The organism is Streptomyces sp. P3 (assembly GCF_003032475.1).
In the GTDB taxonomy this organism is placed as follows: Bacteria; Actinomycetota; Actinomycetes; order Streptomycetales; family Streptomycetaceae; genus Streptomyces.
Genome location: NZ_CP028369.1, coordinates 4,066,897 through 4,523,334, shown reverse-complemented (window position 1 = coordinate 4,523,334; position 456,438 = coordinate 4,066,897). Strand labels below are relative to the sequence as shown.

Annotated in this window: 409 protein-coding genes, 1 tRNA gene, 3 rRNA genes, 12 pseudogenes and 3 riboswitches (2 of these 428 cut by a window edge); of the genes and pseudogenes, 167 read left to right on the top strand and 258 right to left on the bottom strand. The window is 71.8% G+C overall.

Annotated features, from left to right (window positions below):
• Positions 1–104, bottom strand: partial view of an iron ABC transporter permease gene (locus C6376_RS20360; protein WP_107444741.1) — the 5' portion only. 943 nt of this gene lie to the left of the window's left edge; 104 of the gene's 1,047 nt are visible here — the first part of the coding sequence; its start codon is at positions 102–104; its stop codon lies off the left edge, out of view.
• A gap of 44 nt (positions 105–148) precedes the next feature.
• Positions 149–1,177 (bottom strand): HAD hydrolase-like protein, encoded by a 1,029-nt coding sequence (locus C6376_RS20355; protein WP_107444740.1) that lies wholly within the window; start codon positions 1,175–1,177, stop codon positions 149–151.
• A 73-nt stretch (positions 1,178–1,250) separates the two neighbouring features.
• Between C6376_RS20355 and C6376_RS20350 the strand changes: the two genes are divergently transcribed.
• Positions 1,251–2,534 carry a DUF1015 family protein gene (locus C6376_RS20350; protein ID WP_107444739.1) on the top strand — a complete coding sequence of 428 codons (1,284 nt, stop codon included), beginning with the start codon at positions 1,251–1,253 and terminating at the stop codon, positions 2,532–2,534.
• An 86-nt stretch (positions 2,535–2,620) separates the two neighbouring features.
• Here C6376_RS20350 and C6376_RS44725 read toward each other — a convergent pair whose 3' ends face one another.
• The 8 genes and pseudogenes from C6376_RS44725 to C6376_RS20300 form a co-directional block, all read right to left on the bottom strand.
• Entirely contained in the window at positions 2,621–3,388 is a 768-nt protein-coding gene (locus C6376_RS44725) for a tetratricopeptide repeat protein (protein ID WP_216825597.1), read from the bottom strand.
• On the bottom strand, positions 3,370–4,722 hold the full coding sequence (locus tag C6376_RS46425) for a hypothetical protein (RefSeq protein WP_216825596.1): 1,353 nt from the start codon (positions 4,720–4,722) through the stop codon (positions 3,370–3,372). Before C6376_RS46425 ends, C6376_RS44725 begins: the two co-directional genes overlap by 19 nt.
• Positions 4,723–4,727: 5 nt before the next feature.
• Positions 4,728–4,844: ribosomal RNA gene (gene rrf, locus C6376_RS20335) — 5S ribosomal RNA — on the bottom strand.
• 101 nt (positions 4,845–4,945) lie between these two features.
• Positions 4,946–8,067: ribosomal RNA gene (locus tag C6376_RS20330) — 23S ribosomal RNA — on the bottom strand.
• Positions 8,068–8,378: 311 nt separating this feature from the next.
• A 16S ribosomal RNA gene (locus tag C6376_RS20325) occupies positions 8,379–9,904 on the bottom strand.
• The 16S, 23S and 5S rRNA genes sit together here, the layout of an rRNA operon.
• A gap of 530 nt (positions 9,905–10,434) precedes the next feature.
• Positions 10,435–10,830 (bottom strand): annotated as a pseudogene (locus tag C6376_RS20315) (DNA-3-methyladenine glycosylase); the annotation flags it as partial.
• A 428-nt stretch (positions 10,831–11,258) separates the two neighbouring features.
• Complete coding sequence (locus C6376_RS20305) at positions 11,259–11,870, bottom strand: DNA-3-methyladenine glycosylase (protein WP_107444738.1); 612 nt, start codon at positions 11,868–11,870, stop codon at positions 11,259–11,261.
• A complete protein-coding gene (locus C6376_RS20300; RefSeq protein WP_107444737.1) occupies positions 11,867–12,142 on the bottom strand; it encodes a DNA-3-methyladenine glycosylase in 276 nt (91 codons plus the stop codon). The genes C6376_RS20305 and C6376_RS20300 overlap by 4 nt, the downstream gene beginning before the upstream one ends.
• Positions 12,143–12,297: 155 nt before the next feature.
• Between C6376_RS20300 and C6376_RS20295 the strand changes: the two genes are divergently transcribed.
• From C6376_RS20295 to C6376_RS20285, 3 genes are all read left to right on the top strand, one after another.
• Entirely contained in the window at positions 12,298–13,080 is a 783-nt protein-coding gene (locus tag C6376_RS20295; protein ID WP_107444736.1) for a sporulation protein, read from the top strand.
• 42 nt (positions 13,081–13,122) lie between these two features.
• Positions 13,123–13,662, top strand: a complete 540-nt coding sequence (locus tag C6376_RS20290) for a YbhB/YbcL family Raf kinase inhibitor-like protein (protein ID WP_107444735.1) — start codon at positions 13,123–13,125, stop codon at positions 13,660–13,662.
• A gap of 197 nt (positions 13,663–13,859) precedes the next feature.
• Positions 13,860–14,366, top strand: coding sequence for an HNH endonuclease (locus C6376_RS20285; RefSeq protein WP_057582307.1), 507 nt, complete (start codon positions 13,860–13,862; stop codon positions 14,364–14,366).
• Between the two features lie 64 nt (positions 14,367–14,430).
• On the opposite strand, the gene C6376_RS20280 is transcribed toward C6376_RS20285, so the two are convergent.
• The 3 genes from C6376_RS20280 to C6376_RS20270 all read right to left on the bottom strand — a co-directional run bounded on the left by C6376_RS20280 (position 14,431) and on the right by C6376_RS20270 (position 16,842).
• Entirely contained in the window at positions 14,431–15,417 is a 987-nt protein-coding gene (locus tag C6376_RS20280) for an SPFH domain-containing protein (RefSeq protein WP_107444734.1), read from the bottom strand.
• A 142-nt stretch (positions 15,418–15,559) separates the two neighbouring features.
• Positions 15,560–15,991 (bottom strand): NfeD family protein, encoded by a 432-nt coding sequence (locus C6376_RS20275; protein ID WP_107444733.1) that lies wholly within the window; start codon positions 15,989–15,991, stop codon positions 15,560–15,562.
• 53 nt (positions 15,992–16,044) lie between these two features.
• Complete coding sequence (locus C6376_RS20270; protein WP_107444732.1) at positions 16,045–16,842, bottom strand: ABC transporter ATP-binding protein; 798 nt, start codon at positions 16,840–16,842, stop codon at positions 16,045–16,047.
• A 153-nt stretch (positions 16,843–16,995) separates the two neighbouring features.
• Between C6376_RS20270 and C6376_RS20265 the strand changes: the two genes are divergently transcribed.
• The gene (locus C6376_RS20265; RefSeq protein WP_107444731.1) at positions 16,996–17,784 is read left to right on the top strand and encodes a hypothetical protein; all 789 of its coding nucleotides are present in this window, start codon (positions 16,996–16,998) and stop codon (positions 17,782–17,784) included.
• Positions 17,785–18,014: 230 nt separating this feature from the next.
• On the opposite strand, the gene C6376_RS20260 is transcribed toward C6376_RS20265, so the two are convergent.
• The 4 genes from C6376_RS20260 to C6376_RS20245 form a co-directional block, all read right to left on the bottom strand.
• Positions 18,015–18,254: a chaplin gene (locus C6376_RS20260; RefSeq protein ID WP_107444730.1), complete on the bottom strand. Its 240-nt coding sequence runs from the start codon at positions 18,252–18,254 to the stop codon at positions 18,015–18,017.
• Positions 18,255–18,446: 192 nt separating this feature from the next.
• The gene (locus tag C6376_RS20255; protein WP_057582301.1) at positions 18,447–18,692 is read right to left on the bottom strand and encodes a chaplin; all 246 of its coding nucleotides are present in this window, start codon (positions 18,690–18,692) and stop codon (positions 18,447–18,449) included.
• 154 nt (positions 18,693–18,846) lie between these two features.
• A complete protein-coding gene (locus C6376_RS20250) occupies positions 18,847–19,488 on the bottom strand; it encodes a response regulator transcription factor (RefSeq protein WP_107444729.1) in 642 nt (213 codons plus the stop codon).
• The gene (locus tag C6376_RS20245; RefSeq protein WP_107444728.1) at positions 19,481–20,626 is read right to left on the bottom strand and encodes a GAF domain-containing sensor histidine kinase; all 1,146 of its coding nucleotides are present in this window, start codon (positions 20,624–20,626) and stop codon (positions 19,481–19,483) included. Before C6376_RS20245 ends, C6376_RS20250 begins: the two co-directional genes overlap by 8 nt.
• Positions 20,627–20,866: 240 nt before the next feature.
• On the opposite strand from C6376_RS20245, the gene C6376_RS20240 reads away from it, so the two are divergent.
• From C6376_RS20240 to C6376_RS20230, 3 genes and pseudogenes are all read left to right on the top strand, one after another.
• Positions 20,867–21,565: an SDR family oxidoreductase gene (locus tag C6376_RS20240; protein ID WP_107444727.1), complete on the top strand. Its 699-nt coding sequence runs from the start codon at positions 20,867–20,869 to the stop codon at positions 21,563–21,565.
• Positions 21,562–22,670: pseudogene (locus C6376_RS20235) on the top strand (S-adenosylmethionine:tRNA ribosyltransferase-isomerase). The gene C6376_RS20240 and the pseudogene C6376_RS20235 overlap by 4 nt, the downstream one beginning before the upstream one ends.
• Positions 22,671–23,058: 388 nt before the next feature.
• Complete coding sequence (locus tag C6376_RS20230; RefSeq protein WP_107444726.1) at positions 23,059–23,787, top strand: transglycosylase SLT domain-containing protein; 729 nt, start codon at positions 23,059–23,061, stop codon at positions 23,785–23,787.
• Positions 23,788–23,870: 83 nt separating this feature from the next.
• Here C6376_RS20230 and C6376_RS20225 read toward each other — a convergent pair whose 3' ends face one another.
• Complete coding sequence (locus C6376_RS20225) at positions 23,871–26,384, bottom strand: FHA domain-containing protein (RefSeq protein WP_173985687.1); 2,514 nt, start codon at positions 26,382–26,384, stop codon at positions 23,871–23,873.
• 245 nt (positions 26,385–26,629) lie between these two features.
• On the opposite strand from C6376_RS20225, the gene C6376_RS20220 reads away from it, so the two are divergent.
• Together C6376_RS20220 and serB are read left to right on the top strand one after the other, a co-directional pair.
• On the top strand, positions 26,630–28,534 hold the full coding sequence (locus tag C6376_RS20220) for a streptophobe family protein (RefSeq protein WP_107444724.1): 1,905 nt from the start codon (positions 26,630–26,632) through the stop codon (positions 28,532–28,534).
• Positions 28,535–28,768: 234 nt separating this feature from the next.
• Positions 28,769–29,983, top strand: a complete 1,215-nt coding sequence (gene serB, locus C6376_RS20215) for a phosphoserine phosphatase SerB (protein WP_107444723.1) — start codon at positions 28,769–28,771, stop codon at positions 29,981–29,983.
• Positions 29,984–30,212: 229 nt separating this feature from the next.
• Here serB and C6376_RS20210 read toward each other — a convergent pair whose 3' ends face one another.
• The 4 genes and pseudogenes from C6376_RS20210 to C6376_RS45320 all read right to left on the bottom strand — a co-directional run.
• Positions 30,213–30,731, bottom strand: coding sequence for a histidine phosphatase family protein (locus tag C6376_RS20210; RefSeq protein ID WP_107444722.1), 519 nt, complete (start codon positions 30,729–30,731; stop codon positions 30,213–30,215).
• 103 nt (positions 30,732–30,834) lie between these two features.
• Positions 30,835–31,041 carry a hypothetical protein gene (locus C6376_RS20205; protein WP_107444721.1) on the bottom strand — a complete coding sequence of 69 codons (207 nt, stop codon included), beginning with the start codon at positions 31,039–31,041 and terminating at the stop codon, positions 30,835–30,837.
• Positions 31,042–31,341: 300 nt separating this feature from the next.
• The gene (locus tag C6376_RS45325) at positions 31,342–31,458 is read right to left on the bottom strand and encodes an SGM_5486 family transporter-associated protein (protein ID WP_107444720.1); all 117 of its coding nucleotides are present in this window, start codon (positions 31,456–31,458) and stop codon (positions 31,342–31,344) included.
• Positions 31,459–31,521: 63 nt separating this feature from the next.
• Positions 31,522–31,647, bottom strand: a pseudogene (locus C6376_RS45320) (MFS transporter); the annotation flags it as partial.
• 2 nt (positions 31,648–31,649) lie between these two features.
• On the opposite strand from C6376_RS45320, the pseudogene C6376_RS45315 reads away from it, so the two are divergent.
• A pseudogene (locus C6376_RS45315) lies at positions 31,650–31,784 on the top strand (GntR family transcriptional regulator); the annotation flags it as partial.
• A gap of 18 nt (positions 31,785–31,802) precedes the next feature.
• On the opposite strand, the gene C6376_RS20190 reads toward C6376_RS45315, so the two are convergent.
• The 3 genes from C6376_RS20190 to fabG all read right to left on the bottom strand — a co-directional run bounded on the left by C6376_RS20190 (position 31,803) and on the right by fabG (position 33,823).
• A complete protein-coding gene (locus tag C6376_RS20190) occupies positions 31,803–32,153 on the bottom strand; it encodes a hypothetical protein (RefSeq protein WP_107444719.1) in 351 nt (116 codons plus the stop codon).
• 177 nt (positions 32,154–32,330) lie between these two features.
• A complete protein-coding gene (gene fabI / locus C6376_RS20185) occupies positions 32,331–33,098 on the bottom strand; it encodes an enoyl-ACP reductase FabI (RefSeq protein ID WP_107444718.1) in 768 nt (255 codons plus the stop codon).
• Between the two features lie 5 nt (positions 33,099–33,103).
• Positions 33,104–33,823 (bottom strand): 3-oxoacyl-[acyl-carrier-protein] reductase, encoded by a 720-nt coding sequence (gene fabG / locus C6376_RS20180; RefSeq protein ID WP_107444717.1) that lies wholly within the window; start codon positions 33,821–33,823, stop codon positions 33,104–33,106.
• A gap of 243 nt (positions 33,824–34,066) precedes the next feature.
• On the opposite strand from fabG, the gene C6376_RS20175 reads away from it, so the two are divergent.
• Genes C6376_RS20175 through tyrS form a run of 3 tightly spaced genes read left to right on the top strand, consistent with a single transcriptional unit; the run spans position 34,067 to position 38,301 of the window.
• Positions 34,067–35,590, top strand: coding sequence for a TldD/PmbA family protein (locus C6376_RS20175; protein WP_107444716.1), 1,524 nt, complete (start codon positions 34,067–34,069; stop codon positions 35,588–35,590).
• A complete protein-coding gene (locus C6376_RS20170) occupies positions 35,587–36,981 on the top strand; it encodes a metallopeptidase TldD-related protein (protein WP_107444715.1) in 1,395 nt (464 codons plus the stop codon). The genes C6376_RS20175 and C6376_RS20170 overlap by 4 nt, the downstream gene beginning before the upstream one ends.
• 54 nt (positions 36,982–37,035) lie before the next feature.
• Positions 37,036–38,301: a tyrosine--tRNA ligase gene (gene tyrS, locus C6376_RS20165; RefSeq protein WP_107444714.1), complete on the top strand. Its 1,266-nt coding sequence runs from the start codon at positions 37,036–37,038 to the stop codon at positions 38,299–38,301.
• Positions 38,302–38,381: 80 nt separating this feature from the next.
• On the opposite strand, the gene C6376_RS20160 is transcribed toward tyrS, so the two are convergent.
• A complete protein-coding gene (locus tag C6376_RS20160) occupies positions 38,382–38,660 on the bottom strand; it encodes a GlsB/YeaQ/YmgE family stress response membrane protein (protein WP_107444713.1) in 279 nt (92 codons plus the stop codon).
• 203 nt (positions 38,661–38,863) lie between these two features.
• Here C6376_RS20160 and C6376_RS20155 point away from each other — a divergent pair, with 203 nt between their 5' ends.
• Together C6376_RS20155 and C6376_RS20150 are read left to right on the top strand one after the other, a co-directional pair.
• Positions 38,864–39,271, top strand: coding sequence for a DUF3099 domain-containing protein (locus C6376_RS20155; RefSeq protein WP_107444712.1), 408 nt, complete (start codon positions 38,864–38,866; stop codon positions 39,269–39,271).
• 197 nt (positions 39,272–39,468) lie between these two features.
• Entirely contained in the window at positions 39,469–39,702 is a 234-nt protein-coding gene (locus tag C6376_RS20150; RefSeq protein WP_107444711.1) for a hypothetical protein, read from the top strand.
• 35 nt (positions 39,703–39,737) lie between these two features.
• On the opposite strand, the gene moaA is transcribed toward C6376_RS20150, so the two are convergent.
• From moaA to C6376_RS20135, 3 genes are all read right to left on the bottom strand, one after another.
• A complete protein-coding gene (gene moaA, locus C6376_RS20145) occupies positions 39,738–40,727 on the bottom strand; it encodes a GTP 3',8-cyclase MoaA (protein WP_216825595.1) in 990 nt (329 codons plus the stop codon).
• Between the two features lie 181 nt (positions 40,728–40,908).
• On the bottom strand, positions 40,909–42,534 hold the full coding sequence (locus C6376_RS20140; protein ID WP_107444709.1) for a cation acetate symporter: 1,626 nt from the start codon (positions 42,532–42,534) through the stop codon (positions 40,909–40,911).
• Complete coding sequence (locus C6376_RS20135; protein WP_057582277.1) at positions 42,531–42,887, bottom strand: DUF485 domain-containing protein; 357 nt, start codon at positions 42,885–42,887, stop codon at positions 42,531–42,533. The genes C6376_RS20140 and C6376_RS20135 overlap by 4 nt, the downstream gene beginning before the upstream one ends.
• Before the next feature lie 294 nt (positions 42,888–43,181).
• On the opposite strand from C6376_RS20135, the gene C6376_RS20130 reads away from it, so the two are divergent.
• Positions 43,182–44,711 carry a S8 family serine peptidase gene (locus C6376_RS20130; RefSeq protein ID WP_107444708.1) on the top strand — a complete coding sequence of 510 codons (1,530 nt, stop codon included), beginning with the start codon at positions 43,182–43,184 and terminating at the stop codon, positions 44,709–44,711.
• Between the two features lie 140 nt (positions 44,712–44,851).
• Complete coding sequence (locus tag C6376_RS20125; protein ID WP_107444707.1) at positions 44,852–46,264, top strand: CoA transferase; 1,413 nt, start codon at positions 44,852–44,854, stop codon at positions 46,262–46,264.
• A gap of 14 nt (positions 46,265–46,278) precedes the next feature.
• Here C6376_RS20125 and C6376_RS20120 read toward each other — a convergent pair whose 3' ends face one another.
• From C6376_RS20120 to C6376_RS20110, 3 genes are all read right to left on the bottom strand, one after another.
• Complete coding sequence (locus tag C6376_RS20120) at positions 46,279–46,959, bottom strand: lysoplasmalogenase (protein ID WP_107444706.1); 681 nt, start codon at positions 46,957–46,959, stop codon at positions 46,279–46,281.
• Positions 46,956–47,900, bottom strand: a complete 945-nt coding sequence (locus C6376_RS20115; protein WP_107444705.1) for a sterol desaturase family protein — start codon at positions 47,898–47,900, stop codon at positions 46,956–46,958. Before C6376_RS20115 ends, C6376_RS20120 begins: the two co-directional genes overlap by 4 nt.
• 224 nt (positions 47,901–48,124) lie before the next feature.
• Positions 48,125–48,835 carry a VIT family protein gene (locus tag C6376_RS20110; protein ID WP_107444704.1) on the bottom strand — a complete coding sequence of 237 codons (711 nt, stop codon included), beginning with the start codon at positions 48,833–48,835 and terminating at the stop codon, positions 48,125–48,127.
• Between the two features lie 291 nt (positions 48,836–49,126).
• Here C6376_RS20110 and C6376_RS20105 point away from each other — a divergent pair, with 291 nt between their 5' ends.
• The 3 genes from C6376_RS20105 to C6376_RS20095 all read left to right on the top strand — a co-directional run bounded on the left by C6376_RS20105 (position 49,127) and on the right by C6376_RS20095 (position 51,362).
• Positions 49,127–50,128, top strand: a complete 1,002-nt coding sequence (locus C6376_RS20105) for a DEDDh family exonuclease (protein WP_107444703.1) — start codon at positions 49,127–49,129, stop codon at positions 50,126–50,128.
• Between the two features lie 116 nt (positions 50,129–50,244).
• A complete protein-coding gene (locus tag C6376_RS20100) occupies positions 50,245–50,478 on the top strand; it encodes a hypothetical protein (protein WP_079041440.1) in 234 nt (77 codons plus the stop codon).
• Positions 50,479–50,570: 92 nt separating this feature from the next.
• A complete protein-coding gene (locus C6376_RS20095; RefSeq protein WP_301554744.1) occupies positions 50,571–51,362 on the top strand; it encodes an SURF1 family protein in 792 nt (263 codons plus the stop codon).
• A gap of 63 nt (positions 51,363–51,425) precedes the next feature.
• On the opposite strand, the gene C6376_RS20090 is transcribed toward C6376_RS20095, so the two are convergent.
• Positions 51,426–51,617, bottom strand: a complete 192-nt coding sequence (locus C6376_RS20090; protein WP_254076393.1) for a YbdD/YjiX family protein — start codon at positions 51,615–51,617, stop codon at positions 51,426–51,428.
• A gap of 38 nt (positions 51,618–51,655) precedes the next feature.
• Positions 51,656–53,788, bottom strand: a complete 2,133-nt coding sequence (locus C6376_RS20085) for a carbon starvation CstA family protein (RefSeq protein WP_107444701.1) — start codon at positions 53,786–53,788, stop codon at positions 51,656–51,658.
• Between the two features lie 226 nt (positions 53,789–54,014).
• On the opposite strand from C6376_RS20085, the gene C6376_RS20080 reads away from it, so the two are divergent.
• Genes C6376_RS20080 through C6376_RS20060 form a run of 5 tightly spaced genes read left to right on the top strand, consistent with a single transcriptional unit; the run spans position 54,015 to position 59,006 of the window.
• Positions 54,015–55,571 (top strand): sodium:solute symporter, encoded by a 1,557-nt coding sequence (locus C6376_RS20080; RefSeq protein ID WP_107444700.1) that lies wholly within the window; start codon positions 54,015–54,017, stop codon positions 55,569–55,571.
• 14 nt (positions 55,572–55,585) lie between these two features.
• A complete protein-coding gene (locus C6376_RS20075; RefSeq protein WP_254076392.1) occupies positions 55,586–56,143 on the top strand; it encodes an RNA polymerase sigma factor in 558 nt (185 codons plus the stop codon).
• Positions 56,140–56,424, top strand: a complete 285-nt coding sequence (locus C6376_RS20070) for a hypothetical protein (RefSeq protein WP_107444698.1) — start codon at positions 56,140–56,142, stop codon at positions 56,422–56,424. The genes C6376_RS20075 and C6376_RS20070 overlap by 4 nt, the downstream gene beginning before the upstream one ends.
• Positions 56,425–56,457: 33 nt before the next feature.
• Positions 56,458–58,245: a glycoside hydrolase family 15 protein gene (locus C6376_RS20065; RefSeq protein WP_107444697.1), complete on the top strand. Its 1,788-nt coding sequence runs from the start codon at positions 56,458–56,460 to the stop codon at positions 58,243–58,245.
• Between the two features lie 5 nt (positions 58,246–58,250).
• Positions 58,251–59,006, top strand: a complete 756-nt coding sequence (locus C6376_RS20060; protein ID WP_107444696.1) for an SDR family oxidoreductase — start codon at positions 58,251–58,253, stop codon at positions 59,004–59,006.
• A gap of 133 nt (positions 59,007–59,139) precedes the next feature.
• On the opposite strand, the gene amaP is transcribed toward C6376_RS20060, so the two are convergent.
• The 5 genes from amaP to C6376_RS20035 are packed head-to-tail and all read right to left on the bottom strand — an operon-like array spanning position 59,140 to position 61,524.
• Complete coding sequence (amaP, locus tag C6376_RS20055) at positions 59,140–59,727, bottom strand: alkaline shock response membrane anchor protein AmaP (RefSeq protein WP_107444695.1); 588 nt, start codon at positions 59,725–59,727, stop codon at positions 59,140–59,142.
• Positions 59,724–60,377: a DUF6286 domain-containing protein gene (locus tag C6376_RS20050; protein ID WP_107444694.1), complete on the bottom strand. Its 654-nt coding sequence runs from the start codon at positions 60,375–60,377 to the stop codon at positions 59,724–59,726. The genes amaP and C6376_RS20050 overlap by 4 nt, the downstream gene beginning before the upstream one ends.
• The gene (locus tag C6376_RS20045; protein WP_107444693.1) at positions 60,374–60,796 is read right to left on the bottom strand and encodes an Asp23/Gls24 family envelope stress response protein; all 423 of its coding nucleotides are present in this window, start codon (positions 60,794–60,796) and stop codon (positions 60,374–60,376) included. The genes C6376_RS20050 and C6376_RS20045 overlap by 4 nt, the downstream gene beginning before the upstream one ends.
• Before the next feature lie 5 nt (positions 60,797–60,801).
• Complete coding sequence (locus C6376_RS20040; protein ID WP_062649848.1) at positions 60,802–60,987, bottom strand: hypothetical protein; 186 nt, start codon at positions 60,985–60,987, stop codon at positions 60,802–60,804.
• Positions 60,988–61,041: 54 nt separating this feature from the next.
• Positions 61,042–61,524 (bottom strand): Asp23/Gls24 family envelope stress response protein, encoded by a 483-nt coding sequence (locus C6376_RS20035; protein WP_107444692.1) that lies wholly within the window; start codon positions 61,522–61,524, stop codon positions 61,042–61,044.
• A gap of 106 nt (positions 61,525–61,630) precedes the next feature.
• Here C6376_RS20035 and C6376_RS20030 point away from each other — a divergent pair, with 106 nt between their 5' ends.
• On the top strand, positions 61,631–62,515 hold the full coding sequence (locus C6376_RS20030; RefSeq protein ID WP_107444691.1) for a nucleopolyhedrovirus P10 family protein: 885 nt from the start codon (positions 61,631–61,633) through the stop codon (positions 62,513–62,515).
• A gap of 93 nt (positions 62,516–62,608) precedes the next feature.
• Here the strand turns inward: C6376_RS20030 and C6376_RS20025 are convergent, their stop codons facing one another.
• The 3 genes from C6376_RS20025 to C6376_RS20010 form a co-directional block, all read right to left on the bottom strand.
• Positions 62,609–63,412, bottom strand: a complete 804-nt coding sequence (locus C6376_RS20025; protein ID WP_107444690.1) for an enoyl-CoA hydratase/isomerase family protein — start codon at positions 63,410–63,412, stop codon at positions 62,609–62,611.
• A 151-nt stretch (positions 63,413–63,563) separates the two neighbouring features.
• Positions 63,564–63,785 carry a helix-turn-helix domain-containing protein gene (locus C6376_RS20020; protein ID WP_004002281.1) on the bottom strand — a complete coding sequence of 74 codons (222 nt, stop codon included), beginning with the start codon at positions 63,783–63,785 and terminating at the stop codon, positions 63,564–63,566.
• Between the two features lie 447 nt (positions 63,786–64,232).
• Positions 64,233–65,831, bottom strand: a complete 1,599-nt coding sequence (locus C6376_RS20010; RefSeq protein ID WP_107444688.1) for an ABC-F family ATP-binding cassette domain-containing protein — start codon at positions 65,829–65,831, stop codon at positions 64,233–64,235.
• A 234-nt stretch (positions 65,832–66,065) separates the two neighbouring features.
• On the opposite strand from C6376_RS20010, the gene C6376_RS20005 reads away from it, so the two are divergent.
• The gene (locus C6376_RS20005; RefSeq protein WP_107444687.1) at positions 66,066–66,479 is read left to right on the top strand and encodes a VOC family protein; all 414 of its coding nucleotides are present in this window, start codon (positions 66,066–66,068) and stop codon (positions 66,477–66,479) included.
• Positions 66,480–66,516: 37 nt separating this feature from the next.
• On the opposite strand, the gene C6376_RS20000 is transcribed toward C6376_RS20005, so the two are convergent.
• From C6376_RS20000 to C6376_RS19990, 3 genes and pseudogenes are all read right to left on the bottom strand, one after another.
• Positions 66,517–67,950, bottom strand: a complete 1,434-nt coding sequence (locus C6376_RS20000; protein ID WP_173985686.1) for a hypothetical protein — start codon at positions 67,948–67,950, stop codon at positions 66,517–66,519.
• 304 nt (positions 67,951–68,254) lie between these two features.
• Complete coding sequence (locus C6376_RS19995; protein ID WP_107444685.1) at positions 68,255–69,409, bottom strand: alpha/beta hydrolase; 1,155 nt, start codon at positions 69,407–69,409, stop codon at positions 68,255–68,257.
• Positions 69,410–69,513: 104 nt separating this feature from the next.
• Positions 69,514–70,213, bottom strand: a pseudogene (locus C6376_RS19990) (class II aldolase/adducin family protein).
• Positions 70,214–70,376: 163 nt separating this feature from the next.
• Between C6376_RS19990 and C6376_RS19985 the strand changes: the two are divergent.
• The 8 genes from C6376_RS19985 (at position 70,377) to C6376_RS19950 (ending at position 79,245) form a co-directional block, all read left to right on the top strand.
• Positions 70,377–71,630 carry an inorganic phosphate transporter gene (locus C6376_RS19985; protein ID WP_107444684.1) on the top strand — a complete coding sequence of 418 codons (1,254 nt, stop codon included), beginning with the start codon at positions 70,377–70,379 and terminating at the stop codon, positions 71,628–71,630.
• A gap of 34 nt (positions 71,631–71,664) precedes the next feature.
• On the top strand, positions 71,665–71,886 hold the full coding sequence (locus C6376_RS19980; protein WP_107444683.1) for a hypothetical protein: 222 nt from the start codon (positions 71,665–71,667) through the stop codon (positions 71,884–71,886).
• Between the two features lie 321 nt (positions 71,887–72,207).
• A riboswitch (cobalamin riboswitch) is annotated at positions 72,208–72,283 on the top strand.
• Positions 72,284–72,402: 119 nt separating this feature from the next.
• Entirely contained in the window at positions 72,403–73,347 is a 945-nt protein-coding gene (locus C6376_RS19975; protein ID WP_107444682.1) for a cobalamin biosynthesis protein, read from the top strand.
• On the top strand, positions 73,344–74,876 hold the full coding sequence (locus C6376_RS19970; RefSeq protein WP_107444681.1) for a cobyric acid synthase: 1,533 nt from the start codon (positions 73,344–73,346) through the stop codon (positions 74,874–74,876). Before C6376_RS19975 ends, C6376_RS19970 begins: the two co-directional genes overlap by 4 nt.
• Complete coding sequence (locus C6376_RS19965) at positions 74,873–75,061, top strand: hypothetical protein (protein ID WP_107444680.1); 189 nt, start codon at positions 74,873–74,875, stop codon at positions 75,059–75,061. The genes C6376_RS19970 and C6376_RS19965 overlap by 4 nt, the downstream gene beginning before the upstream one ends.
• On the top strand, positions 75,058–77,139 hold the full coding sequence (locus C6376_RS19960; protein WP_107444679.1) for a putative cobaltochelatase: 2,082 nt from the start codon (positions 75,058–75,060) through the stop codon (positions 77,137–77,139). The genes C6376_RS19965 and C6376_RS19960 overlap by 4 nt, the downstream gene beginning before the upstream one ends.
• A complete protein-coding gene (cobO, locus tag C6376_RS19955; protein WP_107444678.1) occupies positions 77,139–77,738 on the top strand; it encodes a cob(I)yrinic acid a,c-diamide adenosyltransferase in 600 nt (199 codons plus the stop codon). Before C6376_RS19960 ends, cobO begins: the two co-directional genes overlap by 1 nt.
• 4 nt (positions 77,739–77,742) lie before the next feature.
• A complete protein-coding gene (locus C6376_RS19950) occupies positions 77,743–79,245 on the top strand; it encodes a cobyrinate a,c-diamide synthase (protein ID WP_107444677.1) in 1,503 nt (500 codons plus the stop codon).
• A 140-nt stretch (positions 79,246–79,385) separates the two neighbouring features.
• Here the strand turns inward: C6376_RS19950 and C6376_RS19945 are convergent, their stop codons facing one another.
• On the bottom strand, positions 79,386–80,114 hold the full coding sequence (locus C6376_RS19945) for a ZIP family metal transporter (RefSeq protein ID WP_107444676.1): 729 nt from the start codon (positions 80,112–80,114) through the stop codon (positions 79,386–79,388).
• 262 nt (positions 80,115–80,376) lie between these two features.
• Here C6376_RS19945 and C6376_RS45310 point away from each other — a divergent pair.
• Positions 80,377–80,787: pseudogene (locus tag C6376_RS45310) on the top strand (cobalamin biosynthesis protein); the annotation flags it as partial.
• A gap of 284 nt (positions 80,788–81,071) precedes the next feature.
• Positions 81,072–82,181 (top strand): Rv2231c family pyridoxal phosphate-dependent protein CobC, encoded by a 1,110-nt coding sequence (gene cobC / locus C6376_RS19935; RefSeq protein ID WP_107444674.1) that lies wholly within the window; start codon positions 81,072–81,074, stop codon positions 82,179–82,181.
• A 258-nt stretch (positions 82,182–82,439) separates the two neighbouring features.
• On the opposite strand, the gene C6376_RS19930 is transcribed toward cobC, so the two are convergent.
• From C6376_RS19930 to C6376_RS19915, 4 genes are read right to left on the bottom strand one after another with little or no spacing between them, the layout of a single operon-like run.
• Positions 82,440–83,531, bottom strand: coding sequence for an amidohydrolase family protein (locus C6376_RS19930; protein ID WP_107444673.1), 1,092 nt, complete (start codon positions 83,529–83,531; stop codon positions 82,440–82,442).
• An 18-nt stretch (positions 83,532–83,549) separates the two neighbouring features.
• Complete coding sequence (locus tag C6376_RS19925) at positions 83,550–84,344, bottom strand: amino acid ABC transporter ATP-binding protein (protein ID WP_107444672.1); 795 nt, start codon at positions 84,342–84,344, stop codon at positions 83,550–83,552.
• Positions 84,341–85,174: an amino acid ABC transporter permease gene (locus C6376_RS19920; RefSeq protein ID WP_107449073.1), complete on the bottom strand. Its 834-nt coding sequence runs from the start codon at positions 85,172–85,174 to the stop codon at positions 84,341–84,343. The genes C6376_RS19925 and C6376_RS19920 overlap by 4 nt, the downstream gene beginning before the upstream one ends.
• A complete protein-coding gene (locus C6376_RS19915; RefSeq protein ID WP_107444671.1) occupies positions 85,171–86,022 on the bottom strand; it encodes a transporter substrate-binding domain-containing protein in 852 nt (283 codons plus the stop codon). The genes C6376_RS19920 and C6376_RS19915 overlap by 4 nt, the downstream gene beginning before the upstream one ends.
• A gap of 174 nt (positions 86,023–86,196) precedes the next feature.
• Between C6376_RS19915 and C6376_RS45305 the strand changes: the two are divergent.
• From C6376_RS45305 to thpD, 6 genes and pseudogenes are all read left to right on the top strand, one after another.
• Positions 86,197–86,325 (top strand): annotated as a pseudogene (locus C6376_RS45305) (alanine--glyoxylate aminotransferase family protein); the annotation flags it as partial.
• Between the two features lie 251 nt (positions 86,326–86,576).
• Positions 86,577–87,104: a DinB family protein gene (locus tag C6376_RS19905; RefSeq protein ID WP_107444670.1), complete on the top strand. Its 528-nt coding sequence runs from the start codon at positions 86,577–86,579 to the stop codon at positions 87,102–87,104.
• Between the two features lie 269 nt (positions 87,105–87,373).
• Positions 87,374–87,880, top strand: coding sequence for a diaminobutyrate acetyltransferase (gene ectA, locus C6376_RS19900; RefSeq protein WP_107444669.1), 507 nt, complete (start codon positions 87,374–87,376; stop codon positions 87,878–87,880).
• 74 nt (positions 87,881–87,954) lie between these two features.
• Positions 87,955–89,226: a diaminobutyrate--2-oxoglutarate transaminase gene (gene ectB / locus C6376_RS19895; protein ID WP_107444668.1), complete on the top strand. Its 1,272-nt coding sequence runs from the start codon at positions 87,955–87,957 to the stop codon at positions 89,224–89,226.
• A 94-nt stretch (positions 89,227–89,320) separates the two neighbouring features.
• Entirely contained in the window at positions 89,321–89,734 is a 414-nt protein-coding gene (locus C6376_RS19890; protein WP_107444667.1) for an ectoine synthase, read from the top strand.
• Complete coding sequence (thpD, locus tag C6376_RS19885; RefSeq protein WP_107444666.1) at positions 89,731–90,618, top strand: ectoine hydroxylase; 888 nt, start codon at positions 89,731–89,733, stop codon at positions 90,616–90,618. Before C6376_RS19890 ends, thpD begins: the two co-directional genes overlap by 4 nt.
• A 93-nt stretch (positions 90,619–90,711) precedes the next feature.
• On the opposite strand, the gene C6376_RS19880 is transcribed toward thpD, so the two are convergent.
• The 4 genes from C6376_RS19880 to C6376_RS19865 form a co-directional block, all read right to left on the bottom strand.
• Positions 90,712–91,764 carry an aminotransferase class V-fold PLP-dependent enzyme gene (locus C6376_RS19880; protein ID WP_107444665.1) on the bottom strand — a complete coding sequence of 351 codons (1,053 nt, stop codon included), beginning with the start codon at positions 91,762–91,764 and terminating at the stop codon, positions 90,712–90,714.
• A gap of 95 nt (positions 91,765–91,859) precedes the next feature.
• On the bottom strand, positions 91,860–92,576 hold the full coding sequence (locus C6376_RS19875) for a DsbA family oxidoreductase (protein ID WP_107444664.1): 717 nt from the start codon (positions 92,574–92,576) through the stop codon (positions 91,860–91,862).
• Between the two features lie 170 nt (positions 92,577–92,746).
• Positions 92,747–93,355 (bottom strand): DUF1349 domain-containing protein, encoded by a 609-nt coding sequence (locus C6376_RS19870; protein ID WP_107444663.1) that lies wholly within the window; start codon positions 93,353–93,355, stop codon positions 92,747–92,749.
• A 37-nt stretch (positions 93,356–93,392) separates the two neighbouring features.
• Positions 93,393–94,922: an aldehyde dehydrogenase (NADP(+)) gene (locus C6376_RS19865; protein WP_107449072.1), complete on the bottom strand. Its 1,530-nt coding sequence runs from the start codon at positions 94,920–94,922 to the stop codon at positions 93,393–93,395.
• A gap of 123 nt (positions 94,923–95,045) precedes the next feature.
• On the opposite strand from C6376_RS19865, the gene C6376_RS19860 reads away from it, so the two are divergent.
• The 3 genes from C6376_RS19860 (at position 95,046) to C6376_RS19850 (ending at position 97,860) form a co-directional block, all read left to right on the top strand.
• Positions 95,046–95,819 carry an IclR family transcriptional regulator gene (locus tag C6376_RS19860; protein WP_107444662.1) on the top strand — a complete coding sequence of 258 codons (774 nt, stop codon included), beginning with the start codon at positions 95,046–95,048 and terminating at the stop codon, positions 95,817–95,819.
• Positions 95,820–95,851: 32 nt separating this feature from the next.
• Positions 95,852–96,322, top strand: a complete 471-nt coding sequence (locus C6376_RS19855) for a GNAT family N-acetyltransferase (protein ID WP_107444661.1) — start codon at positions 95,852–95,854, stop codon at positions 96,320–96,322.
• Positions 96,323–96,402: 80 nt separating this feature from the next.
• Positions 96,403–97,860, top strand: coding sequence for a penicillin-binding protein 2 (locus C6376_RS19850; RefSeq protein WP_107444660.1), 1,458 nt, complete (start codon positions 96,403–96,405; stop codon positions 97,858–97,860).
• A gap of 45 nt (positions 97,861–97,905) precedes the next feature.
• On the opposite strand, the gene C6376_RS19845 is transcribed toward C6376_RS19850, so the two are convergent.
• On the bottom strand, positions 97,906–99,357 hold the full coding sequence (locus tag C6376_RS19845) for an NCS2 family permease (protein ID WP_107444659.1): 1,452 nt from the start codon (positions 99,355–99,357) through the stop codon (positions 97,906–97,908).
• A gap of 264 nt (positions 99,358–99,621) precedes the next feature.
• Here C6376_RS19845 and C6376_RS19840 point away from each other — a divergent pair, with 264 nt between their 5' ends.
• On the top strand, positions 99,622–100,185 hold the full coding sequence (locus C6376_RS19840; protein WP_107444658.1) for a SigE family RNA polymerase sigma factor: 564 nt from the start codon (positions 99,622–99,624) through the stop codon (positions 100,183–100,185).
• Entirely contained in the window at positions 100,182–101,051 is an 870-nt protein-coding gene (locus tag C6376_RS19835; protein ID WP_107444657.1) for a hypothetical protein, read from the top strand. Before C6376_RS19840 ends, C6376_RS19835 begins: the two co-directional genes overlap by 4 nt.
• 45 nt (positions 101,052–101,096) lie before the next feature.
• On the opposite strand, the gene C6376_RS19830 is transcribed toward C6376_RS19835, so the two are convergent.
• The 19 genes from C6376_RS19830 to C6376_RS19740 form a co-directional block, all read right to left on the bottom strand.
• On the bottom strand, positions 101,097–101,894 hold the full coding sequence (locus tag C6376_RS19830) for an HAD family acid phosphatase (protein ID WP_107444656.1): 798 nt from the start codon (positions 101,892–101,894) through the stop codon (positions 101,097–101,099).
• Between the two features lie 77 nt (positions 101,895–101,971).
• Complete coding sequence (locus C6376_RS19825; protein ID WP_107444655.1) at positions 101,972–103,084, bottom strand: chondroitinase-B domain-containing protein; 1,113 nt, start codon at positions 103,082–103,084, stop codon at positions 101,972–101,974.
• Between the two features lie 136 nt (positions 103,085–103,220).
• Positions 103,221–104,252, bottom strand: coding sequence for a pectinesterase family protein (locus C6376_RS19820; RefSeq protein ID WP_173985685.1), 1,032 nt, complete (start codon positions 104,250–104,252; stop codon positions 103,221–103,223).
• Position 104,253: 1 nt separating this feature from the next.
• Complete coding sequence (locus C6376_RS19815) at positions 104,254–105,369, bottom strand: pectinesterase family protein (RefSeq protein ID WP_107444654.1); 1,116 nt, start codon at positions 105,367–105,369, stop codon at positions 104,254–104,256.
• 96 nt (positions 105,370–105,465) lie between these two features.
• On the bottom strand, positions 105,466–106,803 hold the full coding sequence (locus C6376_RS19810) for a polysaccharide lyase family 1 protein (RefSeq protein ID WP_107444653.1): 1,338 nt from the start codon (positions 106,801–106,803) through the stop codon (positions 105,466–105,468).
• A gap of 138 nt (positions 106,804–106,941) precedes the next feature.
• A complete protein-coding gene (locus C6376_RS19805) occupies positions 106,942–107,739 on the bottom strand; it encodes a rhamnogalacturonan acetylesterase (RefSeq protein WP_107444652.1) in 798 nt (265 codons plus the stop codon).
• 92 nt (positions 107,740–107,831) lie between these two features.
• Positions 107,832–109,169, bottom strand: a complete 1,338-nt coding sequence (locus C6376_RS19800; RefSeq protein WP_107444651.1) for a sugar ABC transporter substrate-binding protein — start codon at positions 109,167–109,169, stop codon at positions 107,832–107,834.
• A 54-nt stretch (positions 109,170–109,223) separates the two neighbouring features.
• A complete protein-coding gene (locus C6376_RS19795; RefSeq protein WP_107444650.1) occupies positions 109,224–111,293 on the bottom strand; it encodes a pectinesterase family protein in 2,070 nt (689 codons plus the stop codon).
• A gap of 33 nt (positions 111,294–111,326) precedes the next feature.
• A complete protein-coding gene (locus C6376_RS19790) occupies positions 111,327–112,847 on the bottom strand; it encodes a glycoside hydrolase 43 family protein (RefSeq protein WP_107444649.1) in 1,521 nt (506 codons plus the stop codon).
• A complete protein-coding gene (locus tag C6376_RS19785; RefSeq protein ID WP_107444648.1) occupies positions 112,844–113,698 on the bottom strand; it encodes a PmoA family protein in 855 nt (284 codons plus the stop codon). Before C6376_RS19785 ends, C6376_RS19790 begins: the two co-directional genes overlap by 4 nt.
• On the bottom strand, positions 113,698–114,858 hold the full coding sequence (locus C6376_RS19780; RefSeq protein ID WP_107444647.1) for a Gfo/Idh/MocA family protein: 1,161 nt from the start codon (positions 114,856–114,858) through the stop codon (positions 113,698–113,700). The genes C6376_RS19785 and C6376_RS19780 overlap by 1 nt, the downstream gene beginning before the upstream one ends.
• A complete protein-coding gene (locus C6376_RS19775; protein WP_107444646.1) occupies positions 114,855–115,055 on the bottom strand; it encodes a hypothetical protein in 201 nt (66 codons plus the stop codon). The genes C6376_RS19780 and C6376_RS19775 overlap by 4 nt, the downstream gene beginning before the upstream one ends.
• The gene (locus C6376_RS19770) at positions 115,052–115,951 is read right to left on the bottom strand and encodes a carbohydrate ABC transporter permease (RefSeq protein WP_107444645.1); all 900 of its coding nucleotides are present in this window, start codon (positions 115,949–115,951) and stop codon (positions 115,052–115,054) included. Before C6376_RS19770 ends, C6376_RS19775 begins: the two co-directional genes overlap by 4 nt.
• On the bottom strand, positions 115,948–116,883 hold the full coding sequence (locus tag C6376_RS19765) for a carbohydrate ABC transporter permease (protein WP_107444644.1): 936 nt from the start codon (positions 116,881–116,883) through the stop codon (positions 115,948–115,950). The genes C6376_RS19770 and C6376_RS19765 overlap by 4 nt, the downstream gene beginning before the upstream one ends.
• A gap of 187 nt (positions 116,884–117,070) precedes the next feature.
• Entirely contained in the window at positions 117,071–118,792 is a 1,722-nt protein-coding gene (gene araD, locus C6376_RS19760) for an L-arabinonate dehydratase (protein WP_173985684.1), read from the bottom strand.
• Positions 118,789–119,700 (bottom strand): dihydrodipicolinate synthase family protein, encoded by a 912-nt coding sequence (locus C6376_RS19755; RefSeq protein ID WP_107444642.1) that lies wholly within the window; start codon positions 119,698–119,700, stop codon positions 118,789–118,791. Before C6376_RS19755 ends, araD begins: the two co-directional genes overlap by 4 nt.
• Entirely contained in the window at positions 119,697–120,368 is a 672-nt protein-coding gene (locus tag C6376_RS19750; protein WP_107444641.1) for a GntR family transcriptional regulator, read from the bottom strand. The genes C6376_RS19755 and C6376_RS19750 overlap by 4 nt, the downstream gene beginning before the upstream one ends.
• A 139-nt stretch (positions 120,369–120,507) precedes the next feature.
• Positions 120,508–121,269: an MBL fold metallo-hydrolase gene (locus C6376_RS19745; RefSeq protein WP_107444640.1), complete on the bottom strand. Its 762-nt coding sequence runs from the start codon at positions 121,267–121,269 to the stop codon at positions 120,508–120,510.
• A 74-nt stretch (positions 121,270–121,343) separates the two neighbouring features.
• Complete coding sequence (locus C6376_RS19740; RefSeq protein ID WP_107444639.1) at positions 121,344–121,940, bottom strand: TIGR03086 family metal-binding protein; 597 nt, start codon at positions 121,938–121,940, stop codon at positions 121,344–121,346.
• A 145-nt stretch (positions 121,941–122,085) separates the two neighbouring features.
• Here C6376_RS19740 and C6376_RS19735 point away from each other — a divergent pair, with 145 nt between their 5' ends.
• A complete protein-coding gene (locus C6376_RS19735; RefSeq protein WP_107444638.1) occupies positions 122,086–123,330 on the top strand; it encodes an MFS transporter in 1,245 nt (414 codons plus the stop codon).
• On the opposite strand, the gene C6376_RS19730 is transcribed toward C6376_RS19735, so the two are convergent.
• Positions 123,267–124,433, bottom strand: coding sequence for a hypothetical protein (locus C6376_RS19730; RefSeq protein ID WP_107444637.1), 1,167 nt, complete (start codon positions 124,431–124,433; stop codon positions 123,267–123,269). The two genes, C6376_RS19735 and C6376_RS19730, sit on opposite strands and share 64 nt — an antisense overlap.
• Positions 124,430–125,374, bottom strand: a complete 945-nt coding sequence (locus C6376_RS19725) for a 5-dehydro-4-deoxyglucarate dehydratase (protein WP_107444636.1) — start codon at positions 125,372–125,374, stop codon at positions 124,430–124,432. The genes C6376_RS19730 and C6376_RS19725 overlap by 4 nt, the downstream gene beginning before the upstream one ends.
• 227 nt (positions 125,375–125,601) lie before the next feature.
• Here C6376_RS19725 and C6376_RS19720 point away from each other — a divergent pair, with 227 nt between their 5' ends.
• Both C6376_RS19720 and C6376_RS19715 read left to right on the top strand, forming a co-directional pair.
• Positions 125,602–126,411: an NAD(P)-dependent oxidoreductase gene (locus C6376_RS19720; protein WP_107444635.1), complete on the top strand. Its 810-nt coding sequence runs from the start codon at positions 125,602–125,604 to the stop codon at positions 126,409–126,411.
• 118 nt (positions 126,412–126,529) lie between these two features.
• A complete protein-coding gene (locus C6376_RS19715) occupies positions 126,530–127,717 on the top strand; it encodes a TerD family protein (RefSeq protein ID WP_107444634.1) in 1,188 nt (395 codons plus the stop codon).
• 65 nt (positions 127,718–127,782) lie between these two features.
• On the opposite strand, the gene C6376_RS19710 is transcribed toward C6376_RS19715, so the two are convergent.
• The 6 genes from C6376_RS19710 to C6376_RS19685 all read right to left on the bottom strand — a co-directional run bounded on the left by C6376_RS19710 (position 127,783) and on the right by C6376_RS19685 (position 135,586).
• Entirely contained in the window at positions 127,783–128,355 is a 573-nt protein-coding gene (locus C6376_RS19710) for a TetR/AcrR family transcriptional regulator (RefSeq protein ID WP_107444633.1), read from the bottom strand.
• Between the two features lie 78 nt (positions 128,356–128,433).
• Positions 128,434–129,450, bottom strand: coding sequence for a 1-aminocyclopropane-1-carboxylate deaminase (locus tag C6376_RS19705; protein ID WP_107449070.1), 1,017 nt, complete (start codon positions 129,448–129,450; stop codon positions 128,434–128,436).
• Positions 129,451–129,606: 156 nt separating this feature from the next.
• Positions 129,607–130,326: a GntR family transcriptional regulator gene (locus C6376_RS19700; protein ID WP_254075999.1), complete on the bottom strand. Its 720-nt coding sequence runs from the start codon at positions 130,324–130,326 to the stop codon at positions 129,607–129,609.
• Positions 130,327–130,427: 101 nt separating this feature from the next.
• Positions 130,428–132,011, bottom strand: coding sequence for a TROVE domain-containing protein (locus C6376_RS19695; RefSeq protein ID WP_107444632.1), 1,584 nt, complete (start codon positions 132,009–132,011; stop codon positions 130,428–130,430).
• Positions 132,012–132,529: 518 nt separating this feature from the next.
• The gene (locus C6376_RS19690; protein ID WP_107444631.1) at positions 132,530–133,987 is read right to left on the bottom strand and encodes an alkaline phosphatase PhoX; all 1,458 of its coding nucleotides are present in this window, start codon (positions 133,985–133,987) and stop codon (positions 132,530–132,532) included.
• A gap of 171 nt (positions 133,988–134,158) precedes the next feature.
• Positions 134,159–135,586, bottom strand: coding sequence for a hypothetical protein (locus C6376_RS19685; RefSeq protein ID WP_107444630.1), 1,428 nt, complete (start codon positions 135,584–135,586; stop codon positions 134,159–134,161).
• A 292-nt stretch (positions 135,587–135,878) separates the two neighbouring features.
• Between C6376_RS19685 and C6376_RS19680 the strand changes: the two genes are divergently transcribed.
• Positions 135,879–137,705 carry an endonuclease/exonuclease/phosphatase family protein gene (locus tag C6376_RS19680; RefSeq protein ID WP_107444629.1) on the top strand — a complete coding sequence of 609 codons (1,827 nt, stop codon included), beginning with the start codon at positions 135,879–135,881 and terminating at the stop codon, positions 137,703–137,705.
• 12 nt (positions 137,706–137,717) lie between these two features.
• Here C6376_RS19680 and C6376_RS19675 read toward each other — a convergent pair whose 3' ends face one another.
• The 3 genes from C6376_RS19675 to C6376_RS19665 all read right to left on the bottom strand — a co-directional run bounded on the left by C6376_RS19675 (position 137,718) and on the right by C6376_RS19665 (position 139,767).
• On the bottom strand, positions 137,718–138,449 hold the full coding sequence (locus C6376_RS19675; protein WP_107444628.1) for an SRPBCC domain-containing protein: 732 nt from the start codon (positions 138,447–138,449) through the stop codon (positions 137,718–137,720).
• 16 nt (positions 138,450–138,465) lie between these two features.
• A complete protein-coding gene (locus tag C6376_RS19670) occupies positions 138,466–139,077 on the bottom strand; it encodes a helix-turn-helix domain-containing protein (protein WP_107444627.1) in 612 nt (203 codons plus the stop codon).
• 225 nt (positions 139,078–139,302) lie between these two features.
• Positions 139,303–139,767 carry a DUF3618 domain-containing protein gene (locus C6376_RS19665; protein WP_107444626.1) on the bottom strand — a complete coding sequence of 155 codons (465 nt, stop codon included), beginning with the start codon at positions 139,765–139,767 and terminating at the stop codon, positions 139,303–139,305.
• A 264-nt stretch (positions 139,768–140,031) separates the two neighbouring features.
• Here C6376_RS19665 and dapA point away from each other — a divergent pair, with 264 nt between their 5' ends.
• The 3 genes from dapA to C6376_RS19645 all read left to right on the top strand — a co-directional run bounded on the left by dapA (position 140,032) and on the right by C6376_RS19645 (position 142,043).
• On the top strand, positions 140,032–140,982 hold the full coding sequence (dapA, locus tag C6376_RS19660) for a 4-hydroxy-tetrahydrodipicolinate synthase (RefSeq protein WP_173985683.1): 951 nt from the start codon (positions 140,032–140,034) through the stop codon (positions 140,980–140,982).
• 256 nt (positions 140,983–141,238) lie between these two features.
• Entirely contained in the window at positions 141,239–141,841 is a 603-nt protein-coding gene (locus C6376_RS19650) for a hypothetical protein (RefSeq protein WP_254075998.1), read from the top strand.
• A complete protein-coding gene (locus C6376_RS19645) occupies positions 141,822–142,043 on the top strand; it encodes a hypothetical protein (protein WP_107444624.1) in 222 nt (73 codons plus the stop codon). The genes C6376_RS19650 and C6376_RS19645 overlap by 20 nt, the downstream gene beginning before the upstream one ends.
• Positions 142,044–142,185: 142 nt before the next feature.
• Here the strand turns inward: C6376_RS19645 and dapD are convergent, their stop codons facing one another.
• Complete coding sequence (gene dapD, locus C6376_RS19640; protein ID WP_107444623.1) at positions 142,186–143,175, bottom strand: 2,3,4,5-tetrahydropyridine-2,6-dicarboxylate N-succinyltransferase; 990 nt, start codon at positions 143,173–143,175, stop codon at positions 142,186–142,188.
• A 196-nt stretch (positions 143,176–143,371) separates the two neighbouring features.
• On the opposite strand from dapD, the gene C6376_RS19635 reads away from it, so the two are divergent.
• Positions 143,372–144,256 carry a winged helix-turn-helix transcriptional regulator gene (locus C6376_RS19635; protein ID WP_107444622.1) on the top strand — a complete coding sequence of 295 codons (885 nt, stop codon included), beginning with the start codon at positions 143,372–143,374 and terminating at the stop codon, positions 144,254–144,256.
• Between the two features lie 61 nt (positions 144,257–144,317).
• Here C6376_RS19635 and C6376_RS19630 read toward each other — a convergent pair whose 3' ends face one another.
• Positions 144,318–144,881, bottom strand: a complete 564-nt coding sequence (locus C6376_RS19630) for a TetR/AcrR family transcriptional regulator (RefSeq protein ID WP_107444621.1) — start codon at positions 144,879–144,881, stop codon at positions 144,318–144,320.
• A complete protein-coding gene (locus C6376_RS19625; protein ID WP_107444620.1) occupies positions 144,881–145,201 on the bottom strand; it encodes a multidrug efflux SMR transporter in 321 nt (106 codons plus the stop codon). Before C6376_RS19625 ends, C6376_RS19630 begins: the two co-directional genes overlap by 1 nt.
• Positions 145,202–145,642: 441 nt before the next feature.
• Here C6376_RS19625 and C6376_RS19620 point away from each other — a divergent pair, with 441 nt between their 5' ends.
• Positions 145,643–146,488: an AbfB domain-containing protein gene (locus C6376_RS19620; protein WP_107444619.1), complete on the top strand. Its 846-nt coding sequence runs from the start codon at positions 145,643–145,645 to the stop codon at positions 146,486–146,488.
• Positions 146,489–146,567: 79 nt separating this feature from the next.
• On the opposite strand, the gene C6376_RS19615 is transcribed toward C6376_RS19620, so the two are convergent.
• From C6376_RS19615 to C6376_RS19580, 8 genes are read right to left on the bottom strand one after another with little or no spacing between them, the layout of a single operon-like run.
• Positions 146,568–146,900 carry a metal-sulfur cluster assembly factor gene (locus C6376_RS19615; RefSeq protein WP_005477879.1) on the bottom strand — a complete coding sequence of 111 codons (333 nt, stop codon included), beginning with the start codon at positions 146,898–146,900 and terminating at the stop codon, positions 146,568–146,570.
• Positions 146,897–147,367 carry a Fe-S cluster assembly sulfur transfer protein SufU gene (sufU, locus tag C6376_RS19610; RefSeq protein WP_107444618.1) on the bottom strand — a complete coding sequence of 157 codons (471 nt, stop codon included), beginning with the start codon at positions 147,365–147,367 and terminating at the stop codon, positions 146,897–146,899. Before sufU ends, C6376_RS19615 begins: the two co-directional genes overlap by 4 nt.
• A gap of 19 nt (positions 147,368–147,386) precedes the next feature.
• Positions 147,387–148,643, bottom strand: a complete 1,257-nt coding sequence (locus C6376_RS19605; protein WP_107444617.1) for a cysteine desulfurase — start codon at positions 148,641–148,643, stop codon at positions 147,387–147,389.
• Complete coding sequence (gene sufC, locus C6376_RS19600) at positions 148,640–149,404, bottom strand: Fe-S cluster assembly ATPase SufC (RefSeq protein ID WP_107444616.1); 765 nt, start codon at positions 149,402–149,404, stop codon at positions 148,640–148,642. Before sufC ends, C6376_RS19605 begins: the two co-directional genes overlap by 4 nt.
• Before the next feature lie 7 nt (positions 149,405–149,411).
• Positions 149,412–149,732, bottom strand: coding sequence for a non-heme iron oxygenase ferredoxin subunit (locus C6376_RS19595; RefSeq protein WP_107444615.1), 321 nt, complete (start codon positions 149,730–149,732; stop codon positions 149,412–149,414).
• Complete coding sequence (sufD, locus tag C6376_RS19590) at positions 149,732–150,913, bottom strand: Fe-S cluster assembly protein SufD (protein ID WP_107444614.1); 1,182 nt, start codon at positions 150,911–150,913, stop codon at positions 149,732–149,734. The genes C6376_RS19595 and sufD overlap by 1 nt, the downstream gene beginning before the upstream one ends.
• 59 nt (positions 150,914–150,972) lie before the next feature.
• Positions 150,973–152,394, bottom strand: a complete 1,422-nt coding sequence (gene sufB / locus C6376_RS19585; RefSeq protein WP_057581212.1) for a Fe-S cluster assembly protein SufB — start codon at positions 152,392–152,394, stop codon at positions 150,973–150,975.
• Positions 152,391–153,134 carry a metalloregulator ArsR/SmtB family transcription factor gene (locus tag C6376_RS19580; RefSeq protein ID WP_107444613.1) on the bottom strand — a complete coding sequence of 248 codons (744 nt, stop codon included), beginning with the start codon at positions 153,132–153,134 and terminating at the stop codon, positions 152,391–152,393. Before C6376_RS19580 ends, sufB begins: the two co-directional genes overlap by 4 nt.
• 297 nt (positions 153,135–153,431) lie before the next feature.
• On the opposite strand from C6376_RS19580, the pseudogene C6376_RS19575 reads away from it, so the two are divergent.
• From C6376_RS19575 to C6376_RS19550, 6 genes and pseudogenes are all read left to right on the top strand, one after another.
• A pseudogene (locus C6376_RS19575) lies at positions 153,432–153,729 on the top strand (AAC(3) family N-acetyltransferase); the annotation flags it as partial.
• 128 nt (positions 153,730–153,857) lie between these two features.
• Positions 153,858–154,244 carry a response regulator gene (locus C6376_RS19570; protein ID WP_107444612.1) on the top strand — a complete coding sequence of 129 codons (387 nt, stop codon included), beginning with the start codon at positions 153,858–153,860 and terminating at the stop codon, positions 154,242–154,244.
• Positions 154,244–154,618 (top strand): response regulator transcription factor, encoded by a 375-nt coding sequence (locus C6376_RS19565; protein WP_107444611.1) that lies wholly within the window; start codon positions 154,244–154,246, stop codon positions 154,616–154,618. Before C6376_RS19570 ends, C6376_RS19565 begins: the two co-directional genes overlap by 1 nt.
• Positions 154,615–155,715 (top strand): HEAT repeat domain-containing protein, encoded by a 1,101-nt coding sequence (locus C6376_RS19560; protein ID WP_107444610.1) that lies wholly within the window; start codon positions 154,615–154,617, stop codon positions 155,713–155,715. Before C6376_RS19565 ends, C6376_RS19560 begins: the two co-directional genes overlap by 4 nt.
• Positions 155,712–157,205, top strand: coding sequence for a glycosyltransferase (locus C6376_RS19555; protein ID WP_216825594.1), 1,494 nt, complete (start codon positions 155,712–155,714; stop codon positions 157,203–157,205). The genes C6376_RS19560 and C6376_RS19555 overlap by 4 nt, the downstream gene beginning before the upstream one ends.
• On the top strand, positions 157,202–159,301 hold the full coding sequence (locus C6376_RS19550; RefSeq protein WP_107444609.1) for an ATP-binding protein: 2,100 nt from the start codon (positions 157,202–157,204) through the stop codon (positions 159,299–159,301). Before C6376_RS19555 ends, C6376_RS19550 begins: the two co-directional genes overlap by 4 nt.
• A gap of 25 nt (positions 159,302–159,326) precedes the next feature.
• Here C6376_RS19550 and C6376_RS19545 read toward each other — a convergent pair whose 3' ends face one another.
• Entirely contained in the window at positions 159,327–160,220 is an 894-nt protein-coding gene (locus C6376_RS19545) for a glycoside hydrolase family 16 protein (protein ID WP_216825593.1), read from the bottom strand.
• Between the two features lie 244 nt (positions 160,221–160,464).
• Between C6376_RS19545 and C6376_RS19540 the strand changes: the two genes are divergently transcribed.
• Genes C6376_RS19540 through C6376_RS19530 form a run of 3 tightly spaced genes read left to right on the top strand, consistent with a single transcriptional unit; the run spans position 160,465 to position 163,221 of the window.
• On the top strand, positions 160,465–161,388 hold the full coding sequence (locus tag C6376_RS19540) for an ABC transporter ATP-binding protein (RefSeq protein WP_107444607.1): 924 nt from the start codon (positions 160,465–160,467) through the stop codon (positions 161,386–161,388).
• A gap of 50 nt (positions 161,389–161,438) precedes the next feature.
• The gene (locus C6376_RS19535; RefSeq protein WP_254076391.1) at positions 161,439–162,155 is read left to right on the top strand and encodes an ABC transporter permease; all 717 of its coding nucleotides are present in this window, start codon (positions 161,439–161,441) and stop codon (positions 162,153–162,155) included.
• 55 nt (positions 162,156–162,210) lie between these two features.
• Positions 162,211–163,221: a heme A synthase gene (locus tag C6376_RS19530; RefSeq protein WP_107444605.1), complete on the top strand. Its 1,011-nt coding sequence runs from the start codon at positions 162,211–162,213 to the stop codon at positions 163,219–163,221.
• A gap of 41 nt (positions 163,222–163,262) precedes the next feature.
• Here C6376_RS19530 and C6376_RS19525 read toward each other — a convergent pair whose 3' ends face one another.
• The 3 genes from C6376_RS19525 to C6376_RS19515 form a co-directional block, all read right to left on the bottom strand.
• The gene (locus tag C6376_RS19525) at positions 163,263–164,369 is read right to left on the bottom strand and encodes an amidohydrolase family protein (RefSeq protein ID WP_107444604.1); all 1,107 of its coding nucleotides are present in this window, start codon (positions 164,367–164,369) and stop codon (positions 163,263–163,265) included.
• 92 nt (positions 164,370–164,461) lie between these two features.
• Positions 164,462–164,818 carry a hypothetical protein gene (locus C6376_RS19520; RefSeq protein WP_107444603.1) on the bottom strand — a complete coding sequence of 119 codons (357 nt, stop codon included), beginning with the start codon at positions 164,816–164,818 and terminating at the stop codon, positions 164,462–164,464.
• 106 nt (positions 164,819–164,924) lie between these two features.
• Positions 164,925–165,878 carry a heme o synthase gene (locus C6376_RS19515; RefSeq protein WP_173985682.1) on the bottom strand — a complete coding sequence of 318 codons (954 nt, stop codon included), beginning with the start codon at positions 165,876–165,878 and terminating at the stop codon, positions 164,925–164,927.
• A 354-nt stretch (positions 165,879–166,232) separates the two neighbouring features.
• On the opposite strand from C6376_RS19515, the gene tkt reads away from it, so the two are divergent.
• Genes tkt through pgl form a run of 5 tightly spaced genes read left to right on the top strand, consistent with a single transcriptional unit; the run spans position 166,233 to position 172,918 of the window.
• On the top strand, positions 166,233–168,320 hold the full coding sequence (gene tkt / locus C6376_RS19510) for a transketolase (protein WP_107444602.1): 2,088 nt from the start codon (positions 166,233–166,235) through the stop codon (positions 168,318–168,320).
• 33 nt (positions 168,321–168,353) lie between these two features.
• Positions 168,354–169,472: a transaldolase gene (tal, locus tag C6376_RS19505; protein ID WP_107444601.1), complete on the top strand. Its 1,119-nt coding sequence runs from the start codon at positions 168,354–168,356 to the stop codon at positions 169,470–169,472.
• 4 nt (positions 169,473–169,476) lie between these two features.
• Positions 169,477–171,000 (top strand): glucose-6-phosphate dehydrogenase, encoded by a 1,524-nt coding sequence (zwf, locus tag C6376_RS19500; RefSeq protein ID WP_107444600.1) that lies wholly within the window; start codon positions 169,477–169,479, stop codon positions 170,998–171,000.
• Positions 170,997–172,139 (top strand): glucose-6-phosphate dehydrogenase assembly protein OpcA, encoded by a 1,143-nt coding sequence (gene opcA / locus C6376_RS19495; protein WP_107444599.1) that lies wholly within the window; start codon positions 170,997–170,999, stop codon positions 172,137–172,139. Before zwf ends, opcA begins: the two co-directional genes overlap by 4 nt.
• Entirely contained in the window at positions 172,136–172,918 is a 783-nt protein-coding gene (pgl, locus tag C6376_RS19490; RefSeq protein WP_107444598.1) for a 6-phosphogluconolactonase, read from the top strand. Before opcA ends, pgl begins: the two co-directional genes overlap by 4 nt.
• Before the next feature lie 100 nt (positions 172,919–173,018).
• Here pgl and pgi read toward each other — a convergent pair whose 3' ends face one another.
• The 11 genes from pgi to uvrC form a co-directional block, all read right to left on the bottom strand.
• The gene (gene pgi / locus C6376_RS19485; RefSeq protein WP_107444597.1) at positions 173,019–174,674 is read right to left on the bottom strand and encodes a glucose-6-phosphate isomerase; all 1,656 of its coding nucleotides are present in this window, start codon (positions 174,672–174,674) and stop codon (positions 173,019–173,021) included.
• A 304-nt stretch (positions 174,675–174,978) separates the two neighbouring features.
• A complete protein-coding gene (locus tag C6376_RS19480; RefSeq protein WP_078615979.1) occupies positions 174,979–175,314 on the bottom strand; it encodes an RNA polymerase-binding protein RbpA in 336 nt (111 codons plus the stop codon).
• Between the two features lie 211 nt (positions 175,315–175,525).
• Positions 175,526–175,762, bottom strand: a complete 237-nt coding sequence (gene secG, locus C6376_RS19475) for a preprotein translocase subunit SecG (protein ID WP_107444596.1) — start codon at positions 175,760–175,762, stop codon at positions 175,526–175,528.
• A gap of 144 nt (positions 175,763–175,906) precedes the next feature.
• Complete coding sequence (gene tpiA, locus C6376_RS19470; RefSeq protein WP_107444595.1) at positions 175,907–176,683, bottom strand: triose-phosphate isomerase; 777 nt, start codon at positions 176,681–176,683, stop codon at positions 175,907–175,909.
• A gap of 6 nt (positions 176,684–176,689) precedes the next feature.
• Complete coding sequence (gene pgk, locus C6376_RS19465; RefSeq protein WP_107444594.1) at positions 176,690–177,901, bottom strand: phosphoglycerate kinase; 1,212 nt, start codon at positions 177,899–177,901, stop codon at positions 176,690–176,692.
• Between the two features lie 146 nt (positions 177,902–178,047).
• Positions 178,048–179,058, bottom strand: coding sequence for a type I glyceraldehyde-3-phosphate dehydrogenase (gap, locus tag C6376_RS19460; RefSeq protein ID WP_107444593.1), 1,011 nt, complete (start codon positions 179,056–179,058; stop codon positions 178,048–178,050).
• Positions 179,059–179,288: 230 nt separating this feature from the next.
• The gene (locus tag C6376_RS19455; protein ID WP_107444592.1) at positions 179,289–182,243 is read right to left on the bottom strand and encodes a M14 family metallopeptidase; all 2,955 of its coding nucleotides are present in this window, start codon (positions 182,241–182,243) and stop codon (positions 179,289–179,291) included.
• Between the two features lie 144 nt (positions 182,244–182,387).
• Positions 182,388–183,377, bottom strand: a complete 990-nt coding sequence (gene whiA / locus C6376_RS19450) for a DNA-binding protein WhiA (protein ID WP_057580302.1) — start codon at positions 183,375–183,377, stop codon at positions 182,388–182,390.
• The gene (yvcK, locus tag C6376_RS19445; protein ID WP_107444591.1) at positions 183,368–184,435 is read right to left on the bottom strand and encodes a uridine diphosphate-N-acetylglucosamine-binding protein YvcK; all 1,068 of its coding nucleotides are present in this window, start codon (positions 184,433–184,435) and stop codon (positions 183,368–183,370) included. The genes whiA and yvcK overlap by 10 nt, the downstream gene beginning before the upstream one ends.
• Positions 184,432–185,487 carry an RNase adapter RapZ gene (rapZ, locus tag C6376_RS19440; protein ID WP_107444590.1) on the bottom strand — a complete coding sequence of 352 codons (1,056 nt, stop codon included), beginning with the start codon at positions 185,485–185,487 and terminating at the stop codon, positions 184,432–184,434. The genes yvcK and rapZ overlap by 4 nt, the downstream gene beginning before the upstream one ends.
• On the bottom strand, positions 185,484–187,676 hold the full coding sequence (gene uvrC / locus C6376_RS19435; RefSeq protein ID WP_107444589.1) for an excinuclease ABC subunit UvrC: 2,193 nt from the start codon (positions 187,674–187,676) through the stop codon (positions 185,484–185,486). The genes rapZ and uvrC overlap by 4 nt, the downstream gene beginning before the upstream one ends.
• A gap of 332 nt (positions 187,677–188,008) precedes the next feature.
• On the opposite strand from uvrC, the gene C6376_RS19430 reads away from it, so the two are divergent.
• A complete protein-coding gene (locus C6376_RS19430; protein WP_107444588.1) occupies positions 188,009–188,977 on the top strand; it encodes a hypothetical protein in 969 nt (322 codons plus the stop codon).
• Positions 188,978–189,444: 467 nt separating this feature from the next.
• On the opposite strand, the gene uvrA is transcribed toward C6376_RS19430, so the two are convergent.
• Positions 189,445–192,471 carry an excinuclease ABC subunit UvrA gene (gene uvrA / locus C6376_RS19425; RefSeq protein ID WP_107444587.1) on the bottom strand — a complete coding sequence of 1,009 codons (3,027 nt, stop codon included), beginning with the start codon at positions 192,469–192,471 and terminating at the stop codon, positions 189,445–189,447.
• A gap of 234 nt (positions 192,472–192,705) precedes the next feature.
• On the opposite strand from uvrA, the gene C6376_RS19420 reads away from it, so the two are divergent.
• Both C6376_RS19420 and C6376_RS19415 read left to right on the top strand, forming a co-directional pair.
• Entirely contained in the window at positions 192,706–193,392 is a 687-nt protein-coding gene (locus C6376_RS19420) for a maleylpyruvate isomerase family mycothiol-dependent enzyme (RefSeq protein ID WP_107444586.1), read from the top strand.
• Positions 193,393–193,401: 9 nt separating this feature from the next.
• Positions 193,402–194,055, top strand: coding sequence for an MBL fold metallo-hydrolase (locus C6376_RS19415; protein WP_107444585.1), 654 nt, complete (start codon positions 193,402–193,404; stop codon positions 194,053–194,055).
• Positions 194,056–194,209: 154 nt separating this feature from the next.
• On the opposite strand, the gene C6376_RS19410 is transcribed toward C6376_RS19415, so the two are convergent.
• Entirely contained in the window at positions 194,210–195,193 is a 984-nt protein-coding gene (locus tag C6376_RS19410; RefSeq protein ID WP_107444584.1) for a helix-turn-helix transcriptional regulator, read from the bottom strand.
• A gap of 88 nt (positions 195,194–195,281) precedes the next feature.
• On the opposite strand from C6376_RS19410, the gene C6376_RS19405 reads away from it, so the two are divergent.
• Entirely contained in the window at positions 195,282–196,598 is a 1,317-nt protein-coding gene (locus tag C6376_RS19405) for an MFS transporter (protein WP_107444583.1), read from the top strand.
• Positions 196,599–196,779: 181 nt separating this feature from the next.
• Positions 196,780–197,367 carry a DinB family protein gene (locus C6376_RS19400; protein WP_107444582.1) on the top strand — a complete coding sequence of 196 codons (588 nt, stop codon included), beginning with the start codon at positions 196,780–196,782 and terminating at the stop codon, positions 197,365–197,367.
• A 6-nt stretch (positions 197,368–197,373) separates the two neighbouring features.
• Here the strand turns inward: C6376_RS19400 and C6376_RS19395 are convergent, their stop codons facing one another.
• Positions 197,374–197,703 (bottom strand): hypothetical protein, encoded by a 330-nt coding sequence (locus C6376_RS19395; RefSeq protein ID WP_107444581.1) that lies wholly within the window; start codon positions 197,701–197,703, stop codon positions 197,374–197,376.
• Here C6376_RS19395 and C6376_RS45300 point away from each other — a divergent pair.
• A pseudogene (locus C6376_RS45300) lies at positions 197,690–197,918 on the top strand (hypothetical protein); the annotation flags it as partial. The gene C6376_RS19395 and the pseudogene C6376_RS45300 overlap by 14 nt on opposite strands.
• Before the next feature lie 162 nt (positions 197,919–198,080).
• On the opposite strand, the gene aroQ reads toward C6376_RS45300, so the two are convergent.
• Positions 198,081–198,554, bottom strand: coding sequence for a type II 3-dehydroquinate dehydratase (aroQ, locus tag C6376_RS19385; RefSeq protein WP_107444580.1), 474 nt, complete (start codon positions 198,552–198,554; stop codon positions 198,081–198,083).
• Positions 198,555–198,650: 96 nt separating this feature from the next.
• Between aroQ and C6376_RS19380 the strand changes: the two genes are divergently transcribed.
• Entirely contained in the window at positions 198,651–199,697 is a 1,047-nt protein-coding gene (locus tag C6376_RS19380) for a S66 peptidase family protein (RefSeq protein WP_107444579.1), read from the top strand.
• Between the two features lie 168 nt (positions 199,698–199,865).
• Here the strand turns inward: C6376_RS19380 and C6376_RS19375 are convergent, their stop codons facing one another.
• From C6376_RS19375 to C6376_RS19345, 7 genes are all read right to left on the bottom strand, one after another.
• Positions 199,866–200,966, bottom strand: a complete 1,101-nt coding sequence (locus tag C6376_RS19375; RefSeq protein WP_107444578.1) for a calcium:proton antiporter — start codon at positions 200,964–200,966, stop codon at positions 199,866–199,868.
• Positions 200,967–201,087: 121 nt separating this feature from the next.
• Positions 201,088–201,399 (bottom strand): hypothetical protein, encoded by a 312-nt coding sequence (locus C6376_RS19370; RefSeq protein WP_107444577.1) that lies wholly within the window; start codon positions 201,397–201,399, stop codon positions 201,088–201,090.
• Positions 201,400–201,528: 129 nt separating this feature from the next.
• On the bottom strand, positions 201,529–202,530 hold the full coding sequence (locus C6376_RS19365; protein ID WP_107444576.1) for a TerC family protein: 1,002 nt from the start codon (positions 202,528–202,530) through the stop codon (positions 201,529–201,531).
• Positions 202,531–202,752: 222 nt separating this feature from the next.
• On the bottom strand, positions 202,753–204,801 hold the full coding sequence (locus C6376_RS19360; protein ID WP_107444575.1) for a TerD family protein: 2,049 nt from the start codon (positions 204,799–204,801) through the stop codon (positions 202,753–202,755).
• Positions 204,802–204,863: 62 nt separating this feature from the next.
• Entirely contained in the window at positions 204,864–205,442 is a 579-nt protein-coding gene (locus C6376_RS19355) for a TerD family protein (RefSeq protein WP_057580284.1), read from the bottom strand.
• 160 nt (positions 205,443–205,602) lie between these two features.
• The gene (gene uvrB, locus C6376_RS19350) at positions 205,603–207,747 is read right to left on the bottom strand and encodes an excinuclease ABC subunit UvrB (RefSeq protein ID WP_107444574.1); all 2,145 of its coding nucleotides are present in this window, start codon (positions 207,745–207,747) and stop codon (positions 205,603–205,605) included.
• A gap of 72 nt (positions 207,748–207,819) precedes the next feature.
• Entirely contained in the window at positions 207,820–208,686 is an 867-nt protein-coding gene (locus C6376_RS19345; protein ID WP_107444573.1) for an MHYT domain-containing protein, read from the bottom strand.
• 284 nt (positions 208,687–208,970) lie between these two features.
• Here C6376_RS19345 and C6376_RS19340 point away from each other — a divergent pair, with 284 nt between their 5' ends.
• From C6376_RS19340 to C6376_RS19330, 3 genes are all read left to right on the top strand, one after another.
• Entirely contained in the window at positions 208,971–209,843 is an 873-nt protein-coding gene (locus C6376_RS19340; RefSeq protein ID WP_107444572.1) for a glycerophosphodiester phosphodiesterase family protein, read from the top strand.
• A 49-nt stretch (positions 209,844–209,892) separates the two neighbouring features.
• Entirely contained in the window at positions 209,893–210,447 is a 555-nt protein-coding gene (locus C6376_RS19335; protein WP_107444571.1) for a methylated-DNA--[protein]-cysteine S-methyltransferase, read from the top strand.
• Positions 210,448–210,649: 202 nt separating this feature from the next.
• Positions 210,650–211,942 (top strand): MFS transporter, encoded by a 1,293-nt coding sequence (locus C6376_RS19330; RefSeq protein ID WP_107444570.1) that lies wholly within the window; start codon positions 210,650–210,652, stop codon positions 211,940–211,942.
• Here the strand turns inward: C6376_RS19330 and C6376_RS19325 are convergent.
• Positions 211,933–212,361 (bottom strand): VOC family protein, encoded by a 429-nt coding sequence (locus C6376_RS19325; RefSeq protein ID WP_107444569.1) that lies wholly within the window; start codon positions 212,359–212,361, stop codon positions 211,933–211,935. The genes C6376_RS19330 and C6376_RS19325 overlap by 10 nt on opposite strands.
• Positions 212,362–212,460: 99 nt before the next feature.
• On the opposite strand from C6376_RS19325, the gene C6376_RS19320 reads away from it, so the two are divergent.
• Complete coding sequence (locus C6376_RS19320; RefSeq protein WP_107444568.1) at positions 212,461–213,369, top strand: pseudouridine-5'-phosphate glycosidase; 909 nt, start codon at positions 212,461–212,463, stop codon at positions 213,367–213,369.
• Entirely contained in the window at positions 213,366–214,523 is a 1,158-nt protein-coding gene (locus tag C6376_RS19315; protein ID WP_254075997.1) for a carbohydrate kinase family protein, read from the top strand. The genes C6376_RS19320 and C6376_RS19315 overlap by 4 nt, the downstream gene beginning before the upstream one ends.
• 127 nt (positions 214,524–214,650) lie before the next feature.
• Here C6376_RS19315 and C6376_RS19310 read toward each other — a convergent pair whose 3' ends face one another.
• The gene (locus C6376_RS19310) at positions 214,651–215,445 is read right to left on the bottom strand and encodes a methyltransferase (protein ID WP_107444567.1); all 795 of its coding nucleotides are present in this window, start codon (positions 215,443–215,445) and stop codon (positions 214,651–214,653) included.
• A 232-nt stretch (positions 215,446–215,677) separates the two neighbouring features.
• Between C6376_RS19310 and C6376_RS19305 the strand changes: the two genes are divergently transcribed.
• Complete coding sequence (locus tag C6376_RS19305) at positions 215,678–216,805, top strand: magnesium and cobalt transport protein CorA (protein WP_107444566.1); 1,128 nt, start codon at positions 215,678–215,680, stop codon at positions 216,803–216,805.
• Positions 216,806–216,826: 21 nt separating this feature from the next.
• On the opposite strand, the gene C6376_RS19300 is transcribed toward C6376_RS19305, so the two are convergent.
• Together C6376_RS19300 and C6376_RS19295 are read right to left on the bottom strand one after the other, a co-directional pair.
• Entirely contained in the window at positions 216,827–217,261 is a 435-nt protein-coding gene (locus C6376_RS19300) for a CBS domain-containing protein (protein ID WP_107444565.1), read from the bottom strand.
• Between the two features lie 188 nt (positions 217,262–217,449).
• Positions 217,450–218,082 carry a uridine kinase gene (locus C6376_RS19295; protein ID WP_107444564.1) on the bottom strand — a complete coding sequence of 211 codons (633 nt, stop codon included), beginning with the start codon at positions 218,080–218,082 and terminating at the stop codon, positions 217,450–217,452.
• A gap of 292 nt (positions 218,083–218,374) precedes the next feature.
• On the opposite strand from C6376_RS19295, the gene C6376_RS19290 reads away from it, so the two are divergent.
• From C6376_RS19290 to C6376_RS19275, 4 genes are all read left to right on the top strand, one after another.
• Positions 218,375–219,100 (top strand): DUF2293 domain-containing protein, encoded by a 726-nt coding sequence (locus C6376_RS19290; RefSeq protein WP_107449065.1) that lies wholly within the window; start codon positions 218,375–218,377, stop codon positions 219,098–219,100.
• A 314-nt stretch (positions 219,101–219,414) separates the two neighbouring features.
• Positions 219,415–219,894, top strand: a complete 480-nt coding sequence (locus C6376_RS19285; protein ID WP_107444563.1) for a DUF1772 domain-containing protein — start codon at positions 219,415–219,417, stop codon at positions 219,892–219,894.
• Positions 219,895–220,009: 115 nt separating this feature from the next.
• On the top strand, positions 220,010–221,497 hold the full coding sequence (locus tag C6376_RS19280; RefSeq protein ID WP_107444562.1) for a glutamate synthase subunit beta: 1,488 nt from the start codon (positions 220,010–220,012) through the stop codon (positions 221,495–221,497).
• Between the two features lie 269 nt (positions 221,498–221,766).
• Positions 221,767–223,209 carry a PLP-dependent aminotransferase family protein gene (locus C6376_RS19275; protein WP_107444561.1) on the top strand — a complete coding sequence of 481 codons (1,443 nt, stop codon included), beginning with the start codon at positions 221,767–221,769 and terminating at the stop codon, positions 223,207–223,209.
• Positions 223,210–223,501: 292 nt separating this feature from the next.
• Here C6376_RS19275 and C6376_RS19270 read toward each other — a convergent pair whose 3' ends face one another.
• Entirely contained in the window at positions 223,502–223,756 is a 255-nt protein-coding gene (locus C6376_RS19270) for a DUF397 domain-containing protein (RefSeq protein WP_057580268.1), read from the bottom strand.
• On the bottom strand, positions 223,757–224,617 hold the full coding sequence (locus tag C6376_RS19265) for a helix-turn-helix transcriptional regulator (RefSeq protein ID WP_107444560.1): 861 nt from the start codon (positions 224,615–224,617) through the stop codon (positions 223,757–223,759). It lies immediately after the preceding gene.
• 241 nt (positions 224,618–224,858) lie between these two features.
• Here C6376_RS19265 and C6376_RS46420 point away from each other — a divergent pair.
• The 3 genes and pseudogenes from C6376_RS46420 to C6376_RS19250 all read left to right on the top strand — a co-directional run.
• Positions 224,859–225,401: pseudogene (locus tag C6376_RS46420) on the top strand (ATP-binding protein); the annotation flags it as partial.
• A 479-nt stretch (positions 225,402–225,880) separates the two neighbouring features.
• Positions 225,881–226,273, top strand: a complete 393-nt coding sequence (locus C6376_RS19255; protein WP_107449063.1) for a hypothetical protein — start codon at positions 225,881–225,883, stop codon at positions 226,271–226,273.
• 434 nt (positions 226,274–226,707) lie between these two features.
• Positions 226,708–228,522 (top strand): ABC transporter ATP-binding protein, encoded by a 1,815-nt coding sequence (locus tag C6376_RS19250; protein WP_254076390.1) that lies wholly within the window; start codon positions 226,708–226,710, stop codon positions 228,520–228,522.
• Positions 228,523–228,664: 142 nt separating this feature from the next.
• Here the strand turns inward: C6376_RS19250 and C6376_RS44475 are convergent, their stop codons facing one another.
• The 5 genes from C6376_RS44475 to C6376_RS19225 form a co-directional block, all read right to left on the bottom strand.
• The gene (locus C6376_RS44475) at positions 228,665–228,841 is read right to left on the bottom strand and encodes a hypothetical protein (RefSeq protein WP_173985681.1); all 177 of its coding nucleotides are present in this window, start codon (positions 228,839–228,841) and stop codon (positions 228,665–228,667) included.
• 530 nt (positions 228,842–229,371) lie between these two features.
• Positions 229,372–231,276: an FUSC family protein gene (locus tag C6376_RS19240; protein ID WP_173985680.1), complete on the bottom strand. Its 1,905-nt coding sequence runs from the start codon at positions 231,274–231,276 to the stop codon at positions 229,372–229,374.
• Positions 231,277–231,593: 317 nt separating this feature from the next.
• On the bottom strand, positions 231,594–231,971 hold the full coding sequence (locus tag C6376_RS19235; protein WP_107444559.1) for a hypothetical protein: 378 nt from the start codon (positions 231,969–231,971) through the stop codon (positions 231,594–231,596).
• A 252-nt stretch (positions 231,972–232,223) separates the two neighbouring features.
• On the bottom strand, positions 232,224–232,967 hold the full coding sequence (locus C6376_RS19230; protein ID WP_107449059.1) for an aspartate/glutamate racemase family protein: 744 nt from the start codon (positions 232,965–232,967) through the stop codon (positions 232,224–232,226).
• 14 nt (positions 232,968–232,981) lie between these two features.
• Positions 232,982–234,460 carry an NCS1 family nucleobase:cation symporter-1 gene (locus C6376_RS19225; protein WP_107444558.1) on the bottom strand — a complete coding sequence of 493 codons (1,479 nt, stop codon included), beginning with the start codon at positions 234,458–234,460 and terminating at the stop codon, positions 232,982–232,984.
• 154 nt (positions 234,461–234,614) lie between these two features.
• On the opposite strand from C6376_RS19225, the gene C6376_RS19220 reads away from it, so the two are divergent.
• Positions 234,615–235,280: a GntR family transcriptional regulator gene (locus C6376_RS19220; protein ID WP_107444557.1), complete on the top strand. Its 666-nt coding sequence runs from the start codon at positions 234,615–234,617 to the stop codon at positions 235,278–235,280.
• 102 nt (positions 235,281–235,382) lie between these two features.
• Here C6376_RS19220 and C6376_RS19215 read toward each other — a convergent pair whose 3' ends face one another.
• Together C6376_RS19215 and C6376_RS19210 are read right to left on the bottom strand one after the other, a co-directional pair.
• Positions 235,383–235,829, bottom strand: coding sequence for a DoxX family protein (locus C6376_RS19215; protein WP_107444556.1), 447 nt, complete (start codon positions 235,827–235,829; stop codon positions 235,383–235,385).
• 295 nt (positions 235,830–236,124) lie between these two features.
• Positions 236,125–236,811, bottom strand: a pseudogene (locus tag C6376_RS19210) (class I SAM-dependent methyltransferase); the annotation flags it as partial.
• Positions 236,812–236,971: 160 nt separating this feature from the next.
• Here C6376_RS19210 and C6376_RS19205 point away from each other — a divergent pair.
• Entirely contained in the window at positions 236,972–237,238 is a 267-nt protein-coding gene (locus C6376_RS19205; RefSeq protein ID WP_107444554.1) for a DUF6343 family protein, read from the top strand.
• A 10-nt stretch (positions 237,239–237,248) separates the two neighbouring features.
• Here the strand turns inward: C6376_RS19205 and C6376_RS19200 are convergent, their stop codons facing one another.
• The 4 genes from C6376_RS19200 to rpsA all read right to left on the bottom strand — a co-directional run bounded on the left by C6376_RS19200 (position 237,249) and on the right by rpsA (position 241,048).
• Positions 237,249–237,629 carry a M48 family metallopeptidase gene (locus tag C6376_RS19200; protein WP_107444553.1) on the bottom strand — a complete coding sequence of 127 codons (381 nt, stop codon included), beginning with the start codon at positions 237,627–237,629 and terminating at the stop codon, positions 237,249–237,251.
• Between the two features lie 50 nt (positions 237,630–237,679).
• Positions 237,680–238,300 carry a dephospho-CoA kinase gene (gene coaE, locus C6376_RS19195; protein WP_107444552.1) on the bottom strand — a complete coding sequence of 207 codons (621 nt, stop codon included), beginning with the start codon at positions 238,298–238,300 and terminating at the stop codon, positions 237,680–237,682.
• A gap of 106 nt (positions 238,301–238,406) precedes the next feature.
• Positions 238,407–239,345: a PAC2 family protein gene (locus C6376_RS19190; protein WP_107444551.1), complete on the bottom strand. Its 939-nt coding sequence runs from the start codon at positions 239,343–239,345 to the stop codon at positions 238,407–238,409.
• A gap of 200 nt (positions 239,346–239,545) precedes the next feature.
• Positions 239,546–241,048 (bottom strand): 30S ribosomal protein S1, encoded by a 1,503-nt coding sequence (gene rpsA / locus C6376_RS19185; protein ID WP_107444550.1) that lies wholly within the window; start codon positions 241,046–241,048, stop codon positions 239,546–239,548.
• Positions 241,049–241,427: 379 nt separating this feature from the next.
• Between rpsA and C6376_RS19175 the strand changes: the two genes are divergently transcribed.
• Both C6376_RS19175 and hrpB read left to right on the top strand, forming a co-directional pair.
• A complete protein-coding gene (locus C6376_RS19175; RefSeq protein WP_107449058.1) occupies positions 241,428–242,249 on the top strand; it encodes a class I SAM-dependent methyltransferase in 822 nt (273 codons plus the stop codon).
• Positions 242,250–242,370: 121 nt separating this feature from the next.
• Complete coding sequence (hrpB, locus tag C6376_RS19170) at positions 242,371–244,914, top strand: ATP-dependent helicase HrpB (protein WP_107449057.1); 2,544 nt, start codon at positions 242,371–242,373, stop codon at positions 244,912–244,914.
• Here the strand turns inward: hrpB and C6376_RS19165 are convergent.
• From C6376_RS19165 to C6376_RS19155, 3 genes are all read right to left on the bottom strand, one after another.
• Positions 244,904–245,896 carry a DUF3068 domain-containing protein gene (locus C6376_RS19165; protein WP_107444549.1) on the bottom strand — a complete coding sequence of 331 codons (993 nt, stop codon included), beginning with the start codon at positions 245,894–245,896 and terminating at the stop codon, positions 244,904–244,906. The two genes, hrpB and C6376_RS19165, sit on opposite strands and share 11 nt — an antisense overlap.
• A gap of 28 nt (positions 245,897–245,924) precedes the next feature.
• Complete coding sequence (locus C6376_RS19160) at positions 245,925–246,059, bottom strand: SPW_0924 family protein (RefSeq protein ID WP_107444548.1); 135 nt, start codon at positions 246,057–246,059, stop codon at positions 245,925–245,927.
• Positions 246,060–246,263: 204 nt separating this feature from the next.
• Complete coding sequence (locus tag C6376_RS19155; protein WP_107444547.1) at positions 246,264–248,015, bottom strand: lytic transglycosylase domain-containing protein; 1,752 nt, start codon at positions 248,013–248,015, stop codon at positions 246,264–246,266.
• 309 nt (positions 248,016–248,324) lie between these two features.
• Between C6376_RS19155 and C6376_RS19150 the strand changes: the two genes are divergently transcribed.
• A complete protein-coding gene (locus tag C6376_RS19150) occupies positions 248,325–249,191 on the top strand; it encodes a DUF4184 family protein (RefSeq protein WP_107444546.1) in 867 nt (288 codons plus the stop codon).
• Here C6376_RS19150 and C6376_RS19145 read toward each other — a convergent pair.
• Positions 249,157–249,612 (bottom strand): hypothetical protein, encoded by a 456-nt coding sequence (locus tag C6376_RS19145; RefSeq protein WP_159083231.1) that lies wholly within the window; start codon positions 249,610–249,612, stop codon positions 249,157–249,159. The genes C6376_RS19150 and C6376_RS19145 overlap by 35 nt on opposite strands.
• A 716-nt stretch (positions 249,613–250,328) precedes the next feature.
• Positions 250,329–253,055 carry a DNA polymerase I gene (polA, locus tag C6376_RS19140; RefSeq protein ID WP_107444544.1) on the bottom strand — a complete coding sequence of 909 codons (2,727 nt, stop codon included), beginning with the start codon at positions 253,053–253,055 and terminating at the stop codon, positions 250,329–250,331.
• Positions 253,056–253,400: 345 nt separating this feature from the next.
• Here polA and C6376_RS19135 point away from each other — a divergent pair, with 345 nt between their 5' ends.
• The 7 genes from C6376_RS19135 to C6376_RS19105 all read left to right on the top strand — a co-directional run bounded on the left by C6376_RS19135 (position 253,401) and on the right by C6376_RS19105 (position 262,512).
• On the top strand, positions 253,401–255,680 hold the full coding sequence (locus C6376_RS19135) for an FdhF/YdeP family oxidoreductase (RefSeq protein WP_107444543.1): 2,280 nt from the start codon (positions 253,401–253,403) through the stop codon (positions 255,678–255,680).
• 52 nt (positions 255,681–255,732) lie between these two features.
• Positions 255,733–256,221, top strand: coding sequence for a PaaI family thioesterase (locus tag C6376_RS19130; RefSeq protein ID WP_107444542.1), 489 nt, complete (start codon positions 255,733–255,735; stop codon positions 256,219–256,221).
• A gap of 600 nt (positions 256,222–256,821) precedes the next feature.
• Positions 256,822–258,036, top strand: coding sequence for a branched-chain amino acid ABC transporter substrate-binding protein (locus C6376_RS19125; protein ID WP_107449055.1), 1,215 nt, complete (start codon positions 256,822–256,824; stop codon positions 258,034–258,036).
• A gap of 114 nt (positions 258,037–258,150) precedes the next feature.
• Entirely contained in the window at positions 258,151–259,080 is a 930-nt protein-coding gene (locus tag C6376_RS19120; protein ID WP_107444541.1) for a branched-chain amino acid ABC transporter permease, read from the top strand.
• A gap of 5 nt (positions 259,081–259,085) precedes the next feature.
• Positions 259,086–260,918, top strand: a complete 1,833-nt coding sequence (locus tag C6376_RS19115; RefSeq protein WP_107449056.1) for a branched-chain amino acid ABC transporter permease — start codon at positions 259,086–259,088, stop codon at positions 260,916–260,918.
• A 5-nt stretch (positions 260,919–260,923) separates the two neighbouring features.
• Positions 260,924–261,799: an ABC transporter ATP-binding protein gene (locus tag C6376_RS19110; protein ID WP_107449054.1), complete on the top strand. Its 876-nt coding sequence runs from the start codon at positions 260,924–260,926 to the stop codon at positions 261,797–261,799.
• Positions 261,796–262,512 (top strand): ABC transporter ATP-binding protein, encoded by a 717-nt coding sequence (locus C6376_RS19105; protein ID WP_107444540.1) that lies wholly within the window; start codon positions 261,796–261,798, stop codon positions 262,510–262,512. Before C6376_RS19110 ends, C6376_RS19105 begins: the two co-directional genes overlap by 4 nt.
• A gap of 69 nt (positions 262,513–262,581) precedes the next feature.
• Here the strand turns inward: C6376_RS19105 and C6376_RS19100 are convergent, their stop codons facing one another.
• The gene (locus C6376_RS19100; RefSeq protein ID WP_107444539.1) at positions 262,582–263,238 is read right to left on the bottom strand and encodes an ANTAR domain-containing response regulator; all 657 of its coding nucleotides are present in this window, start codon (positions 263,236–263,238) and stop codon (positions 262,582–262,584) included.
• Positions 263,239–263,336: 98 nt separating this feature from the next.
• Here C6376_RS19100 and C6376_RS19095 point away from each other — a divergent pair.
• Positions 263,337–263,411, top strand: a tRNA-Leu gene (locus C6376_RS19095).
• A gap of 106 nt (positions 263,412–263,517) precedes the next feature.
• Entirely contained in the window at positions 263,518–264,159 is a 642-nt protein-coding gene (locus C6376_RS19090; protein ID WP_107444538.1) for a helix-turn-helix domain-containing protein, read from the top strand.
• Between the two features lie 3 nt (positions 264,160–264,162).
• On the opposite strand, the gene pyk is transcribed toward C6376_RS19090, so the two are convergent.
• The gene (pyk, locus tag C6376_RS19085) at positions 264,163–265,599 is read right to left on the bottom strand and encodes a pyruvate kinase (protein WP_107444537.1); all 1,437 of its coding nucleotides are present in this window, start codon (positions 265,597–265,599) and stop codon (positions 264,163–264,165) included.
• 206 nt (positions 265,600–265,805) lie between these two features.
• Positions 265,806–266,507, bottom strand: coding sequence for an SIMPL domain-containing protein (locus C6376_RS19080; protein WP_107444536.1), 702 nt, complete (start codon positions 266,505–266,507; stop codon positions 265,806–265,808).
• Between the two features lie 149 nt (positions 266,508–266,656).
• On the opposite strand from C6376_RS19080, the gene C6376_RS19075 reads away from it, so the two are divergent.
• A complete protein-coding gene (locus C6376_RS19075) occupies positions 266,657–268,471 on the top strand; it encodes a bifunctional UDP-sugar hydrolase/5'-nucleotidase (RefSeq protein ID WP_107444535.1) in 1,815 nt (604 codons plus the stop codon).
• 173 nt (positions 268,472–268,644) lie between these two features.
• On the opposite strand, the gene C6376_RS19070 is transcribed toward C6376_RS19075, so the two are convergent.
• From C6376_RS19070 to C6376_RS19055, 4 genes are all read right to left on the bottom strand, one after another.
• Positions 268,645–270,078: a lysine N(6)-hydroxylase/L-ornithine N(5)-oxygenase family protein gene (locus tag C6376_RS19070; RefSeq protein WP_107444534.1), complete on the bottom strand. Its 1,434-nt coding sequence runs from the start codon at positions 270,076–270,078 to the stop codon at positions 268,645–268,647.
• On the bottom strand, positions 270,075–271,616 hold the full coding sequence (locus tag C6376_RS19065) for an aminotransferase class V-fold PLP-dependent enzyme (RefSeq protein ID WP_254075996.1): 1,542 nt from the start codon (positions 271,614–271,616) through the stop codon (positions 270,075–270,077). The genes C6376_RS19070 and C6376_RS19065 overlap by 4 nt, the downstream gene beginning before the upstream one ends.
• Before the next feature lie 361 nt (positions 271,617–271,977).
• On the bottom strand, positions 271,978–274,470 hold the full coding sequence (gene pepN, locus C6376_RS19060; RefSeq protein ID WP_173985679.1) for an aminopeptidase N: 2,493 nt from the start codon (positions 274,468–274,470) through the stop codon (positions 271,978–271,980).
• Positions 274,471–274,787: 317 nt separating this feature from the next.
• Positions 274,788–275,138, bottom strand: a complete 351-nt coding sequence (locus C6376_RS19055; RefSeq protein ID WP_107444532.1) for a chorismate mutase — start codon at positions 275,136–275,138, stop codon at positions 274,788–274,790.
• 86 nt (positions 275,139–275,224) lie between these two features.
• Between C6376_RS19055 and C6376_RS19050 the strand changes: the two genes are divergently transcribed.
• Complete coding sequence (locus tag C6376_RS19050; RefSeq protein ID WP_107444531.1) at positions 275,225–276,121, top strand: hypothetical protein; 897 nt, start codon at positions 275,225–275,227, stop codon at positions 276,119–276,121.
• 49 nt (positions 276,122–276,170) lie between these two features.
• Here the strand turns inward: C6376_RS19050 and C6376_RS19045 are convergent, their stop codons facing one another.
• A complete protein-coding gene (locus C6376_RS19045) occupies positions 276,171–277,076 on the bottom strand; it encodes an SDR family oxidoreductase (RefSeq protein ID WP_107444530.1) in 906 nt (301 codons plus the stop codon).
• Between the two features lie 97 nt (positions 277,077–277,173).
• A complete protein-coding gene (locus tag C6376_RS19040; protein WP_107444529.1) occupies positions 277,174–277,914 on the bottom strand; it encodes an SDR family oxidoreductase in 741 nt (246 codons plus the stop codon).
• Positions 277,915–277,969: 55 nt separating this feature from the next.
• Between C6376_RS19040 and C6376_RS19035 the strand changes: the two genes are divergently transcribed.
• Genes C6376_RS19035 through C6376_RS19020 form a run of 4 tightly spaced genes read left to right on the top strand, consistent with a single transcriptional unit; the run spans position 277,970 to position 281,343 of the window.
• Complete coding sequence (locus C6376_RS19035) at positions 277,970–278,743, top strand: enoyl-CoA hydratase family protein (protein ID WP_107444528.1); 774 nt, start codon at positions 277,970–277,972, stop codon at positions 278,741–278,743.
• Entirely contained in the window at positions 278,736–279,572 is an 837-nt protein-coding gene (locus C6376_RS19030) for a CoA transferase subunit A (RefSeq protein ID WP_107444527.1), read from the top strand. Before C6376_RS19035 ends, C6376_RS19030 begins: the two co-directional genes overlap by 8 nt.
• Positions 279,569–280,288: a CoA-transferase subunit beta gene (locus C6376_RS19025; protein ID WP_107444526.1), complete on the top strand. Its 720-nt coding sequence runs from the start codon at positions 279,569–279,571 to the stop codon at positions 280,286–280,288. The genes C6376_RS19030 and C6376_RS19025 overlap by 4 nt, the downstream gene beginning before the upstream one ends.
• Positions 280,288–281,343 (top strand): nitronate monooxygenase family protein, encoded by a 1,056-nt coding sequence (locus C6376_RS19020; protein ID WP_107444525.1) that lies wholly within the window; start codon positions 280,288–280,290, stop codon positions 281,341–281,343. The genes C6376_RS19025 and C6376_RS19020 overlap by 1 nt, the downstream gene beginning before the upstream one ends.
• A 183-nt stretch (positions 281,344–281,526) precedes the next feature.
• On the opposite strand, the gene C6376_RS19015 is transcribed toward C6376_RS19020, so the two are convergent.
• Genes C6376_RS19015 through C6376_RS19005 form a run of 3 tightly spaced genes read right to left on the bottom strand, consistent with a single transcriptional unit; the run spans position 281,527 to position 284,162 of the window.
• On the bottom strand, positions 281,527–282,684 hold the full coding sequence (locus C6376_RS19015) for an acetyl-CoA C-acetyltransferase (RefSeq protein WP_107444524.1): 1,158 nt from the start codon (positions 282,682–282,684) through the stop codon (positions 281,527–281,529).
• A 35-nt stretch (positions 282,685–282,719) separates the two neighbouring features.
• A complete protein-coding gene (locus C6376_RS19010; RefSeq protein WP_107444523.1) occupies positions 282,720–283,358 on the bottom strand; it encodes a TetR/AcrR family transcriptional regulator in 639 nt (212 codons plus the stop codon).
• A 15-nt stretch (positions 283,359–283,373) separates the two neighbouring features.
• Positions 283,374–284,162 (bottom strand): SDR family oxidoreductase, encoded by a 789-nt coding sequence (locus C6376_RS19005; protein WP_107444522.1) that lies wholly within the window; start codon positions 284,160–284,162, stop codon positions 283,374–283,376.
• Between the two features lie 73 nt (positions 284,163–284,235).
• Between C6376_RS19005 and C6376_RS19000 the strand changes: the two genes are divergently transcribed.
• Positions 284,236–285,375: an acyl-CoA dehydrogenase family protein gene (locus C6376_RS19000; protein WP_107444521.1), complete on the top strand. Its 1,140-nt coding sequence runs from the start codon at positions 284,236–284,238 to the stop codon at positions 285,373–285,375.
• On the top strand, positions 285,372–286,364 hold the full coding sequence (locus tag C6376_RS18995; RefSeq protein WP_107444520.1) for an acyl-CoA dehydrogenase family protein: 993 nt from the start codon (positions 285,372–285,374) through the stop codon (positions 286,362–286,364). Before C6376_RS19000 ends, C6376_RS18995 begins: the two co-directional genes overlap by 4 nt.
• Positions 286,365–286,503: 139 nt before the next feature.
• Here C6376_RS18995 and C6376_RS18990 read toward each other — a convergent pair whose 3' ends face one another.
• Complete coding sequence (locus C6376_RS18990) at positions 286,504–286,995, bottom strand: FBP domain-containing protein (protein WP_107444519.1); 492 nt, start codon at positions 286,993–286,995, stop codon at positions 286,504–286,506.
• 90 nt (positions 286,996–287,085) lie between these two features.
• On the opposite strand from C6376_RS18990, the gene C6376_RS18985 reads away from it, so the two are divergent.
• Positions 287,086–287,655: a TetR/AcrR family transcriptional regulator gene (locus tag C6376_RS18985; RefSeq protein ID WP_107444518.1), complete on the top strand. Its 570-nt coding sequence runs from the start codon at positions 287,086–287,088 to the stop codon at positions 287,653–287,655.
• The gene (locus C6376_RS18980) at positions 287,652–288,893 is read left to right on the top strand and encodes a GDSL-type esterase/lipase family protein (protein ID WP_107444517.1); all 1,242 of its coding nucleotides are present in this window, start codon (positions 287,652–287,654) and stop codon (positions 288,891–288,893) included. Before C6376_RS18985 ends, C6376_RS18980 begins: the two co-directional genes overlap by 4 nt.
• On the opposite strand, the gene C6376_RS18975 is transcribed toward C6376_RS18980, so the two are convergent.
• The 5 genes from C6376_RS18975 to C6376_RS18955 all read right to left on the bottom strand — a co-directional run bounded on the left by C6376_RS18975 (position 288,808) and on the right by C6376_RS18955 (position 298,672).
• The gene (locus C6376_RS18975; protein ID WP_173985678.1) at positions 288,808–290,529 is read right to left on the bottom strand and encodes a cytochrome bc complex cytochrome b subunit; all 1,722 of its coding nucleotides are present in this window, start codon (positions 290,527–290,529) and stop codon (positions 288,808–288,810) included. The two genes, C6376_RS18980 and C6376_RS18975, sit on opposite strands and share 86 nt — an antisense overlap.
• Before the next feature lie 96 nt (positions 290,530–290,625).
• Positions 290,626–291,348 carry a VWA domain-containing protein gene (locus C6376_RS18970; RefSeq protein ID WP_107444516.1) on the bottom strand — a complete coding sequence of 241 codons (723 nt, stop codon included), beginning with the start codon at positions 291,346–291,348 and terminating at the stop codon, positions 290,626–290,628.
• A gap of 159 nt (positions 291,349–291,507) precedes the next feature.
• Complete coding sequence (locus tag C6376_RS18965) at positions 291,508–292,968, bottom strand: glutamate synthase subunit beta (protein WP_107444515.1); 1,461 nt, start codon at positions 292,966–292,968, stop codon at positions 291,508–291,510.
• Positions 292,961–297,559 carry a glutamate synthase large subunit gene (gene gltB, locus C6376_RS18960; protein ID WP_107444514.1) on the bottom strand — a complete coding sequence of 1,533 codons (4,599 nt, stop codon included), beginning with the start codon at positions 297,557–297,559 and terminating at the stop codon, positions 292,961–292,963. The genes C6376_RS18965 and gltB overlap by 8 nt, the downstream gene beginning before the upstream one ends.
• A gap of 381 nt (positions 297,560–297,940) precedes the next feature.
• Complete coding sequence (locus tag C6376_RS18955; protein WP_107444513.1) at positions 297,941–298,672, bottom strand: VIT1/CCC1 transporter family protein; 732 nt, start codon at positions 298,670–298,672, stop codon at positions 297,941–297,943.
• 269 nt (positions 298,673–298,941) lie between these two features.
• On the opposite strand from C6376_RS18955, the gene C6376_RS18950 reads away from it, so the two are divergent.
• Genes C6376_RS18950 through C6376_RS18920 form a run of 7 tightly spaced genes read left to right on the top strand, consistent with a single transcriptional unit; the run spans position 298,942 to position 307,011 of the window.
• Positions 298,942–300,027 carry an ADP-ribosylglycohydrolase family protein gene (locus C6376_RS18950; RefSeq protein ID WP_107444512.1) on the top strand — a complete coding sequence of 362 codons (1,086 nt, stop codon included), beginning with the start codon at positions 298,942–298,944 and terminating at the stop codon, positions 300,025–300,027.
• Positions 300,024–301,442: an ADP-ribosylglycohydrolase family protein gene (locus C6376_RS18945; protein WP_173985901.1), complete on the top strand. Its 1,419-nt coding sequence runs from the start codon at positions 300,024–300,026 to the stop codon at positions 301,440–301,442. The genes C6376_RS18950 and C6376_RS18945 overlap by 4 nt, the downstream gene beginning before the upstream one ends.
• An 8-nt stretch (positions 301,443–301,450) precedes the next feature.
• A complete protein-coding gene (locus C6376_RS18940; protein ID WP_107444511.1) occupies positions 301,451–302,638 on the top strand; it encodes an ADP-ribosylglycohydrolase family protein in 1,188 nt (395 codons plus the stop codon).
• On the top strand, positions 302,626–304,005 hold the full coding sequence (locus tag C6376_RS18935; RefSeq protein ID WP_107444510.1) for an ADP-ribosylglycohydrolase family protein: 1,380 nt from the start codon (positions 302,626–302,628) through the stop codon (positions 304,003–304,005). The genes C6376_RS18940 and C6376_RS18935 overlap by 13 nt, the downstream gene beginning before the upstream one ends.
• Positions 304,002–304,895 carry a ribokinase gene (gene rbsK, locus C6376_RS18930; RefSeq protein ID WP_107444509.1) on the top strand — a complete coding sequence of 298 codons (894 nt, stop codon included), beginning with the start codon at positions 304,002–304,004 and terminating at the stop codon, positions 304,893–304,895. The genes C6376_RS18935 and rbsK overlap by 4 nt, the downstream gene beginning before the upstream one ends.
• Entirely contained in the window at positions 304,892–306,184 is a 1,293-nt protein-coding gene (locus tag C6376_RS18925; protein ID WP_107444508.1) for a CaiB/BaiF CoA-transferase family protein, read from the top strand. The genes rbsK and C6376_RS18925 overlap by 4 nt, the downstream gene beginning before the upstream one ends.
• The gene (locus C6376_RS18920) at positions 306,181–307,011 is read left to right on the top strand and encodes a CoA ester lyase (RefSeq protein WP_107444507.1); all 831 of its coding nucleotides are present in this window, start codon (positions 306,181–306,183) and stop codon (positions 307,009–307,011) included. The genes C6376_RS18925 and C6376_RS18920 overlap by 4 nt, the downstream gene beginning before the upstream one ends.
• Before the next feature lie 93 nt (positions 307,012–307,104).
• On the opposite strand, the gene lgt is transcribed toward C6376_RS18920, so the two are convergent.
• The 11 genes from lgt to hisI form a co-directional block, all read right to left on the bottom strand.
• Positions 307,105–308,199 carry a prolipoprotein diacylglyceryl transferase gene (gene lgt, locus C6376_RS18915; protein ID WP_107444506.1) on the bottom strand — a complete coding sequence of 365 codons (1,095 nt, stop codon included), beginning with the start codon at positions 308,197–308,199 and terminating at the stop codon, positions 307,105–307,107.
• A gap of 94 nt (positions 308,200–308,293) precedes the next feature.
• Positions 308,294–309,070 (bottom strand): thioredoxin domain-containing protein, encoded by a 777-nt coding sequence (locus C6376_RS18910; RefSeq protein WP_107444505.1) that lies wholly within the window; start codon positions 309,068–309,070, stop codon positions 308,294–308,296.
• A 78-nt stretch (positions 309,071–309,148) separates the two neighbouring features.
• Complete coding sequence (gene trpA / locus C6376_RS18905; RefSeq protein WP_107444504.1) at positions 309,149–309,967, bottom strand: tryptophan synthase subunit alpha; 819 nt, start codon at positions 309,965–309,967, stop codon at positions 309,149–309,151.
• Positions 309,964–311,247, bottom strand: coding sequence for a tryptophan synthase subunit beta (trpB, locus tag C6376_RS18900; RefSeq protein WP_107444503.1), 1,284 nt, complete (start codon positions 311,245–311,247; stop codon positions 309,964–309,966). The genes trpA and trpB overlap by 4 nt, the downstream gene beginning before the upstream one ends.
• A 56-nt stretch (positions 311,248–311,303) precedes the next feature.
• Complete coding sequence (gene trpM, locus C6376_RS18895; RefSeq protein WP_107444502.1) at positions 311,304–311,552, bottom strand: tryptophan biosynthesis modulator TrpM; 249 nt, start codon at positions 311,550–311,552, stop codon at positions 311,304–311,306.
• Positions 311,553–311,573: 21 nt separating this feature from the next.
• Entirely contained in the window at positions 311,574–312,383 is an 810-nt protein-coding gene (gene trpC / locus C6376_RS18890) for an indole-3-glycerol phosphate synthase TrpC (RefSeq protein ID WP_057580152.1), read from the bottom strand.
• A 146-nt stretch (positions 312,384–312,529) separates the two neighbouring features.
• Positions 312,530–312,964, bottom strand: a complete 435-nt coding sequence (locus tag C6376_RS18885) for a DUF2752 domain-containing protein (protein WP_107444501.1) — start codon at positions 312,962–312,964, stop codon at positions 312,530–312,532.
• Positions 312,965–313,060: 96 nt separating this feature from the next.
• The gene (locus tag C6376_RS18880) at positions 313,061–313,327 is read right to left on the bottom strand and encodes an HGxxPAAW family protein (protein WP_107444500.1); all 267 of its coding nucleotides are present in this window, start codon (positions 313,325–313,327) and stop codon (positions 313,061–313,063) included.
• 156 nt (positions 313,328–313,483) lie between these two features.
• Positions 313,484–314,131 (bottom strand): TIGR02234 family membrane protein, encoded by a 648-nt coding sequence (locus C6376_RS18875; RefSeq protein ID WP_107444499.1) that lies wholly within the window; start codon positions 314,129–314,131, stop codon positions 313,484–313,486.
• Positions 314,132–314,217: 86 nt separating this feature from the next.
• Complete coding sequence (locus tag C6376_RS18870; RefSeq protein WP_107444498.1) at positions 314,218–315,705, bottom strand: anthranilate synthase component I; 1,488 nt, start codon at positions 315,703–315,705, stop codon at positions 314,218–314,220.
• Between the two features lie 11 nt (positions 315,706–315,716).
• Positions 315,717–316,118 (bottom strand): phosphoribosyl-AMP cyclohydrolase, encoded by a 402-nt coding sequence (hisI, locus tag C6376_RS18865; protein ID WP_107449050.1) that lies wholly within the window; start codon positions 316,116–316,118, stop codon positions 315,717–315,719.
• Positions 316,119–316,201: 83 nt separating this feature from the next.
• On the opposite strand from hisI, the gene C6376_RS18860 reads away from it, so the two are divergent.
• Positions 316,202–316,837, top strand: a complete 636-nt coding sequence (locus C6376_RS18860; RefSeq protein WP_107444497.1) for a TIGR03085 family metal-binding protein — start codon at positions 316,202–316,204, stop codon at positions 316,835–316,837.
• 48 nt (positions 316,838–316,885) lie between these two features.
• Here C6376_RS18860 and C6376_RS18855 read toward each other — a convergent pair whose 3' ends face one another.
• From C6376_RS18855 to hisD, 10 genes are all read right to left on the bottom strand, one after another.
• The gene (locus C6376_RS18855) at positions 316,886–318,139 is read right to left on the bottom strand and encodes an MFS transporter (RefSeq protein ID WP_107444496.1); all 1,254 of its coding nucleotides are present in this window, start codon (positions 318,137–318,139) and stop codon (positions 316,886–316,888) included.
• Between the two features lie 136 nt (positions 318,140–318,275).
• The gene (locus C6376_RS18850) at positions 318,276–318,884 is read right to left on the bottom strand and encodes a transcriptional regulator (RefSeq protein ID WP_107444495.1); all 609 of its coding nucleotides are present in this window, start codon (positions 318,882–318,884) and stop codon (positions 318,276–318,278) included.
• 139 nt (positions 318,885–319,023) lie between these two features.
• Positions 319,024–319,779 (bottom strand): imidazole glycerol phosphate synthase subunit HisF, encoded by a 756-nt coding sequence (gene hisF, locus C6376_RS18845; protein ID WP_107444494.1) that lies wholly within the window; start codon positions 319,777–319,779, stop codon positions 319,024–319,026.
• The gene (locus C6376_RS18840) at positions 319,776–320,189 is read right to left on the bottom strand and encodes a RidA family protein (RefSeq protein ID WP_107444493.1); all 414 of its coding nucleotides are present in this window, start codon (positions 320,187–320,189) and stop codon (positions 319,776–319,778) included. Before C6376_RS18840 ends, hisF begins: the two co-directional genes overlap by 4 nt.
• Positions 320,186–320,911, bottom strand: coding sequence for a bifunctional 1-(5-phosphoribosyl)-5-((5-phosphoribosylamino)methylideneamino)imidazole-4-carboxamide isomerase/phosphoribosylanthranilate isomerase PriA (priA, locus tag C6376_RS18835; protein WP_107444492.1), 726 nt, complete (start codon positions 320,909–320,911; stop codon positions 320,186–320,188). The genes C6376_RS18840 and priA overlap by 4 nt, the downstream gene beginning before the upstream one ends.
• Positions 320,908–321,564 (bottom strand): imidazole glycerol phosphate synthase subunit HisH, encoded by a 657-nt coding sequence (gene hisH / locus C6376_RS18830; RefSeq protein ID WP_107444491.1) that lies wholly within the window; start codon positions 321,562–321,564, stop codon positions 320,908–320,910. The genes priA and hisH overlap by 4 nt, the downstream gene beginning before the upstream one ends.
• Positions 321,555–321,719: a hypothetical protein gene (locus tag C6376_RS44470; RefSeq protein WP_173985677.1), complete on the bottom strand. Its 165-nt coding sequence runs from the start codon at positions 321,717–321,719 to the stop codon at positions 321,555–321,557. The genes hisH and C6376_RS44470 overlap by 10 nt, the downstream gene beginning before the upstream one ends.
• Positions 321,720–321,723: 4 nt before the next feature.
• On the bottom strand, positions 321,724–322,326 hold the full coding sequence (hisB, locus tag C6376_RS18825; RefSeq protein WP_107444490.1) for an imidazoleglycerol-phosphate dehydratase HisB: 603 nt from the start codon (positions 322,324–322,326) through the stop codon (positions 321,724–321,726).
• Positions 322,323–323,432, bottom strand: coding sequence for a histidinol-phosphate transaminase (locus C6376_RS18820; RefSeq protein ID WP_107444489.1), 1,110 nt, complete (start codon positions 323,430–323,432; stop codon positions 322,323–322,325). The genes hisB and C6376_RS18820 overlap by 4 nt, the downstream gene beginning before the upstream one ends.
• Positions 323,429–324,754, bottom strand: a complete 1,326-nt coding sequence (hisD, locus tag C6376_RS18815; protein WP_107444488.1) for a histidinol dehydrogenase — start codon at positions 324,752–324,754, stop codon at positions 323,429–323,431. Before hisD ends, C6376_RS18820 begins: the two co-directional genes overlap by 4 nt.
• 174 nt (positions 324,755–324,928) lie before the next feature.
• Between hisD and C6376_RS18810 the strand changes: the two genes are divergently transcribed.
• The 4 genes from C6376_RS18810 to ybaK all read left to right on the top strand — a co-directional run bounded on the left by C6376_RS18810 (position 324,929) and on the right by ybaK (position 328,920).
• A complete protein-coding gene (locus C6376_RS18810; protein ID WP_107444487.1) occupies positions 324,929–326,494 on the top strand; it encodes an oxidoreductase in 1,566 nt (521 codons plus the stop codon).
• Positions 326,495–326,613: 119 nt separating this feature from the next.
• On the top strand, positions 326,614–327,657 hold the full coding sequence (locus tag C6376_RS18805; RefSeq protein ID WP_107444486.1) for a hypothetical protein: 1,044 nt from the start codon (positions 326,614–326,616) through the stop codon (positions 327,655–327,657).
• Positions 327,658–327,668: 11 nt separating this feature from the next.
• Complete coding sequence (locus tag C6376_RS18800; protein WP_107444485.1) at positions 327,669–328,409, top strand: LON peptidase substrate-binding domain-containing protein; 741 nt, start codon at positions 327,669–327,671, stop codon at positions 328,407–328,409.
• Between the two features lie 7 nt (positions 328,410–328,416).
• Positions 328,417–328,920 carry a Cys-tRNA(Pro) deacylase gene (gene ybaK, locus C6376_RS18795; protein WP_107444484.1) on the top strand — a complete coding sequence of 168 codons (504 nt, stop codon included), beginning with the start codon at positions 328,417–328,419 and terminating at the stop codon, positions 328,918–328,920.
• Positions 328,921–329,168: 248 nt separating this feature from the next.
• Here the strand turns inward: ybaK and C6376_RS18790 are convergent, their stop codons facing one another.
• From C6376_RS18790 to C6376_RS18775, 4 genes are all read right to left on the bottom strand, one after another.
• Positions 329,169–329,858, bottom strand: a complete 690-nt coding sequence (locus C6376_RS18790) for a DUF2567 domain-containing protein (RefSeq protein ID WP_107444483.1) — start codon at positions 329,856–329,858, stop codon at positions 329,169–329,171.
• Between the two features lie 34 nt (positions 329,859–329,892).
• A complete protein-coding gene (locus C6376_RS18785; RefSeq protein ID WP_107444482.1) occupies positions 329,893–330,759 on the bottom strand; it encodes an ABC transporter permease in 867 nt (288 codons plus the stop codon).
• Positions 330,760–330,838: 79 nt separating this feature from the next.
• Positions 330,839–331,813: an ABC transporter ATP-binding protein gene (locus C6376_RS18780; protein WP_107444481.1), complete on the bottom strand. Its 975-nt coding sequence runs from the start codon at positions 331,811–331,813 to the stop codon at positions 330,839–330,841.
• Positions 331,814–331,920: 107 nt separating this feature from the next.
• On the bottom strand, positions 331,921–333,150 hold the full coding sequence (locus tag C6376_RS18775; protein ID WP_107444480.1) for an NYN domain-containing protein: 1,230 nt from the start codon (positions 333,148–333,150) through the stop codon (positions 331,921–331,923).
• 224 nt (positions 333,151–333,374) lie between these two features.
• On the opposite strand from C6376_RS18775, the gene C6376_RS44465 reads away from it, so the two are divergent.
• Positions 333,375–333,539 (top strand): hypothetical protein, encoded by a 165-nt coding sequence (locus C6376_RS44465; protein ID WP_173985676.1) that lies wholly within the window; start codon positions 333,375–333,377, stop codon positions 333,537–333,539.
• A gap of 92 nt (positions 333,540–333,631) precedes the next feature.
• Here C6376_RS44465 and dnaE read toward each other — a convergent pair whose 3' ends face one another.
• Positions 333,632–337,171: a DNA polymerase III subunit alpha gene (gene dnaE, locus C6376_RS18770; RefSeq protein ID WP_107444479.1), complete on the bottom strand. Its 3,540-nt coding sequence runs from the start codon at positions 337,169–337,171 to the stop codon at positions 333,632–333,634.
• A gap of 214 nt (positions 337,172–337,385) precedes the next feature.
• Between dnaE and C6376_RS18765 the strand changes: the two genes are divergently transcribed.
• From C6376_RS18765 to C6376_RS18750, 4 genes are all read left to right on the top strand, one after another.
• Positions 337,386–338,711: a DUF2252 domain-containing protein gene (locus C6376_RS18765; protein WP_107444478.1), complete on the top strand. Its 1,326-nt coding sequence runs from the start codon at positions 337,386–337,388 to the stop codon at positions 338,709–338,711.
• A gap of 68 nt (positions 338,712–338,779) precedes the next feature.
• Positions 338,780–339,475: a hypothetical protein gene (locus tag C6376_RS18760; RefSeq protein ID WP_107444477.1), complete on the top strand. Its 696-nt coding sequence runs from the start codon at positions 338,780–338,782 to the stop codon at positions 339,473–339,475.
• Positions 339,476–339,628: 153 nt separating this feature from the next.
• The gene (locus C6376_RS18755; RefSeq protein ID WP_107449049.1) at positions 339,629–340,471 is read left to right on the top strand and encodes a thioredoxin domain-containing protein; all 843 of its coding nucleotides are present in this window, start codon (positions 339,629–339,631) and stop codon (positions 340,469–340,471) included.
• Positions 340,472–340,649: 178 nt separating this feature from the next.
• Positions 340,650–342,332 (top strand): alkaline phosphatase, encoded by a 1,683-nt coding sequence (locus C6376_RS18750; RefSeq protein ID WP_107444476.1) that lies wholly within the window; start codon positions 340,650–340,652, stop codon positions 342,330–342,332.
• Positions 342,333–342,525: 193 nt separating this feature from the next.
• Here the strand turns inward: C6376_RS18750 and C6376_RS18745 are convergent, their stop codons facing one another.
• Positions 342,526–343,095, bottom strand: a complete 570-nt coding sequence (locus C6376_RS18745; protein ID WP_107444475.1) for a dienelactone hydrolase family protein — start codon at positions 343,093–343,095, stop codon at positions 342,526–342,528.
• A gap of 98 nt (positions 343,096–343,193) precedes the next feature.
• Between C6376_RS18745 and C6376_RS18740 the strand changes: the two genes are divergently transcribed.
• Positions 343,194–344,294 (top strand): mechanosensitive ion channel family protein, encoded by a 1,101-nt coding sequence (locus C6376_RS18740; RefSeq protein WP_107444474.1) that lies wholly within the window; start codon positions 343,194–343,196, stop codon positions 344,292–344,294.
• Between the two features lie 125 nt (positions 344,295–344,419).
• Here C6376_RS18740 and C6376_RS18735 read toward each other — a convergent pair whose 3' ends face one another.
• The 5 genes from C6376_RS18735 to C6376_RS18715 form a co-directional block, all read right to left on the bottom strand.
• Complete coding sequence (locus C6376_RS18735) at positions 344,420–346,006, bottom strand: Na+/H+ antiporter (protein WP_107444473.1); 1,587 nt, start codon at positions 346,004–346,006, stop codon at positions 344,420–344,422.
• A gap of 65 nt (positions 346,007–346,071) precedes the next feature.
• The gene (locus C6376_RS18730; RefSeq protein ID WP_107444472.1) at positions 346,072–346,545 is read right to left on the bottom strand and encodes a GNAT family N-acetyltransferase; all 474 of its coding nucleotides are present in this window, start codon (positions 346,543–346,545) and stop codon (positions 346,072–346,074) included.
• Positions 346,542–347,486 (bottom strand): RluA family pseudouridine synthase, encoded by a 945-nt coding sequence (locus tag C6376_RS18725; RefSeq protein ID WP_107444471.1) that lies wholly within the window; start codon positions 347,484–347,486, stop codon positions 346,542–346,544. The genes C6376_RS18730 and C6376_RS18725 overlap by 4 nt, the downstream gene beginning before the upstream one ends.
• A 74-nt stretch (positions 347,487–347,560) precedes the next feature.
• Positions 347,561–348,157: a signal peptidase II gene (lspA, locus tag C6376_RS18720; protein ID WP_107444470.1), complete on the bottom strand. Its 597-nt coding sequence runs from the start codon at positions 348,155–348,157 to the stop codon at positions 347,561–347,563.
• A 65-nt stretch (positions 348,158–348,222) separates the two neighbouring features.
• On the bottom strand, positions 348,223–349,188 hold the full coding sequence (locus C6376_RS18715; RefSeq protein ID WP_107444469.1) for a TraR/DksA C4-type zinc finger protein: 966 nt from the start codon (positions 349,186–349,188) through the stop codon (positions 348,223–348,225).
• 602 nt (positions 349,189–349,790) lie between these two features.
• On the opposite strand from C6376_RS18715, the gene ileS reads away from it, so the two are divergent.
• The gene (gene ileS, locus C6376_RS18705; RefSeq protein WP_107444468.1) at positions 349,791–352,922 is read left to right on the top strand and encodes an isoleucine--tRNA ligase; all 3,132 of its coding nucleotides are present in this window, start codon (positions 349,791–349,793) and stop codon (positions 352,920–352,922) included.
• Between the two features lie 300 nt (positions 352,923–353,222).
• Here the strand turns inward: ileS and C6376_RS18700 are convergent, their stop codons facing one another.
• The 16 genes from C6376_RS18700 to rsmH form a co-directional block, all read right to left on the bottom strand.
• The gene (locus tag C6376_RS18700; protein WP_107444467.1) at positions 353,223–354,479 is read right to left on the bottom strand and encodes a DivIVA domain-containing protein; all 1,257 of its coding nucleotides are present in this window, start codon (positions 354,477–354,479) and stop codon (positions 353,223–353,225) included.
• A 52-nt stretch (positions 354,480–354,531) separates the two neighbouring features.
• Positions 354,532–354,816 carry a YggT family protein gene (locus C6376_RS18695; RefSeq protein WP_055633825.1) on the bottom strand — a complete coding sequence of 95 codons (285 nt, stop codon included), beginning with the start codon at positions 354,814–354,816 and terminating at the stop codon, positions 354,532–354,534.
• A gap of 73 nt (positions 354,817–354,889) precedes the next feature.
• Positions 354,890–355,531, bottom strand: coding sequence for a cell division protein SepF (locus tag C6376_RS18690; protein WP_107444466.1), 642 nt, complete (start codon positions 355,529–355,531; stop codon positions 354,890–354,892).
• A gap of 128 nt (positions 355,532–355,659) precedes the next feature.
• The gene (locus C6376_RS18685) at positions 355,660–356,379 is read right to left on the bottom strand and encodes a YggS family pyridoxal phosphate-dependent enzyme (protein ID WP_107444465.1); all 720 of its coding nucleotides are present in this window, start codon (positions 356,377–356,379) and stop codon (positions 355,660–355,662) included.
• A gap of 6 nt (positions 356,380–356,385) precedes the next feature.
• Positions 356,386–357,114, bottom strand: a complete 729-nt coding sequence (gene pgeF, locus C6376_RS18680) for a peptidoglycan editing factor PgeF (RefSeq protein ID WP_107444464.1) — start codon at positions 357,112–357,114, stop codon at positions 356,386–356,388.
• Entirely contained in the window at positions 357,111–358,301 is a 1,191-nt protein-coding gene (ftsZ, locus tag C6376_RS18675) for a cell division protein FtsZ (protein WP_107444463.1), read from the bottom strand. The genes pgeF and ftsZ overlap by 4 nt, the downstream gene beginning before the upstream one ends.
• A gap of 277 nt (positions 358,302–358,578) precedes the next feature.
• Positions 358,579–359,373, bottom strand: a complete 795-nt coding sequence (locus tag C6376_RS18670) for a cell division protein FtsQ/DivIB (protein ID WP_107444462.1) — start codon at positions 359,371–359,373, stop codon at positions 358,579–358,581.
• A 27-nt stretch (positions 359,374–359,400) separates the two neighbouring features.
• On the bottom strand, positions 359,401–360,498 hold the full coding sequence (gene murG, locus C6376_RS18665) for an undecaprenyldiphospho-muramoylpentapeptide beta-N-acetylglucosaminyltransferase (RefSeq protein ID WP_107444461.1): 1,098 nt from the start codon (positions 360,496–360,498) through the stop codon (positions 359,401–359,403).
• Positions 360,499–360,504: 6 nt separating this feature from the next.
• Entirely contained in the window at positions 360,505–361,869 is a 1,365-nt protein-coding gene (ftsW, locus tag C6376_RS18660) for a putative lipid II flippase FtsW (protein WP_107444460.1), read from the bottom strand.
• A 108-nt stretch (positions 361,870–361,977) separates the two neighbouring features.
• Entirely contained in the window at positions 361,978–363,396 is a 1,419-nt protein-coding gene (gene murD, locus C6376_RS18655; protein WP_107444459.1) for a UDP-N-acetylmuramoyl-L-alanine--D-glutamate ligase, read from the bottom strand.
• Positions 363,378–364,451: a phospho-N-acetylmuramoyl-pentapeptide-transferase gene (mraY, locus tag C6376_RS18650; RefSeq protein ID WP_107444458.1), complete on the bottom strand. Its 1,074-nt coding sequence runs from the start codon at positions 364,449–364,451 to the stop codon at positions 363,378–363,380. The genes murD and mraY overlap by 19 nt, the downstream gene beginning before the upstream one ends.
• Positions 364,448–365,878 (bottom strand): UDP-N-acetylmuramoyl-tripeptide--D-alanyl-D-alanine ligase, encoded by a 1,431-nt coding sequence (gene murF / locus C6376_RS18645; RefSeq protein ID WP_107444457.1) that lies wholly within the window; start codon positions 365,876–365,878, stop codon positions 364,448–364,450. Before murF ends, mraY begins: the two co-directional genes overlap by 4 nt.
• 4 nt (positions 365,879–365,882) lie before the next feature.
• A complete protein-coding gene (locus C6376_RS18640; protein ID WP_254075995.1) occupies positions 365,883–367,448 on the bottom strand; it encodes a UDP-N-acetylmuramoyl-L-alanyl-D-glutamate--2,6-diaminopimelate ligase in 1,566 nt (521 codons plus the stop codon).
• 225 nt (positions 367,449–367,673) lie between these two features.
• A complete protein-coding gene (locus C6376_RS18635) occupies positions 367,674–369,650 on the bottom strand; it encodes a penicillin-binding protein 2 (protein ID WP_107444455.1) in 1,977 nt (658 codons plus the stop codon).
• The gene (locus tag C6376_RS18630; RefSeq protein ID WP_107444454.1) at positions 369,647–370,198 is read right to left on the bottom strand and encodes a septum formation initiator family protein; all 552 of its coding nucleotides are present in this window, start codon (positions 370,196–370,198) and stop codon (positions 369,647–369,649) included. Before C6376_RS18630 ends, C6376_RS18635 begins: the two co-directional genes overlap by 4 nt.
• Positions 370,199–370,243: 45 nt before the next feature.
• Positions 370,244–371,200 (bottom strand): 16S rRNA (cytosine(1402)-N(4))-methyltransferase RsmH, encoded by a 957-nt coding sequence (gene rsmH, locus C6376_RS18625; protein WP_107444453.1) that lies wholly within the window; start codon positions 371,198–371,200, stop codon positions 370,244–370,246.
• Between the two features lie 323 nt (positions 371,201–371,523).
• Between rsmH and C6376_RS18620 the strand changes: the two genes are divergently transcribed.
• From C6376_RS18620 to C6376_RS18605, 4 genes are all read left to right on the top strand, one after another.
• Complete coding sequence (locus tag C6376_RS18620) at positions 371,524–372,069, top strand: carbonic anhydrase (protein WP_254075994.1); 546 nt, start codon at positions 371,524–371,526, stop codon at positions 372,067–372,069.
• A 251-nt stretch (positions 372,070–372,320) separates the two neighbouring features.
• The gene (locus C6376_RS18615) at positions 372,321–373,355 is read left to right on the top strand and encodes a MoxR family ATPase (protein ID WP_107444451.1); all 1,035 of its coding nucleotides are present in this window, start codon (positions 372,321–372,323) and stop codon (positions 373,353–373,355) included.
• Positions 373,355–374,725, top strand: a complete 1,371-nt coding sequence (locus tag C6376_RS18610) for a DUF58 domain-containing protein (RefSeq protein ID WP_107444450.1) — start codon at positions 373,355–373,357, stop codon at positions 374,723–374,725. The genes C6376_RS18615 and C6376_RS18610 overlap by 1 nt, the downstream gene beginning before the upstream one ends.
• Complete coding sequence (locus C6376_RS18605; protein ID WP_107444449.1) at positions 374,722–377,220, top strand: DUF3488 and transglutaminase-like domain-containing protein; 2,499 nt, start codon at positions 374,722–374,724, stop codon at positions 377,218–377,220. The genes C6376_RS18610 and C6376_RS18605 overlap by 4 nt, the downstream gene beginning before the upstream one ends.
• A gap of 81 nt (positions 377,221–377,301) precedes the next feature.
• Here C6376_RS18605 and C6376_RS18600 read toward each other — a convergent pair whose 3' ends face one another.
• The 3 genes from C6376_RS18600 to C6376_RS18590 form a co-directional block, all read right to left on the bottom strand.
• Positions 377,302–377,706, bottom strand: a complete 405-nt coding sequence (locus C6376_RS18600; protein WP_107444448.1) for a DUF3040 domain-containing protein — start codon at positions 377,704–377,706, stop codon at positions 377,302–377,304.
• Between the two features lie 252 nt (positions 377,707–377,958).
• Positions 377,959–378,774 (bottom strand): methyltransferase, encoded by an 816-nt coding sequence (locus tag C6376_RS18595; protein WP_107444447.1) that lies wholly within the window; start codon positions 378,772–378,774, stop codon positions 377,959–377,961.
• Between the two features lie 284 nt (positions 378,775–379,058).
• Complete coding sequence (locus C6376_RS18590; RefSeq protein ID WP_107444446.1) at positions 379,059–379,625, bottom strand: SAV_6107 family HEPN domain-containing protein; 567 nt, start codon at positions 379,623–379,625, stop codon at positions 379,059–379,061.
• Positions 379,626–379,793: 168 nt separating this feature from the next.
• On the opposite strand from C6376_RS18590, the gene C6376_RS18585 reads away from it, so the two are divergent.
• The 5 genes from C6376_RS18585 (at position 379,794) to C6376_RS18565 (ending at position 386,004) form a co-directional block, all read left to right on the top strand.
• On the top strand, positions 379,794–380,684 hold the full coding sequence (locus C6376_RS18585; RefSeq protein WP_107444445.1) for an ATP-binding cassette domain-containing protein: 891 nt from the start codon (positions 379,794–379,796) through the stop codon (positions 380,682–380,684).
• Positions 380,656–382,740, top strand: a complete 2,085-nt coding sequence (locus C6376_RS18580) for a YhgE/Pip family protein (RefSeq protein WP_107444444.1) — start codon at positions 380,656–380,658, stop codon at positions 382,738–382,740. The genes C6376_RS18585 and C6376_RS18580 overlap by 29 nt, the downstream gene beginning before the upstream one ends.
• 44 nt (positions 382,741–382,784) lie before the next feature.
• On the top strand, positions 382,785–383,411 hold the full coding sequence (locus C6376_RS18575) for a TetR/AcrR family transcriptional regulator (protein ID WP_107444443.1): 627 nt from the start codon (positions 382,785–382,787) through the stop codon (positions 383,409–383,411).
• A 455-nt stretch (positions 383,412–383,866) separates the two neighbouring features.
• On the top strand, positions 383,867–384,481 hold the full coding sequence (locus tag C6376_RS18570; RefSeq protein ID WP_107444442.1) for a DUF4126 domain-containing protein: 615 nt from the start codon (positions 383,867–383,869) through the stop codon (positions 384,479–384,481).
• Between the two features lie 38 nt (positions 384,482–384,519).
• Positions 384,520–386,004, top strand: coding sequence for an NAD(P)/FAD-dependent oxidoreductase (locus C6376_RS18565; protein ID WP_107449048.1), 1,485 nt, complete (start codon positions 384,520–384,522; stop codon positions 386,002–386,004).
• Between the two features lie 188 nt (positions 386,005–386,192).
• Here the strand turns inward: C6376_RS18565 and C6376_RS18560 are convergent, their stop codons facing one another.
• From C6376_RS18560 to C6376_RS18535, 6 genes are all read right to left on the bottom strand, one after another.
• On the bottom strand, positions 386,193–387,197 hold the full coding sequence (locus C6376_RS18560) for a hypothetical protein (protein WP_107444441.1): 1,005 nt from the start codon (positions 387,195–387,197) through the stop codon (positions 386,193–386,195).
• A gap of 56 nt (positions 387,198–387,253) precedes the next feature.
• Positions 387,254–388,177, bottom strand: a complete 924-nt coding sequence (gene metF, locus C6376_RS18555) for a methylenetetrahydrofolate reductase [NAD(P)H] (protein WP_107444440.1) — start codon at positions 388,175–388,177, stop codon at positions 387,254–387,256.
• A 154-nt stretch (positions 388,178–388,331) separates the two neighbouring features.
• Positions 388,332–388,979, bottom strand: a complete 648-nt coding sequence (gene thiE / locus C6376_RS18550) for a thiamine phosphate synthase (protein ID WP_107444439.1) — start codon at positions 388,977–388,979, stop codon at positions 388,332–388,334.
• A gap of 77 nt (positions 388,980–389,056) precedes the next feature.
• On the bottom strand, positions 389,057–389,422 hold the full coding sequence (locus C6376_RS18545) for an Rv2175c family DNA-binding protein (protein ID WP_057580009.1): 366 nt from the start codon (positions 389,420–389,422) through the stop codon (positions 389,057–389,059).
• 65 nt (positions 389,423–389,487) lie between these two features.
• A complete protein-coding gene (locus tag C6376_RS18540) occupies positions 389,488–390,729 on the bottom strand; it encodes an NAD(P)/FAD-dependent oxidoreductase (protein ID WP_107444438.1) in 1,242 nt (413 codons plus the stop codon).
• Positions 390,730–390,824: 95 nt separating this feature from the next.
• On the bottom strand, positions 390,825–391,175 hold the full coding sequence (locus C6376_RS18535; RefSeq protein WP_107444437.1) for a hypothetical protein: 351 nt from the start codon (positions 391,173–391,175) through the stop codon (positions 390,825–390,827).
• 52 nt (positions 391,176–391,227) lie between these two features.
• Positions 391,228–391,339, top strand: a riboswitch (TPP riboswitch).
• Here C6376_RS18535 and thiO point away from each other — a divergent pair.
• From thiO to C6376_RS18510, 5 genes are all read left to right on the top strand, one after another.
• Positions 391,337–392,500, top strand: coding sequence for a glycine oxidase ThiO (thiO, locus tag C6376_RS18530; protein WP_107449046.1), 1,164 nt, complete (start codon positions 391,337–391,339; stop codon positions 392,498–392,500). Its footprint overlaps the riboswitch before it by 3 nt.
• An 8-nt stretch (positions 392,501–392,508) precedes the next feature.
• Entirely contained in the window at positions 392,509–392,709 is a 201-nt protein-coding gene (thiS, locus tag C6376_RS18525) for a sulfur carrier protein ThiS (RefSeq protein ID WP_107449047.1), read from the top strand.
• A gap of 3 nt (positions 392,710–392,712) precedes the next feature.
• Entirely contained in the window at positions 392,713–393,507 is a 795-nt protein-coding gene (locus C6376_RS18520; protein ID WP_107444436.1) for a thiazole synthase, read from the top strand.
• A 173-nt stretch (positions 393,508–393,680) separates the two neighbouring features.
• Positions 393,681–395,618 carry a Stk1 family PASTA domain-containing Ser/Thr kinase gene (gene pknB / locus C6376_RS18515; protein WP_173985675.1) on the top strand — a complete coding sequence of 646 codons (1,938 nt, stop codon included), beginning with the start codon at positions 393,681–393,683 and terminating at the stop codon, positions 395,616–395,618.
• A 34-nt stretch (positions 395,619–395,652) separates the two neighbouring features.
• Positions 395,653–396,531, top strand: coding sequence for a deoxyribonuclease IV (locus C6376_RS18510; protein ID WP_107444435.1), 879 nt, complete (start codon positions 395,653–395,655; stop codon positions 396,529–396,531).
• 22 nt (positions 396,532–396,553) lie between these two features.
• On the opposite strand, the gene C6376_RS18505 is transcribed toward C6376_RS18510, so the two are convergent.
• Positions 396,554–397,186 carry a sulfite oxidase-like oxidoreductase gene (locus C6376_RS18505; protein ID WP_107444434.1) on the bottom strand — a complete coding sequence of 211 codons (633 nt, stop codon included), beginning with the start codon at positions 397,184–397,186 and terminating at the stop codon, positions 396,554–396,556.
• 186 nt (positions 397,187–397,372) lie between these two features.
• On the opposite strand from C6376_RS18505, the gene bfr reads away from it, so the two are divergent.
• On the top strand, positions 397,373–397,852 hold the full coding sequence (bfr, locus tag C6376_RS18500; protein ID WP_107444433.1) for a bacterioferritin: 480 nt from the start codon (positions 397,373–397,375) through the stop codon (positions 397,850–397,852).
• Between the two features lie 67 nt (positions 397,853–397,919).
• Here the strand turns inward: bfr and C6376_RS18495 are convergent, their stop codons facing one another.
• Both C6376_RS18495 and C6376_RS18490 read right to left on the bottom strand, forming a co-directional pair.
• Positions 397,920–398,162 carry a bacterioferritin-associated ferredoxin gene (locus C6376_RS18495; RefSeq protein WP_107444432.1) on the bottom strand — a complete coding sequence of 81 codons (243 nt, stop codon included), beginning with the start codon at positions 398,160–398,162 and terminating at the stop codon, positions 397,920–397,922.
• 150 nt (positions 398,163–398,312) lie between these two features.
• On the bottom strand, positions 398,313–399,665 hold the full coding sequence (locus tag C6376_RS18490; protein ID WP_107444431.1) for a class II 3-deoxy-7-phosphoheptulonate synthase: 1,353 nt from the start codon (positions 399,663–399,665) through the stop codon (positions 398,313–398,315).
• A gap of 119 nt (positions 399,666–399,784) precedes the next feature.
• On the opposite strand from C6376_RS18490, the gene C6376_RS46415 reads away from it, so the two are divergent.
• Positions 399,785–399,841 (top strand): trp operon leader peptide, encoded by a 57-nt coding sequence (locus C6376_RS46415; RefSeq protein ID WP_073735655.1) that lies wholly within the window; start codon positions 399,785–399,787, stop codon positions 399,839–399,841.
• Between the two features lie 110 nt (positions 399,842–399,951).
• Positions 399,952–401,814 carry an anthranilate synthase family protein gene (locus C6376_RS18480; RefSeq protein WP_107444429.1) on the top strand — a complete coding sequence of 621 codons (1,863 nt, stop codon included), beginning with the start codon at positions 399,952–399,954 and terminating at the stop codon, positions 401,812–401,814.
• 4 nt (positions 401,815–401,818) lie between these two features.
• Here C6376_RS18480 and C6376_RS18475 read toward each other — a convergent pair whose 3' ends face one another.
• From C6376_RS18475 to C6376_RS18460, 4 genes are read right to left on the bottom strand one after another with little or no spacing between them, the layout of a single operon-like run.
• Complete coding sequence (locus tag C6376_RS18475; RefSeq protein WP_107444428.1) at positions 401,819–402,847, bottom strand: 6-phosphofructokinase; 1,029 nt, start codon at positions 402,845–402,847, stop codon at positions 401,819–401,821.
• A gap of 54 nt (positions 402,848–402,901) precedes the next feature.
• The gene (locus C6376_RS18470) at positions 402,902–403,597 is read right to left on the bottom strand and encodes a response regulator transcription factor (protein ID WP_107444427.1); all 696 of its coding nucleotides are present in this window, start codon (positions 403,595–403,597) and stop codon (positions 402,902–402,904) included.
• Entirely contained in the window at positions 403,594–404,820 is a 1,227-nt protein-coding gene (locus C6376_RS18465; RefSeq protein WP_107444426.1) for a MacS family sensor histidine kinase, read from the bottom strand. Before C6376_RS18465 ends, C6376_RS18470 begins: the two co-directional genes overlap by 4 nt.
• 41 nt (positions 404,821–404,861) lie before the next feature.
• Positions 404,862–405,695: a 1-acyl-sn-glycerol-3-phosphate acyltransferase gene (locus C6376_RS18460; RefSeq protein WP_107444425.1), complete on the bottom strand. Its 834-nt coding sequence runs from the start codon at positions 405,693–405,695 to the stop codon at positions 404,862–404,864.
• 159 nt (positions 405,696–405,854) lie between these two features.
• On the opposite strand from C6376_RS18460, the gene C6376_RS18455 reads away from it, so the two are divergent.
• Positions 405,855–406,634, top strand: coding sequence for a carboxylesterase (locus tag C6376_RS18455; RefSeq protein WP_107444424.1), 780 nt, complete (start codon positions 405,855–405,857; stop codon positions 406,632–406,634).
• Positions 406,627–407,265: a hypothetical protein gene (locus C6376_RS18450; RefSeq protein ID WP_107444423.1), complete on the top strand. Its 639-nt coding sequence runs from the start codon at positions 406,627–406,629 to the stop codon at positions 407,263–407,265. The genes C6376_RS18455 and C6376_RS18450 overlap by 8 nt, the downstream gene beginning before the upstream one ends.
• A gap of 140 nt (positions 407,266–407,405) precedes the next feature.
• On the opposite strand, the gene C6376_RS18445 is transcribed toward C6376_RS18450, so the two are convergent.
• The 6 genes from C6376_RS18445 to C6376_RS18420 form a co-directional block, all read right to left on the bottom strand.
• Positions 407,406–408,158 (bottom strand): endonuclease/exonuclease/phosphatase family protein, encoded by a 753-nt coding sequence (locus tag C6376_RS18445; protein WP_173985674.1) that lies wholly within the window; start codon positions 408,156–408,158, stop codon positions 407,406–407,408.
• Positions 408,159–408,250: 92 nt separating this feature from the next.
• Complete coding sequence (locus C6376_RS18440; RefSeq protein ID WP_107444422.1) at positions 408,251–409,204, bottom strand: ROK family glucokinase; 954 nt, start codon at positions 409,202–409,204, stop codon at positions 408,251–408,253.
• 67 nt (positions 409,205–409,271) lie between these two features.
• A complete protein-coding gene (locus tag C6376_RS18435; RefSeq protein WP_107444421.1) occupies positions 409,272–409,781 on the bottom strand; it encodes a DUF5304 domain-containing protein in 510 nt (169 codons plus the stop codon).
• Between the two features lie 81 nt (positions 409,782–409,862).
• A complete protein-coding gene (locus tag C6376_RS18430) occupies positions 409,863–411,026 on the bottom strand; it encodes an ArsA family ATPase (RefSeq protein WP_107444420.1) in 1,164 nt (387 codons plus the stop codon).
• Positions 411,027–411,153: 127 nt separating this feature from the next.
• A complete protein-coding gene (locus C6376_RS18425) occupies positions 411,154–411,597 on the bottom strand; it encodes an SRPBCC family protein (RefSeq protein WP_107444419.1) in 444 nt (147 codons plus the stop codon).
• Positions 411,598–411,677: 80 nt separating this feature from the next.
• Positions 411,678–412,433, bottom strand: coding sequence for a metallophosphoesterase (locus tag C6376_RS18420; protein ID WP_173985900.1), 756 nt, complete (start codon positions 412,431–412,433; stop codon positions 411,678–411,680).
• A 366-nt stretch (positions 412,434–412,799) separates the two neighbouring features.
• On the opposite strand from C6376_RS18420, the gene C6376_RS18415 reads away from it, so the two are divergent.
• Positions 412,800–414,596, top strand: a complete 1,797-nt coding sequence (locus tag C6376_RS18415; protein WP_107444417.1) for a long-chain fatty acid--CoA ligase — start codon at positions 412,800–412,802, stop codon at positions 414,594–414,596.
• A 28-nt stretch (positions 414,597–414,624) separates the two neighbouring features.
• Here C6376_RS18415 and C6376_RS18410 read toward each other — a convergent pair whose 3' ends face one another.
• Complete coding sequence (locus tag C6376_RS18410) at positions 414,625–416,211, bottom strand: GMC oxidoreductase (protein WP_107444416.1); 1,587 nt, start codon at positions 416,209–416,211, stop codon at positions 414,625–414,627.
• A gap of 205 nt (positions 416,212–416,416) precedes the next feature.
• Positions 416,417–417,571: a glycosyltransferase family 4 protein gene (locus C6376_RS18405; protein WP_107444415.1), complete on the bottom strand. Its 1,155-nt coding sequence runs from the start codon at positions 417,569–417,571 to the stop codon at positions 416,417–416,419.
• A 123-nt stretch (positions 417,572–417,694) separates the two neighbouring features.
• On the opposite strand from C6376_RS18405, the gene C6376_RS18400 reads away from it, so the two are divergent.
• Positions 417,695–419,008: a glycosyltransferase 87 family protein gene (locus C6376_RS18400; protein WP_107444414.1), complete on the top strand. Its 1,314-nt coding sequence runs from the start codon at positions 417,695–417,697 to the stop codon at positions 419,006–419,008.
• A gap of 19 nt (positions 419,009–419,027) precedes the next feature.
• Here C6376_RS18400 and C6376_RS18395 read toward each other — a convergent pair whose 3' ends face one another.
• From C6376_RS18395 to C6376_RS18375, 5 genes are all read right to left on the bottom strand, one after another.
• The gene (locus C6376_RS18395) at positions 419,028–420,230 is read right to left on the bottom strand and encodes a hypothetical protein (protein ID WP_107444413.1); all 1,203 of its coding nucleotides are present in this window, start codon (positions 420,228–420,230) and stop codon (positions 419,028–419,030) included.
• A 39-nt stretch (positions 420,231–420,269) separates the two neighbouring features.
• The gene (locus C6376_RS18390) at positions 420,270–421,292 is read right to left on the bottom strand and encodes an NlpC/P60 family protein (protein WP_107444412.1); all 1,023 of its coding nucleotides are present in this window, start codon (positions 421,290–421,292) and stop codon (positions 420,270–420,272) included.
• 199 nt (positions 421,293–421,491) lie between these two features.
• Positions 421,492–422,526 (bottom strand): C40 family peptidase, encoded by a 1,035-nt coding sequence (locus C6376_RS18385; RefSeq protein ID WP_107444411.1) that lies wholly within the window; start codon positions 422,524–422,526, stop codon positions 421,492–421,494.
• A 213-nt stretch (positions 422,527–422,739) separates the two neighbouring features.
• Positions 422,740–424,083, bottom strand: a complete 1,344-nt coding sequence (locus C6376_RS18380) for an NYN domain-containing protein (RefSeq protein ID WP_107444410.1) — start codon at positions 424,081–424,083, stop codon at positions 422,740–422,742.
• Between the two features lie 68 nt (positions 424,084–424,151).
• On the bottom strand, positions 424,152–424,391 hold the full coding sequence (locus C6376_RS18375; protein WP_020129990.1) for a hypothetical protein: 240 nt from the start codon (positions 424,389–424,391) through the stop codon (positions 424,152–424,154).
• Between the two features lie 182 nt (positions 424,392–424,573).
• Between C6376_RS18375 and C6376_RS18370 the strand changes: the two genes are divergently transcribed.
• Both C6376_RS18370 and C6376_RS18365 read left to right on the top strand, forming a co-directional pair.
• Positions 424,574–425,365 (top strand): rhomboid family intramembrane serine protease, encoded by a 792-nt coding sequence (locus C6376_RS18370; RefSeq protein ID WP_107444409.1) that lies wholly within the window; start codon positions 424,574–424,576, stop codon positions 425,363–425,365.
• Positions 425,362–425,643 (top strand): Lrp/AsnC family transcriptional regulator, encoded by a 282-nt coding sequence (locus C6376_RS18365; protein WP_057579946.1) that lies wholly within the window; start codon positions 425,362–425,364, stop codon positions 425,641–425,643. The genes C6376_RS18370 and C6376_RS18365 overlap by 4 nt, the downstream gene beginning before the upstream one ends.
• A 225-nt stretch (positions 425,644–425,868) precedes the next feature.
• On the opposite strand, the gene C6376_RS18360 is transcribed toward C6376_RS18365, so the two are convergent.
• The 6 genes from C6376_RS18360 to C6376_RS18335 form a co-directional block, all read right to left on the bottom strand.
• The gene (locus tag C6376_RS18360; RefSeq protein ID WP_107444408.1) at positions 425,869–427,233 is read right to left on the bottom strand and encodes an aminotransferase class V-fold PLP-dependent enzyme; all 1,365 of its coding nucleotides are present in this window, start codon (positions 427,231–427,233) and stop codon (positions 425,869–425,871) included.
• Positions 427,234–427,413: 180 nt separating this feature from the next.
• Positions 427,414–427,530, bottom strand: a riboswitch (SAM riboswitch).
• A gap of 75 nt (positions 427,531–427,605) precedes the next feature.
• Complete coding sequence (gene trpD / locus C6376_RS18355; RefSeq protein ID WP_057579943.1) at positions 427,606–428,670, bottom strand: anthranilate phosphoribosyltransferase; 1,065 nt, start codon at positions 428,668–428,670, stop codon at positions 427,606–427,608.
• A 147-nt stretch (positions 428,671–428,817) separates the two neighbouring features.
• Complete coding sequence (locus C6376_RS18350; protein WP_107444407.1) at positions 428,818–430,464, bottom strand: cytochrome bc complex cytochrome b subunit; 1,647 nt, start codon at positions 430,462–430,464, stop codon at positions 428,818–428,820.
• Complete coding sequence (locus tag C6376_RS18345; RefSeq protein ID WP_107444406.1) at positions 430,461–431,519, bottom strand: ubiquinol-cytochrome c reductase iron-sulfur subunit; 1,059 nt, start codon at positions 431,517–431,519, stop codon at positions 430,461–430,463. The genes C6376_RS18350 and C6376_RS18345 overlap by 4 nt, the downstream gene beginning before the upstream one ends.
• Entirely contained in the window at positions 431,516–432,328 is an 813-nt protein-coding gene (locus C6376_RS18340) for a c-type cytochrome (RefSeq protein WP_107444405.1), read from the bottom strand. The genes C6376_RS18345 and C6376_RS18340 overlap by 4 nt, the downstream gene beginning before the upstream one ends.
• Positions 432,329–432,390: 62 nt before the next feature.
• The gene (locus tag C6376_RS18335; protein ID WP_057579930.1) at positions 432,391–433,011 is read right to left on the bottom strand and encodes a heme-copper oxidase subunit III; all 621 of its coding nucleotides are present in this window, start codon (positions 433,009–433,011) and stop codon (positions 432,391–432,393) included.
• Positions 433,012–433,189: 178 nt separating this feature from the next.
• Between C6376_RS18335 and C6376_RS18330 the strand changes: the two genes are divergently transcribed.
• Entirely contained in the window at positions 433,190–433,594 is a 405-nt protein-coding gene (locus C6376_RS18330) for a response regulator (protein WP_107444404.1), read from the top strand.
• Between the two features lie 51 nt (positions 433,595–433,645).
• On the opposite strand, the gene C6376_RS18325 is transcribed toward C6376_RS18330, so the two are convergent.
• From C6376_RS18325 to coxB, 4 genes are all read right to left on the bottom strand, one after another.
• A complete protein-coding gene (locus C6376_RS18325; RefSeq protein WP_107444403.1) occupies positions 433,646–434,896 on the bottom strand; it encodes an Ig-like domain-containing protein in 1,251 nt (416 codons plus the stop codon).
• Between the two features lie 131 nt (positions 434,897–435,027).
• Positions 435,028–435,426 (bottom strand): cytochrome c oxidase subunit 4, encoded by a 399-nt coding sequence (locus tag C6376_RS18320; protein ID WP_107444402.1) that lies wholly within the window; start codon positions 435,424–435,426, stop codon positions 435,028–435,030.
• Positions 435,423–437,159, bottom strand: a complete 1,737-nt coding sequence (ctaD, locus tag C6376_RS18315) for a cytochrome c oxidase subunit I (RefSeq protein WP_107444401.1) — start codon at positions 437,157–437,159, stop codon at positions 435,423–435,425. Before ctaD ends, C6376_RS18320 begins: the two co-directional genes overlap by 4 nt.
• A complete protein-coding gene (gene coxB, locus C6376_RS18310; RefSeq protein ID WP_107444400.1) occupies positions 437,156–438,115 on the bottom strand; it encodes a cytochrome c oxidase subunit II in 960 nt (319 codons plus the stop codon). Before coxB ends, ctaD begins: the two co-directional genes overlap by 4 nt.
• A 335-nt stretch (positions 438,116–438,450) precedes the next feature.
• On the opposite strand from coxB, the gene C6376_RS18305 reads away from it, so the two are divergent.
• The gene (locus C6376_RS18305; protein WP_107444399.1) at positions 438,451–439,860 is read left to right on the top strand and encodes a cysteine desulfurase/sulfurtransferase TusA family protein; all 1,410 of its coding nucleotides are present in this window, start codon (positions 438,451–438,453) and stop codon (positions 439,858–439,860) included.
• Between the two features lie 40 nt (positions 439,861–439,900).
• Here C6376_RS18305 and C6376_RS18300 read toward each other — a convergent pair whose 3' ends face one another.
• The gene (locus C6376_RS18300; protein WP_107444398.1) at positions 439,901–440,875 is read right to left on the bottom strand and encodes a carbohydrate kinase family protein; all 975 of its coding nucleotides are present in this window, start codon (positions 440,873–440,875) and stop codon (positions 439,901–439,903) included.
• A 130-nt stretch (positions 440,876–441,005) separates the two neighbouring features.
• On the opposite strand from C6376_RS18300, the gene C6376_RS18295 reads away from it, so the two are divergent.
• Together C6376_RS18295 and C6376_RS18290 are read left to right on the top strand one after the other, a co-directional pair.
• On the top strand, positions 441,006–441,215 hold the full coding sequence (locus C6376_RS18295; RefSeq protein WP_107444397.1) for a hypothetical protein: 210 nt from the start codon (positions 441,006–441,008) through the stop codon (positions 441,213–441,215).
• Between the two features lie 165 nt (positions 441,216–441,380).
• Positions 441,381–443,423, top strand: coding sequence for a hypothetical protein (locus C6376_RS18290; RefSeq protein ID WP_107444396.1), 2,043 nt, complete (start codon positions 441,381–441,383; stop codon positions 443,421–443,423).
• 254 nt (positions 443,424–443,677) lie between these two features.
• On the opposite strand, the gene C6376_RS18285 is transcribed toward C6376_RS18290, so the two are convergent.
• The gene (locus C6376_RS18285) at positions 443,678–444,034 is read right to left on the bottom strand and encodes an iron-sulfur cluster assembly accessory protein (protein ID WP_018848827.1); all 357 of its coding nucleotides are present in this window, start codon (positions 444,032–444,034) and stop codon (positions 443,678–443,680) included.
• A gap of 301 nt (positions 444,035–444,335) precedes the next feature.
• Between C6376_RS18285 and nadA the strand changes: the two genes are divergently transcribed.
• Positions 444,336–445,520, top strand: a complete 1,185-nt coding sequence (gene nadA, locus C6376_RS18280; RefSeq protein ID WP_107449043.1) for a quinolinate synthase NadA — start codon at positions 444,336–444,338, stop codon at positions 445,518–445,520.
• 70 nt (positions 445,521–445,590) lie between these two features.
• Here the strand turns inward: nadA and C6376_RS18275 are convergent, their stop codons facing one another.
• The 5 genes and pseudogenes from C6376_RS18275 to C6376_RS18255 all read right to left on the bottom strand — a co-directional run bounded on the left by C6376_RS18275 (position 445,591) and on the right by C6376_RS18255 (position 451,331).
• On the bottom strand, positions 445,591–447,819 hold the full coding sequence (locus tag C6376_RS18275) for a serine/threonine-protein kinase (RefSeq protein WP_107444395.1): 2,229 nt from the start codon (positions 447,817–447,819) through the stop codon (positions 445,591–445,593).
• A gap of 114 nt (positions 447,820–447,933) precedes the next feature.
• A complete protein-coding gene (locus C6376_RS18270; protein ID WP_107444394.1) occupies positions 447,934–448,614 on the bottom strand; it encodes a response regulator transcription factor in 681 nt (226 codons plus the stop codon).
• A gap of 245 nt (positions 448,615–448,859) precedes the next feature.
• Positions 448,860–450,062 (bottom strand): annotated as a pseudogene (locus C6376_RS18265) (sensor histidine kinase); the annotation flags it as partial.
• A 158-nt stretch (positions 450,063–450,220) separates the two neighbouring features.
• The gene (locus tag C6376_RS18260) at positions 450,221–450,499 is read right to left on the bottom strand and encodes a hypothetical protein (protein ID WP_107444393.1); all 279 of its coding nucleotides are present in this window, start codon (positions 450,497–450,499) and stop codon (positions 450,221–450,223) included.
• A 34-nt stretch (positions 450,500–450,533) separates the two neighbouring features.
• Entirely contained in the window at positions 450,534–451,331 is a 798-nt protein-coding gene (locus C6376_RS18255; RefSeq protein WP_107444392.1) for a PspA/IM30 family protein, read from the bottom strand.
• Between the two features lie 298 nt (positions 451,332–451,629).
• Here C6376_RS18255 and C6376_RS18250 point away from each other — a divergent pair, with 298 nt between their 5' ends.
• Entirely contained in the window at positions 451,630–452,223 is a 594-nt protein-coding gene (locus C6376_RS18250; RefSeq protein ID WP_107444391.1) for a DUF3043 domain-containing protein, read from the top strand.
• Between the two features lie 83 nt (positions 452,224–452,306).
• Entirely contained in the window at positions 452,307–453,008 is a 702-nt protein-coding gene (locus C6376_RS18245; protein WP_107444390.1) for a bifunctional 2-polyprenyl-6-hydroxyphenol methylase/3-demethylubiquinol 3-O-methyltransferase UbiG, read from the top strand.
• 187 nt (positions 453,009–453,195) lie between these two features.
• Here the strand turns inward: C6376_RS18245 and C6376_RS18240 are convergent, their stop codons facing one another.
• Entirely contained in the window at positions 453,196–453,408 is a 213-nt protein-coding gene (locus tag C6376_RS18240) for a hypothetical protein (protein ID WP_107444389.1), read from the bottom strand.
• A 172-nt stretch (positions 453,409–453,580) separates the two neighbouring features.
• Between C6376_RS18240 and C6376_RS18235 the strand changes: the two genes are divergently transcribed.
• Positions 453,581–454,789, top strand: coding sequence for a bifunctional adenosylcobinamide kinase/adenosylcobinamide-phosphate guanylyltransferase (locus tag C6376_RS18235; protein ID WP_107444388.1), 1,209 nt, complete (start codon positions 453,581–453,583; stop codon positions 454,787–454,789).
• Positions 454,790–455,000: 211 nt separating this feature from the next.
• Here the strand turns inward: C6376_RS18235 and C6376_RS18230 are convergent, their stop codons facing one another.
• Positions 455,001–455,903, bottom strand: a complete 903-nt coding sequence (locus C6376_RS18230; RefSeq protein ID WP_107444387.1) for a class I SAM-dependent methyltransferase — start codon at positions 455,901–455,903, stop codon at positions 455,001–455,003.
• Between the two features lie 148 nt (positions 455,904–456,051).
• On the opposite strand from C6376_RS18230, the gene cobT reads away from it, so the two are divergent.
• Positions 456,052–456,438, top strand: partial view of a nicotinate-nucleotide--dimethylbenzimidazole phosphoribosyltransferase gene (cobT, locus tag C6376_RS18225; protein WP_107444386.1) — the beginning only. The gene runs 819 nt beyond the window's last position; only the first 387 of its 1,206 coding nucleotides appear in the window; it begins with the start codon at positions 456,052–456,054; the stop codon falls past the right edge of the window.

The following is a 456,438-nucleotide window of genomic DNA, read 5'->3' as shown; positions in this document are numbered from 1 at the left end:
AGCACCAGGGCGGCGAGGAGCCCCGCGGCCCGCGACGCCGCCCGCCGGCTCGGGGGCGCGGCGGCGGTCTGCGCACGCTGTCCGGGAACACTGTCGACCAACACCCGGTTAGGTTAGCCTACCCTCCCATCACCTTCGGGAGCCGGTGTCACAGTCCCAGCCGCGCCAGCGCCTTGCCGGCGTCCAGCTGGCAGACCCCTGCACCCGCAGCCGACCAGGCCGCCGCGCACAACGCCCGCAGCCCGTCCAGGTTTTCGCCCTCCCCCGACAGCTCCAGTCTTTCGGCGCCCGCAGCCGCCGTCCACCCGCCGCAGCGGAAACCCCCGCCGTCCGCGGTGACCTCGGGCTGCCCGGTGAGCATCCCGCGCAGGTCGCGGTCCACGTATGTCGGCCGGTGCTGCGGTGGCGCGGCGAGCAGCTGCGCCCCGTCGGTGACTCCGGTGAGGACGAGCAACGAGTCGACCTCCCCGTTGAACGCCCCCTCGATGTCCGTGTCGAGCCGGTCCCCGACGACCAACGGCCGCTCCGCGCCCGTCCGCAGGATCGTCTCCCGGTGCATCGGGGGCAACGGCTTCCCCGCCACCTGCGGCTCGGCGCCGGTCGCGATCCGCACGACCTCGACCGCCGCACCGTTGCCCGGCGCGATCCCCCGCCCACTGGGAATCGTCAGATCCGTGTTGGACGCGAACCACGGCACCCCGCGCGCGACCGCGTACGACGCCTCCGCGAACCGCCCCCACGTCAGATCGGGCCCGCCGAAGCCCTGCACCACGGCCGCCGGATCGTCGTCCGCCGACTCCACGGGCACGAGTCCGCGTTCCCGCAGTGCGACCCGCAGGCCCTCCCCGCCGATCACCAGCACCCGCGCCCCCGCCGGTACCTGCTCGCTGATCAGCCGCGCCACCGCCTGCGCCGAGGTGATGACGTCCTCGGCGCCCGTCGGTATCCCCAGCTCCGTGAGATGTCCGGCTACCGCGTCGGGTGTGCGCAGCGCGTTGTTGGTGACATAGGCGAGCCGCATGCCCCCCGCGCGCGCGGTGGCCAACGACTGGACCGCGTGCACGATCGCGTTCCCGCCCGCGTACACCACCCCGTCGAGATCGAGCAGCGCCGTGTCGTACGCCTCGCTCAGGGCCTGCCCACTGGCCTCGGGCCTCGTCCTGACGCTTCGGCTCATTCCGCATCGCTCCTCGTTCGCTCCGCTTTCCCCCGATCATCCCGCATGCCGCCGACACACGTACGATGCCGGGATGAACTCAGCAGGTCACTCGGAAGCGACGGCGCCCCGAGGCCTGGAACTCACCCCGTTCCGAGGCCTGCGCTACGACCCCGACCGGGTCGGCAGTCTCGCCGCCGTCACCTCCCCGCCGTACGACGTCGTGGTCCGCCCCGACGGCCTGCACCACCTCCAGGACGCGGACCCGTACAACATCGTCCGGCTGATCCTCCCTCAGGCCACCACCCCCGAGGTCCGCAACGAACAGGCGGCCGGCACCCTGCGGCGCTGGCTGGCCGAGGGCGTCCTCGCGGCGGACGCCGAGCCCTCCCTGTACGTCTACGAACAGCGGCACGCCGACGGCATGCTCCAGCGCGGTCTCATCGGCAACCTGCGCCTCTCGGATCCGTCGGAGGGCACCGTCCTCCCCCATGAGGACGTCATGCCGCACGTCGTCGCGGACCGCGCGGCGCTGATGCGCGCCACGCACGCGAACCTCGAGCCGCTCCTGCTCACGTACCGGGGCGGCGGCGCCGCGACGGAGGCGGTCGACCGCACGGCCGCCGGCCCCCCGCTGCTGTCGACCACCACGGACGACGGCTACAGCCACCGCCTCTGGGCGATCACGGACCCCGCCGAGACGGCCCGTGTCCAGGCAGACCTCGCGCACCACCAGGCCCTCATCGCCGACGGCCACCACCGCTGGGCGACCTACCTGCGTCTCCGCACGGAACACCCTTCGCCCAGCCCCTGGGACCAGGGTCTGGTCCTTCTGGTCGACACCGCCCGCTACCCCTTGCGCGTCCGCGCCATCCACCGTCTCCTGCACGGCCTGCCGGTCGCCGATGCCCTGTCCGCGCTCGCGGGCCGGTTCCGCGTCCGCCGCCTGGACGTCTCCCTCCCGGAGGCCCTCGACGCCCTCGCGGACGCCACGGCGGCGGGCAACGCGTTCCTGCTGGCGGGCGACGACGCCTTTCACCTCGTCGACCGCCCCGACCCCGCCCTCCTCGACCGCACGGTTCCGGCCGACCGCCCCGGGGCCTGGCGCACCCTGGACGCGACGGTCCTGCACGCCACGCTCCTGGCGCACATATGGCACGTCCCCGAGGACGACCCGGCCCGCATCGCCTACATCCACGACACGGCGGCCACGGTGCGCAAGGCCCGACGCGACGGCGGCACGGCGGTCCTGCTCCACCCCGTCCGCGAGGAGGTCGTCCGCGACCTGGCCCGGCAGGGCGTCATGATGCCCCGCAAGTCCACGTCCTTCGGCCCCAAGCCGGCCTCGGGCCTGGTCCTGCGCGCCCTGGACGTCTGAGGACAAGCGTGCCCTGAACGCACGAAGGGGCGGGACCCGGTGCCCCGGATCCCGCCCCTTCTCGCTGTCACCGGCGCGCGTGCACGTCAGTCCTCGTCACGGTCGTCCGGGCGGTCCGCCTTCTCCGCAGCGGCGTCCGCGTCATCGGTGTCATCGGTCTCGTCCGCCGCCGCCTCGACGACAAACTCGTCGGTGTCCTCGTCGGTGTCGCCCTCGCTCTCGTCGAGAGCGTCGACGAAGTCCACCCCGTCCAGCTCGGCGAGCCGGTCGGAGGCGTCGGTGCTGCCGTCCCGGTCCGCTTCCACGGCCTTGGCGAACCACTCGCGCGCCTCGCCCTCACGCCCTGCGGCGAGCAGCGCGTCGGCGTACGCGTACCGCAGCCGCGCGGTCCACGGCTGGACGGCGCTGGAGGCCAGCTCGGGGCTCTGCAGCGTCACGATGGCCGCGTCCAACTGCCCCATGTCACGCCGGGCGCCGGCCGCGACGAGCCGCATCTCCACCTGTCCGGCCTTGTCGAGCTTGTGCACCTCGGGAGCACCGGCCATGTCCAGGGCCTTCTCCGGCCTGCCGAGCCCACGCTCGCAGTCGGCCATGACGGGCCACAGCTCCGCACTGCCGGTCATCCGCCGCGCGGCCCGGAACTCGGCGAGCGCCTCGCTGTACTTCTGGTTGGCGTACGCGGCGAACCCGCCCGCCTCCCGCACCGCGGCGACCCGCGACGCCAGACGCAAGGCGATCTTGGAGTACGCGTAGGCCCGCTCGGGGTCCTCGTCGATCAGCCGCGCGACCATCACCAGGTTCTTCGCGACATCTTCGGCGAGCGTCTTGGGCAGGCTCAGCAGCTCCTGCCGCACGTCCTTGTCGATCTCATCACCGGTGACGTCCTCCGGAATCGGCAGCCGCTTGATCGGCTCCCGGTCCCGGTCCCGGTCGTCGCGGAAACGGCTTCCGTCACCCTGCCGGTCGTCCCGGCCACGGAAACCGCCGCCCGGCCGCCCACCGCGGTCGTCACGACGGGGGCCCCGGTCGTCCCGCCCGCGGAACCCACCGCGCTCCCCACCACGGTCGTCCCGCCGGCCGGACCCACCACGGTCGTCCCGCCGGAAGGCCGGACGGTCCCCACGGTCATCACGACGCTCGTCACGCCGGTCGTCCCGACGGAACGGGGGTCGATCGGAGCCGCGGTCGTCACGACGGTCATCACGCCGGAAGGCCGGACGGTCCCCACGGTCGTCCCGCCGGAAGGCGGGACGGTCCCCACGGTCGTCACGCCGGTCATCACGCCGGAAGGCCGGACGGTCTCCACGGTCGTCCCGCCGGAAGGCGGGACGGTCCCCACGGTCGTCACGCCGGTCATCGCGACGGAAGGCCGGACGGTCCCCACGGTCATCACGACGGTCGTCACGCCGGTCGTCCCGACGGAACGGGGGTCGATCGGTGCCGCGGTCGTCACGACGGGGGGCGGGCCGGTCGCCACGGTCGTCCCGACGGAACGCCGGACGGTCACCACGGTCGTCCCTGCGCGGCCCACGGTCACCTTCACGCCGGTCGTCCCGACGATCGTCCCGCCTGCCGAAGCCACCACGGTTGTCGTCGCGACGGAAGCCACCGCGGTTGTCGTCACGCCGATCGTTGTCACGGCGGAAGCCGCCACGGTCACGATCGCCCTCGCGGGGGCCGTCTCGACGGTCGTCGCGGCGGAACGGGGGTCGGTCGCCGCCGCGGTCGTCACGACGGGGGGCGGGCCGGTCGCCACGGTCGTCCCGACGGAACGCCGGACGGTCACCACGGTCGTCCCTGCGCGGCCCACGGTCACCTTCACGCCGGTCGTCCCGACGATCGTCCCGCCTGCCGAAGCCACCACGGTTGTCGTCGCGAGGGAAGCCACCACGATTGGCGTCGCCACGCTCGCCACGGTCGGCGGAACTCCGGTCGTCGCGACGGCCGTTGCTCGCACGGTCGTTGTCGCGACGGAAGCCGCCTCGCTCACCACGGAAGCCGCCTCGCTCACCACGGTTGGCGCCGCGGTCACCGCGGTCCCCACTGTCCCGTCGCCGCTGGTCGCGCTCCGGTCGGTCGTCGGGAGAGTTGGTGGACATCGGTGACTCCTGTCTTCGGTACCGCAAACATTGTAAAAACAAAAGGACCCCTGGTCCCAGCTGAACGCTGGGACCAGGGGTCCTTCCAAAGATTGTTCGGCGGTGTCCTACTCTCCCACAGGGTCCCCCCTGCAGTACCATCGGCGCTGTAAGGCTTAGCTTCCGGGTTCGGAATGTAACCGGGCGTTTCCCTCACGCTATGACCACCGAAACCCTAATGGTTTCGAGCGAACAAGCACACTTTTCACTTGTTTCGAGCTCTTACCGGCAACAGTCGTTGCCTCAGAACTAACACAGTGGACGCGAGCAACTGAGGACAAGCCCTCGGCCTATTAGTACCAGTCAGCTTCACCCATTACTGGGCTTCCACATCCGGCCTATCAACCCAGTCGTCTACTGGGAGCCTTACCCCATCAAGTGGGTGGGAATACTCATCTCGAAGCAGGCTTCCCGCTTAGATGCTTTCAGCGGTTATCCCTCCCGAACGTAGCCAACCAGCCATGCCCTTGGCAGAACAACTGGCACACCAGAGGTTCGTCCGTCCCGGTCCTCTCGTACTAGGGACAGCCCTTCTCAATATTCCTGCGCGCGCAGCGGATAGGGACCGAACTGTCTCACGACGTTCTAAACCCAGCTCGCGTACCGCTTTAATGGGCGAACAGCCCAACCCTTGGGACCGACTCCAGCCCCAGGATGCGACGAGCCGACATCGAGGTGCCAAACCATCCCGTCGATATGGACTCTTGGGGAAGATCAGCCTGTTATCCCCGGGGTACCTTTTATCCGTTGAGCGACGGCGCTTCCACAAGCCACCGCCGGATCACTAGTCCCGACTTTCGTCCCTGCTCGACCCGTCGGTCTCACAGTCAAGCTCCCTTGTGCACTTACACTCAACACCTGATTGCCAACCAGGCTGAGGGAACCTTTGGGCGCCTCCGTTACTCTTTAGGAGGCAACCGCCCCAGTTAAACTACCCATCAGACACTGTCCCTGATCCGGATCACGGACCCAGGTTAGACATCCAGCACGACCAGACTGGTATTTCAACGACGACTCCACCTGAACTGGCGTCCAAGCTTCACAGTCTCCCAGCTATCCTACACAAGCCGAACCGAACACCAATATCAAACTGTAGTAAAGGTCCCGGGGTCTTTCCGTCCTGCTGCGCGAAACGAGCATCTTTACTCGTAGTGCAATTTCACCGGGCCTATGGTTGAGACAGTCGAGAAGTCGTTACGCCATTCGTGCAGGTCGGAACTTACCCGACAAGGAATTTCGCTACCTTAGGATGGTTATAGTTACCACCGCCGTTTACTGGCGCTTAAGTTCTCAGCTTCGCCACCCCGAAGAGTGACTAACCGGTCCCCTTAACGTTCCAGCACCGGGCAGGCGTCAGTCCGTATACATCGCCTTACGGCTTCGCACGGACCTGTGTTTTTAGTAAACAGTCGCTTCTCGCTGGTCTCTGCGGCCACCCCCAGCTCGAGGAGCAAGTCCTCTCACCAAGCGTGGCCCCCCTTCTCCCGAAGTTACGGGGGCATTTTGCCGAGTTCCTTAACCATAGTTCACCCGAACGCCTCGGTATTCTCTACCTGACCACCTGAGTCGGTTTAGGGTACGGGCCGCCATGAAACTCGCTAGAGGCTTTTCTCGACAGCATAGGATCATCCACTTCGCCACAATCGGCTCGGCATCAGGTCTCAGCCTTGATGTGTGACGGATTTGCCTATCACACGGCCTACACCCTTACCCCGGGACAACCACCGCCCGGGATGGACTACCTTCCTGCGTCACCCCATCACTCACCTACTGCAAGTCTGGTCCGTCGGCTCCACCACTTTCCATTCCCCGAAGGGTCCGGAACGGCTTCACGGACTTAGCATCGCCTGGTTCAATGTTTGACGCTTCACAGCGGGTACCGGAATATCAACCGGTTATCCATCGACTACGCCTGTCGGCCTCGCCTTAGGTCCCGACTTACCCTGGGCAGATCAGCTTGACCCAGGAACCCTTAGTCAATCGGCGCACACGTTTCTCACGTGTGAATCGCTACTCATGCCTGCATTCTCACTCGTGAACCGTCCACAACTACCTTCCGGTGCTGCTTCACCCGGCACACGACGCTCCCCTACCCATCACGATCCCCGTTGGGGGTATATATCGCAATGACACGACTTCGGCGGTACGCTTGAGCCCCGCTACATTGTCGGCGCGGAATCACTAGACCAGTGAGCTATTACGCACTCTTTCAAGGGTGGCTGCTTCTAAGCCAACCTCCTGGTTGTCTCTGCGACTCCACATCCTTTCCCACTTAGCGTACGCTTAGGGGCCTTAGTCGATGCTCTGGGCTGTTTCCCTCTCGACCATGGAGCTTATCCCCCACAGTCTCACTGCCGCGCTCTCACTTACCGGCATTCGGAGTTTGGCTAAGGTCAGTAACCCGGTAGGGCCCATCGCCTATCCAGTGCTCTACCTCCGGCAAGAAACACACGACGCTGCACCTAAATGCATTTCGGGGAGAACCAGCTATCACGGAGTTTGATTGGCCTTTCACCCCTAACCACAGGTCATCCCCCAGGTTTTCAACCCTGGTGGGTTCGGTCCTCCACGAAGTCTTACCTCCGCTTCAACCTGCCCATGGCTAGATCACTCCGCTTCGGGTCTTGAGCGTGCTACTGAAACGCCCTGTTCGGACTCGCTTTCGCTACGGCTACCCCACCCGGGTTAACCTCGCAACACACCGCAAACTCGCAGGCTCATTCTTCAAAAGGCACGCAGTCACGAGATACGTGCAAGCACGTATCCGACGCTCCCACGGCTTGTAGGCACACGGTTTCAGGTACTATTTCACTCCGCTCCCGCGGTACTTTTCACCATTCCCTCACGGTACTATCCGCTATCGGTCACCAGGGAATATTTAGGCTTAGCGGGTGGTCCCGCCAGATTCACACGGGATTTCTCGGGCCCCGTGCTACTTGGGTGTCTCTCAAACGAGCCGTTGATGTTTCGACTACGGGGGTCTTACCCTCTACGCCGGACCTTTCGCATGTCCTTCGCCTACATCAACGGTTTCTGACTCGCCTCACAGCCGGCAGACTGTGAAAGAGAGATCCCACAACCCCGAATGCGCAACCCCTGCCGGGTCTCACACGCATACGGTTTGGCCTCATCCGGTTTCGCTCGCCACTACTCCCGGAATCACGGTTGTTTTCTCTTCCTGCGGGTACTGAGATGTTTCACTTCCCCGCGTTCCCTCCACATACCCTATGTGTTCAGGTATGGGTGACAGCCCATGACGACTGCCGGGTTTCCCCATTCGGAAACCCCCGGATCAAAGCCTGGTTGACGGCTCCCCGGGGACTATCGTGGCCTCCCACGTCCTTCATCGGTTCCTGGTGCCAAGGCATCCACCGTGCGCCCTTAAAAACTTGGCCACAGATGCTCGCGTCCACTGTGCAGTTCTCAAACAACGACCAGCCACCCATCACCCCCAACCTGAGCTGGAGTTCACTGGGGCCGGCATCAGAAGGACGACCTCACGGCCATACCCTCAGACACCCAACAGCGTGCCCGGCACCCCCGCCACTCATGATCAGCTTTCCACGCTCCGAAGAGCAGTACTTGCAGCCCGAGATGACTGAGAATGCCGAATAATCAACGTTCCACCCATGAGCAACCAGCACCGGACGTTCGCCGATGAACTGGCCTCTGGACAACCTTGCGGCTGCCTAGAAGTGCTCCTTAGAAAGGAGGTGATCCAGCCGCACCTTCCGGTACGGCTACCTTGTTACGACTTCGTCCCAATCGCCAGTCCCACCTTCGACAGCTCCCTCCCACAAGGGGTTGGGCCACCGGCTTCGGGTGTTACCGACTTTCGTGACGTGACGGGCGGTGTGTACAAGGCCCGGGAACGTATTCACCGCAGCAATGCTGATCTGCGATTACTAGCAACTCCGACTTCATGGGGTCGAGTTGCAGACCCCAATCCGAACTGAGACCGGCTTTTTGAGATTCGCTCCACCTCACGGTTTCGCAGCTCTTTGTACCGGCCATTGTAGCACGTGTGCAGCCCAAGACATAAGGGGCATGATGACTTGACGTCGTCCCCACCTTCCTCCGAGTTGACCCCGGCAGTCTCCTGTGAGTCCCCATCACCCCGAAGGGCATGCTGGCAACACAGAACAAGGGTTGCGCTCGTTGCGGGACTTAACCCAACATCTCACGACACGAGCTGACGACAGCCATGCACCACCTGTACACCGACCACAAGGGGGCGACCATCTCTGGCCGTTTCCGGTGTATGTCAAGCCTTGGTAAGGTTCTTCGCGTTGCGTCGAATTAAGCCACATGCTCCGCTGCTTGTGCGGGCCCCCGTCAATTCCTTTGAGTTTTAGCCTTGCGGCCGTACTCCCCAGGCGGGGAACTTAATGCGTTAGCTGCGGCACCGACGACGTGGAATGTCGCCAACACCTAGTTCCCACCGTTTACGGCGTGGACTACCAGGGTATCTAATCCTGTTCGCTCCCCACGCTTTCGCTCCTCAGCGTCAGTAATGGCCCAGAGATCCGCCTTCGCCACCGGTGTTCCTCCTGATATCTGCGCATTTCACCGCTACACCAGGAATTCCGATCTCCCCTACCACACTCTAGTCTGCCCGTATCGAATGCAGACCCGGGGTTAAGCCCCGGGCTTTCACATCCGACGCGACAGACCGCCTACGAGCTCTTTACGCCCAATAATTCCGGACAACGCTTGCGCCCTACGTATTACCGCGGCTGCTGGCACGTAGTTAGCCGGCGCTTCTTCTGCAGGTACCGTCACTTTCGCTTCTTCCCTGCTGAAAGAGGTTTACAACCCGAAGGCCGTCATCCCTCACGCGGCGTCGCTGCATCAGGCTTTCGCCCATTGTGCAATATTCCCCACTGCTGCCTCCCGTAGGAGTCTGGGCCGTGTCTCAGTCCCAGTGTGGCCGGTCGCCCTCTCAGGCCGGCTACCCGTCGTCGCCTTGGTGAGCCATTACCTCACCAACAAGCTGATAGGCCGCGGGCTCATCCTTCACCGCCGGAGCTTTCAACCCCCACAGATGCCTGCGGGAGTGGTATCCGGTATTAGACCCCGTTTCCAGGGCTTGTCCCAGAGTGAAGGGCAGATTGCCCACGTGTTACTCACCCGTTCGCCACTAATCCCCACCGAAGTGGTTCATCGTTCGACTTGCATGTGTTAAGCACGCCGCCAGCGTTCGTCCTGAGCCAGGATCAAACTCTCCGTGAATGTTTTCCCGTAATCGGGATCGCACACACGAGAGCGGAACGTCGAGCGGAATAAGCCCGGCGTTCACAACGTCCTCGCTGTGTTTGTTTCAAAGGAACCTCATCCTCGGCTATCACTGCCGGGGACGGGGTATCAACATATCTGGCGTTGATTTTTGGCACGCTGTTGAGTTCTCAAGGAACGGACGCTTCCTTCGTACTCACCCTCTCAGGCTTTCCTCCGGGCAGTTTCCCTTCGGTCTTGCGTTTCCGACTCTATCAGACCGTTTTCCGGTCCGATTCCCTGTCGGCGGGATGAGCTTCAAGGCTTTGGGCTTTCGCCCTGCGGCCTTTCGACATTCACTACGCTAGCCGATTCCCTCCGCAACTCATAATCGAGTTCCACAGGGTTCGAATTCAGGCATGCAGGCATGCCGAAATCGCTCCCGCTGAGGGGTGTTGTAGGTAGTGGGTTGGCCACTTCCGGCTGCAGGCGATCGCCGTACCCGGTTCAAGCGGCTCGGGCCACGTTACGCGCCGGCCAACAGCGAGTCAACTTGGGCGACGCCTGGGGACATGGGCCCGGTAGAGGCTCACCGTCGGGTCGTCAGCTACCCAGTAGCGCCGGGGGTGTACGGCTCCGTCGCCGGAAACCCCGGTGCGCGGACCGCTGCGTACCTGGTCGGAGGGAACGGCGACGCCGGTCAGGATGCGTAGAGGGGTGTCGTCGGAGGTACAGGCGTCCGTCCCGTCGAGTGCTCGGTCCACGCCCAGCGCGGTTGCCAGGCGTGTCGGGCCTTTGGCCAGTTCCTTGTCATTTCAGGCCGATAGTCGACGTTTGCGCGCCGCTTCGGCGCCCTCGACGATCTCCCCGGCGCGGAGCAGGACGGCACTCGCCCTGCCTTCCGGACCACAGACCAGGTTCCTGCAGTGCCACATGCCGTGGGTGACTCGCCAAGCATGTATGTCGCATCGGCAGGGCGACGACAAGCAGGAGACAGGCAGTGCGAGCGATCATCTACGCCAGGCTCAGCCCCCACCCCGAGGGGCGAGGAGTCCAAGGGCGGGAACTTGGCACAACAGGTCGAGTCGAGTCGGGCGCCGTGCGACCGGAACAGCTGGTCAGTCGTAGCCGATCGTCGAGAAGGACACGTCGGCTTCGACCAAGCGGGGAGGCAAGTGAAGCAACGAGTGGGAGCGCGTCAAGGCCGGGGCAACAGGCGTCACGCCGGCCGCCGCACAGGCTCAGGGAGTGCTCGAAGCACTCGAGCGGCAGGGACGGCGCGCCACACGCCACGCTCGCGAGCGATCACCCACCTTCCGATCCAACCTCCGCGCCGACTCACCGGCGAGCCGTGGGCCAGGCACCCGGCGGCTCAGGATCCGGCGGGCGGTTCGGCTCTCGGGCTCAGTCGGTACACGGAGACCGTTGGATCACCGGCCAGGAAGAACCGGTGTTGCCAGTCGTGGGCCTTGCTCACGCCTACCCGAGGACCGACCCGGATGAGCGCGGTGGGTACCGGCTCACCCTCGGACAACACGACCGAGGCACCTGCCAGGAGGTCTGCGCCGTTGTGCTCTCCCGTGATGCCTAGCGCCTGGCAGAAGTTCCCCGGACCCCGGGCAAGACGTGGGCTCTCGACCCTCTCACCTCGTCGCTTACGTGCCAGGTCTTCCCCCGCGATGACCCTGCCTGCCCGGACGAGGACAGCCGAGGCGATGCCGTCCGTCCCGGTGACGACGTTGGCGCACCAGTGAAGACCGTGGGACCGGTAGACGTACAGGTGTCCTGCGGGTCCGAACATGACGGCGTTACGGGGTGTCCGGCCACGGTAGGCATGGGAGGCCGGGTCGGCTGTACCGGAGTACGCCTCGGTCTCCGTGATGGCGATGCTCACGGTCCCCTCGGGCGTCTTGCAGGTGAGGACGCTCCCGAGCAGCTTGGGGGCGACCTCTTCGGCAGGGTGGGCGAGGAAGTCGACGTTCATGCTGCCCGCCTTGACATGCCGTAGGTGAAGTGGGCGTACACATGGCCGGGCGGGCCGAACATCACGCAGTTGCGGGCCGTGCGGCCGCGACAGGCGCGGGAGCCGGGGTCGTTCGGTCCGTCGTAGGCCTCGGCCTCCGTGAGACGCAGGGTGATCGGACCGTCGGGGGTCGAACGGACCAGGAGCCGGCCGAGGAGATCGGGAGCCACCGACAGGACAGGGCGGTCGAAGAAGGTCCTGGGCAGGGGCGTACGGTCGGGGGTCGCGATCATGCCCTCCGAGCGTAGTGCAGACCGGTGGGTGCGTCGGGGTGGTCAGCGGGCACTCGGCTTGCCAGGGTGAGGGACGCGGAACCGGCCTCGTCCGGATCGCGTTTGTAGGGATCGAGGGATCCCGTCCGCAGAAGTTCGTAGGTAGAGGGAGAGTCATGGCGTTCAAGAAGCTGCTCGCGAGTCTGGGGGCCGGCGGGGCTTCGGTCGAGACCGTGCTGACCGAGGTCAACGTCGTTCCGGGCGGTGTGGTCCAGGGCGAGGTGCGGATCCAGGGCGGATCCGTCAACCAGGAGATCGAAGGACTGTCCGTCGGGCTCCAGGCCAAGGTCGAGGTCGAGAGCGGGGACCAGGAGTACAAGCAGGACATCGAGTTCACCAAGCAGCGGCTCGGCGGCGCGTTCGAGCTCCAGGCCGGCGCGGTGCACGCGGTGCCGTTCGGGCTGGAGATCCCGTGGGAGACGCCGATCACGATGATCGACGGGCAGGCGCTGCGCGGGATGCACATCGGTGTGACGACCGAGCTGGCTATCGCTCGGGCCGTGGACTCCGGTGACCTGGACCCGGTCAACGTGCACCCGCTGCCGGCGCAGAAGGCCATCCTGGACGCCTTCGTCCAGCTGGGCTTCCGGTTCAAGAACGCGGACATGGAGCGCGGCCACATCCGGGGCACGCGGCAGAAGCTGCCGTTCTACCAGGAGATCGAGTTCTTCCCGCCGTCGCAGTACCGGGGGCTGAACCAGGTCGAGCTGAGCTTCGTGGCCGACGAGCACACGATGGACGTCGTGCTGGAGATGGACAAGAAGCCCGGGCTGTTCAGCGAGGGCAGTGACACCTTCCGCTCGTTCCAGGTGGGTCTGCAGGACCACCACGCAACGGACTGGGCCGGGTACCTCAACCAGTGGCTGTCCGAGGTCGGCAGCAGGCGCAACTGGTTCTAGGCTCGGAACCACAGACTCCAGAACCGTTCAGGAGGTACCGAGGTGACCGAGCTCAAGAGGCGGCCGCTCCCCCATGACTTCCATCCTCCCGTGCCGTCGTTCACGGTGACGAGCGAGGACGTCGAGGAGGGGGCCACCCTCAAGGCCGACCAGGTCCAGTCCAAGGGCAACACCTCGCCGCAGCTGCGGTGGGAGGGTTTCCCGTCCGGGACCAAGAGCTTCGCCGTGACCTGCTTCGACCCGGACGCCCCGACCGGCAGCGGGTTCTGGCACTGGGTCGTGTTCGACATCCCGGCCTCGGTGACCGAGCTGCCGGCGGGTGCGGGCAGCGGCACGTTCGAGGGGCTGCCGGAGAGCGCCGTACAGGTGCGCAACGACTACGGCAGCAAGAACTTCGGCGGTGCCGCACCGCCGCCCGGGGACGGGCCGCACCGGTACGTCTTCACGGTGTACGCGGTGGACCGGGAGAAGCTCGGTCCGGACGCGGAGGTCTCCCCTGCCGTCGTGGGCTTCAACCTTCGGTTCCACGCGCTCGCCCGCGCCCAGCTGATCGGTGAGTACGAAGATCCCACGGAGGGATGATTCAGCTCATCGTTCGTGCAACGTTTGCCCGCCCCTGGTCTTGGAAGTGATCAGGGGCGGGCATTTTTGTTGCCGGGGGTCACGGGGGTCGCCTCCCGTGGAGCAGCAGATATTGCGTTGTCCATCTCGGCGTGCCCGGCCAGAGTTGGTCCCAGCCTGCCAGGGGGTGGGCCGGTGCACACAGGAGGTGGGCTGGTATGCGGGACACGCTGGTGCTGAACGCGAGCTTCGAGCCGCTGTCGACGGTGACGTTGAACCGAGCCGTCGTTCTGGTGCTTCAGGACAAGGCCGTCGTCGAGCAGGCCCACCCCGAACTGCGGATGCGCGGCGCGGAGGTCGACATCCCGGCGCCCCGGGTGATCAGACTGTGCAGGTACGTACGGGTGCCGTTCCGAAGACAAGCGCCGTGGTCGAGGCGCGGTGTGCTGATCAGGGACCGTCACCGGTGCGCCTACTGCGGTCGTCGGGCGACGACGGTGGACCACGTGGTGCCGCGGGCGCAGGGTGGTCAGGACGCGTGGCTGAACACGGTCGCCTCGTGCGCGGAGGACAACCACCGCAAGGCGGACCGGACTCCGGAGCAGGCGCAGATGCCGTTGCTGCGGCAGCCGTTCGAGCCGACTCCGGCGGACGCCATGCTGCTGGCGCTGGGGCAGGACGACCTGGCCGCGCTGCCTGAGTGGCTGACGCTGGACGCCGCGTAGCCCGTATCCGGACGTGACCGGGGCCCGCCTTCTGTCGGAAGGCGGGCCCCGGTCAGGTCGGTGGTCAGTCGAGGGACGGCTTCTCACGACGCTCGTTGCCGCCGTTGTTGTTGCCGCCGTTGTTGTTGCCGCCGTTGTTGCCGTTGCCGGAGTTGCCGCCGCCCGAACCGCCGCCGAACGGGCCGAAGTTGCCCATGGCGCCGGACAGTCCCTTCAGGGCGTCGCCGATCTCGCTGGGCACGATCCACAGCTTGTTGGCGTCGCCTTCGGCGATCTTCGGAAGCATCTGGAGGTACTGGTAGGAGAGCAGCTTCTGGTCCGGGTCGCCGGCGTGGATCGCCTCGAAGACAGTGCGCACGGCCTGCGCTTCGCCCTCGGCACGCAGGGCGGCGGCCTTGGCCTCGCCTTCGGCGCGCAGGATCTGCGACTGCTTCTCACCCTCGGCGGTGAGGATGGCGGCCTGCCGGGTGCCTTCGGCGGTGAGGATCGCGGCGCGCTTGTCGCGGTCGGCGCGCATCTGCTTCTCCATCGAGTCCTGGATGGAGGTCGGGGGCTCGATGGCCTTGAGTTCCACGCGGTTGACGCGGATGCCCCACTTGCCGGTGGCCTCGTCGAGGACGCCGCGCAGGGCCGCGTTGATCTCCTCGCGGGAGGTCAGGGTCCGCTCGAGGTCCATGCCGCCGATGATGTTGCGGAGTGTGGTGACGGTGAGCTGCTCGATCGCCTGGATGTAGCTGGCGACTTCGTACGTCGCCGCCCGGGCGTCGGTCACCTGGTAGTAGATGACGGTGTCGATGTTCACGACCAGGTTGTCCTGGGTGATCACCGGCTGCGGCGGGAACGGCACCACCTGTTCGCGCAGGTCGATGCGGTTGCGGATGGTGTCGATGAACGGGACGACGATGTTGAGGCCCGCGTTGAGTGTCCTCGTGTAGCGGCCGAACCGCTCCACGATGGCGGCACTCGCCTGTGGGATGACCTGGATCGTCTTGATCAGGGCGATGAAGACCAACACCACCAGAATGACCAGGACGATGATGACCGGTTCCATCGCGGCTCCCCGTACCTTTCTCCGCCTCGGCGCTTTCGGAAGATCTTATGTCTGTTGAAGATCTTGCTGGTCGAGTCTGTCAGACCGTCGTGCGGCTCGGGAGGTGTTCGGTTCACTTGCGTCGTACGGGAGTTGTGCAAGGTCAGATGACGATCGCCGTGGCTCCCTCGATGTCCACGACGTCGACCTCCTGCCCTACGTCGTAGGCGCGTTCGGTGTCCAGCGCTCGGGCGGACCAGATCTCCCCGGCGAGCTTGATGCGGCCGCCCGAGCCGTCGACGCGTTCCAGAACGACGGCCTGCTTGCCCTTCAGGGCGTCGACGCCGGTGGCGAGTTGGGGACGCTGCCGGTCGTGCCGCATCGCGATGGGCCGTACGACGGCGATGAGGGCGACGGAGACGACGATGAAGACGAGTACCTGCGCCACGGCGCCGAGACCGAGGCCCGCGGCGATCGCGGCGGCCACTGCGCCGACCGCGAGCATGCCGAACTCGGGCATCGCGGTCACCACGAGCGGGATGCCCAGTGCTGCCGCGCCGACGAGCCACCACACCCACGCGTCGATGTCGTTCACACGGTCATGGTAGGGCCGTACCTCCCGCCGGGGACAGGGCGCAAAGGGGGCGGTCAGGACAGCGGAAGGCCCTGCGCCGTCCAGCGGTCGCCGACCTGTTCCACGACGAGCGGGAGCCCGAAGCACAGGGAGAGGTTGCGGGAGGTGAGCTCGAGCTCGACCGGGCCCGCGGCGAGGACCTTGCCCTGGCGGATCATGAGGACGTGGGTGAAGCCGGGGGCGATCTCCTCGACGTGGTGCGTGACCATGATCATCGAGGGGGCGACGGGGTCGCGGGCGAGGCGGCCGAGGCGGCGGACGAGGTCCTCGCGGCCCCCGAGGTCGAGGCCGGCGGCCGGCTCGTCGAGGAGCAGCAGTTCGGGGTCGGTCATCAGGGCGCGGGCGATGAGGGTGCGCTTGCGCTCGCCCTCGGAGAGGGTGCCGAACTTCCGGTCGAGGTAGTCGCTCATGCCGAGGCGGTCGAGGAAGGCGCGGGCGCGCTGCTCGTCGACGTCCTCGTACTCCTCCTGCCAGCCGGCCGTCATGCCGTAGGCGGCGGTCAGGACGGTCTGCAGGACGGTCTGCCGCTTGGGGAGCTTGTCGGCGAGGGCGATGCCGGCCATGCCGACGCGTGGGCGCAGTTCGAAGACGTCGGTGCCGGGCTTGCCGAGGGGCTCGCCGAGGACGGAGACCTCGCCGGAGCTCGGGAAGAGGTAGGTGGAGGCGATGTTCAGGAGGGTCGTCTTGCCGGCTCCGTTCGGGCCGAGGATGACCCAGCGCTCGCCCTCCTTGACCGACCAGGAGACCTGGTCCACCAGAGCCCGGCCCTCACGGACCACGGATACGTCCTGAAGCTCCAGAACATCGCTCATGAGCGCGTTGTCTCCCCTTGCAGTGTGGCCGGTCGTCTGTCGCGGGCGCCTGTGGCTCGGACCGCCGCGCGTGGGTGGGCGCGGCCCCTTCGGGAAAATCTACGCCACCGGTCGGGCGGCCCGTTCCATCGGTCCGGTCCTTAGGGTGGGGGGATGCTTTCGGAACCGCGCTCTGGTCGCCTTGCCGCTTGGGGAAATGCCCTGTTGGCCGGATTCGTCTCGCCGGACGACGCCGTTGTCGCCGTCGTCGGGGAGGACGCCGTGCATCGGGTGGAGGGGCTGCCCGGTGAGACGGGGCCGGTCGGGCTCTCGCTCGCACTGGGCCGGCTGCGGACACTCGGGGTCACCGGACTGCGGGTGGCGCTGCCCGTGCCGGGGCATCCGCTGGGGCTGAGCGGGCCGCCGGAGTTCAACGCGCGGGCGCTGGACGCGGAGGAGGCGGTGATCGGTCACGGGGCCGGGTACGGGCTGGTGCCCCTGGTGCACGAGGCCGGGCCCGAGGGCGATGTGCACGTCGAGGTGGTGTGGCACTGCCTGCCGGTGCGGGAGGCGCCGCCGGCCGACGTGCCGTCGCTGGGCGAGGCGGAGCGGGAGCTGGCGGAGGCGTTGCGGGACGCCACGGCGGTGCTGTCGCGGCTGGACGTGGCGGGGTCGGGGCCGGTCGCGGAGGCGGCGATCGACGCGTACCGGGCGCGGGCCGAGCGTGGACGGGAGGTGCTGGCGCCGGGGTATCCGCCGCGGGCGGTGCGGGTGCTGGAGCTGGCGCAGCGGGTGGGGCTGCTGGTGTCCCTGGCGGACGAGAGCGGGTCGGGGGGCGCGGTCACCTCCGGTGAGATGGCGGCGCGCGCCGAGGCGTTGCGGCCGGTGGAGCGGACGGCTCGGCGGGCGCTGGTCGCCGCGTACAACTCCGTTGTGGAAGAGCGGGAGCGGGGGGTGCGGTGAGGGGTGTCTCCGACGGGTGGCGCGACTTGGTGCGGGCGTCCGGGGGCTGTGCCCCGGGCCTCTCCTCAGGCCCCGAACGGGCCTTGTCCTCAAGCACCGGACGGGCTGATTCTGGCGCCGCCACGGCCTGATCGGCCACCGCGGGTTGATGTGGCGCCGGCGGGGGCGGGGCGTGCGCAGGGGCCCGCGCGTCGTCGACGGGTGGGCCCCTGTGTGGTGCGGCGGCGAACTCAGTGGTTGAAGCAGGTGTTGCCGAACGTCGGGTTCAGTGCGCCGCCCTCGTTGATCGTGTTGCCGCAGAGGTTGATGGGGATGTGCACCGGGACCTGGATCAGGTTGCCCGAGATGAACCCCGGCGACTTCACGGCCGCGCCCTCGGCACCCGCGTCGGCGACGGCGACACCGGCGGAGGCTCCCGCGGCGATGCCGGCGACGGTGAGGGCCATGGCGGCCTTCTTGGCGATGTTCATGGAAAGCATTCCTCCTGCGGTTGCGTGTCCGACCCGGCCGCGGGTCGTGCGCTGCCCAACGCGGCAGCTCCCGGGACGGTGCGGGGCGGGCCGGGAAGACACCTCGTTCGGATGATTGGAGCGACAAACGGACCGGCCTTCCCCGGTGGGCGCCGGGGAAGGCCGGAGGTCACTTCGGGACCGGCAGGGGTCTCAGTGGTTGAGGCCCAGGTTGCCGAAGGCCGGGTTCAGCACGCCGATGACGTTGACGCTGTTGCCCACGACGTTGACCGGGACCTGCACCGGCGCCTGCACGAGGTTGCCCGAGACGACGCCCGGCGAGCCCTTGGCCTCGCCGAGGGCGGTGGCGCCGTCGGCGGCGGAGGCCATGCCGGCGCCGGCGGCCATCAGCCCGCCGGCCACCATCGTCACGGCCGCTGCCTTCTTCAGGTTCTTCACTTCTGAGCCCTCCTGGTGATCGCCGCGGCAGTCACCGCGGCACGCACGGGAGAACGGCGGGGAGCCACCCGGGGATACGCCATCCGGGGGACATTCCCACGACGGTATGAATCTCGGATCGGAAGTTAACCCTCCGCATCACCCTGCCGGGACCTCAGCCGGCCACTCCGTGGCGTACGGCCCACAGCGCGGCCTGGGTGCGGTCCGCCAGGTCGAGCTTCATCAGGATGTTGGAGACGTGCGTCTTGACGGTCTTCTCGGAGAGCACCAGTGCGCGGGCGATCTCCCGGTTGGAGCGGCCGTCCGCGATCAGGCCGAGCACCTCGCGTTCGCGTTCGGTGAGGGAGCCGCCCCTCCCCTGACCCGAGCCGCTCTCCTCCTGGGAGAGGAGTGCGTCGGCCACCTCCGGCTGGAGCAGGATGTGGCCGGCGTGCACCGAGCGGATGGCGCCGGCCAGGGCGTCGGGGTCCACGTCCTTGTAGACGTATCCGGCGGCGCCCGCGCGCAGGGCCGGGACCACCGTGCGCCGTTCGGTGAAACTGGTGACGATCAGCACGCGCGCGGGGTTGGCCAGGTCGCGGAGCCTGCGCAGCGCCTCGACGCCGTCCATGCCGGGCATCTTGACGTCCATCAGGACGACGTCGGGTCTCAGTTCCTCGGTGAGGGCGACTCCGTCCGCGCCGTCGGCGGCCTCGCCGACGACCTCTATGTCGTCCTGCACCTCCAGGAAGGTGCGCAGACCCCGGCGGACGACCTGGTGGTCGTCGACGAGGAGCACCTTGATTGCGTCAGCCACCGGGGGCCTCCATCTCGATCGTGGTGCCCTCGCCGGGCGCCGATACCACCGTGAGCGTGCCGCCGACCCCGCTCGCGCGGTCGCGCATGGACACGAGCCCGAGATGGCGGCCGGCCCGGCGGACCGTCGTCGGGTCGAAGCCGCCGCCGTCGTCGGTGACGCGCAGGACCGTGTCCGGGCCGCGTTTGCCGAGTGTCACGTCGACGTGTTCCGCGCCGGAGTGGCGCAGGGCGTTGTGCAGGGCTTCCTGGGCGACCCGCAGCAGCGCCTCCTCCTGGGCGGCGGGCAGGGCGCGGACGCCGTGGCCGGTGAAGGTCACGCGCGCGGAGTGGGCGCGGTCGAGGACCTGGATCTGGGTGCGCAGGGTGGCGATGAGGCCGTCCTCGTCGAGGGCGGCCGGGCGCAGTTCCACCACGGCGGCGCGCAGCTCGTCGGCGGCCTCGGCGGCGAGCGCGGCGACCTGGTGCAGTTCCCCCTTCGCGCGCGCGGGGTCGCGGTCGACGAGGGCCGCGGCGGCCTGGGCCGTCAGACGCAGGGAGAACAGTTTCTGGCTGACCGCGTCGTGCAGCTCGTGGGCCAGCCGGGAGCGCTCCTCGGCGATGGTCAGTTCACGGCTGCGCTCGTACAGGCGGGCGTTGGTCAGGGCGATCGCGGCGTGCTGGGCGAGGATCGAGAGCAGTTCCTCGTCGTCCTGGGTGAAGCCGCAGCCGCCGTCGGGCCTGGGGCAGTTCTTGTTGGCCAGGAACAGGGCGCCGATGACCTCGTCGCCGTCGCGGACGGGCAGGCCCAGGAAGTCGGACATGTCGGGGTGGGCGGCGGGCCAGCCCTCGAATCGCGGGTCCTTGCGGACGTCGGCGAGGCGCTCGGGGCGGGCCTCGCGCAGCATGGCCGCCAGGATGCCGTGCTGGCGGGGCAGCGGACCGATGGCCTTCCACTGCTCGTCGCTGACGCCGTCGACGACGAACTGGGCGAAGCCTCCGTGGTCGTCGGGGACGCCGAGGGCCGCGTACTGGGCGCCGAGCAGCTCGCGGGCGGAGGCCACGATCGTCTTGAGGACGTCGCGTACCTCGAGGTGCCTGCTCATGGCCAGCAGCGCGGAGCTCACGGCGGCGAGGCCGGACCGGGGGCCTTGACTCATGCCCTCACGGTACCGGCGGGGTCCGGCGGCGCGGATCGGACCTGTGGCGGCCGCGGACCCGGGCGGGAGACCTAGGACGGAGGTCCTCGGTACGGCGGCCGAGGTCCGTGGACCGGGTGGTCGGGCGTACGTCGAAGGGACCCGGCCGCCTGCGTCCCGCGTCCGACGCGGGAGCGGCCGGCCCGTTCCTACGGTGGGCTCACCGCCGGATGAGGGCGGTCGGACGAGGGGACGGTCATCATGCCGGTAGCGATCATCACGGGGGCTTCGAAGGGGCTGGGCCGGGCGCTGGCGCAGGCGCTGGCCGCGCGGGGCTGGGATCTGGTGCTGGACGCCAGGAGCGCGGAGGTGCTGGCGGAGGCTGCGGCGGCCGTGGCGTCGTACGGGACGCGGGTCGAGGCGCTGCCGGGGGACGTCACGGATCCGGGGCACCGGGCCGAGCTCGTGGCGGCCGCCCTGCGCCTCGGCGGCTGCGACCTGCTGGTGAACAACGCGAGCGCGCTGGGGGCCGAGCCGCTGGTGCGGCTGGAGAGGCTGCCGCTGGACGGGCTGCGGCGGGCGCTGGAGGTGAACGTGGTGGCGGCGCTGGGGCTGGTGCAGGAGGCCCTGCCGCTGCTGCGCGGAGCCCGGGCCGGCGCGGTGATCACCGTCAGCTCGGACGCGGCGGCCGAGGCGTACGGGACCTGGGGCGGGTACGGGGCGTCCAAGGCGGCCCTGGACCAGGTCGCGGCGGTGCTCGGAGTGGAGGAGCCGGGGATCGCGGTGTGGGCGGTGGATCCCGGGGACATGGCGACGGACCTGTACGCGGCGGCCGTCCCGGACGACGTCGATCCGCGGCCGGATCCGGCCGGGGTGGCGACGGCCTTCGTGCGGCTGCTGGACGAGCGGCCGGCCAGCGGGCGGTACGGCGCGTCGGCGCTTCTGGGCGGACGGCGATGAGGCCGGCGGTGGGGGCCGTCCCGTACGAGTACGTCCGGGGGTGGGGGCGGGTGCCCGAGGAGTTGTCGGCTCGGGTGCCGGCCGAGCAGCGCGGGCCGGGGCGCGGCCGGGACGACGTACGGCTGCTGGTGTCGCGGGGGACGGAGGTGACGCATCACGCGTTCCGGGAGCTGCCGGGTGTGCTGAGGGCCGGGGACCTGCTCGTGGTGAACACCTCCAGGACGCTGGCGGCGGCCGTGGACGGGCGGATCGGTCGCGCGCGCGTGGTGGTGCACTTCTCCACGCGCGGGGACGACGGACGATGGGCCGTCGAGCTGCGGGATCCGGACGGCGCCGGCACGACACGCGCGCGGGCGGGCGGTCCGGCGGGGGCGGAGATCCGGCTGCCCGGGGATGCGCGGCTGACGCTGGAGGAACCGCTGAGTCCGGGCGGCGGGCGGTTGTGGTGGGCCCGGGTGTCCCCCGATGGGTCGTCGGTGCCCGGGCTGCTGCGGGAGCACGGGCGTCCCATCCGTTACGCCTACACGGAGCGGGACCAGCCGCTGTCCGCCTACCAGACGGTGTTCGCGCTGCCCTCGCCGGACGGTGCGGGCAGCGCGGAGATGCCGAGCGCGGCGCGACCCTTCACGGCCGCACTGGTGGCGGAGCTGGTGAGCCGGGGCGTGCAGTTCGCGCCGGTCGTCCTGCACGCCGGGGTGTCGTCGGCGGAGGCGCACGAGCCGCCGTATCCGGAGCGGTTCGCGGTACCGCAGGCGTCGGCGCGGCTGGTCAACGCGGTGCGGGCCGGGGGCGGGCGGGTGATCGCGGTGGGGACGACCGCCGTGCGTGCGGTGGAGTCGGCGGCCGGCGCGGACGGGGTGGTCCGCGCGCGTGGGGGTGGACGGATCTGGTCGTCACTCCCGAGCGCGGGGTGCGGGCGGTGGACGGTCTGCTGACGGGGCTCCACGAGCCGCAGGCGTCGCATCTGCTGATGCTGGAGGCGGTGGCGGGCTCCTCGGCGCTCGACCGCGGCTACGACGCGGCGCTGCGCGGGCTGTATCTGTGGCACGAGTTCGGGGACGCGCATCTCGTCCTGCCCGCGGAGAGCGCAGGCCCGGAGCGCTGACTCGGAGCACGGGCGAGGAGCACGGGGACACGACACACAGGGTGCGGAGCACTGACACAGAGCATTGCTTCGGCAACCAGCTGTGAGAACGATCTGCGGGCCATGTGAGCCCGCACATAGGGCCCACATCACGTACTAGGGATATTAGGAGACAAAGGGACACCCGATGAACGGGGCAGATGGTTCTATCTGTCCCGTTTTGCCCTTCCCTGCTCCACTACCGGGGATCGTACGTCACACCTTTGCCTGGGCATTTTGCGGCCGCTAAGAATTGCTCTCGTCGCTCAGCGCCGTGGATTCACCCCGCGGTGCTCGTGCCTCAAGCACCCGCTGTCCGGCCGTCGGACGAAGAGAGCGACCTCCGCGCTATTCGAAGAGGTCCTTCCGCATGCCCAAGAACACTCACAAGATCGCGATCGCCGGTGCCGCCACGCTCGGTGCAGCCGCCCTCGCCTTCTCCGTGGTGCCGGCCGACGCGCAGACGACCACTACGGAGGCCGTCTCCTCGGCCCGGGTCGCCTACAGCTCCAAGCCCGTGCAGGACGTCAAGGCCGACGTGACCGACCAGCTGGCCGCCAAGAGCGTGAAGGTCGACGCCATCGCGGCGGCCAAGAAGAAGGCCGCCGCGGCCGAGGCGGCCAAGAAGAAGGCAGCGGCGAAGGCCGCGGCCGCCAAGAAGAAGGCGGCCGCCTCTGCGGCCGCCAAGCGCAAGGCCGCCGCCGCGCACAAGGCCAAGGAGGCCGCGAGCCGGTCCGCCAAGCGCGCCGTCATCAAGAAGGCATCCGTCAAGCGGTACGCCAACAACCTCGACGGCTGGATCAAGCACTCCCTGGACATCATGAAGGCCAAGGGCATACCGGGCTCCTACGAGGGCCTGCACCGCAACATCATCCGGGAGTCCTCCGGCAACCCGAACGCCATCAACAACTGGGACATCAACGCCATCAACGGCATCCCGTCCAAGGGCCTGCTCCAGGTGATCCCGCCGACCTTCAAGGCGTACCACGTCGCCGGCACGTCGTGGAACATCTACGACCCGGTCGCCAACATCACCGCCGCCGCGAACTACGCGGCCGACAAGTACGGCTCGATGGACAACGTCGACAGCGCGTACTGAGACCCCCGCACGCCGAAGGGCGGCGCCCCCACGCAGGGGCGCCGCCCTTCGGCGATTGCGCGCACCGGACCGGTGCCGGAGACCTACTTGCGCATGACCTCGGGCTCGTGGCGGCGCAGGAAGCGGGCGACGAAGAAGCCGCAGATCACACCGAGGACGACGAGTGCGGCCATGTCCAGGCTCCAGGCGCCGACGGTGTGCTCCCACAGCGGGTCCGCCCCACCGCCGTCCTTGGGCGGGCTGATCTTGTTGAAGTCCAGCGTGGCGCCCGCGGCGGCGACGGCCCAGCGCGAGGGCATCAGGTACGAGAACTCGTTGACGCCGACCGCGCCGTTCAGGGTGAACAGGCAGCCGGTGAAGACGACCTGGATGATCGCGAACATCACCAGCAGCGGCATGGTCTTCTCGGCCGTCTTCACCAGCGACGAGATGACCAGTCCGAACATCATCGACGTGAAGCCCAGCGCCATGATCGGGATGGAGAGCTCGAACATGGTGGCGGTGCCGAGGACCAGGCCCTCCTTGGGGATCTCCCGGCTCGCGAAGCCGATGACGCCGACCATCAGGCCCTGGAGCAGCGTGACCACTCCGAGCACGAACACCTTGGACATCAGGTACGCGGAGCGGGACAGGCCGGTGGCGCGTTCCCGCTCGTAGATGACGCGTTCCTTGATGAGTTCGCGGACCGAGTTGGCCGCGCCCGCGAAGCAGGCCCCGACCGCGAGGATCAACAGGACGGTGGTGGCCGTGCCGTTGGGGATGATGCGACCGGTCTTCGGGTTCACCGGGTTGGGCAGCAGGCTGTTGCCGGAGTCGATGAGCAGACTCACCGCGCCGAGGACGGCCGGCAGGATCACCGTCAGGGCCAGGAAGCCCTTGTCGGAGGCGATCACCGAGGCGTAGCGGCGCACCAGGGTGACGAACTGGGACATCCAGCCCTGCGGCTTCGGCGGCTTCATCGCCTGCATCGGCGGCATCTGTACGGACTGCGGCGCGATGGCGTCGATGTCCGCGGCGTACATCTGGTAGTGCTGCGAGCCCTTCCAGCGGCCCGCCCAGTCGTAGTCGCGGTAGTTCTCGAAGGCGGAGAAGACGTCGGCCCAGGTGTCGTAGCCGAAGAAGTTCAGCGCCTCCTCGGGCGGACCGAAGTAGGCGACCGCACCGCCCGGCGCCATCACGAGCAGCTTGTCGCAGATCGCGAGTTCGGCCACCGAGTGCGTGACGACGAGAACCGTGCGGCCGTCGTCCGCGAGGCCGCGCAGCAGCTGCATGACGTCGCGGTCCATGCCCGGGTCGAGGCCGGAGGTCGGCTCGTCCAGGAAGATCAGCGACGGCTTGGTGAGCAGCTCCAGGGCCACCGAGACGCGCTTGCGCTGGCCGCCGGAGAGGGAGGTGACCTTCTTCTCCTTGTGGATGTCCAGCTTCAGCTCGCGCAGCACCTCGTCGATGCGGGACTCGCGCTCGGAGGGCGTGGTGTCGGCCGGGAAGCGGAGCTTGGCCGCGTACTTGAGGGCCTTCTTGACGGTCAGCTCCTTGTGCAGGATGTCGTCCTGCGGGACCAGACCGATGCGCTGGCGCAGCTCGGCGAACTGCTTGTAGAGGTTGCGGTTGTCGTAGAGGACGTCGCCCTGGTTCGCGGGCCGGTAGCCGGTCAGCGCCTTGAGCAGCGTCGACTTGCCGGAACCGGACGGTCCGATGACCGCGATGAGCGACTTCTCCGGGACGCCGAAGGAGACGTCCTTGAGGATCTGCTTGCCGCCGTCGACCGTGACGGTCAGGTGGCGGGCGGAGAAGGAGACCTCACCGGTGTCGACGAACTCCTCGAGCCGGTCGCCGACGATCCGGAACGTCGAGTGGCCGACGCCGACGACGTCGGTCGGACCGAGCTGGACCGAGCCGCCCTTGGGGATCGGCTGGCCGTTGACGTAGGTGCCGTTGTGCGAGCCGAGGTCGCGGATCTCCATGCGGCCGTCGGGCGTCGAGTGGAACTCGGCGTGGTGGCGCGAGACCTGCAGGTCGGAGACGACCAGCTCGTTCTCCAGCGCACGGCCGATGCGCATCACGCGGCCGAGGGAGAACTGGTGGAACGTGGTGGGGCTGCGATCGCCGTAGACCGGCGGCGCCCCCGCGCCACCACCGGGCACCTGCTGCACGTACGGCTCGCCCGCCCCCTGCTGCTGCGGGACCTGCGGCGCCCCCTGCTGCGGTGGCGGCCAGCCCGCCTGCGGCGGCGACTGCTGGGCCCAGCCCGGACTCGCCCCCTGCGCGGCGTACGGCTGCTGTTGGGGCTGCGCGGCGGGCGCCTGCGCCCCCGAGAGGTTCACGCGCGGCCCGTCGGTCGCGTTGCCCAGGTGGAACGCCGAGCCGGAGCCGATCTCCAGCTGGTGGATCCGCTGCCCCTGCGCGAACGTACCGTTGGTGCTGCCGTGGTCCTCGACGACCCAACTGCGGCCGTTGAAGCTGACCGTGGCGTGACGCCAGGAGACCCTGGCGTCCTCCAGGACGATGTCCCCCTGCGGATCCCGTCCGAGGGTGTAAGACCTGGACGGATCGAGCGTCCAGGTGCGTCCGTTCAATTCCAGTACGAGTTCCGGCACTCCAGCCCCACTGAGTTGTCCCCCGAGTAGCCCCATCAACGGGGAGTCTAGGGATGTCGAACATCGGGGGGAACTATTTCAGTAGCGGCCCCCTGACCGAAAGTCGGGCCTTGTGAAGAGCGTGCGCGGGCGCATCGGCCGTTGCCGTTGACGGGGTGGAAAACGGGCCGGAGAGTGGTAAACGCACGCGAGGGGGACGGAAGCGGCGGTCTTCGCCGCCCCGCGCTGCGGATCGGGGGGTCTGCATGGGTGCCGACACGGACGTCGACGGCCGCGGGAAGGCGCCGGGCGCCAGGGGCGTGCCGTGGCTGGACGTGTCGCTGGCCGCGATCGCCGCGGTGAGCTGGGCGTTGATCGGGATGGCGGGCACCGCGGCGCTCGGGCTGCATCTGCTGGAGGCGGACTCCGCCGGGTCGTTGGGCCCGATGACGGCCGCGGTGGTGGTCCTGGGCGCCGGCGGCTCGGTGACTCCGTCGGGTGATGTGTCCGCTTTCGGTCTCAGCGGCGCGCAGACGGCCACGGCCATCGAGATCACGCCATTGGGGGTGAGTCTGGTGGGCGCGCTGCTGTTGTCGTGGGTCTTCCTGCGGTCCCTGCGCACGGCCGGGGTGGTGGTCGCCCCGGCCGAACTGCTCGCGCGTGTGGGCTCGGTGGTCGCGCTCTTCGTGGCGATGCTCGGCGGACTCGCCTGGGCGGGGCACGACGTCATCACGTTGGACGGGGGCTCGCTGGGCCTGGACGGCATTCCCCGGGGCGGGGGCGGCGGGGGTGGCGGCGGCCTCGAGATCCCGGGGCTCGGGGACATCAGCGGTCTGCTGCCGGACCGGCTCGGCGATCTGGTCGACGCGCGGGCCGCGGTCGGTTTCAGCGTGGACACGGTACCGACGCTGCTCGGCGGACTCGGGTGGTCGCTCGGCATCCTGCTGATCGCTCTGTCGGCCTCGCGCCGGACGCCGTTGCCGCGGGGCTGGGAGCCGGTGCACCGGGCGGTGCGGCCTGCGGCGTCGGCCGTCGTCACGGTCCTGCTGGTGGCCGTGGCGGCCGGGTTCGCCGCGGCGGCTTACGCGGCGATCGGCGACGACCACCCCCGGCGGATCGCGGGTGCGGCGCTGCTCGGCGCGCCGAACGGGGTCTGGCTGGGCGTGCCGCTCGGTCTGTTCGTCCCGTGGGACGGCCGGGCCACGGGTGCGCTGACGAACCTGCTCCCCCACCCCCTGGACGACCTCCTGCGCGTCGGCACCGAGCAGCCGGTGACCCTGGGCCGCCTCGCGGAGCTGGACGGACGGGTGTGGCTGCTGGGAGTGGCGATGGCACTCATGATGCTGCTGGCGGGGGTGCTGGCCGCCGTGCGGACGCCGATGGGTGCCGTGGGGGCAGCGGGCGTGGTGGGGGCGGGCGGCGCGGGGGCGGGGCAGGCCGGCGTGGGCGGGTTCGTGGGGCGCTGTGCCGTGCGGCTGGGGGTCGTGACGGCCCTGGCGTTGTTCCTGCTCGTCCGGCTGACGGAGGTGTCCGTGAACGCCTCGCTCGCTGTGCTGGGGTTCGACGCGTTCGGGGCCGGTGTCCATCTGGAAGGACGGACCGGCACGGCACTGCTGCTGGGAGGCGCGTGGGGTGCGGGGGCGGGCGCCGTCGGTGCGCTGCTGGCCCGGTTCACCGGGGCCGCGGGACGGTGGGCGGTGGAGGTGGCACGGGGTGACGCGGGACGGACGCGTCCGACGGCGAACGGGGCCGGACCGGACCGGGGGGCTCCAAGGGACGCGGGTGACCTGGCCGGGCCGTACGCGCCGAGCGTGTCGTACCGGCCGCCGAACCCGGCGACCAATCCCTACCTGCGCGTTCCGAAGGAGTTGCGGGACCCGCAGGAGGTGAGCGAGCCGGAGGACGTCCGGCCGGGGGCCACCCGGGAGAGCGGTGCCGAGCCGCCGGGGCCGGACGAGAGCTCACGGCGGGACGGCCCGCCGCCCGGGCCGGACGACGTATACGGCGCCCCGACCGTCGTCCGCCCCCTCGGGCCCTCGCCCCGCTCACCCCGACGGCCGGCGGGCCCGCGTCCGGGCGAGCGCCCGCCGACGGGACCCGACGAGGGCCCTCCGCCTCCGCCGCCGCCTCGGGGGCCCGCGGGGCCGAGGGCACCGCGGGGGCCCCGATGAGGAACGGCCCGTCCCCTGTGGCCGAAGGGGTGGTCGGGGCCGGCGCAGCGGGACGGGGCGGCCCGCGTCCGAGCGGTCGGGGCGCAGCGACCGCGGCGGACGGGGCGACGTGGGGTGGGCGGAGTGCCGCCGTGCGTCGGTGTGGGCCTCGCACGGGAGTCGCGAGTTGTCCGCCGTCCGTCAGGCGGACCTGAGCGGCGAGCGGCACCGGGTGCCGGATACGGTGGGTACACCATGAGCGCTTTGCAGACTTCGTCCTCTGACGTGCCCACGCTCCTTGTCAAGATCTTCGGCAAGGACAGGCCGGGCATCACGGCCGGCCTCTTCGACACCCTCGCCGCCTACTCCGTCGACGTGGTCGACATCGAGCAGGTCGTCACGCGAGGCCGGATGGTGCTGTGCGCGCTCGTGACCGAGCCGCCGACCGGCCTGGAGGGGGACCTCCGGTCGACGGTGCACAGCTGGGCCGAGTCGATGAAGATGCAGGCCGAGATCATCTCCGGCACCGGCGACAACCGTCCTCGCGGTATCGGCCGGTCGCTGGTCACCGTGCTCGGGCACCCGCTCACCGCGGAGGCCACGGCGTCGATCGCCTCGAAGATCACGAAGGCCGGCGGCAACATCGACCGTATCTTCCGGCTCGCCAAGTACCCGGTCACCGCCGTCGAGTTCGCCGTCTCCGGCGTGGCGGCCGGGCCGCTGCGCACCGCGCTGGTCACGGACGCTGCGGCACTCGGCGTGGACGTGGCCGTGGTGGACGCCGGTCTGTACCGGCGGGCCCAGCGGCTCGTCGTCATGGACGTCGACTCCACGCTCATCCAGGACGAGGTGATCGAGCTCTTCGCCGCCCACGCCGGCTGCGAGGACGAGGTCGCCGCGGTGACGGCGGCGGCGATGCGCGGCGAGCTCGACTTCGAGCAGTCGCTGCACGCGCGCGTGGCGCTGCTGGAAGGGCTGGACGTCTCCGTCGTGGACAAGGTGCGCGCCGAGGTGCGGCTGACCCCGGGCGCGCGGACGCTGATCCGGACCCTGAAGCGGCTCGGCTACCAGGTGGGTGTGGTGTCCGGCGGATTCACCCAGGTCACGGACGATCTGCAGGACCGGCTCGGGCTGGACTTCGCCCAGGCCAACACGCTGGAGATCGTCGACGGAAAGCTGACCGGCCGGGTGACCGGTGAGATCGTGGACCGCGCGGGCAAGGCGCGGCTGCTGCGCCGGTTCGCCGCCGAGGCGGGTGTGCCGCTCTCGCAGACCGTGGCCATCGGCGACGGCGCCAACGACCTGGACATGCTGAACGCGGCCGGGCTGGGAGTCGCCTTCAACGCCAAGCCGGTGGTGCGCGAGGCGGCGCACACGGCGGTGAACGTGCCGTTCCTGGACACCGTCCTGTATCTGCTCGGCATCACCCGCGAAGAGGTCGAGGCCGCCGAGACCCACGACGAGAAGTAGCCCCCGCCGACGACGAGGGCACATCCGTTCGGAACCGATCGGCCGAGTGCACCCGCGGACACCGACACGGGCGGGTGCCGACCCATGCCGGACGCCACGGAGGGCGGGGACCGGCAGGAAACCGGCGGGGAGACGCACGGACCGGCACAAGCGGGCGGCGGGCACGGAGGGACCCGGAGGGCCCGGCGCTGCGACGGCGCCGGGACCTCCTGCGTGCCGCCGGAGTGGGTTACTCGGAAGGCGCCCAGTAGTCGAGCAGCGTGGCGACGCCCGGCTCCAGCGACTTCCAGGAGCCGTCGAAGGAGATGACGGCGAAGGCCGCGGCCGGGAAGCCCCGGCTGTGCATGCGCTCCCCCGCGTCGCCGTCGACCTGGCCGGACAGGACGTCGGCAAGCCCCTGGATTCCGGGGTTGTGGCCGATCAGGACGAGGTTGCGCACGTCGTCGGGGGTTTCGTTGAGCAGGGCGATCAGCTCGCCCGGCGAGGCTTCGTAGATCCGCTCCTCATAGACGGTTTTCGGCCGGTGCGGGAACTCCTGGACGGCGAGCTTCCACGTCTCCCGGGTGCGGGCCGCGGTGGAGCACAGGGCCAGGTCGATGGGGATGCCGGTGTCGGTCAGCCTGCGTCCGGCGACGGCGGCGTCCTTCCGGCCCCGTTCAGCGAGCGGACGCTCGTGGTCGATCACCTGCGGCCAGTCGGCTTTCGCATGGCGGAAGAGGACGATCCTGCGGGGTTCTGCGACGCTCATGACTCCCAGCTTCGCACGAAACAGGCCACGGGGCGCAGGGAGTTGACATGCGGCCCCACCAGCGGTCCCGGGTGTGAACGATCCACCGGGTCACTACCCCTGGCTAGCGGGCGATGAGCTGCTGGACGCGCTCGACGAGATGGGTGATCGCCGGGTCGCCGCCCGCCGCGTGGGCGTCGACCGGGTTCAGTATCAGCACGAGCAGGGTGATGAAGGCCAGCGTCGGGAGGGCCAGCGCCCACCAGGGCAGCAGGTTGCCGACGCCGCCCGAGGCGGCCGGGTGAGGCCGGGAGTGCGTAGGGGCCGACATGGGTGCCTCCGCTGTCTTCGAGTCGTCCGCAGGCCGTGGCCGGTGGTCCGCGTCGCGCGGTCACAGTTCGAAGTTACGGAATCGGGCGCCGTCAACCCATCCGGTGACCCACCCACTTGACCCTGACCCTCACCCCCTAGGGGACAGGGGGGTCAGCCCCACCCCGAAGGTGCGGCGGGCCGCCCGGCAGCAGGCACCGGCAGCAGGAATCCGGCGTCGCGTGCCCGGCGTCGCGTGCCGGGCGTGAGAGGCGCGGCGTCGGATGCCCGGTGTGAGAGGCCGGGCGTGAGAGGCGTGGCGTCAGGGGGAGGCGATGGTCGCGATGACGGCGATGATCACGAAGATGGCGAGGAACGAGCCGAAGACGAGGAGCATCTTCTTCTGACCGTCGCGCGGATTCGGGTCGAGCACTGGCATGCGGCAAGTCTCGCACCCGCCGGCCCGGGCGGTGGCGTCGGGGGTCCGTGGAAACCCGACGGGTCAGCGGACGGCCTCGTCCTCCACCGTGCGGTCACGGCCCGCCAGGACGCCTACGACCGTCTGCGGGATCATCAGCGCCCTCATGAGCGCGAGGGGCAGACCCCAGCCGGAGCTGTGCTGGTAGAGCGCTCACGCCCTGGACCTACATGGACCACACCCGGCTGGTGGACGCGATCCGCGCGGGTGAGGCGGAGGCGGCCGCCGTCGAGGCGGCCGGCCACCCGCCGGCGTGCCGGCCCGGCCGGGTCGCCACGCCCCCGGCCGACCGCTCCTCGCGGGGGTCACACCCGCTGGTGGCTGACCCAGGCCGAGCGGACCTCCTTCCAGCAGCGCCCGGTGAGCCGTACGGTCAGGGCGGGGCCCGCGTCGACGGGGGCCCCGTCACTGTCGAGGTCCCACCATCGGTCGCACTCGATGTGCAGACGGACCCGGTCGGTGTCGACGTAGGGGTTGTGGCAGTGGGCGACGACGCGGGAGCCGTGGACGCCGACGCGGCATTCCGCGCCGAACAGCTTCGGCCCGGCGGCTTCGCGCACCTTCACGCGTGCGTGCGGCGACGCGTCGTACGGCAGCGAGAACACGAGACAGAACGCGACGACGGTCGCTGGGGCCAGGCGGCGGGACAGGCGCACAAGGGATACCTCCTCGGCCGAGCTGGGGAGGGAACCGCGCGTCGTGCGGGGCGCGCACTCCAGCGTGCCCGTTCGTGGTCCTCCGCCGCCCGGACAGGTACGCCGAACGAGTGACGCCCCGCCCCCCGCCTGTGATGCGGGGAGCGGGGCGCCGGGAAGCCGGTCGCAGACCCGGGATCAGGCTCCGATGGCGTGCAGGCCGCCGTCCACGTGGATGATCTCGCCGGTCGTCTTGGGGAACCAGTCGCTCAGCAGGGCGACGACGCCGCGGCCGGCCGGCTCGGGGTCCTTGAGGTCCCACTCCAGGGGCGAGCGGTCGTCCCAGACGGACGCCAGTTCACCGAAGCCCGGGATGGACTTGGCGGCCATCGAACCGAGCGGACCGGCGGAGACCAGGTTGCAGCGGATGTTCTGCTTGCCCAGGTCGCGCGCCATGTAGCGGCTGGTGGCCTCGAGGGCGGCCTTGGCGGGACCCATCCAGTCGTACTGCGGCCAGGCGAACGAGGCGTCGAAGGTGAGACCGACGACCGAGCCGCCGTTCTGCATCAGCGGCAGGCAGGCCATGGTGAGCGACTTCAGGGAGAACGCCGAGACGTGCATGGCCGTGGCGACCGACTCGAACGGCGTGTTGAGGAAGTTGCCGCCGAGGGCGTCCTGCGGCGCGAAGCCGATGGAGTGCACGACGCCGTCGAGGCCACCGAGCTCCTCGCCCACGACGTCGGCCAGGCGCCCGAGGTGCTCGTCGTCGGTGACGTCGAGCTCGATGACCTTGGTGGGCCTCGGGAGCTTCTTGGCGATGCGCTCGGTCAGGGTGGGCCGCGGGAACGCGGTCAGGATGATCTCGGCCCCCTGCTCCTGCGCCAGCTTGGCGGTGTGGAAGGCGATGGAGGCCTCCGTCAGCACACCGGTGATCAGGACGCGCTTGCCCTCGAGAATTCCGCTCATGGTGATCAGTGACCCATTCCCAGTCCGCCGTCAACAGGAATGACGGCTCCAGTGATGTACGAGGCGTCGTCCGAGGCGAGGAACCGCACCGCCGCGGCGACCTCCTGCGGCTGTGCGTACCGGCCGAGCGGGACCTGCGAGACGATGCCCGCGCGCTGCTCGTCGGTGAGCACCTTGGTCATGTCGGTGTCGACGAAGCCGGGCGCGACGACGTTGAAAGTGATGTTGCGGGATCCCAGCTCACGGGCGAGGGAGCGCGCGAAGCCGACCAGAGCGGCCTTGGAGGCGGCGTAGTTCGCCTGCCCCGGCGAGCCGTACAGCCCGACCACCGAGGAGATGAGCACGACGCGGCCCTTCTTGGCGCGCAGCATGCCGCGGTTGGCGCGCTTGACCACGCGGAAGGTGCCGGTCAGGTTGGTGTCGACGACCGAGGTGAAGTCCTCCTCGGACATCCGCATCAACAGCTGGTCCTTGGTGACGCCGGCGTTGGCGATCAGGACCTCGACGGGGCCGTGCTGGGCCTCGATCTCCTTGTAGGCCTGCTCCACCTGCTCGGAGTCGGTGATGTCGCACTTGACGGCGAGGCAGCCCAGTTCCGTCAGGGCCGCCGGCGGCTCGCCCGTGCGGTACGTGATGGCGACCTTGTCGCCGGCGTCGGCGAACGCGCGGGCGATGGCGAGGCCGATGCCCCGGTTTCCTCCGGTGACGAGAACCGAGCGGCTCAACGGATCACCCTTTCGATAGGGGTCTGACACACCCGCCCGAACTCTGGGTGACAGGCGGCTTCCCCCCGAAACCTATCGGTCTGCTTCCGTGCGACAGCATTCGGGCACCGACAGTGGCTCACGGGACTGACTGTGGGGTCCCTACAGATTTTTGCGCAAGCGGCCCGGAAAGGCGTGGTCCGGGGGCGCCGGGCGCGACATGATCGAGGTCTTCACCCGCGACGACACCAGGGAGAGACCTAGGTGCCCCATACCATCGATGAAAGCTTCACGGCCCTACCCCTGCGCGCCCTCGCCGACGCCGCGCTCGCACGCGCGCGTGCGTTGGGTGCGGAGCACGCGGACTTCCGGTTCGAGCGGGTGCGCAGCGCGTCCTGGCGGCTGCGGGACGCCAAGCCCGCCGGGTCCTCGGACACGACCGACCTCGGGTACGCGGTGCGGGTGGTGCACGGCGGCACCTGGGGTTTCGCGTCCGGCGTGGATCTGACGATGGACGCCGCGGCCCGGGTCGCCTCGCAGGCGGTGGCGATGGCCAAGCTGTCCGCGCAGGTGATCAGGGCCGCCGGCTCGGACGAGCGGGTCGAGCTGGCCGACGAGCCGGTGCACGCGGACAGGACGTGGATCTCGTCCTACGAGATCGACCCGTTCACCGTGCCCGACGAGGAGAAGGCGGCGCTGCTCGCCGACTGGAGCACACGGCTGCTGGCGGCGAACGGCGTCAACCACGTGGACGCCTCGCTGCTGACCGTCCACGAGAACAAGTTCTACGCCGACACGGCCGGGACGGTGACCACCCAGCAGCGGGTGCGGCTGCACCCGGCGGTGAACGCGGTGTCGGTCGACGAGTCCAGCGGTGAGTTCGACTCGATGCGCACCGTCGCGCCGCCCGTCGGACGCGGCTGGGAGTACGTCACCGGCACCGGCTGGGACTGGGACGACGAGCTGGCCCGCATCCCGGAGCTGCTCGCCGAGAAGATGCGCGCGCCGAGCGTGGACCCGGGGCTGTACGACCTGGTCGTCGACCCGTCCAACCTGTGGCTGACCATCCACGAGTCCATCGGGCACGCCACCGAGCTGGACCGCGCCCTCGGTTACGAGGCCGCCTACGCCGGCACCTCCTTCGCCACCTTCGACCAGCTCGGCACGCTGCGCTACGGCTCGGAGCTGATGAACGTCACGGGCGACCGCACCGCCGAGCACGGCCTGGCGACCGTCGGGTACGACGACGAGGGCGTCGAGGGCCAGTCCTGGGATCTGGTGAAGGACGGCACGCTCGTCGGCTACCAGCTGGACCGGCGGATCGCGAAGCTCACCGGATTCGAGCGGTCCAACGGCTGTGCGTTCGCCGACTCCCCCGGTCATGTTCCGGTGCAGCGCATGGCCAACGTGTCGCTGCGGCCGGATCCGGCCGGAATGTCCACCGAGGACCTCATCGGCAGCGTCGACCGGGGCATCTACGTCGTCGGCGACCGCTCCTGGTCCATCGACATGCAGCGCTACAACTTCCAGTTCACCGGGCAGCGGTTCTTCCGGATCGAGAACGGGCGGATCACCGGGCAGCTGCGGGACGTGGCCTACCAGGCGACGACCACCGACTTCTGGGGATCGATGGCGGCGGTGGGCGGTCCGCAGACATACGTCCTCGGCGGCGCCTTCAACTGCGGCAAGGCCCAGCCGGGTCAGGTGGCGGCGGTGTCGCACGGCTGCCCGTCGGCCCTGTTCAAGGGCGTCAACATTCTGAACACCACGCAGGAGGCCGGTCGATGAGCGCCCGTAGCACCAAGCCGCACGAGGTCGTCGAGCGCGCCCTCGAGCTGTCGCGGGCCGACGGCTGTGTCGTCATCGCCGACGAGCAGTCGACGGCGAACCTGCGCTGGGCGGGCAACACGCTGACGACCAACGGCGTCACGCGCGGGCGCACGCTCACCGTGATCGCGACGGTCGACGGCAAGGAGGGCACCGCCTCCGGCGTCGTCTCCCGCGCCGCGGTGACCGGGGACGAGCTGGAGCCCCTCGTGCGGGCCGCCGAGGCCGCCGCGCGCGGTGCGCACCCCGCCGAGGACGCCCAGCCCCTGGTCACGGGCGTGGCTCCGTCTCCCGAGTTCACCGAGGCGCCGGCGGAGACCTCGTCCGCGGTGTTCGCCGACTTCGCGCCGGCGCTGGGCGAGGCGTTCGCACGCGCGCGTGCGGGCGGCCGCGAGCTGTACGGGTTCGCCAACCACGAGCTGGTCTCGACGTACGTGGGCACGTCGACGGGGCTGCGGCTGCGGCACGACCAGCCGAACGGAACGCTCGAGCTGAACGCCAAGTCCCCGGACCGTACGCGTTCGGCGTGGGCGGGGCGATCGACCCGTGACTTCAAGGACGTCGACCCGGCGGTGCTCGACGCCGAGCTGGCGGTACGGCTCGGCTGGGCGGAGCGGCGGATCGAGCTGCCGGCCGGCCGGTACGAGACGCTGCTGCCGCCGACCGCGGTGGCCGACCTGATGATCTACCAGCTGTGGTCGGCGTCCGGCCGGGACGCGACCGAGGGCCGGACGGTGTTCTCCAAGCCCGGCGGCGGTACCCGGCTCGGCGAGAAGCTGACCGACCTGCCGCTGACGCTGCGCAGCGACCCGAACGCGCCCGGCCTGGAGTCCGCGCCGTTCGTCATCGCGCACACCTCCGGCGGCGACCAGTCGGTGTTCGACAACGGGCTGCCGCTGCGGTCCACCGAGTGGATCGGCGGGGGCGAGCTGAAGAACCTGACGACCACCCGGCACAGCGCGGGACTGACCGGGCTGCCGGTCGCGCCGGGGGGCGACAACCTGATCCTGGACGGCGGCGAGGACCGCTCGCTGGACGAGATGGTCGCCGCCACCGGCCGTGGCCTGCTGCTGACCTGTCTCTGGTACATCCGCGAGGTCGACCCGGCGACCCTGCTGCTGACCGGTCTGACCCGGGACGGCGTGTACCTCGTCGAGGACGGCGAGGTCGTCGGCGAGGTCAACAACTTCCGGTTCAACGAGTCGCCGGTCGACCTGCTGGGGCGGGCGACGGAGGCGGGACGCACGGAAAAGACCCTGCCCCGGGAGTGGAGCGACTGGTTCACTAGGGCTGCGATGCCCGCCCTGAGGGTGCCGGACTTCAATATGAGCTCTGTCAGCCAGGGCGTATAACCTCGTAGCCGGCAGTCACTCGACTGCGCGAAGATCATCAAGGAGACCGAGACCGTGACGGACATCGTCGACGAACTGACGTGGCGGGGGCTGATCGCCCTCTCCACGGACGAGGACGCATTGCGCAAGGCGTTCGCGGACGGTCCTGTCACGTTCTATTGCGGCTTCGACCCGACCGCGCCCAGCCTGCACCTCGGCAACCTCGTGCAGATCCTGACGATGCGCCGCATCCAGCAGGCCGGCAACCGTCCGCTGGGCCTGGTCGGGGGCGCCACCGGTCTGATCGGCGACCCCAAGCCGAACGCGGAGCGCACGCTGAACGCGCCCGACGTCGTCGCCCAGTGGGTGGAGCGGCTGCGCGCGCAGATCGCGCCGCTGCTCGACTTCGAGGGCCCGAACGCGGCCGTCATGGTCAACAACCTGGACTGGACCCAGGGCCTGTCGGCCATCGAGTTCCTGCGCGACGTGGGCAAGCACTTCCGGGTCAACAGGATGATCGCCAAGGAGGCCGTCTCCCGGCGGCTCAACTCCGACGCGGGCATCAGCTACACCGAGTTCAGCTACCAGATTCTGCAGGGCATGGACTTCCTGGAGCTGTACCGGCGGTACGGGTGCACCCTGCAGACCGGCGGCAGCGACCAGTGGGGCAACCTCACCTCGGGCACCGACCTGATCCACCGGGTCGAGCCCGACGCCGTGGTGCACGCCCTGGGCACCCCGCTGATCACCAAGGCGGACGGCACCAAGTTCGGCAAGACGGAGTCCGGCACGGTCTGGCTGGACCCCGAGATGACGACGCCGTACGCGTTCTACCAGTTCTGGCTGAACGCGGACGACCGGGACGTCTCGAAGTTCCTGCGCATCTTCAGCTTCCGGTCCCGTACGGAGATCGAGGAGCTGGAGCGGCAGACCGAGGAGCGGCCGCAGGCCCGGGCCGCACAGCGCGCGCTGGCGGAGGAGCTGACGACGCTGGTCCACGGCCCCGACCAGACGGCCGCGGTGGTCGCCGCGTCCAGGGCCCTCTTCGGTCAGGGCGAGCTGGGCGACCTCGACGCGCGGACGCTGGCCGCGGCCCTCTCCGAGGTGCCGCACATCCGGGTCGCCGAGCTCGGACCGGTCGTGGACCTGTTCGCCGAGGTCGGCCTGGTGGCCAGCAAGTCGGCGGCGCGGCGGACCGTGAAGGAGGGCGGGGCCTACGTGAACAACGCCAAGGTCACGGCCGAGGACGCGGTGCCCGCGGCGGAGGAGCTCATCCACGGCCGGTGGCTGGTGCTGCGCCGCGGGAAGAAGAACCTGGCCGCCGTGGAGGTCACCGGCTGACCGGCCGACCGGCAGGACCGACGAAGGGGCGGCTTCCCGGGCGGTTTCCGGGGGAGTCCGCCCCTTCGTCGTGCGCGCGCTCAGGCCCGGTGCTTGCGCTTGCCCAGCGTCGCCATGTAGAGCATGTCGCCGAGGGCGACGATGATGATGGCGGCGATCAGCTGAAACGCGTGCCGGCTCCAGTCGATGCCGGGCGTGGACTCGACGCCTGCCGCACGGGCGATCGCGTTGCCCACGATCGCGCCCAGCATGCCGAAGATGGTGGTCAGCCAGAGAGGGCTGTGCTGCTTGCCCGGGATGATCGCCTTGGCGATCAGGCCCAGCACGAATCCGACGATGATCGCCCACAACCAGCCCATGACTGCCTCCTTTTCCGGCTCTACGTGAGCAGTGGCCTCAAGTCTCGGGCCGCTCGCCGTACGACGCATGTCGGGTACGGCCGTACGCGGGACGGCGCAGGGGGTTCGCCCGGACCGCGGACGCCCCGGTCTCCGGGACTGCGCAGCCGCGGCGTAACGTGGAGGGCCGGGGGGATGGACGACGCGGGCGGACGGGGAATGTCATGCGGAAGCAGGGTGGCGGCCAGAACGCCCAGGTGTTCCGGATCACCGGCGCACGCCAGGGGCTTCAGGACGACGTGCGGGGCCGCCAGCGGCGCTACATCATCTCGATGTCGGTCCGCACGGTGGCGGTGATCCTGGCGGCGACGTTGTGGAACGTGGAACGGCATGTGGCCGTGGTGGCGCTGGTCCTGGGCTTGGTGCTGCCCTATATCGCGGTGGTCGTCGCCAACGCCGGTCGGGAGAACGTGCCTTCGCTTCCCTCGACGTTCGTCGGCGTGCCCGTGCGGCCCATGCTCACGCCGCCGCGCGCCGACGACGGCTCCGCGCGATCCGGCCCCGAAGAGGAGGGCTTCGCGGAACCCCGCCGGGAGGAACCGGCGCCCGGTCAGGCTGAGCGGCAGCCGTGAACGGGCCATGAGCGGACGGTGCGCCAAGCTCAGGAAAAGCTCAGATCAATCATGTTGTTCCAGTGCCGTGGGGGTGGTCTGCCGTGACATACTTCGTACGCGCTCCGCATCCCCCGTCGGAGCGACGGACCGACGCCGGGCAGCTCCCCCCGTGGCTGCTCGGCGTCGCCTTTGTGTGCGTGTGGTGAGACGACCCTGTGAGTGACGAGACCCCCATCTGTTCTGCCAAGGGCTGCCGTGTCGCCGCGGTGTGGGTGCTGGCCTGGAACAACCCGAAGATCCATACGCCGGAGCGGCGCAAGACGTGGCTCGCGTGCGAGGAGCACCGCGAGCATCTGTCGCAGTTCCTCGGGGTCCGGGGCTTCCTCAAGGACGTGGTCGCGCTGACAGAGTGGGAGCCCCCGGAGGGCTCCCACGACCGGGCCGTCTGAGCCGGTCCCCCGCACCAGGTCCCCGGCCGGAGCTCCTAGCCGCCGATCGCCGACATGGGCCGGTCCGGCTGCAGGAAGCTCGGGTCGTCCAGACCGGAGCCCGCCTTCTTGCCCCACATCGCCAGGCGCCAGATGCGGGCTATCTCCTCGTCGGGGGCGTCGGAGCGCAGGGCGGCCCGCAGGTCCGTCTCCTCGCGGGCGAAGAGGCATGTGCGGACCTGGCCGTCCGCCGTGAGGCGGGTGCGGTCGCAGGCTGCGCAGAAGGGCCGGGTGACGGAGGCGATGACGCCCACGCGGTGCGGGCCGCCGTCCACCAGCCAGCGTTCGGCCGGGGCCGAGCCGCGTTCCTGCTCGCCCTCGGCGGTGAGCTCGAAGCGGGTGCGCAGGGAGGCCAGGATGTCGGCGGCCGTCACCATGCCCTCGCGCTTCCAGCCGTGCTGGGCGTCCAGCGGCATCTGCTCGATGAAGCGCAGTTCGTAGTCGTTCTCGACGGCCCAGGCGAGGAGGTCGGGTGCTTCGTCCTCGTTGAGGCCCGGCATCAGGACGGTGTTCACCTTCACCGGGGTCAGGCCCGCCTCGCGGGCGGCTTCGAGGCCGTCGAGGACGTCCTTGTGGCGGTCCCGGCGGGTGAGGGTCTTGAAGACGTCGGGGCGCAGGGTGTCGAGGGACACGTTGACCCGGTCCAGGCCGGCCGCCTTGAGGGCCGGGGCGGTGCGGCGCAGGCCGATGCCGTTCGTTGTGAGGGACGTCCGGGGGCGGGGCTCCATCGCGGCGACCCGCTCGACGATGCCGACCAGGCCCGGGCGCAGCAGGGGCTCGCCGCCGGTGAAGCGGACCTCCTCGATACCGAGGGAGGTGACGGCGATGTCGATGAGGCGGACGATCTCGTCGTCCGTGAGGAGATCCGGCTTGGCCAGCCACTGCAGGCCCTCCTCGGGCATGCAGTAGGTGCAGCGCAGGTTGCAGCGGTCGGTCAGCGAGACCCTCAGGTCGGTGGCCACTCGGCCATAGGTGTCGATGAGCACGTGTGCCCCCTCCCTTGTGGTGGATCGCGTGCCTGTTCCGTCACTTGTGAGCCTACGTGACGCCGCCGACAGCGACAGAGCCCGATCCCACGAGGTGGAACGCGGCCGCGTCGTAGGGATCTACGACGCGGCCGCGGTAGGAGCGTGGCCGGGTGGACGTCCGCGCCACCTGCTCGTCGCCTCAGTGGGCTCCGGTGCCGGTCAGGGAGCGGACCTCCAGCTCGGCGTACTTGGCGTCGTCGGGCTCCTCCTTCGACAGGAGGGTACCGACGACGCCCAGCAGGAAGCCGACCGGGATCGAGATGAGGCCGGGGTTCTCCAGGGGGAACCAGTGGAAGTCGACGTCGGGGAACATCGAGCTGGGCTTGCCGGAGACGACCGGTGAGAACAGCACCAGGCCGACCGCGGTGACCAGGCCGCCGTAGATCGACCACAGGGCTCCGGACGTGGTGAACCGCTTCCAGAAGAGGCTGTAGAGGATCGTCGGGAGGTTGGCGGAGGCGGCGACCGCGAAGGCGAGGGCGACGAGGCCGGCGACGTTCAGGTCGCGGGCGAGGGCGCCGAGCAGGATGGAGACCGCGCCGATGCCGACGGTGGCGTAGCGGGCCGCGTTGAGCTCCTGCTTCTCGGAGGCCTGCCCCTTCTTGATGACGTTGGCGTAGATGTCGTGGGCGAACGACGAGGAGGACGCCAGGGTGAGGCCGGCGACGACCGCGAGGATGGTGGCGAAGGCGACCGCCGAGATGGTGGCGAGCAGGATGGCGCCCCAGTTGGAGTCGACGCCGCCCAGATGGAGCGCGAGGAGCGGTGCCGCCGTGTTGCCGGCCTTGTTGGAGGCGACGATCTCGTCCGGCTTGATGAGCGCGGCGGCGCCGAAGCCGAGGGCGAGGGTCATCAGGTAGAAGGCGCCGATCAGGCCGATGGCCCACAGGACCGACTTCCGGGCGGCCTTGGCGGTGGGCACCGTGTAGAAGCGGATCAGGATGTGCGGCAGGCCTGCGGTGCCCAGGACGAGGGCGATGCCGAGCGAGATGAAGTCCAGCTTGGTGGTGCCGCTGGCGCCGTACTTCAGGCCCGGCTCCAGGAAGGCCGCGCCCTTGCCGCTGTTGTCGGCGGCCGAGCCCAGCAGGTCGGAGACGTTGAAGTCGAACTTCAGCAGCACCAGGAAGGTGAGCAGCAGGGCTCCGGCGATCAGCAGGACGGCCTTGACCATCTGCACCCAGGTGGTGCCCTTCATGCCGCCGATGGTGACGTAGACGATCATCAGCACGCCCACGAGGGCGACGATGCCGATCTTGCCGGCGTCGCTGGTGATGCCCAGCAGGAGCGAGACCAGGACGCCCGCGCCCGCCATCTGGGCGAGCAGGTAGAAGATCGAGACCACGATGGTGGAGGTGCCGGCGGCGGTGCGGACGGGACGCTGGCGCATGCGGTACGCGAGGACGTCGCCCATGGTGTAGCGGCCGGAGTTGCGCAGCGGCTCCGCCACCAGGAGGAGGGCGACCAGCCAGGCCACCAGGAAGCCGATGGAGTACAGGAAGCCGTCGTAGCCGAAGAGGGCGATGGCGCCCGCGATGCCGAGGAACGACGCGGCGGACATGTAGTCGCCGGAGACGGCGAGGCCGTTCTGGAAGCCGGTGAACTGCCGGCCGCCGGCGTAGAAGTCGGCGGCGTCCTTGGTCTGGCGGCCGGCCCAGACGGTGATGACGAGGGTCGCGGCGACGAACACCGAGAACAGGACGATGATCAGTGTGCGGTGCTCGCTGGCCTCGCCCGCGGCGAGCAGGGTCTGCTGTGCGGGGCTCATTCTCCGCTCTCCATCCGGGACTTGATCGCGTCGGCCTTGGGGTCGAACTTGGCGGCGGCGGTCCGCGCGTACCACCAGGCGATGAGGAACGTGGTGAGGAACTGGGCGAGGCCGAGGGTCATCGCCACGTTGAAGTTGCCGAAGAGCTTGGTGCCCATGAAGTCGCCCGCGTAGTTGGAGAGCAGGACGTACAGCAGGTACCAGGCGATGAAGGCGACGGTCAGCGGGAAGGCGAAGCCGCGGTAGGCGCCGCGCAGTTCACCGAACTCCGCGCTCTCCTGCACCGCGACGAACTCCTCGGTGGTGGGGAGCCGGCTGGGGGTCTTCGAGGGGGGCGGTGTCTCGGTGGCCACGGAGTCTCCTCGCATTGCGGACGGCGGGTCGGGCGGGGCTCGATCGTGCACGGGCTCCCTGACCAAGGGCACGGCGGCGCGCAAGGGGCGGTTCAACTCGATCGGGTACTTGTCGGCGGGGTTCCGCCGCGTCCGCGCGGGCGGCGGCGGCCGTCCCCCGCGGAAGTCGTCGTGCGAGGTCGTTGCTGGCCGGTGAGTCGGTTGGATAGCTTCGGCTCAGCACCACCCGTCATGTACCTGTCGAGCAGGATCCGCGCTCGGCCAGGTCCCTTTTCCGGATGATGTGGAGACCCCATGGCTCATCTGCCTTCCAGACGCCGCCTCGCACTCGCGGTGCCCGTCGTGCTGTCGCTGACCGCCTCTCTCGGCTTCCTGCCGACGGCGGCTTCCGCGGCTCCCGCCGCGACGTCCGCCACCCGGGCGACCGACGCCCCGACGCTGGCGTACGTCGTCAACACGAGGGTGGACCACCGCACGATCGGGTCGGTGAAGAAGGCGATCGCCTCGGTCGGCGGCACCGTCGTCGCGTCGTACGAGCGGATCGGCGTGTTCGTCGTCCACTCGTCGAACCCCGACTTCGGTCCGCGGATACGCGCGGTGCGGGGCGTGCAGTCGGCCGGCGCCACCCGCACGACTCCGCTGGTCGCCGCCGGGACCACCGACGAGGGCGCGGTGCAGGTTCTGTCGAAGGCGGAGGCCGCGAAGGTCGCCAAGGCCTCGGGCACGGCGGGCCAGAGCGAGCCGCTCGAGGCGGACCAGTGGGACCTGCGCGCGATAGGCGCCGACAAGGCCGCCACGATCAACCCGGGCAGCAGGAGGGTGACGGTCGCGGTGATCGACACCGGCGTCGACGACACCCACCCGGACCTCACCGCGAACTTCTCGGCGTCCCAGTCGGCGAACTGCGTCGGCGGCGTCGCGGACACCAGCGCGGGGGCCTGGCGTCCGTACACCGCGGAGGACTACCACGGCACGCATGTCGCCGGTGAGATCGCGGCCGCCCGCAACGGCGTCGGCGTCGCCGGCGTCGCACCGGGCGTCAAGGTCGCGAGCATCAAGGTGAGCGACCCCAAGGACGGCCTCTTCTACCCGGAGAACGTCGTCTGCGCGTTCGTGTTCGCCGCCGACCACGGCGTCGAGGTCACGAACAACAGCTACTACGTCGACCCGTGGCTGTACAACTGCATGGACGACCCGGACCAGAAGGCCATCGTCGACGCGGTCAACAGGGCCCAGACGTACGCCCAGAAGAAGGGCACGCTCAACGTGGCCTCGGCGGGCAACTCCAACCACGACCTCGACTCCGACGCCATCGTGGACGCGTCCAGCCCCGACGACGGCACGCCGGTGTCGCGCACGATCGACCCGCACGAGTGCTTCGACGTGCCGACCCAGCTGCCGGGTGTCGTCACCGTGAGCGCCACCGGCGTCAAGGGCACCAAGTCGTACTACTCCACCTACGGCCTCGGCGCGATCGACGTGGCGGCCCCGGGCGGCGACAAGTACCAGATCCCGGACACGCCGTCGGCCAACGGGCGCATCCTGTCGACGCTGCCGAACAACACGTACGGCTATCTGCAGGGCACCTCGATGGCGTCGCCGCACGTGGCCGGTGTGGCCGCGCTGCTGAAGTCGACGCATCCGTACGCGAGCCCCGCCCAGCTGCAGGCGCTGCTCAAGCTCCAGGCGGACAGCACGGCGTGCCCGACCGAGCCGTACGACGGTGACGGCAACGGCGTCGTGGACGCGACGTGCGTGGGCGCAAAGCGGTACAACGGCTTCTTCGGCCACGGCGTCGTGAACGCACTGCGCGCCGTGAAGTAGTCGCGTCGCCGCCATCACCGCGGCGCACGGAGTTCGAGGGCCGGGCGGTCATCCGCCCGGCCCTTTCGCGTGCGGCGACGCCGGCCGTCGCACGGGCGGGGCGGCATATATTGATTGAATCAATAATGCATCATGTAGTCATGACAGACATCAGGTTCGCATGGTCGGAACTGGGCGGCGATCCCGCTCTCCTCGCGCGCGTGTCGTCGGTCGTCCGGGAAGACACCCTGCCGTCACGGCTGCCCGTGCGGCAGTTGGCGCGCGCCTGTGTGGGCGCGTGCGCGCTGGCCGCGGCCGAGCTGGGGGCGCGCCGGGCGGGCCTGCCGCAGACGCCCGAGGTGCTGGTGGACGACGCGGCGGTGGCCGCGGCGTTCGTCAGTGAACGGCAGACGCTGGTCGACGACCGGGCGCCGGTGCTCTTCGCCCCGCTGTCCCGGTTCTGGCGGACCGCCGACGGCTGGGTGCGCACCCACGCCAACTACCCGCACCACCGCGAGCGCCTGCTGCGCGCGCTCGGCCTGCCCGCGGACGCCGACAGCGCGCGTTCCCGGCCCGCCGCCGTCGAGGCAGTTCTCGCCGGACGTCGGGCACAGGACGTCGAGGACGCGGTGCAGGCGGCCGGCGGTCTGGCCGTGGCGCTGCGCACGCCGCGGCAATGGGCGGCGCACGAGCAGGCCGCCGCCGTCGCCGGCCGGCCCCTGGTCGAGCGGGTCAGGCTGGACGGGGCACGCGTGCGCGCCTTCTCGCCGGTGGCCGTCGGCCCCCTGCTGCCGGCCGCCGGAGTGCGCGTCCTGGACCTGACGCGGGTCCTCGCCGGGCCGGTGGCCACCCGCACCCTCGCCCTGCTCGGCGCGGACGTCCTGCGCGTGGACGCGCCCGGCCTGCCCGAGCTGGCGGACCAGCACGCCGACACGGGCTTCGGCAAACGTTCGGCCCTGCTGGACCTCACCGCCGACCGGCGGACCTTCGAAGAGCTGCTCGCGACGGCGGACGTCGTCGTCACCGGCTACCGGCCGGGCGCGCTCGACCGGTTCGGGCTCTCCCCCGAGGCGCTGGCCGAGCGACGGCCGGGCGTGGTCGTCGCGCAGGTGTCGGCGTGGGGGGCGTACGGGCCCTGGGGCGACCGGAGGGGCTTCGACAGCCTGGTGCAGGCGGCCACCGGCATCGCGGCCGTCGAGGGCTCGGCCGGGCAGCCCGGGGCGCTTCCGGCGCAGGCCCTGGACCACGGGAGCGGCTATCTCCTGGCGGCCGGCGTGCTGCGTGCGCTGACCGACCAGTCGGCCGACGGCGGCTCCCGTCTCGTCCGGCTCGCCCTGGCCCGGACGGCGGCGTGGCTGACCGCGGGCGCCCGGACCGGCGCGGCAGGGGGCCCGGAACCGGACGTGCGGCACTCCGACGACGGCGGCCTCGACCCGACACCGTGGCTGGCGCGCACCGACAGTCCCCTCGGGCGGCTGCGGTACGCCCTCCCGCCGGTGCGCTTCGACGGCGGGCCGACCGACTGGGCGCGCCCGCCCGGCCGGTGGGGAGCCGACCCGGCCCGCTGGCTCTGAACCGGCGGGGCCCGTCAGCCCGGACCGGCGGCCACCGGCCGCCTGTCGGCCCGTTCCCGTGCCGGGCGCGGTTCGCCGAGGGCGCCGCGGGCCAGCAGCAACTGCGCGGCAAGGTAGGTGAGCATGATCCACAGATCGGGACGCGGCGGCTGCGGCCAGTCCGCGACGCCGGTGGCGATGAGCGTGTCGGAGAGCAGGAAGAGCGCGCCACCGACGCCGGCGACGGGGCCGAGCCGGGTGCCGGCGGTGCAGGCCATGGCTGTGAGCAGGGTGCTGTAGACGGCCACCGGAAGGCGCAGCTCCGCGGGCAGGTCGGGCCGGAGCAGGGCGACCGTGGTGATCAGGGCGGCGGCGTAGCAGGGAGCGAGGAACAGGGCGCCCGCGCGGGACCGGCCGACGCGGACGAACAGCACCAGGTAGCAGACGTGCCCGGCGGCGAAGCACGCCATGCCGGCGAGGAAGGCGGCGTCGGCGTCGAACAGCAGCAGGGTGTCGCCGCCCCAGCCGCACAGCAGGGCGGCGACGAGGAGCCGGGGCGCGCCGCGCAGGGCGGCCCAGGCGGCGAGGAGCGGCATCACGAGCGGCTTGACGACGGCGTGTCCGGGCTCGAAGCCGGCGGCGAGGCTGAGCAGGTCGACGGCGGCGGCGAGCGCGAACAGGCCGAACAGGGCCGACGGGACGCGGGAGCGGGTCACGCGGCCGTGGTCTCCCCGACCGGGGCGGCCGGCGGCGTGGGCACGGGCGGGTCCGGCTCGGACGGCGCGGGCACCGACCGGGCCGGCACGGGCTGGGCCTGCTCCGACCGGGCGGCCGGCTGCCAGCCCGGTCCGCCGAACACCCGCCCCGCCCGTTCGCGCCAGCCCGCCGCGGACCTGACGTCCCTGGCGATCGCGACGTACTCGTGGGTCGCCACCTTGATCGGGTTGAACGTGTTGATGTTCTTGGTCAACCCGTACACGGGCCGGTCGGTCTCGGGCACGAAGGAGCCGAACAGCCGGTCCCACACGATGAGGATGCCGCCGAAGTTGCGGTCCAGGTAGCCGCCCTGGGAGGCGTGGTGGACGCGGTGGTGGGAGGGCGTGTTGAACACGAACTCGAACCACCGGGGCATCCGGTCGATCCGCTCGGTGTGGATCCAGAACTGGTAGACGAGGTTGACCGAGGAGCAGAAGGCCAGCGCGGCCGGGTGGACGCCGGCGGCGACGAGCGGTACGTAGAAGGGCCAGACGGTCAGCGTGGTCCAGGGCTGGCGCAGGGCGGTGGTGAGGTTGAACTTCTCGCTGGAGTGGTGAACCACGTGGCAGGCCCACAGCACCCGGATGACGTGGTGGCCACGGTGGGACCAGTAGTAGAAGAAGTCCTGCGCCAGCAGCATCAACGGCAGCGTCCACCACAGGACGGGCACGCGCAGCGGCGTCAGCTGGTAGATCGCGGTGTAGATCGCGACGATCGGGATTTTCCAGAGGAAGTCGAAGACGAGGCTCCCGAGCCCCATGCCGACGCTGGTCACGGCATCCTTCGTCTGGTACCCGGCGGCGTCCTCGTCGGGATGGACGCGGACGCTGATGATCTCGATCACGGTGAGCAGCACGAAGGCGGGTATCGACCACAGCACGACATCGGGCAGGTTCGGCATGCAGGCACCGTAGAACCGCTGGTGGGCTGCGGCTAGACGGTGTTACCGACAAGTATTTCCAGGGGTATGCGCTTGCTTGTTGGTGATCCCCGCCAACCCGCGGCGGCGGACCCGTCCGCTTCACGTCTTCTTCACACGCCGCGTCTCGCACATCCGCCGCCGCACTCCCGCGCCGCCTCCCACGCCCGCCGCGCACCCCCGCGGCCTCGCACCCGCGCGCCGCCTCACGCCCCCGTCGCCCCCAGAAGCGAACCGACCACGTACGTCACCCCCATGGCGAGGGCTCCGCCGCCCACGTTGCGCACCACCGCCCGCCCGGGGGCCGCGGCACCCAGCCGGGCGGCGGACCAGCCCGTGGCGGTCAGGGCCAGCAGGACGGACACGACGGTCACCGGGAGACGCCAGTCGGCCGGCGGCAGCACGACGGCCAGGAGCGGCAGCAGGGCGCCCACCGTGAAGGCGAGGAAGCTCGCCCAGGCCGCATGCCAGGGATTGGTGAGGTCGTCGGGGTCGATGCCGAGCTCCACGCGCGCGTGCGCCCGCAGGGCGTCCCGCTCCGTGAGTTGCACGGCCGCCTCCCGGGCCACGTCCCGGGACAGGCCCCGCTCCTCCAGCAGCTCCGTCAGCTCCTCCAGTTCGGCCTCGGGCTGCTCGCGCAGCTCCCGCCGCTCCAGCGCGAGCGCGGCCTTCTCGGAGTCCCGCTGGGTCGACACGGAGACGTATTCGCCCGCCGCCATGGACAGCGACCCGGCGAGCAGCCCGGCGAGGCCGGCCGTCAGCAGCGCCGAGCGGTCGTCCGTCGCGCCGGCCACGCCGACGACGAGACCCGCGGTGGAGACGATGCCGTCGTTGGCGCCGAGGACCGCGGCGCGCAGCCAGTTGAGCCGGGATCCGAGCGAGCCGTCGTGGGCCTCTTCGTGAGTGGGTTCCGTCACAGGACGGAGGATGACACCTCGCGGGCCGCGGGTCGCGTTGCGACGCCCGGCCGCGCGCGAGCGACCGGGCGAGCGGCCCCGACGAGGACGAGGCGCGGACAGCGGGCGGAGGAGACGCAGAGCGGCACAACGGCCAAGAGCGCGGCCGAAGTTGCGGCGCCGCGGCCGGCCGCCCCGGCGCACGCGTGCGTGCGCACCACGAACTCCCGTGCGGCCCGGAGGACTTCCCGCGCCCGATGCCACGGGGCGGGGGCGGCGGGGTGCCTGCGGGGGCCCGTATCCTCAATGACCATGCTCGAGGACCACACGACGACAGCGTCGTCCCCCACGGAGTGGCCGACCGCGTATCCCCGGGGATACGCGGTCGTTGACGTGGAGACCACCGGCCTGGCGCGCGACGACCGGATCATCTCCGCGGCCGTGTACCGGCTGGACGCGCGCGGTGAGGTCCAGGACCACTGGTACACGCTGGTCAACCCGCAACGCGACCCCGGCCCGGTGTGGATACACGGTCTGACGAGCGACGTGCTGGCGGGCGCGCCGCTCTTCCACGAGGTGGCGGAGGAGTTCGCCGCCCGGCTCGAAGGCCGGGTGCTCGTCGCGCACAACGCGGTCTTCGACTGGCAGATGATCGCGCGGGAGTACGCGCGCGCGAAGCGCGAGGCGCCGGTGCGGCAGCGGCTGTGCACCATCGCGCTGTCCAAGGAGTTGGACCTGCCGCTGCCCAACCACAAGCTGGAGTCGCTCGCGGCCCACTTCGGCGTCGTGCAGCAGCGGGCGCACCACGCGCTGGACGACGCACGCGTCCTCGCGGAGGCTTTCCGGCCGAGCCTGCGGGCCGCGGCGGAGGGCGGAGTCCGGCTGCCGCTGCTCGAGTGCCGACCGCTGACGGAGTGGGCCGACCGTCCGGCGTCCCTGATCGGGCGGCAGGCTAGCGGTCCGGGCGGCGGCTACGGCGGCTACCGGCCCAGCAGTTGGCGGCCGTCCCGCAAGAGGCCGGCGTGCCCGCACCCGAACCCCGGGCGGTACGAGGACGGCAAGAGGCTCAAGCAGGGCATGCGGGTCGCCTTCTCGGGAGACACCTCGGTCGAGCGCGAGCTGCTGGAGGACCGTGCCGCCGAGGCGGGACTGCATGTCGCCACGAGTCTGTCCCGGCTGACCAGCCTGCTGGTGACCAACGACCCCGACTCGGGCACGTCGAAGGTGGTGAAGGCGCGGCAGTTCGGGACGCCCGTGGTGGACGAGGCCGCGTTCGGGCAGCTCCTGCGGGATGTGGAGCCCGCCGACGAGTGACCCGCGCGGACTGCTGCGCGAAGCCGCCGGTGCCGACCGGTGCGTACGGGTGATTGCCGTGCGACTCGCCCGCAGCCCGCTCGCCCGCGCGGGGGCGAGCGCCCACCCTGTGGCGCATGGCGAGATGCGAAGTTTGCGGCAATGACTACGGAATGACCTTCGAGGTGCACGCGCAGGGCGCTGTCCACGTCTTCGACTGCTTCTCCTGTGCGATCCATCGCATGGCCCCCATCTGCGAGCACTGCAGGGTGCAGATCATCGGCCAGGGCGTCGAGGTGGAGGGTCACTGGTACTGCGGCGCGCACTGTGCCCGCGCGGAGGGCCGGGTGGGGATCGTCGACAAGGTCTGAGCCCGCGTCCGGCCGCCCGGGGGGCCGGCCGCCGAGGACGTCCCGCGGCACCCGGCCGCATGCACCCCACGACCGAGTTGTACGGTCGTGGGGTGTACCGCTTCCTGTTGTCCCGGCAGTGGGTGATCCTCACGCTGGTCTCCCTCCTCCTCATCCCCACGATGATCAGGCTGGGCTTCTGGCAGATGCACCGCTACGAGGAGCGCACCGCGCGCAACCAGCTCGTCTCCGACGCGCTGTCCGCCGACGCGGTGCCCGTCGAGAGGCTGACCGCCGTCGGCCATGTCGTCACCCGCGGCGAGCGGTACCGCAACGTGAGCGCCACCGGCGTCTTCGACACCGGTCACGAGGTCGTCGTCCGGCGCCGGGTCAACGCCGACGACACGGTCGGCTTCCATGTCCTCACCCCGCTCGTCCTGACGGACGGCAAGGTGCTGCTGGTCGACCGGGGCTGGATCCCCGCGGACGGCCCGAGCCAGACCGCCTTCCCCAAGATCCCCGCGCCGCCCGGTGGCAGGGTCACGGTCACCGGGCGGCTGATGCCCGACGAGACGACCGCGGCGAGCGGCATCAAGGACCTCAAGGGGCTGCCGGACCGGCAGGTCATGCTGATCAGCAGCGAGCGGGAGTCCCGGCGGCTCGGCGCACCGGTGCTCGGCGGCTACATCGCGCTGACGGCCCCCGCGTCCAAGGGCGACAGCCCCGAGCTGCTGGGCCCGCCCGGCAGCGAGGACGCGGCGCTGAACTTCGCGTACACCATCCAGTGGTGGCTGTTCGCCGCGGGCGTCCCCGTCGGCTGGCTGATCCTGGTCCGCCGCGAGGCCCGCGAGCGGGCCGCGGCGGCGACCCGGGAGGCGGAGCCGGCCGAGCCGGCGACGGTGTAGCACCGCCGGCCCGGCCGGACCCCGCCACGCCCTCCGCCCTGTTCCGCTCCGGCGTAGCGCGTTTCAGCAGCAGCGGCTCTGCGGATGCTCCTCGCGGTGCCGGCTGCGCAGCGCCTGGTACTCGCGTGGGGTGGGGACCGCAGCGAGCGGGTGGTGACGCCGGCGCCGCTCGCAGTAGCGGTCGTACTCCCCCTCGCCGGTCAGCTCGCGCAGGTACCAGCGCACGGCCCGCGCCCAGCCCACGGCCGCCCGCAGGAGCCGGCGCCCCGCCCGCGCCCCGCGCACGGTGACGCTCACGATCCCACCGCGGCCGGCACGTCGATCCGGGACTCGACGAAGGGCGCCTCGGTCGTCGGCAGGGGGGCCGGCGAGCGCACGGCCCGTACGCACACCACAGCCGCGTTCACGATCACCACGGCGACCAGCAGCAGGAACACGGCGATCAGCACGCCGTCCACCGTGGAGTTGGCGACCACCGTGTGCATGTCGGCCGGCGACTTGGCGGGCGCCAGCACCTGCCCGGCGTCGAGCGCGTCGGCGTACCGGGCGCGCTGGGCGAAGAAGCCGATCCTGGGGTCGTCGGAGAAGATCTTCTGCCAGCCGGCGGTGAAGGTGATCGCGACGACCCAGGCCAGCGGCACGCCCGTCACCCAGGCCCAGCGCAGCCGCCCGGACTTGATCAGCACCGTCGTGCACACGGTCAGGGCGATGGCGGCCAGCAGCTGGTTGGCGATGCCGAAGAGCGGGAAGAGCTGGTTGATCCCGCCCAGCGGGTCCGTGGCGCCGGTGTACAGGAAGTAGCCCCAGGCGGCGACGACCAGACCGCTGCAGAGCCAGATGCCGGGCTTCCAGTTGACCCTGCCGACCGGCTTCCACACGTTGCCGAGCATGTCCTGGAGCATGAAGCGGCCGACGCGGGTACCGGCGTCCACCGTGGTCAGAATGAACAGCGCCTCGAACATGATGGCGAAGTGGTACCAGAACGCCTTCATCGCGGTGCCGCCGAAGACACCGGAGAAGATCTCCGACATGCCGACGGCCAGCGTGGGGGCGCCACCGGAGCGGGCGATCAGCGTCTGCTCCTCGACGGCCCTGGCGGCGGAGGTGAGCTGGTCGGGGCTGATGGTGAAGCCGAGGCCGGCGACCGCGTGGGACGCCGACTCGGCCGTCGCGCCCAGCAGGCCGGCGGGCGCGTTCATCGCGTAGTACAGACCCGGTTCCAGGGTGGCCGCGGCGATCAGCGCCATGATCGCGACGAACGACTCCATCAGCATGGCTCCGTAGCCGATGAGCCGGACCTGGGACTCCTTCTGGATCAGCTTGGGCGTCGTCCCGGACGAGACGAGCGCGTGGAAGCCGGACAGCGCGCCGCAGGCGATGGTGATGAAGAGGAACGGGAACAGCGCCCCCGCGAAGACGGGTCCCGCGCCCGAGGAGGCGAAGTCGCTGACCGCGTCCGTCCTGAGCACGGGCGCGGCCACGACCACGCCGACCGCCAGCAGCGCGATGGTGCCGATCTTCATGAAGGTGGAGAGGTAGTCGCGCGGGGCGAGGAGCATCCACACCGGCAGGACGGAGGCGACGAAGCCGTACCCGACGAGGCAGAAGACGAGGGTCGTCGGACTGAGCGTGAAGGCGTCGGCCAGCGAGGAGTTCTGCACCCAGCTGCCGCCCACGATCGCCAGCAGCAGCAGCGCCACGCCGATGAGGCTGGTCTCCACGACCCGGCCCGGGCGGATGCGGTGCAGCCAGAAGCCCATGAACAGGGCGATGGGCACGGTCATCGCGACGGAGAAGGTCCCCCAGGGCGAGTGGGCGAGCGCGTTGACCACGACCAGCGCCAGCACGCCCAGCAGAATGATCATGATGGCGAAGACGGCGACGAGGGCCGCCGCACCGCCCGCGCGGCCGATCTCGTCACGGGCCATCTGCCCGAGCGAGGTGCCGTCGCGGCGCATGGAGAGGAACAGCACGACCATGTCCTGCACCGCGCCCGCGAAGATCACTCCGGCGACGATCCACAGGGTGCCGGGCAGATAGCCCATCTGGGCCGCGAGCACGGGTCCGACCAGGGGGCCCGCGCCGGCGATCGCGGCGAAGTGGTGGCCGAGCAGGACCCGGCGGTCGGTGGGCTGGAAGTCGACGCCGTCCTCGAGGCGTTCGGCGGGGGTGGCCCGGCGGTCGTCGGGGCGCAGCACCCGGCGGGCGATGAAGCGGGAGTAGAAGCGGTAGGCGATGGCGTACGAGCCGAGGGCCGCGACCACCAGCCAGACCGCCGAGATCCGCTCCCCCCGGGCGAGGGCGACGACGCCCCAGGCGACGGCGCCGAGCAGCGCGACAACCGCCCACAGCAGGACGGATCTCAGTGACATACGCGACTTTTCCGGCCCCGGAAGGCCGGTTTCGGGCAGAGTGGACACAGACATGGCGGCTCCTCGCCTGGGCGGTGCGGCGCGCCTCGTGACACGGGGCGCCAGGAGATCAGCGACGGGCGGCTCTCCCCGCTCGCTGTCGGTCTGTGCAAGAGTTGCCCGCCCGCCGGAACCGGTTGACAGCGAATCTCCCGTGATTTTTCCGCCGCTTCCCGGTCAACCGAACCGGCCGTCCGCGCAACTGAACCGGTGAGGGCAGGCACACCAAGGACGGTGACCCATGGCCGACGGCGCCATGACCACGACGTTCCTCGCCGTGATCGGCGGGGCGTCGCTGCTCGCCGCGACCGCGCGCAGGCTGCGCCCCAGCGACCGGCTGCCCTCCCTGGAGGGCTGGGCGCTGGCCGACCGCTCGCTCGGCCCCGTCTGGACCTGGCTGCTGCTCGGCGGCACGATCTTCACCGCCTACACCTTCACCGCCGTCCCGGGACTGGCTTACGGCAACGGGGCGTCCGCGTTCTTCGCCGTGCCGTACACCGTGATCGTCTGCCCGCTCGCCTTCGTCCTGCTGAGCCGGCTGTGGAGCGTGGCCCGCAGCAAGGGCTACGTCACGGCCGCCGACTTCGTGCGCGGGCGCTACGGGTCCTCACCGCTGGCCCTCGTGGTGGCGCTGACCGGGATCCTCGCCACGATGCCGTACCTGGCGCTGCAACTGCTCGGGATACGGGCGGTGCTGACGGCCGGGGGCGTGTATCCGCGCGGCGCGGCCGGGGACCTGGTGATGGTGGCGCTGTTCGCGGGGCTCGCGGTGGCCACCTACCGGCACGGGCTGCGGGCGCCCGCGGTCATCTCCGCGCTGAAGGCCCTCGCCGTCTTCGTGTCGCTGACCGCCGTGTGCTGGCTGGTGCTGCAGCGGCTCGGCGGGCCCGGCGCCGTCTTCGAGGGCGCCGCGCGGCGGGCCGGCGCACCCGACGTGGCGCACTCCTCGCTGGTCCTCACCGCCGAGCAGCAGCCCGCGTACGCCACCCTCGCGCTGGGTTCCGCGCTGGCCCTGCTGATGTACCCGCACGTGCTCACCGCCGGGTTCGCCGCCGACGGGCCGCGCACCCTGCGCAAGGTCGCCGCGGCGCTGCCGGTGTGGACGGGACTGCTCGCCCTCTTCGGCCTGCTCGGCGTCGCCGCCGTCGCGGCCGGTGTGCGGGCCCCGGCCGGGGGCGCCGAGGCGGCCGTGCCGATGCTCGTCGACCGGCTGATGCCCGCCGCGCTGGCCGGGCTGGTGTTCGCCGCGATCACCGTGGGGGCGCTGGTCCCGGCCGCCGTCATGTCGATCGCGGCCGCCACGAGCTTCGTCCGCAACGTGTACGTGGAGTACGTCCATCCGACGGCCACGCCCAAGCGGCAGGTGCGGATCGCCAAGGCCGTCTCGCTGACCGCGAAGGCGGGCGCGGTGGCCTTCGTGTTCGGACTGCGCGACCAGGACGCCGTCAACCTCCAGCTGCTGGGCGGGGTGTGGATCCTGCAGGTCTTCCCCGCCGTGGCCGTCGGGCTGTTCACCGGCCGGCTGCACCCGCGGGCGCTGCTCGCGGGCTGGGCGGCCGGTATGGCCACCGGGACCTGTCTCGTGGTGAGCGAGGGGTTCTCCGCCACCGTCTCCCTGGGCTTCAAAACGATGACGGTCTACGCCGGACTGGTGGCCCTGCTGCTCAACCTGACCGTCGCGGCCGTCGGCACCGCGGTCCTCGAACGCCTCCGCGTCCCCCGCGGCGCCGACACCACCGACCTGCCCTCCCGCCTGGTCCTCAGGCGGCGTCCCGAGACGGGAGCGAACCACCCGTGAGACGCAGACACCCGATCCCCGTGCAGGAGCCCCCCGTGGAGCCGCTCGCCCCCGTGCCGGGCGATCCGGCCGACCTGGAACGCGAGGCCGCTCTCGCCCGGCTCTTCGAGCTGCACTACTCCTCGATGCTGCGACTGGCCGTGCTGCTCGGCGCGGACGACCCGGAGAACGTGGTCGCCGAGGCGTACTACCAGATCTACCGCAAGTGGCGGCGGCTGCGGGACGTCGAGGCGGCGGAGGCCTATCTGCGCTCCACCGTCTGCAATCTGACCCGGATGCGGATACGGCACCTGCAGGTCGCCCGCCGGCATGTGGAGAGCCCGCCGGAGCTGCCGGAGGAGACCGTCGCCTCCGCGGAGAGCGCCGCGCTGCTGCGGGACGACCAGCGCGTGCTGATCGACGCGCTCCAGCAGCTGCCGGCCCGCCAGCGCGAGGCGCTCGTGCTGCGGCACTGGCTCGGTCTGAGGGAGAGCGAGATAGCCGCCGCCATGGGCATCTCCTGCGGGTCCGTCAAAACCCACACCTCACGCGGCCTCGCCGCGCTCACCCAGGCGATGGAGGCCCGGCGATGAACCCCACGGACCGCACCGAGCGGGAACTGCGGGAGGCGCTGGAGGCGCTGGCCGACGGCGTGCGGCCGGCTCCGGACGCCTATCGCACCGCGCGCGGCGACTGGCTGCGGCGCGAACGCCGGCGGCGGCTCGTGCTGGCCGTGCTGATCGCCGTCGTCTTCGCGCTGGCCACGCTGATCGGCCTGTGGGTGCTGAACCGGGCACCGTCGGAACGGGGCGTCGTCTTCTCGTCGACGGCCGCGCCGGCACACCCGACGTCACTCACCCGGCCGCACCCCTGATTGCCTCCCCGGTTCGCCGGGAAACCGCAAGGCGTGCACCCCCGCATCGAGGACTACGCCCTCATCGGCGACGAACAGACCGCCGCCCTGGTCGGCTTGGACGGTTCCGTCGACTGGCTCTGCCTGCCCCGCTTCGACTCCGGAGCCTGCTTCGCCCGCCTCCTCGGCGGCGAGGAGAACGGCCACTGGCGCATCGCCCCGCTGGGCGTGACGGGCGACTGCACCCGCCGCGGCTACCGGCCCGACACGCTCGTCCTGGACACCGAGTGGGAGACCGACGACGGCGCGATCCGGGTCACCGACCTGATGCCGCAGCGCGATCAGGCCCCCGACGTGGTGCGCGTGGTCGAGGGGCTGCGCGGCCGCGTCACCGTCCGCAGCACGCTGCGGCTGCGCTTCGACTACGGCTGGGTCGTGCCGTGGATGCGCCGCGCCGACGGGCACCACGTGGCGGTCGCCGGACCCGACGCGGTCTGGTTCCGCAGCGAACCGGGCGTGCACACCTGGGGCGAGGACTTCACCACGCACTCCGAGTTCACCCTCGCCGAGGGCGAGTCGGTCGCCTTCGTACTGACCTGGCACCCCTCGCACGAGTCCCGTCCGCCGCTCGTCGACCCGTACGAGGCGCTCGCCACCAGCGTCGACGACTGGCGGCGATGGGCCGCCCGCTGCCGTTACACCGGCCCCCACCGGGACGCCGTCGTCCGCTCCCTGATCACCCTCAAGGCCCTCACCTTCCAGCCGACCGGCGGCATCGTGGCCGCGCTCACCACCTCCCTGCCCGAGGAGCTGGGCGGCGTCCGCAACTGGGACTACCGCTTCTGCTGGCTGCGCGACTCCACCCTCACCCTCGGCGCCCTCCTCGCGGCCGGGTACGAGGAGGAGGCCGAGGCGTGGCGCAACTGGCTGCTGCGCGCCGTCGCGGGCGACCCGGCGGACCTGCAGATCATGTACGGGCTGTCCGGCGAGCGGCGGCTGCCCGAGAGCGAGTTGCCCTGGCTCTGCGGCTACGAGGGCTCCACACCCGTGCGCATCGGCAACGGCGCCGTGCAGCAGCTCCAACTGGACGTCTACGGCGAGGTGATGGACTCCCTGTCGCTGGCCCGGACCTCGGGCATGTCGCCGCGGCCGCACATGTGGTCCCTGCAGTGCGCGCTGATGAACTGGCTCGGCGACAACTGGCGGCAGCCGGACGAGGGGCTGTGGGAGGTGCGCGGCGGCCGGCGGCCGTTCGTGCACTCCAAGGTCATGGTGTGGGTCGCCGCCGACCGGGCCGTCCGCGCGCTGGAGGCCTACCCGGAGCTCAGCGGCGACCTGGGCGGCTGGCGGGACCTGCGCGACGAGGTGCACCGCGAGGTCTGCGAGAAGGGCTACGACCCGCGGCGCAACACGTTCACCCAGTACTACGGCTCGGCCGACCTGGACGCCTCCCTGCTGCTCGTCCCGCGCGTCGGCTTCCTGCCGCCGGACGACCCGCGCGTGATCGGCACCGTCGACGCGATCCGCGCGGAGCTCGGGCACGACGGCCTGCTGCGCCGCTACAGCACCGAGGCCGCGACCGTCGACGGCCTGCCGGGCGACGAGGGCGCCTTCCTGGCCTGCTCGTTCTGGCTCGCGGACGCCCTGCACATGACGGGCCGTACGAAGGAGGCACGGGAGCTGTTCGAACGGCTCGTGGGCCTGGCCAACGACGTGGGGCTGCTGGCGGAGGAGTACGACCCGGTGGCGGGCCGGCACCTCGGCAACTTCCCTCAGGCGTTCAGCCACATCGGCCTGGTGAACACCGCCCTCGCCCTGTTCGACGGCGAGGAGGCAGGATAGGAGCCATGGATCTTGGACTGAAGGACCGGGTGTACGTCGTCACCGGGGCCACGCGCGGACTCGGCAACGCCGCCGCGCGCGAGCTCGTCGCGGACGGTGCGAAGGTCGTCCTCACCGGGCGGGACGAGAAGCGCGTCACCGACGCCGCGGCCGAGCTGGGGCCCAACGCCGTCGGCGTCGCCGTGGACAACGCCGAACCCGGCGCGGCGGCCCGGCTGATCGCGGCGGCCCGGGACGCCTTCGGCGGGTTCGACGGGGTGCTGGTGAGCGTCGGCGGTCCGCCGCCCGGGTTCGTCGCCGACAACACGGACGAACAGTGGCAGAGCGCCTTCGAGTCGGTGTTCCTCGGGGCGGTCCGGCTCGCCCGGGCGGCGGCCGCCGAGCTGGAGGCGGGCGGGGTCATCGGGTTCGTGCTGTCGGGCTCGGTGCACGAGCCGATTCCCGGGCTGACCATCTCCAACGGTCTGCGACCCGGGCTCGCCGGGTTCGCCAAGTCGCTCTCCGACGAGCTCGGGCCGCGCGGGATCCGGGTGGTGGGCCTGCTGCCGGCGCGCATCGACACCGACCGGGTGCGGGAGCTCGACGGCCTGTCGGCCGACCCCGAGGCGACCCGGGCCGCGAACGAGTCCCGGATTCCGTTGCGTCGCTACGGCCTTCCGGAGGAGTTCGGGCGGACGGCGGCGTTCCTGCTGTCGCCGGCCGCCTCCTACCTGACCGGCCTCATGGTGCCCGTCGACGGCGGTATGCGGCACGGATTCTGAGCGGCACACACTGCCGCACCAGCGGGCCCGGCCGGTCGCGCGCCGCGCGACAGGGCGTCGGCGCGGACGGTCGGGCGGGCCCCCACGACGAGTCGCCGGACGGTCGGGCGGACCCCCGCGGGCCCGGCGTCGCTCAGGAGACCCTCTCCGACTTGTGCTTGGCCGCCGTCAGGCGGACCTCGGCCGGCAGGGCCCGCAGCGCCGCCGAGTCCCGCGCGTGGGCCAGCGCCCGGGAGCTGAGGTCGTCCAGCACGGTCACCGGCTCCGCGTGCGGCTCCAGCAGCAGACGCGCCCGCGCCTCGGGAGCCTCGCTGCGCCCGGTCAGCCGGACGTGCGCCTGGGCGACGCCGTCCAGCCGGGACGCCTCGCCCGACAGCACCCCTTCCAGGGCGCGGCCCCGCAGCAGCGCCCCCGCGCCGTCTCCGGTGTCGACGAGGACCTCGGCGAGCCGGCGACGGTGCAGGACCGCGCTCAGCCACCACAGCGCGAGCAGGAGGAGGAGGGCCAGGGCGGCGATGACCGTCGGCCACCACCACGCCTCGCCGCGCCAGCGGGTGCGTTCGGCGGCGCTGAGGAGCGTGTCGTGCGGGCCGCCGTGCAGCCACCAGGACGGCGCGGGCGCGCCGAGCCCCACGGCCAGCACCGCGCCGCCGACGGCGAGCAGCACCAGTCCGACGAGGGCGAGAAGCACGCGGTCGACGGTTGCGGGCATCGCCCTCACCCCTTCTTCCCGGCCCGGCGCACATGGACCGAGAGCGTGAGCGGCCGGACCAGCCCGAGGCCGTGGACCGCCTCGGTGAGGACGGAGTCCAGGTCGGCGCGGACGTCCTCCAGGTCGCGGAAGTGGGAGACGACGGACACGTCGGCCCTGCGTCGGCCGGCCCGCGCCCGCGCCGACTGCACGCCGGCGACCTCCATGGCCCGGTCGCGCAGCACCAGGGCGGCGGCGGCGCGGTGCAGGCCGGCGCGTACGTCGGGGCGGGGGCGGCGCATCGGCAGCAGCTGCCGGACCCCCGGCGTGACGGCCAGGACGACCAGCCACAGGCCGAGAGCGGCCGCGACCCCGGCGCCGACGAGCACCCACGGGTCGTCGAGGGGGCGCTCGGCGAGTTGGTGGGCGAGTCCGCGCCGCCACGCCATGGCGGGCCGGTGGGCGCGGACGGCGACCACGTCGTAGAGGAACACGCCCGCGACCGCCGCCAGCAGGACCGCGACGACGCCGGCCGGGACCCGGCGGGCCGACCAGAACCGGTGTTCGGCGGGGCGCCGACCGTCAAAGCCGCCTCCCCGACCGGGTGGGGCGACGTCGTCCCCGGTGTCCTTCTCCAGGACGGGCGTCCCGCCCTGCTGCAAGCCTCCGGGCTCGCTCATCGCGTCCTCCCGTGTGCCGCGCCGGGGTCCGGCGCCAGGTGGAGCCGTTCGACCTGGACGGCGACCTCCGGAACCGTCATTCCCGCCAATGCGCCTACCCGCTCGGTGACATGCCGACGCACGGCGCGACAGCGGGCGCCGAGGTCGCTCGGGTAGTCGAGTTCGAGCTGCACGTGGACGTGCGCGGCGTCGACGGGGCCTTCCCCGCCCGAGCCGGGGTGTGCGTGCGGGCGGACGACGACGGTGGCGTGCGGGCGTCCGGCGTCGGGCGGCAGCGGGCCCACCGCCTCGCGTGCGGCCTGTGCGGCGATCTTCGCGACGACCCGGTCGGCGATGCGGGTCGCGCCGCGTTCGCCCGGAGGGACGACGGCGGCCCGGCGTGCGCCGGACGCGGCGCCGGCGTCGCTTCCCCCGCTCACAGGGCTCACCGGCGCCGGTCGTCGCGGGTGCGGAAGAAGTCGCCGAGTTCCAGGTCCCCTTCCAGGAACCGGCCGACGACGAACCCGACGGCGCCCAGCGCCGCCACCAGCAGGAAGGCCCCGAACCCGCCGAAATACCCGGCGAAGCCCAGCGCCATGCCGGCGATCATGCCGACCACGGCCATGCTCAAGGTGCGCTCCCCTCGGCGGTCCGGTCACCCGGCCGTCTGCGTCTCATCTGCGTCTCACTGGATCCGGGGTTCCGGCTCCTCGTCCTCTTCGTCGGGCAGTTTGACGTCGCTCACCGCGATGTTGACCTCGACGACCTCCAGGCCCGTCATCCGCTCCACCGCCGCGATCACGTTCTCCCGCACGGCCCCGGCGACGTCGGCGATGGCCACGCCGTAGTCGACGACGATCTCGAGGTCGAGCGCCGTCTGCACCTCGCCGACCTCGGCCTTGACGCCCCGGGAGACCGACTTCGAACCGCCGGGCACCCGGTCGCGCACGGCGCCGAAGGTACGGCTGATGCCGCTGCCCATGGCATGCACGCCGAGGACGTCGCGCGCCGCGAGGCCGGCGATCTTCTCCACGACCCCGTCGGCGATGGTGGTCCGCCCGCGGGTCGCCGGGGCCCCGCCACCGCGCCGGGCCGCCTTGCGGGTCTGCAGCGGCTCGGTTCCGCCGTCGGGGGTCTGCGTACGGATCTGCTCCGTTGACTCGCTCATCGCCGTACGTCCTTACGTCCGGTACTTTCCGTACTTTCCTCGTTCCTTCTGACCACGGTAAGCGCGGTTGCCCGACCTCGCCCCGGGGATGCGGCAGGCTGGAGCAATGACGTCGGACGGATGGACGGGCGCGGTGCGGCGCCGGCTGGGCCTCGGCAGACTGCTTCCCCTCGGCGGGCCGCGGGACGGCGCGTGGCTCACCGAGGCGGCGGCGGAGGCGGTGCTGCGCCGGGCTGCGCGGGACGTCGCGGGCGTGCGGCTGGGAGTGCTGCGGCTGGGGCTCGCCGATCCGGACGGGTCGTTCGAGTCCGCCGTGCCCGCTCCGTCGAGCGCGCTGCCGCCGGGGCCGCTGCGGATGACCGCGGAGTGCGCCGTGTCGGCGTCCGAGCCGCTGCCGGTGACGACGGCACGGTTGCGCAACGCTCTGGCGGCGACGGCCGCGCAGCGGCTCGGGCTGGTGGTGTCGGAGGTCGACCTGCGGGTGACGGACCTGCTCGGCACCGAGCCGGACAGCGAGGACACGGACACGAGGCCGGACGTGGAGAGCGGCACGGGCACCGGCCCGAGACCGGACGCCGAGGCGGACCCGGACACGGGCACGAGGCCGGACGCGGAGAGCGGCGCGGGGGCGGCCGCACGGTCGGGGACAGGGCACGGGCCCGGTCGGCAGCCCCCGCCGGGCGTCACCCCGGCAGCCGTTCCCGCACCGGCACCCGGCGGAGCCGTTCTGGCGGGTGACGAGGCCCTCGCCGCCGCGGCGGCCCTGGCGGTGCCGGGGGTGACCGGCACGAGCGGCGTCCTCGGACGGGCGGTCCGGATCACGGAGCGTCACGACCTGACGGCCGCCCTGCCGCACCGCCACGCCCAGCTGGAGATCACGGCGGCGGCGACCCACCGCACGCTGGACGTGGCGCTCGCGGTCCGCACCGCCGTGTCGGCGGCCCTGCCGGACCGCCCGACGGTCGCGGTGCTGGTGACGGCGGTCGACTGAGCGCGGTCGGCCGCCGTCCGCCCGCCCCCGGCCGCCGGCCGGACGGGACACGCCCGGTCGTGAGGAACGCCGGACGGCGGTCTCAGTCGGTGTTCACTCCCCCAGACCGGCCATGTCGCGCAGACGGCGGGCCTGGGCTGCGCGTTCGGCGGCTCGCTGGGCGTCGTACGTGCGGTCGCCCGCGCCGCGCAGCAGCGCCTTGGTCTCGATGACGGCCTCGCGGGGCGCGGCGAGGATCGCCGTGGCCAGTTCGCGGACCGTGTCGTCGAGGTCCTGCACGGGAACGGCGATGTTGGCGAGCCCGGTGCTCACCGCCTCCTCGGCGTGCACGAAGCGGCCGGTCAGGCAGATCTCGACCGCGCGGCCGTAGCCGACGAGGGAGACGAGGGGGTGGGTGCCGGTCAGGTCCGGCACCAGGCCGAGGCTGGTCTCGCGCATGGCGAACTGCACGTCGTCGGCGACGACGCGCAGGTCACAGGCGAGGGCCAGCTGGAAGCCCGCTCCGATGGCGTGGCCCTGGACGGCGGCGATGGACACCACGTCGTTACGCCGCCACCAGGTGAAACCCTCCTGGAAGCCTGCGATGGCGGCGTCGAGTTCGGCGTCGTCACCGCGTGCGAGATCGATGAAGGACGGCTCGCCCTCGATCCCCTCGGGCGTGAACATCTGCCGGTCGAGCCCCGCGGAGAAGGACTTGCCCTCGCCGCGCAGCACGACCACGCGGACGGAGCCCGGCACCAGTCGCCCGGCCTCCGCGAGCGCCCGCCACATGGCGGGGCTCTGCGCGTTGCGCTTGGCCGGGTTGACCAGCGTCACCGTGGCGAGCGTGTCGTCGACGGTGAGCCGTACGCCGTCCTTGTCGAGCAGGGGAACGAGTTCCTGGTCGGGCGTGGCCATGGGGCGCCTCCGATGGGTGCGGTCAGCTAGCGGTCAGCTAAGTGACTGCACAGTAACCACCCGGCCGGTCTCAGGTTCCCCCGGGCCCCTCACAGGGCTCGGGAGGACGCCGACCGGGTGGCCACCGTCGAAGCCGATGGGCCGCCCCCGGTCAGGACGAGGCGGCCTTCTTGCCTCGAGTCGCCCCGCCACGCCCACGGAGCGTGACGCCCGACTCGCTGAGCATCCGGTGCACGAAGCCATACGAGCGGCCGGTCTCCTCGGCCAGCGCCCGGATGCTCGCACCGGAGTCGTACTTCTTCTTCAGGTCTGCCGCGAGCTTGTCGCGCGCGGCGCCGGTCACCCGGCTGCCCTTCTTCAGAGTCTCGGCCACCCGTGCCTCCTCATGGGAAGTGCGCTCTGGTCTCCTCATGATCACCCCTCAGCGCCCCGATGGCCACCCATTCGGCAAGGTCCGTACGACAGGCTTTTGACGACGGGAGCGCGTACCCACGAACGGAATCCTCGATTCCAGCCGACGGCGTTCGTACGGCCGAACGGGTTGTTCCGCGAAAGAGCAGGTCAGAGACGCGCGACGGCCGACCCCTGCCACCGAGGGGATCGGCCGTGAAATGGGTGTAGGACACACCTCGATACGAGGAGATCTCACACAGATGATGGATCACCGGTAGGCCGAATGATCCAGACGGATGATCCACCACGTGGGATCACACGTCGGTCCGGTCCTCTCCCCGGCGGTCACCGGGTCGCCCGGTCGTCGGTCCGCGACCGCCCGCCCCCGTCGCCGGCCGCCCCACGGTCCCCACCGCCGGTCGCCGGGTCAGGCCAGGGCGACCAGGTCCGCGTAGTCGGCGCCCCACAGGTCCTCGACTCCGTCGGGGAGCAGGATGATCCGCTCGGGCTGCAGCGCCTCCACCGCGCCCTCGTCGTGGGTGACGAGGACGACCGCGCCCTTGTAGGTGCGCAGCGCGCCGAGGATCTCCTCGCGGCTGGCCGGGTCGAGGTTGTTGGTGGGCTCGTCCAGCAGCAGCACGTTGGCGGAGGAGACCACCAGCGTCGCGAGGGCCAGCCGGGTCTTCTCACCGCCGGAGAGGACGCCGGCGGGCTTGTCGACGTCGTCACCGGAGAACAGGAACGAGCCGAGCGTCTTGCGGACCTCGACCAGGTCCAGGTCGGGGGCGGCGGAGCGCATGTTCTCCAGGACCGTGCGCTCCGGGTCGAGCGTCTCGTGCTCCTGCGCGTAGTAGCCGAGCTTGAGACCGTGACCGGCGACGACCTCTCCGGTGTCGGGCTGTTCGGCACCGCCGAGCAGCCGCAGCAGGGTCGTCTTGCCGGCGCCGTTCAGTCCGAGGATGACGACGCGCGAGCCCTTGTCGATGGCCAGGTCGACGTCGGTGAAGATCTCCAGCGAGCCGTAGGACTTCGACAGGCCCTCGGCCATCAGGGGCGTCTTGCCACAGGGGGCGGGCTCGGGGAAGCGGAGCTTGGCGACCTTGTCGGAGGCGCGCACCGCCTCCAGACCGGAGAGCAGCTTGTCGGCGCGGCGGGCCATGTTCTGCGCGGCGACCGTCTTGGTGGCCTTGGCGCGCATCTTGTCGGCCTGCGAGTGCAGTGCCGCGGCCTTCTTCTCGGCGTTCTGCCGCTCCCGCTTGCGGCGCTTCTCGTCGGACTCGCGCTGCTGCTGGTAGAGCCGCCAGCCCATGTTGTAGACGTCGATCTGGGAGCGGTTGGCGTCCAGGTAGAACACCTTGTTGACGACCGTCTCGACCAGGTCGACGTCGTGGCTGATGACGATGAAGCCGCCGCGGTAGGTCTTGAGGTAGTCGCGCAGCCAGACGATCGAGTCGGCGTCGAGGTGGTTGGTCGGCTCGTCGAGCAGCAGCGTGTCCGCGTCGGAGAAGAGGATGCGGGCCAGTTCCACGCGGCGGCGCTGGCCGCCGGAGAGCGTGTGCAGGGGCTGGCCGAGCACCCGGTCGGGCAGGTTGAGCGCGGCGGCGATGGTTGCGGCCTCGGCCTCGGCGGAGTAGCCGCCCTTGGTGAGGAACTCCGTCTCCTGGCGCTCGTACTGGCGCATCGCCTTGTCGCGGGTGGCGCCCGAGCCGCCCGCGATCCGCTGTTCGTTCTCGCGCATCTTGCGGATCAGGACGTCGAGACCGCGCGCGGAGAGGATGCGGTCGCGGGCGAGGACGTCGAGGTCGCCGGTGCGGGGGTCCTGCGGGAGGTAGCCGACCTCTCCGGAGCGGGTGACGGTGCCGCCCGCCGGAATGCCCTCGCCGGCCAGGACCTTGGTCAGCGTCGTCTTGCCGGCGCCGTTGCGCCCGACCAGACCGATGCGGTCGCCTTTGGCCACACGGAAGGAGGCGTTCTCGATGAGGATGCGGGCGCCGGCACGCAGCTCGATGCCGGAGGCGGAGATCACGGACAGACTCCAGTGCGGGGTCGTTGGCGGGATGGGCGGCTGAGGACGTTCCCGCCGTCTAATGCGCGAGGAGAATGGCCATGGGGGCCAGTCTAACGGGACCGTGCAAGCACTTTGTCTGCGCGCAGGTGTTCGATCTTCGCGGGAGGCGTCGTAGCGGGGCGTTGTCGGTGGTGGGTGCCAGACTGGGCGCCAGGTCACGTATCCGGCACGGGTCACAAGGGAGTGATCGGCATGGCAGGCACGAACGGCGGGCGCCCGAGCGTCTTCCCGACGGTGTTGTACGCCGACGCGAAGGCCGCGATCCGGCAGCTCACCGAGGCCCTGGGCTTCACCGAACTGTCCGTGTACGAGGGCGAGGACGGCTCGGTCCTGCACGCCGAACTGGTGCAGGGCAACGGCGCGGTGATGCTCGGCTCCAAGGGCCGCGGCGGCGTCTTCGACGCGGCGATGAAGGGCGCGGGCCCGGCCGGCGTGTACGTCGTGGTGGACGACGTGGACGCACACCACCGGCGGGCCGCGGAGCGCGGCGCGGAGATCCTGATGCCCCCGACCGACCAGGACTACGGCTCGCGTGACTACATGGCCCGCGACCTCGAGGGCAACGTCTGGAGCTTCGGCACGTACGCGCCCGAGACCCAGGGCTGAGTGCCGGCCGGCCCCCTCGCGGACGACCGCCCCGCGGTCAGCTGCCGCCGGTGTGCACCTGGAAGGCGGCCCGGCGGACCGCCTTGGCCAGCGCCGGATCGGGGTGCGCGGCGGCCAGCGCCACCAGCACCTGCACGGTGCGCGGGTGCCCGACGGCCCGCACCTCGGTCAGCAGGGCGGGCACGGTCGGCTGCAGCGCGGACTCCAGGTGGCGCACCAGCATGGGCGCCTCGCCGTGGTCGGCGACGGCCGCGGCGGTGTCGACCCACAGCCAGGTGGCCTCCTCCCGGGTGAGCACCTCGTGGGCGTCCTCCGGGTCGACGCCGTCGTGCTCGGCGAGCCACAGCAGGGCGTACGGCCGCAGGGCGGGCTCCTCGACTACCGCGCGGACGTCCGGCTCGGCGGGGGCGCCCACCACGCGCAGCGCCTCGAAGGCGAGTCCGCGCAGCAGGGCGTCGTCACCGCGGGCGGCGAGCAGCAGTTCGTTGACGGCGCTGCCGACGGTCCGGGCGGCGAGCCAGGCGCGGTACTCGGCGCGGGCCGCGTTCGGCCGGAGCTGGGCGCAGCCGCGGAGCATGCCCTCGGCCGACTGCTCGATGTTGCCGGCGGGGCTCTGCGCGGCGACGCAGATCTGCTCGAGCTTGACCCAGACCGCCCAGCTGCCCAGCGGTGTCAGGGTGGCCTGTCCGCGGCCGCAGGTGAGCGCTCCCACCGAGGCGAGGGCCTGCAGGGCCCAGTCGAGGAGGGGGGCCAGCTCGGCGTCCTGGGCGGGCTCCGCAGGGTCGGCGTCGACGGGGACCGGGGCGAGCGGGGCCGCGGGTTCGGAGCCGGCGCCGTAGGGCACCTCGCAGCGCTCGGTGCGCAGTTCGGTGACGCGCTGACGCAGCAGGTCCAGAAGCTGCTCCACGGGGACGGGCCCGGCGGACAGCTGGAGGAAGGACAGCACCTGCGGCATGGCCGAGACGACCTCGGCGACGGCGGCCGGCTCCTGCTCCTCGGGTTCCGGGGAGGCGAGCGACCAGGCGTCGAACAGGGCGACCCAGCCGCGCAGGACGGCGCTGTCGTCGCGGTCCCAGGCGCGCAGCCGCCAGCCGGGGCGGGCGCTGTCCCCGTGCACCTCGACCAGGCCGGCGAGACGGGCGGTGTCCCAGTCGGCGCGGATCCGATCGGTCGTCAGACCCAGATCGGAGGCCGCCCGTTCGGCGGTCGACTCGGAGAGGGTGGCCTTGCCGTCGGCCGTCGCCGCGTCACGGCCGGGGCCGAGGGCGTTGTCGGCCCAGCGGGCGACACGGGCCGCGGCGGCCAGTCCGGTGCGCGCCATTCTGGCCAGCTCCGCGGGCGCCGGAGTGCCTTCCGGCGGGCGGGGTGCGGGGCGGCGCGGGCGCCGCTCGTTCACAGCTGAGGGGGCGGCGGCCAGGGGTCGCGGGCGGACGAGTCGAAGCCTGGAGTCGCGCGGGATACGGGACGTCACGGGTGCAGTCTTCCGGTTGACGGTCCGAAAACCCAAACGGAATGGCACGGCGGGCCGCAGGACCGCCCGGCACACGGGGTGCCGTGAGGGCCGGGGGGACGCCTTCAGGCCAGTGGTACCGGGATAAACGGAATGCGCGGTCCCGCTCCGGGCGGACCGGTGCGGGACCGTGCCGTCGCGTCACGCCGGCGGATCGTGTCACGGTCACCCCGGGTTCGCTCCCCGGCCACCTCCGAGCGGGAGGCCGCCCGGGTACGCGCGGAGGACGCCGGAGTGCGAGCCGGCGGACGAGCCGGGGGGCGGGTCACATCAGGGGGGTCAGGAAGCGGCGCAGGGCCTCCTCGTAGGCGGCGGGGTCGGCGTTCCACATGGCGCCGTGCGGGGCGTGCGGGACGGTGTGCAGGGTGACCAGGTCGGGGCGGCGGCCGGCGAGCCGGCGGCTGTCGGCCCAGGGGGCGACGGCGTCGTCGGGTCCGTGGAGGACCAGGGTCGGGACCCGAAGCCGGGCCGGGCTGCCGTCCGCAGCGCCGGGTCCGCCCGTGCCGCCGGCCCCGGGCGGGCCGAGGGCCGTACCGGTGCGGCCCTCGGCGGCGCGGACGGCGAGCGGCAGCAGGGCGGCGGGTGTGTGCCGGGCGGCGGCGAGGGCGCGCACCGTGGCCCGCCAGTCGAGCACCGGGGAGTCCAGCACGAGCCCCGAGACCAGGTCGCGCAGGCCGGAGTCGGCCGCGGCGCGCAGGGCCATGGCGGCGCCCGTGGACCAGCCGAGCAGGACGACGCGCCGGGCGCCGTAGCGCACGGCGTAGCGCATCGCCGCGTCCAGGTCGCGCCACTCGGTCGCGCCGAGGTGGTTCAGGCCGTCCGGGGAACGGGGTGCGCCGAGGTCGCCGCGGTAGGCGAGGGCGAGCACGGGGAGGCGGGCGCCGTGCAGGAAGCCGATGAGGTTGAGGGCGTGTTCCCGGGTGGTGCCCAGACCGTGCACGGCGATCACCCAGGTGCTGCGGGCTCCGGGGACGAACCAGGCGGGCAGGTTGCCCAGTTCGCCGGGCACGTCGACGTCGGCGTGGTCGAGGCCGAGGGCGGTGGCGGGGTCGCCGACGTACAGGTTCGGGGTGAGCCAGACCGCGTCGCCGGCGTCCAGGGAGCCGTGGGTGACGCGTTCCAGCCGGCGGACGACGGTGTCGGCCGTGTGCGGGGCGTCGGGCAGGACCGGGCCGACGACGGCGTGGGAGCCGTTGCCGGAGAGGCCGTAGGCGCCGGGGCGCAGGGCCGCGAGGTCGCGCGTGAGGGTGACCTGTCCGGCGGCCGTGCCGTGCACGGTGAGCCGGGGTTCGGTGGGCAGGGGCCGGCCGGGCGGCGCCTTCAACGCGGCGTCGCTGGCGAACCGGCCGGCGGCGACCCCGGCGGCGCCGGCGGCCAGGGCTGCGGTGACGGCGGCGGCCGTCGCTGTGACAGTGCGCACGAGCCCAGTCTCCTGGCCATCGCGCGGACCGGCCAGTGGTGCGGCCGCCCGGGGTGACGCACACGGGAACGCCCCGACGTCGGCCCGGCCGTCGGCTCCGGCCGTCAGCCCGGCTGTCCGTACCCCCGCAGACGTTCCCCCACCTGGGCGACCTGTTCCTCCGTCAGCAGTGCCGGCGTGCGGCCGGGCACCGAGGAGGCGGTCAGCCACAGGCGGCACATCCACTCCAGTTGGGCCGTGCGGTCGTACGCCTGGTCGAGGCCTGCGCCGTGGGTCCAGGGTGCCGTGGTTGCGCAGGAGGCAGCCGGACCGTCCCTCGAGGGCCCGGAGCGTGTGCGCGGCCAGCTCCTCGGTGCCGTAAGGGGCGTAGGGCGCGACGCGGACGGGTCCGCCGAGCGCGCTCGCCATGTAGTGGACGAGGGGGAGCTCCTCGACGAGGGTGGAGACGGCCGTGGCGTGCACGGCGTGGGTGTGCACGATCGCCCCGGCGCCGGTGGCCCGGTACACGGCCAGATGCATGGGCAGTTCGCTGGTGGGGACCAGGGTGCCGAGGACCTGCCGGCCGGTGAGGTCGACGCCGGTGACGTCGTCCGGGGCCAGCCGGTCGTAGGGCACGCCGGACGGCGTCACGAGCACGGTGTCGCCGACGCGCACCGAGACGTTGCCCGAGGTGCCGACGACCAGCCCGTCGGCGACCGTGCGGCGGGCGGCGGCCACCAGTTCCGCCCAGGCCCGCGCTTCCTCCGGCGACGCCTGCCGCCCCCGCCGCCGGACGTCCGGTCGCTCGCCTCGATGCTCAGCCATGCCGCGATCCTGCCAGGCGCTCCCGGGGGCCGTCGGCCCTCGCGCGCGAGCGATACCGCAACCGCGTCAACCGGACACCGTGACGCCCGCCTCAGTTCATCTTCCGTTCACCCAGGTTGCCTACGGTCAATCAGCCAATGACTTCGAACGATTGCCTGGGTAAATGGAAAACTTCTCGCTGATCCTCGCGATTGTGGTGGTAACCGCACTTGCGTTTGATTTCACGAACGGTTTTCACGACACCGCCAACGCGATGGCCACGACCATCTCGACCGGTGCACTCAAGCCCAAGGTCGCGGTGGCCATGTCCGCCGTGCTGAACCTTGTGGGAGCCTTCCTCTCGGTGGAGGTCGCCAACACGATCTCCAAGGGTCTCGTCGACGAGACCGGCATCCGTCCCGAGGTCATCTTCGCCGCCCTGGTCGGCGCGATCCTCTGGAACCTGCTGACCTGGCTGGTGGGCCTGCCCTCCAGCTCCTCGCACGCCCTGATGGGCGGCCTGATCGGCGCCACCATCGCCTCGGCCGGTACGGGCGCGGTCCACGGCGACGTGCTGGTGACCAAGGTGCTGCTGCCGGCGATCGCCGCGCCGATCGTCGCGGGCGTCGCGGCGATGTTCGCCACCCGCCTCTCCTACACGCTGGGCCGCAGGGCCGACGGCAGGGCAGCGGACAAGGGCTACCGCGCGGGCCAGATCGCCTCGGCCGGCCTGGTCTCCCTCGCCCACGGCACCAACGACGCCCAGAAGACGATGGGCATCATCACCCTGGCCCTGGTGGCCGGCGGTGCCGTTGCCCCCGACTCCGACCCGCCCACCTGGGTCATCCTCTCGGCCGGTCTGGCCATCGCGCTCGGCACCTACCTCGGCGGCTGGCGCATCATCCGCACGATGGGCAAGGGGCTGACCGACCTCCAGCCGCAGCAGGGCTTCGCGGCCCAGACCAGTGCCGCGACGGTCATCCTGGCCTCCTCCCACCTCGGCTTCTCCCTCTCCACCACGCATTCGGTCTCCGGTGCGGTGATGGGCGCGGGGCTGGGACGCAAGGGCGGTGTGGTCCGCTGGTCGACCGCGACCCGCATGTTCGTCGCCTGGGGTCTGACCCTCCCGGCCGCCGCCCTGGTGGGCGCGCTCGCCGAGTCGGTCACCGGGCTCGGCGACTGGGGCACGGCGGTGGTCGCCGTCTTCCTGATCGCCTCCAGCGCGGCCATCTGGAAGATCTCCCGGCGCGAGGTCGTCGACGCGTCGAACGTCAACGAGTCCGAGGAACCGGCCGGTGTCATCACCACGGCCATCGCCATGGTCGCGCCGCCGCCCACGGGCACGCCGGCCGAGGACGTCACGACGGACCTGACGGCGACCATCCCGGCGCCGGCCGCGCCGACCGCCCCCGCCGCTCCCCCGGCCGCGGCCGTCTGAGCCCGCGCCACCGGAACGAAGGAAGAGAACCGGCATGAAGATCGACTGGGCAGCCCTGGGCTCCGTGTTCGGCGTCAGCCTCGTGGTCACCGTGGGCCTCGTCGCCCTGTTCACCCTCGGCGTCATGGGCCTGTCGCGCAGGGAACGCGCGACGGCCGAGGGCGGCTCGGCCGCCCTCGCGGCGACGGGCGCGTACGCGTGCTTCGCCGCCTGCGCGGCGGCGGTGGCCTACGGGATCTCGCTGATCGTCGTCTGACACGTCGTGGTCCGACCGGTCGTCCTCGGACGGCCGGTCGCCCGGCGGGTCGTGGACCATTCGGGGTGCGGGACGGATCGCCGTCCCGCACCCCGTTCCCGTACCCCCGCTGAGCACACCCCGTTCCCGTACCCCGGCTGAGCACCCCGTTCCCGTACCCCGGCCGAGCCTCGCGCGCCCGTACCCGCTCTCCGCACCCCGTTCCCGAACCCCGTCGGCCCCGCCGTGTGGGGTTCTGCACATCCTCCCCGCGCAGGTCAACAGCAAGTTGACGGCCCTTCCGGGCCCGTGGTGGACTGCCCGGGCCATGTACGGCGGCAGAAGAGGAAGCCGGTGCGAGTCCGGCGCGGTCCCGCCACTGTCACCGGGGAGGAAACCCCCCGGGAGCCAGGAACTCTCGCCGCCGGTCTCGTCGAACCAGGGCGCGGACACCCTGAGTGAGGACCTCTGCCATGTGCGGCTGCCGACCGAGCGTCACCACCGAGCCGACCCCCGCCCCCACAGCCGGCTGACCCGATGGGTGCCGAGCGCGTCCACGCGTACGGCGCCGCCGCCGGCCTTCTCGGCGACCTGCTCCTCGGCGATCCCCGCCGCGGGCATCCGGTCGCCGTGTTCGGGCGGGCCGCGGGCGCCGTCGAACGGCTGCTCTGGCGGGACCACCGGGGGTGGGGCGCCCTGCACACCGTCGTGTGCGCGGGCGGCGCCGTCGCCCTCGGAGCCGTCGCCTCACGGGGCGTGCGCCGCTCCCCCGCCGCCTCCGTGGCCCTGACCGCCGCCGCCACCTGGGCCGTCGTCGGGGGCAGTTCGCTCGTCCGCGAGGCCCGCGCTGTCGGACGGGCCCTGGAGGCGGGGGACGTCGAGGCGGCCCGCGAACGACTGCCGCATCTGTGTGGGCGCGACCCCCAGGCGCTGGACGCCGACGGGATCGCCCGGGCCGTCGTGGAGTCCGTCGCCGAGAACACCTCCGACGCCGTCGTCGGTGCGCTGGTGTGGGGCGCCGTGGGCGGCGTGCCGGGGCTGGTCGGGTTCCGGGCCGTCAACACCCTTGACGCGATGGTCGGTCACCGCTCGCCGCGGTACCTGCGCTTCGGCTGGGCCGCCGCCCGGCTCGACGACCTCGCCGGGTGGCCCGGGGCGCGGCTGACCGCCGTGCTCGCCGCCGCCGCGGGGGACGATCCGCACGGTGCGCTGCGGGCCTGGCGCGCCGACGCCCGCAGTCACCCGAGCCCCAACGCGGGCCCCGTGGAGGCGTCTTTCGCGGGCGCCCTCGGGGTGCGGCTGGGCGGGACCCTGTCGTACGGCGGCCGGGTCGAGCACCGGCCGGTCCTCAACGGGGCGGCCGGACGGGCCGTCACCGCGCACGACATCGAACGCGCCGCGCGGCTCTCCCGCCGCGTCGGTCTGCTCGCGCTCGGCGTCACCGTCGCCGCGCGCCTGGTCGCGAAGGGACGTCAGTCATGAGCGGGGGGCTCCTCGTCGCCGGCACGACCTCCGACGCCGGCAAGAGCGTCGTCACCGCCGGGATCTGCCGGTGGCTGGTGCGACGCGGCGTCAAGGTCGCGCCGTTCAAGGCGCAGAACATGTCCCTGAACTCCTTCGTGACGCGGGAGGGCGCCGAGATCGGGCGGGCGCAGGCCATGCAGGCGCAGGCCTGCCGGGTGGAGCCGACCGCGCTGATGAACCCCGTGCTGCTCAAGCCGGGCGGGGAGCGCAGCAGCCAGGTCGTGCTGCTGGGCAGGCCGGTGGGCGAGATGAGCGCCCGCGGCTACCACGGTGGGCGGCAGCAGAGACTCCTCGGCACCGTTCTCGACTGTCTCGCCGAGTTGCGGGGCACGTATGACGCGGTGATCTGTGAGGGGGCGGGCAGTCCCGCCGAGATCAACCTGCGGCGGACCGACATCGTGAACATGGGGATCGCGCGCAGCGCGCGGCTGCCCGTGCTCGTCGTCGGCGACATCGACCGGGGCGGGGTCTTCGCGTCGTTCTTCGGCACCGTGGCCCTGCTGTCGCCCGAGGACCAGGAACTGGTCGCCGGATTCCTCGTCAACAAGTTCCGCGGGGACGTCTCCCTGCTGGAGCCGGGCCTGGACATGCTGCACGGGCTCACCGGGCGGCGGACGTACGGGGTGCTGCCGTTCCGGCACGGTCTCGGGATCGACGAGGAGGACGGGCTGCGGGTCTCGCTGCGGGGAACCGTGCGGGAGTCGAACACCGCCCCGCCGGTCGGTGAGGACGTGCTGCGGGTCGCGGTCTGCGCGGTCCCGCTGATGTCCAACTTCACCGACGTGGACGCGCTGGCCGCCGAGCCCGGCGTCGTCGTGCGGTTCGTCGACCGGCCCGAGGAACTGGCCGACGCCGACCTGGTCGTCGTACCGGGCACCCGGGGCACCGTGCGGGCGCTTCAGTGGCTGCGTGAGCGCGGCCTCGCCGACGCGCTGGTGCGCAGGGCCGCCGAACAGCGGCCCGTCCTCGGCGTCTGCGGGGGCTACCAGATCCTCGGCACGCGGATCGAGGACGAGGTCGAGAGCCGGCTCGGCCGGGTCGACGGGCTCGGACTGCTTCCCGTACGGGTGCGGTTCGCCCCGGAGAAGACCCTCACCCGGCCGGTGGGCGAGGCCCTCGGCGAGTCCGTCGAGGGGTACGAGATCCATCACGGGGTGGCCACCGTGGACGGCGGCGAGGCGTTCCTGCGCGACGACCGCGGAAACCCCCTGGACGGCTGCCGGGTCGGGCAGGTGTGGGGCACGCACTGGCACGGCTCGCTGGAGTCGGACGGCTTCCGGCGGGCCTTCCTGCGCGAGGTGGCCGCGGCCGCGGGCCGGCGTTTCGTGCCCGCTCCCGACACCTCGTTCGCCGCGCTGCGCGAGGAGCAGCTGGACCGGCTCGGCGACCTGATCGAGGAGCACGCGGACACCGACGCGCTCTGGCGGCTGATCGAGTCGGGCGCGCCGCGGGGGCTGCCGTTCGTCCCCCCGGGAGCGCCCACGTGAGCGCCCACGTGAGCGCCCGCACGGGCGAGCACACGGGCGGGCGCTCGGGTGCCCGGTCGTCGCCGTCGGCGGGCGGCGTCCCGTTCACGGGGGAGTCCGGCCGGCGCCCGCGGCGCGGCACCACCGAACGGCCGCGGGACGTCCGTCCCGCGCCGGAGGGCGAGTTGGAAGGCAACGAGAAGTGAGTACTCCTTTCCCGTTCACGGCCGTCGTCGGCCAGGACGACCTGCGGCTCGCGCTGCTGCTGAACGCCGTGTCGCCGGCGGTGGGCGGTGTGCTGGTGCGCGGCGAGAAGGGCACCGCAAAGTCGACGGCGGTACGGGCGCTGTCGGCGCTCATGCCGGCGCTGGACGCGGTGACCGGCTGCCGGTTCTCCTGCGACCCGGCCTCGCCCGACCCGGCCTGCCCCGACGGACCGCACGAGCCGGGGGCGTACGAGACGCGGCCGGCGCGGATGGTGGAGCTGCCGGTCGGCGCCTCCGAGGACCGGCTGGTGGGCGCGCTGGACATCGAACGGGCGCTGGCGGAGGGCGTGAAGGCCTTCGAGCCGGGGCTCCTCGCCGACGCGCACCGGGGCATCCTCTACGTCGACGAGGTCAACCTCCTCCACGACCATCTGGTCGACCTGCTGCTGGACGCGGCCGCGATGGGCGCCTCGTACGTCGAGCGCGAGGGCGTCTCCGTACGGCACGCGGCCCGGTTCCTGCTCGTCGGCACCATGAACCCCGAGGAGGGCGAGCTGCGGCCGCAGTTGCTCGACCGGTTCGGGCTGACGGTGGAGGTGGCGGCCTCGCGCGAGCCCGACCAGCGGGTGGAGGTGGTGCGGCGGCGGCTCGCGCACGACGACGACCCCGAGGCGTTCGCCGCGCGCTGGGCGGACGAGGAGGCCGCCGTCCGCGGCCGGATCGCGGCGGCGCGCGAGCTGCTGCCGTCGGTGCGGCTGGGCGACGCGGCGCTGCGGCAGATCGCGGCGACGTGCGCCGCGTTCGAGGTGGACGGCATGCGCGCCGACATCGTCATGGCGCGCACGGCCACCGCGCTGGCCGCGTGGGCCGGACGGACCGACGTGCTCGCGGAGGACGTACGGCAGGCCGCGCTGCTCGCACTGCCGCACCGCAGGCGGCGCAACCCCTTCGACGCGCCCGGACTCGACGAGGACAAGCTCGACGAGACGCTGGAGGAGTTCGGCGGCTCGGACGACGAGGATCCCGACCCCGGCCCGCAGGGCCCCGAGGGCGGCCCCGACGACGGTCCCGAGGGCGGTCCTGACGGCGGGGGCGGCCTGCCGCCGCAGTCCGGCGACACGGCCCACGACACGGCCGGCGACGCCACCGTGCCGCCGCAGGGCGACGGCGCCGGCCCCGACACCGGGCGGAGCGGGGAGGGCGACGCGCAGCCGCAGCCGGGCGGCCCTGGAGCCGGGGAGCAGTCCCCCGTGCGGGCCGCCGAGCCGTTCCGCACGAAGACGCTGAGCGTGCCCGGCATCGGTGAGGGCGCCGCCGGGCGGCGGTCGCGGGCGCGCACCGAGCACGGCCGGACCACGGGCGCGCGGCGCCCCCGGGGCGCGCTGACCAAGCTGCACCTGGCGGCGACCGTGCACGCGGCCGCCCCGCACCAGCGGGCGCGTGGACGGTCCGGGCCGGGGCTGGTGGTGCGGCGCGACGATCTGCGGCAGGCGGTCCGGGAGGGGCGCGAGGGGAACCTCGTGCTGTTCGTCGTGGACGCCTCGGGGTCGATGGCCGCCCGGCAGCGGATGGGCGCGGTGAAGGGCGCGGTGCTGTCGCTGCTGCTCGACGCCTATCAGCGGCGGGACAAGGTCGGGCTCGTCACCTTCCGCGGCTCGGCCGCGGACGTCGCGCTGCCGCCCACCTCGTCGGTGGACGCGGCCGCCGTACGCCTGGAGTCACTGCCCACCGGGGGGCGCACGCCGCTGGCCGCCGGGCTGCTCCGGGCGCACGACGTGCTGCGCGTGGAGCGGTTGCGGGATCCGGCGCGGCGGGCGCTGGTCGTCGTGGTGACGGACGGACGGGCCACCGGGGGCCCCGAGCCGGTCGGGACGGCCGGACGGGCGGCCCGGCTGTTCGCCGCCGAGGGCGTCGCGAGCGTGGTGGTCGACTGCGAGTCGGGGCCGGTACGGCTCGGGCTCGCCGGGGAGCTCGCCGCACAGCTGGGAGGAACCGCCGTCACGCTGGACGAGCTGCGGGCGGACTCCATCGCGGGACTGGTGAAGAACGTGCAGGGAACTTCGAGGAGGGCCGCTTAATGCCGCAGGGACAGCCGAGTGTCGTGCCGGACGACGGACTGACGACGCGTCAGCGCCGCAACCGGGCGCTCGTCATGGTGCACATGGGCATCGGCAAGGGGAAGTCGACCGCCGCCTTCGGGCTCGCGCTGCGGGCCTGGAACCAGGGGTGGCCGATCGGGGTGTTCCAGTTCGTCAAGTCGGCGAAGTGGAAGGTCGGCGAGGAGAACGCGCTGCGGGTGCTGGGGGCGTCCGGCGAGGGCGGTTCCGTCGACTGGCACAAGATGGGCGAGGGCTGGTCGTGGGTGCAGCGCGACCAGCAGCTCGACAATGAGGAGAAGGCCCGTGAGGGCTGGGAGCAGGTCAAGCGGGACCTCGCCGCCGAGGCGTACAAGCTGTACGTGCTCGACGAGTTCGCCTATCCGCTGCACTGGGGGTGGATCGACGTCGACGAGGTGATCTCGGTGCTGCGGGAGAGGCCCGGGACCCAGCACGTCGTCATCACCGGACGCAACGCGCCCGGGAAGCTCGTGGACTTCGCCGACCTGGTCACCGACATGTCCAAGGTCAAGCATCCGATGGACGCGGGGCAGAAGGGGCAGAGGGGCATCGAGTGGTGACGTCGTGCTGACGCCCCCTGCCGCGACGCCGTCCGCGTCCTCGCCGACGCCGCCTTCGGCCTCGTCCTCCGTGCCCCGGCTCGTCATCGCCGCACCCTCCTCGGGCAGCGGCAAGACCACCGTCGCGACGGGGCTGATGGCCGCGTTCGCCGCGCGTGGGCTCGCCGTGTCCCCGCACAAGGTCGGGCCGGACTACATCGACCCCGGATACCACTCGCTCGCGACCGGGCGGGTGGGCCGCAACCTCGACGCGTACCTGTGCGGGCCGGAACTGGTCGGCCCGCTGTTCGCGCACGGTGCGCGCGGCTGCGACCTGGCGATCGTCGAGGGCGTGATGGGGATGTACGACGGGGCCGCGGGCGAGGGCGAACTGGCCTCCACGGCCCAGGTGGCGAAGCTGCTGCGGGCGCCGGTGGTGCTCGTGGTCGACGCCTCGTCGCAGTCCCGGTCGGTGGCGGCGCTGGTGCACGGGTTCGTCTCCTGGGACCCGCACGTGCGGGTCGGGGGCGTGATCCTCAACAAGGTCGCCTCCGACCGCCACGAGGAACTGCTGCGGGACGCGCTGGAGTCGGCCGGGACACCGGTGCTCGGCGTGGTGCGGCGGGCCTCGCGGGTGGACACGCCGTCCCGGCACCTCGGACTGGTGCCGGTCGCCGAACGGCGGGCCGAGGCGGTGGACTCCGTCGCTGCGATGGCGGCGCAGGTGGCACAGGGGTGCGACCTCGAGGCGCTGCTCGCGCTGGCACGAGGCGCGGGAGAGCTGTCCTGCGCGCCCTGGGACGCGGCCGAGGCCCTGCGTGCCGTGCCCGGGCGGGCCCTCGACGTCCCGATCCCCGACGTCCCGGGCCCCGCGGTCCGGATCCCGCCCTCCGGCGCCGGTGGGCTGCGGCCGGGCGGCGCGGGCCGGCCTGTGGTCGCCGTCGCCGGCGGCTCCGCCTTCACGTTCTCCTACGCCGAGCACGCCGAGCTGCTCGCCGCCGCCGGCGCCGAGGTGGTCCCCTTCGATCCGCTGCGGGACGAGCGACTGCCCGACGGGACCGCCGGGTTGGTCGTCGGGGGCGGGTTCCCCGAGATGTACGCGGCCGAGCTGTCCGCCAACGAACCACTGCGCAAGGCGGTGGCGGCCCTCGTGGACCAGGGGGCGCCCGTCGCCGCCGAGTGCGCCGGGCTGCTCTATCTGTGCCGCGAGCTGGACGGGCAGCCCATGTGCGGGGTGCTCGACGCGTCAGCGCGGATGAGCGGACGGCTCACGCTCGGCTACCGGGACGCGGTCGCCGTGAGCGACAGCGCGCTGGCCGTCGCCGGAACCCGGATGCGGGGCCACGAGTTCCACCGGACCGTCGTGGAGCCCGGCGCGGGCGCGACCCCCGCGTGGGGGCTGCGGACCCCGCAGCGGCGGCTCGAGGGGTTCGTGGAGCGCGGCGTGCACGCGAGCTATCTGCACACGCACTGGGCGTCCGAACCGGGCGTGGTCCGCCGGTTCGTGGAGAGGTGCCGGACGTCATGAGCGGCGGGCCGGCCGTGCGGGCCGTCGGGCGGCCGGGGCCGCGGGCCGCCGCGACCGGCCCCCTCCCGGCGCCCGCCCACGGCTCGCAGCCCGTGTACCGGCCCCCGTCCGGGCCCGGGCGCGGGTTGCTCCGCAGGCTCTCAGGACGCCAGGCCGACCACCAGCCAGATGAAGGCCGCGCCCGCGATCGTGCACAGCACGGTCGAGCGGGCCGGGTGCTCGTGGTGGGCCTCGGGGAGGATCTCGGCGGCCGCCAGGTACAGCAGCGCGCCGCCGAAGAACCCGAGATAGCCGCCGAGCACCTGCTCCGGGATGGAGACGAAGGACGTCGAGGCGGCGCCCGCGACCGGGGCCGCCGCGTCCGCCACCAGCATCGCCTGGGCCTTGCGACGGGCGTTCCCGTAGAGGCTCGTGATCGTGTACGTGTTGAAGCCGTCCGCGAAGTCGTGGGCGATGACCGCGAGCGCCACGGCGGCCCCCATGCCACCGTCCACCTGGAAGGCCGCGCCGATCGCCACGCCGTCCATCGCGCTGTGGCCGACCATCGCGGCGGCGGCCGTGAGACCCACCTCGGGCGCGCGCAGGGCCGCCTCCTCCGCGCCGTGCGCCGCCTGGCGGGCCGCGAGCAGCCGTTCCACCAGATGGGCCAGCAGGAACCCGGCCACGAAGAGCAGCAGCGCGGCCGGTACGCCGAAGACCTCGGTGCCGGCCGCCTCGAGCGCCTCCGGCAGCAGGTCGAGGCCGACCACGCCCAGCATCAGGCCGCCGGCCAGGCCCAGCACGAGGTGGCGGCGGTCGGTCACGCGCTGCGCCGTCCAGCCGCCGGCCAGCGTCATGAGGAACGCGCCGAGCGCGACGAAGACGGCCATGGACCCTTGCTATCCGATCGACCCCCGATCGCGCACATCCGCACCGCGACCTGACGACACGAAGACCTGACGAATCCGCCTGAACCGCCGAAGAACGCCGGAACCGCACAGACCCTGGTGAGAGAGGAGCGCCCGCATGACCGACGCCGCCACCTCGCCGGCGCCCGCCCCCGTGACGTCCGGATCCCCTGCAGGCTCCCCCACGACACCCGACCCGCGGGACGACGGCCGCGGGACGCACGGAACCGGGGACGGCACCCCCGTGGCGCACGGAACCGGGGGCGGGGACGCCGAAGCGTTGCTCGTCGTCGGGGTCGGCGCGTCCACGGGAGTTCCCGCCGCCGAGGTGTTCGAGCTGGTGGAGAGCGCGTTGCGGGAGGCGGGGCGGTCCGTCCGTGACCTCGCCGCGCTCGCCACCGTCGACGTCAGGGCCGGCGAGCCGGGTCTGGTGGAGGCCGCCCGGCGGCTCGGCGTGCCGATGGTGACGTACTCCGCGCGACAGCTGGCGGGTGTGGCGGTGCCCCACCCCTCCGACGCGCCGTTCGCCGCCCTGGGCACCACGTCGGTGGCGGAGGCGGCCGCGCTGATCGGCGGGGGCGAACTCGTGGTGCCCAAGCGCCGGTCGGCCGGGACGCCGGCGAGGGCGACGTGCGCCGTCGCGTGCCGGCCGGGCCTGCCCGCCCTGCCCGACGCCCCCGCCGGAACCGCCCACGCGCTCCCGAACCACGCCGGCGAACCGGAGACCGACGCCCCCCGGCGTCCGCCGTGACCGCGGCGGCCCTGCCACCCCCAACAGGCCGCCCCCCGGCCACGCCGTACGACGGCACTCCCTCGCCCCGCACGACGTCTACGGCAACGGCAACGGCCGGGACGCCACCGGTCGCCACGGCGAGCGCCACCCGCACGGACATCCCCCGCACCGGCATCACCCTCACGGACACGGAAACGCGCACTGCCATGCACACTGACGGACAAGCTGACGAGCACGCCGACGGCCGGGGGAGCGTTCCCGTCCACGCGCACGACCTGCGCCATCACGGGGACGCCGAGATGCGGGACGACGGCTCGGCCCTGGTCGATCTCGCCGTGAACGTCCGCGCGGACACGCCTCCGCGCTGGCTGCTCGAGCACGTCGCGGCCTCGCTGGGCGGTCTCGCGGCATATCCCGACGGGCGGGCCGCGCGGGCGGCCGTCGCGGCGCGGCACGGCGTGCCCGTGGATCGGGTTCTGTTGACGTCGGGCGCGGCGGAGGCCTTCGTGCTGCTGGCGCGGGCCCTGCGGGTGCGGCGGCCGGTGGTGGTGCATCCGCAGTTCACCGAGCCGGAGTCGGCGCTGCGCGACGCCGGGCACCACGTGGGCCGGGTGCTGCTGCGTGCGCGGGACGGCTTCCGGCTGGATCCGGCGGCCGTCCCCGACGACGCCGACCTGGTGGTGATCGGCAATCCGACGAACCCCACGTCGGTGCTGCACCCCGCGGACACGATCCGGCGGCTGGCGCGGGCCGGTCGGACGCTGGTGATCGACGAGGCGTTCATGGACGCGGTGCCGGGCGAACGGGAGGCGCTCGCCGGGCGGACGGACGTGCCCGGTCTGGTGGTGCTGCGCAGCCTGACCAAGACCTGGGGACTCGCGGGGCTGCGGATCGGGTACGTCCTCGCGGCGCCGGAGACGATCGCCGAGCTGGAGCGGGCGCAGCCGCTGTGGCCGGTGTCCACGCCGGCGCTGGCCGCCGCACAGGCGTGCGTGCAGCCCCAGGCGCTGGCGGAGGCCGGGCACGCCGCGCACCGCGTCACCGCGGACCGGGCCCATCTCGTCGCCGGCCTCGAGGAGTTCGCCTCCGACGGGCTGCGGGTCGTGGGGCCGGCCCAGGGCCCCTTCGTGCTGGTCCGGCTGCCGCGGGCGGCCGCGGTCCGCCGGCAGTTGCGCGTGCTGGGCTTCGCGGTCCGGCGCGGGGACACCTTCCCGGGGCTGGACGAGGAGTGGCTGCGGCTGGCGGTACGGGACCGGGTGACGGTCAACCGCTTCCTCCAGGCCCTGGACCAGGCGCTGGCGCTGACGCGCGGCTGAGAGGGCGCGATGGACGGGACGGGAGAGCCGCACGAGGGGGCAACCGCGCCAGGGGCGGACGGCGCGGAGAGTCGTCACGGCCGGGGCGGGGCACGGACACCGGGAACGTCGGTGTCCTCGCCCCGCCCCGGCCGCTCAGCCCCGTCTGCGGTTCGGCGCCACCGCTCCCCCGCCCGTGGGCAGCGGGGCCGTCGCGGCACCCCGTCCAGCCCGTCTCGGCCCACGGTTCGACCCGACCCAGCCCACGATCGGCCCGCCTCAGCCCACGATCCTCCCGTTCAGCACGATCCTCCGGGGTGCCGCCAGCACGCGGACGTCCGCGCGCGGGTCCGTCTCGTACACCACCAGGTCCGCCGGCGCGCCCTCGTCCAGTCCGGGGCGTCCGAGCCACGCGCGTGCGCCCCACGTCGTCGCCGAGAGCGCCTGCAGCGGGGGGATGCCCGCGGTCACCAGCTCCGCGACCTCCGCCGCCACCAGACCGTGCGGCAGCGAGCCGCCGGCGTCCGTGCCCACGAAGACCGGGATGCCGGCGTCGTAGGCGGAGCGGACGGTGTCGTACCGGCGCGCGTGGAGCCTGCGGATATGGGCCGACCAGCGCGGGAACTTGGCCTCTCCGCCGGCGGCGAGCTCCGGGAACGTGGCGATGTTGACCAGGGTCGGGACGATAGCCACGCCCCGTTCGGCGAACAGCGGGACGAGATCGTCCGTCAGGCCGGTCGCGTGCTCGACGCAGTCGATGCCGGACTCGACCAGATCGCGCAGCGAGTTCTCGGCGAAGCAGTGCGCCGTGACCCGCGCGCCCAGCCGGTGGGCCTCGGCGATGGCCGCCGCGGCGGCCGCCCGCGGCCAGCTGGGGGCCAGGTCGCCCGCTTCGCGGTCGATCCAGTCGCCGACCAGCTTGACCCAGCCGTCGCCGCGCCGGGCCTCCCGGGCAACGTACGCGACGAGGTCGTCGGGCTCGATCTCGTGCGCGTAGCCGCGGAGGTAGCGGCGGGTGCGGGCGATGTGCCGGCCCGCCCGGATGATCTTCGGGAGGTCGTCGCGGTCGTCGACCCAGCGGGTGTCCGAGGGCGAGCCGGCGTCCCTCAGCAGCAGGGCGCCGGCCTCGCGGTCGGTCAGCGCCTGCTTCTCCGCGACCTCCGGCTCGACCGGTCCGTGCCCGCCGAGGCCCACATGGCAGTGCGCGTCGACGAGACCGGGCAGCGCCCAGCCCTCGACGGTCCGGACCTCGCGGGCCCCGGCGGGACGGCCGTAGGAGATCCGGCCGCCGACGACCCACAGCTCGTCGCGGACGTCGTCGGGTCCGGCCAGGACCCTGCCCTTCACGTGCAGCACCGGGTGATCGCTCATACCCGGCACCTTAGTGAGCTACCTCCCGGCGCCGCCCACCTGGTCCGACGTCTCCTCCTCCACGTCGGCCATCGCCGGGTCGAGGAGGCGCGAGAGGAAGTGGCGGGTGCGCTCGTGCCGGGGAGCGCCGATGACCTGGGCGGGGGCGCCGTCCTCGACGATCACGCCGCCGTCCATGAAGACGACCCGGTCGGCGACCTCGCGGGCGAAGGTCATCTCGTGGGTGACGACCATCATCGTCATGCCCTCGTCGGCCAGCATGCGCATGACGGCCAGGACGTCCCCGACCAGTTCCGGGTCGAGCGCCGACGTCGGCTCGTCGAAGAGCATCACGTCCGGGCCCATGGCCAGGGCGCGGGCGATCGCGACGCGCTGCTGCTGGCCGCCGGAGAGCGAGGAGGGATAGGCGTGCACCTTCTCCGACAGGCCCACCCGCTCCAGGTTCTGCGCGGCGACCTGCGCGGCCTGAGCCTTGCCCCGGCCGAGCACCCGGCGCTGCGGCAGCGTCAGGTTCTCGGTCACCGACAGGTGCGGGAACAGGTTGAACTGCTGGAAGACCATGCCGATACGGCGTCGCACGGCGTCGATGTCGACATCGGGGTCGGTGAGCTCCGTGCCGCCGACGAAGACCCGACCGCCGGTGGGCTCCTCCAGCAGGTTCACGCAGCGCAGCAGCGTCGACTTGCCGGAACCGGAGGGGCCGATCACGCAGACGACCTCGCCCCGGCCGATCTCCAGGTCGATGCCCCGCAGTACCTCGTTGTCGCCGAACGCCTTGTGCAGGCCGCGCACTTCGATCTCGGGTCGGCTCATTTCACGGCCTCCTGGGCCTTGGCCTCCATACGGCGCACGACGAAGCCGAGCGGGACGGTCACCAGCAGGTAGCACAGGCCGGCGACCAGGATCGGGGTGGAGTTGGCGGTGTCACTGGCCAGGTCCCGGCCGAACTTGGACAGTTCGCGCTCCTGAAGGGTCACGCCGAGGAGCAGGACCAGGGAGGAGTCCTTGAAGAGGATGATCAGCTCGTTGGTCAGCGGCGGCAGGATGATCCGGAACGCCTGCGGGATGACGATGGAGACCATCGCGCGGGCCGGCGAGAAGCCCAGCGAGCGCGCCGCCTCCAACTGCCCCTTGGGCACCGCCTGGATGCCCGCGCGGAACGTCTCCGCCATGTACGCGGCGCCCACCAGGCCGAGCGCGAGGGCCGCCTTGCCGTAGGTGCCGCCGACGATCTCCGTGCCGGGGAAGGCCAGCGGCACGGCCACGCCGATGAACACGAAGATCAGCAGGGCGGGCAGACCGCGGAAGATCTCGATGTACACGCCGGCGACCCAGCGGTAGGGGCCCACCGAGGACAGCCGCATCAGCGCGATGACCAGCCCGAGCACCAGTCCCAGAACGAAGCCCGACAGGGTGTACAGGACGGTGTTCTTCAGCGCCAGCGTGATGACGTCCGGGAACATCTCCCTCGCGATGTCCCACTGGGCGAACTGGTTCTTCAGCCGGCCCCAGTCGGCCGTCACCGCGAAGACGATCACGGCGGCGACGAACACGGCGTACTGCGCGCCCCGCGACAGCCGGCGCTTCTGCCGCCGGGTCAGCCCCTTCTTCTTCGGCTGCAGCGGTACGTCCGCGGCGGTCATGACGCCGACGGGGAGGCCGCGGAGGCGTCGTACGGGCCGATCCACTTCTCGTACAGCGTCTTGTACGTGCCGTCGGCCCTGGCGTCCGTCAGCGCCTTGTTGATCGCGGCGACCAGCTTCGCGTTGCCCTTCTTCACCGTGAAGCCGTACTGCTCGCCGGTGTTGAGGTTGTCGGCGACCTCGAAGGCGTCGGCGTTGGCCTTGTCCTTCAGCCAGCCCTGGACCACCGGGTAGTCGATGATGACGGCCTTGACCTGACCGGTGCGCAGTCCGTTGAGGACGGCGTCGGAGGACTCGAAGGAGACCGCGTCGAAGCCCTGCTTCTCGGCGTAGTCCTCGCCGGTGGTCTGCGCCTGCGCGCCCAGCTTGACGCCCTTGGCCTTCACGTCGGCGAGCGAGGCGACGCCCGCGCCCTTGTCGACCAGGACGGCCTGCGTGGCCTCGAAGTAGGGGTCGGAGAAGTCGACGTTCTTCTTGCGCTCGTCGGTGATGGTCATGCCGGCCGCGGCCAGGTCGCACTGGCCGGAGTTCAGGAAGGCGCCGGTCTTGAAGTTCTCGAAGGGCGTGTCGACGATCGCCTGCTTCACGCCGAGGTTCTTGGCGACCAGGTCGATCAGCGAGACGTCGAAGCCCTGCACCTTGCCGTCGATCTCCGACTGGAAGGGCGGGTAGGGCAGGTGGGTGCAGGTGGTGAGCTGCCCCGCCTTGACGAGCTCGACCCCGCCGGCGGCGGTCTTGGAGCCGCTGCCGCCGTCGTCGCTCGACGTGCAGGCGGCCACGAGCACGAGCCCGGCCGTGGCGGTGGCAGCGGCCAGGATGCGGGTCCGGCGCCCGGAGAGGGTGATCACGGCGGGCCTTCCTGTAAGGGAACTATGGGTTCCGATTATAAGGAGAAGTTTGGGAATCCCAAACCAATCCGATGGTCACGAGGCCGCTGAGCCTGCGAAGTCACCAGCGGAGAGGAGGGAGGGCGTCCCGGTTACTCCCGTCACCACTACCCCGTCAGCGAAGAGAGCACCGTCGTGACACACCCGTTCCTGGACCTCGCACCGCCGAGCGCAGAACATCTCGCCTCGATCGAGGCGCGGGTGGCCCAGCTGCCGGACACCCGACAGGACGTTGTGGACGCACGGGGCGAGGCGCTGCCGCCGGCCGCGAACGGGGGCGCGCCGGCCGGCGAGATGATCCGGGTCAACCACTGGGGGACGCGACCCTGGAGGCGGTGGGGGCCCGGCCGCCCAGGACGCCGCACCGAGCGAGAGGGCCGTGTCCGTCGACCTGGACGCGACCCGCCGGGCCGCGGAGCACGGAGCACGGCCGGAGCCGAGGGGAGCACCGGGACCGACCGGACCGACGGCCGGAATCGGCCGTCGGCGCCGGAGGCGGATGGCATCCTGCCCCAATGACCACGGACGCGCACCGCACACTTCCCGACGGCCGCCCGGTCCCGCTGCTGACCGGCGAGGAACTCCCCATGCTGGAGAGCTGGCTGGCGTTCCACCGGGCCACGCTGGAGCTGAAGTGCGCCGGGCTGGACGACGGACAGGTGCGGACGGCGTCCGCCGAGCCGTCCTCGCTCACCCTCCTCGGCCTGGTGCAGCATCTCGCCGAGGTCGAACGCAACTGGTTCCAGCGGGCGTTCGCCGGTCTCGAGGTGCCACCGGTCTTCGGGGAGAGGACCGGCTACGCACTCGACGCGGACCGCGGACTCGACGAGGCGCTGACCGTCTGGCGACGGGAGATCGCCCGCGGGCGCGAGCTGATCGCCGGCCGCTCGCTCGAGGACACCGGCCGGATCATGGACGGCCCGATGGCCGGGCTCGAGGTCAGCCTGCGCTGGGTGCTCCTCCACATGATCGAGGAGTACGCCCGCCACAACGGCCACGCCGACATTCTCCGCGAGCGCCTCGACGGAGTGACCGGAACCTGAACGGAAGGTAATTCGGGAATTCATTCCGGGTATTTTCCGGGAGACTTCCGCGCGATAGCTTTCCCGAGTTCTTCTGCCCCACTTTCCCGCACCTAAACGCAGGAATTTCCGGACGCCCCGGAAGTGCGTGACGCATTGCACAAGCTCGACTATATGCACCTTTTGCGCGGTGTGAATCGGGACAAAAGGGCCTTCCGCCTCTCCGGCATCACGGAATCACCACGGCCTCTCCATGCGTTATCGAATTTCGCTCGGTAAGTTCCATCCGCATGACTGCCGCACAAGCAGACCTGCGTATCGACCGCCCGTCGGTGGCTGACGGAGCCGCCCTCTGGCGTCTCGCCAAGGAATCCGGAACGCTCGATCTGAACTCCTCCTACAGCTATCTGCTGTGGTGCCGTGACTTCGCCGGCACCTCGGCCGTGGCGCGCGCGGAGGACGGCGAGCCGGTCGGGTTCGTCACCGGCTACGTACGGCCGGAGGACCCGCACACCCTGCTGGTCTGGCAGGTGGCCGTCGACGCCGCCCACCGAGGTCGTGGACTCGCCGCGGCGCTGCTCGACGGACTGACCGCGCGACTCGCCGCACAGCGTCCGCTCACCGCCGTCGAGACCACCATCACGCCCGGCAACACCGCCTCCGAGCGGCTGTTCGCCTCCTACGCCGAACGGCACGGGGCGACCGTCACCCGCGAGGTGCTGTTCGGCGCCGGGCTGTTCCCCGACGGCCCGCACGACCCCGAAGTGCTGTACCGGATCGGCCCGCTCTCCTTCTGATCCCCCGCGCTCCCCCGCGTCCCCGCCCCCCGTACCGCTCTCCTGCCGACCCCACACCGAGGAGTGTTTTCGCCGTGACCCTCACCCAGCCCGACCTCAGCGTCTTCGAGACCCTCGAGTCCGAGGTGCGCAGCTACTGCCGCGGCTGGCCCGTCGTCTTCGACCGCGCGCAGGGCAGCCGCATGTACGACGAGGACGGCCATCGGTACCTGGACTTCTTCGCCGGCGCCGGATCGCTCAACTACGGCCACAACAACCCCGTACTGAAACGGGCCCTGATCGACTACCTCATGCGGGACGGCGTCACGCACGGGCTCGACATGTCGACCGTCGCCAAGCGGACGTTCCTGCAGACCTTCCAGGACCTGGTGCTGCGCCCCCGCGACCTGCCCTACAAGGTCATGTTCCCGGGCCCGACCGGCACCAACGCCGTGGAGTCCGCGCTGAAGCTGGCGCGCAAGGTGAAGGGCCGCGAAGCCATCGTGTCGTTCACCAACGCCTTCCACGGCATGTCCCTCGGATCGCTCGCCGTGACCGGCAACGCCTTCAAGCGGGCCGGTGCCGGCGTCCCGCTGGTGCACGGCACGCCCATGCCGTTCGACAACTACTTCGACGGTCAGGTCCCCGACTTCCTCTGGTTCGAGCGACTGCTGGAGGACCAGGGCTCCGGGCTCAACAAGCCGGCGGCCGTGATCGTCGAGACCGTGCAGGGCGAGGGCGGCATCAACGCCGCGCGTCCCGAATGGCTGCGGGCGCTCAAGGCGCTGTGCGAGCGCCAGGACATGCTGCTGATCGTCGACGACATCCAGATGGGGTGCGGGCGCACCGGGGCCTTCTTCTCCTTCGAGGAGGCCGGCATCGTCCCGGACATCGTCACGGTGTCCAAGTCCATCAGCGGCTACGGACTGCCCATGTCGCTCTGCCTGTTCCGGCCGGAGCTCGACGTGTGGGAGCCGGGCGAGCACAACGGCACCTTCCGCGGCAACAACCCCGCCTTCGTCACCGCCACCGCCGCGCTCGAGACGTACTGGGCCGACGGGTCGGCCATGGAGAAGCAGACCCGGGCGCGCGGCGAGCAGGTCGAGCAGGGGCTCATCTCGATCACCGAGGAGAACCTCGCCGACGTCAAGGAGTACCGGGGCCGCGGGCTGGTGTGGGGACTGGAGTTCCACGAGAAGGAGCGGGCCGGCCGGGTCGCGCGGCGCGCCTTCGAACTCGGGCTGCTGATCGAGACGTCCGGCCCGGAGAGCGAGGTCGTCAAGCTGCTGCCGGCGCTGACCATCACCCCGGAGGAGCTGGACGAGGGGCTGAGCATCGTCGCCCGGGCCGTGCGGGAGACCGTCTGACGTTCCCGTGCGGGCCGGGCGACGACCCCGGCCCGCGCACCGGCCGCTTCGCCGGCCGGCCATCCGTCACCTACCTAGGAGGCATCGCGACACCGTGATCGTCCGTTCGTTCAAGGACATCGAGGGCACCGACCGGCATGTACGGGCGGCGTCCGGCACCTGGGAGAGCAAACGCATCGTCCTGGCCCGGGAACGGGTCGGATTCTCGCTGCACGAAACGATTCTGTACGCGGGCACCGAGACGTCGATGCACTACGCGAACCACGTCGAGGCCGTCGTCTGCGTCGAGGGCGAGGCCGAGCTGACCGACCACGAGAGCGGGCTGACGCACACCGTCACGCCCGGCACCATGTACCTCCTCGACGGGCACGAGCGGCACACGCTGCGCGTCAAGGAGGACTTCCGCTGTCTCTGCGTGTTCAACCCGCCCGTGACCGGACGGGAGGACCACGACGAGAACGGCGTCTACCCCCTGCTGACCGAGCCCGAGGAGGTACAGGCATCGTGACCACGCTCACCGATCTCTACCCCACCCGTGGCACCACCGAGGTGTCCGTCCCCCGTCAGGACCCCGTCGTCTGGGGCTCCCCCGACGCCCCCGGCCCGATCCCGGCCGCCGGCCTGCGCTCCTACGAGCGCGACGGCTTCCTCACCGTCGACCAGTTGATCGGCGACGACGAGGTCGCCGTGTACCGGCGTGAGCTGGAGCGGCTCGTCACCGACCCGGAGATCCGGGCGGACGAGCGGTCGATCGTCGAGCCGCGTTCGAAGGAGATCCGGTCCGTCTTCGAGGTGCACAAGCTCAGCCAGGTGTTCGCCGCGCTGGTCCGTGACGAGCGGGTGGTCGGGCGGGCCCGGCAGATCCTCGGTTCGGACGTGTACGTCCACCAGTCGCGGATCAACGTCAAGCCGGGCTTCGGGGCCGGGGGCTTCTACTGGCACTCCGACTTCGAGACCTGGCACGCCGAGGACGGGCTGCCGAACATGCGGACCGTGTCCGTGTCGATCGCGCTGACCGAGAACCTCGACACCAACGGCGGGCTCATGATCATGCCGGGTTCGCACCGGACGTTCCTGGGCTGCGCCGGGGCCACGCCGAAGGACAACTACAAGCAGTCGCTGCAGATGCAGGACGCGGGCACGCCCTCCGACGAGGCGCTCACCGCGATGGCCGGTGACCACGGCATCAGGCTGTTCACCGGCCGGGCCGGTTCCGCGACCTGGTTCGACTGCAACTGCATGCACGGGTCGGGCGACAACATCACGCCGTTCCCGCGCAGCAACGTCTTCATCGTGTTCAACAGCGTGGAGAACACGGCGGTCGAACCGTTCGCCGCTCCGATCCGCCGGCCGGAGTTCATCGGGGCACGGGACTTCACCCCGGTCCGATGAGGCCCTGCCCGACGCGCCCCCGCCCGGTCCCCTGACGCCCGGGGCGCTGCCGACACGACCGCCGCCGGGACCTCCCGGCGGCGGTCGGTCGCGTCAGCCCGACAGGACGTCCAGCAGGCGGTCGACGTCGGCGGCCGTGTTGTAGAGGTGGAACGCTGCGCGCAGATTGCCCGCGCGGTCGGAGACCTGGATGCCGGCCGCGGCCAACTCGGGCTGGCGGACACCGAGTCCGGGCACCGAGACGATCGCGGAGCCGGGCGCGGGGAGGGGCTCGTGACCGAGCGCGGCGAGTCCGGTGCGGAAGCGGTCGGCGAGGGACAGGTCGTGGGCGCCGATCGCCTCGACGCCGATCTCCTCGACCAGTTCGAGGGAGCGCCGCAGTCCGGCGTAGCCGAACAGGGCGTGCGTCAGGTCGAACCGGCGTGCGGAGTGGGCGAGTTCGGCCACCGGGCCGTAACAGCTGTCCCAGGGCTCCTCGCCGGCGACCCATCCCGCGAGGATCGGCGACAGCCCGCCGAAGTCCTCCGGGACGACGAGGAAGGCCGCGCCGTGCGGGCCGAGCAGCCACTTGAAGGACACGGCGGCGGAGAAGTCGTACGCGCCGGCGTCTGTCGGCAGCCATCCGGCGGCCTGCGAGAAGTCGACGTAGGTGCGCGCCCCGTGCGCCCGGGCGGCCTCGCGCAGAGCGGGCAGGTCGGCGACCCGGCCGTCGGCGGACTGGGCGGCGCTGACGGCGACCAGCGCGGTGCCGGGACGCACGGACTCGGCGATCCGCTCCAACGGGACGGCCCGGACCTTGAGGTCGCCGCGGACGTGGAACGGGTTCAGCACGGAGGTGAAGTCGCCCTCGGCCGTGAGCACTTCGGCGCCGGACGGGAGCGAGGCGGCGATCACCCCGGTGTGCGCGGCGACCGACGCGCCGAGGGCCACCCGGGTCGCGGGGACGCCGGCCAGCCGACCGTACGCGGCCCGGCAGGCCTCCACGTCCTCGTACAGCGGGGTCAGCGGCCTGCCCTCGGCCCGCAGCAGCGCCGCCTCATGGAGGGCGGCGACCGCCCGCGCCGGCAGCAGGCCGTTGCTCGCGGTGTTCAGATACGTGGTCTTCGGGGTGAACTCGGCACGGACGAGGCTCTCGAAGGTCTCCATGTCTCCACTCTGGGCCCCACGGATCTCCCCGTCCATTGCCGATTTTTACGCGATTCCACTAAGGAACGCTTATGGATGGCCGCTGACCTGCGGTTTCACCGCTGAGGCACCTCGCAGCCGTCCGGGCCGCAGGCCTCCGCACCGCCGTCGTCGATCAGCTTCAGCGGCGAACGGTCACCCCACGCCCGGGTCAGGGCCTGGGCGAAGACCTCGGCGGGCTGGGCGCCGGAGATGCCGTAGGCGCGGTCGAGGACGAAGAAGGGCACGCCGTTCGCGCCGAGCTCGGCGGCCTCGCGCTCGTCGGCGCGGACCTCGTCGGCGTAGGCGGCCCGGTCGCCGAGGACCGTGCGGGCGGCGTCGGCGTCCAGACCGGCCTCGACCGCCAGCTCCACGAGCCGCTCGTCGCCCTCGGTGAAGACGGACCGCTCCTCGGCGAAGTTCGCCCGGTAGAGGATCTGGACGAGCTCGTCCTGGCGGCCCTGCTCCTTGGCGAAGTGCAGCAGACGGTGCATGTCGAAGGTGTTGCCGTGGTCGCGGTCCCGGGTGCGGTAGTCGAGGCCCTCGGCGGCGGCCTGCGCGCCCAGGTTCTCCTCGCCGGCCTGCGCCTGCGCCTGGCTCATCCCGTACTTCTTGGTGAGCATGGCGAGCACCGGCTGGACGTCGCCCTTGGCGCGGCCCGGGTCCAGCTCGAAGGAACGGTGGATCACCTCGACCTGGTCACGGTGCGGGAAGGCTTCGAGCGCCTTCTCGAAGCGGGCCTTGCCCACGTAGCACCACGGGCAGGCGATGTCGCTCCAGATCTCGACGCGCATGTCTCGGCTCTCTTCAGGTCGTGCGGCTGACACGGAGGTTCCCTCCAGGTACATGAACGTTCAAGCAGCCCGCTTCATTCCCCGGTCCGTCGCCGCCGCTCGTGCGCGGCGGTCCGGTGCCGCCGGCCTCGATCGTGGCTTCCGGTTGGGTCGCCCCGCTCGCGGGCCGGTCAGCTGCCGTCCCTCAGGTCGTCCGGCCACTCGGGCCTGAACTCGAGGTGGTCGTACGTCACCACGCATCCCTCCCCGATCGGCGACTGCGTCATGAAGCCGACCAGGGCCGCGCCGGTCCGCTCCTCGTCTCCGAGGGTGAACAGCCGGACGAAGGTCCAGCGGCGGCCGTCCCGGGAGGCGTGGAAGGCGAAGGCCCGGCCGGTCCGGCTCACCCGCAGCCAGACCGAACTCCCCTCCACGGTGAAGGCGTTGGCGTCGTCGGAGTGTCCCCGGGTGACCACCGTGCAGACGGTCGCCACGTCCGGGGAGTACTCCAGGCAGAGCTTGGCCCAGGCCCGCTCGCCGACCTGGACGTACAACGCCCCCGCGTCGAAGGCCCCGGTGAATCCCACGGTGACCCGTGCGATCAGCTGGAAGTCGCCCTCCGGGGCCCCCAGCAGCCGGGGGGCGTCGGCGGCGGCGTCCAACGCCTCCCCGGTGGGGGGCACGAACCGGTCCTGCCGCGCTCCGGCCCACCCGGTGAGCGCCCCGTCCTCGTGGAACCAGTGCCCGTCGGGCCCGTACGTACGGAGGGGAAAGGGCAGTTCGGGGAGCGAGAAGTCCATGGTCTGATTATCGGACGTACACGCGGAGCCCCACGCGCTATCGCTCCAGACGCCCGTTGAACCGGCGCGGAAGACCCAGCTCGTTCTCGTCCCGCAGTTCCACAGGGAGCAGCGCGGCAGGGGTGTTCTGGTAGGCGACCGGCCGCAGCCACCGTTCGATCGCCGTGCCGCCCACCGAGGTGGAGGTCGACGTGGTGGCGGGGTAGGGCCCTCCGTGGTGCTGCGCCGGTGCGACGGCGACTCCGGTCGGCCAGCCGTTCACCAGTACGCGCCCGGCCAGTGGCGTCAGCTCGGCGAGGATCTCCCCGCCGCGCCCCTCCCCGGCCGCCTCGCCCTCGGACAGCTGGACGGTCGCCGTGAGGTTGCCCGGCAGCCGCGACAGCACGGCCCTGACCTCGTCGTCGTCCTCGTAGCGGGCCACGACGGTGACCGGCCCGAAGCACTCCTCGAGCAGCAGGTCGTGCGCGCCCTCGGCGGTGAGCCGGGCGGCGGGCACGGTCAGGAACCCCGCGCTCACGGTGTGCTCCCCGCCCGCGCCGGGCGTGACCGGCGACTCCACGTCGGGCAGCGCGGCACGCTCGGCGACCCCGGCGACGAAGTTGTCCCGCATCCGGTGGTCGAGCAGCACGCCCGCCTCGGTGTCGCTCACGGCGTCGGTCAGGGACTTGAGGAGCCCGTCGCCGGCCGCGCCGGACGGCACCAGGACCAGGCCGGGCTTGACGCAGAACTGGCCTACGCCCAGCGTCATCGACCCGGCGAGACCGGTCCCGATGGTCTCGGCGCGCTCGGCCGCGGCCGCCTCGGTCACCACGACGGGGTTGAGCGACCCCAGCTCGCCGTGGAACGGGATCGGCGTCGGCCGGGCGGCCGCCGCGTCGAACAGGGCCCGCCCGCCCCGGATCGAGCCGGTGAAGCCGGCGGCGGCGACCAGCGGGTGCCCGATCAGCTCGATGCCGGCGTCGAAGCCGTGCACGAGGCCGAGCACGCTCGCCGGGATGCCGTGCTCGGCGGCGGCCGTGCGCACCACCTTGGCGACCAGCTCGGACAGCCCCGGGTGGTCGGGGTGGGACTTGACGACGACCGGGTTGCCGGCCGCCAGCGCGCTGGCGGTGTCACCGCCGACGACGGAGAAGGCGAAGGGGAAGTTCGACGCCGCGTACACGGCGACCACGCCGAGCGGCACCTTGTAGCGGCGCAGGTCCGGGACGGGCGGGGTGGCGGTGTCGTCGGGGTGGTTGACGACGACGTCGAGGAAGGCGCCCTCGTCGACGATGTCGGCGAACGCGCGCAGCTGGTAGCAGGTGCGGGCGAGCTCGCCGTTCAGCCGGACCGGGCCGAGCGCGGTCTCGGCGTCGGCCACCTCGACGAGGGTGTCCTTGGCGGCCTGGAGGCGGTCGGCGGCGGAGCGCAGGAACGCGGCGCGCACGGCACGGTCGGTGAGGGAGCCGCGCGTTCCGTAAGCGGCACGGACGACGGCGTCGACCTCCTGGGCTGTGGCCTCCACCGCAACCTGTTCACGCTGCTTCCCGGTTCGGGGGTCGACACTCCAGACTGGTGCTGCTGCCACCGCGGGTCCCTCCACGTTTGGTACTGGCTCATCCACCAGCGGCGTTCGATAGGCTGAACGCTGTCTCTGATGATGAATATGCTGTCGGAGCGTATTTCCCGTCGAACGAAGGGGTCAAGGGCGATGTCGGCTGTCGAGACGGGGGGCGGAGCGCAGGTCAAGTCCGCGGTGAGGACGGTTGAGCTGCTGGAATACTTCGCCGGCCGCCCCGGGATGCACTCCCTCGCGTCGGTCCAGGAGGCCGTCGGATACCCCAAGTCGAGTCTGTACATGTTGCTGCGCACGCTCGTGGAACTGGGCTGGGTGGAGACCGACGCGACGGGCACGCGCTACGGCATCGGGGTGCGGGCGCTGCTCGTGGGCACCTCGTACATCGACGGCGACGAGGTGGTCGCGTCCGCCCGGCCGACCCTGGACCGGCTCTCGGACGACACCACCGAGACCATCCACCTGGCCCGGCTGGACGGCACGAACGTCGTCTACCTCGCCACCCGCCAGTCGCAGCACTACCTGCGCCCCTTCACCCGGGTCGGCCGCCGGCTGCCCGCGCACTCCACCTCGCTCGGCAAGGCCCTGCTGAGCACCTACACCGACGAGCAGGTCCGCAAGCTGCTCCCGGAGACGCTCCCGGCGCTCACCGAGCACACGATCACGGACCGCGAGAAGCTCATCGAGGAGCTGCACCAGGTCCGCGAGCAGGGCTTCGCGGTGGACCGCGAGGAGAACACCCTGGGCCTGCGCTGCTTCGGCGTGGCGATCCCCTACCGCACGCCTGCCCGGGACGCGATCAGCTGCTCCGTGCCGGTGGCGCGGCTCACGCCGGCGCACGAGCAACTGGTGAAGGACGCCCTGTTCGACGCACGCGACCGGCTGACCCTGGCCACCCGGCGGCTCTGAACCCAGGGCGCGAAGGCCCTACCCTCTGCGGTATGCCGATCGCTCTGCGCAGGGTCCACGACAGCGATCTGCCGGTGTTCTTCCGGCAGACGAACGACCCCGAGTCCCTCGTCATGGCCGCGTTCACCCCGCGGGACCCGACCGACCGGGATGCCTTCGACGACCGCTGGAGCAGGATCCGCGCCTCGTCCGCGGTGGTGCGCACGATCCTGGTGGACGGGGACGTGGTCGGCAGCGCGGCCGTGTACGGGGAGCCGGGCGAGCGCGAGGTGACGTACTGGGTGGACCGCGCGTACTGGGGCCGGGGCATCGCCACGGCGGCGCTGACGGCCCTGCTCGCCGAGGTCCCCGAGCGCCCGCTGTTCGCGCGGGCGGCGGCCGACAACGCCGGTTCCCTCCGGGTCCTCGTGAAGTGCGGCTTCGTGCCCACCGCCCGCGCCACCGGGTACGCCCCCGCGCGGAAGGCGGAGATCGAGGAGGTCGTGCTGCGGCTGGAGAGCTGAGCCGGGCGCAGATGAACGGCCGATGAGAAATCGGATCGGAGGGAACGAACTCCCTCTTCCCGTTCGTCTTTCCGGTCGCCATGAACAAGACGATCAGACGCGCCTCGGTCTTCACGCTGCTGCTGGTGTTCGCCCTGCTGCTGCGGGCGACCTGGGTGCAGTTCTACGAGGGCCGGGCGCTCGCGGACGACTCGCACAACCGGCGCAACGCGATCTCGACGTACGCGGAGCCGCTCGGGAACATCGTCGTGGCCGGGAAGGCGATCACCGGCTCGGCCGTGACCTCGGACAGCGACCTCCGGTACAAGCGCACGTACCCGGACGGCGAGCTGTACGCGGCGGTGACCGGCTACGCCTCGCAGAGCTACGCCCCCACGCAGCTGGAAGGCGTGTACGCGGACCTGCTCGACGGGACGGACCCCCGGCTGAAGACGGTCCTGGACACGGTCACGAACCAGCGGGCGGACCCGGGCGACGTGCTCACCACGATCGACCCGGCGGTGCAGAAGGTGGCGTACGACGCTCTCGGCGACAAGAAGGGCGCGGCCGTCGCGATCGACCCGTCGACGGGCCGGATCCTCGCGGTCGTCTCGACGCCGTCGTACGACCCGTCGTCGCTGACCGACGCCGGCACCGCCGGAGCGGCCTGGCAGAAGCTGAACGCGGACCCCGGCAAGCCCCTCGTCAACCGGGCGCTGCGGCAGCCGCTGGCGCCTGGTTCGACGTTCAAGCTGGTGGTGGCGGCCGCCGCGCTGGAGGACGGGCTGTACAAGTCCGTGGACGAGAAGACCGACAGCGTGGACCCGTACACCCTGCCGGGCACCCGGACGGACCTCAGCAACGAGAACCCGTCCGCGCCCTGCGAGAACGCCTCGATCCGGGTCGCCCTGCAGTACTCCTGCAACAACGTCTTCGCGCACATGGCCGTCGAGCTCGGTCAGGACAAGCTGAAGGCGATGGCCGACAGGTTCGGCTTCGACGACGACAGCCAGGACGTGCCGGTGCGGGCCTACCCGAGCGTGTACCCGTCCGGCATGGACGCCTCGTCGACCGCGCTGACCGGCATCGGCCAGTTCGACGTGACGGCGACCCCGCTGCAGATGGCCATGGTGTCGGCGGCCCTCGCCAACGGCGGCAAGCTGGTCTCGCCGCACATGGTCGAGCAGATCACGAACGGCGACGGCGACGTCCTGGAGGACTACGACGACGAGGCGACCGCCACCCAGGTGGTCAGCTCCTTGACCGCCGAGCAACTGCGGTCGGCGATGCGGACGGTCGTCGAGAAGGGCACGGGCACCAACGCGCTCATCGACGGCGTCACCGTCGGCGGCAAGACGGGCACGGCCCAGAACGGCGAGAACAACAGCAGGGCCCCGTACGCCTGGTTCACCTCGTACGGCAAGTCGGACTCGTCCGGCGAGCAGGTCGCCGTCGCGGTCGTGGTCGAGCAGTCGGACGCGGCGCGTTCCGAGGTCAGCGGCAACGGGCTGGCCGCCCCCGTCGCGAAGGCGATGATGCGGGCGGCGCTGCGGAAGTGACCGGCGGTTACGGGGGCGGCTCCGGGAACGGCCGCCCCCGTCACCTCACTTGACGCCGAGGATCTGCTCGATCGGGTCGATCGCGAAGTACACCAGGAACAGCGCCGAGGCCCCCCACAGCAGCCAGTGCACCTCCTTCGCCTTGCCGAGCACGGTCTTGACGACCACGTACGCGACGAAGCCGGCGCCGATGCCGTTGGTGATCGAGTAGGTGAAGGGCATGACCGCGATGGTGAGGAAGGCCGGAATCGCGATCTCGTACCTGTCCCAGTCGATGTTCTTGACCTGGGTCATCATCAGGAAGCCGACGGCGACGAGGGCCGGGGCGGCCGCCTGGAGCGGGACGATGGTGAGGACCGGCGTCAGGAACAGCGCGAGGGCGAAGAGCGCGCCGGTGATGAGGTTGGAGAACCCGGTGCGCGCACCCTCGCCGACGCCGGCCGCCGACTCGATGTAGGAGGTCGCGGAGGACGACGAGGTCGCGCCGCCCGCGACCGCCGCCGCGCCGTCGATGAGCAGCACCCGGCCGAGCCGGGGCACCTCGCCCTTCTCGTTCAGCAGTCCGGCCTCGGCGCTGATGCCGACGACCGTGCCCATGGTGTCGAAGAAGTCGGACAGGAGGAGCGTGAACACCAGCAGGACGACGGTGACGACGCCGGTCCGACCGAACGCGCCGAACAGGCTGAAGTGGCCGACCAGTCCGAAGTCCGGGGCGCCCACGACGTCCTTCGGCCACGAAGGCGTGGTCAGTCCCCAGGACTTGATGTCGGCGAGCGAGTCGATGACGATCGCGAGCAGCGTCATCGCGACGATGCTGATCAGGATCGCGCCCTTGACCTTGCGGGCGAGCAGTCCGACGGTCAGCAGCACGCCGAGGCAGAAGACGAGGACGGGCCAGCCGCCCAGGGTGCCGGTGCCGCCGAGCTGGACGGGGACGGTGGTGTGCGCGGCGTCGGGGATGCGGCTGACGAAACCGGCGTCGACGAAGCCGATGAAGGCGATGAACAGGCCGATGCCGACGCTGATCGCCTGCTTGAGCGGCTGCGGGATGGCGTGCATGACGGCCTCGCGCAGCCCGGTCGCCACCAGCACGCAGATCAGCAGGCCTTCGAGGACGATGAGGCCCATCGCGTCGTCCCAGCTCATCAGCGGGGCGATCTGGAAGGCGACGACCGCGTTCAGGCCGAGACCCGCGGCGAGTGCGAGGGGCAGGTTGCCGGCGACGCCCATGACGACGGTCATCACCGCGGCCACCAGAGCGGTGGCGGTGGTGAGTTGGACGCTGTCGAGGCGGTGCCCGAACTTGTCCTCGGCGCTGCCCAGGATGATGGGATTCAGGACAAGTATGTAGGCCATGGTGAAGAACGTGGCGGTGCCGCCGCGTATCTCCCGGCCGAACGTGGACCCTCGTTCGGATATCCGGAAGTACCGGTCGACGCTGTTCACCGTCGGTCTCTCACGGCCGGGCCGCTCGGCCTTCTGCTGTGTCTCGGACATGACTGCCACTCCTGGGGGCCGGAACGATCTCGCTGCGGATGCTGGCTGGATTGTTCCCCCGTTGAACCCTCTTCAGGTTTTCGCCGTGTTACGGAATCGGGTTCCGGACACGTTCGGCCTGCCACGCGATGTTCGAACCCCCGACCGAACCGGGGGGTCGCGCACTGCTACGCTTCCCGATCTCGTCCCGACCGCCTCCCCGGGACATCCCCATGTCATCCACATGGCACGCACAGCACAGGTCGCACCGAGAAGAGGTAACCCGTGGGCACAGTCGTCGACGACGCCGCCTCCGTGGAGTTCCACGCCTTCTTCGACCGCCACTACGCCGAACTGTCCCGTCTCGCCTGCCTGCTGACCGGTGAGGCGGACGCCGCCGACGACCTGGCGGCGGACGCGCTCCTCGCGCTGTGGAACCGCTGGGACCGGGTGCGCGCCGCCGACCATCCCGTCGCGTACGCGCGCGGGGTCGTCGCCAACCTCGCCCGCACCCGCATCCGCAGCGCCGTCCGCGAGCGCCGCAGGATCGCGCTGTTCTGGTCGCAGCGCGAGGAGAAGACGGAGAACCCCGATGTCGCCGGCGTCGTGGACGTCCAGTCGGCGCTGCGTAGACTGCCGTTCCGCAAACGGGCCTGTGTGGTGCTGCGGCACGCCTTCGATCTGTCGGAGAAGGACACCGCGCTCGCCCTGGGCGTCTCCGTGGGTACGGTGAAGAGCCAGACCTCCAAGGGGATGGCCGAACTGCAGAAGCTGCTGGGCGGCAAAGGGGCTCCGGTTAGGGTGCCTGCGATGGCACGCGGCCGTCAGGCCGCAGGGAGGGACCGATGACGACGCAGCGGGACGTGCACGGCGAACTGCGCACCCGGCTGCACGCGGCGACCGAGGCGCACGAGCCCGACCGGGCGCGCATCCTGGCCCGGGTCGAGCGCGGCATGGCCGGGCAGGGACAGGCGCAGGTTCGCTCCGCCCACCGGGCGACCCGCCCGCCGCTGTGGAGCTGGGCGCGGATCGTGGGCGCGACGGCCGCGGTCGCGGGCATGCTCGCGGTGGGCGGTTACGCGGTGGCGTCCGCCGTGAAGGGCGACGCCCCGGCGCAGCAGTCCGTCTCCACCTCCTCGCCGCCGGTCGAGTCTCCGGGCGCCACCAGCCGCCCGCCGGCCCCGCCCCGGCCGACTCCGGCCCCGGGCGGCGTCCGGACCCCGGCCGGACCGGGCGTCGCCCCGCCGAAGAGCCCCGAGGCCAGGCCCTCGACGCCCACGGCGTCCCTGCTTCCGGTCACGACCGACGAGGCGGAGGGCCCGCTGTGGTCGGACGGCTCGGTGGACCCGCACAGCAACGACTTCTGGGCGCAGAGCAACGTCACGCTGAAGACGTCCGAGGCGCTCAGCGCGCTCACCGTGCAGCTGAGGGTCGCGCAGACCGGCGGGGTCTCGTCGGCGGGCGCCTGGCGCTCGCTGCCCGAGGGCGACTTCGAGTTCACGGCGGCCGAGCGGGACGGCTTCCTCGTCTACACCTGGGTGCTCAGGCCGGGCCGTACGGTCCCCAAGGGCGAGTGGGTGTTCGCCGGGCAGTACGACCACGACCGCGGCGGCCGTGACGCGAAGGACGACGCCTACGCGATCGCCGGCCGCTCGGACGGCGGTCGGACCGTCGTGGGCGGCGACTTCGCCTCCCACGACGACGAGAAGGACTGAGCGGGCCGTGCGGGGGCGAGGGCGATCCCGCCCCCGCACGGGACGTCAGCCGACGAAGTACGTCGGGTTCGGCAGCTTGTACCTGCGGTCGGCGTAACCGCCCTCGAGGTCGGAGTACTGGTCGCCGAAGTTGGCGATGATCTCGTACCCGAGGTCGTCCTCGATGTGCTTGCGGGTGCCGGACTTGTACTGGACCGTCGTGCAGGTCCAGGCGCCCGGGGTGGCGCAGGCGCTCAGGTAGGACGGCGGGGCGGCGGCGTTCTTGAGGAACATGTGCGCGGCGTCGAGGTTGACGTCGGCGCCGACCTTCTTCAGGTTCTCGACCGCGGCGGTGCGCTGGGCCTCGGCGAGGCCCGAGTTGTAGAAGACCTCGACGCCCTTCTTCTCGGCGTACCGCACCAGTTCGGGGCTGCCGAAGACCGCCGGGCGGTCCGCCTTGTTCACGTACGCCGCCCAGCTGGCGGAGTTGTACGTGTAGTTGTACCGCTTCTCGTAGTCGAGGCTGAGCAGCAGGGTGTCGTCGATGTCGAAGACGACCGCGGGCCGCTGGTGCTTCCTGACCGCCTTGCGGGCGGCCTGGTCGATGTACTTCCGCGCGGCCTTGTCGATGCTCGCGAGGTCCTTGGCGTAGGGGCTGGTCGGCGATGCCTGGTACACGCCGTTCGCGTCCGGGGCGGTGCCGTAGTAGGTGTCGATGTCCTTCACCAGGAGCCCGATGTTGTAGGGCTCGTGCGTGGAGTTGGCCGTTGACTGGCCGGCCGTGGCCGCGCCGGCGCCGTAGAGGGCGGCGCCGGCGACGGCGCAGGCCGCGGCGACGGCCGCGATGCGCAGTGGCTTATGCATGACACGTTTTCTACGCGCGTCACGTGGGTGAGCGCGAGACCCGCCGGGCAAAAAACGGGTCAAGCGCCCCGACGGGCTCAGTTCATGGTCGCTCCGATGGTCGTCGACCCGGTGGTCAGGAACGTGGTGGCGGGCAGGGTGCCGCCGGCGCCGCGGGCGTTGTAGGCGCTGCTCGCGTCCGTCGACCGGAAGGCGGGTGTGGCGATGCCGGAGTCCCAGTTGTTGCCGGACGAGGAGACCTTGGAGCCCTTGTTGACGGCGCCGCCGCCGTTGCTCACCGCGAGGTTCTTGCCGAGCCTGGCCGAGCTGGTGGCGAAGTAGTAGCCCCACTTGCCGTTGGCGTAGGCGGTGGTGCGGTTGAGGACGAGCGCGCCGGTGTTGGAGTTCTCGGTGAAGCCGTTCCCGGCGTCGCCCCAGGCCGCGGAGTTGTTGATGACATGGGCGACCACCTCGCCGTCGCCGCCCAGTTTGTAGCCGTTGCCGTCACCGGCGAAGGCCGGGTCGGACCAGCGGTTGACGCCGTTGCCGAAGGACCAGGTGTGTTCGACGGTCACGGGTGAGGAGAAGGACCAGAAGTCGATGCCGTCGTCCGCGTTGTTGTAGAGGCGGGCCCCGGTGATGAGGTTGCCGCTGCCGGAGCCGAACTTCACGGCGATGCCGTCGGCGTTCTCGCCGTGGTTCGCGGCGTCGTAGTTGCCGTAGCTGTCGATGTTCCTGACGGTGTTGTTGACGGTCCCGTCTCCGGTGAGGGTGAAGCCGGAGTCGCCGCCGTTGACGGTCTTGACGTTGTTCCAGTTGGTGCCCGTGCAGGACTGGCAGACGACCGCGCTGTCCGGGGAGTTCTGGAAGGTGAGGTTGGAGACGTTCCAGTAGTCGGCGGTCAGCTTGAAGATCCAGGCGCCCTGGGGGAGGGACGAGCCGTCGATCTTCACCGTCTCCGAGCCGTAGGCCGTGAGGGTCACCGGCGAGGAGGAGGTGCCGTTGGCCGTGGACTGCAGGGTGGCGGTCGGGTAATAGGTGCCGCCGCGGACCTGGATGACCGTGCCCGCGGTGGCGTTCCTGATGGCGTTGGACAGGTCCGTGGAGTTGCCGACCACCACGGTGGCGGCCTGCGCCTGGGTGGGCAGGAAGGCGAGTCCGCCGCCCAGGGCGAGGGCGGCGAGGGCGAGGCGAGCGGTACGACGAGACATGGAGTGCGGGTCCTTTCCGTCGTTCATGGGGGGGGTGGAGGGGGACAGGGCGGACGGGGGGAGGGTGCAGGACGAGGGCTGCCGCGCAGGGACGTTGTCGGAGCCGCGAAGGCCCGGCGGCGCCTCTTTGCCGGGGTCACCGGCGCCCGTAGGGCCTCCAGTCGCCCAGGTACGTCCGCGGGGTGTGCAGGGCGGCCTGCGCCGGGGTCAGCTGCGGGCGGTTCTCCGGCACCGAGATCACCGCTCCCGGACCGGAGTTGGCGTACTCGCGGAAGCGCATGGTCTGCCAGGGGTAGGCCTCGCGCATGTCGACGTACGGCGTCACCGCGTCGATGCCGGGGCCGATCCAGCTGTCCCGGACGACCAGCGAGGGCCAGGCGGTCGTCTCGTAGGACGGCACCCAGGGCCGGGCGATCTTGTACGCGGCGTCCTCCGCGGCGGAGGTGATCCGGCTGCGCAGGGCGAGGAAGCCGTAGGGGTCGGCCCGGGCGGTGGCCGGGGCGAAGACCATGCCCTTGGGCGTGAAGGCCACGTCCCGCCGCAGGGTGTGGAAGCGGCAGGCGTCGAAGACGGCCCGGGCCCGCCCGAAGACGAAGTCGACGTCGCCCTCGATGTGGCAGTGGCGGTAGTACTGCCGGTCGAAGGCGTCGAGTGCGGTGGTGTCCGCGAAGAGGGTGTCCTGGTGCGCGAGGAACCGGACGTTCTCGAAGTGCGAGCGGTCGCCGGTGACGCGGGCGGCGACGGCCTGGGTGCCGGTGATCTCCGGGTGGTCGGCGCGCAGCCAGTCGTTGGCCAGCGTGAGGTCGCGCACGGTGAGGCCGGGCGCGGCGGAGGTGAAGGTGGCGGAGCCCGCGGTGCCGTGGGTGCCCGAACCGTCCGGCCTGGGCGTGCCGGCCGCGTTGTCGTACACCACGACGGCGGCGCGCGGGTCGCGGCACGCGCCGCGCAGGGTCAGTTCCGCCTTGTCCGGCGGGACGTCGACGACCTCCCGGTACGTTCCCGGGTGGACGACGATCGTCCAGCCGGGGCCGTCGACCGCGTCCACGGCCCGCTGGACGCTGTCGCCGGGGCGGACGTGCAGGACGCGGCGGGAGTGCGCGTGGGCGGCGGGCGCCCCGGTGAACAGGGCGGCGCCGGTGGCGGCGAGGAGGGTGCGGCGGGACAGCATCTCAGCACTCCCCCTTCCAGGGCTCCCAGTCGCCGAGATGGGCCTCGCGGGTCGCCGACCGGGCCTGGTCGCGGGTGAGCTGCGGGCGGTTCTCGGGGACGGTGACCCGGGCTCCCGGCCCGGTGTTGCGGTACTCGGCGAACCGCTGGCTCTGCCAGGGGAAGGAGGCCGACATGTTCGTGTAGGGCGCCGCCGCGTCGATGCCGGCGTCCATCCGGGTGTCGCGGACGGTGAGCATCGGGCGGGCGGTGGTGTCGGAGCTGGGCACCCAGGGGCGGGCCAGTTTGTAGAAGGCGTCGGGGGCCTCGCTGCTGATCCGGCTCCGGACGACCAGCTGGCCGAGCGGGTTGGCGCCCGCCGTGGAGGGCGCGAAGACGAAGCCGTAGGGCGCGCCGGCCAGGTCGGTGCGGTTCAGGGTGCGGAAGTGGCACTGCTCGTACACGGCGGTGGCGCGGCCGAAGACGAAGTCGACGTCGCCTTCGACGTAGCAGTGCGCGTAGTACTGCCGGGCGAAGGCGGTCAGGGACATCGAGTCGGCGTACAGGGTGTCCTGGTGGCCGAGGAAGCGGCAGTGGTGGAAGGCGGAGCGGTCGCCCTGGACCTTGACGGCGACGGCCTGGGTGCCGGCGATCTCGGGGTGGTCGGCGCGCAGCCAGTCGTTGGCGAAGGTGATCCGGTGGGCGGTGAAGCCGGCGGCCTGCAGGGTGGTGGTGGCCGAGCCGGTGGTGCCGTGGGTGCCGCCGCCGGGCTTGGGGGTGCCGGCCGCGGTGTCGTGGACGATCACGACGTCCCGGGGGTCCTCGCAGGCGCCGATCCAGGTGGCCTCGGTGCGGGTGGCGTCGAGGACCACGGTCTCCCGGTAGACGCCGGGGGCGAGGACGAGGGTCCAGCCGCTGCCGGCGGCGGCGGTGACGGCGTCCCGCACGGTCGTGAAGTCGCCCCGGCCGAGCGGGTCGACGTAGAGGGTCTGCGGGGTGCGGCGGGCGGCCGGGGAGCCGTGCCGGCCGAACGGGCGGCGGGTGCCCGCCGAGGCCCGGGCGGACGGGGCGGCCAGGGCGAGGGCGGCGGCCGTTCCCGCGCTCGCGGTGAGGAACCGCCTTCTGGAAACGGGGTGCATACGGGTGCTCCTTGACGGTGCGGGTGCTCCTTGACGGTGCGGGGGTGGCCGGGGCGACGAAGGGCGTCGGCGCCCCGGCCGACGGGAGGTGCGAGGTCAGCCGAGGCGTCCCGCGCCCGCGCCGCAGCCGACGATGCGGGGGACCGCCTTCGCCGGGTCGACCCTGGTGCGCAGGGTGGGCGTCCAGCCGGCGCCGGACTCGAGGGTCTCCGCGGGGATCTGGGCGTTGTGGACGGCGATCAGGTCGGTCTTCACGCCGTTGACGTAGTTGTCGGCGGCGGTCAGCGGCGAGACGCTCCACCGCTTGAGCACCTTGGCCGCGCTGACCCCCTGCGGCAGTGTGAACGCGTTGTGCTCGGCGACGAGCTTGGACTCCTTGCCGATGCCGAAGCTGTAGGAGTAGTCGTCGCCCGCGACGAAGTGGTTGTTGTAGGAGTCGACCTGCCCGAAGCGGACGCGGGGCGCGCGCTCGACCAGGTTCGCGAAGAGGTTGTGGTGGAAGGTGGTCCGCAGATGTCCCCGGTCGCCGGCGGCGGTGGACTCGCTGTCGCTGTTGCCGATGAGGATCGTCTTGTCGTGGTCGCCGAAGACGTTCCAGGAGGCCGTGACGTAGTCGGCGCCGCGCACGATGTCGAGTTCGCCGTCGTGCTGCTGGTAGAGCATGCCGAAGTAGGTCGGGGCGGCGCTGTCGGGGTGGGTGCCGTCGGTGAAGGTGTTGTGGTCCAGCCAGACGTGGGTGGAGCCGTAGACGACGGCGGTGTCGTACTCGGAGTTCCAGTTGCCCTTGGAGCCGTCGGTCGGGTCCCACTGGGGGAAGCAGTCGATGGGCGACTCGAAGGACAGGTTGCGCAGGATCACGTTGTCGACGGCCTTGATCTGCAGGCTGACGCCCTTGAATCCGGCGCCCCGCCCGATGCCGACGATGGTGGTGTTGGAGGGGATGTTCGCCTTGATGGCCTTGTCCTGGTTGGCGGCGGACACCCGCCGCAGCCCCTCGGGACTGCCGTCGGGCTCGGCGGCGAGGTCGGTGTCCAGTCCCCAGGCCTCGGGCGAGTACTTCGCGAGGTAGGAGTCGAAGTCGTAGCCGGGCGCGGCGAAGGCGTCGCACCCCTCGGCGACGGCGTCGATGACACCCTTCACCTTGATGATCTTCGGCGTGTCGCCCCCGGCGGCGAGGGCGGCCTTGAACTCGGCCCAGGTGGTGACGGTGCGGACGTGGGCGGCGTCGGCGGCCGAGCCGCCCGTCGTCCCGGTGCCGGACGAGGCCCAGCCGTCGTTCGCGGGCAGCACCTGCCGGCCGAGGTCGGGGGCGGCGTGCCGGGCGCGGGTGTGGTGCTGGCCCTGGGCGGACGCCGTGCCGGTCACGGACAGCACCAGCGCGGTGCAGCCCACCAGGACACCAATGACACGTCCATGACATCTCTGAGTACGCACTGTGCGGTTCTCCTTCTGTTGCGTCAGCGGGTCGGCCTGCGCCGACCGGTCCCGCCGCGCCGGCTGATCGGGCGCGCCGGCTGTTCGGGCCGCGCCGACGGGTCGGGCCGGCGAATCGGGGGACGGCGGAGGGTCGGGCTACGCCAGCGGGTCGGGCCAGGTGATCCAGGACGGGGGGATTTGTTCGTTGAGCCGGACCACGTCACGCGGGGCCAGCACCCGGGTGCGCAGCAGCTCCCGTACGGCGAGGCGCGCCACGGCGATCGCGCCCGGCGGGTTGAAGTGCGTGTTGTCCTGCTCGGTGGCGGTCCAGTTGAAGTACGTCTTCGTCTCCTCGACGCCCAGCTGCTGCCAGAGCGCCAGCGACAGCGCCTGGACGTCGAGCAGCGCGACCCGCTCCTGCGCGGCGAGCGCGCGCATGGCGGCGGGGTATTCCCCGTGCGTCGGCAGGGCCTTGCCCGCGGCGTCGAACCGGCGCCGCTCCACGGGCGTGGCGAGGACCGGGCGGGCCCCCTTCGCCCGTGCGCCCGCGAGGTACTGCCGCAGGCAGTCCTGGTACGTCGTCCAGGGCTCGGTGTAGCGGGTGGGGTCGGTCGTCTTCTCGTCGTTGTGCGCGAACTGGACGAGCAGCAGGTCCCCCGGGCGGATCGCCGCGAGGACGGCGTCGAGCCTTCCCTCGTCGATGAAGCTCTTGGAACTGCGGCCGTTCACCGCGTGGTTGGCGACGGGCAGGCCGGCGTGCAGGAAGAAGGGCAGTGCCATGCCCCACCCGGTCTCGGGTGCGGCGTCGGAGTACTTCTGGGCGGCGGTGGAGTCGCCGGCGATGTAGACCGTGCGGGACCGGCGGGCGCCGGCGTGGGCGGGACCGGCGGCCGTGGCGCCGAGCGGAACGGCGGCGAGGGCCGCGGCGGTGACCTGTCTGCGGGTGAGCGACACCAACGTGCACCTTTCGCGTGTGGGAGACGGGGGAACCGCGCGACCGGCCGGGGCGGGCCGGCGGTTCCCCCGCGACGACATTGCCCGAGCGGTTATCCGTGGTTCTTCTTCCAGTCGGCCTGGGCTTTGTTCAGCTGGTCGGCCAGCGTGTCCAGGAACTGCTTCGCGGTCATCTTGCCGAGCAGCACCTTCTGGAAGTTCGGCTCGTTGTCGGCCTTGGAGATGGTGTTCCAGTCGGGCAGGTAGTAGGGCAGCTGCACGATCTTCGTGCTGGTGCCCGTCAGCGCCTCGGCGGCCAGCTTCGTCGGCTCGGACTCCTGGACCCAGCTGTCCTGCGCGGCCTCGAGGTTCGCCGGGATCGAGCCCGCCGACTTGTTCCACTTGCTGTTGGACGCGTGCGAGGCGGCGAACTCGATGAACTTCCAGGCGGCGGTCTTGTTCTTGCTCGACTTGAACAGGCCGAGCCCGTCCACCGGGTTGGAGACCTGCACCCGGGTGCCGTTGTCCTGCGTCGGCGCGGGGATGCCCTTGAACTTGCCGGCCAGCGCCTTCTGGTGGTCCTTGTACGAGCCCAGGTTGTGGCTCAGCATGCCGATGGTGCCGGAGTCCCACTGGGCGACCATCTTGGTGAAGTCGTTGTTGACGTCGGCGGACGGGGTGTCCTTCTTGAACAGGCCGACGTACTTCTCCAGTGCGGCCACGTTCTTCGGGTCGTTGACGGTGGTCTTGTCACCGCTCCAGAACTCGGTGAGGCCGCTCTGCCCGTAGGCCGCGTCGAGGGCCGGGGAGATCGAGCCGGAACCGCCTCGGATGGTGTAGCCGAAGGCGTTCTTGTCCTTGTCGGTCAGCTTGTCGGCGGCCTCGTAGAACTTCGACCAGGTGGTCGGCGCGTCAAGGCCCGCCTTCTGGAAGAGGTCCGTGCGGTACCAGAGGGTGCCGTTGTTGGCGGAGGTCGGCACGGAGTACGCCTTGCCGTCGATGCCGGCGGCCTTGACGCTGTCCAGGAACTTCGCGTTGAGCTTGCCGCCGAGGCCGCTCTTCTCCAGCCGGCTGTCGAGCGGCTCGAGGGCGCCCTGCGCCGCGACCTCGGCGAGCATCGCGGCGCCCACCCCGCCGACGTCGGGCAGTCCGCCGCCCTGGATCGCGGTGTCGTACTTGGACTGGACGCTGTCGGCGGGCACACCGACGTACTTGACCTTGATGTCCGGGTTCGCCTTCTCGAAGTCGGCGATGATCTCCTTCCAGACGTCGGTGCGGACACCGCCGTTGTTGTCCCAGAAGGTGATCTCCCCCTTGCCGGAGCCGTCGCCTCCCTTGTCCCCCGCCGCACCGCTGCCGTCGTCGCCGCAGGCGGTGGCGGTCAGCGCGAGCACGGTGGTGACGGCGAGGGCCAGGGCGGCGCGCCTGCTTCTGCGGATGCTGCTTGTCATGTGGTCGGCTCTCTTCTTCTCTGGATCCCTGCGGAGATATGAAGTTGTGGGGGGTCAGTGGGTGGTGCGGCGGTGCGGCGCCCAGCCGTCCGCGCCCTTGAGGTAGGCCGTGACGGTGTACGCCTTCGCGTCGGCGTCGCTCAGCTGGGGGCGGTCGGCGGTGACGGTGGCCCCCGGCCCGTGGTTGCGGTACTCCGCGAAGCGGGCGTCCCGCCACGAGAACCCGCTCATGTCGGTCCACGGCGACGACTTGACCGCCGCCGGCAACGCGGTGTCGCGGATCAGTACCTGGCCCACCGCCGCCGGCTCCCCGCCGGGATGCCAGGGCCGTCCGAGGTGGAAGGACTGCTCCGGCGCGTCGCTGACCACCTCCGAGCAGGTGATCAGGAACCCGTACGGGTTGCCCGTCCAGGTCGAGGCGGCCGTCATGTAGCCGTTGTTGGTGGCCGACCCCCGGCTCAGCAGCCGGATCACCGACCGCTCGATCACTGTCGTGGCCCGCCCGTAGACGAAGTCGACGTCGCCTTCGATGTAGGAGTCCCGCACGTACACCCGGCTGTGGGTCGTCAGCTTGGGGCTGTCGGTCATCAACGTGTCCTGGTTGCCGAGGAACGCCGTGTTCTCGAAGACGATCCGGTCGCCGGTGGTCTTCATGGCGAGGGCCTGCTCGCCTTTCAGCTCGACCGCGGACTCGTCGAAGTCGTTGCTGAAGGTGATGTTGCGGGCGGTGACGTCGTTCGCGGCGATCCGGACGGTGGCACTCCCCGTCGAACCCCCGTACTCGGCGGGCGTGTCGTGGACGATGACGGTGTCGGAACGATCGTGTCCGGTGCCGCGCAGCGCGATGTTCGGCTTGGTCGCGGGGATGTACACCTTCTCGCGGTACGTGCCCGGCGCGACGGCGACGGTGACGCCGACGGAGTTGCCGTCGGGCACGGCGTCCACGGCGGCCTGGACCGTCGGGTAGTCGCCCGGCACGTTCAGCGTGACCGCGCCGCCGATCTGTCTCTGCGGCCCGGAGAACCGGGTGACCAGCGCGGGGACGGCTGCCGCCGGGTCCAGCCGGTAGGTGTAGAACTCCCGCGGGTCGAAGGCCGCGCCCCGCTCGTCGGTCCGTCCGCTCGTCCTCCGCAGGATCGACCCGCGCTCGACCAGCTCGGCCGTCGCATCGGCCTGGTACGGGTGCTGGACCCGGTCGTAGTAGCTGTTCTCTATGACCATCTTCGTGCGGCCCCGCGACCAGTTCCCGTAGGTCCACACCGGGTCGCCGTCGGCGACCTGCGCCGAGAGGTAGTTGTTGTAGAGGTGGGCGTAGGCGCAGTTGTCCGCCGAGGGGTTGCGCTGCTTGGTGCCCGTGAACCAGTTGTGGTCCATGGTGATCTGGGTCAGGACGTTCGGCGTCCAGCCGATGCCCAGCGCCTTGTTGTGGTGGCTGAACCGGTTGTAGGAGACGGTGATGTACTGGCTGTCCTTGCGGATGTCGAGCAGCCCGTCGCCCATGTGCGTGAAGCGGTTGTGGTCGATCCATACGTGGTCGACGGTGTCCATCTGGACGGCGTCGAAGTCGGTCGTCTTGCCGTCCCAGTCGCCCTCGACGTAGCTGTCCCGGATCGTCAGGTTGCGGATGATCACGTTGTGCGTGCCGGGGTTCAGGTGCAGCTCGCCGTGCACGATCTCGCCGGTGTCGCCGACCCCGATGATCGTCTTGTTCGAGGTCACCACGATGTCGGAGCCGAACGGCTCGACGGCCACCGTGCCCTCGACGCGGATGACGTACGGCTCCTCGGCCGCGGCGTACCGGGCCAGCGAGGCCTGGTCGGTGACGGTGACGACCCGGCCGCCCGCGCCGCCGGTGGTGCCGCCGGCGAGGGAGGCGAAGCCGTGGGCCCGGTCCGTCCAGCGGTCCGCCGGAGCGCCCGGGGCGGCGGTCCGCGGCGCGTCGGCCGGCGCCGCGTCAGTGGTCACGGGTGCGGAGGCGGTCCGCGGAGCGGATGCCGTCCCCGTCGCCGAGGCGGCGGCCCGGGCCTCGCCGGCCGCGCCGAGGCAGCACGCCGCCAGCAGGCAGGCGATGGCCGCCAGGACCGAGGCCGGCCTTGGCAAGCGCTTGCTAGGGAAGTGCGTCATTGCGGCTCCCAACAGGCTTACAGCGGAAGTGGATCAGAGCGGTCGGATGCGGAACTCGCTGAACGTGGCCGCGCCGGCGTGCCCGGTACCGGGCGGCGCGACGGCGAAGAGGCCGAGCAGGGCTCCGACCCAGCGCCAGGGGGTGGCGGCGAAGACGGGGCCGGACGGGCACGGGCCGTCGCCGACGTCGTAGGCGAAACGGCAGCGCGCGCCCGCGCCGATCTCGATGCGCAGCCGTGCCCGCCCGTCGGGGGCGAGCCGTGGACGGGCCGCGTCCCGCTCCCTCTCGGCGACCGGCTCGGCGAACCGGTGGACGAGCCGGACCGCGCCGTCGGCGTCCCGCTGGAGGCCGATCCAGCCGAACGCGTCGCCGAGGACCGTGAGTCCGGCGCGCGCTCCCGGTTCCTCGCTGTGCAGTTCCAGCTCCACCTCGACGACGGACGGGACGCCGGGAAGCCGCTGGGTGAGGACGTTGGGCAGGGTGCGCGGATCCTGCGCGTGCGGTGTCCGGACGCAGGTCAGACGCAGTCCGTCGGCCGAGTGCCGGATGGCCCAGCCGTCCTGGGGGTTGGCCGTCCACGACCACTGGCGGCCCGGGCGCCCGCCGGGGAAGTCGTCGTCGACGGCGGGCGCGGCGGGCGGCTGCGCGGGCAGGGCGGGCCGCCGGTGCGTCAGGACGGGCGCGCCCTCGTCGCCGATCACCGGCCAGCCTCCCGCACCGTCCCAGCGCATCGGCTGGAGGTGGACGACCCGGCCGTACGCACCGCGCTGCTGGAAGTGCAGGAACCAGTCCTCGCCGGACGAGGTGCGCACCCAGCCGCCCTGGTGCGGACCGTTGACCTCGGTGTCCTTCTGCTCCAGGACGATCCGTTCCTCGTACGGGCCGAAGAACTCCCGTGCCCGGAAAGCGCCCTGCCAGCCCGTCTCCACCCCTCCGGCCGGGGCGAGGATCCAGAACCAGCCGTCGTGACGGTAGAGCTTGGGGCCTTCGAGGGTGAACCAGCCGGGGATGCCGTCCCCGTCGACGATCACCTTGCCCTCGTCGAGGAGGGACGTCCCGTCGGGGTGCATACGGTGGCCGGTGAGCCGGTTCTTGACGCCCGCGCGGGACTTCGCCCAGGCGTGCACCAGATAGGCCTCGCCGCTCTCCTCGTCCCACAGGGGGCACGGGTCGATCAGGCCCTTGCCCGCCTCGACCAGGTGCGGACGGGTCCAGGGCCCCCGGATCGCGGGCGCGTTGACCTGGAAAACGCCCTGGTCGGGGTCGCCCCAGAAGATCCAGAAACGGTCGTCGTGATGCCGTAACGAGGGCGCCCACACCCCGCAGTCGTGCCGAGGCGTCCTGAAGTCGCCCGCCGGCTCCAGGCGTTCCAGCGCGTGTCCGACCAGCGTCCAGTTCACCAGGTCGCGCGAGTGCAGCAGCGGCAGTCCGGGGGCCCGGCCGAAGCTGGAGGCGGTGAGGTAGAAGTCGTCGCCGACGCGCACGACGTCCGGGTCGGACCAGTCGGCGTTCAGGACCGGGTTCGTGTACGTGCCGTGCCGCTCCCCCGTCACTGGCTGACCGCCTTCCGGACCAGAGCCGCCGCCTCGTCCCGGTCCGGGCGGCCGTCGGCGACGACGGTGACGATCCGGCGTACGACCGTCTCCCCGGGCGGGACGGGCAGCCGCTCGGCGAACGCCAGCGAGGAGCCGACCCCCGGGTACTCCGCGGTGCGGACGAACCAGGGGTCACGGCGGGTGGCGTCGGTGGCGCCCGCGAAGACGAGCGTCCAGCCCGCGCCGGCCAGCGCGAGCCAGTCGGCACGTGAGCCGTGCACGGCCGCCTCGCCCTCCCTGTCCGCGGTGAAGACGTCGGGGGCCCGGTCCTCCTTGCGGGCCCGCCAGAAGAAGCCGCCGTAGGCCGCGCCGGGACGCCCGTTCGTCGCCGGGCTGCCGATGGACAGCGGGGCGCCCGTGACGTTGGTGAGGGAGAAGGTGAAGTCCAGCGCCCAGGCGGAGGAGGTCAGTTCGGTCGCCGCCACCGTCCGGCGCTCGCGCAGCAGCTCCCCGTCCGACGCCACCCAGCGCAGCTCCTCCACGAAGCCGTCGGGGTCGCGCAGCTGGAAGGACCCGTGCCGCTGCGCGCCGTGGTCGTCCAGTTCGGTCGGGCCCCGGTCGCGGACGTAGGTGCGGCCGCCCCAGAAGTTGTGCCCCTCGACGTCGGGTACGGCGACACCGACGCCGAGGTGGTGAAGGTGGTCGGCGGGGCTGAGCTCGGTGACCGTGGCGCCGGCCAGGGTGGTGACGGGGTGCAGATAGGGGCGCGGGGAGAGCCGGGCGGCCAGCTCGGGCCGCGTGACGTAGCGGCCGACCGGACGGCCGGCGACACGCAGGACGACCGGTGAGTCGGGGGCCTGTGCGGTCATCAGGGGCTCACCTCCTTCGGATGCGCGGTCGTGAACGCCCAGGGGGCGCCCAGTTCGGAGTAGAGGGCGAGGGTGTCGGCGGCGGCCGCGACGAGGCCGTCGACGCCGGGGACGACCCGCCGGTCCTCGTCGGGCAGCAGACGCCAGGCGTCGTCGGGCAGCTGCACCGGGTCGGGCGCGACCCGGATCGCCTCGACGACCCGCATGAACGACTCGGTGACGGCGGGCGGGACCAGCAGTTCCGTCCCGTCGGCGAGGTGCTCGACCAGGTTCTCCAGCAGGTCGGTGCGGCCGTACTCGAACTCCTCGGGGCCGTGGCCGGCCCGCTGGAGCAGGACGCGGTCCTGTTTGTACCAGTAGGTGATCCGGCCGCGGCTGCCGTGGACGACGACGTACGGGTCGTCGGGGTCCTCGGCGCACAGCGTCGCGGCGACGACGATCCGCAGGCCGTCCGCCGTGGTGACGCGGACGCAGGAGGTGTCGTCGGACTCGATGGCGTTGGCGTGCGCCAGCTCGGTCTCGATGCCGGCGACGTCCTCGGCTCGGGTGGCTCCGGCCAGTGCGAGGGCGGTGGCGACGGCGTGCGCGAGGGGGTTGGTGAGCGCCCCGTCGATGACGTCGACACCGTTCAGCCGCCGCCTGCCCGCCCAGGGGGCGCGCCGGTAGTAGGACTCGGCGCGGGCCCAGGCGCCGGCGCCGCCGACCCCCGCGATCTCACCGATCACACCGTCGCGGATCAGGGCGCGGACCGCGGGCACGGCGTGCGAGCCCAGCGACTGGAAGCCGACCTGGCAGACCACGCCGGCCCCGGCGATCCCGTCGGCCATCCGGCGGAACTCCGCGTACGACGGCGCCGGCGGCTTCTCCAGGAGCAGGTGCACGCCCTTGCGGGCCGCGGTCAGCGCGAGGTCGGCGTGGGTCGGGATCGGGGTGCAGATCACGGCGATCCGGGCGCCGGTGGAGTCGAGCAGCGCCCCGAAGTCCGCGGACTGCTCGGGCGCGCCGAGGCCCTCGGGGATCTCGGCCCGGGTCAGCGGGGTCAGCTCGCAGACGCCCGCGAGGCGGACGATGCCCTTGTCCTGGAGCCTGCGGATGTTGTCCAGGTGCCAGCGGCCGTGGCCGCGCGCGCCCGCCAGGACGATCGGTACAGCGGTGCTCATGGAATCCTCCCTGCGCCCGCGCCGCGTGCCGTCGTGCGGTCGGCTGCCGCGGCGCTGTCGATCTTTGCGTGCAGGGTAGGCGTCCGGCCGCCGTCCGACGTGAGGTCGCGCTCGCCGTCCTCGTCGTGGGCGTGGTGGGTCACGAGGGGGCCCGCGGGCCGGCTCCCCACGGACGCGGTGACCTGACGGCTGCTCATCCCTTCACCGCCCCGGCGCTGAACCCGGTGATCAGCCACTTCTGGATGAACGCGAAGACGATCACCACGGGGACGGCGGCGATGATGCCGCCCGCGGCCAGCGCGCCCAGGTCGACGCTGTCCGCGCTCATCAGGGTGTTGAGGCCGACGGGGATCGTCTGCTTGGTCTGGTCGGAGAGGAACATCAGGGCGAACAGGAAGTGGTTCCAGGCGTGCACGAAGGCGAAGGAGCCGACGGCGATCAGCCCGGGCCGCAGCAGGGGCAGGACGACGATACGGAAGGCGGTGAGCCGGTTGCAGCCGTCGACCCAGGCCGCCTCCTCCAGGGAGTAGGGCACGTTCCGGATGAAGCCGCTGATCAGAATGATCGACAGAGGCAGCTGGAAGACCGTCTCGGCGACGATGACGCTGCCCAGCGAGTTGATCATCTTCAGCTCGGCGAAGATCTGGAAGAGCGGGACGAGCAGCAGCGCGCCCGGCACGAACTGGGTGCACAGCAGGGCGAGCATGAAGCCGCGCTTGATCTTGAAGTCGAAGCGCGCGAGGGCGTAACCGCCGGCCAGGGCCACGCCGGTGGTGAGCAGCAGCGTCGCCACGCCGGTGAGCAGGCTGTTCTGGAAGTAGACGGCGAAGTCACGCTCGTTCCAGACCTTCTCGAAGTGGTCGAAGGTCATCGGCCAGGGCACCAGCGAGGTGGAGCCGGCCGGGCGGAGCGCGAAGAGCAGGATCCAGTAGAAGGGGATGAGGGTGAAGACCAGGTAGATCCCCAGCGGGACGTAGATCTGCCAGCGAGGGGCCTCGTCCCAGGCACGCTTGTGCCGGGACGGGCTGCGGTCGGGTGCGGCGGGCTCGTGCACGGGGGCGGGCACGACCTCGGGGGCCTCCTTGGTGATCACTTGTCGCCTCCTCCGAACTTGCTGAGCCGCAGATAGACCATCGAGCAGAAGAGCAGGATCACGAACGCGACCGTGGTCAGGGCGGACGCGTAGCCGAAGTTGTGGGCATCGACGCTGGTGTTGGCGATGTAGAGCGGGAGGGTGGTGGTCTCCCCCGCCGGGCCGCCGCCGGTGAGCGTGTAGAGCAGGTCGACGTTGTTGAACTCCCACACCGCGCGCAGCAGCGTGGACAGGACGATGGCGTCCTTCAGGTGGGGCAGGGTGATGTGCCAGAACTGCTTGATCCGGCTTGCGCCGTCGACCTCGGCGGCCTCGTACAGGTCCTTCGACACGGACTGCAGGTCGGCGAGGATGAGGATCGCGAAGAAGGGGACGCCGCGCCACAGGTCGGCGACGATCGCCGCCGGGAAGACGGTGGAGGTGTCCGACAGCCAGCTGGTGCCGTACTCGCCGACGCCCATGTCCGCCAGGTAACGGGTGATGCCCGTCTGGGAGTTGTAGAGGAGCACCCAGATCGCGGAGGTCAGCACGCCGGAGACGGCCCACGGGGAGAAGACCAGCGCGCGGCCGAGCGAGCGGCCCACGAAGGTCTGGTTGACGATCAGCGCAAGCGCCAGACCGAACAGCAACTGCAGCCCGACCTCGACGGCGACCCACTGGGCGCTGAAGGTCAGTGTGTCCCAGAACTGCGGGTCGTCGGTGAAGGCGTGGGTGAAGTTGTCGAAGCCCGCGAAGCCGTTGCGCCACGGCTTGGTGGGGTTGTAGTTCTGCAGGCTGTAGTAGAAGACGCTGACGACCGGGTAGGCGATGAAGCCCAGCATCAGCAGGGCCGCCGGCGCGATCAGCAGGTACGGCAGCCTGCGGGGCGTGGCGGAGGCACGGCGCCGCCGGGGCGGCGCGGGCCGTTTCGCCACGGCTGCGGCTTGGGCCATCACTGTTCTCCGTTCTCGGTGCGTCGTGCGTGCGTCGTGCGACGCGCAAGGTGCGGGATCGCGACGTTCGGGAAGCGCTTTCTCCCTGTGCAGGCGTGTGCGCTGTCCTGCTGTTGTCGTGTGGTGCGGTGGTCCCGTGGTGCGGTGGTCCGTGATTGCGTCGTGCGGTGGTCCGTCGTGCGGTGGTTCAGCCCGCGTACGGGTCGGCGACCCGGCCCGGACGGGCGAGGAACTCGAAGTCGCAGCCGGTGTCGGCCTGCGTGATCTGCTCGTTGTAGAGCGCTCCGTAACCGCGCTCGTAACGGGTGGGCGGCGGCGTCCAGTCCGCCCTGCGCCGCTCCAGCTCGTCGTCGTCCACATGGAGATGGAGGGTGCGCGCCTCGACGTCGAGGGTGATCGGGTCCCCGGTGCGGACCAGGGCCAGCGGGCCGCCGACGTACGACTCGGGCGCGACGTGCAGCACGCACGCGCCGTAACTGGTGCCGCTCATCCGGGCGTCGGAGATCCGCACCATGTCCCGCACGCCCTGCTTCAGCAGGTGGTCGGGGATGGGCAGCATGCCGTACTCGGGCATGCCGGGCCCGCCCTTGGGTCCCGAGTTGCGCAGCACGAGCACGCTGTCGGCGGTGATGCCGAGGGAGGGGTCGTTGATCGTCCGCTGCATCGTCCGGTAGTCGTCGAAGACGACGGCCGGCCCCGTGTGCTTGAGCAGGTGCTCCTCGGCGGCGACGTGCTTGATGACCGCGCCGTCCGGGCAGAGGTTGCCGCGCAGCACGGCGACTCCGCCCTCGGCCGCCACGGGGTCGTCCCGGAGCCGGATGACGTCGTCGTTGTGCACGCGGGCGCCGGCCAGTTGCTCGCGCAGGGTGTCGTGGGAGACCGTCGGCCGGTCCAGGTGCAGCAGGTCGGTGATGCGGGAGAGGAAGCCGGGCAGGCCGCCGGCGAAGTGGAAGTCCTCCATGAGGTACTTCCGGCCGCCGGGGCGTACGTCGGCCAGCACCGGCACCGTGCGGGCGATGCGGTCGAAGTCGTCGAGGGTGAGCCGGACGCCCGCGCGGCCGGCCATCGCGATGAGATGGATGACGGCGTTGGTGGAGCCGCCGAGGCCGAGCACGGTCGTCACCGCGTCCTCGAAGGCCTCCGCGGTGAGGATGTCGCTCAGCCTGCGGTCGCTGTGGACCAGTTCGACGATGCGCAGGCCGGTCATGGCCGCCATCCGGTCGTGGCCGGAGTCCACGGCCGGGATGCTCGACGCGCCCGGCACCGTGACGCCCAGCGCCTCGGCCGCGGCGGTCAGCGTGGACGCCGTGCCCATCGTCATGCAGTGGCCGGGCGAACGGGCCAGGCCGCTCTCCAGTTCGGTCATCTCGCAGTCACCGATGAGGCCGGCCCGCTTGTCGTCCCAGTACTTCCACATGTCGGTGCCGGAGCCGAGGACCTCGTTGCGCCAGTGCCCGGGAAGCATGGGCCCGGCGGGCACGAAGGCGGTCGGCAGGTCGACCGAGGCCGCCCCCATGAGCAGGGCGGGCGTGGACTTGTCGCAGCCGCCCATCAGCACCGCCCCGTCCACCGGATAGGACCGCAGCAGCTCCTCGGTCTCCATCGCGAGCAGGTTGCGGTAGAGCATCGGGGTCGGCTTCTGGAAGGTCTCCGAGAGGGTGGAGACCGGGAATTCGAGGGGGAAACCGCCCGCCTGCCACACCCCGCGCTTCACGGCCTGCGCGCGGTCGCGCAGGTGCACATGACAGGGGTTGATGTCGGACCAGGTGTTGAGGATCGCGATGACCGGCTTGCCGAGGTGCTCCTCGGGGAGGTAGCCGAGCTGGCGGGTGCGGGCGCGGTGGCTGAACGACCGCAGACCGTCGGTCCCGTACCACTGGTGGCTGCGCAGTTCCTCGGGCGCCTTCATATGGACCACCCCGCGGCGATGGCCGCCACCTCGGCGCGCTCGTCCTCGGGCAGCGGGCTGCTCGGCGGACGGACCTCGCGGCGGCACAGACCCAGGGAGGCGAGGGCCTCCTTGACGACGGTGACGTTGTTGGCGGAGCCGCTCGCGGCCCGCAGTTCCTCGAAGCGCCTGATCTGCTCCCACACCTTCATCGCGGCCGGGTAGTCGCCCGAGCGCAGCGCCTCGATCATGTTCAGCGACACGGCCGGGGCGACGTTCACGAGCCCGGAGGTGAAGCCGGTGGCGCCCGCGGAGAAGTAGGAGGGGGCGTACGGCTCGGCGAGTCCGGCGACCCAGACGAACCGTTCCAGGCCCGCGTCCCGCGCGAAGGCCGCGAACCGGGAGGCGTCCGGCACGGCGTACTTGACGCCGATGACGTTCGGGCAGGAGTCGGCGAGTTCCGCGAGGCGTTCGCCGTGCAGCTGCGCGTTGCGGATGTACGGGACGACTCCCATCTCCGGCACCGCCTCCGCGATCTCCCGGTGGTAGTCGACCCAGCCGCCCTGCGAGACGTAGGGGTGGACGGGCTGATGGACCATCACCATCTGCGCGCCCAGCTCACGGGCGTGCCGGGCGGTGGCCACGGCGGTCGGCACGTCGTGTCCGACGCCGGCCAGGATCACGGCCCGTCCGCCCGCCTCGTCGACGGTCAGCTCGAGGACCAGCCGGCGCTCGTCGGGGGCGAGGGCGTAGAACTCGCCGGTGTTGCCGTTCGGGGTGAGGGTGGTGATGCCGCCGTCGAGGAGCCTGCGCAGCAGGGCCCGGTGGGCGTCCCGGTCGACGGAGCCGTCCTCGGCGAACGGGGTCACCGGGATGGCCACCACGTCGGCCAGGGCCGCACGCTGGGTCTCGAACGCCACGCTGCTCATTCCCGGCCTTCCTGTTCGGGTGACTGGTCCTCGGCGGTCTCGGGGAACGCCCGGAGCACGAAGGACGCGATGTGGGCGTGCAGGGCGCGGGCCGCGCCGTCCGCGTCGCCGGCCAGGGCCAGCCGGAGGATCTCGCGGTGCTCGCCGGCCTCCCGCTCCCAGGAGGGCGAGGCCGCCCAGGCGACGGCGGAGACCAGGGCGGCCTGGTCGCGGACCTCGTCGAGCATCCGGCCGAGCAGCGGGTTCCCGCAGGGCAGGTACAGGGCGCGGTGGAACTCCCGGTTGGCGAGGGACCGTTCGGCGGTGTCGGTCGCCTCGTCCGCCCTGGTCAGCGCGGAGCGTGCGGCGTCCAGGGAGGCGCCCCGGCGCACCGCCCGCTTGAGCGCCTCGGGTTCGAGGAGCAGGCGGACGTCGTACACCTCGCGCGCCATGTCCGCGTCCACCATGCGCACCGTGACGCCCTTGTACTGGCTCATGACGACCAGTCCGGTGCCGGCCAGGGTCTTGAGGGCCTCGCGCACCGGGGTCTTGGAGACCCCGAACTGCGCGGCGAGCTCGGTTTCGACCAGGGCCTGACCGGGCGTCAGGCGCCCGGTGAGGATGCGGCGTTTGATCTCCTCCAGCACGTACTGCGTGCGGGACGGGATCGGCGTGGGCACAGAGGTCATGCGCGCCTCTCGGATGTCGCGTATCTGATCTCGCGTATCGCGTCTCATATATGACGTACGAAGTACGACGCGTTGAAGGTAGAAGCGCCTCTGTGTTTCGTCAATGCTTCTGACAAAGAAGTGCCGGAAGGGGCACGGGTCAGACGGGGATGGTCTCGCCCTCGCGCGCGGTACGGGCCGGCCCGCCGAAGGCGACGGCCGCCCGGTCGGTCGCCGCCTTGCGGGTCAGCGTGGGACCGACATGGGTGATGTACAGCTCGCCCACCCCCGCCTTGCGGGCCGCGTCCCCGGCGTCCTCCGGCGTGAGATGGACCCGCTCGCCCTGTTCGCCTTCGCGATGGCTGTCGACGTCCGCCTCGCACAGGAACAGGTCGGCGCCGGAGGCGAGTTCGGTGAGTGCCGCACACGGGCCGGTGTCCCCGGAGTACGCGAGGACGCTCCCCTGGCACTCGACGCGCAGTCCGTAGGCCTCGGTGTCGTGGGCCATCGCGCGCGAGGTGAGACGCAGGTTCCAGTGCCGAACGGTGTGCCCGTCGAACAGGGCCCGGAAGTCGAGGACGTCGCTGAGGAAGCGCACGTCCGACCGGCCGAGGAAGCCCGCGACCCGCCGGGCGCAGTCGAGCGGCGCGTACACCGGGATCGGGGCCGGCGGGGCCATCCCGCCGTAGGCGAACGCGTAGGCGGCGGCGAGGAGATCGGCGCTGTGGTCGGCGTGCAGATGGGATATCCAGATCGCCGTGAGCCGTTCGGGATCCGTGTGCCGCTGCAACTCGGCGAACGTTCCGGGCCCCGCGTCCACCCACACCTCCGCCCCCGCTCCGCGCAGCAGGTAGCCGGAGCAGGGGCGGCCCGGGGCCGGGTGCGGAGAGGCGGTGCCGAGGACGGTGAGGCTCAGGGGCATGGTCGCGAGCGTACGTTTCGCCCTCGCCCGGCACCCCCCGACTACGTCCGTCTACGGCAACCTGATGCCCGCGTCTACGGCCGGCCCGGCCCTCCCGGATCGCGTCCGCTGAGTCCCAGCGCCCGGTCGAGCAGGGGCGCGTCGTCGGGAACGGGGACGACGGGCCCGAAGACCCCGTTCCCGGTGGCGGGGTCGACCGCGCCGGCCAGGAAGGCGTACGCCGCCGCCAGCGCCGCGGGGTCGGGCGCGTACGCCTGGCCGGTGGCCCGGGCCAGGTCCCAGCCGTGGATCACCAGCTCGTCGGCGGCGACGGCGCCCGCGACCGCGCCGGGCAGGTCCACGCCGCCGGCGCGGGTCATGCCGGTCCAGGCTGCCGGGTCGCGCCAGGCCTCGGCGAGGGCGTCGAGCGCCTTGGCCAGCTCCTCGCGCCAGCCGGGGCCGACGTCGGGCGCGGCGGCGTCCGGCGGGGTGTCGGTGGTGAGGCCGAGGTCCCCCCGGGCGGCGTCGCGGAAGGCCACGGCCAGGCCGGTCAGATGCCCCAGCAGGTTCCGGACGGCGCAGCCGTCGCAGGGCGTCCCGTCGTCGAGCTGGTCGTCGCGGACGGCCTCCGCGAGGCGCGCCACGACGGCGGCCTGGGGGCCGAGGTCGAAGGTGATGGTCGTGTCGGTCATACGGGGTGGACCGGCCGCGCCGCGAGAACTCATCGGCACGGCGCGCGTCTTCCCGGCACGGCGTGGTCCGCGGGCCGCGCGGGGTCACCGGGTAGGGCACCTGCCCGATGCGTCGCCGTGGGCCTTAGGCCCACGATGGGCAGGCATGACGAAGAACTGGTCCGTGGTACGCGTCCTGCGGGACCGGGGCACGGCGATCCTTCTGACGGCGTCGGTGGTCTCCGGCTTCGGGACCTCCGCGCTGTGGCTGGCGGCCGGCGTGTGGGTCAAGGACCTCACCGGCTCGAACGGGGCGGCGGCGCTGACCGTGCTGGCGCTGTGGGCGCCGACCCTGGCCGGCCCGCTGCTGGGCGCCCTCGCCGACCGGGTCCGCCGACGGCCGCTGCTCCTCGCCGTCAACCTGGGCCCGGCGGCCCTGCTGCCGGTGCTCCTCGCCGTCGGCTCCCCCGGCCGGCTGTGGCTGCTGTACACGGTGCTGCTCGTCCACGGGGCCGCCGCCGTCGTGGCCGACGCGGCCGAGTCCGCGCTCGTCGCCGCCGCCGTCCCCGCGGGGCTGCTCGGCGACTTCAACGGGCTGCGCACCACGACGACGGAGGGCATGAAGCTGGTGGCCCCGCCGGCGGGCGCCGGGATCTACGCGGCGTACGGCGGTCCGGCCGTGGCCCTGCTCGACGCGGCCTGTTTCGTGTGCGCGGCCGGGCTCTACGCGTGCGTGCGGGTCCACGAGGGACGTCCGCGGACGGGCGGGCGCGGCCTGCGGGGCGGGACGGCCGAGGGCGTCCGCTTCCTGTGGGGGCACCCGTCGCTGCGCCCCCTGGTGACGGCGGGCGGTACGACGATGCTGTGCGCGGGCCTCAACGGCGCGCTGCTCTACGCCGTGATCGCCGGCCTCGGCCACCCGCCCGCGTACGCCGGCGCGCTCTACGCCGTGCAGGGGGCCGGGTCGGCGGCGGTGGGCCTGCTGTCGGGGCCCGCGCTGCGACGGTTCGGGGAACGCCGGTTCGCCGCGTGCGGGATCGCCCTGACGGCCGTCGCGGTCGCGGTGCGGGCGGTGCCCTCGGACGTGGCGGCCCTGGTGTGCGCGGCGGCGATCGGGGCGGGGCTGCCGTGTGTGCTGATCGCCGCGATGACGGCCGTCCAGCGCGAGACCCCCGACGCGCTGATGGGCCGGGTCGCCGCCACGGCCGGCACCCTGATGTACGCGCCGAACGCGATCGGCCTCGCGGTGGGGGCCGCCCTGGTGGAACTCCTGCCGTACCGGCCGCTGCTGGTCGCGCTCGGGCTGGTGCGGCTGGCGACCGTGGTGCCGCTGTTCCGCGGCGGCGCTCAGCGGGCGGCCAGCGCCTCCCGCACGGACGCCAGGTCCCCGTCCGACGCCAGTCCCGCGTGATACAGCCGGATCTCCGTGGCTCCGGACTCCTTCGCCCGCGCCGCGTCGGCCGCGAGCGTCCCCGGGCTGCCGCCCATGCCGGAGACGACGCCGAGGTTGGCGGCGAGGACCGTGCCCGCGCGGCGGTGCTCCGCGAACGGCGTCAGCAGCCCGGGCCCGCCCGCGCAGGGCACCACCACGCCGTCCGCCACGGACAGGATGTGCGCCGGGTCGACGCCCGGGTTGGCGCCGACGTGATGGGTCACGGGGTCGGCGTGCAGCAGCACCTGGAAGCCGTCGGTCGCGGCGCCCCGCACCGCGCGCACCGCGCTCTCCTGGAGGGTGCGGGCCCTGTCGTCGCGCCACGCGCGCGTGGCCGCCGCCGTCTCCTCGCCGAGCAGCTTCTCGACGCCCGCCCAGCCCTGCGCGTCGTCCGCCTCTCCGCGCCACAGCGGCTCCAGCGCGTCCCGGACGGAGCCGGCGAGCGCGTCGGCGTCCAGGCCCCGCTCTCCGTAGCCGGCCCGGCAGGCGGGGCAGAAGCAGAGCGCCATCAGGTACTGGCCGGCGTCCCCGAGTCCGACGCCGCCGGTCTTGTCGTGGGCGTGCAGATGCTGGAGGCCGTACCAGCCGAGGGACTCCAGTTCGACGCCGTTCGCGCCGGGGCGCACGGCAGCCTCGGCGGCGAGGTCGACGAGGTACGCGCGCGTGTCGGGCTGGGCGATGCAGGGAGCCCAGGGATAGCGGTCTCCGTACGCGTTGACGACCGAGGTGTGCGGATGCTCGGCGCCCAGCCGGGAGTTGTGCGCCAGCACCACCCAGGCGTGGACGTCGAGGCCGGCGCCCGCGAGTGCCCGGGCGGCCTCCCCGAAGGCGTCGCCGGGCGCCCAGTCGCCGGCCGGGTACGGGCGCAGGGCGCGGCCCGCCCAGCGGTCGCCGGCCGGGTACAGCACGGCCGCGTGTTCGGCGGTGACGACCCGGTGCCGCGGATGGCGCGGGGTGAGGGCGCGGGTGGAGTGGTAGGCGGCGGCCAGGGTCACCTGTTCCACGCCCAGCCCGGCGATCCGGTCCGGCGCCGCGGGATCGCCGATGACGTCCCAGGGATAGACGAATGTCGACGCCTTCACTCGGTTTCCTCCTCCAGCAGCGCGTAGCCGCGCTCGATCACCCGGGCGAGCTCTTTGACATGGTCCTCGTCCGGCTCGTGCAGCGGCGGACGGACCTCCCCGACCTCGAGGCCGCGCAGCCGCACTCCTGCCTTGACCAGGGAGACGGCGTACCCGCGGCCCTGCGCGCGCAGTTCGACGAAGGGCCGGTAGAACCCGTCGAGAAGGCGGTGGACCGTGGTGTCGTCGCCGTCGGCGAGCGCCCGGTGGAAGGCCAGAGCGATCTCGGGCGCGAAGCAGAACACGGCCGAGGAGTAGAGGTCCACGCCCAGGGAGCGGTAGGCGAGCTGGGTCTGTTCGGCGGTCGGCAGGCCGTTGAAGTAGAGGAAGTCGCCGGGGGCCTCGGTGCGCACGGCGCTGATGATCCGCTGCATGAGGTCGAGGTCGCCCAGGCCGTCCTTGAGGCCGACGATTCCCTCGGTGCGGGCGAGTTCGACGACGGTCGGCGGGGTGAAGACGGCGTTGTCGCGCTGGTAGACGATCACCGGGAGGTCGGTCGCCGCCGCCACCTCGCGATAGTGGCGCAGCAGGCCTTCCTGGGCGGCGACGACGAGGTAGGGCGGCAGTGCCAGCAGACCGTCAGCGCCGGCCGCCCGCGCCCGGCGGGCGTAGCGCACGGCGAGCGCGGTCCCGTAGCCGGCGCCCGCGACGACCGGCACCCGGCCGGCGGTCTCGTCCACGGCCGCGCGCACCGCGGCCTCGAACTCCTCCGGCGTCAGCGCGTGGAACTCCCCGGTGCCGCAGCACGCGAAGACGGCCGCGGCGCCGGCCTCGACGCCCCGGCGGACGTGCGCGCGGTAGACGTCGAGGTCGAGCGAGCCGTCGGGGCCGTACGCGGTGACGGGGAAGAACAGCGGTCCGCCGGCGACGCGGAGGCGGGCGGCGAGCGGGGCTGGCGTCACGGCACTCCCTGGGACGACGCGTGCGTTCTTCTGACCGATGTCCACATCCCTGAACGCACTCAGCGTATGAAGGCCTTTCCCGCCGGGTCAAGCCCGGCGCTCGCGCGCGAGGGGCGGAACGGCCTGGTCGGCGGCACACTTGACGCAGGGCACGAGAGATCCTTAGCGTGTCCACGCATGTGAATACCGTCCACACATGCGGCCGTAGACGCCAAGGAGACCCGAGGATGCCCGCTCCCCGCACCGTCCTGCTCACCGGCGCCGCCGGCGGCCTCGGCACCCTGATGCGGGACCTGCTGCCCGCCTACGGCTACCGTCTGCGCCTGCTCGACCTGCGCCCGGTCGACGGCGAGCCCGGCTCGATCGTCGCCGACCTGGCCGACAGGGAGGCGGTCCGCGAGGCCGTACGAGGCGTCGACGCGATCATCCACCTCGCGGGCATCTCCCTGGAAGCCCCCTTCGAGAAGATCCTCAAGGCGAACATCGAGGGCACGTACCACCTGTACGAGGCCGCACGCGAGGAAGGCGTGCAGCGGATCGTCTTCGCCTCCTCCAACCACGCGGTCGGCTTCACCCCGCGCCCCCGGGGCGACGACCCCCTGATCCCCGTCGACACCCCGCACCGTCCGGACACCTTCTACGGCCTGTCCAAGTCCTTCGGCGAGGACCTCGCCCAGCTGTACTGGGACAAGCACGGCCTGGAGAGCGTGTCGGTGCGCATCGGCTCCTGCTTCGCCGAACCGACGAGCGTGCGGATGCTGTCGGTGTGGATGAGCCCGGCCGACGGCGCCCGCCTCTTCCACGCGGCCCTGACCGCCGAGAACGTCGGCCACACCGTCGTCCACGGTTCCTCGGCCAACACCCGGCTGTGGTGGGACCTGGGCACCGCCCGGGCGCTCGGCTACGAACCGCAGGACGACTCCGAGCCGTACGCCGAGAAGCTGATCGCCGAACAGGGCGAGCTGGACCCGGAGAACATCGCCCACGCCCACCTCGGCGGCCACTTCGTCAGCGACCCCCCGATCTGGCCCCACTGACGGCGAGGCCGCGAGGCCGCGAGCGGACGTTCCGGCGGCGCCGCGGGGCGGCTGCGGGAGGAGTGCTCAGGTAAGGGAACGGCAAAGTGGGCTCGGTCGTTCACCGGGTATGACAGCTATGACCCCCGGCTCGAACATCCCTCTCCCCACCGCGCGCGTGACGGTGGACGTCGCCGCCCCGGTGCGGCTCGACGTTTCGGGCCTGCTGCTCACCGCCGACGGCAAGGTGCGCTCCGACGACGACTTCATCTTCTACAACCAGCCCGCCGGCCCGGGGGTGACCTACCGTTCGGGCGGCGGCACGTCCCCCGACGCCATCGTGGTCGACACCGCCGCCGTCCCGCCGGGCATCGAGAAGATCGTGGTCACCGCGAGCCCGGACGCCGCGGGGCAGACGTTCCAGGGCGTCGAACCGACGGCCACGATCCGCGGCGCGGACGACGGCGGCGTCCTGGCCACCTTCACTCCCCCGCGGCTCGGCACGGAGACGGCACTGGTGGTCGTCGAGATCTACCTGCGCAACGGCGCCTGGAAGGCCCGCGCGGTCGGTCAGGGATACGCCGACGGCCTGGCCGGGATCGCGACCGACTTCGGCGTGACGGTGGAGGAACCCGCGGCCCCGGCCGCCGCGCAGGCACCGCCCGCGCCCGCCATGACGCCCGCCGCCCCCACGGCTCCGGCCGCCCCGCCGATGCCCCAGGCCCCGCCCCCGCCCGCGCCCGGCACCGGGAAGATCAACCTGGACAAGGGGCGCGTCAGCCTCCAGAAGAACCAGACCGTGTCCCTCGTGAAGGGCGGCCGCCCGCTGCTCTCGCAGGTCAAGATGGGTCTCGGCTGGGAGCCCGCGTTCCGCGGCAGGGACATCGACCTGGACGCCTCGGTCATCGCCTACGGCCCGCAGCGCAACCACATCGACAGCTGCTACTTCGGCAAACTGTCCATCGTCAACGGCGCGATCAAGCACTCCGGCGACAACCTCACCGGAGAGGGCGGCGGTGACGACGAGGTGATCGTCGTCGACCTCGGCCGGCTGCCGCAGGAGGTCAGCGGGCTGGTGTTCACGGTGAACTCGTTCTCCGGGCAGAAGTTCACCGAGGTCGCCAAGGCCTACTGCCGCCTGCTGGACGCCTCGAGCGGCGAGGAACTCGTCCGCTTCGACCTCACCGGCGCCGAGGCGCAGACCGGCGTGCTGATGGCCAAGCTCATCCGGCAGTACTCCGGCGAGTGGGAGATGACGGCGATCGGCACCTTCGTGAAGGCGCGGACCGTGCGCAACATGGTCAAGCCGGGCGCCGAGTCCCTCTGATCCGGGGTTCGTCGAGCAGCGGTCCGGCAGGGGGCTCCCGCCACCACGGGGGCGCCCCGCCGCCGTCACCGCGCGGGCCGCAGCCCCTCCGTCAGCAGCGACACATACCGGCGGACCGCGCTCCCGTCCCCGTTCGCCAGCTCCGACGCCGTGGCCATCCCGTGGGCGAGCCGCAGCACGTCGATCGGGGCGACGTCCACCCGCAGGGTCCCCTCCCGCTGGGCCGCCTCCACCAGCCGGGCCGCCGCCTCCTTCATGGGCGCGCCGCACGCGGTGACCGCCGCCGCGCCGCCGTCCGTCACGGCGGAGCCCAGCAGCGACTTCATACCGCGCACCTCGAGCGTCCCGACGCACAGTTCGTTGAGCCACTCCACCAGCGCCTCGCCCGCGGGGAGCCGCGCGGCCAGCTCGTCGGCGCGGGCCACGAGCGCCTCGAGACGGTCGAGGTAGGCGGCCTCCAGAAGCGCGTGCCGGGTGGGGAAATGCCGGTACAGCGTGCCGGACCCGACGCCCGCCCGTCTGGCGATGTCGTCGAGGGAGGCGCCCTCACCATGCTCGGCGAAGGCCTCCGCGGCCACCTTCAGCAGGCGCTCGTAGTTGCGGCGGGCGTCCGCACGCATGGGCCTGACCTGCGGCATCCACATACTCCTCGCGCACCGGGGACTCCCTTGGCACCCTAACGGGCCGCGTCGGCGCGGGACACCGGCCGTGAGCGCTCAGAACAGGGCGCTGTAGGCGTTCAGCGCGGGCTGCCCGCCGAGATGCGCGTACAGCACGGTCGCGTCGGGGCCGATCTCGCCGCGGGCCACCAGGTCGACGAGCCCGGCCATCGACTTCCCCTCGTACACGGGGTCGGTGACCATGCCCTCCGTCCGGGCGGCGAGCCGCATCGCGGCCAGCGTCGTCTCGTCCGGGACGCCGTACACGCCGGCGTGGTAGCGCTCGTCGAGTTCGACGTCCCGGACGGTCAGCTCGCGACGGACGCCGATCAGCCGGCCGGTGCGGTGCGCGATGCGGGCGATCTGCTCCCGGGTCCTGGCGGGCTCGGCCGAGGCGTCGATCCCGAGAACGCGCCGCGGCCGGCCGCCCGCCTCCTCCAGCTCGGCGAACCCGGCGACCATGCCCGCCTGGGTGGACCCGGTCACCGAGCACACGATCACGGTGTCGAAGAAGACGCCCAGCTCCCGTTCCTGCTCGGCCACCTCGTGAGCCCAGTTCGCGAAGCCCAGTCCGCCGAGCGGATGGTCCGAGGCGCCGGCCGGGACGGCGTACGGCCTGCCCCCCGACTCCTCGACCTCCCGGAGCGCCTGCTCCCAGCTCTCCTTGAAGCCGATCCCGAACCCGGCCCGCACCAGCCGGACGTCGGCGCCGGCCAGCCGGCTGATCAGGATGTTGCCGACCTTGTCGTAGACGGAGTCCGGCCATTCGACCCAGCTCTCCTGCACCAGCACGCACTTCATCCCGGCCCGGGCGGCACAGGCCGCGACCTGGCGGGTGTGGTTGGACTGCACGCCGCCGATCGAGACCAGCGTGTCGCATCCCTGCGCGAGGGCGTCGGCGACCAGGTACTCCAGCTTGCGGGTCTTGTTGCCGCCGTACGCGATCCCGGAATTGCAGTCCTCGCGCTTGGCCCACAGGGCGGCTCCGCCGAGGTGCGCGGTGAGGCGTTCCATCGGGTGGACGGGCGAGGGGCCGAAGAGGAGGGGGTAGCGCTCGTACGAGGAGAGGGACACGGGGCCTCCGTCAGCAGGGGGTCGGTCGGCGCCATCGGTCTGCGCGACCGGTGTGATCAGTCGGCGCCACGGGTCGGCACGATCGGTCGCGTGGGAGTCGGTGCGGCCGGTCGCGGGGTCGGTCGGCGCCATCGGCCGGCGCCATGGGTCGCTTGATCAGCCGGTGCTGTCCTCGCCGGCGTCGGTGTCGGTGTCGGTGTCGGTGTCGGTGTCGTCACAGTGGTCGATTCCGGCGGCGCCCTCGGAGTCGGCGAGGTCCGCGAGGGTGCGCCAGATCTCCGCCGTCACCTCGACCGCCTCGTCCACGGCGCCGGCGGCGCACGCCCGGATCAGCCGTCCGTGCAGTCCGGCCGAGCGGCAGGTGCCGCCCTCGCCGAAGCGGCGTCGCTCCAACCGCCGGATGAGGGGGGTGTAACGGGCGACGGTCGCGGCGGCCGCGCGGTTGCCGGCGGCGCGCACGAGGACGTCGTGCAACTCGTCGTCGGCGCGCAGGGCCGCGTCCACGTCTCCGGCGCGCACCGCCGCGGCGAAGCGTTCGTTGGCGGCGCGCATCCCCTCGACGTCCGCCGCGAACAGCCGGGGCACCGCGATCCGGGTGACCAGCTCGTGCATGGCGCCGACCACGGCCGCCGCGTCGCGCACCTCGGAGGCGACGACGGGGGTGACCCGGGTGTAGCTCTGCGGCTTGCTCTCCAGCAGCCCCTCGTCGACCAGCCGCGCGAACGCCTCGCGCACCGGCGCCCGGGACAGTCCGAGCCGCTGCGCGAGGTCGGCGTCGCGCACCACCGCGCCGGGCGCGATGGCCCCGGCCACGATGGCGTCACGGATCGCCGTGTAGGCGCGGTCCCTGAGCAGAGTGCGTGGCACAGCCTCCATGAACTGAAATGTTAGATGTCAGTCCGCCGTGCGACAAGGTCCGGGAAGAAGGACAGCGGCCCGCGCCTTCGGTGAAGGCGCGGGCCGCACGGCCGCGGGACTCAGGCCGTCCACGGCCACTTCGTGTCGTCGGCGGCCTCCAGCAGGGCCACCATCCGGAAGGCCGCGTCCGAGAGCCCGCCGAAGGTGTGCCGGTTCGCCGTGCCCGACGGGCCGTGGCCCGCCCGGTATCCGGTCAGGTTCCAGGTGTAGACCGGCACATGCGCCGGGACCTGGTCGGTCGGGCCGCCGTGGCGGCTGAAGGCGTACTGCTCGTCGGTCACGAGCAGCACCCGGTCGTGCCCGCGGTAGTGCCGGCGCACGGCCTCGGTGGTGTCCGTACCCCCGAGGTCCCCGAAGCGCTCCAGAATCTTCAACACGGACTCCCCCTTACGGAACGTGATCTCCTTGCTGGTGGTGCCGAACTCGACGAGGTCCGCGTCGGCCGCCCGCAGGGCGAGCGCCGTGCCGAAGACCGCCGCCGCGTCGGCCCGGTTGAGCTCCGAACGCTCCGACAGCCGCGAGTAGAACATCGAGCCCGAGCGGTCGACGAGCACCAGCGTGCGGCCGGGCAGCGCGGGCACGTTGGCCAGCGAGTGGCCGAGCGCCCGCTCCAGCGGGTACGCCCAGCGCAGCGAGGGCGCGTGCTGGTACGCGGCGAGGTACCGGAACGGGAACTGCCGCGAGCGCGCGACCTCCGCCGGGTCGCTGATCCTCGCCGCCACCTGGGCGGCGACCTCGTCGGAGACTCCTGCCTCGTCGAAGTTGCGCAGGTTGCGGACCAGCGCCATCGCCCCCATGGACGGAATGACCGCCTCCCAGGCCGCCTTGTCCATCGGTCCCTGCAGCCAGCCCGCGAGCGCCTCCCAGGTCATGCCCGCCTCGGCCAGCCGCTGCGCGCCGCCCGCTCCCGTGACGACCCTGCGCCGCTTGGCGGGACGCAGTGCCATCAGGTCGCGGTGCGCCGCGAGGAGCGGCAGCGACTTCGGCACCGCGGCCGTGTCCGGGTGGTGCCGGCGGTCGAGGGCGTACTGGAACAGGTCGCCCTGCCACGGCTTGGCCGGATCCGGTGCGGCGTGCACCAGGTTCAGGATGTCGCCGAAGCGGTAGCCCTTGGACGCGGTGTCGTACTTCAGCAGCGACTTGGCGTGGTAGAGCCGTCGTGCGGCGTCGGCGACCCCGCGCTTGACGGGCTTGGGGATGTTCCGGCCGTACGTCGCCGTCCAGTACCCGAGCAGTTCGCCGGGCTCGTCCGGCCGCTGCAGGACACGGTCCACGACCTGCCGGTTCGAGGGGCCGCCGGTGGCGCCCGCCGCCAGCCGCGCGTGGACGTACTCGGCGGCGCCGACGATGGCGGCGGTGCGGAGGTTGCCCTCGCCGCGCAGCCAGCCGAGCAGGCCGGCCGTCCAGTCCGGGTCGCTGACGGCGAGTTCGCGCACCAGCTTCGCGAAGCGGTCGTCGCGGGCCGTGCCGTTCTCGTAGAAGGTCTGCTGGGAGACGAAGTTCGCCAACGCCAGCAGGAAGAGCTCGGAGCGGGCGTCCCGCTCGTGGCCGCGGCCGCCCTGGTGGGTGCGCAGCACCCGGCCCGTGGTGGTCACGGGCGAGGTGGGCTGAGTCTTACGGGCACGGACATTGAAGCGCGCCATGGTGAATTCCCCCGAATTCGATATTCATCGAGTCCGCCGGTCGGCGACTCGTTTTCCGGGGTGGCGCAGCAAAGGGAAGGTGCCCGAGTTCAGGGGTCGGCGACGGACTTAGCCAGATGCTCTACCGACTGAGCTACACCGACACGAAGTCGGTGACGGGACTCGAACCCGCGACCGTCCGATCCAATGAAGTAACCGTTGCCTGCGCACCGGGCACCCACCTCATGCTGCGCCTCCCGAGATCAGTTCGGCGGCGGCATGGGTTTCTGTTGGAGAGAAGTAGCCGCAGCCCGCGCACCGGAAGGTGCTGTGAAGTTGTGGTGTCCAGAGATCGAGGCCGGCGGAACCGACAAGGTGCTCTGCCCCTGAGCTACACCGGCATGTCGTGCCGGCGGCGGGATTCGAACCCGCGGCCTCCCCATTATGAGTGGAAGTAGGTCCTGCCTTCGCACCTGGACGTGCATCACTTTAGGAGGACGGCCGCGGATCGGGCGAGCGAATTAAATGCCGTTCTTCTTTTACCGCTTGTGGCGCTTCCACGGCCCGGTGATCGCCAGCATGATGCCGGGCGTCTGGATGTTGGCGTACAGGGTGTGGCCGTCGGGCGAGAAGGTGACGCCGGTGAACTCGCTGTACTCCGGCTCGTCCTCGGTGCCGATGTTCAGTTCGTTGCGGGCGATGGGGTAGGTGCGGCCGCTGTCGGTGGCTCCGAAGAGGTGCTGGACGCCCTCGCCGTCCTCGGCGATGACCAGGCCGCCGTAGAGGGAGACGGTGATGTTGTCGGGGCCGTCGAAGGCGCCGTCGACGGACGGGTCGGGGTTCACCCCGAGCAGCACCTTCAGGGTCAGTGTGCGGCGCTTGGGGTCGTAGAACCACACGGCGCCGTCGTGCTGTACGGGGCTCTCGTCACGGGCGTAGGAGGAGACGATGTACGTGCCGCCGTCGGCCCACCACATGCCCTCGAGCTTGCGGGCGCGGGTGACCTGCCCGGCGGTGAACTGCTTGCGGACGGGCACCGTGCGGGCGTCGCGGTCGGGGACGTCGACCCAGTCGACGCCGTACACCGTGCCGGTCTTCGTGGCGCGGGAGAGGTCGTCGACGAACTTTCCGTTCGAGTCGAAGCACTTGAAGGCCTGCAGCACGCCCGCGTCGTCGGCGAGGGTGCGCAGCCTGCCGCGGCCGTGGTGGAAGCCGGCCGGCGGGGTCCAGCGGAAGAGCAGGCCGTTGGGTCCCGAGGCGTCCTCGGTGAGGTAGGCGTGGCCGCGCCGGGGGTCGATGACGACGGCCTCGTGGGCGTAGCGGCCGAACGCCTTGACCGGCTCGGGGGCGCGGTTGGCGCGGCGGTCGGCGGGGTCGACCTCGAAGACGTAGCCGTGGTCCTTGGTCATGCCGTTCTGGCCGGCCTTGTCCTCGGTCTCCTCGCCGGTGAGCCAGGTGCCCCAGGGGGTGGTGCCGCCCGCGCAGTTGGTGGAGGTGCCGGCGATGCCGACCCACTCGGCGACGTGCCCGCCGGGGCGCACCTCGACGACCGTGCAGCCGCCCGAGGCCGCCGGGTCGTAGACCAGGCCCTCGGTCAGCGGCACGGGGTACTGCCAGCCGGAGCGCGGTCCCTTCAGCTCGTGGTTGTTGACGAGCAGGGTCGCGCCGCGCGGGCCGCAGAAGGCGGCGGTGCCGTCGTGGTTGGACGGGGTGATCTCGCCGGACTCCAGCCTGGTCCGGCCGCTGTACGTGATGACGCGGTACTTGAACCCGGCGGGCAGCGCGAGGAGGCCGTCCGGGTCGGGGAGCAGCGGTCCGTAGCCGACCCCGTGGTGCGCGTTGGCCGCCGTCTCGCGCGACGCGTCCGCGGTGTGGTCGGCGTCCGTGGCGGCGAGGGCGTTCGGCGCGCTGGCGAGGGCGCCGACGCTGCCCGCCAGCGCGACTCCGGCGCCGGTGAGCGCGGACTGCCTGGCGAAGTCTCTGCGGGTGAGCGACATGGTGTGTCTCCTGAGACGGTGGGGTGCCGGGGAGGGGGGTGGACCTCGGTTCGGCGTCACCGTCCCGTCCATGCCTGAACGGGGGTTGAACGGGAGGCGGCTTCGGGGGACCCCCTTTCATGAATCCGTACGCATCAGGCCACGGAAGCTCGAAGGGGTCCCCCGGGAGGGTCAGCCGCCCTGCTGGGAACGCGCTTTGAAGGCGGCCTTGCGGGCTTCCTTCGCGATGCGCTTGTCGGGGTGCAGGCGTCCCATCGCCTCCAGGACGTCGGGGGTGGCCGGGTGGTCGACGCGCCAGGCGGCCGCGAAGAACCCGCTGTGCTGCTGCGCCAGTCCCTCGACGAGGGCCTGCAGCTCCTCGGAGTTGCCCTCGGCCGCGAGCTGTGCGGCCAGGGTGTCGACGGTGAGCCAGAAGACCAGGTCCTCGGAGGGTGCGGGCACGTCCGTCGCGCCGAGCTCGCTGAGCCAGACGCGGGCCAGGCCGCCGAGTTCGGCGTCGTCGAGGACCTCGCGGACGGCGGGCTCGGCCTGGCCGCCGAGCAGGGAGAGGGCCTGCTGGCAGCGCAGCCGGCGCAGCGGGGCGCCGGGGTCCGAGCCCCGGGCGGCGGCCAGCAGCTCCCGTGCGGCGGCGAGCGGTTCTCGGCGGGCCAGCCAGTTCTCGGTCTCGGCGAGGGCGGCGCGGGAGCCGTAACCGGCGCTGCCGTCGAGGAGGGCGTCCGCGCCCTTGTCGGCGAGGTCGCCGACGGCCGGGGCGTCGAAGCCGGCCTCCAGCAGCCGCGCCCGCATGCCGTAGAGGCCGAGCGGGGTGAGGCGGACCATGCCGTAGCGGGAGACGTCGGTCTCGTCGACCGGGGCGGCCGGCTCCTCGTCGGGGTCCGCCATCAGGGCCTCGTCGACGGGCCGGTAGGCGACGAGGCCGATGGGCTCCAGGAGCCGGAACTGGTCGTCGAGCCGCATCATCGCGTCGGAGACCTGCTCCAGGACGTCGTTGGTGGGCTCGTCCATGTCTCCGGGTACGAGCATGGAGGCGGCGAGCGCGGGGAGCGGGACGGGTCCGTCGCCGGGGCCGTCCTCGCTGGCGGTGAGGAGGTAGAGGTTGCCGAGCACGCCGTCGAGGAACTCGGCCTCGGCCTCGGGGTTCCAGTCGAGCCGGGAGAAGTCGATCTCGCCGCCCTCGTCCATCGCGTCCATCAGCTCGTCCAGGTCGGGGACGGCCGCGTCGGCGAGCACGGCCTCGAGCGCGGCGAGCCAGACGGCGAGGACGTCGTGCGGGGAGCCGGCGGTGAGCCGGGCCAGTTCCTCGCCGGCCGCGACGGCGCCGGTCTCCTCGTCGACGATCTCCACGAGTCCGGCGTCCACGGCGACCCGCCAGGCCTCGCTCGCGTAGGCGGCGGCGTCCTCCCCGGTCAGGCCCAGGGACTCGGCGGCGGACGCCAGTTGCTCCTCGACGAGCCCGCCGCCGGCGTCGACCCGGGTGTCGGGCCCGGCCCAGCGGGCGAGCAGAACGGCCCGGGAGAGCAACGGCGTGGACAGCGCGTCGCGCGCCAGCTCCGCTTCGAGGTGCAGGCGCACCGGCGGCAGGGGGGAGCTGTCTGACATCGGCTGGTTCTCCTAGGCGCTTCGTGCCACCGGCCCGCTGCGGGCACGGGGCCACTCAGCCTAGACGGATATGGATGCATGCCGCCCGGTTCATCTCCCGGTCAGGTGCCGTACATGGCCGAAACCTTGACAAGTGGCCTGACCAGGCAGGAGATTGACGCGCGTAGAAATCCGTTGGACATGTGTTCACTGTATTTTCTACGCGCGTCGCGGACCGCCCCACCGGTCGCGGCCCCTGCGTCCCTGCTCCACCCTCGTCCCGGCGCTCACGTACGTCCCCGGAGGGATTCCGTTGCCGAGCAAGAAGTCCGCGCGTCTCGCCGCGCTCATCGTCGCCGCAGTATGTTCCGCGGCCTCCACCGTCGCCCTGTCCGCACCCGCGCACGCGGAGACAGTGGCCGTTCACGACATCCAGGGCACGACCCGGATATCACCGTACGCCGGCAAGGCGGTCACGGGTGTGGCCGGAATCGTCACCGGCGTGCGCACCTACGGTTCGTCCAAGGGGTTCTGGATCCAGGATCCGAACCCGGACGCCGACCCGGCCACCAGTGAGGGCGTCTTCGTCTTCACCGGCTCCGCTCCCAAGGTCGCCGTCGGCGACCTGGTCACGGTCACCGGCACGGTGTCGGAGTTCGTGCCCGGCGGCACGTCCACCGGCAACCAGTCGATCACGGAGATCACCAAGTCGACGGTGACGGTCGTCTCCAGCGGCAACGCGGTCCCGGCGGCGACCGTCGTGAACGCGCGGTCGGTACCGGCCGCCTACACTCCGGCCGGTGACGCCGCGGCGGCCAACTCGATCAACGGCCTGACGCTGCGGCCCCGTTCGTACGCCCTGGACTACTACGAGTCCCTCGAGGGCATGAACGTCCAGGTCGCCGACGCCCGCGTGGTGACGGCCACCGACCCGCACACCGAGCTCTGGGTCACGGTGAAGCCGCGGGAGAACACCAGTCGGCGCGGCGGCACGCTGTACGGCTCCTACACGTCGCAGAACACCGGCCGGCTGCAGATCCAGTCGCTCGGCGCGACGGCCGACTTCCCCGTCGCGAACGTCGGCGACACCCTCACCGGAGTCACCGCGGGCCCGCTGGACTACAACCAGTTCGGCGGCTACACGCTCGTCGCCAACTCGATCGGCACGTTGAAGAGCGGCGGTCTGCAGCGGGAGACGACGCAGAAGCAGAAGAACGGCGAGCTGGCGGTCGCGACGTACAACGTCGAGAACCTCGACCCGTCGGACGCCACGTTCGAGGAGCACGCCGCCGCGATCGTGAACAACCTGAAGTCGCCGGACATCGTGTCCCTGGAGGAGATCCAGGACAACAACGGCGCGACGAACGACGGCACGGTCGCCGCCGACGTCACGGTCGGCAAGCTGATCGACGCGATCGTGGCCGCCGGTGGCCCGAAGTACGACTGGCGCTCGATCGACCCGGTGAACAACGCGGACGGCGGCGAGCCGGGCGGCAACATCCGTCAGGTGTTCCTGTTCAACCCGCAGCGGGTGTCCTTCACCGACCGCGCGGGCGGCGACTCCACCACGGCCGTCGCCGTCTCCCAGGTGCGCGGCAAGGCGCAGCTCAGCGCCTCCCCCGGCCGGATCGCCCCCGCCGACGCGGCCTGGGCGAGCAGCCGCAAGCCGCTGGCCGGCGAGTTCGTCTTCCGCGGCCGCACGGTCTTCGTGATCGCCAACCACTTCAACTCCAAGGGCGGCGACCAGGGGCTGACCTCGCAGTACCAGCCGGTGGCGCGCAGCTCGGAGGTCCAGCGCCACCAGCAGGCGACGCTGGTCAACGCGTTCGTCAAGGACATCCTCGACGTGCAGAAGAACGCGGACGTCGTCGCGCTCGGCGACATCAACGACTTCGAGTTCTCCGGCACGGCGCAGATCCTCGAGGGCGACGGCGCCCTGTGGTCGGCGATCAAGTCGCTGCCCCGCAGCGAGCGTTACAGCTACGACTACCAGGGCAACCAGCAGGTCCTGGACCAGATCCTGGTGAGCCCGTCGATCCGGCGCGGCTGCGGCCTCGAGTACGACAGCGTGCACATCAACTCGGAGTTCCACGACCAGATCAGCGACCACGACCCGCAGGTGCTGCGCTTCGAGCCGTGATCCACGGCGCGGTCAGGGCCGGCTGAACACGCCGTTCAGCCAGCCCTGCCACGCCTTCCCGGTCGCCTCGGCGTCGGCGTCCGGCGCGAAGTCGTGGACGCTGACGCCGACCGGGGCGCCCCAGCGACCGCGGCCGAACACACGGATGAGGGCGGTTGCGGTGCGCAGTCCGAGGAAGTACGGGTTGCGGTAGTCCAGCACGGCGTCGAACTCCTGCGGCCCGCGCACGGTCACCCGGTCGCCCTGGGCGTCGTCCGCCGAGAGGCCGAGCGCCAGGCCGACCGCGCCGAACGCTTCGGACGTGGCCGACGCCCCGGGTCCCTCGGCCGAGGCGAAGGTCACCGGGCGGGGTGCGAAGTGCGTGAGGTACTCGCGCAGGGTGTGCAGGTAGAAGTCGGTGTGCTTGGCCGCACCGTCGTACTGGTTGTCCCAGTCGTCCGTGAAGACGCCGCTGTGCACATAGCGCACCCAGGCCCGCTTGCCGCCGTCGCGCGCCTCGATGACGTGCTCGAGCTGGTTCACGCTCTGGACGCCGAACCCGACGTCCTCGCTGCGGACGGTGAGGTGGTGCGGCGGGTCCCAGGCGGTGACGGTCGAACCGAAGGCGGCGGCGCCGCCCACCCGCGGCTCGGGCGGGTCCATCGGCCACAGATAGGCGCCGGTGCCGTGCGTGACGGCCTCCCACACCTGCTCCGGGGTGGCGTCGACCTCGAACTCGCTGACGATCTCGAATTCCTTGGACATGGTGGGCTCCTGCTGCCTATCGGTTCAGTTCGGGGGTCTGCTGCCGGTCCTTGACCCTCGGATGCACGGCGACGACGATCCGGTGATCGCGGCCGCCCTCCGCGTCGGGCGCGTCGTACTTGCGGATCAACGCGCCGACACCGGCCGTCAGCTCCTGGATGAAAGCGGCCCGTTCGGCCGCCGACGCGAAGCGCACCTCGCCGTCCAGAGCGAAGGTCGCCAGCCGCTGGCGGGCCTTGGCGGCCCCGGTGATCAGCGAACCGACGTCCCTGACCAGCCGGGCGCCGAGGGCGAGCATCCACCGGGCGGAGAGCTGGTCACGGAAGCGGTCCGGGTCGGGCTGCACCTGGGCGAGGGCGAGCGGCGAGATCACGTACGACGCCGCGGTCGCCCGCATCAGCCGCTCGGTGACGTTGCCCTTGCGTCGCTCGCCGGCCAGCTCGACCAGGCCGTGCCGCTCCAGCGCCTTGAGGTGGTAGTTCACCTTCTGCCGCGGCAGCCCGACCTTCCCGGCCAGCATCGCGGCCGACGCGGGTCCGGCGGCCAGCTCGGCGAGCAGTCGGGCCCGTATGGGGTCCAGGGAGGCGGCTGCGGCCTCGGGGTCCTCGATCACGGTGACGTCCAGCATGCGTCCACCGTCTCACCGAAAACTTTTTTTGTCCAGGAGGATTCAGTTTTCGGTCGAGGCCCTGCGCGGGCCGATCGCCGGGCGGTGGCGGGCAGGCACGAACGGGGCCCGACACCCCGGCGGTCCGGGGTGTCGGGCCCCGTTCGCCCGTCAGCGGGCGGCAGGCGGCAGGCGGCAGGCGGCAGGCGGCAGGCGGCAGGCGGCCGATCGGAGCCGACCGGCCGGTCACCGCCTGATCCGGCCCCTCCCGATCGCCCCGGCCGCGACCAGCGTCACGGCCGCCGCACCCGCGAGCATCACCCGCCGCGGACGCCGCGGCCCGAACCGGACGTCGGCGTGCGCGGCGCGCGGTGGGCGTGCGATGTGCGCGGCGCGTGCGGTGTGCCCGGCGTACGCCGTGCGGCGTGACGGCAACTGCGCGGCGGCCGCCAAAGCGCTCGCACGGCTCGCGCGCCCGTCCCTCGCATGACCGGGACGGCCCGCCCGTTCCCGCACGTGCCGCCTGGCCTCGGACGCCGTGCTGCGCAGCTGCACGCTCACCGCGCCGGCCCGGTCCAGCAGGTCGGCGGCACGGGTGCCCGCGCGGCCCCGCACATCAGCTCTGGCCACCAACTCCCCTGCCGCAGAACCCAGTTGCCGTCCGGTTCGCTCGATCTGCCGACGCAGGCCGGCAGGCGTCCTGTCCGTCATCGACGCACCCTCTCCCTGTTCTCGGCGACGTACGCCCCGATACCGCCGAGAGAAGCACCCCGGGGCGGGCGGCACGGCCGTCAGGGCGCACCGCCTCCTGCGAATTCCGAGACCTCCGGGTACCCCGGGCCCCCTCCGCCACCCCCCACCTGATCGCCCTCGGCACGGGCCTCCACCTCGCCTCGCCACCACGTAGCACTACTTATGCATATCTCGCAGAAGAATTAAGTGGAGCTTCACGATCGTGGCGCCGAGACTACGCACATGACGAAGCACTCCTCGCCCCCGGCCGGCGCCTCCGCCGCCGCCCCCGTCCCGGCCCCGGCCGCCGCCCCCGCGTCCGCCTTCGGACGCACGCTCTGCGCGATGATCACCCCGTTCAGCGGCTCCGGCGGGCTCGACCTCGACGGTGCGCAGCGGCTGGCGGACCACCTGGTGTCCGCGGGCTGCGACGGGCTGGTGCTCTCCGGCACCACGGGTGAGTCACCGACCACCTCCGACACCGAGAAGGCGGAGCTGGTGCGGGCGGTGCGGGCGGCCGTGGGAGCGCGGGCGACGATCGTGGCGGGAGTGGGCACCTCCGACACCCGGCACACCGTGGAGCTCGCGTCGGACGCCGAGAAGGCGGGCGCGGACGGCGTGCTGGTGGTCAGCCCGTACTACAGTCTGCCGCCGCAGGACGCCCTGGAGGCGCACTTCCGGGAGGTCGCGGACGCCTGCGGGCTGCCCGTGATGCTGTACGACATCCCCGGCCGTACCGGCGTCCGGATCGAGCCGGACACGCTGATCCGGCTCTCCGAGCACCCGCGGATCGTCGCGGTCAAGGACTGCTCCGCCGACTTCCTCGGCGCGCAGAAGGTGCTCGCCCGCACCGCGTTGGCGTACTACGCCGGCTGCGACGAACTCAACCTCGCCCTGTACGCGGTCGGCGCGGCCGGATACGTCAGCACGGTCGCGAACGTGGTCCCGGAGCGGATGCGCGCCGTCCTGGACGCGTTCGACGCGGGCGACACCGCCGCAGCCGCCCGGCTCCAGCGGCGGAGCGCGGAACTGGTGGAGTCGATGATGGCGTCGGGTCTGCCGGGAGCCGTCACCGCCAAGGCGCTGCTCGGCGACCTGGGACTGCCGGCCGGGCCGGTCCGGCCGCCGCTGCGGCCCGCCGGCCGCGACACGGTCGCCGGGCTGCGCACTGCCTACGAACGCCTGACGGCCTGACGGCCCGACCGCACGGGCCGGGCTCCCGGCTCCCGGCTCCCGGCTCCCGGCTCCCGGCTCCCGGCTCCCGGCTCCCGGCTCCCGGCTCCCGGCGGATCCTGCCGCCAGCCCGCGGACGGCCTGCCCGCCTGCCGGTGCCGCGGGGTGGTCCCGGCAGCGCGGAGGCCCCGAGCACTCGGGCGGTCACTCCCCCACCCGCTCACGGGCGCCCGGAATCCCCCGGCGGACGGGCGGCCCTGTTGCGTACGGTGACCCCATGAGCCGGCCACTGCTCTACCTCGACGTCGACGGTCCCCTCAATCCGTACGCCGCCCGCCCGACGAAGCGACCTGCGGGCTATACGACGATCAGGGCGTCCGTGGGCCGGGCGCGCCCCCTGCGGGTGTGGCTGCACCCGGAGCACGGCGCCGCTCTGCTCCGCCTGCCCTACGAGCTGTGCTGGGCCACGACCTGGATGGCCGAGGCCAACCGCTGGATCGCCCCCGTGGTCGGCCTGCCCGAGCTGCCGTACGTCGACTTCGGCGCGGTGCTGTTGGCCCACCGGGCCGACGGTGTCCACTGGAAGACGGAGACGATCGTCGCGCACGCGGCGGGCCGTCCGTTCGCCTGGGTCGACGACGAACAGTCGCCCGCCGACTCCGCGTACGTCACCGTCCACCACCCGGGCCCGGCCCTGTTGCACCACGTCGACCCGCGCACGGGCCTGCGGGACGAGGACTTCACGGCGCTGGCCGCGTTCGCCGACGGCCTCTCGGCGGGAGACGGCGCCCTCCCCGGGCGGACGGCTCAGGGGCCGTCGTCGGCACCCTCCGACGTCGGACAGGGAGAGGAGGGGCGTGGTGTCCCAGGAGGAACGTGACGCCCGGCTGGGACTCACCGGCCTGACCGGCGCGGAGCGCGCGGCTCGGATGCGCCTGCTGACGGAGCAGGTGCGGCGGGAGGCCGCCGCGGCGAGGGCGGCACTGCGGGCACAGCGCGCACGGCGGGCGGCCGGGAGGGCGGCTGCCGACACGTCCGCCCCGAAGCGGGCAGGGGCGGAGGAGACCCTCAGGGCCACTTAACCGCCCTCCCGGGTCGACCTCCGGCCCGGGAGGGCGATCGGTGATACCCGACGCCGACACCTGCGGGCAGCTCGGCATCGGGTCAGGACGCTGATCGTTCGGACCGGCGAAGGTCACGGCCGTCGGTCACGGCCGCCGACGATCAGTTGTGGCTGTGGAGGATCTCGTTCAGGCCGCCCCAGACCGCGTTGTTGGGGCGGGCCTCGACCGCGCCGGTGACCGAGTTGCGGCGGAACAGGATGTTCGAGGCGCCGGACAGCTCGCGGGCCTTGACGATCTGGCCGTCGGGCATGGTGACACGGGTGCCGGCGGTGACGTAGAGGCCGGCCTCGACGACGCACTCGTCGCCGAGGGCGATGCCCACACCCGCCTCCGCGCCGATGAGGCAGCGCTCGCCGATGGAGATGATCACGTTGCCGCCGCCGGACAGCGTGCCCATGGTGGAGGCGCCGCCGCCGATGTCGGAGCCGTCGCCGACGATCACGCCCGCGGAGATGCGGCCCTCGACCATCGAGGTCCCGAGGGTGCCGGCGTTGAAGTTGACGAAGCCCTCGTGCATGACCGTCGTGCCCTCGGCGAGGTGCGCGCCGAGGCGGACCCGGTCGGCGTCGGCGATGCGGACGCCCTTCGGGGCGACGTAGTCCGTCATGCGCGGGAACTTGTCGATGGACGTGACCTGGAGGTGCAGGCCCTCGGCGCGGGCGCTCAGGCGGACCTTCTCGACGTCGTCGACGGCGACCGGGCCGAGCGAGGTCCAGGCGACGTTGGCGAGGTGGCCGAACATGCCGTCCAGGCTCTGCCCGTGCGGCTTCACCAACCGGTGGGAGAGCAGGTGCAGACGCAGGTAGACGTCGTGCGCGTCGAGCGGCTTGTCGTCCAGGGAGGCGATGACCGTGCGGACCGCGACCACCTCGACGCCCCGGCGGGCGTCCGGGCCGACGGCCTTCGCCGCGGCCTCGCCGAGGAGTTCCACGGCCTGGTCGGCGGAGAGCCGCTCGGTGCCGGACGGGCCGGGCTCGGCGACGAGCGCGGGCGCGGGGAACCAGGTGTCGAGAACAGTGCCGTCGGCGGCGATCGTGGCAAGGCCGGTGGCCGTGGCGCCGGTGGTGCGAGGAGCAGTCGTGTCGGTCATGTGGGCAACCTAACCGGCGGGGGGCCGCAGAGGCCAACCCGCACAGGGGTGTCTCAGGAGGCGGGCCGCAGGGCCCCGCCCGCCTGCTGAGTTCCCCTTGGGAACCAACTGTGCCAGCATGGCGCTCCCAGCCTCCGCGGGAGACCGGGAGCAGCCGCGGGGAGGCCGGTGCCGGCCGGGAGAGAGAGGGCAGGACATGGCGCGCAGGACGAGTCTGGAGGACTCCGGCTGCGCCATCGCGCAGTCCCTGGACGTCGTCGGGGACTGGTGGACCCTGCTGATCGTCCGGGACACCGCACGCGGTGTGCACCGGTTCGACGAGTTCCAGCGCGAACTCGGCCTGTCCCGCAAGGTGTTGACGGAGCGGCTGCGGCTGCTGGTCGAGGCGGACGTGCTCACCCGGGTGCCGTACCAGGAGCGTCCGCCGCGGTACGAGTACCGGCTCACCCCGCGTGGCCGGGCCCTGCTGCCGGTCCTGGTCGCGCTCCAGGACTGGGGCGACACCTGGATCCTCGGCGACGGCAGCGCCACCGCCACCGCCGAGGAGGCGTCAGCGGAGGCACGGCGCGTGCACGCCCTCGTGGGCGGCCGGCTGCCCGCGCTCCGGTTGGTCGACGACCGGGGGACCCCGCGCGACCCCGTGTCCGACGACGACTCCTGCACCGTTCTGTACTGCTTTCCCGGCGCCTACGCCCGCGCGGACGGTTATCCGCCCGGCTGGACCGACATCCCGGGCACGTCGGGCTGCACCCTGGAGTCGGCCACGTTCCGCGACCGTCTGGCCGGGTTCCGCGCGGCGGGCGCCGCGGTGCGCGGGGTCTCCACCCAACGTCCGGACGAGCAGCGGGCGTTCGCCGAGAAGGAGCGGCTCGGCTTCCCGCTGCTCTCGGACGCGGACCTGACGCTGATCAGCGCCCTGCGTCTGCCGACGTTCCGGGCCGCCGGGGCGAGCCGGCTGAAGCGGCTGACGCTGATCGTCGACCGGGAGCGGGTCGTGCGCCATGTGCAGTACCCGGTCACGGACATCGCGGGCAGCGTGACGGCGGCCCTGGACGCCGTGCGCGACCTCGACACCCGCTGACGAGGCGCCGGGCGCACCGCCCCGCCGGGACCGGGCGGCACTCCACGGGAGGCGGCGCCCCTCAGCGGCCGCCGCCGCCCGGACGGGCGGGGACGAGCAGCCGGGCCAGGGCCTCGCGGGTGTACTCCTCGTCGTAGGGGGCGTCCGTCAGCAGGACCTGGAGGCAGATGCCGTCCATCAGCGCGACCAGGGCCCGCGCGGTGCGGGGGTCGGTGCGGCGGGCGAGGAGGGCGGCGAGGTCCTCGGCCCATTCCGCGGCGACGGGGCGCAGCGCAGGGCGGCGCAGGGCGGCCAGGTAGAGCTCGTACTCCAGCTCGACACCGGTTCGGTCGCCGGCCAGCCACTCGCCGAGCAGTCCGGCCAGTTCCGTCGGCAGGTCGACGCGGGCGTCCGTCAGCCCGCCGTGCGCCGCGACCGCCTTGGCGAAGCCCTCGCTGGCCTGCCGCAGGGCGGCGGTCATCAGCTCGTCGAGGGTGGCGAAGTGGTACGTGGTGGAGCCGAGCGGAACGTCGGCCTCGGCCGCGACCGAGCGGTGGCTCAGTCCGGCCAGCCCCTTCGCCCCGACGACCCGGATCGCCGCGTCGATGATCCGCTGGCGCCGCTCGGGGTCGTAGCGGCGGGCCATCAGTGCGCACCGCCCAGGTTCAGCAGGACCACTCCCCCGACGATCAGCAGGACCCCCGCGATCTTGACGGGTGTCAGGACCTCCCCGAACAGGACGAGCCCGATGAGGGCGATGGCCGCGGTGCCGGCTCCGGCCCAGATCGCGTAGGCGGTGCCGATCCCGACGGTCTTCAGCGTCTGCGCGAGAAGGAGGAAGGAGAGCACATAGCCGACGGCCGTCAGCAGCGCGGGCCAGAGTTTGCTGAAGCCTTCGCTGTACTTCATGGCCGTCGTCGCGGCCACCTCGGCGGCGATGGCGCCGGCGAGTGTCAGGTATCCCATGTGTACGAGCGTACACAGTGATGCGTACGGACGTACACATCGGCACATCACGTTCTCGTCTAGCTCCGCCCCGCACCCATCCGGGATGCCCCGCTCTCGTCGACCTCTGCCCCGCACCCATCCGGGACGCCCCGCTCTCGTCGGCCTCCGCCCCGCACGCAGCAGCGCGCACCCCGTCCCCGTCGGCACCCGCCCCCGTCCCCGCCCACATGGGTGCGCACCCGCGCGTACGCCGCGGCACGCACAACGGCACGCATCGGCACGCACATCGGCACACACCGGCACACCGGTCGCCCGTCACTCGCGCCCAAGTGACGGGAGATTCGAAAGCGTTATGGAAAGCGCTCGCCCAATCGGATGAACGCGAGCCACAGCTTCCACTACTGTTTCACCGTTCACACACCGGCTCTTACGGCCGGGAAGCCGCTGGAGGAACAGCGCATGCCAGTAGACAAGTCCCGGCCGTCCCAGGAACAGCCCTGGGAGAACGGCTGGGCCCCGGACACCTCCCGGGCCCCCGGAACACGGCGCCTGTGGTTGGCCGGCGGTCTCGCCGTCGCGACCGTCCTGGCGTGCGTGACCGCGATCGCCTTGAACGACAGGCCCGTTGACGAGAAGTCCGCGGCCGGCCGGCCGCAGACGCTGTCGGACGACGAGACGGCCGGCGGCCTGATCTCCTTCGCCACGCCGTCCGGCAGCGGATCGCCGACGCCGACGGGGAAGCAGCACACCGCCTCCGCGTCCCCCTCGGCGTCGCCCTCGCCGTCGGCGTCCTCCTCCCCCCGGCCGCAGGGCAGTTCGTCGCCGGGCGTCTCGGCCACCCCCTCGGCGCACGCGCCCGGGAAGCCGTCAAGCCCGCCTGCGTCCTCCGACGAGCGGTCGGTGCAGGCGGTCAACTACCCGGACCGCTACTGGCACGTGAGCGGTTCGCAGGTAAGGCTCGACGCGCCGCGTGGCTCGGAGTCCCGAGAGGACTCCACCTTCCACGTGGTCAGCGGGCTGTCCGACAGCTCCTGCATCTCGTTCGCGACGCACGACGGCCGCTACCTGCGCCACAGCAGCTTCGTCCTGCGCGCCGACTACAACGACGGCTCCTCGCTGTTCCGGCAGGACTCCACCTTCTGCCCCGGCTACTCCGGGGAGCCGGGCGCGGTACTGCTCCATTCGGTGAACTACCCCAACTACGCACTGCGCCACAAGGACTTCGGGGTACGCCTGGACCCGTACGGTTACAACACGACGAACCGGGCGGACTTCGCGTTCCGGCTGGTGGGCCCGCTGGGCTGAGTCCCGCGGACGCACACGGAGAAGCGGCGGCGCCCCGGTCGGGGCGCCGCCGCTTTCGCACACCGTGTGCGTGGGACTCTCAGACGTTGAAGCCGAGCGCGCGCAGCTGCTCGCGGCCGTCGTCCGTGATCTTGTCCGGGCCCCACGGCGGCATCCAGACCCAGTTGATGCGCAGCTCGTTGACGATGCCGTCCGTGGCGGACTTGGCCTGGTCCTCGATCACGTCCGTCAGCGGGCAGGCCGCCGAGGTCAGGGTCATGTCGATCGTCGCGATGTTCGCGTCGTCGATGTGGATGCCGTAGATGAGTCCGAGGTTGACGACGTCGATGCCCAGTTCCGGGTCGACGACGTCGTACAGGGCCTCGCGGACCTCCTCCTCGGAGGCCGGCTTCATCTCCAGGGTCTCGCTCATGCCGTCTTCCTTTCGACGTCGGCGTCGGCGCCCAGCGCCTGGGCCGTCGCGTCCTTCCACGCCATCCAGCTGAGGAGGGCGCACTTGACCCGGGCCGGGTACTTGGAGACGCCGGCGAACGCGACCGCGTCCTCCAGCACCTCCTCCATCGCGTCGTCGGGCTCGATCTTCCCCTTGGACTGCATAAGCTCCAGGAAGGTCTCCTGGATCCGCTGCGCGTCGGCCAGGTCCTTGCCGACCAGCAGGTCGTTCAGCACGGACGCGCTGGCCTGGCTGATGGAACAGCCCTGGCCCTCGTAACTGACGTCCTCGATCCTCGCGCCGTCGTACTTCACCCGCAGGGTGATCTCGTCGCCGCACGTCGGGTTCACGTGGTGCACCTCGGCGTCGCCATCGCGCAGACCACGCCCGTGCGGGTGCTTGTAGTGGTCCAGGATGACGTCCTGGTACATCGAGTCCAGCTTCATGCGCTCGCTCGCCAACCCCTCAGCCGAAGAAGTTCCGTACGTGCTCCAGACCGTCGACCAGGGCGTCGATCTCGGCCGTCGTGGAGTACAGATAGAACGACGCTCGCGTGGTCGCGGGAATTCCGTAGCGCAGGCAGACGGGACGGGCGCAGTGGTGCCCCACCCGGACCGCGATGCCCTGCTCGTCGAGCACCTGGCCCACGTCGTGCGGGTGGATGTCACCGAGCGTGAAGGAGATCGCCGCGCCCCGGTCCTCGGCCGTCGTCGGGCCGATGATCCGCAGGTCGGGGACCTCGCCGAGCCTGCGCACCGCGTACTCGGTGAGCGCGTGCTCGTGGGCGAGGATCTTGTCCATGCCGATCGCGGACAGGTAGTCGATGGCCGCGCCCAGACCGACCGCCTGAGCGATCGGCGGGGTGCCCGCCTCGAACTTGTGGGGCGCCGGGGCGTACGTCGACGAGTGCATCGACACGGTCTCGATCATCTCGCCGCCGCCGAGGAACGGGGGCAGGTCCTCGAGCAGCTCCTGGCGGCCCCAGAGGACACCGATGCCGGTCGGGCCGCACATCTTGTGGCCGGTGAAGGCCACGAAGTCGGCCTGCAGGGCCTGTACGTCCATCGGCATGTGCGGCGCGGCCTGCGAGGCGTCGATGCACACCAGCGCGCCGACCTCCTGCGCGCGGCGCACTATCGCCTCGACGGGGTTGACGGTGCCGAGGATGTTCGACACCAGCACGAAGGAGACGATCTTCGTCTTCTCGGTGATGATCTCGTCGATGTTCGACAGGTCGAGCCGGCCGTCGTCGGTCAGGCCGAACCACTTCAGCTTCGCGCCCGTGCGCTGCGCCAGCAGCTGCCAGGGCACGATGTTGGAGTGGTGCTCCATCTCGGTGATGACGATCTCGGTCTCGTGGTCGACCCGGTAGGGCTCGTCGGCCCAGCCGAGCATGTTGGCCACGAGGTTGAGCGACTCGGAGGCGTTCTTGGTGAAGATCACCTCGTCGCGGCTCGGCGCGTTGACGAACGCGGCGACCTTGTCGCGCGCGCCCTCGTACAGCGCCGTGGCCTCCTCGGCGAGCACATGCACACCGCGGTGGACGTTGGCGTTGTAGCGCTCGTAGTAGTCACCGAGAGCGTCCAGCACCTGGCGCGGCTTCTGCGAGGTCGCCGCGTTGTCCAGGTACACGAGCTTCTTGCCGTCGTGGATCTGCCGATCCAGGATGGGGAAGTCCTTGCGGATCGCCTCGACGTCGAGGAGGCCCGGCAGCTGTGTCACGCGGATACGCCACCCTTCGTGTATGCCTCGTAGCCCTCGTTCTCCAGCTTGTCGGCGAGCTCGGCGCCGCCGGACTCGACGATGCGGCCGCCGGAGAAGACGTGGACGAAGTCGGGCTTGATGTAGCGCAGGATGCGCGTGTAGTGCGTGATCAGCAGGGTGCCGACCTCGCCGGTCTCGCGGACGCGGTTGACGCCCTCGGAGACGATGCGAAGGGCGTCGACGTCCAGACCGGAGTCCGTCTCGTCGAGGATCGCGACCTTCGGCCGGAGCAGCTCCAGCTGGAGGATCTCGTGGCGCTTCTTCTCACCGCCGGAGAAGCCCTCGTTGACGTTGCGCTCGGCGAAGGAGGTGTCCATGTGGAGACGCTGCATGGCCTCCTTGACCTCCTTGACCCACAGGCGGAGCTTGGGGGCCTCGCCGCGGATCGCGGTGGCGGAGGTGCGCAGGAAGTTCGACACGGAGACACCGGGGACCTCGACCGGGTACTGCATCGCGAGGAACAGGCCGGCGCGGGCGCGCTCGTCGACGGACATCTCCAGGACGTCCTCGCCGTCGAGGGTGACGGTGCCGCCGGTGACCGTGTACTTCGGGTGACCCGCGAGCGAGTAGGCGAGCGTCGACTTGCCGGAGCCGTTGGGGCCCATGATGGCGTGCGTCTCGCCCTGCTTCACGGTGAGGTCGACGCCCTTGAGGATCTCCTTCGTGGCGTTGTCGGCCTCGACGGTGACGTGCAGGTCTCGGATTTCAAGCGTTGCCATGGGTGCCTCAGGACTCCTGGGTGAGGGAGACGAGCACGTCGTCCCCTTCGATCTTTACGGGGTATACGGGGACGGGTCGCGTCGCGGGAAGGCCGGACGGCTTGCCGGTGCGCAGGTCGAACGAGGAACCGTGCAGCCAGCACTCGATCTGACAGTCCTCCACCTCGCCCTCGGAGAGCGAGACGTTCGCGTGGGAGCAGATATCGTGGATCGCGAACACCTCTCCCTCGGTGCGTACGACCGAGAGCGGCGTGCCGTCGAGTTCCACCCGCTTGGGGGTGTTCTCCTCCAGCTCGCTCAGTCCGCAGGCGCGTACGAAGGCCGTCATCAGACCGTGGCCTCCAGCTCGGCCTCGATCTTGGCGAGCAGCCGCTCCTCGATGTCGGCGACGCCGATCTGCTGGACCAGCTCGGCGAAGAAGCCGCGGACCACCAGGCGACGGGCCTCGTCGGCCGGGATGCCGCGGGCCATCAGGTAGAAGAGCTGCTCGTCGTCGAAGCGGCCGGTGGCCGAGGCGTGGCCGGCGCCGACGATCTCGCCGGTCTCGATCTCGAGGTTGGGCACCGAGTCGACGCGCGCGCCGTCCGTGAGGACCAGGTTGCGGTTCATCTCGTAGGTGTCGGTGCCCTCGGCCTTGGCCTCGATGAGCACGTCACCGATCCACACGGCGTGCGCGGCCTCGCCCTGGAGGGCGCCCTTGTAGACGACGTTGGACTTGCAGTGCGGCACGTTGTGGTCGACCAGCAGGCGGTGCTCCTGGTGCTGGCCGGCGTCCGTGAAGTACAGACCGAACAGCTCGGCCTCGGCGCCCGGGCCGGCGTACGTCACGCGCGGGTGGAGCCGGACGAGGTCGCCGCCGAAGGTCACCACGACCGACTTGAAGCTCGCGTCACGGCCGACGAGGGCGTTGTGCTGGGCCACGTGCACGGCCTTGTCGTCCCAGTCCTGGACGGAGACGACGGTCAGCTTCGCGCCGTCCCCGAGGACGTAGTCGACGTTGGCGGCGATCACGGCGTCACCCGTGTGGTCGATGACGACGACCGCCTCGGCGAACGCGCCCAGCTCGATGACCTGGTGGCCGTAGGACACCCCGCCCTCGCCGTGCACCGCGATGCGGATGGGCTCGGTGAGGACCGTCTCCTTGGGGACGGTGACCACGCCGGCCTTCGCGAACGCGGAGTACGCCTGGGCGGCGACCCGGTCCACCGGGGTGCCCGCCCTCCCGAGGCGCGGGTCGTCGCGGTCCGCGAGTTCGACGGTGACGCCTTCGGGGGCCTCGACGGCGACCTTCACGGCCCCGCTCGTGGCGACGGCGGTGCCGTCGTGCAGGCCGCGCAGCCGCTCCAGCGGCGTGAACCGCCACTCCTCCTCGCGGCCGTGCGGGACCGGGAAGTCCGCGACGTCGAAGGACGGGGGCGCGCTCATGCGCGTGGCGACGGTCGACTCGGCGGCCACCGCGATCTGGCCGGCGGTCGTGCTGCCCACCGGGATATTCGTAGCCTCAGCCATGGCTGTCGGTCTGCTCTCTTCCTACGTCAGAAAATTGCTGCTGCGGTTCGTGGCGGGTCCTAACCGACCGCGCCTTCCATCTGCAGCTCGATCAGCCGGTTGAGCTCGAGGGCGTACTCCATGGGGAGCTCCTTCGCGATGGGCTCGACGAAGCCGCGCACGATCATCGCCATCGCCTCGAACTCGGTCATGCCACGGCTCATCAGGTAGAAGAGCTGGTCGTCGCTGACCTTGGAGACGGTGGCCTCGTGGCCCATGGACACGTCGTCCTCACGGACGTCCACGTAGGGGTAGGTGTCGGAGCGGGAGATGGTGTCGACGAGCAGCGCGTCGCACAGCACGTTCGACTTGGAGCCGTGGGCGCCCTCGCCGATCTCGACGAGACCGCGGTAGGAGGTACGGCCGCCACCGCGCGCCACCGACTTGGAGACGATGTTGGACGAGGTGTTCGGCGCCATGTGGACCATCTTGGAGCCGGCGTCCTGGTGCTGGCCCTCGCCCGCGAAGGCGATGGAGAGGGTCTCGCCCTTGGCGTGCTCGCCCATCAGGTAGACGGCCGGGTACTTCATCGTCACCTTGGAGCCGATGTTGCCGTCGATCCACTCCATGGTCGCGCCCTCGTACGCCACGGCGCGCTTGGTGACCAGGTTGTAGACGTTGTTCGACCAGTTCTGGATGGTCGTGTAGCGACAGCGGGCGTTCTTCTTGACGATGATCTCGACCACGGCGCTGTGCAGCGAGTCCGACTTGTAGATCGGGGCGGTGCACCCTTCGACGTAGTGCACGTAGGCGCCCTCGTCGACGATGATCAGGGTCCGCTCGAACTGGCCCATGTTCTCCGTGTTGATACGGAAGTAGGCCTGGAGCGGGATCTCGACGTGCACGCCCTTCGGCACGTAGATGAAGGAGCCGCCGGACCACACCGCGGTGTTCAGCGACGCGAACTTGTTGTCGCCGACCGGGATGACCGTGCCGAAGTACTCCTTGAAGAGCTCCGGGTGCTCCTTGAGCGCGGTGTCGGTGTCGAGGAAGATGACGCCCTGCTCCTCCAGGTCCTCACGGATCTGGTGGTAGACGACCTCGGACTCGTACTGGGCCGCGACGCCCGCGACGAGGCGCTGCTTCTCCGCCTCGGGGATGCCGAGCTTGTCGTACGTGTTCTTGATGTCCTCGGGCAGGTCCTCCCAGGACTCCGCCTGCTTCTCGGTGGAACGCACGAAGTACTTGATGTTGTCGAAGTCGATGCCCGACAGGTCCGAGCCCCAGTTCGGCATGGGCTTCTTCTCGAAGAGCCGCAGGCCCTTGAGGCGGAGCTTCGTCATCCACTCGGGCTCGGACTTCTTCGCGGAGATGTCCCGGACGACGTCCTCGTTGATGCCGCGCTTCGCAGAGGCGCCGGCCGTGTCGGAGTCGGCCCAGCCGTATTCGTACTTGCCCAGACCCTCGAGTTCGGGGTGGGCAGTCTCCGTGGGGAGCGTCATGCGGGGTTCCTCCCGGCCGTGCTTGCGGATGCGTTCTGGGTGGCTGTGGAAACTCTGGGGATGAACGTCGTGCAGACGCCGTCGCCGTGCGCGATGGTCGCCAGCCGCTGGACGTGCGTCCCGAGCAGCTGGGAGAAGATCTCGGTCTCCGCATCGCAGAGCTGCGGGAACTTCTCCGCGACATGGGCGACGGGGCAGTGGTGCTGGCACAGCTGCTCGCCGACCGGTGCGCTGCGCGCCGTAGCAGCGTACCCGTCCGCGCTCAGGGCCTTGGCCAGGGCTTCGGTGCGCTCTTCCGGGGCGGCCGCCTCGATCGCCTGGCGGTATCCGGCGGCCTGCTCGGCGATCCGCGCGCGCGCGAACGCGACCACGGCCTCGTCCCCGCCGAGGCGCTCCTGTATCCAGCGCAGGGCGTCCGCGGCGAGCTTGTCGTAGGACTGGTCGAAGGCGTCCCGGCCGCAGTCGGTGAGGGCGAAGACCTTGGCCGGGCGGCCACGGGTGCGCGCACCGTACACGCGCTGCTCACGGGGCTGTACGACGTCGTCGGCGACCAGCGCGTCGAGGTGCCGGCGCACGGCGGCCTGCGTGAGGCCCAGCCGGCCGGCCAGCTCGGCGACGGTCGAGGGCCCGTGGTCCAGGATGGACCGCGCGACCCGGTTGCGCGTCGAGCGCTCTCCGGTCGCGAGCTCCTCCTGCGGGGCCCCCGTGGGGGTCTCCCGAGCCTCGCCGACGTTTTTCACAACGCCATTGTTGCGTAATTCCTCAGGGGCAGGCAAGCCGCGCCCGGACCGGTGGACGGTGCCCTGCGTCACTTAGGCATACCTAATCTGACCTGCGGGAACCATCGTTGATCGGTCGAGGCACGGAGGGAACCGCCGACCCCGGGGTACGTCGCGAGGGCACCGCCGTACCGGGCCCGCACCCCCTCCGACCGGCCCACTTGCCACCCGCGACCCCCTAGCGACGCGGTTGCGCGAGCCGGATGCCGAACCGGGAGAAACCCCTCTCGATGCGCCCGTACGCCGGGCGGGTGAGATCAGCGCGGTCCGGCGGCCCGACCGGAGGCCCTGGACGCCCGGGTTCTGCTGCCGGGCGCGGGCCACGACACCTGCACCGCCTTCCGTCCGGCCGAGTACCGCACACCGTCGCCGCAGGCCAGGGCGGGCCGGCCGGACCCGAGGGGCCGGGAGGCGGTCACCGAGGTGTCGATCACCTCGGACCGGTTTCGGCGAACCGGGCCACGGGGGCGGGACCGCCCTGCCGTACGGGGCGAGGTGGGCGCGGCCGACGTACGGGGCTCCCGTGGCGGACGCGAGGGCCTGCGCCCGGCGGTGACCGCAGCAGCGCCCGTCCCGCGAGGAGGAGGCGACGCCAGGAGGCTCCTGGGGGTCACGAGGTCGATGTGGCGGAAGTACCGGTTTGCCCCTAATTTGTAAGAACTGCCGCACTCGGTCGGGAGGGCGATGGACACCCAGCGTGGACTCGTACATGTCCTGGTGGTCGAGGACGACCAGGACGTCAGCGCCTTACTGAAACGGCATCTCAGTGGTCTGGGCTGCCGTGTGAGCGTCGCCGACTCGGGCGAGAAGGGGCTGGACCTGGCGTTCGCCGACCCCCCGGACATGGCCATCGTCGACGTACTGCTGCCCGGGATCGACGGGCGCGAGGTCATCCGCAGACTGCGAGCGGACGAGCGGACCGAACGGTGCCATCTCGTCGTCTCCTCCGTACTCGACCAGGAGGACCTGGTCGAGCTCGGGACGGACGAGCTGCTGGCCAAGCCGTTCCGGCAGGCATCGGTGGCGCGGCTTCTCGCCTCGTACCGGAGCTCCGTATCGCAGGAGGAGTAATGGCTCGTGTCCTGGTAGCCGACGACGACGCCGACATTCGGGACCTCGTGGCGTTCAAGCTGATCCAGAGCGGTCACCAGGTCACCGCAGTGGAGGACGGCATGGCCGCGCTGCGCACGGTGCGCGAGCAGCCGCTGGATCTCGTACTCCTCGACATCCGGATGCCGGGGATGTCGGGGCTGGACGTGTGTCGGGAGCTGCGCGCCTGCGAGGAGACCGCGTCGCTGCCCGTCATCCTGATCACCGCCCGCTCCCAGGAGGGGGACGTCGAACTCGGCTTCGCCGCGGGCGCCGACGACTACATCGTCAAACCCTTCAGCCCGCGCGAGCTGTCCAGCCGGGTCACCGCGGTGCTCACCCGGGTCGAGCGGTGATCTCCAGTGGCCTCGTCGCCGGGGCACTGCTGGGCCTGCTGGCCGTCGGGCTGACACTGAGCCTGCTGATCACGGGCATCCGCGGCATCCGTACGTACCGCAGGCGCAGGCACGAGCGGATCGCGGCGCCGGTGCGCGGCTTGCTCCTGGAACTGCTGTGCGCGCAGGACGACGAGCAGAACGAGCTGCTGGACCGCATCGCACGGATCGACCGGCGGACCTGGACCGCGCTCGAACCGACCGTGGCCGCGATGCTGGGCAAGGTCACCGGAGGAGCGAGGGCGGTGATGGTCCTGCTGTACGAGCGGCGCGGATCCGTGGACAAGGCCGTCGCCGACCTGAGCAGCCGCAGCGCACCCCGGCGGGGCCGCGCCGCACAGGTGCTCGGGCAGCTCGGTCACCGCCCGGCGGTCCCGGCGCTGTGCCGTCTGCTCGGCGACCGGGACCCGGAGGTGCGGCTGGCGGCGGCACGGGCACTGGGCCGAACCGGGGACGCGGCGGCCGTACCGCACCTGTTGAAGAGCCTGCACGGGCCGCGAACCGTGCCGCCCAAGGTGGTCATCGCCGCCCTGACATCCCTCGGCCCCGACGCCTGGCCCTCCGTCTCGACGGGGCTGCGGGATCCGGCGCCCCTGGCCAGGGCCGTGGCCATCGAAGTGCTCGGGGTGGCCGGGGCTCTCGCGCAGACGACCGAAATCGTCCGGGCCCTGCGCGAGGATCCCGACACGGAGGTCCGGATCCGGGCGGCGCGTGCACTGGGCAGGCTGGGCATGCCCGAGGGCCTTGCGCCGCTGCTGGCGGCCATCGGGCCGGGCCGACCGGGCGCCCTGCGCATCGTGGCCGCCGGGGCCCTGGGCAGTCTGGGGGCCGTCGCCGCGACGGGCCCGCTGACGGAGCTGCTCGGCGACGCCGACACGCATGTGGCGGGCACCGCGGCGCGGGCGCTGCTGCGGCTCGGCCCGGCGGGCGAGGAGGCGCTGCGCGAGGCCGCGGACGACCGCTCCGGCGGCCCGGCCGCCGCCCGGGCCAGGGCCGCGCTGGCGGAGTGGGCCGTCGGGGGCGCACGCCACGACGTCCTGGTTGAGGTGACCCTGTGAGCGCGGCGGCCATCGAGATGTGGGACGGCCTGCTGGGCACGCTGCGCGGGGTGATCGCGGTGTGCGACACCGCCGTGATCCTCTACTTCCTCGCCATCAACACCGGGTATCTGATGTTGATCGTCCTCGCCCTCGCGGAGCTCGTCCGCCGGCTGCGCCGCGCCTCCTTCACCGGCTACGACGACACCACCGGCAGCCCGTTCGCACCGCCCATCTCCGTGATCATGCCCGCCTACAACGAGGCGGCGGGCATCACGGAGGCCGTGCGAGCCATGCTCCTGCTGCACTATCCGGTGTTCGAGGTCATCGTCGTCGACGACGGCTCCACCGACGGCACGATCGACGCCCTCACCGATGCCTTCGACCTCGCCGAGGTGGAACACGTCGTGCCCGAGGACGTCCCCGTGCGGGGTGCGGTCACCTCCCTGCATCTGCCCAGGGGAGGTCCGGTGCCGGTGGTGGTGGCCCGCAAGGACAACGGCGGCAAGGCCGACGCGCTCAACGTCGGGGTCAACCTGGCGCGCTACCCGCTGCTGTGCATGGTGGACGCCGACTCCATCCTCGACTCCCAGGCCCTGCTCGCCGTGGCCCGGCCCTTCAACGACGACCCGCTGCGGGTGGTGGCCAGCGGTGGTGTGGTCGGCGTCGCCAACGGCTGCACCGTCGAGGCCGGACGCGTGGTCGAGGCGCACGTCCCCACGGACCTGCTCGGACGTGCCCAGGTCGTCGAGTATCTGCGCGGCTTCTTCCTCGGCCGTACCGGATGGTCCAAGGTCGGCGGCCTGCTGATCATCGCCGGCGCCTTCGGCCTGTTCCGGCGGGACGCCGTGGTGGCGGTGGGCGGCATGGACCCGGACTGCATCGGTGAGGACGCCGAACTCGTCGTCCGCCTCCACCGGCACCTGCGCGAGCAGGGCCGCCGCCACGGCGACTACCGCATCGTCTTCGTCACCGAGCCGATCTCCTGGAGCGAGGCCCCCTCGAATCTGCGTGTCCTGGGACGCCAGCGGCGGCGGTGGCAGCGTGGCCTGACGGAGATCCTGCTCAAGCACCGACGGATGATCGGCAACCCGCGTTACGGCCGCGTCGGCCTGATGGCCCTGCCGTTCTACGTGCTCTTCGAACTGTTGGCCCCGCTGGTGGAGCTCTCCGGCCTCGTCCTGGTGCCCCTGGGCGTGCTGATCGGCGCGGTCGACGTGGAATTCCTGTGGCGCTTCCTGCTCGCCGCCTACGCCTACGCGGTGGTCGTCAGCCTGGTGTCGGTGGCGGTGGAGGAGTACGCCTACCACCGTTTCTCACGGTGGCGGGACGTGTGGGGTGCGTTCGTGGGCGTGGTCGTCGAGAACCTCGGCTACCGCCAGTTCACCGCGTGGTGGCGGCTGCGCGGAATGTGGGACGCACTGCACCGGTCCCCGCAGGAGTGGGGTGCCATGACGCGCAGCGGATTCGGCCCGCCCGAGCGGGTCCGGGACGGCGAGGGCGGCCCATGAGGAACACCGCGGGAAAGCCCCGCGACCTCGTGGCACGCCGGCTGGCCGTGGCCTTCGGCCTGCTGATCGCTCTGTTCGTGCTGGTGGGGGCGGGAGCCATGATCACAGCCCTGGCCGCGGGCCGGGTGCACCACCGGGTCATCACGCAGCTGGAGCCGGTCGTACGCCAGAACGTGCACGTGCGCTCGCAGGCGAACCGCATGCACCATGCCGTGCGCAACTATCTGCTCACCGGCGACCGGGCGGAGCTGAGCATCTACCGCCGGGCGCGCGACGTGCCCTTCGCCACCCTCGCCGCGGCCGGACGGAACGCCACCGGGACGACCCGGCGGAATCTCGCGGATCAGGGCCGACAGCTCCGCGCCTATGTACGGGTCGCCGATCAGCAGGCGAAGACCTCACCCGACAGTGCTGCGGTACCCGCGCTGACCAAGGAGGGAAGCCGGCGGTTCGCGGCCTTCGAGGCCACCAACAGCCGGCTCGACGCACATCTCGCCGCCGACGTCGAGCAGGGGGAGAACTGGGCCGACGAGGTCCTCCAGGGCAGCGTCGTGGGCATCGGCATCCTGCTGACGGCGGGCGGCGCACTGGCCGTCTTCGCGGCGGTACGCACCATTCGCGCCCTGACCCGGCCGCTGGAGAACACCGCCCGGGCCCTCGACCGGCTGGCCTCGGGCGACCATCTCGCGCGGGCGCCGGAGCAGGGGCCGGAGGAGATCAGGGCCGTGGCGCGGTCGATGAACGCGCTCGCCGACGAGAGCGACCGGCTGCGGACGATCGAGCAGGAGCGCACCAAGCTGGCACGCACCGCACGGACCGTCGGGGTCAGCATCCGGGAGCGCCTCGACGTCGATCAGCTCCTCGACACGGCCTGCGCCGGCATCGGTGAGGGCCTGGAGGCCGACCACGCCTTCGTCCTGCTCACGGAGGAGGACAGTCCTGTCGTGCACACAGCACGCGCCTGGAGTGCCGGCGCGGGGCTGCTGCCCCCGCAGGAGCAGCCGCTCCCGCCCGTTCCCCTCGAAGTGGTGCGCGACCACTACCGGCGGGGTACGGCCTGGTGCCACAACGATCTGCCGGGCGTGCTGGCCGAGGGATCCCCTCTGCCGGAGGCTCCCGGCTCCTTCGGCAAGGGCGGTCTGCCGCAGGACGCCAGGGCGGCGGCCGAGCGGCTGGGTCTGGTGAGCGTGCTCGTCATCCCGGTCGGCGTCGGTGACGAACCGTTCGGTGCCCTCTTCCTCGCGCGCAGCCGGCGGGATCGCCCGTGGCTCCCGGTGGAGATCGAGATCGCCGAGTCCATGGCCGCCGGCGTCGGGCGCGCGCTGCACACCGCGCTGCTCTACGAGAAGGAAACGCGCCTGGTCGAGAAGTTGCGCGCCCTGGACAAGGCCAAGAGCGACTTCCTGTCCACCGTCTCCCACGAGCTGCGCACGCCGCTGACCAGCATCGTGGGATACATCGAGTTGCTGAAGGACGAGGAGACCGGGCCGCTCACCCCTGCGCAGCTGCGCATGCTGGACGTCGTCGACCGCAACGCCAACCGCCTGCGGGCGCTCATCGAGGATTTGCTGACCCTGTCGCGCATCGAGTCCGGGGCGTTCGGCTCCAAGAAGGAAGCGATCGACCTGTGCCGGCTGGTGGCGTCGGCGGCGGACGCGATCCGGCCGGCCGCCGACGCCGCCTGCGTCGTTCTGGAGACGTACTGCCCGTCCGTGCCCCTGGTGCTGGAGGCGGACAGCGACCAGTTGGACCGGGTGCTGATGAACCTGCTGTCCAACGCGGTGAAGTTCACCCCGAAGGGTGGGAAGGTCACCGTACGCGCCGACGCCCAGGACGGCGAGGCGGTCCTGAGCGTCAGCGACACCGGCATCGGCATCCCCGCGAACGAGCGGGAAAAGCTCTTCCAGCGGTTCTTCCGTGCCTCGAACGCCACCGACGCGGCCATTCCGGGCACCGGTCTGGGGCTGACCATCGTCCGGACGATCGTGGCGAACCACGGCGGGGGGATGCAGGTGGAGTCCGAGGAGGGCCGCGGCACCACCTTCACCGCCCGGTTGCCGATCGCCGTCGCGGACGAGGCGGCCGCCTCCTCGTGAGCCGCCCCGCCGGCGTGCGGCCGGCTCAGACGGTGTCCTCGAAGGTCACTCCCCGGCTCCGGTAGTCGGCGACGGCGGCCTGCACGTCGGCCGGGCTGAGCACCTGGTCCTGGGCGAAGTACACGTAGTCGACCTTCTCCTCGAACGCGCGGGTCTGGCGGCCGCCGACCCCCGTCAGGTCGATCAGCCAGTGGTTGAAGCGAATGCTCATCGTCGACTCGGGCAGGTACGGCTCGCCGTGCGTGGCGAAGAGCCGGCCGTCGACGTAGTACGTGACGTTCGTGCCGTCGACGGTGATCACCAGGTCGTGCCAGTCGTTGAAGCTCGCGCGCTCCTGGGTGGAGACGTTCTCCTCCTGGGGCGGGTTCTCCGCATACGTCTCCCAGGAGGTGCCGAGCAGCGCGCTGCCGGGAATGCCCCATCCGCCGTTGGGCAGGTACTCGAAGTCCAGTTCGCTGTAGTCCGGGTCCATCGGGTAGTTCAGCGGCGAGATGGTGAAGAACGTCTGCACCATGTGGTCGCCGTCCGGTCCGTAGGCCGGGGCGTCGCTGAAGCGGACCCGCGCGGCGTAGGTGCCGTGGTGGAACTTGCGCTGCTGGTAGATCTCGGTGTGCTGGGTGGTGGCCGCCGTACCGCTGGTGCCGGAGCGCATCGTCATGACGGAGTTGCCGGCCGTGGTGGCGAAGGTGATGTTCTGCGGCTTCCAGGTGGCGCCGGGCACGCCCGGCCCGCCCTGACCGGACCGCAGGGTCCAGCCGCGCTGGGTGAGTTGTTGATCGCTGTAGGCGAGGTAGTTGAAGTCGTCGAACAGCGCGGGACCGACGACGGACCGAGCGGCGGCGGCACTCGCCGTGCCGGGGAGGACCGCGAGGTTCGTGCACAGCATCGCGGAGGCGATGAGGCCAGCAGCGGCTCTCATCCGGATGAGCAAAGCGCGTCTGATCATGGCTCAACTGCCTTTCTGCGAAAGGGAGGAGATCGTCCGCAGCCCGTCCCTGGGCGGACCATCGCCAGTGAAGCAGCGCCCGATGGGCGATATAGGGCGAATGCCGCCCGTTCACCCGAACAGCCCAGAATGCGTGACGGGCGCCTCGCACAGCAGCCCAGGAGGGATCACCAACCCCCCGGTCATGGGCGGTGGGCGCGTACCTAGACTCGGGGCCATGCGAAGTGAGCCCGTAGTCCAGGTCCAGGCCCTGGTGATGCGGTACGGCACGAAGACCGCGGTGAACGGCCTCGATCTGACGGCCCGGGCAGGCGTCACCGCCGTCCTCGGACCCAACGGCGCCGGCAAGACGACCACCGTCGAGACCTGCGAGGGGTACCGAAGGCCGGACTCCGGCACGGTGCGCGTCCTCGGCCTCGACCCGGTGGGCCGGGCCCGCGAGCTGCGTCCCCGGATCGGCGTGATGCTGCAGTCGGGGGGCGTGTACTCGGGTGCGCGGGCCGACGAGATGCTCCGGCACGTGGCGAAGCTGCACGCGCATCCGCTGGACGTCGACGCCCTCGTCGAGCGCCTCGGTCTCGGCTCGTGCGGCCGTACGAGCTACCGCCGGCTCTCCGGCGGCCAGCAGCAGCGCCTCGCGCTCGCCATGGCCGTCGTCGGCCGCCCGGAGCTGGTCTTCCTGGACGAGCCGACGGCCGGCCTCGACCCGCAGGCCCGCCGCGCCACCTGGGATCTCGTGCGGGACCTGCGCGCGGACGGCGTCTCGGTCATCCTGACCACCCACCACATGGACGAGGCCGAGCAGCTCGCCGACGACGTGGCGATCATCGACGCCGGCACGGTGATCGCGCAGGGCTCCCCCGAGGAACTGTGCCGCGGCGGCGCCGAGAACACGCTGCGCTTCACCGGCCGCCCCGGGCTCGACGTCGGCTCGCTGCTGAAGGCCCTGCCGGCCGACAGCTCCGCCGCCGAGCTGACCCCGGGCTCCTACCGGATCACCGGCAAGATCGACCCTCAGCTGCTCGCCACGGTCACCTCGTGGTGCGCGCAGCACGGGGTGATGCCGGACCGGATCTCGGTGGAACGTCACACCCTGGAGGACGTCTTCCTCGAACTGACCGGCAAGGAGCTGCGCCCGTGACCGCCACCGGCACCCACACCCCCCGGCCCGGCGCGGCCCCGCTCCCCCGCATGATCGCGGCCCAGGCGGCACTGGAGACGAAAATGCTGCTGCGCAACGGCGAGCAGTTGCTGCTCACCGTGGTGATCCCGACCCTCCTGCTGGTGCTGTTCAGCACGGTGGACGTCGTCGACACCGGCGCGGGCGAGGCGGTGGACTTCCTCACCCCCGGCATCCTCGCGCTCGCCGTGATGTCGACGGCCTTCACCGGGCAGGCCATCGCGACCGGGTTCGAACGCCGCTACGGGGTGCTGAAGCGGCTCGCCGCCTCTCCTCTGCCGCGCTGGGGCCTGATGACGGCGAAGACGCTGTCGGTGCTGGTCACCGAGATCCTCCAGGTGATCCTGCTGACGGGGATCGCCTTCGCGTTGGGCTGGGACCCGCACGGCAGCCCCGCGGCCGTCCTGCTGCTCCTGGTCGTCGGCACGGCCGCCTTCTCCGGTCTCGGCCTGCTGATGGCGGGCACCCTGAAGGCGGAGGCGACGCTGGCCGCCGCCAACCTGGTGTTCCTGCTGCTGCTGGTGGGCGGCGGGGTGATCGTGCCGCTCGACAGGTTCCCGTCCGGCGCGCAGGACGTGCTCGGCCTGCTGCCCGTCACCGCGCTCTCCGACGGCCTGCGCGACGTGCTCCAGCACGGCGCGGGAATGCCCTGGGGGGACCTGGCGATCCTGGCGGTCTGGGCCCTCTTGGGGCTCGCGGCGGCCGGCCGGTTCTTCCGCTGGGAGTAGCGGCGTCCGACCCACGGGGACCCTCGTGAAACCGTGCACAAGCGGCCCGCTTACGATGGGACGCGTGCTGAACGTGACCCGTGCCGACGCCGTAGCCGCCGTGCGCAACCCCCTCGCCTTCATCGCCGCGCGCTGGACCCCGGCTCCCCGGACGGTTCGGCGGGCGGCTCTCTTCGCGCTCGTGATGTCGGTGGTGATCGTGGTCACCGGCGGCGCCGTCCGGCTCACGGGCTCCGGCCTCGGCTGCCCGACCTGGCCCAAGTGCACCGACGACTCGCTCACCGCGACGAGCGCGATGGGCTTCCACGGCGCCATCGAGTTCGGCAACCGCATGCTGACGTACGTGCTGTGCGCGGCCGTCGGCTGGGCGATCATCGCCGCGCGCTCGGAGAAGCCGTACCGCCGGAGCCTGACCCGGCTGGGCTGGGCTCAGTTCTGGCTGGTGATGAGCAACGCCGTGCTCGGCGGGATCGTCGTGCTCGTCGGACTCAACCCGTACACGGTCGCGGCCCACTTCCTGGCCGCCTCGGCGCTGATCGCGGTCGCCGCGGTGATGTGGCAGCGCACCCGGGAGGGCGACGCCGAGCCCCGACCGCTGGTCGGCAGGCCCGTGCAGCAACTGGTGTGGTTCCTGGTTGTCGCCTCGACGCTGCTGATCGCCGTCGGCACGGTGGTCACCGGCGCGGGACCGCACGCCGGCGACTCCAGCGAGGTCGAGCGGATGCCGCTGGACTGGGAGACGGTGGCCAAGCTGCACGCCGTGCTCGCCTGGATCGTGGTGACGCTGACGTTCGCCCTGTGGTTCATCCTCAAGGCGGTGGACGCCCCGAAGAGCCCGCTGGACCGTACCCGGGACCTGTTCCTGGTGCTGCTCTCCCAGGGCGTCATCGGCTACGTCCAGTACTTCACCGACCTTCCCGAGATCCTGGTCGCACTGCACATGCTCGGATCGTGCCTGGTGTGGATCGCCGTCCTGCGTGTGCCGCTGGCGCTGCGCGAACGCGCCGGGACGGCGGCCGCCCTGCCGCACCCGGCGGCCGAGGCGACGGCCGGCACACACGCCTGAGTCCCGCGCGCCCGAGCCGGGCGGCCGGCGTGACCCACGTCTCAGTCCAGCCCGTACACCCTGCGGGCGTTGCCCGCCGCGATCAGCCCGGCCACCCGCTGCGCGTCCGCCGGTGACCACGCGCCCTCCTCGACCCAGCCGCCCAGCACCCGCGCCAGGGCCTCGCGGAACAGCCGCGCCCCGACCACGTGCAGCTCGGGCAGCCCGTGTGCGCCGGTGGAGAAGAGGATCTTCCCGAAGGGCGCCAGCTCCAGGATCTCGGCGAGGACGGTCGCCGCGCGGGCGCCGGTCCTGACGAGGGCCGCCCCGGAGTCGGCGTACACGTGCGAGAAGACTCCCGCCAGATGGGCGGCGTGCCGGTGGTAGGGGTAGCCGTGCAGCAGGACGAGGTCGGTGCCGAGGCCGGCCGTGGCGCGGACGAAGTCGGTGAGCAGCGCGGGGTCGGTGCGGTCGATCCGCGCGCCCGGCGCCCCGAGGCCCGCGTGCAGCTGCAGGGGCAGCTCCGTGGCGACGGCGCTCCACAGCAGGTGCCACAGCAGCACCGGGTCGCTCAGCTCGTCGCCGGCCCTGCGCCCGGCCAGCCAGCGGCCCGCCGCGCCGCGCACCTCCCCCGGTGCCGGCGGCTCGGGCGCGAGCGCGAGACCGTGGCGCACGCCCGCCACGGAGGTGAAGGCCACGGCGTTCGCGGCGGCCCCGTGCACCGCCTCGGCGAGGTTGGCCAGGAACGACTCGACGGTGCCGGAGGTGTCGGCCACCTGCTCGGCGAGGAGTTCCAGACGCACGATCTCGTGGGCCTCCGCGTCGCCCGTGGAGGCCAGCTCGCCCGGTCCGGTGAGATCGCCGGGCAGGCCCGTGTCGACCAGGTACGTCGTGATGCCGCTGCCGCGCAGCAGCCGGCGGCCCGCCTCCAGCACGCCGAGTTCACGACGCCGGGCGAGGTACCGGGCGGGCGGGGCGTGCGGTTCCAAGCCGAGCAGCGGTGGGCACCAGCGGCGTACCGCGAAGCCCGTCTGCGTGTCGAAGAGTGTCGTGCCGGGGGCCGGCGGGCCCGAGGTCAGGGCCAGCTGGGCCTCGAACGTGCCGAGACCCAGCTCCGTTCGCAGGACGCCGTGGCAGTACTGGTCCACCAAGGACGGCGTTTCGATCATCCGGACTCCCCGGGATATGGACCACGTCGCTTCTACGGGTCCTAACGGGTGACCGGGGCGTCAGGTGTTGCTGCCGGGCGACCGTTCGCCGCTCAGCCGTTCTTCGGACCGCCGACCTGGATGCCCGCCATCCGCGTCCACTCGTAGGGGCCGGTCCGCACCTTCGCCGCGAACTCGCCGTCGAAGGCCTCGTGAACGGTGATGCCGGCCTTCTCCACGGCCTGCTCGGCGACGGCGACCGAGGGGGCCACCAGATCGCCCCAGCCGCCGTCCTCGCCGACCAGGACGATACGGGCGCCGCGCTCGCCGAGGTGCGCGACCTGGCCCTCGGCTCCGCCGTGCTCCTTGGCGAAGGCGCTGATCCGCCGGGCCAGCCGTGCGGCCGCGCGCTCGGACCTCGCGGCCTGCTTGGCGTCGGCGGTCTCGTCAACCTGCTTGGTGTCTGCCATGGCCAGGATGCTACCGACGGGTAGAGCGGACGGCGACGGCCGGGCCGCGTGGCCTTGACCACGCACCCGGCCGTGAGCCGTGAAGAGAGGGAGCGGCTCGGGACGGCTACCGCAGGAAGGGGTCCACCGCGACGGCCACGAAGAGCAGCGACACATAGGTGATGGACCAGTGGAACAGCCGCATCTCCTTCAGCTTGCCGCCCGTGACCTCCGCCTTCGCCCGGTTCTGCAGTCCGTGTGCCTCCCACAGCCACCAGCCGCCCGCCGTCAGCGCGACCGCGGTGTAGAACCAGCCGGTGTAGCCCAGCGGCTGCAGCAGCAGCGAGACGCCGACCATCACCCAGCTGTAGAGGACGATCTGCCTGGCCACGGTCTTGTTGGAGGCGACGACCGGCAGCATCGGCACGCCGACGCGCGCGTAGTCGTCCTTGACCTTCATGGAGAGCGGCCAGTAGTGCGGCGGCGTCCAGAAGAACATGACGAGGAAGAGGACGACCGGCGCCCAGGACACCGAGTTCGTCACGGCCGACCAGCCGATCAGGACCGGCATGCAGCCGGCGATGCCGCCCCACACGATGTTCTGCGAGGTGCGCCGCTTGAGGATCATCGTGTAGACGACGACGTAGAAGAGGAGCGCGCCGAGGGCGAGCCAGGCCGACAGCCAGTTGACGGTGAGTCCGAACAGCAGGGTCGAGACCACCGCGAGGGTGATTCCGAAGGCGAGGCATTCACGCGGGCTGACCATCCCGGTGACCAGCGGACGCTGCGAGGTGCGGTCCATCAGGGCGTCGATGTCGCGGTCGATGTACATGTTCAGCGCGTTCGCGCCGCCCGCGGACAGATAGCCGCCCAGGCAGGTCACCAGCACCAGGCCGAGGTTCGGAACGCCCTGCTGCGCCAGGAACATCACCGGGACGGTGGTGATCAGCAGCAGTTCGATGATCCGCGGCTTGGTCAGCGCCACGAACGCCTTGACCCGGGCCCCGACCGGCCGCCGGCTCGGGCTCTGGCTCGCCCCGACAATCCCCACTGGACGGGATTCAACGGCCGTCACGCACACCCCTGACAGAGACTCCCAGCGAGCTCCCCACGTGAATACGGGGTAAAGGCTCGCGCGTACCACGCCACTGTAGACGTTGCCCATACCCCGATATTCGCGGGGGTGGGGTCGTGTTGGACGGCGCCCGCGGAAGAGCCGGAAGGCACTCTGTTGAGCACTCGTACGAGCGGGTCCGTATTCACTTGCTGAACAGGAAACTCACCGGTCGGCGGGCGGATCGCGAAGCTACCCGGCAGTCTGGAATGACTCGAAAAAATGCACGTTCTGACGGGGGTAGGCTCGACAACGGCCGGTGGGCGCCGCGTGCACCGGTATTCGACATGTGTGACATGTGGAGAGGAGCCCTGACCCAGGGTGAGCACCAAGCCGACCACCACAGACCTCGAGTGGACCGAGCTGGACCAGCGGGCCGTGGACACCGCCCGCGTCCTGGCCGCCGACGCCGTACAGAAGGTCGGCAACGGCCATCCCGGTACGGCGATGAGCCTGGCGCCTGCCGCGTACACCCTCTTCCAGAAGGTGATGCGACACGACCCGGCGGACGCCGACTGGGTCGGCCGCGACCGCTTCGTGCTGTCCGCGGGCCACTCGTCCCTGACGCTGTACACCCAGCTGTACCTGGCCGGCTTCGGCCTGGAGCTGGACGACCTGAAGGCCTTCCGCACCTGGGGCTCGAAGACCCCGGGGCACCCGGAGTACGGCCACACCACGGGCGTCGAGACGACGACCGGCCCGCTGGGCCAGGGTGTCGCCAACGCCGTGGGCATGGCGATGGCCGCGCGCTACGAGCGCGGGCTGTTCGACCCCGACGCCCCGGCCGGCGAGTCGCCGTTCGACCACTTCGTCTACGCGATCGCCGGTGACGGCTGCCTCCAGGAGGGCATCTCCGCCGAGGCGTCCTCGCTGGCCGGTCACCAGAAGCTCGGCAACCTGGTCCTGCTGTGGGACGACAACCACATCTCGATCGAGGGCGACACCGAGACGGCCGTCTCCGAGGACACGGTTCTGCGGTACGAGGCGTACGGCTGGCACGTGCAGCGGGTCGCCCCCAAGCCGGACGGCGACCTGGACCCGCACGCCCTGTACGACGCGATCGAGGCCGCGAAGCTGGTGACGGACAAGCCGTCCTTCATCGCGATGCGCTCGATCATCGCCTGGCCCGCCCCGAACGCGCAGAACACCGAGGCCGCGCACGGCTCGGCGCTCGGCGACGACGAGGTCGCCGCGACCAAGCGCGTCCTGGGCTTCGACCCGGAGCAGTCCTTCGAGGTCGCGGACGAGGTCATCGCCCACACCCGCAGCGCCCTGGAGCGCGGCCAGGCGGCCCGCGCCGTGTGGGAGAAGTCCTTCCAGCAGTGGCGGGACAACAACCCCGACCGCGCCGCCGAGTTCGACCGCGTCGCCGCGGGCGAGCTGCCCGCCGGCTGGGAGGAGAAGCTCCCCGTCTTCGAGCCGGGCAAGGGCGTCGCCACCCGTGCCGCGTCCGGCAAGGTGCTCCAGGCGCTCGGCGCGGTCATCCCCGAGCTGTGGGGCGGCTCCGCCGACCTCGCCGGTTCCAACAACACGACGATCGACAAGACGTCGTCGTTCCTGCCCGAGGGCAACCCGCTGCCCGAGGCGAGCCGGTACGGCCGCACGGTCCACTTCGGCATCCGCGAGCACTCCATGGCCGCGGAGATGAACGGCATCGCGCTGCACGGCAACACGCGCATCTACGGCGGCACGTTCCTCGTGTTCTCCGACTACATGCGCAACGCCGTCCGGCTGTCCGCCCTGATGCACGTGCCGGTCACCTACGTGTGGACGCACGACTCCATCGGCCTCGGCGAGGACGGCCCCACCCACCAGCCGGTCGAGCACCTCGCGTCGCTGCGCGCGATCCCCGGCCTGAACGTGGTCCGCCCGGCCGACGCCAACGAGACCGCGATCGCCTGGCGCGAGATCCTCAAGCGCTGGACGAAGGTCTTCGGCAAGGGCGCCCCGCACGGTCTGGTCCTCACCCGTCAGGGCGTGCCGACCTACGAGCCCAACGAGGACACCGCCAAGGGCGGCTACATCCTGTTCGAGGCCTCCACGGGAACGCCGGAGGTGATCCTGCTCGCGACCGGCTCCGAGGTGCACGTCGCCGTCGAGGCGCGCGAGCGGCTGGAAGCCGACGGCGTACCCACCCGGGTGGTCTCCATGCCGTCCGTGGAGTGGTTCGAGGAGCAGGACCAGGGGTACCGGGACAGCGTCCTTCCGCCGTCCGTCAGGGCGCGCGTGTCGGTCGAGGCGGGTATCGGCCTCACCTGGCACAAGTACGTCGGCGACGCCGGCCGCATCGTTTCCCTGGAGCACTTCGGTGCTTCCGCCGACGGCAAGGTCCTCTTCCAGGAATACGGCTTCACTGCCGAGAACGTGGCGGCGAAGGCGCGGGAATCCCTCGCCGCCGCCCAGCACTGACGCTCACACACGACCCGTAGGAGATGTAATTCCATGACAGACGCACTCAAGCGCCTCTCCGAGGAGGGCGTCGCGATCTGGCTGGACGACCTGTCGCGCAAGCGGATCACGTCCGGCAACCTCGCCGAGCTGATCGACCAGCAGCACGTCGTGGGCGTCACCACCAACCCGTCGATCTTCCAGAAGGCGATCTCCCAGGGCGACGGCTACGACCAGCAGCTCTCCGATCTCGCCTCCCGCGGGGTCACGGTCGAAGAGGCCATCCGCATGATCACGACGGCGGACGTCCGCGACGCCGCCGACATCCTGCGCCCGGTCTTCGACGCCACCGGCGGCCAGGACGGCCGGGTGTCCATCGAGGTGGACCCGCGCCTCGCGCACCACACCGGGCCGACGGTCGCCGAGGCCAAGCAGCTCGCGTGGCTGGTCGACCGCCCCAACACGCTGATCAAGATTCCCGCCACCATGGGCGGCCTGCCGGCCATCACCGAGGTCATCGGCCTGGGCATCAGCGTCAACGTCACGCTGATCTTCTCGCTGGAGCGCTACCGCCAGGTCATGGACGCCTACCTGTCCGGCCTGGAGCAGGCCAGGGACCGCGGCCTGGACCTGTCGAAGATCCACTCCGTGGCGTCCTTCTTCGTGTCCCGCGTGGACACCGAGATCGACAAGCGCCTCGACGCGCTCGGCACCGACGAGGCCAAGGCCGCCCGCGGCAAGGCCGGACTCGCCAACGCCCGCCTCGCCTACCAGGCGTACGAGGAGGTCTTCGCCGGCGAGCGCTGGGCCGCGCTGGAGAAGGCGGGCGCCAACAAGCAGCGTCCGCTGTGGGCCTCCACCGGCGTGAAGGACCCCGCGTACAAGGACACCCTGTACGTGGACGACCTGGTGGCGCCGAACACGGTGAACACCATGCCGGAGGCGACCCTGTTCGCCGCCGAGGACCACGGCTCCGTCACCGGCAACACCATCGCCGGCACCTACGAGCAGGCCCGCGCCGAGATCGACGCCGTCGAGAAGCTCGGCATCTCCTACGACGAGGTGGTCCAGCTCCTCGAGGACGAGGGCGTCGAGAAGTTCGAGGCGTCCTGGAACGACCTGCTCAAGTCGACCGAGGCGGAGCTCCAGCGCCTCGCCCCCTCGGAGGGCTGAGGATTTGTCGAGCAGCAACCCGCTGCGTGACCCCGCCGACCGACGGCTCCCGCGTATCGCGGGGCCGTCGGGCCTGGTCATCTTCGGCGTCACGGGCGATTTGTCCCGGAAGAAGCTCATGCCCGCCGTGTACGACCTCGCCAACCGGGGTCTGCTGCCGCCGGGTTTCTCCCTGGTCGGCTTCGCCCGCCGGGAGTGGGAGCACGAGGACTTCGCACAGGAGGTCCACGACGCCGTCAAGGAGCACGCCCGCACGCCCTTCCGCGAGGAGGTCTGGCAGCAGCTCGTCCAGGGCATGCGCTTCGTGCAGGGCACCTTCGACGACGACGAGGCGTTCGAGCGGCTGCACGCCACGATCGACGAACTCGACCGGGCCCAGGGCACGGGCGGCAACTTCGCCTTCTACCTCTCGGTGCCGCCGCGTTCCTTCCCGGTCGTCATCAAGCAGCTGAAGAAGCACGGCCTGGCCGACCAGCGCAACGGCTCCTGGCGGCGCGCGGTCATCGAGAAGCCCTTCGGCCACGACCTCGCCTCGGCCGAGGAGCTCAACAAGGTCGTCCACGAGGTCTTCGGCTCGGACCAGGTCTTCCGCATCGACCACTACCTCGGCAAGGAGACCGTCCAGAACATCCTGGCGCTCCGCTTCGCGAACACGATGTTCGAGCCGATCTGGAACCGGTCCTTCGTGGACCACGTGCAGATCACCATGGCCGAGGACATCGGCATCGGCGGCCGGGCCGGCTACTACGACGGCATCGGCGCCGCCCGTGACGTCATCCAGAACCACCTGCTCCAGCTCATGGCGCTGACCGCCATGGAGGAGCCCGCCTCCTTCGACGCGGACGCGCTGGCCGCGGAGAAGACCAAGGTGCTCGGCGCCGTCCGGCTGCCGAAGGACCTGGGCCGTGACACCGTGCGCGGTCAGTACGCGGCCGGCTGGCAGGGCGGCGAGAAGGCCGTCGGCTATCTCGAAGAGGACGGCATCGACCCCAAGTCGAAGACCGACACCTACGCCGCGATCAAGGTGGGCGTCGACAACCGCCGCTGGGCGGGCGTCCCGTTCTATCTGCGTACCGGCAAGCGGCTCGGCCGGCGGGTCACCGAGATCGCGGTCGTCTTCCAGCGGGCCCCGCACTCCCCGTTCGACTCCACGGCCACCGAGGAGCTCGGGGCGAACGCCATCGTCATCCGGGTCCAGCCGGACGAGGGGATCACGGTCCGCTTCGGCTCCAAGGTGCCCGGCACCTCCATGGAGATCCGGGACGTGTCGATGGACTTCGCCTACGGCGAGTCCTTCACCGAGTCCTCCCCCGAGGCGTACGAGCGGCTGATCCTGGACGTGCTGCTGGGCGACTCGAACCTCTTCCCCCGCACCGAGGAGGTCGAGCTCTCCTGGAAGATCCTCGACCCGATCGAGCAGTACTGGGACAAGAACGGCAGGCCCGCACAGTACCCGTCGGGCACCTGGGGGCCGGTCGAGGCCGACGAGATGCTCGAGCGAGACGGACGGAGCTGGCGCCGGCCATGAAAACGGACCTCACGGACACCACTGCCAGCAAGATCAACAAGGCGCTGGTGCAGGGCCGCCGTGCGATAGGCACACCCGCCGTCGGCATGGTGCTCACCCTCGTCGTCGTCACGGACGAGGAGAACGCCTACGACGCCCTGAAGGCCGCGGGCGACGCGTCGCACGAGCACCCCTCGCGCACGCTCGTGGTCATCAAGCGCGTCTCCCGCTCCCCCCGGGGCCGCACCCAGTCCCGCCTCGACGCCGAGGTACGGCTGGGCGCGGACGCCGGCAGCGGCGAGACGGTCATCCTCCGGCTGTACGGCGAGGTCTCCGACCACGCCCAGTCCGTCGTGCTGCCGCTGCTGCTGCCGGACGCGCCCGTGGTGGTCTGGTGGTCGGTGGACGCGCCGCGCGACCCGGCGGGCGACCCGCTGGGCGCCCTGGGCCAGCGCCGGGTCACCGACAGCTACACGGCGGAGAAGCCCGTCGACGAGCTGCGCTCCCGCGCCGAGACCTACGAGCCGGGCGACACCGACCTGGCGTGGGCCCGGATCACTCCGTGGCGTTCCATGCTGGCCGCCGCACTCGACCAGGTCAGCTGTGAGATCGTGTCCGCCGAGGTGGCGGGCGAGGAGTCCAACCCGAGCGTCGAGCTGCTCGCCATGTGGCTCGCGGACCGGCTCCATGTGCACGTCCGGCGCGCGGTCTCGGCCGGACCCGGTCTGACCCAGGTGCGGATGGAGACCACCGGCGGCCCGATCACGCTGCACCGGTCGGACGGCGCGATGGCCACCCTGGCACTGCCCGGCCAGCCGGACCGGGCGGTGGCGCTCAAGCGGCGGGAGACCTCCGAGCTGCTCGCGGAGGAACTCCGCAGGCTCGATCCCGACGACACGTACGCGTCCGCCCTGCGGTTCGGCGTGGACCGGCTGGGCGGTCTCCAGTCGGCCGCCGAGCGGGTGGCGGAGCGGGCCGAGGCCGCCTCCCAGCCCCCGCCGTCTCTGCCGGTCCGCGCCGTGCCGGAACCGGCTGCCGCCGGCCGTGACTCCGGCCCGGCCGCCCCTGCCGCACCCGCCGCCGCCTCGCCGGGCTCCGGTGACGCCGAGAGGCCGTCTCCCGCGCAGATGCCCCCGGTCAGGAAGGCGGATCCGCAGTGAGCACGCCCCAGCTGGTCGTCCACCGCGACAAGGAACTGATGGCACAGGCCGCGGCGGCCCGCCTGATCACGAAGATCGTGGACGCGCAGGCCTCCCGGGGCCATGCGTCCGTGGTCCTCACCGGCGGCCGCAACGGCAACGGCCTGCTGGCCGCGCTGGCCGCCGCACCCGCCCGCGACGCCGTCGACTGGACGCGGCTCGACCTGTGGTGGGGCGACGAGCGGTTCCTGCCCGAGGGCGACCCGGAGCGCAACATCACGCAGGCCCGTGAGGCCCTGCTGGACTCCGTCCCGGTGGACCCCAAGCGTGTGCACGCCATGCCCGCGTCGGACGGTCCCGACGGCGCCGACGTGGAGGCGGCCGCGGCCGGCTACGCCGAGGAGCTGGCCCGCGCGGCCGGTCCCGAGAACCACGGCGCGGTTCCGTCCTTCGACGTGCTGATGCTGGGCGTGGGCCCGGACACCCATGTCGCCTCGCTCTTCCCGGAGCTGCCGGCCGTGCGGGAGACCGAGCGCACGGTGGTCGGTGTGCGCGGCGCGCCCAAGCCCCCGCCGACCCGCGTCACCCTCACCCTCCCGGCGATCCGGGCGGCCCGTGAGGTGTGGCTGCTCGCGGCCGGCGAGGACAAGGCGCAGGCCGCGGCCATCGCCCTGTCCGGAGCGGGCGAGGTCCAGGCCCCGGCCGCGGGAGCCCGGGGACGCGCCCGCACCCTGTGGCTGCTGGACTCGGCGGCGGCCTCGCGGCTGCCGAGGTCGCTGTACCCGCCGGCCTCGTCGTAACACCTTCTGCGCACCGGCGGTCGACGCCGGGTCCCGTCCAGGGACCCGGCGTCGACTCGTTCACCGCACCGTCAGGAAGGACGCTCCGGTCCCTGCCGCCTCACCGGCGGCCTCGCAGCTCCCGGTACGTGGCGACGAGGGCCCTGGTGGACGCGTCCAGACCGGGCACGTCGGCGCCCTCGGTGAGGGCCGGTTCGACGCGCTTGGCGAGGACCTTGCCGAGCTCCACGCCCCACTGGTCGAAGGAGTCGATGTTCCACACCGCGCCCTGCACGAACACCTTGTGCTCGTAGAGGGCGATGAGCTGGCCGAGGACGGACGGGGTGAGTTCCTTCGCCAGGATGGTCGTGGTGGGGTGGTCGCCCTTGAAGGTCCTGTGGGCGACCAGTTCCTCCGGCACCCCTTCCGCGCGGACCTCCTCAGGTGTCTTGCCGAAGGCCAGCGCCTGCGTCTGCGCGAAGAAGTTCGCCATCAACAGGTCGTGCTGCGCCCTGAGTTCGCCGCTCAGTTCGGCGACCGGCTCGGCGAAGCCGATGAAGTCGGCCGGGATGAGCTTCGTGCCCTGGTGGATCAACTGGTAGTAGGCGTGCTGCCCGTTGGTGCCCGGCGTGCCCCAGACGACGGGGCCGGTCTGCCAGTCCACCTCCGTGCCGTCCCGGCCGACGTACTTGCCGTTGGACTCCATGTCCAGCTGCTGGAGGTAGGCGGCGAACTTCGACAGGTAGTGGCTGTACGGCAGCACGGCGTGCGACTGGGCGTCGTGGAAGTTGCCGTACCAGATGCCCAGCAGGCCCAGGATCAGCGGGGCGTTGGACTCGGGGGGCGCGGTGCGGAAGTGCTCGTCGACGAGGTGGAAGCCGTCGAGCATCTCGCGGAACCGGTCCGGGCCGATGGCGATCATCAGCGACAGGCCGATCGCCGAGTCGAAGGAGTAGCGGCCGCCGACCCAGTCCCAGAACTCGAACATGTTGGCCGTGTCGATGCCGAAGCCGGCGACCTTCCCGGCGTTCGTCGACAGTGCCACGAAGTGCTGGGCGACCGCCTTCTCGTCGCCGCCCAGGCCGTCGAGGAGCCAGGAGCGGGCCGAGGTGGCGTTGGTGATCGTCTCGATGGTGGTGAACGTCTTCGACGCGACGATGAACAGCGTCTCGGCCGGATCCAGGTCCCGGACCGCCTCGTGCAGGTCGGCGCCGTCCACGTTGGACACGAAGCGGACCGTGAGGTCGCGGTCGGTGTAGCTGCGCAGTGCCTCGTAGGCCATCGCCGGGCCCAGGTCGGAGCCGCCGATGCCGATGTTGACGACGTTGCGGATGCGGCGGCCGGTGTGGCCGGTCCACTCGCCCGAGCGCACCCGCCCGGCGAAGCCGGCCATCCTGTCGAGGACGGCGTGCACCGCGGGGACGACGTTCTCCCCGTCGACCTCGACCACCGCGTCGCGCGGGGCCCGCAGGGCGGTGTGCAGCACCGCGCGGTCCTCGGTGGTGTTGATCTTCTCCCCGCGGAACATGGCGTCCCGCAGCCCGAAGACGTCGACCGCCGCGGCCAGCTCGCGCAGCAGTCGCAGCGTCTCGTCGGTGACGAGGTGCTTGGAGTAGTCGATGTTCAGGTCGCCGACCTGCAGGGTGTGACCGGCCCCGCGGTCGGGGTCGGCGGCGAACAGCTCCCGCAGCCGCACCTCGCCGAGTTCCTCGCGGTGTTCGGCCAGAGCGGTCCACTCGGGCGTCTGGTTCAGCCTCGTACGGCCGTCTGCGTTCATCTCGGACTTCAGCCCTTCCTCACCTGTCCGTGCTGCCTCGCACGCCTTGCCCCGCCGCTCCCAACCTAGTTGATCAGGAGATGGCACGAGCGGACGTGCCGTGGCCCGCGGGGCAACAGGAGGTACGTCCCGCGGGCGCCCGGGTGTCAGCGCGGTGGCGGCGGGTTCGGAGAGGCGAGGTCACGGAGAACGGCACAGGGCAGGGCGAAGGGCAGCGCGGAGGGCCGTTGCGCGGGCACGGGCGACGGCCCGGGCGCGAAAGCAGGTCCGGCCGGGCACCCTCGGGCGCCCGGCCGGTATGTCGCTAGATCTCGCCCCGTAGCTTGGCGAGCGCCTCGGCGAGGATCGCCTCGCCGTCCGCGTCGCTGCGCCGCTCCCGCACATAGGCGAGGTGCGTCTTGTAGGGCTCGGTGCGCGGGGGGTCCGGGGGGTTGTCCCGGTCCTGCCCGGCGGGAAAGCCGCAGCGCGGGCAGTCCCAGGTCTCGGGAACCTGCGCGTCGCTGGCGAAGCTGGGCACCGTCTCGTGTCCGTTGGAGCACCAGAAGGAGATGCGCAGACGGGGCGCGGACTCGCCCCGCTCGGCCTCGCCCATCGGCCCCGCCCCGACCCGGCTACCTCGGATCGCGTTGCCACTTGCCACGGTCGTAACTCCCTGCGTGATGGTGCCGCGAAGCGAGTCGGCGTTTCGCTTCGCTGCGAGCGCCTCAGTCTACGTAAGGCCCAACGCGCGTCCAGTGATTGGAGTTACAGCTCCCACACCTGGACGCAAGCCCCATGATAGGCCGCGCTGTGCTGCGCGTACCGAACATGGGGCCTTACGTACCGGAATGTGCGTGCCTGTGAGAAGCTGATCAGTTGTTCGTCTTCATCAGGATGCCGAGGACGATGATGGAGGCGAACCACAGCGTCCCGACCACGACGGTGATGCGGTCGAGGTTGCGCTCGGCGACCGAGGAACCGCCGACGGAGGACTGCATGCCACCGCCGAACATGTCGGAGAGGCCGCCGCCCTTCCCCTTGTGCATCAGCACCAGCAGCATCAGCAGCAGGCTGAAGACGATCAGGGCGATCGAGAACCCCAAAACCACGGCTGGACCAACTTCCTCGGATTCGGATAAGGACCGGAACGGACAACGGGGGCACAGCGCCTTTTCCCGTGCGGCTGCGCCGCGTGGCGCTATGCCCCCGCAAGAGTACGACGGATCGCCGCTACCGCATACTCACAGCTCGGATCACTGGTCGCGGAAGCGCACGATCTTGACGAACTCGTCCGCGTCCAGCGAGGCGCCGCCGACCAGCGCGCCGTCGATGTCGGCCTGCGCCATGATCTCGGCGACGTTGCCGGACTTGACGGAGCCGCCGTACTGGATGCGGACCTTGTCGGCCAGCTCCTGGGTGTAGAGCTCGGCGAGCTTGGCGCGGACGGCGGCACAGACCTCCTGCGCGTCCTCGGCGCCGCAGACCTTGCCGGTGCCGATGGCCCACACGGGCTCGTAGGCGATCACGACGGACTCGGCCTGCTCGGCCGGGAGGTCCTTCAGACCGCCCTCCACCTGGGCGAGGGTGTGGACGACGTGGTTGCCCGCCTCGCGGACGTCCAGCTCCTCGCCGACGCACAGGATGGGGGTCAGGCCGTGCTTGTAGGCGGCCTTGACCTTGGCGTTCACCAGCTCGTCGGTCTCGTCGTGGTACTGCCGGCGCTCGGAGTGGCCGATCGTGACGAACGTGCACTTCAGCTTGGCGAGCATCGCACCGGAGATCTCGCCGGTGTAGGCACCGGAGTCCTGCGCCGAGATGTCCTGGGCGCCGTACTTGATCTTGAGCTTGTCGCCGTCGACCAGGGTCTGCACGGAGCGCAGGTCGGTGAAGGGCGGCAGGACGGCGACCTCGACGGCCTCGTAGTCCTTGTCGGCCAGGGCGAAGGCGAGCTTCTGGACGTGCGCGATGGCCTCGAGGTGGTTGAGGTTCATCTTCCAGTTGCCCGCCATCAGCGGCGTACGAGTGGTCATGCGGGGTCAGCCTTCCAGTGCGGCGAGGCCGGGGAGCGTCTTGCCCTCGAGGTATTCGAGGGAGGCGCCGCCACCGGTCGAGATGTGGCCGAATGCGTTCTCGTCGAAGCCCAGCAGACGGACGGCCGCGGCGGAGTCGCCACCGCCGACCACCGTGAACGCCGGGGATTCGACGAGGGCCTGGGCGACCGCCCTGGTGCCCTCGGCGTAGTCGGGGTGCTCGAAGACGCCCATGGGGCCGTTCCAGAAGACGGTCGCGGCGTCGGCGAGCTTCGAGGCGTACAGCTTGCGGGTCTCGGGGCCGATGTCCAGGCCCAGCTGGTCGGCGGGGATGGCGTCCGCGGCGACGGTGTTCGGGTTCGCCGGGGCCTTGGTCTTCAGGTCCGGGAATCCGGTGGAGGTCAGCACGTCGACGGGGAGGACCAGCTCGACGCCGTTCTTCTCGGCCCGCTCGATGTACTCCTGGACGACGGGGATCTGGTCCTCCTGGAGGAGGGAGGCGCCCACCTCGTACCCCTTGGCCTTCAGGAAGGTGAACACCATGCCGCCGCCGATGAGGAGGCGGTCCGCCTTGCCCAGCAGCTGGTCGATGACGGCGAGCTTGTCGGAGACCTTGGAGCCGCCGAGGGCGACGACGTAGGGCCGCTCGACGTTCTCGGTGAGCTTCTTCAGGACGCCGACCTCGGTGGCGATGAGGTAGCCGGCGGCGTGCGGCAACCGGGCAGGGAGGTCGGTGACGGAGGCGTGCCCCCGGTGCACCGCGCCGAAGCCGTCGCCGACGTAGACGTCCGCGAGTTCGGCGAGCCGGTCGGCGAAGGCGCCGCGCTCGGCGTCGTCCTTGCTGGTCTCGCCCGGGTTGAAGCGCAGGTTCTCGATGACGGCGACCTGGCCGTCGGCGAGGCCGGCGACCGTGGAGCGCGCGGAGTCACCGACCGTGTCGGTCGCGAAGGCCACCGGCGCGCCGAGGAGTTCGCCCAGCCGGGCGGCGGCCGGGGCGAGGGAGAAGGCCGGGTCCGCCGCACCCTTGGGGCGGCCCAGGTGTGAGGCGACGACCACCTTGGCGCCCGCGTCCGCGAGGGCCTTGACGGTGGGCAGGACGGCGCGGATACGGCCGTCGTCGGTGATGGCGTCGCCGTCGAGCGGCACGTTGAGGTCGGCGCGGACGAAGACCCGCTTGCCTGCGACGCCTTCGGCGAGAAGTTCGTCGATCGTCTTCATTACGGGGGCTCCTGGGAAGGGCTCGTGGTGCTCGAGATCGCTCGTGGTCGTAGGAGGGGGCCGGTCAGCACGTGCCGCAGGGCCCGGGCGGCGCGTCCCTGCGCCGTCCGGGCCCTGCGCTCACGTCGAGGTGCCTGATCCGACGATCAGAGCCGGCCGCCGACGAAGACCGTCAGGTCCACGAGGCGGTTGGAGTAGCCCCACTCGTTGTCGTACCAGCCGAGGATCTTCACCGAGTTCCCCTCCTGGACCATGGTCAGGGAGGAGTCGAAGGTGCAGGAGGCCGGGTCGCTGACGATGTCCGAGGAGACGATCGGGTCCTCGGTGTAGGCCAGGTAGCCCTTGAGGTCGCCGTCCTCGGAGGCCTTCTTGAACGCGGCGTTGACCTCGTCCTTGGTGACCTCGCGCTGGAGGGTCACGACCAGGTCGGTGGCCGAGCCGGTCGGGACCGGGACGCGCATCGCGATGCCGTCGAGCTTGCCCTTGAGCTGCGGCAGGACCAGGGCGGTGGCCTTGGCGGCGCCCGTCGTGGTCGGGATGATGTTCTCGGCGGCGGCGCGGGCGCGGCGCAGGTCCGAGTGCGGGAAGTCCAGGATGCGCTGGTCGTTGGTGTACGCGTGGACCGTCGTCATCAGGCCCTTGACGATGCCGAAGTTCTCGTCGAGGACCTTGGCCATCGGCGCCACACAGTTGGTGGTGCAGGAGGCGTTGGAGATGACGTGGTGGTTCGCCGGGTCGTACTTGTCCTGGTTGACGCCCATCACGATGGTGATGTCCTCGTCCTTGGCCGGAGCCGAGATGAGGACCTTCTTCGCGCCGCCCGCGATGTGCTTCTCGGCGTCGGCCTTCTTGGTGAAGATGCCGGTCGACTCGATCACGATGTCGACGCCGAGGTCGCCCCACGGGATGTCGGCGGGGTTGCGCTCGGACAGCACCTTGATGGTGTGGCCGTCCACGGTGATCGTGTCCGCCGTGTGCGACACCTCGGCCTTGAGACGGCCCAGGATGGTGTCGTACTTCAGCAGGTGGGCGGTGGTCGCGGTGTCACCAAGGTCGTTGACAGCCACGATCTCGATGTCAGCACCCTGCTCCAGCAGCGCGCGGAAGTAGTTACGACCGATGCGGCCAAAGCCGTTGATGCCTACGCGGATCGTCACGAACCGATCTCCTCGTTGGTACGCCGGCCACGAGGTGCCGGCGAGCTGTATTTGGGATGTCCCCGACCACCCACGACCCTACCTCTCCGGGGCCGCCGGAGTGACATCGAGTTCGCCCATACACGGCACGGCGGTCCGTACCCGCCAGTAGGGGTACGGACCGCACGGGCCGGGCGGGCCCGATCACTCGATCCGGTTACGAACCGTCACGAAGTGTTGACTTGGGCGTGTCATCGCGCAAGTGAGGCGAGTGCCTTTCCGATGAGCGTCTTGCGGTCGGCCGCCGCGGTGACGTGCTCCAGACCGAAACCGAGCAGCACGGTGTCATCGGTGGTGACCGCTCCGTACGTCTGGAACAGGACGCCGGTGCGCGCCCAGTCCTTCAGCACGCCCGGGCTGCCGGTGGGCGGTCCGCCGGCCTTCCAGGCGCCGAGCGACGTCTCGAAGCCCTCGGTCTCGACGGCGCCGCCGCCGACGACCAGCGAGGCGTCGTCCGCGAGCACGCCTCGGCCGCCGCTGCCCGGGTCGGTGACGTAGGCGATCGAGACCTCGACGTTCTTGCCCGCGTACGCGCTCAGGTCGAAGTTCACCTGCTGCCAGCCGCTGGAGGCGCCGGTGAGGGCGTTCCAGGAGCCGGTGGACCCGGTGGCGGTGCAAGCGTTCGCGCCCAGGGTGAGGTAGTGCTCGAGCCACGGGTGCTCACCGACGTAGAAGCCGGCCCCGCACTCCGCGGGCACGGTGGTGCGGGTGGCGCCGCCCGCCTCCGCAAGAGTGGTCCAGTCGTCGCCGCCGACGGTGTGGATCTCGACGATGGCGTTGTCGTAGCCCGGCTCGGTGTCCCACAGCAGCTGGGTGCGCAGCGTCGGCTTGCCCGCCGCGCCGACGCCGCCGAGGTCGATGGTGCGGGTGAGGCGCTTGTAGGCGTCGTCGGTGTGCACGGCCGCGGCCATGTACGAGCCCGCGTACGGCCCGTAGGGGTTGACCGTCCCGGCGAACTGCCCGGCGCCCGCGCTCGCGAACTGCGGGTAGTCGGCCGCGGGCAGCTCGTCCGAGGTGAGCGCGTAGGTGCCGGCCTTGTCGAGCGGGTTCGAGGTGGCCGGGCCGAGGGCCGCGCTCAGTCCGCCGAGCCTGCCGGAACCGGTGAAGCCGGTGGCGCCGGGGGTCGAGGTGCGGGAGTAGGCGCCCAGGTAGTACTGGCTGAAGTCGTTCGACGGGGTGCCGTCGGCCAGGGCGACGCTGCCGCCGGCCAGCTCGCCCGCCTCGATCAGCTTGCCGCCCTCGTTGAGGAAGGCGCGCAGCGCGAGCTGGGTCGGGTTGCCGGGGGTGCTCGCGCCCGTGTAGTGGACGACCGTACGGAAGTGGCTCAGCACGGCGAGCGGGTCGGGCGCCCCCTGGGCGGCGACGTCCCAGACGATCGCCTTGCGGCCGTTGGCCTTCAGCGCGTCCACGTAGGTCTGCGCCTGCGTTGCCGTCGCCCCCTCCTCGGCGACCACGAGCGTGTCGGCCTGGGCCCGCGCGGCGACGGTGTAGGTGAAGTGCGCGCTGGAGACCTTCTTCCCGTTCTCGCTCCTGCCGGTGAACCACACCTCGACCTTGTCGCCCGGCTTGCCGTCCTTCACCTTGGCCCGGTACGCGTCGAAGTAGAGGTTGTCCTCCCCGCCGTAGGTCTCGCCGCCCTTCCAGTGCCGGAGCGCCTGGTCCCGGGTACGGCCGCCGTTGACGCGGTAGTTGAGCTCCTTGTCGCGGATCGCCTTGCGCACGACGACGGAGACCTGCTGGTCCGCGCCGCGCGAGTACGACGTGGTGAAGGGCGCCGGGGTGAAGTCGGCGGCGGCCAGGCCGACCGAGGACTTCGGGCGGTCGGGGCGCGCGGCGGACTCGGCGACCGAGAGCGCGAACGGGACGTTCTTGGCGAACTCGGCCTGGATCAGCTTCTCGTCGTCCGGGAAGGTGAAGACCGACTGGCAGTCCGCGCTCTTCCACTGGTCGTCGGGGTCGACGTTCGACGCGGTCTGACAGGTCGACATCTCTGGGGTGAACATGGCCATGCCGTTGACGTTCGAGGCGTGGCCGTCCGCCTCTCCGTTGGTCGTGTAGAGCTCCGAGGAGACCTGCGGGTGGTAGCCCGGGACGGCCGAGTTCTCGGGGGTGCCGGCGAGCGCCTCGTAGGCGACGTCGTCCGGGGTGTCGGTGGCGACCTGCCAGCCGACCCCGTAGAGGAGGAGTTCGGCGGCGGAGTGGTAGTTGATGCCGTAGGTGAAGCCGATGCGCTTCTCGAAGGCGTCGAGCGCCCTGGTCTCGGGCTCGGAGGCGGGTTTCGCGCCGCGGTAGGTCTCGCTGGTGGGGTTCGGTGACGAACCCTCGTTGTCGTAGCCCCACTTGTAGGCGAAGTTGCGGTTGAGGTCGACGCCGTCACCGGTGGAGATCGCGCCGTCGCCGTTGACGTCCCGCAGGTTCTTGCGCCACATGCGGTTGTCGGTGCTCTTGAAGGTGTAGTCGTAGCCGTCGGGGTTGGCCGACAGGACGAACCACAGCTCGTTGGAGTCGACGATCTTCTTGACGCGTTTGTCGGTGCGGTAGTTGTCCAGGTAGTAGTGCATCAGCCGCCGGGTCATCTCGGGGGTGATCCACTCGCGCGCGTGCTGGTTGGACATGTACAGCACCGAGGGCTTGGAGCCGTCGGCGGACTTCTTCGCGTCCCTGGTCAGCTTGAGGGCGAGGATGTCCTGCCCGTTCACGGTCTTGCCGAGGGAGACGACCTTGGTGAGGCCGGGGTTCTGCCGGCCGGTGCGCAGGATCTCCTCCCGCAGGCCGCCGCTTCCGCTGTACGGGCGGAACACGCCCTGGGCGGCGGCCTCCACGCGCTTCTCGGACGTGGCCGACATCGTGTGCTCGGCGAGCCGGACACCCTGCTTGCCGAGCTTCTTCGCCTGATCGTCGGTCAGGTAGACCTCGACGGTCGCGGTGCCCTTCGCGGGCACCTGCTCGCTGAGTTCGTGCCCGTCCTGGCCGGCCGCCAGCAGCAGGGGTACCTGCGCTCCGCTGACCTCGGCCCGGAAGACCTTGACCTCGGCCGGATCGGGCTTCGGTGCGTGTGCGGGCTGCGCCTGGGCGATGGGCGCGAGTGCCGCTCCGCCGAGCAGGAGTGCGCCGACAGCGAGGATCGATCTCGCTCTAGGTCTCATGAACCCCCCTAGCGTGAGTTCGCCACAGCAGCGAACTCTGCCAGGCTCATGACAGTCCATGATCCAGTCAAGAGCGCCTCATAGCCAGACAAAAGCCGGTGAGGTCGCCCGATCGGACGCCCCCACCGGCCTTCTGACGGCCGATCAGCCCACCAGGTTGTCGGCGAGCTCCTCACTCAGGTTGCACTCCGTGCCCGGGATCCCGAGGTCCGAGGCCCGCTTGTCGGCCATCGCCAGCAGCCGGCGGATCCGCCCGGCCACCGCGTCCTTCGTCAGCGGCGGATCGGCGAGCGCGCCGAGCTCCTCCAGGGAGGCCTGTTTGTGGTCCATGCGCAGCCGGCCGGCCGCCGCGAGATGCTCGGGCACCTCGTCGCCGAGGATCTCCAGGGCGCGCTGGACACGGGCTCCGGCGGCCACCGCGGCGCGCGCCGAGCGGCGCAGGTTGGCGTCGTCGAAGTTGGCGAGCCGGTTGGCCGTGGCGCGCACCTCGCGGCGCATCCGGCGCTCCTCCCAGGCCAGCACCGACTCGTGCGCGCCCAGCCGGGTAAGCAGGGCGCCGATCGCGTCGCCGTCGCGGACCACGACCCGGTCGACCCCGCGCACCTCGCGGGCCTTCGCCGCGATGGAGAGCCGTCGGGCCGCGCCGACCAGCGCGAGCGCGGCCTCGGGGCCCGGGCAGGTCACCTCCAGCGACGACGAGCGGCCGGGCTCGGTGAGCGAACCGTGCGCCAGGAAGGCGCCGCGCCAGGCCGCCTCCGCGTCGCAGGTCGCGCCGGAGACCACCTGCGGGGGCAGGCCCCGGATGGGGCGTCCGCGGCCGTCCACGAGCCCCGTCTGCCGGGCGAGCTGGTCACCGCCGGCGACCACCCGCACGACGTAGCGCGAACCGCGGCGCAGACCGCCGGGCGCCATCACGATCAGCTCCGAGCCGTGGCCGAAGATCTCCAGGATGTCCCGCTTGAGCCGGCGGGCCGCCATCGCCGTGTCCAGCTCCGCCTCGATCACGATGCGCCCGCTCACCAGGTGGAGGCCGCCGGCGAACCGCAGGATGGCGGAGACCTCCGCCTTTCTGCAGCAGGTACGGGTGACGGGGAGCCGGGAGATCTCGTCCTTCACCGCTGCCGTCATCGCCATGGGCCGATCCTTCCATGCATCCGAAAAATACGGTCGTACGCGGCGGCCAACAGCTCCGGGTCGTGCCTCGGGGTTCCGTCGGGCCGGGCCACCGGCGCCAGCTCGACCGCGGCTCCGAACCTCTTGGCGGCGTCGGCCAGCGAGTCGCGGTCGGGCACGGCGGCCTCGTCGGCCAGCACCACGTCCAGGGCGAGTTTAGGGGCGTGTCGTCCCAAAACCTCCAAATGACGCTGCGGTGAGAAGCCGTCGGTTTCACCGGGTTGCGGAGCGAGGTTCAGCGAGAGCACCCGGCGCGCCTTCGTCTCCATGAGCGCGTCGAGCAGGTCGGGCACCAGCAGATGCGGCATGACCGAGGAGAACCAGGAGCCCGGCCCCAGCACCACCCAGTCGGCGTCCAGGACCGCTTCGACGGCCTCCGGGACGGCCGGCGGGTCGTGCGGCACCAGGTGCACGGACTGCACCTCGCCCGGTGTCAGCGCCACGGTCGCCTGTCCCCGGACCGTGTCGACGTCGTCGGGCCGCTCGGGATCGTGCCCCTTCACCAACGCCTGGAGCTCCAGCGGCACGGCCGACATGGGCAGCACGCGCCCCTGCGCGCCGAGCAGCCGCCCGACCAGGTCGAGGGCCTGCACGTGGTCGCCGAGCTGCTCCCACAGGGCGACGATCAGCAGGTTGCCCACCGCGTGGCCGTTGATCTCGCCCTGCGACTGGAAGCGGTGCTGGATGACCCGGGCCCAGGTCTGACCCCAGTCGTCGTCGCCGCACAGCGCGGCGAGCGCCTTGCGCAGGTCGCCGGGCGGCAGGACGCCCAGTTCCTCGCGCAGGCGTCCGCTGGAGCCGCCGTCGTCGGCCACCGTGACCACGCCGGTGAGGTCGCCGGTGATCCGGCGCAGTGCGGTGAGCGAGGCGGACAGGCCCATGCCGCCGCCCAGGGCGACCACCTTGGGCTGGGCGCCGCGGCGGCGTGGTTTGCCGCCGCGGGCCTCGGCCGGCCGGCCCGTGCGCCCCTCCGGGGCGACCCTGCGCAGCCGGCCGAGCCGTGGAGAACGTCCCGTCATTCCCGTCCCATGTCCCGGTGCACGACCACCGTCTCCACGCCCTCGGCCGCGAGGCGCGCGGCGAGCTTCTCCGACATGGCCACCGAGCGGTGCTTGCCGCCCGTGCAGCCGACCGCGATGGTCACATAGCGCTTGCCTTCGCGGCGGTAGCCCGCGGCGACCAGCTGCAGGAGCTCCGCGTACCGGTCCAGGAACTCCTTGGCACCCGGCTGGTTGAGGACGTACGCCGAGACCTCCTCGTTGAGCCCGGTGTAGGGGCGCAGCTCCGGGACCCAGTGCGGGTTGGGCAGGAAGCGCATGTCCACGACCAGGTCGGCGTCGACCGGCAGGCCGTACTTGAAGCCGAAGGACATGACGGTCGCCCGCAGCTCGGGCTCCTCCTCGCCGGCGAACTGGGCGTCCATCTTGGCGCGCAGTTCGTGCACGTTGAGGCTGGAGGTGTCGATCACCAGGTCGGCGTCGCCGCGCAGTTCGCGCAGCAGCTCACGCTCGGCGGCGATGCCGTCGACGATGCGGCCGTCCCCCTGCAGGGGGTGCGGGCGCCGCACCCCCTCGAAGCGGCGCACCAGGGCGTCGTCGGAGGACTCGAGGAAGACGATCCGCCGGGTGACGCCCTTCGTCTCGAGGTCGGCGAGCGACTCGCGGAGGTTGTCGAAGAAGCGCCGGCCGCGGACGTCGACGACGACCGCGATCCGCGCCACGTTGCCCTGGGAACGGGCGCCCAGCTCGACCATCGTCGGGATCAGGGCGGGCGGCAGGTTGTCGACGACGAACCAGCCGAGGTCCTCCAGACACTTGGCCGCGGTCGAACGGCCGGCCCCGGACATGCCGGAGATGATCACCAGCTCGGGGATGGCCGCCTCGGGGATCCCGGGCGGCGAGACGTCGGTACTCACCTGTGCTCCGTCTTCATGGCGTGCTTGTGGCTGCGGGCCGTCGGGGACCGCGGGGTGCTGGGCGGGATCCCCGTGTCCCTGCTGGGACGCGGCTGTCGGCACAGTAGTGGGCGACGGTTCCCGCCGGTCCGTGGGGTCTGCGTCGTGCTCGGTCATGTCTCCTGCCCCCGTCGTTCTTCCGGGGCGCCCGCGGTGACGGGGTCTCCGGGGGAATCCGGCGTGGCACCGGGTTCCTCTTCCTCAATGATCTCTCCGGTGGCCGTGTTCACGGCGGGGGCGGGCGGCACCGCCCGGGCGAGGGCCGCGGCGATGGTCTCGGCCGTCTTGCGGCCTATCCCCGGGACCTCGCAGATCTGCTGGATCGTCGCGGCCCGCAGCTTCTTCACCGAGCCGAAGTGCTTGATCAGCGCCTGCTTGCGGGTCTCTCCGAGACCCGGCACCTCGTCGAGCGGCCCGGAGCGGAAGCGCTTGGCCCGCTTGGTGCGCTGGTAGGTGATCGCGAAGCGGTGGGCCTCGTCGCGGACGCGCTGGAGGAGGTAGAGGCCCTCGCTGCTGCGGGGCAGGACGACCGGGTCGTCGTCACCCGGCAGCCAGACCTCCTCCAGACGCTTGGCGAGGCCGCAGACCGCGATGTCGTCGATGCCCAGCTCGTCCAGCGCCCGTCTGGCGGCCGCCACCTGCGGCTGTCCGCCGTCGACGACGACGAGTTGCGGCGGGTAGGCGAAGCGCCTGGGACGACCGTCCTCGTCCTTGAGGCTGCTGGTCAGGGGCGCTTCGGCCGCGTCGGTCAGCAGCTCCCCGGCGTCGTGGGCACGCGTGCCCTGGGTGGCGTGCCCGGGAACGCCGTCCGCGCCGTCGCCGGGAGGCAGCCCTGCCTCGTCGGCGGGAGGCAGCCCTGCCTCCTCGGCGGAGATGCTCTCGCCGTCGGTCCACTCGCCCGTCCGCTCCTTCTCCACGAGGTAGCGGCGGAAGCGGCGGGTGATCACCTCGTGCATGGAGCGGACGTCGTCCTGGCCCTCGAAACCCTTGATCTGGAAGCGGCGGTACTCGCTCTTGCGCTGGAGGCCGTCCTCGAAGACGACCATGGAGGCCACCACGTCGTCGCCCTGGAGGTGGGAGATGTCGTAGCACTCGATCCGCAGCGGGGCGCTGTCCAGGTCGAGCGCCTCGGCGATCTCCTCCAGGGCACGCGAGCGTGTGGTCAGGTCGGAGGCGCGCCTGGTCTTGTGCAGCACGAGCGCCTGCTGCGCGTTGCGCTCGACGGTCTCCATCAGGGCCTTCTTGTCGCCGCGCTGCGGGATGCGCAGGGACACGTTCGACCCGCGGCGCCCGGTGAGCCAGTCCTGGACGGGTTCCACGGGCTCGGGCAGGGCGGGAACCAGGACCTCCTTGGGGACGGAGTCGCCGCGCTCCTCGCCGTACAACTGCTGGAGGGCGTGCTCGACGAGGGCGCCGGTCGTGACGTCCTCGACCTTGTCGGTCACCCAGCCGCGCTGACCGCGCACCCGCCCGCCGCGGACGTGGAAGATCTGGACGGCCGCCTCCAGCTCGTCCTCGGCGACGGCGATCAGGTCGGCGTCGGTCGCGTCCGCGAGCACGACCGCGTTCTTCTCCATGGCCTTCTTCAGGGCCTCGATGTCGTCGCGCAGACGGGCGGCCCGCTCGTACTCCATCTCGTCGGCCGCCTGCGCCATCTGCTTCTCCAGACGGCGCAGGTAGGTGCCGGTGCGGCCGGTCATGAAGTCGCAGAACTCGTCGGCCAGTTCCCGGTGGTCGTCGGCGCCGATGCGGTCCACACAGGGCGCGGAGCACTTGCCGATGTAGCCGAGCAGACAGGGCCTGCCGGTGCGCGACGCGTTCTTGAAGACGCCGGCGGAGCAGGTGCGCACGGGGAAGACGCGCAGCAGCAGGTCGACCGTGTCCCGGATCGCCCACGCGTGCGCGTACGGCCCGAAGTACCTGACGCCCTTCTTCTTCTGGCCGCGCATCACCTGCACGCGCGGGTACTCCTCGTTCATCGTGACCGCGAGGTACGGGTAGCTCTTGTCGTCGCGGTACTTGACGTTGAACCGGGGGTCGTACTCCTTGATCCAGGAGTACTCCAGCTGCAGCGCCTCGACCTCCGTGGACACCACCGTCCACTCCACCGACGCGGCCGTGGTGACCATCGAGCGGGTGCGCGGGTGCAGGCCCGCCAGATCCTGGAAGTAGTTCGCCAGGCGCTGGCGCAGGCTCTTCGCCTTCCCGACGTAGATCACCCGGCGGTGCTCGTCGCGGAACCGGTACACCCCGGGAGAGTCCGGGATCTGTCCCGGCTTGGGGCGGTAGCTGGAGGGATCGGCCATGTCTCACACCCTACTGGCGCGGGGTGACACTCCGGTGGGGCTGTGGACAACGGCCGGGGCGGCCTTCCGGGCCCCGTGCGGGCACGGGCACGGGACGGGCGGGGCCGGGGCGCGACAGAGGTGGGGCCGAGGGCGTCGACTCGGCCACACGCACATGCCACTCGGGCATCAGGTGTTGTCGGGACTTGGTCAACACGCTTCAATGCGGGGGAACTCGGGACCTGAACGCCGCCTTTCGGATGTGAAGACGCTCCGCGTGGCCGGCCAGGCCCCGGCCCTTCGCACGAACGGTCCGACCAACCGTCGTGAGCATTCACAGAAAGGCCCCTTGCATGCCGCACGCCCCACAGCACGCGGACACCGCCGGCCAGGCCCCCGCCGCGGAACTGGACACGGCCCTGCAGGGCGGCCCCTTCCACGTGGCGCTGCGTGCCGCGATCGCCGCCCGCGGACTGCCGCTGCAACGCGTCCAGCATCATCTGTCGCGGTACGGGGTCCGGGTGGGCGTCACCAGCCTGAGCTACTGGCAGCAGGGCGCCCGGCGGCCGCAGCGCCCCGAGTCGCTGCGCGCCGTGCGCGCGCTGGAGGAGATCCTGCAACTACCGGACGAGTCCCTCATCCGGCTGCTCGCGGAGTCCGACGACGCACACGGGAGCGCGTCGGCGAGGGCGTCCGCGGGCCGCTCCTACCGTTCGCTGCTCCAGGCCTCCGGGGCTCTCGAACAACTGCTCGGCGAACTGGAGTGCTCCGTGGACGGGGGTCTGCACACGCTCGGCCATCACGAGCGGGTGCGCATCGGGGCGCGCCGGGAGCTGTCCGGCCGGGAGTCGCAGCACATCGTGCGCGCCCATCGCGACGGCGTCGACCGCTTCGTCGCCGTCCATCACGGTGACCCGGGCTGCGCGCCGGAGCGGATGACCGTGCATGCCCTGGAGAACTGCCGGGCCGGCCGCGTCCGCCGTCATCACGACGCCGGCGTGCTCGTGGCGGAGTTCCTGTTCGACACCCGGCTGCGGGCCGGCGACACGTTCCTCTTCCGCTACGGCGTCGAGGACGGCACCGCCGGCGTGTGTCGCGAGTACGTGCGCGGCTTCGGGACGGCCGGCGGCCAGTACGCCCTCCAGATCCGCTTCACGGAGAACACGCTTCCGGTGCACTGCCACCGCTTCACCCAGCACTCGGCGGCGGCTCCGCGCGGCGGCCTCCAGGAACTGGCGCTCAGCGGCCGGCACCGCTCGGTGCACCTCGTGGAGCCGCGGGTTCGGTCGGGCATGGTGGGCATCGGCTGGGACTGGGCCTGACCGGGCGCGCGCCGATGGGACGGGGACCTACCGGGCGCGCGCCGACTCGGCGCCGGGTGAGCGGGGCGACATCGTGGACACCATCGGTGTCGTGGACGCCGTCGCCACCGGGGACACCGCGCACGCGGCCCTGCCGCACGGCTCTCCCGGCGCGCGACGCCCCGTCTCCGGGAGCGCGTGACCGCCGCCGCGCCGGGCGGCGACGGCGGGGCGGCCGGCGCGGTGCGCGGCCCACGGCGGCGGTCGCTCGCTCCCGGGCCGGCGCGGAAACCGCCGCGCGCCGCCGAGCCGGGTGCCGAGCCGGGCGACGCGATGGGCGGAACCCTTCCCGGGCCGCGCCTGCGGGCGCTCACGGCGAGAACGCGACGGCGCCCCGCGGGGATCAGTAGAACCCAAGAGCCCCGCGGGGCGCCGTCCTTTCGCCGTTGCGCGTGGCAGGCCGGGCCCACGCGCACGGAGTGCCCGCGTCAGGCCTTGCGGGCCCGCGTCGTCTTCTTCGCGGGCGTCGCCTTCGTCGCGGCGGGCTTGGACGCGGCGGACTCCGCCGTGGTCTTCGCGGCGGTGGCCGTCTTCCGCGTCGTCGCACGGGAGGCGACCGTCTTCTTCGCCGCGGTCTTGCGCGGGGCCTTGACCGGGGCCCCGTCGCTGATCCGGTCGGCGTCGAGGATCTCGCGCAGGAACTTCCCGGTGTGGCTGGTCGGCACCGCCGCGACCTCCTCCGGCGTGCCCTCGGCGATGACGAGTCCGCCGCCCGCGCCGCCCTCCGGGCCCATGTCGACGACCCAGTCGGCGGTCTTGATCACATCGAGGTTGTGCTCGATGACGATGACGGTGTTGCCCTTCTCGACCAGACCCGACAGGACCTTCAGGAGCTTGCTGATGTCCTCGAAGTGCAGGCCGGTGGTCGGCTCGTCCAGGACGTAGACCGTGCGGCCGGTGGAGCGCTTCTGCAGCTCGCTGGCGAGCTTCACACGCTGGGCCTCACCGCCCGACAGGGTGGTCGCGGCCTGACCGAGCCGGACGTAGCCGAGGCCGACGTCCTTGAGGGTGTTGAGGTGGCGGGCGATCGCGGGGACGGCCTCGAAGAACTCCGTCGCCTCCTCGATCGGCATGTTCAGGACCTCGGCGATGGACCTGCCCTTGTAGTGGACCTCCAGGGTCTCCCGGTTGTACCGGGCGCCGTGGCAGACCTCGCACGGGACGTAGACGTCCGGGAGGAAGTTCATCTCGATCTTGATCGTGCCGTCGCCGGCGCAGTTCTCGCAGCGGCCGCCCTTGACGTTGAAGGAGAAGCGGCCGGGCAGGTAACCCCGGACCTTCGCCTCGGTCGTCTCCGCGAAGAGCTTGCGGACGTGGTCGAAGACGCCCGTGTAGGTGGCCGGGTTGGAACGCGGGGTGCGGCCGATGGGCGACTGGTCGACGTGCACCACCTTGTCGACGAGGTCGTCGCCCTCCACGCGCGTGTGCCGTCCCGGGACGCTCCTCGCGCCGTTCAGCTCGCGGGCCAGGTGCGTGTACAGAATGTCGTTGACCAGCGTGGACTTGCCGGAGCCGGAGACACCGGTGACCGCGGTGAACAGGCCCAGCGGGAAGGACACGTCGATGTCCTGCAGGTTGTTCTCACGGGCGCCGTGGACGGTGAGCCGGCGCGAGGGGTCCTGCGGGCGCCGGACGTCGGGCAGCGGGATCGCCTTCTTGCCGGACAGGTACTGCCCCGTCTGCGACTCGGCGTTGGCGAGCAGCTCCTTCAGGGAGCCGCTGTGCACGACCTTGCCGCCGTGCTCGCCGGCGCCGGGGCCGATGTCGACGATCCAGTCGGCGACCTTGATGGTGTCCTCGTCGTGCTCGACGACGATGAGCGTGTTGCCCATGTCCCGCAGCCGGACCAGGGTCTCGATCAGCCGGTGGTTGTCGCGCTGGTGCAGACCGATGGACGGCTCGTCGAGGACGTACAGGACGCCGACGAGGCCGGAGCCGATCTGGGTGGCCAGCCGGATGCGCTGGGCCTCGCCGCCGGAGAGCGTGCCGGCCGCGCGGTTGAGCGAGAGGTAGTCCAGGCCCACGTCGACCAGGAACCGCAGCCGCTCGTTGACCTCCTTGAGGACCCGCTCGGCGATCTTCTTGTCGCGGGCGTCGAGCTTCAGCTCGCCCAGGAACTCGGCGCAGTCGCTGATGGACATGCCGGAGACCTCGGCGATCGACTTGTCCATGACCGTGACCGCGAGGACGAGCGGCTTCAGCCGGGTGCCCTGGCAGGTGGGGCAGGGCACCTCGCGCATGTAGCCCTCGAAGCGCTCCCGGCTGGCGTCGCTCTCGGCCTCGCCGTGCCGGCGCTTGACGAACGGGACGGCCCCTTCGAAGGGCGTGGTGTACACCCGCTCCCGGCCGTACCGGTTGCGGTAGCGGACCTCGATCTGCGTCTTGTGGCCGTGCAGCAGGGCCTTCCTGGCCCGCTGGGGCAGGCCCGCGAAGGGGATGTCGGTGCGGAAGCCGAGCGCGTCGGCGAGGGCTCCGATCAGCCGGCCGAAGTAGTCCTTCGTGTGACCGTGCGACCAGGGGTGGATGGCGCCCTCGTCGAGGGACTTGTCCTCGTCCGGGACGATCAGTTCGGCGTCGACCTCCATGCGCGTGCCGATGCCGGAGCACTCGGGGCAGGCGCCGAAGGGCGAGTTGAACGAGAAGGAGCGCGGCTCGAGCTCCTCGAAGGACAGATCGTCGTACGGGCAGTACAGGTGCTCCGAGTACATGCGCTCGCGCTCGGGGTCGTCCGCGGCGAGGTCGACGAAGTCGAGCACCACCATCCCGCCGGAGAGCCCGAGGGCGGTCTCCACGGAGTCGGTGAGCCGGCGCTTGGCGGTGTCCTTCACCGTGAGGCGGTCGATGACCACCTCGATGGTGTGCTTCTCCTGCTTCTTCAGCGTGGGCGGGCTGGACAGCTGGACCGTCTCGCCGTCCACCCGCGCGCGGCTGTAGCCCTTGGTCTGGAGATCGGCGAAGAGGTCGACGAACTCGCCCTTGCGCTCGCGCACCAGCGGCGAGAGCACCTGGAAGCGGCTGCCCTCCGGCAGCTCCAGCACCTTGTCGACGATGGCCTGCGGCGACTGGCGGGTGATCGGCCGGGCGCACTCGGGACAGTGCGGCTTGCCGATGCGCGCGAAGAGCAGCCGCAGGTAGTCGTAGACCTCGGTGATCGTGCCCACCGTGGAGCGCGGGTTGCGCGAGGTCGACTTCTGGTCGATCGAGACGGCCGGGGAGAGGCCCTCGATGAAGTCGACGTCCGGCTTGTCCATCTGCCCGAGGAACTGGCGGGCGTAGGACGAGAGGGACTCGACGTAGCGCCGCTGGCCCTCGGCGAAGATGGTGTCGAAGGCCAGCGAGGACTTGCCCGACCCCGACAGGCCCGTGAAGACGATGAGCGAGTCGCGTGGCAGGTCGAGCGAGACATTCTTGAGGTTGTGCTCGCGCGCGCCACGGACGATGAGACGGTCGGCCACGCCGGTCCGCACCTTTCTTGAGAGAAGTGACAGGGGCGGGGCCCCCGTCTTCCTCAGACTAGGGCGAGCCACTGACAACGCCGGTCGGGATTCAGCCGGGGTTCACCGGTTCACAACAATCCCCGGCCTTCCAGCATGCCTGACGCCGCCACCGACCTTATAGCACGTGCATTCGAATAGCGGGCTCGGGCGACCACCTTCACCCGAACGAGTGGCGAGGCTAAGGTCAGCACCATGATTGATCACGCTCATGACCTGGAGTCCGTACGCACCGCGACCGAACGGCTGCTCAACGCGGTCGCCGGCCGGGACGACGCGTCGGTCGCCGAGCCGTCGCGGCTGCCCGGCTGGAGCCGCGGCCATGTCCTCGCCCACCTCGCCCGCAACGCGGACGCCCTGGTGAACGTCCTCGAGGGCCGTCCCATGTACGCCGACGCACAGGTACGCGACGCCGACATCGAGCGGGACGCCCCGCGGCCCCTTCAGGTCCAGCTCGCGGACGTCCGGGAGAGCGCGGCCCGCTTGCAGGCGGCCGGAGCCGCGCCCGCGGACTGGTCGCGCACGGTGGAGCTGCGCAACGGCATCGTCGACGCGGCGGCCCGCGTGCCGTTCCGGCGGTGGGCGGAAGTCGAGCTGCATGCCGTGGACCTCGGCATCGGCTACGAGCTCGAGGACCTGCCGGCGGAGTTCACCGAGCGGGAGACCGAGTTCCTCGCCGAGCGGTTCACCGGGCATCCCGACGTGCCGCCGACGCGCCTCACGGACGGCACGCGCGCGTGGCGCACGGGCCGCAAGGCCGACGAGCCCGAGGTGACCGTCACCGGCACCCCGGCGGACCTCCTCGGCTGGCTCGCCGGACGCCGTGACGGCGCCGGGCTGACGGTCGACGGCGGGCCGCTCCCGGCCCTTCCCCCGCTATAGGCTGCCGCCATGACGTACAGCGGACAGGTGACGGTCGGCGGCCCGGCCGACGTGCACGAGCTCAAGGACCTGATGATCACCAAGATCGCGGTCGGCCCGATGAACAACAACGCCTATCTGCTGCGCTGCCGGGCCACCGACGAGCAACTGCTGATCGACGCGGCGAACGACGCGCAGGCACTGCTCGGCACCATCGGTGACGACGGCATCGCGTCCGTCGTCACCACCCATCAGCACGGCGACCACTGGCAGGCGCTCGCCGAGGTCGTGGCGGCCACGCGGGCGCGCACCTTCGCCGGCCGCGAGGACGCCGACGGCATCCCGGTGCCGACCGACGTCCCGGTCGTCGACGGGGACGTCATCCGGGTGGGGAACGTGGAGTTGACGGCACGCCATCTGGTCGGGCACACGCCGGGCTCGATCGCCCTGGTCTACGACGACCCGCACGGCCACCCCCACGTCTTCACCGGCGACTGCCTGTTCCCGGGCGGCCCCGGGAGGACAACGCGCCCCGAGGACTTCCAGTCCCTGATGTCGGGAATCGAGACCAAGATTTTCGACGTGCTCCCGGACGAGACGTGGGTCTATCCCGGCCACGGCAACGATACGACGCTCGGCGCGGAGCGCCCGCACCTTCCGGAGTGGCGCGCACGGGGCTGGTAGAGCGAGGTCCACGCCCCCTTGAGGCCCCGGAGGCAGCGGTGCCGCTGTGCACGCCCCGCAGCTCCACCAGCTGCTTCCGGCAAGGCGCTCCCCCGCACCGAGATCTCGCGCCGATCTCGCGGCGCCCGTTGCGTACGGACACGGCCCCGGAGCCTCAGCCCGAACCGGCGACCAGCGCCTCGCCGAGCGGGGTACGCCGGTAGAGCACCGACCGTCCGGACCGGGCGCGGACGAGCAGCCCCGCGTCTCGCAGGATGGCGAGGTGATCTCCGACCGCGCCCGGTGCCATGGCCAGGCTTCGGGCGAGGTGGCTGGTACTGGCCGGGGCGTCCAGCGCCACCAGCAGCCGGGCTCGGGCCCGGCCGACCAGAGCGGTCAGCGCGTCCGGCCTGGGGACGGTCGCCTGTTCGCCCCACAGGGCGGCGGTACCGCGGGCAGGATAGACCAAGGTCCTGGGCCAGGGGTCTTCCAGGTGGGCGGCGATGTTCTCGACGAAGACCGAAGGGATCAGCAGTAGCCCGTCGCCGGCGAGGCGGACCGTTCCGACTTGAGGGAAGTGGCCGACCTCGATGCCGCCGGCTTGCCAGGCGATGCTCGGGTGCAGGCTCTCGATGGTCGTGGCCCATCCGTGTTCGCCGATCACACCCACCCGGTGCACGACATCGCGCTCACAGATCGCGCGCAGTTGCGGCCAGTCCGCGGCGAGCAGCTCCTGCCACGCCTGGTCCATCGCCTCGGCGATCCTGGAGACGGCGTCCGTGGAGTCCAGCACTGCGCGTACCCGGGGATCACGGGCGGCCGGGCCGGTGGCGTTGGCGGCGATTTCTTGGCGGGCCGCTTCCAGCGGTGTGGCCCGGATCATGGCCAGGTCGTCTGCCCAGGTCTGGTTGAGGCCGCGTGGAGGCGGGGCGACGAAGTTCGGTCCGCCCCCGCGCGTGGTGTGCAGGGCGAGGGCGGCGTTCAGTTCGGTCTCGCGGCGAAGGCGCTCAAAGGCCGGCATGAGTCGGGTGGCCCATGCTCGCGGCAGCGGCCGGTCGTGGTCGGCGAGCGAGCGCAGCAGCAGGCAGAGGTCCAGCGCCGGCGACAGTGCGAACCGGCTGCGCAGCAGGTCCTCGACGGAGACTTCGAAGCGCAGCACTCTGCCATGCTACTGCGGGATGCTGTTCCGATTCGTCCAGCGACGAATCATTGGTGAGTGGCGTCGGCGCACGTCGAGGCTGGGCGCCATGACCCCAACCGCCGAACCCGCGCAGGGCAATTACCGCGCCACCTACCGGGAGGTGCTGGCCGAGCCTCGCTTCCGGCTGCTCTTCTCGACCCGCGCCGTCGCGATCACTGCGGACGCGCTGCGGATCACCACGTTCTCGGTGCTGGTCTTCTCGGCCACCGGCTCCCCGCTGCTGAGCGCAGTGGCTTTCGGCATCGGCTTCGTCCCGCAGCTGTTCGGCTCGCTGCTGCTGGGCTCGCTGGCCGACCGGCTGCCGCCCCGCGCGCTCATCACCGGCGGCTACGCCTTGACGTGCGCCAGCGCCCTGCTGCTCGCCCTGGTGCGGATGCCGATCGCGGCAAGCCTCGGTGTCGTGGCGCTGGTCTCCCTCGCCACACCGGTGTTTCACGGCGCGTCGAGTCGGCTGGTCGCCCAGTCGCTGGAGGGCGACGCCTATGTACTGGGCCGTTCACTGAACAACATCGCATCCTCCGGCGCGCAATTGTCCGGTCTGGCGCTGGGAGGTGCGGTCGTCGCGGTGCTCGGCCCGCACCGGGCGCTCGTGGTGAGCGCCGCCCTGTACCTCGGCTGCGCGCTCGCCGTCCGCATCCGGCTGCCCCGGCTGGAGCCGGGAGAGTTCGGCGGCACACCGGGCAGCGCTCGGGGCGACGGCGGGGCCGTCCGGGCAAGCCTGCACGGCGCCGTCCTGCTGCTGCGCGGACAGAGGGTACGACGACTGATGCTGGCTCAGTGGCTTCCGCCCGCCTTCGTCACGGGCGCGGAAGGTCTGATCGTCGCCTACGCGGGAGGACGCCACTTCGCGCCCGGCTGGTACGCGGTGCTGATGGGCTGTCCGCCGGTCGGCATGCTCGTCGGTGACCTGGTGGTGGGTCGACTGCTACGGCCACCCACCCGGGAGCGACTGGTAGTCCCGTTGATCGCGCTGACGGGACTGCCGCTGCTCGGCTTCGCCACCGAACCCGGAGTGGGCGTCTCGTCCTGTCTGCTGCTGCTCTGCGGCTTCGGATTGCCCTACGGCCTCGGCCTGCAACGGCCGTTCCTGGACGCCCTGCCGCAGGACGGCCGGGGCCAGGCGTTCGGTCTGCTCGGCTCCGCCGGCATGACGCTGCAGGGCGTCGGGCCGGCCTGCTTCGGCTCGATGGCCGCGGGCCTCGGAACAGGCGGCGCGATCGCCCTGGCAGGGGGCGCGGCGGTGCTTACCGCCGGCTGGATCCTCACCTGGCGCCCGCCCACCTCCCCGGTCCCCGTCCCGGACCGCTCAACGGGATCAGAGAACGGCACCGAACAGCATGCGCGCAGCTGTCCTGTGCGGTGACCGTCGCAGGCCGGTCGGCCGCGAGCCGTCCCGCACCCCGCCCCCCACCCCACGTCTCCCTGACAGCCAGTCGTTCCCGGCGGCTCATGGCGTCAGGAGTCCTACGCCTCGGCTCTGCCCGCGTTGCGGACCAGGTACGGGATCTCGAGACCCCGAACAACCCATGGAAGGTTCATGCCACATGATCGATGAATTCGCGAAGGCCAACCTGCACGGGAGACTGCGGCGGGACCGCGAGGCGCTGCTCTGGAAACTCGACGGCTTGTCCGAGTACGACGCCCGCAGACCTCTGACGGCGACCGGGACCAACCTCCTCGGCCTGGTCAAACACGTGGCCACCGTCGAGGCGAGGTACTTCGGCGAGGTCTTCGACCGCCCTTCCCCTGAAACGCTGTCCCGGTGGCAGGACTCCGACGGCAGCGACCAGTGGGCGACCGAGGACGAGACTCGCGCTCAGATCATCGGGTTCTACCGGCGCACGTGGGAACACTCGGACGCGACGATCACCGCGCTTCCCCTCGACGCCCCAGGCCACGTGCCGTGGTGGCCGGAACCTCATCCCAACACGAACCTGTTCGCCATCATGGTCCATGTCCTCGGCGAGTCCGTCCGGCATGCCGGGCACGCCGACATCCTGCGGGAGGGCCTCGACGGCCGGACCGGGTTGCGCGCCGAACACGAGAAGCAAATCGACGAGGAAGCCCGCGCAGCCCACTGCGCGAAGATCGAGCAGGCCGCCCGATCGGCCGCATCGATCAAGGCCTGGTAGGACATCTCAGGCGGCCTGACAGCGGCTCCCCTGCCGGTACTCGCGATTTTCGAGCATCCGGCCACCTGATATGCCCGCGTCACCCGAAGGGGGTGTCGAGTCCGCGCCTTCGTCGCCCTCGTCCCGCTCGATCGCGTCCACGTAGCTCAGCGGGCGCAGGGCGGCGGCGGTCGGGGTCGAGGCGGTGAAGCTGTAGCGGCCGAGCGGGGCGTCGACCATCAGCCGCTCGCGTGCGGGGCACTCCTCACCCGAATGGGCGGAAACGTCGTTCTCGACGTACTCGCCGCCGGCCTCCCAGCCGTTCTCCTCGGAGCCGTAAGGGCCGGAGACCTTCACGCGTCTGATCCACGACGTCGAGGAGGACGAAGATTTTCGACGTGTGTCCGGACGAGACCTGGGTCTGTCTGGTCCATGCGGGACACGGCGACGACATGACGCGGGACGCCGAGCGGCCGCACCTGCCGCACCTGCCGCACCTGCCGCAGTGGCACGCGCGGGTGGTGACCTCTCACCGCACGGGGCGCGCGCCTTTGAACGCGCGCCCCGTGTGAATCGCGTGCACGCGCCGACGCTCCACGCGCGCTCCCCCTCATACGTGGTTGCGCGGTCAACTGATTGCAGCCCCGCGCGGGATGACGGCTCCGGCGCGGATGGGCCGCCGGTCCACGTTCCCCGCCCTCGACCGGCGGCCCGGGCGAACCCCCGCCCCGTCCCTACGCGTCGGCCTTGCCCGGTCCCGCGAGCGCCGCGACCCGCTCCACGCCGAACACGTACCCCTGCACCCCGCAGCCCGCGATGACCCCGTCGGCGCGCAACGAAACGTAGGAGTGGTGCCGGAACGACTCGCGCCGGTGGATGTTGGAGATGTGGACCTCCAGCACGGGCAGGCCGTCGCAGGTGTTGAGCGCGTCGAGGATCGCGACGGACGTGTGCGAGTAGGCGCCGGGGTTGATCACGATGCCGCAGTGGTTCAGCCGCGCCTCGTGGATCCAGTCGACCAGCTCGCCCTCGTGGTTGGACTGGCGGAAGTCCACCGTGCCGCCGTGCCCGGCCGCCGCCAGGACACACATCGCCTCGACGTCGGCCAGGGTGTCGCTACCGTAGATCTCCGGCTGCCGCTGCCCCAGCAGGTTCAGATTGGGGCCGTTGAGAATCATGATCGGTGCGTTGGCCAGGCTGCGGGGCACGGTTCCTCCGGTCCTTCGGGGCAGCCGTCCGAGGCCGCCGCTCGACCCCGGTTTATCACGGTGCGGGAGCCGGACGGGAAGCCCTACGCTCCGCGCATGGCCACCCCTGTGTATCCGCCCAAACCCTCGCCCGGAGACCGCATAGCCGTCCTCTCGCCCTCGGCCGGCCTGCCCGCGCTCTACCCCCGTCCCTTCGAACTGGGTCTCACCCGGCTGCGCGAGGACTTCGGCCTGGAACCGGTCGAGTACCCGACCACGCGCACGATGGAGGCGACGCCGCAAGCGCGCGCCGACGACATCCACGCCGCCTTCGCCGACCCGGACATCACCGCGGTGATGGCGTCGATCGGCGGCGACGACCAGATCACCGTGCTGCCCTTCCTGGACCGGGAGTTGATCCGCGCCCACCCCAAGCCGTTCTTCGGGATGAGCGACAACACCAACCTGCTGGCGTTCCTGTACAACTGCGGTGTCGTCGGCTACCACGGCACGAGCGTGATGGTCGAGCTGGGCCGACCGGGAGCCATGCATCCACAGACCGTCGACTCGCTGCGGGCCGCGCTGTTCACCTCCGGCCCCTACGAGCTGCGCCCCGCCGAGCGCTGGAACAACGTCAACGGCGACTGGGCCGATCCGGCGACCTTCGCGGCCGAGCCGGAGACCCCGAAGGAGGGCGGCTGGACCTGGCGGGGCCCCGACCGCGTGGTGGAGGGCCGCAGTTGGGGCGGAGAACTGGAGACCCTCTCCTGCCTGCTGATGGCCGACCGCGAGGTCTCCCCCGATCCGTCGACGTACGACGGCGGCGTGCTGATCCTCGAGACCTCGGAGGAGCTTCCGAGCGCCACGGCCGTCTTCCGGATCCTGCGCGCCATGGGCGAGCGCGGCCTGCTGCGGCGTTTTCCCGCACTGCTCATGGGCCGTGCCAGGACGTGGTCCTTCGAGCACCCCAACTCCCCGGAGGCGGCCGCCCGGTACGCCGCCGAGCAGCGCGCGGCGGTGGAGCACGTGCTGGCCGCCTACGCCCCCGACACGTCGGCCGTCTTCGACGTCGACTTCGGCCACACGGACCCCCAGCTGGTCCTCCCGTACGGCGGCACGGTACGCGTGGACGGTCCGGCCCGGCGCATTACGGTCACCTACTGACAGTGAGGATGTGACTGGTGGTTCTGCTGATGAGCCCGCCTCGGGGTCACGGACGGACCGTCGGGAGAACGCCCCCGCCGAGCCCCCGACGTCGTACGCGATCCGCCTCGGGCGGGCAGCGGGGGCGGGCCCCGGCGGCGACCTGCGGCAGTGGGCGGAGGGCCGCCGCTACGGATTGATCGCCAGTTCCAGGTAGGCGGCGAAGAGCACCAGATGGACGCCGCCCTGCAGCGGGGTGGCCCGTCCCGGGACCACCGTCAGCGAGCTGACCACGATGGTGAGCGCCAGCAGCACCATGTGGGTGGCGCCGAGGCCGAGGACGAGGGGGCCCGAGAGCCAGATCGAGGCCAGGGCGACCGCGGGGATGGTCAGGCCGATGCTCGCCATCGCGGAGCCGAGCGCCAGGTTGAGGCTGGTCTGCACCCGGTCGCGGCGTGCGGAGCGCAGCGCGGCGATGGTCTCGGGGAGCAGCACGAGCAGTGCGATGACCACGCCGACGACCGCGTGATGAAGTCCGGCCGCGTCCACCCCGGCCTCGATCGTGGGCGAGACCCCTTTGGCGAGTCCCACCACGCCGATCAGGGCGAGACCGAGCATCCCGAGGCTGATCAGGGCGGTCCGGGAGGTGGGGACGCCTGCGTGGTCGTCCGCGGTGATCACGTCTCCCTGACGGGTGACCGGCAGGAAGTAGTCGCGGTGCCGTACGGTCTGCGTCGCCACGAAGAGGCCGTAGAGGATCAGTGAGGAGACGGCGGCGAACGTGAGCTGGACACCGGAGAACTCCGGGCCCGGCTTGCTGGTGGTGAAGGTCGGCAGGACGAGGCTCAGCGTGGCCAGTGTGGCGACGGTCGCCAGGGCGGCTCCCGTGCCCTCCGGGTTGAAGACCGCCGTGCCGTGACGCAGGGACGCCACCAGCAGGCAGAGGCCGACGATGCCGTTGCAGGTGATCATCACGGCCGCGAAGACCGTGTCCCTGGCCAGCGTCGAGCTCTTGTCGCCGCCGTCGGCCATCAGGGTGACGATCAGTGCCACCTCGATGATCGTCACCGCGACGGCGAGGACGAGCGAGCCGAACGGCTCACCCACCCGATGGGCGACGACCTCCGCGTGGTGCACGGCGGCCAGGACCGCTCCGGCGAGGACCATCGTCAGCAGCGCGACCAGCGGGCCCGGCAGGTCGCGCCCCCAGGTCAGGACCAGCAGCACGACCGCCAGCGCCGGCACGAGGACCGTCCACCGGGTCGTGACCGACCTGAGCCGAGCGATCATGCTGTGATCGTCGCAGAGCCGTGCGGGCCGCGCACTCCGGTCCGCACGGCCGGACCGGCTCCGGTCGGCCCTGCGGCCCCGGGCGGCCCATGCCCGTACGACACCGCGGCCGGCGGAGTCCTCAGAACTCGGCGGCGTCCACGACGTCGCAGTCGGTGAAGGACGGCGGCCGGGTGCACAGCGCCGCCATGCCCTCCGCGAACTTCCCCGTCTCCTCGGCCTCGCTGTTGCGCATGGCCGCCTCGTAGGAGTCGAACTCGACCACCACGAGGTAATGGTTCGGCCGGTTCCTGTCCCTGAGGACGAGCCGGCGCTTCGGGGCGTCCTCCCGGCCCGCGAAGTTCCGTTCCCCTTCCTCGGCGAGGGCGCGCATCTCGTCGATGCGGTCGGTCTCGAGGTCGATGATCTGCACGAACTTCTGCGACGTGCTCATGGTGCCTCCACGCCCCGGCTGCGGCGTCCCGAAGTGGAAACGCCCGGCTACCAAGGAAGCACCGGAAGCGGTGGTCGGCAATTCGCCGCGCACCGCTCCCGGGGGTGGTTGTCCCTACGTCGTACATGGTCAGGCTCCGATGCGATCCTTCGGAGCGCCTTCACTCGCCGTCCGCGCCTCCTCGGCCGCCGCCTGCTTCCGGGAGGCCCGCAGGCTGGTGATCGTGGTGACGATCAGGACCGAACAGATGACGCCGAGCGAGACCGGGATGCTGATCTCGGGCACGTGCACCCCGGACTCGTGCAGCGCGTGCAGCACCAGCTTCACGCCGATGAAGCCGAGGATGATCGACAGACCGTAGCTGAGGTGGACCAGCTTCCTCAGCAGACCGCCGATGAGGAAGTACAGCTGCCGCAGACCCATCAGCGCGAAGGCGTTCGCGGTGAAGACGATGTACGGGTCCTGCGTCAGCCCGAAGATGGCGGGGATGGAGTCGAGGGCGAAGAGCACGTCGGTCGTGCCGATCGCCAGCATCACGACCAGCATCGGGGTCATGACCCGCTTGCCGTTCTGCTCGATCCACAGCTTCGTGCCGTGGTAGCGGTCCGCCACGCCGAAACGCTTCTCCGCAGCCTTGAGCAGCTTGTTCTCCTCGAACTCCTCGTCCTCGTCGTCGGCGCGGGCCTCCTGGATGAGCTTCCAGGCCGTCCAGATCAGGAAGGCGCCGAAGAGGTAGAAGACCCACGCGAAGCTGGCGAGGATCGCCGCACCGGCCGCGATGAAGACGGCCCGCAGGACCAGGGCTATGAGGACGCCGACGAGCAGGACCCGCTGCTGGTACTGCGACGGGACCGCGAACTTGCCCATGATCAGGACGAACACGAAGAGGTTGTCGACGCTGAGCGACTTCTCGGTGATGAAGCCCGCGAAGAACTCTCCGGCGGGCTGTCCCCCGGAGAAGAGGAACAGGCCGAGGCCGAACAGCCCGGCCAGGGCGATCCAGACGACCGTCCAGATCCCGGCTTCCTTGATCGAGACGTCGTGCGGTTTGCGGCCGATGAAGAAGTCGACCGCGATCAGGGCGGCCAGGCCGACGATGGTCAGAACCCACAGATTCACGGAAACATCCACTGCGCCTCCGGCAGTACGTAACGGCAAGTGAACAGCGCCGTCGCGCTGCCGGAGGTCTCTTCCACCCGAGACGGGCCGGCGCCCCGGGATCAGGCCTGATCCGTATTGACGGGTACGCCGCAGCAGGGAGTACTCCCCTCCGTGAGAAGAAGAGTACCCCAATCACCAAGAGAAGGTAAAGGGATTGGTAAAAACAAACCCAAGTTCGCTGGTCAGGAGGGTTTACTGATAGTTGGTGCGGGCCGCCGCCACCTGGGCCAGCACCTGCTGCAGCACCTGACTACCGGGTGGCACGAGAGCCGGTTCGTACGTCCACGCATGGCCCACCCAGGGGTCGGCGAGGTGGTCGTCGGCCACCGGGGTCAGCCGCAGCAGCCCACGCCACAGGGGATCCAGCAACGGACCGTAACCGGCCGCGTCCTCCCGGTCGGCGACCATCATCAGGTGCACGCCGACGGCCGGGCCCTCGTCCGCGAGATAGCGCAACTGGGTCACCGCACGGTCGTCGAAACCGTGCGGGAAGTCGTTGACGACCAGCAACTGCTGGGCGGTGTCGAACCCGGGCGGCAGCGAGTCGGCCACCCCGCCGCGTACCGCCATCTGCACCAGGTCGACGCGCTCGGTGAGCTGCCCCAGGACCGCTGCCACACCCGCCGCGCCGGCCGCGGGCGGAGCCGCGAGGACCCCGGACCGCACCAGCGGCGACAGCTCCCCGGCGGCCGAACCGGCCGGGTCGAGGACGTGCACGGTGAACTCGCCGGCCGGATGCACCGCGAGCAGCCGGGCCGTGTGCGCCACGGCCGACTCCATGGCCAGGCGGCGCATGTCGTGCGCGTCGGTGAACAGCCCGTCGGACGAGCCGGTGCGTCCGCTGTCGATCCACAGCCCCCGTTCGAGCGGGAGCCGGACCAGCATCGGGATGCGCAGCGGTTCGCTCTCGGGCACGTGGAGGTCGCCCAGACGCAGCGCCATGGGCATCTCCATGGGGACGCGGTAGGCGTGCCAGACGGGGCTGTCCCAGCGCGCGTACGCGGCGGGCAGCGCCGGTTCCACTACGTCGGCCTCGGCGCCGAGCTGGCCGAGGTCGCGGTCCAGGGCCTCCCGGGCCTGGTCGACGAGCCGGCTGTGCTTGGCCTGGGCCGCCTCACGGGCGGCCTCGCCCTGGCCGCCGATCCTGCTGCGCGGGTCGGACAGGACCTGGTCGAGCTCCTTCTCCATCCGCGCGTCGGCGAAGTCGACCGCGCTGCGAAACGCGGCGGTGCTGCGGGCCAGGTCCTCGAACATGCCCCAGACCTGGTTGTAGAGCCGCTCCTCCATGGACCAGCCGGTCGCGTCGCCGGCCACCGGCCGGGCGGGCTCCCCGGGCTGTGCCGGGGGCGCGGTGGGCGGCGGCGGAGGCGGAGCGGTGTTCTGCCGGCGCGGATGGCTGTAGTCGATCGGACCACCGGCGGGGGGCGCGGACGCCGACTGCGCGGGCTCGGGGTCGGACGGCGTGGCACCGCCCGCCGGGCTCGCGGTCCCGTGGGCGCTCGACGTCGCTCCGTAGGGGCCGCCGACGCCCTGGCTCCCGGGGATGCCCTGGGCACCGTGCGTTGCCTGGGCTCCGGGGGTGTTCTGGGGGTTGTACGGCGAGCCGCTCTGGTCCGGGCCGAGCGCGGCCGTCTGGCGGGAGCGGTCGCCGTCGGACGTGGGGGGCGGCGGGGCCGGCACCGAGCGGGCCAGGCCCCGCACCACGGCCTCGTTGATCTCGGTCGCGAGCTGATGTGCCTGCGGCAGCCCCTGGTCGGTGAGGAGTTCGGCGAGGCCGCCCGCATAGCCCTGCCCGACGGCGCGCACCTTCCATGCGCCCTGCCGCCGGTACAGCTCCAGCGCGATGACGGCCGACTCCGCGTCCAGGCCGGTGAGGGTGAAGGTGACGATCTCGGCCCCGTCGAGGCCGGTGACCGCGACGAAGGGGGCCGCGACCGAGCCGAAGCCGACCGGTCCGCCGACTCCCGTGGGCAGCGCCAGCACGACGCCCACCCGGTGCACGGCCGCCGGTACCGCGTCGAGGTCCACCGCGAGGCGGTGGTCCGCGGCGGCCTGGCGGGAAACCTCCAGGCCGGGCAGTGTGGGCACGCCCGGATGGGCCACCCGCTCGACGCCGTGGATCCTGCCGCTCTCGTCGCCGAGAACGGCCGTCGCCACGACGGGCTTGCCGGCCGAGATCCGGATCTCGAGCCGGACCTGGGAGAGCGGGTGGTTCTGCCCCCGCACCAGCTCGGCCGTCATCGCCTGTCGTCCCCCTGCGTCACGTGTGGTGTTGTGGTGGTGCCGCTCGCCGGCCGGCGGCCCTACAGCGCCGGCAGGATCGCGGGCATCAGGTCCTGGAAGGTACGGCCGTTGGCCGGAGTCCCGAGGGCCGTCATGTTCCAGCCTCCGCCGACCCGGTGCACCTTCGCCATGATCTGTGCCGTGTACGCGCCGCCGCCCGCGAGCGTGTAGCGCGCCAGCTCCTGGCCGTTGGTCTCGTCGACCAGGCGGCAGAAGGCGTTCTGCACCTCCTGGAACGTCTGGCCCGTGAAGGAGTTCACGGTGAAGACGATCTGGTCGATGTGGACCGGCACGCGCGCGAGGTCGACGAGGATCGCCTCGTCGTCGCCGCCCTGGCCGACGCCGCCGACCAGGTTGTCACCGGTGTGGCGGACGGAGCCGTCGTCGCTCACCAGGTGACGGAAGAAGACGACGTCGACCGGCTGCTTGTCCGCGAACAGAACGGCGGAGGCGTCGAGGTCGATCTCCCGGGTCCGGGAGCCGAACAGGCCGCGCCGCGGGGCCGCCTGCCAGCCGAGACCCATGCGCACCGCGGTCAGGCTGCCCCCGTCGTTCTTCTGCAGACTGATGGCCTGACCCTTGGTCATGTTGACGGTCACGCGCTGATTCCCCTCTCGAGCTGTCCCCTGTTGCCGCGGCGCCCGCGGTTGACGGAAACCCTACGCAAAGGCACTGACAGTGCCGCACCCAGGCCCGCACTTTGTGTCGGTCTTGCAACACAGCACGTGCGGGCCCGGGCACAGGAGTCGCACGGGTCCGTCAGGCCAGACCCGCCTCTTTCATCTGGCGCAATTCCTTCTTCATCTCGGAGACCTCGTCACGGATCCGGGCGGCCACCTCGAACTGCAGGTCCGCCGCGGCGGCCCGCATGCGCTCGGTCATCTCCTCGATCTGCTCGGCGAGTTCGGCCGCCGGACGGTCGGTCGGCACCGTCGCCGCGGCCCTGCCCCTGGCCTGCCCGGACTTCGCGCCCTTGACCGCCTTGTCGCCGAGGGACGGCACCGGCGCCTTGGTGGCCCGGCCGTCCTTCTTCGCCCGGTAGCCGGAGCCGAGCAGCTGCTCGGTGTCGACCTCCTCGCGGGCGATCTGCGCGACGATGTCGTTGATCTTCTTGCGGAGCGGTTGCGGGTCGATGCCGTGGGCCGTGTTGTAGGCGACCTGCTTCTCCCGGCGCCGGTTGGTCTCGTCGATCGCCCGTTCCATGCCCGGAGTGATCTTGTCGGCGTACATGTGGACCTGACCGGAGACGTTGCGCGCCGCGCGGCCGATGGTCTGGATCAGCGAGGTCCCGGAGCGCAGGAAGCCCTCCTTGTCGGCGTCGAGGATCGCCACCAGGGACACCTCGGGCAGGTCGAGTCCCTCCCGCAGGAGGTTGATGCCGACCAGCACGTCGAACTCGCCGGCGCGCAGCTCGCGCAGCAGCTCGATACGCCGCAGCGTGTCGACGTCGCTGTGCAGATAGCGCACCTGGATGCCGAGTTCGAGGAAGTAGGCCGTGAGGTCCTCGGCCATCTTCTTGGTGAGCGTGGTGACCAGGACGCGCTCGTCCTTCTCGACGCGCGCCCGGATCTCGTGCACCAGGTCGTCGATCTGGCCCTCGGTGGGCTTGACGACGACCTCGGGGTCGATGAGGCCGGTGGGGCGGATGATCTGCTCCACGACGCCGTCCCCGCGCGAGAGCTCGTACTTGCCGGGCGTCGCCGACAGATACACGGTCTGCCCGATGCGTTCCTGGAACTCCTCCCATTTCAGCGGGCGGTTGTCGAGAGCCGAGGGCAGCCGGAAACCGTGGTCCACGAGGGTGCGCTTACGGGAGGCGTCGCCCTCGTACATGGCGCCGATCTGCGGCACGGTGACATGGGACTCGTCGATGACGAGCAGGAAGTCGTCGGGGAAGTAGTCGAGCAGCGTGTTCGGCGGGGAACCGGGCGAGCGGCCGTCGAAGTGCATCGAGTAGTTCTCGACGCCGGAGCAGGAACCGATCTGGCGGAGCATCTCGAGGTCGTACGTGGTGCGCATGCGCAGGCGCTGGGCCTCCAGCAGCTTGCCCTGTTTCTCCAGCTCGGCCAGGCGCTCGCCGAGCTCCTTCTCGATGTCGTTCGCGGCCCGCTCGAGACGCTCGGGGCCCGCCACGTAGTGGGTGGCGGGGAAGATGTACAGCTGCTGGTCCTCGCTGATGATCTCGCCGGTGAGCGGGTGCAGGGTGGAGAGGGCCTCGATCTCGTCGCCGAACATCTCGATGCGGACGGCGAGCTCCTCGTAGACCGGGAAGATCTCGATGGTGTCGCCGCGCACCCGGAAGGTGCCGCGGGTGAACGCCAGGTCGTTGCGCGTGTACTGGATGTCGACGAAGCGGCGCAGCAACTGGTCCCGGTCGAGCTCCTCGCCGACACGCAGCGGGACCATGCGGTCCACGTACTCCTGCGGGGTGCCGAGGCCGTAGATGCAGGACACCGAGGCGACCACGACGACGTCACGGCGGGTGAGCAGTGAGTTGGTCGCGGAGTGGCGCAGGCGCTCGACCTCCTCGTTGATCGAGGAGTCCTTCTCGATGTAGGTGTCCGACTGCGGGACGTACGCCTCGGGCTGGTAGTAGTCGTAGTACGAGACGAAGTACTCGACCGCGTTGTTCGGCAGCAGTTCACGGAACTCGTTCGCCAGCTGGGCGGCCAGGGTCTTGTTCGGCGCCATCACCAGGGTGGGGCGCTGGAGCTTCTCGATCATCCACGCGGTGGTGGCGGACTTTCCGGTGCCGGTCGCGCCGAGCAGGACGACGTCCTTCTCGCCCGCCTCGACACGCTGGGCGAGCTCGGCGATGGCCGTCGGCTGGTCGCCGCTGGGCTGGTAGGGACTGACGACCTCGAAGGGCGCCACCGTGCGTTCGATGTGGGAAACGGGCCGCATGCCATCCACCGTACGACCCCCCACTGACAACGGGGTCCGATCAGGGGTTTCGGGGCGTGCGCAGGCGCCGGCTCAGCGGTTCTGCGGGGTGCGGGACTCCCGGGGGGCCACGTCCCGGCGGCCGCGGAGGCGGGCGCCGCGCGCCGGATGTCCGACGGGCCGGTGCGCCGGGACGCCGGGGCGGTGCGGGACGGGGGCCCGGTCCGGCTTGCCCATCACCATCAGCGGGTCGAACAGCACCACGGCGCCGGCCAGGCAGAGGAACGCGAGGGGGCCGATCAGCATGGGTGCGAGCAGGGTGGCCGGCGGGTCGCCCGCCGTCGGGGCGCCGCCCGTGTGCAGATGAACGCTGAGGGCGGCCATGCCGGTGTAGTGCATGCCGGTGACGGCGAGCCCCATGACCAGGCCGGCGCCCACGCTCCACAGGAAGCCCCTGACCTGCCCCGCGGCCCACAGGGCGACGGTGGCGGCGGCCATGGCGATCGCGACGGAGACCGCGACGGTGAGCGTGTTGTACGTGAACGTGCCGTTCAGGCGCATCCCGGCCATGCCGAGGTAGTGCATGGACGCGATGCCGAGACCGGTGAGGGTCCCTCCGGTGAACAGCGCGGTTCCGGTCGCGCCGCGGTAGCCGACGATGAAGACCCCGACGCCCACCATGACGACGGCGACGCCCAGGCTGCCGTAGGTCATGGGTTTGTCGTAGTGGATCGGGGCTCCCCGGACGGTGAAGCCGATCATCGCGACGAAATGCATGGTCCAGATGCCGGAGCCGATCGCCGCGGAGCCGAGGGCGAGCCAGCCCGGCCGCCAGGAGTGGGCGACGAGCAGGGCTCTGGTGGTGCAGCGCAGGCCCAGCGCACCGCCGAGGCAGGCCATGACGTAGGCCACCAGCGGGGTGACGAGTCCGTAGCTGAAACCGTCGACCGTGCCGTGCATGCGCGGTTGCCCTTCGCCCTGTTGCCGGATCTTGCCCGATGCCTCTGGAACGCGGCCTTCCAGGACCGCTGCGCGCGGTCAAGGCTGAGGGAAAGTATGACTCCCACCGGAATGGTCGAACGATTTTCCGGCAAAGAAACACGTCCTTGCCCCACATGTGCGGCACCGGTGAGGGGCGTCGGGTGTCTCCTCCCTTCGTGTGACCGCCCCGCGCCACCCCGCCGTCGTGGACCCTTCGCTGTCACAGTTGAGCTGTATGTGATCGCTCGACGCGAGGAGTACGCATGCACACACGCGTAGTTGCCGTCATGACCACCGTGATCCTGGGCACCGTGGCGCTCCTGCTCCCCGTCCACAGCGCCCGCGCGGGCATCGCGCTGCGGCCTGCGGTGGTCGCCCACCGGGGCGCCTCCGCCGTCGCTCCGGAGAACACCCTGGAGGCCGTCGACCGCGCGAAGTCGCTGGGCACCCTCTGGGTGGAGAACGACGTCCAGCGCACCCGGGACGGCGAGCTCGTCGTCGTCCACGACGACAGCCTCCGCCGGACGACGGACGTGGAAGAGGTCTTTCCGGGCCGCGCCCCCTGGAAAGTGAAGGACTTCACCGCCGCCGAGGTCGCGCGGCTCGACGCGGGAAGCTGGTTCGGCCCCGCCTACGCGGGCGTGCGCGTGCCGACGTTGACGCAGTACCTCGACCGGGTCGACCGCAACCACCAGAACCTGCTTCTGGAGATCAAGAATCCCGAGCTCTACCCGGGCATCGAGCAGGAGGTCCTCGGACTCCTGGGCGACGAGGTGTGGCTGGACGAGCACCACCTCGCCAGCCGGTTGGTCGTGCAGAGTTTCAGCGCCGACTGCCTGCGGACGGTCCACCGGCTGATGCCCGCGGTGCGCATCGGCCTGCTCGGCAAGCCGGCCCTGTCGGACCTGCCCCGGATCTCGGTGTTCGCCGACCAGATCAACCCGTCCTGCACCGGCCTCTCCCAGGCGTACGTCGCCGCGGTGCAGGAGCTCACCGGACCGCACGGGCGGCCGATGAAGGTGTTCACCTGGACCGTCGACGACGCGGAGACCGCCCGGGCCGTCGCCGGGTACGGCGTCGACGGCGTCATCACCGACCGGCCCGACGTGGTGCGGCGGGCGCTGTACTGGTTCTGACGCGCGGCCCTCGCAGGGCGTTGTCGGTGGCTGCCCGTACCGTGGGCGCATGGACAGCCATGCGGAGTACGGACAGCGGGTCGTGTGGGCCGTCGTGAACACCGACATCGGGCCGCTGATGCTGGCGGCGAGCTCCGAGGGACTGCTCAACGTGGTCTTCCACGCCACCGACGTGGTGCGCGACAAGGCGCTCTCAAGGCTGGCGGATCGGCTGGGAACGGAGCCCGTCGAGGCGCCCGGCTCCCCGTTGCTGGCCGAGGCGATACGCCAGTTCCAGGCCTATTTCTCCGGTGAGCGGCAGGTCTTCGAGCTGCCCCTGGACTGGTCCCTGATCTCGGGCTTCAACCGTCAGGTGTTGCGGGAACTGGCCACCGGTGTTCCCTACGGGGCCGTCGTGGGTTACGGCGATCTGGCGGAGCGGGTGGGGCAGCCGGGGGCCGCGCAGGCGGTGGGCGCCGCGATGGGGTCCAACCCGCTGCCGGTCGTCGTGCCCTGCCACCGGGTGGTGGAGAGGGACGGCGGCATCGGCGGCTTCGGGGGCGGTCTGGAGACCAAGCGGAAGCTGCTCGCCCTGGAGGGGGTCCTGCCCGAACCGTTGTTCTGAACCGTTCGTTCCGGTGGCCCGAGCCGCTCCGCAGGGGTCTGGGCGGCACGGGGCGGAGGGGGGAGACTGCGCCGGTGACCCGGATGTCCGTCTGTCCGCGTGGCCGGGCCGTCGCGCACGGCCACGCGGTGGCTCAGGTCTCTGTCGTGGTGCGGGTCTTCCGTGCGGCGACGCCGACCCGTGCCGTCGAGAGGAGCCTGATGTGACCGCCGCCGAGCGCGCCGCGGCGCCGCACGTGGACGCTGTGCACCTGCCCACACTGCGCCGGCGCACGACCGCCGTGCTCATCTCCAGCCAGATCCTCGGCGGGCTCGGCGTCGCCACCGGTATCGCGCTGGCCGCCGTCCTGGCCCGGCAGGTCAGCGGCACCGAGGCCCTGTCCGGGCTCGCACCCACCGCCACCGTCGCCGGTACGGCCGTGCTGTCGATGCCGATGGCCGCGCTGATGACCGCGCGCGGGCGCAGGCCCGGGCTGGTGCTGGCCTACCTGGTCGGCGCGTTGGGAGCGGGCGTCGTGGTGATGGCTGCGCGCCTCGGGAACTTTCCGCTGCTGCTGTGCGGCATGGCCGCGTTCGGCGCGGCCTCCTCGGCGAATCTGCAGGCCCGGTTCGCCGCCGCCGACCTCGCCGAGCCGCAGCATCGCGCGCGGGCCATCTCCCACGTCGTGTGGGCGACGACCATCGGAGCGGTCCTCGGCCCGAACATCGCCGCGCCGGCCGGCCGCAGCATCGCCGGGCTGGGGATACCCGCGGCGGCGGGCCCCTTCCTGTGGGCGGGCGGCATCTTCGTCCTGGCTGCGGTGGTCGTGGCGGTCCTGCTGCGCCCTGACCCGCTGCTGACGGCCCGCGCGCTCGCCCCGGAGGACGAGTGCTCCCCCGGGGCCCGTTCCCTGCGGGCGGGGCTGACGGCCGTCGCCGCATCGCCGTACGCGCGGCTGGCGCTGGTGACGGTGGCGGTGTCGCACACCGCGATGGTCTCGGTCATGTCGATGACCCCGGTGGACCTCTCCCACCACGGCGCGAGCATCGAGCTGATCGGGCTGGTCATCAGCGGGCACATCGCCGGCATGTACGCGTTCGCGCCGTTGATGGGGCGGCTGGCCGACCGGGTGGGGCGCCTCTCCGTGACGGGCCTCGCCGCCGGGCTGCTGGCCGTGGCCCTGTTCCTGGCCGGGACGGCCGGCGACGACCACCGGCAGACCGCCGCCGGACTGTTCGTCCTGGGCCTCGGCTGGTCGGCCGGGCTGGTCTCCGGCTCGGCACTGCTCACCGACGCGGTGCCGCAGTCCGCGCGGGCCGCCGCGCAGGGAATCTCCGACCTCACCATGAACACCTCGGCGGGTGTGGGCGGGGCGATCGCGGGGCTCGTGGTGGCGCGGGCGAGTTACGGGTGGCTCAACGTGGCCGCGGCGACCCTGCTCCTCCCGCTGGCCGCCCTGGCGTTGCTCACCCGGAACGGGAGCCGCGGCGGCGAAGGCGGCGCTCGTCAGTCGTAGTGCCGCGCCTCCACGACGTTGCCGTCCGGGTCGCGGAAGTAGAAACTGCCCGTGGCGTCACCGCGGGCGCCGAAGGAGCCGTGCGTGACGTCCGAGACCGGAACGGCGCGCTCCTCCAGACGGGTGCGGAGGGCGTCGAAGTCTCCCCTCGGCAGGGCGAGACAGACGTGGTTGACGGGATGCCCCGCGCTGTCGGCGGCGCCGGGAAGCATCTTCATCTGCGGCGCCGCCGCCGACGGCATCAGGTCGAGCAGACAGTCCTCGCTGACGCGGACGGAGGGGAAGGGCTCCTCGCCCGCGACGAACGCGGCGAGCCTGACGGGCGTCAGCCCGACGGCCTGCTCGTAGAAGTCGGCTGCGGCCGCCGGATCGCGCACCCACAGGACGACGTGGTCGAGGCGTGCCGTGTGCTGCGTCATGCCGTCCAGGCTGGTGTCCTGCCCCACAGGACGCAAGGGTTTGACCGGGCGCGCCGCCCGCCAGAGATGAGGGGAGAGAAACGGACAGGAGGCGGGCGCGTGGTGCTGGTGGTGTCGGAAGAGGTGCGGAACGCGGTCGACGCGCGTCAACCCGTGGTGGCGCTGGAGTCAACGATCATCTCGCACGGGCTGCCGCGCCCGCGCAATCTTGAGGTGGCGGCGGAACTGGAGGCCGTCGTGCGCGCCGGGGGCGCGGTGCCGGCGACGATCGCCGTGCTCGACGGGCGGCCCCATGTGGGCCTGGACGAGAAGCAGCTGGAGCGGGTCGCCAACGAGGACGGGTTCCGCAAGCTGGGCCATCGCGACCTGCCGCTGGCGGTGGCCTCCGGTGCGAGCGGCGCGACCACGGTGTCGGCGACGGCGCTGCTGGCGGCGCTGGCGGGCGTGCGGGTGTTCGCGACGGGCGGCCTCGGCGGGGTGCACCGGCAGTGGACGGTCACCCAGGACGAGTCGGCCGACCTGGGGCTGCTGGCGAGCACACGGGTCACGGTGGTCTGCGCGGGGGTCAAGTCGATCCTCGACGTGCCCGCGACCCTGCAACGGCTGGAGACGCTGGGCGTCGCGGTCGCCGGGTACGGCACCGACCGCTTCCCCGGGTTCTACCTGTCCGACTCGGGTCATCCGGTGGACTGGACGGTGCACACTCCGGAGCAGGTGGCCGACGTGATGCGGGCCCAGGACGCGCTCGGCGTGCCCCACTCGGCCCTGATCGTCGCCAATCCGGTCCCCGAGGAGGAGCAGCTGGATCCCGCGCTGCACGCGCGTGTGCTCGCCGACGCGCTGCACGCGTGCGAGGAGGCCGGCGTCTCCGGCCAGGGCGTCACGCCGTTCCTGCTCGACTATCTCGTCCGGCACACCGACGGCGCGTCCCTGGGCGCCAACCTGGCGGCGGTGCGCGGCAACGTGCGTTTGGCGGCGCGGATCGCGACGGCGTGGTCCTCGGCATGACGGCGCGACCGGACGGGGCGATCCGTGATCACGCCGACCCGGTCCGGAGCCCGAAGGCGCCCGCGGGCGCGGGGCCGACCGCGGACGCGGAGGGCGCGTCCGGCGCGCACGGCACGTCCGGCGCGGCCGTGCGGGGCGGATCCGGGGCGACGGCCGGCCCGGAGGCGACGGCCGTGTCCGAGCGACCGTCCGGTCGCGGGCCGACGGGGCCCCCGGGAGGCGGGGCGCTGCTGGTCGTCGGGGACGTGGTGACGGACGTCGTCGCCCGGCACCGGGGTCCGCTGGCCTCGGGAACGGACACGGTCGCGGTGATCCGGACCCTGCCGGGCGGCGCGGGCGCCAACGTGGCGTGCTGGGCCGCCCACTGGGGCTGCGCGGATGTCCGGCTGCTCGGCCGGGTGGGCGCGGAATCGGTGACCTGGCACGAACGGGCGCTGACCGCCGGCGGGGTGCGGCCCCTGCTCGTCGTGGACCGGCAGGCGTCGACCGGCACGGTGATCTGCCTCGTCGACACGGACGCGGCGGCGGAGCGGACGTTCCTCACCGACAGCGGCGCCTCCCTGCGCCTCGCCCCCGCCGACTGGTCGGACTCCCTGCTGGACGGCGTCGGCCGGCTCCATCTCTCCGGCTACCTGCTGTTCTCGGAGTCGGGGCGGGCACTGGTGCGGACGGCGTCGGGGTCGGCACGCGCGCGGGGCATCCCGGTGAGCCTCGATCCGGCGTCGGCGGGCTTTCTGGTGGAACTGGGCCTCCCCCGCTTCCTGGGCCTCGTCACGGACGTGGACGTGCTGCTGCCCAGCCGTGACGAGGCCCGGCTGCTCACCGGGGTGCCCGACGGCGCGGACGCTGCGGCCGAGCTGAGCCGCCACGTGCCGCTGGTGGTGGCCAAGCAGGGTGCGGACGGCGCGCTCGTGGCCCGCGGGGGCACGGTCCTCGCCCGCGTTCCCGCTGCCCCCGCCACTCCCCGGGACACCACGGGCGCCGGCGACGCCTTCACCGGCGCGTTCCTCGCCGCACTGCTCGCGGGCGTCGACACCTCGGTCGCGGCGGTCGAGGGATGCCGGGCTGGAGCCCGGGCCGTGGAACGGGTGGGCGGCAGACCGCCGACCCCGCAGGAGAGCGCGACGACGGACCGGACCGGCGTGGCGGGCTGACGCCGCGCGACGCCCCTGTCGGCACTCCGGGCGGGCACCGAGCCGCCCGTCCCCGGCGTGCGCCCTCACTGCGTCGACTCCGCGGCGAGCCTTCGTCCGTGCGCGGCCTCCGCGGCCTCGCCACTCCTTACTCCTTGCGTCCCCAGGCCGAGATCAGCGGGGCCGTCGCCAGGTCCATGCTGCCCTCGGCGACGTTCGCCAGATGACGGTCGATCTCCTCGTCCGTCGCGACGCCCGCCCCGACGAGCTGCTCGCGGATCTGGCGCACCGTCGCGGACTCCAGGGCGGCGCAGGCGGGCGAGGCGACGGGGAAGTAGGCGTCGGCCTCGACGCGGCGCAGTCCGGCCTCGCGCAGCAGACGTGGCAGCTTGCGGCCGTAGGCGAGGTCGGCGCCCCGGCCGGCGAGGAGCTGGCGGAAACCGTGCCGCAGACGGTTCGCGAGCTGTTGCTCGGGGCCGTGCTCGTCGGGGCAGAGCAGGGGCTGCAGGGCGGGGTCGGCGTCCTCGATCAGCAGCCGTCCGCCCGGGCGCAGAGCGCCCACCAAGGACCGCAACGCCCGCTCCCGGTCCGGTACGTGGACCAGCACGAGGCGGGCGTGCACCAGATCGAAGCCCTCCGTCGGCGGCTCGCCGGCGCCGAGGTCGTGGACGCGGACCTCGACCGGCGGGCGGGCGGCCGACGTCAGGCGGGAGGTGTCGATGTCGGTCGCGAGGACCTTGCCCGTCGGACCGACCTTCTTCGCCAGCCAGGACACGACGGAGGTGCCGCCCGCGCCGGCTTCCCAGCAGCGCCAGCCGGGACCGACCCCGAGCCCTTCGAGATGACGGAACGTGGTCGGGTCGAAGAGGGCGGCGAAGGCGTCGAAGCGTTCCCCCGCCTCGGGCTGCCGGTTGTCGAGGAGGTATCCGTCGGGTCGCGTCATACGCCGATCATCCCAGCCGTGCGACTCGCCGGAGGTGGTCGACGCGGCCGGGATCCCGTGTCGGGAGGGGCGGTAGCAGCTCCCTCAGCAGTGCGAAGCCCCTTCGTCCACAGCCGGGAACAAAACGGAATTGCTCCTTTCCACAGGCCTGCCCCCGACATGCGGTGGCCTGGCAGACTGGCGTGCCAGGGCGCAGGTCGCGGCGCGAGGGGAAACACGCAAGGAGACCCGGATGACCATGGCGGGGAATCTGCGGAAGGTCACGGGCCTCGGAAGGGTCGGCGGCCTGCGTGGGGTGGCGAGGCTGGCGCGGCAACGTCCCCGGGTCGACCTGAGTCATCACGCACGGTCCCCGCTGGGGTCCTCGGTGGTGAACTGCGTGACGTACCGGGACGGCGTGCGCGCCGAGCACGGCGTGGATCTGGTCGACACGGTGGAGCGGACGCGCAGGAGCGGTCACGGCTTCGTGTGGCTCGGTCTGCACGAGCCCACGAACGACGAGTTCGCCGGCGTCGCCCAGCTCTTCGACCTGCATCCGCTGGCCGTCGAGGACGCCGTCGAGGCCCATCAGCGGCCGAAGGTCGAGCGGTACGGCGAGACGCTGTTCGCGGTGTTCAAGACGGTCTGCTACCTCGAGCACGAGGAGCTCACCGCGACCAGCGAAGTGGTCGACACCGGCGAGATCATGGTGTTCGTCGGACGGGACTTCGTGATCACGGTGCGGCACGGACGGCACGGCTCGCTCGGACCGTTGCGCGAGGAGCTGGAATCCGACGCCGCGCAGCTGGCCAAGGGGCCGTCGGCGGTTCTGCACGCCGTCGCGGACCACGTGGTCGACGACTACCTCCACGTCGTCGACGCCGTGCAGGCGGACATCGACCAGGTCGAGACGGACGTGTTCGCCGAGAACGGCGCGCGGGCCGATCCGGGGCGCATCTACCAGCTCAAGCGGGAACTCCTGCAGCTGAAACGGGCGGTGGTCCCGCTCGGCCGTCCGCTCCTCGACCTCGCGGACCGGCCGGTGCGGGTGATCGACCCGGAGATACAGGCCTACTTCCGGGACGTCTCGGACCACTTGTTGCGTGCCACCGAGCAGATCGCTGCTTTCGACGAACTGCTCAACTCGATCCTGCAGGCGCATCTGGCGCAGGTCACGGTCGCGCAGAACGAGGACATGCGCAAGATCACGGCCTGGGCGGCGGTCATCGCCGTGCCCACGATGATCTGCGGGGTGTACGGCATGAACTTCGACACCATGCCGGAGCTGCACTGGAGGTTCGGCTACCCCTTGGTCATCGTGGTGATATCCGTCGGCTGCCGCATCCTGCACCGGGGTTTCCGGCGCAACGGCTGGCTCTGACCCCGCGGGCCCGGGGGGTCGTCATGCCGGGGCCGGTCCACTCCGCGCGTAGACGCTCTCCGCCCAGGCGGCGATCTGGTCGTCGGTCAGGTGCCGGGCGAGGTCGGCTTCGCTGATCATGCCCACCAGGCGTTTGTTCTCGATGACGGGAAGCCGGCGGATCTGGTGGTCCTTCATCTCCTGGAGCACCTCGCCGACGTCCGCGCCCGCGTCGACCCAGCGCGGTGTTCCCTGCGCCATGTCCCCGGCGGTGACCTGGGCCGGGTCGCGCCCCACGGCCACGCAGCCGACGACGATGTCCCGGTCGGTGAGGATGCCGCAGAGCCGCTCGTTCTCGTCGCTGATCGGCAGTGCCCCGACGTTCAGTTCGCGCATCAGCTGGGCGGCGCGGTCGAGGGTCTCGTGGGCGGGGATCCACTGGGCGCCCCGGTGCATGATGTCTCCGGCGGTGGTCATGACGTACCTCCCGGTGCCGGACGGCCGGCGCGGCGCGGGGGGCGCCGCAGTCCCGGCGTCCTTCATTCTCGCCGCGCCGCCGGGCGGGCGCATCTCAACTCCGCGCTGCTCCGCGGGCGCAGACGCCCGGGGACGTCCCTGGCCGTGTGCGGTTCGCGGGCGCGCAAGCCGGCCGCCCGGTCCGGAAGTCAGCCGCCCCAGGCCGGGTGGCGGGGGTCGTCCGCGCGGACGAGTACGTCGGCGGTGGCGGCGGGGTCGGTCTCCTGGGCGTACCGCTCGAAGGCGGGCAGCGTCCAGTGGTCGGCCTCGGGGGTGCGGCGGCGCAGGGCGGCCGGGGAGAGGAGCGCGTGGATCGTCAGATCGAAGGGGAACCAGTGCCGCAGCAGCAGCGGACCGTGCAGCAGCAGAAAGCCTCCCGGGGGCAGCGGGACGTAATCGCTGCGGGTGGCCCGGTCGGTGACGGGGTCCCGCAGGTCGGGCAGGATCCGCCCGTCGCCGTCGGCTTCGAGCGGGTTGAACACCTCGCGCCACAGGGCGCCGGTGTCGAACCAGCCGTCGAGGTAGGCGTCCACGTCGTGCCGGCCGTACTCCAGCCGGAGGGAGGCCGGGCGCAGAAAGCCGTGCGTGTCCACGACGCACGAGGGCCGGCCGCGGGTGCGCAGCGCTTCCGCGACGCGCTCGGCGAGCTCTCCGGGGCGGGCCGCCGGTGCGCCGTCGAAGGCGATGCGCCGCCAGGGGCTGCCGTCGGCCGGTTCCAGTTCGAGCAGGCGCTCGGTGAGGAGGTCGCCGAGCCGTTCCCAGGTGATCGCTTCGAGTCGCACACGGCCATGATGCGCCAGGCGCTCACCACGGCGGCCCGCGGGCGGTCTCCAGCGGGCGGGCGGCGGGCTCGTGGCGGACGTCGAGGCTCGCGGCGGACGGCGGACAGGTGCCGCCGCGCCGGGGACGGGGAATGAAGCCGCCATGGCAAGCGCAGCCCTCCCCACCCCCGGACCCGTGCCTGGACCCACTCCCGAGCCCACCCCCGAAACCGAACCCGTGGCCGCCCCCGAACCCGGACCCGTGCCTGGACCCATCCCCGTCCCCGCGCCCGGAATCGGGTCCGCGGTCGGTATCGGCGGCCCCGGACCCGGACGTGCGGTCGGTGTCGGGACCGGTCTTCTGGTCGTCCAGCCGCTGCGGCGGAAACACTGCGCCGGCTGTCGACGCGGGCCGCTGTCGATGCTGGTCCTGGAGGACGCCGCACCGCGCTGCCTCGACTGCGCCGACCTCGGGCACCTGGTGTTCCTGCCGCGCGGCGACACGGCGCTGACGCGCAGGTCACGGGAGGAGAGCGGGCTGTCGGTGGTGGTCGTCCGGTTCAACCGGCGCAAAGGGCGCTACGAACGAGAGGGCGTCCTGGTCGAGGAGGCGGCGCTCGCCCGGGCCGAGGAGCGGTGCCTGGCGGACGCGGAGGCCCGGCGTCGGCGTCGGGCGCGCGACGCCCGGCTGCGGTCGGCGCAGGACGCGCACTTCACGGGGTTGTTCGCGACCGAGGTTCTGCGGCTGTTCCCCGGCTGTCCGGCGGACCGGGCGCGCGGGATCGCCGCGCATGCGTCGCTGCGCGGCAGCGGCCGGGTCGGCCGCAGCGCCGCCGGGCGGGCCCTGTCCGAGGCGGCGGTCGTCTTCGCGGTCAGGGCGTCCGTCCGACATGTGGACACGCCGTATGACCGGCTGCTGATGAGCGGCGTGCCACGGCACGAGGCGCGCCGCCGGATCGCGGCGGACGTGGAGACCGTGATCCGCACATGGGGCGAGGATCGGGACGCCCCGACGGCCCGGGACGGAACCTCGGCGTAGAGCGGGGTACGTGGGGCGCGGGTTCGGACCATGCGGAGGGGCATGCGGAGTCAGCGGGGACGGCCGGGACTGCGAGAACAGCCGGGACGGCGGGGACGGGGACGCCGGGGACCGGAACTCTCGGGACGGCGGGGAAGGCGGGGGCGGCCGGGACGGCGAAGACGCGGGCACCGGCGCACCCGGGTGCGAGTTAGGACGTCCCCGCATGTCGTCGCGCGTCCCGACGATGGTGGACGATCACGACCGGGTTTTCACTTGAGGTGAGCGACGGCACCGGGCAGGATCAGGCTCGACGGGTGGGGGTTGACGTTGTCATGATCGAGGGACCGTATGTGGTGCTCGCGGTGCTGGGCGCGCTGACGACGGGACTGATGGCCGGGGTCTTCTGCGCCTTCTCCGTCCTGGTGATGCGAGGGCTCGCCGCGCTGCCGCCCGCGCAGGGCGTCGCCGCCATGAACGCGATCAACACCTCGGCCATGACACCGGTGTTCATGGTCCTGTTCCTCGGCTCCGCGACGCTGTGCGCGGTGATCACCGTGGTGACGTTCGTGTTGTGGCCGGACCACGGGACCGCACGCCTGCTGGTGGGCAGCGCGCTGTACCTGTGCGGCGCCTTCGGGGTGACCGTCGTGGCGAACGTGCCGCGCAACGAGGCGCTGATGCGGAAGGGGCCGGGCACACCGGAGGCCGTCGCGTACTGGCCCGTCTACCTGCGTGAGTGGACGCGGTGGAACCATGTGCGCACGCTGGCGTCCGCGGGCTCGGCGGCCGTGTACGTCCTCGCCCTGATCTGACCGAAGCACCCCTGTCACTCCCCTCTGCATGGGGGGCCGGCAGAACGTATCGTGGCCGGGAGAGTGCCGCCCGACGACGCTCGGCCTGTCGTACGCGTACACAAGGGGCACGCCCATGGCCGATCCCAAGGGATTCATGACCACACCGCGCCGGGACTGGCCCCGTCGGCCGGTCGAGGAACGGGTCGCGGACTGGGACGAGGTGTACGTCCCCGGAGCGCTGCTGCCCCTCATCAGCGAGCAGGCCGACCGGTGCATGGACTGCGGCGTACCGTTCTGCCACGACGCCTGTCCGCTCGGCAATCTGATCCCGGACTTCAACGACCTGGTGTCGCGGGAGGACTGGCGGGCGGCCGCCGAGCGGCTGCACGCGACGAACAACTTCCCCGAGTTCACCGGCCGGTTGTGTCCCGCGCCGTGCGAGGCCGGTTGCGTCCTGGCCATCAACCAGCCGGCCGTCACCATCAAGAACGTCGAGGCGGCCATCGCCGACCGGGCCTGGGCCGACGGTCTGACGCCGCCCCGGCCGCCGGACCGGCTGTCGGGCAAGACGGTGGCCGTGATCGGCTCCGGGCCCACCGGACTGGCCGCCGCGCAGCAGCTCACCCGGGCCGGGCACACGGTCGCGGTCTACGAGAAGGACGACCGCGTCGGCGGGCTGATGCGGTACGGCATTCCCGCGTTCAAGATGGAGAAGCGTCATCTCGAACGCCGGATCGAGCAGATGCGGGCCGAGGGCACGAAGTTCCGTACCTCGACCACCGTCGGGCGGGACGTCATGGCCGCGGATCTGCGGACCCGCTACGACGCCGTGGTGATCGCCACCGGGGCGACCGAGTGGCGCGAACTGCACGTACCGGGGCGGGAGTTGACCGGCATACATCAGGCGATGGAGTATCTGCCGCTGGCCAACCGGGTGTGCGAGGGGGATCTGGAGACGTCCCCGATGTCCGCCTCCGGCAAGCACGTCGTCATCGTCGGCGGCGGCGACACGGGTGCCGACTGCCTGGGCACGGCGGTGCGCGAGGGCGCCGCGTCCGTGACCCAGCTGGACATCTACGCGCAGCCCGGCGCGGAGCGCGACGAGGACGCCGACCCCTGGCCGACGTATCCGAAGATCTACCGGCTCTCGCCGGCGCACGAGGAGGCGCGCGATCTGGAGTCCGCGCCGGCCGCGGACGCGGACGCCCGGTTGTTCGCCGCGTCCACGCTCCGTTTCACCGGGGACGAGACCGGTCACGTGCGGTCCCTGCACCTGACGGAGGTGGACGTGCGACGCAGGCCGGTGGCGGGCACGGCCCGCGCACTCCACGCCGACCTGGTGCTGCTCGCCCTCGGCTTCTCGGGACCCGACCGGGAGGACGGCCTCGTCGAACAGCTCGGTCTGGCTCTGGAGCCGCGCGGGACGCTCGTGCGGGACGCCGATTTCACGACGAACGTCCCCGGCGTCTTCGCCGCGGGGGACGCGGCCCGCGGCCAGTCGCTGATCGTGTGGGCCATCGCCGAGGGACGGGCGGTGGCGGCGGCCGTCGACCGCAGTCTGACGGGGACTTCCCGGCTGCCGGCGCCGATCGGACCGTACGACCGGCCGATGAGCGTCTAGGACACGGACCGCCGCGCCGCGTCCGATCCGGCCGCCCGGCCGCCCGCCCGCCTTCGCGGGGTTCGCGCGCTGCGCCGTCCGTCGGTCCTCGCGAGCTGCGCCGTCGCCGGAGCCGCCCCGTTCCACGTGCCGATCGTGCGGATCAGGGTTGGCACCTGGGCCGGCGCCTCGGGCCGGTTCGCACTCGCCGAAGCGGGCCGCGGCCCCGGCGCAGATGTCGTCCGGCCCCACCCCGGGAAGAGGAAAGACCGCCGGTAGGGTGCGTTCCCATGGCGGATTCATGGGTCGATTCCGCGCGGCGGATCGGCGCGGACCTGCATCTGGAGCTGTCCGGGCCGGGCGGGCGGCGAGCAGCGCTCATCCGGGCGCTGCGCGAGGCCGTGCGCAGCGGACGGCTCACTCCGGGGGCCCGGCTGCCGCCCTACCGTTCACTCGCCGCCGACCTCGGCGTCGCCCGCAGCACGGTGGCCGACGCGTACGCGGAGCTGGTCGCGGAGGGCTGGCTGACCGCCCGGCAGGGTTCCGGCACGCGGGTGGCCGAACGGGCCGAGCCGCCGCGTCGGTCCGAACGCGCGGCCGTCAGGGCGCCCGCACGCGCGCGTGGCCCCCGGCACGATCTGCGGCAGGGCGTTCCGGACGCATCGTCGTTTCCGCGTGCGGCCTGGCTGGCCTCCTACCGGCGCGCCCTCCAGCAGGCCCCCACCGAGGCGTTCGGGCCCGGCGACCCCGCGGGACGCCTGGAACTGAGGGAGGCCCTGACCGAGTACCTGGCACGCGCGCGTGGCGTGCGCACCGTACCCGAGCGCCTGGTGATCTGCTCGGGCTTCGCTCACGCGCTGCGCCTGCTGTTCTCCCCGGGCAGCGGGGTGCTGCGCGGTCCGCTGGCCGTGGAGGCCTACGGGCTGGGCTTCCACCGGGAGCTGCTGGCGACGGCGGGCGTGCGGACGACGCCGCTGCCCCTGGACGAGGACGGGGCGTGCGTCGAACAACTGGGGCGCGAGCGAGCGGTGCTGCTCACGCCGGCGCACCAGTTCCCGACCGGCGGCCCGCTGCACGCGAACCGCAGGACGGCAGTGATCGACTGGGCACGCGCGCGTGGCGGCGTCGTCCTGGAGGACGACTACGACGGGGAGTTCCGCTACGACCGCAAGCCGGTCGGTGCGGTCCAGGGACTCGATCCCGAGCGGGTGATCTACCTCGGCTCGGTCAGCAAGAGCCTGTCGCCCGCGTTGCGCCTCGGGTGGATGGCGCTGCCCGGACGGTACGTGGACGGGGTCCTCGCGGCCAAGGGCGAGCGGGAGGCGTGGGCGAGCGTTCTGGACCAGCTCAGTCTGGCCGACTTCATCACGTCAGGGTCGTACGACCGTCACGTGCGGCGTATGCGGCAGCGGTACCGCGGTCGCCGGGACCGGCTGGTCGAGGCGCTCGCCACGCAGGCGCCGCACGTCGAGGTGACCGGGGTGGCGGCCGGTCTCCACGCGGTGCTGCGGCTGCCGCCGGGCACGGAGCGGTCGGCGCTGGAGGCTGCCGCGCGGCAGGGCGTCGCGCTGGACGGCCTGGCAGCCTTCCGTCATCCGGCCACGGACACGGCGGCGCAGGACGGACTCGTCGTCGGATACGCGACGCCGCCGGACCACGCCTACGGGGCGGCCCTGGAGGCGCTGTGCCAGGGGCTCCCGCCGGGCCCCCGGCGGCGCCCCGCCGACGGATGAGTCACGGCCGTCCGCCGACGGGGCAGTGGTCCTCGACGGGGCAGTGGTCCTTGCCGCCGAGGTATCCGCCGAGATGGCCGCCGAGCTATCCGTCGCATCTCCGTGCGGGACGGGGCTTGCCGGTGTCGGTCTCGACGGTGGGGGCCGGGTCCTTTCTGGTCGGTCATGAGGCACTCCGTAAAGCGCCTGACGCGGTCAAATGAAGATCAATCCAGTGCCAAAATCAGGAAGTCGAGCGGGAAAAAGGCAATCGGTAGACGGCCGCGGCATCGCAGAAACGTCACCGCTCACGTCAGGACAACAGGAAGTCCGCCTCTCCCGCCTTCGCTCCCTCGATGAAGGCCGTCATCTCGTCGGTGGTGTAGATCAACGCCGGACCGTCCGGGTCGGTGGACTGACGGACGGCGATCCGGCCGTCGGCGAGCTTCATCGCCTCCAGGCAGTTCCCGCCGTTCCCGCCGCTCCACGGCTTGTGCCAGCCTTCGCTGCCCAAGTCCCGCGCGGGCATGCCGTTGTAGACCCGTTTGCGCGGCTTGATGCGATCCATTCACAACTCCTTGCGGAGATCCCGGAGGATCTCCTTCGTGCGATGTGCTGTAGCGGCCTGTGCCGCCATGCGGTCCATGACCTCGAGGTGGGTCGCCACCTCGGTGCGCGCGTCCAGATAGACCGCGCCGGTCAGGTACTCGCTGTAGACCATGTCCGGAAGCTCCGGCATGGCGAATCGGAAGAGCACGAAGGGCCCGTACGTGCCCGGGTGCGGCCCGTTGGCGAACGGGGCGACCTGCAACGTCACGTTCGGCAGCTCCGCGGTCTCGAGCAGTTTGTCGATCTGCGCGCGCATCACCTCCGGGGCGCCGGCCGGGCGGCGCAGAACTGTCTCGTCCATCACGACCCACAACCGGGGCGCGTCTTCGCGGGTGAGCAGATCCTGGCGTTGTATGCGCAGCGCGACGAGGCGCTCGATGTCCTCCGGCCTGGTCTGGCCGATGGCGCCGGACCGCAGGACTCCGCGCGCGTAGTCCTCGGTCTGGAGCAGTCCGGGGACGAAGTGGGGCTCGTACTGGCGGATGAGGGCCGCGGCGCCCTCCAGGCTGACGTGCATCGAGAACCAGCCGGGCAGGACGTCGTGGAAGCGCTGCCACCAGCCCGGCTTGTTGGCGTCCTCGGCGAGCTGGACGAAGCCCTCGGCCTCCTCGTCGGTGACCCCGTAGGCCTTCAGCAGCAGCTGAAGGTACGGGATCTTGAGGCTGACCTCCGCCATCTCCATGCGCCGGACCGTGGCGGGCGCGACGCGCAGGATGCCGGCGGCTTCCTCGCGCTTGAGCCCGGCGCGTTCCCGCAGGTCCAGCAGACGCCGACCGAGGACGACCTGTCCGACCGTCGGCGCGGACCGCGGTTCGCTCACGCTCCACCTCCACGAAGAGCCCGGCCGGTCGCGCGGGGGCCCACGAGCCCCGCCCCGGCCGGTCCACGAAAAGAATCCCGACAGCCCTACGGCGCCACTCGAGGACGTGTCCGAAGATCTGTACGGATGAGTACGGATCTCCGGCCGGTCCCGACCGGCGCCGTTCTACGTGCTGTTGCGGAGCAGTGTGCCACGGCCCTCCACCGCGTCACACAGCACTCTGCATTTTTCAGAGTGACACTTGCCAAGTGTTCACGGCGGGGCGATAGTGGCAAGCGTGATTCCGTCCGCGCCCTTAGGAACAGACGCCGCCGCAGGCCGCCCCCAGGGTCTCGGTGCCAGCGCGGGAGCAGGCCCCGACCAGGCCGCTGCCGAGCGCCGGTTCCGATTCGAACTGGCCGCCCACCCGGGTTCCCCCGCCCAGGCCAGACGCCTGACGAGGGCCCGGCTGACGGGTTGGTCGGTGTGCGAGGACACTTGCGACACCGCCGCCCTGGTCGTCTCCGAGCTGGTCACCAACGCGATCGTGCACACCGCGAGCGACATCGTCGTCTGCGAGCTGCACGACGGCGACGACCTGGTCCGCATAGCCGTGCGCGACCAGGGCTGCGCGCCCGGTGAGCCGCATCCCTCTCCGCAGCGGCCCGAGGAGGAGCACGGGCGGGGACTGATCCTGGTCGAGGCCCTCTGTCACTCCTGGGGCGCCCAGGAACACGGGCCCGGCCTGCTGGTCTGGGCCGACCTGCCGCGCAAGGCCGACGTGCCTCGTGACCCGGCCGAACCCCGCAACAGCCTCGACGGCGACGCCGCCGCACCGCACCCCTGCGACCTCGGCGGCCTCCTCGACACCCGGGACGAGTTCCACGACGGCGCCGCACGACCGTCCGCCGACTCCGCAGGACCGCGCAACGACCTCGGCTGGAGCGCCCGCCCGAAACCGGGGACGGGCGACGACCCGGCCGACGGGGACGAGCCCGCCGAACAGCGAGTCCACGCGCCGGCCGGCCCGGCGGCGGCCCGCCCGCACCCCGCGTCCGGCACCGGCGTCCTGGCCTCCCGCGTGGCACCGCAGTGGCAGCACCGCGCGGCCGACCCCAACGTGGTCGAGGGCCGCGACACCCGACACGGCCGGGTGCCCGGCCACACCGCGGCCGCACTCCCGCTGCCGCTCCCCCACCCGCTCGAGCACGGTCGCGAGCGGGGAAGGACGTGAGCCCCGGCCCCGGCCGGGCCCCGGTGCGCACGCTCGACACACTGGTGCGCATGCGCCGCGGACCCGGCGGCGAGCCCTGCGCCGTCCCCCCGCGCCGGCTCGCCGTCCCGGAGGGCATGACCGCCCCGCTGGGCTGCGACGCCGTCTCCGTCCCCGCCCGCCTGGGCCCGCCGCTGATGTCGCGGCTGCCGCGCGTCGGCTGTGTCTACGCCGACCAGGCGCACTGGTGGTGGCTGGTCCCCGCGGACTCCGACTACGCGCTGGAATGGCCCGCCCCCGCGCACTACGCCACCGGCGCGCTCCTCACGGACTCCCCGCAGGTCCCCGGTCTCATCCACCGACCGGACGGCACCCTGCCGTACACCCCGCCGATCCCCCTGTACCTGGCCCTGTGCCGCCTCACGGGCACGACGCCCTCCTGGTCGCGGCCGATCAGCGCCTGAGAGACACCTTCCCGGCCTCCGGCGAACGGCCGTCATGCCCACCGTCCCGGCGCACGCCCGCGCGTGCCGTCTCCCTCCTCCTGCGCCCTGCCGTCGGGCCTTCTCTTCCCGCGATAGTGGCCCTCGTCCGCGATCGCGACCCGGGGAGGGCGACTGTGGGACAGGCACGACAGGCGGGCAAGGTGACGCAGGCGCGGCAAGGAGCGCGGGAAGGACAGGAGCAGGCCGAGGTGCGGGCCACGGAGCGCGGCAAGAACACCGGGGGAGAGGAACAGGAGGAACGGGAGCGGCACGAGGTGCCGGAGGCGCAGCGGACACGGCCCGACGAGCGTGACGTCTCCGAGTCGGAACGGCTGCTGTTCGGCGGACCGCTCCGCTACGACACGGGCTGGAACCAGCACCGGGACGCCTTCCTGGAGCTCAACTTCCGGGCCATGGTGACCCGCCTGCCGTCCCTGCTCACCGCCACGCTCCGGCTGGCCCGGCAGGCCGACCCGCGAGCCGCCCGCATCGTGGTGGCCGCCGAGATCGCCCGGGGCGCGGCGCAGGCGGTCGGCCTGCTGGCGATGAACGCCGTACTGGGCCGGCTGATCAGCGGCGGCGTGATCGAGGACCGGCTGCGCGGGGCCGCCCCGGCGCTGGCCCTGATGGCCGTCGTGCTCCTGCTCGCGGCGCTGCTGAGGGCCGCGTCGACGTATGCCACCGGGCGGCTGGAGCCCAAGGTGGAGCGGGTGGCGACGGAGCTGTATCTGGAGCGGGCGGCCGCGGTCGAGCTCGCCGCGATCGAGGACCACGCCTTCCACAAGCTGCTGGACACCGCGCAGTACGGAGCCCGCTCCAGCCGCTACATGATCAGCCACGGCACGCGCGTGGTGAACGCGCTGATCTCGCTGATCGCCTCGGCCGGCGTCCTGACGGTGCTGCATCCGCTCCTGCTGCCGTTGCTGGTGACGATGACCCTGCCCAGCGCCTGGAGCGCCCTGACGAACGCCCGGCGCCGCTACGAGTCCTTCCACACCTGGGTGCAGCACGCGCGCGCGGGGCACCTCATCGCCGGTCTGCTCACCGAGCCGGCGGCGGCGCCCGAGATCCGCGTCCACGGGGTCGGCCCGTTCCTGCTGCGGCACTTCCGCGCGATGTCGGAGACCGCCGAGGCGGAGCAGGCCCGGCTGGCCCGGCTCGCCGCCCGCACCGGACTGGTCGCCGCGACCTGGACGGGGGTGGCCACGCTGGCCACGTACGCCACGCTCGGCGGACTGCTGTTCACCGGGACGATGGCGCTGGCGGTGGCGGGGACGGCCGTCATCGCGATCCGCAGCGGCTCCGCGAGCCTCAACACCCTGGTCCTGGAGGTCAACCAGCTGCACGAGGAGGCACTGTTCGTGGGCGATCTGCAGCGGCTGTACGTCGAGGCGGCCGAACGGGCGATCCCGGTGGGCGGCGTGGCCCTCCCGGAGGACCCGCGCGAGATCCGCTTCGAGAACGTCACCTTCGGCTATCCGGGCGAGTCGGCGCGGCCCGCCCTGGACGACGTCACCCTCTCGCTCCCGCTGGGCCGGATCGTCGCGCTGGTCGGCGAGAACGGCTCCGGCAAGACGACGCTGGTGAAACTGCTGGCCGGGCTGTACAAGCCGGACCGGGGACGGATCCTGTGGGACGGTGTGGACGCCGCCGAGGCGGACCGGCACCGACTCGCCGAGCGGATCGCGATGGTGGCGCAGGACTTCAAACGGTGGCCGTTCACCGCCCGGGTCAACATCGCCGTCGGGCGTTCCGCCGCGCCGTTGACCGAGGAACGGCTGGCCGCCTCGATCGCGGAGGCGGGGGCCGGGGAGGTCGTCGCGGATCTGCCGCGCGGTCTGGACACCCTGCTCGCCCGGCACTTCAGCGGCGGCCACGAGCTGTCCGGCGGCCAGTGGCAGCGACTGGGCATCGCGCGGGCGGCGTACCGGCGCGGGCGCATCCTGATCGTGGACGAGCCGACGGCGGCCCTGGACGCCCGGGCCGAGCTGGAGGTCTTCGAGAAGATCCGCGCGCTGGCCGACAACGGCCAGACGGTCGTCCTGATCACCCATCGGCTGGCGTCGGTCCGGCACGCCGACCTGGTGCACGTCCTCGACCAGGGCCGGCTGGTGGAGTCCGGGACGCCGGACGAGTTGCTGGCGGGCGGCGGCGTCTACGCCGAGCTGTACGCGCTGCAGGCCGAGCAGTTCACGGTGCAGGCGCCGGCCCGGTCCCCGTCGGGCTGACACCCGTCACCCGCGGGCTGCCGCCGCCCCTCACGGGCGGCCGTCCCCCGGTCACCGGCGGGCCGGCGTCGGGCCACCGGGTCACCGGGCCGGGTCACCGGCCGCCGACACGGGGCCACCGGGGCACCGGGCGGCCGTCGTCTCACCGCGAGGCGTCGACGCTGCGGACGACCACCAGGAACGTGTCCGTGGCGAGGTCCATGACGACCTCGGCGGCCAGTCCCTCCATGCGCCGGGCGTGCGCGAACTCCTCCGCGGGCCACGACCCGCGTGGGCCGCCCGCGGGAAAGCGCTCGAGCACGGTTCGCCCGTTCACCATCTCGCACCTCCGATCAGCGTCGTGCTTGTAGGAGTTAACGCTTCACGGAGGCCGATCGCCTCGCCCGGTTGCGGGACTGAGACATAGGTGACACGCGTTAGGTGCGGAGTGTCAGTATCCGGTCACCTGACGAGCAACCCGGGCACCTCGCGTGTCAGCAGTCGTACGCGTCGTCACGACGCAGGCGCACACGGCTCCCGGAACCCGGCACGGTGAGGCCCAGCAGCCCGGTGGTCGAGGAGTCCGGCCCTGCCCCAGCCGCCCCTGGAAGACGCAATTCCGTGCCGACCTCCACGACATTCCTCGCCGACCTCCACGACGGGCGGGGCGCGCCGCTCGGCGTTGAGCACGTCACGCGCGCGTGCCGGTGCTGCTCCCTGGACCGGCACTTCCTCGCGCGCGACACGCCACTGCGCGCGAGACGGCCTCCGGCGGTTCCGGATACGCCCAGGGCTGCCTCTCCTGCGCAACGGGCCGTCGCAGGGCTGGCTGACGGGCCGTCCGGAACTCGTTCGCCGTCGCGGAAGACCTCAGCCCGGCACGGAGAGGTTCGCCCGCGTCGCGGGAGGCAGGGAGGGCGCCGGGCCGGGCAGCCCCACCCGTGCGCTGCCCGCCGCGAGTTCGCCGAGGAGTTCGGTGAGGCGTTTGCGGTGCCGGGCGGTGAGCCGTCCGGTGTCGTCGAGGTGGACCGCGCAGGCGGTGGTCGTGTCGACGAGCCGTTCCAGGACGGCGGCGACCTCGTCCGTGCCCTGCGAGTGGCGGGCGAGCGCGGGCAGTTCGTGGGCGGCGAGAGCGCTGGCGGTACGCGCCTCGGAAAGCGTGCGGTAGGCCTCACGGCGCAGCGTCCAGCGCACGGAGCGGTCGCCGGAGCCGTCGAGGACGTGGGCGAGGTAGGCGTATGCGGCGTCCGCGGCCGCGGCAAGCTGGGCGCGCACCTGCCCGCCGCGCTCCGTCGGCATCGGCAGATGCCCGACGATCAGCACGATCGCGCAGGCCAGCAGGGTCTCCACGATCCGGCTGACCGAGGCCTGCGGCTCCCCGCCCACCATCACCAGCGCCAGGACGAGGACGGTGGCGACGGCGGTCTGGGCGGCGAAGTGCCGGGTGGCGACCGGTATCAGCGCACCGCATACGGCGACCAGCGCGACCAGCCCCTCCGGCCGGGGCAGCACGACGGCGAAGCCGGCGAAGAGCAGCGCACCGAGCACGGTCCCCGCCGCCCGGCAGAGCACCCGGGACACCAGGGGCCCGAGGTCGGGTTTCACCAGGAAGACGGCCGTGGCGGGCAGCCAGTACCAGTGCGGGTGCCGCCCGTACTCGTGCGAGTGGTACAGGGCCTGCGCGACGGCGACGGCGGCGCCGAAGGACAGCGCGACCCGTAGCCCGTACTCCCGGCCGCCCGCCCCGAACGCGGCGCGCAGCAGGTCGCGCGCGCCGCGCCGCCGGGTGTGCAGATCGCTCCCGCGCCCCTGGTCGAAGGCGTCGGCGGCGTGCAGCAGGGCGTCGTCGAGGGCGCGCAGCGCGGGGGCGGACCGGCAGGGCGCCGGCAGCGGACCGGCGGGCGTGTTCCGGCGCACCGCGCCGGCCAGTCGACGGGGTCCGACGGACGCCCGATCCGAGAGCGGTTCCCCGGTCCAGGCCAGCGCGGTCGCGGCCTCGGCGAGCGGCAGTGCGGCGGCGTACCGGGCGTGCAGCCGCCGCTCGGCCGTGGAGCCCGCCCGGCGGCGCAGCCGGGGCCCGGCCAGGGCGTCCTGGGCGTGGTCGAGGGCGGTGGTGAGCGCGGCCCTGCGCTCGGTGGCGAGCCCCGTGCCGACGGTGTCGAGGAGCTCCGCGACCGCGTCGTAGACGCGGGCCACCGCGTCCCGCTCCCCGTCGAAGCGGAAGTCGCCGGCCAGCGCGCCCGGCGTGGGCAGCGCGAGCCGCAGTGCCAGCAGCCAGCCCGCCCCCGCGAGGTAGGCGAGAGCACGCGTCCATCCCGCCTCCGGCAGCGGCATCCCGGCCCCGACCGCCGCGCCGACCAGCAACTGCGTACCCGCCGCGGAGGCGACCGGCCCGATCGCGCTCATCCCGCCGGCGACGAGCCCGAGGCCGGTCAGGACGGCCGTCAGCGCGACGGCCCCCAACCGGTCGCCGCCGTACGTGCCGACGACCAGTCCGGCCGCCCCGGCGAGCGCGGGCGCCCCCAGCCGCTTGACGGAGGCCCGCCGGCTGCCGGGCCGGTCGTTGATTCCGGCGAGCATGGCGGCGATGGCGGCGACGACCCCGAGGGAGATCTGGCCGGCGAGCAGGGCGGCCAGGAGGAGGGGGCCTGCCGACAACGCCCCGCGGGTGACCGCGCTCCACGGCACTGGCCCGCGCTGGGTGCGCAGGGCGTGGGAGAGCCAGGGCGGCAGAACGGCATGTGCGCGAGCGGAAATGTGCGGGCGCGGGAACACGGAGCTCCTGTCGGGACGAGGGCGGGGTGTGCCTTCGGGCGACGGTGGCCGGGGCGGTCAGCGGTGAGCTGTGGTGTCCACGGTAGGTGGTGGTTCTGTGCGAAGCGGGGCCGTTGCGTTGCGACGAGGTGACGGCTGCGGCCGATCCCGGATTCTTTATGAACGCAACGCCCGAAGAGCGCCTCTGGTGCCGAAACGGGGCGTCCCGTACGGTCCATCCGCTCCTCGCGCCGACGCGGGGCGCACCGGGCGCACCGCGTCCGCGGCGTCTTCGACCCTCGCGCGCACGGCTTTCGCCTGCGCCGTGCCGGTCAGCACTACCACAGGTTCATGTGACGGTGGCGGGTCGGCGGATGGTCCAGTTCCTCGGCCGCGGCGAGGAGTGCTCCGGACGGGGCGGCACGCAGACGGTTGCGGGCCGTCGAGCGGAAAACGGCCAGGGCAGCGCGGGCACGCCGCTCGTAAGGGCCGTCGACCCGCGCGTTCAGACTGCGGGGAAAGGTGTGGGCGCGGAACGCCCGGACCAGCAGTACGGGCGTCGGACGTCGCCGCTCACGCCGCGCACGAGTCAGATCCGCCGCGTGGTAACGGAGTTCCACGAGACAGTGCCCGGTGACGAGGTGCCCGCCCCCGTCGGGCAGGTGAAGGGGCTCGACGCGATGCCGGGGAGGGACGTGATGGACGGTTCGGGACATGGCAGACCTCCTGGGGGCCGCCGGAACTTCCGGCGTGACCCGCTAGAAGTCCGCCGCCGTGAAACGGCCCAGGTTCTTGCTGCGCATGGCAGGAAGCCTGGCGAAGATGCTCCGCGCTGTCCAACGGTTAATTCCGCCGCGGGTGGGCGCCAGCCGCGCGCTCGGCGGGTGCGGGCGGAGGTGACCTGCGAACGGTCAGTCGCCGCTCCGGGGCCGTGCCCGCGCCTCCCCCTCGCCCGGCCGGCCCTCACGTCACCGGGCGGACGGCTCCGAGCCGTCCGTCCGTGCGGGCCGCCATGCCCTCCTCTTGGTCTCCGGTTTCGCGAAGCTCCCGGCCCGGCTGGTCGTCAGGCCCAACCCCACCAGCCCCTCCGCCAGCTTCACCGCCGCCCCCACTCCGTCGACGACCGGGAGGCCCAGCTTGTCCCCCACCACCCGCTGCAGCCCCGTCATCCCGGCGCACCCGAGGACCAGCACCTCGGCCCCCGCCTGCCGGGCCCGTTCGGCCGCGGCCAGAAAGGCGGCCTCGGTGCGCTCGGAGTCGCCGAGGTCGAGAACGCCGAGCCCGGTGCCGACGACGGCGGCGCAGTTGCGGCCCACTCCGGCGAGCTCCAGGCTGTCCTCGATCTGACCGCAGGAGCGCTCCAGCGTGGTCACCACCCCGTACCGGCGCCCGAGCAGACACGCCAGATGCGCCGCGGCCTCGGTGATGTCGACGACGGGCACCTCGACCAGCTCCCGCACGCCCTCCCGGCCGTGCTCGCCGAAACCAGCCATGACGACGGCGTCGTAGGGCGGTCCCTCATAGGTCCGCAACGCGTCCATGACCGCCGCCGCGGAGAGATAGCTGTCCAGCCAGCTCTCCGCCGACTCGGGCCCCCACGCGGGGGTCAGTCCGGTCACGGCGGTGCCCGGGCCTGCCGCGGCCCGGGCGCCTCGCACGATCTCCTCGGTCATCTCCCGCGTGGTGTTGCAGTTGGTGACGACGATCCGCACGTTCCGCACCCTGGTCAGACCTCCACCGGCTTCTCGTCGAGGGCCGCGGCGCCGGACGTCCGCTCGTCGCGGCACAGCAGGACGTAGAGGCCGGCGCCGAGGGCGGTACCGATGAACCAGGAGTAGGGAGCGACATCGCTGAACGTCTTCACCAGCGCGAGGACCGCCGCGACCGCCGCGGAGGGCAGGAACGCCCACAGGGCCCTGGGGTTGACGCCCTTGCGGTAGTAGTACCGGGAGCCGGGCCGTCCGTCGAAGAGCTCCTGCACGTCGACCCGGCCGCGCTTCACCCAGTAGTAGTCGACCATGATCACGCCGAACAGCGGGCCGAGGAAGGCCCCGAGGCCGCCGAGAAAGTAGTTGACGACGGTGGGGTTGGAGAAGAGGTTCCAGGGCGTGACGACCAGGGCGGCGACCGTGCTGATCATGCCGCCGATCTTGAACGTGATCTTCTGCGGCCAGACGTTGGCGAGGTCGTAGGCCGGGGAGACGAAATTGGCCACGATGTTGACGCCCATGGTCGCGACAGCGAAGGTGAGCGCCCCCAGGACGAGCACCCAGGTGTTGCCGACCTTGGCGACCAGTTCGGCCGGGTCGGTGATGGCCTCGCCGAACACCTCCAGCGAGCCGGCCGTCACGATCACGGAAACCACCACGAAGGCAGTCGAGTTGAGCGGCAGACCCCAGAAGTTGCCACGCCGGACCGTCCGGTAGTCGGGCGCGAAGCGGGAGAAGTCGCAGAAGTTCAGCATCAGCGTGCCGTAGGTGGCGAGGATCAGGCCGATCGCGCCGAACCACTGCCGCCACTGCTCCCCCACCGAAACCGGGTGCGGGGTGGAGGTGAGCGAGATGGTCCAGCCCGCCTTGGACAGCACCCACACCGCCAGTGCGATCATCACCAGCCAGATCGCCGGACCGCAGAAGTCCTGGAACTTGCGCACCGATTCCATGCCCCGGCTGATGATCAGCGCCTGGACCAGCCACAGGGACACGAACGACACCCAGCCGAGCGCGTCCAGACCCAGGAACGAGCTGTGCGTCCAGGACTCGAGACCCGGCCAGGCCGCCAGCAGCATCACGTTGACGGCGACGGAGGCCAGGTACGTCTGGATGCCGTACCACATGATGGCGATCACGGCCCGGATGAGGGCCGGGATGTTGGCCCCCCAGACTCCGAAGCTGATGCGGCTGACGACCGGGAAGGGCACCCCGTGACGCTGGCCGATCCTGCCCATCCAGTTCATGCCGACGTAGATGAGCACGAAGCCCACGAGGAGGGACGTGAAGATCTGCCAGACGTTCATGCCGAGGACCAGCAGACCGGCGGCGAAGGTGTAGTTGCCGAGGTTGTGGACGTCCGACATCCACATGGCGAAGAGGTCGAAGACCTTCCAGTTCCGCTTGTCGGCGGGTGCGAGGTCTTCGTTGGTGAGCCGGGGATCGGGGACGAACGCTGGCGCGCCGGTGACTTCGGCGCTGTCGGCGAGGGACACGGGGCCTCCCTGGGCGAGGGGACGGAGGAGGAGGACTACGACCGGTCGTTTGGTATACCAAACTGCGGACATGGTCCCGCCGTCAAGCGTTCTGACCGATGTCCGTCCCGTTACGGCCCGGTAAAAGCCCCCTCGCATCGGCGAGGATGGGTCCATGACGAAGATCGAACCGCTCGGAGCGGTGCGCGAGCGGGTGCTGGGCGCCCTTCGGCAGGAGATCATCGCCGGCAGTCTCCGCCCCGGAGACCGACTCGTCGAGCGTGAGCTCGCCGAGCGGTTCGGCGTCTCCAGGGTTCCGGTGCGCGAAGCCATCCGGGCCCTGGTGGCCGAGGGTTTCGTCCTGTTCGAAACCCCGCGCCGTACCGTGGTACGCCCCCTGAGCCCCACCGACGTCACCGAGCTCTTCGAACTGCGCGAGGCCCTGGAGGTCTACGCGGCCGGGCTGGCCGCCGCCCGCGCCACCCCGGAGGACCTCGCCGAGCTGCGTGAACTCCTGACTCGCGCGGCGAGCGCCACCGAAGCCGGCGACGCCGAGACGATCACCGACATCAACACCCGCTTCCACGACCGCCTTCTCGCGATGGCCGGCAACGCCCTGCTGATCTCGGTCATGGAACCCGTCGCCGGACGCCTGCAGTGGCTCACCCGGCGCAACGAGGAATGGCCCCAGCTCCTCACCGAACACCAGGAGCTCTACGACGCCATCGCCTCCGGCGACCCCGACCGCGCCCGCACGCACGCCCTCCACCACGTGCAGGCCAACTACCGCTCCACCGTGCGGCACCTCTTCCAAGACGTCCACGACGCCCCGTCCGCCTGAATCCCGCCGCCGGGAGTTCAACCGCCGCGGTCGCCGACCTCCCGCCCACGGCCACGGGCCGCGCGCCCTCGCCCCACCGGTGGCCGGCGCCCCTCCTCCCCGTCACACCCGGCGTCGTGCAGCCCGCAGCAGATCCGCGTTCGACTCACGTCGGGTCCAGGCGATGAGCGCGAGCGGCACCATCAGGATGAGCGGAGTCGCCGCGTTCTGACCGTCGAGGACCGCGACCTGGACGACGAACGCGCCCGCCATCAGCGCCGCCAGACCGATCGCCGCCAGCGACTGGAGGACCGGGATCAACAGGGCGACGGCACCGGCGAGTTCGAGGGCGCCGATGGTGTACATGCCGGCGTTGCCCCAGCCCATTTCCGCGAAGATCTCGGAAGCCGACGGGTGCGCGATCAGCTTCGGGAGCGCGCCGGCGATCCCGTAGAACAGGGCGAGGGTCACCTGCAGGCCCCGCAGGGCGATCCTGGCGCGGCGGCCTCCGCCGGTGGGAGCGGAGGGGGAGTCGGTCGCGGCGGCGAGCGGAGCGTCTGTCTCGGACATGGGGTTCTCCTGTGGTGTGCGGTCCGTCGTGGTGTCGTCCGTCGCAGAGGTAGACCGGCCTCCGACACCCAACTCATCGCCTCACAGCGGGATTTCCCACCCGTCAGGAATCCCCTCGCCCTTCCTCCCGGCCCTTCGCCTCCGCGCTGTCCTCCCTCCGCCCTTCGCCTCCCCGCCCTTCCTCTGCCTTCTCTCCGTCTCCTCCTCCCCCGACGCCCGTGGTGGCTTCGTCCCGCTCACCTGCTGTGCGGCGGTTCTCCGCAGGCTCCCGACTCCCTTCCGGTTTCCAGGCCGTCATCGGCACCGCCCGCACCCAGACCCTGTCCTCCGTCAGGTACCGGTCCACCCGCAGGCCGGCTTCGGCCAGTGCCTCCTCGAACTGTTCTCGGGTCAGGGGCCGGGACAGAAAGGTCTGTGTCCAGACGGCGTCGGGGAACTCGAGTTCCGCGCGCACGGAGTGGACGCCCTCCCCGACGGGCTCGGCGGAGACGATCCGCGTCGTGAAGCCGCTGGGGTCGACCCGTTCGCGGGGCAGGTCGGTGTGGTAGTCCTCGCCCTCCCGTTGGATCAGCACACACCCGCCCGCGGCGACATGGCGTAAGCAGGTTCGCAGCATCCCGCGCCGGACCTCGACGTCTCCGCTGTGCACGAGGAAGGAGGCGAGCATGACCACGTCGAACGTCTCGCCCAGGTCGAGGTGCTCGATGGGGCTGCATATCGTGCGTGCTCGACGGACCCGGTCGAGCATCTCGGCGGACTCGTCGACGGCGGTGACGGTGAATCCTCGCTGCAGCAGGGCGTGGGTCACTCGACCGACGCCGCAGCCGAGTTCCAGGATGTGGGCGCCGGCGGGCACCGCCGCCGCGATGACGTCCGGCTCGCTCCCGACGGGGAGCCGGGCGTAGAACTCGACCGCGCAGCCGTCGGGGGTGATCGCACCGGGGCCGGTTCCCTGGTGTCCGTCGCGCATTTCTCGTGTCATACCCGTCCAACGGACGGGTTGCCGAGGGCCGTTCCCGCTCCCTGCCGGTTCACCCGTTCGAGGGATGGCCCGCTGTTCGAGCGCGTCTGCCGGGGGGCGAAGGAGCCCGTGGATGACGTCCGGGCGGAGGAGTACGTTGAGGTGAGGAGCCGTGATCGGGATGCGTACGGGCAGTGAGCCGACGACAGCGCGCAGTGCGCTGCGGATGCGTCTGTGGCTGTCCCTGTGGGGGCTGGCCTGGGCGGTCTTCGGGACCGCCGCGTTCGCCGTGGTGGGACGCCCGGGGTGGGCGGCGGCCTGCGGGGCCCTGTGGCTGGTGATCACCGTCGACATGGCGGTCGTCGTCAGGCACATGCGGCAGGGCCCCCACTACCAGCCCGGCCGGGACGTTCCTCCGTACCTGCCGCCGGAGCGTCGTCCGCGGTGACGGCTCCGCCTCAGCCGTCGAAGCGGGCGGCCTTCAGGTACTCGGGGTTGGGATCGAGTGCGGCGGCCAGCCGGAAGTGACGTTTGGCCTGGTCGCCGCGGCCCTGCCGCTCGTAGGTACGGCCGAGTGCGAAGTGCGCGAACGCGTTGTCCGGCTCGCGCTCCAGCACGACGGTGAACTCCAGCTCGGCGGGGCGTAGTTGAGCGGCGGCGAAGAAGGCGCGCGCCCGCAGGAGCCGGGCGGCGGTGTTCTCGGGGTGTGCGGCGATGACCGAGTCGAGCAATTTCACCGCGCCCCGCGGGTCCCGTGCGGCGAGGAGCTGTTCCGCGGCACGGAAGTCGATGACGTGCGTCTCCGGAGTACGTCCGGTCGAACCTGCGGTATTGGGCACGGAAAAATCCTTCCCTTGCTGGAAGGGTTCAACGCGCGGAGTCGGCGGCGCTATTCCGGGGAGGCCTCGCGTCGCGCGTGTGCTCGGCGCGCGAGGTCGTCCCACACGTCCTGCACGCGTTGTTCGAGCTCCGCCAGTGGCACGTCGTTGTCGATCACGATGTCGGCGATCGCGCGGCGGTTCTCGCGGCTCGCCTGGGCGGCCATGCGGGCGCGGGCGTCCTCCTCGGTCATGCCGCGCAGCCGGACGAGCCGGTCGAGCTGGGTGTCGGGTCCCGCGTCGACGACGATGACGACGTCGTACAGGGGGGCGAGGCCGTTCTCGGTGAGAAGGGGGACGTCGTGGACGACGACGGCGTCCTCGGGGGCCGCCGTCTCGAGGTCGTGGGAGCGGGCGCCGACGAGGGGGTGCACGATCGAGTTGAGGAGGGCGAGTCGCTCGGGGTCGGCGAAGACGACGGAACCCAGCCGGGGACGGTCGAGGGTGCCGTCGGGTGTCAGCACGTCCTTGCCGAAGGCGTCGACGACCGCCGCGAGACCCGGGGTTCCCGGGGCGACGACCTCGCGTGCGATGCGGTCCGCGTCGATGAGCACGGCTCCGCGCTGGACGAGCAACCGTGACACCTCGCTCTTGCCGGCGCCGATTCCGCCGGTCAGGCCCACCTTCAGCATGAGCGAAAGCTTAGGGCCTGCCGGTGGCGGTGCGCCCGGCGGTCCCGGCCCACTGCTTCCCGGGCGGAGTTCTCTGCGCGGTGTCGCCCGGGAAGCAGTCGGCCGCTCAGCCCTCGCCCTCCCGTTCCGCCAGGAAGCGTTCGAATTCCAGGCCGATCTCGTCGGCGGAGGGGATGTCGACCGGCTCGGCGAGCATGTTTCCGCGGGTCTCCGCGCCGGCGGCGGCGTCGTACTGGTGCTCGAGGCCCTGGACGAGCGAGGTGAGCTCTTCGTCGCCTTCCTGGATCTGGCGGTCGATCTCGGTCTGCGTGCGGTGGGCGTCGGTGCGCAGGGCGTGGGCGATGGCGGGCAGGACCAGGCCGGTCGCCGCGGTGATCGCCTCGAGGACCGTCAGAGCGGCGTCGGGGTAGGCGGAGCGGGCGATGTAGTGCGGCACGTGGGCGGCGACGCCCAGGATGTCGTGGCCGGCTTCCATGAGGCGGTATTCGACGAGCGCTTCGGCGCTGCCGGGGACCTGGGCCTCGTCGAAGGGGCTGCGGTGGCCGGGCATGAGGTCGGTGCGGTTGCCGTGCGGGGTGAGGCCCACGGGGCGCGTGTGCGGCACGCCCATGGGGATGCCGTGGAAGTTCACGGACAGGCGGACGCCGAGCCGCTCGACGATCTGCTGCACGGCGGCGGCGAAGCGCTCCCACTCGACGTCCGGCTCGGGGCCCGACAGCAGGAGGAAGGGCGCGCCGGTGGTGTCCTGGAGGAGCCGTACCTCGATGGCCGGTTCCTCGTAGTCGCTCCACCGGTCGCGTTTGAAGGTGAGCAGTGGGCGGCGTGCGCGGTAGTCGACGAGCCGGTCGTGGTCGAAGCGGGCGACGAGTTGGTGGGGCAGCGAGTCGAGAAGCCGCTCGACGATCTGGTCGCCGGTCTCGCCCGCGTCGATGTATCCGTCGAAGTGGTAGAGCATGACAAGTCCGGCCGACTCCTGGGCCAGCGCCATGTCGACGACTGCCAGGCCCTTCGGCTCCCATGCGTACAGACTCTGCGGATCAAGCACTTGGACCGCTCCTCCTCGTGTTCCTTTCGGACAACGCCCTTGGGAGCGTGGGCATTCCCGTCCGCGCCTCATGATCGAACGATTCGTGCGGGGCGGGGCGGGGTCAGCACCGAGGGCCCGCACCTCGAAAGGTGCGGGCCCTCGGCCATGTACTACGCCTCAGTGGCTGCTATCTGCGGCCACCTGCTGCGATCTGCTGATCAGCTCTGGCCGCCGGCCAGCTTCTCGCGCAGCGCGGCAAGCGCCTCGTCCGAGGCCAGCGCGCCGGACGTGTCGGCGCCCTCGGAGGAGTAGGAGCCGCCACCGCTGGACGCGGCCGGAGCCGCACCGGCGGTGTCGCCGCCCTCGGCGGCGGCCTTCTCGTCCGCCTCGCGGGACTTGATGACCTGAGCCTGGTGCTGCTCGAAGCGCGTCTGCGCCTCGGCGTACTGGTTCTCCCAGACCTCACGCTGCGACTCGAAGCCCTCGAGCCAGTCGTTGGTCTCGGGGTCGAAGCCCTCGGGGTAGATGTAGTTGCCCTGGTCGTCGTACGACGCGGCCATGCCGTAGAGCGTCGGGTCGAACTCGACCGAGGCCGGGTCGGAGCCGAAGGACTCGTTGGCCTGCTTCAGCGACAGCGAGATCCGGCGACGCTCGAGGTCGATGTCGATGACCTTGACGAAGATCTCGTCGTTGACCTGGACGACCTGCTCCGGGATCTCCACGTGGCGCTCGGCCAGCTCGGAGATGTGGACCAGACCCTCGATGCCCTCGTCCACCCGGACGAACGCACCGAACGGAACCAGCTTCGTGACCTTGCCGGGCACGACCTGGCCGATCTGGTGGGTGCGGGCGAACTGCTGCCACGGGTCTTCCTGGGTCGCCTTCAGCGACAGGGAGACGCGCTCGCGGTCCATGTCGACGTCGAGGACCTCGACCGTGACCTCCTGGCCGACCTCGACGACCTCGGAGGGGTGGTCGATGTGCTTCCAGGACAGCTCGGAGACGTGGACCAGACCGTCGACGCCACCCAGGTCCACGAAGGCACCGAAGTTGACGATCGAGGAGACGACGCCGGAGCGGACCTGACCCTTCTGGAGGGTCGTGAGGAACGTCTGGCGCACCTCGGACTGGGTCTGCTCCAGCCAGGCGCGGCGGGACAGGACCACGTTGTTGCGGTTCTTGTCCAGCTCGATGATCTTGGCCTCGAGCTCCTTGCCCACGTAGGGCTGGAGGTCGCGGACGCGGCGCATCTCGACGAGGGAGGCCGGCAGGAAGCCACGGAGGCCGATGTCGAGGATGAGACCACCCTTGACGACCTCGATGACGGTGCCGGTGACGATGCCGTCCTCTTCCTTGATCTTCTCGATCGTGCCCCAGGCGCGCTCGTACTGGGCGCGCTTCTTCGAGAGGATCAGGCGGCCTTCCTTGTCCTCCTTCTGGAGAACAAGGGCTTCGATCTCGTCACCGACGGCGACGACCTCGTTGGGGTCGACGTCGTGCTTGATCGAGAGTTCGCGGCTCGGGATGACACCTTCGGTCTTGTAACCGATGTCGAGCAGGACCTCGTCCCGGTCGACCTTCACGATGACGCCGTCGACGATGTCGCCGTCGTTGAAGTACTTGATCGTCTCGTCGATCGCGGCGAGGAAGGCTTCCTCGTTACCGATGTCGTTGACCGCAACCTGCGGGGTGGTGGCGGTGGTCTCGGTGCTGCTCGTCATGTGGGAAAGGGCTCCGGTTACGGACAGAAAGTCGTAGGTACTGCTACGCCGGGAGCCCGTGTCGCTCTGAAGAAGCCGGACAGCCAAGGACGCGCCCCACCAGGAACTGGTGACGACGCCTCGAAAACCGAGGGGACATACAACAGATGCGAGCGCAGCCTGCTACGTCTGAGGTGCGCAGGCTCGCAGCGCAACTTGTAGCATACGGGGGCAGCCGGGCAGGGTCAATGCGCGAAGGCGCACACCCGGGGCGGATCACCGCATATCCGGCACACAACCTTTCTCCTGAGGCCGACGCAGGCCGCAGGAAGCCTCTCCGGCGACACCTCGGTGCGCCGTCGGGCGGGTTGCACGGAAGAGTACGACGAGGGAGCCCATCATCCAAGAGCCCGCATCGTCCGAGCCGGCCTTCGAGCCGGAAGCCACCCGACGCGACGCCGACGTCGCCGAGAGCTCCCGGGCCAACCGGGGCTGGTGGGACCGCAACGCGGACGAATACCAGGTCGAGCACGGCACCTTCCTCGGCGACGACCGCTTCGTGTGGGGACCCGAGGGTCTGGACGAGGTGGAGGCCGAGCTGCTCGGCCCGCCGGAGGAACTGAAGGGCAGGTCGGTCCTGGAGATCGGGGCCGGCGCGGCGCAGTGTGCGCGCTGGCTGGCCGCGCAGGGCGCCCGTCCGGTCGCGCTGGACCTCTCCCACCGGCAGCTCCAGCACGCGCTGCGCATCGGCGGCTCGTTCCCGCTGGTGTGCGCCGACGCGGGCGCGCTGCCCTTCGCGGACGCCTCCTTCGATCTGGCCTGCTCGGCGTACGGGGCGCTGCCGTTCGTCGCCGATCCGGTGCTGGTGCTGCGGGAGGTGCGGCGGGTGCTGCGTCCCGGCGGGCGTTTCGTGTTCTCGGTGACCCATCCGATCCGCTGGGCGTTTCCCGACGAGCCGGGTCCCGAGGGCCTGTCGGTGTCCGCCTCCTACTTCGACCGCACTCCCTACGTCGAGCAGGACGATCAGGGGCGCGCCGTGTACGTGGAGCATCACCGCACGCTCGGCGACCGGGTCCGCGACATCGTGGCGGGCGGGTTCCGGCTGGTGGACCTGGTCGAACCGGAGTGGCCGGCCTGGAACTCGTCGGAGTGGGGCGGCTGGTCCCCGTTGCGCGGAAACCTGATCCCGGGGACGGCCGTCTTCGTCTGCGAGCGGGACTAGGACCTCTGCGACCACTCGTTCCGTCCTGCCGTCCTGCCGTCCTGCCGTCCGCCGTGCCTCCCTGCCCGTTCCCGTACGCGCGTACGGGAGGGAGGGCGGGGCGTACGACACTGGGTGCGTGATCCCCCGTTTCGACGCCCTGGACGCGCTGCCCGTGCGGGCCGCCCTGCCTGATCTGAACGACGCTCTGGAGGGGCACGGCGCGGCCGTGCTCGCCGCGCCGCCCGGCACCGGCAAGACGACGCTGGTACCGCTGGTGTTGGCCGGGCTGCTGGGCGAGGGGCCCGCACGGCGGGTGGTGGTGGCCGAGCCGCGGCGTATCGCGGCGCGGGCCGCGGCACGGCGGATGGCCTGGCTGCTGGGCGAGCGGCCCGGGGACAGCGTCGGTCACACCGTGCGCGGGGAGCGGGTCGTGGGGCGGCACACGCGCGTGGAGGTGGTCACGACCGGTGTGCTGCTGCAGCGGCTCCAGCGCGACCAGGAGCTGACGGGTGTCGACGTGGTGGTGCTGGACGAGTGCCATGAGCGCCATCTCGACGCGGACGCCTCGGCCGCGTTCCTGTGGGACGTGCGGGAGACGCTGCGGCCCGAGCTGCGGCTGGTGGCCGCTTCCGCGACGACGGACACGGCCGGTTGGGCGCGGCTGCTGGGCGGGGCTCCGGTGGTCCGGGCCCACGGCTCGGCGTTCGACGTCGAGGTGGTGTGGGCGCCGCCGGTGCGTGCCGTGCGGCCGCCGCACGGGATGCGGGTGGATCCGGCGCTGCCGGCGCATGTGGCGTCGGTGGTGCGGCGGGCGCTCGCGGAACGGTCGGGGGACGTGCTGTGCTTCCTGCCGGGTGTCGGGGAGATCGCGCGGGTCGCGGGGCAGCTGGGGGCGCCGGCCGGGGTGGACGTGCTGCAGGTGCACGGTCGCTCGCCGGCGGCCGTGCAGGACGCGGTGCTGTCGCCCGGTGAGCGGCGCAGGGTGGTGCTCGCCACGTCCGTGGCGGAGTCGTCGCTGACCGTGCCGGGTGTGCGGGTGGTGGTGGACTCGGGTCTGGCGCGGGAGCCGCGGGTGGACCACGCGCGCGGGCTGAGTGCGCTGACGACCGTGCGGGCCTCGCAGGCTGCGGGACGGCAGCGGGCTGGACGGGCCGGGCGCGAGGCGCCGGGGGCGGTGTACCGGTGCTGGGCGCAGGCGGAGGACGGCCGGCTGCCGGCGTTCCCGGCTCCGGAGATCAAGGTGGCCGATCTGACGGGGTTCGCGCTGCAGGCGGCCTGCTGGGGCGATCCGGACGCGTCGGGGCTGGCGTTGCTGGACGCGCCGCCGGCCGGGGCGATGGCGGCGGCTCGGGAGCTGTTGACGGCGATCGGCGCGGTGGACGCTACGGGCCGCGCGACGGCCCGCGGGGTGCGGCTGGCGCGGTTGGGGCTGCATCCGCGGCTGGGGCGGGCGTTGCTGGACGGGGCGGCGCTGGTGGGGGTGGAGCGGGCGGCGGAGGTGGTGGCGCTGCTGAGCGAGGAGGCGCCGCGGGAGTACGGCGACGATCTGGCGGCGGCGCTGCGCGGCGCCCGGCGTGGGGGTGACGCCTACGCCGGGAGGTGGCGGTCGGAGGTGCGGCGGCTGCGGGCCGTCGCGGCGGACGTCGACGTGCCGCCCGCGCGGCAGGCGTCGTCGGCTGCGGGGAGCGCGGGGGGCGGGGCGGTCGACGGTGAGGATCTCGCCGTCGGCCGTGTGGTGGCCCTGGCCTTTCCGGAGCGGGTCGCGAAGTCCGACGGCGGGTCGTGGCTGATGGTGTCGGGGACCCGGGCGGAGGTGCGGGACGGATCGGGTCTGCGGGGCGCACGCTGGCTGGCCGTCGCCGTCGCGGACCGGCCGGTCGGCAGGGGGCACGCGCGTGTGCAGCTGGCGGCGGCGGTGGACGAGGAGGTGGCGCGGCTGGCGGCGGGTGCGCTGCTGGACGAGCGGGACGAGGTGCACTGGGCCGGCGGGGAGGTGGTGGCGCGGCGGGTGGAGCGCCTCGGGGCGGTGCAGCTCGGGGCGCGGCCGCTGCGGGACGCCGACCCTGCGCTCCTACGCGGTGCGCTGGTGGAGGGGCTGGAGAAGGAGGGGCTGGGGCTGCTGCGCTGGTCGGCCGAGGCGGCCGTCCTGCGACAGCGGCTCGCCTTTCTGCGGTTGCGGCTCGGTGAGCCGTGGCCCGACGTCTGCGACGCGTCGTTGTACGCGCGCGTGGACGAATGGCTGGAGCCGGAGCTGGGCCGGGCGCGGCGGCGGAGCGATCTCGGGCGGATCGACGCCGGGGCGGCGCTCGGGCGGCTGCTGCCGTGGGCGTCCGGCGCGGCGGGCCGGCTGGACGAGCTGGCGCCCGAGCGGATCGCCGTCCCCAGCGGGTCCCGGGTGCGGATCGACTACGCGGATCCGCAGCAGCCGGTTCTGGCGGTGAAGTTGCAGGAGATGTTCGGGCTGCAGGAGTCGCCGCGGGTGGCGGGAGTGCCGTTGCTGGTGCATCTGCTGTCGCCCGCCGGGCGGCCCGTGGCCGTCACCGCGGACCTCGCGTCCTTCTGGCGGGAGGGCTACAAGGGGGTGCGGGCGGAGTTGCGCGGCCGGTATCCGAAGCATCCCTGGCCGGAGGATCCGGCGGGCGCCGAGCCGACCCGGCACACCAACGCGCGGCTCAGGCGGTGACCGGCTGCGGTGTGGCGCGGGCCGCGGGAGCGCGCGGGCGGGTGCGGCGGGCGCGGGCCTCCAGGTACAGGGAGAGCGACAGGAGCAGGAGAGCCAGCAGGAGGAAGCTCCACGGCAGATAGGAGGTCATCAGCAGGACCAGGGTGCGGTTGGCCTTGACGACGGACACCGTGTGGTCGATGTAGTCCTCACGCATCTTGACGTGCCCGGCGAACGCGGTGACCTTGGCGCGGCCGCCGAGGAGGGTGCCGCCGCGCAGTTCCTCCTGGTGGATCTCCTCGCCGTTGACGGGTGCCCCGGTGACGGGTTCGACCCAGAACCTGCGGACCGTGGTGTACCAGCGGGTGGTGCCGGTCCTGGCGACGTCCGCCGGGGTGATGCCCTTGACCGGCATCGTCTTGGGCATGGCGACCCGGGTCCAGGGGACGGTCTGCTCGAAGTAGTAGACCTTCAGGCCGCGGAAGGTCCGGGTGCCCCGGTAGTGGATGGGGGCGCTGGTGCGGGTCTGGGCGTCGAAGTACTCGTAGTCGCGCTTCTCCGTCAGGAACGGCCACTTGAACTCGATGCCCTTGCGGCGGACGGGATCGCCGTCGACCGTCTCGCCGGTGGCGTGGACGGGTTCCTGGGTGTGGGCGTCGAAGATGTAGCGCTCGGGGACCCGGGAGACCATCTTGCCGTCGGGTCCCTGGACGTAGGACAGGCCGTCCCAGACGACGACGTCCCGGCCGGCCGTCTTCTCGATCTTCTCGGAGGCTTCGACGTCGCCCTTGAGGGTTTGCACGATGGTGACCTTCGGGACCGTGCGGGCCTTCAGGCTGCCGTAGTCGAGGAGGGTGGCGTTCTTCGCCTCCAGGACCATCGTCTGGTACTCGTTCGCGGGGATCTTGGCCAGGCGGGGGAAGGCGTACCAGCGCATCAGCGGGGAGAGCGCCGCGAAGAACACGGCGAGGGCGAGCAGGAGCAGGCTTGTCTTGCGGCGCATCTCGGCCTCCTTCGCGGACGGGGCGGGGTCAGGGGTGGGCGGGGACGGTGGTCAGCAGGGGTTTCGGGGAGGTCCGGCCGGCCGGGGCGCCGAGCGCGGTGACGGTGAAGACCAGGGCGAGGGCGAGGGCGAGGCCGGTCGCGGCGGCGATCAGAGCGCGCATCGGGGCCTCCTGAAGCGGCGGCGAACTCCCCACGGAGCTGACAGGGTGTCAGGTCGGGCACCGTAGCAACGGGCGCGCGAGATGAGAACACGTCGGACACGACGACGGCGGCCCCTCCATGCGCAGGAGGGGCCGCCGTCGTCGTGCGGAGGGCGGTGCGGACCGCGTACGGACGCGCGGGCGCGTGCGCCCGGCCGTACGTCCTTACGAAGCGGAGGCCGTCGCCTCCGGCTCCGGCTCCGACTCGACGGGTGCGGGGGCCGGCGCCGACGTCCCGGCGGCCGTGACGGTCAGCTCGACCGTGAGGACGGCTCCACCGGTGGTGGTGATGCGCAGCAGGTAGGCGCCGGCGGTGTCGCCCGCGTACAGCTGTGGCAGCCGCAGCAGACCGTCGGCGTCCGTCTGCAGGTCCAGGGTGCGGACGGGGCTGTCGCCGGCGCCCTTGAAGTACGGGCCCTTGTCGTTCGCCGTCGGATCGGACGCGGACTTGACCAGGGTGGCGGTGGCCGCGACCTTGCCCGCCGCCGCTCCCTTGTACGTGGCCTTCACCTCGACCGCGTCGGCGAACTCGCCGCCGACGGTGCAGGTGAGTGCGGTGTCGCCGGTGCGGGCGAGGACGTCGGCGGCGCGGGGGGTGACGGTGGCCGCGTAGTCGAGCGCGGACAGCGTGCGGCCGAGAACGGTGGCACGGACGGTGAAGGCGCCGCTCTTCTCGCCCGCCCGGAGGACGGGCGCGAGGGCGATGCCCCTGCTGTCGGTGACGATCGTGGCGACGCTCTCCCCGCCGGTGAACTCGGCGTCGGTGTCGCCGACGATGGTGAAGCGGATCCTGACCTTGGCGACGGCCTTGCCGGCCGCCGTCTCCGCCCGGGCGCTGACGCGGTCCGTGTAGGCGTTGCCCGCCATGGCGGTGATCTTCGCCGGGCCCGCGGCCTCGAGGTGGTGGACCGTCTCGGTCGGCGTGGGCGCGGGCGTGGGTGTCGGGGTCGGCTTCCCGGGCGTGGACGGCTTCGTAGGCTTCCCGGGCGTGGACGGCCTGGTCGGCTTCCCGGGCGTGGACGGGACCGACGGCCTGCCGGGCGTCGTCGGGACGGACGGCGAGGTCGGCGTGTAGTCGTCGCTGCGGTCGGTCGGCACGGTGCCGGTGCCGTCGGGGATCCCGTGCGAGCCCTTGCGGTAGTACTCCAGCCACGACAGGACGGTGTTCAGGTAGTCCGTGGAGTTGTTGTAGCTGAGGATCGCGGTGCGCATCCCGGACGTCGTCGACATGTCCCAGCCGTAGCGGCACAGGTAGTGGCCGGCGGCGAGGGCGGCGTCGTAGATGTTGTTGGGGTCCTTCTTGCCGTCGGCGTTGCCGTCGCGGCCCGCCCACGCCCAGGTGGACGGGATGAACTGCATGGGGCCCACGGCGCGGTCGAAGGTCCTGTCGCCGTCGTAGGCGCCGTTGTCGGTGTCCCTGATGTTGGCGAAGCCGCTGCCGTTGAGGACCGGTCCGAGGATCGGCGAGACGGTCGTGCCGTCGGCGGTGACGTTGCCGCCGCGCGCCTGGCCCGACTCGACCTTGCCGATGGCGGCGAGGAGTTGCCAGGGCAGGTTGCAGCCCGGCTTGGCCTGCGCCAGCTGGGCCTCGGCCTTCTTGTAGGCGTCCAGGACGGTCGCCGGAATGCCCGCCTCGCCGCCACCCGCGGGAGGAGTGGCGGAGCTCTGGGTCGGAGCCGGGTTGGGGCTGTGCAGGGGCGGCAGGTCCGTGTAGTACGGCGAGTTGCCGGTGGCGCTGTCGTCCGTGCCGGCGTCGGTGCCCGTCTCGGTGGCGGGAGTGTCCGCCGCGGTCCGTCTGCCCTGGGTGTCGGCCGTGACGTCCGGTGCCTGGGACGCGGCCAGAGCCGCGACCGCCAGTGCGGCCACGGTCGTGTTGACCGCTCCCTTGCGCAGCCTTGTGCCGAAGTGCGCCGACATGAAGAAAGACCCTCCCGGTGTCGCCGTTGCCACTCACGTGACCCATCAACTGCCACTCGTGTGACGATCAACCCGCCCCACAGGTTGCACTCGTGGGCGTTTTGCGCTGTTCTGTTCCTCTGTTCGGCGCGCCTTCGGGCGCGGCGACCCAGGCGACCCTACGACAACTTCTTTTTGACCGGCACCCGTTCGGGTGCCGTTTTCACCAGCCGCTCATGTGGCGAGGGCCGGGAACCGCGCCCCGCCCATCGGACGTCGTTGATCATCGGGCCGGAAGGCCCGTCGACATTCCGCCTCCCGGGAGCCCTGTTGCCGTTCACTCTGAGTCACGCCGCGGCCGTGCTGCCCGCCGTGCGCACCGACGGGTCCGGCCGCGGACGGCTGGTGCCGGCCGTGCTCGTGGCGGGATCGTTCGCCCCCGACCTGACCTACTACGCGGCGAGTGTCCGGCCCGAGGCCATGGAATTCGGCGACGTCACGCACTCCTTCCCCGGCGTGTTCACGGTCGACGTGCCGCTGGCCTGGGCGCTCGTCGGACTGTGGCTGCTCGTGCGCGAACCATTGGTCGCGCTGCTGCCGCGCGCCCGGCAGGGCCGGACGGCCGCGCTGACCCGGTGCGGAGCGCCCCGCGCGCGTGCGCGTGCGTCCACGGCCCTGTGGTGGTACGTGTCGGCGGTGCTCGGCGCGCTGACCCACGTGGTGTGGGACGCGTTCACCCACCTCGACCGCTGGGGCATGCGGTTGTTCCCCGTGCTCGGCGAGAAGATCGCGGGCTCGCCCCTGTACTGGTATCTGCAGTACGGCGGGTCCGCGGTCGCGGCGGTCGTGATCGCCGTGTTCCTGGCGCGTGCGGTGCGCGGGGCGCCCGATGCCGAGCCGGTGGGGGTCACGGTGCTGTCGGCGGCGGACCGGTGGTGGGCCGCCGCCGTGATCGGCGGCTGTGCGCTGGTCGCAGCGGTGCTGCGGGCCACGCGGTGGTGGGACTACTGGGGTACGCGAAACGCGAAGCCCTGGGATCTCGTCCCGACGGTGTGTTTCGGCGCGGGGGCGGGGCTGATCCTGGGTCTGCTGGTGTACGCAGTCGGCGTGCGGGTGTGGCGTCCGGCCGCCCCCGGCGGGCGCGCCGGGGAGCCGACGGAGGTCAGCGTGGGAGGAAGCCGTCCCGGGGCTTGGTGAGTGGCGCGGGGGGCACGACAGGGAGAGGGCTGTGGCGGGCCGACCTGCGCGGTCCGCGCAGCCTGCCGAGGACGCCGAGGACGCCGAGGACGCCGAGGACGAGCGTCAGGCGACCGTGCACCGTCTCGCCCCACAGCCGCCAGGAGTCGCCGCGCGGAACGGGCCGACGGACGAACGGGCGGACGAGCCGGGCCACCGGCGGGGGAACGAGTCGGGCGAGCCCCGTGCCGAGCAGCTCTCCGGCGGCAGTGCCCAGGGCGGCACCGGCGGTGCTCGGAATGCGGGGAGTGGCGGCCCGGGGGGCGCGGGCGGGGCGTCGGCGGCGCCAGGGAGCGTTGCCGGGGCGGAGCCGCCCGATCACGGTGGCCGTGGCATGAACGCGTGCGTGGGCCTTGCGGCGGTGGAGCATGCGTATACCCATGGCCGCATCCTGGCGGCCGGAGTCGGCCCGGGTCCTGTTCTCGGGGGCCACGCGGGTGAGGCCCTCCGTGGCCGGGGCCCGGTCCCGGGGTTCCTGTCCGCGTCGGCGGACCACCGCCGGCAAGGCCCCTTCTCCCGGTGCCGGGCAGGCACCGCACCAGACCTACCGACGGGCGAGGGCCTCCGTCCGGGCCTTCCAGGGCACCGCCAGTCACCCGGAGCCCCCGCAGCCACCCTCCGAGCGCCGGAAGCCTGCACGAGCCCGGGAACCCGCCCCGCCGCCCGGGGCGCACCCGTTCCACCACCGATTCCTCAACCGTCCGACCACCGGACCCCGCCCGACCGCCGACCCGCCGGACACCTGAACGCACACCCCGGAGACCGCCCGACCGCCTGCCCGGAGCTCGGCCGCCCCACCGCCGAGCCCTCGGCCCTCCAATCGCCGGACACCCGCCCGACCGCGGCAAAGCCCCGCCCGCCGGACGCTTGATCGACGGCCCGGAGTCCGACTGGCCATCGGGGAAGTGCCTTCGGGTCGCCGGGAACCCGAATGACCGCGCCGAGGTGCGGCCGGCCGCCGCGGGCCCGGCCGGTCAGCGCCAGGAGGCCCCGGCCGGGCGCCGGAACACGGGCCCCGCTCCCACCCACCGCGCCAAGCCGGAGCACGACCGCCGGGGTCCGGCCGGACGCCCGCGGCGGCCGGCCGGCGCGGCGGGGTCAGTGCGCCGCCGACTCCCAGTCCGTGCCCGCGCCGACCGACACGTCGAGAGGGGCCCTGAGCCGGACGGCTCCGGCCATCTCGCGGCGGACCAGCTCCTCCGCCGCCGCGTGCTCGCCGGGCGCGATCTCCAGGACGATTTCGTCGTGGACCTGGAGCAGCATGCGCGACTCGAGGTCCGCCGCGCGCAGCGCGGTGTCCACCTTGAGCATGGCGATCTTGACGATGTCCGCCGCCGTGCCCTGGATGGGCGCGTTGAGGGCCATGCGCTCGGCCGCCTCACGGCGCTGTCGGTTGTCGCTGTTGAGGTCGGGCAGATAGCGGCGGCGGCCGAACAGGGTCGCCGTGTAGCCGGTCGCGCGCGCCTCGTCGACAGCGCGGCGCAGGTAGTCCCGCACCCCGCCGAAACGCTCGAAGTAGGCGTCCATCAGGGCGCGGGCCTCACCGGCCTCGATGTTCAGCTGCTGGGACAGGCCGAACGCCGACAGACCGTAGGCGAGCCCGTACGACATGGCCTTGATCTTGCGGCGCATCTCGGCGTCCACCGCGCCCCGCTCGACGCCGAACACCTGCGAGGCGGCCGTGGTGTGCAGGTCCTCGCCGGAGGTGAACGCCTCGATGAGGCCCTCGTCCTCGGAGAGATGGGCCATCACACGCAGTTCGATCTGGCTGTAGTCGGCCGTCATCAGCGACTCGAAGCCCTCGCCGACGACGAACCCGCGGCGGATCGCCCGCCCCTCGTCCGTGCGGACGGGGATGTTCTGCAGATTGGGGTCGGTGGACGACAGACGGCCCGTCGCCGCGACCGTCTGGTTGAACGTCGTGTGGATACGGCCGTCCGCGGCGATCGTCTTGATCAGGCCCTCGACGGTGACCCGGAGCTTCGCCTGCTCGCGGTGGCGGAGCATGATGACCGGCAGCTCGTTGTCCGTCTGGCCGGCGAGCCAGGCCAGCGCGTCGGCGTCGGTGGTGTAGCCGGTCTTGGTCTTCTTCGTCCTGGGCAGGCCCAGTTCGCCGAACAGCACCTCCTGGAGCTGCTTGGGCGACCCCAGGTTGAACTCGTGGCCGGCGGCCGCGTGCGCCTCCTTCACGGCCTGCTGGACCGCGCCCGCGAACATCTGCTCCATGGCCTCCAGATGGGCGCGGTCGGCCGCGATGCCGTGCCGCTCCATGCGGGCCAGGAGGGCCGACGTCGGCAGCTCCATGTCGCGCAGCAGGTCCGCCGCGCCGACCTCCTCCAGCCGGCCGCGGAAGGATGCGCCGAGGTCCACGATCGTGCGGGCCTGCACCATCAGCGCCTCGGCCTCGGCGCCGTCGTCCGTGCCGAAGGCGAGCTGGCCGTCGGCCGCGGCGGCCGGTGCCAGTTCGCGGCCCAGGTACTCCAGGGACAGCGCGTCCAGGTCGAAGGAGCGGCGGCCCGGCTTGACCAGGTAGGCGGCGAGAGCGGTGTCCATGAGGACGCCGGCGACGGACCAGCCGTGCTCGGCGAAGACCCGCATGGCGCCCTTCGCGTCGTGCAGCACCTTGGGGCGGTCCTCGGCGGCGAGCCAGGCCGCCCACGCGTTCTCGTCCGTCTCGTCGAGCTCCGTCGGGTCGAACCAGGCGGCCGCTCCCTCGGCGGCGGCGAGGGCGATCTCGGTGACCGAGCCGGCGCCCAGCGCCCAGGCGTCGACGGTGGCCACGCCCAGGGTCTGCCCGGCGTGCTCGGCGAGCCAGCCGGCCAGCTCCCCGGCGCCCAGCACCGTGCCGTCCAGCTCCACACCGCCGGTGATCACCGGGGCGGCCTCGGCCTCCTGTCCCCCCGGGTCGACGGCGAGGAGCCGCTCACGCAGCGACGGGTTCCTGATCTCCAGGGTGTCCAGGATCATCGCGACGGCCGTGCGGTCGTACGGAGTGCGCTCCAGGTCGCCGACCGACGCAGGCAGCTCGACGTCGCGAACCATCTCGGTGAGGCGGCGGTTGAGCTTGACCGATTCCAGGTGGTCGCGCAGGTTCTGCCCGGCCTTGCCCTTGACCTCCTCGACGCGCTCGACGAGCTCCGCGAAGGAACCGAACTGGTTGATCCACTTCGCGGCCGTCTTCTCGCCGACGCCCGGGATGCCCGGCAGGTTGTCGGACGGGTCACCGCGCAGGGCCGCGAAGTCGGGGTACTGCGCCGGTGTCAACGCGTACTTCTCGAAGACCTTCTCCGGGGTGAACCGGGTCAGCTCCGAGACGCCCTTCGTCGGATACAGCACGGTGGTGTGCTCGGAGACCAGTTGGAAGGAGTCGCGGTCGCCGGTGACGATCAGCACCTCGAAACCGGCGGCCTCGGCCTGGGTGGCCAGGGTGGCGATGACGTCGTCGGCCTCGAAGCCGTCCACCGCGAAGCGTGAGACGTGCATCGCGTCGAGCAGTTCGCCGATCAGCTCGACCTGGCCCTTGAACTCGTCGGGCGTCTTGGAGCGGTTCGCCTTGTACTCGGTGAACTCCTCGGAACGCCACGTCTTGCGGGAGACGTCGAACGCGACCGCGAAGTGCGTGGGCGCCTCGTCACGCAGTGTGTTGGCGAGCATCGACGCGAAGCCGTAGATCGCGTTGGTGGGCTGGCCCGTCGCGGTGGTGAAGTTCTCCGCGGGCAACGCGAAGAACGCGCGGTAGGCCAGCGAGTGCCCGTCCATGAGCATCAGGCGCGGACGGCTTGCGCCGGAGGGGGTCTCGGTCTTCTTCGATGCTGTCTCTGCCACGCCCACGATCCTGCCACGCCCCACTGACACTCGGTCCCGGCCGCCACGGATCCCGCCACTCCCCGCCCCGCGGACCGGACCCGCCGACCCGCCCCGCCGACCCTCCGCACGCACCCGGCCCACCCACCCGCCCCCGCGGATCCCTGCCCGCGGATCCCGGCCCCCGGATCCGCGCCCGCGGGTTATGGGCGGCGCACGGCCGCGTGATCGGCCCCTACAGCGCACCGGCAGCCCCCGGACCGCGCGGACGGCGGTCCGCCGCAGGCCCGCCCGGGTTCGATGCCGGCGCCACGTGCGAGGATCGGAGGTATACCGCACCCGTGGCAGGTCGAAGGAGAGCGTGCGATGGCAACGAAGCCGCCGAAGGCTGATCCGGTCCAGGACGCGCCGCTCGTCGACGAGCCGAAACACGCGGCGGCGGGCCTGTCGGCGGTCGGACACTCCCTGCGGATCGCCCAGCAGCAGATGGGCGTGAAGCGCACCGCGCTGACGCTGCTGCGCGTCAACCAGAAGGACGGCTTCGACTGCCCCGGCTGCGCCTGGCCCGAGCCCGAGCACCGGCACGCCGCCGAGTTCTGCGAGAACGGCGCGAAGGCGGTCGCCGAGGAGGCGACCCTGCGCCGCGTCACCCCCGAGTTCTTCGCCGCGCACACCGTCGCCGACCTCGCCGGCCGCAGCGGCTACTGGCTCGGCCAGCAGGGACGCCTCACCCACCCCATGTACCTGCCCGAAGGCGCGGACCGCTACGAGCCGGTCACCTGGGAGCGCGCCTTCGACATCGTCGCCGAGGAGTGCGCCGCCCTCGCCTCCCCCGACGAGGCCGTCTTCTACACCTCGGGCCGCACCAGCAACGAGGCCGCGTTCCTCTACCAGCTCTTCGCGCGCGAACTCGGCACGAACAACCTGCCGGACTGCTCCAACATGTGCCACGAGTCGTCCGGCTCGGCACTGTCGGAGACCATCGGCATCGGCAAGGGCAGCGTCCTGCTCGAGGACCTCCACCAGGCCGACCTGATCATCGTCGCCGGACAGAACCCGGGCACCAACCACCCGCGCATGCTCTCCGCGCTGGAGAAGGCCAAAGCGGGCGGCGCGAGGATCATCAGCGTCAACCCGCTGCCCGAGGCCGGCCTGGAGCGCTTCAAGAACCCGCAGACACCGCAGGGCATGCTCAAGGGCGCGGCGCTCACCGACCTGTTCCTGCAGATCCGCATCGGCGGCGACCAGGCCCTCTTCCGTCTCCTCAACAAGCTCGTCCTCGAGACGGACGGCGCGCTCGACGAGGCGTTCATCGCCGAACACACCCACGGCTTCGAGGAGTTCACCGACGCCGCCCGCGCCGCCGACTGGGACGAGACGCTCGCCGCGACCGGCCTCACGCGCGCGCAGATCGAGGAGACCCTGCGCATGGTGCTCGCCTCGAAGCGCACCATCGTCTGCTGGGCCATGGGCCTCACCCAGCACAAGCACTCCGTGCCCACCATCCGCGAAGTCGTCAACTTCCTCCTGCTGCGCGGCAACATCGGCCGCCCGGGCGCGGGCGTGTGCCCGGTGCGCGGCCACTCCAACGTCCAGGGCGACCGCACCATGGGCATCTTCGAACGGCCCGCCCCGGCCTTCCTGGACGCCCTGGAGAAGGAGTTCGGCTTCGCGCCGCCGCGCGAGCACGGCTTCGACGTCGTACGGGCCATCCGCGCACTGCGCGACGGCGAGGCGAAACTGTTCTTCGCCATGGGCGGCAACTTCGTCTCGGCCTCCCCCGACACCGACGTCACCGAGGCGGCCATGCAGCGCGCCCGGCTGACCGTGCACGTGTCGACCAAGCTGAACCGCTCGCACGTCGTCACGGGCGCCCGCGCGCTGATCCTGCCGACCCTCGGGCGCACCGAGCGCGATCTGCAGGGCGGCGGTGAACAGTTCGTGACGGTCGAGGACTCCATGGGCATGGTGCACGCCTCCCGGGGCCGCCTCGCGCCCGCGAGCGCCCACCTGCTGTCCGAGCCGGCCATCGTCTGCCGTCTCGCGCGCCGGGTCCTCGGCGCGGACAGCGAAACTCCGTGGGAGGAGTTCGAGAAGGACTACGGGACGATCCGTGACCGCATCGCGCGCGTGATCCCCGGCTTCGAGGACTTCAACGCGCGCGTGGCGCGGCCCGGCGGCTTCACCCTGCCGCACGCCCCGCGCGACGAGCGGCGCTTCCCCACCGCGACCGGCAAGGCCAACTTCACCGCCGCGCCCGTCGAGTACCCGCAACTGCCCGAGGGCCGTCTTCTGCTGCAGACCCTGCGCTCGCACGACCAGTACAACACCACGATCTACGGCCTCGACGACCGCTACCGGGGCATCAAAAACGGCCGCCGGGTCGTTCTCGTCAACGCCGAGGACGCGCGCGCGTTCGGCCTCGCGGAGGGCTCGTACGTGGACCTGGTGAGCGAGTGGCGCGACGGCGTGGAGCGGCGCGCCCCCGGCTTCCGCGTGGTGCTCTACCCGACCGCGCGGGGCTGCGCGGCCGCCTACTACCCGGAGACCAACGTGCTGGTACCGCTGGACGCCACCGCGGACACCAGCAACACGCCCGCGAGCAAGTCCGTCGTGGTCCGTCTGGAACAATCGGCGACCGACTGAGCGTTTGCTTAAGTCACCGCTGGACTTGGATCGACGAACGGAGCCGGGCCCCATGGGCGAGCAGCAACACGTGAAGTTCCCGCAGGAAGTCATCGACGAGTACGCCGCGCTCGGCGTCGACATCCTCGCCCTGTTCTCCGCCGGACACCTCGGCACCCGCATGGGGGTGCAGATCCTCGAAGCCTCCGCCGACCGGGTCGTCGCCACCATGCCCGTCGAGGGCAACACCCAGCCCTACGGACTGCTGCACGGCGGCGCCTCCGCGGTCCTCGCCGAGACGATCGGCTCGGTCGGCGCCATGCTGCACGGCGGCAGCTCCAAGATCGCCGTCGGCGTCGACCTGAACTGCACCCACCACCGCGGAGCCCGCTCCGGCCTGGTCACCGGCGTGGCCACCCCCGTGCACCGCGGACGCTCCACCGCCACCTACGAGATCGTGATCAGCGACGAGCAGGAACGCCGCGTGTGCACCGCACGGCTGACCTGCCTGCTGCGCGACGTCCGCGCCGGCGACGGGGCCCACCTCCCCTCGGGCGGCTGACCCCTCCGGGGTGCGCCGGCCGGCGTCCCACGCCCCCCCGGCACCCCGGGATCCGACGGCACACCCCGCCCGGGCTCAACTCACCCGCCCCGACCCGCACTCCGCCGATTCCCTCGAAGCGGAGCAGGCAACTCCCCGCGGAAAAGCGTCGCTCAACGTCGGACTTTCTTTCCCGAACGTAACTCTACGTAATACGCGCGCAATGCGAGAACGGGGTTCCGACACCGGCCCGCACTATGCGCACCAGCCCTTCGGGACCCTACAGGTCGCCCCCAGCAACGAATCCCGGTCATTACCAAAACACTCGAGACGCCTGAACCCCGCCGGATTCGTCCTGCACGTTCTCAGCATGCGGACAGGACGAATCATCCTTAACTCCGCTCTTCCCCCCTCCGAGTACCGCTCTGCATTACCTCGTGTCATAACAAGAGCGTCACAGCCTTGGTCAGACCCTCCTCCGAGTTCCCTCCCCGCGCCTAGAGTCACGCCCAGTCACCGCGCCACCGGTTTGGAAGTCAATTCGGCCCAGCGCTCGACCCGGCGCGTTCCAGGGGGGACCGCCGTGCCAGGGAAAGGACCTGATTCGTGCGTCAACGTTCGATCATCGCCATCACCGCCGCACTCGCGGCGGGATCGCTGACACTCACCGCCTGTGGGTCGCGTGACGACGACGGCAAGAGCAGCAGCGGAGACAAGACCACCGTCGTGATCGGCGTAGACGCCCCGCTCACCGGCGACCTGTCCGCGCTCGGCCTCGGCATCAAGAACTCCGCCGACCTCGCCGCCAAGACCGCCAACAAAAAGGAATACGTCAAGGGCGTCGAATTCAAGATCGAAGCGACCGACGACCAGGCCCAGCCCTCCGTCGGCCAGCAGAACGCCCAGAAGTTCATCAGCGACAAGGAAGTCCTCGGCGTCGTCGGCCCGCTGAACTCCGGCGTCTCCCAGCAGATGCAGAAGCCCCTCAACGACGCGGGCCTCACCCAGGTCTCCCCCGCCAACACCGGCACCGAGCTGACCCAGGGCGACGGCTGGAAGACCGGCAACTCGGTCCGCCCGTTCAAGACGTTCTTCCGCACCGCCACCACGGACGAGATCCAGGGCGCCTTCGCCGCCGAGTACCTCTTCTCCAAGGCCGGCAAGAAGAAGGTCTACCTGATCGACGACCAGAAGACCTACGGCGCCGGCCTCGCCGCCTCCTTCAAGGCGAACTTCACCAAGCTCGGCGGCCAGATCGTCGGCACCGACCACGTCAACCCCGACGACCGCGACTTCAACGCCATCGTCGCCAAGATCAAGAAGACCGGCGCCGACGCCCTGTACTACGGCGGCGAATACCCCGCCGCCGCCCCCCTGAGCCAGCAGCTCAAGGACAGCGGCCAGAGCATCCCCCTCATGGGCGGCGACGGCATCTACTCCGGCGAGTTCCCCAAGCTCAACAAGAAGGCCGAAGGCGACCTCGCCACCTCCGTCGGCAAGCCCGTCGAAGAACTCCCCTCCGCCAAGGAGTTCATCGCCAACTACAAGACGGCCGGCTACAAGGACGCCTACGAGGCCTACGGCGGCCTCACCTACGACGCCACCTGGGCCATCATCGAAGCCGTCAAGCTCGCCGTCGAGGGCAACGACGGCAAGGTCCCGGCCGACGGCCGCAAGGCAGTCCTCGACGCCATGTCCAAGGTCAAGTTCGACGGCGTCACCGGCACCATCTCCTTCGACGAGTTCGGCGACACCACCAACCACATGATGACCGCCTACAAGGTCACCGGCGGAGCGTGGAAGCCCGAGTACAGCGCCGCACCCAACGTCAGCTGAACGAAGCAGGAGCAACCACACCTCCCCACTTCACGCATTGATCAGGCCGCGCGGGAGTGCCCACCAGCGCTCCCGCGCGGCGCCATATCCGAACCACTCCACGGAGGCCCTGCGGTGCACGAACTGCCGCAACAGCTGGCCAATGGACTCATCCTCGGCGCGATGTACGGACTCATCGCGATCGGTTACACGATGGTCTACGGCATCGTTCAGCTCATCAACTTCGCCCACGGCGAGATCTTCATGGTCGGGGGCTTCGGGGCCCTCACCGTCTGGCTCGTCCTCCCCGGCGGCTTCGCCCTCGGCGCAGCGATACCCCTCATGATCCTCGGCGGCGTCATCGTCTCCGTCGCCGTCGCCACCGCAGCTGAGCGCTTCGCCTACCGGCCCCTGCGCACCGCCCCGCGACTGGCACCCCTCATCACCGCCATCGGCCTCTCCATCGTCCTCCAGCAGGCCGTGTGGATGGGATACCCCGACGCCAAGAAGGACCGCCCCTTCCCCCAGTTCTCCGGCGGCCCCATCGACGTCCTCGGCGCCAACATCCAGCGCGGCGACCTCTTCGTCCTCATCGCCGCACCCCTGTGCATGGTCGCCCTCGGCTTCTTCGTCACGAAGACCCGCTCCGGCCGCGGCATGCAGGCCACCGCCCAGGACCCCGACACCGCCAAGCTCATGGGCATCAACACCGACCGCATCATCGTCATGGCCTTCGCCATCGGCGCCGCGTTCGCCGCCATCGCAGCAGTCGCCTACGGCCTCAAGAACGGCCAGGTCGGCTTCCGCATGGGCTTCCTCATGGGCCTCAAAGCCTTCACCGCAGCCGTCCTCGGCGGCATCGGCAACATCTACGGAGCCATGCTCGGCGGCCTCGTCCTCGGCGTCGCCGAATCCCTCGCCATCGGCTACATCGGCGACATCCCCGGCATGACCCTCTTCGGCGGCGGCGCCTGGAAGGACGTATGGGCCTTCGCCCTCCTCATCCTCGTCCTGCTGTTCAGACCACAAGGCCTGCTCGGCGAACGCGTCGCGGACAGGGCGTGATCACCATGACCACCAACATCCCCACCCAGAAGAACACCGACGCCGTCAACACCACCAACGGCGACACGGCACCCCTCATCCCCCTGCCCGCGGCCCTCGCCCCCGTCCTCACCCTCGCCGGATCCGCCGTCGCACTCGCCGGCACCTTCCTCGCCTGGACCTGGACCGACGAGTTCCCCGGCAAACTCACCATCAACGGCTACCCCGGCGGCCTCCAGGTCCTCACCCTCATCGGCGCCGCCCTCACCATCCTCTTCGTCCTCTCCGGATACGGAATCCGCGGCCTGCGCTGGCTCACCCCCGGCGGCACCCACAGCCCCGCCCGCGCCACCGCCCTCGGCGTCCTCGGCACCACCGGCTACGCCCTCGGCGCCATCAGCTACGTCCTCGGCGGCGTCGTCAACCTCGAACCCGGCGCCTGGGTCTCCGTCATCGGCGCCCTCATCGCCACCATCGGCGCCTTCGCCCTCCCCGCCGACGTCCCCCGCGACGCCGACGACGCGACGAACCCCTGGGCCAAAATCCGCCACAGCTTCGCCGCCCCCGAGCCCGGCCGCACCAAGGACCTCCCCTCCTGGGCAGAGATCCTCATCATCACCGCAGCCTTCGGCATCGGCCTCTACGTCTTCTCCTACGGCATCGGCGTAGACGACGAAAACCCCCAGCTGTTCATCGGCTTCCTCATCACCACCGCGTTCGGCTTCACCGCACTCACCCGCGCCGGCCTCCTCAAGCGACTCTCGGCACTGACGGCCAAACACCGCAGCGTCACGCTCGGCGCCGCGTTCGCCGCCGCGATCTGCTTCCCCTTCACCCAGACCAACGACCAGTTCGCCCTCATCGGCGCGAACATCCTCATCTTCGCCACGGTCGCCCTGGGCCTCAACGTCGTCGTCGGCCTCGCCGGCCTCCTCGACCTCGGCTACGTCGCCTTCCTCGGCGTCGGCGCCTACGCCGCCGCCCTGGTCTCCGGCTCCCCCCAGTCGAGCATCGGCGTCCAGTTCCCCTTCTGGGCCGCCGTCCTCACCGGCGCCTTCGCCTCACTGATCTTCGGCGTCGTCATCGGCGCCCCCACCCTGCGGCTGCGCGGCGACTACCTCGCCATCGTCACCCTCGGCTTCGGTGAGATCTTCCGCATCACCGTCAACAACCTCAACGGCACCAGCGGACCCGACGTCACCAACGGCTCCACCGGCATCCCGAACATCCCCGACCTGAAGATCTTCGGATTCGACTTCGGAATCCCCCACGACGTCCTCGGCCACCAGCTCACCCGCCCGGGCAACTACTACCTGCTGATGCTCCTCTGCACCCTCGTCGTCGTCACGGTCTTCCGCCGCAGCGCCGACTCCCGCATCGGCCGCGCCTGGGTCGCCATCCGCGAAGACGAAACCGCCGCCACCGCCATGGGCATCAACGGCTTCCGCCTCAAGCTCCTCGCCTTCGCCCTCGGAGCCTGCCTCGCCGGCCTCGCCGGCACCGTCCAGGCACACGTCTCCTACAGCGTCACCCCCGAGCAGTACCAGTTCGCCGGCTCCGTGCCGCCCAACTCGGCCTTCCTGCTCGCAGCGGTCATCCTCGGCGGCATGGGCACCATCAGCGGGCCGCTCGTGGGCGCCGCACTGCTCTACCTCATCCCCGCCAAACTCCAGTTCATGGCGGAATACCAGCTGCTCCTCTTCGGTGTCGCGCTCATGCTCCTCATGCGCTTCCGCCCCGAAGGCCTCGTCGCCGACCGCAGGAAGCAGCTCGAGTTCCACGAGACCGGACAACTCGACGTACCCGACGACAATGGCCTGCCCGAGACCGCCACCGGCGTCGCCAAGGCAGGGGCGTGACCGCGATGACCACCACCACGACAACCGCCACGACCACCACGGTCCTCGACGCCTCCGGCGTCACCATGCAGTTCGGCGGCCTCACCGCCGTACGCTCCGTCGACCTCACCGTCAACAGCGGCGAGATCGTCGGACTCATCGGCCCCAACGGAGCCGGGAAGACCACCTTCTTCAACTGCCTCACCGGCCTCTACATCCCCACGACCGGCACAGTCAGCTACAAAGGCACCGTCCTCCCGCCCAAACCCCACCTGGTCACCCAGGCCGGCATCGCCCGCACCTTCCAGAACATCCGGCTCTTCGCCAACATGACCGTCCTGGAAAACGTGCTCGTCGGACGCCACACCCGCACCAACGAAGGCCTCTGGTCCGCGCTCCTGCGCCTGCCCAGCTTCAAGAAGGCCGAAGACGCCTCACGCGAACGAGCCATGGAACTCCTCGAGTTCACCGGCCTCGCCGCCAAGGCCGACCACCTCGCCCGCAACCTCCCCTACGGCGAACAGCGCAAGCTCGAAATCGCCCGCGCCCTCGCCAGCGACCCCGGACTCCTCCTCCTCGACGAGCCCACCGCCGGCATGAACCCCCAGGAGACGCGCGCGGCCGAAGAACTCATCTTCGCCATCCGCGACCAGGGCATCGCCGTCCTCGTCATCGAGCACGACATCCGGTTCATCATGAACCTCTGCGACCGCGTCGCCGTGCTCGTCCAGGGCGAGAAGATCGTCGAAGGCCCCGCCGAAGTCGTCCAGGCCGACGAACGCGTCATCGCCGCCTACCTCGGCACCCCCTTCGAGGGCGCGCCGGGAGCGGAGGAAGTCGCCGAAGTCGAAGCCGCAGAGGCCGCCGAGGCGCACAGCACCACGGAAGGAGACGAGAAGTGACCGCACTGCTCGAGGTCGACGACCTCAGGGTCGCCTACGGCAAGATCGAGGCGGTCAAGGGCATCTCCTTCAAGGTCGACGCAGGCGAGGTCGTCACCCTCATCGGCACCAACGGCGCCGGCAAGACCACCACCCTGCGCACCCTGTCCGGCCTGCTCCAGCCGCTCGGCGGCCAGATCAAGTTCGACGGCAAGGTGCTCAACAAGATCCCCGCCCACAAGATCGTCTCGCTGGGGCTGGCCCACTCCCCCGAAGGCCGGCACATCTTCCCCCGCATGACCATCGAGGACAACCTCCGCCTCGGCGCCTTCCTCCGCAACGACAAGGAAGCCATCGAGAAGGACATCCAGCGCGCCTACGACCTCTTCCCCATCCTGGGAGAACGCCGCAAGCAGGCCGCAGGCACCCTCTCCGGCGGCGAACAGCAGATGCTCGCCATGGGCCGCGCCCTCATGTCCCGGCCCAAACTGCTCATGCTCGACGAACCCTCCATGGGCCTCTCGCCGATCATGATGCAGAAGATCATGGCCACCATCCAGGAACTCAAGTCCCAGGGCACCACCATCCTGCTCATCGAGCAGAACGCCCAGGCGGCCCTCTCCCTGGCGGACCACGGCCACGTCATGGAGGTCGGCAAGATCGTCCTCTCCGGCACCGGCCAGGACCTCCTCCACGACGAGTCCGTCCGCAAGGCCTACCTCGGCGAGGACTGAACCACCCGCACACGACGAGGCCCGCGCCCCTTCTCCGGGCGCGGGCCTCGTCGTACGCCTGCCTCGCGGTCAGCCCTTGTCGGCCTTCTTCTCCTCGGCGTCCTGGATCACGGCCTCCGCCACCTGCTGCATCGACATCCGACGATCCATCGACGTCTTCTGGATCCACCGGAACGCCGCCGGCTCCGACAGCCCGTACTCCGTCTGCAGGATCGACTTCGCCCGGTCCACCAGCTTGCGCGTCTCCAGCCGCAGCGTCAGATCCGCGACCTCGTTCTCCAGCTCCCGCAGCTCCGTGAAACGCGAGACGGCCATCTCGATCGCCGGGACGACGTCGCTCTTGCTGAACGGCTTCACCAGATACGCCATCGCCCCCGCGTCCCGGGCACGCTCGACGAGGTCGCGCTGCGAGAACGCGGTCAGCATCAGGACCGGCGCGATGCGCTCCTCGGCGATCTTCTCCGCCGCGGAGATGCCGTCCATCTTGGGCATCTTCACGTCGAGGATGACGAGGTCCGGCTTGTGCTCGCGGGCGAGCTCGATCGCCTGCTCACCGTCACCGGCCTCGCCGACGACGCTGTAGCCCTCCTCCTCCAGCATCTCCTTGAGGTCGAGGCGGATCAGGGCCTCGTCCTCGGCGATGACGACACGGGTCGTCAGCGGAGGCACGTGCGACCTGTCGTCGTCGGGCGCGTCTACTGGCTGGGGCGACTCGGGGGCGGTCACGGGGGCTCCTCGTTCAGGGGCGGGTACTGCTGACAAGAGCCTACCTAGCTGCGGTAAGGTGGGTGCGCGAGGGGTTGCAGTTCTCCTTACTTTCTAAGGCCCCAGTACTCCAACTGGTTAGAGAGGCCGCTCTCAAACAGCGGACAGTGTGGGTTCGAATCCCACCTGGGGCACTTTTCCTTCAAATCGAAGTATTGCGCCAACAGGCGGATGTCCACGTTCTCGTGAACATCCGCTTATTGCTGCGTGTCGTCGCGATCTCGCTCACACAGTGGGCACATGTACGACGTCAGCACACGCAAGAGGGCACTCGCACTCGTGGCACAGGGGCGCAGTCTGAACTCCGCCAGCCGAGAAACAGGCATCTCACGCGCCGCAATCCGCTCCTGGCAGGACCGACTTGAACCGCTGCCTCGCATGGCGCCCCCATTTCCCGACCCACCGAGCGACCGCGTCGCATACGCGTACCTGCTCGGCCTTTACCTAGGCGACGGCTGCATCAGCGCCCATCCACGCGGCAGTGGCCACTACCTGCGCATCGCCTGCGCGGGCTACTACGCCCACTGGCCGCACCTGTTCCCACAGCACGGCCCCGGCAAGAAGCACGAACGGCGGATCGCCCTGGAACCGTGGCAGCAGGCCATCGTCGACGAACACCCCTGGGAGTTCATCCGAGGGCTCATCCACTCCGACGGATGCCGCATCACCAACTGGACCGAGAAGACGATCGGCGGCGTACGCAAGCGCTACGAGTACCCGCGCTACTTCTTCACCAACTTGTCGGGCGACGTCATCCGTCTCTTCACCGACACGTTGGACCACGTGGGCGTCGAATGGAAAATGGCGAACCACAGAAACATCTCCGTCGCCCGCAAAGCCTCCGTAGCCCTCATGGACGCCCACATCGGCCCCAAGTACTGAGTCCTACTTCGGGCTGTCGTCCTCGCCCACGTGGTGGACGCGGACCAGGTTCGTGGAGCCGGAGACGCCGGGCGGGGAGCCTGCCGTGATGACGACGACGTCGCCCTTCTGGCAGCGGCCGTACTGCAGGAGCGCTTCGTCCACCTGGGCGACCATCGCGTCCGTGGAGGCGGCCGTCGGGCCGAGGAAGGTCTCGACGCCCCAGGTCAGGTTGAGCTGGGAGCGGGTCGCCGGTTCCGGGGTGAAGGCCAGGACGGGGATCGGTGAGCGGTAGCGGGAGAGGCGGCGGACGGTGTCGCCGCTCTGGGTGAAGGCGACGAGGAACTTGGCGCCGAGGAAGTCGCCGATCTCCGCTGCGGCCCTGGCGACGGCGCCGCCCTGGGTGCGGGGTTTGGTGCTTTCCGTCAGTTCGGGCAGGCCGGCTGCGAGGAGGTCCTCTTCCGCAGCTGCGACGATCTTCGCCATGGTGCGGACGGTCTGGACGGGGTGTTTGCCGACGCTGGTCTCGCCGGAGAGCATGACGGCGTCGGTGCCGTCGAGGACGGCGTTGGCGACGTCGCTGGCCTCGGCCCTGGTCGGGCGGGAGTGCTCGATCATGGAGTCGAGCATCTGGGTGGCGACGATGACGGGTTTGGCGTTGCGCTTGGCGAGTTTGATGGCGCGTTTCTGGACGATCGGGACCTGTTCGAGTGGCATTTCGACGCCGAGGTCTCCGCGGGCGACCATGATGCCGTCGAAGGCGGCCACGATCTCGTCGATGTTCTCGACGGCCTGGGGCTTCTCGACCTTGGCGATGACGGGGAGCCGGCGGCCTTCCTCGTCCATGATGCGGTGGACGTCGAGGATGTCGCGGCCGCTGCGGACGAAGGAGAGGGCGATGACGTCGAAGCCGGTGCGCAGCGCCCAGCGCAGGTCGTCTTCGTCTTTTTTGGAGAGGGCGGGGACGGAGACGGCGACGCCGGGGAGGTTGAGGCCTTTGTGGTCGGAGATGACGCCGCCTTCGACGACGCGGGTGTGGACGCGGGGGCCGTCGACGTCGGTGACTTCGAGGCAGACTTTTCCGTCGTCGACGAGGATGCGTTCGCCGGGGGTGACGTCGTCGGCGAGGCCTGCGTGGGTGGTGCCGCAGTGGGTGCCGTCACCTGCTGTGCCTTCTTCGACGGTGATGGTGAAGGTGTCTCCGCGTTCGAGGAGTACGGGGCCTTCGGTGAAGTGGCCGAGGCGGATCTTCGGGCCTTGAAGGTCGGCAAGGGTGCCGACGCTGCGGCCGGTTTCGTCGGAGGCCTTGCGGACGTGGTGGTAGCGCTCCTCGTGTTCGGCGTGGGTGCCGTGGCTGAGGTTGAAGCGGGCGACGTCCATTCCGGCTTCTACGAGGGCTTGGAGCTGGTCGTAGGAGTCGGTGGCGGGGCCCAGGGTGCAGACGATTTTCGCTCGGCGCATGTTTCGAGCCTATGTCTTACCGGCGGGTAGCGAATTGGGGGCACGTGACTGCTCAACAACCTTTGGGTGAAGGGTTGTTGACAAGTACTAAAGTGTGCGGAGTGTCGCTCTTCTGAGCACTCCGGGTGGTCTCCCGCTGATTTCCGCGGGTTCCTTTCCCTGGTGTGCGGATTCCCCGAACGGGTGAATTCAGGCCGTGGATGGATTCACAGGGCCGGTGGATTCATGGTGAACCGTGCGCTGACTTCGGCGCGGACCTGGATGCGCTGGGGTTCGAGGTCGAGGGGTTCGGGGGCTTGCGGTTCGGTGTCGGCTGCGGCGCGGGAGAAGCGGACGGCGTGGCGGTCGAAGGTGGACCGGGGCCGGGGGCCGCCTGTCGCGGTGTCGGTGAGTTCGAGGAGGGCGGCGACGGTGGTGTCGAGTGCTTCGGCGTATTCCCTGGCGCGTCGGACGGCGTCGTGGACGGCGTGGCGGCGGGCGGTGCGGTGGGCGGGTGAGGTGGGACGCAGGGCCCACCAGGGGCCGTCGACCCGGGTGAGTTCGAGGTCGGCGAGGCGGGTGGTGAGTTCGCCGAGGGCGGTGAAGTCGGTGAGTTCGGCGGTGAGGCGGACGGTGCCGTGGTAGGTGCGGACGCGTTCGCCTCGGCGGTGCGGTTCGAGTTCGGGGGTGAGGGTGAGTGCGCCGGTGGAGAGGTTCTCGACGGTGTCGCCGTAGGACTTGAGGAGGTCGAGGGCGTCTGTGTTGCGGCGGGTGAGGTCGTCGAGGGTGGTGCGGCGGTCGCGGCCGCGGGCGGTGAGGGTGACGGCGATGCGGGCGATTTCGGGGTCGACTTCGAGTTCGGCCTCGCCGCGGACTGTGAGGTGGGGGGTGTCGGGGGTGCCGTAGGAGGGGTTCTGAGGGGAGGTCATACGTCCCACCTTGTCACTGCTTTCGGTGTTCCGGGGTGGGGGTGGACTGTTGCGGTCATCAGATCGCAACCTCCTGGACCTGTTGTCGTCGGTGGTGGCCGGGTCAGAATCTACGCGCGTCATTGACCATCCCCCGAGGAGTACGAGACATGCCGTTGAACCGCCGGAAGTTCCTGAAGAAGTCCGCCGTGACCGGGGCGGGGGTGGCGATCGCGGGGGCCGCGGCGGCTCCGTCGGCGCAGGCAGCGGCGGCGCAGCGGCCGTCGAAGCCGGGCACGCAGCCGAAGCGGTACTCGCTGACCGTGATGGGCACGACGGACCTGCACGGTCATGTCTTCAACTGGGACTACTTCAAGGACGCGGAGTACAAGGACGCGGCGGGCAATGCGCAGGGTCTGTCGCGTATCTCGACGCTGGTGAACCGGATCCGTGCGGAGAAGGGGCGTGAGAACACTCTGCTGCTGGACGCGGGTGACACGATCCAGGGCACTCCGCTGACGTACTACTACGCGAAGGTGGACCCGATCACCGCCAAGGGCGGTCCGGTGCATCCGATGGCGCAGGCGATGAACGCGATCGGGTACGACGCGGCGGCGCTGGGCAACCACGAGTTCAACTACGGCATCGAGACGCTGCGGAAGTTCGAGTCGCAGTTGCGGTTCCCGTTGCTGGGGGCGAACGCGGTGGACGCGAAGACGCTGCGGCCGGCGTTCCAGCCGTATGTGATCAAGACGTTCTGTGTGAAGGGTGCGCCGCCGGTGAAGGTGGCGGTGCTGGGGCTGACGAACCCGGGTATCGCGATCTGGGACAAGGCGTATGTGCAGGGGAAGCTGGCGTTTCCGGGGCTGGAGGAGCAGGCGGCGAAGTGGGTGCCGAAGCTGAAGTCGCTGGGTGCGGATGTGGTGATCGTGTCGGCGCACTCGGGTTCGTCGGGTACGTCGTCGTACGGTGACCAGCTGCCGTATGTGGAGAACTCGGCGGCGTTGGTGGCGCAGCAGGTGCCGGACATCGACGCGGTGCTGGTGGGGCATGCGCATGTGGAGATTCCGGAGCTGAAGGTCGTCAACGCGAAGTCCGGGAGGACGGTCGTGCTGTCGGAGCCGTTGGCGTATGCGGAGCGGCTGTCGGTGTTCGATGTGGAGTTGGTGTTCGAGAAGGGGCGGTGGTCGGTCGAGTCGGTGTCGTCGAAGGTGCTGAACTCCAACTCGGTCGCCGACGACCCGAAGATCACGAAGCTGCTGGGTGATGAGCACGCGAAGGTCGTGGCGTACGTCAACCAGGTGGTGGGTACGGCGACGGAGACGTTGACGACGGTGGAGGCGCGGTTCAAGGACGCGCCGATCATCGACCTGATCACGAAGGTGCAGGAGGACGTCGTCAAGGCGGCGTTGGCGGGGACGTCGTATGCGTCGCTGCCGGTGATCGCGCAGGCGTCGCCGTTCTCGCGGACGTCGGAGATCCCGGCGGGCCAGGTGACGATCCGGGACCTGTCGAGCCTGTATGTGTACGACAACACGCTGGTGGCGAAGTTGATGACGGGTGCGCAGGTGCGGGCGTACCTGGAGTACTCGGCGCAGTACTTCGTTCAGACGGCGGCGGGCGCGGTGGTCGACACGGAGAAGTTGACGAACGCGGCGGGGCGTCCGGACTACAACTACGACTATGTGTCGGGTCTGTCGTACGAGATCGACATCGCGCAGGCGGCGGGTTCGCGGATCAGGAACCTGAAGTTCGACGGGGCGGCGTTGGACGATGCGCAGCAGTTCGTGCTGGCGGTGAACAACTACCGGGCCAATGGCGGTGGGGCGTTCCCGCATGTGGCGTCGGCGCAGGAGTTGTGGTCGGAGTCGACGGAGATCCGTACGCGGATTTCGGAGTGGGTGACGGCGAAGGGTGTGCTGGACCCGAAGGACTTCGCGTCGGTGGACTGGAAGCTGACGCGTGACGGTACGCCGGTGTTCTAGGGGTTGCGGGGTTTTGCAGTCCCGCGGTCTGTAGTCCTGCGGGTCTTTCAGTCCTGTGGGTCTTGTGGTCCTGCGGGCGGTGGGCGGTGTTCCCTGGGGTGGCCTGGTTCGGTCGCCGTGGGGGCACCGCCTTTTCGCGTGGGTCGGGTCGTCGGCGTCGGCGGGTGCGGTCTTCAGCGTAGGTCGACGAGGGGGGTGAGGGTGGGTGCTTGCCGGGCGGTGGGGACGCGGGGTTCGGGTTGGGGTTGGGGTTGTCCGAGTCCGAAGGTGGTGAAGGCGGTCCGGGTGGGCAGGGGGTAGGTCTCTTTTTCGGTGAGGGCGTTGAGGATGGTGGCGCTGCGCCAGGCGGCGAGGCCGAGGTCGGGGGCGCCTACGCCGTGGGTGTGGCGTTCGGCGTTCTGGACGTGGACGTTGCAGCCGGTGGCGGTGATGGAGGGGTCGAGGACGAGGCGGAAGTGTGCGTCGATGCGGGGGCGTTCGCTGTTGTCGCGGCGGATGTAGGGGTCGAGGCCGGCGAGGATGCGGTCGAGGGTGTGTTCGCGGTGGCCGGTGGCGAGGACGACGGCGTCGGTGGTGAGGCGGCTGCGGATGTTCTGCTGGGTGTGTTCGAGGTGGAGTTCGATCTGGGTGGTGGAGATGCGGCCGGCGGTGCGGACGGTCACGCCGGGGGTGAGGACGGCGTCGGGCCAGCCGCCTTGGAGGGTGCGGCGGTAGAGCTCGTCGTGGATGGCGGCGAGGGTGTCGGCGTCGATGCCTTTGTGGAGTTGCCATTGGCCGGCGAGCAGGCGGTCGCGGACGTTTTCGGGGAGGGCGTGGAAGTAGCGGGTGTAGTCGGGGGTGAAGTGTTCGAGGCCGAGTTTGGAGTACTCCATGGGGGTGAACGCTTCGGTGCGGCCGATCCAGTGGAGGCGTTCGCGGCCGGCGGGGCGGTGGCGGAGGAGGTCGAGGAAGACTTCGGCGCCGGACTGTCCTGATCCGACGACGGTGATGTGGCCGGCGGTGAGGAGGGTGTCGCGGTGGGTGAGGTAGTCGTCGGTGTGCAGGACGGGGACGCCGGGGGCGTCGACGAGGGGGCGCAGGGAGTCGGGGATGTGGGGGGTGGTGCCGATGCCGAGGACGACGTTGCGGGTGTGGGTGCGGCCGAGGGCTTCGGCTTCGCCGGCTGCGTCGAGTTGGGTGAAGTCGACTTCGAAGACGTCGCGTTCGGGGTTCCAGTGGACGGAGTCGACCTGGTGGCGGAAGTGGAGTCCGGGGAGTTGGTCGGCGACCCAGCGGCAGTAGGCGTCGTATTCGGCGCGCTGGATGTGGAAGCGCTCGGCGAAGTAGAAGGGGTAGAGGCGGTGGTGGGTTTTGAGGTAGTTGAGGAAGGTCCAGGGGCTGGTGGGGTCGGCGAGGGTGACGAGGTCGGCGAGGAAGGGGACCTGGATGCGGGCGCCGTCGATGAGGAGGCCGGGGTGCCAGTCGAAGCGGGGGCGTTGTTCGTAGAAGACGGCGTCGAGTTCGGCGAGGGGGTGGGCGAGGGCGGCGAGGGAGAGGTTGCTGGGGCCGACGCCGATGCCGACGAGGTCGCGGGGGGTGCCGGCGTCGGGGTGTGGGGGCGTGTTCATGCGGGGGTGTTTCCTTCCACCAGTCGCAGGAGGGCGGTGAGGTCGGCGGGTCGGGTGTGGGGGTTGAGGAGGGTGGTCTTGAGCCAGAGTCGGCCGTCGAGGCGGGCCCGGCCGAGGACGGCGTGGCCTTGGGTGAGGAGGCGTCGGCGGATGTCGGCGACGGCGGTGTCGGTGGCGTGTGCGGGTCGGAGGAGGACGGTGCTGAGGGTGGGTGGGGCGTGGAGTTCGAGGCCGGGGTGGGCGGTGACGAGGTCGGCGAGTTGCCGGGCGTTGTCGCACACCTGGTCGACGAGGGCGCCGAGGCCGCTGCGGCCGAGGGTTTTGAGGGTGACGGCGATCTTGAGTACGTCGGGGCGGCGGGTGGTGCGCAGGGAGCGGCCGAGGAGGTCGGGGAGTCCGGCTTCGGTGTCGTCGTCGGCGTTGAGGTAGTCGGCGTGGTGGTGGAGGGCGGTGAGGTCGTGGGGGTCGCGGACGGCGAGGAGTCCGGCGGCGACGGGCTGCCAGCCGAGTTTGTGCAGGTCGAGGGTGACGGTGTGGGCGGCTTCGAGGCCGGTGAGGAGGGGGCGGCGCCGGTCGCTGAAGAGGAGGCCTCCTCCGTAGGCGGCGTCGATGTGGAGGCGGGCGCCGTGGGCGTGGCAGAGGGCGGCGAGGGCGGGGAGGGGGTCGATGAGTCCGGCGTCGGTGGTGCCGGCGGTGGCGGCGACGAGGAGGGGGCCGGGTCGGGTGGTGAGGGTGTGGTGGAGGGTGGCGGGGTCGAGGACGCCGGTGGGGGTGGGGAGGATGACGGGTTCGGGGAGGCCGAGGAGCCAGGCGGCGCGGGGCAGGGAGTGGTGGGCGTTGGCGCCGCAGACGAGCCGGAGGGCGGGTCCGTGTGCTTCTCGGGCGAGGAGCAGGGCGAGGTGGTTGGCTTCGGTGCCGCCGGTGGTGACGAGGGCGTCGGCGGGGAGCGTGGGGGCGGTGGCGGCCCGGGGGCGGGTGGCCGGCGTCATGGGGCCGGTGGGCGCGGGCCCGGAGTCGGCGGACGGTGACCCGGGACTGGCGGGCGCGGGCCCGGAGTCGGCGGACGGTGACCCGGGGCCGGTGGGCGCGGGCGCGGAGCCTGTGGGGGGTGCGGGGTTCGTGTGGCCGTAGATCTCCGCGGCGAGGGCGTGGGTGAGCAGGGATTCCAGTTCCGAGGCGGCGGGGGCCTGGTCCCAGGAGTCGAGGGAGGGGTTGAGGGTGGAGGCGGCGAGGTCGGCGGCGGTGGCGACGGCGAGGGGTGGGCAGTGCAGGTGGGCGGCGCACAGGGGGTGGGCGGGGTCGGCGGCGCCTTCGGCGAGGGTGCGGACGACGGTGTACAGGGCGTCGGGGTCGCCGTGTTCGGGCAGCGGGTCGCCGATGGCCTCGCGGACGCGTTCGGCCACCGTGTGGGGTCCGCCTTCGGGCAGTGGCCCGCCGCGTGAGCGGGCGCCGGCGTCGAGTGCGTCGAGGACGGTCGCCAGCAGGGGGCGCAGGGCGTCGGAGCCTTCGGGGCCTGAGGCGAGGGGCGGCATGCTCACGGGGGTTCCTCCGGGGCCGGGGGCGGATGCCCGCAGCGGGGAGGTCCAGCTTGTCGGGTGGGACGGCGACGCGCCCGAAAGCCCGGTGACAGGAACCCGAAAGTGGGTACTTCGGCCGGGTTGGGTGCCGGGGGAACGATTCCTCGGGCGGCTGTGCTTCGCCGTGGCGGGGGGCCGTGTTCTCCGGGTGCCGGGGTCGTCGGCACCCGGCGGTCGGGGCCGTGTGAAGGGGCCGTGCGAAGGGATGGTGCGGCGGGCCGGGTCGGGGGCTCGGCCTGAGTTGCGGCGGCCCGCCGCGAGGCCCCCACACGCACCGGCCTGGGGTGTGGGGGGCCTCGCGGCGGGCCGTGGCCGCGGGGTGTCAGGCCTGGTGGGCCTCGCGTACGCGCAACGCGCGTGTGAGGTCGTCGAGTTGGTCGACGAGTTTGCGGCGCAGGGCCGGGATGGGGTGGGCGTCGGCGAGGCATTGTTCGCCCAGCCGCAGGGTGTCGGGGTCGACGGCGTGGCCGGGGAAGGCCCAGCGGCCGGCGGCGTCCGCGATGGCGGGGCCGCGGCGGGCGGCGAGGGCGACGGCGTCCTGGTAGAAGCGTGGGACGTAGTCGGCGAGGAGGTCGGCCTGTTCGGGCTGCCAGAAGCCCTGGGCGGTGGCGGTGAAGAGGTAGTTGGAGAGGTCGTCGTCCTCGAACATGGCGGCCCAGGCGGTGCGTTTGGCGTCGGCGTCGGGCAGGGCGGCGCGGCAGCGGGCGGCGCCTTCGCGGCCGGTGGCGGAGGGGTCGCGGTCGAGTTCGGCGGCGATGTCGGCGTCGTCGACGGCGCCGAGGACCGCGAGCCGGGCGAGGACGCGCCAGCGCAGGTCGGGGTCGAGTTCGGGGCCGCCGGGGACGGTGCCGTCGGCGAGCCAGGCGGCGATGGTTTCGGGGTGGGCGGCGACGGCGATGAAGTGGCGTACGGCGATGAGGCGCAGGCTGGGGTGGTCGCCGTCCTCGGTGCGGCGGATGAGGTCGCGGCAGAGCGCGGAGAGCGCGGAGAGCGCGGCGGGGCGCTGTTCGGGGGTGGCGTAGCGGTCGGCGGCCTGGCCTGAGGCGAAGGTGAGGACGCCTTGGACGAGGGCGAGGTCGGTCTCGTGCGGGAGGTGGGCGCGGGCGGTCTCGAGGTAGGCGGCGGGGGCGAGTTCACCGTCGCGGACGGCGTCGCGCAGGGCGTTCCAGACGACGGCCCGGGTGAGGGGGTCGGGCAGGCCGCTGAGGCGGGCGCGGACGGTGTCGAAGGATCCGGGGTCGAAGCGGACCTTGGCGTAGGTGAGGTCGGCGTCGTTGAGGAGGAGCAGGGCGGGGCGCTTGCCGAGGGGTTCGGGTGCGCTCTGCGGGATGTCGATCTCGAGGCGTCGGCGCAGGGTGAGGTGGCGGTCCTCGTCGGCGAGGTCGAGGTCGTAGAGGCCGACGCCGACGCGGTGGGGGCGGCTGCCCTGGTGGTCGACGGTCAGGGTGTGGTCGCCGTTGGAGCCGGTGACGGTGGGGACGAGGGTGTCCACGCCGGTGGTGCGCAGCCAGGCGTCGGCCCAGGCGTGGACGTCGCGGTCGGTGTGGGCGGCGAGGGAGTCGATGAAGTCGGCGAGGGTGGCGTTGGCGAAGCGGTGTCGGGCGAAGTGGGTGTTGATGCCGGCGAGGAAGTTCTTCTCGCCGAGCCAGGTGACGAGCTGGCGCAGTGCGGAGGCGCCCTTGGCGTAGGAGATGCCGTCGAAGTTGAGGAGTGCGGAGGCGGTGTCGTCGACGTCCTCGGGGGCGACGGGGTGGGTGGAGGGGCGCTGGTCGGCGTCGTAGCCCCAGGGTTTGCGGACGACGCCGAACTCGGTCCAGGTGCCGTGGAAGCGGGTGGCTTCGGTGAGGGTCTGGTAGCCCATGTATTCGGCGAAGGACTCGTTGAGCCAGATGTCGTCCCACCATTGGAGGGTGACGAGGTCGCCGAACCACATGTGGGCCATCTCGTGGGCGATGACCATGGCGCGGGTCTGGCGTTCGGTGTCGGTGACGGCGGAGCGGTAGACGAATTCGTCGCGGAAGGTGACGAGGCCGGGGTTCTCCATGGCGCCGGCGTTGAACTCGGGGACGAACGCCTGGTCGTAGGAGTCGAAGGGGTAGGGCTCCTCGAACTTCTCGTGGTAGCGGTCGTAGCAGGCGCGTGTGATGTCGAGGAGTTCGTCGGCGTCGGCGTCGAGGTAGGGGGCCAGGGAGCGGCGGCAGTGGAGGCCGAAGGGGAGTCCGCGGTGTTCGGTGCGCACGGAGTGCCAGGGTCCGGCGGCGACGGCGACGAGGTAGGTGGAGATCAGGGGGGTGGGGGCGGCCCGCCAGCGGCCGTCGCCGAGGTGTTCGGTGATGCCGTTGGCGAGGACGGTCCAGCCTTCGGGGGCTTGGACGGTGAGCTCGAAGACCGACTTGAGGTCGGGCTGGTCGAAGGCGGCGAAGACGCGTTGGACGTCTTCCATGAACAGTTGGGTGTAGAGGTAGGTCTCGCCGTCGGTGGGGTCGGTGAAGCGGTGCATGCCCTCGCCGGTGCGGGAGTAGCGCATGCCGGCGCGGACGCGCAGTTCGTGTTCGCCGGCGGTGAGGCCGGTCAGGGGGAGCCGGTTGTCGTCGAGCGTGTCGGGGTCGACGGGCTCGCCGTCGAGGGTGACGGAGTGCAGTGCGGCGGGCCTGATCTCGACGAAGGTGTCCCCGTGGGTGCGCGCGGCGAACCGGATGACGGTGCTGGACTCGAAGGTCTCGTCGCCGGTCGTCAGGTCGAGCTCGATGGTGTAGCGGAGGACGTCGATGAGCTTGGCACGGTTCTGCGCTTCGTCGCGCGTCAGTACGGACATGCAGGACATGCTGCCTGATGCCGCTGGCCGGGCACAGGGGCGGATCGGTACGCGCCCTATGTCCCTTCTCGCGCCGGAGCGCTGGCCCTGTGCCGATTTGGCGCCGGGCATGTGCCGGTCACGTGCCTGTCGTGCGGCCGTCGGCGTGGCTGGGCGTTGCGCGGTGCGTGCCGGTGCGGTGTCGGGTGCGCGGTGCGGTGGGTCTCGGCGCGGTCCTGGTGCGGTTCCGGGGGGTGCGGCGTCGGGTGCGCGGTGCGGTGCGGCGTCGGTGGTGCGGTCGTGGCTGGCGGGCTCGAGCCGGTTCGGGCCGGTTCGGGTCAGCCGCGTGGGGGCGCCGCGGTGTCCTCGGCGATGCGCTCGTGGTGGCGGATGACCTCGGCGATGATGAAGTTGAGGAATTTCTCGGCGAACGCGGGGTCGAGTTTGGCGCTCTCGGCGAGGGTGCGCAGCCGGGCGATCTGGCGGGCCTCGCGGGCCTGGTCGGCGGGCGGGAGCTGGTGGCGGGCCTTGAGGTGGCCGACCTGTTGGGTGGCTTTGAAGCGTTCGGCGAGCATGTGCACGACGGCCGCGTCGATGTTGTCGATGCTGTCGCGCAGCCGGACGAGCTCCTCGCGGACGGCGGGGTCGACGTCGCCGGTGCCGGGCGCGCGGGTGTTGCTGGTGGTCATGGGCGATCACCCTAGGGCATGTCCCGGCGGGCGTTGCGGGCTGCCCGTACAGTGGAATGGGGTCCTCGGCGTGTTGGGGGTGCGGCGTGGCGAACGGCGGGCCGGTCGAGCACGGTTACCCGCATCTGGAGACGGTGCGGGCGGCGGTGACGGCGCTGTACAAGCGGTTGTCGTACGACACGATCCACCAGTTCGCGACGAGTGTGGCGCCGGCCGACGTGGCGTTCTGCGAGGGCGATGACCTGCATCTGGGGGCGCAGCGGGTGGCCCGGGAGCTGGTACGGCACTACCGGTTGCCGGACGCGCGGATGGTGGTGGCGTTCCGGGAGATGGAGCATGCGGCGCACATCGAGCTCGCGGCGGGGCCGGAGTACTTCGTCGAGCTGAACGACCGTTTCCGCACGCATCGTCGGGACATCGGTGCGGCGCTGGCGCACGAGATCATGCACGTCTACCTGCATCGGGCGGGGTTGTCGTTCGCGGGGACGCGGGACAACGAGATTCTGACGGACACGGCGACGACGTATCTGGGAGCGGGCTGGCTGCTGCTGGACGCGTACCGGGTGGACGGGGCGTCGTCGCAGAAGCTGGGGTATCTGACGCCGGAGGAGTTCGGGTACGTCCTGGCGAAGCGGTCGCTGGTGTTCGGTGAGGATCCGTCGGTGTGGTTCACGAGCGCGCGGGCGTACGAGGCGTACGGGCGGGGTCTGGAGCGGGCCCGGTTCGACGAGCGGCAGCCGCCGCTGACGGCGGCGGGCTGGGCGGGACGGCGGCGTTATGCCCGTGACCGGCGGCACGCGCAGGGGGTCGGGGCGCGGCCGGGGGACGCGGGCGCCCCGTATGCGTTCGTGCACGATCCGCAGGGGCCGTTGCGGGTGATGTTCGCCTGTCCTACTTGCCGTCAGCGGATTCGGGTTCCGGTGCGGGGGCGGGTCCGGGCTCGCTGCGGGTTGTGCGGGACGGTGCTGGAGTGCGACACGTGAGGTGTGGTGCGGTGGTGGATCGGCGTGGGTCCGTGCCGCTGCGCGGGTGTCACGCGCCGTAGACGCGGCGGGGTGGTTGCGCGTCGGTGAGGAGCTTGCGTGCGGTCTCTCCCGCCTCGGCGGGGCTGTGGCGTCTTGCGGTGTCCGCTGTCGGGCCGGGGCGCCAGCCTTCCATGACGGTGATCCGGCCGCCCTCCGTCTCGAAGACGCGTCCGGTGACGCCTTCGCTGGCGGTGGAGCCGAGCCAGACGACCAGTGGGGAGACGTTGCCGGGGGCCATGGCGTCGAAGCCGGTCTCGGGGGCGGCCATGGTGGCGGCGAAGGTGTGTTCCGTCATGCGGGTGCGGGCGGCGGGCGCGATCGCGTTGACCTGGACGCCGTAGCGGGCGAGTTCGGCGGCCGCGACGAGCGTGAGGCCGACGATGCCGGCTTTCGCGGCGCTGTAGTTGCCCTGTCCGAGCGAGCCGAGCAGTCCCGCCCCGCTCGTGGTGTTGACGATGCGGGCGGCGGGTGTGCGGCCTGCCTTGGCCTCGGCGCGCCAGTGCGCGGCGGCGTGCTTGAGGGTGAGGAAGTGGCCCTTGAGGTGGACGCGCAGGACGGCGTCCCAGTCGTCCTCGTCGAGGCTGACGAGCATGCGGTCGCGCAGGAAGCCGGCGTTGTTGACGAGGGTGTCGAGCCGGCCGTACGTCTGCAGGGCGGTCGTCACGAGGGACGCGGCGCCTTGGGGGGTGGCGATGTCGCCGCCGTGGGCGAGGGCGGTGCCGCCGGCTGCGCGGATCTCGTCGGCGACCTGTCGGGCGGGGCTGTCGGGGCCGGGGGTGCCGTCGAGTCCGACGCCGAGGTCGTTGACGACGACCCGGGCGCCCTCGGCGGCGAAGGCGAGGGCGTGGGCGCGCCCGAGGCCGCGTCCGGCGCCGGTGACGACCACGACCCGGCCGTCGCAGATTCCGCTCATCGGGGGTCTCCTCTCACGTCTCTCACGTCTCTCACGTCTCTCACATCTCTCACGTCTCTCACGTCTCTCCGGTCCTTCAGGCCGCGTCGGAGTCGTGTCAGGTCGTCTTGTCGGCGGTCGCGGCGTCGAGGAAGGCGGGCCGTTCGCCTCCGCCGTGCAGGAGGAGGCTGGCTCCGCTGATGTAGGCGGCCGCGTCGGAGGCAAGGAAGGCGGCCGCGTCGCCCACGTCGTCGGGGAGGGCGAGGCGGCCCAGGGGGACGGTGCGGGCGACGGCCTCGACGCCGTCGTCGTCGCCGTAGTGGAGGTGGGTGCGCTCGGTGTGGACCATGCCGACGACCAGGGTGTTCACGCGGATCTCCGGTGCCCACTCGACGGCCATGGACCGTGCGAGGTTCTCCAGGCCGGCCTTGGCCGCGCCGTAGGCGGCGGTGCCGGGTGAGGGGCGGGTGCCGCTGACGCTGCCGATCATCACGATGGAGCCCCGTGCGCGCCTGAGGTGGTCGTGGGCGGCGAGGGACACCGTGAGTGGGGCGAGGAGGTTGAGCTCGATCACGCGCGTGTGGCGGTGCGCGTCGGCCTCGGCGAGTGGCCGGTAGGGGGCGCCTCCCGCGTTGTTGACGAGGACGTCGAGCCGGGGCAGCCCGGCGAAGAGGGTGCGTACGGCGTCGGCGTCCCGTACGTCGAGCGATGTGAACCGGGTTCCGGGGATCGGGGTGTCGGGGGGCCTGCGGGCGCAGACGACGACCTCTGCGCCGGCGCGCGTGAGGGAGCGCGCGATCCCGGCGCCCACTCCGCGGGTGCCGCCGGTGACTACGGCGACCTTCCCGTCCAGCTTCATCGGCTGCTACCTTTCCACCTAACAAACGTTTGGTGGAAAGGTAGCTGATGCTTCCATGGGTGTCTCCACCTCGTCCCCGGAAAAGGGGGCGGAAAAGGGAATCGCGCTCGTCACGGTCGACTTCCCGCCGGTGAACGCCCTGCCGGTGAACGGCTGGTTCGCGCTGGCCGACGCCGTGCGCGCGGCCGGCCGCGATCCGGCCACGCGGTGCGTGGTGCTGGCCGCCGAGGGGCGCGGCTTCAACGCGGGCGTCGACATCAAGGAGATCCAGGCGCAGGGGGCGGGTGCGCTGATCGGCGCCAACCGCGGCTGCTTCGAGGCGTTCGCGGCGGTGTACGAGTGCGAGGTCCCCGTCGTGGCGGCCGTCCAGGGGTTCTGTCTGGGCGGCGGTGTCGGCCTCGCGGGGAACGCGGACGTGATCGTGGCGAGCGAGGACGCCGTGTTCGGGCTGCCCGAGCTGGACCGGGGCGCGCTGGGCGCGGCCACCCATCTGGCCCGGCTGGTGCCCCAGCATCTGCTGCGGGCCCTCTACTACACCTCGCGCACGGTCACGGCGGCCGAACTGCACGGGCACGGCTCGGTGTGGCGGGTGACGCCGCCCGGTGAACTGCGCGCGGCCGCGCTGGAGGTGGCCGGCGAGATCGCCGCGAAGGACGGCGAGCTGGTGCGTCTGGCCAAGGCCGCCATCAACGGCATCGATCCGGTCGACGTGCGTCGCAGTTACCGCTTCGAGCAGGGATTCACCTACGAGGCGAGCGTCGGCGGAGTGGCCGACCGGGTCCGGGACGCCTTCGGCAGGGTCGCACGGGAGGAGAGCTCGGGTGAGTGACAAGACGATGAGCGCCGAGGAGGCCGTCTCCCGCCTGGAGAGCGGTATGACCCTCGGCATCGGCGGCTGGGGTTCGCGCCGCAAGCCGATGGCGCTGGTGCGGGCGCTGCTGCGGTCGGAGGTCACCGACCTCACCGTGGTCTCGTACGGCGGTCCGGACGTCGGGATGCTGGCGGCGGCAGGGCGGATCCGCAGGCTGGTCGCCGCGTTCGCCACCTTGGACTCGATCCCGCTGGAGCCGCACTACCGGGCGGCCCGCGAGCGCGGCGCGCTGGAGCTGACGGAGGTCGACGAGGCGATGTTCCTGTGGGGGCTGCGCGCGGCGGCGCACCGGCTGCCGTTCCTGCCGGTGCGGGCGGGCCTCGGCTCGGACGTGATGCGGGTCAACCCCGGTCTGCGGACGGTGACGTCGCCGTACGAGGACGGGGAGACGTTCGTGGCCATGCCCGCCCTGCGGCTGGACGCGGCGCTGGTGCACGTCAACCGGGCCGACCGGCTGGGCAACGGCCAGTACCTGGGTCCGGACCCGTACTTCGACGACCTGTTCTGCGAGGCGGCGGACACCGCGTACGTCAGCTGCGAACGCGTCGTCGACACGGCCGAGCTGACGAAGGAGGCGCCGCCGCAGTCGCTGCTGATCAAGCGGCACACCGTGACGGGGGTGGTGGAGGCCCCGAACGGGGCGCACTTCACGTCCTGCGCTCCCGACTACGGCCGGGACGAGGCGTTCCAGAAGCGGTACGCGACGACGCCGTGGGCACAGTTCGCGGCCCGCTACCTCGCCGGGGACGAACAGGCGTACCGGTCGGCGGTCGGGGAGGACTCATGAGCGGGACCACGCGTGCCGAGTACTGCGTGATCGCCTGCGCCGAGGCCTGGCGGGGCGGCGGCGAGATCCTGGCGAGCCCCATGGGGGTGATCCCCTCGGTGGGCGCCCGGCTCGCCCGGCTCACCTTCTCGCCGGATCTCCTGCTGACCGACGGCGAGGCGCTGATCGTGCGCCCGGACGGGACGACGGAGGGCTGGCTGCCCTACCGGCAGCATCTGGAGCTGGTCACCGGCGGCCGCCGGCACGTGATGATGGGCGCGAGCCAGATCGACCGGTACGGCAACCAGAACATCTCCTGCGTCGGCGACTGGGCGAAGCCGGTGCGCCAGCTCCTCGGAGTGCGCGGCGCGCCCGTCAACACCCTGAACAATCCGACGAGTTACTGGATCCCGAGGCACTCCCGGCGGGTCTTCGTCGCGAAGGTCGACATGGTGTGCGGCGTCGGGTACGACCGTGCGGCCGGCGCCCGGCACCACCGCATCCCGCGGGTCGTCTCCGACCTCGGTGTCTTCGACTTCGCCACGCCCGACCGGTCGATGCGGCTGGCCTCGCTGCACCCCGGGGTGAGCGTGGAGCAGGTCCGGGAGGCGACGGGGTTCGAGCTGGCCGCCCCGGACGAGGTGCCGTACACCCGTGAGCCGACCACGGCGGAGCTGCGGCTGATCCGTGAGGTGATCGACCCGGAGGGCGCCCGGGGCCGGGAGGTGCCGGCCTGATGGAGACGGCGTTCACCCGGCTGGTCGGGGTCCGTCACCCGATCGTGCAGACCGGCATGGGATGGGTGGCGGGCCCGCGGCTGGTGTCGGCGACGGCGGACGCGGGGGCGCTGGGCGTCCTGGCCTCGGCGACGATGACCCTCGACCAGCTGCGGTCGGCGGTGCGCGAGGTGAAGGCGCGCACGGACGCGCCGTTCGGCGTCAACCTGCGGGCCGACGCGGCGGACGCCGGCGACCGGGTGCGGATCATCGTCGACGAGGGGGTGCGGGTCGCGTCGTTCGCGCTCGCCCCCTCCGCCGAGCTGATCGCCGGGCTCAAGGAGGCGGGGGTCGTCGTCGTCCCGTCCGTAGGGGCCCGCCGGCACGCGGAGAAGGTGGCGGCGTGGGGCGCGGACGCGGTGATCGTGCAGGGCGGCGAGGGCGGCGGCCACACCGGTGAGGTGGCGACGACGGTTCTGCTTCCCCAGGTGGTGGACGCGGTGGACGTCCCCGTCGTGGCGGCGGGCGGCTTCTTCGACGGGCGGGGTCTGGCGGCCGCGCTGGCGTACGGGGCGGCCGGCGTCGCGATGGGCACGCGGTTCCTGCTCACCTCGGACTCGCCGGTCCCCGAGGCGGTGAAGGCGCGGTATCTGGCGGCGACGGTACGGGACGTCACCGTCACCCGGGCCGTGGACGGTCTTCCGCACCGCATGCTGCGCACGCCGCTGGTAGACGGCCTGGAGGACGCGGGCCGGGGCAGGGCGTTGCTGCGGGCAGCGCGTCACGCGGCCGGCCTGCGCAGGCTGTCCGGGCTCACCTGGCGGCAGATGGTCCGCGACGGCCTGGCGCTGCGCCACGGCAAGGACCTCGCCTGGAGTCAGGTGCTGCTGGCCGCGAACACACCGATGCTGCTGAGGTCCGCGATGGTGGAGGGCCGCCCGGAGGCGGGCGTGATGGCCGCCGGGCAGGTCGCCGGGGTGATCGACGACCTGCCGTCGTGCGCGGAGCTGGTCGAGCGGATCATGAAGGAGGCGCAGGACGTGCTGGCCGCCCTGGACCGGCTCAAAGGGACGTGAGGACCGGCGCGCCGGCCCGTCCCCCGCACCTGCGCACCTACCGGTACGGCCTTACCGCTCTCGGACCGCCTCGGTGCGCCAAACAGCCTCGCCGCTCGGCACGATCCGTGCCACTGGGGCGGCCGTGCCGCCGGGTCAGCCGTACGGCCGGGTCGCCGTACGGCTGGGAACCCGCGTTTCCCGTCAGAGCCGCTCGACGATCGTCACGTTGGCCTGGCCGCCGCCTTCGCACATGGTCTGCAGTCCGAACCGGCCGCCGGTGCGCTCCAGTTCGTGCAGCAGCGTCGTCATCAGCTTCGCGCCGGTCGCGCCGAGGGGATGGCCGAGGGCGATCGCGCCGCCGTTGACGTTGACCTTCTCCGGGTCCGCACCGGTCTCCTTCAGCCAGGCCAGCACGACGGGCGCGAACGCCTCGTTGATCTCGACGAGGTCGAGGTCGTCGATGGTGAGGCCGGTCTTCTTCAGGGCGTGCGCGGTGGCCGGGATCGGGGCCGTCAGCATGCGGATGGGGTCCTCGCCGCGCACCGACAGGTGGTGGACGCGGGCCCGCGGCCGCAGCCCGTGCTCGCGGACGGCGTCCTCGGAGGCCAGCAGCAGCGCGGCGGCGCCGTCGGAGACCTGCGAGGAGCAGGCGGCGGTGACGGTGCCGCCGTCGATGACGGGCTTCAGCGCGGCCATCTTCTCCAGGGAGGTGTCGCGGCGCGGCCCCTCGTCGGTCGTCACGTCCCGGTAGGCGACGGTCTCACGCGTGAAGCGGCCCTCGTCGATCGCGCGTACCGCCCGGCGGTGCGAGCGCAGGGCGAACTCCTCCTGGTCCTGTCGGCTGATGCCCCATTTGGCGGCGATCATCTCGGCGCCGGCGAACTGGTTGACGGGCCGGTCCCCGTACCGTGCGCGCCATCCCTCGCTGCCGGCGAAGGGGCCCCGGGTGAAGCCGAGCGGTTCGGCGGCCTGCCGGGTGGCGAAGGCTATCGGGATCTGCGACATGTTCTGCACACCGCCCGCGACGACGAGGTCCTGGGTGCCGGACAGCACGCCCTGGGCGGCGAAGTGCACGGCCTGCTGCGAGGAGCCGCACTGCCGGTCGACGGTCACGCCCGGCACCTCCTCGGGGAGTCCGGCGGCCAGCCAGCAGGTCCGCGCGATGTCGCCGGCCTGCGGTCCGACCGTGTCCAGGCAGCCGAAGACGACGTCCTCGACGGCCGCCGGGTCCACGCCCGAGCGGGCGACGAGTTCCTTCAGCACGTGCGCGCCGAGGTCCGCCGGGTGCACCCCGGACAGACCTCCCCCCCGCCGCCCGACGGGCGTACGGACCGCTTCGACGATGTAGGCCTCGGCCATGGCAACTCCCTCATGCAAAGGGGCACGTCAGTGGACTATTCACGGACGGCGATGCCGTCCAGCACCATCGACAGGTACTGGCGGGCGATCTCCTCCGGGCTGTGCTGCCCGCCGGGCCGGTACCAGGACGCGGCGACCCACACCGTGTCGCGGACGAACCGGTAGGTGAGACGGACGTCGAGATCGGCCCGGAAGACCCGGGCTGCGACGCCGCGTTCCAGCGTGGAGAGCCACGCCGTCTCGAATCTGCGCTGGGAGTCGGCGAGGAACGCGAACCGTTCCTGCGCCACCAGCTGCCTGCTCTCCTTCTGGTAGATCGCGACGGCGGCACGGTGCCGGTCGATCTCCCTGAACGACTCGGTGACCAGGGCCTCGAGGGTCTCGCGGGGGCCCAGCGGGGCCGCCAGGACGGTGTCGTAGCCGTCCCACAGTTCGTCGAGGAAGCTGCGCAGGATCTCCTCGAGCATCGACTCCTTGGAGTCGAAGTGGTAGTAGAGGCTGCCCGCGAGCATGCCCGCGTGGTCCGCGATCTTGCGCACGGTGGTGGCGTTGTAGCCCTGCTCGGCGAAGACCTCGGCAGCGGTCTCGAGGAGTTCGCGGCGCCGGGCGGGCGCGGCGGTCACCTGGGGCTTCTTCTTCGCAGCAGGCTGGGCGGAAGGCTTCGTAGGAGGCACGCGTCCATTGTCGTCCTAGGGATGCTGGCCGCTGACGGAGACCACTTCGCCGGTCATGTACGAGGAGTAGCCGGACGCCAGGAACACGATCACGTTGGCGACCTCCCAGGGCTCGGCGTACCGTCCGAAGGCCTCGCGTGCGGTGAGCTCCTCCAGCAGTTCGGCGGAGGTGACCTTCACCAGGTGCGGGTGCATGGCGAGGCTGGGTGAGACGGCGTTGACCCGTACGCCGCAGGCGGCGGCCTCGATCGCCGCGCAGCGGGTCAGTGCCATCACGCCCGCTTTCGCCGCCGCGTAGTGCGCCTGCCCGGCCTGGGCGCGCCAGCCGACGACGGAGGCGTTGTTGACGATGACGCCGCCGCCGGTGTCGCGCATCCGCCGCAGGGCGGCCCGGGTGCAGCGGAAGGTGCCGTTCAGTGTGACGTCGAGGACGCGGTTCCACTGGTCGTCCGTCATGTCCGCGAGGTGGGCGGTGCCGCCGAGGCCGGCGTTGTTGACGACGATGTCCAGCCTGCCGTGGGCGTCGGCGGCGGCGTCGAACAGAGCCCGCACCTGGTCCTCGTCGGTGACGTCACAGGGCAGGGCCGCCACCGACGCCGGCCCGAACTCCTCGGCCAGCGCGCTCTCGTGGGCTTTGAGCCGCCGGGCGTGGGCGTCGCTGATCAGCACGCGCGCCCCTTCTTCCAGGAAGCGCCGTGCGACGGCTTGGCCGATGCCGGCCCCGGCCGCGGCCGTGACGACGGCGGTGCGCCCCCTGAGCAGCCCGTGACCGGGCACGTATGCCGGACTCTCGACGCCTGTCATGGAGCCACGCTAACCTACCAAACACTTGTTAGGGAAGAACGGTCCCGCGAAATGCACCCGTAGGAGAGCGCCCGTGGATCTCACGCACTCCCCCGCCGACGAGGCGTTCCGCGCCGAGGCCCGGGAATGGCTGCACGCGCATGTGCCGCCCGAGCCGCTGCCCTCGCTGGAGACCGCCGAGGGCTTCGCCGCGCATCGCGCCTGGGAGGCCGAACTGGCCTCGGGCGGCTGGTCGGCGGTGAACTGGCCGAGGCGGTACGGCGGACGGGAGTGCGGTCTCATGCGCTGGCTGCTCTTCGAGGAGGAGTACTACGCGGCGGGCGCGCCGGGCCGGGTCGGCCAGAACGGCGTGAGCCTCCTCGCGCCGACCCTGTTCGAGCACGGCACCGAGCAGCAGCGCGCGCGTGTGCTGCCCGCGATGGCGTGCGGCGAGACCATCTGGGCGCAGGCCTGGTCGGAGCCGGAGGCCGGTTCGGACCTGGCCTCGTTGCGGGCCCGGGCGGTGCGGGTCCCCGGCGGCTGGCGGCTCAGCGGTCAGAAGACGTGGTCCTCGCGCGCGGCCTTCGCCGACCGCGCCTTCGGTCTGTTCCGCAGTGACGCCGAGGCGCCGAAACCCCATCAGGGGCTCACCTACGTCATGTTCGACCTGCGGGCCGAGGGCGTCACCGTCCGCCCGATCGGCCGTCTCGACGGGAAGCCGGCGTTCGCCGAACTGTTCCTGGACGAGGTGTTCGTGGCGGACGAGGACGTGATCGGCGAGCCGGGCCAGGGCTGGCGGATCGCGATGGCGACAGCGGCCGACGAACGCGGGCTGACGCTGCGCTCCCCCGGCCGCTTCCTCGCCGCGGCGGAGCGGCTGCACGCGCTCTGGCGGGCGCAGGGCGGTCCGCAGGGCGCGCGGGCACAGGTCGCGGACGCGCTGATCGGCGCCCGCGCCTACCAGTTGGCCACCTTCGCGACCGCTTCCCGGTTCCTCGGCGGCGAGCGCGTGGGCGCCGAGGCGAGCCTGAACAAGGTCTTCTGGTCCGAGTACGACATCGCCCTGCACGAGACGGCGCTGGATCTCCTCGGCGAGGAGGGCGAGTTCGCCGAGGAGGAGTGGTCGCAGCGGTACGTCTTCGCTCTCGCCGGGCCGATCTACGCGGGCACCAACGAGATCCAGCGCGACATCATCGCCGAGCACCTGCTCGGCCTGCCGAGGGGACGCCGATGACCGTCTCGCCGCACGTCCCCGCACCGAAGGCGCCCGCGCCGCGCTTCCTCCTCGACGCCGAGCAGCGGGCCTTCGCCGAGTCGCTGCACGCCATGCTGGCCGCGGCCGGCACACCGGCCGTGATCCGCGACTGGAGCCGGGGCGAGCGGACGGCCGGGCGGGCGCTGTGGTCGCGGATCGCCGCGGCCGGCGTCTTCGCGCTCGCGGTCCCGCAGGCGTACGAAGGGCTGGGGCCGCGGCCCGTGGAACTGGCCGTCGCCTTCGTGGAGTTGGGGCGGTATGCGGTGCCCGGCCCGCTGGTGGAGACGGTGGCCGCGGCCGCGGCGCTGCGCGCTCCGGGGCCGGCCGGGCGGTTCCTGCCGGGCCTGGCCTCGGGCGAGTCGATGGCGACGCTGGCGCGGGAGGGCGGGTACGCCCTGGACGGCGACGCGGCGGCGGCACGGCTGGTGCTGGCCGCGGACGGGCTGCGGCTCGCCCCGGGACACGGCCCGGTCCGCGCGTCCCTGGACCCGGCCCGACGGCTCACCCGGCTGCTGCCGGGCGGTGAACTCCTCGACCCGGATCCGCCCGCGGAGGGCGCCCTGCTGTGGGCCCGTCTCGCCACCGCCGCGCAGGCGCTGGGCGTGGGTCTCGCACTGCTGGACCGGACGGTGGGGTATGTGCGGCAGCGCGTCCAGTTCGGGGTGCCCGTCGGGTCGTTCCAGGCGGTCAAGCACCGGCTGGCGGACGCCAAGATCGCGCTGGAGTTCGCCCGTCCCCTGGTGCTGGGCGCAGCCGTGACGATGACCCCGGCGGACGTGGCCGCGGCGAAGGTGAGCGCCTGCGAGGCGGCGTACGCGACCGCCCGCACCGCGCTCCAGCTGCACGGCGCGATCGGCTACACGGCGGAGTACGACCTGTCGCTGTGGCTGACCAAGGCCCGCGCGCTGCGTACGGCGTGGGGCGCCCCGGACGACTGCCGGGCGGAGGTGCTGCGCGCCCGCGCCTGAACCGCCGCCGCGGGGGCGCGACCCCCGGCCGGGCCGCCACCCGCGAGCGAGGGACGGCGGGCGGCGGACGCCCGTCGCCGGTCGCCGGACGGCAGACGGCAGACGGCAGACGGCAGACGGCAGACGGCAGACGGCAGGGTCAGCCCGTCACCTTGGAGACGAACGCGGCGAGGTGGGCGACCGTCCGCTCGATCCTCTCCTCCAGCGTGATCGTCTCGTGCAGTCGCGCCCCGATGCCCGCGTCCCGCCTGCCCCGCACGTACAGCGAGCAGGCGAGGTCGCTGCAGATGTAGGCGCCCACCGAGTTGCCCTGCTGACCGGCCCGGCCGGCCTTCGGCGCGACCATCAGCGAGACGCCGCCGGAGTGGGTGGTCAGGCACAGCCGGCACATGCTGCGCCGGGACTGCCCGGGGCCGGCGGCGGAGGTGCGCAGGGCGAGGGCCTTCAGCCTGCCGTCGAGCTCCACGGCGAGGTAGGCGCGGTCGGGGGCCTGGGGGTCACGCCAGCCCAGATAGTCCAGGTCGTCCCACGGGCGGTCGGCGAGGTCGCGCGGTACTGACAGGCGTTTCGCCTCGCCCTTGGTGCAGTTCACGAACGCGGCGCGGATCTCTGCTTCGGTCAGCGGCTTCATATCAGCGAGGCTAATTTGCCTAATACTTTTAGGCAAACACATAATGACTTAAGGGCACGAGGATGGTGTGAGGGAGAGAGGGAGGACGAGATGGGACGGGTCGGACTGACCACGGAGCGCCTCGTGGGGGCGGGCGCCGAGCTCGCCGACGAGGCCGGCTTCGAGGAGGTGACCGTCTCGGCCCTGGCCCGGCGGTTCGATGTCAAGGTGGCGAGTCTGTACTCGCACGTGAAGAACTCTCAGGACCTCAGGACCAGGATCGCGCTGCTCGCCCTCGATGAGCTCGCCGACCGGGCCGCCGACGCCCTGGCGGGCCGGGCCGGCAAGGACGCCCTGACCGCCCTGGCCAACGTCTACCGCGACTACGCGCACGAGCATCCCGGCCGCTACGCCGCCGCCCAGCTGCGGCTCGACCCCGAGACGGCGGCCGCGAGCGCCGGCGTCCGGCACGCGCAGATGACCCGGGCGCTGCTGCGCGGCTACGACCTGGCGGAGCCGGACCGCACGCACGCGGTCCGGCTGCTCGGCAGCGTGTTCAACGGTTACGTCGGCCTGGAGCTGGGCGGGAGTTTCAGCCACAGCGCGCCGGACACGGACGAGACCTGGGTCCGGGTCCTGGACGCCCTCGACGCCCTGCTGCGCAACTGGCCCGCCGCATGAGCCGCGCGCCCGAGCCGGCCTGGGTCACCACGCCGGTCACCGCCGATCTGCTGCGCGGAGCCCTCGACGTGGAGCGCACCGACCACGGTGTGCTGCCGCACCGGCTGCCCCCACGCGCGCGTGCCCAGTGCGCCGACCCGCAGCTCGCCATGGCAGAGTCCCAGCCGTCGGGTGTGCGGCTCGCGTTCCGCAGCGAGGCGACCGCCGTCGAGCTGGACGTCCTGCCCACGAGGCGGGTCTACGTCGGCGGCCCGCCCCTCCCGGACGGCGTGTACGAACTGCTCGTCGACGGCCGTCCGGTCAGGGCCGCCGTCGCGCCGGAGGGCGGCCGCGTGCAGAGCGTCGACCTGGCGGCCGACACCGTCGACACGCGGTGCGGCCCGGTCGTCACCCTGCGGTTCACGGGCCTGCCGGCCGGGGCCAAGGACCTGGAGATCTGGCTTCCGCCCACCGAGACCACCGAACTGGTCGCCCTGCGCACCGACGCCCCGCTGACCGCCGCCCCCGCGCACGGCCGCCCGGTCTGGCTGCACCACGGCAGTTCGATCAGTCACGGCTCAAACGCCGTGCGCCCCACCGCGACCTGGCCCGCCCTCGCCGCCTCGCTGGCCCGGGTGGAGCTGATCAACCTGGGCCTGGGCGGCAGCGCCCTGCTGGACCCGTTCACCGCCCGCGCGCTGCGGGACACCCCGGCCGACCTGATCAGCGTCAAGGTGGGCATCAACGTGGTGAACCTCGACCTGATGCGGCTGCGCGCCTTCACCCCGGCCGTGCACGGCTTCCTCGACACGATCCGCGAGGGACGTCCGAGCACGCCCCTGGTGGTCGTCTCACCGATCCTGTGCCCGATGCACGAGGACACGCCCGGCCCCACCTCGCTCGACTTCGCCTCCGCCGCCGCGGGCAGGGCGCTGTTCCAGCCGATGGGCGATCCGGCCGAGGTGGCGTACGGGAAGCTGACCCTGCGGGTGATCCGCGCCGAACTGGCCCGGATCGTGGCCGAGCGCGCCGCCGACGACCCGCACCTGCACCACGTCGACGGCCTCGATCTCTACGGCGAGGCCGACGCCGCGGGGACGCCGCTGCCCGACGGCCTCCACCCGGACGGGGCGGGACACCGTCTGATCGGCGAACGCTTCGCGCGGCGGGTCCTCAGTGTCCGTCTCCCCCATGTCCCGCGTGGCCCTCATGACCCCCGTGGCCCGCAGGACTCCCCTGACCTCCGTGGCCCCCGGTGAGCTCGCGGTACTCCTCGGGCGTCGGCTTGGGGATGTGGCCGTCCGCCCCGTACATCGCCCGGGCCAGCCGCGCCCGCACCCGCTGGGACACGGTGACCGGCCGCCGCACCCCGTTGTGGTCGACGAGCGGACCGATCTCGTACGGCGCGGGCTGCTCGTGCTGGGTGAGGGTGAACAGCCGCTCCCGGCTCAGGGGTTCGTGGACCTCGATGTACTCGCCGTGCGGCAGACGCCTGATGGTGCCCGTCTCCCGGCCGTGCAGCACCAGGTCCCGGTCGCGGCGCTGCAGTCCGAGACAGATCCGCTTGGTGACCATGAAGGCGACGACCGGGGCGACGAACACGGAGATCCGCACGAACCAGGTGATCGCGTTGATGGACAGGTGCAGATGCGTGGCGACGATGTCGTTGCCGCCGCCGAGCAGCAGCACCGCGTACAGGGTCAGCCATGCCACGCCGAGACCGGTGCGCACGGGGGCGTTGCGCGGCCGGTCGAGGATGTGGTGCTCCCGCCTGTCGCCGGTGATCCACGCCTCGACGAACGGATAGGCCCCGATGGCGAGCAGGATCAGCGGGAAGAGCGAGAACGGGATGAGGACGCCCAGTTCCAGGGTGTGGCCCCAGGCGTTGATCTCCCAGCCCGGCATCACCCGGATCAGCCCCTCGGAGAAGCCGAGGTACCAGTCCGGCTGGGCGCCCGTCGTCACCAGGTCCGGCCGGTACGGTCCGAACGCCCACACCGGGTTGACGCTCGCGATACCGCCCATCACCGCCAGCACCCCGAAGACCAGGAAGAAGAACCCGCCGGCCTTCGCCATGTATACCGGCATGAACGGCATGCCGACGACGCTCCTCTGGTCGCGTCCGGGTCCGGGGTACTGGGTGTGCTTGTGGAAGAACACCAGGATGAGGTGGGCGACGACCAGCCCCAGCATGATGCCGGGCAGCAGCAGGACGTGGATCGGGTAGAACCGGGAGATGATGTCGTGCCCCGGGAACTCCCCTCCGAAGAGGAAGAAGGACAGGTACGTCCCGACGATCGGGACGGACAGGATCGCGCCGTCGGCGAACCGCACCCCGGTGCCGGAGAGCAGGTCGTCGGGGAGCGAGTAGCCGGTGAGACCGGTAAGGATGCCGAGGAACAACAGCAGCCAGCCGAACACCCAGTTGACCTCGCGCGGCTTGCGGAACGCGCCGGTGAAGAACACCCGCATCATGTGCACGAGCATGCCGGTGACGAAGACCAGCGCCGACCAGTGGTGGATCTGCCGGATCAGCAGCCCGCCGCGCACGTCGAAACTGATGTCGAGCGTCGACTCGTACGCCCGCGTCATCGTGATGCCGTTGAGGGGCGCGTAGGAGCCGTGGTAGACGACCTCGGCGCTGCTCGGCTCGAAGAACAGGGTGAGATAGACGCCGGTGAGGATGAGGATCAGGAAGCTGTAGAGACAGATCTCGCCCAGCATGAAGGACCAGTGGTCCGGGAACACCTTGCGCAGGTTGGCCTTCGCCAGCGTGTACAGCCCGAGCCGTTCGTCCGCCCAGTCAGCGACCCGCTCGCCCTTGCCCGGCTCGCCCCTCGGCCGTGAACTGCCTTCCTGCGCCGCCTCGTTCACCGATCCCGCGTACTCGCCCATACGTCGCCGCCTCCCCGTCGGATCTTCCTCAGGGTGGCACGGACGACCCGCTGAGCCAACGGTGCGGACGGTTCCGGGCGGCCGCCACCGCCGCCGCTACGGCCGTACGATCCCGTGTGCCCGGGCGGCCGTCAGCCATTGCGGGAACTCGCCCACGAGCCGGTCGTAGAGATCCGCGTCCGACACCTTCCGCGGATCCGGACCGGCGTGGAAGAAACCGGCGTTGTCGACCGTCCGCTTCGCCGGGACGGGCAGCTCGTCGAGCCTGCGCAGGAAGTCGAACTGTCTGCTGCCGCGGTCGCCGAAGCCGATGAACTGCCAGAACAGGGGCAGCTTGGAGGCCTTGCAGAGGTAGCGCTCCGCGGCGAGCTTGTTGATGGGACCGCCGTCGGTCTGGAAGACGACGAGCGCGGGCTCCCGTGCGCCGCTGTCGAGGTAGTGGTCGATGACGGCGTCCATGGCGAGGTGGTAACTGGTCCTGCCCATGTGCCCGAGCCCGGCCACGATGCGGTCCACCCGCCCCTGATGGTCGGCCAGGGCGATGTCGGTGACGGCGTCGACGTCGGTGGAGAAGAAGACGACCGGCACCCGGCCGTCGTCGTCGAGATGGGCGGAGAGTCCCAACACCCGGTCGGCGAGCGCCTGCACACTGCCGTCCTGGTAGTACGGCTTCATCGACCCCGAGTAGTCGACGACGAGGTAGACGGCGGCCCGCTGCCCGCCGAGGCCGTGTTTGGCGAGGGACACCCCGGCGCTCTTGTAGAGGCTGACCAGCGCGGGTGCGGTCTCCTGGACCTTGGTGAGACTGATCGCGACCATGGCGCACAGCCTCCCACACCCACCGTCCTCGCCCTCGGGCACAGGTGTACGCAATGGCGACGGCGCCTGCCCAGTCGTCCGGTCGGGGACTGTGGGCAGGCGCCGTCAATGTTCCGCACGCCTTTGTACGGGACGTCTGGGTGCCTTTCGGCGGGGCCGTCAGACCATCAGCGAGCGGTCCGTCGGGCGGATGGGGGCAGGCAGGTCGCTCGCGCCGGTCAGGAACCGGTCGACGCCGCGGGCGGCCGAGCGGCCCTCCGCGATCGCCCACACGATGAGCGACTGGCCGCGGCCGGCGTCTCCGGCGACGTACACGCCGGGCACGTTGGTCGCGAAGTCCGCGTCACGCGCGACGTTACCGCGCTCGTCGAGCGCCAGGCCGAACTGCTCCACCAGGCCGTTCTCGCGGTCGGTGCCGGTGAAGCCCATGGCGAGGGTGACCAGCTGCGCGGGGATCTTGCGCTCCGTGCCCGGCTTGGGCGTCAGCCTGCCCTCGACGAACTCGACCTCGGTGAGGTGCAGCCACTGGACGTTGCCGTCCTCGTCGCCCTCGAAGTGGGTGGTGGAGACGGAGTAGACCCGCTCGCCGCCCTCCTCGTGCGCGGAGGTGACCTTGTAGAGCATCGGGAAGGTCGGCCACGGCTGGCCCGGGTTCCGCTCCTCGCCCGGCCGGGGCATGATCTCCAGCTGGGTGACGGAGGCCGCGCCCTGGCGGTGGGCGGTGCCCACGCAGTCGGCACCGGTGTCGCCGCCGCCGATGACCACGACGTGCTTGCCCTCGGCCGTGATCGGGGGCGCCACGAAGTCGCCCTCCTGGACCTTGTTGGCCAGCGGCAGGTACTCCATCGCCTGGTGGACGCCCTTGAGCTCACGGCCGGGGACCGGCAGGTCACGAGCGGTCGTGGCGCCGGCGGCGATCACGACGGCGTCGTAGCGCTTCTTGAGGTCGGTCGCCTTGAGGTCGCGGCCGATCTCGATGCCGGTGCGGAAGCGGGTGCCCTCCGCGCGCATCTGCTCGATGCGGCGGTTGATGTGCCGCTTCTCCATCTTGAACTCGGGGATGCCGTACCGGAGGAGGCCGCCGATGCGGTCCGCGCGCTCGTAGACGGCGACGGTGTGGCCGGCCCGGGTGAGCTGCTGGGCGGCGGCCAGGCCCGCCGGGCCCGAACCGATGACCGCGACCGTCTTGCCGGACAGGCGCTCGGGCGCCTGCGGGGCGACGTCGCCGGTCTCCCACGCCTTGTCGATGATCGAGACCTCGACGTTCTTGATGGTGACGGCCGGCTGGTTGATGCCGAGCACGCACGCCGACTCGCAGGGAGCCGGGCACAGCCGCCCGGTGAACTCCGGGAAGTTGTTCGTCGCGTGCAGCCGCTCCTGCGCGGCCGACCAGTCCTCGCGGTAGGCGAAGTCGTTCCACTCGGGGATCAGGTTCCCCAGCGGGCAGCCGTTGTGGCAGAACGGGATGCCGCAGTCCATGCACCGGCTGGCCTGCTTGCCGATGATCGGCAGCAGCGAACCGGGAACGTAGACCTCGTTCCAGTCCTTCAGCCGCACGTCGACGGGGCGGGACTTGGCGACCTCACGGCCGTGGTTCAGGAAGCCCTTCGGGTCAGCCATGGGTCGCCGCCTCCATCATCTTCTCGGTGATCTCGGACTCGGAGAGTCCCGCTCGCTCGGCGGCGTCCTTGGCGGCGAGCACTGCCTTGTACGTGCTGGGGATGATCTTGCTGAAGCGCTCCACGGCCGCGTCCCAGTCGGCGAGCAGCTTCTCGGCGACCGTCGAGCCGGTCTCCTCGGCGTGGCGGCGCACCACGTCGTGCAGCCACTGCTTGTCGGTGTCGTCGAGCGCCTCGACGGCGTCGAGGTTGCCGGCGTTGACGTGGTCGCGGTTCAGGTCGATCACGTAGGCGATGCCGCCGGACATGCCCGCCGCGAAGTTGCGGCCCGTCTCGCCGAGGACCACCGCGTGACCACCGGTCATGTACTCGCAGCCGTGGTCGCCCACGCCTTCGGAGACGACCGTCGCACCGGAGTTGCGGACACAGAACCGCTCTCCGGTGCGACCGCGCAGGAACAGCTCGCCGCCGGTCGCGCCGTAGGCGATGGTGTTGCCCGCGATGGTCGAGTACTCGGCGAGGTGGTCGGCGCCCCGGTCCGGACGGACGATCACGCGGCCGCCGGAGAGGCCCTTGCCGACGTAGTCGTTGGCGTCGCCCTCCAGTCGCAGCGTGACGCCGCGCGGGAGGAAGGCGCCGAAGGACTGGCCGGCGGAGCCGGTGAAGGTGATGTCGATGGTGTCCTCGGGCAGGCCCGCGCCGCCGAACCTCTTCGTCACCTCGTGGCCGAGCATGGTGCCGACGGTGCGGTTGATGTTGCGGATGGAGACCTGGGCGCGCACCGGCTGGGCGTCGGCCTGGGAGTCCGCGGCGAGGGCGTCGGCGGCGAGCTTGATGAGCTGGTTGTCGAGCGCCTTCTCCAGGCCGTGGTCCTGCGCGATGACCTGGTGCAGGGCCGCGCCCTCGGGCAGGGCGGGCACGTGGAAGAGCGGGGCCAGGTTGAGGCCCTGGGCCTTCCAGTGGTCGACGGCGCGCTCGACGTCGAGGACCTCGGCGTGACCGACGGCCTCCTCGATCGAGCGGAAGCCCAGCTCGGCCAGCAGTTCGCGGACCTCTTCGGCGATGAACCTGAAGAAGTTCACGACGTACTCGGCCTTGCCGGCGAAGCGGTCGCGCAGCACCGGGTTCTGGGTGGCGATGCCGACCGGGCAGGTGTCGAGGTGGCAGACGCGCATCATGACGCAGCCGGAGACGACGAGCGGCGCGGTCGCGAAACCGAACTCCTCGGCGCCGAGCAGCGCGGCGATGATCACGTCGCGGCCGGTCTTGAGCTGGCCGTCCGTCTGGACCACGATCCGGTCGCGCAGGCCGTTGAGCAGCAGGGTCTGCTGGGTCTCGGCGAGGCCGAGCTCCCAGGGTCCGCCCGCGTGCTTGAGCGAGGTCAGCGGGGAGGCGCCGGTGCCGCCGTCGTGGCCGGAGATGAGCACCACGTCCGCGTGCGCCTTCGACACACCGGCCGCGACCGTGCCGACGCCGACCTCGGAGACCAGCTTCACGTGGATCCGCGCCTGCGGGTTCGCGTTCTTCAGGTCGTGGATCAGCTGGGCCAGGTCTTCGATGGAGTAGATGTCGTGGTGCGGCGGCGGGGAGATCAGGCCGACGCCGGGGGTGGAGTGCCGGGTCTTGGCGACCCACGGGTAGACCTTGTGGCCGGGCAGCTGGCCGCCCTCGCCGGGCTTGGCGCCCTGCGCCATCTTGATCTGGATGTCGTCCGCGTTGACCAGGTACTCGGAGGTGACGCCGAAGCGGCCGGAGGCGACCTGCTTGATGCTGGAGCGGCGTGCCGGGTCGTACAGGCGCTCCGGGTCCTCGCCGCCCTCACCGGTGTTGGACTTGGCGCCCAGCTGGTTCATGGCGATGGCGAGGGTCTCGTGCGCCTCCTGCGAGATGGAGCCGTACGACATGGCGCCGGTGGAGAAGCGCTTGACGATCTCGGAGACGGACTCGACCTCGTCGAGGGGGATCGAGGGGCGGTCCGACTTGAGGCCGAAGAGCCCACGCAGGGTCATCAGCCGCTCGGACTGCTCGTTCACCCGGTCCGTGTACTGCTTGAAGATGTCGTAGCGGGCCGTGCGCGTCGAGTGCTGGAGGCGGAAGACCGTCTCCGGGTCGAACAGGTGCGGCTCGCCCTCGCGGCGCCACTGGTACTCGCCGCCTATCTCCAGGGCGCGGTGCGCGGGCGCGATGCCGGAGGCGGGGTAGGCCTTGGCGTGGCGGGCGGCGACCTCCTTGGCGACGACGTCGATGCCGATGCCGCCGATCTTGCTGGCGGTGCCGCTGAAGTACTTCTCGACGAAGGCGTCGTCGAGGCCGACGGCTTCGAAGACCTGGGCGCCGCGGTAGGAGGCGACGGTGGAGATGCCCATCTTGGACATGACCTTCAGGACGCCCTTGCCGAGCGCGTAGATCAGGTTGCGGATCGCCTGCTCGGGCTCCATGCCGCCGAGGAAGGTGCCCGCGCGCAGCAGGTCCTCGACGGACTCCATCGCCAGGTACGGGTTGACGGCGGCGGCGCCGAAGCCGATCAGCAGGGCGACGTGGTGGACCTCGCGGACGTCTCCGGCCTCGACCAGCAGGCCCACCTGGGTGCGCTGCTTGGTGCGGATGAGGTGGTGGTGGACGGCCGCGGTGAGCAGCAGCGAGGGGATCGGGGCGTGCTCGGCGTCGGAGTGGCGGTCCGACAGGACGATGAGCCGGGCGCCGTTGTCGATGGCGGCGTCGGCCTCGGCGCAGATCTCGTCGATGCGTGCGGCGAGCGCGTCGCCGCCACCGTGCACCCGGTACAGGCCGGAGAGGGTCGTGGCCTTGAAGCCGGGCATGTCGCCGTCGGCGTTGATGTGTATGAGCTTGGCCAGCTCGTCGTTGTCGATGACCGGGAACGGCAGGGTGACGGTGCGACAGGACGCCGCGCTCGGCTCGAGCAGGTTGCCCTGCGGGCCGAGGGAGGAGCGCAGCGAGGTGACGAGCTCTTCACGGATGGCGTCCAGCGGCGGGTTGGTGACCTGCGCGAACAGCTGGGTGAAGTAGTCGAAGAGCAGCCGGGGCCGGGCGGAGAGCGCGGCGATCGGCGAGTCGGTGCCCATGGAGCCGAGCGGTTCGCCGCCGGTCTTGGCCATCGGCGCGAGGATGACGCGCAGCTCCTCCTCGGTGTAGCCGAAGGTCTGCTGGCGGCGGGTGACCGAGGCGTGCGTGTGGACGATGTGCTCGCGCTCGGGCAGGTCGCCGAGTTCGATCTCGCCGGCCTCCAGCCATTCGGCGTACGGGTTCTCGGCGGCGAGCTGCGCCTTGATCTCGTCGTCCTCGATGATGCGGTGCTCGGCGGTGTCGACGAGGAACATCCGGCCGGGCTGCAGGCGGCCCTTGCGGACGACCTTGGCGGGGTCGATGTCGAGGACGCCGACCTCGGAGCCGAGGACGACGAGGCCGTCGTCGGTGACCCAGTAGCGGCCGGGGCGCAGACCGTTGCGGTCGAGGACCGCGCCGACCTGGGTGCCGTCGGTGAAGGTGACGCAGGCCGGGCCGTCCCAGGGCTCCATCATCGTGGAGTGGAACTCGTAGAAGGCGCGCCGGGCCGGATCCATGGTGTCGTGGTTCTCCCACGCCTCCGGGATCATCATGAGCACCGAGTGCGGCAGCGAGCGGCCGCCGAGGTGGAGCAGTTCGAGGACCTCGTCGAAGGACGCCGAGTCGGAGGCGTCCGGCGTGCACACCGGGAAGATCCGCTCGATGGCCTTCTCGTCGGATCCGAACAGGTCGGAGACGAGCTGCGACTCGCGGGCGCGCATCCAGTTGCGGTTGCCCTTGACGGTGTTGATCTCACCGTTGTGCGCGACGAAGCGGTAGGGGTGCGCGAGCGGCCACGACGGGAAGGTGTTCGTGGAGAAGCGCGAGTGGACGAGCGACACGGCCGAGGCGAAACGGCGGTCGGACAGGTCCGGGAAGAAGGGCTCGAGCTGGCCGGTGGTCAGCATGCCCTTGTAGACGATCGTGCGCGCGGAGAGCGACGGGAAGTACACGCCGGCCTCGCGCTCGGCGCGCTTGCGCAGCACGAACGCCTTGCGGTCCAGGTCGATGCCCTGGCTCGTGCCGTCGCTGACGAAGACCTGGCGGAAGGCCGGCATCGTGGAGCGGGCGGTCGCGCCGAGGAGTTCGGGGGCGACCGGGACCTCGCGCCAGCCGAGGACGGTGAGGCCCTCCGCGGCGGCGATCGTCTCGATCTGTGAGACGGCGGCCTCGGCGCCGTCCTCGGGGAGGAAGGCGATTCCGACGGCGTAGTGGCCGGCCTCGGGGAGCTCGAATCCGGCGACCTCGCGGAGGAAGGCGTCCGGGACCTGGGTCAGGATGCCCGCGCCGTCGCCGGAGTCCGGCTCGGAGCCGGTGGCGCCGCGGTGCTCGAGGTTGCGCAGAACGGTCAGCGCCTGCTCGACCAGCGCGTGGCTCGCCTCGCCGGTGAGGGTGGCCACGAAGCCGACGCCACAGGCGTCGTGCTCGTTGCGGGGGTCGTACATACCCTGCGCAGCAGGGCGAGCATCCATGAAGGACCAGTTCTGGCCATTCGCGGAATGCTGGGACGGCTGGCGCGGCGTACGCATCGGCTCTCCCGTCGTCGTCTCAGGTGGCATATCTGCTGGCGAAGGGACGACGTTGGCCCTCTGCGGAACGCAAAATTTCGTGCAGGTTACATGATGGAGCGGTTCTCGGGAACCGGATACTCCGTTCCAGCATGCGGACGCCACGGCTGCGCGGCGGGGGTTCCTCGCACGTGGCTGAAAGGTATGGGGGCCGGACGGGGCGAGATCGGTCGGATCGTTGCCCGGCGGACCGAAAGGGCGGAGGGAGTGGCGTCACCCACCCCGCGAGTGCGCCGCAGGCGTCATTGCCCACAGCGCTTACGGCTCATGCCCGCTGGTTAAGCACTCGAAACCAGTCGGTAACGGCTACCTATGCGGCCCATCGCATAGGTAGCAGCCGATCTATCCTACGGCCGTTCCGAAGAAACCACCCAGGGCGTACGTCACACCGGCCGCCGCACCGCCGAGAGCCAGCTGCCGCAGCCCGCTGAACCACCAGGTGCGCGCCGTCACCCGGGCCACCACCGCACCGCAGCCGAACAGCCCGATCAGGGCGAGCAGCACGGCCGGCCAGAGCGAGGAGGCGCCGAGCAGATACGGCAGGACGGGCAGCAGCGCGCCCAGCGCGAAGGACCCGAAGCTGGACACCGCGGCGACCAGCGGCGAGGGCAGATCGGACGGGTCGATGCCCAGTTCCTCGCGGGCGTGTATCTCCAGGGCCTGCTCGGGGTCGCGCGACAGTTGCCGGGCGACCTGGCGGGCCAGCGCGGGTTCGACGCCCCGGGACTCGTACAGCGCGGCGAGCTCGGCCTCCTCGTCCTGCGGGTGCTTGCGCAGCTCCCGCCGCTCCACGGCCAGTTCGGCCTCGACGAGTTCGCGCTGCGAGGCGACGGAGGTGTACTCGCCGGCGGCCATGGAGAAGGCGCCGGCGGCCAGCCCCGCGAGGCCGGTGACGACGAGGGTCTGCTGCCCCACGGATCCGCCGGCGACGCCGGTCATCAGGGCGAGGTTGGAGACCAGGCCGTCCATCGCGCCGAAGACGGCGGGGCGCAGCCAGCCGCCGTTGACGTCACGGTGGGTGTGGTTGTCGCGGTGCGCCTCGTGCAGCGGCGCCTCGGTCTCGATGATGGCCACGGAGATCCCCCGGTAAGCTGAGCCAAAGCTAACTTTAGACTGATTCTAAGTTCTTCCAACGCGAAGATACGCCTCCCCATTCCGCTTCGCCACCAAGGAAAGGCTCGGCTAACCTGCGCTTTTACCTTCGATCGCTCATTCGATCGACCATCCGCACAGATGTCGACCGGGTGACATGCAGGGCGTCGAGGCTCGGGTCAACCGCCGATGGTGGGACACATCCGCAGACGGTTCCGCGCCCGAGCGGAGCCACGGTGGAGAGGCCGCCCATGGCAACGATCCGTGAAAGAGCCCGCGGCGCCCTGCTCGGCCTCGCCGTCGGAGACGCCCTCGGCGCCCCCGCCGAGAACATGAAACCCTCCGAGATCCGCGCCCGCTGGGGCCGCATCACCGGCTACGTCGCCGACCGGCCGGCCGGCACGGACGACACCGAGTACGCGATCTTCTCCGGCCTGCTGCTCGCCCGGCACGGCTCCGCGCTCACCCCGCCCCACGTCGAGTCGGCCTGGCACCAGTGGATCGCCGACCGGGACGAAGGCCCCTTCCGCGGTGCGGGCTTCAGCGAGCGCGGCACGCTGGAGAACCTCCGTCGCGGCCTCGCGGCACCCATCTCGGCGCAGCACCGGCACGCCTGGAGCGACGGCCTGGCGATGCGCGCGGCCCCCTTCGGCGTCTTCGCCGCGGGCCGCCCGGCGGAGGCCGCCAGGCTGGTCGCGATCGACGGCGCGGTGAGCCACGACGGCGAGGGCATCTACGGCGGGCAGGCGGTCGCGGCGGGCGTGGCCGCGGCGATGGCCGGGGCGTCGCCGATCGCGGTGATCGCCTCGGCTCTCGCGGTGGTCCCCGAGGACTCCTGGACGGCGCGTTCGCTGCGCCGGGCGGCGGCGGTGGCCCACCGGGGCGAACGGGCCGTGCGCTCGGCCGTCGTCGTCGGCGGCTACCCGTGGACCGATCTGGCCCCGGAGGCCGTCGCCCTCGCGTTCGGCGCCTACGCGGCCGCCGACGGCGACTTCCGCGAGGCGGTCCTCACGGCGGTGAACATGGGCCGCGATGCGGACACCACGGCGGCGGTGGCGGGCGCCCTGGCCGGCGCCACCCGTGGGGTCTCGGCGATCCCGCCGGACTGGGCGGCGGCCATCGGTCCGGCACGGGGCACCTGCCTGCCCTCGATGGCGGGCCATCACGTGCTGGACGTCGCCGAGCTGCTGGTGCCGGGCGAGGGCGGGAAATGGGGCGAAGGCGTGGTCGTGGCTGACCTCGTGCCGATCCTGATGGGCCCGGGGTCTTCCCGGCCGGACCCGACGGCCTTCACCCTGACGGCAGCGGCGAATGACCATGCGGCGGCGTGCTCATGACACCGCCCGCGCCCTCGCCCGCGCCCTGGGAAGAGACGACGGCGCCCGCAGCAGCCACGGCCGCAGCGGCCACACCGATCGCAGCCGCCACCGCGGACACGGCGGCGCCATGCGCGCCCGCGCCCGCCGACGGCGAGGCCGCGCCGCGGAAGCCGTCCGCACCCGACCGGCCGCGCCGGCCGTCCGCACCCGACCGCGAGAGCCGCTCCGGAGCGGCAGGACGCGACCGCAGCGGAGCTGCGGTCCTGACCGGCGAGCCCGCGGGCGAAGCCGAAGCGGCGGTGCCCGCCCGCCCGCGGCACGCGCGGCGCATCGAAGGCCTGCTGCTGGGTCTGGCGGCGGGCGACGCCGCCGGGTGGCCCGCCGCCCGCCATCGCGCCGCCCGGATGCCGGACTGGACCCGCCGTCTGACCCGCGAGCTCGACACCTTCGCCGAACACAACGCGACGACCACCCTGCCCGTCCCCATCGCCCTGAACCAGCCGCCCGAGCCCCTCCGGCTCGGCCCCTCCGACGACGCCGAGTGGGCGGCGTTCGCCGCCGAGGCGGTGCTGCGGGCCGGCGACGACACCGCCCTGGGCGACCTCGGCCGGGGGCGCCGGATGCGTGCCGCCATCGACCTCACCTGGAACGCGATCGCCAGTGAGGTCGCGGCGGCGGCCGACCGCGCGCCGGAGGTCGAGTCCGCCGTCCTGCCCCTGCGCGCCCGTATCTCGGTCCGCGCCGGACTGGGCAATCTCGCCGCCGGTCTGCGGCCCCCCGCCACCGGGCACGACAACCCGCACTACTTCGACGACGCGGCCTGCGTACGCGCCTGCGTCCTCGCCGTGGCACACGCCGGCGACCCCGCGGCCGCCGCCGACCTCGCCGAGTTCGACGCCCGCTACACCCAGGACGGCGACGGCGTGCACGGCGCCCGGGCGATGGCCGCGGCGCTCGCGCTGGCCCTGGCCGGAGCCGATGTCGGGGCCTGCGCGAGCGCGGCGCTCGGCGAGTTGCCCGCGCACACGGAGATCGGCCGCAACGCCCGGCACGCGCTGGACCTGGCCCGCGGCGCACCGAGCGCGTTCGCGCTCATCCCGCTGCTGGAGCACCAGATCGTCGACCACGTCTACAGCTACGGCATCGCGGCGGCGGAGACCGTGCCGGTGGCGCTGGCCCTGGCGACGGCGTCCGGCGGCCGCATCGGCGAGGCGGTGCCGGCCGCGGCCTGCCTCTCCCGGGTCGCGGACTCGGCCCCGGCCCTGGCCGGCGCGCTCACCGGGGCGCTGGGCGGGGCCGCCGCGATCCCCGGGGCGTGGCGCGACAGCTGCCGCGTCCTCTCCGGCTGCGCGCTCCCCCGGCTCACCGGCACCGACCTGCTGGAACTCGCCGGACTCCTGGAAGCCGCACAACCGGCCCCACCGGGAGGATGATTCGGGGCATGACGCCCAAAGCAGAAGAAAGCAACGGGGCAACCCTGGAGGAACGCATCACCGGTGCCCTGGTCGGCGCGGCCGTGGGCGACGCCCTCGGCGGCCCCGTCGAGGGCTACACCCCGGAACAGATCCTCGAACGCCACGGCGGCCGCGTGCACGGCGTCGTCGGACCCTGGAACGGCGACGACTGGCGCACCGCCCGCCCCATCGCCCCGTACCACAAGGGCGACGGCCACGTCACGGACGACACCTTGATGACCCATGCGCTGATCAGGGTCTACGCCACGGTCCGCGACCACCTGGACGCCTACGCGGTCGCCGAGCACCTCGTCCCGGACCTGATGACGACGCCCCGCTGGATCCCGGAACTGGAGGCCGAGGCGCTCCCCCTGCACCGGGTCTTCCTGGCGGAGAAGTGGCTGGTCGCCCGGCTCCACTACGGCCACGTGGACCCGCGGGAGGCCGGTGTGGGCAACATCGTCAACTGCGGCGCTGCGATGTACATGGCCCCGGTGGGCCTGGTCAACGCGGCCGACCCGGCGGGAGCGTACGCCGAGGCGCTGGACGTCGCGGGCGCCCACCAGTCGTCCTACGGCCGGGAGGCGGCGGGCGTCCTCGCCGCGGCGGTGGCGGCCGCGTGCACGCCGGGCGCGACCGCGGAGTCGGTGGTGACGGCCTGTCTGACGCTGGCGAAGGACGGCACGCGCGCGGCGATCGAGAGGGTCTGCGAGGAGGCCGCCCGGCACGGCGACGTCGAGTCCGCGCTCGTCCCGCTCAGGGAGGCGGTGGCGCCCTACGACACCGTGGGACCCGACTACCGGCGGCCCTCCCTCGGCGCCCGCCGCCCCTCCCGCCTGCACGCGATCGAGGAACTCCCGGTCGCCCTGGGCATGGTGGTGGCGGCGGGCGGCGACTACCGCCGGGCGGTCCTCGGCTCCGTGAACTACGGCCGCGACTGCGACTCGATCGCCACGATGGCGGGCGCGGTGGCCGGCGCCCTGGGCTCACCGGTTCCCGAGGACTGGTCCAAGCAGGTCGCCGAGGCCAGCCGCCTCGACCTGTGGCAGCCGGCGGCGACGCTCACCGAGGTGGCCCGCGAGGTCTTCCACCGCGACGTCGAGCGCCGCCGCGACCACGAGCGGGCGTTCCACGCCCTCGCAGGCACCCCCGGAGGCTCCGGATGCTCCGACTGACCTGGGTCCAGCCGGAGGACCTGCTCGGCCACGAACTGCGCCAGGCGGCCGAGGACGGCCGGGAGCCGTGGGCCGTCGCCGCCCGCTGGCGGGCCGCCGGAGGCTGCGAGGCGCCGCCCCGGGCCGGCGCGTCCGGGCAGCGGGCCTCGGGCTATCTGCGGCTCCTCGCGGACGACCTGCTGGACGAGCTGGCGGACCTGCCCAGCAGACTGGCCGAGGACGAGCCGACCGAGCTGGAGAGGATCAGAACGCTCTGTCCTCGGTGGCCGGGGCGACCGGGCGGCACGAGACCCCCGGTGCCCTCGCAGGCCCGCCTGGAAGCGGCCTGGCTGGGCCGGGCCGCCGGCTGCCTCCTGGGCAAACCGGTGGAGAAGCTCCCCCTGGACGCTCTTCGCCGCCTCGCGCGGGCCGCCGGCAACTGGCCCCTGAACGGCTACTTCACCGCCCGGGGCGTTCCCGGCCCCCTCCTCGAGGAGCACCCCTGGAACCGCCGCTCGGCGCCCACCTCCCTCGCCGAGAACATCGACGGCATGCCCGAGGACGACGACCTCAACTACCCCCTCCTCAACCTCCTGCTGCTGCAACGCCACGGCAGGGGCTTCACCACCGCCGACGTGGCCCGGCTCTGGCTCGACGAACTCCCCGCGGGCCGCACCTTCACCGCCGAACGCGTCGCCTACCGCAACCTCCTCTGCGGCGTCGAACCCCCGCACACCGCCCGCCACCGCAACCCCTTCCGGGAGTGGATCGGCGCCCTGATCCGCGCCGACGTGCACGGCTGGACCAACCCCGGCGACCCGGCCGCCGCGGCCGAAGAGGCGCACCGCGACGCCGTTCTCACCCACACCGGGAACGGCGTCTACGCGGCGATGTTCACGGCCGCCGTCGTCGCCGCGGCCGCGACCGGCGGCCTCGACGTGCACGCCTGTCTGCACACCGGCCTGTCGGTCGTCCCGCCCCGCTCCCGGCTCGCCGTCGCCGTCACCCACGCGATCCGGCTCGCCGGGGAGCACGCCGACTTCGACACCGTCGTCGACGAGCTGCACGTCGCCCACCGGAGCGCCCACTGGGTGCACGCCGTCCCCAACACGGCCCTGATCGCCGCCGCCCTCACCCATGCGGACGGCGACTTCACCGGGTCCATCTGCCGTGCCGTGTCCGGAGGCTGGGACACCGACTCGGCCGGTGCGACCGCGGGCGGCGTCGCCGCGCTGCTCACCGGCGGCCCGGCCGCCCTCCCCGACCGCTGGACGGCCCCGCTGAAGAACCGGCTGGCCACCTCCGTCGCCGACTTCGACGGCGTCGGCTTCGACGCCCTCGCCCACCTCACCCGGTCCCTCGTCCCTCGGGAGGCATCCCGCCCATGACCGACATCGTCGTGCTCGGCAGCACGAACATGGACCTCGTCGCCTACGTCGAGAAACCCCCGCAGCGCGGGGAGACCGTGACAGGGCGGGAGTTCCGCACGATCCCCGGCGGCAAGGGCGCCAACCAGGCGACCGCCGCCGCCCGCGCCGGCGGCGCCGTCTCGATGATCGGGGCGGTCGGCAACGACTCCTTCGGCGCCCGGCTGCGCTCCACACTCGAGCACACGGGCGTCGACACCGACCACCTGCGCACCGTCGAGGTCCCCTCCGGAACCGCGCACATCGTGGTGGACGACGACGGCGGCAACGCGATCGTCGTGGTACCCGGCGCCAACGGCACCGTCGACCACCTGGCCCCCGGCGACGAAGGCCTCATCGCCTCCGCGGACGCGCTGCTGCTGCAACTCGAAGTGCCCCTGGCCGCGGTCGTCGCGGGCGCGCGGGCGGCCCGGGCGCACGGCGTGCGCACGATCCTCACCCCCGCCCCGGCCCGGCCGCTGCCGCCGGAACTCCTCGACGCCACCGACCTGTTGGTGCCCAACGAGCACGAGGCCGCCGCGCTCACCGGCCGCACCGACCCGCACGAGGCGGCCGCCGTCCTGCTGGACAGCGTCCCCGAGGTCGTCATCACGCTCGGCGCGGCCGGCAGCCTCTACGCGGCCCGGGGCTCCGACCCCTTCGTCGTGCCCGCCCCGCGCGTCACCGCCGTGGACTCCACCGGCGCGGGCGACACCTTCGTCGGCGCCCTCGCCGTGGCGCTCGGCGAGGAACGGCCCGTACGGGAGGCACTGGCCTGGGCGGCGGCCGCGGCCGCGCTCTCGGTCCAGCGCCCCGGCGCCTCCGCGTCGATGCCCTGCCGCTCCGAGATCGAGACGCAGTACGCCTCATGAGCGAACCCCGCACGACCTCGCACATCGCGACCGCATACGTCACGGCTGAACACGTCACCACCGAAGGCGACCGCGTCACGACCGCGCCTCCGGCGGCCGGGCGGACCGCTCCCCTGCACGGCGTCCGGGTCCTCGACCTGGCCACCCTGTTCGCCGGACCTCTCGCCGCCACCCTGCTCGGCGACTTCGGCGCGGACGTCGTCAAGGTCGAGCACCCCGACCGGCCCGACCCCTCCCGGGGGCACGGCCCGTCCAAGGACGGCGTGGGCCTGTGGTGGAAGCTCCTCGGCCGCAACAAGCGCACGATCACCCTGAACCTGTCCACACCCGGCGGCCGCGACACCCTGCTGCGGCTCGCCTCGACGGCCGACGTGATCGTCGAGAACTTCCGCCCCGGCACCCTGGAGAAGTGGGACCTCGGCTGGGAGGAGCTGTCGGCGGCCAACCCCCGCCTGGTCCTCGCCCGGGTCACCGCCTTCGGCCAGTTCGGCCCCTACGCGCACCGCCCCGGCTTCGGCACCCTCGCGGAGGCGATGAGCGGCTTCGCGGCGATCACCGGCGAACCGGAGGCCCCGCCCACCCTCCCGCCCTTCGGGCTGGCCGACTCGATCGCCGGCCTGGCCACCGCGTACGCCGTCATGACCGCCCTCGCCGCGCGCGAGCGCACCGGTGAGGGCCAGGTCGTCGACATGGCGATCATCGAGCCCATCCTCACCGTCCTCGGCCCCCAGCCCCTCTGGTACGACCAGCTGGGGTACGTCCAGGCGCGCACCGGCAACCGGTCCGCCAACAACGCCCCCCGCAACACCTACCGCACGGCCGACGGGGACTGGGTCGCCGTCTCGACGTCGGCGCAGTCGGTCGCGGAGCGGGTGATGCGGCTGGTCGGACGCCCGGAACTGATCGACGAGCCCTGGTTCGCCACCGGCGCCGAGCGGGCCGCCCACTCCGACGTCCTCGACGAGGCGGTCGGCTCCTGGATCGCCCGGCACACCCGCACCGACGTCCTCGCCGCCTTCGAGAAGGCGGAGGCGGCGATCGCCCCGGTCCAGGACGTCCGGGACGTGCTCACCGATCCCCAGTACCAGGCCCTGGACACCGTCACCTCGGTGGACGACCCCGAGCTGGGCCCCATCCGTATGCAGAACGTCCTCTTCCGGCTCTCCGCCACCCCCGGCGCGATCCGCTGGGCCGGCCGCCCGCACGGCGCCGACACGGACGCCGTCCTGACCGAACTCGGCCTCACCGCGGACGAGCTGAGCACCCTGCGCGAGGCGGGCGCCCTGTGAAGAAACCCCCGCTGACCTGGCTCTACGTTCCCGGTGACCGCCCTCAGACCGTCACCAAGGCCCTCGCCTGCGGCGCCGACGTCGTCATCGTCGACCTCGAGGACGCGGTCGCCCCCGACCGCAAGGAGTACGCCCGCGCGGCCACCGCCGAACGCCTTTCGGAGCCCCAGCCGGTACCGGTCCACGTCCGGGTGAACTCCCTGGACACCCCCTATGCCGCGGCCGACCTGCGCACGGTGGCCGCCCTCCCCGGCGTCCGCGGTCTGCGGCTGCCGAAGGTGACCGCCCCCCACCAGATCACCCGGGTCGCCGAGAGCGTGCCCGGGAGCGACCGCGGTGCCACGCCCCTGCACGCCCTGCTGGAGACCGCCCTCGGCGTCGAACACGCCTACGCCATCGCCCGCGCCCACCCCTCCCTGCGCGGCATCGCCCTCGGCGAGGCGGACCTGCGAGCCGATCTGGGCGTCCGCCACGACGCGGGCCTCGACTGGTCGCGCTCCCGGGTCGTCGTCGCCGCCCGGGCCGCCGGACTGGCGCCCCCGCCCCAGTCGGTCCACCCCGACATCCGCGACCTGGACGGCCTGGCCACCAGCTGCGCCCACGGCCGCACCCTCGGCTTCCTGGGGCGCGCCGCCATCCACCCCCGGCAGCTCCCGATCATCGAACAGGCCTACCTGCCGACCCAGCAGGAACTGGAGGACGCCGAGACGATCGTGAAGGCGGCCAGCACCGAGCGGGGCGCCCAGGCCCTCCCGGACGGACGGTTCGTCGACGCCGCGGTGGTGGCGGCCGCACAACGCACGCTGGCCCTGGCCGGCCGGGGCTGACCGGCCGCCAGGCCGCGACCCACGGCAGACGAAGAGGGCGCCCGGGTTCACCGGGCGCCCTCGTCGTCGTACGCGTCGCCGCAGCGACGGCCGTCAGCTCTTCTTGCCCGCCGACTCCGCCTCGTCCCTGGCCTCGACCTTGGTCTCAGCCTTGGTCTCAGCCTTGGTCTTGGTCCTGTCCGCGGCCTCGTCGTCCGCCTCGGCGGCGACCTCGGTCCCGCCCCCGGACGCGTCCCCGGTCTTCCCGGCGCCGTCGCCGGCCCCGGCCTTCGCGTCCGCGGAATCCGTCGCCGCCTCGGACGAGGACGACTCGGACGACGACTTCTCCTCGCCGTCGGCGGAGGCGTCCCCGGCCGTGTCGCCGGAGGTCTGTGCGGCCGGTTCGACGACCGCTTCCCGGCCCGGCCGCGTCTTCGCCGACACGACGATGTAGGCCACCGCGAGCACGAACACGATCAGGGCGGTCCATACGTTGAGCCGCAGGCCCAGGATGTGGTGGGCGTCGTCGACCCGCATGTTCTCGATCCACACGCGACCCGCGCAGTACCCGGCGACGTACACCGCGAACGCCCGCCCGTGGCCCAGCTTGAAGCGGCGGTCCGCCCAGATGACGAGGAGGGCGACGCCGATGCACCACAGCGACTCGTAGAGGAAGGTCGGGTGGTAGTAGCCGGGCACCCGCCCGTCCGCCGAGGACGTGATGTGCAGGGCCCAGGGAAGGTCGGTCTCCTTGCCGTACAGCTCCTGGTTGAACCAGTTGCCCCAGCGACCGATGGCCTGCGCGAAGGCGATGCCGGGGGCGATGGCGTCGGCGTACGCCGGCAGCGGGATGCCCCGGCGGCGGCAGCCGATCCACGCGCCCACCGCGCCGAGCGCGATCGCGCCCCAGATGCCGAGGCCGCCCTCCCAGACCTTGAAGGCGTCCACCCAGTCCCGGCCCTCGCTGAAGTACAGCTCGTAGTCCGTGATCACGTGGTAGAGCCGCCCGCCGACCAGCCCGAAGGGCACCGCCCAGACGGAGATGTCGGCCACCGTGCCGGCCAGCCCGCCCCGGGCGACCCAGCGCCTGTTGCCGAGCCAGACCGCGACGAAGACGCCGATGATGATGCAGAACGCGTAGCCGCGCAGCGGAACGGGGCCGAGGTACAGCACCCCGTGCGACGGGCTGGGAATGTAGGCAAGTTCCATGGCAGGGTCGACGCTACCCTGCCGCGCCGGGCCGACGACGGGCAGCCCGGCTACGGCTCCATAACAGGCTGGTGTGAAAAGGCGTCGCCCGGTCTCACCCCCGGTTGGCCTCCTCCACCATCTTCTTCAGCTTCTGCGGCGTCATCGACCGGTCCTGGTAGATGTTCTTGCCGTTGAACAGCACGGTGGGGGTGCCGCCGAAGCGGCCGTTCTGGAAGGCCTGGTTGGACTTGACGACCCAGCTGTTGTGCGTGCCCTGCTCCACACAGGTGCGGAACGCGGGCGTGTCGAGCCCGTCGACCTTGCCCGCCAGTTCGATGAGTCTGCTGTTCTCGGCGTACTCGTCCTTCGTCTCTTCCGGCTGGTTCTCGTACAGCACGTCGTGGTAGGCGGAGAACTTGCCGACGTCCTGGGCGCAGGCCGCCGCGTTGGCCGCGTTGCGGGCACCGCTGCCGCCCATGTTGCCGTCGATGAGGGTGGCCAGGTGGTACTCGACCTTCAGCTTCCCGCTCTCCGCCAGCTCGTGGATCGTGGGCCGGTACGCCGCCTCGAAGGCCTTGCAGGCCGGGCAGCGGAAGTCCTCCCACACCGTGAGCGTGGACTTGGCGCCGTCCTCGCCGACGGGGATCGCGAGGGCGTCCTCACCCTGGGCCCCCGAGGGCGCCACGACCGGGCCCGCCTTGTCGCTGCTGTCGTCCTTGCCGGAGTTCGCGGCGACGACGCCGATCACCGCGGCCAGCCCCAGCACGCAGACGACGCTCGCACCGACGATCAGTGTGCGCCGCCGCCGCTCGGCCGTCTTCTGCTTCTCGCGCTCCGCCGCCAGCCGCTCCCGGGCAGTGCGCTTTCCGTCACGATTCTTCTCGCTCACACCCCCAGAACGAACCGGGGAGGCGCAATGCGCCTCCCCGGCCCCAGGTCCACCCGTTCGGGTGACCGGTGTTTCCCCTCACGCCTGGCGGCGCACGCCCTTCGCCAGGTCGCCCGCGAGCGCACGGACCGCCTCGACGCCGGCCGCGTCGTCCGGCGCGTCCAGCATCCGCTTGACGAAGGCCGAGCCGACGATCACGCCGTCGGCGAAGCCGGCCACCTCGGCGGCCTGCCGGGCGTCCGAGACGCCGAGGCCGACGCAGACCGGCAGGCCCGAGCCGGTGGCCCGGGTCCGGTCCACCAGGTCGTGGGCCTGCGCGCCGACCGACTCACGGGTACCGGTGACACCCATCAGCGAGGCGGCGTAGACGAAGCCGCTGCCCGCCTCGGTGATCTGCGCGAGCCGGGCGTCCCGGCTGCTGGGCGCGACCACGAAGACGGTCGCGAGGCCGTGCTTCTCCGCGTGCTCCCTCCACAGGGCCGACTCCTGCACCGGCAGGTCGGGCAGGATGCAGCCCGCTCCGCCGGCCTCCGCGAGTTCGGCGGTGAACCGCTCGACGCCGTAGCGGTCGATGGGGTTCCAGTACGTCATGACGAGGATCGGTTTGCCGGTGGCCCCGAACGCCTCGCGGACCGTGCGCATGACGTCCGCGATACGCACCCCGCCGCGCAGGGCGATGTCGTCGGCGGTCTGGATGACCGGGCCGTCGAGCACGGGGTCGCTGTGCGGCAGTCCGACCTCGACCACGTCGGCGCCGCCGTCGAGGACGGCCTTGACGGCCTCGATGCCGCCGTCCACGGTCGGGAACCCGGCCGGGAGGTAGGCGATGAGCGCGGCGCGGTCCTCGGCCTTCGCGGCGGCGAGGGTGTCCGACAGCAGCTGGATGTTCCCGCTCACTTCGCGTCCCCCTCGATCTCCGCGGTGTCGGCCGCGTCGGCGGCGACCTCGGCGTCGGTGTCGTACAGCCCGAAGTAGCGGGCCGCGGTGTCCATGTCCTTGTCGCCGCGACCCGACAGGTTCACGACGATCAGCCCGTCCGGGCCGAGTTCCCGGCCGACCTCCAGGGCGCCGGCCAGCGCGTGGGCGCTCTCGATGGCCGGGATGATGCCCTCGGTGCGCGACAGCAGACGCAGCGCCTGCATGGCCGCGTCGTCGGTGACCGCGCGGTACTCGCCGCGGCCGGTGTCCTTGAGGTAGGAGTGCTCGGGGCCGATGCCCGGGTAGTCCAGGCCCGCCGAGATGGAGTACGGCTCGGTGATCTGGCCTTCGTCGTCCTGGAGGACGTAGGAGCGCGATCCGTGCAGGATGCCGGGCTCGCCCGCGGTCAGGGTCGCCGCGTGCTCGCCGGTGTCGATGCCGTGGCCGGCCGGCTCGCAGCCGATCAGACGCACGCCGGCGTCCGGGATGAAGGCGTGGAAGAGGCCGATGGCGTTGGAGCCTCCGCCGACGCAGGCGACGGCCGCGTCGGGCAGACGTCCGGCGCGCTCCAGGATCTGGCGGCGGGCCTCGACGCCGATGACCCGGTGGAAGTCGCGGACCATGGCCGGGAAGGGGTGGGGTCCCGCCACCGTGCCGAAGAGGTAGTGGGTGCGGTCGACGTTGGCGACCCAGTCGCGGAACGCCTCGTTGATGGCGTCCTTCAGGGTGCGGCTGCCGGACTTCACGGCGACGACCTCGGCGCCCAGCATGCGCATCCGGGCCACGTTGAGGGCCTGCCGCTGGGTGTCGATCTCGCCCATGTAGATGGTGCACTCGAGCCCGAAGAGGGCGCAGGCGGTGGCCGTGGCGACGCCGTGCTGGCCCGCGCCGGTCTCGGCGATCACCCGGGTCTTGCCCATGCGCTTGGTGAGCAGCGCCTGGCCGAGCACGTTGTTGATCTTGTGGGAGCCGGTGTGGTTGAGGTCCTCGCGCTTGAGGAAGACCCGGGCGCCGCCGGCGTGTTCGGCGAACCTCGGCACCTCGGTGAGGGAACTGGGGCGACCGGTGTAGTGCACGAGCAGGTCGTCGAGCTCACGGGCGAACTCGGGGTCGTGCTTGGCCTTGTCGTACTCGACGGCCACCTCGTCCACGGCGGCGACGAGGGCCTCCGGGATGAACTTGCCGCCGAACGCGCCGAAGTAGCCCTCGGCGGTGGGGACCTGGGCGTCGGGGTCGGGAATGAAGAACTCGCTGGGCATGCGGAAACCTCACGGTGAGTGTGTGTGGGACACGGTCGCCGTGGGGGCGGGGGTGGTCAGTCGGCTGCGGGACCGTTGTGGCCGGTCGCGCCCGCGCGGCCGTGGCCGCCCGTCCGAAAGAGTCCCGCGCCCCTGACGGGGCGCTGCCATCGCATGCCGTTCACCTGGCCGGGTTCGTCCCCGATGACGTACCGCACGCGTCGGCCGTGCACCCGGCGTGCGGGCGCGCGGCAGCCACGGGGGCGGCAGCCGCGCGCAAGGCGGGCGTACCGGTCCGTGACGGTCGCGGGGTTCGTCGGAGTCATCGGGGCAAGCCTAGCGGGAGGTCAGCCCCGGCCGTGGCGCAGTGCGGGATGCTCGCCCGCCGCCACCAGGTCGGCCACCGCGGTCTTGGGGTCGCGGCCGGTCACCAGGGACTCGCCGACGAGGACCGCGTCGGCGCCGGCGTTGGCGTACGCGATGAGGTCGTGCGGACCACGCACCCCGGACTCGGCGATCTTGACGATGCTCGCCGGGATCTCTGGGGCCACCCGCTCGAAGGTGCCCCGGTCGACCTCGAGGGTCTTCAGGTTGCGCGCGTTGACGCCGATGACCTTGGCGCCCGCGTCGACCGCGCGCTCCACCTCGTCCTCGTCGTGGACCTCGACCAGCGGGGTGAGGCCGATGGACACGGCGCGCTCGATCAGCGACTCCAGGGCCGACTGCTCGAGGGCTGCCACGATGAGCAGCGCGAGGTCGGCGCCGTACGCGCGGGCCTCCCACAGCTGGTACGAGGTGACGATGAAGTCCTTGCGCAGGACGGGGATGTCCACGCGGGCGCGGACCGCCTCGAGGTCGGCGAGCGAGCCGCCGAACCGGCGCTGTTCGGTGAGGACGGAGATGACCGCCGCGCCGCCCGCCTCGTAGTCGGCGGCGAGGCCGGCGGGGTCGGCGATCGCGGCCAGCGCGCCCTTGGACGGGCTGGAGCGCTTGACCTCGCAGATGACCTTGACGCCGTCGCCCCGGAGCGCCGCGACGCCGTCCTTGGCCGCGGGCGCCTTGGCCGCCAGCTCCTTGAGCTCGTCGAGGCTGACGCGCGCCTGCCGCTCCGCGAGGTCGGCACGGACTCCGTCGATGATCTCGTCGAGCACACTCACGCGAGCGGCCCCCTTCCGGCTGAGAGACGGTCGGCGCTTTCCGCGACCGAGGGAGAAACAGATGGTCACTCGATGGTATCCGGAGCGGGGCGATGGCCTCGCATCCGGTTGACGGCGGTCCCACTACCTGGACATCACCCTGTCGATCAAGGGTGTAGCCAGCCGCCGAACGGCAGGTTCCGGACAACCGTGAAGACCAGCAGCAACGCGCCGAGTGTCCACAGCTGCACGGAGGTGGGGTCGAGGCGCACGGGCCGGCCGCGCGCCGCACGGACCACCCAGACGGTCCACACGACGGCGAAGCCCAGATAGGCGACGACGGCCGGGGCGTTGTCGTGCAGGGCGGTCTGCAGATCTCCGTGCACGACGGCGTGCGCACTGCGCAGGCCGCCGCACCCGGGGCAGTACAGGCCCGTGTAGCGCAGCAGGGGGCAGGCCGGGTAGTGACCGGGTTCGTTGGGGTCGACGGCCCCGACGTAGGCGAAGGCCGCGGCGACGGCCGCGAGGATGCCGACGGGCACGACCAGGCGTCCCAGGGCGGTGGTCGTCACGCTGCGGCTGTCGGCGTTCACGGTTCGCATTGTGCCCCGGCGCGGCCGCGGGCGCGCGTGGGGGGCGGCCCGCGCAGGCGTGAGGGGCGGCCGGTCGCCGGCCGCCCCTCAGGAGGTACGGGGCCCTCAGCCCTCGGCGCCGGCCGGCTCGCGGGTGGCCGTGGAGGAGGCCGGGGCCTGGTGCACCGGCTGGACCGCGGCCTTCGGCCGGCCCAGGCCCGCCGCCCGCATGGCGAGACCGACGAATCCGGACAGCGCCACGATCGCCATGCCGGCCCAGAAGCCGAGCGGCTCGGCCATCACCATGAACGCGCCCGCGACGGTGAAGCCGATGATGGCGATGGTGACACCGGTCCAGGCGGCCGGGGTGTGTCCGTGGCTGCTGCCCGCCATGACTTGCTCCTCATTGCTGTCTCTGTGTCCGTCCGAGCCGGACGCTCGTCGTCCATTGTCCCGTACGCGCACGCGTGGCGGACGCGGGGGTGGGATCCGGGTCGCGTCTGATGCGCCACATCGGTGGCTCGGGACGGCGGCCTGTGCCAGGGCCTGTCAGGCGGGGCCGGCGCCGGTCGGGTCCTCGCCCCGGTCCAGGGCCTTCCACATCTCCTCGGGCCGGTCGGGGTCGGCGGGCCTCGCGGCGCGCCGCGGGCGGGGGGTGCCGTCGCGTTCGTAGCGGCCCGACATGGCGGGCCACCGGCGGCCGTAGCGCAGGGCGAGCAGGCCGGCGACAAGGATCAGGGCGCCGCCCGCGGCCGCCGCGTAGGGCCAGGCGGTGTGGGTGAACGAGGCGACGGTGGCCGAGGTGTCACCGGACGCCTTCGCGGCCTGCTCGTCGAGCGCGGAGCCGTCGCTCGCGCCGATCAGGGCGGTGGCCGTGATCCCGGCGCCGGACAGCGCGAGGAGCGCGGAGACGGCGAGGCGGCCGGTCCGGCGGACGGCGAAGACGGCGACGAGAGCGGCCAGGCCCACTATGGCGAGCGCCGCGGGCACGCCCGTCACGTCGCTGCCCCTGGCGGTCAGCGGGAAGGCGCCGCCGGCCACCGTGGCCGTGCCCTCCGACCAGCGCTGTCGGGTGGACAGCAGGGCCACGGCCGCGCCCAGCGCGCCGCACAACAGGGCGAGGGCGAGGCTCCGGCGGCCCGACCGGGCGGAATCGGTCTCGGAACGGGGGTCAGGAGCAGCAGTCACGTACCCCACTATCGCCTGAACCCCGGGCGATACGTCACCCGGGGTTCAGTGAGACGCGTCCTATCGGGCGGCGGGCGCTTGGCTCACCGGCCTTCTCAGGCGCTCCGGCCGCCCAGCCGGTTGGCGGTGTGGACGGCACGCAGGACGGCCGCGGCCTTGTTGCGGCACTCCTGGTCCTCGGCGGCCGGGTCGGAGTCGGCGACGATGCCCGCGCCGGCCTGGACGTAGGCGGCGCCTTCGCGCAGGAGGGCGGTGCGGATGGCGATGGCCGTGTCGGAGTCCCCCGCGAAGTCCAGGTAGCCCACGCAGCCGCCGTACAGGCCGCGTCGGGACGGCTCCAGCTCGTCGATGATCTGCATGGCACGCGGCTTGGGGGCGCCGGAGAGGGTGCCGGCCGGGAAGCACGCGGTGAGGACGTCGAAGGCGGTGCGGCCGGCGGCGACCTGTCCGGTGACGGTGGAGACGATGTGCATCACGTGCGAGTACCGCTCGACGGACATGAAGTCGACGACCTCGACCGAGCCGGGCTCGCAGACCCGCCCCAGGTCGTTGCGGCCGAGGTCGACGAGCATGAGGTGCTCGGCGCGCTCCTTGGGGTCGGCGAGCAGCTCGTCGGCGAGGGCCTGGTCCTCCTGCGGGGTGGCGCCCCGGTGCCGGGTGCCGGCGATGGGGTGGACCATGGCCCGTCCGTCCTCGACCTTGACCAGGGCCTCCGGGGAGGAGCCCACCACGTCGAAGCCGTCGAAGCGGAACAGGTACATGTACGGGGAGGGGTTGGTGGCCCGCAGGACCCGGTAGACGTCCAGCGCGCTCGCGGTGCACGCCGTCTCGAAGCGCTGGGAGGGGACGACCTGGAAGGCCTCGCCCGCGCGGATGCGCTCCTTGACGTCCTCGACGGCCTCCCGGAAGTCGGGGCCGCCCCACAGGGCGGTGTACTCGGGCAGTTCGGAGGGCGGCAGGACGGCCGGGGGCTGGGCGACCGCGCGGGAGAGGTCGGCCTCCATGGCGTCCAGCCGGGCGACCGCGTCGGCGTGGGCCTCGTCGACGCCGGTGTCGAGGTCGTTGTGGTTGATCGCGTTGGCGATCAGCAGGACGGAGCCCTCCCAGTGGTCCATGACGGCGAGGTCGCTGGTGAGCAGCATCGTCAGCTCGGGCAGCTTCAGGTCGTCGCGCTCGCCGGGGCCGATCTTCTCCAGGCGGCGCACGATGTCGTAGCCGAGGTAGCCGACCATGCCGCCGGTGAAGGGCGGCAGGCCCTCCTGGTGGGGGGTGTGCAGGGTCTCCACGGTGGCGCGCAGCGCGGCGAGCGGGTCGCCCTCGGCGGGGACGCCGACGGGCGGGGTGCCGAGCCAGTGGGCCTGGCCGTCGCGTGCGGTGAGCGTGGCGGCGCTGCGGACGCCGACGAAGGAGTACCGGGACCAGGAGCGGCCGTTCTCCGCGGACTCCAGCAGGAAGGTGCCGGGGCGCTCGGCGGCGAGCTTGCGGTAGAGCGCGACCGGGGTGTCGCCGTCGGCGAGGAGCTTGCGGGTGACCGGGATGACCCGACGGTCGGTGGCCAGCTTGCGGAACGTCTCGAGGTCCATGGCGGCTGACCTTACTGATCCGAGCCCGTGACGCCGGAATCGGCGCCCGCGGGGTCCTTCAGGAGGACGTCGGCCTCGAAGCAGGTGCGGGCGCCGGTGTGGCAGGCGGCGCCGGTCTGGTCGACCTGGACGAGCACGGTGTCGGCGTCGCAGTCGAGGGCGACGGACCTGACCTGCTGGACGTGGCCGGAGGTGTCGCCCTTGACCCAGTACTCGCGGCGGCTGCGCGACCAGTAGGTGCAGCGGCCGGTGGTGAGCGTGCGGTGCAGCGCCTCGTCGTCCATCCAGCCGAGCATGAGCACCTCACCGGTGTCGTACTGCTGGGCGATGGCGGGGACGAGCCCGTCGGGGCTGCGCTTGAGACGCGCGGCGATGGCGGGGTCCAGGCTGCTGGGCGTGGGCGTGCTGGTCATGCCCGCCATTGTGCCGCGCGCCACGGACAGTGACCGTGCCATGTCCACTGGGCGGACCGTGCGCGGGGTCGTAGGCTGGCCGCATGTCCACTTTCGCGAAGCGTGAACGGCTGCTGCTGGCCGACCTCTTGGAGACCGCGGGCCCTGAGGCGCCCACGCTCTGCGAGGGCTGGCAGACCCGTGACCTGGCCGCGCACGTGGTGGTGCGCGAGCGTCGTCCGGACGCCGCCGGGGGCATTCTGATCAAGCAGCTGGCGTCGCGCCTGGACCGGGTGATGGAGGAGTTCGCCGCCAAGCCGTACGAGGAGTTGATCCAGCTGATCCGCACGGGTCCGCCGCGGTTCTCCCCGTTCCAGCTCAAGCAGCTCGACGAGGCGTCGAACACCATCGAGTTCTACGTGCACACGGAGGACGTCCGCCGGGCCACGCCCGACTGGTCCTCGCGCGAGCTCGACCCGGTCTTCCAGGACGCGCTGTGGTCGCGTCTGGAGCGCACCGCGCGCCTGATGGGCCGCGGTACCCCGACGGGCCTGGTCCTGCGCCGCCCGGACGGCCGTACGGCGGTCGCCAACCGGGGCACGCCGGTCGTGACGGCGACGGGTGAGCCGTCGGAGCTGCTGCTGTTCCTGTACGGCCGGCAGAGCGCCGCCGTGGTGGAGCTGGACGGCGAGAAGGAAGCGATCGACCGGCTGCACGGCGGCAAGCAGCTCGGCATCTGAGCGGCGCGCGGGCCGGGGGGCCGGCGCCCCGGCCCCCCGGGGATGGGGTCAGCGCGGCAGTTCGGCGCGGCGCAGGACGGGCACGCTCAGGGCCACGACGCCGCCGAGCCCGCAGACCGCGGCGCTGACGACGAAGACGGGGCCGGTGCCCCAGGCTCCGACGGCCGCGGCCGACACCGGCATGCTGAGCGGGGTGAGGCCGACGCTGACCAGGCTGGAGACGGCGGTGACGCGGCCCAGGTAGGCGGGGGCGGCCTGGGTCTGCAGCAGGGCTCCGCACACGGCGCCGCTGAGCCCGGCGAGCAGCCCGATCAGCAGGGCGGTGCCGACGGCGGTGACGAGGGTGGGCGCGAACGCGAGGGCGCCGATGGCCACGGAGCCCGCCAGGATCGACCAGCCGGCCAGCCGTCCGGCGTGCGGGAGCCGTCCTCGCAGGGTCAGCAGCAGGGAGGCGGCGCCCGCGCCGACGCCGAACCCGGAGAGCACCCAGCCCATGCCGGCGGCGCCCCAGCCGCGTTCGTCGGCGAGCAGGGTCAGTCCGACGTTGAGGGGCCCGACGAAGCCCAGGTCACCCAGGGCGATGGCCAGCAGCAGCGGGGCGAGGACGCGGTGGCGGCGCACGTACCGCAGTCCGGCCCGCAGGTCGCTCCAGGCGGTGCCGCCGGCGGCGGCCCTGTCGTCGGCGGGCAGCTCGCGGACGCGCACGGAGCACAGCAGCGGCACCGAGACCGCTATCAGCAGTCCGGCCAGGGAGAACGCGGCGGCCGCGCCGCCGACCGCCACGCCGAGACCGCCGAGCGGTCCGCCGACGACGCTCGCGAACCGGATGGCGAGGCCGCGCATGCCCTGGACGCGCGCGAGCTGCCCGCGGCTGGTCACGCGCGCGGGAAGCGCGCCCACGGCCGGCATGAAGACGGCGTCGACGGCGCCGAAGACCAGGGCGAGCAGGGCGAGCGGCCACAGGCCGGGAGTCGTCGCGTACAGCAGCGCGGCCACCGCGAGGACGGCCGCGCAGCGCACGGCGTCGCTGCCGATGACGACCCGGCGCGGACCCAGCCGGTCGGCGATCACTCCCCCGCCCAGCATCAGCAGGGCCCGCGGCACGGCGCTCGCCGTCATCACCAGCCCGGCCTGTGCGGCGGTGCCGGTCTGCACGGCGGCCCACGACAGGGCGATGTAGTAGACGCTGTCGCCGACCATGGAGGCGGTGTAGGCGGTGAGCCAGCGCAGCACGTTGGGGTCGCGGTGGGCGGGGAGGCCGGGAGCGGTGCGCTGGACGGTCTCGTGCGTGACGGTGGTCACCGGCGGCTTCTCTCCCAGGGGAGCGGACACGGAATCGGGCACGGAATCGGACACGGAATCGGACACGGCATCACGCGTCGGAGCCGGACGCGGCACGGGGCCCGGAGTCGGTCGGGAGGCGGGTCCGGACACCGGATCAGACACGGAACGGGAACGAGTACGTGTGCACCGAGACGTTCTCGCGGCCCCGGGAGGCCTCGGAGCCCTCACCGGCCTCGGCGGCGTCCGCAGCCCTGCCCCGCTCGTCGTACCTGCGCAGGAGCGCGAGCATCTCGGCGTTGAGCTCCGCCAGTTCGTCCGCGGTGAGACGCAGGATGGACTCGGAGGACTCGGCGCTGCGGTTCCACTCGGGGCTCCAGTGGGCCCGCTCGTCGAGCCAGCGCCGGTACATGTCCATGCGGTCCTCGGCGAAGAGCCGGCTGGCCGCGGTGTGCGCGGCCGCCTTCTCCGGGGCGTCGCGGAAGTCCTCGTCCCGGATGCTCACGCCGTCGGAGGAGAGCCGCCACCAGCGCTCGCGGCCGTCCGCGCTCTGCGGCTCGGCCTCCTCGATGAGCCCGTGTTCGGCGAGCTTGCGCAGGTGGTAGCTGACGAGCGAGACGGCCTCGCCGACCTGGTCGGCGAGGTGGGAGGCGGTGGCGACGCGGGCGACGGTCAGCCCGCGGTACAGCTGCATCCGGAGGGGGTGGGCGAGCGCCTTCAGCGTGCCCAGGTCCGTGATCCGGCGATTGCGTTCCCTGCCTGTCATGCGCCTCACCGTAGACAGGAAGGAAAAGTTGCGCAATATATTTTGTGCAACTTTCCTTTCCTTTCTCGGCACGAGCAAGCCCCGGCCGCCTGGCGACCGGGGCTTGCCGCGCGTCAGGAACTCCGCGCGTGAACGGGTGTCACCGCACCGGGTGGCCCGCCTCCCGCAGGGTCTGCTTGACCTCGCCGATCCGCAGGTCGCCGAAGTGGAAGACCGACGCCGCCAGCACCGCGTCCGCGCCCGCCTCGACGGCCGGCGCGAAGTGCGTGAGCCGGCCGGCGCCGCCGGAGGCGATCACCGGGACCGTCACATGCCCCCGCACCGCCGCGATCATCTCCAGGTCGTAGCCGTCCTTCGTGCCGTCCGCGTCCATCGAGTTCAGCAGGATCTCGCCCGCGCCCAGCTCCGCCGCCCGGTGCGCCCACTCGACGGCGTCGATGCCGGTGCCACGGCGGCCGCCGTGGGTCGTCACCTCGAAGGAGCCCGACTCCGTGCGCCGGGCGTCCACCGACAGGACCAGCACCTGCCGACCGAACCGCTCGGCGATCTCCCGGATCAGCTCCGGGCGGGCGATCGCGGCCGTGTTGACGCCCACCTTGTCGGCGCCGGCCCGCAGCAGCTTGTCGACGTCCTCCGGGGTGCGTACCCCGCCGCCCACGGTCAGCGGGATGAACACCTGCTCGGCGGTGCGGCGCACCACGTCGTACGTCGTCTCCCGGTTGCCGGAGGATGCGGTGATGTCCAGGAACGTCAGCTCGTCGGCGCCCTCGGCGTCGTACACCTTGGCCATCTCGACGGGGTCGCCCGCGTCGCGCAGGTTCTGGAAGTTGACGCCCTTGACCACCCGGCCGGCGTCCACGTCCAGGCAGGGGATGACTCGTACGGCCAGCGTCATGGCGCGGACACCTCCTCGTCGCCGCCGGGGCGGAACGCCTCGACCTCGACCTCGACGACCAGGCTCGGGTCCACGAAGCCGGACACGATGATCATGGAGGCGGCGGGCCGGACGGCGTCGAACAGCTCCTTGTGGGCGCGCCCGATGTCGTCGACGTCCCGCGCGTGGGTGAGGTACATGCGCGTGCGCACGACGTCCTCGCGGCCGAGCCCCAGCTTCTCCAGTGCGGCGAAGGCGACGTTGAAGGCGTTGACCGTCTGCTCGTACGGCCCCCCGGCGGCGATCTCGCCGTCCACCACGGAGGTACAGCCGGAGACGAGCACCAGCCCGCCCGGCAGCTGCACCGCGCGGGAGTAGCCGAAGGCCTCCTCCCAGGGTCCGCCGGACCCGATCCGGCGCACCTCGCTCACCGGGCCACCGCTTCCAGGGCCTCTTCCAGGGTGAACGCCTTCGCGTACAGCGCCTTGCCGACGATCGAACCCTCGACGCCGAGCGGGACCAGCTCGGCGATGGCCCGCAGGTCGTCCAGGGACGACACGCCGCCGGAGGCGACGACGGGCCGGTCCGTGACCGCGCAGACGCTCTTCAGCAGCTCCAGGTTCGGGCCCTGCAGGGTGCCGTCCTTGGCGATGTCGGTGACCACGTACCGCGCGCAGCCCTCCTGGTCGAGGCGGGCCAGCGTCTCGTAGAGGTCGCCGCCGTCGCGGGTCCAGCCACGGCCGCGCAGCGTCGTGCCGCGCACGTCCAGGCCGACCGCGATCTTGTCGCCGTGCTCGGAGATGACCTTGGCGACCCACTCGGGCGTCTCCAGGGCGGCCGTGCCCAGGTTCACGCGCGTGCAGCCGGTGGCGAGGGCGGCGGCGAGGGTGTCGTCGTCGCGGATGCCGCCGGAGAGCTCCACCTTGATGTCCATGGCCTTGGCGACCTCGGCGATCAGCGCGCGGTTGTCGCCGGTGCCGAACGCGGCGTCCAGGTCGACCAGGTGCAGCCACTCGGCGCCCGACCGCTGCCAGGCGAGGGCCGCCTCGAGCGGGGAGCCGTAGGAGGTCTCGGTCCCGGACTCGCCGTGCACGAGACGGACGGCCTGGCCGTCGCGGACGTCGACGGCGGGGAGGAGTTCGAGCTTGCTCACAGTGTTCCGATCCAGTTGGTGAGGAGCTGGGCTCCGGCGTCGCCGGACTTCTCGGGGTGGAACTGCGTGGCCCACAGGGCGCCGTTCTCCACGGCGGCCACGAACCGCTCGCCGTGCGTCGCCCAGGTCACCCTGGGGGCGCGCATCGCCGGGTTGAGCACTTCCAGGGACCAGTCGTGCACGGCGTAGGAGTGCACGAAGTAGAAGCGGGCGTCCGCGTCGAGGCCGGCGAAGAGCTGGGAGTCGGCCGGGGCGTCCACGGTGTTCCAGCCCATGTGCGGCACCACGTCGGCCTGCAGCGGCTCGACCGCGCCGGGCCACTCGTCGAGGCCCTCGGTCTCCACGCCGTGCTCGATGCCCCGCTCGAACAGGATCTGCATGCCGACGCAGATGCCCATGACCGGCCGTCCGCCGGACAGCCGGCGGCCGATGATCCAGTCGCCGCGGGCCTCCTTCAGGCCGCGCATGCAGGCGGCGAAGGCGCCGACGCCCGGCACCAGCAGTCCGTCGGCGTTCATCGCGGTGTCGAAGTCACGGGTGATCTCGACGTCCGCCCCGGTGCGCGCGAGGGCGCGCTCGGCGGAGCGGACGTTGCCGAAGCCGTAGTCGAAGACCACGACCTTCTTCGCGCTCTTCGCGGAGCTCAATTCCACACCTCCAGCCGCATCACACCGGCGACGAGGCACATCGCGGCCCCTATGGAGAGCAGCACGATCAGGCTCCTGGGCATCTGCTGCTTGACGAAGGAGTAGATGCCGCCGGCCAGGAAGAGGCCGACGACGATCAGGACGGTCGACAGTCCGGTCATGGCTTTACAGCGCGCCCTTCGTGGAGGGGAGAATGCCGGCCGCGCGCGGGTCGCGCTCGGACGCGTAGCGCAGGGCCCGGGCGAGCGCCTTGAACTGGCACTCCACGATGTGGTGCGCGTTGCGCCCGTAGGGCACGTGCACGTGCAGCGCGATCTGCGCCTGGGCGACGAAGGACTCCAGGATGTGCCGGGTCATCGTCGTGTCGTACTCGCCGATCATCGGCGCCATGTTCTCGGGCTCGGTGTGCACGAGGTAGGGGCGGCCGGACAGGTCGACGGTGACCTGGGCGAGGGACTCGTCCAGCGGGACCGTGCAGTTGCCGAAGCGGTAGATCCCCACCTTGTCGCCGAGGGCCTGCCTGAAGGCGGCGCCCAGCGCGAGGGCGGTGTCCTCGATGGTGTGGTGCGAGTCGATGTGCAGGTCGCCGTCGGTCTTCACGGTGAGATCGAACAGACCGTGGCGTCCGAGCTGGTCGAGCATGTGGTCGTAGAAGCCGACGCCGGTCGACACGTCGACCTTGCCGGAACCGTCGAGGTTGATCTCGACGAGGACCGAGGTCTCCTTCGTGGTGCGCTCGATTCTTCCGACGCGGCCTTCGTGAGTCATGCCTTCGTCTCCTTCTTCAGTTCACGGACCGCGTCGAGGAACGCGTCGTTCTCTTCGGGGGTTCCGGCGGTGACCCGCAGCCAGCCGGGCACCCCGTTGTCCCGGACCAGGACGCCCCGGTCGAGGATCTGCCGCCACACCGCGTGGGCGTCGTCGAACCGCCCGAACTGCACGAAGTTGGCGTCGGACGGCGTGACCTCGTAGCCGGCCGCGAGCAGTTCGCCCACCAGTCGGTCCCGCTCCGACTTCAGCTGCTCGACGTACTTCAGCAGGGTGTCGGTGTGTTCCAGGGCGGCCAGCGCGGTCGCCTGGGTGACGGCCGACAGGTGGTAGGGCAGCCGGACCAGTTGGACGGCGTCCACCACCGCCGGGTGCGCGGCGAGGTACCCGAGGCGCAGGCCCGCCGCGCCGAAGGCCTTCGACATCGTGCGGGACACGACGAGGTGCGGCCGGCCCTCGAGCAGCGGCAGCAGCGAGTCGCCGTGGCTGAACTCGACGTACGCCTCGTCGACCACGACGATCGACGGCTTCGCGGCCTGGGCGGCCTCGTACAGCGCGAGGACCGTCTCGGCCGGGACCGCGGTGCCGGTGGGGTTGTTGGGGGTGGTGACGAAGACGACGTCGGGGCGGTGCTCGGCGATGGCCTTCTCGGCGGCCGCGAGGTCGACGGTGAAGTCGGCGTTGCGCGGCCCGGAGATCCATCCGGTCCCGGTGCCGCGGGCGATGAGCCCGTGCATCGAGTACGACGGCTCGAAGCCGATCGCCGTGCGGCCGGGTCCGCCGAAGGTCTGCAGCAGCTGCTGGAGGACCTCGTTGGAGCCGTTGGCGGCCCACACGTTGGCCGGGGCGACCTCGTGCCCCGTCGTGTCGGTGAGGTACTTCGCCAGCCGCGTCCGCAGCTCCACGGCGTCGCGGTCCGGGTACCGGTTGAGGTCGCGGGCCGCCGCACGCACCCGCTCGGCGATCCGCTCGACCAGCGGCTCGGGCAGCGGGTAGGGGTTCTCGTTCGTGTTCAGCCGTACGGGGACGTCCAGCTGGGGCGCGCCGTAGGGGGACTTGCCGCGCAGCTCGTCCCGTACGGGAAGATCGTCGATTCCGAAGCTCACTTGGTCGTCGGCACCTTCCATGCGAACCGCGCCTTGATCGCCGCCCCGTGGGCGGGCAGGTCCTCCGCCTCCGCCAGCGTCACCACGTGGTGCGCGACCTCGGCGAGCGCGTCGCGCGTGTAGTCGACGATGTGGATGCCGCGGAGGAAGGACTGCACGGACAGCCCGGAGGAGTGGCAGGCGCAGCCACCCGTCGGGAGCACGTGGTTGGAGCCGGCCGCGTAGTCGCCCAGCGAGACCGGCGCCCAGGGTCCGACGAAGATCGCGCCCGCGTTCCTCACCCGGTCGGCCACGGCGGCGGCGTCCGCCGTCTGGATCTCCAGGTGCTCCGCGCCGTAGGCGTCGACGACCCGCAGGCCCTCGTCGACGCCGTCGACCAGCACGATCGCCGACTGCCGGCCGGCGAGCGCCGGAACGATCCGGTCCTCGACGTGCTTGGTGGCCGCGACCTGCGGCTCCAGTTCCTTCGCCACGGCGTCCGCCAGCTCGACGGAGTCCGTGACCAGGACGGCGGCGGCCAGCGGATCGTGTTCGGCCTGGCTGATCAGGTCGGCGGCGACGTGCACGGGGTCGGCCGTGGCGTCGGCGAGGACGGCGATCTCGGTCGGTCCCGCCTCGGCGTCGATGCCGATCTTGCCGGCGAAGTAGCGCTTGGCGGCGGCGACCCAGATGTTGCCGGGGCCGGTGACCATGTTCGCGGGCGCGCAGGACTCGGTGCCGTGCGCGAACATCGCGACGGCGGTCGCGCCGCCGGCCGCGTAGACCTCGTCGACGCCGAGCAGGGCGCACGCGGCGAGGATCGTCGGGTGGGGCAGGCCCCCGAACTCGGCCTGTGCGGGCGAGGCCAGGGCGATGGACTCGACGCCCGCCTCCTGCGCGGGCACCACGTTCATCACCACGGAGGACGGGTAGACCGAGCGGCCGCCGGGCGCGTACAGACCGACCCGGTCGACGGGAACCCATTTCTCGGTGACGGCGCCGCCGGGCACCACCTGGGTCGTGCGGGTCGTACGGCGCTGCTCGCGGTGGACGAGACGGGCGCGGCGGATGGACTCCTCCAGGGCCGCACGCACGGCCGGGTCGAGCCCGTCCAGGGCGTCGGCGATGGCCCGGGCCGGGACGCGTACGGATTCCAGCCGCACCCCGTCGAACTTCTCGGCGAAGTCGATCAGCGCCGCGTCGCCCCGATGATGCACGGCCTCGCAGATCGGACGCACCTTCTCGAGGGCGGCCGAGACGTCGAAGTCGGCTCGGGGCAGCAGGTCGCGCAGGGCGGGTCCCTCGGGAAGGGCGTCGCCGCGCAGATCGATTCGGGAGATCACGTGGCCAATTCTCTCAGACCGGGATCGGGCGTCGTCCGCGCGTATCAATGGCTGATACAGACCGTGGCCGGAACTCGGAAGATCGCCTTCACGTTGGGTGTGCGGGGGGTCACCCGGCGGGCAGAACAGCCGTGCGAAGCCCAGGGGTGACGGAGGGGGTGACGGGTGACTGCGGTGACCGACGGCGCGGCTGACCTGCCGGACGACCTGACCGCGGCCGAGGCGGGCATGTGGCAGGCCTTCCGCAACGGCAGCGTGTACGACCTGAGCAGCGGGGACACGGCCGTGGACGATCCGCACGGCGGCCATCCGTGGGGCGGGTCGCGGACCGTGCGGGCCCGGATCGTCGCCTGGCTGCTGCTGGACGGGCCGCCCGCGCTGGCCGGCCGGGTGGCCTCGATGAAGCTGGCCGGCGTGCAGATCAGCGGCTCGCTGGATCTCGCGGGCGGCACGGTGGTGCCCTATGTGGAGATGAAGCGCTGCCGGTTCGAGCGGGACGTGCTGCTGCCGGAGGCGCGGTTCACGACCATGCGGCTGGTGGACTGCTCGGTGCCGCGCCTGGAGGCGGCGCGGGTGCACACCGAGGGCGATCTGCACCTGCCGCGCTGCCGCTTCCACAACGGCGTGCGGCTCACCGACGCGCACATCGGCACGGACCTGCTGCTGAACCAGGCGATCGTCTACCGGGACCGCACCGGCCGCTCGATCGCCGCCGACGGCCTGACGGTCGGCCAGGACCTCCAGGCCGAACTCCTCGAGTCGCACGGCGAGCTGAGCCTGCGCAGCGCCAAGATCGGCGTGTCGCTGAGTCTGCGCGGGGCGCGGCTGACCAACCCGTACACGCGGCTCGCGCTGAACGCGCCCCAGCTGACCGTGGAGCGCTCGTTGTACCTCACCCCGGCCGGCGTCGGCGGCCACGCGGTGAGCGGTGTCACCCCGGCCCGGGGGACGCGCATCCAGCGTTTCGAGTGCCGGGGCGGGTTACGCCTGGACGACGGCCGTTTCGGGGACGCGGTGGACCTGGAGCGGGCCCGGTTCGTCCTCACGGACGAGCAGGAGCTGTCGCTGCGCCGGGTGCAGACGCCGGAGCTGCGCTTCCTGGGCGAGCAGCCGCTGCGCGGCAAGGTGGTCCTGTCCGGCGCCCGGGTGATCAACCTGGTGGACCGGGCGAGCGCCTGGCCGGGTCCGGGCGCGCTGCACATGGGCGGCTTCGCCTACGAGAACCTGGTGCCGCAGGGGCCGTTCCCGCTGGCCGAGCGGTTGCGCTGGGTGGCCGCGGCGACCGCCGAGTACGCCCCGGAGCCGTACGAGCGGCTGGCGGCCGTGCTGCGGACCGGCGGGGAGGACGAGGACGCGCGCGAGGTCCTGCTGGCCAAGCAGCGCCGTCGCCGCGAGACCCTGCCGCCGGCCGCGAAGCTCTGGGGCTACGCGCAGGACTGGACGGTCGCCTACGGGTACCGGCCGGGCCGGGCCGCGGTGTGGATGGCCGTGCTGTGGGCGGCGAGCTCACTGGCCTTCGCGTACGCCGCGCACCCGCCCGTCGACCGGCAGGGGCACCCGCCCTGGAACCCGGCACTGTTCGCCCTCGATCTGCTGCTGCCGGTCATCGACCTGGGGCAGGTCGGCCAGTGGCAGCTGAGCGGCGGCTGGCAGTGGCTGTCGACGGCGCTGGTCCTGCTCGGCTGGATCCTGGCGACGGCCGTGGCGGCGGGGGCGACGAGGCTGCTGCGCCGCGGCTGACGGGCGCGCTCCGGCAAAGCTGTCGTCCCATCGCCCTTTACCATCCCTTGACCTGCGGGCATACAACTTTCCTGAGGTTGCGCGAACCCTCTGGCGCAATCTGAAGCCGCGGCTTTTCAATGGTCGGCACCATGGCTCTGCTGCCCCCGTTCATCCGTGCCTCCCGGAGCTCCCGCCCGGCACGGAACGCCGCCCCCCACAGCGCCGCCGGGCTCCCCGCCGACGACGAGGTGCTCCTCGACGTGCCCGACGACCGGCTCGGCCCCGCGCTGGTCGCCGCCGCCCTCGGCGCCTACGCGCCCGCCGCCGAACTGCTGGCCCGCACCCGGGAACGGGCCGAGTGGGAGTACCGCGACCGGTACGCGACCCGGCTCGCGGCCTTCGCCCGTTCCCGCCCAGAGTGGTTCGAGGACTGGCGCGCCGCCGCCCCGCGCGACCCCGACGTCCTGCTCGTCGCCGCCCAGCTGGCCGTGGCCAGGGCCTGGCGGTCGCCGGCCCGGGCCGAACTGCTGCGCGAGGTGAGCCCGCTGATCACCGCCGCCGCGCAGAGCGACGTCCGCGATCCGGTGCCCTGGCGGATAGCCCTGGACCACGCCCGCGGCTCACAGGCCGGGCACAAGTACTTCGGCGAGCTGTGGGCGGCCGCGGTGCGCCGCGCCCCGCACCACTACGGCTGCCATGTCGCCGCCAAGCGCTATCTCGCCGAGTCCTGGCACGGCTCCCACCGCGAGTGCTTCGACTTCGCCGACCGCGCGGCACAGGACGCACCGGCCGGCTCCCTCGTCCAGGCGCTGCCGGCCCGCGCGGCCTTCGCCTATCTCACCGACGGCTGCGGCCCCGAGGTGCCGCGCGAGCGGCTGGACGCGGCCGCCGACCGCGCCGTCGCGCTCTCCGCGCGCTTCCCGGCCGCCGACCCGTGGCCCGCCGAGATCCGCAACGTGCTGACGTACGTCCTGGTCCGCCTGGACCGCCGCGACGACGCCCTCGCCCAGCTGCGGCTGATCGGCCCGTACGCCACCTCCTTCCCCTGGGGGCGGCTGTCGGACGACCCGCTCGGCCACTTCCTGGCCGTGCGCGAGGAGGTCCGCTCGGGACCGTCCGAACGCCCCCCGTGGCAGCCGGGTGACGGGCACGGCGGACGAGCCCGGCCGCTGGACCATTAGGCTTCTGCGTCGTGACCACCGTCCGTCTGCCGCTCTTCCCGCTGAACTCGGTGTTGTTCCCGGGACTCGTGCTCCCGCTCAACGTCTTCGAGGAGCGCTATCGCGCCATGATGCGCGATCTTCTGAAGACCCCCGAGGACGAATCGCGCCGGTTCGCCGTCGTGGCCATCCGTGACGGCTGCGAGGTGGCGCCCAGCGCCCGGGGGCTCCCCGACCGGACGGCGGTGGCCGAGCGCGGCCCGGCGGCCGGCTTCGGCGACGATCCCGCCAGGACGTTCCACGGCGTGGGCTGCGTGGCCGACGCGGCGACGATCCGGGAGCGCGCCGACGGCACCTTCGAGGTGCTGGCGACCGGCACGACCCGCGTCAAGCTGCTGTCGGTGGACGCGTCGGGCCCCTTCCTGACGGCGGAACTCGAAGAGCTGCCGGAGGAACCGGGCGACGAGGCGGGCGCCCTCGCCGAAGGCGTACTGCGCGCCTTCCGCCAGTACCAGAAGCGGCTGGCGGGGGCCCGCGAGCGCTCGCTGGCCACCGGCGCGGACCTGCCGGACGACCCCTCGGTGGTGTCGTACCTGGTGGCGGCGGCGATGATGCTGGACGTCCCGAGCAAGCAGCGCCTGCTGCAGGCCCCCGACACGGCCTCACGCCTGCGGGACGAGCTGACCGTGCTGCGCGCCGAGACGGCGATCATCCGCAGCCTGCCCTCACTGCCCGCGGCGGACCTGACCCGCGCCCCGACCAGTCTCAACTGAAGGCCCCATGGCGAAGAAGCCGAAGAAGCAGCAGCAGTCCGGCGGCACGCCCGCGACGGTGGCCCTGACGGCGGCGGGCGTGGACCACACGGTCCACGCCTACGTCCACGACCCGAGCCATCCGTCGTACGGCGAGGAGGCGGCCGAGGCGATGGGCGTCTCCCCCGACCGCGTCTTCAAGACCCTGGTCGCGGACGTGGACGGAGCCCTCACCGTGGCGGTGGTTCCCGTCGCGGGCTCCCTCGACCTGAAGGCCCTGGCCTCGGCGGTGGGCGGCAAGCGGGCGGCGATGGCCGACCCGGGGCTGGCCGAACGCACCACCGGCTACGTCCGTGGCGGCATCTCCCCGCTCGGCCAGCGCAGGAAACTCCGCACGGTCCTGGACGCCTCGGCGACGGCGCACGCCACCATCTGCGTCTCGGCGGGCCGCAGAGGCCTGGAGGTCGAGCTCTCCCCCGAGGACCTGACCACCCAGACCGACGCCCTGCTGGCCCCGATCGCCCGCCCCTGACCGGTCGCCCCCGGCCACCCGGCCCGCCCGCCTCTCGCCCGCCGGCCACCCGGCCCGCCCGCCTCTCGAGCCCGCCCGGCCATACAGCCCGTCCGGCGTTTGAGGACGAGGCCGTCCAGGCCGATCGGGGGTCCAGGGGGCAGAGCCCCCTGGCGGGGCGAGCACAGGGGCAGCACCCCTGAGGACGGGACAGGAAGGGGCTGCGGGGGCGAAAACCGCCCCCGCAGCACCCCGCAACGGCACCGCCCCTACGCCGTAGGCGCCCCGTACCCGTCCTTCGAGGCCCCCCCGTACGGCGGGAACGGCTCGGGATCGCGAGGCCCGAACAACGCCGTGAGCCCCAGATGCACCAGCATCGCGGCCAGCGACCACGCCAGCAGCGCCCCCTTCGCCCCGAGCTTCAACGGCGCCGAGAACGTGACGCCCTTGCCGGCGGCCTGCGCGTGCGCGATCACATCCGAGTCGGGCCCGAGCCACACCCCCAGCCGCCAGGCCAGCAACGAGCCGAGAAGGCCGCCCAGACCGAGCGCCACCACCAGGGGCACTCCCCCGCGCCGCCGCCACACGAAGACCGCCGCCGCGGTCACGGCGCCGCAGGCCAGGGCCAGCAGGGTGAACGTGCCGTCCACCCCGATCGCCTGCTCACCCTCGGTGTCCTTGAAGTAGACGACCCAGCTGCCGTCCGACACCTCGCCGACCAGCGGCACCTTCGGCGCCAGCCACACCCACAGCAGCCCCAGCAGCACCCCGGTGAGGGCGACCCCGGCGGTGATCACGGCGGCTTCCCGCAGTTCGGTCTTCATCCCGGGCCCGTCCTGTCCGTGCGCGCCGTCATGGGGCGCGGTGGCCACCCCCGCGTACCCTCCGGGCGACGGCGGCCAGGCCTCGTGCGGAGACGGTTCGTGCGGCGGCGGAGGCGGAGTCAGCGGTGCGGTCACACCGACATCGTGCCAGGCGTGCCCGTGCGGCGCGTCACCGGACGGCGGCCCGGCGGTACGCCCAGGTCGCGACGGCGAGCGAGACGACGCCCACGGCCGCGCACACGGCGAGGTCGCCGAGCACGAACGCCCAGTCGGGGTGCGGCCCGAAGGTCCGCGCGACTGCCTCCACCCCGTAGGTGGAGGGCAGCAGGTCCCGGGCGAAGCGCACCGCCTCCGGCATCCGGTCCGGCGGCAGCACGCCCAGCAGCAGCGCCGCCGACATGCCCAGCTGGCCCAGCACGGTGGCCAGCTCCGGCCGCGGCGCCAGCAGCCCGAAGGCCGCGCCGAGTCCGGACAGCGCGGCGCCCGCCAGGGGGATGACGGCCGCGAGCACCCACAGGTGGGTCAGCGGCAGCCCGAACAGCACACAGCCGAAGACCGCGGTCACCAGCGTCCCCGGCACGGTGAACGAGGCGTACGCCCCGGCCGCGCCCAGCACGACGGCGGCCGGCGGCACGGGCAGGGTCGCGTAGTGGTCCAGCCCCCCGCTCGCCCGTAGCTGCCCGAAGTACTGCGCGAGCAGGTTCAGCGCGACGAAGGCCACGACGAGCACCGCGGAGCCCGCCACCACGGCCTCCGCCTCGTGTCCGCCGTCCACCACGCCGCGCATCATGATCAGGATGCCGACCGACTGGAAGGTCGCCACGAACAGCAGCGGGATGCGCGCCACCCGCGCCCGGGACAGCTGCGCCCGGTACACGGCCACGAGCGACGGCCACAGCCGGGCGCGCGGCGCGAGTTCGGCGGCCGCGGCGCGCGGCGTCCCGGTGACGGCCCGGGCGCCGCCCGGCAGAACCTCGGCGGGTACGACACTCACGTGACGCTGCTCCTCTTCCCTACGGCTCTCATACCGTCCCATACGGGCCCGTCGGCTCGCCCGCTCACCCCGGCGTCCCTCGCGCTCGGCGTCCGCCGCGCGCCCGCCGTCCACGCCGCGCTCACGCCCGCACCAGACCCTGCCGTGCCGCCCCGCCGAGCGCCAGGTAGACGTCCTCCAGGCTCGGCGTGGCAAGGGTGAAGTCGTCCAGCGCGGCGAAGGCGGCCCCGCCGGTGACGGTGGCGACGACCGCGCGGGCCTCGTCGGGGGCCAGCCGCAGAGTCCAGCGGCGACCCGACTCCAGGGCCCGCTCGCGCAGCGCGGCGACCTCGGGCACGTCCAGCGGTGCCCGCTCCCGCCACACCAGCTCGACCCGCACCTCGTCGGCGACCTGCTCCTTGAGCCCGGCGGGGGTGTCGCAGGCGATGACCCGGCCCTGGTCGAGGACGGCGACCCGGTCGAGCACGGTCTCCGCCTCGATGACGTTGTGGGTGACGAGCAGCACGGTCGTGCCGCGTTCGGCCCGCCGACGGTCCACGGCGGCCCACACCGCCCGCCGTGCCACCGGGTCCATGCCGGTGGTCGGCTCGTCCAGCACCAGCAGCGGCCGCTCCCCCACCAGGACGGCGGCGAAGCAGGCCAGCCGGCGCTGGCCGCCGGACAGTTTGCGCAGCGGGCGTCCGGCGAGCGGGGTGAGGCCCAGTTCGTCGAGGACGGCGTCCCGCTCCCGGCGTGCCGTGTGCACGTCGAGGCCGCGCAGCCGCGCGGTGGTCTCGGCGGCGAGGGAGACGGTGAGGTCGTCGAGGGCGGTGGACTCCTGGCCGAGGTAGGCGAGGATGCGGGCGGCCCGCTCGGGGTGGCGCACGATGTCGTGCCCGAGGATCTCCACGCTGCCCGCGTCGGGACGCATCAGCCCGGTCATCTGCCGGACGAGGGTGGTCTTGCCGGCGCCGTTGGGTCCGAGCAGACCGAAGATCTCACCGCGCCGGATGTCCAGCCGTACGTCGTCGGTGGCCCGGACCTCGGGTGTCGCGGGAGTGCCGCGCCGGCCGCGGACCGCCGGATAGGTCTTGGTCAGACCGCGCACGGCACACACGACCTCGTTCCCGTGCCGGAGGGGCGGTGCCGCGCGCGTACTCACAAGGGACGAGAGTACGGGGTCGCGGGCCGCCGTTCACGGTCGGGGCGTCGGGGGCGGCCCGCTCAGTCCGCCGCCGGAGCGTGCCCGGCGGCCGTGCGCACGTCGATCTCGCGCCAGAAACCCGCCCGGATGGCGTACCGGTCGTGCTCGTCGATCTGGTCGTCCTTGTGGGCGAGCAGTCCGAAGCGGGCCGCGTACCTCAGCAGCTCGCCGTCGATGCGGTGCGGGATGCGCGGATACATGCCCGACAGCTTCTGCAGATGGCTCTGGTCGCCGAGGCGCGCCATCCACCGGCGGGCGAACACCTGTCCCACCTCGTAGGGGTCGCCGCTGACGGTGGTGATGTCCTCCTCGCGGTCGGCCCACCGCTGTTCGGCCGTGGTGACCTGCGCGAGCGTCGGCATGGAGGCGACCTCGGCGGGCTCGGGGGCGGCCCCGGGGCGGTCCACCCAGCCCTTGTCGGAGGACCAGCGCAGGGTCGCGGTGGCCGGATGCTGGACGGCGGGCGCCCCGGACGTCCCGGACGCCCGTAGAGCGGCCAGGTCCTTGGGCGTGGGGACGCCCTTGGGGGCCGGCACGCGGTCCCGCGCGCCGGTGTCGGAGCCGGCGGTCACCGAGGGGTGCTCGGCCTCCTCGGGGGGCCGCTCCACCGTGGGGGCGAGCCCGGAGTCGGGCAGTGGAGCGGAGAGGATCGCGGCGATCTCGGGGCGGGGCGCGGGCGGCGGCGCGCAGACCCCGCCGAGCTCTTTCGCGCGAACCGCCTTCGTGATCCAGATGCGGTCCAGGACGCGCCGCTCGTCGGCCTCGGCGACCAGGTCCTCGGACTGGTTGTAGTCGCCGTCGGCGGCCTGGACGGCCCAGAGGTGGACGGCGACGCCGTGCTCCTTGGCGGCCATCATCCCCGGCAGCAGGTCGCCGTCGCCGGTGACGAGCACGACGTCGGAGCAGGCGCGGTTGCGGGCCAGCTCGGTCAGCTCGGCGTGCATGGCGGCGTCGACGCCCTTTTGGGCCCACCGTCCGTCGCTGCGGGTGAGGGCGCCCAGCCGGACCGTCACCCGGGGCATCACGCGCAGTCTGCGGTGCTCCGGCTGGGGGACGCGGTCCGGGGCGCCGTCGAACCAGTAGATGCGCAGCAGCGGGCGCTCGGTCTCGGACTCGGCCTGTTCGCGCAGGCCCTGGACGAGCGCGGAGTGGTCGACGGTGATACGGGATCGCGAGGGCTCCCCGGCGAGGAGACTCGCGGCCGCCCCCAGCAGATACCCGGCGTCCACCAGGACGATGCAGCGGTCCACACGACTCACCCTCTTTCCGGGAGGCTTGCTTCGGGCTTCCTTCGAGTCTGCCCGACCGCGCGGAGGTTAACGGCCGGAACTCGATCTTCGGCGTGGCGTTTGGCGGCGGCGCACTCCGACAACCCCTGTCACGGACGGTAATTATCCGAAATGCGTTGTAAGTCAGCCTATGTGAATCTGATCCCGGCCCTGGCCCCGAGATCACCCACAGGAGGCAGATCACCATGGCCAAGAACAAGAAGCAGGATCGTAAGCAGCCGCAGTCCGAGCGTGGTCCGCGGGCCGCACAGCCGGCCTCGATGGAGTCGCAGACCGAGCAGCGCATCGCCCAGGCGACGCCTGCCGACATCGCCCACAAGGGCCGGCAGAAACGCTTCGGCCACAACTGACGTCCGCACGGCGGGCCGTCGAGGCCCGGGCATGCACGAGGGGCGCATCCGGTGCCGGATGCGCCCCTCGTCGCGCTCGTGTCCCCGAGTGGTCAGCCCGCCAGGCAGGACGGGCCGAGCAGGACCTTCAGATCGCCGAAGAGAGCGGGGTCGGGCTTGACCCGGTGCCGGTCCAGACGCAGGACGGTGGTCTTCGTCGGGCCCTGGAGCCTGATGCGGACCTCGCTGTCGCCCTTGTGGTGGGTGAGGATCTCCCCGAGGCGGTTGATCATCGGCGGGGTGACCCGGGTCGCCGGGATGGTGAGGATCACCGGCGCGTTGGTGCCCGCGTTCGACAGGTCGGGGACCTGGAGCTCCATCGCGACCAGCCGGGGCACGTCCTCGCGCTTGTCGAGGCGGCCCTTGACGAAGACGACGGCGTCCTCGACCAGTTGGGTGGAGACGAGCTGATAGGTCGCCGGGAAGAACATGCACTCGATGGAGCCCGCGAGGTCCTCGACGGTGGCGATCGCCCAGGCGTTGCCCTGCTTGGTCATCTTGCGCTGCAGACCGGAGATGATGCCGCCGATGGTCACCACCGCGCCGTCCGCGTGCTCGCCCCCGGTGAGCTGGGCGATCCCCGCGTCCGCCTTGTCGGACAGCACGTGCTCCAGGCCGAACAGCGGGTGGTCGGAGACGTACAGACCGAGCATCTCCCGCTCCTGGGCGAGCAGATAGGTCTTGTCCCACTCGTCCTCGGTGAAGACGACGTCCAGGCCGAAGCCCGGTTCGCTGGTCTCCTCCTCGCCCATGCCGCCGAAGAGGTCGAACTGTCCCTCGGCCTCCTTGCGCTTGACCGCGACCACGTTGTCGATCATCGGCTCGAAGTGGGCGGTGAGGCCCTTGCGGGTGTGTCCGAGGGTGTCGAACGCGCCGGCCTTGATCAGTGACTCCGTGGTGCGCTTGTTGCAGGCGACGGCCTCGACCTTGTCGAGGTAGTCGGGGAAGGAGCCGTACTTGCCCTTGGCCTTGCGGCTGCGGATGATCGACTCCACCACGTTCGTGCCGACGTTGCGTACGGCCTCGAGGCCGAAGAGGATCACGTCGTCGCCCTGCGCGGCGAAGTTGTGCACCGACTCGTTGACGTTCGGCGGGAGCACCTTGATGCCCATGCGCCGGCACTCGTTGAGGTAGACGGCCGACTTGTCCTTGTCGTCCTTGACCGAGGTGAGCAGCCCGGCCATGTACTCGGCGGGGTGGTTCGCCTTCAGGTAGGCGGTCCAGTACGAGACCAGGCCGTACGCGGCGGAGTGCGCCTTGTTGAAGGCGTAGCCGGCGAAGGGGACCAGCACGTCCCACAGGGCCTTGATCGCCTCGTCGCTGTAGCCCTTCTTCTTCGCGCCCTCCTGGAAGAGGACGAAGTTCTTCGCCAGCTCGTCGGGCTTCTTCTTGCCCATCACGCGGCGCAGGATGTCGGCCTCGCCGAGCGAGTACCCGGCGATGATCTGGGCGGCCTTCTGCACCTGCTCCTGGTAGACGATCAGGCCGTAGGTGACGGCCAGGACCTCTTCGAGGGGCTCCTCCAGCTCCGGGTGGATCGGCGTGATCTCCTGGAGCTTGTTCTTGCGCAGCGCGTAGTTGGTGTGCGAGTCCATGCCCATCGGGCCCGGACGGTAGAGCGCGGAGACGGCGGAGATGTCCTCGAAGTTGTCGGGCTTCATCAGGCGCAGCAGCGAGCGCATGGGGCCGCCGTCGAACTGGAAGACGCCGAGGGTCTCACCGCGCTGGAGGAGTTCGAAGGTCTTCGGGTCGTCGAGCGGCAGGGCCAGCAGGTCGAGGTCGACGCCCTTGTTGGACTTCACCATCTTGACGGCGTCGTCCATGATCGTCAGGTTGCGCAGGCCGAGGAAGTCCATCTTCAGCAGGCCGAGCGACTCGCACTGCGGGTAGTCCCACTGGGTGATGGTCACGCCGTCCGTGTGCCGCACCCAGATCGGGGCGTGGTCGACGATGGGCTCACTGGACATGATCACGCCGGCCGCGTGCACGCCCATCTGCCGGACCAGGCCCTCGACGCCCTTGGCGGTGTCGATGACCTTCTTGACGTCCGGCTCGTTCTCGTACATCGCGCGGATCTCGCCCGCCTCGCTGTAGCGCGGGTGCGAGGGGTCGGTGATGCCGTTGAGGTCGATGCCCTTGCCCAGGACGTCGGCGGGCATGGCCTTGGTGAGGCGGTCGCCCATCGCGTACGGGTAGCCCAGCACGCGCGCGGAGTCCTTGATCGCGTTCTTGGCCTTGATCTTGCCGTAGGTGCCGATCATGGCGACCTTGTCGGATCCGTACTTCTCCGTGACGTACCGGATCACCTCGACGCGCCGGCGCTCGTCGAAGTCGATGTCGACGTCGGGCATGGAGATGCGCTCGGGGTTGAGGAAGCGCTCGAAGATCAGGCCGTGCGGGATGGGGTCGAGGTCGGTGATGCCCATGGCGTAGGCGACGATCGAGCCGGCCGCGGAACCACGGCCGGGGCCCACCGCGATGCCCTGGTTCTTCGCCCACATGATGAAGTCGGCGACGACGAGGAAGTACCCCGGGAACCCCATCTTGATGATGACGTCCATCTCGTACTCGACCTGCTTCTGCCGGTCGTCGGGGACGCCGCCCGGGAAACGGCGGTCCATGCCGCGGCGGACCTCCTCCTTGAACCAGGTGATCTCCGTGTAGCCGTCGGGGATGTCGAACTTCGGCATCAGGTTCTTCTCGACGAACATGCCGGTGGTGTCGATCTGCTCGGCCACCAGGAGGGTGTTGGCACAGCCCTCCTGCCAGGCGTCCGAGGAGTCGATGGCGTACATCTCCTCCGTGGACTTCAGGTAGTAGCCGGTCCCGTCGAAGCGGAAGCGGTCCGGGTCGGAGAGGTTCTTGCCGGTCTGGATGCACAGCAGCGCGTCGTGCGCGGTCGCCTCGTGCGCGTAGGTGTAGTGCGAGTCGTTGGTGACCAGCGGCGGGATGCCGAGCTTCTTGCCGATCTCCAGCAGGCCGTCGCGGACCCGGTGCTCGATGTCGATGCCGTGGTCCATCAGCTCCAGGAAGTACCGGTCCTTGCCGAAGATGTCCTGGTACTCGGCGGCGGACTTCAGGGCCTCGTCGAACTGGCCGAGGCGCAGCCGGGTCTGCAGCTCGCCGGAGGGGCAGCCGGTGGAGGCGATCAGTCCCTCGGACCACTGGGAGATGGTCTCCTTGTCCATCCGGGGCCACTTCTGGAGCCAGCCCTCGGCGTACGCGTCCGAGGAGAGCTTGAAGAGGTTGTGCAGACCCGTCGCGTCGGCCGCCCAGATCGTCTTGTGGGTGTAGCCGCCGGAACCGGAGACGTCGTCGCGCTTCTGGTGCGGCTGACCCCACTGGATCTTGCGCTTGTTGCGCCGCGACTCGGGGGCGACGTACGCCTCGATCCCGATGATCGGGGTCACGCCGGCCTTCTTCGCGGTGTGGAAGAAGTCGTACGCCCCGTGGAGGTTGCCGTGGTCGGACATGGCGATGTGGGTCATGCCCATCTCGTTGCACGCGTCGAACATGTCCTTGAGCCGCGCGGCACCGTCCAGCAGCGAGTACTGGGTGTGGACGTGCAGGTGCGTGAACGGCGGCTTTGACACGGCTGCGGCCTCCAGGGGAAACACGGATCGACTGGCGTCCCACCGGTTGCGGGCGGTCGGGGGGACAGCGTCGAAGTCTATGCCCGTCCACTGACACACCGACCGCCGCGGCGCGTACCTTCACCGGAGGGAAACGGGCACTCCCGCGTACCTTCGTCCGTTGGAGACGGCAGAGACGCCGTCGTACACGTCATGCACCAGGAGGCACCCAGCGATGTCGGTTCCGCAGCTCGACGACGAGCACCGCGGCGAGCAGATCCTCGCCGTCTTCGACACCGCGTTCGGCGAGCTCCTGGCCGCCGACCCGGCCGCGTTCCGCGTGAAGTTCCGGAAGATGGCGGCCTCGGCGTTCGCGTTCTACCGGGGCACGGCCGGCCTCTTCTACCACGACCTGGACGCGGAGAAGCGGGGCGGCCCGTTCCTGGACGAGCGCACCTCGCGCGTGTGGATCCACGGCGACCTGCACGCGGAGAACTTCGGCACGTACATGGACGCCAACGGCCGGCTGATCTTCAACGTCAACGACTTCGACGAGGCCTACGTCGGCCCCTTCACGTGGGACCTCAAGCGCCTCGCCGCCTCCCTCGCCCTCATCGGGTACGCGAAGGCGCTCGGCGACGACCAGATCACGGAGCTGGTGGAGGTCTACGCGGGCGCGTACCGCGAGCGCATCCACGCGCTGGCCACCGGCGCGAAGAGCGACGAGGTGCCGCCCTTCACGCTGGACACCGCCCAGGGCCCCCTGCTGGACGCCCTGCGCGACGCCCGCTCGCTGACCCGCTTCGGACTGCTGGACTCGATGACGGAGATCCGTGACTTCGAGCGCCGCTTCGCGCCCGGCGGCGGCTCCATCGAACTGGACGCCGCCACCCGCTACAAGGTGCTCGCCGCCTTCGACGGCTACCTGGAGACGCTGCCGGAGACGTCACTGGCCCGCCCGGACTCCTACCGGGTCAAGGACGTCGTCGGCCGCCGCGGCATCGGCATCGGCTCGGCCGGTCTGCCGTCGTACAACATCCTCCTGGAGGGCCACAGCGACGCCCTGGAGAACGACGTCGTGATCTACATCAAACAGGCGCAGACCCCGGCCGTCTCCCGGCACATCACCGACCCGGCGATCCGCGGCTACTTCCGGCACGAGGGCCACCGCACGGTGATCTCCCAGCGCGCCCTCCAGCAGCACGCGGACCCGTGGCTGGGCTGGACCGAGCTCGGGGGCGCCGGCCAGCTGGTCGCCGAGGTCTCGCCGTACGCCGTCGACCTGGACTGGGGCGACATCGACGACCCGGAGGAGATCGCGGGCGTCGTCGCCGACCTCGGCCGGGCCACCGCCACCATGCACGCGGCGGCGGACGACACCTCCGGCGAGTCCCTGGTCCCCTTCTCCACCGAGCGGGCCATCGACGCGGCGATCGCGGCCGACGAGGAGGGCTTCGCACCCCTCCTGGTCGACTTCGCGCACGGCTACGGCGCACGCGCGCGTGCCGACCACCAGATCTTCGTCGACCTGTTCCGCAACGGCCGGATTCCGGGTCTGTGACAGTAGGCCTTCTCACAGGGACTCTTTAGGGGTCTCCTACCGCGGTACGTGACACACTCTCCTGCGCTATGGACATATCCGGGACCCGCCTCAGAGCCGTACGCGCGGCGCTCTTCACGGCCTTCGTCGTGACGCTCAGCGCCGCGTCGCACGTGCTGCTGTCGCAGGCCCCGCTGCCGCTCAACACGGTGGCCGCCGTCGCGGCCGCCGTGTTCGCCCTCGCCTACGCCCTCGCCGGCCGCGAGTGCGGCTTCGGGCGGATCGCCGCCCTGCTGATCCCGCTGGAACTGGCGGCCGACACCGTCTTCACCACCGGCCAGCACGTCTGTTACGGCCGGGCCGGCGGTCCGGTCGCCGGCCCGCTGGCCTCGATCGGCTGGGACGTGCTGTGCGGCGACGGCACCCGCGTCGGCTCCCCACTGGCACAGGTCGCGGGGGGTCCCGACCCCACGGGGCTGAGCGGACACCTCGCCCAGGTGCACCCTGCCGCCGCCTGGCTGCTGCTCGCCACGCACATCTGTGTCGGCCTGGCCGCCGCCGCCTGGCTGCGTCGGGGCGAGCGGGCCCTTCTCCAGCTGCTGCGGGCGGCCACCGCGACCACCTTCCGGCCCCTGCTGATCGCGGTGGCCGCCGTGAACGTACGACGCGCCCCGGCGGCCCGCCGCCTGCCGCGGCCCGCGCGCCGCGCGGCCACCGTCCGCGACCGGCTCCTCGTGCACTCCCTGGGACGTCGTGGACCGCCGCGCTCGCCCGCCACGGTCTGAACAGACCACACGTCCGCACGGACACCCGTCTGCATGGACACGTCCGCATGGACACGTCCGCACAGCCCGGGCACGCCGAGCACCACCTCCAGTACCACAGTCCCCACACGAACTTGCGCGTACGACGTGTGCGCGTCCCTTTTGGAGATCACCATGAGCAAGCGGAACAGCGCGGCGGCGAAGACGGCGGCCCGTGAGCGGCTGCGCATCGAGCGCGAGCGCGAGGCCAAGCGCGCCAAGACCAAGCGCCAGATCATCGTCGCCCTGTCGGTCGTCGGCCTACTGGCCGCGGCCGGCGGCATAGGCTACGCCGTCGTCCAGGCCAACAAGCCCAGCTACTGGGAAGAGGCGAAGGACGCCAAGGTCGTCGCCCCCGCCAACACCTCGGGCGCCAACGGCACGACGGTCATGCTCGGCAAGAGCACGGCCAAGAAGGTCCTCAAGATGTACGAGGACCCCCGCTGCCCGATCTGCGCGCAGTTCGAGCAGACGGTCGGGCCGACGGTCGAGAAGGACCTCGACGCGGGCAAGTTCAAGATCCAGTACATCGGCGCCTCCTTCCTGGACGGCGACCGGCTCAGCGACGGCACGATCGGTTCGCGCGGCGAGGGCTCCAAGAACGCGCTGAGCGCCATGGGCGCCGCGCTGAACGTGAGCACGGACGCGTTCATCGAGTACAAGACCGCGCTCTACTCGGCGAAGTGGCACCCGGACGAGGCGGAGGACAAGTTCAAGAGTGACAGCTACCTCATCGAGGTGGCCGACACGGTTCCCGCGCTGAAGGGCAACACGAAGTTCCAGAGCGCGGTCAAGAACGGTACCTACGACGCCTGGGCGCTCGCGATGTCGAAGGCCTTCGACACCAACAAGGACGACGTCAACGGCACCCCCTCGCTGGTCATGGACGGCAAGAAGCTCACCGCCCCCAACAGTCAGAACGCCCCCATGTCGGTCGCCGACTACAACACGGCGATCACGGCGGCCCTCAAGGGCTGATCCCGCACCACGTCCCACCCCGCCGGGACCGCAGAGCAGGCGGTTCCGCCTGATCCGCGGAAGGCCCCGCCTCGCGTCGCCGCCGAGGGGCCCGGTTGCTGACGTGCGGACGAAGAGCGGGCGAACTTCTTTCCGGTTCGCCCGCTCTCGGTCGTACTCGTCAGTAATCTGATTGCCCGTGACCAGTCGATACAGATCCTCCACGAGCGCCGACGTTCCGTCAGAGCGCCCCGACTCCCTTTCCCCGCGCCGCCGTACGGTCGTCAGGGCCGCGGCGGCGACCGTCGTTCTGGCCGGACCGCTCACCGCCGCGCTCCCGGCCCGCGCTGCCGCGGGGACCCCGGCGTTCCTGCACGGCCTCGCCTCCGGCGACCCGCTGCCCGACGGCATCCTGCTGTGGACCCGGGTGACGCCTGCCGCCGAGTCGACACCGGGCTCCGGACTCGGCCCGGACACCGAGGTGAGCTGGGTCGTCGCCACGGACAGGGCACTGACGAACGTCGTCAACAAGGGCTCGACCACCGCCACCGCGGCCTCCGACCACACCGTCAAGGCCGACATCCGCGGCCTTCAGCCGGCCACCGACTACTACTTCCGCTTCTCGGCGGGCGGCGTCGAGACCCCGGTGGCGCGTACCCGCACCGCGCCGGCGGCGGACGCCGCCGTGACGGGTCTGCGCTTCGGCGTGGTCTCCTGCGCCAACTGGGAGGCCGGCTACTTCTCCTCGTACCGCCACCTCGCGGCCCGCGGCGACCTGGACGCCTGGCTGCATCTCGGCGACTACATCTACGAGTACGGCACCGGCCAGTACGGGGCGCGTGGTGCCGTCGTACGGCAGACCTCGCCCACCCACGAGATCCTCACGCTCGCCGACTACCGCACCCGGCACGGCAAGTACAAGACCGACCCCGACCTTCAGGCACTGCACGTGAAGGCCCCCGTCATCGCCATATGGGACGACCACGAGTTCGCCAACGACACCTGGTCCGGCGGCGCCGAGAACCACACCGAGGGCGCGGAGGGCGCCTGGACGGCCCGTCAGGCGGCCGCGAAGCAGGCGTACTTCGAGTGGATGCCGGTCCGACCCGCGATCGCCGGCACCACCTACCGCCGGCTGCGGTTCGGCAAGCTCGCCGACCTCTCCCTGCTGGACCTGCGTTCCTTCCGTTCCCAGCAGGTCAAGGTGGGCAACGGCACGGTCGACGACCCGGAGCGCACGATCACCGGGCGCGCCCAGCTGGACTGGCTCAAGGCCGGGTTGAAGGGGTCGGACACCACCTGGCGGCTGGTCGGCAACTCGGTGATGATCTCCCCGTTCGTCATCGGCTCGCTCTCCGCCGACCTGTTCAAGCCGCTCGCCAAGCTGCTCGGCCTGCCGCAGGAGGGCCTCGGTCTCAACACCGACCAGTGGGACGGCTACACCGACGACCGCCGCGAACTCCTCGCCCACCTGCGCGCGAACGCCATCCGCAACACCGTGTTCCTGACCGGTGACATCCACATGGCGTGGGCCAACGACGTGCCGGTGGACGCCGGGACGTACCCGCTGTCCGCCTCGGCCGCCACCGAGTTCGTCGTCACCTCGGTCACCTCCGACAACCTCGACGACATCGTGAAGGTTCCCGAGGGCACGCTCACCGCGATCGCCTCGCCCGTCATCCGGGCGGCGAACCGGCATGTGCACTTCGTCGACACCGACCGGCACGGCTACGGCGTCCTGGACATCACCGCCGAGCGCGCGCAGATGGACTACTACGTCCTGTCCGACCGCACGAAGGCCGACGCCACCTCGAGCTGGGCCCGTTCGTACCGGACGCGCTCCGGCACGCAGAAGGTCGAGCGCACCTACGACCCCGTCTGAGGTCGGTGAATCCCCGGCAGGGGCCGGGAGGATCCTGCCGGCGTCGCATCCGTTTGCCGCCCGAGGAGTGCTTCCCGGGCCGACACTCGGCGCTCCCCGATGCCGGCGCCCGCCGGTGAACGAGAGGGAACACGGGGCCCGGGCACGCCGGCGGGCGGCCCGGCCCCTGCGCGCGACCCGCCGCTGCCGGCCTCTACACCGTCTCGAGGAACCCGAGCGCCACGCGCCAGGTGGCCTCGGCCGCCTCCTCGTCGTAGTCGGGCAGCCCGGGGTCGGTGTACAGGTGCCCGGCGCCCGCGTACCGGTAGACCTCCACGTCGGCGCCGGCCCGGCCCATCTGCAGGTACCAGGCGCTCAGCCAGTCGTCGGTCTCGAACGGGTCCGGCTCCGCGACGTGCAGCTGCACCGGCAGGCCGTCCACCGAGACGTTCGGCGCGAGGTCCGAGGTGCCGTGCAGCAGGAGCAGGCCGCGCGCCTTGTCGTCGCCGAGGGCGAGGGTCTGGGCGATCGACGCGCCCAGCGAGAACCCGGCGTACACCAGCCCGCGCTCCGAGTAGGGCGCGGCGGCCAGCACGGCTCTCCTCAGCAGCTCGTCCTTGCCGATCTCCTCGTTGTACGCCATGCCCTCCTCGACGGTGTCGAACGTGCGCCCCCCGAAGAGGTCGGGCGTCCAGACCTCGTGCCCGGCGGCACGCAGCCGGTCCGCCGCGGCGCGCACCGCCGGCCGCGGACCGTACGTCGAGTGAAAGAGCATGATGTTCATGCGCCCATGGTGCCAGCCCGCACCGACGGCCCCAGGCGTGCGCCTCTTCACACAAGTCACAGGTTCAGGACCCCGCCGACTCGGTTACGTTCGAAGGCATGGAGAACCTGCTCCGCCCCGTGATCGTGGTGGGCGGCTCGGTGGTGCTGACCGTGCTCATCGGCTGGGCCACCGACCGCCTGCTGTCCAAAGCCGACCGACGGCACCCGGAGACCCCGATGTGGGGTCTGCTGCGCCGTGGCCGCATCCCTTATCAGCTGGTGCTGTGCGCGGCGATGCTCAGAGGGTCGTACGACGAGGCGCAACTGCTGGACGACCACAAGGTGGGCATCGGCCGGTCCCTCACCCTGGTGCTGATCGGTTCGGCGGCCTGGCTGGTGATCCGCATCGCGGGGGCGGTCGTCGAGACGTCGTACTCGCGCTATGCGCGTATGCACCGCGACGCGGCCCGGGTCCGGCGGGTGCGGACCCAGGTGTCGCTGATCATGCGGGTGGTCTCGGCGGTCGTCGGCGTGGTCGCCGCGGCCTCGATGCTGCTGACGTTCCCCGCCATGCGCGCGGCTGGCGCGTCACTGCTGGCCTCGGCCGGGATCCTCGGCATCGTCGCCGGTGTCGCCGCCCAGTCGACGCTGAGCAACATGTTCGCCGGCCTGCAGATCGCCTTCGGCGACATGGTGCGCATCGGCGACACCGTCGTGGTGGACGGCGAATGGGGCACCGTCGAGGAGATCACCCTGACCTTCCTGACCGTGCGGACCTGGGACGAGCGCCGGATCACGATGCCCGTGTCCTACTTCACCTCGAAGCCCTTCGAGAACTGGTCGCGCGGCACCCCGCAGATGACGGGCATCGTGTACTGGCACGTCGACCACGCGGCACCGGTGGAGGCGATGCGCGAGAAGCTGCGCGACATCCTGCGCGAGTGCCCGGCCTGGGACGGCCGCGCCTGCGGTCTCGACGTCACCGACACCACGCCCAACACCATGCAGGTGAGGGCTCTGGTGACGGCCAAGGACGCCGACGACATCTGGACGGTGCGCGTCGCCGTCCGCGAGCAGATGATCCGCTGGCTGTCGAAGGAGCACCCGTACGCGCTTCCCCGGGTCAACACGGCGGACGCCGCGCTCCCGCCGGGGCGTCTCCCGAACCAGTCCGCCTCGCCCGACGGAGCGGCCCGCCGCGTCCACGAGACCCGCTGACGAACCCGCTGACCGACGGCTCCCGGGTTCCCGGGAACGGGCGGCTCCCGGGTTCCCGGGAACCCGCACCGTGACGAGGCGGGCCCCGCCCCCTCCTGTCCGAGGCAGGGCGGGGCCCGCCTCACTCACTTGAGGCTGCGCACGTCCAGGTGCCGCAGCACACGGTCCACGATCTCCGGGTCGGCGCCCGGCTCACTGCGTGCCGCGACCACCTCGTGCCGTGCCGCGCTCAGCATCTCCCCCTGGATCCGCCGCACCCGCTTCAGCCTGCGCACCCGGTGGTCGTGCCCCTCCCGCCGCTCGTCCTCGCCCATGTCCGGACTGATCCGCAGTCCGATGTCGAAGGCCCGCCGCAGCATCTGCTCGGACAGTTCCTCCGACAGGTCCTCCTCGGCCTCGATCTCCCGCAGCCGCTGCTTCGCCGCCCTGGCCGCGCGCACCGCCAGTTCCTTCTCGAACTCCTTCTCCCGGTCGGTGTCCGCCTGGACGTCGAGCCGCTTCACCAGCCAGGGCAGGGTCAGCCCCTGGAGGACCAGCGTCGCCATGATCACGCCGAACGCGATGAAGACGATCTCGTCCCGGTCGGGAAAGGGCCCGCCGTCGTCGGTCTTCAGCGGGACGGCCAGCGCCAGCGCCACCGAGGCCACCCCGCGCATGCCCGACCACCACATGACGAGGGTCTCCCGCCAGTTCGTCGGAATGTCCTCGAGGTGGTCCTTCCTGGCGTGCAGCCGCTGCGTCAGCCACGTCGCCGGCAGCAGCCACAGCAGCCGTACGACGACGACCACCGCCACGATCACCGCCGCCCACCCCAGCATCTCCCCCCACCGTCCGGACGCCGTGCGGATCGCGTTGTGCAGTTCCAGACCGATCAGCCCGAACGCGACGCCCGTGACCAGCGTGTCGATGATGTCCCAGAAGGTGTGGCCGGCCAGCCGGGTCAGCACGTCGTCGGGGTCGGTGGCGTACTCGGCGAGGAACAGCGCGGTGGTCAGCACCGCCAGCACCCCGGACCCGTGGAACTCCTCCGCCAGGACGTAGGAGGCGTACGGCACCAGGAGCGTCAGCCCGATCTGCAGCGTCGTGTCCCCGAGGACGTCCAGCAGCCGGTTCGCGCCCCAGCCGAGCGCGACGCCCACCGCCACCGCGACCACCGCGGACAGCACGAGGTCGAGTCCCGCCCGCCACGGGGAGAACGTCCCGCTCACGGCCGCGGCGATCGCGACGTGGTACAGCACGATGGCCGTGACGTCGTTGAACAGCCCCTCGCCCTCCAGGATGGAGACCAGCCGGCGGGGCAGCCCGAGCTGTCCGGCCACGGCGGTGGCCGCCACCGGGTCGGGCGGTGCGACCAGCGCCCCCAGCGCCACCGCGGCGGCGACCGGGAGCCCGGGCACGATCGAGTGGGCCACGGCGGCCACACAGACCGTGGTGACGAACACCAGGGCCACGGCGAGCAGGAAGATCGGCCGCACGTTCGCCGCGAACTGCCGCCACGAGGTCCGCCGTACCGCCGCGTACAGCAGCGGCGGCAGGAGGAGGGGGAGGATCAGATCCGGCGGGATCTCCACGTTCGGCACGAAGTCGAGCACCGCGAGGATGATCCCCAGCAGCGTCATCAGCACCGGCGCGGGCAGTCCGAATCGGTCGCCGACCGGGACGCTCACCACGGCCCCGAGCAGCAGGACGAACAACAGGGCCAACTGGTCCACGGTCAGCGCTCCGGGTCTAGACGATCAGTGCATCCAGGCCTTCAGCGTCGCACGCCCGCCGTGCGCTACAGCGGACGCCGCATGGACCGGTGCGCGATGCCCGCCTCCAGGTCCGTCGGCCCGTAGGCCGTGTACCCCAGCCGTTCGTAGAAACCCAGCGCCTGCGTCTGTGCGTGCAGGTCGACGGCCGTGAGCCCGCGCGCGCGTGCCGCCTCCTCGACGGCCCGCACCAGTGCGACCCCGACGCCCAGCCCGCGCGCCTCGCGCGTCACGGCGAGCCGTCCGAGCGAGCCCACCGAGGGGTCGCCTCCCGTCCTGGCCGCGGCCGCCTCGCCGTACAGCAGCCGCCCGGTACCGAGCGTGGCCCCGTCCTCCCGGACCGCGAGCAGGTGCACGGCGCCCGCGTCGTGCTCGTCGTACTCCAGGTCCTCGGGGACGCCCTGCTCGCCGACGAAGACCTCCTTGCGCACCGCGAAGCACGCCTCCCGGTCGGCGAGGTCCTCGGCGACGCGCACCGTGTACGCGGGCGTGCCGGTCATCCGTAGGTCTCCTCGCGGACCTGGTCCAGGGCCTTCTGCAGGTCCTCGGGGTAGTCGCTGGCGAACTCCGCCCACTGCCCGTCGCCGGGGTGTTCGAAGCCCAGCCGCACGGCGTGCAGCCACTGCCGGGTCAGGTGCAGCCGCTTGGAGAGCGTCGGGTCGGCCCCGTACGTCAGGTCTCCGACACAGGGGTGACGGTGGGCGGCCATGTGCACGCGGATCTGGTGCGTGCGGCCCGTCTCCAGCTTCACGTCGAGCAGGGAGGCCGCGCGGAAGGCCTCGATCAGGTCGTAGTGCGTGACGGAGGGCTTGCCCTCGGCGGTGACCGCCCACTTGTAGTCGTGCTGGGGGTGACGGCCGATGGGCGCGTCGATCGTGCCGCTGGTCGGGTCGGGGTGGCCCTGGACGAGCGTGTGGTAACGCTTGTCGACCGTGCGCTCCTTGAACTGGCGCTTGAGCGAGGTGTAGGCGCGCTCGGACTTGGCGACCACCATCAGTCCGGAGGTGCCGACGTCGAGCCGGTGCACGATGCCCTGGCGCTCGGCGGCGCCCGAGGTGGAGATGCGGTAGCCGGCCGCGGCCAGCCCGCCGATGACGGTGGGACCGCTCCAGCCGGGCGACGGGTGCGCGGCCACGCCGACGGGCTTGACGATCACGACCACGTCGTCGTCGTCGTGCACGATCTCCATGCCCTCGACCGGCTCGGCGACGATCTGCACGGGCGCCGGGGCCTGCGGCATCTCGACCTCGAGCCAGGCCCCGCCGCTGACCCGCTCGGACTTGCCGACCACCGAGCCGTCGACCGTGACCTTCCCCGCCGCGGCCAGCTCGGCGGCCTTCGTACGGGAGAAGCCGAACATGCGGGAGATGGCGGCGTCGACGCGCTCGCCCTCCAGGCCGTCCGGCACGGGCAGGGTACGGATCTCGGGAATCGTGCTCACCCGTCGAGTATGCAGGACGGCCACGACACCGCCGTACGGGCCTGTGGACAACCGGCGGCCCGCCCGGTCCCCGTTCAGTCCTTGTGGACGGTCCCGTCCGGGTCGAGTCCCTTGAAGGACAGCAGGACGATCAGGATGCCGCCGCACACGATCGCCGAGTCGGCGAGGTTGAAGACCGCGAAGTGCTTCGGTGCGATGAAGTCCACGACCGCGCCCTCGAAGACGCCGGGCGACCGGAAGATCCGGTCGGTGAGGTTGCCCAGCGCACCGCCCAGCAGCAGACCGAGCGCGATCGCCCAGGGCAGGCTGTACAGCTTGCGCGCGAGCCGGGCGATCACCACGATCACCGCCGTGGCGATCACCGTGAAGATGACGGTGAAGGCCTCGCCGAAGCCGAAGGCCGCGCCCGCGTTGCGGATGGCCTCGAACCGCAGCCAGTCCCCGACGACGTCGATCGGCGCGTGGTGCTCCAGCTTGGCGACCACGATCATCTTGCTGACCAGGTCGAGTGCGTACGCGAACGCGGCGACGGCGAAGAGCACGGCGATGCGGCGCTTGCCCCTGGGCCGCGCCCCGGCGTTCTCCTGCTCGCCCGGGCCGGACGACTGCTCCGGCTCGGACCCCGCCTCCGGGGTGTCCGGCGTACCGATGACGCGCTCCGCCTCTGCCACGTGAGTCCCTCAACCTAGGTGCCTGACTGAGGACGAGGGTACGGCACGCCCCCCGCCGCAGGTGATCAGTACCGCCGCTCCTGCTTCTGCTTGCACTCGACGCACAGCGTGGCCCTCGGGAAGGCCTGCATCCGGGCCTTCCCGATGGCGTTGCCGCAGTTCTCGCACAGCCCGTAGGTGCCCGCGTCCAGCCGTTCCAGGGCGTGCTCGGTCTGGATCAGCATTTCGCGCGCGTTGGCGGCCAGCGCCAGTTCGTGCTCGCGCGTGATGTTCTTGGTGCCGGTGTCGGCCTGGTCGTCGCCGGCGCCGTCCCCCGAGTCCCGCATCAGCCCCGTCAGGGCCGCCTCGGACGCCGCCAGCTCCGCTCGCAGCCGCGCCTGCTCGGAGTCGAGTTCCGTGCGGGCCTCCTCGACCTCCTTCAGTGTCCACGGCTCCTCGCCGGGGCGTACCGCGAGTTCGCCGGGCTCCGCCGCGGCGAGGCGTGCCTTGGGGACGGCGGTCTTCGCCGCCGTGGCCGTACCCGGAGTCTTCTTCGCAACCACAGTCGTGGCTCCCGTCTGCTCCGCGGCCGAGGCCGCGCCCACCTTCTTGGCCGTGTTCTTACTGCCCGCGCTCGTCGCCGCCACGCTCTTCGCGCCGGTCGCCTTCCTGGCCGTCGCCTTCTCGGCGGTGGCCCTCCCCGCTGCCGGCTTCGACGCGGCGGCTCTCTTCGAGGCGGTCTTCCTGGCGGTCGTCCGCTTCGCGGCCGCCTTCCCGGCCGTCTCCTCCACGGCCACCTGCTTCCCGGCGGTCTCCCGGGCGGCGTCGTCCGCGGCGGCGTCCTTCGGGGACGCGCCCGACTTCGTCGCCGCCGTCTTCGCGGGCTCCGCCTTCGCCGACGCCTTCGCGGCCCGCTTCTTGGTCCCTGCGGCAGCCGACGACCGCACGGACCTCACCGCTGTCACGGCCTTCCCGTCCTCGGCCGCGCCGCCGGGGGCGTCCGTGGACGTTGCGGACGCCGGCTGCTGTACGGCGGTCTTCTTCGCCACCATGGCCGCGGCCCCTTCACATTTTGTGATCTTGCACGCAAATCGTGCTGGGACGATAAATCGACTTGGAGCCCGCGGCAACGGGGCACACCGCCCGATTCGCCCGCCTCGCGCACGCCACGCGGGGGGCCTGCCTCGGTTGTGCCCAGCTCCCCGCCGGGTAATCCGCCGCACCGGCGTCCCGGCACACGCACACGCACGGTGTCGCGCCCGGCGACCATTCGGGGCAACCCGGACCGGGCCGCGGGCCGCGCCCCGGGGCCCCGAAAACCGGTCGGCCGCCGTCGTCGGGGAGCCGTACACTGGGCGGAGCGAAAAGCGTGGATGGGGACGAGTAGCGGCGTACGCAGCCCAGAGCGACCCGGGGACGGTGAGAGCCCGGGGGCGAGCGCGACGTGAAGATCACCCCGGAGCCGCCGGAAGAAGACCCCCGCAGGGTTGGTAGAACCGGCATCGCGACCCCAATGAGGGGGCCCTCCGGCGCGCAGGGCGCACCGGAGGGCCAAGGAGGGTGGTACCGCGGGAGCGCGCCGCACACGGCGTCCACAGGCAAGAAGGCTCTCGTCCCTCCGACGGAAGGCAGTACGTCCGCCGGAGGAAGATCGATGACGCAGTACCGTCAGGTGCCCGCCCAGGTCGACCTGCCCGCCCTCGAGCACGCGGTGCTCGAGTTCTGGCGTGAGCAGAAGATCTTTGCCAAGAGCCTGGAGCAGTCCGAGGGCCGCCCCGAGTGGGTGTTCTACGAGGGCCCGCCCACCGCCAACGGCATGCCGGGCGCCCACCACATCGAGGCGCGCGTCTTCAAGGACGTCTTCCCCCGCTTCCGCACCATGCGCGGCTACCACGTGGCCCGCAAGGCCGGCTGGGACTGCCACGGCCTGCCGGTGGAGCTGGCGGTGGAGAAGGAGCTCGGCTTCAGCGGCAAGCAGGACATCGAGGCGTACGGCATCGCCGAGTTCAACGCCAAGTGCCGGGAGTCGGTGCTCCGCCACACCGACGCCTTCTCCGACCTGACGACCCGCATGGGCTACTGGGTCGACCTCGACGACGCCTACGTCACGATGGACCCCGAGTACATCGAGTCGGTCTGGTGGTCGCTGAAGGAGATCTTCGACAAGGGTCTGCTGGTCCAGGACCACCGCGTCGCCCCCTGGTGCCCCCGCTGCGGCACCGGCCTCTCCGACCACGAGCTGGCCCAGGGCTACGAGACGGTCGTCGACCCGTCCGTGTACGTCCGTTTCCCGCTCACCTCCGGTCCGCTCGCCGGCGAGGCCGCCCTCCTGGTGTGGACGACGACGCCGTGGACGCTGGTCTCCAACACGGCCGTGGCCGCGCACCCCGAGGTCGCCTACGTCGTGGCCACCGACGGCGAGGAGAAGCTCGTGGTGGCCGAGCCGCTGCTCGCCAAGGCGCTCGGCGAGGGCTGGGAGACCACCGGCCAGACCTTCACCGGCGCCGAAATGGAGCGCTGGACCTATCAACGTCCGTTCGAGCTGGTGGAGTTCCCGGAGCCCGCCCACTACGTGGTGAACGCCGAGTACGTCACCACCGAGGACGGCACGGGTCTGGTCCACCAGTCGCCCGCCTTCGGTGAGGACGACCTCAAGGTCTGCCGCTCCTACGGCCTTCCGGTGGTGAACCCCGTCCGCCCGGACGGCACCTTCGAGGAGTCCGTCCCGATGGTCGGCGGCGTCTTCTTCAAGAAGGCGGACGAACGGCTCACCGAGGACCTCCAGCAGCGCGGCCTCCTCTTCCGGCACATCCCGTACGAGCACAGCTACCCGCACTGCTGGCGCTGCCACACCGCGCTCCTGTACTACGCGCAGCCGTCCTGGTACATCCGCACCACGGCCGTCAAGGACCGCCTCCTCCAGGAGAACGAGAACACCAACTGGTTCCCGGACACGGTCAAGCACGGCCGGTACGGGGACTGGCTGAACAACAACATCGACTGGGCGCTGTCCCGCAACCGCTACTGGGGCACCCCGCTGCCGATCTGGCGCTGCGAGGACGACCACCTCACCGTCGTCGGCTCCCGCGCGGAGCTCACCGAACTGACCGGCTCCGACCAGTCCGGGCTGGACCCGCACCGCCCGTTCATCGACGACGTCACCTTCGCGTGCCCACGGTGCGCGAAGACGGCCACGCGCGTGCCCGAGGTCATCGACGCCTGGTACGACTCCGGTTCGATGCCGTTCGCGCAGTGGGGCTACCCGTACAAGAACAAGGACCTGTTCGAGGCCCGCTACCCGGCGCAGTTCATCTCCGAGGCCATCGACCAGACCCGCGGCTGGTTCTACACGCTCATGGCGATCGGCACCCTGGTCTTCGACAAGTCGTCGTACGAGAACGTCGTCTGCCTCGGGCACATCCTCGCCGAGGACGGCCGCAAGATGTCCAAGCACCTGGGCAACATCCTGCAGCCGATCCCGCTGATGGACCAGCACGGCGCCGACGCGGTCCGCTGGTTCATGGCGGCCGGCGGCTCCCCCTGGGCGGCCCGCCGGGTGGGCCACGGCACCATCCAGGAGGTCGTCCGCAAGACGCTCCTGACGTACTGGAACACGGTCGCCTTCCAGGCGCTGTACGCCCGTACGTCGGGCTGGGCGCCGAGCGAGGCCGATCCTGCCCCGGCCGACCGCCCGGTCCTGGACCGCTGGCTGCTGTCCGAGCTCCACGCCCTCACCGACCAGGTGACGCAGTCGCTGGAGGCCTACGACACCCAGCGCGCCGGCAAGCTCCTCTCGGCGTTCGTCGACGACCTGTCCAACTGGTACGTCCGCCGCTCCCGCCGACGCTTCTGGCAGGGCGACAAGGCCGCGCTGCGCACCCTGCACGAGGTCGTGGAGACCGTCACCAGGCTGATGGCCCCGCTGACCCCGTTCATCACCGAGCGGGTCTGGCAGGACCTGGTCGCCCCCGTCACCCCGGGCGCCCCGGAGTCCGTGCATCTGTCGGCCTGGCCGGAGGCGGACCTCGCGGCGATCGACCCGGAGCTGTCGAGGCAGATGGTCCTGGTCCGCCGTCTGGTGGAGCTGGGCCGCGCCACGCGCGCGGAGTCCGGCGTCAAGACCCGCCAGCCGCTCCGTCGAGCGCTGATCGCGGCCGCCGGGTTCGACGCGCTCTCCCCCGCACTGCACGCGCAGATCACCGAGGAGCTGAACGTCGAGTCCCTGGCGTCCCTCTCCGAGGTCGGCGGCTCGCTGGTCGACACCACCGCCAAGGCGAACTTCCGCGCCCTGGGCAAGCGGTTCGGCAAGCGCGTCCAGGACGTGGCCAAGGCCGTCGCGAACGCCGACGCGGCCGCGCTCTCCCTCGCCCTGCGTGAGGGCATGGCATCGGTCGAGATCGACGGCGAGACCATCACCCTGGCCCCCGACGAGGTGATCATCACCGAGACCCCGCGCGAGGGCTGGTCGGTGGCCTCCGACTCCGGCGCCACCGTCGCCCTCGACCTGGAGATCACCGAGGAGCTGCGCCGCGCGGGCCTCGCCCGGGACGCCATCCGCCTGATCCAGGAGGCCCGCAAGAACAGCGGCCTGGACGTCGCCGACCGCATCGCGCTCCGCTGGACGGCGACCGACCCGGGAGCCGTCGACGCCCTGGACGGCCACGCCGGCCTGATCGCCGACGAGGTCCTCGCCACGGACTTCGCCCGGGGTGAGGCGGACGACACCTACGGCGCCCCGTTCACGGACGAGGCCCTGACGCTCACGTTCCGCCTGCGCAAGGCGTAACGGCCCGGCTCCACGAGGGCCGACCACCACGAGGACCCGGCTCCCCCAGCCCCAAGGGACCGGGTCCTTGCCCTTGCCCGGTCCACCGGCCGACCCGCGCACCCGCGACACCCTGCGGCAGCCCGCGACGGTGCGCGTGAACGCCCCCGTCCGGCCCGTCGTCCCCGCATCGGTCTCGGCCGTGCCGGCCCCTCGACAGCACGGTGATCGCTGTCAACACGCGTAAAAAGGGCGGGCCCCGGATCAAATCCGGGGCCCGCCCTTTGAACGCTGCCGACGCCTAAGGCGTACTACTGGCCGTCAGTTGTCATCCTCGTCGATGAGGAAGCCGCGCATCGGCGAGGGAGCCTGGCCCATCGGGGAGGGACCCTGCGGACGTACCGGAGCCATCGGCTGAGTCATCGCCGGAGACATCTGCTGCTGACCGCCGTAGGACGGGGCAGCCGGGCTCGGAGCGCCCATGCCCGGGTTGCCGCCGTAGGACGGGGCACTGGCGCCGGCCGGAGCCATGGAAGGCGCCGGGGACGGCGGCAGGGAGGCCGTGGCCGGAGTACGCGGCGGCGCGAGGGAGTCGTCCGCCTGGGTCTCCAGCTGACGCAGCTGGGACTCGAGGTACGACTTCAGACGCGTGCGGTACTCGCGCTCGAAGCCGCGCAGGTCCTCGACCTTGCGCTCCAGCGTGGCGCGGGCGGACTCCAGGGAGCCCATCGCGACGCGGTGCTTCTCCTGCGCGTCCCGCTCCAGGGCGTCCGCCTTGGCACGGGCGTCCCGCTCGAGACCCTCGGCGCGGCTGCGGGCCTCACCGACGATCTTGTTGGCCTCGGAGCGGGCCTCGGCGATCGCCTGGTCGGCGGTCTGCTGGGCCAGCGAGAGGACACGGGCGGCACTGTCGCCACCGGGGCCCTGACCGGGGCCGCCCATCGGACCGCCCATGGGGCCGCCCATCGGACCACCCATCTGCTGCTGCATGGGCTGGCCACCCATCGGACCCTGACCCATGGGGCCCTGGCCCATCGGACCCTGACCCATCGGGCCGGGACCCATCGGACCCTGACCCATCGGGCCGGGACCCTGGGGACCACCCTGACCGCCGGGACCGGCGGGCAGCTGCGGGGCACCGCTCGGCAGCTGGGGCGGGCCGCCCATGGGGCCGCCCATCTGCTGCTGCGGCGGGCCCGATATTCCCGCGGGCACCGGTCCGCCCGGACCTCGCATGCCCTGCTGCGGCATTCCCTGCGGAGGCATCCCCTGCTGGGGCATCCCCTGCTGCTGCATGCCGCCCTGCTGCATGCCGCCCTGCTGCATGCCGCCCTGCTGGGGCATGCCGCCCTGCTGCTGGTCCTGCTCCGGAGGTTTGCGCATGTTCTGCTGGTTCTGGGCAGCAGCGCGCGTGGCTGCGGCCAGCTTGGCCCGCAGGTCCTCGTTCTCACGGAGCAGGCGGGTCAGTTCGGCTTCGACCTCATCGAGGAAGGCATCGACCTCGTCCTCGTCATAGCCTTCTCGGAGGCGGACGGTCGTGAACTGCTTGTTCCGCACGTCCTCGGGGGTCAACGGCATCTCTTCACCTCAACGTAGTCGTCGGCATCGGCAAGACGGTAGTTCACATCGCTCACAGCCGGCTCACGATCGAGATCAGGATGTAGACGATGATCATCAGTACGAAGAAGGACAGGTCGAGCGCCACGCCCCCGAGACGCAACGGCGGGATTACCCGCCGCAGAAGCTTGAGCGGTGGATCGGTGACAGTGTAGGTGGCCTCCAGAACGACCACCATCGCCTTGCCGGGCTGCCATGAGCGGGCGAACTGGAAGACGTAGTCCATGACCAACCGGAAGATGAGCACGATGAGGAACACCATCAGCGCGATGTAGACGACATCCAGGACCACGCCCATGTTCGGTGCTTCCCTCTCCCCTGTTTCCGTGCTGCTCTGTACTGCTCTGTACTGCTTCTACCGGTCTTACGTCTCAGCTCTGGTTGAAGAACCCGCCTTCTGCGATGCGGGCCTTGTCCTCCGCCGTGACATCGACGTTAGCAGGCGACAACAGGAACACCTTCTGCGTCACCCGCTCGATGCTGCCGTGAAGACCAAACACCAAACCGGCCGCAAAGTCGACAAGTCGCTTCGCGTCTGTGTCATCCATCTCAGTCAGATTCATGATCACCGGGGTGCCCTCACGGAAGTGTTCCCCGATGGTACGGGCCTCGTTGTAGGTCCGAGGGTGAAGCGTGGTGATCCGGTACGGCTCTCGTTCCGACACGACCTTGGGCATGATCACCGGTGCGTTCTTCTCCAGGGACTGACGTTCTTGTGTGATGGACGCCACGGGCGCGATGCGCGCCGGACGCCCGGATTCCGCGGGGAGCGAAGAGGATCGCACCACCGGCTCACGCGGGGCGGGCGGCTGTGTGATTCGCGCCTCTTCGTCCCTTTGGGACTGATGTGTACCGTGGGACTGGTGCACCGACTCATGTCGCCGGTGATCCCGCTCGGGCTCCGGGTCGAGCTCGGGTTCGAAGTCGTCGTCGGGGTCGAATCCCCGGCCGTCGTACCCATCGTCCTCCACGAGGCCGAGGTAGACCGCCATCTTGCGCATCGCGCCGGCCATGCTCTGAGTCCTCCGCTCTGTGGTGGATCGACTTCCTACTGCCAAGTCCCTCGATCCACGTGGCCCTTATGGCCGCCTTTCGGCGGTAATGACCATATTTTCTGCTGTGGTCCGACTTCTTGGCGACGTTACCCGAGCCTGGGGCGGACTCCGAGTACCGCGGTGCCGACGCGCACATGTGTCGCTCCGGCCGCCACGGCCTCCTCGAGATCCGCGCTCATCCCCGCGGACACCATGTTCGCAGCAGGATGAGCTCGGCGCAGGTCAGTCGACAAATCCATCAACCGCCCGAAGGCCGCTCGTTGACGTCCCGCGAACTCCCCGGTCAGAGGGGCGACCGTCATCAGTCCGTCGAGGCGCAGCCCCGCGGAGCCGGCCACCCGGTCGGCCAACTCCGCGACGCCGCCCGGAGCCACGCCGCCCCTTTCGCCCCGTTCGCTCACCCCGGCGTCGAGGGCGACCTGGATGAGGCAGCCCACCTCACGCCCCGCCCGCACCGCCTCCTTCGACAGGGACGTCACCAGCCTGGCGCGGTCGACGGACTGCACCACGTCCGCGTAACCGACCACCGAGCGCGCCTTGTTGGTCTGCAACTGCCCGACGAAGTGCCAGCGAAGCGGCAGATCGGAGCACTCGGCCGCCTTCGGCGCCGCGTCCTGGTCCTTGTTCTCGGCGACATGGCGCACACCGAGCCCGGACAGGATGCGCACGTCGCTCGCCGGGTAGGTCTTGGTGACCACGATCAGCGTCACCTCGTCCCGTCCCCGCCCGGCGGTCGCGCACGCTGCAGCGATGCGCTCCTCCACTTTCGCCAGATTCGCGGCGAGTTCGTCCTTACGGTCCGTCATGCCCCATCAGTCCAGCCAGACATATCCCGCGAGTCGCCCCGTGGTGCGATCGCGGCGGTATGAGAAATGGTCTTCCGACTCCCTTGTGCACACGGGCGACCACGCCCGGTCACGCACGCCGAGCCGGTCGAGCTGTGCGTGCACCCCGGCGGTCACGTCGACGGCGGGAGTGCCCCAGCCGGTCTCGGCGTGCGCCGTCGGTTCGACGGCGGCGACCTCGGCGCGCATCGCCTCCGGCACCTCGTAGCACCGCCCGCACACGGCGGGTCCGGTGCGGGCGACGATCCGGGCGGGGTCGGCGCCGAGCGACGTCATCGCGTCGACCGCGGCGGGCACGACCCCCTTGACCATCCCGGGTCTTCCCGCGTGGGCGGCGGCGACGACGCCCGCGACCGGGTCGGCCAGCAGGACCGGCACGCAGTCCGCGGTCAGCACGGCGAGGGCCAGCCCACGGGTGGCGGTGACCAGGCCGTCCACCTCGGGGACCGGCCCGTCGGTCCACGGCCCCCCGACCTCGGCGACGTCGGCGCCGTGCACCTGGTTCATCCAGACGACCCGGCTCGGGTCGAGGCCGAGCGACGTGGCGGCGAGCTCACGGTTGGCGAGCACCGCGCCGGACTCGTCGCCGACCGCTCCGCCCAGGTTGAGCTGCTCATACGGAACGGCGCTCACCCCGCCCCACCGGTCGGTGAAGGCGAAGTGCGCGCCGCTCACGCTCTCGCGCTGTCCTATCACTTCAGGAAGTCCGGCACGTCCAGCTCCTCGGCCGCGCTGTCCGAGTAGGTACGCGACGGCGGCACCGGCGGGGAGGACGGGAGGTCGGCCACCGGCTCGGGCACCGGCTCCGGGTCCTCCTTCGGGGTCACGCTGCCGAGCGAGCCGAAGGACGGGCGGCTCTCGGGCTGCCGTACCGGAGTGGGCTCGTCGCGCCGGGCCGAGGAAGAGCCCATGACGGTCTCCCGGCGGGCCGGCGGCTGCCCGCCGTCGAAGCCGGCCGCGATCACGGTGACCCGGACCTCGTCGCCGAGAGCGTCGTCGATGACCGCACCGAAGATGATGTTGGCCTCGGGGTGGGCGGCCTCGCTGACCAGCTGGGCGGCCTCGTTGATCTCGAACAGACCGAGGTCGGAGCCACCGGAGATGGAGAGCAGCACGCCCCGGGCGCCGTCGATGGAGGCCTCCAGGAGCGGCGAGGAGATCGCCATCTCGGCGGCGGCCACCGCGCGGTCGTCGCCGCGGGCCGAGCCGATGCCCATGAGGGCCGAACCGGCCTCGGACATGACCGACTTGACGTCGGCGAAGTCGAGGTTGATCAGACCGGGGGTGGTGATCAGGTCGGTGATGCCCTGGACGCCGGAGAGCAGGACCTGGTCGGCCGACTTGAAGGCGTCGAGGACCGAGACCTGGCGGTCCGAGATGGACAGCAGCCGGTCGTTGGGGATGACGATGAGGGTGTCGACCTCTTCGCGGAGTTCGGCGATGCCGTCCTCCGCCTGGTTGGCGCGGCGCCGGCCCTCGAAGGTGAACGGGCGGGTGACCACGCCGATGGTGAGGGCGCCCAGGGAGCGGGCGATGTTGGCCACGACCGGCGCGCCGCCGGTACCGGTGCCGCCGCCCTCTCCGGCCGTCACGAAGACCATGTCGGCCCCCTTGAGGACCTCCTCGATCTCCTCGCGGTGGTCCTCGGCCGCCTTGCGGCCGACGGCCGGGTTGGCGCCGGCGCCGAGTCCGCGGGTGAGTTCGCGTCCGACGTCGAGTTTGACGTCGGCGTCGCTCATCAACAGCGCCTGCGCGTCGGTGTTGATGGCGATGAACTCGACGCCCTTGAGACCGACCTCGATCATCCGGTTGATGGCATTGACACCACCGCCGCCGACACCGATGACTTTGATGACTGCGAGGTAGTTCTGCGGTGCTGCCACGTCGAAGGCCTCTCGCCTCGAGTTACGTGTCGTCGCGTCACAGGTGATGCGATCCGACGACTGATGCCGAATGGGACGGTCCGTTTCGCCGACCCGAACCCTAACGCTGAAGTTTAGGGTTACCAGTGTGTCCGTTCCTTGAAGTCTTCTGAACAGGACACTAAGTCGACAAGTGGCGCCCGTTCAACGAACACGCCGAACCTCCCGTTTTTCTTTTCACCCTATGTGATCAGCCATGTCGCTGCCCAACCAGGGTGCTGGCCTGCGCGGATGTGCGTCAACTCCCCGATGACGCAGGGGCGGTGGGAGCGCTGACGTCGAAGTGCCGTGCGGTCGGGACGGCTTTCATGAGAGCGGTGAGTGCGCGGCCCTTGGCGGCGCCGTTCTCGGCGCTGCCCCAGGCCACCGTGCGGCCGTCCTTCAGCCGCAGTGCGATGTCGTCGTAGGAACGGACCTTGACCAGCGATGTCCCGCGGGCGACGGCGGACGGCAGCGAGCCGGCCGTCCGGACCGCCTCCCGCACCAGCCGGGCCTCGCCGAAGCGGCGCAGACTCGCCGCCGCCGATCTCGACGAGGGGGCCGCCATTTCCAGCAGCGGGATGCCTTTCGGGGCCTCGGAAACCGTGGCGAAACGTACGCCCCCGTCGTCCACTTCCACGAAGTTCGCCCCTTTTCGGACCAGTAGAACCGGCGTGCGCTCGACCACTTTCACGCTGATTCCGTGCGGCCAGGAACGGACCACCTCAACCGAGTCGATCCGGGGCAGTTCCTTGCGAAGTCGCGCCTCGACCGCGTCGGTGTCGACCGAGACGAGCGGGGTTCCGACGGTCACGACAGCGACTTCACGCACCTGTTGCGGGGTCAGCACGGCGGTACCGGTGACGGTCACCTCCCGCACCCGCAGCCACTGCGAGCCGTACAACGCCCAGACGGCACCCGCGCCGAGGAGGGAGACACCCAGCACCACAATGATGATCATACGAAGCCGGCGTGGGCCCAACCTCCGGACAAGGGGCGGGCCGGACGACTCCTGCTGGCGTGCACCGCGCTCGGCGGTGGCGGATCCGGCCACGCTCCCCTGCCCTTTCGTCCATCGTGCCTATCGGTGTGCACGTGAGGCGGCGATCGCCTCGTACACCATGCCGACGAGCAGTTCGTCGGCGTCCCGGCGGCCGAACTCGCTGGCGGCCCTGGACATCTCGTACAGCCGGTGCGGATCGGCGAGCACGGGCAGGACGGTCTCCCGTACCCACTCGGGTGTCAGCTCCGCGTCGTCGACCAGCAGACCGCCGCCCGCCTTCACCAGCGGCTGGGCGTTCAGCCGCTGTTCGCCGTTGCCGATGGGCAGCGGGACGTAGGCGGCCGGGAGCCCGACGGCGGAGAGCTCGGCGACGGTCATCGCGCCCGCGCGGCAGAGCATCATGTCGGCGGCGGCGTACGCGAGATCCATCCGGTCCACGTACGGTACCGGGATGTACGGGGGCATCCCCGGCATCTGCTGCACCCGCGGCAGTTCGTTCTTCGGTCCGACCGCGTGCAGGATCTGGATGCCGGCCTGCTGCAGCCAGGGCGCGACCTGCTGGACCACCTCGTTCAGCCGGCGGGCGCCCTGCGAGCCGCCGGAGACCAGCAGGGTCGGCAGGTTGGGATCGAGGCCGAACACGTGCCGGGCCTCGGGACGGGCGGCGGCGCGGTCCAGGGTGGCGATGGAGCGGCGCAGCGGGATGCCGATGTAGCGGGCGTCGCGCAGCTTGCTGTCGGGCGTGGAGACGGCCACCCGGGCCGCGTAGCGCGAGCCGATCTTGTTGGCCAGACCGGGGCGGGCGTTGGCCTCGTGGACGATGATCGGCACGCCGAGGCGCTTGGCCGCGAGGTAGCCGGGCAGTGCCACGTAACCGCCGAAGCCGACGACGGCGTCCGCCCGGGTGCGCTCCAGGATCTGCTCGGCCGCCTTGATCGTGCCGCGCAGCCGGCCCGGGACGGTGATCAGTTCGGGGGTGGGCTTGCGCGGCAGCGGCACTGCGGGGATCAGCGCGAGCTCGTAGCCCCGCTGCGGAACGAGCGTGGTCTCCAGGCCGCGCTCCGTGCCCAGGGCCGTGATCCCCACACCGGGGTCCTGCCTGCGGAGGGCGTCCGCGAGGGCGAGCGCGGGCTCGATGTGGCCGGCGGTCCCCCCACCAGCGAGTACGACATGCACCGAAATTCACCGCTCTCCGGACGGGCGCGCCGCCGAGGCACGCCGTCGCATCGTGTTCCATCTCCGGGGGCCCCGTGCGAACGCGGAGCCCCCCGCCCCCCGCTTTCTACCAAAGCGGCGGGGCCGCATCGCAAGCGCCGCCCGCGCAGCGGGCTCGTCGCGTGCGAAGGCGATCAGCAGCCCGATGGCGAACATGGTCGGCAGCAGGGCGGAGCCCCCGTAGGAGAACAGCGGGAGGGGGACGCCGGCGATCGGCAGCAGGCCGAGCACCGCACCGATGTTGATCACCGCCTGAGCGGTGATCCAGGTGGTCACGCCTCCCGCGGCATACCTCACGAAGGGGTCCTCCGTGCTTCCGGCCACGCGGATACCCGCATAGCCTAGAGCCGCGAACAGGGCGAGCACCGACAGCGTCCCCGCGAGACCGAGTTCCTCACCGGTGACGGCGAAGATGAAGTCCGTGTGCGCTTCGGGGAGTTGTCCCCATTTCTCCACACTCGCGCCGAGCCCGGAGCCGAAGATCCCGCCGGAGGCCAGGGCGTAGATGCCGTGCACGGCCTGCCAGCAGGCGTCGCCGGGGCCGGGATCGGTGGCGCCGATGCACTGCAGCCGGGCCATGCGGTTCTCGCTGGTCCTGATGAGGATCACGCCGAGCGTGGCGGCGATCGACAGCACGCCGACGAAGAGCCGGGTGGGCGCGCCCGCCAGCCACAGCAGGCCGAACAGGATCGCCGTGAGGATGATCGCCGTGCCCATGTCGCCGCCCAGCATGATCAGCCCGAGCAGCAGGAAGGCGACCGGCACGAGCGGCACGAGCATGTGCTTCCACTGGGTCAGCAGCCTCTTGTCCTGTTTGCGCGCGAGCAGGTCGGCACCCCACAGCACGAGCGCGAGCTTGCCGAACTCGCTGGGCTGGATCTGGAAGGAGCCGCCCAGCGAGATCCAGTTCTGGTTGCCGTTGACCGACATCCCTATCCCGGGAACCTGCACCAGCGCCATCATGAAGACGGCGCCCGCGAGGATCGGGTAGGCGAGCGCGCGGTGCAGCTTCACCGGCATGCGGGACGCGACCAGCAGCAGCACCGCCCCGATGGAGGCGGCCAGGAACTGCTTGCGGAAGAAGAACGAACCGGGCAGCGACATCTGCAGCGCGGTGATCTGGGAGGCCGAGTAGACCATCACGAGGCCCAGTACGGTGATCAGCATGCTGCCGCCGAAGATCAGGTAGTAGGCCGTCAGCGGCCGGTCCCAGGCCTTCTGCACGCGCGCGTGCAGCCGCCGTACGGGGTTGTCGCGGCCCGGCCGGGAGGTGCCGGCAGGTCTGCGGACGGTTCGCTGGACGGACGGCCGCCCGGTGCGGCTACCGGGCATCTGCCGCTCCGCTGTACGCGGCGCAGCCGCTGCGCTCGGCTGCTGCGCCGTACGTCGGCCGTGACGGTCCCACGCGTCCCTCCCAAGGTCGCCCGGCAGGCGGCCGGGTCAGGTTCCGAGTTCGCGGACGGCCTGAGCGAACGCGTCACCGCGCTGGTTGTAGTTGACGAACATGTCCATGGAGGCGCAGGCGGGTGCGAGGAGCACCGTGTCGCCCTCGGCGGCGAGCCGCCGGGCCTCCTGGACGGCTGCGGACATCGCCCCAGTGTCGGTCCGGTCGAGGTCGACGACGGGTACTTCCGGGGCGTGTCGCGCCAGGGCTTCCCGGATCAGGGCGCGGTCGGCGCCGATCAGCACCACGCCGCGAAGGCGCCCGGCCGAACCGGCCACCAGCTCGTCGAAGGTCGCGCCCTTGGCCAGTCCGCCGGCGATCCACACGATCGACTCGTAGGCCGCCAACGAGGCCTGCGCCGCGTGCGTGTTGGTCGCCTTGGAATCGTCGACGTACGCGACGCCGTCCACGTCGGCCACGTGGGCGATGCGGTGGGCGTCGGGCGTGAAGGCCCGCAGACCGTCCCGTACGGCCCTGGGGGGCACTCCGAAGGCCCGGGCGAGGGCCGCCGCGGCAAGGGCGTTGGCGATGTTGTGCGGGGCCGGCGGTTCGACGTCGGAGACCTCGGCGAGCTCCTGGGCGTTCTTCTGGCGGTCCTCGACGAAGGCCCGGTCGACCAGGATGCCGTCCACCACGCCGAGTTGGGACGGGGCGGGGGCGCCGAGGGTGAAACCGACCGCCCGGCAGCCCTCCTCGACGTCGGCCTCGCGCACCAGGTCCTCGGTGGCCTTGTCGGCGACGTTGTAGACGCAGGCGACCCGGTTGCCCTCGTAGACGCGCCCCTTGTCCTTGGCGTAAGCCTCCATGGAGCCGTGCCAGTCGAGGTGGTCGGGGGCGAGGTTGAGGACGGTGGCGGAGTGCGCGCGCAGGGACGGCGCCCAGTGCAGCTGGTAGCTGGACAGCTCGACGGCCAGGACGTCGTAGCGCTCGTCGCCGAGCACCGCGTCCAGCAGGGAGACGCCGATGTTGCCGACGGCCGCCGTACGCAGGCCGGCCGCCTCCAGGATCGACGCGAGCATCCGGGTGGTGGTCGTCTTGCCGTTGGTGCCCGTCACGCACAGCCAGGGCGCCGCGTCCGGGCCCCTGAGCCGCCAGGCGAGTTCGACGTCGCCCCAGACCGGTACGCCGGCCTGGCGGGCCGCCGTGAACAGCGGCTTGTCGGGCTTCCACCCGGGTGCGGTGACGACGAGTTCGGCGCCCGCGGGCAGGGTCGCCCCGTCACCGAGGCGCACGGTGACGCCCAGTGCCTCCAGCTCGGCGGCCTGCTCCCGCGCGCGTGCGTCGTCGCCGTCGTTGACGACGGTGACCTTCGCGCCGAGCCCGTGCAGCACCCTGGCCGCCGGGAGGCCGGAGACGCCGAGCCCGGCGACGGTGACGTTCTTCCCCTGCCAGTCGGTCACTTCTCGGCTGCCCATCCCGCGTAGAAGATGCCCAGTCCGACGATCACGCAGATGCCCTGGATGATCCAGAAGCGGACCACCACGAGGACTTCGGACCAGCCCTTGAGTTCGAAGTGGTGCTGGAGCGGCGCCATCCGGAAGACGCGCTTGCCGGTGAGCTTGAAGGAGCCGACCTGGATGACCACCGACATGGTGATGAGGACGAACAGACCGCCCATGATGGCCACCAGCAGCTCCGTGCGGGAGCAGATGGCGAGGCCGGTCAGGACGCCGCCGAGCGCCAGCGAACCGGTGTCGCCCATGAAGATCTTGGCCGGCGAGGTGTTCCACCACAGGAAGCCCAGGCAGGCGCCCATCAGCGCCGCGGAGATGACCGCGAGGTCCAGCGGATCGCGCACCTCGTAGCAGGCGTTGGGGTTGGTCAGGGTCTCGCCGTTGGCGCAGGACTCCTGGAACTGCCAGACGCCGATGAAGGTGTAGGCGCCGAAGACGAGCACGGAGGCGCCGGTGGCCAGGCCGTCCAGACCGTCCGTCAGGTTCACGCCGTTGGACATCGCGAGGATCATGAACAGCGCCCAGACGACGAACAGCACGGGGCCGATCGTCCAGCCGAAGTCCGTGATGAAGGACAGCTTCGTGGAGGCCGGGGTGTTGCCGCGGGCGTCGGAGAACTGCAGCGACAGCACCGCGAAGCCGATGCCGACGATGAGCTGGCCGGCCATCTTCGCCTTGGCCCGCAGACCCAGCGAGCGCCGCTTGACGATCTTGATGTAGTCGTCGAGGAAGCCGACCAGGCCCATGCCGCACATCAGGCCCAGCACCAGCAGACCGGTGTAGCTCGGCGGATTGCCCGTGATCAGCTTGGACAGGAAGTACGCGGCGACCGTCGCGAAGATGAAGGCGATGCCGCCCATGGTCGGCGTGCCGCGCTTGCTGGCGTGCTCGCGCGGGCCGTCGTCGCGGATGTACTGGCCGTAGCCCTTGCGCGCCAGCAGCTTGATCAGCAGCGGCGTGCCGATCAGCGTCAGGAAGAGACCGATGACGCCCGCGAAGAGGATCTGATTCATCATCGGGCGACGACCTCACCCTCGGCGTCGGTCGCGAGCAGCGCCTGCGCGACGGTCTCGAGACCGACCGAACGGGACGCCTTCACGAGTACGACGTCCCCCGGGCGCAACTCGCTGCGCAACAGGTCGACAGCCGCCTGTGCGTCGGACACGTGCACCGACTCCTCACCCCACGAACCCTCGTTGTATGCGCCCAGTTGCAGCCAGGCGGCTTCCCTGCCCCCGACCGCGACGAGCTTGCCGACATTGAGCCGGACGGCGAGCCGTCCGACCGCGTCGTGCTCGGCGAGCGCCTCGTCCCCGAGCTCGGCCATCTTGCCGAGCACCGCCCAGGTCCGGCCCCCCTTCGCCCGTGAGGCTTCGCCCATGGCTGCCAGTGCACGCAGGGCAGCTCGCATGGACTCAGGGTTCGCGTTGTAGGCGTCGTTGACGATCGTCACGCCGTCCGGGCGCTCGGTGACCTCCATACGCCAGCGGGAGAGGGAGCCCGCCTCGGAGAGCGCGGTGGCGATCTCTTGCGCGGACATGCCCAGCTCATGGGCGACGGCGGCCGCGGCGAGCGCGTTCGACACGTGATGCTCACCGTACAGGCGCATGGTCACATCGCTGCACCCGGAGGGTGTGTGAAGGCGGAAGGCGGGCTGCCCGGTGTCCGTGAGTCGCACGTTCTCGGCCCGAACGTCCGCTTCGCCGGACTCTCCGAAAAAGACCGTCTTCGCTGTCGTACGGGAGGCCATGGCCCGGACCAACGGATCGTCCGCGTTGAGGATCGCGACGCCGCCGTCGGCCGCCGGGGGCAGCGACTCGACCAGCTCGCCCTTTGCCTGTGCGATCTGTTCGCGGCCGCCGAACTCGCCGATGTGGGCGGTGCCGACGTTGAGGACGAGGCCGATCTTCGGGGGCGTCAGATCGGCGAGGTAGCGGATGTGGCCGATTCCGCGGGCCCCCATCTCCAGCACGAGGAAACGGGTTTCCCCGGTGGCCGACAGGGCGGTCAGCGGCAGTCCGATCTCGTTGTTGAGCGAGCCGGGCGTGAACACGGTCGGCGCCTTGCGCCGGAGCACCTGGGCGATCAGGTCCTTGGTGCTGGTCTTGCCGGCCGAGCCGGTGAGCGCGACGAGGGTGGCGCCGAGCCGGTGCACGACGTGCCGGGCGAGGGCGCCCAGCGCCGTCTGGACGTCGTCCACGACGATGGCGGGCACGCCGACCGGCCGGGAGGCCAGCACGGCCACCGCGCCCGCCTCGACGACCGCGGCCGCGTAGTCGTGGCCGTCCACCCGTTCGCCGACGAAGGCGACGAAGAGGCTGCCGGGCGCCACCTCGCGGGAGTCCCGGACGACCGGTCCGGTGACCTCCACGGACGGATCCGGTATGTCGTACGTCTGCCCGCCGACGACTGCTGCGATCTCGGCGAGGGAGAGGGCGATCACAAGTTCATCCCTGGGTCTGCTGGATAGCTTCGCGAAGCACCTGGCGGTCGTCGAACGGACGGACCACCCCGGCGATGTCCTGGCCCTGCTCGTGGCCCTTGCCCGCGACCAGCACGGTGTCCCCGGCGTGCGCGCGGGCCACGACCGCGGCGATCGCGGCGGCCCGGTCCTCGAACAGCTGCACGTCGCCGCGCTCATGGGCCGGCACCGACGCCGCGCCCTGGAGCATCGTCGCGAGGATCGCGAGGGGGTCCTCGGAGCGCGGGTTGTCGGAGGTCAGTACGGCGGTGTCGGCGAGCCGGGCCACGGCGGCGCCCATCGGGGCGCGCTTGGTGCGGTCCCGGTCGCCGCCGCAGCCGAGGACCACGTGCAGCCGGCCCTTGGTGACCTTGCGCAGCGCCCTGAGCACCGACTCGACGGCGTCCGTCTTGTGGGCGTAGTCGACGACCGCGAGGTAGGGCTGCCCGGCGTCCACCCGCTCGAGGCGGCCCGGCACGCCCGGCACGGCGGCGACGCCGTCGGCGGCGGTCCGCGGGTCGATGCCGGCGACGGCGAGGGAGACGATGGCGGCGAGGGTGTTCGCCACGTTGAAGCTGCCCGGCAGCGGCGACCTGGCGCCGACCCGCACCCCGTCCGGGCCCAGGACGGTGAACGTCGAGTCCATCGGGCCGGTCTCGACGTCCACCGCGCGCCAGTCGGCGTCCGGGTCGCCCTCGGCGGAGAAGGTGACGACCGGCACCTCCGCCTCCCGGACCAGCCGGCGGCCGTACTCGTCGTCGAGGTTGACCACGCCGAGTTTGCTGCGTTTCCGCGTGAACAGCTGCGCCTTGGCCCGGAAGTAGTCCTCCATGCCCGAGTGGAACTCCATGTGCTCCGGGCTGAGGTTGTTGAAGACGGCGATGTCGAAGACGCAGCCGTCGACCCGGCCGAGGACCAGGGCGTGGCTGGAGACCTCCATCGCGACCGCCTCGACGCCACGCTCGCGCATGACGGCGAACAGGGCCTGGAGGTCGGTGGCTTCGGGGGTGGTGCGCTCGGACTTGATGCGCTCCTCGCCGATGCGCATCTCGACGGTGCCGATCAGGCCGGTGGACCTGACCGGCTTCAGGCCGCCCTCGACGAGGTACGCGGTGGTGGTCTTGCCGGAGGTGCCGGTGATGCCGATCTGGAGCAGGTCGCGGCCGGGGCGGCCGTAGATGGTGGCCGCCAGTTCGCCCATGGCCCCGCGCGGGTCGTCGACCACCAGGACCGGCAGACCGGTCGCGGCGGCGCGGTCGGCGCCGGCCGGGTCGGTCAGGACGGCGACCGCGCCCAGGCCCGCGGCCTGGGTGACGAAGTCGGCGCCGTGCAGGCGGGCTCCCGGGAGCGCGGCGTACAGGTCGCCGGGGCGGACCGCGCGCGAGTCGTGGGTGATGCCCGTGACCTCGGCGGCGTCAGCCGGCTGTGCGGCGCCCAGCTGATCGGCGAGCTCCGCGAGGGGTGTGGCGGAGACCTGGGCCGGTCGCGGCGGTCCCGGATATGTCACGGAAGCGCCCTTCTGGGTGGTTTGGGACTGATCAGCGTGTGGCACGGCGGTGAGCGTACCGGGCGTAGCCGCCTGCGGGCGAAGCGAGGGCGGGGCCGTCGGCGGACTCGCGGGCGGCCCGGCGGGGGGCGCCGTGTGCGGTGCGGGAGTCCCTGGGTCGGGAGTGATCATGGTCACGGGCTGGTTCCTGGCTTGCTCGGCGCTGAACAGTGGCATTCGGTGGTCGGGGGCGGAAGGGGCGGGGCGCCGCTCGGGCCGGGGGCCCGGCGGTCAGGGCGTGAAGGCGACCGGGAGGTTCGCCGCCTTCGCCCCGGTCGGTGGGACCTGCAGGGTCTTGAGGGCGAACTCCATGACCTGTTTGAAGACGGGGCCGCAGATCTGGCCGCCGAAGTAGCTGCCCTCGGTGGCGTTCTGGATGGCGCAGTAGACGGTGATGCGGGGGCTGTCGGCGGGCGCGAAGCCCGCGAACGACGAGGTGTAGCCCTTGTAGGTGCCGGTGGCCGGATCCACGCGGTTGGCGGTGCCCGTCTTGCCCGCGACGCGGTAGCCGGGGATGCGCGCCTTGGCGCCCGTGCCCTCCCGGTCGTCCACGACCGACTCCAGCATGTGGGCGAGGGTCTTCGCCGTCTTCTGGCTGACGACCCGGCTCTTCGCGGGCGAGGCCGCGGGCGTGAAGCGTCCGTCCGGCCCCCTGGTGCCGCGCACCAGGGTGGGTTCGACGCGCACGCCGCCGTTGGCGATCGTCGAGTACACCGAGGCCGCCTGGACCGCGTTCAGGGACATGCCCTGGCCGAAGGGGATCGTGTACTGCTGCGAGGTCGACCACTTGCCGGGCGGGGCGAGGATGCCCTTCGTCTCGCCGGGGAAGCCGAGCCCGGTGTGGCTGCCGAGGCCGAACTTGCGCAGGTACGAGTACAGGACCCGGTTGGCCTCGGCCTGGGTCCTGCCGAGCTGTCCGGTGGCCAGAATGGTGCCGATGTTGCTCGACTTGGCGAGCACCCCGTTGAGCGTGAGGTACCAGGTCGGGTGGTCGATGTCGTCCTTGAAGAGCCGGTCGCCGCGGTGCAGCCGGTTGGGCACGGTGACGTGCGTCAGCGGGGTGGCGGCGTTCTCCTCCAGCACGGCGGCCATGGACATGATCTTCGCGGTGGAGCCGGGCTCGTAGGCGTCCTGGACGGCCGCGTTGCCCAGGTCGCCGGGGTCCGCCTTCGACAGGTCGTTGGGGTCGAAGCCGGGCGAGTTGGCCAGGGCGAGGATCTCGCCGGTGCGGGTGTCCTGCACGATGACGTAGCCGCGGTCCGCCGCGGACTTCCGCACCTGCTCGGTGATGGCGTTCTGCGCCGCCCACTGGATGTCGCGGTCGATGGTCAGCTCCACGTCGGAGCCGGGCACCGCCGGCGTCTCGGTGGAGCCCACGGTGGGCACCTGACGGCCCCCGGACTGGGCGTAGCGGATCTTGCCGTCCTTGCCGGACAGGGTGGCGTTCAGCTGCTGCTCGACACCGCCGCCGCCCTTGCCGTCGGCGTTGACCCAGCCCAGTATCCCGGCGGCGAGATCCTTGTTGGGGTACACGCGCTTGCTGCTGGGCACGGAGAACAGCCCGGCGAGGACGTTGACCGTGGAGCGGTCCGTCTCCGCCTTGGCGGAGAGCGCTGACCTCAGGTCGCGGATCTGCTTCCACACCTGCGGGGTCTGCCGCCCGGCGAGCTTGACGTAACGCAGGCTCCTGTCCTTCGGCCGCAGCTTCCCGACCAGGACGGACTGCTGCTGCCGGAGGATCGGTGCGAGAAGGGCGGCCGCCCGCTCGGGACCGTCGTCGATCTTCAGCTGGGCGCGGGCGAACATGGTGGGGTCGGCCGTGATGTCGTAGGCGTCCTCGCTGGTCGCGAAGGCCACGCCGGTGCGGTCGGTGATCTCGCCGCGCTCGGCGGGCAGCACCTGGCCGACGTACCGGTTCTGCTCGGCCTTGGCGGTGTAGGCGCTCGCGTCGACGGCCTGCACCTGCAGGAGTCGGACGACGAAGGCGACGAGCACCAGGGCCAGCGCGAGGCCCACCATGCGCAGCCGGGGGCGGGGGCTGCCGAGCCGGATGACACGCGGCGCGGCGGCGCGGGGGGCGGGCTCGGGCGGGCGGCGGGCCGGGCGGGCCCCGGGTCCCGGGCGCCGCTGGGCGGACGCGGGACGGGAGGGCCGGGCGGGGCCGGGCACACGCCGGCGCGGCGGTTCCCTGTCGGACACTTCCGTCACCTGCCGGGGGTCTCGGGGGTGGCTGCGGTCGGGTCGGGGTCCGCGCTCCGCGCGGGGACGGCGTCCTGCTCGGGGAGGTCCTGCCGGGCCGAGGCGTCGCCCGGCGCGTCGGGACCGGCCGGTCCGGGCGCCTGCGGGAGCGTGACGGTCTCCGGCGGCCGTACGACGGGGTCCACGGAAGTCCGGGCGGCCGCGGACGGGACGCCCTTCACGGTGCCGTCGGGGTTCAGGAAGGCCGGGTCCCCGCCCGGGACCATGCCCAGTTCGCGCGCGCGGCGCTGGAGGGCGTCCGGGGCGGAGTAGGAGTCGATGTCCCGCTGGAGCGCCTGCTCCTCGTCGGTGAGGCTCTTGGTGTCCTTCTGCAGGTCGTCCTTCTTGAACGAACCCTCGCTGAGGGCCGAGTTCAGCACGAGCAGCCCGATCAGGCCGCCGCCGAGGAGCAGGACGACGAGGAGGACGAACGGCGTACGGGCGGCCTGCCTGGGGCCGGCCGGGAAGAGCCGCGCGAGGCGGGCGGCCCTCCCCTTCACCGCGGGTCTACTGCTCACTCGCCCTCCCCCGGACCCGGTGTGCGGACCCTCGGCTCACGCCCGTCATTCGATGGACTCCCTGATTCGCTCGGCCCCGCGCAGCCGCGCCGGGGCGGCGCGCCGGTTCTCGGCGATCTCCTCCTCGGTGGGAAGTTCGGCACCGCGGGTGAGCAGCTTGAGTCTCGGCTGGTAGCGCTCGGGGACGACCGGCAGCCCGGGCGGCGCGGTGTTGGCGGCGCCGGCCGCGAACACCTGCTTGACGAGCCGGTCTTCGAGCGAGTGGTACGACAGGACGGCGATCCGCCCGCCCACGTCGATCACCCTCACCGCGGCCGGGATCGCCCGTTCCAGGACGGAGAGTTCGCCGTTCACCTCGATGCGCAGCGCCTGGAAGGTGCGCTTGGCGGGATTGCCGCCGGTGCGCATGGCGGCCTGCGGAAGGGCGCCCCGGATCAGTTCGACGAGCCGCGCGCTGTTGGTGAACGGCTCCTTGTCGCGCTCGCGCACCACCGCGGAGACGATCCGCTTGGCCTGCTTCTCCTCGCCGTACGCCCGCAGGATCCGCACGAGTTCGCCGGGCGGGTAGGTGTTGAGGACCTCGGCGGCGCTGACGCCCGTCGTCTGGTCCATACGCATGTCGAGGGGGGCGTCCTGGGCGTAGGCGAAGCCGCGGTCGGCCTCGTCGAGCTGCATGGAGGAGACGCCGAGGTCGAACAGCACGCCCTGCACGCGCGCGACGCCGAGCCGGTCCAGTACCTCGGGGAGCTCGTCGTAGACGGCGTGCACGAGGGTGGCGCGCTCACCGAAGGGGGCGAGGCGCTCGCCGGACAGACGCAGCGCCTCCTTGTCGCGGTCCAGGGCGATCAGCCGGGCCTCGGGGAACCGCGTCAGCAGGGCCTCGCTGTGCCCGCCGAGGCCGAGCGTGCAGTCGACGACCACCGCTCCCGGCTCCTGGAGGGCGGGGGCCAACAGGTCCAGGCACCGCTGGAGCATCACCGGGACGTGTCGACTGTGACTCAAGGGGGCCTCTCAGATCCGGCGGGTGATGACGCACCGCCGGGTCCCCGCCCCTCGTGAAGGGAAGGCCTGCCGGCGCCGCGGGGAGATCTCGGCGGCCGGGCCGGGGTCTCACGGGTTCAGTCCAGCAGGGAGATCGTCGCCTCCCGCTTCGCGTCACTTTAGTCCACGGGGTCTCGCGGTCAATCAACCGGCCTGTGCGGCGCGGCCCGAGGCGCGCCGGGCGCCCGCAGGCTTGTGGCTTACCTCACAAAGCGGGCGTGATGACGCTCTTTTTCGCTTCTCACAGCAGGACCGCGACGCGTGTGACCAGTACCGTCATGGATATGACGACTTCCGCATCCGTACCCAGTGAGACCGCGGGCGCCATACGCGGCGAGACCGTGACCGACCGCCTCGTGGAGGCCAACGCGCGGTACGCCGACGCTTTCACCGACCCCGGCATGGACGCCCGACCCGTTCTGCACGTCGCGGTCGTGGCCTGCATGGACGCCCGCATCGACCTGCACGCCGCGCTCGGCCTGGAGCTCGGCGACTGCCACACGATCCGCAACGCGGGCGGTGTGGTCACCGACGACGTCATCCGCTCGCTCACCATCAGCCAGCGCAAGCTGGGCACCCACAGCATCGTCCTGATCCATCACACGGGGTGCGGCCTGGAAGCGATCACCGAGGACTTCCGCACGGAGCTGGAGATGGAGATCGGCCAGCGTCCGGCGTGGGCGGTGGAGTCCTTCCGGGACGTCGACCAGGACGTCCGGCAGTCGATGCAGCGGGTGCGCACCTCGCCGTTCCTGGTGCACACCGACGACGTGCGCGGCTTCGTGTTCGACGTGCGGACCGGCCTGCTCCGCGAGATCGACCCCGCGTGACCACATCGTCCCGGAGTCGTTCTTTCCTGTCGTTTCGCTGTTGATGTGCACCCCTCGGACGCCCAAACAGCCATAACCCCGACATATCACGGACGGTTGTCCACACGCGAGTGACACGAATCGGTAACGGCAGCAAGAATGCGGATGTGACGCCGCGCTGAGCAGTTCGCGGGTGGTGTCCGTGATTCGGGGTGGGCCGGTTAGCGCGACAGAGCGTCGGCCCGTGGAAAGTACGGGCCGAGGAGGGCCGGGTGACGACCTATGACGATCGAGCGAGCCTCACAGATCTGACCGCCACTGTGGAGCGTGTCCGCAGTTCGGTGGAGGGGGTGATCGAGGGCAAGCCCGAGGTCGTACGGCTTTCGCTGACCGTGCTGCTCGCCGAGGGGCATCTGCTGATCGAGGATGTGCCGGGCGTCGGGAAGACGATGCTGGCCAAGGCGCTGGCGAAGTCCATCGACTGCTCGGTGCGCCGTATCCAGTTCACGCCGGACCTGTTGCCCTCGGACATCACCGGCGTGTCCATCTGGGACCAGCAGCGCCGGGACTTCGAGTTCAAGCCCGGCGCGATCTTCTCGCAGATCGTGATCGGCGACGAGATCAACCGGGCCTCGCCCAAGACTCAGTCGGCGCTGCTGGAATCCCTGGAGGAGCGCCAGGTCACCATCGACGGGCAGACCTACGAGCTGCCCAGCCCGTTCATGGTGGTGGCCACGCAGAACCCGGTCGAGATGGAGGGCACCTACCCGCTGCCCGAGGCGCAGCGCGACCGGTTCATGGCCCGGGTCTCCATCGGCTACCCGAGCGCCGAGGCCGAGCTGCAGATGCTCGACGTGCACGGCGGGGTCAGCCCGCTGGACGACCTTCAGCCGGTCGCCCACGCGCACGAGATCGTCAAGCTCATCGACGCCGTCCGGAGCGTCCATGTGGCCGACTCGGTGCGGCGCTACGCGGTCGACCTGGTCGCCGCCACCCGCACCCACCCCGACCTCAGACTCGGCGCCTCGCCGCGCGCGACGCTGCACCTGGTGCGCGCCGCGAGGGCGACCGCCGCGCTCAACGGACGGGACTACGCGCTGCCGGACGACGTCCAGAACCTCGCCGTGGCCGTGCTCGCCCACCGACTGCTGCCCACCGCGCAGGCCCAGCTCAACCGTCGCACCGCGGAGCAGGTCGTCGAGGACATCATCCAGCGCACCCCGGTGCCCGCGACGCCCCAGCAGCACGGGTACGGGCTGGGCAACGGCACCCAGGCGTACGGCCGGCAGCAGCCGCGGAGGCTGTGATGACCGCCGGGGGGACCGGGCAGCCGTCCGCCGGCTCGGGGAGGGCGGACAGGGGCGGCGCGCGGACGGCTCTGTCCGGCCTGACCACCCGAGGCCGTTCCTTCCTGGCGGCCGGCATCGCGGCCGCCGTCTGCGCCTACGTGCTCGGACAGCCCGACCTGCTGCGGGTCGGGCTGCTGCTGGCCGCCCTGCCGCTGATCTGCGCGGCCGTCGTCTACCGCACCCGCTACCGGGTCGCCGGCAGCCGCCGCCTCGCCCCCGCGCGGGTGCCGGCGGGCAGCGAGGCCCGCGTCCATCTGCGGATGGACAACGTCTCGCGGCTGCCCACCGGCCTGCTGATGCTCCAGGACCGGGTGCCGTACGTGCTCGGCCCGCGCCCCCGCTTCGTCCTGGACCGGGTGGAGGCGGGCGGCCGCCGCGAGGTGTCCTACCGGGTCCGCTCCGACCTGCGCGGCCGCTACCCGCTGGGCCCGCTCCAGCTGCGCCTGAGCGACCCCTTCGGCATGTGCGAGCTCACCCGGTCCTTCTCCACGCACGACACCCTGACGGTGATACCGCGGGTGGAACCGCTCCCCCCGGTGCGGCTGAGCGGCGAGGCCAAGGGGTACGGCGACGGGCGGCAGCGCTCGCTGGCCCTGGCGGGCGAGGACGACGTCATCCCGCGCGGCTACCGCTACGGCGACGACCTGCGCCGGGTGCACTGGCGCTCCACCGCCCGCTACGGCGAGCTGATGGTGCGGCGCGAGGAGCAGCCGCGGCGCTCCCGCTGCACGGTGCTGCTGGACACCCGGGGCCTGGCCTACCGGGGCGCGGGCCCGGACTCCGCCTTCGAGTGGGCGGTCTCCGGCGCCGCGTCCGTGCTGGTGCACATGCTGGAACGGGGCTTCTCCGTGCGGCTGCTGACGGACACCGGCACCTCGGTGCCCGGGGAGGGCGCGGACGGCTACGCCGGGGGCGGCCAGGAGTCGACCGACGCGGCCGGACTGATGATGGACACCCTCGCGATCGTCGACCACTCCGACGGGGCGGGCCTGTCCCGGTCGTACGACGTGCTGCGCGGCGGCCACGAGGGGCTGCTGGTGGCCTTCCTCGGTGATCTCGACGAGGAGCAGGCGGCGATCGCGGCGAAGATGCGCCAGCGCAGCGCGGGCGCGGTCGCCTTCCTGCTGGACGGCGACGGCTGGACGCGTGAACCGAACGGCGCACCCGATCCGATGAACAGGCAGGAGGAGCGGCTGCGGATGCTGCGCGAAGCGGGCTGGACGGCCCTGAGCGTGCCGCGGGGCGCGACGTTGAACGAGCTGTGGCGGCTGGCGGAGCGCGACCGGGCGGGCGTGATGGCGTCGGACGGCGGGGAGGGGAGGGCATGAGCGGGCGGGCTCGACTGACACTGTGCTCCGCGGCGGCGACACTGCTGGCCTCGTGCGCCCTGCTGCCCCTGGTGGAGCCGGCGACGTGGCTGCTGCAGGCGGCGTTCCTGCTGGCGATCCAGTCCGGGGCGGGCGCGGCGGCCCGGCGCGTGCCGCTGGCCCGGCCGCTGACCGTGGCCGTCCAGGCCCTGGTCACGCTGGTGGCGCTGACCCTGGTCTTCGCCCGGGGGCACGCGGTTCTCGGGCTGGTCCCCGGCCCGGACGCCTTCCGGCACTTCGGCGACCTGCTCCAGGCGGGTTCCGACGACATCGGGCGGTACGCGATACCGGCCCCCCTGTCCGACGGCATCCGGCTCATGGTGATCGGCGGGGTCCTGGTCATCGGCCTGGCGGTGGACACCCTCGCGGTGACCTTCCGCAACGCGGCCCCGGCCGGCCTGCCGCTGCTGGCGCTGTACTCGGTCGCCGCCGGGCTGTTCGACGGATCCGCCGACTGGCTGTGGTTCCTGGTGGCCGCCGCCGGTTATCTGATGCTGCTGCTCGCCGAGGGCCGGGAGCGGCTCTCGCAGTGGGGCAGGGTCTTCGGCGGAGCCACGCACGCCCCGGGCGGGCAGTCCGGACCGGTGGCCCCGGTGCGCACCGGACGGCGCATCGGCATGGCGGCCCTGGGCGTCGCCCTCGTGGTGCCGCTGCTGCCGCTGCCGGCCGTCCAGGACGGCCTGCTGGGCGGGACGCGGGCCGGCGTGGGCGCCGGCAACGGCAGCGGGGGCACGATCTCCGCGGTGAATCCGCTGGTGTCGCTGCGCGACAGCCTGAACGTGGACGAGGACCGCACGGTCCTGACCCTGCGCACCAACAGCGGCAACCTCTCGGACCTGTACCTGCGGATCGTGTCCCTGGACGACTTCGACGGCACCACGTGGAAGCCGGCCAAGCGCCACATCACGGCCGTGCCGGACGACTTCCCGGCGCCGACCGGTCTGGGGCCCGACGTGAAACGGGCGCAGGTCACGACCCGGATCGCGGCCGCCGGCAGCTACGCGCAGGACTGGCTGCCGATGCCGTACCCCCCGAGCGGCGTCCAGATCAAGGGCAACTGGCGTTACGAGCCGGTCGGCATGACGCTGGTCGGCGACCACGGCCAGAACACCAGCGGCAAGACCTACCTGGTGACGAGCCTGGACGTGCAGCCGACGGCGCAGCAGCTGTCCTCCGCTCCCAAGGCGCCCGACTCGATCCGGCGGGACTACACCAAGGTCCCGGACTCCCTGCCCACGGTGGTGGCGCAGCAGGCCCGGGAAATCACCAGGAACGCCACCAGCGGTTACGAGAAGGCGGTCGCGCTCCAGGACTACTTCGCGGTGACCGGCGGATTCGAGTACGACACCCAGGTGGAGGTCGGCAGCGGCCGGGGCGCGATCGCCCGCTTCCTGCGGGACAAGCAGGGCTTCTGCGTCCACTTCTCGTTCGCGATGGCGGCGATGGCCCGCACGCTGGGCATACCGGCGCGGGTCGCGGTGGGCTTCGCTCCGGGCTCCCCCCAGGCGGACGGCACGGTGACGGTGAGCCTGAAGGACGCGCACGCCTGGCCGGAGCTGTACTTCGAGGGCGTCGGCTGGACGCGCTTCGAGCCGACGCCCACGCGTGGCTCGACGCCGACGTACACACTGCCGGAGACGTCGGGCCAGGCGGTGCCCGATCTGCCGCAGGCCTCCCGCTCGGCGGACGCCGCTCCGTCGGCCGCTCCTTCGGCCGGCGTCAGCTGCTCCGCCACGGACAAGAAGCTCGGCAACTGCGCCGACCCGCTGCCGCTGGACCGGACGGACCAGGGAGCGGGCGGCACCCCGTGGTACCGGATCGCCGGCTGGGCCCTGCTGGGACTCGCGGGGCTCGCCCTGCCGCTGCTGCCGATGCTGTGGCGGCTGAGACGGCGCTCGGTGCGGCTGGCGTCCGCCCAGCACGCCGCCGCCACGGCCTCCGGCGCGCCGCCCGGCCGCCGCACGGACGACGCCGACGGCCGACGCGCCGACGGCGAACCCGCGGTGCTGCTGGACGAGCCACCGCAGGAAGCCGCCGAGGCGGCCGCCGGGCATGTCCTCGCGGTGTGGCGCGAGCTCACCGACACGGCCTGGGACTACGGCATCGAGCCGGACGAGGCGCTCACGCCGCGCCGGGCCGCGGCGCGGATCGTACGGATCGGGGAGCTGGGCGAGACGGCGGGCCGTTCGGTGCACCGGGTCGCGGACGCCGTGGAGCGCGTGCTGTACGCCCCGCAGCCGAGGGCCGAGGCCGGCCTGGCGGACGAGGTCCGCAGGGTGCGGGCGGCCCTGCGGGAGAACGCGGGCCGGCGCACGCGGGTGCGTGCCGTGGTGGCGCCGCGTTCGGCCGTCCGCGCGGTGTGGGACCTCGCCGACCGCTGGGCAGCTCTCAGGGCGTCCTGGGCGGGCCGTCTGGCGACGCTGGTCCGTCGGCCGTCCCGCCAGCCGGGCGGCTGAGAAGGGGCGAGCGGGAGACAGCACGAGGGGGCGACCACCCGGCCGGGTGGTCGCCCCCTCGTCGTTGCTCGGTGGGCGGTGTCAGTGACCGCCCTGCTCGTCACGCCGGCGCTGCCAGCGTTGCTCGATACGGTCCATCATGGAGCGCTTCTGCCGACCCTGACCGCGGGTGTGCGGGGCGCCCGGGGCTCCTGCGGCGGCCTGCTCGCCGGGCTTGGGGGCCTTGCGCCAGCCGGTCACGGCGAGCACCGCGCATCCCAGCATGACGAGGAAGCCCACCACGCTCAGCCAGACCTGCTTGGCGACCATTCCGGCCATGAGGAGCGCGATACCCACGAGGAAGCCAGCGACCGCCTGGTAGACCCGCCGCCGGGTGTACGTACGCAGCCCGCTTCCCTCGAGCGCCGACGCGAACTTGGGATCTTCGGCGTACAGCGCTCGCTCCATCTGCTCGAGCATGCGCTGCTCGTGCTCCGAGAGCGGCACGGAGTCCTCCTCATCGTGCAGTCGCCGGGGCGACCCTGGGGGTCCCTTCAGGATAGGCAGGGAATCGCCCCCGTGAAACCCGCCCCTCTACGCCAATTGGCCAACCGCAGCCCGCCATGGGCGTCCCGGCTCGCTGAGGTGTCCATTCCCCGGCAGCCGACCCGTCATGCCGGGCGGTCTCCCTCGATCATACGGCGCACCGGGCCCGAACGGGGGGCCTGTGGCGTACTCCATGCACAGTCAAGCGCCTGATCAGCGGTACGACCCGGGAGGCACTCGGCTCCCGTCGGCCCCCCGTGTCTCACCGAGCACATGAAGCTGGGTGGCCACGGAGTGGAACGCGGGGAGTTCCGCGGCGGCCTCCTCGAGCTTGAGCAGCGCCTCGAGGGCGCCGGGCTCGGTGTCCACGAGCACACCGGGCACGAGGTCGGCGAAGACCCGGACGCCGTGCACCGCGCCGACCTGGAGGCCCGCGCCCTCGACCAGCGCGGTGAGCTGCTCGGCGGTGAAGCGGCGCGGCACGGGGTCGCCCTCGCCCCAGCGGCCGTCCGCGCCGGTGAGCGCCCGGTGGGCCTCCGTGAAGTGGCCGGCGAGGGCGCGCGCGAGGACGGCTCCGCCGAGGCCGGCGGCGAGGAGGCTGACGATGCCGTCGGGGCGCAACGCGGCCACCGCGTTGCGCACTCCCTCGGCCGGGTCGTCGACGTACTCCAGGACGCCATGGCACAGGACGGCGTCGTAACCGCCGCGCTCGACCACGTCGAACAGCCCGTGGGCGTCGCCCTGGACGCCCTTCACGCGGTCCGCGACGCCGGCCTCGGCGGTGCGGCGCTCGAGGGCGAACAGCGCGTTGGGGCTGGGGTCGACGACGGTGACGCGGTGCCCGAGGAGGGCGACGGGCACCGCGAAGTTGCCGCTGCCGCCCCCGGTGTCGAGAACGTCCAGCGACTCCCGACCGGTCGCCTTGATCCGGCGCTCGAGGGCGTCCTGGAGGACCTCCCAGACCACTGCGGTGCGCAGCGAGGCGCGGGAGCGGGGTTGGGAGGCGGGCGGGCGCATCGGATCCGACACGGCAGTTGACTCCTCGGCGCGGCACCGCCTCTTGCGCGGCGGAGCGAACGGGCTGCCTCCCCGCGCCCGGCCCGCGCCGGGGAGCGGGCGGGTGGCGGGAAGGCTTCAGGCGCCTTCCACCCTATTGCCTCCGCCGCCCCGACCGGTGCCGTCGGCCCACGGCCCGGCCGGCCGAGGCGGGCGACGCCGACCGCCACCTCCCCGGCCGGCCCGGGGGCCGCTTCCGGGACGGTGCGCGGCCGGGTGCCGGCGGTGGCGGCGGTGCCCGGTGGCGGGCGGGCATGTCAGCCGGCGTCCGGCAGGTCGCGCCGGCGCGCATCGGGGCCGTCGGGGTCGCCCTCCTCGTGGCGCGGCTGGGGCAGGACCGGCTGGAGCACCAGCATGCGCTCGACGAGACGGAGGAACATCGCCACGTCACGGATCAGGTCGTCGGCGTCACGGCGGCCGGCCGCGCCCTGGATGCCCGCCTCGGCCCGGGCCCGCCGCCGGGCTCCGGAGGCGAACAGCGCGCTCCACTCGGCGAGTTCGGGTGCTATCTCGGGGAGCACCTCCCAGGCGCTGCGGATGCGGGCGCGACGGCGGGAGGAAGGTTCGGGGCGGCCTCGGGCGGCGAGCACCGCCGCCGCGGTACGCAGGGCCGCGAGATGGGCCGTGGCATAGCGGTCGTTGGGGGTCTCGAGGGTGGCCGCCTCCTCCAGGCCAGCGCGGGCCTGGGCGAGCAGGTCGAGGGCGGCGGGCGGGGCTGTGGTGCGGCGGAGCACGGGGTGCACATCGCTCGCCGGGCCGGTCAGTGAGGGGGCAGGGCCGGTGGCGCGGCGCCGGTGTGAGGCGGCTGCGTGGTAGTTGGCCATGACGAACCTCCTGTCGTCAGTGTGACGGCGCGTCCGATACGGGCTGCCGTATGTGCCCATCGTGCGGTATGCCACTGACAATCCGTTCTGACCTGGGATTTTGCTTCGATCGAAAGTTCGGGCTATTTTTTGCACTGACCAGTCAGTTCAAATACTGCGGGGGAACCAGTGGACGGAGTCGGTGTGGCCGCCGACGGCTTGGGGCTGCGAGGTCCCCGCGGATGGGCGTTCCGGGGCGTGGACATCGACGCGGAGCCGGCATCGCTGATCGCGCTCGAGGGGCCCTCCGGCTCCGGCCGGACGAGCCTGCTGCTCGCCCTCACCGGGCGGATGAAGGCCACCGAGGGGACGGCGGCCGTCGGCACGGCCCGCCTGCCCCGGCAGATGGCCGCCGTACGGCGCGTCAGCGCGCTCGCGCACGTCGCCGGTGTGACGGACCTCGAGCCGGCCCTGACGGTCGGCGAGCACCTGCGCGAACGGGCGCTGCTGCAACGGCGGTTCGACGGCTCCGTACGCGATCTGCTGCGGCCGCGCGCGCAGCGGGAGGCGCGGACGACGTCACAGATCGACGCCGCGCTCGCCGCCGCCGGGCTCGACCGCGGGAGCCTGCCCAAGGGCGCGCATACCGCCGTCCGCGATCTGGAGCGCATCGAGGCCCTCCGGCTCTCCGTGGCCCTGGCGCTCATCGGGCACCCCCGGCTGCTCGGCGTCGACGACATCGACCTGAAGCTGACGGACGCCGAGCGGGCCGAGGTCTGGACGCTGCTCAGGTCGCTCGCCGAGGCGGGGACGACGGTTCTCGCCGTGTGCGGCGGCGAGGCTCCCGAGGACGCCGTTCGGGTCCGCACGGACACGGACCCCCTGGTCCGCACGGACACGGCCGCCGGGGCGCCGGCCTCGCAGGACGGCGTCCGCGCGCGAAGCGAAGAGGAACCCGCGCCCACCGGGGCGGGGCAGGACGACGGGCACGCCCCCGAGACCGGACAGGGCGGCACCGACACCACGACCGACGACGAGGAGGAGAGGGCGCATGCGCACGCCGAGACTGGCCGCGCTTGAGCTACGGCGGTTCGGCCGGGGCCGGCTCCCACGGGCGGCCCTGGTCGCGCTGCTGCTGCTGCCGCTGCTGTACGGGGCGCTGTACCTGTACTCCTTCTGGGACCCCTACGGCAGACTCGACCGCATCCCCGTGGCACTGGTGAACGACGACGAGGGCGCGAGGGCCGACGGGAAGCGGATCACCGCCGGGGACGACATCACCGCGAACCTGCGCGACAGCGCGGTCTTCGACTGGCACGAGGTGAGCGCCCGGGAGGCACGCGCGGGCGTGGAGGACGGCAGGTACTACCTGTCGCTGACCATGCCCGCCGACTTCAGCCGGCGGATCGCCTCCAGTTCCGGCGACTCCCCCGCGACCGGTGCCCTCCAGGTGCGCACGAACGACGCGAACAACTACATCGTCGGGCAGATCTCGCGGACCGTCTTCAGTGAGGTGCGCACGGCCGCGTCCACGAAGACCTCCCGGTCCTTCCTCGACAGGATCTTCGTGTCCTTCTCCGACATCCACGGCAAGACCCAGGAGGCCGCGGACGGGGCCGACGACCTGACCGGCGGCATCGGGAAGGCCGCGAAGGGCTCCAAGGCCCTCGCCGACGGGCTGGGCGACGCCAAGGACGGCAGCGGCAAGCTGGCCAAGGGTCTGACGAAGCTCGACGAGCGCGCGGACGCTCTCGAGGACGGCTCGCGGAAGGTCGCCGACGGCACCCAGGCGCTCGCCGACAAGGTCAACGGCTTCTCCGGCGCGGTGGGGCCCTTCCTCCAGGACAACGAGAAGTCCATCGGCGACACCGCCCAGCTGGTCGCCGACTCCGCCGGGCTGATCGACGGCGATCTGGCGGCCCTGGTGAAGGCGGCGCCGCCCGCCGCCAAGGCCGCGCACACGGCCTCCGACACCCTCGCCGCCCTCCACAAGGCGCGCTGCGAGACGCCCGTGCTGCCCGACCCCGCCTGCGCCGACCTGGCGAAGGCCAAGGACTCGGCCGCCGACGTGGCGACGGTCGCCGACGACGTCAACACACTGATCGCGGACCAGGACGGCGACCTGAAGACGCTCCGCACGAACCTGGGCGCCCTGCGGAAGCAGGCGCAGTCGCTCGCCGACGACGCGCCGCATCTCTCCGAGGACCTCTCCGACGCCGTGACCAAGGTCAACGCGCTGAACACGGGCGCCTCGAAAGTGGCCAAGGGTGTCAAGAAGCTGAACGGCGGGCTCGGCACCGCGAAGAAGGGCTCCGTCGACCTGGACTCGGGCGTCGGCAAGCTGGAGACCGGCGCCGAGAACCTCGACGGCGGCATGTTCAAGCTCTCCGACGGCTCCGGCAAACTCGCCGACGGCCTGCACGACGGCGTCCGGCGGATCCCCGACTACGACGAGCGGCAACGCGACGCGCGCACCGCCGTCATGGCCGACCCCGTGCGGCTGGTCTCCCAGGACCTGCACAAGGCGCCCAACTACGGCACCGGATTCGCCCCGTACTTCATCCCGCTGTCGCTGTGGGTGGGCGCGATGGTGGCGTACATGCTGATCGCCCCGATGAACCGGCGCGCGCTGGCCGCCGGCGCCCCGGCGTGGCGGATCGCGCTGGCGGGCTGGCTCCCGGTGGTGGCGATCGGGGTGCTGCAGACCACGGCGCTGATGGCCGTGCTGCACTGGTGGGTCGGTCTCGAGATGGTGCGGGCGGCGGGCACGGTGGGCTTCCTGTTCCTGGTGTCGGCGTGCTTCGCGGCGCTCGTGCAGTGGCTCAACGCGCGCTTCGGAGCGGCGGGCCGGATCCTCGTCCTCGCCCTGCTGATGCTGCAGCTGACGTCCGCGGGCGGAACCTACCCCGTCCAGACCAGCCCCGGATTCTTCACCGCGGTGCATCCCTACCTGCCGATGAGTCACGTGGTCGACGCGCTGCGCCGGCTCATCACGGGCGGCGGCCTGGCACCGGTGTGGCAGGCGTGCGTGGTGCTCGTCGCCTTCACCGCGGGAGCTCTCGCGCTGACCGCCCTGTCGGCGCGACGCCGGCAGGTGTGGACGCCGGCCCGGCTGCACCCGGAGCTGACCCTGTGAGGATCCGTAGTCCGGACGACCGAGTTCCTGTGACAATCGGGACCATGGAAAGCAGCACCACCCCGGGCGGCCGCACCCGCCGCGAGGCCACCCGGCAGAAGCTCTACGAGGCGGCCGTCACCCTCATCGCCGAGCAGGGCTTCTCCGCGACCACCGTCGACGAGATCGCCGAACGGGCCGGCGTCGCCAAGGGCACGGTCTACTACAACTTCGCGAGCAAGTCGGTCCTGTTCGAGGAGTTGCTGCGGCACGGCGTGGGTCTGCTCACCGCGTCGCTGCGCGAAGCCGCCGAGCGCACGGCCCGGGAAGGCTGCGGCAAGGTCGACGCGCTGGACGCGATGATCCGCGCGGGCCTCGTCTTCATCGACCGCTATCCGTCCTTCACCCAGCTGTACGTGGCCGAGCTGTGGCGCACCAACCGGGCGTGGCAGTCCACGCTGATGGTGGTCCGGCAGGAGGCGGTGGCCGTCGTCGAGGATGTGCTCCGCGAGGGCGTGGACAACGGCGAGTTCAGCGACGAGATCGACGTGCCGCTGACGGCGGCCGCGCTGGTCGGCATGGTGCTCGTGGCCGCCCTCGACTGGCAGGCCTTCCAGCCGCAACGATCCCTGGACGACGTCCATTCCGCGCTCTCGCGGCTGTTGCAGGGGCGGGTCAGCGGGCGCCGCTAGCCGAACGGCACACGCGCGTGCCGAGGCGAACGGCCCCGCACGCGCGCGTGTGGCGGTGCGGCCGCACCGGGATCGCGCACTGCGCGCGGCGGCCGTCGCGCGGGCACACGAAAGCGCCGGTCCGCAGCGGCCACGTCCCCCGTGGGCCGCCGCGAACCGGCGCTTCCTCGTGCTCCCCCGTTGTCCCCCGTTCCCCCGTCCGGTCGTTCCCCCGGATCCCCCGTGCCTCGCTCCCGCCGAACCCGTCGGCGGAAGGAGCGGATCGAGGACCGCTCCGTTCCGGCGCCCCGTGTCGCCGGTGCCGGAGCCGCCCCGCTTTCCGTGTCTCCACTCTTCCGTCCACGCAGGCCGGCCCCCATCCGCGCGCGTACTCAACTCACCCCCTAGGTACGCGTACTCAGGGCTGCGCGCTCATCCCCAGGACGTTGTGCGGCCGACTGGTTACGATCGCCTCCGTGTCCGTACTCCCCCTCGTCTTCACCAGCGGCTGGGCCAGCGGCATCAACGCCTACGCGGTGGTGCTGCTGCTCGGTGTGTTCGGCGCCACCGGCCTGAGCGACGACGTCCCCGCAACGCTGCAGCGCCCCGAGGTGCTGATCGCCGCGGGTGTCCTGTTCCTGTGCGAGGCGGTCGCCGACAAGATCCCGTACGTGGACTCGGCGTGGGACGCGGTGCACACGGTCGTCCGGCCGGCGGCGGGAGCCTGGGTGGGCGCGGTGCTCGCCGGGCAGAGCGGCTCGCTCTCCGACGCGGCGGCCGCCGTGCTCGGCGGTTCGACGGCGCTGGCCAGCCACGCCGTCAAGGCCGGCACCCGGATGGCGGTGAACTCCTCGCCGGAGCCGTTCAGCAACGTGATCCTGAGCCTGGCCGAGGATCTCGGGGTCGCCGGGATCGTGACGTTCGCGATCTTCCACCCGGTGGCCGCCTCGGTCGTCGCGGCGACGCTGCTGCTGGCCGGTCTGACGGTGCTGTTCTTCCTCGTCTCGCGGATCCGGCGGTTCCTTCGGCGCAGGGCGCAGCGGCGGGAGGAGCGCCGGCTCACCCGGCTCCCGTGGCCGCCGCCGGGCTGACGGCGTGGGTGTCGGCGGCGGCCGATAAAGTCGCGGGCATGGCAGGAATTGCGGTGATCGGCGCCGGCATGGGCGCGCTGGCGGCGGCCGCCCGGCTGGCCGTCGCGGGCCACCGGGTGACGGTGTACGAGCGGACGGGGACGTACGGCGGAGCGGTGCGCCGCTTCGAGCGGGACGGTTTCGGCTTCGACACCGGTCCCGGGCTGCTCACGCTCCCGGCCGTCTGGCGCGATCTGTTCGTCAAGACCGGCAAGGAGCCCCTGGAGGAGTGCGTCGAGCTGGTCCAGGTCGACCCGTCCGCCCGCCATGTCTTCGCGGACGGCACCGAGGCGGCGCTGCCGAACGCCTCACGCGCGGGGGTCGTCTCCGCGCTGGACGAGGCGCTGGGCGCGCAGGCCGGGCAGCGCTGGGGCGACTTCCTGGTGCGGGCCCGCGAAGCCTGGGACCGCACCCGCCGCCCGCTCCTGGAGGAGCCCCTGTGGCCGAACTGGTCGGTGCTGGCCGACCGCGAGCCCTACCCGGCGGTGCCGCACAGGCGTCTGCTGCGCACCCGACGCGCCGGCACCCTCGCCGAAGTGGGCGCCTGGGAGCTGCGCGACCCCCGGCTCGCCGCGCTCCTCGAGTCCCACGCGCTCGCGTACGGTCTCGACCCGCGGGCCGCTCCGGCGAGCGCGGCCGTCCTGCCGTACATGGAGCACGCCTTCGGCACCTGGTACGTGCGCGGCGGGATGCGGGAGCTGGCCGGCGCGGTGTACGAGCGGTGCCTGGCCCGCCGGGTCGTGTTCGTCTTCGACGCCGAGGTGACGCGCGTCCTGGAGAAGGACGGGCGGGCGGCGGGCGTGGAACTGGCCGACGGACGGGTGGCGGACGCGGACTTCGTGGTCGCCCCGGGCGGCTTCGCGGGCCTGCCCGCCCGCGGCGAGGGCGAGGTCGTCGCCCAGCGGTCCCTGCCGAGCCGGCTGACCGTGTTGCTGGCGCTGCGCGGCCCCCGTCCGCAGGACGCCGTCCACCGCACGGTGGTGCACACCCGGGACCGTGAGAGCGAGCTGGCGAGTCTCTTCGGTGCCGTGCCGTCCGCGCCCGCGCTGCCGACGGTGACGGTCCTGCGGCCGGACGACGCCCGGCTGGTCCCGGACGGCGACCACGAGGCGGTCACCATCGGTGCCGTGGTCCCCGCCGGGGAGGAACTGCCGGCCGCGCGGACGGAGCTGGGGGCCGACGCGCTGGTCGCCGCCGCCGAGCGGGCCCTGCCAGGTCTGCGCGACCGGATCCTGTGGCGTGAGGTGCACACCGCGGCCGACATCGCGCGGGAGACCGGTGCGGCGGGCGGAGCCGTTCCGGCGCCCGCGTTGGCCGCGGCCGGGGGGCGGCTGCTGCATCCCGCCAACTCCACCGCGATGCAGGGCCTGTTCACCGTGGGTGGCTGGTCGCATCCGGGCGGCGGACTGCCGCACGCGGGGATGTCGGGCGCGCTGGTGTCCGGTCTGATCGTCGAGGGCCCGCAGTTCCGGGGCTCGCGTTGAACGCCGGGTGCTCGCAGTGAGCGCCGGAGGCGCGCGGTGGGCGAGCGCGGCTCGGCGGTGGGCGAACGGGGATCAGCGGTGGAAGAACGGGGATCGGCGGTGAGCGCCGGGCACGGGCAGGGAGCCGACCCGGCTGGGGCGTGTTTCGGTCGGCCGGGGCACGCGGTGGGTGAACGTGAACGCGGCCGTCAGAACCGGTACTGCTCGTCGTAACCGGTTCCCTGGCCGGGCCCCTGTTGCCGGCCCTCGCCCTGGTAGGGGTACTGCTGCTCGGACGGGAAGTCGCCGCCCAGCGGATCGTCGGTGTTTCGCTGCTGCGGGACCCAGACGCCGCCGGCCGGGGTCTCCCCGTAGCCGCCCGTGCCGTACTGGTCCTGGCCGTAACCCTGCTGCTCGTACTGCTGCTGCCCGTAGGCGGGGTCGTAGGAGCCTCCGCCGTAGGTCTGGGTGCCGATGTACGGGTCGGAGTAGGCGGCGTACTGCTGCTCGCCTGTGGCGTCGTAGCCGTACTGCTGCTGGTAGCCGGAGTAGCCGTCGTAGCCGTAGTTCTGGTCGGTGCCCTGGGCGGCCGCCGCGTACTGGTCCTGCCCCTGTTGCTGGCCCTGGCCGGTCGATGCCGCGTACGCGGTGTCGCTGTATATGCCGTAGGAGCCGGTGTCGTCGGGCATGGGCTGCGGCTCGTAGACGGAGGCGGCCGGGTCGGCGGTGCGGGCGGCGGGGGTGAAGACGTCGTCGCGGTCGAAGTCGTCGTCGTAGGCGTCCCTGTCACCGCGCGCGCCGCCGTTGCGGACGGAGTCCGCGGCGTCGGCGTCGTAGGGCGCACCGGAGTCGAAGCCCGCCTCGGCCGCCTCCGGACCGGAGACCTCGAGGCTCGGGTCCTGGCGCTCGGCCTTGCCGCGGCGGCGTTTGGCGAAGGTGTCGCCCTCGTCGTCCGCGTCGGCGCGCCGGAAGGCCCAGCCCTCGGCGAAGCCACGCCGGAAGGAGAGCGTCACGTAGGTCTGGCCGACCGCGAAGGCGGCCGCGCCCAGCGCGATGACGACGACCGAGGGGATCAGGACACCGAGGACGACGCCGAGGAAGCCGACGAAGGCCAGCAGCCGCCAGCGCAGCCGCGCCTTGTACTGCAGCAGCACCTCACCGAGCAGCCACAGCGCGACGATGCCGAACGCGATGTAGAGGACCGTCCAGCCCATGTACGCCCCTCTCCCAGTGGCCGCTACGCAGTGTGTCGTAAGTCGGTGCGACCGGTCTAGGCCTGCGGCGGATGGTGCAGGCCCAGGTTCTCGTAGATTTCCAGCGTCGCCGTGGAGCTGTTGAGCGTGATGAAGTGCAGTCCGGGCACTCCCTCGGCCAGCAGCCGTGCGCAGAACTCCGTGGCGAAGTCGATACCAATGGAGCGTACAGCGGACGGATCGTCTTTGGCTGTGAGGATCCGCTCTTTCAGGGCGGCCGGGAAGCGGGCGTTGCTGAGCTGGGGCAGGCGTTCCAGCATCTTCACACTCGTCACCGGAAGCACCTCGGGGATGACCGGAGTCACACAGCCGGCCGCCTCGACCCGGTCGCGCAGCCGCAGATAGGAGTCGGGCTCGAAGAACATCTGCGTGATGGCGTAGTCGGCGCCGGCCCGGCACTTGTCGACGAAGTGCGCGACGTCCGTCTCCCAGGCGTCGGAGCGCGGGTGCATCTCGGGGAACGCGGCGACGCCCACGCAGAAGTCGCCCGACTCCTTGATGAGCCGGACGAGTTCGGCGGCGTACGTCAGGCCTCGCGGATGCGGCACCCAGGCGCCCATGGGATCGCCGGGCGGGTCACCGCGCACGGCGAGCATGTTGCGGATCCCGGCGTCGGCGTACTGGCCGATGATGTTGCGCAGCTCGGCGACGGAGTGGTCCACGGCGGTGAGGTGCGCGACCGGCGTCAGGGTGGTGTCGACGACGATCTGCTCGGTCTCGCGGACCGTGGTCGCCCGGGTGGAGCCGCCGGCGCCGTACGTGACCGAGACGAAGTCCGGCGCGACCGCCTCGACCCTGCGCAGCGCGTTCCACAGGCTCCGCTCACCCTGGGGCGTCTTCGGCGCGTAGAACTCGAAGGAGTACGTCGTCTTGCCGGTGGCCAGGATGTCGCGCACGGTGCGCGCGCGGTCCGTCCTGGTGGATGCGGTTCCCAGTGCCATACCCGCAGGTTAGTCAGGGGTGGGCGGTCCCCCAACCGGATGCGGGATATTTGCCCGAATTGCCGCCTTGTTGTCCATCCCTTGGACAGTCGTACGGGAAACGACCGTACGAGCCGGAGCCCGTTCGGCCCGCGGGCGGCCCACCGGCCGGCCCCTACGCCTCGCTCAGTCGCTTCGCGAACTCGGCCGCCGCGGCGCCCGGGTCCGCCGCCTCGGTGATCGCCCGGACGACCACGACCCGGCGGGCGCCCGCCGCAAGCACCTCGTCGAGGTTGTCGAGGCCGACGCCGCCGATGGCGAACCACGGCCGGTCGGTGCCGAGACCGGCGGTGTGCCGGACCAGGTCGAGGCCGGGCGCGTGCCTGCCGGGCTTGGTGGGGGTGGGCCAGCACGGGCCGGTGCAGAAGTAGTCGACGCCCTCCTGGACCGCGGCCGCCTCGGCCTCGGCCGCCGCGTGCGTGGAGCGGCCGACGAGGACGCCGTCGCCGAGGATCGCGCGGGCCGCGGGGACCGGGAGGTCGCCCTGGCCGAGGTGGAGGACGTCGGCCCCGGCGGCGTGCGCCACGTCCGCGCGGTCGTTGACCGCGAGCAGCCTGCCGTGCCGGGCGCAGGCGTCGGCGAACACCTCCAGGTGCTCCAGCTCCTCGGCCGCCTCCATGCCCTTGTCACGCAGTTGGACGATGTCCACGCCGGCCGCGAGGACGGCGTCCAGGAACTCCGGAAGGTCACCCTGGCGGGTGCGGGCGTCCGTGCACAGGTACAGCCGGGCCGCGGCCAGGCGGGTGCGGGCGGTGTCGGGCATACGAAGTCCCCCCAGGGTGGTGGCGTACGGGGGCGGGGTGCGCCCCCGTACACCGGGTGTCGGTGCGAATCCGCGGGTCAGACGGCGAGCGCCTGGGCGCGGCGCTTCACCTCCGTGCCGCGATTCTCACTCAGGGCCTGCGCGGGCGTACCGGGCAGGCTCGGGTCGGGAGTGAAGAGCCACTCGAGCATCTCTTCGTCCTTGAAGCCGTCGTCCCGCAGCAGGGTCAGGGTCCCGACCAGGCCCTTCACCACCTTGTCCCCGTCGATGAAGGCGGCGGGGACGTGCAGCGCACGGTTCTCCCCCCGGCGTACGGCGATGAGCTGGCCGTCCTTGATCAGCTGCCGGACGCGGATCACGTCGACATCGAGCATCTCCGCGATGTCGGGCACGGTGAGCCAGGCGGGGACGAGAGCATCGGTCTTTGCGTCAATCTCGGTCACGGGAACAAGCCTGCCATCTGCCGCTGACAGCCGGAAGCCGGGCCGGTCCGACCAGGGGGTCCGGCTCAGGCGGTGGCCGCCTTCAGGGGCCGGGCCGGGTCCACGAGGAGCCGCGGATTCATCGGCGTGCCCGCCTCGATCAGCCGCCTGCCCTGGGCGAGGTCGCGCGGGCGCCCCACCGCCAGCAGGGCGACCAGACGGTCCTCGCGCAGCCAGCAGACGGTCCAGGCCGGCCCGGACGGGTCGCCGCGCCACAGCAGGGCGTCGGCGTCGGCGTGGTGACCCGCGTACTGGACGAAGCGGCCGAACTGCTCCGACCAGAAGTACGGGACCGGGTCGTAGGGGACCGGCGGCTCGCCGGTGGCCGCGCCGAGGATGTTCGCCGCGACCGTGCGCGGCCCCTGGAGGGCGTTGTCCCAGTGGTGGACGAGCAGCCGCTCGCCGTACCTGCGCGACGGGAAGGAGGCGCAGTCGCCGACCGCGTACACGTCCGGCAGGCTGGTACGCAGGCCCGCGTCCGCCACGACCTCGCGGTGCGCGCCCAGCTCGACGCCGGAGCCGGTGAGCCAGGCGGTGGCGGGGCGGGCGCCGATGCCGACCACGACGGCGCCGGCGGGCAGCCGCGAGCCGTCGTCCAGCACGACGACGCCGGGCTCCAGGCGCGCCACGCGCGTGTGGGTGCGCAGGTCGGCGCCGCTGTCGGCGTACCAGCCGGTCATCGGGGCGGCGACCTCGGGCGGCAGCGCCCCGGCCAGCGGACGGTCGGCGGCCTCGACGACGGTGACCGCGCAGCCGGCCTCGCGCGCGGCCGTGGCGAACTCCGCGCCGATCCAGCCGGCGCCGACGACCACGACCTCGTGCTGCAGGGCGAGGACCGGCCGCAGGCGCTCGGCGTCGTCCAGGGTGCGCAGCAGGTGCACGCCGGGCACGCCCTCGGAGCCCGGCAGCCGGACGGGCTCCGCCCCGGTGGCGAGGACCAGGACGCCGTAGGGGACGGGCCCGCGTCCGGTGTCCAGCTCGTGGTCGGCGGGCCGCAGGCCGAGGACCTCGCGGCCGAGCTCCAGCCGGATGCCTAGGCCCTCGAAGTCGACGTCGAAGGCGGAGTTCTCGGCCTTGCCGAGCAGCACCGCCTTGGACAGCGGCGGCCGGTCGTAGGGCTGGTGCGGTTCCGCGCCGATCAGGGTGACGGCTCCGTCGAAGCCCTGTTCGCGCAGGGCGACCGCGGTCTGGACCCCGGCCATGCCCGCGCCGACGACGACCACGCTCCGCGCCCCGGACCGGCCCTCTTCCTGCCTCTGCTCGCTCACCCGATCACCATAGACACCTGACGTTTTGTCAGTCAGCCGCCCTGCTCGGTGACCTGCTCCACACCGCGAGGGGCGTCCCGTGCTTCGCGGGCGGTTTACTCCTCTTCGTCCGGGATCTGCTCCACGACGCTGGTGCCGTGGCCCGCCTGCGACTCCCACTCCCAGGTCTCGGCGAGGCGCAGCCGGCCGTCGGGCAGCTCCACGACCGTCGACACGCAGTGCCCCGAGGAGGTCGTCCCGTCGTGCCCCAGCTGGACGTACCGGAAGTCGAGCCGGTCCCCCTCGCGGGTGCCCACCAGACGCCCGCGCACGACGTCGCCGCCCGCGTACTCGGCCCACACCGCCCCGTCCCGCTCGTGGTAGGCGAAGCGGGTGCGCGGGCCGACCTGCCCGGGGGCCTGGTCGGCCACGGGGGCGAGGACGAGACCGTCGAGCGAGCGTGCCATGGGCGGGGGCTCCCTTACTGAGGCGTGTCGCGGCGGGCTAGGGTGGCCAACGTAGAGCACTCGCGGGAGCCCGGACGCACCGGGCTGAGAGGGAGGCTGGCGGCCTCCGACCGTACGAACCTGATCCGGGTCATGCCGGCGAAGGGAGGGGCTGGACGCCCATGCCGTCTCCACGCACATCAGACGTCCTCGTCATCGGGGGCGGGATCATCGGGCTGGTCACCGCCTGGCGGGCCGCGCAGCGCGGCCTCACGACGGCGGTGGTGGACCCGGAGCCGGGCGGCGGGGCCGCCCAGGTGGCCGCCGGGATGCTGGCCGCCGTCACGGAACTGCACTACGGCGAGCAGACCCTGCTCGGTCTCAACCTCGCCTCGGCCCGCCGCTATCCGGACTTCGCGGCGGAGCTGACGGAGCTGACCGGCCTCGGCGTCGGCTACCGGCGCTGCGGCACGCTCGCGGTCGCGCTGGACGCCGACGACCGCACCCACCTGCGCGAACTGCACGCCCTGCAACGGCAGTCGGGGCTGGAGTCGGAATGGCTGTCCGGGCGCGAGTGCCGGCGTCTGGAGCCGATGCTCGCGCCGGGGGTGCGCGGCGGACTGCGGGCGGACGGCGACCACCAGGTCGATCCGCGACGGCTGGCCCTGGCCCTGACGGCCGCCTGCGAGCGCGCGGGCGTCGTCTTCCATCGCACCTGGGCGGAGCGTCTGACGGTCGTGGGCGACCGGGCGACGGGGGCCGTCCTGCAGGACGGCGCGGCGGCGGCGGGGCAGGTGGTGCTCGCCGGCGGCAGTCTGAGCGGGCGGCTCGCGGGCGTCCCGCAGGACGTGCTGCCCGCCGTGCGGCCCGTCAAGGGGCAGGTGCTGCGGCTGGCCGTGCCGGCGCGGTGCGCGCCGTTCCTGAACCGGACCGTGCGGGCCGTGGTCCGCGGCAGCCAGGTCTACCTGGTCCCCCGGGAGAACGGCGAACTGGTGGTGGGCGCGACCAGCGAGGAGCTGGGCTGGGACACGACGGTGACGGCGGGGGGCGTGTACGAGTTGCTGCGCGACGCCCACGAGCTGGTCCCGGGCATCACCGAGCTGCCGCTCACCGAGACACGTGCGGGTCTGCGGCCGGGGTCCCCGGACAACGCGCCGCTGCTCGGGCCGACGGAGCTGCCCGGGCTGCTGCTGGCCACCGGGCACTACCGCAACGGCGTCCTGCTGACGCCGGTGACCGGTGACGCGATGGCGCAGGCCCTGGTCACCGGGGAGCTGCCGGACGAGGCCCGCCCCTTCACTCCGCGGCGTTTCGGCGCCGCCGCACTCCTGGAGCAGCCCGCGTGAACGCCCGTGTGCACATCTCGGTCAACGGCGAGCGGCGGGAGTTCGCCGCCGGCACCGCCCTCGACGGCGTCGTCCGGTCCCTGACGCCCGCCGCCTCCGGGGTGGCCGCCGCGCTCAACGAGACCGTCGTCCCGCGCGCGCAGTGGCCGTCGACGGCGCTGTCCGACGGTGACCGCGTGGAAGTCCTCACCGCCGTCCAGGGAGGCTGAGCCATGGCCGACGACGCACTCGTCCTCGGCGGGACGGCCTACTCGTCCCGGCTGATCATGGGTACCGGGGGCGCGCCCAGCCTGGAGGTGCTGGAGCGGGCCCTGGTCGCCTCCGGCACCGAGCTGACGACGGTCGCGATGCGCCGGGTGGACCCGTCGGTGCACGGGTCCGTGCTGTCGGTGCTGGAGCGGCTCGGCATCCGGGTGCTGCCGAACACGGCGGGGTGCTTCACGGCCGGCGAGGCCGTGCTGACGGCACGGCTGGCCAGGGAGGCGCTGGGGACCGACCTGATCAAGCTGGAGGTCATCGCCGACGAGCGGACCCTCCTGCCGGACCCGGTCGAGCTGCTGGACGCTGCGGAGACGCTGGTGGACGAGGGGTTCACCGTACTGCCCTACACGAACGACGATCCGGTGCTGGCCCGGAAGCTGGAGGACGTCGGCTGCGCCGCGGTGATGCCGCTGGGGTCGCCGATCGGGTCCGGCCTCGGGATCCGCAACCCGCACAACTTCCAGCTGATCGTCGAGCACGCGCGCGTGCCGGTGATCCTGGACGCGGGGGCCGGCACGGCGTCGGACGCGGCGCTGGCGATGGAGCTGGGGTGTGCGGGGGTGATGCTGGCGTCGGCGGTGACACGCGCGCGGGATCCCGAGCGGATGGCGTCCGCCATGCGGGCCGGTGTCGAGGCGGGCAGGTCGGCCCGGCTGGCGGGCCGGATCCCCCGCCGCTACTTCGCCGAGGCGTCGTCCCCCGTCGAGGGCCTGGCCGCCCTGGACCCGGAACGCCCCGCTTTCTGACGGCCGGTCGCCGGACGGGCGAGGGACCTCACCGGCGCGGGACTCACCCGGGCCGCGAGCGCGCCCCGGGCCCCGGGCGTTACCCGCGGGTTCGCGTCACAGCTCGGCTGCAGTCGCGCTGCGATCCCGGTGTGATCGGCGGGGTGTCGGTGACGGCTCGTACACTCACCTGCGTGGACACGACCCTTCAGGACCCTCTGGTCGGGCAGGTGCTCGACGGCCGGTATCGCGTGGAGGCGCGGATCGCGGTCGGCGGGATGGCCACGGTCTACCGGGCCGTGGACACCCGCCTCGACCGCGTGCTCGCGCTCAAGGTGATGCATCCGGCGCTCGCCGCCGACGCGGCGTTCGTCGAGCGGTTCATCCGGGAGGCGAAGTCCGTCGCCCGCCTGGCCCATCCGAACGTCGTGCAGGTCTTCGACCAGGGCGCCGACGGGGCGTACGTCTACCTCGCCATGGAGTACATCGCCGGCTGCACCCTGCGGGACGTGCTGCGCGACCGCGGGGCCCTGCAGCCGAGGGCCGCACTCGACATCCTGGAGCCGGTCCTCGCCGCGCTCGGCGCCGCGCACCGGGCCGGGTTCGTGCACCGGGACATGAAGCCGGAGAACGTGCTGATCGGGGACGACGGCCGGGTCAAGGTCGCCGACTTCGGCCTGGTGCGCTCGGTGGACACCGTCACCAGCACCACCGGGGCGGTGCTCGGCACCGTGTCCTACCTCGCCCCCGAGCAGATCGACCAGCCGGGCGCCGCCGATCCCCGCGTCGACGTGTACGCGTGCGGCGTCGTGCTCTACGAGATGCTCACCGGCGACAAACCGCACGAGGGGGACTCCCCCGCGATCGTGCTCTACAAGCACCTCCACGAGGACGTCCCGGCTCCCTCGGTGCTCGTTCCCGGGCTGCCGTTCGAGCTGGACGAACTCGTGGCGTCGGCCACCGCGCGCACGCCCGGGGTCCGGCCGCACGACGCCGTCGCGCTGCTCGGACAGGTCCGGGAGGCGCGCGCCCCGCTCACCGAGGAGCAGTTGGACGCGCTGCCGCCGCAGGCCCTCTCCGGCGAGCACGACAACGCCGAGGACCGCACGAGCGTGATCCCCCGCTCGCTCACCGTCCCCCGCCCGCTGCCGGTCGGCGAGGACGAGCCCGCCGACGACGCCGCGTTCCACCGGACCTCCCGGTTCCAGAGCCCGCCTCCGCTGCCGCCCCGGCGCCGTTCCGTGCGGCCCGGGCGCTCGGTGATCGCGCTCGTCACCGTCGTCCTGGTGGTGCTCGGCGTGGGCGCGGGCGTCTGGTACATCAACTCCGGCCAGTTCACCAAGGTCCCCGCGGTGCTGACGCAGAAGGAGGCCGAGGCCCGCAAGCGCCTGGAGGCGGCGGGGCTCGAGGTCGGCAAGGTCCGGCACACGTACAGCGACACGGCCGCGCGCGGCACGGTCACGGAGACGGACCCCGGGCCGGGCGCCCGGATCCGCAAGAACGATTCGGTGGCGCTCACCGTCTCCGACGGCCCCGAGATCGTGAAGGTGCCCGACGTGCAGGGCACGGCGCTGAAGAAGGCCGAGGACCTGCTGAAGAAGGACGGCCTCGAACCGGGTCTGGTCACCGAGGAGTTCAGCGACGAGATCGCCCAGGGTGCGGTGATCAGCACCGATCCCGAGGCGGGCGCGCAGCGCCGCGCGGGCGCCGCGATCGCGCTGGTCGTCAGCAAGGGCGGCCCGGTCGACGTCCCCGACGTCGCAGGTGACGACCTGGACGACGCGAAGGCCGAGCTGGAGAAGGCCGGCCTGACGGTGAAGGTCTCCTCCGAGCGGGTCAACTCCGAGGTCGACAAGGGCAGGGTCGCGGCGCAGACCCCCAAGGCGGACAGCCAGCTCGCCGAGGGCGACACCGTGACGCTGACCCTGTCCAAGGGCCCGGAGATGGTCGAGGTCCCGGATGTGGTCGGCTCGAGCGTGGACGACGCCAAGTCGCTCCTGGAGCAGTCCGGGTTCAAGGTCGACGAGGACCGCGGCCTGCTCGGTCTGTTCGGCGACACCGTGAAGAAGCAGTCCGTCCAGGCCGGGAAGTCGGCCCCCAAGGGGTCGACGATCACGATCACCATCCGGTGACGGACCGGGCGGGCGGGCATGACACCCTGACCGGGTGAGTGCTCGTCCCCCCTTCCCCTCCCGCAATCCCGTCGGCGGCCATGTGCCCGTGGCCGGCGGTCTGCACCGCGTGGGCATGTCGTACGCGCACGACCTCGAGGCCGAGACGGTCCAGGTGTTCGTGGCCAACCCCCGCGGCTGGGCCACGCCGACGGGCGACCCCCGGCAGGACGAGGCCTTCCGGGAGGCGTGCGAGGCGCGGTCGGTCCCGGCGTACGTGCACGCCCCGTACCTGATCAACTTCGGCTCGCACACCGAGGCCACGGCCGAGCAGTCGGTGGAGTCGATGCGGCACTCGCTGCGCCGGGGGCGGGAGATCGGCGCGCTGGGCGTGGTCGTGCACACCGGGAGCGCGACGGGCGGCCGGGACCGGTCGGTGGCGCTGAAACAGGTCCGCGAGTACCTGCTGCCGCTGCTGGACGAGCTGACCCACGACGAGGACCCGTTCCTGCTGCTGGAGTCCACCGCCGGCCAGGGCTCCTCGCTCTGCTCCCGGACCTGGGACTTCGGGCCGTACTTCGAGGCCCTGGACTCCCACCCCAGGCTGGGCGTCTGCCTCGACACCTGTCACGTCTTCGCGGCCGGGCACGACCTGGCCGGCCCGTCCGGCATGCACCGGACCCTCGACCTGCTGGTGGACACGGTCGGCGAGGGCCGGCTGAAACTGATCCACGCCAACGACTCCAAGGACGTGGCGGGCGCCCACAAGGACCGGCACGAGAACATCGGCGCGGGCCACATCGGCGAGGAGCCCTTCCGGGACCTGATGACCCACCCGGCGACGGCGGGCGTGCCGCTGATCATCGAGACGCCGGGCGGCAGGGAGGGCCACGCGAGGGACGTGCGGCGGCTGAAGAGGCTGCGGGACGGCTGAGGGCTCCCGGCCCGGCAGCCGGTCAGAGTTCGGGGCCGTCCCCGGGCTCCTCCTGGTAGGAGTAGCGCTGCTCGCTCCAGGGGTCGCCGATGTTGTGGTAGCCGCGCTCCTCCCAGAAGCCGCGGCGGTCGGCGGTCATGTACTCGATGCCGCGGACCCACTTGGGGCCCTTCCAGGCGTACAGGTGCGGGACGACCAGACGCAGCGGGAAGCCGTGCTCGGCCGTGAGCAGCTCGCCGTCCTTGTGGGTGGCGAAGATCGTGCGATCGGCGGCGAAGTCGGACAGCCGCAGGTTGGAGCTGAAGCCGTACTCGGCCCACACCATCACATGGGTGACGCTCGCGGCGGGCGGCGCGATCTCCAGGATCGTGCGGGCCGGGATGCCGCCCCACTCGGCGCCGAGCATGCTGAACTTCGTCACACAGTGCAGATCGGCCAGCACCGAGGCGTACGGAAGCGCGGTGATCTCGTCGTGGTTCCAGCAGCGTTTCTCACCGTCGGCGGTGGCCCCGAAGACCCGGAACTCCCAGCGCTCGGGACGGAACTTGGGGACCGGACCGTAGTGGGTGACGGGCCAGCCGCGCTGCAGTCGCTGTCCCGGCGGAAGCTCGGACACCGCCTCTTCTCCAGATTCTCGCTCCACCGGATGACCCATGACTCCATCCTGACAGACCCCGGACGATGCACATGACCAGCCATGACCGGGCATATCCCGAATCGGGCAACTGATACTAAGCATGCACTAACTTACTAAGTACGCACTTACTGGACGATCTTCGGTGCCGGTGAAATCATGCGGCGGAACCTCCCCGAATTCTCCGACGTGGAAGGAGCCTCTGCGATGCAGGGCGACCCCGAGGTCATCGAGTTCCTCAACGAGCAGCTCACCGGCGAACTCACCGCCATCAACCAGTATTTCCTCCACGCCAAGATGCAGGAGAACTTCGGCTGGACGAAGCTCGCGAAATACACGCGGCACGAGTCCTTCGACGAGATGAAGCACGCCGAGGTGCTCACCGACCGGATTCTCTTCCTGGACGGGCTGCCTAATTACCAGCGGCTCTTCCACGTGCGCGTCGGGCAGACGGTCAAGGAGATGTTCGAGGCCGACCGGCTGATCGAGGTGGAGGCGATCGACCGGCTGAAGCGCGGCATCAAGGTGATGCGCGAAAAGGGCGACATCACGTCCGCGAACATCTTCGAGTCGATCCTCGAGGACGAGGAACACCACATCGACTATCTGGACACCCAGCTGGAGCTGGTGGAGAAGCTCGGCGAGGCGCTCTACATCGCCCAGCTGATCGAGCAGCCGGAGAGCTGAACCGGGAGGCCCCGGCCGGGCCGCGTCCCGCTCGGCGCCCCGGAACCCAGTACTGCAACGGTGTGTACTAGGCCGCTTCGTCGAGTGCGGCGAGGACCGGCGCCTTCTGGTCGGCGAGGTCGGTCACACCCGGGCGCGGGCAGGCGCCCCGGCCCAGGATGGCCTGGATCCGGCGCACGCAGGAGCCGCAGTCCGTGCCCGCCTTGCAGGCGGAGGCGATCTGGCGCGGTGTGCAGGCGCCGTCGTCCGCGTGCTGTTTGACCTGGGCCTCGGTCACCCCGAAGCAGCTGCACACGTACACGCGGTTCACCTCCTCGCCGGTCCCTGAGTCACGCCTACCGGATCTCAGAGTGTCCCTGGTCGGTGAGGCTAACCTAACCTTACCCGGTGCCGCGTGGCGGGAAAAGTGGAGTGGGGCGCGGATCGTATGTGATCCGCGCCCCACTGCCATGCCGGTCGCCTACTGGTCGCGGTACATCTCCGCCACGAGGAACGCCAGGTCAAGAGACTGGCTGCGGTTCAGGCGGGGGTCGCACGCCGTCTCGTAGCGCTGGTGGAGGTCGTCGACGAAGATCTCGTCGCCGCCGCCCACGCACTCGGTGACGTCGTCACCGGTGAGCTCCACGTGGATGCCGCCCGGGTGGGTGCCGAGAGCCTTGTGGACCTCGAAGAAGCCCTTGACCTCGTCCAGCACGTCGTCGAAGCGGCGGGTCTTGTGGCCCGAGGCCGCCTCGTAGGTGTTGCCGTGCATCGGGTCGGTGATCCAGGCCACCGTCGCGCCCGAGGCGGTGACCTTCTCCACCAGCTCGGGCAGCTTGTCCCGGACCTTGTCGGCGCCCATGCGGACGATGAAGGTCAGCCGGCCGGGCTCGCGGTCGGGGTCGAGACGCTCGATGTACTGCAGCGCCTCCTCGGCCGTGGTCGTCGGGCCGAGCTTGATGCCGACCGGGTTGCGGATCTTCGAGGCGAACTCGATGTGCGCGTGGTCCAGCTGCCGGGTGCGCTCGCCGATCCACACCATGTGCGCCGAGACGTCGTACAGGTGCCCGGTGCGGGAGTCGACCCTGGTCAGAGCGGACTCGTAGTCGAGCAGCAGCGCCTCGTGCGAGGAGTAGAACTCGACCGTCTTGAACTCCTCCGGGTCGGCCCCGCAGGCGTGCATGAAGTTCAGCGCGTTGTCGATCTCACGGGCGAGCTGCTCGTAGCGCTGGCCGGACGGGGACGACTTCACGAAGTCCTGGTTCCAGGCGTGCACCTGGCGCAGGTCGGCGTAGCCGCCGGTGGTGAAGGCGCGCACCAGGTTGAGCGTCGAGGCGGACGCGTTGTACATCCGCTTCAGCCGCTCGGGGTCCGGGACGCGGGCCGCCTCGTTGAAGTCGAAGCCGTTGACCGAGTCGCCGCGGTACGTCGGCAGCGTCACGCCGTCGCGGGTCTCGGTGTTCTTGGAACGCGGCTTGGAGTACTGGCCGGCGATCCGGCCGACCTTGACGACCGGCACGGAGGCCGCGTACGTCAGCACCGCGCCCATCTGCAGCAACGTCTTGAGCTTGTTGCGGATGTGGTCTGCCGACACCCCGTCGAAGGCCTCGGCGCAGTCGCCGCCCTGGAGGAGGAACGCCTCTCCCGTGGCGACGGCCGCCAACCGGGCGCGCAGCTGGTCGCACTCGCCCGCGAAGACGAGCGGCGGATACGACTCGAGGTCCGCGATCACTGCGCGCAGAGCCTCGGTGTCCGGGTACTCGGGCTGCTGCGCCGCGGGCAGGTCTCGCCAGGTGTTGCCAGCGCTCGCGCTGGTCTTAGCGTTCACGGTCACGCCCTCAACACTACGGGGTCGTGTCACGTCGTTTTCGCAGCGGTTCGACAGGTGAGACGCCGTACCGCTCACCTGAGGAGCTCCGCGCGGCCCGGGGACCATGGGGTAGGGTGCGGCGCATGTTCGCGCATTCGACCCGAAACTGGTGGTGGACCGCTCATCCGGCGGCCCACTGACTGCGCGTACGCACGACTTCGCGAAGGCCGCCCGAGGGGCGGCCTTCGGTGTTTTCGGGCCCGGCCGTCCCGCTGGCGACAAGCTCCTCCCAGCGAGAAGGACACGCCCCATGCATCTGCTCGACCTGCCGGCCGACCCCCGCCCGTTCGCCCTGCTGCGCCGCCGCACGCCGGGCCACGACGAGAACGTCGTCGAACTGCTCCTCGGCCCGGTCCGCACGTACGACCGCCTGGCCGACCTCCCCGACGAGGGCCTCGCCCTGGTCCCCTTCCGCCAGATCCGCGAGCGCGGCTTCGACGTGCGCGACGACGGAACCCCGCTCTCGGTGCTGCACCCCGAGGAGACCCACTCCTTCCCGCTCGAGGACGTCCTCTCCCGGCTGCCCGCCCACGACGTCCGCGTCCGCGACGGCGCCTTCGACGTCGGCGACGAGGAGTACGCGCGGATCGTCCGACGGGTGCTGCGGGACGAGATCGGACGCGGCGAGGGCGCGAACTTCGTGATCCGGCGGACCTACGAGGGCGCGATCCCCGGGTTCTCCCGCACCGACGCCCTCGCCCTGTTCCGGCGACTGCTGGAGGGCGAGCGGGGCGCGTACTGGACGTTCGTCGTGCACACCGGGGAAAGGACGCTGGTCGGGGCCAGCCCCGAGGTGCATGTACGGATGTCCGGCGGCACGGTCGTCATGAACCCGATCAGCGGCACGTACCGGTATCCCGCCGAGGGGCCGAGCCCCGAGCACCTGCTGGACTTCCTCGCCGACGGCAAGGAGATCGAGGAGCTGTCGATGGTCGTCGACGAGGAGCTCAAGATGATGTGCACGGTCGGCGACATGGGCGGGGTGGTGGTCGGGCCGCGGCTGAAGGAGATGGCGCATCTCGCGCACACCGAGTACGAGCTGCGCGGGAAGTCCTCGCTGGACGCGCGGGAGGTGCTGAAGGAGACGATGTTCGCGGCGACCGTGACCGGCTCGCCCGTGCAGAACGCCTGCCGGGTCATCGAGCGGCACGAGGCCGGCGGGCGGGGCTACTACGCCGGCGCGCTGGCGCTGCTGGGCAGGGACTCGGGCGGGGCGCAGACCCTCGACTCGCCCATCCTCATCCGCACCGCCGACATCGACGCGGCCGGACGGCTGCGGGTCCCGGTCGGGGCCACGCTGGTGCGGGGGTCGGACCCGGCGGGAGAGGTGGCGGAGACGCACGCCAAGGCGGCCGGGGTGCTGGCGGCGCTGGGGGTGCGCGCGGGCCGGCCGGACGCGGAAGCCGTGCCACCGAGGCTCGCCGACGACCCCCGGGTGCGGGCGGCGCTCGACGGACGGCGCGCCTCGCTGGCGCCGTTCTGGCTGCGGATGCAGGAGCCGACGCGGGAGCTGACCGGGCACGCGCTGGTCGTCGACGCCGAGGACACCTTCACGGCGATGCTGGCGCACGTGCTGCGCTCCAGCGGCCTCGAGGTGGACGTCCGGCGCCACGACGAGGACGGGCTGCGCGAGGCGGTGCTCGCGCACGAGGGGCCGGTGGTGCTGGGGCCCGGTCCCGGCGACCCGGGCGACCTGGACGATCCGAAGATGCGGCGCCTGCGGGAGCTGACCGCCCGGGTGCTGCGGGAGCACCGGCACGGGGTGCTCGGCGTGTGCCTCGGCCACGAGCTGATCGCGGCCGAGCTGGGGCTGGACATCGTCCGCAAGGAGGTGCCGTACCAGGGGGCGCAGACGGAGATCGACCTGTTCGGGCGGACCGAGACGGTCGGCTTCTACAACAGCTTCGTGGCGCGGTGCGGCGACGAGGCCGCGCAGGGGCTCGCCGCGCGCGGGGTGGAGGTGAGCCGGGCCCCCAACGGCGAGGTGCACGCCCTGCGGGGGCCCGGCTTCGGCGGGGTGCAGTTCCATCCGGAGTCGGTGCTGACGCTGAACGGGACGTCGTTGGTGCGGGAGGCGGTCGCCCGGCTCCGCGCGACGGGTCTGCCCTCGTAGCGGCTCAGCCGAAGAACACCCCCGCCTCCGCGTACAGCCGCGGGTCGACGGTCTTCAGGCGGGCCGTCGCCTCGGCGATCGGTACCCGGACGATGTCCGTGCCGCGCAGGGCGACCATCGTGCCGAAGTCGCCCTCGTGCACGGCGTCGACGGCGTGCAGGCCGAAGCGGGTGGCGAGCCAGCGGTCGAAGGCGCTCGGGGTGCCGCCGCGCTGGACGTGGCCGAGGACCGTCGTGCGGGCCTCCTTACCGGTGCGCCGCTCGATCTCCTTGGCCAGCCACTCGCCGACGCCGGAGAGCCGCACATGCCCGAAGGCGTCCAGCGACCCGTCCTTGAGCACCACGTCGCCGTCCCGGGGCATCGCGCCCTCGGCGACGACCACGATCGGCGCGTACGACGACCGGAAGCGGGAGGTCACCCAGGCGCACACCTGGTCGATGTCGAAGCGCTGCTCGGGGACGAGGACGACGTTGGCGCCGCCCGCCATCCCGGAGTGGAGGGCGATCCAGCCCGCGTGACGGCCCATCACCTCGACGACGAGGACCCTCATGTGGGACTCCGCGGTGGTGTGCAGCCGGTCGATGGCCTCGGTCGCGATGCCCACGGCGGTGTCGAAGCCGAAGGTGTAGTCGGTGGCGGACAGGTCGTTGTCGATGGTCTTGGGGACGCCGACGCAGGGCACCGCGAACTCGTCGGAGAGGCGGGCGGCGACCCCGAGCGTGTCCTCGCCGCCGATGGTCACGAGCGCGTCGACACCCGACTCGGCGAGGGTGTCCTTGATGCGGCGGACGCCGTCCTCCTCCCTGAAGGGGTTGGTCCGCGAGGAACCGAGGATCGTGCCGCCGCGGGGCAGGATGCCGCGGACCGCGGGGATGTCGAGGCGGACCGAGCGCCTTTCGAGCAGACCCCGCCAGCCGTCCCGGAAGCCGACGAAGTCATGGCCGTACTCCTGGACGCCCTTGCGGACGACGGCCCGGATGACGGCGTTGAGGCCGGGGCAGTCGCCGCCTCCGGTCAGTACTCCGACGCGCATGGAACGTGTCCCTTCGCCGCAGTTGCCTGACGAAGAGTCAGTGTCGCGCGCGGGTCACTCGTCGTCGAGGCCGCGCTCGATCGCGTACCGGACCAGCTCCACCCGGTTGTGCAGCTGGAGCTTGCCCAGGGTGTTCTGGACGTGGTTCTGGACCGTGCGGTGCGAGATCACCAGGCGTTCGGCGATCTGCTTGTAGCTCAGGCCCTTGGCGACGAGCCGGAGCACCTCGGTCTCGCGGTCGGTGAGCCGGGGCGCGTCCGGCTCGTCGCTGCCGGCGGCGGATCCGGGGTCGGAGGCGAGCCGGCGGTACTCGCCGAGGACCAGGCCGGCCAGCCCCGGAGTGAACACCGGGTCGCCGGCCGCGGTGCGCCGTACGGCGTCCAGCAGTTCCTCGGTGGACGCCGACTTCAGCAGGTAACCGGTCGCGCCGGACTTCACCGCCTCCAGCACGTCGGCGTGCTCGCCGCTCGCCGACAGCACCAGGACCCGCAGCGCGGGATTCGCGGCGACGACCTCCTTGCACACCTGGACGCCCGGCTTGGCCGGCAGGTTCAGGTCCAGCACGAGCACGTCGGGCGTGACGGCCTTGGCTCGGCGCACGGCCTGCTCGCCGTCGCCGGCGGTGGCGACCACGTCCAGTCCCGACTCGGCCAGGTCGCGGGCGACCGCGTCGCGCCACATGGGGTGGTCGTCGACCACCATCACCCTGATCGGACCGCCGGTCCCCGCTCCACCGTGTTCCTGGCTCATCGCCGTCCCGCCTTCCCCCGCCGCACGTTCTTCTCCTTCGGCACCGTCAGTTCGACCTCCGTGCCCTGTCCCGGCGTCGAGATCAGCTCGGCGCTGCCGCCGAGGTCCCGCAGCCGGCCCCGGATCGACTGCGCGACCCCGAGTCTTCCTTCGCCCTCGGCCTGCGCGAGCCGGCCCTCCGGGATGCCCGGCCCGTCGTCCCGCACCGTGACGACGACCCTGTCCGGCTCGTCCTCGACGAGGATCCAGGCCCGGGCGTCCTCGCCCGCGTGTCCGCGCACGTTGTCCAGGGCGGCTCCGACCGCGGCGGCCAGTTCCTGTGCGGCGGCCGCCGGCAGCGGCACCGCGGCGCCGGGGTCGGCGAGGTTCACGCGGGCGCCCGCGAAGGGGGCGAGCAGCGCGCGCAGGTCGACGACCGAGGGCAGTTCCGCCGGCTCGTCCACCGCGTAGACGACGGCGCCGTCCGCCGCGTCCCGCGAGACCCGGGAGACCGGCACGAGGCCGCCGGAGACCAGCATGCGCAGCGCCACCTCCTGCTCCCCGGCCAGCCGGCCCAGCTCGGCCGCCTCCCCGCCGATGACCGCACCGCGCCGCTGCACCATGGCGAGCACCTGCAACACGCCGTCGTGGATGTCGCGGGCGAGCCGCTCCCGTTCCCGGGTCGCCGCCTCGATCTCCAGGGCCCGGGCAAGGGTGCGCTCGGAGGCGCGGGCGACCTCGACGACGTAGCCGATGGCGATGGAGGCGACCCAGACGAGGACGACGTTGTGGATCGTGTCGCGGGCCGGGGTGCCGCGCTCGACCAGATTGGTCACCGCGACGGCCGTGGAGGCGAACGCCGCCCAGCGCCAGCCGCCCTTGATGGCGAACGCCAGCACGGAGCCCGCCGTCCAGATCGACGGCAGCGTCGGGCCGCCCGACTGGATGTGCTCGTGGCTGTCCGCGACGGTCGTGAGCATGATGCCGGTGAGCGCGACGGTGAGGTCGGCGGCGAGGAAGCGCTTGGTGCAGCTCGCGGCACTCGCGACCTGGGGCAGGGTGGCGACGGTCCAGACGAACAGGACGCCGTAGTAGGCGACCGCGACCCAGGGCCGGGCGAACCCGTCGTAGGCGGTGGCGAAGAACCCCACCGCGTAGAGCATGGTGAGCACCCGGTATCCGGCGAGCGCACGCCACAGCGGCAGCTCGACCGACATCTTCATGACTCTCTCGCGTCTGGCCATCCGTCCCCCCGCCCCCGGGCCGCCGGCTACGGCTCCCCGCCCTACTGCTCCGTGTCCCGCCGCTCCGTGTCCCGCTGCTCCGCGGCCTGCTGCTCTTCGGCCCGCTGCTCCGCGTCCTTCTTCGCCCGGTCCTTCTCGGCCTGGTCCTTCTCGGCCTGCGCGAGCGCCGCCCTGGCGGCCTTCTCGGCTTCCTTGTCGGCCTTCGCCGCCTCCGCGATCTGCCGCTTGGCGGCGGTCGCGTACATGTCGACGTACTCCTGGCCGGAGAGCTTCATGATCTCGTACATGACCTCGTCGGTCACGGCGCGCAGCACGAACCGGTCGTGCTCCATACCCTGGTAACGGCTGAAGTCCAGCGGCTCGCCGATGCGGATGCCGGGCCGCATGATCTTCGGGAGGACCTTCCCGGGCGGCTGGATCTTCTCGGTGTCGATCATGGCGACGGGGATCACTGGCGCGCCCGTGGCCAGCGCCACGCGCGCGAGGCCGCCCGGTTTGCCGCGGTAGAGGCGACCGTCGGGCGAGCGGGTGCCCTCGGGATAGATCCCGAAGAGCTCTCCGCGCTCCAGCACCTCGACGCCGCTGCGGATCGCGGCCTCGCCGGCTCCGCGCCCGCCGGAGCGGTCCACCGGGAGCTGGCCGACGCCCTTGAAGAAGGCCGCCGTCAGCCGGCCCTTCACGCCGGGCGTCGTGAAGTACTCGGCCTTCGCGATGAAGGTGACCTTGCGGTCGAGCACCGCGGGCAGGAAGAACGAGTCGGAGAACGACAGGTGGTTGCTCGCCAGGATCGCCGCGCCCTCGGCGGGGATGTTCTCCAGTCCCTCCACCCAGGGCCTGAAGGCGACCCGCAGGGGTCCCCCGATAGCGACCTTCATCGCGCCGTACAACAACCGACTGCCTCCTGTTTGTGTCGCACAGACCTTAACCCGGGGCGGCGGCAATGGCTCCGACGGCCCTGGTCGGTGTCAGTGGGGTCGCGTACGGTGAAGCACACGTCCCTCCCATGAAGAACAGACGAAGACAGGAGACCGAAGGTGCCGGTCCTTCCTGGAGCCGAGCCGTACCGCCATGAGGGCGGGGAGGTCGGAGTGCTCCTCTGTCACGGCTTCACCGGTTCCCCGCAGTCGCTGCGCCCGTGGGCGCGGTACCTGGCCGAACAGGGCCTGACGGTCTCACTGCCGCTCCTGCCGGGCCATGGCACGCGCTGGGAGGACATGGCGCTGACCGGCTGGCAGGACTGGTACGCGGAGGTGGACCGCGAGCTGCACGCCCTGCGCCGGCGCTGCGCGGTGGTGTTCGTGGCAGGCCTGTCCATGGGCGGCGCGCTGGCCCTGCGGCTGGCCGCGAAGCACGGTGAGGGGGTGGCCGGCGTCGTCGTCGTCAACCCGGCGAACAAGGTGCACGGTCTGTCCGCGTACGCCCTCCCGGTGGCCCGTCACCTCGTCCGCACGACCAAGGGGATCGCCAGCGACATCGCGAAGGGGGGCGTCGCGGAGAGCGGGTACGACCGGGTGCCGCTGCACTCGGCGCACTCCCTGCGCGCCTTCCTGCGCCTGGTCGACGGCGAGCTGCCGCAGGTCACCCAGCCGCTGCTGCTGTTGCACAGCGCGCAGGACCATGTGGTGCCGCCGGCCGACTCGGCGCGGGTCCTCAGCCGGGTGTCGTCGACGGACGTGACCGAGATCCTGCTGGAACAGAGCTACCACGTGGCAACGTTGGACCACGATGCGGACCGGATCTTCGAGGAGAGCTACGCGTTCATCGGCCGGGTCGCGCCCAGTGTCGGCAAGGAAGGGACGGCCGTAGGTGGCTGAGCACGACTCCGACCGCGAGGACCGGGAGAACCGGGACGAGCGGGACGGCCGGGACGCCCGGGAGGGGCGCGAGCCGGAGGAGCAGAGCGTGCCCTTCGACGAGGCGGCCGCGTGGGCGGCGATCGTCGCGGGGTACGGCGACGAGCCCCCGGACCCGCCGGGTGCGAAGCCGTTCAAGTCGATCGAGGACCTTGCGCTCCCCGAGGTCGGGACGAACGACGAGGAGGCCGGGGCGGACACCGGCGCGGAGCCCGCGAAGGAATCCGGCGACGAGAAGAAACCGGCCAAGCCGCTGGGCAGTTCGGTCGCCTTCGCGCCCGGCGTCGGCCCGCGCGACTACACGACGCCCGAACCGGCCGAGGAGGACTTCGACGAGGACGACGAGGGCCACTTCGTCCCGCCGGAGCCGCCTCCGCTGCCCACCGCCGACACCACGGCCAGGTTCGCCTGGCTCGGCGTGCTCGGCGGTCCGGTGCTGCTGCTGCTCGCGGTGCTGCTGGGCTGGGAGATGACGTGGTGGCTGACGACCGTCGCCATCGGCGGCTTCCTCGGCGGCTTCGCCACGCTGGTCGCGCGGATGCGCACGGACGACGAGGACGAGGGCGATCCAGGTCGGGGAGCGGTCGTCTGACCGCGGTCGTCCGACCTGCAGCAGTCCGACCCGCGGCCGTCGGTCCGGCCGTCGGTCACGGGCCGCGGGACGCGCGGGGATGGGCGGCGAGGCCCGGCAGGTGGTCCGCGGCCGCCCTCGGGACGCCTCCTTCCCGAAGGTCAGACCGCGGGCACGCGGAGCGCGGCCAGCACCGGCAGGTGATCGGTGGCCGCGCGCAGGTCGGCCTCGGTGACGCCCGGCAGTCCGACCGGCACCCCGCAGCCCAGCACCTCCACGGCCTTCGTCGCGAAGATCGCGTCGATGCGGCGGTCCGGGCCGGTGGCCGGGAAGGTGTGTCCGGTGCCCCAGGGGGCCGCGGTACGGCAGTCCTGGAGCGCCGCGGCCAGTCGGCCGAACGTGGCGCCGTCGGGCCGTTCGTTGATGTCGCCTCCCACGATCGCGTGCTCCACGCCCAGGCCGGCCAGCCGGTCGAGGAGCAGGCCGCCGTGTTCACGGCGCTCGGCCGCCGTCAGCCCGAGATGGCAGCTGACGACGCCCAGCCGCGCGCCCGCGAAGCGGACCACGGCCGTCGCGAGGCCCCGGCGGAACTGGCCTGGGGTGAGCGGCAGCAGCACGTCCTCGGTGCGTTCGACGGTCGCCCGCAGTGAGCACAGGACGGCGGGGCCGGCCGCCGTGCCGCCACCGGTGAGGATCACCTGACCGGAGGCGGCCGCGAGACGGGCGAGTTTCTTGCGCCAGCGGAAGAAGAGCGGTGCTTCCTGGACGAGTACCAGGTCGGGGGCGCAGGCCGTGATGACCCGGGCGAGGGCGTCGGTGTCGTCCCTCAGGGAGCGGACGTTGTAGCTGAGGACCCGGATGACGACCGAACCGTCCGGCTCGGTGCGGGAGTTGGGAAGCGGCGACGTCGGCATGGTGGTCAAGATACGCCGCCTCGTCCCGTACGTCCGGAAAAGGGAACGGGGGCCACGAACAGCCCCCGTGTGGGCGCGGACACGCGATACGACTACATGATCGGGTCGGGCTCCCTCGCCAGGTCCGCCGCGCCGACCAGCCCCGCCTTGTTGCCCAGCTGCGCCGCGATGACGTCGGCCACCGGGCGCCAGTTGCCGCCGACCAGCCAGCGCTTGTACGACTTGCGGATCGGGTCGAGGACCAGGTCGCCCTCGTCCGAGAGGCCGCCGCCGACGATGAACGCGGACGGGTCGAAGAGCGAGGCCAGGTCGGCGAGGCCGGCGCCGGCCCAGCGGGCGAGCTCGCGGTAGGAGTCCACGGCTACCGGGTCGCCCTGCCGGGCGGCCATCGAGATGTGCTTGCCCTCGATGCCGTCGGGGCTGCCGTCGCCGAGCCCGAGCAGCACCTCGGCGCGCTCGGGGGTGGCGTTGGCGCGCTGCTTGGCGTAGCGCACGAGGGCACGGCCGGAGGCGTACTGCTCCCAGCAGCCCTGCGAGCCGCAGCCGCACAGCAGGCCGTCCGGCACCATCCGGATGTGGCCGAACTCGGCGGCCACGCCGAAGTGACCCCGGCGCAGCTTGTTGCCGATGATGATGCCGCCGCCGAGGCCGGTGCCGAGGGTGATGCAGATGACGTTGCGGTGGCCCTTGCCGGCGCCGAACTTGTACTCGCCCCACGCGGCGGCGTTGGCGTCGTTCTCCACGACGACGGGGAGACCCACGCGGGCCTCGACCTTGTCCTTCAGCGGCTCCTGGCGCCAGTCGATGTTGGGCGCGAAGTAGACCGTCGAGCGCTGGCGGTTGACATAGCCGGCCGCGCCGATGCCCACACCGACGATGGCGTGCCCCACGCGCGCGCCGTCGACGGCGGCGGCGATGGCGTCCACGATGCCCTCGGGCGTGCCCGGGGTCGGCACCTGGTGGGTCGAGAGGATGTTGCCTTCCTCGTCGACCACGCCGGCCGCGATCTTCGTGCCGCCGATGTCGACGCCGATGGTGAGTCCCATGAATCCCTCAGTTCCGGTCGAGCCCCGCTACGGTCAACCGTACCCGAGGCCCTGCCGTCGAAGGGTTTCAGTCCAAGTCGATGCGCTGGCCGGGACCGGTGCCGTCGTCGCGCCCCGGGCCGGGCGGCTCGTCCCGCGGGTCGACGGCCCCGGCCGTCCAGCGGCCCTCCTGGGTCTGGACGGCGGAGCGGTAGGCGGCGAGGAGTTCGGTGCCGGCCGCCGCGAGGTGGTCGAAGACGTCCGGGTTGCGCTCGATCACGGGCTCCACGGCGGCCTTGGCCTGCTGGACGACCTGACGGACGGCCTGCTGGGCGGCGGGTCCGGCGACCGCCGTGAGCAGCGGGGACCGGAAGGAGGACAGCTTGTCGCCGACGGCGTCGAGGAGCTTGCGCAGTTCCTCGGCCGCCGAGCCCTGGGGCGGACCGTACTCGGCGCGGCGGCGGGCCTGCTCCGCCGCCAGATCCTCGGCGGCGGCGGTCGCCCAGGCGTCGGCGTCGCTCGCGCGGGGCGGTACGTCGGCGGACTCGGTCCCGGCGGGCTGCCCTGCGGCGTCGGGCGTGGGGCGCTCTTCGCTCATGGCGGACTCCTGACGACTCCTGGTGGACGGCGCCGGTCTGCGGCTCGTCACTCCGACGTTACCCGAACGGCGGTATGCCGTTCACTGTCCGCGCGGCCACAGCCCGGGATCCGGGGCGAACCGCACGCACAGCTCGCCGTCGCGCAGGGCGGCGCCGTCGACCCCGCAGCGGCGCAGCACCGAGGGCAGCGCGACGATGCGACGGAAGGGTCCGGCGCTGACGACGAGTTCGTCGCCGCGCCGGACGAGGTCGAGTTCCTCGCGTATGGCGCCGGGCAACGGGATGTGCCAGACGAGCACGCCGTCCTGGGCGAGCCGGTCGACGACGGGCCACTCGGCCGGGGAGGCCGCCGGGTTGACGGCGGGCACGGCGAGCGCGTCGAGGTCCTCGGCCCCCCGGGGGTCGTGGCCGAGGTGGGCGACGGTCGCGGCGCCGGACCACTCGCCGAGGGCCTTGTGCTGCTGGGCGGCGATCCCGGTGAGCGGTCCGGCGTGCGCCGCTTCCTCGGGCAGCACGCGGTTGGCGACGAGCGACTCGACGGGCAGGGCGCGCAGGGCGAGGCCCAGGCGGGCGTCGCGGACGGCGTCGGCGCCGGCCGGACCGGGTTCGGCGACCAGGCGGACGGCCGTACGGCGGTCGGCGAGGACGGCCTGGACGGCGGCCAGCTCCAGGTCCCAGCGCGCGGTCGTCTCGTACAGCTGCTCGGCGGGCATCGGCACTCCGGCGAGCCGGCCGAGCATGGGACGCAGGGCGCGGGCGGCCTGGCGTTCCGGCGGGAGCAGCCGGCGCAGATAGCGGCGCAGCTCCTCCGGGAGGGCCAGCAGGGCGAGGGCCTGCGGGGCGGGCGGCAGATCGACGACGAGGAGGTCGTGGGCCTCGGCGAGGGCGGCGTCCCGCAGCGCGCGCAGCAGGGCCAGCTCCTCGGCGCCGGGCAGCGGGGTGACCTCCTCGGGGTCGAGCCGGGAGGCGCCGACCAGGTCGAGGAGGGTGGCGGCGCGGTCCTGGAAACCGGTGAGGTCGTCGCGGAAGCCGACGGCCGCGTCGGGACGCCAGGCGGTGAGTCGGGGGGCGACCCGTACGGGCCTCGTCCCGGTCCGTGTCCCGAGCGCCGCGCCGAGGGTGTCGGAGCGGTCGGCGCTCAGGACGAGGGTGCGGATGCCTCCGGCGGCTGCGTGGTGAGCGGTGGCGGCCGCGATCGTCGTACGGCCGCTGCCGCCGGGGCCGGTGATCAGGAGGGTGCGCATGGTGGGGAACGGTACCTGTCGTGACGCCCGGGGGGTTGCGCCCCCGGACGCCGTCCTCGGCCCTTCGGGGGCCTCGTCCTCCACCGCCGGACAGGCTGAAGGTGAACGTGCCCGAAGAAGGAACCGCCTACTTCTCGCCCGACTCCACGCGCTTCTTCAGGCCCGCCAGCGCGCGGTCGATGATGACCTTCTCCGCCTTGCGCTTGATCATGCCCAGCATGGGGATCTTGACGTCCACGGTCAGCCGGTAGGTGACCTGGGTGCCGCCGACGCCGGCCGGCTCGAGGAGGTAGGAACCGTCGAGCTGGCGCAGCATCTGGGACTTCACCAGCGTCCAGGACACCTCGTGCTCGCCGGTCCAGGTGTAGCCGAGGACCTGGTCGTCCTTGATCGCGCCGGCGTCCATGACCAGGCGGACCTGTTCGGCGCGGCCCTGCTCGTCCTTCTTGAGGACCTCGGCCTGCTTCACCTCTCCGGTCCAGTCGGGGTACCTGGCGAAGTCGGCGATCACCGCCATGACGTCGGCCGGTGCCGCCTCGATCGTGATGCTCGAGCTGGTGTGTTCCGCCATCGCCGTGGCTCCTTGGGATCCGGGCCCGTAAAGGTACGTGGGTGCAGCGTGAAGGCTACCGCGCGGTCCGCCGGGCGAGTTCACCACTCCAGCGCCCACGGCTTCCCGCTGCCCGCGAAGTGGCCGACGTTCACGCACTCGGTGGCCCCGATCCGCATGCGGCGGGCGAGCGGCTGGTGGACGTGGCCGAACAGGGAGTAGCGGGGGCGGGTGCGGCGGATCGCGTCGAGCAGGGCGCGGCTGCCCCGCTCGAAGCGGCGGGCCACGGTGTCGTAGACGAGTTCCGGCACCTCCGGCGGGATGTGGGTGCACAGCACGTCCACCTCGCCGACGGCCTCGATCTTGGCGGCGTACTCCTCGTCGCTGATCTCGTAGGGGGTGCGCATCGGCGTCCTCAGGCCGCCGCCCACGAAGCCGAAGACGCGGCCGCCGATCTCCACGCGCTGGCCGTCGAGGACGGTCGTGCCGGGGCCGGCGAACTCGGGCCACAGCTGCGGCATGTCGACGTTGCCGTAGGTGGCGTAGGTCGGGGTCGGGAACGCCGGGAACATCTCCGCGTACTGTCTGCGGACCGCCTTCTCGATCAGCGCGGCCCGGTCGCCGCCGACTCCGGCCCACAGCCGGCCGCCGAGTTCGCGGGCCTCCTCGAAGCGGCGGGCGGTGCGCAGCTCGACGAGGCGGTCGGCGTTCTCCACGCCGAACAGGTCGGGGAAGATCCCGCGGGAGTGGTCGGCGTAGTCCAGGAACAGGACGAGGTCGCCCAGGCAGATCAGCGCGTCCGCACCCTCTCCGGCCCGGGCCAGGTCGCGCGCGTTGCCGTGCACGTCGCTGACCACGTGGATGCGTGTCCGGCGGTTCTCGGGCGGTGTGGATGCCATGTCGATCAAGGGTAGGCGTGTGGGGCATATGTGAACAGTGGCGGCCCGGATACCGGTTACTGGTCAGTCAGTAAAGTGGTGGACTACTGTCGCCCGGAAGACACCAATGCGTGTGACGCGGCGAACATCTCACCGGACCCCCCTGTCGAAGAAGCCATACCGGCGGGTAACGTCCGGGCAGTCCAGTCGTGCTCAGGATTTCAACCACCGAGATTCACCGGATCCACGGGGTCCGCCGAGATTCCTGAGCGCAGCCCGAGCCTTGGACCGCACCGTCGCATCGCACAACGTCGTGGCGCCGGCGCCCTATGAGGAGCAGCAGTCTTGCGCGAGTTCAGCCTTCCGGCTTTGTACGAGGTCCCTGCGGACGGCAATCTGACCGACATCGTCCGCAGAAACGCCGCGCAACATCCCGACGTCGCCGTCATCGCCCGCAAGGCGGCGGGCACGTGGCAGGACGTGACGGCCACGGCCTTCCTCGCCGAGGTGCACGCCGCCGCCAAGGGCCTCATCGCCTCCGGCGTCCAGCCCGGCGACCGGGTCGGCCTGATGTCGCGCACCCGCTACGAGTGGACGCTGCTCGACTTCGCGATCTGGTGCGCGGGCGGGGTCACCGTCCCGGTGTACGAGACCAGCTCCCCGGAGCAGGTTCGGTGGATCCTCTCCGACTCGGGCGCCACCGCCGTGGTCGTCGAACTGGACGCCCATGCGGCGGCCGTGGAGTCGGTGCGCGAGTCGCTGCCGGCGCTGAAGCACGTCTGGCAGATCGAGGGCGGCGGTGTCGAGGAGCTCGGGCGGCTCGGCAGGGACGTCTCCGACGAGGCCGTCGAGGAGCGCAGTTCGCTCGCCAAGGCCGACGACCCGGCGACCATCGTCTACACCTCCGGCACCACCGGCCGTCCCAAGGGCTGCGTGCTCACCCACCGCAGCTTCTTCGCCGAGTGCGGGAACGTCGTGGAGCGACTGCGGCCGCTGTTCCGCACCGGCGAGTGCAGCGTCCTGCTGTTCCTGCCCCTCGCGCACGTCTTCGGCCGGCTGGTGCAGATCGCCCCGATGATGGCGCCGATCAAGCTCGGCACGGTCCCGGACATCAAGAACCTCACCGACGAGCTGGCGTCCTTCCGCCCGACGCTGATCCTGGGCGTGCCGCGGGTCTTCGAGAAGGTCTACAACTCGGCGCGCGCCAAGGCGCAGGCGGACGGCAAGGGCGCGATCTTCGACAAGGCGGCGGACACCGCGATCGCGTACAGCCGGGCGCTGGAGCTGCCGGCCGGGCCGCCGCTGAAGCTGAAGATCAAGCACAAGGTGTTCGACCGGCTGGTCTACAGCAAGCTGCGCGCGGTGCTCGGCGGCAGGGGCGAGTACGCGATCTCCGGCGGCGCCCCGCTGGGCGAGCGCCTCGGTCACTTCTTCCGCGGCATCGGCTTCACCGTCCTGGAAGGGTACGGCCTGACGGAGTCCTGCGCCGCGACCGCCTTCAACCCGTGGGACCGGCAGAAGATCGGCACGGTCGGCCAGCCGCTGCCCGGCTCGGTCGTGCGGATCGCGGACGACGGCGAGGTGCTGCTGCACGGCGAGCACCTGTTCAAGGAGTACTGGAACAACCCGGGCGCCACCGCGGAGGCGCTGGCCGACGGCTGGTTCCACACGGGGGACATCGGCACCCTGGACGAGGACGGCTACCTCGCGATCACCGGCCGCAAGAAGGAGATCATCGTCACCGCGGGCGGCAAGAACGTCGCGCCGGCCGTGATCGAGGACCGGATCCGCGCGCACGCGCTGGTCGCGGAGTGCATGGTGGTGGGCGACGGACGGCCGTTCGTGGGCGCGCTGGTCACCATCGACGAGGAGTTCCTGGGCCGTTGGGCCTCCGATCACGGCAAGCCGGCGGGTTCGACCGCGGCGTCGCTGCGCGACGACGCCGACCTTCAGGCCGCCGTCCAGTCGGCGATCGACGACGGCAACGCCGCGGTCTCGAAAGCGGAATCGGTGCGGAAGTTCCGCATTCTCTCCTCCCAGTTCACGGAGGACTCGGGCCACCTCACGCCGTCGCTGAAGCTCAAGCGCAACGTGGTGGCGAAGGACTACGCGGGCGAGATCGAGGCGATCTACGCCAAGTGATGTGTTCGGCACACCTCCTGACGGGGTGTCATGGCGCGGTGTCCTCCACGAGGACCCGCGCCATCGTGCGTTCGGCGAGCGCGGTGATGGTGACGAACGGGTTCACCCCGATGTTGCCGGGGACCAGTGACCCGTCGGTGACGTACAGCTTCGAGTAGCCCTTCACCCGGCCGTAGTCGTCGGTCGCCTTCCCCAGCACGCAGCCGCCGAGCGGGTGGTAGGTGAAGTCGTCGGCGAAGATCTTGTTGGACGTGCCGAACAGGTCGTAGCGGTAGATCGTGGCGTTCGCCGCGTTGATCCGGTCGAACAGTTTCTTCGCCATGGCCACCGACACCGCGCTCTGCGCCGCGCTCCAGCCGAGCTTGACCCCGCCGGACGCGGCGTCGTACGTGAAGGAGGCCCGCTGCGGGTTCTTGGTGATCGCCAGATAGAGACTGACCCAGTGCTCCAGCCCCGTGGGCAGCGGGGCGATCTCGGCGAAGACGGGGTTGTCGGTGTTCGCCCAGTCGTCGATGCCCATGACCGGCATGGTCGACTGGTTGGCCCCGACGGTGTCCCACAGGTGGTTGGCCCGGCCGAGCATCACGTTGCCGTTGGTTCCCCAGCCCGCCCCGACACTCGCGTTCAGCGCGGGCAGCGTGCCCGTCTCCCGGGCGCGGACGAGGAGTTCGCTGGTGCCGAGGCTGCCGGCGCCGAGGAAGAGGTAGGTGCAGCCGTACTGCCTGGTCTCGACGACCCGGCCCGTGTCGTCGATGCGGTCGGCGGTCAGGACGTACGTCCCGTCGTTCGCCCGGCTGACCGCGCGGACCTTCTCCATGGTGTGGATCGTGACGTTGCCGGTGCCGAGCGCGGCGGCCAGGTACGTCTTGTCGAGGCTGCGCTTGCCGTGGTTGTTGCCGTAGATGACCTCCTGGCCGAGCGCGGACCTGACGGCGGTGCCCGCGGCCTCGCGCTGCATGTAGTCGAAGTCGTAGACGCTGGGCACGAACGTGGTCCTCAGTCCGGCCTTGGCCGCGTGCTTGCGGGAGACCCGGCTGAACCGGTACCACTCCGTCGACTCGAACCACGCGGGGTCCACGGTGTTGACGCCGAGCATGGCGCGGGCGCGCGGGAAGTAGGTCGCGTACATCTCCGCCGCGTCCACGGTGGGGAACTGCTCGGCGAAGTAGGACTGCGGCGGGGTGACCGCCATCGAGCCGTTGACCAGGGAGCCGCCGCCGACCCCCCGGCCCACGAAGACGGACATGTCGTCGAAGTGCACGCGGTCCAGGACGCCGGGGTAGCGGGTGATGTCCCTGTTGACGAGGTCCAGCCACAGGAAGGTGGCGAGCGGCGCCTCGGTGCGGGTGCGGAACCACATGGACCGCTGGTCGGGGGAGGCGGTGTTGCAGAACACCTTGCCGTCGGCGCCGGCCGTGTTCCACAGCCGGCCCATCTCGAGGACGAGGGTGCGGATGCCGGCCTGGCCCAGACGGAGGGCGGCGACGGCGGCGCCGTAGCCGGAGCCGACGATGATCGCGGGGGCGGATTCGACCGCTGCGGGCTCGTCGGCGCGGGCCGACTGCAGGCCCACGCGGGTGAAGCCGAGGGTGGCCGCCGTCTGCAGGGCGGCCATACCAAGGATTTGACGTCTCGTCAGCTGACGCTGCATCAGTTTGGCTGTCATGTGCGCAGCATCAGCGGATTCTCGCCGTCCGGCTAGAGGGGCGGAGGGCAAAGATGGGGCAGGTCGGAAAAAACCGAGCAGACGCGGGCCGAAGGGAACGCTCCGGGACGGGTCCGCAAAGCCGAGCCACCGGGCGGGGCTTCGCGGACGCCTCCTAGGACGGGGCGTCGAGGAGGCTGCGCAGCCTGTCCGCCAAAAGGTCCCAGCGCCACCGCTCCTCCACCCACTGCCGTCCGTGCTCCCCCATCCGGCGGCGCAGTTCGGCGTCCCCGAGCAGGACGACGATCCGTTCGGCGGTCTCGGCCGGCGAGCCGCCGCGCACGACCCAGCCCGTCTCCCCGTCGAGCACGGCGTCGGGCGCACCCCCGGAGTCGCCGGCGACGACGGGCAGTCCGGTCGCCGAGGCCTCCAGGTAGACGATTCCGAGGCCCTCGACGTCGAGGCCGCCCCGCCGTGTCCGGCACGGCATCGCGAAGACGTCCCCGGCGCCGTAGTGGGCGGGCAGCTGGGACCAGGGCACGGCGCCCGTGAAGCGGACCGAGCCCGCGACTCCCCTCTCACGCGCGAGCCGGCGCAGGTGCTTCTCGTACGGGCCGCCCCCGACGATCAGAAGCACCGCGTCCGGCTGGGCGGCCAGGATCCGGGGCATGGCCAGGATCAGCGTGTCCTGGCCCTTGCGCGGCACCAGCCGCGAGACGCACACCACCACCGGTCGGTCGGTCAGCCCGAGCCGCGCACGGACCTCGTCGCCGCCCGAGCCCGGGTGGAAGGTCTTCTCGTCGACGCCCGGCGGCAGCTGCGTCATCCGCCCGGCCGCCTCGGCGCTCAGCGCCGTCGCGATCCGTGAGCGGGTGTACTCGCCCAGGTAGGTGATCGTGTCCGTGCTCTCGCCGATGCGGCCGAGCAACTGCCGGGCGGCCGGCAACTGCGCCCACCCGGCCTCGTGCCCATGGGTGGTGGCCACCAGCCGCCGGGCGCCCGCCCGGCGCAGCGCCGGCGCCATCATCCCGAGCGGCGCCGCCGCCCCGAACCACACCGAGGTGCAGCCGTGCTCCCGCAGCAGCCCGGCCGCGCGCCGGGTCGCTCCGGGTGTCGGCAGCAGCATCGTCGTGGAGTCCCGGACGACGGTGAAGGGCTGCTCGGCGTCGAACGCGGCCGTCGCCTCGACGCACTCGCGTGAGCGCTTCCAGGTGGACGCGTAGACGACCAGGCGGTCGGGATCCAGGCGGAGCGCCATGTTGTGCAGGAACGCCTGGATGCCGCCCGGACGGGGCGGGAAGTCGTTCGTTACGATCAGGGTCTTGTGCATCGCAGCCGACCCTATCCACACGCTGTTCATCGCCGCGTCCGGCCGCGCTTCACAGCCCGCGGGGGGATCATGCCGCTCACGGGCACCCGAGCGGACTGGCGAACAGGAAACGGACGGCCCCCGGTGCAGACGACGGACGCGGGACGGCCCTTGACGGGCCTGTTGACGACCTGGGGCGTGACCCGGAGCGTCCTGCTGCTCTTCGTCTTCAAGGTGCTCACGTTCCCGGGCCCGGACGTCACCAGCGACGTCTGGGCCACCTACCACGGCTGGTACGAGGTGCTCGGCGGCGGCGCGTTCCCGGCGGCCGACGTCACCTGGCAGTACCCGCCCGCCGCCGCCCTCGCGATCCTCTCCCCGGGTCTGCTGCCGTTCCTCGACTACGCGTCGGCGTTCTTCGTGCTGGCCTTCCTCGCCGACCTCGCCGTCCTCGTGCTCCTCCTGCACACGGGCCTGCGCCCCGGCCGGTCGCTGCGCGGCGCCTGGATGTGGACGACGGGGGCCGCGCTGCTCGGCCCCACCCTGTACGCCCGTTACGACGTGATGGTGACGGCGGTCGCGGTCGGCGCGCTGGTCGCGGGCGTGCGGCATCCCCGGGTGATGGGCACGCTGACGGGCTTCGCGGCGCTGCTGAAGGTGTGGCCGGTGCTGCTGCTGGCGGGCGCCGCGCGCAGGCGGGCCTGGGGCGCGGCGGCGGTGACGGCCGTCGCGCTGTCCGGTGTGTTCGCGCTGGCCATGCCCGGCGCTTTCGCCTTCCTCTCGTCCCAGCGCGACCGGGGCACCGAGGTGGAGTCCGTGGGCGCCCTCGCCCTCCATGTCGCGCGGCAGTTCGGCTGGCGGGGCGAGGTGCTGTTCCGCTACGGCTCCCTGGAGTTCACCGGCCCGTACGTGGACGTGGTCAACGACGTGGCGCTCGGACTCACGGCGCTCGCGTTCGGCTGGCTGTTGCTGTGGCGGCTGACCGCGCGGCGCCTTCGGCCGCACACGCTCCCCGAGGCCGCCTTCACGGCGGTGCTGCTGTTCACCGTCACCAGCCGGGTGATCAGTCCGCAGTACCTGGTGTGGCTGATCGGCCTCGCGGCGGTCTGTCTGTGCTTCCGCGACAGCCGGATGACCCTGCCGGCCGCCCTGGTCCTGGTCGCCTCGCCGGTGACGGTGCTCGAGTTCCCGGTCTGGTTCGCGGACGTCGTCGCGAGCAGCCCCCTCGGCGTCGGTCTGATGCTCCTGCGCAACGGGCTGCTGGTGGCCGCCGCCCTCATCGCCGCCGTACGACTGTGGCGCTCGACGGCGAGGACGCCCGGTCCCGCCGCCCCGTCCGGTCGGCGGGCCCGCGACGGCGAGCGCGCCGTGTCCCCTCTGACCGGCCCCGATCCTGCCGGCCCGCGGCCCGACCCGGACCTCCGGGCGGCCCCGGGTGATGCCGCAGGGCCGCAGTGAACCCTGCCCCGACGCAGGTTCAGCCGAGCTGCGACTTCAGGTAGGCCTGCCAGTCCGCCGTGAACTCGGCCAGGGTGACCCCGAGCACGCCGCGCAGCGCGCCCTCCACCGCCCCCGGCCGCTTCCCGTGCTCCCCCACCGCCCGGTAGAAGGCGTCCAGTCTCACCTCGCCCCACCGTTCGGCGACCATGCGGCAGGCCAGCCAGCCGCCCTCGTAGGCGGTGGAGAGCCGGTCGGTGTCGCCGGAGAAGCCGAAGTCGGCGTCGGCGGGCAGCGCCGCCGGCACGTTCCCCTCGGTGACGGCGCGCTGGAGTTCCGGCGCGGCCTCGGCGGGCGAGCGGCCGGTGTCGCGGTAGCCGACCCAGTCGGCGTATCCCTCGGACAGCCACAGCGGGGTGGCGGCGTTGGTGTGGGCGCGGGTCGCGACGTGCGTCGTCTCGTGGGTGAGGACCACCTGCCGGCCGACCCGGCCGAGCATGGCGTACGCGTCGGGGTTGACGATGACCCGGTCCGCGGGCGCCCTGGCCCCGCCGCCCGTCTCGCCGGTCGTGACCGCGGCTATCCCCCGGTAGGAGGAGGGCGGCGAGCCTAGCAGCGCCGCCATGCCGTCCAGCGACTTCGGCACCAGGACGACGACGTGCCCGGCCCAGTCGGTGCCCCACGCCGCCGAGACCGCCGGGACCGCGTCGTCGGCGAGGCCGGCGAAGGCCCGCAACCGCTCGTCGGTCTGACCGACCCCCAGCACCAGGCTGTGGGCGCCCCGCACGACGTGCACCTCGCCCTGGTCCCAGAGCTGCTGGGGCGCCTTCCCGGCGGGCTTCTCCGAGGCCACCGACCACCGCCCGGAGCCGTCGCGGGCCAGACGCAGGCTGCGGCCCACGGTCACCGGCGCCCTGTCGTAGCCCGCCACCCGGTAGCTCAGCTCGGCCTCGGCGGTGGCCGCGTCCCCGGTGCGGTGCACCGCAGTCACCCGGTACGACCAGGCCGCCAGCGGCACGGCCCGCAGCGCGGCGTACCCGGTCGCGGTGCCGGTGGCCGCGTAGGCGCGCACGTCGTGGCCGAGGACCGCGGCGGCCCGCCGGTCGAGGACCCGCTGGACGTCGGCCCGCGCAACGTCCGGCCCGGCACGCCCGCCGCAGGCGACCAACCCGACGAGCAGCGGGGCCAGCAGCAGACAGAGCCCGCGCACCCCGGTGCCGCGCACCCGCCTTCGTCCGGCCATTCTCCCGATCGTACGGCGGCAGCGGCGCGCGGGACCCGGTCAGGGCCTGGTGACGGACGACACCGGCAGCATCCCGACCGGGTCGTAGCGCACCGGCGCGCCCGGGTAGGGGGCGTGGATGACCTGCCCGTTGCCGACGTACATGCCGACATGGCTGGCGTCCAAGCGGTAGGTGACGAGGTCGCCGGGCCGTGCCTGGGAGAGCGGCACCCGCCGTCCGGCGTGCGCCTGGGCCTGCGAGGTGCGCGGCAGCGAGACCCCGGCCTGCGCGTACGACCACTGCATGAGGCCCGAGCAGTCGAAGCCTGAGGGGCCGTTGGCGCCCCAGACGTACGGCTTGCCGAGCGCGGAGCGGGCGGCGGCCACGGCGGCGCCCGCCCGGCCCGGCACCCGGACGTCGCCGGTGAGGCCGGGCAGGCCGTCGCGGCCGGACCTCGAGGCCCGGTCGTAGGCGGCGCGTTCACCGGAGGGCAGCGAGTCGAGCAGCTGCCGGGCCCGGGCGAGCTTCTGCTCCACGGTCCGCTTGTGGCGGGCGACGGCCCCCCGGCTCTTCTCCCACTCGGCGAGCTTGCGGGCGGCCTCGGAGCGCTCCTGGGTGAGCTCGCGCAGCGCGTTCTGCAGGGTGCGCATCTCGGTGGCCTGGTGGGCGGTGACGCGGTCGAGGACGGACGCCTCGGCGAGGTATTCCTCGGGGTCGGCGGAGAACAGCAGCGCCAGCGAGGGGTCGAGTCCGCCGGAGCGGTACTGGGCGCCGGCCACCGAACCGAGCCGCTCCCGCATGCCGTTGACACGCTCCTGCTGTCGCGCGATGTGGTCCTGGGCCCGGCCGACCTGTTCGCGCAGGGTGTCGGCGTGCTCGTCGGCCTTGTTGTAGGCCTCGGTGGCCTTCTCGGACTCCGCGTAGAGACGGTCCACCTCGGCACGGGTGCCGTCGTGCGGCGCGGCCGCGGCCGGTACGGCTGAGACGGCGCCGAGTGCGGCGGCCGCGACGGACAGCACGCTCAGGGCGCCGCAGGCGCCCCGGTCGAACCCGGACTGTGCAAGGCGACGATGGGACCCCACGGGAAGCCGCGCTCCTTCCACCGGCGGACAGGGAAACGCGGCAGACAGTAGCCCCGCGACAGGGGGTCGGCCAAAGACCTCGGTGGGCACGCACAGTGACGCCCCGCCGCTGACGCAGGTCACCGGCGGGGCGTGGGGTCACTTGTCGTCGTCACGATTCGCCCGTTCGGGCGGCGTGGTGTCCTGATCTTGAGGACGATCAGATCCGGACGCCGAACTGGAACGGCATGTTGTTGATCGACTCGTAGCGCACGACGGTGCCGGTGCGCGGGGCGTGCAGCACCTGGCCGTTGCCCGCGTACAGGCCGACGTGGTGCTGGTCGCCGTAGAAGATGACCAGGTCGCCGACCTTGAGGCCGGACTGGCTGTAGATGCGCGTCCCGTCGTTGGCCTGGGCCTGCGAGGTGCGCGAGATGTGGACGCCGGCCTGGGCGTAGGCCCAGGACGTCAGACCCGAGCAGTCGTACGTGGCGGTGCCGGTGGCGCCGTACTCGTACGGCTTGCCGAGCTGGGTCTGGGCGGCCTGGAAGGCGGCCATGGCCCGGCCGGAGCCGGCCGGGGCGTCGCCGAGGTCGACCCGCTCGCCGGCGTCGCGGCTGGCGCGGGCGTCGGCGGCGGAGAGCGCGGCCTTCTCCTTGGCGGTCAGCGAGTTGAGGAGCTTCTGCGCCTCGGCCAGCTTCGCCTGGACTTCCTTCTTTTTCTTGCCCAGCTCGGTGCGGGTGGTGGCGAGGTCCTTGAGCTTGGAGGACGCCTCGCTGCGCTCCTGCGCGAGCTCGCGCTGCTTCTCCTGGATCTTCTTCAGCGCCTCGACCTGATGGCCGCTGAGCTGGTCGGCGGCGGACGCCTTGTCCAGGTAGTCGTCCGGGTTCGAGGAGAGGAGCAGCTGCAGGGACGGGTCGATGGAGCCGGTGCGGTACTGGGCCGCGGCCGCCAGACCCATGGAGTCGCGCAGCTCGTTGAGGTCGGCCTGACCGCGGGCGACGTTGTCCTGGATGGTGGAGATCTCCTTCTGGAACTTCTCCTGCTTCTCCTTGGCCCCGTTGAACTTCTCGGTGGCCTGCTCCGCCTCTTCGTAGAGCTTGTCGACCTTGCTCTTGACCTCGTCCTTGCTGAGCTTCTCACTCGGCGCCGCGTTGGCGGCCTGTGAGCTCAGCACGACGGCAGCGGCGGCTGCGGTGGTCAGCACGGTCACGCGTGCGCGACTCGGCTGCTTCGGTCGACGATGGGACGCCACGGAGACGGGCTCCTTCTTTTGAGTGATCACCCGTTTGGAGGTTCGATCACCAGACCTTAGTGACCTGGCCGTGATCAGTTCAAATCCCCCGGCGGAAAAAACCCATCACGCAACGCAGTTTTTTCACACAACTCACGTGCAGTGATGGACCCATTGACGCTATGTTGCGTGATGATTCCGCCAATTCGGTCATTGAGTCCGCAATTTCGACCTTCAGGACAGTCGCTTCAGAAGTACCGCGGAAGCCACCGGTCGGGCACCCGCCTTCGCGATCCCGTCGGCCACCTCGCGGTCGGTCGAGGCGACGATGACCGGCCGGCCGGGCGGCTCGGCCCGCACCAGCTGCCGGATCAGCTCGTCGGCCGTGACGCCCGGCTTGGAGAACAGCACCCGCACCCCGCGCGGCGGCGCGAGCAGCACCGGAGCGACGAGTTCGGCGCCGTCGAAGACACAGGTGACCTCGGCGCCGGTCTGCGCGGCGAGTTGCGAGAGCTGCCCCAGGAGCCGCAGCCGCTGCTTCTCCAACGGCATCTGCGGATAGCCGGTCTTGGTGACGTTGTAGCCGTCGACGACGAGATGCGCCTGCGGCAGCGCGAGCAACTGGTCGAGAATGGCCGGATCGTGCTCCGACAGGGCACGCGCGGCGATGTCCTTCGGGGTCATTCGTCCCGGTTCGACCGCGTCGACGGTCTCCGCCGGACGCACCGACACCGGCGGCAGCGCCAGCTCACGCCGCAGTCCCTGGGCCGCGTCGAGCACCGTGTCCAGCAGCAGCCGCACCCGCATGTCCTCGACGCTGCGCCCCTCGCGGGCCGCGCGCCGGGCGGCCTCCAGAGCGGCCTCAGTCTCACCCAGACGCGCCTTCAGCCGCCGTGACTCGCTCTCCGCGGCGGACACCTGGGTATGCCCCTCGGCGCGCACGGTCTCCATCTCGCCCTGCACCTTGCGCAGGGCGGCTTCTCCGCGCTTGACGTCGCTGAGGGCCGACCGCAGCTTGCGGTGCAGCGACTCCGTCTCCTTCTTCGCCGCGTCCAACTCGGCGCGCAGCCGCTCGGTGTCCGACCGGATCTGCTCACGCGCCCGCTCGAGCTCCTCACGCAGCCGCTCCAGTTCGGCGCGGCTCTCCTCGTCGGCCCGCTCGGCGTCGGCCCGCTGGGCCTCCTCGCCGGCCGACGTCACCAGCTTCACCCAGCCGACGGGCCGCAGAACGTAGGCCGCGGCCGCCACGTCGAGCGGGTCCGCGGCCGGGGTGGGCGAGCCGGAGTCGAGAGCGCCGGACAGTTCCGGCTGGGCCTCTCTGAGCTTCTCGGCGATGCGCTGCCTGAAGAGTGGATCGGTCTCCAGCGCGGCCGCCATCGCGTTGCCCGCGAACTTGGCACGCCGGTTGGGCGCGAAACGGGCGTACTGGCGCAACTGGGCGGGCAGTTCGCCGACGGTCAGTCCGCCGAAGCCGTCGGAGACGATCGTGACGACCCTGCGCCGCACGCCGTCCGGCAGCGGACGGTCGAGCATCTCGGCGGCGCCGTCGCCCGGCCCCCCGCCTGCGCTCTCCACCATCCGTCACACCCCAATACTGTGCGGGCCCTCCCCCGCTCTCGACCTCGCTCGAGCGGGGGGCGCCGTCGTCAGGAACCGGCGCCCGGCCGATCCACGAGTTCCACCTGGTCCACGGCATTGCACCAGCGACACCGCACCGACTCGATGGTCTCACTGACCACCTCGCGCTCCTCGACCTTCGGCTCGCCCGCGAGGTCCAGGTGCACGTACTCGACGACCTTCGACGAGCGCGTCACGTCGAACCGCGTGAGGTTGCCGCAGAGAGTGCAGCGCCACCGCGTGGCGGCGGTCGGCAGGGGAACCGTCATCGTGACTTTCCACTTCCTTCTGGTGTCGTGCTCGCTGTGCCGGGTCGGGCCGGAGGCTCCCCCGTGCGTGTGGCTCGTAACCCTACGGCCTGGCGGGTACCCGCCGCCCGTCCGTCCACGGCGGCCGCCCGGCGGCGAGGCGCTCCGGGTGCGTGCGTCCCGTTACGTCATGCTCTGTACCCATGATCAGCAACTGGAACGGGAACCGGACGCCCGGCAGAGCGATCCGGGCCCCCGCGGCGCCGGTGACCTACGGACTGATCGTCCTGTGCTGCCTGATCTTCCTGATCGGCCCCGCCTCGGGCCTCGATCCGGCGTACGGGACCGGTGACGAGCTGCTGGCCGCGCAACGGGCCTATTTCCGGCGCTGGGGCGTGGTGCCCGCCGAGCTCTTCGAGGGCGCGCCCCGGGCCGTCCTCACACCCGCGACCGCCCTCTTCGTCCACGGCAGCTGGGTGCACCTGCTGGGCAACATGCTCTTCCTCTACGTCTTCGGGGCGATGACCGAGGACCGGATGGGCCGCGTCGAGTTCACACTCTTCACCGTCGGCTGCGGCTACCTGGCCCTGCTGGGCTACGCCGCCGCGAACGCCGGGTCGTCGCAGTCCCTGGTCGGCGCCTCCGGGGGGATCTCCGCGGTGCTCGGCGCGTTCCTGTACCTGTTCCCCCGGGCGCGGGTCACCAGTCTTCTTCCCTTCCTGTTCTTCCTGCCGCTGCGATTCCCGGCGTGGGTCGTGCTGCCCTTCTGGGCGGCCCTGCAGTGGGCGGCGGCGGGACAGGCGTCCCAGGGCCCGGGGGTGGCCTACCTGGCGCACCTGATGGGCTTTGGCCTCGGGCTCGTCTACGCGTGGGCCCGTTTCGGGAACAGGAAGGGTCCGACCGGACGCCCGGGAAGGGCGGCGGCGGGCGACGGGCGGGCGGCTAGAGTGAAGGCCGCCCCAGCTCCGGCCTCCGAGGGAGAGAACCAGCCGTGATCACCGCGATCGTCCTCATCAAGACCAGCGTGGACCGGATCCCCGAGATCGCCGAGCGGATCGCCTCGCTGGAGTCCGTGAGCGAGGTCTTCTCCGTGACGGGGACCTACGACCTCATCGCGATGGTCCGCGTGAAGCAGCACGAGGACCTCGCCGAGGTCATCCCGGGCAGCATCAGCAAGATCCCCGGGGTCGAGGGGACGGACACCCACGTCGCGTTCCGCACCTACTCGCAGCACGACCTCGAGGCCGCGTTCGCCATCGGCCTGGACTCGTAGGGGGCGGGCTCGGTGGGGCGGGGCGGGAGCTGTCCAGCTCCCCGCGCCCCCGAGAGGGCGTCCCCGACCCGGGCCGCGCAGGTGCCGTCTCCCCCAGTGCACGGGTGCGGGGCATCCGCGAGCCCCGTACGAGTGCGGTTCCGGTGAGGCCGGGCGCGCCGTTCCCCGCGCCCCTGAGGCAGTGGCGGCGGCCCCGGGTGCGCGGGGCCGTCGTCCGCAGGGGGGTCAGTCCACTGCCGGGACGCAGCGGCCGTCCTCCGTGCGGTACCGCCACTTCGCCCCCTCGGTCACCAGCTCGCGGACCGCGGTCACGAAGCGCTCGACGTGCTCGTCGGGGGTGCCCGCGCCGAAGCTCACCCGGATGGCGTTGAGGGACTTCTCACCCGGGGCGGCCTCCGGAGCCCCGCACTCGCCCTGCGCCTCGGGAGCGCCGCCCAGGAGGGTGCGGACCAGGGGGTGGGCGCAGAAGAGGCCGTCGCGGACGCCGATGCCGTACTCGGCGGACAGGGCCGCGGCGAAGTGGGAGCTGTTCCAGCCCTCGACGACGAAGGAGATCACGCCGACGCGCGGGGCGTCGTCGCCGAAGAGCGACAGGATCCGGACCTCCGGGACCTCCGCGAGCCCGGTGCGCACCCTCGCGATCAGGTGCTGCTCGCGTGCGACCAGGGCGTCGAAGCCGGCCTCGGTGAGGGCCTTGCAGGCGGACGCGATGGAGTAGGCGCCGATCACGTTCGGAGAGCCGGCCTCGTGGCGGGCCTCGTTCTCGTGCCACTCCACGTCCACTCCCCCGTCCTCGCGCCGGGCGACCTTGCGGCTGGCGCCGCCGCCAGCGAGGTACGGGTCCGCCGCGACCAGCCAGTCCGCGCGGCCGGCCAGCACGCCGGAGCCGAAGGGGGCGTACAGCTTGTGGCCGGAGAAGGCGATCCAGTCGACGTCGAGGCCCTGCACCGACACCGGGTGGTGCGGGGCCAGCTGGGCGGCGTCCAGGACGATCCGGGCGCCGTGGGCGTGCGCCGCCGCCGCCAGCTCGCGCACCGGCCACAGCTCGCCGGTGACGTTCGAGGCGCCGGTGACGCAGACCAGCGCCGGGCCGTGCGGGTCCCGGGCGGCGAGGGCCCGCTCCAGGGTCTGCACGGCCCGGCCCGGGGTGCGCGGGGCGTCGAGACAGGTGACCCGGGCGTCCTGCCACGGCAGCAGGGACGCGTGGTGCTCGGTCTCGAAGACGAAGACCTGGCAGCCGGCGGGCAGGGCGCGTGCCAGCAGGTTGAGGGAGTCCGTCGTCGAGCGGGTGAAGACCAGCTGGTCGTCGGGGCGGCAGCCGAGGAACTCCGCGACGGTCCTGCGGGCGTTCTCGAAGAGGTCCGTGGAGAGCTGGGAGAGGTAGCCGGCGCCGCGGTGCACGCTGCCGTAGTACGGGGCGTAGGCGGCGACGTCGTCCCAGACGCGCTGGAGGGCGGGGGCGCTGGCGGCGTAGTCGAGGGCCGCGTAGGCGACCTCGCCGCCGGTGACGAGCGGGACGGTGACATTCCTGCCCAGAACGTCCAGCGGGGCACAAACGGGGCGGGCGACGGCAGCGGTGGAGACGGACATGGCGAACTCCCGTGAGAGGAAAGGGGGAACCGCCGTGCGAGCGGCGCGGCTCGAGCACGGGGAAGGGTGGGAAAGGGTGTGCGGAGGCGGGGCTCGACGCCCTAGCGCATTCGCTTGCTCACAGGAGACTCCCTCGAACGACCCAGGACCCCTGGCGTTCTCACTCGAAAGAGTGCGAGGGATCCGCGCTTGCCGTGGACCTCGTTGCCCACAGCCTGGTCTTCACCCGGGGCACCCCGCCACGGACGGAGGGTTGCCGGACAGTCGGCCGGGGCCTCATGACTGTCACTCATGACCTGATACAGGAACCTACGCGAGCCGATCACGGTCCCGCAACCCGTGTCCGGATGGCGGGACCGCGTCTCACGGACGTCAGGCGTTGCTGGCGGCCACCCAGCGCTCCAGGGCCCGCTTGGCCGCCCCGGAGTCGAGCGACTCCGCCGCCCGTGCCATGCCGGCCCGGATCTCCTCGGCCAGCGTCCCGCCGCCCGGCTCGAGCGCCACGAGCGCCGCCGCCGAGTTCAGCACCACGGCGTCGCGCACCGGGCCGCGCTCGCCCTCCAGCAGACGGCGGGCGACCTCCGCGTTGTACGAGGGGTCCCCGCCGCGCAGGGCCTCCACCGGGACCAGGTCGAGGCCGACGTCGCGCGGGTCGAAGGTCTCCTCGGTGACCTTGCCGTCGCGCACCACCCAGACCCGGGAGGTGGCCGTCGTGGTCAGCTCGTCGAGGCCGTCGTCGCCCCGGAAGACCAGGGAGGAGTTGCCGCGTTCGGCGAAGACGCCCGCGACGACCGGTGCCATGAGCGGATCGGCGACGCCGACGGCCTGCGCCCGCACCTTGGCGGGGTTGGTCAGCGGGCCGAGGATGTTGAACACCGTGCGGATGCCCAACTGGCCGCGCGCGGCGCCGACATGACGCAGCGCCGGATGGAACTTGATCGCGAAGCAGAAGGTGATCCCGGCCTCCTGCGCGACCTCGGCCACCCGGCGCGGGGTCAGCTCCAGGTTGACGCCGAGCTTCTCCAGGACGTCCGAGGCACCGGACGCGGAGGACGCGGCCCGGTTGCCGTGCTTGACGACCGTGGCGCCCGCGCCGGCCACGACGATCGCCGACATCGTGGAGATGTTGACCGTCTTCGCGCCGTCGCCGCCCGTGCCGACGATGTCGACGGTCGGTCCCGGCACCTCGATCAGGTTGGCGTGCTCGTACATCGCCCGGACCAGGCCGTTGATCTCCTCGACGGTCTCGCCCTTGGCCCGCAGCGCCACCACGAACCCGGCGATCTGCGCGTCGGTCGCCTCGCCGCGCATGATCCGGTCCAGCGCCCAGAACGTGGCGTCCGCGCCCTGGTCGCGGCCGTACAGCAGACCGTTCAGCACCTCGGGCCAGGAACGGCCCGCCGCGGTGTCGCCTCCAGCGGGGGTCACAGCGCTCATCAGCCGCTCCTGGGTGTCGTACGGATCTTCCGTGGGTTGCCGTGGAAGACGTGTGTGCCCACCCTATCCAGCCGACGGGCACGGCAAAGGGCCCCGTCCGACAACCGGACGGGGCCCTTTCACCGCGGCGTGGCGACGCCTCAGCGATCAGTGGTGGCCGTGGCCGCTCGTGATCTCCTTGTACTCCTCGACGGTGGGCTTCGGGATCTGCTGGTCCTCGCCGAAGTACGCTCCGCTGATCTTGGCGCGGAGCTTCTCCTTGCCCGTCACCTTGCGCTCGACGCCGTTGTCGTCGACCGTGGCGCCGATCGCGGCCGGCTCGTACTGCTCGTGCGCCGTGAGCGTGTGCAGCTGATCCTGGCTGAGCGGCTCGTGGATCTCGATGAACTCACCGTGCGGGAGGCGCTTGATGGTGCCGGTCTCCCGGCCGTGCAGCACCTTGTCCTTGTCGCGGCGCTGCAGACCGAGGCAGATCCGCTTGGTGAGGATGTACGCGATGACCGGTCCGACGAAGAAGAAGATCCGGACGAACCAGGTGATCGCGTTGATCGACAGGTGGAAGTGGGTGGCCCACAGGTCGTTGCCACCGCCGACCAGCGTGATCATGTACATCGTGACCCAGGCGACGCCGAGTGCCGTACGGGTCGGCGCGTTGCGCGGGCGGTCCAGGATGTGGTGCTCGCGCTTGTCGCCGGTGATCCAGGACTCGATGAACGGGTAGAGCGCCAGCGCCGCGAGGACGACGCCGAACAGGACCAGCGGGATGAACACGCCCAGGACGAGCGTGTGACCCCAGAGGTTGATCTCCCAGCCCGGCATGAAGCGGATCAGACCCTCGGCGAAGCCCATGTACCAGTCGGGCTGGGCGCCGGTCGACACCTGGTCCGGACGGTAGGGGCCCATCGCCCAGATCGGGTTGATCTGCGCGATGGCCGCGATGACCGCGATGACGCCGAAGACCAGGAAGAAGAAGCCTCCGGCCTTGGCCATGTACACGGGCAGCAGCGGCATGCCGACGACGTTCTTGTTGCTCTTCCCGGGGCCCGCGAACTGCGTGTGCTTGTGGTAGAAGACCAGGATCAGGTGGCCCACCATGAGGCCCAGCATGATGCCGGGCAGCAGCAGGATGTGGATGGAGTAGAACCGCGCCACGAAGTCGTGGCCGGGGAACTCGCCGCCGAAGAGGAAGAACGAGATGTACGTGCCGACGACCGGCATCGACAGGATGGCGCCCTGGGTGAAGCGCACACCGGTGCCGGAGAGCAGGTCGTCCGGGAGCGAGTAACCGGTGAAACCGGTGAACATGCCGAGGACGAACAGCAGGAAGCCGAACAGCCAGTTGACCTCACGCGGCTTGCGGAACGCACCCGTGAAGAACACGCGCATCATGTGCACGAACATGCCGGCGAGGAAGATCAGCGCCGCCCAGTGGTGGATCTGCCGGATGAGCAGACCGCCGCGCACGTCGAAGGAGATGTGCAGGGTCGAGCTGAACGCCTCGGACATCAGCTGTCCCTGGAGCGGGACGTAGCTGCCGTGGTACTCCACCTCGTTCATCGACGGGTGGAAGAACAGCGTCAGGTACACACCCGTCAGGATGATGATGATGAAGCTGTACATGCACACTTCGCCCAGCATGAACGACCAGTGGTCGGGGAAGATCTTGCGCATGTTGGCCTTGGCGAGGGAGTAGATCCCCAGCCGGCCGTCGGCCCAGTCGGCGATCCGCTCGCCGGCCGGAGCCTTCCCGCGTGCGCGGGACTCGTTGCTCTCGTGGTTCTCTGTGGTGCTCATCCGCGCTCCCAGAAAGCAGGACCGACGGGCTCCTCGAAGTCGCCGCGCGCCTCGAGGTAGCCCTCGTCGTTCACGCCGATGCGCAGCTGCGGCAGGGCGTGACCGGCGGGACCGAAGATCACTCGGGCGCCGTCGGAGAGGTCGAAGGTGGACTGGTGGCAGGGGCACAGCACGTGGTGCGTCTGCTGCTCGTACAGGGAGATCGGGCAACCGACGTGGGTGCAGATCTTCGAGTACGCCACGATGCCGTCGTGCGACCACTCGAGCTCGCGCTTGTCCTTGATGTTCTCCGGCTGGAGCCGGACGATCATCAGGGCCGCCTTGGCGATCTCGTTCTGGAAGTCCTCGTCGTGCTCCTCCAGGCCCTCGGGCTTGGCGAAGGTGAGAGAACCGACGGCCACGTCCGAGGGACGCAGCGGCTCGTTCGTGTTCATGTTGACGAGCAGCTTGCCCTTGGCCCACAGCGTGTGCCGCAGCTTGTCCTCGGGCAGCGGGCCGAGGTCGCGCAGCAGCACGACGCCGGAGAGCGGCACCAGGGCGACCGCGCCGAACAGCGTGTTGCGGATCAGCTTGCGGCGGCCGAACGCGGACTCCTTGGCGCCCTGCCGGAAGTCCGCGTGGACCTTGGCGCGGACCTCGGGGCTCGCGGCGATCGGGTGACGCTCGTCGGCGACCTCGACGTCCGACATCAGGGTGCGGGCCCAGTGGACCGCGCCGGCGCCGATGGTGAACAGCGCCGTGCCCAGCGTCAGACCCAGCGCGAAGTTCAGCGCGCTGAGGTGGCCGATCGGGAACACGAAGATCGACTTGTCGGCCGGGATCGCCACGTACGCGGCGATGAAGCCGACCGTGGCGAGCATCGACAGCGTGAACAGGAAGGCGACCGCACGCTCGGACCGCTTGGCGGCCCGCTCGTCGATGTCCTGGACGCGGTGCTCGTGGGGCGGCAGACCGGGGTCGGCGAACGGGTTCTGCTCGTCCGCGACGTCCACCGCGCCGTGCGCGTGGCCCTGCTCTACGGGCAGGTTCTCTTCTGGAATGTCTTGGCTACTCATGACTTCTTGGCCTTTGCGGTCCGAGCGGCGACCCAGACGGCGACCGCGATCAGGGCGCCGAGTCCGAAGATCCAGGCGAACAGACCCTCGCTGACCGGCCCGAGGCCGCCCAGCTCCAGACCACCGGGGTTGTCGGTGTCGCTGCTGTTGACCGCGTGCAGGTACGCGATGATGTCCTTCTTGTTCTGCTCCGACAGGGTGGTGTCGGGGAAGGAGGGCATGTTCTGCGGGCCGGTCTGCATGGCCTCGTAGACGTGCTTCGGGTCCACGTCCTCGAGGGTCGGAGCGAACTTGCCCTTCGTCAGGGCGCCGCCCTTTCCGGTGAAGTTGTGGCACTGCGCGCAGTTGGTGCGGAACAGGTCGCCGCCCTTGGCGATGTCCGCGCCCTCCGGGCCGTACTCGGCCTCGGTCGGGACGGTCGGGCCGGAGCCCAGCGAGGCGATGAACGCGGCGAGCTGGTCGATCTCCGCCTGCGAGTAGATGTTCTTCTTCTTCACCACCTGCGGGCCCTGGGAGGTCGCCGCCGGCATGCGGCCGGTGCCGACCTGGAAGTCGACGGCCGCGGCGCCCACGCCGACCAGGCTCGGACCGTCGGAGCTGCCCTGACCGCCGGTGCCGTGGCAGCTGGCGCAGCCGACGGCATAGAGCTTCTTGCCCTCGTCGATGGCGAGGGACTGGGCGGTGTCGTCTGCCTGCGCCTTGCTCGCGGGCGCGAGCGCGGAGAACAGCCACCCTGTGCACGCCAGCGATAGGACTAGGACGACGAGCGCCGCCAGCGGATGGCGTCGTCGTGCGGAGAGCTTTTTCACGGATTACCCCGGTGTCAGGATCTTCTGCGTCGATGCTTGTGGAGGTGCGGGAGCGGGCCCGGCTACTTGATCAGGTAGATCGTGGCGAAGAGGCCGATCCAGACGACATCGACGAAGTGCCAGTAGTAGGACACGACGATGGCCGCGGTCGCCTGCTCGTGGGTGAACCTCTTGGCCGCGTAGGTGCGCCCGAGGACGAACAGGAAGGCGATGAGGCCGCCCGTCACGTGCATGCCGTGGAAGCCGGTGGTCAGGTAGAACACCGAGCCGTACGGGTCGGAGGAGAGCGAGAGCCCGTCCTTCTTCACCAGCTCCGTGTACTCGTAGATCTGACCGCCGATGAAGATCGCACCCATGATGAAGGTGACGATGAACCACATTCTGAGCTTCTTCACGTCACCGCGCTCGGCGGCGAAGACGCCGAGCTGGCAGGTGAGCGAGGAGAGCACCAGGATCGTGGTGTTGGTGGCCGAGAACGGGAGGTTCAGGGCCTCGGCCATCTCCTTCCAGTGATCGGGACCCGTCACCGATCGCAGGGTGAAGTACATCGCGAAGAGGGCCGCGAAGAACATCAGCTCGGAGCTCAGCCAGATGATGGTTCCGACGCTGGTGAGGTTCGGCCGATTGACCGACGGGTGCGCGTGCCCGGTTTCTACTGTCGTTGCTGTCGCCACGACCGACATTATGTCGGTCCCTTATCCCGCCCTCACTCCGGGGGGTGCCGTTCGGCGTGATCGCCCCGTGTGTACTGCCCGGATGGCCCATCGAAGTGGTGTTCCAGGCGGTGTGGACGAGGTGGGTGAGGGAGTAGCATCCGCGGCATCGGTTCTGTCCGTACGACGCTGATGTCACGGAGGAAGCATGCAGGCGACCGCCACGGTGCTGGTCTACAGCGACGACGCCAACACGCGGGAGCAGGTGCGGCTCGCGACCGGGCGCAGGCCCGCGCCGGACGCCCCTGTGGTGGAGTTCGTGGAGTGCGCGACGGCGCCTGCGGTGCTGCGGGAGCTCGAGAGGGGCGGCATCGACGTCGTCGTCCTCGACGGGGAGAGCGCCCCCATGGGCGGCATGGGGCTGTGCCGCCAGCTCAAGGACGAGATCTTCCGGTGTCCGCCGGTGCTGCTGCTCATCGGGCGGCCCCAGGACGCGTGGCTCGCGACCTGGAGCCGGGCGGACGCGGCTGTGACGCTGCCTGTGGAGCCCGTGGAGTTCGCGGGGTCGCTGGCGGCCCTGCTGCGGACGAAGGGGCTTCAGCAGAGCGCGTAGCGACTCGGGGGCGGGGGCGCGGTCCGTCGTCGGCCCCGCGCCCCGGCCGGGTCACACCGCCGCCGGACTCAGTCGTGCGGTCTCCGCCTGCGTCTTCTGCTTGGCGCCCGTCAGTGCGCTGCCCTTGGTCCACCTGGCCCAGTCCAGGTTCCAGTCGCCGAAGCCGTTGCCGAACGTCTCCATGGTGTCGCCGTTGCTGTTGACGACCTGGACGACGTCGCCCTGGCGGATGTTGTCGAAGAACCACTCGGCGTTGGCCGTGCTCATGCCGGTGCAGCCGTGGCTGACGTTGGCGTAGCCCTGGGAGCCCACGGACCAGGGTGCGGCGTGGACGTACTCGCCGCTCCAGGTGACCCGGGTGGCGTAGTAGACGGGCAGGTCGTAGGAGTCCGCGGAGCCCTCGGCGATGCCGACGGTGGTCCCGCGCATACGTACGTAGTACTCCTTGGCCAGGACGACCTTGACGCCGTTGCGGGTGTCGAAGCCGGGCTTGCCGGTGGTGACGGGGATCCGCTTGATCTCCTGGTTGTTCCTGGAGACCGTCATGGAGTGCGTCGCCGCGTCCGTCACGGCGATGACCCGGTCGCCGGTGGTGAGTCTGAGTTCCTTCACGGGGCCGCCCCACAGCCGGTCGCCGATCTTGATGCCGTCCAGGTTGCTGTGGGCGCGGACGGTGGCGTGGGCGGGCCAGTACTCCTTGGGGCGGTAGTGGAGCTCCTTGTCGTCCACCCAGTGCCAGCCGCCCTGCGCGAAGGGCGTGGAGTCGACCTTCAGCCCCCGTTCGACGACGGCCCGCTGGGCGGGGTCCTTGACCGGCTGGTCGAGTTTGGCGACGACGGGCTGGCCGACGCCGTACTCGCCCGCCTGGGGGCCGAACTCCACCCCCAGGCGCTTCTTGACGGTGGGCCTGCCGGTGTCGAAGGACAGGACCCGGCGGCCCGGCGCCCCGTCGTCGTCCTCGGTGCTCACCCGGACCGTGTAGTGGGCGCCGGCGGCCAGGGGTGCGGTGCTGCGCCAGCGGTCGCCGTCGGCGGAGAGCCGGCCCGCGACATAGCGGCCCGTGGAGTCCACGGCGGTGACGTCCGTGATGCGGTCGCCGTCGGCGGTCACCTCGAGGGGCTTGTCCGGGTCGGCCTTCTTGCCGTCGCCGTCGGGGGCGTTGAAGGAGATCTGGTCCGTCGCGTCGTAGGGGCGCGCGGAGAGCGGATTGCCGTCGGAGCCGCAGGCGCTTGCGACCGCGCCCAGGGCGATCACCAGCAGGGTGCAGCCGACGACGGTGCGGGGGCGGGGTTGGTGGCTCATGCCTTCACGCTAGGGAGCCGCCGCGGCGGCGGCGCGCTGAGTGACACGGACGGAGCACGCCCGTTACGGCAAAAGCGTGAGCCCGGACCCTCCTGACGGAGTGTCCGGGCTCTCGCCGCGTTCAGCGCGTGTTACTGGGTGCGGTTCTCACCGCGGTAGTACTCGAAGACCCAGCCCCAGAGACCGATCATGATCATCGGGACGGAGAAGTAGAGCAGCCACCAGCCGACCGCGACACCGAGGAAGGCCAGGGCGCCGCCGATGGCGAGCGACAGCGGCTGCCAGCTGTGCGGGCTGAAGAAGCCCAGCTCGCCGGCGTCGTCCGCGACGTCCGCCTCCTTGTTGTCCTGCGCGCCCGCGTCGACCCGCCGGGCGGTGAAGCCCAGGTAGAAGCCGACCATGATGGCCAGGCAGAAGGACAGGAAGAGTGCCGTGGTGCCGGCCGGCTCCTTCGACCACACGCCGTAGACGATCGCCATGGCGAGCAGGAAGACGCTCAGCCAGACGAACATCTTGCCCTGGATCTTCACTTGCCGGCCTCCTTGCTTCCCGCGATGGCGCTGGCGCCGTGGCCGCTGTGCTCCAGCTGCTCGAGCGCGGCGATCTCCGGGTGGTGCAGGTCGAACGCCGGGGATTCGCTGCGGATCCGCGGCAGGGTGAGGAAGTTGTGGCGGGGCGGCGGGCAGGAGGTGGCCCACTCCAGGGAGCGGCCGTAGCCCCACGGGTCGTCGACGCCGACCGGCTTGCCGTACTTGGCGGTCTTCCACACGTTGTAGAGGAACGGCAGCACGGACAGGCCGAGGACGAACGAGCTGATCGTCGAGATCGTGTTCAGGGCGGTGAACCCGTCGGCCGCGAGGTAGTCCGCGTAACGACGCGGCATGCCCTCGGCGCCCAGCCAGTGCTGGACCAGGAAGGTGCCGTGGAAGCCGATGAACAGCGTCCAGAACGTGATCTTGCCGAGCCGCTCGTCGAGCATCTTGCCCGTCATCTTCGGCCACCAGAAGTGGAAGCCGGAGAACATCGCGAAGACGACCGTGCCGAAGACGACGTAGTGGAAGTGCGCCACCACGAAGTACGAGTCGGAGACGTGGAAGTCCATCGGCGGCGAGGCCAGGATGACACCGGTCAGACCACCGAAGGTGAAGGTGATGAGGAAGCCCGTCGCCCACAGCATCGGCGTCTCGAAGGACAGCGAGCCCTTCCACATCGTTCCGATCCAGTTGAAGAACTTCACGCCGGTCGGGACGGCGATGAGGAACGTCATGAAGGAGAAGAACGGAAGCAGCACACCGCCGGTGACGTACATGTGGTGCGCCCACACCGTCACCGAGAGGCCGGCGATCGAGATCGTCGCGGCGATCAGGCCCATGTAGCCGAACATCGGCTTACGGGAGAAGACCGGGATGACCTCGGAGATGATGCCGAAGAACGGCAGGGCGATGATGTACACCTCTGGATGGCCGAAGAACCAGAAGAGGTGCTGCCACAGCAACGCGCCGCCGTTGGCCGCGTCGAAGACATGTGCCCCGAATTTCCGATCCGCCTCCAGCGCGAACAGCGCGGCGGCGAGGACGGGGAAGGCCAGCAGGACCAGGACCGCGGTCAGCAGCACGTTCCAGGTGAAGATCGGCATGCGGAACATCGTCATGCCGGGTGCGCGCATGCAGATGATCGTGGTGATGAAGTTGACCGCGCCGAGGATGGTGCCGAAGCCGGAGAAGGCCAGACCCATGATCCACAGGTCGGCGCCGATGCCCGGTGAGCGGACCGCGTCCGACAGCGGGGAGTAGGCGAACCAGCCGAAGTCGGCGGCACCCTGCGGGGTGAGGAAGCCGCCCACGGCGATGGTCGAGCCGAACAGGTAGAGCCAGTAGGCGAACATGTTCAGCCGCGGGAACGCCACGTCGGGCGCGCCGATCTGCAGCGGCATGATCCAGTTCGTGAAGCCGGCGAACAGCGGCGTCGCGAACATCAGCAGCATGATCGTGCCGTGCATCGTGAACGCCTGGTTGAACTGCTCGTTCGACATGATCTGCAGGCCCGGCCGGGCGAGTTCGGCGCGCATGAGGAGCGCCATGACGCCACCGATGCAGAAGAACGCGAACGACGTGACCAGGTACAGCGTACCGATGGTCTTGTGGTCGGTGGTCGTCAGCCACTTCACCACGACGTTGCCGGGCTGCCTGCGCCTTACCGGCAGCTCGTTCTCGTACGAGTCCTCAGCTGCGGAGGCACCCTGGGGTTCGTTGAGGATGCTCACAGGACGTTCGACTCCCGGTTCTTCTCGGGGCTCGTTTGCTCGATGCCGGCCGGAACGTAACCGGTCTGCCCGTTCTTCGCGATGTCCTTCAGGTGCTGCTCGTAGCGCTCCGGGGAGACGACCTTCACGTTGAAGAGCATCCGGGAGTGGTCGACGCCGCACAGCTCGGCGCACTTGCCCAGGAAGGTGCCCTCGCGGTTGGGGGTCACCTGGAAGGAGTTGGTGTGACCCGGGATGACGTCCTGCTTCATGAGGAACGGCACCACCCAGAAGGAGTGGATGACGTCCCGGGAGGTGAGGACGAAGCGGACCGTCTTGCCCTTGGGGAGCCAGAGGGTCGGGCCCGGGTTGTGGGTCTGCGGGTTCTCGGTACCGGGGGTGCCGCAGGTGTAGACACCGCCCGCGTCGGACGGGAAGTCCTTCTTGAACCGGTCCGGGATCGCGGCCAGGTTCTTGTCGGTCTTCGCGTCCCCGTTGGAACCGTCGACGTTCTCGATGTAGTTGAAGCACCAGCTCCACTGGAAGCCCACCACGTTGACCGTGACATCGGGCTTCTTCTCGAGGCTCAGCAGCTTCGACTCGTCACGGGCGGTGAAGTAGAACAGCACCGAGACGATGATGATGGGGACGACCGTGTACAGCGCCTCGATGGGCATGTTGTACCTGGTCTGCGGAGGAACTTCGACCTTTGTGCGGCTGCGCCGGTGGAAGAAAGCACTCCACAGGATCAGGCCCCACACCAGCACGCCGGTGGCCAGCGCGGCAGCCCAGGAGCCCTGCCACAGGGAGAGGATCCGCGGAGCCTCTTCTGTGACCGGGGTGGGCATACCAAGGCGGGGGAAGTCCTTGTATGTGCAACCGGTGGCGGTCGCCAGGACCAGGCCCGCGGTCATTGCCTGCAGCAGCTTCCGCCGCATCGGGCGCCGCGGCGAGCGGTCGGAGCCGTTGGGACTCACGTAGCGCCTTCCCGAGAGTCTCGCCCGCGCGGTTGGCTGCGGCCTGCCTTCTCGCTGGTCGGTCGCCGCCCTGCGTCGGGCAGGGGTTTGGATGTTTATGCGGACCAAACCCTAGCCGACGCCCTCCGGGGGGTCGCGGGGAGGGTGGCATACGCGCCGCCGGTCACCCCGAAGGGGTGGGAGGAGCGCCTGATAGCGCCCAATAGCTCGTCAATGCGGCTTGTACGGCGGCCGCGACCCGGCTGTGACCCCGTCGCGCCCGCGGCGGAACCGCGGACCGCAACAGTCCCGCTCCCCCCGGTATGCCGGCCTCACCGGCGCTTTACCGTTGAGGCGTGGCCTACTTCGACGCTGCTTCCGCCGTCCCGCTTCATCCCGTCGCCCGTCAGGCCCTGTCGGCCTCGCTCGACGAAGGGTGGGCGGATCCCGCCCGGCTGTACCGGGAGGGCCGGCGGGCCCGGATGCTGCTGGACGCGGCGCGGGAGGCGGCGGCCGAGGCCGTCGGCTGCCGGCCGGACGAGCTGGTGTTCACGTCCTCCGGGACACGCGCCGTGCACTCCGGGATCGCGGGCGCGCTGACGGGTCGTCGGCGGGTCGGACGTCACCTGATCGTGTCAGCCGTCGAACACTCCTCGGTACTCCATTCGGCCGAGGCGTTCGAGGCGGAGGGCGGGACGGTGACCCGGACTCCGGTGACGCGGACCGGTGCCGTCGCCGTCGAGTCGTACGCCGACGCCCTGCGCTCCGACACCGCGCTGGCCTGTCTGCAGTCGGCCAACCACGAGGTGGGCACCGAGCAGCCGGTGGCGGCGGTGGCCGAGCTGTGCCGGGAGGCGGGGGTGCCGTTGCTGGTGGACGCCGCCCAGTCGCTGGGGTGGTCGGCCGTGGAGGGCCCCTGGTCGCTGCTGGCGGCGAGCGCACACAAATGGGGCGGTCCCTCGGGCGTCGGGCTGCTCACCGTGCGCAAGGGCGTCCGGTTCGCGCCGCAAGGGCCCCTGGACGAGCGGGAGTCGGGGCGGGCGGCCGGGTTCGAGAACCTTCCGGCGATCGTGGCCGCGGCGGCCTCGCTGCGGGCGGTCCGGGCTCAGGCGGCGGCCGAGGCGGACCGGCTGCGGGAGCTGACGGCGCGGATCCGCGCGCGGGTGCCGGCCGTCGTCCCCGAGGTGGAGGTCGTCGGGGACGCGCAGCGGCGGCTGCCCGGGATCGTCACCTTCTCCTGTCTGTACGTGGACGGGGAGGCGCTGCTGCACGAGCTGGACCGGGAGGGCTTCTCGGTCTCGTCCGGGTCGTCCTGCACCAGCAGCACGCTGACGCCCAGCCATGTGCTGCGGGCGATGGGGGTGCTGAGTGAGGGGAATGTGCGGGTCTCGTTGCCGGCGGGAACGGCCCCGGACGACGTGGAGCGGTTCCTCGACGTGCTGCCGGGGGCCGTGGCGGCGGTGCGGGAGAGGCTCGGCGCGCCGCTGCCCGGGCCGGCGGATCCGCGGGAGGCCGCGCCCGCCGGGGACACGCCGGCGGCGGACGCGCTCGTGGTGGACGCGCTGGGCAGGCGGTGTCCGATCCCGGTCATCGAGCTGGCGAAGGTCATCGGGGAAGTGCCGGTGGGCGGCACGGTGCGGGTGCTGTCCGACGACGAGGCGGCCCGGCTCGACATCCCCGCGTGGTGCGAGATGCGGGGGCAGGAGTACGCCGGTGAGGAGCCGGCGGACCGAGGCTCCGCCTACGTGGTCCGCCGGCTGTCCTGAGTCGGGCCGGGTCCGTGTCGGGCCGGGTCCCGCTCCTGTGTCAGGCCAGGTGCTTGCGGACCTCGGCGGCCGCCTCGTCGCCGTAGGCCTTGGTGAAGCGCTCCATGAAGTGGGCGCGGCGCAGCTGGTACTCCTGGGTCCCGACCGTCTCGATCACCAGGGTGGCGAGCATGCAGCCGATCTGGGCGGCCCGCTCGTGGGAGACGCCCCAGGCGAGGCCCGAGAGGAAACCGGCGCGGAACGCGTCGCCGACGCCGGTGGGATCGACCTTGGCCTCCTCCTCCGGGCAGCCGACCTCGATCGGCTCCTCGCCGGCACGCTCGACGCGGACGCCGCGCGCGCCGAGGGTGGTGACGCGGTGGCCGACCTTGGCCAGGATCTCGGCGTCCGACCAGCCCGTCTTGGACTCGATGAGGCCCTTCTCGTACTCGTTGGAGAAGAGGTACGAGGCGCCCTCCAGCAGTATCCGGATCTCGTCGCCGTTCATTCGGGCGATCTGCTGCGAGAAGTCGGCGGCGAAGGGGATCGCGCGGGACCGGCACTCCTCGGTGTGCCGGAGCATGGCCTCCGGGTCGTCGGCGCCGATCAGGACCAGGTCGAGGCCGCCCACGCGGTCGGCGACGGTCTTCAGCTCGATCAGCCGGGCCTCGCTCATCGCGCCCGTGTAGAAGGAGCCGATCTGGTTGTGGTCGGCGTCCGTGGTGCACACGAAGCGGGCGGTGTGCAGGGTCTCCGAGATGCGGACCGAGGCGGTGTCGACGCCGTGCCGGTCCAGCCAGGCCCGGTACTCGTCGAAGTCCGCGCCCGCCGCGCCGACCAGGATCGGGCGGGTGTCGAGTTGTCCCATGCCGAAGGCGACGTTCGCGCCCACCCCGCCCCGGCGCACGTCCAGGTTGTCGACCAGGAAGGAGAGCGAGACCGTGTGGAGACGGTCCGCGACGAGCTGATCGGCGAAGCGGCCGGGGAACGTCATGAGGTGGTCTGTCGCGATGGAGCCGGTGACTGCGATGCGCACGGCGTGGACTCTCCTGAGGGGAGGGGGATTGACAGTTCACGCTACCCGGTCGGCTCCCGCCGCTGAAGCAGCGGAAACTACCCGATAGTAGATCTTTATTCGCGGGCCACGACGTGCATACCGTTCGAGTATGACGAACCTCAAGGTCCACGCCCCCGCTCCGGCCGACCTCGACGGCGGCCTCGCGTCGCTGCGCGGTGACTGCGCGCGGATGGCTCCGCACTGGGCCGCGCCGGAGAAGATCACTTCCCGCCCCGTCTCCCCGTCACTCATCCACGGCGTGGACGTTCCCGCGACGTCGGCGCGGCTGCTGGAGGCGATGCCGGACTACGGCAACTAGGACCGGCCGCCGGGGCCGCTCCGGGTGGCCCCCGGGGTGATCCCCCGATATTTCCTTCGGTACGGCGCGCGGAAGGGAACCGTGCGCTCCCCTGTCGCGTCCCATCGCCGTCCCCCGTGAAGGGGATGCGGGGTACGACAGCAGGGCAGCCGAAGGAGCGATGCGGTGAACACCGAGCGACCCGAGAACGACGACGCCGCGCGCGGGCCGGAGAAGCCGGAGAGGACGTCTTCCGCCGAGGCGAAGACGCCGGTCGAGGACGCCGCGCGGCCGCAGGACGCCGAACGGGCGCGGCCCCGCGAGGCCGGGCCGGCGCAGCCGGAGCCCGCGACCGCCGAGGTCGACGAGACGGGGCCGGCGGAGGCCGAGGCCGCCCCTTCGGACGAGGTCGCGGCGGCATCCGACGTCGAGCGGGAGGCCGACGAGCCGGACGAGAGCGGCGGCTCGGAAGCGGCCGACGAGCCGGACGGGATCGGTGCTGTGAAGGGGGCTGCCGCGTCGAGTGAGGCGGATGCCTCCGACGGACCCGGTGCCCGGCGGCGGGCCCCCGCCTCGCAGGAGATCGACGCTGCGCGCGAACCCGGCGCCTCCCGCGCAGCCGATGCCCGGCCGCAGGCCGATGCCCCGACCGAGGCCGCCTCGGGCGAGGCCGGTGACTCTGCGGAGGCCGGTGACTCCGGTGTGCGCGACGAGGGCGCCGTTTCGGACGGGCCCACGACGCACGTCGGCCGCGACGAGCCCGTCGTCGACGCCGCGGGCGGCGGGGGGCCCGTTCCCGGACCTCGGCGCCGCTCCCCCCTGCTCATCGCCTCCGTCGCGGCCGCCGTGCTGCTGGTGGGCGGCGGTGGCGCCTATCTGACCGCGAGCGCGTCGGGCGGCTCGGGCGGCGGCTCCGGTTCGGGATCGCCCTCCGGTGACGGCTCCCCCACCGCGCTCGCCCTGGACGACCACGCCGCGGGCGCGGGAGCCTCGAAGGGCTCCTCGAACGGCATCGCGCCCGGCGAGCCCAACCCCTACGGGGTGACCTACCGGGCGGCGGGCACCCTGCCCGACGGTCCCGGCTCCGCGCCCGTGTACTGGGCGAAGGGCGAGGTCACCGCGGACGAGGCGGGCCGGCTGGCGAAGGCGCTGGGGGTCGACGGCACGCCGGTGGCCGACGGCGAGGCCTGGCGGATCGGCGCCGGCGACAGCTCCGGCCCTGCGCTGCGGGTCAACCGGCAGGCACCCGGCATGTGGACCTTCACCCGGTACGCCCCGGGCACCGACAACTGCACCGCGCTCAGCGACAAGTGCGCCCAGTCCCCGACCCCGGCCACCGACGAGCCGGTGAGCGAGGCGGCCGCGAAGAAGGCGGCCGCGCCGATCCTGAAGGCGCTGGGGCAGGACGACGCCAAGGTGGACGCGAGCCTGACCATGGGCGCACAGCGCATGGTGAACGCCGACCCGGTGGTCGGTGGGCTGCCGACCTACAGCTGGACGACCGGGATCAGCGTCAACGCGCAGGGCGAGGTCGTCGCCGGGAACGGGCAACTGGAACCGCCCGCGAAGGGCGCCACGTATCCCCTGGTGAGCGCGCAGGAGGCGCTGGACGCCCTGTACGCCGCCCCGGGGAGCGACCACCGGATGGGCATCGGGGGCTGTGCCAGTCCGGTGCCGCTGAAGGACCGGCTGGAGAGCCCGTGCGGCACGTCGACGTCCGCCCCGAAGCAACGGACGGCCACCGTCGAGGGCGCGGTGCTCGGGCTGGCGCCGCACACCTCCGGCGGCCGGCAGGTCCTCGTGCCGTCCTGGCTGTTCGCCGTGAAGGCGGCGGGGGGAGCGGACGGGTACACGGTGGCGCAGCCGGCCGTCGAGCCGGCGTACCTCACGACCGCCACGACGCCGGCCCCCACCCCTCGGCCGACCGGCTCCTCGGGAACCCGTGACGTGCGGGTGGACGCCTACACCGTCGAGGGCAGGGAGCTGACCGTCGGCTTCACCGGCGGCGTGTGCGCCGACTACAAGGCGACGGCCACGGAGACCAAGGACGAGGTGAAGGTCACCGTCACGCAGACGCCCTGGCCGGACAAGGTCTGCATCATGATCGCCAAGGAGTACCACCAGGTCGTGCAGCTGGACGCACCGCTGGGCGCCCGGAAGGTGGTCGGCTCGGACGGCAAGGGCGTCCCGCTGGAGAAGCCGGGGGCCCGGCTTCCGCAGACCCGGTAGACCCTCGGAAGGGGATTCGGGACGGACAGGCACCCGAACGACAGGCCGCGGACGGAGCGGCCCGAAGGGCGCGGCACGGGCGGAGCGGCCCGAAGGGCGCGGCACGGGCGGAGCGGCCCGAAGGGCGCGGCACGGGCGGAGCGGCCCGCCCGGGACGTCCCGGGCAGCGCACAGCACGAAGGCGGCGGTCCCCTCGGAGGGGGCCGCCGCCTTCGCGTGGCTCAGCTGCGGTTCACGGTGGAACCGGCGACGACCTAGCTGAAGGAGTCGCCGCAGGCGCAGGAACCCGTCGCGTTCGGGTTGTCGATCGTGAAGCCCTGCTTCTCGATGGTGTCGACGAAGTCGATGGAAGCGCCGCCCAGGTACGGGGCGCTCATGCGGTCGGTGACGACCTTGACCCCGTCGAAGTCCTTGACCACGTCGCCGTCGAGCGAGCGCTCGTCGAAGAAGAGCTGGTAGCGCAGGCCGGAGCAGCCGCCGGGCTGAACGGCGACGCGCAGCGCCAGGTCGTCGCGGCCTTCCTGGTCGAGCAGGGCCTTGACCTTCGCCGCGGCGGCGTCGGACAGGAGGATGCCGTCGCTGACAGTGGTCTTCTCGTCCGATACGGACATCTACATCTCTCCCGGGTTGTACGGAGACTGCTTGCCGACGTTTCCAACCGCCGGGACCTCGGATTCATTCCGGGGCCGAGGACTCGCGTCTCCGTTTCTTTCCTCTTCTTGCCTTTCATGCTCGCACACCCGCCGTGGAGCGGACAGCGCCCTCCGGACCGGCACCGGGGTGACGCCGGCTCGACGGCGTTCCGCGTTTCGGGATTCACGTCACATCGACGCAATGACCATCGTGAAAGTGACGGAAGCCGGGTTATGATAGATAACGTCAATTCGACGAAAAGTAGAAAGGGTGCGTGTCGTGACCACCGCCCAGACCACGGAGCTCGACGTACAGCCGTCTCCGCTCGCCCTGTTGCTGCTCGGCCGTGAGGCCGACCCGAAGAGCGAGCGGGGCGTCGAGTGTCCCGGCGACCTGCCCTCGCCCTCCGACCCGGACCTGGTCGAGCGCGCCCGTGCCGCCAAGGAGAAGCTCGGTGACAAGGTCTTCGTGCTCGGCCACCACTACCAGCGCGACGAGGTCATCCAGTTCGCCGACGTCACGGGCGACTCCTTCAAGCTGGCCAAGGACGCGGCCGCCCGCCCGGAGGCCGAGTACATCGTGTTCTGCGGTGTGCACTTCATGGCCGAGTCCGCGGACATCCTGACGTCCGACGACCAGAAGGTGGTCCTGCCCGACCTCGCCGCCGGCTGCTCGATGGCCGACATGGCCACCGCCGAGCAGGTCGCCGAGTGCTGGGACGTGCTGACCGAGGCCGGCATAGCCGAGCAGGTCGTGCCGGTGTCGTACATGAACTCGTCCGCGGACATCAAGGCGTTCACGGGTAGGCACGGCGGCACCATCTGCACCTCGTCCAACGCCGAACGAGCCCTGGAGTGGGCCTTCGAGCAGGGCGAGAAGGTGCTCTTCCTGCCGGACCAGCACCTCGGCCGCAACACCGCCGTGCGGGACATGGGCATGTCCCTCGAGGACTGTGTCGTCTACAACCCGCACAAGCCGAACGGCGGGCTGACCGCCGAGCAGCTGCGCGACGCGAAGATGATCCTGTGGCGGGGCCACTGCTCGGTGCACGGCCGCTTCAGCCTGGAGTCGGTCGACGACGTCCGCGCCCGGATACCCGGCGTGAACGTCCTCGTGCACCCCGAGTGCCGGCACGAGGTCGTGGCCGCGGCGGACTACGTCGGGTCGACCGAGTACATCATCAAGGCGCTGGAGGCCGCCCCGGCCGGCTCCAAGTGGGCCATCGGCACCGAGCTGAACCTGGTCCGCCGCCTGGCGAACCGCTTCGCTCCCGAGGGCAAGGAGATCGTCTTCCTGGACAAGACGGTCTGCTTCTGCTCGACCATGAACCGCATCGACCTCCCCCATCTGGTGTGGACCCTCGAGTCGCTGGCCGACGGCAAGCTGGTCAACCGCATCGAGGTCGACCGGGAGACCGAGGAGTTCGCCAAGCTGGCGCTGGAGCGGATGCTGGCCCTGCCGTAGCCGGACCGCGGCCCCGTCGACCCGGATCGCCCGGATCGCCCGGATCGCCCGGATCGCCGAACGACCCGGATCACCCCGACTGCGGTTCCTGGTCGGGGTGATCCGGGTCCAGCGTGAAGACGGTCCCGTCGGGGCTGAGCACGACCAGCGCGCCCTCGTCGAGGAACACCCGCGCCGCGGCGTAACCGGACGACATGACCTGGTCGGCCCTCGCGGTGGACTCCCACAGCAGCTCGCCGGTCTCGATGTCGACGGCGGCGACCCGTCCGGAGGCACTGGCCGCGAACACCGCCCGGCCCTGTCCGTCGGCGGTGGGCGTGCCGGGCTGCTGAAGGGTCGTCGAGGTCTGCCACAGCCGCTTGCCCGTCCCGGGCGCGTGGGCGACCAGCTGCCCACGGGAGTTGGCGAAGCAGAGCACCCCGCCCACCAGCGCCACCTGCCCGCGCGGACTGCCGGGCAGCTTCGTCCTTTGCACGGCACCGGAGTCCGGGTCGATCAGCAGGACCTCGCCGTACGCCGACTCGTCGAAGGTCCGCTGGCCCCGCGGGACCTGTGCCACGAAGACCAGGGCGCCGTCGACGGCGCCGGCGTACTCGACGTCGCCGTCCGGCACGCTCACCTTCCGGGTCGAGCCGTCGGCGGGATCCACGGCGTAGAACACGTTGCGCGAGGGTGTGCCCGCGTCGGTGCAGTCGGCGAACGGGACACCGTCGGCGTCCCGGAACCGACAGGAGTAGGTGGGCCCGGCAGGCACGGTGGCCGTCCAGCGCACGGCGCCGTCGCGCAGTCGGCGGGCGGTCACGCGGTTGCCGTCCGAGGTCAGCAGGAGATCACCGACGACCGCGGGATCGACGCGGCCCGCCCCGGACAGCGGCCGCGACCAGAGCAGCTTGCCGGTGGCGGCGTCGAGGGCGACCGCGGTGGCGCTCTGGTCGTTGCCCGCCTTGTTCATCACGAACTCCGACACCAGCAGCACACCGTCGTGCACCCCGAGGACCCCGCTGTTGAACCGCGTCTGCGACAGGCCCGGGGGCAGGGACTCGGCGCGCCAGGCGATCCGGCCGGTCGCCCCGTCGATCCGGACCGGGAGGGTGCCGTCACCGCCGCAGTACAGGGCGCTCCTGCCCATCACGCAGGACAGGGAGGCGTTGTCGGGTGCTCCACCGCCCAGCGGTTTCCTCACCCCGGTCGCGGCGGCGCCGTACACCGAGGTCTGCCACGGCCTCCAGCCGTTGGGCAGGGGGTCCCGGCCGACGGGCGCGCCGTCGGTCGTGCTGCCCGACTCCCCGGTCCTGCTGAAAGAGGCCGCGTCGAGCAGCAGGTAGCCGGTGACGGCCAGGACGAGGACACCCGCCGTCCCGGCCAGGACCGGCCATCGGCGCAGCCGGGAGCGGCGGCCGGGGCGGGGCCCCGCGGCGGGGCCGCCCGGTTCGTCGCCCGTCGCGGGCGGCGGCAGACGCAGGGACACCGTCTCCATGTCTCCGGCCGCGGGCCCCGGCAGTACCCGGGCGAACTCCTCGGCCAGCTCCTCGAGTCCGGGCCGGCTCTCGGCGTCCTTGGCCAGACAGCGGGTCAGGACCGAACGCAGCGGCTCGGCCACCGCCTCCACCTTCGGTTCCTCCTGCATCACCCGCCACGCCGTCAGATACGGGCTGTCCGCGTCGAAGGGGCCTCGTCCGGTCGCGGCGAACACCAGCAGCGCGCCGAGGGAGAACACGTCCGAGGCGGGGCCGACCGAGCGGGCGTCCGTGAACTGCTCGGGCGACATGAACGGCGGGGTGCCGATCATCTTGCCGGTCTCGGTGAGCGTCTGGTTCTCCGCCGCCCGCGAGATCCCGAAGTCGATGACGCGGGGCCCGTCGTGGGCCATCAGAACGTTCCCGGGCTTGAGGTCGCGGTGGACGACACCTGCCCGGTGGATCTCCCGCAGCGCCTCCACCAGGCCGAGGGCGAGCCGGCGCAGTTCCGCGCCACGCAGCGGGCCGTGGTCGCGAATGCGGGCGGAGAGCGCGGGGCCCGACACGTACTGGGTGGCCATCCAGGGCCGGACGGCCTCCGGGTCGGCGTCCACGACCGGGGCGGTGAAGGCGCCGCTCACCTTGCGGACCGCTTCGATCTCCTGCCGAAAACGGGCGCGGAAGACCGGGTCCTCGGCGTACTGGGCGTGGACCACCTTGACGGCGACCTCACGCCCCGAGCGGGCCCGGCCGCGGTAGACGACGCCCATGCCCCCGGCCCCGAGCCGGTCGACGATCCGGTATCCGCCGAGCGATTTCGGGTCGTCCTTGTGCAGCGGCACCGCGCTCCCCGTCCCCTCTCGCGCAGATCGTCGAGGTGCCAGCATAGGGAAGGCGCCCAGGGGGCGCAGACCGAGGGAAGGGCCTTCACCCGTCACGGGCCGAAGGCGCCGCCCTCACTCCGCCCTCGGGCGCACCAGCCCCGACTCGTAAGCGATCACCACGAGCTGCGCCCGGTCACGCGCGCCCAGTTTCGCCATGGCCCGGTTCACGTGTGTCTTGACCGTGAGGGGGCTGACCTCCAGCCGTTCGGCGATCTCGTCGTTGGAGTGGCCGCCGGCGACCAGCACGAGGACCTCCCGCTCGCGCACGGTGAGCGCGCCGAGCCGGGCGGAACGAGCGGGGTCCCGGTCGTCGTCCGCGCCGCCCTGGGCCAGAAAGCGGGCGATCAGGCCCTTGGTGGCGGTCGGCGAGAGCAGCGCCTCGCCGCCGGCGGCGATCCGGATGGCACTCAGGAGTTCCTCGGGCTCGCTGCCCTTGCCGAGGAAGCCGGAGGCCCCGGCCCGCAGCGACTGCACGACGTAGTCGTCCACCTCGAAGGTCGTCAGGATGACCACCCGGACATGGCCGAGGGCCGGGTCGGCGCTGATCAGCCGGGTCGCGGCGAGACCGTCCGTGCCGGGCATGCGGATGTCCATCAGGACGACGTCGACGGGCCCCTCCTTGGCCAGCCGGACCGCCTCCGCGCCGTCGGACGCCTCACCGACCACCTCCATGTCGGGCTCGGAGTCGACGAGCACCCGGAAGGCGCTGCGCAGCAGCGCCTGGTCGTCGGCGAGCAGGACGCGGATGGTCATGCGGGATCCTCTGCGGTGCGGGGCTCGGCAGGACGGGGCCGCCCGGCTCGGAGCCGCTCCGTGCGGGACGGCCCAGTGGTGGAGGGCTCAGTGGTGGAAGGCTCCGCGCGGGAGGGCTCCGTGGACGACTCCGCACGGGGCTGCGGGGTGCGGCACCGCGCCGTGGGCGCCCGGCCGGGCGGGGGCTGCCCGGCGGCGGGCGCCTCGGCACGGCTGCCGGCGGTGCGGGACTCCGTCCCTGCGGCGCCGGTACGGGGCTTGACCGGCAGGATCACGTGGACGCGGTAGCCGCCGCCGTAGCGGGGACCGGTGGTGAGGGTGCCGCGCAGCGCCGTGACGCGTTCCCGCATGCCCAGCAGACCGTGGCCGCTGCCCGCCGCCGGGGAGGCGTCGGCCGCGGGCTGCCCGTCGTCGAGCACCGTGACCTCGATGTTGGGCCCCACCCGCACCACGCTGACCTCGGCCTTCGCCCCCGCTCCGGCATGCTTTTGGACGTTGGTGAGAGCTTCCTGGATGACCCGGTAGGCGGCCAGGCCGACGGCGGCCGGAAGCTCGGTCTCCTGGTCGGCGCGGGCCACCTCGACCGGGAGCCCGGCACTGCGGAAGGTGCCGGCGAGCTCCTCGAGGCGGTCCAGGCCGGGAGCGGGCTCGGTGGGGGCCTCCGGGTCGCCGGACTGGCGCAGCAGACCCACCGTGGCCCGCAGTTCGTCGAGCGCGGAGCGGCTGGCCTCACGGACGTGCGCGAGGGCCTCCTTGGCCTGGTCGGGCCGCTTGTCCATGACGTGTGCGGCGACCCCGGCCTGGACGTTGACCAGCGCGATGTGGTGGGCGACGACGTCGTGCAGGTCGCGGGCGATGCGCAGCCGCTCCTCGGCGACCCTGCGGCGGGCCTCCTCCTCCCGGGTGAGCTCGGCCCGCTCGGCGCGGTCCCGGATGGCCTGGACGGCCGCGCGGCGGCTGCGGACCGCGTCGCCAGCGGTGGCCCCGATGCCGGTCCAGGCGAGGATCCCGAGGTTGTCCTGGGCGTACCAGGGCAGCGGTCCGGCGAGCATGGCCGCGCCGGTGAGGACCGTCATGGTGAGCAGGCCGGCCCGCAGGGTGGTGGGGCGGTCGGTGGTGGCGGCGACGGTGAAGAGGGCGACGACCGCGGACATCGCCACGGGGGCGCGCGGATCACCGGTGACGGACTCGGCCACGGACGCCGCGCCGGTGAGGACGAGGACCGTCATGGGGGCGCGGCGGCGCAGGACGAGCGCGGCCGCCCCGAGGGCCATGAGCAGCAGGCTGAGCAGGTCCGGCGTGCGGATGCTCCAGCTGACGCTCTGCTCGCCGTGCGGGTCGACCAGGGAGCCGGCGAGCATGCACAGGAGGACGCCCGCGGCGAGGGAGGCGTCGAGAGCCAGGGGGTGGGCCTTGAGCCGGCACTCGGCCCGGGAAAGGAGGGTCACTTTCTGCTTGCCGTCGCTTTCCTCGCCGTAGCCGGTGGCTGCCGCCCCCGGCCCCCGCTGTCGGCCCCGAACGGGGCTCGTCCTTTGCCGGAGGGGCTGAGCCGCCGTGACCGGCGCCGAGGGGCCTTCGGTGTCATGCCGGGATCAGGCCTTCGTCGTCATCCCGGGATCAGGCCGTCGTCGCTCAGCATGTCCCGGACCTCCTCCAGGCTCGCGTCCGGCGACGGGAGGATGAGCTCGGAGGGCTCCAGTGCCTCGTCCGGCAGCGGGGCGCCCAGGCGGCGTACGGCGTCCAGGAGGGCGCCGAGGGTGCGGTGGAAGCCGTCCTCGTCGCCGCTCTCCATCTCCGCGAGGAGGTCGTCGTCCAGCTTGTTCATTTCGACGAAGTGGGAGTCGGCCAGTTCCCACTGGCCCTCCCCCATGATCCGTACGATCACGTCGCCCTCCTCGGCTCCGGGCCCCGGCGCCGGGCTACTGCTTGTCGAAGCGCGGGGTGTCCTGCGGCTGCTGCTGGGACTGCGGCCGGCCCGTGCCGCCTTCGATGGCCTGCTGGCCGGCGGACGGGCCCCCGGCGAGCTCGGCCTTCATACGCTGCAGTTCCAGCTCTACATCCGTACCACCGGAGAGCCGGTCCAGCTCGGTCTGGATGTCATCCCTCGCGATGCCCGTCGGGTCGTCCAGGGCGCCGGAGGCGAGGAGCTCGTCGAGGGCGCCGGCCCGGGCCTGGAGCTGGGCGGTCTTGTCCTCGGCGCGCTGGATGGCCAGGCCGACGTCGCCCATCTCCTCGGAGATGCCGGAGAAGGCCTCGCCGATGCGGGTCTGGGCCTGCGCGGCGGTGTAGGTGGCCTTGATGGTCTCCTTCTTCGTACGGAAGGCGTCCACCTTGGCCTGCAGGCGCTGGGCCGCGAGGGTGAGCTTCTCCTCCTCGCCCTGGAGCGTGGCGTGCTGCGTCTCCAGGTCGGTGACCTGCTGCTGCAGGGCGGCGCGGCGGGAGAGCGCCTCGCGGGCGAGGTCCTCACGGCCGAGCGCGAGCGCCTTGCGGCCCTGGTCCTCCAGCTTGGAGGACTGCGACTGGAGCTGGTTCAGCTGGAGTTCCAGCCGCTTGCGCGAGGTGGCGACGTCGGCGACGCCGCGACGGACCTTCTGCAGGAGCTCCAGTTGCTTCTGGTACGAGTAGTCGAGGGTTTCGCGCGGGTCCTCGGCCCGGTCAAGGGCCTTGTTCGCCTTCGCGCGGAAGATCATCCCCATACGCTTCATGACACCGCTCATGGGCTTCGCGCGCCCCCTTCTGACGGACTCCGGCTCTCAGGTCTGCGACAGAACCCACAGTACGGGCCCTGCCTCCATTGACGCACTGTTCGGGGGCGGATGCGCTCCTCCCCAAGGACGACTGACGGGGCCCGGGGTCCGGCGTGAGGAGTAGGTGACCGTCAGGGTGCGCGACGCGCGCCCTTCGCCCCTCTTCCTCGCTCTCGCCCGGTCTGTCCCTTCTACAGACGACTGGTGTTGCCGGATCGTTCCCCTCCGGGCTGGGGTCCATGCCCGGGAGCGCTTACCCTTGGGTTTTGTGTTCCGTAGCCGTGCCAAGGAAGAGAAGGCCCCCGCTGACGCGGTGGTGACCGACTCCAAGCAGCCCCGTGACCCTCAGGCGAAGAAGGGCAGGCCCACGCCCAAGCGCAGTGAGGCCCAGACCCAGCGCCGCAGCGTCGCCAACACCTCGACGTCGCGCAAGGACGCCGCCAAGCGGCAGCGCGACGAGCGCCGCGCCCAGATGGAACGGCAGCGCCAGGCGCTGGCCGGCGGCGACGAGCGCTATCTGCCGGTCCGCGACAAGGGCCCCGTCCGCAAGTTCGCGCGCGACTTCATCGACGCGCGATTCAACGTGGCGGAGTTCTTCCTGCCGATGGCCGTGGTCATCCTCGTGCTGAGCATGGTGCGGGTGGGCTCGTTGCAGACCATCGCGCTGCTGCTGTGGCTGGTCGTGATCGTCCTGATCGTGCTGGACTCGCTCACCACCGGCTTCCGGCTGCGCAAGCGGCTGGCCGAGCGCTTCCCCGACCAGAACCGGCGGGGCGCGGTCGCCTACGCACTGATGCGCTCGCTGCAGATGCGCCGGCTGCGGCTGCCCAAGCCGCAGGTCAAGCGTGGAGCGCAGCTCTGAGCACTGCGGCTTTCTCCGGGGGAGCGGCCGAGGCCTGGCTGAACAGGCTGGGCGGGCTGCGTGACGTCGTACGTCAGGAGCTGGTGGCCCGGCAGCTCGACGAGCAGATGGCGGGCCGCTATCCCGTGGGGCAGCGGCTGCGGGTCCTCGACGTCGGGATGGGTCAGGGCACCCAGGCGCTGCGGCTGGCCCGGCTCGGTCACCAGGTGACCGGGCTGGAGCAGGACGCGATCATGGTCGCCGCGGCCCGCGAGGCCCTCAAGGGCGAGCCCGAGGGCATCCGGGAGCGTATGCGGATCATCGAGGGCGACGGCCGGGACACCGGGGTGCACTTCCTGCCCGGCAGCTTCGACGTGGTGCTCTGCCACGGCGTGCTCATGTACGTGGAGGCGCCGGACGCCCTGCTGGCGGGGCTGGCGCGGATGCTGGCTCCCGGCGGGCTGCTGTCGCTGCTGGTGCGCAACGGGGACGCGCTGGCCATGAGGGCGGGACTGGCCCAGGACTGGGCGGGCGCGCTGGGGTCCTTCGACACCGTCGCCTACCGGAACCGGCTGGGCCTGGACGTCCGGGCGGACCGGCTGGCGACGCTGACCGACACGCTCGCCGGGATCGGCGCGCCGCTGCAGGCCTGGTACGGCGTGCGGGTCTTCACGGACACGGCCGCGGACGACGCGGAGATCCCCGGCGACCTCGAAAGGCTGCTCTCGGCCGAGGAACGGGCGGGGCGGACGGATCCCTACCGGCAGGTCGCGGCGTTGCTGCATCTGTGCGGGGTGCGCGGCTGAGCGGTGTGAGCGGCGAGCGGCTGAGCGGTGTGAGCGGCGAGCGGCTGAGCGGTGTGAGCGACTGAGCGGCTGAGCGGTGTGAGCGACTGAGCGAAACGTTCCGCTCGTTCGGGTGAACGGCCGGCCGGCCGCACCGTGGGGGTGAACGGGGGCGGGACGGCCGTGGTCCGGCCGCCCCGCCGCGGGGCTACGCCTCGTTCGCGTGCAGGCTCATCGGGCCGTAGATCTCGGTGAACTCCTCGAAGAGCCGCACCTGGTCCGCGCCGCCTTCGAGAAGGTCCTTCCAGACTTCCCCGATCCAGGACTCGGCGTCCCCCTGCGTGGTGAACTCGTCGGGCTGCACCGCGGGTTGGACCTCCGTCCCGTCGGCCTTCTCGAACCGCCACGTCCATGCCGCCATGTACGCCTCCCAGCTGTGACCACGTGCAGAGCGGAAGCCGGATCCAGGTCCGGCTTCCGCCCTGAGCCTAGGGCTTGTCCGGCGGCCCGTGCCGCAGACGCGGGATCTCGTAGGCTCCGGGCCGGCGCGGGCCGGATGCGCGGGACCATGTCGGACGCGCGAAAATCAGCCCGTGGAAGTCACTCTGCTCGGTACCGGCGCCCCCGCGGGACTGCCCCGCCCCGACTGCTCCTGCGCCGTGTGCGCGACCTCGCTCGGCGCGCACGCGCGGGCGGCGACCGCGTTGCTCGTGGACGGGGCCCTGCTGCTCGACCTCACGCCGGGCGCGGCCTTCGCGGCCGCGCGGGCGGGGCACTCGCTGGCCGGGGTGGGCCAGGTGCTGCTGACGCATCCGCACGACGGTCCGCCGGTGGAGGTGCCGGCCGGCCTGCCGCAGCCCGGCCGGGTGCCGGACGGGCGGGAGTGGGCGCCGCCGACGGGGCACCGGGTGCGGGCGGTGGCGACGGACGCGCCGGGCACCGGCTACGCGGTGACCGGACCCGACGGGCAGCGGCTGCTGTATCTGCCGCCCCGGAGCGCGCCGGCCGGACTGGAGGAGGGTTCGGAGCACGCCGGGCGCTACGACATGGTCCTCCTGGACGTGGTGGGGCGGCCGGACGCGCTGGCGAAGCTGCGGGCGGTCGGGGCGGTGGGACCGACGACGGACGTGGTCGCCGTCCATCTGGATCACGACGTGCCGCCGGGTGCGGAGCTCGGCCGGCGGCTCGCGGCGGCCGGAGCGCGGGCGGTGCCGGACGGGGCGACGCTGACGGTGGGGGTGTACGAGGACGTGCCCGACGTGCCGCGGCGGACGCTGGTGCTGGGCGGGGCCCGGTCGGGCAAGTCGGTGGAGGCCGAACGGCGGCTGGAGTCCTTCCCGGACGTGCTGTACGTGGCCACCGGCGGGACGCGGGGCGGCGACACCGAGTGGGCGTCCCGGGTGTCCGCGCACCGGGAGCGGCGGCCGGGCTCCTGGCGGACGACGGAGACCTGCGACCTCGTCCCGCTGCTGTCGCAGGACGGGGCGCCGCTGCTGATCGACTGTCTGTCACTGTGGCTGACGGACGTGATGGACGCGGTCGACGCCTGGGACGACGCGGTGTGGGCGGACGGCGGCGAGAAGGCGTTGCGGGCGCGGGTGCGGGAACTGACGGACGCCGTGCGCGCGGCCCGGCGGACCGTCGTCCTGGTGTCCAACGAGGTCGGCTCGGGCATCGTGCCGGCGACTGCATCGGGACGGCGCTACCGCGACGAGCTGGGGCGGCTGAACGCGGCGGTCGCGGCGGAGTGCGAGCAGGCCGTGCTGGTGGTGGCGGGCCAGGCGCTGGTGCTCCGCGGCTGAACCGCCACCCCCGTTCCGCCCGCTCCGACGCCCGAGCACACCTGCCCCCACCGCCCACTGCCACCGCCCACCGGAGCAGCGGGCCAGGCGTCTTGGCGCCCCGCTGCCGGGCCGGCGTACCCGTTGCCGTGCGGTCGGTCGTCCGTGCGGTCGGTCGTCGGCCGGCGCCCGTGCCGGCGGCCCGTGGCCGGGCGGTCCCCCGACGGCCCGGTCAGGGTCTGCGGGCGACGATCCGGTAGGCGTTGGAGAAGCGGGTGCGGCGCAGGACCGGGGCCAGGAGGTGGTCGAGGGCGGCGGCCAGGGTGATCAACGGGCCGGCCGCCCCGCGCAGCCGGGTCCGGCGCAGGCAGAGCGAGGCCGCGGCCGCCAGGTCGCCCGGCGTGTGCGCGCCTCTGCCGTCCGCCACGACGATCCGGCAGCCCCGGGCCTCGAGTTCGGCCCGCAGGTTGGCCTGTGGGATCAGGTGGAGGTGGCGGGGCTGGTCGTGGGCGGGCCACCATCTGCCGAGGACCGTGGCGGAGGCGCTGGCCGGGTCCGGGAGTTCGAGGAGCAGATGGCCGCCGGGGCGCAGGGCCGTCAGCGCCGCGGCGAGCTCCTGCCTCGGTTCCGGGGTGTGTTCCAGGTGGTGGAGCATGCTGACGACGTCGTAGCGGCCGCGCAGTCGGGACAGCGTCTCGGGGTTCGTCAGCCGTCCCATGTGGGCCTCGTCGAGCCGTCCGGCCGTGTGCGCCCACCGCACCGCGGGAGCCGGGTCCACCCCGTCGAACGCCGTGTAGGCGAACAGTTCCCGAGCCGCCTCCGGGAAGGCCGCGTCGCCCGTCCCGACGTCCAGCCAGCTCTCCGGTTCGGGAAAGGGCAGCATGGTGCGCGCCGTGGCCCGCAGGCGTCCGCGGGTGACCCGCCGGTGGTCCTCCGGCGCGGCGTAGAGCTCCAGTCCCTCGGCGGTCAGGCGAGGGTTCTGGAAGGCGTGCCGGCAGTCCCGGCATTCGTCGACCACGAACGTGCCCGGCCTGCGGTGGCGCAGGTCCGGTGCGCGCAGCCGGGTGCGCAGGTTCCCCGAGCCGCACCAGGGGCAGTCGTCGCGGCGCGGCTCGTGGACGGGCCTGGCGGGCATGGGCGGCTCCGGAAGGACGAGACGAACCGTGGACAATATGCGGCAAAACGGAACGTATGGGATAGCGGCCACGGGTGCAATGACGTCGTGCGGGCGTGGTGGTGACGGGGAACGGAACCGTTCGACCGGTGCCGGTACTGTTCGGCGAATGAGCTCGCTTAATCTCGACGACTTCACCGATCTGATCGAGCGTCCCGACGGCGGTGTGCGCCGCGACGCGGAGGCCCGCCGGGAACGTCAGATCGTGCCGCCCGGATCGCTGGGGCGTCTGGACGACCTGGGTGAGTGGCTGGCGGCGGCGCAGGGCTCGTCGCCCGTGCGGCCGATCGTGCGGCCGCGGGTGGTGCTGTTCGCCGGCGACCACGGGGTGGCCGGGCTCGGCGTCTCCGCCCGGCCGGCCGGCAGCGCCGCGGAGTTGGTGCGGGCGGTCCTGGAGGGCGGCCGGCCGGTCTCCGTGCTCGCCCGCCGCCTCGACGTCCCCGTGCGGGTCGTGGACATGGCGCTGGACTGCGATCCGGACGCCTTCCCGGAGGAC

What these genes read in the sequence shown, in the direction of transcription:
- C6376_RS20355 (WP_107444740.1), bottom strand. Translation starts at nt 1,177, where the DNA reads ATGAGCCGAAGCGTCAGGACGAGGCCCGAGGCCAGTGGGCAGGCCCTG.
- C6376_RS20350 (WP_107444739.1), top strand. Translation starts at nt 1,251, where the DNA reads ATGAACTCAGCAGGTCACTCGGAAGCGACGGCGCCCCGAGGCCTGGAA.
- C6376_RS20305 (WP_107444738.1), bottom strand. Translation starts at nt 11,870, where the DNA reads ATGAACGTCGACTTCCTCGCCCACCCTGCCGAAGAGGTCGCCCCCAAG.
- C6376_RS20300 (WP_107444737.1), bottom strand. Translation starts at nt 12,142, where the DNA reads ATGATCGCGACCCCCGACCGTACGCCCCTGCCCAGGACCTTCTTCGAC.
- C6376_RS20295 (WP_107444736.1), top strand. Translation starts at nt 12,298, where the DNA reads ATGGCGTTCAAGAAGCTGCTCGCGAGTCTGGGGGCCGGCGGGGCTTCG.
- C6376_RS20285 (WP_057582307.1), top strand. Translation starts at nt 13,860, where the DNA reads ATGCGGGACACGCTGGTGCTGAACGCGAGCTTCGAGCCGCTGTCGACG.
- C6376_RS20280 (WP_107444734.1), bottom strand. Translation starts at nt 15,417, where the DNA reads ATGGAACCGGTCATCATCGTCCTGGTCATTCTGGTGGTGTTGGTCTTC.
- C6376_RS20270 (WP_107444732.1), bottom strand. Translation starts at nt 16,842, where the DNA reads ATGAGCGATGTTCTGGAGCTTCAGGACGTATCCGTGGTCCGTGAGGGC.
- C6376_RS20265 (WP_107444731.1), top strand. Translation starts at nt 16,996, where the DNA reads ATGCTTTCGGAACCGCGCTCTGGTCGCCTTGCCGCTTGGGGAAATGCC.
- C6376_RS20260 (WP_107444730.1), bottom strand. Translation starts at nt 18,254, where the DNA reads ATGAACATCGCCAAGAAGGCCGCCATGGCCCTCACCGTCGCCGGCATC.
- C6376_RS20245 (WP_107444728.1), bottom strand. Translation starts at nt 20,626, where the DNA reads ATGAGTCAAGGCCCCCGGTCCGGCCTCGCCGCCGTGAGCTCCGCGCTG.
- C6376_RS20240 (WP_107444727.1), top strand. Translation starts at nt 20,867, where the DNA reads ATGCCGGTAGCGATCATCACGGGGGCTTCGAAGGGGCTGGGCCGGGCG.
- C6376_RS20230 (WP_107444726.1), top strand. Translation starts at nt 23,059, where the DNA reads ATGCCCAAGAACACTCACAAGATCGCGATCGCCGGTGCCGCCACGCTC.
- C6376_RS20220 (WP_107444724.1), top strand. Translation starts at nt 26,630, where the DNA reads ATGGGTGCCGACACGGACGTCGACGGCCGCGGGAAGGCGCCGGGCGCC.
- serB (WP_107444723.1), top strand. Translation starts at nt 28,769, where the DNA reads ATGAGCGCTTTGCAGACTTCGTCCTCTGACGTGCCCACGCTCCTTGTC.
- C6376_RS20210 (WP_107444722.1), bottom strand. Translation starts at nt 30,731, where the DNA reads ATGAGCGTCGCAGAACCCCGCAGGATCGTCCTCTTCCGCCATGCGAAA.
- C6376_RS20205 (WP_107444721.1), bottom strand. Translation starts at nt 31,041, where the DNA reads ATGTCGGCCCCTACGCACTCCCGGCCTCACCCGGCCGCCTCGGGCGGC.
- C6376_RS45325 (WP_107444720.1), bottom strand. Translation starts at nt 31,458, where the DNA reads ATGCCAGTGCTCGACCCGAATCCGCGCGACGGTCAGAAGAAGATGCTC.
- fabI (WP_107444718.1), bottom strand. Translation starts at nt 33,098, where the DNA reads ATGAGCGGAATTCTCGAGGGCAAGCGCGTCCTGATCACCGGTGTGCTG.
- C6376_RS20170 (WP_107444715.1), top strand. Translation starts at nt 35,587, where the DNA reads ATGAGCGCCCGTAGCACCAAGCCGCACGAGGTCGTCGAGCGCGCCCTC.
- C6376_RS20160 (WP_107444713.1), bottom strand. Translation starts at nt 38,660, where the DNA reads ATGGGCTGGTTGTGGGCGATCATCGTCGGATTCGTGCTGGGCCTGATC.
- C6376_RS20155 (WP_107444712.1), top strand. Translation starts at nt 38,864, where the DNA reads ATGCGGAAGCAGGGTGGCGGCCAGAACGCCCAGGTGTTCCGGATCACC.
- C6376_RS20140 (WP_107444709.1), bottom strand. Translation starts at nt 42,534, where the DNA reads ATGAGCCCCGCACAGCAGACCCTGCTCGCCGCGGGCGAGGCCAGCGAG.
- C6376_RS20130 (WP_107444708.1), top strand. Translation starts at nt 43,182, where the DNA reads ATGGCTCATCTGCCTTCCAGACGCCGCCTCGCACTCGCGGTGCCCGTC.
- C6376_RS20125 (WP_107444707.1), top strand. Translation starts at nt 44,852, where the DNA reads ATGACAGACATCAGGTTCGCATGGTCGGAACTGGGCGGCGATCCCGCT.
- C6376_RS20115 (WP_107444705.1), bottom strand. Translation starts at nt 47,900, where the DNA reads ATGCCGAACCTGCCCGATGTCGTGCTGTGGTCGATACCCGCCTTCGTG.
- C6376_RS20105 (WP_107444703.1), top strand. Translation starts at nt 49,127, where the DNA reads ATGCTCGAGGACCACACGACGACAGCGTCGTCCCCCACGGAGTGGCCG.
- C6376_RS20100 (WP_079041440.1), top strand. Translation starts at nt 50,245, where the DNA reads ATGGCGAGATGCGAAGTTTGCGGCAATGACTACGGAATGACCTTCGAG.
- C6376_RS20085 (WP_107444701.1), bottom strand. Translation starts at nt 53,788, where the DNA reads ATGTCTGTGTCCACTCTGCCCGAAACCGGCCTTCCGGGGCCGGAAAAG.
- C6376_RS20080 (WP_107444700.1), top strand. Translation starts at nt 54,015, where the DNA reads ATGGCCGACGGCGCCATGACCACGACGTTCCTCGCCGTGATCGGCGGG.
- C6376_RS20070 (WP_107444698.1), top strand. Translation starts at nt 56,140, where the DNA reads ATGAACCCCACGGACCGCACCGAGCGGGAACTGCGGGAGGCGCTGGAG.
- C6376_RS20060 (WP_107444696.1), top strand. Translation starts at nt 58,251, where the DNA reads ATGGATCTTGGACTGAAGGACCGGGTGTACGTCGTCACCGGGGCCACG.
- C6376_RS20050 (WP_107444694.1), bottom strand. Translation starts at nt 60,377, where the DNA reads ATGAGCGAGCCCGGAGGCTTGCAGCAGGGCGGGACGCCCGTCCTGGAG.
- C6376_RS20035 (WP_107444692.1), bottom strand. Translation starts at nt 61,524, where the DNA reads ATGAGCGAGTCAACGGAGCAGATCCGTACGCAGACCCCCGACGGCGGA.
- C6376_RS20030 (WP_107444691.1), top strand. Translation starts at nt 61,631, where the DNA reads ATGACGTCGGACGGATGGACGGGCGCGGTGCGGCGCCGGCTGGGCCTC.
- C6376_RS20025 (WP_107444690.1), bottom strand. Translation starts at nt 63,412, where the DNA reads ATGGCCACGCCCGACCAGGAACTCGTTCCCCTGCTCGACAAGGACGGC.
- C6376_RS20005 (WP_107444687.1), top strand. Translation starts at nt 66,066, where the DNA reads ATGGCAGGCACGAACGGCGGGCGCCCGAGCGTCTTCCCGACGGTGTTG.
- C6376_RS19985 (WP_107444684.1), top strand. Translation starts at nt 70,377, where the DNA reads ATGGAAAACTTCTCGCTGATCCTCGCGATTGTGGTGGTAACCGCACTT.
- C6376_RS19980 (WP_107444683.1), top strand. Translation starts at nt 71,665, where the DNA reads ATGAAGATCGACTGGGCAGCCCTGGGCTCCGTGTTCGGCGTCAGCCTC.
- C6376_RS19975 (WP_107444682.1), top strand. Translation starts at nt 72,403, where the DNA reads ATGGGTGCCGAGCGCGTCCACGCGTACGGCGCCGCCGCCGGCCTTCTC.
- C6376_RS19970 (WP_107444681.1), top strand. Translation starts at nt 73,344, where the DNA reads ATGAGCGGGGGGCTCCTCGTCGCCGGCACGACCTCCGACGCCGGCAAG.
- cobO (WP_107444678.1), top strand. Translation starts at nt 77,139, where the DNA reads ATGCCGCAGGGACAGCCGAGTGTCGTGCCGGACGACGGACTGACGACG.
- C6376_RS19945 (WP_107444676.1), bottom strand. Translation starts at nt 80,114, where the DNA reads ATGGCCGTCTTCGTCGCGCTCGGCGCGTTCCTCATGACGCTGGCCGGC.
- cobC (WP_107444674.1), top strand. Translation starts at nt 81,072, where the DNA reads ATGCACACTGACGGACAAGCTGACGAGCACGCCGACGGCCGGGGGAGC.
- C6376_RS19930 (WP_107444673.1), bottom strand. Translation starts at nt 83,531, where the DNA reads ATGAGCGATCACCCGGTGCTGCACGTGAAGGGCAGGGTCCTGGCCGGA.
- C6376_RS19925 (WP_107444672.1), bottom strand. Translation starts at nt 84,344, where the DNA reads ATGAGCCGACCCGAGATCGAAGTGCGCGGCCTGCACAAGGCGTTCGGC.
- C6376_RS19920 (WP_107449073.1), bottom strand. Translation starts at nt 85,174, where the DNA reads ATGACCGCCGCGGACGTACCGCTGCAGCCGAAGAAGAAGGGGCTGACC.
- C6376_RS19905 (WP_107444670.1), top strand. Translation starts at nt 86,577, where the DNA reads ATGACCACGGACGCGCACCGCACACTTCCCGACGGCCGCCCGGTCCCG.
- ectA (WP_107444669.1), top strand. Translation starts at nt 87,374, where the DNA reads ATGACTGCCGCACAAGCAGACCTGCGTATCGACCGCCCGTCGGTGGCT.
- C6376_RS19880 (WP_107444665.1), bottom strand. Translation starts at nt 91,764, where the DNA reads ATGGAGACCTTCGAGAGCCTCGTCCGTGCCGAGTTCACCCCGAAGACC.
- C6376_RS19875 (WP_107444664.1), bottom strand. Translation starts at nt 92,576, where the DNA reads ATGCGCGTCGAGATCTGGAGCGACATCGCCTGCCCGTGGTGCTACGTG.
- C6376_RS19870 (WP_107444663.1), bottom strand. Translation starts at nt 93,355, where the DNA reads ATGGACTTCTCGCTCCCCGAACTGCCCTTTCCCCTCCGTACGTACGGG.
- C6376_RS19860 (WP_107444662.1), top strand. Translation starts at nt 95,046, where the DNA reads ATGTCGGCTGTCGAGACGGGGGGCGGAGCGCAGGTCAAGTCCGCGGTG.
- C6376_RS19855 (WP_107444661.1), top strand. Translation starts at nt 95,852, where the DNA reads ATGCCGATCGCTCTGCGCAGGGTCCACGACAGCGATCTGCCGGTGTTC.
- C6376_RS19850 (WP_107444660.1), top strand. Translation starts at nt 96,403, where the DNA reads ATGAACAAGACGATCAGACGCGCCTCGGTCTTCACGCTGCTGCTGGTG.
- C6376_RS19845 (WP_107444659.1), bottom strand. Translation starts at nt 99,357, where the DNA reads ATGTCCGAGACACAGCAGAAGGCCGAGCGGCCCGGCCGTGAGAGACCG.
- C6376_RS19835 (WP_107444657.1), top strand. Translation starts at nt 100,182, where the DNA reads ATGACGACGCAGCGGGACGTGCACGGCGAACTGCGCACCCGGCTGCAC.
- C6376_RS19830 (WP_107444656.1), bottom strand. Translation starts at nt 101,894, where the DNA reads ATGCATAAGCCACTGCGCATCGCGGCCGTCGCCGCGGCCTGCGCCGTC.
- C6376_RS19825 (WP_107444655.1), bottom strand. Translation starts at nt 103,084, where the DNA reads ATGTCTCGTCGTACCGCTCGCCTCGCCCTCGCCGCCCTCGCCCTGGGC.
- C6376_RS19820 (WP_173985685.1), bottom strand. Translation starts at nt 104,252, where the DNA reads ATGCTGTCCCGCCGCACCCTCCTCGCCGCCACCGGCGCCGCCCTGTTC.
- C6376_RS19815 (WP_107444654.1), bottom strand. Translation starts at nt 105,369, where the DNA reads ATGCACCCCGTTTCCAGAAGGCGGTTCCTCACCGCGAGCGCGGGAACG.
- C6376_RS19800 (WP_107444651.1), bottom strand. Translation starts at nt 109,169, where the DNA reads ATGACAAGCAGCATCCGCAGAAGCAGGCGCGCCGCCCTGGCCCTCGCC.
- C6376_RS19795 (WP_107444650.1), bottom strand. Translation starts at nt 111,293, where the DNA reads ATGACGCACTTCCCTAGCAAGCGCTTGCCAAGGCCGGCCTCGGTCCTG.
- C6376_RS19785 (WP_107444648.1), bottom strand. Translation starts at nt 113,698, where the DNA reads ATGACCGCACAGGCCCCCGACTCACCGGTCGTCCTGCGTGTCGCCGGC.
- C6376_RS19780 (WP_107444647.1), bottom strand. Translation starts at nt 114,858, where the DNA reads ATGAGCACCGCTGTACCGATCGTCCTGGCGGGCGCGCGCGGCCACGGC.
- C6376_RS19775 (WP_107444646.1), bottom strand. Translation starts at nt 115,055, where the DNA reads ATGAGCAGCCGTCAGGTCACCGCGTCCGTGGGGAGCCGGCCCGCGGGC.
- C6376_RS19765 (WP_107444644.1), bottom strand. Translation starts at nt 116,883, where the DNA reads ATGGCCCAAGCCGCAGCCGTGGCGAAACGGCCCGCGCCGCCCCGGCGG.
- araD (WP_173985684.1), bottom strand. Translation starts at nt 118,792, where the DNA reads ATGAAGGCGCCCGAGGAACTGCGCAGCCACCAGTGGTACGGGACCGAC.
- C6376_RS19755 (WP_107444642.1), bottom strand. Translation starts at nt 119,700, where the DNA reads ATGAGCAGCGTGGCGTTCGAGACCCAGCGTGCGGCCCTGGCCGACGTG.
- C6376_RS19750 (WP_107444641.1), bottom strand. Translation starts at nt 120,368, where the DNA reads ATGACCTCTGTGCCCACGCCGATCCCGTCCCGCACGCAGTACGTGCTG.
- C6376_RS19745 (WP_107444640.1), bottom strand. Translation starts at nt 121,269, where the DNA reads ATGCCCCTGAGCCTCACCGTCCTCGGCACCGCCTCTCCGCACCCGGCC.
- C6376_RS19740 (WP_107444639.1), bottom strand. Translation starts at nt 121,940, where the DNA reads ATGACCGACACGACCATCACCTTCGACCTCGGCCCCCAGGCCGCCGTC.
- C6376_RS19735 (WP_107444638.1), top strand. Translation starts at nt 122,086, where the DNA reads ATGACGAAGAACTGGTCCGTGGTACGCGTCCTGCGGGACCGGGGCACG.
- C6376_RS19720 (WP_107444635.1), top strand. Translation starts at nt 125,602, where the DNA reads ATGCCCGCTCCCCGCACCGTCCTGCTCACCGGCGCCGCCGGCGGCCTC.
- C6376_RS19715 (WP_107444634.1), top strand. Translation starts at nt 126,530, where the DNA reads ATGACCCCCGGCTCGAACATCCCTCTCCCCACCGCGCGCGTGACGGTG.
- C6376_RS19710 (WP_107444633.1), bottom strand. Translation starts at nt 128,355, where the DNA reads ATGCCGCAGGTCAGGCCCATGCGTGCGGACGCCCGCCGCAACTACGAG.
- C6376_RS19700 (WP_254075999.1), bottom strand. Translation starts at nt 130,326, where the DNA reads ATGGAGGCTGTGCCACGCACTCTGCTCAGGGACCGCGCCTACACGGCG.
- C6376_RS19695 (WP_107444632.1), bottom strand. Translation starts at nt 132,011, where the DNA reads ATGGCGCGCTTCAATGTCCGTGCCCGTAAGACTCAGCCCACCTCGCCC.
- C6376_RS19690 (WP_107444631.1), bottom strand. Translation starts at nt 133,987, where the DNA reads ATGTCGCTCACCCGCAGAGACTTCGCCAGGCAGTCCGCGCTCACCGGC.
- C6376_RS19685 (WP_107444630.1), bottom strand. Translation starts at nt 135,586, where the DNA reads ATGTCAGACAGCTCCCCCCTGCCGCCGGTGCGCCTGCACCTCGAAGCG.
- C6376_RS19675 (WP_107444628.1), bottom strand. Translation starts at nt 138,449, where the DNA reads ATGTCCAAGGAATTCGAGATCGTCAGCGAGTTCGAGGTCGACGCCACC.
- C6376_RS19670 (WP_107444627.1), bottom strand. Translation starts at nt 139,077, where the DNA reads ATGCTGGACGTCACCGTGATCGAGGACCCCGAGGCCGCAGCCGCCTCC.
- C6376_RS19665 (WP_107444626.1), bottom strand. Translation starts at nt 139,767, where the DNA reads ATGACGGACAGGACGCCTGCCGGCCTGCGTCGGCAGATCGAGCGAACC.
- dapA (WP_173985683.1), top strand. Translation starts at nt 140,032, where the DNA reads ATGACGAAGCACTCCTCGCCCCCGGCCGGCGCCTCCGCCGCCGCCCCC.
- C6376_RS19650 (WP_254075998.1), top strand. Translation starts at nt 141,239, where the DNA reads ATGAGCCGGCCACTGCTCTACCTCGACGTCGACGGTCCCCTCAATCCG.
- dapD (WP_107444623.1), bottom strand. Translation starts at nt 143,175, where the DNA reads ATGACCGACACGACTGCTCCTCGCACCACCGGCGCCACGGCCACCGGC.
- C6376_RS19635 (WP_107444622.1), top strand. Translation starts at nt 143,372, where the DNA reads ATGGCGCGCAGGACGAGTCTGGAGGACTCCGGCTGCGCCATCGCGCAG.
- C6376_RS19630 (WP_107444621.1), bottom strand. Translation starts at nt 144,881, where the DNA reads ATGGCCCGCCGCTACGACCCCGAGCGGCGCCAGCGGATCATCGACGCG.
- C6376_RS19625 (WP_107444620.1), bottom strand. Translation starts at nt 145,201, where the DNA reads ATGGGATACCTGACACTCGCCGGCGCCATCGCCGCCGAGGTGGCCGCG.
- C6376_RS19620 (WP_107444619.1), top strand. Translation starts at nt 145,643, where the DNA reads ATGCCAGTAGACAAGTCCCGGCCGTCCCAGGAACAGCCCTGGGAGAAC.
- C6376_RS19615 (WP_005477879.1), bottom strand. Translation starts at nt 146,900, where the DNA reads ATGAGCGAGACCCTGGAGATGAAGCCGGCCTCCGAGGAGGAGGTCCGC.
- sufU (WP_107444618.1), bottom strand. Translation starts at nt 147,367, where the DNA reads ATGAAGCTGGACTCGATGTACCAGGACGTCATCCTGGACCACTACAAG.
- sufC (WP_107444616.1), bottom strand. Translation starts at nt 149,404, where the DNA reads ATGGCAACGCTTGAAATCCGAGACCTGCACGTCACCGTCGAGGCCGAC.
- C6376_RS19595 (WP_107444615.1), bottom strand. Translation starts at nt 149,732, where the DNA reads ATGACGGCCTTCGTACGCGCCTGCGGACTGAGCGAGCTGGAGGAGAAC.
- sufD (WP_107444614.1), bottom strand. Translation starts at nt 150,913, where the DNA reads ATGGCTGAGGCTACGAATATCCCGGTGGGCAGCACGACCGCCGGCCAG.
- sufB (WP_057581212.1), bottom strand. Translation starts at nt 152,394, where the DNA reads ATGACGCTCCCCACGGAGACTGCCCACCCCGAACTCGAGGGTCTGGGC.
- C6376_RS19570 (WP_107444612.1), top strand. Translation starts at nt 153,858, where the DNA reads ATGGACACCCAGCGTGGACTCGTACATGTCCTGGTGGTCGAGGACGAC.
- C6376_RS19565 (WP_107444611.1), top strand. Translation starts at nt 154,244, where the DNA reads ATGGCTCGTGTCCTGGTAGCCGACGACGACGCCGACATTCGGGACCTC.
- C6376_RS19550 (WP_107444609.1), top strand. Translation starts at nt 157,202, where the DNA reads ATGAGGAACACCGCGGGAAAGCCCCGCGACCTCGTGGCACGCCGGCTG.
- C6376_RS19545 (WP_216825593.1), bottom strand. Translation starts at nt 160,220, where the DNA reads ATGAGAGCCGCTGCTGGCCTCATCGCCTCCGCGATGCTGTGCACGAAC.
- C6376_RS19540 (WP_107444607.1), top strand. Translation starts at nt 160,465, where the DNA reads ATGCGAAGTGAGCCCGTAGTCCAGGTCCAGGCCCTGGTGATGCGGTAC.
- C6376_RS19535 (WP_254076391.1), top strand. Translation starts at nt 161,439, where the DNA reads ATGATCGCGGCCCAGGCGGCACTGGAGACGAAAATGCTGCTGCGCAAC.
- C6376_RS19530 (WP_107444605.1), top strand. Translation starts at nt 162,211, where the DNA reads ATGGGACGCGTGCTGAACGTGACCCGTGCCGACGCCGTAGCCGCCGTG.
- C6376_RS19525 (WP_107444604.1), bottom strand. Translation starts at nt 164,369, where the DNA reads ATGATCGAAACGCCGTCCTTGGTGGACCAGTACTGCCACGGCGTCCTG.
- C6376_RS19520 (WP_107444603.1), bottom strand. Translation starts at nt 164,818, where the DNA reads ATGGCAGACACCAAGCAGGTTGACGAGACCGCCGACGCCAAGCAGGCC.
- tal (WP_107444601.1), top strand. Translation starts at nt 168,354, where the DNA reads ATGACAGACGCACTCAAGCGCCTCTCCGAGGAGGGCGTCGCGATCTGG.
- opcA (WP_107444599.1), top strand. Translation starts at nt 170,997, where the DNA reads ATGAAAACGGACCTCACGGACACCACTGCCAGCAAGATCAACAAGGCG.
- pgi (WP_107444597.1), bottom strand. Translation starts at nt 174,674, where the DNA reads ATGAACGCAGACGGCCGTACGAGGCTGAACCAGACGCCCGAGTGGACC.
- tpiA (WP_107444595.1), bottom strand. Translation starts at nt 176,683, where the DNA reads ATGACCACTCGTACGCCGCTGATGGCGGGCAACTGGAAGATGAACCTC.
- pgk (WP_107444594.1), bottom strand. Translation starts at nt 177,901, where the DNA reads ATGAAGACGATCGACGAACTTCTCGCCGAAGGCGTCGCAGGCAAGCGG.
- C6376_RS19455 (WP_107444592.1), bottom strand. Translation starts at nt 182,243, where the DNA reads ATGAGACCTAGAGCGAGATCGATCCTCGCTGTCGGCGCACTCCTGCTC.
- whiA (WP_057580302.1), bottom strand. Translation starts at nt 183,377, where the DNA reads ATGGCGATGACGGCAGCGGTGAAGGACGAGATCTCCCGGCTCCCCGTC.
- yvcK (WP_107444591.1), bottom strand. Translation starts at nt 184,435, where the DNA reads ATGACGGGACGTTCTCCACGGCTCGGCCGGCTGCGCAGGGTCGCCCCG.
- rapZ (WP_107444590.1), bottom strand. Translation starts at nt 185,487, where the DNA reads ATGACCGAGCACGACGCAGACCCCACGGACCGGCGGGAACCGTCGCCC.
- uvrC (WP_107444589.1), bottom strand. Translation starts at nt 187,676, where the DNA reads ATGGCCGATCCCTCCAGCTACCGCCCCAAGCCGGGACAGATCCCGGAC.
- C6376_RS19430 (WP_107444588.1), top strand. Translation starts at nt 188,009, where the DNA reads ATGCCGCACGCCCCACAGCACGCGGACACCGCCGGCCAGGCCCCCGCC.
- C6376_RS19420 (WP_107444586.1), top strand. Translation starts at nt 192,706, where the DNA reads ATGATTGATCACGCTCATGACCTGGAGTCCGTACGCACCGCGACCGAA.
- C6376_RS19415 (WP_107444585.1), top strand. Translation starts at nt 193,402, where the DNA reads ATGACGTACAGCGGACAGGTGACGGTCGGCGGCCCGGCCGACGTGCAC.
- C6376_RS19405 (WP_107444583.1), top strand. Translation starts at nt 195,282, where the DNA reads ATGACCCCAACCGCCGAACCCGCGCAGGGCAATTACCGCGCCACCTAC.
- C6376_RS19400 (WP_107444582.1), top strand. Translation starts at nt 196,780, where the DNA reads ATGATCGATGAATTCGCGAAGGCCAACCTGCACGGGAGACTGCGGCGG.
- C6376_RS19380 (WP_107444579.1), top strand. Translation starts at nt 198,651, where the DNA reads ATGGCCACCCCTGTGTATCCGCCCAAACCCTCGCCCGGAGACCGCATA.
- C6376_RS19375 (WP_107444578.1), bottom strand. Translation starts at nt 200,966, where the DNA reads ATGATCGCTCGGCTCAGGTCGGTCACGACCCGGTGGACGGTCCTCGTG.
- C6376_RS19370 (WP_107444577.1), bottom strand. Translation starts at nt 201,399, where the DNA reads ATGAGCACGTCGCAGAAGTTCGTGCAGATCATCGACCTCGAGACCGAC.
- C6376_RS19360 (WP_107444575.1), bottom strand. Translation starts at nt 204,801, where the DNA reads ATGACGGCCGAGCTGGTGCGGGGGCAGAACCACCCGCTCTCCCAGGTC.
- uvrB (WP_107444574.1), bottom strand. Translation starts at nt 207,747, where the DNA reads ATGCGGCCCGTTTCCCACATCGAACGCACGGTGGCGCCCTTCGAGGTC.
- C6376_RS19345 (WP_107444573.1), bottom strand. Translation starts at nt 208,686, where the DNA reads ATGCACGGCACGGTCGACGGTTTCAGCTACGGACTCGTCACCCCGCTG.
- C6376_RS19340 (WP_107444572.1), top strand. Translation starts at nt 208,971, where the DNA reads ATGCACACACGCGTAGTTGCCGTCATGACCACCGTGATCCTGGGCACC.
- C6376_RS19335 (WP_107444571.1), top strand. Translation starts at nt 209,893, where the DNA reads ATGGACAGCCATGCGGAGTACGGACAGCGGGTCGTGTGGGCCGTCGTG.
- C6376_RS19325 (WP_107444569.1), bottom strand. Translation starts at nt 212,361, where the DNA reads ATGACGCAGCACACGGCACGCCTCGACCACGTCGTCCTGTGGGTGCGC.
- C6376_RS19315 (WP_254075997.1), top strand. Translation starts at nt 213,366, where the DNA reads ATGACGGCGCGACCGGACGGGGCGATCCGTGATCACGCCGACCCGGTC.
- C6376_RS19310 (WP_107444567.1), bottom strand. Translation starts at nt 215,445, where the DNA reads ATGACGCGACCCGACGGATACCTCCTCGACAACCGGCAGCCCGAGGCG.
- C6376_RS19305 (WP_107444566.1), top strand. Translation starts at nt 215,678, where the DNA reads ATGACCATGGCGGGGAATCTGCGGAAGGTCACGGGCCTCGGAAGGGTC.
- C6376_RS19300 (WP_107444565.1), bottom strand. Translation starts at nt 217,261, where the DNA reads ATGACCACCGCCGGAGACATCATGCACCGGGGCGCCCAGTGGATCCCC.
- C6376_RS19285 (WP_107444563.1), top strand. Translation starts at nt 219,415, where the DNA reads ATGATCGAGGGACCGTATGTGGTGCTCGCGGTGCTGGGCGCGCTGACG.
- C6376_RS19280 (WP_107444562.1), top strand. Translation starts at nt 220,010, where the DNA reads ATGGCCGATCCCAAGGGATTCATGACCACACCGCGCCGGGACTGGCCC.
- C6376_RS19275 (WP_107444561.1), top strand. Translation starts at nt 221,767, where the DNA reads ATGGCGGATTCATGGGTCGATTCCGCGCGGCGGATCGGCGCGGACCTG.
- C6376_RS19270 (WP_057580268.1), bottom strand. Translation starts at nt 223,756, where the DNA reads ATGGATCGCATCAAGCCGCGCAAACGGGTCTACAACGGCATGCCCGCG.
- C6376_RS19255 (WP_107449063.1), top strand. Translation starts at nt 225,881, where the DNA reads ATGCGCCGCGGACCCGGCGGCGAGCCCTGCGCCGTCCCCCCGCGCCGG.
- C6376_RS19250 (WP_254076390.1), top strand. Translation starts at nt 226,708, where the DNA reads ATGGTGACCCGCCTGCCGTCCCTGCTCACCGCCACGCTCCGGCTGGCC.
- C6376_RS44475 (WP_173985681.1), bottom strand. Translation starts at nt 228,841, where the DNA reads ATGGTGAACGGGCGAACCGTGCTCGAGCGCTTTCCCGCGGGCGGCCCA.
- C6376_RS19235 (WP_107444559.1), bottom strand. Translation starts at nt 231,971, where the DNA reads ATGTCCCGAACCGTCCATCACGTCCCTCCCCGGCATCGCGTCGAGCCC.
- C6376_RS19220 (WP_107444557.1), top strand. Translation starts at nt 234,615, where the DNA reads ATGACGAAGATCGAACCGCTCGGAGCGGTGCGCGAGCGGGTGCTGGGC.
- C6376_RS19215 (WP_107444556.1), bottom strand. Translation starts at nt 235,829, where the DNA reads ATGTCCGAGACAGACGCTCCGCTCGCCGCCGCGACCGACTCCCCCTCC.
- C6376_RS19205 (WP_107444554.1), top strand. Translation starts at nt 236,972, where the DNA reads ATGCGTACGGGCAGTGAGCCGACGACAGCGCGCAGTGCGCTGCGGATG.
- coaE (WP_107444552.1), bottom strand. Translation starts at nt 238,300, where the DNA reads ATGCTGAAGGTGGGCCTGACCGGCGGAATCGGCGCCGGCAAGAGCGAG.
- rpsA (WP_107444550.1), bottom strand. Translation starts at nt 241,048, where the DNA reads ATGACGAGCAGCACCGAGACCACCGCCACCACCCCGCAGGTTGCGGTC.
- C6376_RS19165 (WP_107444549.1), bottom strand. Translation starts at nt 245,896, where the DNA reads ATGCGCCGCAAGACAAGCCTGCTCCTGCTCGCCCTCGCCGTGTTCTTC.
- C6376_RS19160 (WP_107444548.1), bottom strand. Translation starts at nt 246,059, where the DNA reads ATGCGCGCTCTGATCGCCGCCGCGACCGGCCTCGCCCTCGCCCTCGCC.
- C6376_RS19155 (WP_107444547.1), bottom strand. Translation starts at nt 248,015, where the DNA reads ATGTCGGCGCACTTCGGCACAAGGCTGCGCAAGGGAGCGGTCAACACG.
- C6376_RS19145 (WP_159083231.1), bottom strand. Translation starts at nt 249,612, where the DNA reads ATGGGTATACGCATGCTCCACCGCCGCAAGGCCCACGCACGCGTTCAT.
- C6376_RS19135 (WP_107444543.1), top strand. Translation starts at nt 253,401, where the DNA reads ATGGCAACGAAGCCGCCGAAGGCTGATCCGGTCCAGGACGCGCCGCTC.
- C6376_RS19130 (WP_107444542.1), top strand. Translation starts at nt 255,733, where the DNA reads ATGGGCGAGCAGCAACACGTGAAGTTCCCGCAGGAAGTCATCGACGAG.
- C6376_RS19115 (WP_107449056.1), top strand. Translation starts at nt 259,086, where the DNA reads ATGACCACCAACATCCCCACCCAGAAGAACACCGACGCCGTCAACACC.
- C6376_RS19110 (WP_107449054.1), top strand. Translation starts at nt 260,924, where the DNA reads ATGACCACCACCACGACAACCGCCACGACCACCACGGTCCTCGACGCC.
- C6376_RS19090 (WP_107444538.1), top strand. Translation starts at nt 263,518, where the DNA reads ATGTACGACGTCAGCACACGCAAGAGGGCACTCGCACTCGTGGCACAG.
- pyk (WP_107444537.1), bottom strand. Translation starts at nt 265,599, where the DNA reads ATGCGCCGAGCGAAAATCGTCTGCACCCTGGGCCCCGCCACCGACTCC.
- C6376_RS19080 (WP_107444536.1), bottom strand. Translation starts at nt 266,507, where the DNA reads ATGACCTCCCCTCAGAACCCCTCCTACGGCACCCCCGACACCCCCCAC.
- C6376_RS19075 (WP_107444535.1), top strand. Translation starts at nt 266,657, where the DNA reads ATGCCGTTGAACCGCCGGAAGTTCCTGAAGAAGTCCGCCGTGACCGGG.
- C6376_RS19070 (WP_107444534.1), bottom strand. Translation starts at nt 270,078, where the DNA reads ATGAACACGCCCCCACACCCCGACGCCGGCACCCCCCGCGACCTCGTC.
- pepN (WP_173985679.1), bottom strand. Translation starts at nt 274,470, where the DNA reads ATGTCCGTACTGACGCGCGACGAAGCGCAGAACCGTGCCAAGCTCATC.
- C6376_RS19055 (WP_107444532.1), bottom strand. Translation starts at nt 275,138, where the DNA reads ATGACCACCAGCAACACCCGCGCGCCCGGCACCGGCGACGTCGACCCC.
- C6376_RS19045 (WP_107444530.1), bottom strand. Translation starts at nt 277,076, where the DNA reads ATGAGCGGAATCTGCGACGGCCGGGTCGTGGTCGTCACCGGCGCCGGA.
- C6376_RS19040 (WP_107444529.1), bottom strand. Translation starts at nt 277,914, where the DNA reads ATGAAGCTGGACGGGAAGGTCGCCGTAGTCACCGGCGGCACCCGCGGA.
- C6376_RS19035 (WP_107444528.1), top strand. Translation starts at nt 277,970, where the DNA reads ATGGGTGTCTCCACCTCGTCCCCGGAAAAGGGGGCGGAAAAGGGAATC.
- C6376_RS19025 (WP_107444526.1), top strand. Translation starts at nt 279,569, where the DNA reads ATGAGCGGGACCACGCGTGCCGAGTACTGCGTGATCGCCTGCGCCGAG.
- C6376_RS19020 (WP_107444525.1), top strand. Translation starts at nt 280,288, where the DNA reads ATGGAGACGGCGTTCACCCGGCTGGTCGGGGTCCGTCACCCGATCGTG.
- C6376_RS19015 (WP_107444524.1), bottom strand. Translation starts at nt 282,684, where the DNA reads ATGGCCGAGGCCTACATCGTCGAAGCGGTCCGTACGCCCGTCGGGCGG.
- C6376_RS19005 (WP_107444522.1), bottom strand. Translation starts at nt 284,162, where the DNA reads ATGACAGGCGTCGAGAGTCCGGCATACGTGCCCGGTCACGGGCTGCTC.
- C6376_RS18995 (WP_107444520.1), top strand. Translation starts at nt 285,372, where the DNA reads ATGACCGTCTCGCCGCACGTCCCCGCACCGAAGGCGCCCGCGCCGCGC.
- C6376_RS18990 (WP_107444519.1), bottom strand. Translation starts at nt 286,995, where the DNA reads ATGAAGCCGCTGACCGAAGCAGAGATCCGCGCCGCGTTCGTGAACTGC.
- C6376_RS18985 (WP_107444518.1), top strand. Translation starts at nt 287,086, where the DNA reads ATGGGACGGGTCGGACTGACCACGGAGCGCCTCGTGGGGGCGGGCGCC.
- C6376_RS18980 (WP_107444517.1), top strand. Translation starts at nt 287,652, where the DNA reads ATGAGCCGCGCGCCCGAGCCGGCCTGGGTCACCACGCCGGTCACCGCC.
- C6376_RS18975 (WP_173985678.1), bottom strand. Translation starts at nt 290,529, where the DNA reads ATGGGCGAGTACGCGGGATCGGTGAACGAGGCGGCGCAGGAAGGCAGT.
- C6376_RS18970 (WP_107444516.1), bottom strand. Translation starts at nt 291,348, where the DNA reads ATGGTCGCGATCAGTCTCACCAAGGTCCAGGAGACCGCACCCGCGCTG.
- C6376_RS18965 (WP_107444515.1), bottom strand. Translation starts at nt 292,968, where the DNA reads ATGGCTGACCCGAAGGGCTTCCTGAACCACGGCCGTGAGGTCGCCAAG.
- gltB (WP_107444514.1), bottom strand. Translation starts at nt 297,559, where the DNA reads ATGCGTACGCCGCGCCAGCCGTCCCAGCATTCCGCGAATGGCCAGAAC.
- C6376_RS18950 (WP_107444512.1), top strand. Translation starts at nt 298,942, where the DNA reads ATGGCAACGATCCGTGAAAGAGCCCGCGGCGCCCTGCTCGGCCTCGCC.
- C6376_RS18945 (WP_173985901.1), top strand. Translation starts at nt 300,024, where the DNA reads ATGACACCGCCCGCGCCCTCGCCCGCGCCCTGGGAAGAGACGACGGCG.
- C6376_RS18940 (WP_107444511.1), top strand. Translation starts at nt 301,451, where the DNA reads ATGACGCCCAAAGCAGAAGAAAGCAACGGGGCAACCCTGGAGGAACGC.
- C6376_RS18935 (WP_107444510.1), top strand. Translation starts at nt 302,626, where the DNA reads ATGCTCCGACTGACCTGGGTCCAGCCGGAGGACCTGCTCGGCCACGAA.
- rbsK (WP_107444509.1), top strand. Translation starts at nt 304,002, where the DNA reads ATGACCGACATCGTCGTGCTCGGCAGCACGAACATGGACCTCGTCGCC.
- C6376_RS18925 (WP_107444508.1), top strand. Translation starts at nt 304,892, where the DNA reads ATGAGCGAACCCCGCACGACCTCGCACATCGCGACCGCATACGTCACG.
- lgt (WP_107444506.1), bottom strand. Translation starts at nt 308,199, where the DNA reads ATGGAACTTGCCTACATTCCCAGCCCGTCGCACGGGGTGCTGTACCTC.
- trpB (WP_107444503.1), bottom strand. Translation starts at nt 311,247, where the DNA reads ATGCCCAGCGAGTTCTTCATTCCCGACCCCGACGCCCAGGTCCCCACC.
- trpM (WP_107444502.1), bottom strand. Translation starts at nt 311,552, where the DNA reads ATGACTCCGACGAACCCCGCGACCGTCACGGACCGGTACGCCCGCCTT.
- C6376_RS18885 (WP_107444501.1), bottom strand. Translation starts at nt 312,964, where the DNA reads ATGCGAACCGTGAACGCCGACAGCCGCAGCGTGACGACCACCGCCCTG.
- C6376_RS18880 (WP_107444500.1), bottom strand. Translation starts at nt 313,327, where the DNA reads ATGGCGGGCAGCAGCCACGGACACACCCCGGCCGCCTGGACCGGTGTC.
- C6376_RS18870 (WP_107444498.1), bottom strand. Translation starts at nt 315,705, where the DNA reads ATGGACCTCGAGACGTTCCGCAAGCTGGCCACCGACCGTCGGGTCATC.
- hisI (WP_107449050.1), bottom strand. Translation starts at nt 316,118, where the DNA reads ATGACCAGCACGCCCACGCCCAGCAGCCTGGACCCCGCCATCGCCGCG.
- C6376_RS18860 (WP_107444497.1), top strand. Translation starts at nt 316,202, where the DNA reads ATGTCCACTTTCGCGAAGCGTGAACGGCTGCTGCTGGCCGACCTCTTG.
- C6376_RS18850 (WP_107444495.1), bottom strand. Translation starts at nt 318,884, where the DNA reads ATGACAGGCAGGGAACGCAATCGCCGGATCACGGACCTGGGCACGCTG.
- hisF (WP_107444494.1), bottom strand. Translation starts at nt 319,779, where the DNA reads ATGACGCTGGCCGTACGAGTCATCCCCTGCCTGGACGTGGACGCCGGC.
- C6376_RS44470 (WP_173985677.1), bottom strand. Translation starts at nt 321,719, where the DNA reads ATGACCGGACTGTCGACCGTCCTGATCGTCGTCGGCCTCTTCCTGGCC.
- hisB (WP_107444490.1), bottom strand. Translation starts at nt 322,326, where the DNA reads ATGACTCACGAAGGCCGCGTCGGAAGAATCGAGCGCACCACGAAGGAG.
- C6376_RS18805 (WP_107444486.1), top strand. Translation starts at nt 326,614, where the DNA reads ATGGTCGGCACCATGGCTCTGCTGCCCCCGTTCATCCGTGCCTCCCGG.
- ybaK (WP_107444484.1), top strand. Translation starts at nt 328,417, where the DNA reads ATGGCGAAGAAGCCGAAGAAGCAGCAGCAGTCCGGCGGCACGCCCGCG.
- C6376_RS18785 (WP_107444482.1), bottom strand. Translation starts at nt 330,759, where the DNA reads ATGGGACGGTATGAGAGCCGTAGGGAAGAGGAGCAGCGTCACGTGAGT.
- C6376_RS44465 (WP_173985676.1), top strand. Translation starts at nt 333,375, where the DNA reads ATGGCCAAGAACAAGAAGCAGGATCGTAAGCAGCCGCAGTCCGAGCGT.
- C6376_RS18765 (WP_107444478.1), top strand. Translation starts at nt 337,386, where the DNA reads ATGTCGGTTCCGCAGCTCGACGACGAGCACCGCGGCGAGCAGATCCTC.
- C6376_RS18760 (WP_107444477.1), top strand. Translation starts at nt 338,780, where the DNA reads ATGGACATATCCGGGACCCGCCTCAGAGCCGTACGCGCGGCGCTCTTC.
- C6376_RS18755 (WP_107449049.1), top strand. Translation starts at nt 339,629, where the DNA reads ATGAGCAAGCGGAACAGCGCGGCGGCGAAGACGGCGGCCCGTGAGCGG.
- C6376_RS18745 (WP_107444475.1), bottom strand. Translation starts at nt 343,095, where the DNA reads ATGAACATCATGCTCTTTCACTCGACGTACGGTCCGCGGCCGGCGGTG.
- C6376_RS18740 (WP_107444474.1), top strand. Translation starts at nt 343,194, where the DNA reads ATGGAGAACCTGCTCCGCCCCGTGATCGTGGTGGGCGGCTCGGTGGTG.
- C6376_RS18730 (WP_107444472.1), bottom strand. Translation starts at nt 346,545, where the DNA reads ATGACCGGCACGCCCGCGTACACGGTGCGCGTCGCCGAGGACCTCGCC.
- C6376_RS18715 (WP_107444469.1), bottom strand. Translation starts at nt 349,188, where the DNA reads ATGGTGGCGAAGAAGACCGCCGTACAGCAGCCGGCGTCCGCAACGTCC.
- ileS (WP_107444468.1), top strand. Translation starts at nt 349,791, where the DNA reads ATGACGCAGTACCGTCAGGTGCCCGCCCAGGTCGACCTGCCCGCCCTC.
- C6376_RS18700 (WP_107444467.1), bottom strand. Translation starts at nt 354,479, where the DNA reads ATGCCGTTGACCCCCGAGGACGTGCGGAACAAGCAGTTCACGACCGTC.
- C6376_RS18695 (WP_055633825.1), bottom strand. Translation starts at nt 354,816, where the DNA reads ATGGGCGTGGTCCTGGATGTCGTCTACATCGCGCTGATGGTGTTCCTC.
- C6376_RS18690 (WP_107444466.1), bottom strand. Translation starts at nt 355,531, where the DNA reads ATGGCCGGCGCGATGCGCAAGATGGCGGTCTACCTCGGCCTCGTGGAG.
- C6376_RS18685 (WP_107444465.1), bottom strand. Translation starts at nt 356,379, where the DNA reads ATGACGGACCGTAAGGACGAACTCGCCGCGAATCTGGCGAAAGTGGAG.
- ftsW (WP_107444460.1), bottom strand. Translation starts at nt 361,869, where the DNA reads ATGCCCGGTAGCCGCACCGGGCGGCCGTCCGTCCAGCGAACCGTCCGC.
- murD (WP_107444459.1), bottom strand. Translation starts at nt 363,396, where the DNA reads ATGGGCAGCCGAGAAGTGACCGACTGGCAGGGGAAGAACGTCACCGTC.
- mraY (WP_107444458.1), bottom strand. Translation starts at nt 364,451, where the DNA reads ATGATGAATCAGATCCTCTTCGCGGGCGTCATCGGTCTCTTCCTGACG.
- C6376_RS18620 (WP_254075994.1), top strand. Translation starts at nt 371,524, where the DNA reads ATGACGACTTCCGCATCCGTACCCAGTGAGACCGCGGGCGCCATACGC.
- C6376_RS18610 (WP_107444450.1), top strand. Translation starts at nt 373,355, where the DNA reads ATGACCGCCGGGGGGACCGGGCAGCCGTCCGCCGGCTCGGGGAGGGCG.
- C6376_RS18605 (WP_107444449.1), top strand. Translation starts at nt 374,722, where the DNA reads ATGAGCGGGCGGGCTCGACTGACACTGTGCTCCGCGGCGGCGACACTG.
- C6376_RS18590 (WP_107444446.1), bottom strand. Translation starts at nt 379,625, where the DNA reads ATGGCCAACTACCACGCAGCCGCCTCACACCGGCGCCGCGCCACCGGC.
- C6376_RS18580 (WP_107444444.1), top strand. Translation starts at nt 380,656, where the DNA reads ATGCGCACGCCGAGACTGGCCGCGCTTGAGCTACGGCGGTTCGGCCGG.
- C6376_RS18575 (WP_107444443.1), top strand. Translation starts at nt 382,785, where the DNA reads ATGGAAAGCAGCACCACCCCGGGCGGCCGCACCCGCCGCGAGGCCACC.
- C6376_RS18565 (WP_107449048.1), top strand. Translation starts at nt 384,520, where the DNA reads ATGGCAGGAATTGCGGTGATCGGCGCCGGCATGGGCGCGCTGGCGGCG.
- C6376_RS18560 (WP_107444441.1), bottom strand. Translation starts at nt 387,197, where the DNA reads ATGGGCTGGACGGTCCTCTACATCGCGTTCGGCATCGTCGCGCTGTGG.
- metF (WP_107444440.1), bottom strand. Translation starts at nt 388,177, where the DNA reads ATGGCACTGGGAACCGCATCCACCAGGACGGACCGCGCGCGCACCGTG.
- thiE (WP_107444439.1), bottom strand. Translation starts at nt 388,979, where the DNA reads ATGCCCGACACCGCCCGCACCCGCCTGGCCGCGGCCCGGCTGTACCTG.
- C6376_RS18535 (WP_107444437.1), bottom strand. Translation starts at nt 391,175, where the DNA reads ATGGCACGCTCGCTCGACGGTCTCGTCCTCGCCCCCGTGGCCGACCAG.
- thiO (WP_107449046.1), top strand. Translation starts at nt 391,337, where the DNA reads ATGCCGTCTCCACGCACATCAGACGTCCTCGTCATCGGGGGCGGGATC.
- C6376_RS18520 (WP_107444436.1), top strand. Translation starts at nt 392,713, where the DNA reads ATGGCCGACGACGCACTCGTCCTCGGCGGGACGGCCTACTCGTCCCGG.
- C6376_RS18505 (WP_107444434.1), bottom strand. Translation starts at nt 397,186, where the DNA reads ATGGGTCATCCGGTGGAGCGAGAATCTGGAGAAGAGGCGGTGTCCGAG.
- bfr (WP_107444433.1), top strand. Translation starts at nt 397,373, where the DNA reads ATGCAGGGCGACCCCGAGGTCATCGAGTTCCTCAACGAGCAGCTCACC.
- C6376_RS18480 (WP_107444429.1), top strand. Translation starts at nt 399,952, where the DNA reads ATGCATCTGCTCGACCTGCCGGCCGACCCCCGCCCGTTCGCCCTGCTG.
- C6376_RS18475 (WP_107444428.1), bottom strand. Translation starts at nt 402,847, where the DNA reads ATGCGCGTCGGAGTACTGACCGGAGGCGGCGACTGCCCCGGCCTCAAC.
- C6376_RS18470 (WP_107444427.1), bottom strand. Translation starts at nt 403,597, where the DNA reads ATGAGCCAGGAACACGGTGGAGCGGGGACCGGCGGTCCGATCAGGGTG.
- C6376_RS18465 (WP_107444426.1), bottom strand. Translation starts at nt 404,820, where the DNA reads ATGGCCAGACGCGAGAGAGTCATGAAGATGTCGGTCGAGCTGCCGCTG.
- C6376_RS18460 (WP_107444425.1), bottom strand. Translation starts at nt 405,695, where the DNA reads ATGAAGGTCGCTATCGGGGGACCCCTGCGGGTCGCCTTCAGGCCCTGG.
- C6376_RS18445 (WP_173985674.1), bottom strand. Translation starts at nt 408,158, where the DNA reads ATGCCGACGTCGCCGCTTCCCAACTCCCGCACCGAGCCGGACGGTTCG.
- C6376_RS18440 (WP_107444422.1), bottom strand. Translation starts at nt 409,204, where the DNA reads ATGGGACTCACCATCGGCGTCGACATCGGCGGCACGAAGATCGCGGCC.
- C6376_RS18435 (WP_107444421.1), bottom strand. Translation starts at nt 409,781, where the DNA reads ATGAGCGAAGAGCGCCCCACGCCCGACGCCGCAGGGCAGCCCGCCGGG.
- C6376_RS18430 (WP_107444420.1), bottom strand. Translation starts at nt 411,026, where the DNA reads ATGCGCACCCTCCTGATCACCGGCCCCGGCGGCAGCGGCCGTACGACG.
- C6376_RS18425 (WP_107444419.1), bottom strand. Translation starts at nt 411,597, where the DNA reads ATGGCGGAACACACCAGCTCGAGCATCACGATCGAGGCGGCACCGGCC.
- C6376_RS18410 (WP_107444416.1), bottom strand. Translation starts at nt 416,211, where the DNA reads ATGGCCGCCCTGCAGACGGCGGCCACCCTCGGCTTCACCCGCGTGGGC.
- C6376_RS18405 (WP_107444415.1), bottom strand. Translation starts at nt 417,571, where the DNA reads ATGCACAAGACCCTGATCGTAACGAACGACTTCCCGCCCCGTCCGGGC.
- C6376_RS18395 (WP_107444413.1), bottom strand. Translation starts at nt 420,230, where the DNA reads ATGGCCGGACGAAGGCGGGTGCGCGGCACCGGGGTGCGCGGGCTCTGT.
- C6376_RS18380 (WP_107444410.1), bottom strand. Translation starts at nt 424,083, where the DNA reads ATGGTGGAGAGCGCAGGCGGGGGGCCGGGCGACGGCGCCGCCGAGATG.
- C6376_RS18375 (WP_020129990.1), bottom strand. Translation starts at nt 424,391, where the DNA reads ATGACGGTTCCCCTGCCGACCGCCGCCACGCGGTGGCGCTGCACTCTC.
- C6376_RS18370 (WP_107444409.1), top strand. Translation starts at nt 424,574, where the DNA reads ATGATCAGCAACTGGAACGGGAACCGGACGCCCGGCAGAGCGATCCGG.
- C6376_RS18360 (WP_107444408.1), bottom strand. Translation starts at nt 427,233, where the DNA reads ATGTCCGTCTCCACCGCTGCCGTCGCCCGCCCCGTTTGTGCCCCGCTG.
- trpD (WP_057579943.1), bottom strand. Translation starts at nt 428,670, where the DNA reads ATGAGCGCTGTGACCCCCGCTGGAGGCGACACCGCGGCGGGCCGTTCC.
- C6376_RS18350 (WP_107444407.1), bottom strand. Translation starts at nt 430,464, where the DNA reads ATGAGCACCACAGAGAACCACGAGAGCAACGAGTCCCGCGCACGCGGG.
- C6376_RS18345 (WP_107444406.1), bottom strand. Translation starts at nt 431,519, where the DNA reads ATGAGTAGCCAAGACATTCCAGAAGAGAACCTGCCCGTAGAGCAGGGC.
- C6376_RS18335 (WP_057579930.1), bottom strand. Translation starts at nt 433,011, where the DNA reads ATGTCGGTCGTGGCGACAGCAACGACAGTAGAAACCGGGCACGCGCAC.
- C6376_RS18330 (WP_107444404.1), top strand. Translation starts at nt 433,190, where the DNA reads ATGCAGGCGACCGCCACGGTGCTGGTCTACAGCGACGACGCCAACACG.
- C6376_RS18325 (WP_107444403.1), bottom strand. Translation starts at nt 434,896, where the DNA reads ATGAGCCACCAACCCCGCCCCCGCACCGTCGTCGGCTGCACCCTGCTG.
- C6376_RS18295 (WP_107444397.1), top strand. Translation starts at nt 441,006, where the DNA reads ATGACGAACCTCAAGGTCCACGCCCCCGCTCCGGCCGACCTCGACGGC.
- C6376_RS18285 (WP_018848827.1), bottom strand. Translation starts at nt 444,034, where the DNA reads ATGTCCGTATCGGACGAGAAGACCACTGTCAGCGACGGCATCCTCCTG.
- C6376_RS18270 (WP_107444394.1), bottom strand. Translation starts at nt 448,614, where the DNA reads ATGACCATCCGCGTCCTGCTCGCCGACGACCAGGCGCTGCTGCGCAGC.
- C6376_RS18255 (WP_107444392.1), bottom strand. Translation starts at nt 451,331, where the DNA reads ATGAGCGGTGTCATGAAGCGTATGGGGATGATCTTCCGCGCGAAGGCG.
- C6376_RS18240 (WP_107444389.1), bottom strand. Translation starts at nt 453,408, where the DNA reads ATGGCGGCATGGACGTGGCGGTTCGAGAAGGCCGACGGGACGGAGGTC.
- C6376_RS18230 (WP_107444387.1), bottom strand. Translation starts at nt 455,903, where the DNA reads ATGCCCGCCAGGCCCGTCCACGAGCCGCGCCGCGACGACTGCCCCTGG.